Below are 461,373 nucleotides of genomic sequence, written 5' to 3' on the forward strand. Positions count from 1 at the left end.
AATGAAGTTCAAAGACTCATTAACGAGTATCAAAGACTCATTAATGAAGTTCAAAGACTCATTAATGAGTATCAAAGACTCATTAATGAAGTTTAAAGACTCATTAACGAGTATCAAAGACTCATTAATGAGGTTCAAAGACTCATTAATGAAGTTCAAAGACTCATTAATGAAGTTCAAAGACTCATTAATGGAGTTCAAAGCCTGGTGTTGCTGAATCGAGGTATGAATTTGGATGTAGAGACGTTGCCTTGCAACGTCTCTACAAGGATTTTGAAATAACGCAAAATTATTTTTCATACCGCAATCAGCAACGCCAAGCCTCATATCATGTCCGCTTAATTAGTTATAATTCCCGCATCTGTGCGAAAAGCGCAAAAGCCCCTTTCCCCCTGCTCCTCTTGTACTGAATCTCGACTCACTTCGACGCCGCTCAGTGCAAGTCGCTCGATTTCCGCGCAGTCGAAGTATTCTCCCTGCGGTCTAAATGATAAGTCTTTAACCGGACACGATATCATCCCCTATTCTCAATGCCCAATGCCCAATACCCAAATTAAATAACCTATGGGCCGTAAAAAGGATACTCTCTGCACAGAATTTGCCTTCACTCTTCCTAGAGGGTTGAGTGATAGCGAACACCGAGTACATCGTCATGGGGTGATGCGTTTAGCCACCGCCAAAGATGAAATTTTAGTACAACAAGAGCGCCAAGTTCAAGAAAATCCGGCTTACGGTGTTTTGGTAATGCTTGCACGGGTTATTACTCGCTTGGGCAGTTTCAACTCTGTTAGTCCTGATTTACTCGAAGGACTGCTCTTACATGACATTGCCTATCTCCGAGAATTTTACAATCGAATCAATCAGCAAGGTAATGTACATATTCCGACACAATGTCCCCACTGCAATACTCAATTTTCAGTGGAGTTCGAACTAGCGGGGGAGTCGTAAGCTACCCCTCTGATACTCTATATGAGGAGGTAGCTTTTATTGCTTATCATTTCCACTGGTCACAAGATGATATTTTAAATTTAGAACACACTACCCGTCAGCGCTGGGTAGCAGAAATCAATAAAATTAACCAAAAATTAATATGAAAGTAAAAGTTAGCTACTCACCAACTTTAAGTGAAGTCAATGAAGTTGACCTTACCATAGAAAATCCAACAAGAGGAGAATGGATAATAGGTCGTTCTCCTGATTCTGATTTACTCTTAGACAGCCCTGATATCAGTAGGGTACATGCTAAGTTTTTTGTTAAAAGTGGAAATTACTACTTCTCTGACCTTGGCAGTAGAAATGGCTCAATATTTAATGGAAAACAAGCTGAAAAAGATCGACCATATTCTTTGAGCGATGGAGATGTTATTCGGATTGCAGATTATGTTTTGATTTTGGAAGCAGTTGCTCCCGCTTATGAGCAACCAGAGACAGTCTTTAGAATTATAGATCCTTCGCTGTTTTCTCGGCCGCGATCGCCTGAAAATGTCAGCGCTTCTAACGTTGCTACTCCAGCCCCAGAGGTAGTTAATGAAGTTCCAGCGCCAATTAATCAAGAAGTAGAAACACCTGAACTTAATGTTGTTTCCGTAGAAAGCAGGGAAATCCCAGAAGTTATTTCTACTCAACCTGATGATGCCATCCCAGTTGTTGAGGTAATCGTCGCTGAAAACATCATTCAGCCACCAGAAGCAGTTAGCGAAGTTCCACACGATGTCCATGATGATGAATTTGTGGATTGGCGGACATTACTTGTAGAAGAAGTCAACGCAGATAGTGAAGAAGTAGAGATTCCAGAAGTCGAAGCCTCAAAAGTTTCTTTGACTGAACCTGATGAGATAATAGCTACACCTGAAAACATCATTGAAACTCCTGAAGAGGAAAGTAGCGTGCCAGAAGCTACCCATTCTGAGGTTGTAGACTTGGAAGCAGCACTGGCGGCAGAATCTACCTTTGTACAACCGCGTGATATAAGTGCCACTCCCGAAGCTACTGACGACGAGTATGCATCAGAGGCAGCACTAGAAGCAGAAGTTACCTCTGTACAGCCGCGTGATATTTTTCACCAAGTATCTGAAGAAGAGAGCGCTGTTCCAGAAGCGACTAATCGTGAAATACTAGATTTAGATACGCCAGTCGCAGAAAGTCCAGAAGTTGCTGAGGACGTGGACATTCAGCCGCCAGAAACATTGAGCCAAGTTACACCGAATATCACTAATGAAGCGGTATTAGATACGCCTACTACAACAGAAGACACCACAGATGTTGAGGAAGTAAAACCTAGTTCCACTACTGGTGAAACAGTCAATCAAGTTTTTGAAGTATCTACTACGTCTGATGAGAATGTCCCGCAAGTTTTCAGTAATCAATACACTGAAGAAGTCAGAGTAAATGTTGATAATGTTTCTGCACAAGAAAGTGAAGTTTATGACTTAGCTGATATTCAATCTTTGCAAACAACAGAAACTGGAACTACTGAGAGCATCAGTCAACCCATTGAAGAAGTTTCTGAAGTAGAAGTAACTCAACTTGATGAAACTCCAGAAGATATAAATGTTAGTGAGCCTCCTCAAACGCTCATTGAAAGAAATATAGTACTCATCGCTCATGAAAGCAAGAAATCAGAACTTGCTGAATTTGTTTCTCAGCATCAAGAGTTTTTCTCACAGAGCTTTACAATTACTTGGCCATCTGTTAGCGAAGTCTTACATGAACAGGCAGGTATAACTATTAGTCAACAAACCCCTGCACCAACTTCTGGAGGATATCAAACAATTGCTTCATTGGTTGGAGCAGGAGAAATTTTAGCCGTTATTTTCTTGAGAGATTTACTGCAACCTCAACCTGGACAAGCTAATGAAGAAGCATTGTTAAGATTATGCACTATTAATCAAGTTTTATTGGCTACTAATTTGCCAACAGCAGAGGCGATCGTGCATTATCTTAAACACATATAGCAATTCTAAATTAGTTACGAACAAAAAGAACCCCGCCTTCTTGAATAAGTCGGGGTTCTGAGGCTATTGGATTTACAAATCAAATATGATTGCTATATTTTTTGAAAAGTTACAAATTGCATAGAATAATTTCAATATTAAAAATTAATTTAAAAGCATAGGTATATTTTAAAGTAAAATCGATTGAAAAATGGTTGTAAATTTTAAAAGTTTATTTAAACAGCCAGTTATTCTTTCAAGTGCGATCGCGACAATTTTACTACTAGGCATTCAAAAACTGGGGATTTTCGAGCCTCTGGAAATGAAGGTCTACGACCAAATGATGCAATTACGTGCTGACTCAGACCCAGACTCTCGTCTGTTAATTGTTGCTTTAACTGAAAAAGATATCCAAAAATGGAATTGGCCTCTGTCTGGTGAACTTTTAGACCGAGTGTTAGGCAAACTTGAAGAATATCAACCGCGAGCAATTGGTCTAGATATTTTTCGTGACTTACCAGTACAGCCAGGTCATGACAAACTACTGCAACGCCTACAACAAAGCGATATTATCATTCCTATCTGTAAACATTCTGGTTCTAACAATCCAGGAATAGCACCTCCAAAGGGCGTTGAAGCAGAGCGAGTAGGATTTAATGATGTTGTAGAAGATACTGATGCCACAATTCGCCGCAACCTATTACTGGTCAGTGCAGAGGAGTCCGATTCTTGTCAAAGTACTTATTCTTTTAGCTTACAACTAGCACTCAAATACTTAGAAGTTGGAGGCATCCAGCTAGAATTTACCCCCAAAAAGGAACTACGACTACGTAATACTGTATTTAAACCTCTACAAAGTAACGCTGGCGGTTATCAGAAAGCGGATACCAATGGCTACCAAATTCTGCTTAACTACCGTTCAGGTCATCAGGTCGCCCAGCAGGTAACTATTACAGAAGTACTTGCAAATCAAGTTAAACCAGATTTGGTCAAAGACCGCATCGTTTTGATTGGTTCAACAGCCAATAGTTTAAATGATATTTTTAATACGCCATTAGCCAGTGGTAAGTCAGATAACTCTGGCAAAATGGCCGGAATTGAAATTCATGCTCACAGCATTAGTCAAATTCTCAGTGCTGTTCTTAACAAACAGCCTCTATTTTGGTTTTTGCCTGAGTGGGGTAAAATTCTTTGGATATGGGGATGGACTGTAGTTGGCGGGTTACTGGTATGGCGAATTCAGCATCCGCTAGGCTTAGGATTAGCAACAGCAACAGCGCTTGCAGTGTTATTTGGAGGCAATTTTGTCATTTTTACTCAAGCTGGATGGTTGCCAGTCATGCCTCCGGCGTTGGGGTTAGTATTTACCGTCGGGACTACTCTTGCCTATAGTGCTTATCAAACCAAGCAAGAACAACAAGAAATTACCCAACGGGTTCAAGAACACCAACAATTAATTTTGGAATTGCAAGGTCTTTTACGGCAACGCGGCAACGCCTCAAATGAAGCGCCAACAGTAATTGCTGATTCTATCGGGCAAGAAATTGCATTAGGAACCTTACTAAATAAGCGTTATCAAATTACTCAACCCTTAGGTTCTGGAGGATTTAGCAATACTTATTTGGCTAATGATATCCAACGTCCTGGTAATCCGCAGTGTGTGGTTAAACAGTTGCGACCTCCTCGCAAAGATGCAGAATATTTAAATGTTGTCAGACGCCTATTCGATGCTGAAGCAGAAATTTTAGAAACTTTGGGTAAGCACCCACAAATTCCCCAACTGCTAGCTTTTTTTGAAGAAAATCGGCAATTTTCTTTAGTGCAAGAATTTGTTCGAGGGCACGCTATGGACAAAGAACTATCCTCTGGGAAGCGCCTAAAACAAACTGAAGTTGTGGAGATACTTAAAGAAGTTTTACACGTGCTTGTTTTTGTTCACAGCTATGGCGTAATCCATCGAGATATCAAACCGAGTAACTTAATTAGGCGAGAATCAGATCAACACATTGTAGTAATTGACTTTGGCGCTGTTAAGCAGATTCAACCTCAACAGCAAGAAACGCAAACAATTTCAATTGGCACTCCTAGTTATGCACCTTCTGAACAAATGAGCGGATTGCCAAAACTCAACAGCGATATTTATGCATTGGGAATTATGGGAATACAAGGTTTAACCGGAGTAGAACCTAGAGAATTTCGCAGAGACACAAATACCGGTGAAATAATTATCTCAAGTGAAACTAACGCTAATCAACATTGGCAACATTGGCGCGAACTAACTGAGGTAACAGACGAATTAGTTATTATTTTAAATAAAATGGTACATTTTGACTTTACTCAACGATATCAGTCAGCAGCAGAGGTACTCAAAACTCTCGAAAATCTTTAGTTCATCTGACGATTTTGTGTTATCTCTTGTCTATTTTCATACTGTGAGAATCAGCGCTGTGGTGCAAACAATGCTTGTTGAAGCTGCTGACAAGCTTTTTCAATTGCATCTATACTACCTGGATTCACCAGACCAAAATAATCAAACACATAGACTCGGTTATTTTTAGTTGCTTGCAGTTGCTGCCAAAAAGCTTCTTTTTTCAAGGAATCTAAAAGTGCTACTTCCGAATTTCCTTGTGGCGGATTAACTAGAATTATTACCTCTGGATTTGCTTCTAAAATTTTCTCAGGCGAAAGTGTCACATAGCCACCAACTGGGCTTTTTCCTTGTAAATCTGCTGCTATATTTTTCGCCTGAAATTTTGCCAGCAAATCTCCTGCCCAACTATTTTTATTTGGTGCTAAAATTGGTTGTCGACTAACCAGCGCTAAAGTAGAAAAACTCTGAGTTGGTTTATCTGGTAAGAAACTTTTATAACGGTTTAACAAAGGCTGAGGATCAGTATTAATTAACACAGCCAGTTTTTTAGTAAGTTCTTCTAGAGATTCCCAGCTATTCACCTTAGTGAGCAAAGTTGGAATTCCTAGTTGCTGAAGTTTTTGAATTGGAATGTTAGAAAACCCTTCAGCACCAATAACTAAATCTGGTTTGAGTGCTACTACTTTCTCTAAATTTGGCGGACTTTGACCTTCGCTAACGCGGGGAACATCCTTGAATCTTGAGTCATTTTTAAACAATCTGCTACCAGTGATTCCAACAATTTTTGTTTGATCGAGTCGAGAGATAATATCAGCTGATAGAGAAGAAAGAGCAACAACTCTTTTTGCTGATTTTTGCGGTAATTGTTGAGAAATCGTGTTAGTCGCCTCAGTGTTATTTTCCACTTTTGTTTGTGGTTGCTGAGTATTTACTGTGGTGCAAGCAACTAAAACTATACTCAACAAAATTGCCAAAGCAGATAAGAGCCAACGACGATGCATATTAAAATTCCTTCTGGGGTAATAATGGTATAAGATTAATCTCGATTAGGACTGTTGTCACTGCTAAAACAGATGTACGCTCATCCCAATGTAATTGTTTCAATCCCCAGTTAAACTTACTTCGTCTCCATCCAATTTTCACCTACACGCGCCTCTACCAGCAAAGGCACACTCAACTGCACTGCATTTTCCATCACCGACTTAATTTGCAGTTGTAATTCTTCCCACTCATCAGGGGGAATTTCAAACACTAATTCATCGTGAACTTGCAACAACAAACGCGCCTGATAGTTCTTCAAAACCTCATGCAATCTCACCATTGCAATTTTGATAATATCAGCATTGGAACCTTGAATTGGTGCATTAGCCGCAGAGCGTAATAAACCCGCATCGTAAGCACCTAAATTCTTCAATTTACTCAGATTAATATCTTCTGGGTTACTGCCCTTTAATTTACGTAAACTGTTATTAGTAAAGTCAAAATAACGACGGCGACCGAAAATAGTTTCTACATAACCAAGAGCGATCGCTTCTTTTTTCACTCGCTCCAAATACGCAAAAACTTTGGGATATCGTTCATTAAACCGCTTAATGAACTCGTTAGCAATGGTCTTATCTATCCCAGTTGAGCGTGAAAATCTGAGAGAACCCATTCCATAAATTACGCCAAAATTGATAGTTTTTGCTATTCCTCGTTCTTCTGATGTGATATTTTCTTTTTCAAACACTAACCGCGCCGTAACAGTGTGAACATCTTCATTTTGCTGATATGCTTGTACTAATATTGGTTCTTGACTTAAATGAGCCAAAATCCGCAATTCAATTTGTGAATAATCAGCAGCCACCATTAACCAACCAGCTTCTGGCAAAAACGCCTTCCGAATTTGGCGACTAAATGCTGTACGAATGGGGATATTTTGCAAATTCGGATTAGAAGAAGATAACCTACCCGTTGATGTTGCTGCTTGATTAAAATCAGTGTGTACTCGCTGGGTATCTGGACGCACTAATGCTGGTAAGGCATCAACATAAGTAGACTTTAATTTAGATAGAGTGCGATACTCAATGATCGCCTCAACAAACCCAGTGTTATCATCTTCTTGAAGTTTTTCTAGTGTTGCTGCATCTGTAGAAAATCCTGTTTGAATTTTACGAGAATGTCTAGTACTTAACCCCAATTTTTCAAACAAAATTTGGCTCAATTGTTTAGGAGAACCCAAGTTAAAATTTTCTCCAGCTATTTCAGTTGCTTCCTCTTTTAACCTGGCTAACTCTGTTTCTAAATGCTGCGAAAGTTCTTGCAAATAAGTTGAATTAATCCGAACACCTGTGTATTCCATTTGGGCTAAAACTGCTTCTAGTGGCTGTTCCACTTCCACTAATAGCTTAGACAAAGATGGAGTTTTCTCCAGATCCTCACGCAATTTCGACACTAAGCCAAAGGTAGAATAAGCGTCCATCCCACAGTAATCTGCTACGGCGGGAATATCTATATCAGCGATATTTTTGCCTTTAGGAACTAAATCTAAGTAACTTTTCGCGATCAATCCCAAATATCGCTGTGATAAATCCATCAAATTATGACTTGAATCGGGATTTAGAATGTAACTTGCCAGCATAGGATCAAACACCACTCCCGCCAAGTTAATTCCTTGACACCTGAGAACTAAGCGGTCAAATTTGGCATTCTGTAAAGCTTTGGGATAATCGGCACTTTCGAAAATTGGGCGTAATGCTTCCAGCACCAAATCTTTATGCAAATTTTCCCCAGTTTTGTGCTCTACAGGAATATAGGCTACCTCATCTGGTTCCGTGCCCCAACAGCAACCAATTCCTACTAATTCAGCATCTCTTGGTTCTAAATCAGTGGTTTCAGTATCCCAAGCAACTGGTATTTCTGGATTAGTGAATTTTTGCAAAATTTTCACTAATTCAGTTAATTTGGCTTCGGTATTGATGATGCGTGGTGTAATTGGAGAAGTAGATTGTTGTGGAACTGCGGCTGTATCACTAGCACTGAAAAACCACAAATCATTATCTTCATCAGCACTGAATTCTGAGTTAGTAGAGTTAGTATTACTTGCATCTATTTTGGCTTCTTGTTTTGATTCAACTTGCCCACCAAAACGTTCCTGAAGGTCGTTTATCCTGCCTAAAAAAGATTTGAATTCTAATTTTTCTAAAATTGGTGATAAGACGTTTGTATCAAACCCTTTTAATTTGCAATCTTCTAAATCAAATTCTATAGGAACATCTAAAACTATGGTTGCCAAATAGCGAGACTTCTCGGCATCTTCTTTACCTGCTGCTAGCTTTTTCTGAGTTGCGCCTTTAATTTCATCTAACGCAGCATAAACATTCTCAAGTGAACCATAGGTATTTAGCAGCTGCACTGCTGTCTTTTCGCCAATTCCCTTGACTCCAGGAATATTATCTGATTTATCACCACAAAGAGCTTTGAAATCAACAATTTGTGAAGGCAAAACGCCCATCTTCTCTTTTACTTGTTCTGCTTCAAATTCTGTAATGCTATTTGTAGAACGTTTTAGGGCATCTGGACTAAAATTCAGAACAGTGATTTCTTTGTCAGAGTCGATCAGTTGAAATAAATCGCGATCGCCAGTCAGAATCTTCACCCTATACCCAGCCGCACTTACTCGCTGTGCTAAGGTTCCCAAAACATCATCTGCCTCAAAACCAGGGGCAGTGAAAAATGGTAGATTGAAGCCATTGAGCAACTCGTGAAGATTTTCTAAGTCGGGAATGAAGTCTTCTGGCGTTTCTGGGCGATCGGCTTTATAAGTATCGTCCGCTTCGTGACGAAAAGTTGCCTCAGCCAAATCAAAAGCGATCGCCATTGCTTGAGGCTGTTGTGTTGCCATTACCTCCAGCAGGCACTTTACGAAACCAAAACATATACTGGTAGGAATCCCCGTTTTGGTACGCAGTCCTCCATCTCGCCCTTTGGCGAAAGCAAAGTATGAACGATAGGCCAACGAGTGTCCATCTACGAGGATGAACGTGGGGCGTGTTGCGGTTGCAGAAGTGATTTCAGACATAGCCCTATTTTAGCCAGAAGCTTTGTCACATAGTTAGCAATTTCCGATCCTCGTTCAGCTTGGCTTTGGTGACAGTAGCGTAGTTTTTGCGTACCAAAAGTGATGTCTACGCATTTGCAGCGTCTTAACAAAACTTTATATATAGTAATCAAAAAGTCTATTTGTCGAAGGAATCTGAACATAAGAACTTTACATAAAGTTACGTATATCTATCAAGACTACAAGCAAAATTTCAGAGTTAGAAATAAGTTAGTAATCCTGTAATGATTTGTTTCAGAAAAGCATCTTCCATCCATGACAACAAAACTATTCAACACTTTAGCTGCTGCCACAACTTTGGCAGGAATTGTTGCAACATCTGGAGTTGCTAATGCAGCTTCTCTCTCCTACACAAGTTCCACTAATTACGATCTCACAGATATTAGTGATGCACCTCTAAGCATCCAAAAATTTGACTCATCTCTTGGCACACTCAAAGGTGTAACGATAGGATTCACTGGCGACATACTTGGAAATGCAGGTCTTGAAAACAGGAGTAAAAGCCCGACTTCGATGACAGTAAATCTTGCCAGTGAAATCACATTAGAATTAAATAATCAGTCTCTGTTTGCACTCAATCCACAAAATAGCTTTAGTTACCAAGTTGCTAAATATGACGGCAAAACTGATTATAATGGCACATCTGGAAAGACTATTCTTAACTTAACTGCCACACAATCTGGTACTCAGTCTTTCACTAATACCCAATTTTTACAGTCTTTCATTGGTAATGGCAATATAGACTTTTTGTTCTCAGCCATAGCTAGCTCAGTAGTTTCTGGGTCGGGCAACATGAGTTCCTATATTGATACATACGCCAAGGCAAGTATCAAAGTAACTTATGACTACGATGATGTGAAATCAGTACCTGAACCCTCCGCCACACTTGGAGTTGGTTTAATTGCTGGGCTTTGTCTATTATCAAAACGTAAAAAAACTGGATCAAGGTGTCCAATTCATAAACTTTTTTGAATAGTAGGTTTTTCCCGTTTCATCTATCGGTCAGTCTATTTAATTTAAATGAAAATCCCCGATTTTTTCGAGAATCGGGTTTTTTTATTGTGACTATTAGCCAAAGTTTTTAATAATTTTTAAGCAAATCTAAAATCCTCATAGTAAGTGGATTGCTCGCTGGGGTCAATATAAAATCTAAAATTGTGCTATTTAGCATCCTCATGATCGGAAAATTGGGTAGATTAAAGAACCCAATTTCTTCTACTACTCCCCACTGGTCGCTAGAGCCTGTTAACCTCTTACTGGAACTTAAAATCTAGGAAATTATGCAGAAAGCATCTACTGACAATCAGGCTGCTGCAAAAGAGATTAAACTACTAGTTTTGGATATAGATGGCACGATCGCAGGACACTCCAATACCATTAGCGAACCTGTAAAGCAAGCAATCTTTGCGGCGCAAGCACGAGGAATTCAAGTGGCCATCGCTACGGGTCGAATGTATCGTTCAGCCTTGCGCTTCCACCAAGATATCGGCTCTACCCTACCATTAATGGCCTATCAAGGAGCCTGGATTCAAGACCCAATCACCCAAAAAATTCATCGCCATTGGGTTGTTTCCAGAGAAATCGCCCACCAGTTACTCGACTATTTTGAACAGCCAAAGTTGCGATCACTCCTATCTATCCATTTCTATATCAACGATCAGCTATACGTCCGTGAATTAACCAGAGAAACCCAAATTTATGCAGAACGTTCTGGTGTTATCGCGATTCCCGTAGGTGATTTGCGCCAAGCGTTAACCAATGAACCGACAAAAATTCTTGCTTTATCTGATGATACTGACGTAATCGACAAGCTACTAGGAAATTTGCGTCGTCAATACACACCTGCTGAACTTTATCTGACAACCTCTGTTGCTACCTTTTTTGAAGCAACTAACGCCTCTGTAAATAAGGGGACTGCTGTCCGTTACCTAGCCGAAGAATTGCTGGGATTACAATTAGCCAACGTTATGGCGATTGGCGATAACTTCAATGATGTGGAAATGCTGGAGTATGCCGGACTTGGTGTAGCTATGGGCAACGCACCAGCAGGAGTACAAGCGATCGCTCAGTGGGTAGCTCCTAGTGTAGAAGAAGATGGAGCAGCAGTAGCAATTGAAAAGTTTTTACTGTAATTAGGGGAGTTTTTCAAACCAAACCCATATCAATCAGAAAGGACACCGACGACTGGCCGTGTTTCGTCTCGGTGCCCCTGCTGGTTCGCTCCTCACACACCTGCTAATGTAGCCGAGGTGGTGCATTGAGTCAATAGCTATATAAAAAGTTTTTATTTTTGCCTAAGCGACATTACCCATTTATAACTCCAAAGGCGCAAAAACACCCAGGTTTTCCTCTAGAACATATTTTAATACTGACTGAGTAGCCATGAGTAATCCAAGTCTGGCTTGGGCTAGCTCTGGTGATATAATTTTCACCTCACCCCAAATCCGGCAATTAGACCAGAACTTTTCAAAAGCTTGGCTCAAATTCAGTGCTACTTTTTCCCATTTCACAGAACCGCCAACGTCAGGGCACTCTATGTTGTCTATCACTTGTATTAACTCATCAATTAGACGACGTTCATCTAGGTGATTTAGCCGCAATGTTCCGTCACAATTAAGCCAAGGTAAGGGGTTAGGAGAAATAACCTCCCAAAAAGCTGGACTAGTATTTGGAACTGGTTCTCTAAGTTTAATTAATCCCTCTTGATGAGCCAGAAGCACTAGCGAACAGCAGCGTGCATGAGCATATTCAATAGCAAACAAATTGGGCATTTGGCATTGGGCATGAGTTATTCTCCTTGTTCCTTCATCTCTGTCAATGTTTTTCTTCTCTACGAGACGCTGCGCGTAGCTTGCTTCCCTGTAAGGGTACAATTTTGAATTTTGAATTTTGAATTTTGAATTGATTTCTCCCTGCTCCTCCTCTTCCCCTGAACTCCCGACTACGAGACTTTGTAACCAAGTCGCTAAGGTTGAGTGAGTTAATTCAAAATGTATCCAACCAGGGGGAACTATTTGGATGCTAAAAACGTCCTCACAAATCCCTGATAAATCTGAAGCGATCGCACTGGCAAGCTCCATTGCTTTTCGATTCTGAGATTTTGATAGTCGCAAGGACACACTTGAGGTGTATAAAACTCTATTTTCATCTCTACCTTTATGTAGAGGAATTTTTTCATCTTTTATGCTTTCGTTTTCTGCTTTGTAAGTATCAATGCTTATTGATTTTATTAAATAACTGTACAATAGATGTTTTATTGACGTATATTTGCTAACTGGTAATCTATATTGCACGTAATATTATTTAAATAGTCATGTAAGATATATTTGCTACATTTCTGTCATCTATCTTGCGGTATAAATTTAATTTAGATGAAGAAAAATGAGAAGAGGATAAAATTTGATGAATAATCGATGAATAGTAAGTAAACTTTACTACCATCATTGTACAGTAGGAAGTATAACAAAAGAGTAGAGAGTAATTTGCTTTCTATTCTTTGGATTGGCTGGCGCTGTTAGGCGTTAAGCCTGCCTCGTCAACACAAAGACACTCCTTGCACCCTTTTATTTACGTCTTTGTCTTCAGCCGAACGCTCTTTGTTACCTATGCAATCTCCATCCTCCTTTTCTGAGGCATCACGGCCTTTTCTGACTTGGCAACGCATTCTTGACTGGGCTCAAGAACACTATCGCTGCCGCACCTTTAGCAAAGATGAGCGCATTCCAGCCCGGCCTGGATTGCTGTATTTGGTTCAAAGGGGTGCGATCCGCATGGTAGGAACCGCCCAAGTTAGTGCGACTGCTAGTCAGCTAACGTCTCGACGAATCAACAGAACTCCAGAAGAAGCGTTCTTGGGTTTTGTGGGAGCGGGACAGCCATTTGAAATTGTTGCTCAGTCACCATTCACACTCCAGGCTTACGCCCATGTCGATCAAACTGCGGTGCTGTGGATGTACTGGCATGATTTAGACAATTGGCCTCACTTCCGTCGCGAAGTTATGGATGCCTTTAGGTATCAGCACCAGCGTAAGCTGCTGTGGCTGAGTGCCTTGGGACAACGCCGCACAATTGACCGACTCTTAGGATTTCTCACATTGTTAATTGAGGAATATGGAGAGCCAGCAATGAGCGACACCGATCCTGATGTGATTCGCGGTTATTGTCTGCCCTTTCCCCTCACTCATGCCCAAATTGGTAGCGCGATTGGTTCCACTCGTGTCACCGTCACCCGCTTGATGGGTAAGCTGCGTCAACGTGGTTTAATCTTGACTCAAGGGGATAATCTCATTTGCTTACCAGCAGAGTCGATTAATAGAGCTGGTTAAGGTACAGTTCAGAGCGGCGATTTCCGCCACTCTGTCTTGAGTGCGATCGCTCTTGTCAGCGAATTTTGACAAATCCCGCTTGGGTAATCAGTTGCTGTCCCTGCTCAGTCAGCAGTAAGTTGGCGTAAGCGACACCTGCTTGCTGCTCAGTCTGACCATTCTGTTTGACCACCACAAACAGATTGCGGGTAATCGGGTATTTTCCTGATTGGAAAGCCTCAATGTTCAACTTGTTCCGTTTACCAGGACATTCAGACGGGAGGACAGAAGGTTCTTGGTATGGAGCAATGTATTGTCCTTGCGTCCGCCCCAACGGCAAGGCTTTGATTGAGCATTGAGGAATCACCTCTGGGGCAGAAGCGTAGTAGATGCTACCAGGACTATCAGCCAATTTTTGCAAGGCTTGGGTGGTTGTGGAGATAAATTCCACATTCGGGCTGAAAGCTTGACCACCCAAGATGTCTTGGACGAAAAGCTCAACTGTACCGCCATCAGCAATGCGGCGGGAATAGGGCTTAATCGGGATATTGGGGCCGCCCACCTGGCTCCAATTATTGATTTTGCCTGTGTAAATTGACTTTAACTGGTCTACCGTTAGTCCTGGGATATTCAAGTTGGGATTAACTGCGATCGCTAAACCATCAATTGCTACAGGAATTTGTTTTAAACTGAATCCACGCTGCTGGGCACGGCTTAATTCCTGATCTAGAACTGGTCGGGAGGACTGGGCAAAGGCTAGTTGACCGTCTATCAGAGACTGAATGCCAGTACCAGAACCAGGAGAAGCATTGCTGGGTTCTACATAGCGCAGCCGAAATTCTGGCCGCGCGGCTTGAATTGGTGGATCGACTACTAGTCGAACCGGTGCCCAAGATGTACTACCTCCGTAGTTGAATAATCCTGTAGGAACATCCTTTACTGAAGTGAAAGTATTGCCACTAGGCTGTTCTGAGCCAGTTTGGGGCGTTTTGGTGCTACTAGAATTAACTGTATTTAGCTCCACACCAGACTTTCTGCTGAACCACCAAAAGCCGCCAGCTATTAGCCCGACGGTGATTAAGATGGATAATACAAGAATAGGTATTTCATTTTTTTGAGACATAGTAAATTACCCGCGTGCCCATTCAATATAAGTGCTTTATAGGTTCTTGCTACTTGAGATTGTATTTGGAAGACGGGTGTTTTATTCATAAATTCTGACACCTCTATACTTAGTTGAAATTACTCAAGGAATGGACTCAGAAGAAGTCCTCCCCGGAAATAGTTCGCATTCAATCCGCGATCGAGCTTGAGTTGTGAGCCTTTTCCCAGATGGCGATCAAAGATATCGCCGTAGTTCCCTACAGATCCAAGAACGCGGCGCTGCCAATCCTTATCGAGACCTAATTCTGGTGCGGAGATCGGCATCGCCCCAGCACCGCCCGCATACCAGCGTGTTTCCGTTCTCTCTGCATTAATTAATGTATGCACCGTCCAGGCAACGATCGCTGACCATTGGGCATCCTCGGTTCCGGTGGCAGCGATCACGGGAAAGGTCGTCAGCGACTCTGGAAGGATGCGGCTCGATAATCGGTTCACCCCAGGGTCGAGGCGAATCTTTGCTAGGGTCGTAATCTCATCAGCAATGGCGTGGCAATTTTGCACGTTGTATGTATCGATCATCTCTCCATCCTCAGAGAACGGGCGACGGAACCAGTTTTTGTGGAGCGCACCGAAGTAAGCCGTGAGGCTTCGCTCAACCGAACTGCCAATCATGAAGCAGATGCTTTCTCCAGCTAGGTCGCTGACATGGTGTGCAGCCGAGGTGGATGGCACCATCATCGCATTGGATTCTACGAAGATAGTCGGGCCAGGCAGCAACTTAGCAGCTAGTTTTTGCTCCTCAATTTCCGATCCTGTAAGGAAGAATACGTCATCCTGCTGGTTACGCACCGAGTCGAAGTCCTTCGGTGTCTCATACTCGTGATATTCGATACGGTTAGAAGATCCCAGCACGGCGGCGGTGATCGCACGGCAGATATCAACGTTAAGACCACTCCAGCCACCTGGCTCGGATTCAGTTGCCAGACCCGTCCGCTCGACGCTGCCACAGCGAACCATATTGCGTTCCTTTACACGTTTGATCACGGAACCCGCCTGAGCATTGGAAATCGAGCAGCAGACACCAAACAGAGTCAGCAAGACTAACACAAAACGCATGAATTATCCTCAAGGAATGTCGAAAAATGGGGATTGGGGAAGGTGGGGCTCCCTCTGGGGATAAGGGGTAATGGGGACTGGGGATTTAAACTCCAACCAAATCTTACTGATACTCATCTTTTCTTTTCCAGTACCTAGTCCTGGGCATAACCTGTTGAAGAGTGCTGAGGGGGAATTTTACTTCTTTACTCAGTGCGATCAAAAGGTGTCTTGGTTTGAAAGATGGATGGGGTGTGCCCCATCTATCTTTGTCTTTAAGAGACCTCTTGCAAAAGTGCTTTTTGCACTCTTGTGGGAAAAGGGTAAAGGTTAAGGGGAAAAGGCAAAATACAGAATCTTTCCCTTTCCCCTTTTCCCGACTTCTGCAAGAAGTCTAAGGATTAGCGGCTGGATAAGTGCTTGGTAAGGCGTTGAAGCCCTTGGGAATGTTGTTGACAATTTCCTGGCGCTTGTCTTCCGGCGTGATTCCGATCGCCCGACAGCCTTCACCACCGTAGTGCGGTAGTGTGTTCACAACACTATCTGGAATCTTCGCAAATGACGCTGGCAGTGGTGGCGATACACCGAGTAGCCGCTTGGGATCGAAGCCCGACAGTAAGCTGTCGGTGATCGGCGAATTGATGTCCCGTGGGCCAAGGTACTTCTGCTGGAATCCTGGCGGCCCGAATTTGTTGAACTCTGGGGAATTGCCAGCAGCGAGTGCCTGTGCTTCATCGGGCAAGCTAGCAAGGGCGGGCAAACCAAAGATCGTGTTGATCGTCTCGATCACCGAGTTGTGATCGCCCTCGACGTGCGAGACAGCGTGCGTCCGAGCGTAGGGTGAGATGAGAATCAGTGGCACACGGACACCACGGGAGAGCGGTAGTCCATCAGGGCCATAGGACAAGATCCTTGGTGGTACATGGTCGTAGAAGCCATCGGATTCGTCGTAGGTGATGATGATGGCACTCTGCTGCCAGATTTTTGGATTTGACGCGATCGCATTAATTGCCCTAGCCGCCATCCCCTCACTGAGTTGGCGATCGGTGTAGCCCGGATGGTCGTCATCACCTGACTTTGCGGCATTAATTGCGGCGATCTCATCCGCAGGGGTATTGGGGTTCGTGATCGGCGGCTTCAGACCCTGCTGGTTCGTGTAGCCGCCACGAATGTAGAACACGCCACTTTTGGGCAGCGAATTATTGGCTATATCGCTAAAAAAGTCATTTAGCCCCCGGAGATTTTTGCTTATTTGCGGCGTGTTGGCAATATAGCCGAAATACTGTGCGCCGTTGTGATGGCTGACATAAGCATTGTGCGTAGCGATACCGTTGGTATCGGTCGGTTCGAGATCGTAGCCTTCTTGATACCAGCGCCAATTGACCGGCTCGGTCTGGAGTTTGTGGATATAGGGAATATCCTGCTGGATGTCGGTTAGATCGAATAAAGGATTCCTGTTACCAGCCAAGACCGACCTAATATCGCGCCCCTGAAAGGTGAGTGGCAGGCTGGCGAAGGTCAGGTTCGAGGAGATATTGCCATCAGCGTAGCTCTCTTTTGTACCAGCAGGTTGCTTGTTATCTGTCGTTGTGTCGAACTGTGAGCCATAAAATGGCTGTGGGTCGTTGACCAGAGGTACTCCCTGCGTTGTGCCAGAGTGGCTGCCTACAGTGTAAAATTTGCCACTCGCACCGTGTTTGACCCATTGCGTTTCACCTGCTTGCCCCGCGAGCATCGCTACAGCATTCGGGGTTGAGGGCGTGTCTTCAGTTGCAAATATGTTGTCAAAGACTGTGAAGCGACTAGCCCATTTCCAGAAGAAGGGAATGGTGTCGCAGTCGATGTGCGACATCACAAGACGCGCGAACTGCTTGCCTTCAGCAATGTTGGCTGCTCCACCCTTAGACGCGAAGCGCGTGTACTCGTCGTAGGCGAACTGATCCATCTGTGGCTTGCCGTTCACAACGTGGAGCTTGGTTGCCAGTCCGGTGTGTGAGTGGTCAACGCTGTCAACGGCGCTGGCGTTCTGCTCAGATCCGATTCGGAATGGCTCAACTGTGACGGTTGCGCCGTTAGCATCGGTGTAAGTCTGGGTGAAACCCGGCGTTTTCTTTGGGTCACGAGGCTTTTGTCCATCTGAGTAAAGTCCGTTCACACCGGGTAATGTGCCATACTCGTTGTCGAAGGAATGGTTCTCGTTAAAAATGACAAAGACGTACTTGATCCGCTCCTGAAGGAGTCTTGTGAGTAACTTCGGTGGTAGCTGGGGTTCCTTGCCTGGATCGTTTAAGTATCTCGCCACGTCTGGCGTTGCATCTGGCTGAGTCGTAATGGTTGAGTTTGCTTGCGAAACTTCCTGTAAAGAATCCTCTGCGATCGCCGGGACGATGAAGGACGGAAGTAGCAAGAGTGTTAGAGCAAAATAAACCTTTGTAAATTGTCTCAAAGCACATCTCCTTAACAATTTCTATCCAGCTAATATTTCTATGCGGAATTCAGAATTTGTCTTCATATACCGCAAGTATTTGATTGATTTAGAATAGGTATTTTGGTTACGCGTGCTTTATTGGTTACGAAATTTAGAAAAAATTAATACCATTGAAGATAAGCAAAGTTATACTGCGATTTAAGCTTTTTGCTTTCTTTTACGCCACAAAGCGATAGTAGCAACAACTACTATTCCAGCAAAGCTTTGAGGTTCAGTAACAGGTACACTTTTTGCGAAAGTAACGGCAGTAAGTCCCGAACTTTCGATACTTCCAAGGTCGCTATTATCCAAAAATTTTCCACTATTGGTAATACCCTTACCTGTGAAATTATTGTCAAAATCCAGTTCTAAACTGTACAAGTTATTGTTTTGCTCTGTCAATAAGCCTGCGTCTGAAAAAGCAAGTATGTTTTCTTGAATGTAAGCTGTATTGCCAGCCAAACTGTTGGATAATGTTCGCAAAATAGTATTGTCTTTGACTAAATTGATTGTCCAACTTGTCAAATCCACAAAAGAATTATAAGCAGGTAATTGATCTACATCTACTGTGTAAGTCCCATTAAAAGAGCCATTTGCTAAATTCACAGGTAGCCCTACTGAGCCATCAAGAGGTGTAGGAGCAAAATCTCCTGAAATATTAAATGTTTTCAAATTGACAGCTTGGGCAGGATCTGTGCCAATAGCTGCAAGCATAGCAAAACCAACTGCTGCGGTAGCAGTTGCTTGCGATAACCTTCTTAAAGGTGTTGCACTCAGCATAAGTTGGGTTTTAATATTTTTGCCCATAGTTTAGGTAAGTGTGCTTTTTGCACACCGAAAACAATGCCAAAGTGAAGAGATTCCTATGGCTAGCCTTGAAGGTATAAAGAAAAATCCAGAAATGACTGCACCCATAATTTGATATAATTTCCATCACATCAAATCATTATTGATTTTCCTCACAAGGGACAAGCTATTAAACTACTTATCCATTGACCTTCTAGCTTCGGTAGTTACTTCCACCTCACCAATTGCTAAAAATCTCTACTTCTGCATTTTGTTACCTAAAAATTAATGACAAGTTAAGAAAAAGCAAAGTTTATCGTAAATAGAAGAGTTTAAGCTATTTATGTCTACACGTAATAGCGTGTCAAAACTAATCAGTTTCAGTTAGGTTTAAATCCCAGTCTAAAAATATTTTGAATTTTGAATTGTGATTGCTGATTAACGCACTGGTTCAAAGTCATAACCAGTGCCAGAGCGAGAACCAGGAACAATTTTTACAAGTTGGACTGGCGCATTGCGATCGCCTGATGCTAAAAACCGAATTGTACCAGAAGCGCCAGTGGCAGAAAAGTCAGATAACAAGAGTGCTTGTTGGACTCCATCTCGTGTGGGATTGCGTTTTAATGCCGCAATTAGCGCGACAGTGGCATCATAACTAAGGGCGCTTCGCCAACTCACATCACCGCCCCATAACTGCCGCGATTTCTGAGGAAAATCTGATTTAGGATTGCTATCAATATGCCAGGGAACTGCTAATACCATCCCCACAGCTTGTTCTCTGCCAATTTCCAAAGTTTTAGCGGTGTAAACATCATCTCCTGCCAACAAAGTTAACTTTTTCTGATTAATCTGGATTACTTGCAGCGCTTTATCGAGAGTTTCAGTGTTAGCAGCTAACATCAAAACTTCTGCACCTTGTTTAGTTGCTTGTTCTACGCTTTTAGCTGCACTAAAATCCGCCTTGGATAAGTCAAATTCGCTGGCTACCTGTCCACCCTCAAGGGAAACGGATGAAACAAACTCAGACTTCAAAGATTGACTATAGTTACTCTGAGAATTAAAAAAAACCACTGCATTTTTTTTCTGCAAGGTTCTCACCATATAGTTGGCTAAACTTCTTGCAGCCATAAAATCACTGGGAACTGTCCGAAAAACGTAGCGGCTAAAGTTAGAAATTTTGACAGATGTACTAGTGGGAGATATGGCTACAAGTTGTCCAGAAGTGTAGATAGTACCTGCGGCTAAAGTGGAATCGCTAGTATTCGGCCCAACTACAGCTAATACTTCGGAATTGCTGACTAAGTTGGAAGCGATTTGCTTGGCTATTTCTGGATTGTCGTCGTCATTAGCTATCTCTACCCTCAACGGTACTCCCTTAATTCCTCCTGAGCTATTGACTTGATTTTGAGCTTGGGCTATACCGCGTAAAATTTCTAAAGCAGCATTGGGGTCAGTGCCGAATGGTACAGAAGCCACGATGGTATAGCTCTTGGAAGACGCGATTCGGGCATTGTTAAGAAAAATTAATGTTTCTGGATCGTTTCGGTTGAGTTTTAGAGCAGCTGTGAAATTGGCGATCGCTTTATCATAACTTTTAGCTGCGATCGCCTGTACTCCTTCTTTTTTTACTGGAGAAATATCACCCGGAGTAAAAGATTTTTCCCCAAAACTAATACGGTCTTGTAAGGATGATTTGCTGTCTGATTCCTGATTTGGAATGATGTTATTACCAATTTTGGCCCCATTGTTGCTAAACCACCAAAAACCACCGCCAACTATGCCAACTGTCAGCAGCAAGGCTAAAGCTAAAATTGTGGTTTCATTCTTTTGTGACATGAACAAGTTTAAATAAAGTAAAAATATTTAATATTTGATTATTTGGCTAAATCTAAGCATTTCTATCATTTAATTCTGACAAATCCAGCTTTTTCGATCAGTTCTTGACCTTGAGGTGTCAGCAGCCAATTTGCATAAGCTTCACCAGCTTGCTGGTCTGTTTGACCATTCTGTTTAACGATTACAAATAAATTGCGGGTAATTGCATAGTCTCCACTACGAAATGCTTGACTATTCAACTGGTTACGTTTATTGGGACATTCAGATGGAGATACAACAGGTTGTTGGTAAGGAGGCACAAATTGACCGCTAATTCGCCTTAATGGTAGCGACTTAATAGTACATTGTGGTACAACCTCTGGGGCAGAAGCATAATAAATTGCGCCAGTATTCGCGGCTACTTTTCGTACTGCTTCTGTGGTTGTGCCAACATAACTAACGTTAGTACCAAAATTTTCTTTATTTAAAACATTTTCGATAAAGAATTCCACTGTACCCCCAGCTTCTTTGTTGCGAGAGTAGACTTTGATTGGTAAATTTGGCCCACCCACTTGTTGCCAATTAGTAATCTTGCCTGTGTAGATGTCTTTGAGTTGGGCGACAGTTAAACCAGGGATATTGAGATTTTGGTTAACTGCGATCGCAATTCCATCAATAGCTACTGGAATTTCTTTCAAACTAAATTCTTTTTGTTTAGCTTCGGTATTTTCTTCAGCTTTAACTGAGCGAGAAGATTGAGCAAAAGCTAGTTGATTATCTATCAACATCCGAATCCCAGTTCCAGATCCTGCTTGACCTGAAGGAGGTTGAGTATAGCGTAAAGTAAATTGAGGACACAGGCTTTCTAGTACTGAGTCTACATCTTTACGGATGGGTGCCCAGGTTGTACTACCGCCATAGTTGAATGTTCCCTGTGGGAGATTTGGCACATTACATCTATTGTTGTTGACAAACTGGTTTATGGGATTACCCGTGTTACCATTCCCGGAAGTTTTAGAAACAGTTCCAGTTAATTGCGCCCACCGTTCCATAAGAAACCATAGACCACCAAAGATTAAACCAATAGTGATGACAACGGCTAAAAAAAGACTAAGTGTTTCGTTTTTATGAGACATTTATGTAGCTTTTAGCACCAGAAATTTTTTAAAGTAAGAGAGATAATAATTTATAAATAAGTCGAAATACAGCTGTTAGTGAAATAGCTACTAAGCCTGCTCCAACTGCTAAAATCACCACTGACGGAAGGTCAAGTCCGCCACGTAAAAAGGGGACAAAAAAAACAATCGCAAAAGTAATTGTGGGAATAATTAATAAATCGAACTTTTCGATCCATCGCCTGGTTTGGGCAAAAATTAGTATACCTAAAATCAGGGCAGAAGTAGTCAAAGTAACTATTGGTGATTTTACTAGACTGAAGAGGGCGATCGCGATCAATGCACCCTGAAATCCACTAAATGCCGCCCCACCCAATAATTCCAATGTCGAAAACGCTGGCTGAGTTGGCGGACGGCGGGGAACGACGGGATTAGAACCTTTTGACGGTTGTGGCGGAAGTGTTACAGAGGGCGAATTAATTTGTGTAGGGGTTTGAGCCGCCTGTGAGTTAAGTGCATCTATAACCTCCTGGGCTGACTGGAAGCGCTGATTAGCGGCAGGTAGGAGCATCCTGTCTAAAATATCAGCAAGGTGAGGGTTGATATTTACTTGAGATCGCCATTTCCACTGGTTACTATAAGCATCAAATAGTTGAATTGCTTCCTTATTTGTTAACAAGGTAATTATAGTTACAGCTAAAGCATATAAATCTGTAGATGGAAATACTTGCCCGCCAGCCATCTGTTCAGGCGGTGCAAATCCCATCGAATAAATTCCTGTGGAAGAAGCAGCGCCAAGGGCAGCATTTGTTACTTGCTTGACGGCGCCAAAATCTAGTAAAAAAAGTTTCCCATCACGACGACGCATAATGTTTGAAGGTTTGATATCTCTGTGGATAATGCCTCTGTCATGGACAAACTTTAATACCCGTAGAATTCCTTGTAATACTTCTAATACTTGCTGCTCAGAAAATTTACCCTGTTGAATTAATTCTTCCTCTAGGGTTTGCCCATCAATGTATTCTTGCACCAAGTAAAAAAATTGGTCTTGCTCTCCTGGTTGCAAGCTATTAACTATCACTGGAAAGAAAGCAAACAAGTCAGGAATTTGATCGCTATCGTTACCAAGCTGTGCTAAAACTTCTGCTTCTCTTTCAAACATTAACTGCGCTTGTTGCAGTTGAGTTAAGGTTAAATTCCCCGATGGTTGAAACTGCTTAACCACGCATTGACGCATTCCTGGTATTCGGCGATCGCGTGCCAAAAATGCTGCTCCAAACCCGCCCCTTCCCAGCAGTTTCATTGGCACGTATCGACCATCTAGCATCAATGGCATACCACAGGTAGTGCAATACTTTTGCTGGGTTGTTTTTAGTGTCGTAACATCATCTAAATCGGCAAAATAGTTTTGTGGGCGTGGACAACGCAAACGAGTGCAGTAAACTTCCATTTTCGTGATTAGTCAAAATAATTCGTAATTTATAATACTTGCCTTCTCTAGGAGATGCTACGCGAATGGCAAGAAGTAAGCTACGTAATTCGTAATTAGTTCCGGTTACAGAGTAACTAAATTTGTTAATGAGGAACAGGAAACTTTTTTCCTGATGTCAAACCCTTGGGTTGCCTACAGCAATCTGTACGAACACAATGGGTTAATAATTACGAATTAAGTTAGCGACAGAGGAGCGTCATTACGAATTATTTGGTCATTTACAAAAAACAAAGTCCAAATGACAAGAGACTAATAACCTGATTTTAGTCTTCACTTAATGAGGTGGGTGTTGCTACCTCCAATGTAGTTAACACTAGACTTTTTTGTGTTAATTTTAACACATCTTGATTCCATCCTGGGTTAGCAAACTGGGGCAAAATTTCTTGACTAAAGGCTTCTGCGGCCTTGGATCTATAGCGATTGGGATTACAAATCAGCCACAGCGTCCGTTTGACGACAACGCCTTCAATGGGAGTACGGTGCAAAACGCCCATTTGTAACTCTTTAGCGATCGCACTAGTTGAAACAAAGGCAGCCCCTAGACCAGATTGCACAGCATTTTTAATCGCTTCAATGGAATTTAATTCCATTTCAACTTTAAAACGTCTGGTATCGATTTCACAGCGTGCTAGCACTTGGTCAATGACTTTGCGGATAGTCGATTGGGAATCTAAGGCAATAAATTGTAATTTATATAGGTCTTCTTTCTGGATTTTTTCAAGTTTGGTAAAAGGATGAAAGACAGGTAAAATTAGTGCTAGTTCGTCCTCAGCGTAAGGAATAACTTCTAAAGATTCTGACAGTTCACCAGGAATTTCACCACCGATAATTGCCAGATCGACTTGTCCGTTAGCGACACTCCAAGCAGTTCGCCTAGTTGAGTGAACGTGTAATTGCACCGCCACATCTGGATATTTTTGTCGAAACATACCGATCATTCTGGGCAAAAGATAAGTGCCAGTGGTTTGAGAAGCACCGACAATCAAAGTACCACCTTGGAGATTTTGTAAATCTTCAATGGCGCGGCAAGTTTCCTGACAGAGACTGAGGATTTTTTCACCGTAATTTAAGAGTAGATGCCCAGCTTCGGTTAATTGGGCACGTCGTCCTCCACGATCGAATAAGGGGACATCGAGTTGCCGTTCGAGATTTTGGACTTGTAAACTAACGGCAGGCTGGGAGACGTAAAGACTATCAGCGGCACGCTTGAAGCTTCCTTCTTGGGCGATCGCTTTCAGGATACGTAACTGATCTAAAGTGAAAGGAAGGTCAGACATAAGGCTCAACCCACAAACTTTTAAAGGAGCAGATGCACGTAATAAATCCGGTTTGGCAGCAATCAGCCAGACATGATTTGTTGCATATTAAACTTGAAGGCTTGACTCGAAAAAGACAGTAGCACAACATCTTGACTAAAGTCCCCTTTTGAATACTTTGTGGTATTGGTTGTACTGAATTCAATTTTCTTTAAATTACTTCACCCGTTTTTATGTTGTTGATTTCTTGGTTGACACCCAGTCATTTTGTCATACTGGGGTTACAAATAGTTTTTGCGATCGCTCACAGTGGAGGCGCTGCTTTGCGTCCAAGGGCCGAAAAATATATTGGCCCAAGGCTTTATCGCATTCTCTTTGCATTAGTTAGCTTACCGTTGGCTGTGATATTAATTATTTACTTTTTTGGGCATCGCTATGATGGTTTGCAACTTTGGCAGGTACAAGGAGTGCCAGGAGTGCGAGAATTTGTTTGGCTGCTGTCAGCAATCTCGTTTTTATTTTTATATCCTGCTACCTTCAATCTACTAGAAATTGCTGCCATTCAAAAGCCCCAAGTTCATCTCTACGAAACAGGAATTATTCGGATTACCCGTCATCCCCAGATGGTGGGACAAATAATTTGGTGTGTTGCTCACACTCTCTGGCTGGGAACTACCTTTACCCTTGTGACTTCCATTGGATTGGTGCTGCATCACTTGTTTGGGGTTTGGCACGGGGATCGCCGCCTGAGCGATCGTTATGGAGAAGCCTTTGAAATTGCCAAACAGCGAACTTCAATTATTCCCTTTAAAGCAATTATTGACGGGCGTCAATCTCTCAAATGGCAGGAATTTATCCGCCCTTCTTATTTGGGAGTTACAATTTTCATAGCTTTGCTTTGGTGGTCGCACCCTCTATTGATGGAAGCAACTGGTAGGATAACATGGTAAATTGAAGCGATCCCCAGTGTCAGCAGAAAATCGCAAATAGATTAGAATTTCAGCTTATCAATTGCCCCGAATCAATGTAGGATGAATTCAAACATCTATTCAGTGGGGGTGCGTTTAGTCAGCTTGAGATTTTATATTGGTAGTTGAAGACCTGTTGTCTTTACCTCGGGAATAAGTGGCAGATTTAGTCAAATTCCCAGACGGCGACGGCAATCAGGAATCTAACATCCAAAAAAGCCAACGTGAGAGTCTCGCTGGCTTTTTGTCAGAGACACATCAACGCGCTCAATTTTTGCCCAATTATTTTGTGTCCTGAGATTTGGTTCCTGAAAGCATCTATCGGCAGTTACTGACTTAACCAATCCTTCACTTCAGTACTGATAGGTAGTTTGATATAAAAACCTTATAATCCAAGAGGCGTCATGGTGTTGTCGGTTAGTGAGCGGACATTTACTCAAGAAGTTTTAGAATCTCCTATTCCTGTTTTAGTTAACTTTGAAGCACCTTGGTGTGGCTTGTGTCGGATTATCCATCCACTTTTGTTGCAATTTCAAGCCCAGTGTGGGGATGAAATTAAATTAGTCGGGGTTAACGCCGATCAAAATTTTAAATTGTCTACTACCTATAGGCTAAAATCACTACCCACTTTACTATTGATTGAAAATGGCACTATTCGCCATCGCTTGGAATGCTTTCGCGGCAGAGAAGATTTACGTCTAGCTCTAGAAGAGATTAAAGCTAGCTACAGCAATTACCCCAAAATCTACAAAAGTTCAAAAACAGTGGATTTAGAATGCCGATCGGCCTGATGGATATTAGGTATGAGGCATGGGGGAGCCAGTGCATTGGGCGGTGCCGACTTGTTCGCTCTTAGCGTTCCCGCAGGGTAGCAACTGGCGTCATGAGGCATTGGGCATTGGACAAATGACCAATGACTAATGACCAATGACTAATGACCAAATCTAAAACCATGCTTAATACCCCACCCAATCAGTCTTGGGTGGGTTATTTTATCTTAAAGGGTGTAGTCACAATTATTAACAGTTTCGACACGCTAATCAAGAATTTTAAAAGTAGGCGTCAGTGATGGAAGTAATCTATCAGTATGCCTGGCTGATTCCGGTGTTCCCTCTTCTTGGGGCAATGCTGGTCGGTCTAGGGTTAATCTCGTTGAATCAGGTGACAAACCGCCTCCGCCAGCTTAATGCTGTGGTGATTATCTCCATGATGGCAGCAGCTATGGTGCTGTCCTTTGCCTTGCTCTGGAGTCAAATCCAAGGACACCCGTCTTATACGCGCACCTTGGAGTGGGCAGCAGCAGGTAATTTTCACCTGAGCATGGGCTACACTATTGACCACCTGACAGCCCTAATGCTGGTGATTGTCACAACAGTAGCCTGTTTAGTCATGGTTTACACCGATGGCTACATGGCTCACGATCCCAGTTACGTGAGGTTTTACGCTTATCTCAGTTTGTTTGGCTCCTCAATGTTAGGTCTGGTGGTCAGCCCCAACCTAGTACAAGTTTACATATTCTGGGAACTGGTCGGGATGTGTTCTTACTTGCTGGTCGGCTTTTGGTTCGATCGCAAGTCAGCAGCCGATGCCGCGCAAAAAGCGTTTGTGACCAACCGCGTGGGCGACTTTGGTTTGTTACTCGGCATTTTGGGGCTGTTCTGGGCAACAGGAAGCTTTGATTTTAATATTATGGGCGATCGCCTCGCCCAACTTGTCGAATCAGGTTCTATCAGCAATTTTCTCGCTGTCCTGTTTGCGATTTTAGTTTTCTTAGGGCCAGTTGCAAAATCAGCTCAATTTCCCCTCCACGTCTGGCTACCAGATGCGATGGAAGGCCCCACCCCCATTTCTGCCTTGATTCACGCAGCAACGATGGTGGCGGCGGGTGTTTTCCTGATTGCCCGGATGTACCCAGTATTTGAAGACGTTCCAGCCGCAATGAATGTCATTGCCTTTACTGGGGCGTTTACGGCGTTTTTGGGGGCAACCATTGCCATTACCCAAAACGACATTAAAAAAGGCTTGGCTTACTCCACCATTTCCCAACTCGGTTACATGGTGATGGCAATGGGAATAGGCTCCTATAGTGCTGGACTATTCCACCTGATGACCCACGCCTATTTCAAGGCGATGCTGTTCTTGGGTTCAGGTTCTGTAATTCACGGTATGGAAGGTGTCGTTGGACACGACCCTGCCTTAGCGCAAGATATGCGCTTGATGGGTGGACTGCGAAAGTATATGCCCATCACAGCAACTACCTTTTTGATTGGTTGCTTGGCAATTTCTGGTATTCCACCCTTTGCTGGTTTTTGGTCAAAAGATGAAATTCTAGGGAAGGCTTTTGAGGCTAACCCACTACTCTGGTTTATCGGTTGGCTAACTGCCGGGATTACTGCTTTTTACATGTTTAGAATGTATTTCTCGACATTTGAAGGCAAATTCCGGGGTACTGACGAGAAAATCAAGGAAAAACTTAAGAAAGCTGCGGCGACAATTGTCCTGGAATTAGAGTCAGAAGAACCTGCCCCGAATTTTGGGCCTGGGGCGATGAAGAAAGGAGAATTGGCGGCAACTAGTCAGCATCATGATTCCCATGACTCCCACGGTCATCACAGCGACTCCCCCCACGAATCGCCGTGGACAATGACACTGCCGTTGGCACTGTTGGCTGTGCCTTCGATTTTGATTGGTTTGGTGGGAACTCCCTACGCCAATTATTTTGAAGAGTTTATCTTTCCTCCTAGTGAAACCCTCACTGAAGTTATAGAAAAGTCTGCCGAGTTCAATCCTACGGAATTCTACATCATGGCGGGTGCTTCAGTCGGAATTTCTTTAATTGCGATTACCCTGGCTTCGCTGATGTATTTGGGCCGTAAAATTGATCCGGCTGCGATCGCTGCTAAAATCCAACCACTTTACGAGTTATCCCTCAACAAGTGGTACTTTGATGACATTTACCATCGGGTTTTTGTCCTCGGCTTGCGTCGCGTAGCCAGACAAGTTATGGAAGTTGACTTCCGCGTTGTCGATGGTGCTGTTAACCTCACAGGCTTTTTCACCCTTGTTAGCGGTGAAGGTCTGAAGTACCTAGAAAACGGTCGCGCTCAATTCTATGCCTTGATTGTATTTGGGGCGGTTTTGGGCTTAGTGATTGTATTTGGTGTTACCTGATTTTAATCGGGGTGGATGAATGTCCACCCCTAAGTTTTTTAAAAGTAGCTAATAGGCGAATGATAAAGAAGAAATACATTTACTGGCAAGATGATGATATGTGGTTAGGTTATCTCGAAGAATATCCTGACTATTGGACTCAGGGTGAAACAGAAGAGGAGCTAAGAGAAAATCTACTTGATATTTACAGTGAATTAACAAGTGGAAATATCCAAAATATTCGTAGAGTTGCAGAACTTGAAGTTTCATGAAACGAAGAGATTTAATCAGTAAGATTGAAGAAATGGGTTGTATCTTCGTTCGTCATGGTGGCAAACATGATTGGTATCAGAATCCAATAACAAAAATTTCTCAAGCTGTTCCCAGACATAGAGAAATCAAAGAGCAACTTGCAAAACATATTATTAAGATGCTTAGTGATGAAGCTGGCTAACACTAAGTTAGAGCCGATCTTTGAAAGCGTCCGACGGGCGGTGCGTAACTCCTATGAATGGAAGAAACAAGTAAAATCCTTTTCATCCTGCCTTGTTTCTTAGGAGCCTAAATTAGACTCCTTTGGCTGATAATCAGCAATTAAATATTAAAATCTTTTTTTACATCATCTGGCGGTTCAAACATAATCTCAAAACCTCCATTGGGAATAGTTCGACGCAAAAATCTTAAATGATCGTCTGCATCTTGGCGGTTAACAAAACGGGCGACGGTGTGACATTGGGTAATCACTACAGTTTTTACTATCACCCAAGGATGATTTTGGGCAATAACTGGTTTTATCATGGTGAATGTCTCCTTTTGTTAGGGAGCCAAGAGCCAGCAGGAAGCGTCGGAAACTTATTTGCTGGCTTTTGACAAGATTTGTAATTTTGTTGCTGGGTTGCTGTAAGTGTGAGTGTGTTTTCATCGCTTCTAAACACTCTCATCTCATAGATTTTGTGGTAAAAGCTGGGTTGCATCATGGTCGTGAAGTCCTGGGACAACTAGCCATAACCACATCCGGCACTTGAACAAGCGCAATGATAGAAGTTCTTCAGGGAATTTTTGATTTCTGTGACCTTGCCAGTGTCCAAGGTGTGCGAGTTGTTGTTTGGCGCAGGTTGGGCAGAGATCGCCTGGTTTTCCTTTGTCGATGCTGTAGTTTGAGTCTTCAGGATTGAGGGGTTTGATTCCGGGAAAGCGCCCTGCTTGGGAATGGGGGCAGGGTTTGCCGTCGAGTTCTGCGGGGATGATGCCAGTGCAAATTAGGCTGTCGGGGTATACGTTGCCGTCCGGGGAGAGGAAGAGGGCTTTGGGTTCGGTGTTTTGAATATTCATGCTCTACCGAATAAAATGTTTGATCAAAAAACAATATATGCGGTAAAGTATTATTATGTAAAGAAGTTTAGTTTAAATTTTGAATCCAGCTTGTTTTGCAATTAAGGTCAAATACTTAGATGTGGCTAAAGTCGGCTCATATACACTTTTTTCCCATTGGCTCACTGTTGCTTGTCGCACACCTAGCCTTTGTGCAAACTCCGCTTGTGTTAAATCCATGTGTTGCCGCAGTGCTTTGATTAATTCAGCATTCCACAGTACAGTATCACCCTGAAGCTCAACTTGATACTTATCAGGAGGTTTACGGAATATCACTTGTTGCTGATCAAAATCCACATTTTCTACACGATATCCCGCCTCCATCCAAGCGTAAGCTTGTGATGAGCCTTGTTTGCGATTACTCCACCATGCCTGTTTATTTCTTGCTGATTCAGGCAACACATCATTTATCAAAGTTTCAATTTCAGCAAATGATAAACTTATTTCATTTTGCTCGCTGCCACATAAAAATTCTAGGAGTGGCTGGTATTTACTGCCCTCCTTCATCTCACTTCTTCTTCTCCTAATATCATACGTTCAACACGAGCTTTTGCTTCAGTCAGCAAGTATTCAGCTTCGGTATAGAGACGATTTGCTTCATTACGTCGCCTGTTTAATTCATCTACGATTACTTGCTGAATTTTCATAGGCGGTAAGGGAACGCGCAGATGTTGCAAGTCTTCTGCATAAAGGTGAGCAGTTTGTCCTCTAGACATTCGGTTGATAAGCTCTTGAATAGGCTTAATGATAAAACAAGTGAGTAAGTATTCTGGAAGTACGATTTGATGGTTAACTCTAACAATAATCAACTCACCAACTGCCATACATTTATCAAGATATTCAATAGGAATATTTCTTACCAAGCCAAAACTTCCACCAATATAGTCCAATTGATGAGAAGCTGAAAGTAAAAGTAAATCTCCATCTTTTACGTATGCTTTCTTAGCTTTTTTAAAAAATGTTTTTGATATAAAAGCTACTTTTTTCCATTCAATTTTCCAATTTTTTGTAAGACTGGAAACTTTTATTACTACGCAGCCATTTTCTGTATAGCCGTCTTTAGCAGGGGTTAATCCATTGACTATATTTATACAAATCTCAGATAAGGTTTTTTTTGGGTATATTGAATTTTCTATTATTTGTTCTAGCTGAGTATAAAATGGTAAAAAATAACGGACATCAAAGCGATTTAATTGCGATCGCCTAATGAGAAACCGATTTTGACTTCTTGGTAAGACATTTTTAATTCCAATTACTTTAATTACATACTCTTGGATTCCTACAATTAAGTTTTGTGCTGCTAGTAGCTTTTCTTGATGTGTATGATAGGCATTCTGCATTATTTGAGCAATGCAATCTTGAACAGATATAGGAGGAACAGGGATTATAAACTCTCCAACTTCAGATAAATTCAATTCTGGTCTTGTTGTTCTATGTCCTAATCTAATAGCTTGAAATTCACCAAATTGAGAGTTAATAAATATTGCGACATAATAAGGATTTACTTTTTTTGAGAGTTCTAAACCAACAATATGACCTGTAATATTACCTTCTGTTAGACTTTCAGGAAATACAGCAGCAATTCCAAGTCTACCCGCTATTGTTATCAACAGATTTCCTGGAACTACACGGCTACGAATTAACTCATTGTGTTTTTCTTCAGATATATATGTCAATTTATCTAAAGAGATTTCCGAAGGTAGCACATCCTTTACTCTAATATAAGGGACTCCACTATCCTGATACATATCCACTTTTCGGTTACTACCAAACGGCCCATCAAACATACGTATACTTAATTTTTTCAACGGATATAGTGGATATGGACATTTATGTAATTTATCAAGTAAAAACTGATATTTAGGCTGATAAAACTCAACAAAAAGCTTTTTTCTAGTCAAATTGCTTGCTTTAATTAAAAACCGCTTTACGTCATGTTGCTCGTTATTCATTACCATCCAGCGAATCCATTACCTTTAAATCAGCATATTGTGCGCCATTCATTAAAGTATTAACTCGCGCTACGTGCATCACATTTCGAGAATATTCAGCCCCAAATAAATGATTATCTCGAAACTTGATAAACTCTTGGGTTGGTTCTTCAGGATTAATGCCTTCAGTACTACCACCATTATTTGCGATCGCTTTTGCATACTCCTGCTTACGCACATAATCCAAAACGTGCGTCAACATCCGCGCTGAACCGCAAGCAGGATCGCCTACATAATCATTTACTGTAGGTTGCAAAATTCCCACCATTAAATTAATTACTGGTGTAGGTGTGAAATATTGCCCCAAATCATCACGGAAAGTTTTACTCAAAAAATCCTCAAACACCCCACCTTTTACATCTGCTGAAGATTTTCGCAAACTCCAAGGCTGTAAACGCTTGACGATTTCCATTGTGGTGTGAGGCTTGAATTGCAGCACATCAGCCTCATTAAAAGCCAAACGCACACCCAAATCATCACCAAATTTTTTCGCTAGTGTTTCTCGTTCCCACTGCTTCGCTTTCTCAAAAGTGTCTCTTACTTGAACTAATAAACGTTCTGGGTCAGTTTCATTACTAACACTAAATACATAAGCCCGTGATTCTCCTGTTTGCTTTACCAAGTCAATTGTTGCCTGTTCGTCATACCACTTAGCAAACAAGAATTTAACCATTGCATCAACAGCTTCTTGTGGCTGCAAACCCTCATTATCTCTCAGAATAGAGTGACAACCAGATCGCGTATCTCCCAAAACCTCCCGAAACCTATCACGGGTTAGGGGCGTGAGTCCTGTTTGAATCCCATCTGGTTCAGTGGGATTAAGAATTACAGTATAAAAACTGTGCTTTGCGGCTTCACGGGCGCTTTCATATTTCTGTAAATCACCAATTATTTCTAACTTTCTTGGATATTCAAGATCACGACGATAAATTACTGTATGTTTACCACTGGTTAAAATGGCATAACGGGCAGATGGTGAAGCACTCATGTAAGCATTGAGTCGGTTAAGATGATCAACCCAACCTTCTCCTTCAGTCCCGCCAACTTTTTTATTTGGTTCCATAGCCTCCACCATAATGAAGGCTACATCCAAATTACCTATAGAATCAGCATAACGGTCATCGTAAACTACAATATCTACACGTCCTTGATAGCGTCGCCCACCTTGATAAGTTCCCTCGGCAAAATCTGAATTTAGTTCTAGTTCCATTGCCTCTAGTGGAACACCGTACTCTTCTACTAAAATCTCAAGTGCCCACATCGTCACAGGGTCTTCTGCTGGACGCACATAAGAACTATCAGCTTTAAATAACTTCAGTAGATTTATATGCTGGCGATACTTCTGTGGTATGTTAGCCGGATTTTGGTAAGGATTAGTGAAATCGGAGAAAGGCATGAAGTTATTGCTATGGAAGACAGACTACACAGTAGATAAATGATATGCGATCGCGGGCGATCACTCCCATCAGGCTTTTTTCAACAACCACCAAACAGTATCGTAATATTTTGAGCAATGCGGGGGGCTATGCGATCGCACCCCTAAACTATAATTTTACCAACTTTTTTAAGGTAAATTTTTGACTGGATTGGGAGTATCACAACGCACATCCCACACCCGCAAATGTCAAAAAAGACTCCCAAAAGGAAAAATAGGGGATTGCCAATTTAATTAAATCAACCTAACGAGGAAGACGAAATCCTGAAAAAGCTGTTACTTAATAACTAGTGACTTTTTGCCAAACATGATTTTGATAGCAGACGAATTGTGATGAATACAGCTAATTTTCCGTGGCTGACGACGATTATTCTGTTGCCGATAGCCGCTTCACTACTGATTCCCATCATCCCGGATAAAGAAGGCAAAACAGTGCGCTGGTTCTCCCTCATCGTAGGGCTGATAGATTTTGCACTAATTGTTTATGCTTTTTATACTGGGTATGATTTCTCCAATCCAGATTTGCAGTTGGTTGAGAGTTACGCCTGGGTACCCCAACTAGATTTGAATTGGTCAGTAGGGGCAGATGGCTTATCTATGCCCCTAATTATTTTGACTGGATTCATTACCACGCTGGCGATATTAGCAGCTTGGCCTGTCACCTTCAAGCCGAAGCTATTTTACTTCTTGATGTTGGCGATGTATGGCGGTCAGATTGCCGTGTTCGCTGTCCAGGATATGCTGTTATTTTTCCTGGTGTGGGAACTGGAACTAGTACCGATATACTTTCTGCTGTCGATTTGGGGAGGCAAAAGACGGCAGTATGCAGCGACAAAATTTATTTTATACACCGCCGGCGGTTCGCTGTTTATTTTGCTGTCTGCCCTGACAATGGGATTTTACGGCGATACGGTGACGTTTGATATGCGATCGCTCGCCTTAAAAGACTTTGCCCTCAATTTCCAACTTGCCGTCTATACTGGCTTCCTGATTGCCTACGCCGTTAAGTTGCCGATTATTCCCTTGCACACCTGGCTACCTGATGCCCACGGTGAAGCAACAGCGCCTGTACACATGTTATTGGCAGGTATTCTTCTGAAAATGGGCGGTTACGCCTTAATTCGGATGAATGCTCAAATGCTCCCCGATGCCCACGCTCTTTTTGCACCAGTGTTAGTGGTTTTGGGGGTAGTTAACATCATCTACGCTGCCTTAACATCCTTTGCCCAGCGCAACCTGAAGCGAAAAATTGCCTACTCCTCAATTTCCCACATGGGCTTTGTGATGATTGGTATCGCCTCCTTCACCGATTTGGGATTGAGTGGGGCAGTGTTACAAATGGTTTCCCACGGGTTAATTGGGGCGAGTTTGTTCTTCCTGGTTGGGGCAACTTACGATCGCACCCACACCCTAATGTTGGATGAAATGGGCGGTGTTGCCAAGAGAATGCCGAAGATTTTCGCCATGTTCACCACCTGTTCAATGGCTTCTTTGGCATTGCCAGGGATGAGCGGTTTTGTGGCAGAATTGATGGTATTTGTTGGCTTTGCTACTAGCGATGCTTATAGCTCTACCTTTAAAGTTATCGTGGTGTTCTTGATGGCAGTGGGAGTGATTTTAACTCCGATTTATCTGCTGTCGATGTTGCGAGAAATTTTCTACGGTAAAGAGAACGAGGAATTAGTTTCTCATCAAGCTTTGATAGATGCCGAACCCCGTGAAGTATTTATCATTGCCTGTTTGTTAATTCCAATTATTGGTATTGGTTTCTATCCAAAATTGCTGACTCAGATGTATGACGCTACAACTGTACAATTGACTGCAAGATTGCGTGATTCCGTGCCGACTTTAGCACAGCAAAAAGACGACGCACTAAAGGTTTCTTTGAGTGCGCCTCAAATTGGTAATTAAGTTGCGATCGCTAGTTTAATTTAAATATTGATTACTTTGAGGGCGGGTTTTGTACCTGCCCTTTTTGTTATTCACTCAAAATTTTCGATTCCGTGAAGTAAAAAATAACCCATCGAACTTAGTTAAAAAAATTTTGTATTGGTAAATAATGAAATGTATTTTTTACAAATATCATAAAAATAGATTTTAAGCTGATTGATTTGTTTACAACCAGTCAAGCAAATCTTCTATATCAGTAAAATCTAACAAAGCTTCGCCAAGGTTTTCTAACTGATTTAAAGAAAGAGATTGGATGCGCTCTTGCAATTCTGGTGATAGTTCTCCTACTCGTCTTTGTAGTAACCTGAAAATAAGTCGTTGTTCGCCTTCTTGTTTTCCGCGCTCGTAGCCGATGCGTTCACCTGTAGTTACATATCTCATAGTCCGCTCCTGCTCAAATTGTTTAAACTCTTCCCAAAACTGATTTTCCAATACCTTTGGTAATATCATAACCCAATCGATAAATCGATACAGATTACGAATATCCTGCTCTCCTAACCCCAAATCATATAGTCTGCGAATTAAGTTGAATTTCCATATTTTGCGTTGTTCGGGTGATGAGCGCGTCTGCTGCGTTTTCAAATGCGCCATGACGACAGTTGCAAATGGATTATCGCTGTTTTCTAATTCGTGAAAGCGATTTTCGTAATCTAAAAGTTTAATACTGCCAAATTCAAAAATTAAGCGAGTATTGGGATAATTGTAGCTGTAATTGCTTGGTCGCCATTCGCGGTTTGGATCGCAGAGAATTGCAAGGCTTATTGCTGGTCGATCGAAGCGGTCAAATATGCGAAAGTTGTAGGTAAACATCCGCTTGGCAAAGTTATCTTCTTTTTGTCCCTGAATTTCCACATGGATTAATAACCACAGTTCTTCCCCTTGGATTTGCCAAACTTTGACTAATTGATCGGCATATTTCTTACCCTGTTCGGCTTCACGAGCTATTTGTTGAAATTCTTTATCTAAAAATTCGTAGGGACATTCCCAATCAATTAAGGCAGAATTTTCTGGAAAAAAGAAATGCATTGCTTGGGGAAAATAAGCTTCTATAATTTCTTTCCAAGGGCTATCAAAATCAGCGCGTAGGCGTAGCTCGTCGTCGACATCGTTAATATTAGTCATGTCATTTTTCAAATTATGGATAGAGTAGCAGTACTTGCAGTCGCTAGTTTAGAACTTTGATTAATCGGAATCTCAACCCAAAATTCTGCTCCTTGTCCGGGTTCGGAAATACACCAAATAGCTCCGTTGTGTTTTTCTGTGACAATTTGAGCGCTAATTGCTAATCCTAATCCAGTGCCTTTACCTGCGGCTTTTGTGGTAAAGAAAGGGTCAAATAATCGTTGCTTAACTGCTTCGGTCATGCCAGGGCCATTATCTGCAATTTTTACAGTTATCCGATCCAAGTTGCGTAACTGAGTACGAATTACAATTTGGCTGGGTTTAGTTTCTATTTCCTCCAGAGTTCGCTTACTGTTATAACTATCCAGGGCATCAATGGCATTACCAATCAGATTCATAAATACCTGATTTAATTGTCCGGCATAGCATTCTACTAAGGGAATATCACCATATTCCTTAACTATTTCAATTCCGGTATTTCCAGAAGTTTGTTTGAAGCGATTTTGTAAAATCAGTAGTGTGCTATCAATACCTTCATGAATATTGACAGGTTTCATATCTGCTTCGTCAAGTCGAGAAAAATTCCGCAAGGAGAGAACTATTTCACGAATGCGATTAGCTCCCATTTTCATGGAAATTAATATTTTAGGTAAATCTTCAGCCATAAAGTCAAGGTCGATCGCTTCGATATGAGCTTGTACTTCAGGTGTTGAATGGGCATTAGACTGTTGATAAAGTTCTACTAGTTCCAACAAACTCAGTGTATATTCACTTACATGGGTCAAATTGCCGTAGATAAAGTTAACTGGGTTATTGATTTCGTGAGCAACTCCAGCCACTAATTGACCTAAACTCGACATTTTTTCGGTCTGAATCAGTTGGGCTTGGGTTTCTTTGAGATTGTGTAGTACTTGGTTGAGTTGTTCTGCCTGAATAGTAGCAGCAGCAGTAGCAGCGCGGCTTTGATTATATAATTGGGCTTGGTCAATAGCGATCGCTAACTGGTCAGCTACACCTCGAATGATTTCTATCTCATCATCACTCCAGGGGCGAAGCTCTCTACTATGTTCGCAGACAATCACACCCAAGTGACCCGACTGAGTTTGAACTGAAACTGTTAGTAGAGACTTAAAACCCAATGTCACAAGTAAATTCCGACTTTTGAAATCAAGCCACGAATCTGTTGCAATGTCATCAAAGCAAAGCAAATTTCCTTGGATAACAGCCTCACTTATGGCTTCCACATTCTGGATAGCAGAACAGCCTAAAGGTTCTGTTAAATCGGGAGCGCAAGCTTGCTGACTCAGTTCCAAGCTCGTAGATTCATCTTCTTGATGACACCAAAAAAATTGGCATCGATCGATCTGTAGCAGTTGCCGAACTTCAACTACTACTGTACTCAAAATCGTATTTAGATCCAGCGAGTTGCGAATTTGACTAGATAGACGAGTTTTAAGAATTTTTTCTCGCTCAACTAGCTTTCGCAATTCAACTTCAGATTGCCTTAACTCTAGCTGGGCCATATTACGATTGACACTAGCTCTTGCTAGTAGCCAAGAACCAATGCCAATTAATCCTACTAACCCAGCATATAGCAGTAGCAATTGACTCAAAAATCGGTTTGATTTGGTTGTCAACGTCTCTGGCGATACTCGCGAGACAATTTTCCAGTGATAGGATTTAGGATCAATTTGATTTTGACTTGGCGCAAAAGCTTGTCCTGCTCCCGTACTAGACTTTTGCCCTTCGACAAGTGGGTAAACTGTGGTAAAAGTGAACATTCCTTCAGCAGTTTGGAATTGTCCCGATTCTTGTTGAGAAATTTGCTGCCATGCTTGAGGAAAAGTTTTGCCAAAAGTGCGGTTTTTGCGGTCGGGAAACATAAATCCCCATTCATCTTCAGGCTTCCCTCCTTTTAACCAGTAGCCATCGGCATTCAGTAGCATTCCCTGGCTAGAGGCGCTAGCGAAAGCTTGATTAAAATTGTCCAGCAGTTTTGCACCGAAATAATTTAACACTACAATGCCCCGTTTCTGTCCACTACGATCAAAAACCGGAGTGCCAAAGCGGATCATTGGCTTCACGGGTTGTTCAACCTGACCTCGTTCGATGTTCAGGTCAAGGGGAGAGACAAATACTTGTCCTTGATTCAGCCGCAAAGTGTCATTAAACCAGTAGCGCTTGGCTTGAACTTGCAGTTTTTCTTCGGGGACAATTGCTGGTTCACCTTGCTTGAAGTTGACTCTGACAACTTCCTTACCCGATCGATCTAAAAAGCGAATTTGGTCGTAAAGTTTTTTATATCCAGAAAATAATAAGAATTCTTGAGAAAGTGCCTGTTGTTGCCCATCCACTCCGTCTAAAATTCTTTCTAGCTCGTTTTGTTTAGAGATAACCATCAAATCTGAGACAACCGAGTGAAAGTCTCCGCTGATTACTTTCGTTTGTAAATCTACCTTACGGAGTTCATTTGTTTTGAACAGAACTTGCTCGGTTTGTACTTGTTGGTAGTAGATAGTCCCAATAACAACCCCAACTAACGCTGATAATGGCAAAAAAACCGTTAGGAAGTTTTTGATTAAAACTCGTGAATGGATCTGTGGTGACATATTTGATACTTAAGTACAACTCAAAAATTGGGTTGAAAATTAGCTAATTTCCAGCTACGCCACGTTTTCTGAGTCAAGGTTGAGAGAAGACTTTTTCTCCTGGTAGACATAGGTAATCAGCCCAGCTACCAAATTCACCATGAAATTGCATACTCTGCGACTTCTGGAATGTTCTAGTTGAACAAAGTTCCGCCCTTTTTTGCTATTGTCAGTTAGACACTCTGAGAATTAGTACCGAAAAACCACGAGTTTGATGTAAAAATTTTACACTTATAAGTATTGTGATACTGAGAAGAGAGATAGAAGGCGATGTGTACGCTAAAAATGATTTTTCATTCTTGTGCTGCGATCGCACATTACACATCAATAGATTACGTACAATCTATCTAGAATCAAATTTGGCAAAACCGCTCATGTTAAACTACAATCCACTGCATTGTTTGCCATCTTCCGAAGAATTACCCGACTCAGATGATACTGCTGTGGATAATGAACTCCAAAATTTAATTCCCGGCTTGCTGAAAACAACACTAGCTTTGGTTTGGTGCGATCGCTGGGATTGGTTCTTTGGTGTTGACATGGGTATTTATTATCACCCAGATAAACCAGCCATTGTCCCTGATGGGTTTCTCAGCTTAGGAGTTAAACGTTTCGTTGATGAGGATTTACGCCTAAGTTACGTACTGTGGGAAGAAAAGAAACTGCCAATTTTAGCGCTAGAAGTTGTTTCTCAAATATATCGAGAAGAATATAGCACCAAGAAAGAATTCTATGCAAAAGATTTAGGAATTTTGTACTACGTTGTGTATAGTCCGCTTCGGCGTAGAAAGACACCTTTAGAGGTGTATCAATTAGTTGATGGGGAATATATCTTAATATCAGGAAATCCCGTTTGGCTGCCAGAAATTGGTTTAGGAATTGGGCGAGAACGGGGAATTTATCAAGGTATTGTGCGGGAGTGGCTGTACTGGTATGACGAAGAAGGGCAAAAATTGTTGACACCAGAAGAACGCATCAGGGAAGCCGAAGAACGCACAGCTTTTGAAGAACAGCGACGGGTGGAAGCAGAACAAAAAGTGAAAATGTTAATTGAAAGATTGAATGCGTTAGGTGTCGATCCAGAAAGTTTGTTATAGATTCAACAGATTTTATAATAGCAAGCGATGTCTACGACGTGCTACGCCTACGCGTCTACAACTCACTGATACAGAAATTCTGGATTTCATTGATTACCTGAAGCTACAACTAACCCAAAATTGCTCAATTTAGATGCTGTTGTATTAGTTTTAGATAATTGGGATTACAGAAATAGTCTAGTTGCTAAAAATACATAAAATTTTTGGATTTTTTAAATTAATTCAATCATAATAACAATGGGCAATTATAATTATCGAATTACTTTAAGCGATCAACAACACCAAAAATATCGTTAACAAGACCTAATCCAGTTATCAGTGCAAGTGTAACGGCTGCATACTGAGCTAAGACACTTTGCTGTTGTTGAATTAATACAAAAACCATAACTCCAAGAAATATAGAAAGCACAAGTAGAAGTTTTATAACTTTTCCTTGCGAACGCATACGATTAAAACTTTCTATCGTTGTGCCAGATTCAGAGAAATCAATATACTCATAGCAAACTATATCTTGATGTATATCATGATACATTTTACTTAATCCTTTTGTACGCCACTCTTTTGAGTAAACTCTATCATCAAGTTCAAAACAACAAACATGTTTTATTCCACTTGATATGTAAGATGATATAATATCACTAGAAACTTTCTTATTACATCCCGAAATATCAACAATTAAATTATCCAAATCAAGAAAATTTCTTTTTATATTTTTGATTGAAGCTTCTGGATTTACAAATAAAATTTTTATAATTCTCTCTTCTATCGGAGCCAAAGATAGTATTGAATTATATGCAATTTGATACTCATTATGAACAGTTAAAAGTTCTTCAAATTTATCCCTTATTTTCCTAATTTGTTCTTTTACTTCTGAAAGTTTACCTACCGCTCCCTCATTAACTCCAAAGTAAACATCTCGAATACCTCTGACTTGAATACAGTGCGTTAAGATATTGACGTAAAGTCCCGGATTATCGCTTTGAATGACAAGGAGTAATTGTTTCGCCACTTGTGTATTCCTGAAATATTTCAATACGATTCTTGCCAGTAGCTTTGGCTAATTTCAGTGCAAAATAAGCTTGACGTGAATTATCACCAATGCCAAAAGATAATGTAGCCTTTGAAAGGTTAGCAAACTCTATTCTTAAATTTTCTAATCTACTTACTGATATTGCATCAGATTGTAACCTTGCAAGTAAGCTATCTCCACCATTGAATATTATTTTTGCATTAAATTCATCTGATAAAGCTTCTGCCAACCATAACATGGCTGATTGGAAATTATGGGAAAAATTTGATAATAGCTCTATTTGATCTGTGACGATGAAAAGCTCGATTTTTCGACCAACATCGTCACCGTCTGCTGCAAGATATAGAGATACCATAGACAATAAATATCCATACAATAATAATGTGGTTCTCAACAATCTCAGTAGTAACTTATTTCTAGACTAAAAGCTAGCACTAAACTCCCTAGCTCGGAATCGATTCAAATTTAAATAATTTTCTTAATTAATATTGATGTAGCACTTTGTACATATATAATAGCGATCGCCTTTTCACCTCATTTTCCAATACGCTCAAGTTCCTCTCGCAATACTCGCCGTAATGTCTCTTCTAACGGTTCACGGCGCTGCTGAATGTACTCACGCAAGGCATCGTTAATCAAAGTTTGGTAATTTCCCCCACCTGCTGCGTGAACTTGGTCACGAAACCATTCTAGTACTTCATCATCTAAGCGAATTGTAATTCGAGTTTTGCCTGTTGATGTTGATTCAATCGCTCCCCGCTTGCCTTGGCTAAAATCATATTCAGCTTCCATCACTTATCCCTCTTCATACTGCTTTAGTTCATAGCGCGTAGCTTTGCGGGCAGAAATCAATCGAATCTCATCATCGCGCCATGTATACACAACTACTAAAACTCGACTGAAAGCATCTATTCAAATAGTGATAAACCTCTCTTCATCAAAACGTTCATCTGCGATCGTAATTGCTAAATCGTCAAAAAATACGGTTACAGCATCAGCAAAATCAACACCATACTTGTGAAGATTGGCTGCTGCCTTATCCCTATCCCACTGATACGCTACCTAATCTCTATTGTATGCACATTTGTGCATATTAGCAGATGAAGAGTATTTAACTGGTGTACTTCTGTATGTTTTCTTTCAGTTCTCAAAAATCTTCGTCATCAACAAAAAATTCTGCATCGTCTTCCAATCGAGAATTACGTTGGCTAGTACCAGCAAGTCCCCAGAGAGGTTGCAGCAGTGCCATGCCAATTAACCCGACAACGGCACTAAAAGCTAGCACTAAACCCATTGGTATCTGAATCGACTGGAATGTTAAGAATTTTAATGATACAGGTGTGGCATTTTGGACTGAAATAATTGCGATCGCTATTACCCAAATTGCTACAACTAGAGATGTCAAAAACGGAGCGAGAGTTTTCATACTTTGATTGAAGTGAGAAGTTAAGAGTTATATGATCGAAATTAGAAATCAGGAGTTAAGAATTGTTAATTGCAATTCTTAACTCCTAATTCATAACTCTTAATTTTTAACTCTGAAAGATTAAACTGCTACTGCCTCTAGTTTAGCAATGACACTCTCTAACTCTTGGGCGATTTGGGTGAGTTTTTCGGGAGTGTTGGTTTCTAGATAGACGCGCACCAGTGGTTCTGTACCAGAAGGACGCAGTAAAATCCAGCTACCTTCTTCTAAATACAGCTTAATACCATCTTTACGTCCCACTTCCCTGACTTTAATTCCTGCTACCTCTGTAGGTGGATTTCTAGTAAATGAGTCGATGACGGCGGTTTTGTGCGCTTCTGTGAGGTGCAAGTCTAAGCGGTTGTTGTAAAGTGGGCCATCGGCTTCGGCGATCGCTTCCTTAACTATCTGACTTAGAGGTTTGCCTTCATAAGCGATCGCTTCTGCCACCAGCATATTGGCTAAAACCCCGTCTTTTTCGGGAATATGCCCAATAATACTCAAACCACCTGATTCTTCTCCACCGATTAATACAACAGTTTCGCGCATTTTTTCGCCGATATATTTAAAACCAACTGGTGTTTCGTAAATTTGCAGCCCATTTTTAGCAGCGAAATTATCCAGTAGATGGGTTGTCGCCACAGTGCGGATGATAGCGCCTGTTTTCCCTTTGTTTTTGATTAAATGGCTTGCTAGAACTAACAGCACAGTATTGGGAGTGAGAACAGTTCCTTGTTCATCAACAATACCAAAGCGATCGCTATCTCCATCCGTTGCCAAACCCAAATCAGCGCGATCGTGAACTACTGCTTCCACTAACTCAACTAATTGTTCTCTTTTGGGTTCTGGCATTCCACCGCCAAATAAAACATCTCTCCAATTGTGGAAACTTTCTAATTTAACGCCACTGTGTTGCAAAACTTCATCTAAATAGCCGCGAGAGGTAGAATACAAAGCATCGTACTTTACCTTTAAATTAGCGCTTTTAATTTTTTCTATATCAAGTAGAGTGTAGATAAATTGCAGGTAATCTGGTTTCGGATCGAAAATTGAAATTGAACCTGATGGGTTGTTCCCAGGCAACTCATCCGATGCACTTTTTATATTTGCCACAATAGTATCAGTAATCTCTGGAGTGGCAGGCCCAGCATAATCAGGTATATATTTAATTCCACAGTAGGGTGCTGGATTATGACTAGCAGTAAACATTAATGCCCCAGCAGAATTTAGATGACGGGCGTTGTAGGCAATTACTGGTGTGGGACAATCCCGATCGGTAATTTTCACAGTCCAACCCAAGTCTGCTAGGACTTGGGCTGATGTTTGGGCAAACTGGTCAGCTAAAAAGCGAGTATCGTAGGCAATAAGTATTGGTCTATCTTTTTTGTAGGCTGTATCCAGGTAAGTGGCTATTGCTCTTGTTACTTTCCGCACATTGGGGAAAGTAAAGTCATCAGCAATAATTCCTCGCCATCCATCAGTACCAAATTTTATCTTGCTGGACATTTTTGCCACTTGCTTCCGTACATTATCAGTACTATAAAAGCTTCCCGCAAAGCGCGTGTAGCAGCAACCATCCTCCGAAGTTATTTGCTAAGGAAGCCTTAGTTTAAACTTCTCGCCACCGTATTTTCTCTCACTGTTTCTGAGCAATGTCAACCCCCGATCGACCTTTTGCCAGTTATCACCTTTGGTCTCTAGTTGCCCCAGCGACTGGGCAAGAACGCTGGCATTGCCAGATGAGACGGGGGTTTATCAAAGCACGGCAACATGAACCACAAGTCAAAGCGCTTTTAGGGCAAGCCACCGCGCCCCAGAGGATTGGCATACTCGCCCAAAAAGGCATTTATGAGTTTCATCATCATAGGTATCTGTTGAAGGAAGCCGATGGTGTAGAAAGAGTTGCACAGCTACTTAAATTAGGCAACTCAAGCGATCAAGTCCAGCAACGTGTGCTGCAAATTCTGAAAAAATATCACGATGCGCCGTTGCTTTTGGATAAAGATATTATCCAATTAACTCCGGGTGATGAAGGCTTTCCGAAACCGATAGTAGTTGAACAAGAAGATTATTGCTTTCGCTTATATGCGGCTATGGACTGCGTTTTCATTGAGAGCGATCGCACAATACATATTTTAGATTTCAAAACTGGTAAGTCGGCTTTTGACCGACGACAGGCATTAGTTTATTTGGTAGCTGCTCGTTATCTTTACCCTGGACGGAAAGCCGTTGCATCATTTTATAATTTAGAAATATGTAAAAAGTCTGAGTTAATTAGCATCAATAATAGTGAATTAGAATACATAAAATTTGAGTTAGCAAATATTGCCCACAAGCACCAGCACGATTTGCAAAAATATCAGGAAGAAAGTAGTAATTTCAGTAAAATATTCCCTCCCAATCCAGGCTCTCATTGCCGCTTTTGTCCATTTAACTCGATCTGTGAGTTTGCCAATTTTAAGCAAACTCAATCGTATCCATTACCCAGTTTAAGGGTTAATAGTTAATACCATTTCTTTTTGAGTTGAATTACCAAGACAGGACGACGATATCCGGGTTCTGAGCCTACTGGGTTAGGTAGATTCGCCCACCAAATTTCTCCCCGATACATTACCAATCCTCATGAGGCAGAGACATAAACTGCATCTTTGCCATTACTGGATCTAGCTCAGAAGACTCTTGAGAATAAACTTGGTTGAGCTTGTGCAAAATTTGATTGCGGTTGTACTTTTTCAAATAAGCTTTTAACGCTTTTGTGTAAAGCTCACTACGTGACAACCCTAGCTGCTGGGCTAGTGCTTCTGCTTCTTCAAAAACTGAGTCTGGAAGCGAAATTGCAGTTTTCATAATGGATTTAGCTGCAAGTCTTACTTTTTATTAAGTGATACCTTGGTTATACCAAGACTGCAAGAGCAACCGCACTTACAGAACAGCAAATAACCTTTCTATACATCCTAAGCTAGAAGCAGAGCAAGTTAACGGTAAAGTTGTGCGGTGGCAGACAAGCTCAAACTTTCACCGATAACCTTTGTACCGTCCGCACCAACGCAGTGTTAGGCACAGATTACCTCACGCAAACGAGCAAGTAAACTTTGATTTGTCTCAGGTAACTCAGTTGAAATTTTTCTGAATTTATCTTCTTGTGAGAGTATGTTGATAATTTTCTCCAGATTGAAACCTTTTTGTTCTATGTTCCGACGTAACTTAGGGTCGTCCATTAGGACAAGAGTCAAATCCCTTAACACAATGTTTGCATTCCAATTTCTAGCAGACCATATTTCATTGGCTTCTTCTTCTCCAAAGATGGCTGCAAATTTTTGATAGAAGAAGATTTCGCTAATATCCTGATCCCTACTTAAAAAAGCACGAGCGTTCTTTAAGTCTCGCTTCGCCTCATCAAGCAACTTTTCAAGCTCATACCGTTTAGTGTCTTGGTCAGTATCTGAATCAGCCTGAGTATCAGCTTTCAATATTTCAAGAATAGATCCAAATTTTTCTACAAAATCAAAGAGTTTTTGTTGTACTGAATTTTCTTCTATTTCCCTGATTTCATCCCAATCAATTACTACAACCCACAGATGTTCTGATTGAGAATACTCAACTATTCCATCAACTTCTAAATCTTCACTATAAAGAACAAGGTGTTGACCAGCTTGCAATTCAATTTTTTGAGCAGCAAGATCCTCTATTGTTCCAATACAATTTAGACGAAGACGACCTTGAGCATCAGCATTATGAAAATCAACGAAAACTCTTGGGTTTTCGACTAAAACTCGTTGCTGCTCACTATCATTATGCTGTACTGGTTGTCTTGATGCGCTCATTGAGCATCTCCGTACTTATGTAATCTGCCGAGGCTTAGGAATCGTAGGTGTCAAAAGAGTACTAATTTGCTCTGGGGTTAGACCTACTAAGGTTGCATGATTGGGACTTCTACCCGAAGTTCTAATTACATCTCCGCCAGCCTGACGAATTTTTCCTACAGTAGTGCAACCGAGTTGCCTATGAGGAATAGCTGCTGCTAGCTCCTCGATTGAAGCTCCTAATGCACATTCTACTGAAATTCCTGTTACGCCGCTTGGGTGAGTACCTGTTCCACCTCGGATGTCATCGGGACGGTTGCGACCTCCTCGAATTACTAAGGCTTCATCTGGAATTATTTCCACATGTTGTATCTTCTAAAACCTATAAACAAGATACATTACCAGAAAATCATGGTTCAAGTGCCTAACTATTTATCATACGGAGACTTTCCGTATATCACACGAACGAATCGAGCCAAATAAGGCGTTACAGATATTTTATTCTTAATATCAAGAATTTTTCTGGATATGATTAATCAAAACATCAATCACGAGTTGCCAAGTTTGTCAGGCGTCAGGCGGTATTTTACTGACCAAGCAGACTTTGACAACTCAACATCATGATTGACTCAACAGAATCGTAGCAAAGTGCCAAGGCGATCGCTAGAAATCATCCTTGACACGATCAGCTCTTCAAAAAGGCGGCAATTCTTTAAGAATTGTGAACCTAATATGATTGATCGCTAAATCGCCAATGGGGATATCTTCTTTGGTTAGCCGCTCACCTTGACTTGTCACGGTTTCAAAGGTGATGCCTTTGCCAATTTCAATGTGATACCAGCATAAGCCCATAAAAAAGCGCGTTGGATAAGGGCCACCTTCACCGATATCATCAGGATTTGATTCCATTGGCAACCAGCCGAAATTTGGGACGTAAAATTCTAGCCAAACATGATTAAAGTCGGGTTGTAGCGGTACTCCTACGAAGTCACTATGGGGAGGACATTTGTATCTACCTACGGTGCGGCAGGGGATGCCATTTAAACGAGATAGGGCAAGTAAAACGCCGACATATTCGCCACAGGAACCAACACCCCGTTCTAAAACTGTATCTGGCGTATCAATGTAAGGTTTAATACCGTAGGATAGCTCATCATAAACGTAGTTGCGGATGCTGTGCATTTTCCGCAGCACATTCGTTTCAGAACCAATCGCTTCTCTGGCGGCACGGCGAACAATGGTAGTATCCATTGCTAAATCGTCGTCATCCACTAAGTAACGTGTTTGTAATTCTGGGGAAAGTTCAGATATATTTTCTACATCTCTAGGTGTGATGCGATACTTAATACCTCGAACTTCCAAAAGTGCTTTCCAGCCAAATATATGCCGTTCTCCTGGAGCAAGAGAATCAAATTTAAAGACTGCTACACGTTGCCCCTGTACGACTTCTTCGGTAAAAGGTATACCAATGGGTTCAACGTGTTTCACCTTTTGACGCTCAGTTTCCGATGGTAGGGCAATGCGCCATTCGACATCTGGTAAATAAACCTCGTCTAGAGGTGCAATTTCCTCAGCATAAGACATTTCAATCAGATAGCCGTTAGAGAGGGCGTAACGCTTATCTGGATCGTAATGGTAATACAGAGGATGAATAAAAGTGCGATCGCGGAATGTTAGCTCATGACTCGGATCGGCATTGGGGTTGTCCCGGATATAAGCTTCTTCTGAGGCGTAGGCGACGTAAATACTTTCTTCGCCTGTTTCGCCATTTTTATGGATTGCTATGCCTGTAGGACATTCAAAGGGTGTCAGGACACTAAATTGAAGTTCTCCTGTGGCTCTGTCCATCGCGTAAACCGATTGTTCGGTGCGATCGCAAATCCATAGCATTTCTTGAGTTACTGCCAAATTCTCTATCCCAACTCCAGGGGCATAAAATCTGGTAATTTCTTTTCGTGTTTCGCGGTCAAAAATCAGAATGTAGCCCAACCTTTGGCAACTGACATAAACTGTTGTTTCCCATACAGCAACGCCGTCAGCTGGATAAGGCAATGTTACAAAATGTTCCAGATCCAAAGCATTGAGCTTGCACGAGTAAACACTATTTTCTCGGCTCACCCATAGGGTATCATCCCACGCCGCTAAACCAGTGACATCAGTAAATTCTTTAACTTGATGGGCATTGAGAATTTTACTGTTGTCAGAGATGGGATCAATCTCCAGTAGATGCCCTTTAATACTGTCAATGGCAATCAGTCTATCTTTAATGAAAGTAATGCCATACAGGGCAGCAGCAGTAAGCGGTCGAATTGTTTTTTGCCCAAACATCTGGCTAACAGTCAAAGTGGGGAGTGCAAAACTCATAAAACCTTGTGGTAAGTGTAAAAAACCCTCACCTTTAGGTAGGGGAAAGGGGGAAGGGGGAAGGGGGAAAGGGTGCAAGCCCCTAAACTTTATTTATGGAGGGGAAAAAGATTCAATTCCAGACTATTACGCGAGAATTGAGGCATCCTTACTTCAAGCCCCTAACTTTAGTTATGGGGTTCTTTTTCCCCTTTCCCCTTTAACCTTTTCCCTGCCCAAAGGGCATTGACTCAAGCGGTTTTAACCGCCGTCACACCAATTGCTTGATATGGAAAATCCTATTCGAGCAATGGCTTCCCTGATTGGGGTAGATGAAGAGTGCTGAGTTAAAAGACTGCCCACAATGGGCGTTGCTCTTACCTAGTACATCAATTAATGATTTTCGATTGCCACGTTTACAGCGAGGTACTACTAATTATCGGTACAATGTGTTCCGAAAAACTCTTTCGTGAGAAATAATACTATGTCAAAATCGGAGGAATTTACAAATGTTAAGAATTACATATACACTCATAAGACTGGGCGATCGCCTTAATGTAACTTTAAAAGATGGAATTCCTGCCATCGCTAAATTATGATCGAATTTTGTAACCATTTGCTGTGACCTACACGATGTCTGCTAATTCTCTGCCTGAAGGTGCCGCCGTTTGGCATAGTTTAGAAGTTGATAAAGCGCTAGACCTGCTTGATAGTAATGCAGACAGTGGCTTAACATCCCAAGAAATTCAACAGAGATTGCAAAAATACGGCCCCAACGAACTTGAAGAAACTGCTGGCCGTAGTACTTGGGAAATTCTCCTAGATCAGTTCAAGAACATTATGTTGTTGATGCTGATTGGCGTAGCTCTAATTTCTGGCTTGATAGACCTATGGAGTTGGCGGTCGGGCACTTTGAAGCCTGGTGAAGTGCCATTTAAAGATACAATCGCTATTTTAGCAATTGTCATTCTCAATGGCATACTCGGCTACGTCCAAGAAAGCCGTGCTGAAAAAGCATTGGCAGCCTTGAAAAAAATGACCTCTCCCTTAGTGCGGGTTATCCGCGACACCAAATTGGTGGAGATAGCAGCCAAGGAACTAGTTCCAGGGGATGTCATGCTGCTGGAAGCTGGGATGCAGATAGCCGCAGACGGACTTTTGATAGAACAGTCAAATTTACAAGTGCGAGAGTCAGCATTGACTGGTGAAGCCGAAGCGGTGAATAAACAGGCATCACTAAAATTACCGGAGGAAACATCATTAGGCGATCGCCTCAATGTCGTCTTCCAAGGAACTGAAGTAGTTCAAGGACGAGGCAAGGTTCTGGTGACTAACACCGGAATGACTACAGAACTAGGCAAAATTGCCACCATGTTGCAGGCGGTAGAAAGTGAACCTACGCCTTTACAGCAGCGAATGACTCAACTGGGTAATGTCCTAGTTACAGGTTCTTTGATTCTGGTGGCGATCGTCGTCGTTGGTGGTGTCATCAGAGACGGGGGTTTTAAAAATATTCAAGAACTCTTGGAAGTTTCCTTGAGTATGGCGGTTGCTGTAGTTCCGGAAGGTTTACCAGCTGTAATTACCGTCACTTTGGCACTAGGTACTCAGCGAATGGTGCGCCAAAACGCCCTGATTCGCAAACTACCAGCTGTGGAAACGTTGGGTTCTGTAACCACTATCTGTTCTGATAAAACCGGCACCCTGACTCAAAATAAAATGGTGGTGCAATCTTTTTTCACCAATAACAAAACTTTTCGCGTCACTGGCGAAGGTTATGCTCCCACAGGGGACTTTCAATTAAATGGTGAAAAAATTTCCCTAGAGGAGTCTCCAGAAATTTCCGCGTTATCAGTAGCCTGTGCAGTTTGTAATGATTCGGTGTTGCAAAAAGAACAAGGGGAATGGGCAATTTTAGGAGATCCGACAGAAGGGGCATTGTTAACACTGGCGGGAAAAGCCGGAATCGAAAAAGACCAGTGGAACAGTAAGTTACCTCGTGTTGCAGAGTTTCCCTTTTCCTCAGAACGGAAGCGGATGAGCGTAATTTCTCAGGTGGAGGGAGTCGCTACGGGTGACGCATCTTCGAGAGGTGTTGACCCAGCGATCGCCGATCTTCTCCAATCTCAACCTTACTTAATGTTTACCAAAGGTTCTCCAGAGTTAATCTTGGTACGTTCTGCTCAGATTCATTTGGGTAATGACACAGGCGCATTAACCGAAGAACAACGCCAGAAAATTTTGGCAGAAAATGACCTGATGGCGAGTAAAGGTTTACGGGTGTTAGGTTTTGCCTACAAACCCCTGGCGGAGATCCCGCCTGAAGGTTCAGATGAGGCATCTGAGCAAGGCTTGGTATGGCTGGGATTGGTGGGAATGCTAGATGCGCCACGCCCAGAAGTCAGGGCAGCTGTGCAAGAGTGCCGAGAGGCAGGCATTCGCCCAGTGATGATTACAGGCGACCACCAATTAACAGCACGAGCGATCGCCGCCGATTTGGGAATTGCCCAAGAAGGCGACCGCGTCCTCACAGGTCAAGAATTGCAACGGATGACTGACCAGGAATTAGAGCAAAACGTTGACCTGGTAAGCATCTATGCCAGAGTTTCCCCAGAACACAAACTGCGAATTGTCCAAGCACTACAACGCCGGGGTCGATTTGTGGCGATGACAGGTGATGGTGTCAACGATGCCCCAGCCCTCAAACAAGCCGACATCGGTATTGCAATGGGTATTACTGGCACTGATGTCAGCAAAGAAGCCAGTGACATGGTATTACTTGATGACAACTTCGCCACCATTGTCAGCGCCACCAAGGAAGGTAGAGTTGTTTACACCAACATCCGCCGCTTTATTAAATACATCCTCGGCAGTAACATTGGTGAAGTCCTGACAATTGCAGCCGCACCTTTAATTGGTTTGGGAGGCGTTCCCCTTACTCCCTTACAAATTTTGTGGATGAACTTGGTGACAGACGGTCTACCAGCCTTGGCATTAGCTGTGGAACCTCCCGAACCGGATGTAATGCAACGTCCGCCTTTTAGTCCCCGCGAAAGTATTTTCGCGAGGGGATTAGGTTCTTACATGATTCGCATTGGTATCATCTTTGCCATTATCAGTATTGCCTTGATGTGGTGGGCTTATCAACATACTCATGCCGACGGGTATCAAGGAGATCCCGATACTTGGAAGACAATGGTATTCACAACCTTGTGTATTGCCCAAATGGGTCATGCGATCGCGATTCGCTCCAATAACCGACTGACCATCGAGATAAATCCCTTCTCTAATATCTTTGTACTAGCGGCTGTTGTCGTCACCACAATTTTGCAGTTGATGCTAGTTTATGTCCCACCCCTGCGAGATTTCTTTGGTACTCACTACCTGAATATGCAAGAACTAGGCATCTGTATTGGTTTCAGTGCCTTAATGTTCGTGTGGATTGAAGCAGAAAAGATATTTCTGCGGATTGTGGGCAAAAAGGCCGTTTGAAAAGGAAATTTTAGATTTTAGATTTTAGATTTTAGATTTATCTTCAATCCAAAATCTAAAATTTAAAATTCAAAATTGAACTTATGTACCTAAAAACTCTAAACCTCCGACAATTTCGCAATTATCAAGACCAGAACGTTGAGTTTAATGCTGCCAAAACAATTTTGGTAGGTAATAACGCTCAGGGAAAGTCAAATTTATTGGAGGCGGTGGAGTTACTAGCAACATTGCGATCGCACCGAATGACCCGCGATCGCGATTTGGTTCAAGAAGGGGAAGCCATAGCCCAAATTGATGCCACCCTTGAGCGACAAACAGGTGTTAGTGATTTAACTTTAACCCTGCGCCGCAATGGTCGCCGTAGCGTTGCTCTCAATGGTGAATCAATCCGCCGTCAAATGGACTTTCTCGGCGTTCTCAATGCAGTTCAATTTTCCAGCTTGGATTTAGAACTAGTACGCGGCGGCCCGGAAGGTCGCCGCAACTGGTTAGATACACTTTTAATTCAACTCGAACCAGTTTATGCTTACATTTTGCAGCAGTATAACCATGTGTTACGCCAGCGCAATGCCTTTTTAAAACTTCATGTAGAGACATTGGATGCAACGTCTTTACAGTCAGAATTAGCGGTGTGGGATGCACAGTTAGCGACCACAGGAACCAGAGTAATTAGACGACGCGATCGCGCCATCCAAAGATTAGCTCCCATCGCTAGTACTTGGCACGCCAGTATTAGCGGCAGTACAGAAGTTTTGCAAATTAAGTATGTGCCGAATATTCCTGTAGAGGATAACCAGCCAGAAGAAGTGCAGCAAGCTTTTTTAGCAAAAATTCAACAGCGTGCGATCGCTGAAATGCACCAAGGCACGACTCTTGTTGGTCCTCATCGCGACGAAGTAGAATTGACTATTAACCAGACACCCGCTCGTCAATACGGTTCTCAAGGTCAACAACGAACCCTGGTTCTAGCCTTAAAATTAGCAGAATTACAATTAATTGAAGAAGTCGTCAAAGAGCCACCCTTATTATTACTTGATGATGTTCTTGCCGAACTAGATTTATCCCGTCAAAATCAATTGCTTGATGCCATTCAAGACCGCTTTCAGACCCTGATTACTACCACTCACTTGGGTTCTTTTGATTCTCAATGGTTGAAGTCTTCCCAAATTCTTTTTGTGAAAGCAGGAGAAATAATCCAACAGTAATTTGGTTTTTGTTTGTTATAAATTTAAATTTACATCTAGTTGATAATCAATGCACCGGACATTTTTATTTCTTTATTAATAAAAAATCAAGTTTTTCTATCCATAATTAGGAGTTATTTTGATGTCTTTCTAACCTTTTAAAAACGTTGAGAACCAAAAAAGTCAGCAAAGCACCGATTAATCCTAACTGCCATAAACCACAGCCGGCAGCAATTCCCAATGCAGCCGAAACCCAAATAGCTGCTGCTGAGGTGAGTCCATGAATTTCCAATTGCTGTGATTCTTGAGAAGATTGGCGCACAATTTCTCCAGCACCGAGAAATCCTACACCAGCTGCAATCCCCTGAATCACACGGCTAAGTGCATCAGGACTAGCGAGCAGTCCTCCTGTTTGCATAACTATCAAGGTAAACACGGCTGATCCTAAACTTACCAGTGTATGAGTTCTTAAACCGGCTGGTTTGCGCCTAATTTGGCGTTCTAAGCCGATCGTTGCTCCAATAAGCAATGCAATGCCTAGCCGGAAGCTGATATTCAGCCAATCATTAGTTGCAAGGTAGTAAGTGTTTGGCAATGCTTAATTTTGGTATAGATAATTCTATATATTAGGTTAAATAGTAATTTTTTTATACAAACAGTACAAAAATATTCTAATCTTTTATTAATGGAGTTTAATCCAATAGGTGTAGTCCAATAGACTATCTCCGATTTGGATTATATCAACTTAAGAATGTTTTTTAAACTGCAAATTAATATCTGCCATTGTTAGGATTATTTCCCAATAAAATATTATTTTTTTAAATAAATGGAGGTTTGGATTGTGAAATTATAGCGACAATCGTAATTTTGGCAAGCTACATAAATTTTAAATTTATTAAATAATTTTTGGGATATTTAAAATGACTGAGCAATAAAATCTTACCTTAAATTGCTAGATTTAACCCATACACTCAATAATTAAATATGATACCGTCATGTACATCTCAATCAAAGAACTAAACCGTCCGTTTTAGAGAAGCAGGTGAAATAAACAAGTCGAATTACAGCAATGCATCGTGTAACTAGCAATTAACCGTGGCTACAAATAGACAACTGACAACTAAACAAATTGAGTGGATAAACTCTACTGGCTAGACCAAATTAAACTACAAGACCGCACCAAAATAGGCGACAAAGGATTTTACTTGAGCAAAATTATCCAACGTGGCTATCCAGTGGTGCCTGGTTTTGTTGTTTCGGCAGAAGTTTTACGGCAATTTCTCGAAAATCTCAATAGTTCAGAATCATTAGTGGCTGACTTACCCCATTCTTCGTTACACCTGGATGTCACTAATTGGCGGCAACTTCAGCTGGTAGCTAGTCGCTTGCGTGAAGAAATTCTGACTGCGACTGTGCCAGAGCAATGGGTGAGTACAATTTTCCAAGCAGCTAGAGAATGGCAAAGTGGCTGTTTAATTCTTCGGCCAACTTTGGCAGTAGCGACTGCTACCCCAGGCATGAAGAATATATCGGGTTTGCTGGAATCTGTGTTTTGCCAGTGCGAACCCGAAGCGATCGCCTTGGCTCTAAAACGCACCTGGAGCCAGATATTTCGGGCCCGAAGTCTATTATATTGGCAGCACTCAGGAATTAATCTGCAACAAATTAATCTTGCAGTTTTGGTGCAACCTGTTGAAAATGCGATCGCCAGTGGCTTGCTTACAGCCAACCCGTCTAGGTGGGAAATCGAAGCTACTTGGGGATTAGGAATTGCGATCGCTCTTGGCGAAGTACAGCCAGATATCTACTACATTCAACCGGAAACTGGGATTGTGCTTGAGCAACAACTGGGCAATAAAATGCTGGCTTATGGTATTGATGATGCTGCGCCTGGAGCTTTTTCGCAACCCGTTCCCAACTCAGTACTAACAACAGATCACACTTGTCTGATTACTTATCTACTTCAGGAAGCCCAACAAAAACAGTACGCTTTACAAGAAGAATATTTACAACAAATAATTGCTCTAGGAACTCAACTAATCGGTGAGCTAGGTAAAACTTTTACCATTAAATGGACTATCGCCAGGGAAACTACATCAGGCAAGCTCTACATCACACAAGTTAGTCCTTCCCATCTAACTCACCACTTACACTTCATTCGTGGGCTAGGGGCAGCCGCGGGACGTATTGTAGCTACTGCCTTAGTAATTATTAATCCGCAACAGAAACCCGAACAACTACCCAAGGGAGTGATTTTAGTAGTACCAACAGTTACGCCTGATTGGTTGCCATTCCTGCAACAAGTTGTTGGTATTATCACAGAACAAGGCGGATTAACCAGCCATGCGGCAATTCTGGCCAGAGAATTAGGTATCGCCGCAGTAGTAAACGCCACATCTGCCACCACTTTAATTCAAACTGGCGAACGACTGCTACTTGATGGCGACAGAGGAGAAGTTTATCGCATCAAAGGAGACTCAAAAGAGGAGATAGAGAGAGGGAAAGAAGAAAAACTTTCTTCCCATCACCCCAACCCAAAAGCGCCCCATCCTTCTTTTACGTCTCATCTACCTATGATTGCTACCCAACTACTGGTTAACTTGAGTCAGCCCACTTTAATAGAACAAGTGCAAAGCCTGCCAGTGGATGGGGTGGGATTATTGCGCTCAGAATTGATGATACTAAATATATTGTCTGGGCAACATCCCAATAGTTGGATTTTAAACGGGCATCAGGCAGAATTGTTAGAGCTATGGTCTGAGCAGATTATGCAGTTTGCCCATGCCTTTGCACCAAGACCAGTTTTTTATCGTTCTTTAGATTGGCGATCGCAGGATTTACCATCATTGAGTGAGAATTTACAATCTTCGCCCCAGTCGATGTTAGGTGAACGCGGCACTTTTAGCTATTTACAAAATCCCGCAGTATTTGAGTTGGAACTACAAGCATTGGCGAGTGTCCAGCAAGCTGGCTACAGCAATGTCAATCTAATTTTGCCCTTTGTGCGGACTGTGGAAGAATTTGTTTTTTGTCGGCGCAAAGTTGAGCAAGCTCTTTTAACCGAGGTAGCGCAGTTTCAATTGTGGATGATGGCAGAAGTGCCAAGTGTACTATTTTTACTGCCAGAATATGTGAAAGCAGGTGTGGCCGGAATTTCCATTGGTACAAATGACCTGACTCAATTATTGCTAGGAGTAGATCGAGAACAAGGACAGCTAGCAAAAGTATTTAATGAACGTCATCCGGCACTTATGAGTGCGATCGCACAACTGATCCAAATAGCTAAAAGTGCTGGTATACCTTGTTCAATCTGCGGTCAAGCACCAGCTCTCTATCCAGAAATCATCGATCAATTAGTGGAATGGGGCATAACTTCGATTTCCGTTGAACCGGAAGCTGTGGAGCGAACATATCAAGCGATCGCTCGTGCCGAACAACGTCTAATTTTAGCAGCAGCACGACGAAAACTTCATTAGTTAAAGAGGCTTTGATTTCTCCCCCCTTCCCTTGTAGGGACTACGGTGTACACACAAGTTTTTTAGAATTACTGCGTAACGCAGAGTAGGTTAATTTTTACAAGTCGATGCATTAAAGGTGCAAGTTGATGCATCAAAGGTGTAAGTCGATGCAACAAAGGTGCAAGTCGATGCAACAAAGGTACAAGTCGATGCAACAAAGGTGCAAGTCGATGCAACAAAGGTGCAGATTAAGAGACTTGTGTGTACACCGTAGCCTTGTAGGGAAGGGGGGTTAGGTTTTCCGTTGGCTTTTCCACATGACGTGAAAACTCAGGATCATAGAGATCGTATTGAACTAGCAGTTTGTCGCAGCCGCTCCACATCGCGCATCGGTGGGGCACCAAAGAGCCGCTTGTATTCCCGGTTGAAGTGCGAGGCATCGTCGTAACCCACTCGGTAGGCAGCACTGCTAGCATCAAGGTTTTCCCCCAGCATCAGACGACGGGCTTCTTGGAGGCGCAGTTGCTTCTGGAACTGCAAGGGACTCATTGCCGTGACAGACTTGAAGTGATGGTGAAAGCCAGAAACACTCATTCCCAGTTCTCGGGCGATGCTTTCAATCTTGATCGGCTCGTTAAAGTCTTTACGAAGTCGCTCGACGGCTCTGGCGATATGGTAGGTGTAGCCACCGAGAACTGCAATATGACGAAGCCGATTGCCTTGCTCTCCCATTAAGAGTCGGTAAATGATTTCTCGCTTAATCAGTGGTGCGAGAACATGAGCTTCAGCAGGAGAATCTAGAAGCCTGACGAGCCGCACCACAGCGTCCAACAGATTTGCATTCAATGGACTTACGTCAATCGCTTTCACATCAGCACGGCTGCGCGATGAGGAATACCCAGCCTCGACCATCACTGAGCCAACAAGAGTGGGGTCGAGATCGAGGCGAAGGCTAAGGTACGGTTGCCCCTTTGACGCTTCCAGAATTTGGCTGATAATTGGCAGCTCGACCGTAGCCAGCAGATAATGCATCGGGTCGTACTGATAGCGATCGCTACCCAAAAGAACTTCTTTGCTGCCCTGAGCGATCGCACAAAAGGCAGGGATAGAGACACTATGAACGCATTCCGAAGGCGAGGAGGAGCGATTGAAGTGCAAACCTTTGAGCGGCTCAATCGTCCCATCATGATGAATCGCCTGGGCAATCCGCTCTTTGAGTTCGTCTCTATTGGCTTGCGTTCTGTCTAGCTCGCGTTTTGCCTGCGGGTCGTTGATTAAATCGCGATCGGACTTTTCACTCGTTTTGACAGCATTCATTTCTAAGTTTGCAGAATTGTACAACTATCCTAGACGATCGTCCTATTACATATTCTTCAGGATTCTTAGAATGAAGCTAATGCAATAAAAAATGATTTCGGCTTCTTTAAGCATTCTGGATTTTTATTCAAGAGGAACTCGGCGGGCGGGCGATCGCCACCTTCACCACGCCGATGACTCATATCTCCACTCAGGAGGTACTCTACGGCAAGCCCGTGGACTGGATGGAAAAGGTCAGCGACCAACAATATCAGGACAGATTCAAGACCGAGTACAAGGAAACTAGCTTATCTTTCAGATTGGAGCATCAATTTATGTACAACACGAAAGCTTATGCCGCAGCCAGTGCAACATCACCCCTGGCCTCTACCCAAATCAAGCGGCGCAATCTAACTGAACATGACGTTCAGATTGAAATTCTCTTCTGCGGTATCTGTCACTCCGATCTCCATTCAGTGCGGAACGAGTGGGGCGGCACGATCTACCCAATCGTTCCCGGTCATGAGATTGTTGGTCGTGTGACTGAGGTTGGCTCGGCAGTTACGAAGTACAAACCCGGCGACCTCGCCGCGATCGGCTGTATGGTTGACTCGGATGGCACCTGCCCGCATTGCAGGGGTAGTCTTGAGCAATTCTGCTCGAACATGATCCAAACCTTTAACTCTCCAGATAAACACCTTGGAGGTGTCACTTATGGTGGCTACTCTGATAGCATCGTCGTCGATGAACGCTTTGTTCTGCGCGTTCCCTCCAACCTCGATCTCGCTGGAACTGCACCGCTTCTGTGCGCCGGAATCACAACCTACTCGCCCATGCGCCACTGGGGTGTCAGCAAGGGCAAGAAGGTCGGCGTGGTTGGTCTCGGTGGGCTGGGTCACATGGGCGTAAAGTTCGCCCGTGCCTTCGATGCCCACGTCGTCGTCTTCACCACCTCGCCTAACAAGAAGGAAGACGCACTCCGCCTCGGTGCTGATGAAGTGGTCGTTTCTCGCAACGCCGACGAGATGCAGAAGCACACAGGCAGCTTCGACTTCATCCTCGACACAATCTCCGCCGATCACGACATCAACGCCTATCTCAACCTGCTCACCCGCGACGGCAACATCACCCTTGTTGGCGCACCCCCAAAGCCCCTGGATATCTCGGCTTTCAGCCTGATCATGGCACGCCGCAGTCTTTCCGGCTCTATGATCGGCGGCATCGCCGAAACCCAAGAGATGCTCGACTTTTGCGGTAAGCATAACATCACTGCCGATGTCGAAGTCATTCCTATCCAAAAAGTCAACGAAGCTTACGAAAGACTGCTCAAGTCTGATGTGAAGTACCGCTTTGTGATTGATATGGCATCCCTTAAATCTGCATAACCGAGGTGGAACCTCGAAGGAATAACAATGCAAAAACGTAAACTTGGAAACAGCAACTTGGAAGTCTCGGCCATCGGGCTGGGCTGTATGGGAATGAGTTTTTCTTATGGCCCGCCCAAAGATACGCACGAGATGACCGCTCTTCTCCGGGCCGCCGTTGAACGCGGCGTTACATTCTTTGACACCGCCGAGGTCTACGGCCCGTTCCTAAACGAAGAGCTGGTGGGTGAAGCCCTCGCTCCCTTTCGCGACCAAGTGGTCATTGCCACCAAATTCGGGTTCGACATCAGTCCGAATTCCGATCCTCGTGGCATGAAGGGTTCGCCAGGATTGGATAGCCGACCAGAGCACATCAAGCAGGTTGTGGAGGGTTCGCTCAAGCGACTCAAGATCGAGACAATCGACCTACTCTATCAGCACCGAGTTGACCCGAACGTGCCGATCGAGGACGTGGCTGGAGCAGTGAAGGAACTGATTCAGCAAGGTAAGGTGAAGCACTTTGGACTCTCTGAAGCAGGAGTGCAAACGATCCGTCGCGCCCACGCTGTTCAGCCGATCACGGCTCTCCAGAGCGAATACTCGCTGTGGACGAGGACTCCTGAGAAGGAGGTGATACCGACCCTTGAAGAACTCGGCATCGGCTTTGTCCCGTACAGCCCATTGGGCAAGGGCTTTCTCACTGGCAAGATGGACGAAAGCACAACCTTCGACAGTTCCGACTTCCGCAGCACCCTGCCTCGCTTCACGCCGGAGGCTCTCAAGGCAAATCAAGCCTTGATTAATCTGCTCGGCAGCATCGCTGAACGGAAGCAGGCGACACCTGCTCAAATTGCGATCGCCTGGCTGCTAGCGCAGAAGCCGTGGATTGTTCCGATCCCAGGCACCACAAAGCTGCATCGCTTGGACGAAAACATCGGGGCAGTCTCAGTTGAACTCACGCCCGATGATCTGCGTGACATCGATGATGCCGCCTCCAAGATCGCGGTGCAAGGGGCTAGATACCCCGAAAAGTTGGAGCAAATGACCGGTCGTTGAAACGAAATCCTCTTTTGCCCTACGAGCTAGATACTGTAAGCTCCCCTGGAACTTTACAGTTCTAGGGGCGACTCGTTCAGCAAGAAAGTTCTACCAAAGGCATAGGGCTAGTGGCTGATTCGGTAAAGGTAAAAAGCAAAGGCTGATTAGTTACAACCACTATGCTGTGAACTTTTCAGCCTTTACGCTTAAAATTTTTCCTTTGCTAAAACTAAGCCAACACCCACAGACTTTTAGTAGAGCATTATCAAGAAAGGCAGTGTTTCGGCTACGCGGTAATCGAGCGACTTGCACTGAGTTTCGACACTTCGACTACGCCCTTCGGCTACGCTCAGGACAAGCTCAGTGCACCGCTACGCGGTAATCGAGCGAAGTCGAGATTCAACTATCGCGCAGTCGTTGTGAGTAGAGATTCAACAACCGGGCAGGAGGCAGGAGGCTTTTATGGAATCCTGCAACAGTCAAGAAGGCTGTGAACGAAGTTTAATATCGGTAAATTGCCGCAACGGCTGTGCTATATGGAATCTCTTCAAAGGGAACAGCGTAAACCGTGCCACCGTTTAATAAAGTATGAGCAGCGACAAAATCCAATAAATCCTCATCACCAGTTTCTTTTTCTGGGTGCAAATAAACCGTTTCTGAGGTTGGGTCGAATAAACCCCACTGTTGCTGACCAACTGCAACTAATAATGAATCCACGCGTTGGTAATAAGCTGCTGAGACAACCTCTTGGAGGTTGTTAGATGCTTTACCAGTATCACGACCAAACAATTCGTGAAATTGCTCCAAAACTGCTTGCTGTGACTTTTGGAAATCAGCCTCGACAATTGGCCAAGCTTGATCATGTAACTCTTGGGCGCTGAGAATTTCTGGATTTCCGGTGATAGCTTCATCCATTAAATGTTGGTAAGTATTTGCCTGTCTATACACGGGCAAGAGATACTCTACCCCAGCCAGTACCAAAGGCGCTTTTTGCAATTTCAGTTTCTCGTATAATGCGCCATCAACAATTTGAAAGAATTGGAGGATGTCTTCTTGGCGTCTATCCTTGTCAGGGCTTCCCTGTCCGTGAAACGTACCTGGTTGCTGAAAAGAATTGGAGGTTCCGCCTTTTGATGTTGCGATGCGGAACTGACCTTCTTTAGCAGTATCGTCTCTTTGCAGAGCTTCATCTAGACTTTTAGGGAGATTTTCTACTTCTACCTCTTTGACGCTGTAGCGTGTTCCTTCAAAGAACCTGACATCTTGTTGACTCAAAGCCAGTATATAGAAGCGACCATTGCCATTTAAAATTGGCAGCAGTGGTTTGATATGAAATCGGTCTGTAACCACGACCAATTCTTGAAAATCAATTGGTAGGGGATAATAGCGAAAAATATTTTCAGAAATAAAAATCGCCAGCCCTTGCTCTCCGATTTGCTCCCAAAACTCTTGGGTATCAATTTCCTGAGATTTTTCCAACAATGCGATCGCATTTTCCTGTTCCAAACCCGCATCAATTAAACGAGTCTGCGCTTCCCTAACCAAATTTTTAAAGCGAATTGGGTTTTGTCGCACTTCTGGCCCGGCTGGGTGCGTTGGCATATAAATCGAAACACAATTTCCTTTTGGCTGTTCTATTAATGCTTTTATTTCCTCTCTAGAGATTAATTGCATATTATATCCCTCCTATCAACGTGACCAGATACATCAGAGCAGACCATTGATATTCAACGATCTGATCGGACGTTATTCTCAGATGGTGACGGTTGAAGTCCAACCGTTTGCGTCTGAATTTATTTCACCTTAAGGAGGGTTTAGTTGCATCTTTCTTTTGACAGGCAATATTCATTCAGGGAATTACTAATTAAAACCCCGAATTTAAAAGCCAAAATCACCATCTTCATCAAATATTTGGCGTATTAGAGTTTGCGCGTCCTGAGTTTATCCCTATTCTGCTATTTGGTTGGCTAAGACCCAAAGTTACTCGTTTCATAATCCAGTACAAACCTGCAAGTACCACAAAGGTGATAGCAATAATTACTAAAGGCTGTTTTCCTAGAATTTCTTCTACCCCTTTGGTTAGTACAGCATCGGGTTGAGTTATAAAATCCCAACTATTGAAACGCAAAAATCGCCCCCAATAAACGCCAACAGCGCAGAGAAAATGTGTAATTAACTCAAAGCGCCAAATCCATTGGCTTTTACCGATCCGATGTAAATAGTAACCCCAATTAATTAACGATATTACATAAGCTTCAAATCCACTTAGAATTACTAGCAGATATAGAGGAATGAGTACCAAAGTAATCATCCATACGGATTGAATCGTGCGGATATCATCTATCAAGTGAATTACATCGGTTAACAAATACGGTGCATTTGGTAAGAAAGCATAGAAAACTAAAAATCCTAGCCACCAAAGCCAAGTGCCACCGCGCCTCATGCGAAATAGCCACACACTCAAAGCCAAAGGTATAAAAGCCAGAAACAAATTCCAAGTCATCCAACTCATATTAATTCGCAAGACCTGCATGACTCTGGCTATCAATTCTTCTTTCATAGGTGCTTACTCGGAAGTTTGATTGATGTAGATTGACTCTGTAGTGTTAGTGTTAAGCTTAGTGATTGATTGAGTTTTTGTAGTCCCCAAGAAAATTAATTTCCTCCAACATTAGACAATCAACATTTTTGTGTTATTTAAAAGTAAATGCGTACTGATATATATCCTAAGTTTAAAGTTTTTGTATGTTTCATGCTGGAGGATGAAATTTATCAATCAGCTTAAGCCACTAGTATAGCCAGAAAATCATCAAGGTAAAATCTACCACCGAAATGAAGTCTGAGCAACAAAACGCCACAAATAACTTCTGGTGGACTTTTTTAATTACAATGCGGCCCTATCCTGACTATTATATTGATTTCATTTTGCCTTGCTAGAGTTCCAGAAGCACTCAAAGTTTTTGTCAAGTCAGCCTTTGCTTAAGGGCGGGTGAGATGCCCACCCTACAAGAAGTAGTTGGGAAGTAGTTGGATATTTTTGATATGAAAGTTCCTAACTAGCGCACTAGCACTCGACTACGGGGGCCGATCGCTTGTTTGGGTGAAGTGGGTATTGTACAACTCTTGGCAGAATCCTGTGTACAAGCAACTTGAGCAAGGGTTGCCGGGTTGACAACTACTTGATTCATCTCTAAGGAATTACCGTTACTCAATTCCATATTAGGTGTTGTAGAAAGTGATGGAGAATTAGATCCAGATGTGTATGTTGTCGATGTTGAAGGAGCGATCGCACTACCACTACTAACTACAGGTGTAGGAGTAGGTGTATTTCCACCAGTAACCACAGGTGTAGGAGTAGGTGTATCACCACCAGTAACTACAGGTGTAGGAGCAGGTGTATTTCCACCAGTAACTACAGGTGTAGGAGTGGGTGTATCACCACCAGTAACTACAGGTGTAGGAGCAGGTGTATTTCCACCAGTAACTACAGGTGTAGGAGTTATGAGAGTTGCAGTTGCAGGTACTTTAATTGTTATTCTCGCTAGGGGGGAGTTAGTCATTTCCAAAGATGTCACCTTTGGCGAACCTGGGATATCTGACTTAAAATCAAAGACTGTAGGGGTTGCACCACCATTGCGATCGCTATATCGGACTCCATATCCACTCACTTCAAAAGTACCCTGATACTGGTTTCCAGTATTGGGATCGGTGACAGTACCAGTGTATAAAGCTTTTGTAAGATTAAATTCATCCTGAACTACTCCTTGAAATGTAGTTCCTGCCAATTTTCCCTGATATTTATAAGGTGTCAACTCACCGCCAGAGAGAATCGGCGAAGTCAGAACGCCATTGAAGGAGACAATCGGAATGCCTTTAAAGTCAACAAAGTAATGCAAACTACCGTCTTTGCGTGTTTCTACTTTTACATAGTCTGACTTGTATACAGGAACATAATTAGAGTTGTTCTTAGTACCTAAGTTCCGAGAATAAGTCCCTGTGTTGTCTGTATCAACACGAGTAGTGCTTTGATTAAAATTGGGATTAATGCTAGGAAGTTGGATAGTCCCTGATAATGTGCCAGTGCTTTGAATTGTGATTTGAGCGAAAGCACTTGTTCCACCTAAACCGATAAAGACTGCTGCTAAAGTGCTAGTGCTAAGAACAACACAACCAAACTTATACAATTTTAGATTTTGGGTCGTATCTTTGGTGCGCTTCCAGCACAACTTAGATTTTGGATTAGGAATTGCTTTCTGCATCTTGGTTGTGTAAATCCATCTTTCGCCAATATTTTTGCAAGTGCTATGAGTTGATGAATCTAATTTCATGAAAAATTTGCTCCTTTAATCACCTGTAAAAAAAATACGTATAAGTTTCTGCATGAGTTTTCCTTGCTCTCACCCGATAATGAAAGCATATAATACTGAATTAAGCAGTATGCAGATAGCGTATTTTATTACATTTACATCAGTACAAAATTAAAACCGGAAAGTTGCTCTTAATGCCCCAATGACTAATGCATCGTTAGCAGCATTATGATCGGGATTGAAAATTACAAATAAGCCGGGAGTTATGGCAATATTGTCGTTGAGTTGGGCACGGTAAAAAACTTCTACGTGAATTGAGGTGTCATTACGTCCACCTGCTGTCCCCCCATCAGAAAAGTTGGGAAAATTTAAGCCTTCGGGTAAAGTACTCGAAGTAATTTTCGGCGGTTGTCCGACAAGAACGCCCCCTAAATTCCCAGGACGCAGCAAATTGGGAAAAGCTGCAAACACCATCCAATTGGTAGTTTCCACACTTCCAGAAAAGTGAAACGGTTTGGAAGATGTAAAGCCACCCCAACCGCCCAACTGCAAATTAGGGTTGATTCGCCAAGCAACGGTAGTACCAATTGCTTGGGTATCAAAAGCTGTAGCATCTGCAAAAGGCGAAATCAGTTGAGAATCGCCAATACCACTTCCCAGTAAGCCATCTGGAGAATGAGAATAAAGATAATGTACGCCGATATCGATATTATTTGTAGGTGCTAAACTTAACTGAGCGCCAGCAGTATATCTACCACCAAATAGTCCGGCCTGGTTGATGTTGCCGGGAAAACTGGCTATTTCGGCACTATAAACGCCTTGCAAACTAATGCGATCGCTAATCTGCCAGTCAAAGCCTATACCAGCAGTACCGTTGCCAATACTTAAAATTGGGTTACGCTGACCAAATAGAGAAATTGCACCATCGCTAGAACCTTCCAAAGGGCTAATGCCGCGAAAGGTGTTAATCGGGTTGACTCCCGCCGTACCTACAACAATTCCCAAGTTATTCGAGACGAGAAATCGATAAGATAAGTCACTAATAACTAAATTATTGTCTGTATTTGACTCGAAACCCAAGCGTCCCATATTGGTAGATAGCAACGATGCATTAGAACCCAAATTACCCGCCGACAACCCTGTTAGCAGCAAATCTCGCCCTGTAAATGAAGTTGCTAAGGTTAGTTGGGCGCTACTTGTGAAAGTCAGATTAGTTTTTCCCTGCCGTTCAGGTACTCCATCTCTAGGAAACAAATCCACATCGGGGCTGTTGGTTCCCTGCACGCTAAAAATGGCTTGACCAAATAATCTGGTAGTTGTGGAAAACCGATTTCCTTGTAATTCACTAGTCTGCTTTTCCACAGCTTCGACACGCTGCTGTAATTGCTGCAACTCTGCTTTGAATTCGCCTTGCAACCTTTGCAGCAGGATTAAATCTTCATTATTAACAGTATTAATTTTATTGTTAGCGTAGGCGTAGCCCGCACTTCGGCTCCTTTCGACTTCGCTCAAGGCAAGTCGCTCAGTGACCGCCGCAGGCATCACTTCGTTAATCTTCTCTAAGCAAGCATTTAAACCAGCAGCAAATTCATAACGGCTGATGCTACGATTCCCCAGATAAGTCCCATCAGGGTATCCAGCAATGCAGCCATAGCGTTCTACTAAAGATTGCAAAGCACTAAAAGCCCAATCGGAAGGTTGCACATCCTGGAGTCGCGATACTGAGGTGACTTGAGACATTTGATTGTCTGAGTCTGGGGGATGGTCAGATACAGAGAATTCTTCTGTGTTCTCCTGATTCTGTGCAACTTCTGTTATAGGTTGAGTATCTTTTAGTTCAGATAAATTAGGGGTATTTATAAGTTGAATTTTTTCTCGGCTTTTTCTAAGTATATTTTCGTACTTATTCTTTATAGATGAGGTGGTTATATCTGGCTGCACAAATTCAGGTGGAGTAATTTCAGCAGTTGAGACAACTTGAGATAAATTTTCCTGTGTTGACTGCTGCACCTGATTATCTGAAACAATTACGGACTGGTCTGGTAAATTTAGCACAGATATTGGCGCTGTTGCTAGCACACTCGCTATCAGTAGACTAATATCACTCATGGTATTTCATTTGACTTGCACCAATATCTCTTTTGACAGATAAAGTTGGTGTATATCAGGAAATTTTTGTAAAAAAAAGTGATAAAAGCTACTGTAGAACAGAGAAGCGATCGCCGTGTTGCTGGGGAGTGGCAAAGCAGGGGAGGCAGGGGGAGATGGCAACGCCAAAGGGGAAAGGGCAAGGGGCAAAGGGGAAACGAAAGCTCCCTCCTTGTCCCTTTTTCCTACCCGAAGGGTTTTGCCCAATCCCCATTACCCCTTATCCCTAGAGGGGGCCCCCACCTTCCCCAATCCCCAAGATAAATTATTCAGGTTGGTTACAATACTTATTCATTTCATTCACTAGCGTATCCGACTGCTTGCCAAGAGTTGTAGCTGTTGTCAGTGCTGAGTCAATTTCGGCTCTAGCCTTTTGAATTTTTTCTCTGCCAGATACGGTTGCTTCTGCCGTCTTGGTTGCACCAAGTGCCCTACCAGATTTAGCGATCGCTTGACTGAGATTTTGGAAAATATTGGCAAAACCGCTTTGAAATTCTTTCAGCTTCGGATCTTTTAAATCCAGTTCCTTAATGGATTTAGTCACAAATTCTAAATCTTTAGATAGCTGTATGCTGGTTATAACTTGTGTTCCTTTATTTTTATCAATTAGAGAAGTTCCAGCATTTACAACTCGAATCAGTCGCTGGCACTGAGAAACTTTATTTTCGCTGCAACTAGTAATAAACAAAGTAATGCTTAGGCTAATAGGAGCAAGAACAGTATATTTATGTAAAACAGACATTAACACCCCAACAGCAATAAAACCCACAATATAGTATCCAATATTACGGGTAAATGAGAAGATTGGGTACAAGAGGCAGGGGGGCAGGAGAAAAGGTTATGGTTCGGCAAGCTCACCAACCAGGTTAAAGGGAAAAGGAATAAATTTAATCTTTCCCCTTTTCCCCTTACCCTTTTCCCCTTACCCCTTTCCCTTACCCAATGCCCAAATCACCAATCTATCGGCAAACCCAACTGGTCTAAAGTAGCACCATCTTGTAAAAGTGGTTGAATGTCGCTGTCTATTTGAATGCGACCACCAGCCAGCACCAAAGCGCGTTGAGTAACTCTGCCTAACCAATGTAGGTCATGAGAGGCAATTAGTATCACCTGCACAGGTAACTTTAACAACACTTGCGCCAAATGCCGCCGCCATGCTGGATCGAGACCGTTAGTTGGCTCATCCAAAATTAGAATTGTCGGTTCTAGGGCTAAAATCGAGGCTAAAGCAGCTAGGCGTCTTTGTCCACCAGAAAGTTCGTGAGCAGAACGATTGGCATAGGCTTCTAAACCAAAATCAGCTAATAACTGTCTGGCGCGATCGCTAGCTTCTGCTGGTGACATCCCATAGTTACGTGGCCCAAAAGTAATATCTTCCAAGATGGTGGGCATAAATAGTTGGTCGTTGGCATCTTGAAAACTAAAGCCAATTTGACGACGCACTTGGGGTAAAGTTTGCGGTTCTACGGGAATACCATTAATCGTAATTTTCCCAGATTGCGGTTGTTTTAAGCCGATCAGGTTCTCCAACAAGGTGCTTTTTCCAGAACCTGTTGCTCCCATCAATGCCACGCGATCGCCTTTGTTCAAGCTAAAAGATATTTCTTGTAATACTGGCTCCTGACGGGAATATGCGTACACCAGATTCTCAACCTCAACCACAGCTTTGTGGGGGTTACTGGTTGATGTTTGGGGATTAGAAGTTAATGATTTCAAAATTTACTAAACTCAATATGTAATGCAGTGAGGAGAGAAGCGATTAATCGCCTCTCTACTAGTGGGTTAAATTTTGTAAGAAGTTAGGGTGACACCAGCTGCGATCGCCCAAGCTAGTAATAGGGCAAAACGTTCTTTTGGTCTGAGAGTAGAATCTATGGGCAATTGTCCGTTGTAACCACGAGCTACCATTGCCGCGTAGACTCGCTCTGCTCTATCTAGACTACGGAGATACAAAACTCCAATCATGGCAGCACTGGCATAGCGCAACCATCCTCCCGTTCCCGTCAGTCCGCGTAATTGAGCGCTGCGCCGCATCCGCGTTACTTCTGAGAGCAAAATTTCCATATACTGCCCAGCTAATAACAAGTTTTCCTTTAAAGGTGCTGGTACTGGTAAGCTTTTGAGGGCAATGCCGAAACTGTGGGGCGGTAAGGTTAACAAAAAACTATTCATCGTAACCAGACAAACCAGCGAACGAACTAGCAAAAAACTGGCTCGCTCCCATCCCAAAGGCAATGCCAGCAATGACAAAAAAATCAATTCTGTACCGAGTAATCCTCCCAATTCTCCAATTGGGACGCGCAAGAACCAAGCCCATAAAAGTGCGATCGCGCCATATACACTTAGTCCATACCAAGCATGATGTTTTAATAAAGCTGCTCCCACCACAATTACTAGAGACAGTTGCAAGCGTAGCGGTAAGGAAAGTTTAAGCATTCTTCGGTTTCACTACTTTGGCAATTCCAAAGGCCACAGCAAAGCAAACCGCAGCTCCCACAAGTCCAGCGATACTAGTGCCAATTGTTCCCAAACCCTCAATTCCATAGTCAGCTAAAGGTGTCGGCACAATTATCCGTACTTTACTGGCTAAGTGGATGAAGCCCGTATTTTCAGCAACTTTTTCTAAACCATCGGGCCAGGCTGAGGCAAAGAGTGACAACACTCCCGCTATCAAGAAGATGGTAACTATAGGCAATGACCATCCGCGAAACTCGTGCTGTTCTCCTGGTAACAAATCTGGTCTAGCTGTGGCCAGATAAGTCAGCACACCCCCAGTAATCAGCCCTTCGCCGATGCCAATCAAAATATGCACACCAGTCATGGCTGGTAAAACTATAGCTACGGGTGCAGTTCCTGAGAGGGCTAATTCAATGGCACAAGCGATCGCAGCTACCACCACACTTACACCAGCTGCTATACCAGCAGCCAAAGGTAAGCGCCCTTTAGACCCTCCAAACAGTCGTTGTAAGGTTTCGGTTAAAACCCAGCCAGCCCAAACCCCAACTACTGCCATGTTAAAAATGTTCGCTCCTAAGGCTGTAATGCCACCATCAGCAAATAGCACGGCTTGAATAATTAAAACTGTTGCCAGACATAATGTTCCTGCCCAAGGACTGCCCAAAACGATCGCAGCTAAGGTTCCCCCCAACAAGTGACCACTAGTACCTCCTGCCACCGGAAAATTGATCATCTGGGCGGCAAAAATGAAGGCAGTGGTTAGTCCCAATATCGGGGCACGACGGATACCAAAAGCTTCTTGCGATCGCCCGAAGGCAATAAACAGCGCTGCTGCACTCGCTAAACCAGTAGCCCCTGCCACCGGAACAGAAACAAATCCATCAGGAATATGCATGATCTACCCTGTATTTTAGATGTTCATTTACTCAGAACAAGCAATAAAACTACGCCATTATTTTAATAACAAACTAGATTTTTCTCTTTTTTACAATGCCCTCTTGGGGGATTTTATGGTGCTACTTTTGACATATTTACAATCCAATATCTACTCAATAGTATACTTATTTTTTAGGATATTAATTTTTGTTATGTTTATTTTTTATGTCATTCGATATTGATGAATCTTGCAAACTGGTACTGTATCATGTCTACTTCAATATAGCAGTCTCATTTGATTCATGAAATTACTCAATCAGGCAAAAGGCAAAACTTAATTGCGTCTTGTCTGATTGAGTAGCTCGTTTTTTCAAAAATTAAACAGAAATCCTCTAACACTTCTTACAGTTAATAAATAGTGATACCTATTTTACAAAAAAATACTTTGATTTTTCTCTGTATTATGGTATTTAGTTAATTCAAAACTTCCTTAACATTAACAAGTGAATTTTTATAGGTGTAATAAGCTGTTTATTTCTATTTTCTCATAACATTTATCAACAGAAAATCTCTCTTACGGCAAATCTTTTGTCGCCCATAAAATAAATTATTAGCAATCATAATTTATTGCTAAACTTTATGAGACTTTATACTTAATTAATATTATTTATGTAAGTATTAAAAAATCAGCAATATTCGTTTTTTGAACTGTATATTTGCTGACTTAGCTTGTTTAATGGTACAGTATATTTGCATAAAAAATAGGCAATTGTCGATACAGTATCATAAAAATAACTGGTGAAATGTAAATTTTAGATGAATTTTAGGAAAATACTGTGAATCGAAGTGCGGAAATTACTAAACTTTCAGAACAGCTAACTGTAACAAAAGTATTCCTCAATTTTTGAGTAGTCAGGTTCAGTCAACAAAGTCAGCAGATGTTTGGCTTTATTTCCCACGGACTTTACACCCTCTCGTTCTGCAATTTGGAACATGAAAACAAACTCATCCAACTCGCTGCTAACAATACCAACTGGCCCACTAAAGATTTCAGAGTTGCCTCCTGATGCTGTGGGTACAGGTAGTGAATCTATTTATCTTTCTCTAGTAATTCCTACGTATAAAGAACGTGATAATGTAAAAAATATAATCAATATATTGACTCAGTTACTGGATGAATCTATCCCAGGAAACTATGAACTAATAGTGGTAGATGATGATAGTCCAGACCGAACTTGGGAGATAGCGCAATCTTTGACAGCAGAATATCCCCAGTTGCGGGTAATGCGACGCCAACAGGAACGGGGGCTGTCCTCGGCGGTGATTCGTGGGTGGCAAGCAGCTACGGGGAATGTGTTGGGGGTAATTGATGGAGATTTGCAGCATCCACCAGAAGTGCTGATGCAGTTGTTGCGTAGTGTTGAGCAAGGAGCAGATTTAGCTGTAGCCAGTCGTCATGTAGAAGGCGGCGGTGTTAGTAGCTGGAGTGTTGTTAGACGTTTCTTGTCTCGTGGCGCTCAGTTGTTAGGTTTGGTGATCTTACCGGGAGTACTAGGTAGAGTTTCCGACCCGATGAGTGGTTATTTTATGGTGCGCCGGAGTGCGATCGCAGGTGCAACACTCAATCCTGTAGGATACAAAATTCTCCTAGAGGTAATTGGTCGGGGAAAGGTAGACCAAGTTGCGGAAGTGGGATATGTGTTCCGCGAACGCAAAGAGGGTGAGAGTAAGGTGACATGGAAACAATATATAGATTACATCCACCACTTAGTGCGGTTAAGGCTTTCTACCGGGCGAGTAGGACGATTGAGTAGAAAAGTCAATTTTCCCATCGGTCGATTCCTTCGCTTTGGGTTGGTTGGCTTTAGTGGTGTGTTTGTAGATTTAACGGTGTTTTACTTGCTGCGTACTGTGATTCATTTAGGTTTAACTCGCAGTACGATTCTTTCGGCTGGAGTAGCAATTGTAAATAATTTCCTATGGAATGATTTATGGACTTTTGGTGATATTTCTCAAAAGCAACGCGATCCGCGTCAACGTTTCAAGCGATTCTTGAAGTTCAGTGCGGTCTGTTTGGCAGGAGTTATATTACAAGCTCTAATCATTAACTTTCTTTATAATGTCTTGGGGATAAATCAGTATTTAGCTAAGTTGATCGCGATCGCAGTTGCTACCATCTGGAATTTCTGGATTAATTTGAAACTTAGCTGGCGTGTCACCGATGTGAAATAATCACAACGAGGGATTTGAGATTTTGATTTTTGTTTTTAGATTTTAGAACGAACTTAAATCTCAAACGTCAATCTACAAATCCATTCGTCTGAGGCCCAGCAATGAGAATTATTTTCCAAGGTGCATTTTATTTTTACAGAAAAATTATCTCGTTGCTACCTGCATTTGCTATCCATTTCCTGCCTCTGGCAGACAAAAACTCTATCTCACAACACAAGCATTGGCATAATTGGCAGACTCGCCTTCCTCCTTTCTGGCTTCACCCCTTGCTGAATTTGATCTGGGTGATCATTGGCATCAGCTTGCGCCTAACCAACTTGACTGCAAAGCCTCCTTGGACTGATGAGTTTGCCACCTTGGTGTTTAGCTTGGGGAATACTTTTTTAGCAGTACCCCTAGATCAAGCGATCGCACCTGATATTCTATTGCAACCGCTACAACTAAACCCAGCAGCTAGTATTGGTGATGTGGTTCATAACTTAGTTACACAAGATAACCATCCACCACTGTATTTTGTGCTGGCTTACCTGTGGATGAAATTATTTCCCAGTGACGGAGGATTAGTATCGCTGTTTGGGGCGCGATCACTACCAGCGATAATCGGTGCTGCTTCTATACCGTGTATTTACGTATTAGGAAAAGTAGCGTTTCGTTCGCGATTAGTGGGACACTTGGCTGCTGCCATGATGGCAGTATCACCCTACGGCGTATTTTTAGCACAAGAAGCGCGTCATTACACTTTGGCAATCTTATGGGTAATTGGTTCCTTCGCCTGCTTAGTAATTGCCACACGTCATATTTTAAACCGCACACGTTTACCTATATGGATAGCACTTTTATGGGTAGGAATTAATGCTTTAGGTGTTGCGACTCATTACTTCTTCACCCTCACCCTCTGCACAGAAGCTGTAGTTTTGATTTTTCTTGCTTGGCATCAATTGCAAACTAGTAGTTCGCCAAGTTCACTTGGCGGGGTAAAGGGTAAGGGGGAAGATGGGGCCCCCTTTGGGGATAAGGGGGAAGGGGGAAAGGTTTTAAATCCCTTACCCTTTACTCTTTCCCCAATCAAGAGCCCTCACCCATCAAAGTTGACTTGGCAGACTACTAGCAGCAAATTTTCTCTTTTCTTCTCTCCTCCGTGGCGGCGGATCTATGCCGTTGCGACAGGTACTTTTGCCGCGAGTTTAATTTGGCTACCAATCTTTTTAGAAAATAAAAATCGTGGTGAATTGACCGAGTGGATTCAAGGTTCACGCGTTGGACTAGATTGGTTAAGCCCAATTTTTCAGGCTTTAGGAACATTGATTGCCATGATTTCCCTCCTGCCAGTTGAATCTTCACAGCTATTAGTTGTGATTCCTTCTGGAGTGGTGATGCTGACTTTCTTTATTTGGGCAGTACCAATTTTGCTGCGTGGGATTAAGATTCAACTACAGCAACCAGAAAGCCGGATAATGATTCAGGTGTTTATCGGAGTTGTGATCAGTGCGATCGCTTTATTCTTTATCTTTACCTACTTTTTGGAAATCGATCTGACCAGGGGTGCTAGATATAACTTTGTTTACTTTCCGGCGATCGTTATTTTACTAGGGGCAAGTCTCGCAGCTTGTTGGCATCCTCCCCAAGAATTGATGGCAAGAGAAGCGGGGAAAAATGGAATCAAAAGTATCGGTAGGTGGGGAATAAACGGGAAAAAAGCCGTGATGTTAATTTGGTTAATGGGATTTTTCAGTGCAGTTACAGTAGTCTGCAATCTCGGCTATCAAAAATATTATCGCCCTGACCTGTTTGTGCAACTAATTCAACAAATATCCCCAGTGCCAGTACTGATTGCCACTGCCCACAAAACTTATGTACACACTGGGGAAATGATGGGGGTAGCTAGGGAAATTAAACTTGCCAATCCATCCCAAAAATCTTTGTTTCTCCTTGCTCATCAAGAGCAAGACCCAAATGCTTCTACCATTGCTCTGGAAAATACTTTAAATAAATTACCACGACCTTTTGACTTGTGGCTGGTAAACTTTCATGCTCCCGTCGCCGAAGCCGTCAAAACATGCGTTATATCTGATACTCAATCTTTGCCAAGTGTAGACGGCTACGAATATCAACTTTATCATTGTCGGCAGAGTTAATCAGTTGGGGAGTAATATCATGTCCGGCTGATTAGTTATAATTTCCGCATCTGTGCAAAAACCTGAAAACCCTTTCTGCCCCCGGTCACTGAATCTCGACTCACTTCGACTGCGCTCAGTGCAAGTCGCTCGATTTCCGCGTTGGTCATTGAGCGTAGCCGAAATGAGCCGAAGTGCTGCCCCTTGCCATCACGCAGCATTTTTGGGTTGGCAGACTACTAGCCTCTGAATAGCTGATGTAAACTGTTCAATAATTCTCTGGCGGTGTAGGGTTTTGATAGAACTGCTTGAACATTAACATCAGCAGCTTGAGTAAAAACTTCCATTGAGTTCAGCCCACTACAAGCAATAATTTGAACCTGGTTGTTCATCTTTTGCAAGGTGCGAATGGCGGTGATTCCATCCATTTCTGGCATCATTATATCCATCAATACGGCATTGATTTGATGCTTGTGTTGAGCATAAAGTGCGATCGCCTCTATACCATTACTGGCAGTGAGTATCTTATAGTTATGGTTTTCTAGGATGATTGTGGTAATCTCCCGAATTTGGGCTTCATCATCTACAACTAAAATCAATTCTCCCTGTCCTGGAAACAAATCTAGGTCTGGTATCTTGAATTCTTGGGTTGCTTCCAAAGCCGGTAAAAACAGGTCAAATTTGCTGCCTCTACCAACATAGCTAGACACTTTGATAAAACCATCGTGGCTTTTAATGATACCCAGTACCGTTGAAAGACCAAGCCCTGTCCCTGTATTGAACTCTTTTGTAGTGAAAAATGGCTCAAAAATTCTATCTAATATTTCTGGCGGTATCCCAATTCCGTTATCTGTAACGGTAATCACAATATAATGCCCAATTTTGGTATCGAGATTCATTCTGGTATAAGCTTCATCAATAAACTTATTTTCCACAGAAATTTTGATATTACCGCCATCTGGCAAAGCATCGCGGGCATTTACTACCAGATTCATCAGTACTTGATGCAGTTGTGTGCTATCTCCAGTAATAGCCCAAATGTCATCTGGGATAAGCGTGGAAAATTCAATAGATTTGGGAAATGTATGTTTAGCAATTTGAATAATTTCTGAAATCAGGTACTTGATCTGGATAATTGTTCGCTCTCCTTTAAACCCTCGCGCAAAGGACAAGACTTGCTTGACTAAAGCTGCTCCGCGTCTGGCATTGGTTTCTACGAGTGCCATTAATTGCCCAGAACGCTCCTCGTCTTGGAAAAAATTTCCCTGTAACAATTGAGCTGCGGCCAAAATTGGTGTCAATATATTGTTCAAGTCGTGAGCAATACCACCTGCAAGAGTACCAAGGCTTTCCAATCGCTGGGTGCGAAAAAACTGCTCTTCGAGTTGTTTCTTTTGGGTGATGTCTCTGTCAACAGTCAAGATAGATTTGGGTTCTCCCTGAGAATCACGCATCAATGTCCAACGGCTTTCAACAACAATTTTCTCACCAGATTTTGTAACTTTATGTAACTCGCCATGCCACAAGCCACTCTCAATTACGCTTTTTAGGGCTTCTTGTAGTTGCTGCTGATTTCCTGGTGGGTACAAAATCTCGTGGAGGTATTTTCCTATAACCTCTGTAGAAAGCCAACCATACATCCGCTCTGCACCTTTATTCCAGAATAAGATTTGAGACTGGAAATCTCGAACTAATATGGCGTCAGTGGTGATGTCAAGTAAAGCAGCTTGTTCGGAGATTTTTTGTTCTGCCAGCTTGCGCTCGGTGATATCTTCGGCAATGCCACCATAGTAGTTAACTTTTCCTTGGTCATTATAGACAGCAAAGCCCCGATTCCAAACCCAGCGCACCGATCCATCAGGTCGTAAAATTCGATATTCTGCTGAAATCGATTGACTATCACTAAGTAGTTGCTCGATTGATTGGGTAGCGCGATCGCGATCGTCTGGATGAATGTTGTCTAACCAGGAGTCTGGCTGCTCAAATAGACTCTGAGAAGAGTAACCCCAAATAGTCTCATAAGCAGGACTAATGTACAAGGGATGGAATGAATCTGCGCTACGAATCCAGATGAGTGCGTGAGTGTTTTCGGCAAAAGTGCGAAATTTCTCCTCGCTTTGACGCAATGCTGCTTCGGCAATTTGGCGTTCCTCTAGCGCGGCTTGCTCTTCAGTAATATCTCTACCTACCCCTTGGATTTCGATAACCTCTCCTTTGTGATCATGAATTGCGATCGCACTCCATTGAAACCATCGGATACCCTTGACTGTGAATACCCGTCGCTCACAATTAGTGAAGGGATGAGATGAAGATTCTAAAGCTGTGATACTTTCTATGACTTTAGGCAAGTCATTTGAATGAAAAAATTGGAAAAATGACTGGCCACAAAACTCATTTTCTTTCCAGCCAAAGGTTTGACAAGCAGCCATATTTGCAAAGGTAATCTGCCCTTGCAAATCAATGCGGATAATTATGTCAGTTTGGCTTTCCACAAGTTGGCGATAGAGGTTTTCGCTCTGCCGTAATGCAACTTCTGCGCGTTGGCGTTCAATAATTTCTTGTTGCAATAGGGAGTTGGACATCACAAGTTCTGCTGTCCGTTCCGCCACTCGTTGTTCTAACTCATCGTAAGCTTGGCGCAGTGATTCCTTTGCCTGTTGGCGTTCGCTAATATTACAAAGTAACCAGCGCCAGCCAACTTGACTACCTTCGGAATCGTACATAGCAGCAGTTCTAATACTAGCCGGGAAAATTTTACCTCCCCGTGGTTTTAGGTAAACTTCCCACTCCTGCTTCTGCTGCCTATTATTTAATCGAATGGTAAAAGTCTGACGATCTTGCGGAGCAATAAATAAAATTAATGGTTTGTTTACCAAATATTTTTGGTGTACAGCCAACAAGGTTCCTGCTGCTCGGTTAGCCTCTTGGATAATACCTGCGGTATCAGTTACCAAGTAAGCATCTGGAGCGAACTCAAATAAATCCTGGTAACGCTGGCGCTCCAATTCTACTAGCTCACGGGCAACGGCCAACTCTTCATTTTGTTCGCGCAGTTCTTCTTCTACTACCTGAAGTTCTTCGAGGGCTTGCTGAAGTTCCTGATTAACTTGCATAATTTTAGCCGATTGTGCCTCAACCCATAGCTTTAAGTAATTTTGAGTTTGACAGCAGACTTGCTCGATCTCAATTGGCTGATTAACCCGCTTGAATTCATCTGTGGGTTTTTCTAAATATTCCTGTAAGCCTTCAACGATCCCAACCATTTTTATCAGGTCGAAGGCTTGTAGCAAGCTAATCTCAGTGATGATTCCTAATAATTGCCCGCGATCGCCTAAAACGGGCAGATGGCAAATCTGATGCTGACGTAATAAAGATAAAGCAAGAAAAATATCCTGAGAATCCGATCCTCTAAGGGTAATTACTGGCTGTATCATTACTTCAGCCATTGTCACAGTCGATAAGTCTATTTCAGAAGCTATGAGTCTAATTACATCTTTTTCTGTAAAAATACCTAATAAATCCGCCCCTTCCATAACTAATACACAACTAGTTAATGGCTGATTTACAAAGTTTAAATTCCATGAAAAATTTAAGTTGGTAGATGCATAATTACTGCATCTTTCCTGACTCATTAAAGCAATAGCTTCGACCACACAACTATCAGGGTTAATCGTTAATGGAGAACGATTAATAACATGATTTAAGCTAGGTAAGTTAAGCAGTTGATCGTTGAATCGCATGGTTAATTTGTCAATTCTAATGATCTTTTTATATGAGGATGAACTAGTAGAAACTAACACCAGCTAGAAAAGGGAAACTGCTGAAAATCAGGAATTATTCGAATTTAATAAAAAATCAATCAAGTACATTGATAAATACACCCTGTAAATATTAGAATACCTAATACTAGGAGACGTAGTGCAAGTTAGTAAACTAAACCAGGAAGTAGATTGAATTTAGAGTCACCAAACTGATTCTATTGTGAAATTAGAAATAGTTTATCTCTTATCTATAAGAGATTACCTTAATGGATGGTGTTGCTAATCTTATTAGTATGAAATCTTAAATATTTTAAATTAATTTATCAGTGAAGATATTAAAGCCTTGCTCCCGAACGTCTTCAGTCAGGCTGCTCCTAAGTCCTACATTTATAGTTAAACTGCCATCAAGATAGAATGTGCCGAAAAAAGTGTTCCGCAAGGTTGTAGTACTTAGCATGGTGTTTTTCCAAGAAAGTTGGAAAGGATTGTATCTGTAGGTATATTAGACTTCTTGGCATTGGAAAGGATTGTATCTGTAGGTATATTAGACTTCTTGGCAAAAGTCGGGGTAAAGGTGAAGGGGAAAAGGGTAAAGAAACTCAAAATCCTTTCCCTTTAACCTTTACCCTTTACCTTAAGAGTGCAAAAATATATTTTTGCAACAGGTATATTGTAGAAACTGGGGCGTACCGTGCAAATTCCTGTATGCCAAAAAAATTTGTATTACCGTACTTTTATGGAAAATCAACTAGGATTGGTTCTAAAACTGCTTTTACTCTCAGCTTTGTTATCCGTATTGATTAAGTACGCAGCGCCAAATCTATCAATTCCTGCGACAGCAACCAACGCGCTGATTATAGTATTGTTGCCGATTGTGATGATCGCGATCGCGCTCCTGTGGCGATTCCAAGCACAGAGACAAAATTAACTCAAATCATCTACGCACAAGTTACTAAAATCAGTTAACCTAGCTGAATTACAAGAAAATTGCATCTTGCCAACGGTTGGGAGTTAGCCTGTGAATCTCGGTCAATGGATCGGCTTAATCGCCATAGTTCTTTCTTTATACATCTTGTGGCAAATTCGGGAAGTACTTTTGCTGATGTTTGCCGCAGTTGTGTTAGCCACCACCTTAAATCGGCTAGCGAAACGCTTCCAAAGCTTTGGGATGAAACGTGGATTCGCCGTTCTTCTAGCAGTAGCTATCTTTTTCGCAGGTGTTGTGGGTTTTTTCTGGCTAATTGTGCCGCCATTTGCCCAGCAATTTCAAGAACTAACATATCAAGTTCCGAAAGGGTTTGGACGCTTTAATAGTTGGCTTGATGCCCTCAGAACTCGTATTCCTGAACAGTTAGTTCCCTATATCCCAGATATCAATAGCCTCATTCAACAAATACAGCCCTTTGCCAATCGGCTACTAGGAAACTCCTTTGCTTTTGTATCTGGTTCTTTAGAAGTCGTCCTCAAGATTTTGCTAGTGTTGGTTTTAACAGGCATGATGTTAGCCGACCCCATAGCTTACCGCAAAGTATTTGTGCGGCTTTTCCCCTCATTTTATCGGCGGCGAGTAGATGGGATTTTAGATAAATGTGAAGTCTCCTTGGAGGGATGGATTACAGGCGCTTTCATTGCCATCTTTGTAGTGGGAGTGATGAGTCTGATTGGCTTATCAATTTTGCATGTCAAGGCAGCACTAGCGTTAGCGGTTTTAGCGGGATTTTTTAACTTGATTCCCAATTTAGGGCCAACGATGAGTGTAATCCCAGCAATGGCGATCGCCTTCTTGGATGAACCTTGGAAAGCTGTTGCTGTCTTGATTCTCTACTTTGTTATTCAACAGATTGAGAGTAATTTTATTACACCTGTTGTCATGGCGCATCAAGTCTCATTGCTGCCAGCCATAACCTTAATTGCCCAGCTATTTTTCGTCACTTTCTTTGGCTTTTTAGGATTATTTCTAGCCCTACCTCTGACTGTTGTCGCTAAGATTTGGTTGCAAGAAGTGTTAATTAAAGATGTTCTGGATGAATGGGGAAATAATCATACACAAGAAACTGAGTTTGTGATAGTTTCTCAATCTCCTGAAGCAGATGGTAATTGGAAAGTAGAAAATGCAGACATTAATAAAAAGCCATCGATTGATGATGACATCTTGAAGTCAGAAGATTAGTTACTCGATTTTTGATTGCAAAAAAAGGCGATCGCTTTGGGGTTTGATAATAAGCGATCGCAAACAAGTATATGGTGAATATCCAATCTCCGATAGACATTACAATCGCCTATCATCTTTGAAAAACTCACCTGCTAGGTGGACGCTACTAAAAATCAAGCAGACAATAGGGGGAAAATAATCAATTCATATATTGGAGGGTAAGCTTTGAAACTCAATCAAGTGATTGCAATTTTACAAACCGTTAAAGCTAACACCACAAAAGCAAAAACAGGCATATATCATCTGATTCAAAAAAGTGCAATGTTTCAAGGGATTTCGCGGACATTTCAGCCAGTGGCTGAAGATGGCTTCGTATATCCTCCAGAAAATCAGACACTGCAAATGAAAGCAGAAGATTTGCTGAGTCAATTTGAGCAAGCTTGTGCAGAATTATTTAACTTATGTGCCACCCAAGATTGGGCTAATGCCCAGGCTAAAGCAGATATAGTAGTTGACGGAACCACCATTTTACGAGAAGTACCCGTTTCTTACCTCTTGTTTTTGGAAAAGCAGTTAGTTGATGTCAAAACGTTCATCTCAACACTGCCCGTTCTAGATACTAGCGAATCTTGGGTTTACGATCAGCAGCAAGAATGTTTTGCCACTGAACCGAAACATACCACCAAAACCAAAAAAATAGTTAAACCTGTGGTGCTGTATGAAGCCACAAAAGAGCATCCCGCGCAGGTAAAAGAGTCTTCAGAAGACGTGCCAGAAGGAACTTGGCGAACAGTCAAGTTTTCTGGAGCAATTTCTCAAGCAAGACAAAATGAATTGCTGCGGCGGGTAGATAGGCTCATGCAAGAAGTGGTTTTTGCTAGAGAACAAGCAAATAGTTTAGAAGTTACTCAACAGAATCAAGTTGCCCGCTCAATTTTCGGCTACTTGTTTTCACCCTCAACATTTAGGTAAAATAGTTTTGGAGCGCAAGTTTAGTTTCAGTGTCTATAGGAGAATATGTAGGTTCGAGTCCTACTCCCTCGACTTAATTAAACCGAGGGATAGCCAAAGGGTAAAGGTACTCCTCGACACAATCAACCTTATATTTAGTCTTAAGCTATTGCTCCAAGCTAAGGTTAAAAATTCACGTTCTGTATCAACCTCTGCGAATTAATGTCAGTGGGACATGGGTTCAAATCTCGTCCGGGTCTCCAAAATCTTGACCTGGTAGTTTAGCGGTAAAACACCACGACTTAAAGATTAAATTTGCAGAAACCGGAAATTAACTAGGCAGAAATTGTGAAAACATACTGAAAGCTGTAAACTTTTGGTACCAACCCCCAGACATGGACATTGCCTGGGGGATTTTAATTGGAAGAGGTTCGTTAAAATTATTCATGAACAACAAAATCCTCAGCTTCTTAAAAATTCGGGGATTTTGCAATGCGGCTAAATCTAAAATCCAAAATTAATTAATTGATTTTGATTGATAATGCAAGGCTTTATTTATAGTAATTTTACGTAGTGATAAAAAATCTTTTAGACAGGTAGAACTTGCTTCCCCCAAAAAATGTACAATTTGGACTTTGCAATATTTTGAATTGTTTTTTTGGAATTTTAACCTTATCCAGGGTGTTAACCTGTCACGCAGAGATTGCTGGCAAATGTTTCGAGATGAATAGAGGTATGAGTGAAAATGAATGTCAAAACGTAGTCATGCTACATCTCTACAAAGGTTCTAGATAAATATATTTAATTATACTAAAGGTCTAATTTACGCTACTCCCCATTACCCCTTATCCCCAGAGGGGGCCCCACCATCCCCATTCACCAGGAAGCGCAAGCACTGATAAGATGCGAACAATTGCAGAAATTAACGAGAAAATTAGTCGCCAACGGGCGGTAGTGTTGACAACTGAAGAATTAAAAGCACGAGTTGTAGAAATCGGTGTTATTAAAGCTGCGAAAGAAGTTGATGTAATTACCACAGGCACTTTTGAGCCAATGGAATCAAGTGGTGCAATTATCAATCTGGGACACACCGATCCCCCGATAAAAATTCGCCGTTGTTGGTTAGATGGTGTGCCAGCATACTCTGGTTTTGGCGCAGTAGATTTATATTTGGGTGCGAGTTGTGCTGCGGAGACGATGGACGGTGAAGAAGTGCGAGAACGTGGTGGCGGTCACATCATCGAAGATTTGATCGCTGGTAAATCTATACACGTAAAAGCGCAAGGACAAGTAACAGATTGTTACCCCAGAGCAACTTTTGAAACTACAATTACCAGTGAAACGATTAATCAGTTTTATTTATTCAATCCGCGCAATCTTTATCAAAATTTTATTGTAGGTGTAAATGGTGGCGATCGCCCCCTTTTCACCTATCTAGGCCCTTTACAACCGCGTCTAGGAAATGCCGTTTACTCTAATCCAGGTGCTATTTCCCCCTTACTCAACGACCCCGACTTGCAACTCGTTGGTATAGGTACTCGAATTTTTTTAGGCGGTGGTGTTGGCTATGTCGCCTGGGAAGGCACTCAGCACTTTCCCTTACAAAAGCGTTTAGCTAATCGTACACCGATTGGGCCTTCCGCCACTTTAGCTTTGATTGGTGATGCCAAGCAAATGGATGCTCATTGGGTACGGGGGTGTTACTTCAAAAGTTATGGCCCCTCATTGATGTTAGGCGTTGGTGTACCACTCCCTGTATTAAATGAACAAGTAGTTGAACACTGTGCTGTCCAAGATCAAGACTTAGTAGCCCCAATAGTGGATTTTTCCATTCCCCGGCGCGTCCGTCCTACCTTTGGTTTGGTGAGTTACGCCCAACTCAAATCTGGGCGGATCACCATTGAGGGCAAAGCAATACGCTCTGCCCCCTTAGCAAGTTTGTTTTTTTCTAAGCAAGTCGCCTTAGAGTTGAAAAAGTGGATCGAAGCAGGTACCTTTACCCTTACAGAACCAGTTTCTCCAATTCCAATGGAGCGATCTTTTCTACCCCAAGACCGTCGGACGGATTTTTGATTTTGGGGAGTGCGGGAGCAGGGGAGCAGGGGAGCAGGGGAGCAGGGGAGCAGAGGAGCAGGGGAGAAGTAAAAGTAAGTCTTTCCCCTCTGCCCCTCTGCCCCTCCGCACCTCTGCCTTTTGTGCCTCATGCCCCATGCCCAATGCCCCATTCCCTAATCTTGAGTCGGTTTCGGTCGCTTGATGGGTTTTGGAGCTGGTGGTCTTGGTATAGGCTTTGACACAACAGAGGGGTCGCCGCTTGCGCTTGTTTTCTTGATGGGACGAGGAGTTTCACCAGTGCGTCTGGGGGGGAATGGTTTTCTACCACCAGCACCACCTCCAGCACCACCTCCAGCACGAGGACCACCTTTGAATGGTGGTCTGCGTTTTTTGGGCAAGTCAGCGATCGCCTGAGCTTTTTCTACAATTAAAACATCAGCTTCTCGCTTGGCTTGGAAGTCCCAGAATTTTCCCACTGCTTTGGTAGTCAGCACACCCCTCAATTTCAACTTAAAATACTTGGGTTTGTCAGTTGATTTGCGTGGAGCCTGCCTAATTTTGACTACCAAGCTTTTAGCATCAAAAGATTGGTATACTACTTCACCACGAACAGAAAAACCACCATCTACAACTTCTGATGAGGGTTTTAGAGTAGTTGTATTTAGTTCAGAATTCTCGGATAAGCCATCATCGAGTGTCTGTAATTGCAACTCCAAATCTGATTCGTCCTCATCTGTTGAGTTTTTAGCCAGATTTTCTGGCTCCCAAACTCCGACGATTTGGATGTGCAAGGTATCATTTTCTTGTCTGGTACGTGGATATACAACCCACAAGTGTTCTTTTTCTAAATCTAGATGATTTTTGACTAAGCTCATAATCCGGCCTAGGAGGACGGCATTGAGTTCTACACCATCTGCGGTCAGCAGTGTACCTTGGGTAAATTGTTCGCTGCTAGCATGATAGCGACCTCGGACTAAGCCGATCGCTCGATACTGCATCGGTTCACTGGGAGGCGGAATCGGTTGCTGTCGATTAATCAAGTTCCCATTTGAGTCAGTCTCAATGGGATTGACAGGCGAATTTTCAACTTCTTTAGAGGAGTGGGCTGCTATATGAACATTAGCGGCTGCCTCTATTTTAGTTGGGCCCTGGTTAGAGGCAGAAGAATTGGAAGGTTCAGGCAACGGCATCAGGTCGGAATTCATAAAAACTCCTTGCGGCGGAGACACATCCCATTGTGGGATTTTACAAAGGCAGCTGGAAAGAGCATTTGTGCGACTGATGAAAGTATATTGGCTTTTCACAAAGTCACACTAGGGTACTCTAGAAAATCCTAAAGGCGCTAAATTTAGTGTATAAACACTAAATGTCTAATTTAGCGGCTTTACACTAGTTTCGGAAGCATATCATAGCTACAATTCTGACGGCTCCTCCTAAAGTCATCACTTACTTTAGCAGTGTGGATAGTTAATTGTTATAAAATTCACAGGCAATTGGCGGTATTCCGCAAAGTTTTGGAAATTTTTAACTTTACGATTTGTGTAAATGATAATGTCATTAAAATTTAGGAGAAAGACAAAACTGTGTCTCAACCGCGCAATCGTTGGATAGTTCAAGTCGTCTTAGCAGTGGCAATTCTTGCTTTTGTGGGTGTTTCGGTGATTCCCATAATTGGAGCATTTAATAATACGCCACCCTCAAGTCAGAATACCGCTAGCACCAGAGGCAGTTTACCCTCTGCTGACCAAAAATCAAAACTGGAAGACGAAGCACGGGGTTATGAACAGGTTTTGCAACGGGAACCAGAAAATCAGACTGCACTTAAAGGACTATTACAAGCTCGGCTGCAACTACTGAGTCAAAAAGACAAAAGTGAGGTTAAACCAGCTGATATCCAAGTTGTCATTGAACCCTTAGAAAAGCTAGCGAAGCTGAATCCTGAACAATCAGAATATTCAGTGCTACTGGCTCAAGCCAAACAGCAAATTGGCGATCGCGAAGGAGCCGCTCAAGCTTATCGTTCGATTTTGTCCACTAAACCGGGCGATTTGAATGCTTTGCGAGGAATGGTGGCTCTGTTAATCAGTCAGCAACGCCCCGAAGCAGCCATTGGTTTATTGCAAGAAACCCTCTCTAATGCAGCCCAAGCAAATACAATTCAGCCTGGAAGTGTAGATACAGTAGCCGTACAGGTGCTGTTAGGTTCTGTTCATGCTTCCCAGAAACGCTACGCTCAAGCTAGCTCTATATACGATCAGGCAATTAAGAAAGATCCCAAAGATTTCCGCCCCGTTGTGGCAAAAGCGATGCTCCTGAAACAACAGGGCAAAAACGCAGAAGCAAAACCTTTGTTTGATAGTGCAATAGCTTTAGCACCTGCTCAGTACAAAGACGGAATTAAGAAAGCAGCAACGGCTTCTCCCATTCCTCAATCTGCTACCTCTCCCGCATCTTCACCAGAAAGTACGCCTAAGTAATGGGCATTGGGAAACAGGAGGCAGGAGGCAGAAGTTCTACAATGTTTGAATTTTGAATTTTGAATTTTGAATTTTGAATTGATTTCTCCCCTGCTCCTCTGCTCCCTCCCCTCATGCTCCTTCAATGGCTGCAACTACACCAAAGACTAAAAACAGGCATCCGCCAATAAAGGTTAGTTGACGCTCAGAAATGCGTCCGGCAATCATTTTGCCGCCGATAACTGCGATCGCAGCACAAATGGCATGTCCTAAAATTGCACCTATTGTCACTCCAATGGGATTATTACCAGCCGCTAGGGCAATGGTGGCAATTTGGGTGCGATCGCCCCACTCTGCCATAAATGTCAACGCAAAGGCTTCTATGACAATTGCTAAAGCAGTCTTTTGCTTTGGTAACTGCAAATCTGCTTGTTTCACCGCAGTTTCAGCTTCTTGTACAACTTCTGTATCACAAGCAGCATTGGACATCTTACTAGCGTCGTACAACAGCTTGATACCGAAGGCAATAAATAAAGCTATTTCGGCGTAATGAATATAAACTTTTGGTAACAAAGATACCGCTTGTCCAAATAGCACCGAAAGGATTGTCATCGCGGCTAAAGCAGCTGTCACACCTACAAACACTAGCCGCCGTGGGTGGTGCATTGCCAAAATCACAGCAATAAAAAATGTTTTATCGCCTAGTTCTGAAACTGTAATTAGTAATAAACCTGCGGTAAAAGCTGTTAACACTCTCTCAAGCTCCTGAAGAATCGTTTACCGATGTGAAGCTTGATGAGAGCCAAAAGACCTCACCAAGTTTACACTTTTCGGTGTGAACTTAGTGAAGGTCTCGCTTTCAAATATTAATTATTTGTCATCTGAACCAGGCTCATCGCCAGTATGTTGATTCAGATGTACTGGCTTTCAAGTTTTTTATGCCAGCAGCTACTCCCCTTCTATGCGAGTATAATTATACATCTGTTATGGGTAAAAGTCAATTCCGATTGAATTTGAAAGTAGAAGAAAGAAAGTCCAAATATTTTTGTCTTTACCAAATCTCGACATCAAAAAAATTTGGTTTCCGATAGTCATCAAATGGTTATCAATATATTTTGATGACCAAAAAACAATTTATCTAGCAATTGACCGCACAAATTGGGGCTGTATAAATCTGTTCATGGTAAGTATCATTTGGGACAAAAGAAGCTTTCCAGTATACTTTGAATTATTACCAAAACTTGGTAGTAGCAATTTGAATGAACAAAAAAGAATTTTGTCCCAAGTTTTTCCAATTGTTAGTAATTATAATTTATGTATATTAGGAGACAGAGAATTTTGTTCAGTCAAGTAAGCAAACTGGCTCAGTGAACAGAAAGTATATTTTTGTTTACGTCTAAAAAAGAATCATTTTATTGAAAGAGAAGCAGATATTTGGTTGGAGCTAAATAATTTAGGACTTTACCCTGGTATTTCCTTTTTTCTTAAAGGAGTTAAAGTTACAAAAAATCAAGGGGTGCGAGGTTTTAACTTAGCTTGTAAATGGAAACGTAAAATTTTGGGAGTAGCTCCAGAAGAAGGATGGTTTATTTTAACAAATCTGTCAACTTTAGAATTAGCGATCGCTGCCTATAAAAGAAGGTTCGATATTGAACGGAGTCGGAGACACTCCGCCTCCGAGAAATGTTTCGTGATTTTAAGAAAGGTGGCTATAATTTGGAAGATATTAATGTCTCAGATAAGCGATTAATATCTCTAATTTTATTGATAGCGATCGCCTACACTTCTGCAACCATTTCTGGACAACAAATTAAACGTAAAGGTGTCCAAAAGTATATTGATCGTGTTAAAGAATATGGGCGTAAAGTCAGGCGACATAGCAGTTTTTATATTGGTTTATATGGTCAAACTTGGGTAAATTTTATAGACCAATGTCAAGATTTAGTCACGGATTTAATAAAATTAAGTCGCAATAAACTCCAGTATTATCAACGAGGTTTCAGGGCTATGGAGCTTATTTTATCTGTATCCTAACCTTTTTTGTCGTCCCGTCAGCTATAGAACCTAGTATTTATCTCAAAGAAGCCTTAAGCGAAGGACTACCACTAGCAACAGCAACTGGTTCAGAAAAAGCTCGCTCTTCATACATACAAAATTGGTATAACCCTTTCAAACCTCTATTATGTAGAAATCGAATACTCTAGGGAACGTGGATTATCGATTCTTTTAGAAGCGTCTAATCTTTCTAGGGCAATAATATTTCCATCTTCGTCGTAATCTAAAATTACCCCTGGCTTTTTTTCGTCACTATCTTCTATGGGTACATCACTCAATATAATTCTTAATATATCTACTTCTGGGTCATAGGTAATTTTCATAGTTATCTCCAATATTTTTCGATTTTACTAGTTTTATATACGGTCACTACAACTGCGGGATCAACATCATCTACTACAGTAACGCGTAGCAAAAATATTTTCCCACTACCAAAGTCAATTTTCGCCTATTAGACTTTTCTACCTTCTTTTTCTGACACTACTTGCCCAGAAGCATTACAGATTCGACTAAAAATTAAGATGTATTTCTTCGCTCCATCTCTGTTTGTGCATGACGATAAATTTTATATTTCATTTTATCCAGTTTGCTTATCAAATATAGTCTGATTTAGTGGGAAGAATTTCTACAAGGTCTAGGAAGTACAACATATAATACAGGTGGCAAAGAGCAAAATCTCTCTCTATTCGCGCCCTTTCGCGTTGTACAGGTTATGTAGCCGCCAGTGCAATGATGAAAGCTGTTAGTGTTATTGGTACTAAGAAAATTGCTACAGGAATTGTGAGTAAAGGAGCTTCTAAAACTGAACTGTATTCGTTGATAATTTCTTAATTTAACCCGAAAGAAACCCTGTATTTCTGGCATTTAGTATAAATTGCAACTACATAATTGAAGTCTGTCTATGCTGACTAAAAAATATTTATTCAGCATAGACAAGTTTTGTTTTACAACTGGAGTAAATTGCTAAATAGTTATTTAACTATTAGCTCACTAATGTGTAACATAAAGTTTACATATAAGTGAGTTAATACTTTTAGATAAAGTCAACAATTACAAAGAAATATTTCGTTTTTTATATCGAATTGTGTCATATAGAGGATAAAATGCCTACTGGGCAAGCGTTTTCTGATAAAAAACAAATATTGCCTGAAAAATCACAAGTTACCTGTGGCTGATGATGCCGCTAGGAACTTCCTTCAGAGAACACGCATCAAAGGAGCCGAAGAAGCATGTTCACACACGTCAAGTCCACCATTAGACACATTGCGCCTGATAACTTACGCGGACGTAGTTTAATCAAGGTGGTCTATGTCGTGCTTGAGTCCCAGTACCAAAGCGCATTGTCGCAAGCGGTTCGCACGATTAACGCGAACAATCCTAACTTGGCGATTGAAATTAGCGGGTACTTGATTGAGGAACTCCGCGACCCAGAGAATTACGAAGAGTTCAAACGAGAAATAGAGAGTGCGAATATCTTCATCGCTTCCCTCATTTTCATCGAAGACCTAGCACAAAAAGTAGTAGCGGCAGTAGAACCACACCGCGATCGCCTGGACGTTTCCGTTGTCTTTCCCTCGATGCCAGAGGTAATGCGCCTGAGTAAAATGGGCAGCTTTTCCTTGGCACAGTTGGGTCAATCAAAAAGTGCGATCGCCCAATTCATGCGGAAACGCAAAGAAAAATCCGGTGCGGGATTCCAAGATGGGATGCTGAAGCTTTTGCGAACCCTGCCGCAAGTCCTGAAGTTTTTACCTATGGACAAGGCACAGGATGCCCGAAATTTCATGCTCAGTTTTCAGTATTGGCTAGGTGGTTCTCCAGAAAACCTGGAAAACTTCTTGCTGATGCTAGCTGATAAATATGTATTTAAAGGTTTAGAAAAACAGAATTTTGCACCTTCTACATACGAACAGCCGGTGGTTTATCCCGATCTAGGGATTTGGCATCCTTTGGCTCCCAATATGTTTGAAGATGTCAGAGAGTACCTCAATTGGTATACAGCTCGTAAAGATATTTCTAGCGATCTAAAAGATCCTCTAGCTCCTTGTGTCGGGTTAGTATTGCAACGCACCCACCTAGTTACAGGCGATGATGCCCATTATGTAGCGATGGTGCAGGAGTTGGAAGCACTAGGCGCACGGGTATTACCTGTGTTTGCGGGTGGTTTGGATTTCTCCAAGCCTGTGGATGCTTACTTTTATGAACCGACTACTAACGTACAGTTGGTAGATGCAGTGATATCGCTGACTGGTTTTGCTTTAGTGGGTGGGCCAGCCAGACAAGACCATCCCAAAGCAATTGAGTCACTCAAACGCTTAAACCGTCCTTATATGGTGGCGCTACCCTTAGTATTCCAAACCACAGAAGAGTGGATGGATAGCGATTTAGGGTTACATCCAATTCAAGTAGCTTTACAAATTGCAATTCCTGAATTGGATGGAGCAATTGAGCCGATTATATTATCGGGTAGAGATGGAGCCACAGGGAAAGCGATCGCACTGCGCGATCGGGTGGAAGCGGTAGCCGAACGCGCCTTAAAATGGGCAAATCTGCGCCGCAAACCGAAGCTGGATAAAAAAGTCGCTATCACCGTTTTCAGTTTCCCGCCAGATAAAGGCAACGTCGGAACCGCAGCGTACTTGGATGTATTCGGTTCCATCTACGAGGTAATGAAAGCCCTCAAAAATAACGGCTACGACTTACCAGAATTGCCAGAATCAGCCGAAGCGTTGATGCAAGAAGTCATCCATGACGCTCAAGCGCAGTACAACAGCCCAGAACTGAACGTTGCTTACAAAATGTCGGTTCCTGAGTATGAGGCGCTGACTCCCTACTCGCAACGCCTAGAGGAGAACTGGGGGCCACCTCCCGGACACCTTAACAGCGACGGGCAAAACTTACTGATTTATGGTAAACAATTCGGTAACGTCTTCATCGGCGTCCAACCCACATTTGGTTACGAAGGCGACCCGATGCGGCTGTTATTCTCCCGTTCAGCTAGTCCTCACCACGGTTTTGCTGCTTACTACACTTACTTAGAGCAAGTTTGGAAAGCTGATGCTGTACTGCACTTTGGTACACACGGTTCCTTGGAATTCATGCCAGGTAAACAGATGGGGATGTCTGGTGATTGTTATCCAGATAACTTGATTGGCTCAATTCCCAACCTGTATTACTACGCAGCGAATAATCCAAGTGAGGCGACAATTGCCAAACGTCGGAGTTATGCCGAAACAATTTCTTACTTGACACCGCCGGCAGAAAATGCTGGTTTGTATAAAGGTTTGAAGGAACTCAGCGAGTTAATTGCTTCCTACCAAACCTTAAAAGATAGCGGACGCGGTGTTTCCATTGTCAACAGCATCATGGATAAATGCCGGATCGTGAATCTGGATAAGGATATTGACCTGCCAGAAACCGATGCCAGAGATATGAGTGCCGAAGAGCGCGATAATATTGTTGGCAACGTCTACCGCAAGTTGATGGAAATCGAGTCTCGGTTGTTGCCTTGTGGTTTGCACGTCATTGGGAAACCGCCAAGTGCAGAAGAAGCGATCGCAACTTTGGTCAACATTGCCAGTCTAGATCGTCAAGAAGAAGGACTTCAAGGCTTACCGGGAATTATTGCTAATAGCATTGGGCGTAACATTGACGATATTTACCAAAATAGCGATCGGGGCATTTTAGAAGATGTCCAGTTATTGCAAGATATCACCTTAGCAACCCGTGCAGCAGTTACCGCCCTTGTCCAAGAGCAAATCGACGCAGAAGGACGAGTTTCTTTAGTTTCCCGGTTGAATTTCTTCAACATGGGTAAAAAAGAACCTTGGGTAGAAGCATTGCATAAACTAGGCTATCCCAAAGTTGACACCGCCACACTCAAACCCCTATTTGAGTATTTGGAATTCTGCCTCCAACAAGTTTGTGCAGACAACGAACTCGGAGCATTACTCAAAGGTTTAGAAGGTGAGTACGTCCTACCCGGCCCTGGTGGCGACCCCATCCGCAACCCGGATGTATTGCCCACGGGTAAGAATATCCATGCACTCGATCCACAATCCATCCCAACAACAGCAGCAGTTCAATCAGCAAAAATCGTTGTAGACAGGCTTTTGGCACGTAACAAGGCAGAAAATGAAGGAAAATGGCCAGAAACCATCGCCTGCGTCCTTTGGGGAACCGATAACATCAAAACTTACGGTGAATCCCTAGCGCAAATTATGTGGATGGTGGGCGTGCGTCCAGTTCCCGATGCTTTGGGACGGGTGAACAAGTTGGAATTGATATCTTTAGAAGAGTTGGGAAGACCCAGAATTGATGTAGTAATCAACTGTTCTGGTGTATTCCGCGACTTGTTCATCAACCAAATGAACCTGTTAGACCAAGGCGTGAAAATGGCAGCTGAGGCGGATGAACCTTTAGAAATGAACTTTGTTCGCAAACACGCTTTGCAGCAAGCCGAAGAAATGGGGATTAATCTGCGTCAAGCCGCGACTCGCGTTTTCTCCAACGCTTCCGGTTCCTACTCGTCAAATATCAACTTGGCGGTAGAAAACAGCACTTGGGATAGCGAAGCCGAGTTACAGGAAATGTATCTCAACCGGAAATCTTTCTCCTTCAATTCCGATAACCCCGGAATCATGGACGAATCCCGACAGATTTTTGAAAGTACATTGAAAACTGCTGATGCAACTTTCCAAAATCTGGATTCTTCCGAGATTAGTTTAACGGATGTTTCCCACTACTTCGATTCAGATCCTACAAAGCTGGTGGCAAATCTGCGGGGTGATGGTAAAAAACCAGCATCTTATATTGCAGATACAACCACAGCTAACGCTCAAGTGCGGACATTAACAGAAACCGTGCGTTTGGATGCGCGTACCAAATTATTAAATCCCAAGTGGTACGAGGGGATGCTGAATCACGGTTATGAAGGTGTGCGCGAACTCTCCAAGCGATTGGTAAATACAATGGGTTGGAGTGCAACAGCCGGCGCTGTAGATAACTGGATTTACGAGGATACTAACGAAACCTTCATCAAAGATGAAGAAATGCAGAAACGGTTGCTGAACCTTAATCCTCATTCTTTCCGCAAGGTTGTATCAACTTTATTGGAAGTGAATGGACGCGGTTATTGGGAGACTAGCGAGGATAATTTAGATCGTCTACGCGAGTTGTACCAAGAAGTTGAAGACCGGATTGAAGGGATAGAATAACAACCAAAATAGAGGCGTTTTCTAGAACGTCTCTATTCTGCCAACCATTTTTACAGATTACAAAAAATGCGCCTAAATGAAAATAATAAATATAATTAGGGGTATGTATGTCTGCTAAAGATGTTTTTCATGAAGTTGTCAAAACAGCTTTACAGAAAGACGGTTGGCAAATTACTAACGATCCACTCACAATTAGCGTGGGTGGAGTTAATCTTTCTATTGATTTAGCCGCCCAAAAGCTGATTGCAGCAGAACGTGAATGACAAAAAATTGCGGTCGAAGTCAAAAGTTTTTTAGAGAGGTCGTCTGCTATTTCAGAATTTCATACAGCATTAGGACAGTTTATTAATTATAGAGGTGCATTACGACGGCGGCAACCGGAGCGTGTTTTGTATTTAGCAGTACCTTTAACAACTTACAAAACATTTTTTCAACTTGATTTCCCTAAAGAGATGATAGCAGAAAATCAAGTAAAAATGCTTATCTATGATGTAGAGCAAGAGGTGATTTTCCAATGGATAAATTAACTCGATATCGTCAGCTTGTACAACAGATATTACAGAAATATAGTGAGCAAAAACCAGCTTACGGAAATATAGAAGTTGAAACAATTTTTGATACAGAACGTAACCATTATCAAATAGTTCATGTGGGTTGGGAAGGCCAAGACTGGGTACATAGTTGTATCATCCATATTGATATTAAGGGTGGAAAAATTTGGCTTCAGTGGAATGGTACAGAAGATGACATCGCAGCTAATTTGGTAGCTGCGGGAGTTCCCAAGGAAGACATTGTGTTAGGTTTTCAGTCTCCTTTTATGAGACAGTTTACAGAATATGCAGTGAATTAAGAGATGTTTTGAAAATCTCCAAGCATAATTTTAATGAATTTTAACCCCCATTCTTTCCGCAAGATTGTATCAGCTTTGTTAGAAGTGAATGGACGCGGTTATTGAGAGACTAGCGAGGATAATTTAGATCGTCTGTGCGAGTTATACTAAAAAGTTGAAGACCGGATTGAAGGGATATAATAGTATAAATTAGTTAGACAAAACGTCTACCTTAATATTTAAGTTTAAATTGATAAAGTTTACGCTCTAATTGAATAAATAGAAATGCTCAAACAAACTATTGAAAAATTATTATATGAATATCCAATAGTCAACAAGGAAAAATTTAAAAATCATGATTTTCCAAGATATTTAAAGAATGATGTTCCAACCTTGTTAGATAGTTCTCTAAACCTTCCTGAAATATACAGTATACAAGCTTCAGCAGGAAATGGAGCATGGGCAAATATTCCTTGGATAGCTGTTTTTAATAAGTTGGTCACAGAAAGTGTGAGATTTGGATTTTTCCTTGTCTATTTATTTCAGGCAGATTGTTCTGGTGTTTATCTATCTTTGAATCAAGGTACAGCATCTCTAAAAAAGAATTATGGACTTGGAGGTGCAAAAGATATATTACGAGAAAGAGCAAAAATTTTTAGAAAAATTATATCGAATGACATAATTATTAAATATTTAGGAAATATTGATCTTAAGCTTGAAGCAATTCCTAAAGAAACTACCGCTCGAAGATTAGGTCAAGCATACCATGCCGGTAATATACTAGCTGCTTATTATCCAAAAAGTAGTTTGCCAGACTCAGATAAACTAACCCATGATTTGTTATTGTTTATCGAAATTTATGAACAATTGATAGAAAACCAACTTTTGGATACTCAGGATAATGAATTAGATTCTGAAGAAGTTTGGTTTGAGGATTTAACAAAGTATAAAATTCATAGAAGAGTAGAAAGAAATCAAGCTTTATGTAATAAAGCTAAAGAAATACATGGATATATATGCAAAGCTTGTGGTTTTGATTTTGAGATTAAATATGGGGATATAGGTAAGAATTACATAGAAGCTCATCATATAGTACCGATTGCAACTTTAGAAAAAACGAAAGTTCAGCTAAACCCTTCAACTGACTTTACTGTTTTATGTTCTAATTGTCACCGTATAATACACAGAATAAAACCTACACCAACATTAGAAGAGTTTAAAAATATAATCAGAATTGATTAGTCAAAGCAGAAATTGAATTAGACTGTCCAACTCTTGAACCAAAACTGCACTTAATGTCTGCCTAATTGATAGTATCAAGTGTGATTGCACTAACTTTTTTACAACAGACGATCGCTTTATATTTGAGGTTTTCTGTAAGGCAATCGCCTGCAATGCCATCATACAATCAGCGATCGCTTTATATTTGAGGTTTTCTGCAAAGCGATCGCACACTCTTACACAACAGACGATCGCATTATATTTGAGGTTTTCTGCAAGGCGATCGCCTGCAATGCCATCATACAATCAGTGATCGCATTATTTTTGAGGTTTTCTGTAAAGCGATCGCACACTCTTACACAACAGACGATCGCTTTGTTTTTGAGGTTTTTTGCAAGGCGATCGCTCACCCTTCCACAACAGGCGATCGCTTTTGAAGTTTTCTACAAGGCGATCGCTCCTTATAAACTATCGAAGCATAAAATTAAAGCATGACTATTGATAAAACAGATATGCTAAAAACGCTTTGGGCTACTGTTCGGGAAGGAAAAATCGAATTGTTGGAGTCAGAGGAATTACCGGAAGGGACAAGAGTGTTAGTGACGCTGCTTCCTGATGATGAAACTGAATTTTGGCTTCAAACCAGTCAAACATCACTCTTATCAGTTTGGGATAACACTGAGGATGATGTCTATGCCCAACTACTCTAAAAATGACATCATTTTGGTTCAGTATCCCTTTTCAGATTTGTCCAGTTAAAAAGTTAGACCTGCTGTTGTGGTAAGTGCGCCACACATTTCTCAAGACATCTTAATCACACCCTTGACGAGTAAAACTGGAGCATTGCTAGAAGGTGAGTTTGTCTTGTCTGAATGGTCAGCAGCAGGGCTAAACGTGGCTACAGCAGTCAAGAGAGGTTTATACACAGTGCATAAAAGCTTAATTGTAAAAGTGATCGGCAAGTTAGCTGATGCTGATGCTGAACTTTTAGAGCAATCTTTGCGGTATTGGTTGGGGTTGTGATAGGAGTCAGCAAAACTTCACAAAATTGATAATTGAATGCCTAAACAAGGCGATCGCACTTCATAAGCCACAACAGGCGATGTCTAACGACAAGCCGCTAGGCGTTTACGCTTTGTATTGAGGTTTTCTGTAAAGCGATCGCCTGCAATGCCATCATAGAATCAGTGATCGCTTTGTTTTTGAGGTTTTCTGCAAGGCGATCGCTCACCCTTCTACAACAGGCGATCGCTCTTTTGTTAACTATTATTTTCTTTAAGGCAAAATTTCAAAGCTATCGCAATGCTTAGGTCGAAATAATCTAAAGTCTCGCTGATCTAAAGTAAATATTTTTTTAATACCATAGCGTTCAGCTATAGCCATAACGCTTGCATCTACAAAATCAATCCGACTATCTGCATACTCATTCAAGATTTCCGCCACACGAATTACATCTTGATCTGTTAAAGCTACTAAACTAAATCGACTCGCAGATAGTCCTTGCAAAAAAGCTACAACTATAGCTACACCTGCATTACGTCCTACCAAATAAGCTAATTCTGCCAATACTGTTTGTGGTAACAGAATTTGTTTTTGTTGTGTATATACTATTGCAGCAATACTGTGCATTGCATCCGAACGGTTCAACAATGCTACAACAAAACCCGTATCTGCTACTGCTAAGGTTATTTCCACGTCCAACCAGATTTTTCAGTAATCTCTTGTTGGAGAATATCTTCTGAGTTTGTAGCTAAATCAGGTGTTCCTTCAAATAAGCCAATTAATGGGTCAGACGCAGCATTATCAACTGTTTCTAGTAATTGCGTTTTTAGATATAGCCTAACAGCTTCACTGACTATTGATTCAGGAGATTGCCCTCGCTGACTAGCCAGATTTATGACTTTCTCTAGTAAAGTCTCTTCCAGTTTCCAGTTAAATGTAGAGTCCACCAGATAACTTCTCTCTTTTTAGTAACAAAAGATATTTTAACAAATATGAGTTTGATGCTCACTATTATACTTTTTTGTATTTAAGTTAAATATGCACAGCGATACCTACGGTAAGCTACGCTAACGCATTCACTCTTCCACAACAAGCGATGTCTAACGACAAGCCGCTACGCGTTTACGCCTTGTTTTTAAGGTTTTCTGTAAGGCGATTGCACTTACTCTTCCACAACAGCGATCGCTTCTATATTAAATTTTATGAGAATATTCAAGTTGAAATTTTTCTATGGATGCGTTAACTATCAACTTTGCTCCTGTTCTTCAAATAACAGATGAGCAATTCTTCCAGTTATGTCAGATAAATGAATTAATCAGATGTGAGCGTAATGCTGATGGCACATTGCTACTAATGCCTTTAGTCGGAGGTTTAACCAGCAACCGCAATGCTAATTTAACTGCTCAACTTGGAGTGTGGAATCGTGATGAGTCACTAGGTATAGCCTTTGGTTCTTCGGTTGGGTTTATTTTACCAAATGGGGCAGTTCGTTCTCCTAACGCTTCTTGGTTAAAATGTGACAGATGGAATTCTCTCACACAAGAGCAAAAAGAAAATTTTCCGCCTGTATGTCCTGATTTTGTAGTAGAATTGCGCCCTGATACTGATTGTTTAATAAGGCTACAAAATAAAATGCAAGAGTACCGAGATAACGGTGCTAGATTAGGTTGGTTAATTGATTTAGAAACTCGGCAAGTAGAAATTTATCGTTCTGGTAGAGACGTTGAACTACTGCAATCTCCTGCTAGTTTATCAGGAGAAGATGTGCTACCGGAATTTATGCTTAATCTTAAAGATATCTGGTGAATTGATTAAAATACTAAATGTGATCGCTGTGTTTTTGAGGTTTTTTGCAAGGCTTCGCACTCACTCTTCCACAACAGGCGATGTCTAACGACAAGCAACTATGCGTCTACGCCTTATTTTGGAGGTTTTCTGCAAGGCGATCGCTTACCTTTCCACAACAGGCGATGCCTTCTCTACCAGACGTTACGCGAACGGCTGGCTTATCTACGAGAGGCTACGCCAACGCCTACGCTCTTTTGGGCATCCAAGCATAAAATCAAAACATGACTGTTCATAAAACATTCAAGTTTAAATTTTTCTATGGATGCGTTATGTGACAAATCTTTTCGGAGAGTGACAGAAGCTGTTTACGGACGTGATCGCTTCCGTTATGGATGGAAGAAACAAGTAAAATCCTCTTGCCTTCTGCTTCCTGCCTTGTTTCTTGAAAGAAGGATAGGAAAAGATGAGGGAGTAATCAAAGCAACATCTCCCCCATTTTTACTCTGGCTTAATCTGAAGATTCTCCATCTCTGCGCCCAAGTTCATAAATGCCAGCACCCATACAGGCTAATATACCTGTACTAATTCCCCAACTCTCGCCTAAACTAATTTCCAGACCCCAGTTACATAAAGTGCCAACTATCAAAAAAGGCACAATGCTAAACAGTGAGGCGTAGAAAGCGTTTTGGGATTCTCTGGCTTTACGAGTCTTTTCAAATTCTGACTGGCTGGTGTAAAGCGATCGCTCGGCAAAGTTAAACCAGCGATTAAGTTGCTCGATTACCCATTCATTGACTTTGGAAAAACCTAGATATAGCGCCAATGACCACAAACTCGCTCCAGCGATCGCGATCGTGTCTAACTCAAAACGGAAAGGTAAAATTTCAGTCAGCATTGCTTAGGTGAGTCCTGCAAAGGGTTAACTTTAGCTGTCAGTAGATGCTAAATAAACCTCTTGTGCAATTTTAAGCATAAAAGCTGACAAGATTTCAACTACTTAACAACTTCCCGCTTTTTAGCTTGTTTACACCCATTCTCTATCTAAAGGTATCAAAAAATATCCCAGATTTAGTCCAAGCTACAACAGTTTTTCTATATCAGCTAATACCTAAAAACCACAACCCCCTTGAAATCATTAGGTTTCAAGGGGTTTAAGATAATGCCAGGAACCGGACTTGAACCGGTGACACGAGGATTTTCAGTCCTCTGCTCTACCAACTGAGCTATCCCGGCTGGGGCTTTTGTGAGCCACGATTAATCAATGTAGCAAAGATAAAAGAATATAGCAAGTCTTTGGAGAAAAATAGTTATGCAGCTTTCAAACTGAACTTAAACCAGACGAAAACGGCTACAAATAGGAGAAACTGGACAAGAACAATACTTGGCCCAGAAGCTAGGTTGAAAATACCTGAGACAATGATGCCAGCAATGCTGCTGATGGAACCAACTATTACCGACATGACTAGAAAGCGGCTAAAGTGGTGACTCATCAGTTTGGCGGTGGAGGCGGGAATGACCAAAAAGGCATTGACTAATAAAACGCCAACAGCTTTAATCGCGACAGCAACGGCGAGTGAAAGCAAGACCACAAAAGCGTAGCGATACAATTGAACGGGAACGCCTTGAACTTGGGCAACATCAGGGTTAAGGGTCAATAAAATTTGCTGTCGGAGAGTTGATAGTAAAAATATACTACCTCCCAGAAGTACTAGCAGCGTCAAAATCAAATCTGTAGTATCGATCGCTAGAATATCCCCGAACAGTACAGCCATCAAGTTGCCACGATATCCTTTAATTAGGCTTGTGAGAATTAAACCGATCGCTAATGCCCCAGATAGCACTATGCTAAGTACGCTATCGCTTGCTAAGTCGGTTTTGTCGATAAAGTAAAGGACAATAACCCCAAAAATTAAGGTAAAAGGTAACAACATCCAAGTAGGATTTATTTGTAGTAGCACCCCTAACGCCACACCTACTAATGCTGCATGACCAACTGCGTGGCTGAAAAAGGATAACTGGCGCAAGGTGACAAAACTACCCAACATCCCGCCAAGTATTCCCATCAAGGCAGCACCCATAAACGCACGCTGTATCGAAGCAAGTTGTAACAACTCTAGCAAGTCATTACTACTAGCGATCGCAAGCCAAGTTATCTGACAATCATTGAAGAAATTTATAATTACTGACATAATTCATTCTTTAATTACGAATTACGAATTCTTTTAATGTTGATGCTGGTAGCGGCTAAAACCTGGGCCATAGGTTGCTAATAGGTTTTGCGGTGAAAGGGCAATTTCTGGCTTACCAGTACAGACAATGCTTTGGTTCAGGCAAAGCACGCGATCGCAATGGCGATTTACCATATCAATATCGTGAGAAACTTGTAATACTGTCCAACCCTCTTCTCGCTTTAATTCATTTAGCAAAGCATAAAAATCTGCTGCACCTTGTACATCAACACCAGCAAAGGCTTCATCTAGTACCAAGAGTTTCCGAGGCATTACCAAACAATAAGCCAATAAAACCCGCTTCAGTTGACCGCCGCTAAGAGTCCCAATAGCTTGATGCTGTAAATGATAAGCATCAGTTCGCCGTAAAGCTTCTGTTACTGCTGCCGATTTTTCTCGGTCTTGTCTCCACAATTTAGAGAAAAATGAATTCTTTCTTTTATCTTCCTTAGTCCATCCCAGTCCCACCAATTCGCTGACAGAAATAGGAAAGCTGCGGTCAAAAATGAAGTTTTGCGGCATATAGCCCAACGTGTGGCGTAAATGTCCCAATCTGGCAATTGGACGACCCAAAATTTTAATCGTACCAGCACTTCGAGGTATCAAATCTAAAACTGCTTTTACCAGGGTACTTTTACCAGCACCATTGGGCCCGACGATGGCTGTATCTGTTCCTGGCAATAATTCAAAGGAAACATCTCGAACAGCTAGATAGCTGCCTTGATAAACAGTTAATTTTTCTACTTTCAAAATAGGAATGTTATTGGTCATTGGTCACTTGTACTGAGCGTAGTCGAAGTATTAGTCATTGGTCATTGGTCACTTGTACTGAGCGACTTGCCTTGAGCGGAGTCGAAAGGAGTCGAAGTATTGGTCATTGGTCATTTGTAAAGAACAAAAGAGAAATGATTAATGACAAATTTATTTACATGCAGTTTCTAAAGTTTGCAAATTAGCTTTCATAGCCTTAAAGTAATGCTGCGGATCTGTTTCGCCATTTTCCAGAGAATCCAGAGTACGCAAATTTAATTTCAAGTCTTTGGAGAGGCTCGTTAGAAGTTTATTATCTACTCCTGGCTCACTAAATAAAGCTTTAACTTTGTACTGTTTTACGGCATTAATTGCATTTTGTACATCCGTTGGAGAAAGCTGGTCTTCGGGAATTTCTACCACAGCTACTTGCTTGAGGTTATAGCGTTTAGCTAAATATGGAAACGCATCATGAAAGGTAATAAAGGTGCAACTGGAATTTTTTTGCAAAGTCTGCTTAAATTCGCTGTTTAAACTTTCTAATTCTTTAATATAAGCTGTAGCATTTGCTTTGTAAGTAGCTTTGTTAGCGGGATCGGCTGCAATTAATCCATCCCGAATATTTGTTACCTGTTGTTTTGCCAAAACTGGATCTAACCAAACGTGAGGATTACCTTGGGCATGATTATGGTCTTTTTCATCTTGAGTCGTTTTCACAACAGGTGAGATTTCATTTAAGGGTTTAATACCAATACTTGCATCAATTTCAGTTAATTTGGGATTTTGGGCATTTTTCACAGTACCTTCCAGAAATTCCTCCAAACCTAAACCATTTTTTACTAACACATTGGCAGTAGCGATCGCTTTAACATTTCCTGGTGTCGCTTGGTATTCATGTACCTCCGTACCAGGTGGTACTAGAATTTCTACATCTGCAACATCCCCAGCTACTGCCTTAGTAAACAAATATATCGGCAAAAATGTCGCTACTACTTTAGTTTTTCCCGGCTGTGTCTGTGGGGTAGAAGCAGCTTCTTGTGCTTGCGGCAACTGTTCGGAAGTTCTTCCCTGATTTGGATTCGATTGGCTACAACCAGCAGTCATCGACAATATTAGCAGAGCAATTATGGGCAAGATGCCGCTTCTTTGCCCACCTGTTCTAATTTCTCTGCAATTCACAATCACGATATTTCTCCTCAAAACGGATGCTTGTTCTACCTCTGTCATCATCGCTATTGACAATGGGAAGTATTCTAAACTTTATACTATAATAATTCTCATTCTCATTGTCAGTACATAATATCATTCTGGGTTTGCTGTGTAATGAATAACAACAAAACTTTTTCAGACGGTACAGCCCTCTGCAATTTAGTTTTCCCTCAATAATCAGGATTTATTGACTTTTTTTGTTAAAAAGGTTGCTTACTTCTGATAAGATTGCTGACAAATATTCTCATAAAATACCCGTCAAAAAAACGTGGTTTGGGTGTGAATAGGAGATAAGTGTGAGTGAGGAGAAAATGAAAAGATTCTGTAAATATCTGCTAGTTAGTCCAGCAGTCTGCGGTGTAATGCTGTTTGTGAATACTGCTACATTTGCAGGTGAAACTTCTGGCATGTCTGAAATCAATCAAGTGCAAGTTTTAGCTAATCCAGACGCAAAAGAGCAGACAAGAGCGCAAGTTACCTCTGTGTCTCAATTTTCTGATGTACAACCCACTGACTGGGCATTTCAAGCATTACAATCCTTAGTTGAACGCTATGGCTGTATTGCAGGATACCCAAATAGCACTTATCGCGGTAATCGGGCATTAACGCGATATGAGTTTGCTGCTGGTTTGAATGCTTGTCTTGATCGCGTTAACGAACTTATTGCTACAGCCACTGGCGATTTGGTGAACAAACAAGATTTAGCCACCTTACAAAAGTTGCAAGAAGATTTTTCCGCCGAACTGGCGACACTCCGAGGTCGTGTAGATGCAGTAGAAGCGCGAACTGCTGAATTGGAGGCGAATCAGTTCTCAACTACAACTAAATTGCAAGGACAAGTTGTTGCAGTTGTTAGCGATGTCTTGTCAGGAAATACAGTCAATGGTGCAGAAATTACAGATAAGAATACAACTTTAGGGTTACGGGCGCGGATAGAATTAGTGACCAGTTTCACAGGGAAAGATACGCTGTTCACCAGAATCCAGGCTAATAATATTCTCGGCCCTAATATTGGTACGCCAGAGGGCAACTTATTTTTTACTGGCGAGGATGGTACTACTAATGCAGCCATAGATGCCTTGTATTACAAATTCCCTCTGGGCGAAAAAACAGAGGTTGTTGCTATTGCTAATGCAGGTGCAGCAGACGATCTTACAAGTACTGTCAATCTCTTTGATGGTGATGGCGCTTTTGGAGCTTTGTCCACCTTTGGTACACGTAACCCAATTTATAACCAAATAAATGGCGCGGGGTTGGGAGTAACGCACGAGTTCAATGATAAATTGGCACTAAGTCTAGGGTATTTGAGTGGAACAGCTAATGACCCTACACCCAATAATGGTTTGTTCAATGGTTCTTACGGTGCGTTGGCACAGTTGACAGTTAAACCAAGCGATCGCATTTCTATCGGTTTTACTTACATCAATTCCTACAACCAACCACTACTCACAGGTAGCAATGCAGCAACTTTCCAGAATATAGCAGGTATCCAGGGTTTACCAGAAGAGGAAGTAGGGTTTTCCAGTAATTCTTATGGTGTCCAGGCATCGATTGGCATCACTGATAACATAGTCTTGGGTGGTTGGGCTGGATACACCAACAGTCAAAGTTTGAGAGGAACCCGTGGAGACGTTGATATTTGGAACTATGCCGTTACTCTGGGCTTCCCAGACCTCGGTAAAAAAGGTAATTTAGCAGGAATCATTGCTGGTGTGGAGCCGAAAGTAACAAGCTCTAACATCGCAGGATTGCCTAGCGATCCTGACACATCCTATCATCTTGAGGCGTTCTATCAGTATAAGCTCAGTGACAATATCACCATTACTCCAGGAGTCATCTGGTTAACATCTCCAGACCACAATAACAACAATGATGATGTTGTGATTGGTGCATTGAGAACCACATTCAGCTTCTAATTTTTAAAATTTTAAAAGAAGATGCAAAGGGTAACTTTGCGTCTTTTCTTTTATGTGGTCTTAAAAATAAACCTCAGTATTTTTGCTAGGTTTGATATTTCAAAACCCTATAGCAATCCCAATACTGCTCGGGTTTTGGATTTTAAACTGGAATTTGGTTTTGGGAAAAGGTTAAAGGTTTTTTCTTTCCCCTTTCCCATTCCCCTTTTCCCGTTAACCGACAAGTATTGATAGCGATCCTTATCTGGTGCAATAGGTTGTAGGGACAGGAAAATGAAAATATTTAGTAGATTTAACGCATACGAAACAGAGAAATTGCGGAAATTACTTAAAAATCTCCCTTTTGAGCATTCTTAGTTAGAGGCTTGAAGTGACTAAACACAAATGTTCAAGCTGTTTGTAGTGAGTTATATCATGTCCGCTTAATCACTTATTAAACGCGAAGAACCCTACCCCGCCAAAGCTGTGCTTTGTCTCCCCTCCTGAAGAGCGGGGAGGGGTTGGGGGTGGGGTGCAATGACTATGGGAATCGTAACTAATTATGCGGACATGATATTATCGGACAACCAACGTATAAGTACTTTAAATACAAAAAGACCAGCCTCCCACAGCTGGTCTAGAAAATTTTTTACGTTGTCTTCTCAAGAGAGTTAAAACCCAATTGCGCGTTCCCAAAATGCAACGGGCAACTTTTCTTAACAATATTGTAACAGCCAACACAGATTTTTCCTGAATATTCATCAAAAAAAGATATTAGCAAAGCTTAAAAGCTTCTATCTATGAGGATAATTCAGCAGATCGCAGGATATAGATAGGGAAGAGTAGGAAGAAAATTTTACCTTGTCTTCCTAATTTCCCTTTTCTTTGCGTCAGTCTCAACCGATCAATTTCAACTTGACAGGCTACTAATGCTGGGAAGGATTTCTGCATCTGTTGATGTTTCGCCTACGCGAAGGATTTTAGCCCCCAATTGCTGCAATTTCACATCGAGTCGATCATAGCCGCGATCGAGGTGCTGTAAGCCCTGAATTGTGGTTTGTCCTTCTGCTGCCAGTCCTGCTATGACTAGGGCTGCCGATGCTCGTAAGTCTGTACCTAATACTGGTGCGCCAGACAATTTTGGTACTCCCCGAACGAAAGCAGCATTGCCTTTGACACGAATATCTGCCCCCAAGCGATTCAACTCTGAGGCATGACGCAAGCGATTTTCAAAGACGGATTCGTTAATTACGCTGTCGCCTTCTGCCAATGTCAGCAAAGCCATGAATGGCGCTTGCATATCTGTGGGAAAACCTGGATGGTATTGAGTTTCAATATCCGTTGCCTTGAGGGTTTCTGCTGGCAGAATATGTAAGTGTTCAGGCTTGTCCTCAATTATGGTTACTCCAATATCCCGCAGCTTGGCAATCACTGGTATGAGATGTTCTGGAGCCACTGGCGAGAGGATCAGTTCTGAGCGGGTAATTGCTGCTGCTAGCAAAAACGTCCCGGCCTCAATGCGATCGGGAATAATGCTGTAGTCAACAGAATGCAACTTGGGGACTCCTTCGATAATAATCCTGCTAGTCCCCGCGCCCTTAATCTTAGCTCCCATCGCGTTACAGAAGTTAGCTAGATCGACTACTTCCGGTTCTCTGGCAGCATTTTCGATGATCGTTTCCCCCTCTGCTAGGGTAGCCGCCATCATCAAGTTTTCTGTCGCTCCCACGCTGGCAATGTCTAAGTAAATCTTCGCACCTTTTAATCTCCGGCTGCTGCCAGGGACGTAGGCATTACAAATGCCATGCTCAATTTGTACTTCTGCTCCCATTGCTTGCAGTCCTCGCACATGCAAGTCAACCGGTCTTGCCCCAATAGCACAACCACCTGGTAAGGGCATCTGTGCTACTCCCAGTCTTGCCAAAATGGCTCCAATGGCGAAAAAACTCGCTCTCAACTGGGTAACTAGTTCGTAGGGAGCTTTTGATGTTTTAATCTCGCTGGCGTTGATGTCTAAAATATCGCCTTGCCGGGTTAATTGTACACCCAAAGCCGATAACACCTGACCCATCCGCTCTACGTCCGCTAATAAGGGGACATTGCGGATACGACAATCACCCGGACACAGCAAGGCTCCAGCCATTATTACTAATGCTGCATTTTTTGCCCCGCTAATTTTCACATGACCTCGCAAAGGATGCCCGCCCCAAATTTGCAAAACTGAGGAGTCTGCTTCTGGAGTAAATTTGGCATCTGTTAAGCTGGTAGAAGGATTAATAAGCCTACCTCCAAAAGTAATACGTATTTTATATGTTTGAAGTTGGTTTTGATTCTACAGTAAAGATTCAAAATGTCCACGTTTTAGAGCAGCGTCTTGCATAAAAAAATGACTTTTTAGATGAAAATTAGAGCTTGAAAACAATTCATAGCAAGGCTTTTGAGCTTTTAAAAAATTTAATAAAAAATAAATAATGATTAGTAGTTTTAAGCAAAATTAAATACTCAGTAAAATAACTTAAGTATTCTCTAAAAATTAATGCTGTGCTGTTGAGTTAATATTTTGATTCGACCTAATCCCCTGAAAAACTTGTTTCCAATCTGAGCCTTTTAAACGAGAGGTTATGTTTTCACTTGACAAAGGTGAAAGATAACGCAATAATAGGAAATTGTCGATAAGCATAAGTGCTAGCGGAACTGGCGGAATTGGCAGACGCGCTAGATTCAGGTTCTAGTGCCGCAAGGCTTCCGGGTTCAAGTCCCGGGTTCCGCATATTATCTAGGTTAGAAGTGAAGAGTTATGAGTTAAAAGAAAACTAAATTAACTCCTAACTCTTAATTCCTAACTTTTAGCTTTTTGATGTTAACCAGTTTACAAAATTCCTTAGTTAAGCAAATCCGCAAACTCCACTCCAATAAGGAGCGGCACAAGCAGCAATTATTTTTACTGGAAGGAACACACCTCTTAGAAGAAGCTTGTGCGGTGAATTACCCGCTAGAAACAGTGTGTTGTACTCCAGATTGGCAAGCAGATCACGCTTCGCTGTGGGATGAAGCTTGTAGGCGATGCGATCGCGCCGAAATTGTCAGTAAAGAAGTCTTGGATGCGATCGCTACCACAGTCCAACCCGATGGTGTGGTGGCAACGGCAAAACGAAGGGAACGCCAAACTCAAGTACCATTGACTGGTTTAGTGCTAGCTTTAGAAACTGTACAAGATCCCGGCAACTTGGGTACAATGATCCGCACTGCCGCAGCCGCCGGAGCATCGGGGTTGTGGCTAAGTGGAGATAGTGTAGATTTAGACAGCCCTAAAGTTCTACGTGCTTCCGCAGGGCAATGGTTTCGCCTAGCAGCAGCCGTAACCGAAGATTTAAAAGCGACAGTTCAACAAAGTCAGCAGGCAGGAATGCAGGTAGTGGCAACCTTACCCAGTGCGACTTTAACTTATTGGGAAGTGGACTGGCGAAAACCCAGTATAATTTTATTGGGAAATGAAGGCGCTGGATTATCAGCAGATTTAGCAGCGATCGCAGACCAACAAGTAAGAATTCCTTTGAGTCCTGGGGTGGAATCTTTAAATGTGGCGATCGCAGCCGCTTTAATGTTGTACGAAGCTCAACGGCAACTAATTTGTCAGTAATAAATTTTAACTTTTTACCCCTATTTGGTTTTTGTTATTTCTTCGAGATATTGTTCAATATCAGCAACTGCGTCCTCAAGAGCTGCTAAATCAATATCTGTCAAGTCTTGATCGAGTTCGATTTCAGTGAAATTACTAGTATGCAGTTGGGGGATTTCTTCCTCAGTCAAACTTTCCTGTAAGATATCCTCTAACTGTTCGAGGGATTCTTGAAACACTTGATCGGCAGCGAGGCGCTGTTCTGGCTGATTTTGCTCCATAATATTAACTTGAAAATTCTGATTTCCTGACTTAATTTTGATTCTAGTTGCTAAAGGTGGGAATTTTGCACTTGTAACATCATAGTTGTGTGCTGTATCAACTTTAGCAGTGGTTATCAAGAATATCGATAGCTGTCTTGAATTAAGAGGAGCCAGAATTCCGAATTCAGAATTGCTTATACTCTACCGATAAAGGGATAGAGTAATAAGCAAGGAAAAAGATTCAGCTCCACTATCACCCAGTCGTACAGAATGTATTCTAAATTCTGACTCCTGAGTTCTGAATTCTTCTTCATAAAACAGGTCTAATACTTAATTTGATAGACTATCTTAAATTTGAAACTATAAAAATTGGTAGCTCAGGGCTAATAACTAAACTATGAGTGAAGCCTTATTCTGTATCGAAAATCTGCGAGTTGCCTATCCTCAACGGAGTGGAGAAGAAGCAAGCTGGGCGGTTGATGATGTATCTTTCACCTTGCAACCGGGTGAAAAAATGGGATTGGTGGGAGAGTCGGGTTGTGGTAAGTCAACTATAGGACGGGCAGTAATGCGTTTACTACCAGCCTCTAGTCGGGTTGAGGGACAGGTGACAATTCAAGGACAGTCGGTGTTTAACTTGACACCTAACCAGTTGCGGAAATTTCGGGGAGAGACGATCGCCTTAATTTTTCAAGATCCCATGACACGCCTCGATCCGTTGATGACTATTGGGAAGCATTGTATCGAAACCCTCCAGGCACACTCACCAGAATTATCAACGCGAGAAGCTAAAGAAAAAGCACTTGCTACCTTGGCAAAGGTGAATATTCCACTCAGCCGTTGGAATCAGTATCCTCATGAGTTTAGTGGTGGAATGCGCCAACGGGTAGCGATCGCCTTAGCTTTACTCCTCAACCCGAAATTAATTGTTGCCGATGAACCTACCACCAGTTTAGATGTCACTGTTTCCGCGCAGATATTGCAAGAATTAACTCGCCTGTGCAGTGAAGAAAACATGGGATTGTTGTTGATATCTCATGATTTAGCAATGGTGGCTGAGTATTGCGATCGCATTGGCGTAATGTACAACGGCAAGATGGTCGAAATGGGTTCTACAAGAACCGTATTTAGGCAACCTCAACATGAATACACGCAATCGCTGTTAAAAGCAGCGTTACACATTCAAGCAGTAAATGATAGTGGAGAATTAATAATTGCCAATGAAGGAGAAAAGCAATTACCGATTATTAATCAGCAATCTCCAATTTTGAGTGTTACAGAACTCAAGCAACACTACACCATCGAACCTAACTTTATCGAACGATTATTGAAAACCCAAGCGCAAACAATTAAAGCAGTAGATGGCATCAACCTAGATATTTATTCAGGAGAAATTCTTGGCTTAGTTGGGGAATCAGGTTGTGGTAAAAGTACACTATCACGAACAATTTTGCAACTAATTCGTCCCACTAGTGGCAAAGTTGAGTTTTTAGGACAGGATTTAACTAAACTGTCGCGTCAAGAAATTCGTTCTTCACGACGACAAATACAAATGGTTTTTCAAGATCCTCATGCTTGTCTGAATCCAGCGATGACAGTGGGACAAAGTATTGCCGATCCTTTATTTATCCACAATCTTGCCAATCCTGCTAAGGCAAAAGAACAGGTTTTGTGGATGTTAGAAAAAGTTGGGTTAACGCCGCCAGAAGTGTATTATCAGCGTTATCCATCAGATTTGTCTGGTGGACAACAGCAACGAGTAGCGATCGCTCGTGCTTTGATTACTCACCCTAAACTTTTAATCTGCGATGAACCTGTGAGTATGTTAGATGCAAGTGTACAGTCGCAAGTACTGGATTTGATGTTGCAATTAAAAGAAGAGTTTGAGTTGACTTATCTATTCATCACTCATGATCTTTGGTTAGCTCGATTTTTGTGCGATCGCATTGCCGTGATGAATGGCGGTAAAATTGTCGAACTTGATCTGACAAAAAAGATTTTTGCCAATCCTCAGCACCCTTATACCAAAACCTTACTAGCTGCGGCTCCCTTACTAGCACGCGCTTAACTAAATCAAATCAGGAGTTAGAAGTTTTATAGTGTTTCCTAATCATATATAGCAATCCGATTTGATTTCTGAATTTATTTGCGTAGACAGGCAATAGGCAATAGGCAATAGGCAATGGGCAATAGGCAAGAAACCTCTTTGAGTTGTATTGAATTTTTTCATAAATCAAATATGAGTCCTATAGGACTACGATTTAATTGTTGAAAACATACTTAGACTGAAAAGGCCGTTTGATAAGGGTTTTATCTGAAATCCTGTTTAGACAGATAAGATTCCTATAGCCCCCTCATCGCTTGCGGGGAGGGAGTTGGGGGTGGGGTTGCTGTACCTAACAAGGGCAGATCAATGCTATAAACTCCTAACTTTATTCTCTTCCCTCAAGTAATTTAGTTGTTTCTTGACTCGATCCATATAGCTCAACGTACCTTTTAAACAGCAACGCAGTCTCGTGATTTGAAGCTCTATTTAAAGTGAATAAACGGTCTATGTTTTTATCAGCCAAAGCTCTTAAATACGGCAAATCTTCAAAGAGTGTCAAACAAGAGGCAAAATGCAAGACTAGTTGTAATAATGGCTTTGGCCACTCTAGATCGCTATAAATATCTATAAACAAGTGATGTTCTGAATCATTTAAAGGGAAAGCATGAAATATCACGATTATCCTTTTGTTATTGTAGACGGGAATACTCAGTTCAACAGTATAGGGAGTATGTAATATTAAGTCCACCTCTACAGTCGGTTGCCGCCAAATTCTCAAAGGATTAGCTGGCGAATCTAACATCGTTTGAAATGTAATTTTACCACCAACGTTTGTAGTTTTAAACTGGCTAATATTAAGAATTTTAAGATTATTAAGGCTAAATCTATGAATTGTTTCCAAATGCTTTAAGTTCAAGAGATGATAAATTTGGCAAATATAAGGGAAAGGTAAAATGTACTCCTGGCTAATCATGTGAAGCTTTTTTAATTGAAGCTTGTTAGCTTGAGTACGAGCAAGATATTCTTGATATTGGATGGGGTCTAAATCATTGCTATTAAAACTTTCTTGCGGCTTGAGATATAGCCAACTCACAAAAAAGAAAGAGGCTGTAAATAGCTGAAATATTTCTAGAGGAGATAAATAACCATCTGCAAATGCGGCAATGCTTCTATCAGTGATTCCGAAAAGCCAAGATGGAATACCAAAAAGCCAAATACTACTTTTGATTTGATCTATCAAAAGCGCTATTTCAACAATATTGGGAATATTATTATTTTGATTGGCAGGAAATTTATCATTATTTTTTAAACAATTAATAGACATACTACTTTGGCTTAATATTAATCCATTGATATTTATATCAATTGTAAAGAATAGTATATGATAGTAACCTCTGTCTTTAGCTATATAATGTATTATTTGTATTTATTAATACAAATACAAAAAGTCTATTAATAGCAATAAATACAATTTATTATTAGATAGACTTCTACAATTTATCTGTAGAGATATAGATACAATTACCTATAAGTTTTGCTGTTAATGCATTTGAGAAGGTTTTATTTGATAATAAGTTTAAACTTAAAACGTTAATCAACTATTTTGCTTATTGAATCAAAGAACTTAAATTATCTCAAATTGACCAAATCAGTACATAAACATTCAGAGAGAAAAGTTTATTTTTACTGACATGATAAAATTATCTATTTCTCTAGGATGAATACTGAATGATGCGTTAGGAATAAAAATTTAGACTTTAAAACTAAAGAGTTATAAAGTTTCTTTGTTACATAAAATACAGTAGGTAGGGCGTTGGGATTTTACTGTAGTTATAGGAAGCGTGATGTCTCTCGTAGTGGCGCATCGCATACTTGCTAGTAGAGATAGAGATTATCTCATGTAAGGTACGAAGCCCTGACCAGGCAAAGTATCTATGACAATTACAATAGAAGCCGTAGAATTGCTACTGTTAACACTGTATTATTTTTGAATATTTTCTGAAGATTTTTTCCGAGACGGTATAAATGACTATTCGCCATGCGACTGAAACTGACTTACCTGCAATTGTGGCAATTTATAATGCTGCGATTCCTAGCCGCATGGCAACTGCTGACTTAGAACCAGTATCTGTGGAAAGTCGCCTTGCTTGGTTTAAGGGGCGATCGCCTTCGCAACGACCACTTTGGGTAATTGAAGTAGAAGGAATAATTGCCGGATGGCTTAGTTTTCAATCATTTTATGGGCGACCCGCCTATAGTAAGACTGCCGAAATTAGTATTTACATAGCCCCTAGCTTTCATCGGTGTGGTTTGGGACGACAACTATTAACACAAGCAATTAACGAAAGTCCTAGTTTAGGTATAAAGAGCCTAGTATGTTTCATTTTTGCCCACAATCAACCCAGTTTAAAACTCTTTGAAACATTTGGTTTTCAACGCTGGGGACATTTGCCTAAAATTGCCGAACTTGATACCGTTGAACGAGACTTGGTGATCATGGGACTGCGAATTAGTAAACCTGATGTTTAAAGCGATCGCAAATTATCGTAAGTATTTAAGTAAACTAGATTCCTGATAGGCAATAGGCAATAGGGAATGGGGAAGAAGGCTTCCTAGTTGTATTGAGCTTTTTCAAAAATCAAATATCAGTCTTGTATTAACCTTCAGTGTTGGTTAACTCGAATAGATAGCAATTACTACAAGATGTTTAAGTATTTTTACCCTATATAAAGGAAAAACTTAACTTAATCTTATCCTTTTTTTGATTTGTTCTTAGTTGTACTAAAACTTTTAATACAATATATTCTATTTGATTAGTATTAAATTTTCTATAAAAATCCGACTTAATTATTGAAAAGTCTGACTGCTGTAGCTTTCGGTGATGTAAATCAGAAATTCAGTATACTTAACAAGATTCATACCAGATTATTAAGAGTTCTATGTGATATTCTCAAAACAGGTTTAAGGATTCAGCCTGACTGTTTGGTATCGTACTCACTAAAACAGGATAAACTCTATGTATCGATTCCAGATCAGTGCATACACGCAAATGGGTGAATCCATCTGTCTGGTCGGTTCTACTCCAGAGTTGGGATTGTGGGACATCAGAAAATGTGTCTACCTGCGTACAAATGGCGATCGCTATCCTTTATGGTGGACAGATATAGAAATTGACATTCAGCCGTCTTTAAAGTCAGGCGATGGACAGAGAGTTGAATATAAATACATACGTCTCGATGCAAACGGCAATGCACAATGGGAGAGCTTACTAGATACAAACCGATGGATTCTGATTGAACCTAGCGATCGTGCCAGCACAATTATTATGGATGATGGCGCATTCAGTTATTTACAACCTTATCCATTCGGATACATTCAGGAGTCTGCTGTCAGAATACCCCTGGATGAAGAGTCTGAAGGTTTAAAAATCGTAGTCATTGGCAGTTCCGTTGCATTAGGTCATAAAGCTTGGTTTTTGAAAGGTTGGGTCTGGCTGTTGGCACAGGCTTTACAGCAAAAATATGGGCACAAACTTATAAATGTGTCGGAGGTAGGGGCAAATGTCAGCAGAACGATCGCTCGATTTAACTCAGTTGTCACCCCAGAACAACCAGATATCGTAATTATTGCCTTGTCTCTGGGCAATGAAGGGTTAGCCTACTGTCCCCCTCGCGAACGACGGGCAGTACAGCGACGCTTTGAAAATGGCTTGCAGCAACTGCTGAAAATGACGCGCGACATCGGAGCTATTCCAATTCTGGGCGGTGTCTATCCCAATGGTGATTATTCTCTGGAACATTATTGGCTGCTCCGAGACACACACAACCGGATGCTAAGTTGGGGCGTGGTTGTACTGGATTGGTTGGCAGCTGTGGATGATGGGCAAGGACGATGGAAAGCGGGGATATCCTTTGATCCGGCTCACCCAAATACAATCGGTCATAACCTGATGTATCAGCAGATCGACCAGCACCTCTTCGACATTGACAAAGACGAATTAACGAAAGAAAAACAACGCTTCCAGCAACCGAATGAGTTCACCATCTATTTTGACAATGGGGGCTTTCATGTCTCTGTCTGTATGGAAGAGAAGCGTTTACGGTTTGTTAATTCATCGGAATACAGCTACACGATCGCTCCCTATTGGCAAGAACTACAAACTGCACTGCAAAGTCAGGCTGGATTGATACCAGGTATTTACATTGCGAAGCATACCCAACCAGGGACGCTCCCCTTCTTTGCTGTAGAAGATGGCGCGATCGCAACTACAATAAATATCCCCCCAAATACCGATCTAGAATATAGCCCCGCCTTCAATCTCTTTTTGCCAAACAACGTTTTATTCTATGACGGGCATCTGGGGATTTTGCAAGCGGATGAACGCCACCTCTGGATAATCAACGAATCAGATAACGAGTACAACATTCAGCCGATGTGGACGGAGGTTTGCAACGCCCTTAAAGCCATGCCATCGGGTGTCTATGAAGATCCACTTTATCCCGATGCCCCCTTTCGCACGATGATGATTGGTAAAAATGGGCTAGAAAGCCGGGTGAAAGCACCAGCTAAGTCTGCGGTGTTGTTCCAATACAAATGTGAGTTATCGGATATCAGCCGTGTGGCAATTCTTCCCCTTGGCGATCGCTGTGCCGTCCGCATGATGCTATATAAGATGGAGTATGACGGCCCCGCCTTTCCCTTTGATTTAACGCGCACCACCAATATTGCAGATGTTGCAGATGCGATCGAACACGGTTTTGATGATATGTGGAACCCTGCTTTTCTGCACTACAGCCCTGATGCAGGTAGAATATACCACGGTAAGTGGTCGGGTTTATCCTTTGCCCATGAAGTCGAGGAGACAGACGACCCAACGAACGATATGTTTCCCGTCCATGAACGAATGCGGGTTCGTTACACAGCACGCGCTGAAAGGTTTTGGTACGTATTGCAGCATTGCGACAAGGTGCTTTTTATTCGCACAGGAATTAGCGATCGCGGTGGTGTGATCGATTTAGTCAACAAGCTACAAAAACAATGCCAGGGAAAGCCATTTCATCTCTTGCTTCTTTCTCCCCAAAGCGGTGATGAGTTTTTAGACCTTTCCAATGTGCTGCATTACAATGTCGAGTTTAATCCCGATCGCATGTATGACGATTTGGGACACTGGATGTACTGCACAGAAGTGATGCGAGGAATTCTGGAATCCCTTGGGGTGTCTAGCAAAAATCTTTTTTGGTGTCCACCCAAAATACCGAAGGGGTGAAAAATTAGTGAGGTGCGATCCGCTCAAACCCTTTAACTTACTGCTGGCTAGCGCTTTCTAGTATCTATTTCAGAAAATTTTAGTTATTCTTGAATATGCAATATAAAAAAGATTGGCTCCGGTGATTAAAGCATTTTCATCTTATGACAGACCCCGGATCAAATGATAGCCCGGAATTACTTTCTGTAGCTCAAACTGCCAAGCTACTTGATGTAACTCGTCAGCGAATTCACGACCTAATTAAGAACGGTCAGATTATAGCTCACAAACTTGGGCGTTACTATTATATAGAAGTTACTGAGGTAGAAAGGTATAAGAATCAACCTACTGGAAAACCCTATCAGCCGCGTAGTACAAACTCTCAATAAAACTCTATTGACAATTGACAATAGAATTTCTATACTCAAGCTATACTAATGTACTAAAGGTTAAGTCAATGCTCCCGTTTCAAACGATCGCACCTGACGTTGCAACTCAACAAGGACTGCAACAGGTTTACATTAGTGAGCATGGCATACTCTACCAAGGAGACTGCCTTAAACTTCTATCAGCTTTGCGTAATGAGTCAGTGGATCTGGTATTTGCCGACCCACCTTTTAATCTCGGTAAAGAATATGGTGAAGGTATAAGCGATCAGATGGAGGCAGATCGGTATCTAAGCTGGTCACAACAGTGGCTGAGTGAGAGCATTCGTATACTTAAACCAGGTGGCAGCTTATTTATCTTCAACCTTCCCAAATGGTGTATAGAGTACGGCGCGTACCTCAATCGGAAAGGAATGTGGTTTCGGCATTGGATTGCTTGCAGAATGCCGAAGGCTTTTCCTAGAGGTAAAAAGATGTCTCCGGCTCATTATGGACTGATCTATTATACAAAAGGTGAGCCAGCCGTTTTCAACAAAGTCTACACACCGATTCAACTCTGTCGGCACTGTGGCAAAGAGATTCGTGATTATGGTGGGCATAGAAAAAGCCTCAATGACAAGGGCATCAACTTAATGGATGTCTGGGATATGCCAGAAGATGTTTGGGAAGATGCCCCTGAAGCTTCCACTACTGAAGTTTTATGGACGTTAACCGAGGAGATGTGGACTGATATTCCACCCGTTCGGCATCGTCGGCACAAAAAACGAGTTCCCAATGAACTAGCTCCCATTATGCTGGAACGGATTATCGCAATGGCATCCGATCCAGGGCAGATTGTGGTTGATCCTTTTGGGGGTTCTGGTACTACATTTTATGCAGCAGAAAAACTACACCGTTACTGGATAGGTTCAGAAATTGGAGATACAGAGCCAGCAGTAGACCGCTTGACTAACTTGGCTAATGGAATTGTAGAACAATGGGAATCGGCAAGGGGAAGCAAGAAATTGAAACAAGGCAAAACAACTGCATTACAACTGCCCATTCCTTACTCTACATAGCTATTCATGCAGGAAAATTTAGACTAATGCACGACCATCTGTTCCTTTGGTAATCTGTGGTACATTTTCATCTAACCGATCGTGTTCAATCACGAAGATTGCTAGAAAGCCCTCTTCAATACGGATTGCCCGCCAAACATCAAAGTATGGCTCTAGCTCTTCATAATTGCCAATCCGATCGGTTAGATAAGGGTAGAGTTTTCTACTGGGGAGTACCAAGACAGCGCCTAAAAAGACACCTCGTAGTAATCCAAGACTCAGTTTATTCACTGCTCGATGGCTTGAAGAGATATTGCCCGTTTCCCACTCAAGTGCAAAAAGATATTTGTCAACGATCTTTGTTGCATCTACCTTTCCTGGCGATCAAGTTGCATAATTAATTGAAGTTTCGAGACTCCATCCAAATTTATCTCTCAATGCAATCATGCAAGCATCTTTAATTGGCTTAACACCATTACCGTGCTTTGTTGGATTGATTGTAAAACTGGATGCACCAGGAGGATGAACGATTAAAGAGATAGCATTACGAATTTCAGCCCGAATGATATACCAATCGTTTGATTCTTCAAAATTCCCAATACTGATTAGAGAAACTTCTTGAACAATTTTCATACTAACTACTTATTAACTTAGCTATGCAAAAGTAGTGCAGGTTTGCCTATTTGTTGCAATTAAGCTTTGTTTCTAAATCGTCTAACAGATAATCTCGCGCTACGCCCTTATAGTCAACTCGAAGCCAGCTAACTTTAAACTCCAAGTCAATTTGGCGTTTACGATCGCCATCAATCAGCAAAATAGCTCAACCACCGTCGGCTTAGTAACTTTCCCCATAGCGTTGCGCGGTAATTCTTCAACTATCAAAATTTGAGTTGGCACTTTATAGACAGCCAATCGCTCTTTTGCCCAACTCCTGAAAGCTTGTAATGTTAAAGGTTGTGACCCTTGCAAGACTAACGCCGCACAAACCCGTTCACCCCACTCTGGATCGGCAACCCCAACCACTGCACATTCCTGAATATCTGGATGCGATCGCAATACTTCTTCAATTTCTAAAGCTGAAACTTTATACCCTCCGGTTTTGATGATATCCACACTCATCCGCCCCAGAATGCGGTAGTTGTCATTCTCAATTACTGCGGTATCTCCAGTACGGAACCAGCCATCTTGGAAGGCTTTGGCAGTTGCTTCGGGGTTTTGCCAATATTCTAGAAACACTCCAGGCCCTTTAACTTGGATTTCTCCTGGTGTTCCGGCTGGAACTAACTCTCCGTTCTCATCTACTAATCTCACTTCAACTTGAGGCAGAGGCTTCCCGACATATCCAGATAACCGTTCACCGTGTAAAGGGTTCGATAAGGCCATGCCGATTTCAGTCATGCCATAGCGCTCAAGCAGAAAATGGCCGCTGATGGTTTGCCACTTTTCTAAAACTTGAACTGGTAACGCTGCCGAGCCAGAAACCATCAGGCGCATTTTAGCACAACCTTCTGACATGATTTTTTGGCGTTCCTTAGAGGCAGTTTCCCAAGCCGCAATTAGCTTTACATAAATTGTTGGTACTGCCATAAATAAGGTTAAGTCACCATCACAAATTCGCCTCCAAACGGTTTCGGTATCAAATTTGCTCAATATATGGCACTCCGCCCCAGCCCATAAAGCACAAGTCAGTACGTTAATAATCCCATGAATATGATGCAGGGGCAGGATATGTAAAATGCGATCATCCGATGTCCATTCCCAAGCGGTAGTTAAGCTAGTCACTTGTGCTTGAATATTTTGGTGAGTCGTAACTACACCCTTGGGTTTACCTGTCGTACCGCTAGTGTAGAGAATTAAGGCGCGTCTAGTGATATCAATCTCTGGGAGGCGACTAATATTATCTGGGAGCGTTTCTGAGGTGAGAATAAATCGCAAATTGTGTGCTTCGGCGAGCGATGCCTGCGGCGGTAAACTACGCAGTATATCTTCAAAATTAGGATGAGCAATAATAATCGATGCTCCAGAATTAGTAATTACATACTCCAATTCTGGTTGCGGGTGCGAAACACACAGAGGTACAGCGATGCCACCAGCACGCCAAATTCCCCATTGAGTGGCTACATACTCAAACCCAGGCGGAATGAGAAAGGCAACTCGCTGCTCTTGTAAATCTTTTGTATTTTGAAGAAGACTTGTTGCTATTTGACTGGAAGTGTGGAGCAAATCTCGATAGGTAAATGCTCCGTTCGTTGTCACAATTGCGGTTTTTTTATTGTGTTCTTCAGCACGAATAATCAATGGTAGATTCACGTTTATTTACCAACTTAAGGTTAATCCAATTACTTAATGAAAGTATATATAATAATCCTAAATCATTCGTGAAAATTATATCTCTCTTTTTTCTTTCTTTTGCGTCATTTGCGCCCTTGGTGGTTCGTTTCCTAATTTATATTTCTCACATTTCAAATAGGATTTCTATATATAAATTTGATTTTATATTATCTGAAACCATTGACTTATAATTGCAATTTTTTTAATAATTTGAGACTTTGAATAACTTTATATATACTACAACCAACGTTGTTTTTTTGCATAGACAATACTACCGATTACAATTAATATCATCATACAAATCACCACAGGGTAAGCCAAAGGTTGTTCTAATTCAGGCATATTTTTGAAGTTCATACCATAGAAACCAGATATAAAAGTTATTGGCAAAAAGATGGTCGATAAGATAGTCAGGCGATTAATTCGTTCACCTGTTTTACTAGCAATATTATCGCGTTGAATTTCCATCAATTCTGACATCCAGGCTCGTATAGCTTGATATTCTTGCCAGAGTTTATCAACGTGATGAACCAATTCTTGATTGAATAATTCTTTCACTGGCTGGCCGATCCATTGGAAATCTTCATTATCCATAATAGCCATAAGTAACTTGATGCTTTGAAAATTACGGCGTCCAGAACGAGTAGATTGCCTCATTGTGGCAATTTTTTTGTACGTTGATTCATCACCAGAATTGTCTAAAACTTCATCTTCTAAATCATCAAGTTTCCTAGAAATATAGGTAAATACAGTTTCGTAATTATTTAAAATATCTTTAAATATGAGATAAAAAAGATAGTCAATTCCCAATTTTTGAATATCTAGAGTTCGTTTTTGGAGATTATTCGCAAGAATGCTTAATATTTTTAGTTCAGTGATTTCAAAAGTTATGATAAAATTATTTCCAACTACAATGTTGCCACGCACAACCTCAAACTCATTATTTTTTATTTGAGAACTTAGGATTTCATAGCTATCAAATAAACAATCTTCTACGTCTTCATCAATTCCTACAGGTGAATGGTTGAAAATCATATTAACACGAGATGGATTTAGCCCAAAGTGCTTGATGATTTTGGCTGTTCCAGTGCGATCGCGGAAGTGAATACAACGCAACCAAATATTGTGAGAAGCATCAATTCTTTTCAGTACTGTATCGACATCTCTATGGGTGAATATTTCCAGTTTATCTGGATAAAAAGTCAGGAGAATTAGCATATAGCAATCCTAATTGAGTCGTCATACAATACTGTGACTCATGATAATTAATCAGGACTTTAGTCCTTGTTTTATAAGCACTAAAGTGCTTACTACAAAACATCAAAGCTAAAATTGTAAGATAAAACACATTTAAATATAGGAATCCGGTTTGATTACTGAAATCACTTGGCTTAGTATGCAATAGGCAATAGGCACTCTTGCAATAGGCAATAGGCAACAGGATTTCATAAGATTAAGGTATACCGGATTTTTTTCACGCAATCAAATATGAGTCCTATAGCACAATCACTCTTTAAGAGTTTTAACGTTGACAGTCAATATTATATTGATTTATGGCTCAATTTTTTTCTATTTTCCCAGATTTAGGGCGCGTAGTTGGTGCTGGCGCGGAATTATTTTGTAAAATTGCAATTTCACGCCGTGCATCTTGATAACTATCTTGTTCCCCTTGCTGTTTGAATAGTTTTGCAGCTTTTTTAAAGTCTGCGATCGCTCCCTGTTTATTTTTCTGCTTGGTGCGAATCACGCCCCGATTATAGTAGGCTAAAGCATTGTTAGCATTAATTGCGATCGCTCGTGAATAATCCTGATTTGCAGCTTTTTTATTTCCTAGTTCCAGATAGGCGTTACCACGGTTGTTGTAAGCTGCTAAATTATTAGTATCTAGTTTTAGCGCTGCGGTGTAATCTTCAATAGCACCTTTATAATCTCCAAAGGAAAAGCGGTGAATACCTCTGTGAATGTAAGCAGCAATAAATTTAGGATCAATTTGTAAAATAGTATTGTAATCTTCAGTAGCTTCTACTTGATTTCCCAGATCGCTGTAAATATCGCCACGATTAAGATAAGCTTCTATGTATTTGGGATTGATGTTGATTGCATCTGTATAATCTTTCAGTGCTGCATATTTTTGTTTATTAATAGATTGAGTTAAACCCCTTTGATAATAAGCTTTGGCATCACTAGGATTAATCTTAATTACTTTATCGAAATCTTGGATTGCTGCAAGTTTTTGTTTGAGGCGACGGCGGAGAATTCCTCGCTGCAAGTAAGCTTCGGTATATTGAGGTTTGAGAGCGATCGCTTTGCTAAAATCTTCAATTGCGCCTTTATTATCCTTTGATTGAGCGCGAGCTAATCCTCGTCCATAGTAAGCATAAGCGTCTTTAGAATTTAATTTAATCGCTTGGGTATAGTCTGCGATCGCTTCTTTGTATTTGCCTAATTCCGAAAAAGCAAATCCTCGGTCAAAATAAGCATTAGCATCTTGAGGATTGAGCAAAATGGCTTGGCTAGAATCTGCTTGTGCTTGCTCGTAGTCTCCTAATCGATAATAAGCATCGCCTCGCCTATTATAAGCCAAAGCGTTTTGCGGATCTAATTCAATAGCCTGATTGAAATCTTCAATTGCTCCTTCATAGTTTCCTGCCTCATATTTCTTTTCTCCTTCTCGGTATAATGTCTGTTGAGCATCACTTACAGGTTGTAGCGACTTCAATTGCCACGTTACGATACCAAGTGCAATACAGCCAGCTATTCCCGCCAAAACTAGTAATAATTTTTTCTGATCCTGTTTTTGCTGCTCCTGCTCAACATTTGTTAACTTTTTCAGATCGTCTAAAACTTCGGTTGCATACTGGTAGCGCTTACGATAGTCAAAACGCACCATCTTATTAATAATTTTTGCTAATTTTCTGTTAACTTTTAGATTTTTATCGTGCCAAACTATTTCACCCGTCAGTCGATTTGTCTGAATTTGCAAATTAGATATTTCGTTTGCAGGCAAACCTCTAAGTGCTGCGATCGCAACGATACCTAAAGCATATATATCGCTGTTGTATTTGAGGTTGCCGTTAACTTGTTCTTGAGGCATATATCCGAGATTGTCAACGGTATTAGTAATGGTTTCATTAAAAGTACCAAAATTAATCAGAACCAACTTTTTATCTGATTCTCGGCGGATAATATTTGTTGGTTTAATATTCCGATGAATTACGCCATAGCTATGTACAACGACCAAAATTTCTAATATATCTAATAATAAATTAATAACTTGGTCTTCTCTAAGAGCTTGCCCCTGAATTATTTCGTCACTTAAAGGATTACCAGGGATAAATTCTTGGACTATATAAAATTGTTCATCTTCTTCAAAATAAGCAATTAGCTTTTGAATTTCCTCGTGTTCCTGTCCTAGCTTTTCTAAAGTTACTGCCTTACTGGCAAACAAGCGGCGCAAGATAGTTAAAGCTTGAGGATTGCTACTATTAGGAATACATAATTGCTTTACTATAAATTGGCTGCCAGAAAGATTAACATCTTCAACCAGATACGTTTTTTCTTTTTCCGCATCACTGAGAACTTTTAATATTCGATAATGTCCATTTAGTAAATCACTATTCATCAATATAAAGATAGTCTTATAAATTCTTTGATTATAGCTTAGGCGTTATTAATGGTAATATTTCTTTAAAAAAATATTTATTAAAAAATATCAATGCCATTTTGGCAGGTAAAAGTATTAATGATTAGCTAATATTTTTATTTATAGGACTCATATTTGATTGCGTGAAAAAAAATCGGTATACCTTAATCTTCTGAAATCCTTTTGCCTATTGCCTACTAAGCCAAGCGATTTCAGTAATCAAACCGGATTCCTATATATGAGACTTGAGAAAGTAGATAAGTATATCAGGAGATTACTTTGATCTTGACTCTTCAGCAATCCTACTCATGACATCTAATTATCCAATGGAGTAAAAAAATAACAATTTGAATTATCTAGAACCCTACACAAAAGATTGAAAATTAATATTTTTAGGCAAAAAAAAGATTTGGCAGTTACCGCAAAGCGTCAATTGCTCAAGGCGTTGAATAAACGCGATATATCTGCCGTTAAGAGCTTGATTAGAGAGTGGCAAAGCATTTTGGGAGCAGAAAAGTTAACTAATTTGATTGTTAACGAGGTAATGCTTGAATGCGATTCTGACAGCCACAGTTGGTTTTGTCAAATTTTTATTGGACAAGCCCAATATCAACAGATGGGGGAAAAAGCTCAAATTAACGTCTTTCAAACCTTATTAGGTGCTGGTTTAGAACCTGGTAAAGACTTTAGCTTTGGATCTGATAGCAGAATTATTATAAGCGATCGCGCCGAGCAAATCTTACTTAGCCAAGTACCACAGGAGCATCAAGCATCATTTAAGGCACAGTTAGAATCTTCTCTAGTCTCAGATCCAGTTACTACCATCGAACAGCAGTTAGGGTGTGCATTTTTTAGCAATTTAACTGAGATTGCCAGCCAAAAGATGCAAGTATTGAGTAATTCCCAAGCTGCCGCTTATTTAGGAGTACTGTTGGCTGGGTTAGTGTCGCGTCATCCTCAACTTCAGGATGCAGATTTTCCCACACGATTTATTTTTAATACTCTTCAAGGACTGCCCGAAGAACGAGCAATGCTAATCTTAAACGATCCAGAGACAAATCCCCAGTTCGATGAAATGATTATCTTTGGGGATTTATTAGCAGCAATGGGAGATCAAGAATATCACCGCATTGCAGACGAAGAGGGTGGTATCAGCCTTGAACAGCTCAAAAAACTTGATTTAGTTTGGTGTGGTGAATGCCGACTTTCGGATATGGTTGCCATGATGGAAAAATGGGATTTCAGGAATAAATAATCAGCAATTCAAAATTCACTTCTACGCTGGCACAACAAATTTTTCACTCCCAGCCAGTTCAAAGGCTGCATGAATAGCTTGCAAAGCTTTAACACCTTGCTCTTGCGCCACAACACAACTAATTTTAATTTCTGAGGTGGCAATCATTTGAATATTAATTTGGTGTTCGGCTAGTGCTTCAAACATTTTTGCAGCAACACCTGGGTGTCCTATCATACCTGCACCGACAATACTTACCTTAGCGATCGCACTATCTAAAACAACTTCACCCCATCCTAACTCTGCCGCTACTTCAGTAAGCATTTTTTTGGCATTTTCCCCGTCTATTCGCGAGACTGTAAAGGCAATATCTCTTCTGGGAACACCATCAATTACCCGGCAGCGCTGAGATTGGATAATCATATCAACACTAATATTATGTTGCGCTAATAATCCAAACAACTTCGCCGCCACCCCCGGACGATCTGGTAATTGGCGAATAGCAAGACGCGCTTGATTCAAGTCGAGGGCGACACCGCGAACGGGAGGACAATTGGGCAGAGGGGGAGAGGGGCGGAGGGGCAGAGGGGAATCTATACATTGACTCTCCCCTGCTCCCCTGCTCCCCTGCTCCCCTGCTTCGATTTCAAAGGCAGCGCGGAGTGCTAAGACGGCGCGATCGCATTCTGCTGCATTGACTACGCAACTTACTTTCACTTCGCTGGTGGAAATCATTTGAATATTTACGCCTGCTTCGGCTAAGGTGGCGAACATCTTTGCAGCAACACCAGGACGCCCAATCATTCCTGCGCCTGCGATGCTGACTTTGGCAATGTTATGTTCTACCATTACCTCGGCTTCGTCAGATTTGGGGTTAGATTGACTCCTGAGTGCTGGGGCGATCGCTGTTGCTACTGCTTCTGCCCGTTTTAATATTGGTGTGGTGACAGTAAAGGCAATGTCATTACTGTTACCTTCATGAACTGACTGAATAATCAAATCTACATCTACTTTTTGCCGAGAAATTTCGCCAAATAATCTCGCTGCCACACCTGGTTTATCGGGTACGCGCAACAAAGCCACCTTTGCTTGATTAGTGTCAAATTCTACATGATCCACTGGACGGGCAATTTCTAGATTGATTAGCGATCGCCCTTGGGGTTTGGTTGATGTCACCCAAGTACCTGGTTGATCCGTCCAGCTAGACCTAACTACAAGGGGAACACCGTAGTTACGGGCAATTTCCACAGCACGGGGATGCAACACTTTTGCGCCCAAGCTAGCTAGTTCCAACATTTCATTGCAAGTGATGGCATCCATCAACTGAGCTTCCGCAACCAAGCGAGGATCTGTAGTGAGAATACCTGGAACGTCTGTATAAATTTCACAAAAATTCGCTTTTAAGGCGGCTGCGATCGCCACTGCTGAGGTGTCGGAACCACCACGACCCAAAGTTGTAATTTCCATCTCTCCAACGCTGGATATACCTTGAAAGCCAGCTACTACAACTACTTTACCTTCATTTATGTGGCGAGTTAGGCGAGTAGTTTCAATATGTAAAATCCGAGCGCGGCTGTGTTCGGCTTCGGTAACAATTCCTACCTGAGCGCCAGTCATGGAAATTGCAGGTTGTCCGAGTTCCTGCAAAGCCATACTGAGTAAGGCAATAGTTACTTGTTCGCCAGTGGAAAGCAGCATATCCATTTCCCGGCGATTAGGATTTGGAGAAATTTCAGTAGCTAGTTTGACGAGTCCATCGGTGGTTTTGCCCATCGCCGAAACCACTACGACAATAGAGTTTCCAGCTTTAACAGTTTTATAAACACGCTGTGCAACAGCTTGAATACGTTCCACTGAACCGACAGATGTACCACCGTATTTCTGAACTATGAGCGCCATAACTTTTTTTAATCAATTGTGCCTGCTTTCATCAACGCTTCCGCCTAGTAAGGAAGCTTTCAAGGCTTATCAGTTATATATTTTACTAAATATTGCGTCGAATACCCTATAATAAATGACTATTCAAAAACTACATCTTCGTAAAGTGTTGCCATTGTTTCCTCAAAATCCACGCTATTGAGTCGAAATGATTGATGCTCTGCTGTGTAAGATTGTAAAACCCATAACCCTTGTTCATTACGTCGAAAACACTCAACTCGCTGACGTTTTGTATTAATTAAAACATATTCTTGCAGACTTTCGAGTGTTTGATAATCGGCGAATTTATCGCCCCGATCGAAAGCTTCGGTAGAATTAGATAAAACTTCCACAATTAAACAGGGAAATCTTTTATAACCTGGCGTTTCTCGATCGCGTGGATCGCAAGTAACCATCACATCGGGATAATAAAAGCGATTCAGAGATTCGATTCTGGCTTTCATGTCAGCGATGTAAACACGACAATCAGAGCCGCGCACATGATTACGGAGGAGAGACGCCAAGTTAAGAGCAATGGTAACGTGTGGATCTAGCGCTCCAGCCATTGCATAGATATAGCCACCGATGTATTCATGCTTGATATCGCTTTGTTCCTCCATTTGGAGGTATTCTTCAGCAGTAATATAGCTTTGTTGGGGTGAGGCTATCATAAGTTGAAACTTTAATTCAGGAATATAGGCTTCATTCTAGCAATTGCTTACTATCATCATCTTGAAATTCTTTGATTTTGGCATATAAGCTGGCAACCGTTTCTTTAACAAATAGTTTTTCTTTAACTTGCAAATAGTCACCTTCACTCAGTTTACAAGCTGCCCAAAATTTCATTACCTTCGATGGTTCTAAGTGAGTGAGCAAAACTTGCATTACTTCTTGGAAATTTTCTTGTTCGTTAATAACTTTAATTTCCATTATTTACCTCAAAAATAAAATTAGTTGGGTTAATTACCAAAAGTGATAAATCTTGGCATCGGTTGATTAACCTCCGATCGCAAGTAATAAAATAATTACTGTAGACGTTGCATCGACCAAGCACCATCATTCAACGTAAGATTAAACTGGTAGCACAACGCGAGATTTCATGGCGATAAGGTTTATTCTGAGCGATTATGTTGACCGAGCGATCGCCCAGGCAATTTATGACAAGCTCGAAGATGGTACATTTGCAGGTTGGATTCCTGTTTGCAAAGGAGTAATAGCCTTTGCATCAACTTTGCGCGAGTGTGAGGATGAATTACGCTCAACGCTAGAAGACTGGATTTTGCTTGGGTTAAAGCTGGGACATTCTCTACCAGTAATTGATAATATTGACCTCAACAAGGAGCCGACTCTTGAGCCGATGGATACCCTGTAAGCGTCGTGATTTTGTAAAAAAATTACGATCGCTTGGCTTTGATGGCCCTTTTTCTGGAACAAGACATCAGTTTATGGTTTACGGAGAATATCGCCTAACTATTCCCTCTAATGATGAGTATTCTGTACCGCAATTGCGGATGATGATTCGAGAAGTTGAGGTTATTCTAGAGCGGGAAATCACGTTAGAAGAATGGAATAGTCTTTAAGATTTCCAAGAAGCGATGTCTCCGACGGGCGGTTCCTGAGCGCAGCCGAAGGGCTACGCCAACGGTGAGCTTCTCTACGAGACGCTTTGCGAACGCTAACGCACTTTTCAGTTTTATTACGGTAGGTTTTGCACAAAACTAGCTTATTCTGGATTTGGGGGGAGGCGATCGCTTATGGGTTTACAATCAAAAATAGAGCGCTAGGTTTTACAATATCGTCATTGCACCTCAGAGCGATAAAAAAGATTTTGGAGCGATCGTTTATGTTAGGTCTGGAGAGAATTACATTTGACCCTAGCATTATGGGTGGACAAGCTTGCATTCGCGGGATGCGAATTCCAGTTTCTTTAGTGGTAAATTTGGTAGCTTATGGAAAGTCTACAGAAGAAATTTTAGAAGAATATCCTGATTTAGAAGCAGAAGATATTCGTCAATCTCTTCTTTATGCAGCATGGTTGACTCAAGAACGAGTTTATACCTTCAAAAGTGCTTAACAAGTAATAATGAAGTTTTTGGCAGATATGGGAATTTCACTACGCACTGTAACTTGGTTGCGTGGTGCTGGTTATGATGTAGTGCATTTGCGCGATGAAGGTTTGCAAAGACTACCAGATGATGAGATTTTAATTAAAGCCCGTGCAGAAGGAAGAATTTTATTAACTATAGATTTAGATTTTGCCCAACTTTTAGCCGTGAGTGGGGAGAGTTTACCCAGTGTGATTTTGTTTAGGTTGGGGAACGAAAATTATGATGCAATTAATGAACGGTTGACGCAAGTTTTAAGTGAATGTCAGGAAGATTTAGAGTTAGGGGCAATTATTTCTGTAAGTAATGAAACTTTCCGAGTGAGGCGATTGCCTATATAACAATACGCTTGGGTTAAGGCTAAAAACTAAAACTGGCGTAGATTGGGGAGCCTCATTTTACCTCAGAGTTCAGAACAGGAAAGTCCGAGTTAAAGCGATCGCACTTTTCAGTTTTATTACGGTACGCTTTGCACAAAAGGTCAAAATTAGGATAATACGTGTTCTTTATCCTCTTAATGAGTGCAAACGTGTGTATCCTTCAACACAATAATTATTTTCTCGATAACGCTAGTAACCTTTGTAGTCTCAAACGTTTTAAGATTAAAATTTTTCCTGAATTAATGTGCCTTTGAACATCTCATGTGCAAGAATAAATACTGTAACTGTACCTTTTATGCACTGTGTATTATCTAGCTGTACAATCATTAAAACAGCAAAATTAGCACCGATACTAGGGTCTTCAACAATCTCCCACATACTTTTACAATCGGTGCTGCTTGGTAGGAGTGCAAAGTTAGGATGGGAATGCCACTCTCCCAAATAGTTAAAACGAGTAAAATCATACCCCGTTTCTTTAAAAAAACGTTGCAATGGATTACTAATTTCTTCTGCAAAACGTACAAAAAAGCTAGATGTACCACCAGAAAATTGAATAGTCAGGTCTTTAATTCGATAAACAGCTTCCGATACATACTCTCCCATTAAAATGCCGCCAATCTCTTTATAGCCCGCTTGCTTCAAGGCTTTAGTTAATTTTGAAGTAATTTCTTCAGGTAGGAGGATTTTCACCAATGATTTTCTCCAATATGTTTTTTAAAAAATTTATATTCTCTGATATTATTTTTTCTGATAAAGGTTTAGTAGATGTAGAGTCGCTAGTTGTTTGCTCAAGCAGGTGATCAGTTTTAATGGGAATTGTGTGAAACGGTGCTTTAAAAATCCAAGCTTCTTGCAAACCAATTAAATACATTGATTGAGGAAATAAAGATGGCTCTCTTGGTAAGAGAGTATCAATAACAAATCGCGTTATATGACCAGCAAATATACTAACTTCAGCATCTGTTGCTGCAATTATTTCTGCATCAGAAGTTTCCCATGTGTATTGATGAGTAGATGAGTCGAAAAAAGGTACTGTTTGTTCTGAAAGAAATTGATAATAAGCTAACCTCATATTAGTTGGATTGATATCCCTACCAGGACGGCTACGGGCAATCATGCATCCAATTCCACCTGCATATACTTCTCCCCAAACCATAGATTTAGCGAAGGTCTTTGCTACAAATGCCAACAAATTAAAAACTCTTGGGTTAGCGGTAGCGTCAATTAGTATGTCACACTGACTTAATTTACGTAAAACTCTGTCTAAATAAGCACTTAGCTCCTGACCAGCTAAGTTAATAATTGAAACTTCAACTTGTGCAAACGGAGAAATATAAGAGATAATTTCTTGAACAGCATTAACTTTATGCTCTCCAACATTACGCCAGTCTAGGTCGTTACGACAAACATTTTCTGGTAGAAAAACGTCCTCATCTATTAAATGAAATTTTCCTACACCACTGCGAGCTAATGATATAGCCACTTTACTACCAACAGAACCTAACCCCACAATTCCAACCTTTTTTCCTGGTAATGTATGCAGTTCTAGTGGTAGGCGAGGATTATTGAAATCAATAAAAGATTCAACCTGGGCTAATTTAAAAATCTTTTCGCTGTCAGGAAAAAATTGAAAAAAGAAATGAAGCGTCCCTATGTTATCAACTGCAAGAATTCCTAAGAATGCGCTTTCTCCCTTTGTCTCTTTAATTTTTTTTGCTTGGAGCAACGAAGCAGTTTCAAAACCTGCTGTTTGTAATAGCGATTTGAGGGTTTCCAAAGTTATAATTTCTTCAAATGCTTCGCTGACTATTTCGGTTTTGTAGAAAGCACCAACCCAAAGTTTATAGTTATCTGTAGTTCCGCGTAAACCTTGTGGAATTGATGTGTCTGAGTATTCTAGTTGGTTATTAACTCGAATTCCTTGAATGAGTATCAAAAAAGACAAAGTTTGCCACTGTATTGAAAATTCAATTGAACCAACAGTACTACTCGGAAGTTGGGCTAGATAATTGGTTAATTCCTTATGCGTATAAAAGCGTCCGTAACTACTTCGTAGCGTCTGACCAATTGAAAGATTGTGTTCCGTTGGAGCTATGGTGTGGTTAAGTGTGTCATATGGATTTTCAATTTCCAAAAGTTTATAAACGCTTTCTAAAACCTGCGCTCCAAGAATATCACGATGCCATGTATCTGGTCGCCATTCTGGGCACAAAGCGCCACTTAGGTATTGATGCGTTGACCATGTTTCATTTGGATTTTGCGGGTAGACTGTAGGAGGTACTTCGGGAAACAAAGTTGGATATACCAGCTTTACTGCGTAATCGTGTCCGTGAACGTGGATAACAGCTTCAACGCAAAGCTGTGCGCCATCAATTACCCAGTTAGTGCCTGTCAACCAATTAACGCTTTCTTGTAGGTCGCTGATAGCTTCTCTTTCTACCGCTAACCGTTGAAAATCTTTAAAAAACCAAATATCGTTCACGCAAACCCCTTTGGTTTACTAGGAATGATAGCTCGATTGGCAAAAGTTAGAGATGCGCTATACGCCGCGCTCAAAAGTTCATCATCCTTATCTTCGACTATATGGCAGGGAAATCTATCACCAAAATGCCTCTGCCACTCTTTACAAGCATTTTTTCGACTTGTCCTATCATCCAAAGCGACTTTTGCAGACTTAATTATGCGAGTTAGCTGACTCATCAAATTGAACTGCTCTAGTGGGTTGTATTCCCTCAACAAATTTTCTCCTTTTGGTGTTGTGGGACGACAACAGGTGAAACTAAAATCTAAGTGGCTTTTGATCTTGTCTAGCGTTTTATACAACGCTATGTCATCTCGGTCATCATGTTGGATATTTTCAGCCGCTAAAATCGTAAAAATTAGACCGCTTGGTAAATCTGCTGACTTGTAATCACTCCAAGCTTTGAGATAGCGAACAATGCGTCGTAGTTGCCCCTTCGCATCCGTATGTGATTCAAACCATCTGATAAATTCTCTAGGGTCACTAGCTATCCATCCACTATCTTTATGTGCTAAGTATGGACAATTATTGCCCTTAATAATATAGTAGATGGGCAAATCAATGTGATAATTTCCTTTATAAATAACTCTAATACAAGTATTTTTATCAATGGGTTTGTCTTTGGTATGACCGTCTACCGCCTCGTAAATCCAACGATGGAAAGTTGTAATTGTCTGTTCAGGTTTTCGCTCCACTTCAAAATATATCCCGTCATCAATATCATATTCACCGTCTAGTGGATTTATGATGGTATTCATCATAAATGAACCTTGACCGTGAAACTTTGGAGAAAACCCCTTTTGCTTCTCTTGAAAGTAACTTCTGATCCGATCACGCAAGGCATTACGCGATTTACGTAAAGATTGTTTGCGATTCCCGGTTAGCTCAATCACCGAGTTAAAAGCAAGAAATAAATCGTGACAATTAGCCATTGATTTACCTAATAATGTATCGCTTTGGGTATTGAAAAAATTCAGCTACTTCCAACCGTTTTTCATATAAATCTGCCTGATCGTTGCCACATGACAACATAATATCCAGTGATTCTTTGGAGGTATTATCTAAACTAATAATCCTTGAATGTTCTGGCGAAAGCGATGTGCTGGGAATCCGCAAATATTCAAACGGTGGATTATAGTTTTGAGCTAGAGTTTCTACGATATAATTATTTAAATATGTCTGCCCTTCAAAAAATGTCTGAACTAAATCTTGATTCCAATCAAATACTGACCTATTTTTTTTGATACGAAAGCGCCTACCTGGAGTAGCTTCCAATGAAGCAATAGACATAACCATTAGATTTTGAAATTTTTTGCCTTCTCCAACAAAATATTTAAGAGCTTCTGTTACACCAACAATTGTTGGGTTGTTAGCAAAAATTCCTCCATCTACAAATTGTCTGTTATCATAATTGGAAATCGATACTATTGGTAAATAAGTTGGTGCAGCGCTTGTGGCTAAAGCTACATCAACATATTCAGTTCTGTTATCTCTAGTTAAACTTCCTTCTGGATGGTCATATTTAAAAATAAATGGTCTTCCATTTGTGATAGAAAAAGCAGGTATACATAACAAGCAATGAGAATCTCCAAGTACATGGTTGCCAAATATTTCTCTTAAAGCTTTTTTTAGTTCTTGGTTGTTGTATTTACTGCCTAATATAATATGCTTAATTAAACTGTAAATATTACCCGTTTTTCTAAAAATTACTTCTCCTCTCCTATAGTAAAATTGAGTAATTAGACTAGCGGGAATTTTTAGAGATAAAGCGAGAGCAATTAAACCTCCTGTAGAAGTTCCGCAAATTAAGTCGAAATGGTCAGCAATAGCGCAGTTAAATTTTCTTTCAAAGCGTTCAAGAATTTTGGCTGAGTAAATCCCTTTAATACCGCCACCATCAATTGATAAGATTTTAAATGCTTTTTCTGGATGATTAAAGGCTTGAATAGCTTGATTCATTGACTTTCCATTTCTGGCTCATACACAAATACTTGTTGAAATTAGTTCTACTCGCAACTGAATTGAAATAAATTCAGTTTCAACTGACTTACAGAATTTAGCATCCGATGAATAAGTACTCTAATGCATTTATTGCTAAAACAGAACACTTATATTGGTAGTGAAAACCGTACCAAAGATAGTATTGATTTTATGAATACTCTTGAAGTTTACTGATTGTCTAAAGCGAGAGTGCGATAAGCCGAAGGCTCAAAGGCTTTGGTGATTACCAAAGTTGCGATCGCAGCAGCTGTCAGTGATACTGGCTCCATAGGTTTGCCAAAGTATACGAGATTTCACTTATGATTCTCAGTTTAACAGAGCTAGGGCGAATGAAATGAGACTGTTGGCGAATTAATAAAAGGTCTAACCCATCATTTCTGATTACTCTGATTTCAGTCCGTTTCAACGGACTTGAGCTATTAGCCCGAAATTTATTTCAGGGCGGGAAAGCAACACCAAACCAATCTTTTAGGGGTGAGTAGCTGCGGTTTATAATCACCCTTTTAAATTTAAAGGGACGACTTCAACAGGTGAAATCGCCCCTTTAAACTTATAAAAATGAAATATTCCCTATTTGCTTACTCTTGCAGGTTCAACCCACTCATCCCAAGAGCTATCGTAGCCATCATAAGTAATTTTATAAAGATCGTTACTAACTTCTAAAACCTGCCCTGGATACCATTTACCCTTCCACAAAATTCTCACTGCATCGCCAGTTTGAAATGATGCCCGAAAGCGTGCAGTGCCAACCCATTCATCCCAGGAACTATCATAACCATCGTAGGTAATATAGCACTTGTCATCATTAACCTGAAGTACCGTTGCTGGATACCATTTTTCCTTCCAAAGAACTTCAGCTTTTTGTCCTACAGAACAGGGTGAAGCAGCAAAAGCACTAGGAATTAATGTTCCTACCCAAGTTGCTATGAATATAGCGCCAAACAATACTTTATTTTTCATGATTATTTCTATCCTCAAACAGTAAAACCAAATTTTGATGGTGATTTCTGGAAATCTACTTCAAAATTTGCAACTAACTGTTACTATTTTTGTGGGATTTGTTTAGCGATCGCCTCAGCATAAATTAGGAATTTCTGCCGCATAATGTGAAGATAGCACCGCAGGATTCCGCATTTAAAATTAACAGTAGTTACTGATTTTACAAATTTGACATCAATGTATAGTAATGGTTATACTGGTAAACTTATGTGTACACAATAGCCTTATCAAGGAGAGGGAAGCTAAATACAGAATAAAGTTTTACATTTTATTTAATCTATGTTCCTTAATTACTGGCAACTTTACAAATCACCATGATATGTGATTTGTATTTGTCGGTACTATAGTGAATAAGTTGTAGTCCAGAACGTTCTATTTCTTGCAAAAGTTTAGGCATTTCATACTTATGATGTCGCCAAATAGTAATCTCTTCACCTTTAGAGATTTCAATTTTTTTATCTATTCCTATCCGACTAAAATTTATAGTGTAATCATGACTAACTTTAAGATTAGCAACTATACTATCTGTTTTTAAATCATACTTTCTTACTAATTCACAATCTTCAGATTTAATCCCAATCTTATTTTTTACCCATCCATATATTTCTTCTACATGATACTTGCAACCACCTCTAAATATTCCATCCCATGTAGAGTTAGAACCAGTTTCGTTAGTGAATACTAGAAAATCATTTTTCCCCATACTATCTCTAAAGTTTTTGAGTACCTTATCTCTATTTTGATGATTTCCAATGGTAACTCCTAAGTGTAAAAATATTTTTGTTGTGTCGTCAATTTCAAGACTAGTTTGATTTTGAAATAAAATTTTTGGCACACAACTATTTTCGATGTCAATTGTAGAACTAATAAAATCGACTAGTGGAAACCATTTCTTAAAATTATTTCTGGAGACATGAAGCAATTCCTCACTAATATCTAAGGCAATATATTTATTAACTTTGCCTAATTTATCCAGTCTGCGGATAAAATTTTTAACCGGATATGAATTTCCTGCACCAACATCTACAATGTTTACTTTCTTTCCATCTGGAATATTGCTATTTAGATATTTAAAGTTATTTTTTAGAAGGTCAATTTCTACATTTGTTCTTCCATACCATTTGGGAATAACATATTTTAGGTAAAACTCGTTCCAAATTTTTGCACCTCTACCTTTATAAGAATACTTTAGAGGTATTTCTCGTCTAAGTTCTAATGCATCAATTATCCCTAAAACTTCTTCTTCAGAAAAAAGAGAGTAAAACTCAGAACTTGGCTTTGCTGTGCGACTGATAGCAGTTGAGATATCCGAGGGAAGTTGGGAATTATGATGAAAATTTTGCGCCATTATTCTTGTTCTTTGGTTTTCTTCGGTCTTGAAATTGATTAGCCGCAATGCTTGCCAAAAATGTATTCTCCCATGCCACTGTCCTAAAACTCGGAAATTCCCCAAAAAACAAGAGAGGTACTCTATATTTCAATACGCTTGGGTTAAGGTTAAAACTCTTTGTCAAAGTCAATTTTTTAACGTAGACGCATTAGCGAAGTTCGCGTAGCGTCTCGCAGAGAAAGAGCGTCAGCAGCTTGCCGCAGGCTACCGCCAAGGACGCATACCCCTGCGGGGAAGCAAGCTACGCGCAGCGTCTCGTAAGAGTTGGACGCAAAGAGAAGAAAGAAATGCTTAACTGAACTGTATTGCTCTATATTTCACATTCGCCACTATCAAATGGCTAATTGTTTTTTTACAATCAAAGTACGATAATTTTCCAAAGATACAGGGGCAAATACCATTGGTTCAGGAACCAGAACTCCAGGAAACTTCCTCGATACAGTCAACTCAGCGTGTGCTTAAGAGTTTAAGCACTTACCGATGGACTTCGCTTGGAGCATTGGTGAGCCTGTTGCTGTTGACGATCGCAAACGCACTCACCCCACAACTATTTCGGTGGGGAATTGATGAGGGGATATCGAAAAAAAACCTCCAAATTGTGCTATATAGCGCAGCATGGATGGTAGTCGCGGCGATCGCTCGTGGTGTATTTAATTTTGGACAAAGTTATCTAGCAGAAGCAGCGTCTCAGGGTGTTGCTTATGAACTGCGAAACAAAATTTTCAGCAAAATTCAAAATCTTAGTTTCAGCTTTCATGACCAGGCGCAGACTTCCCAACTACTAACCCGTGTCACCAGCGACATTGAACAAATTCGTACCTTTGTTGGTACTAGTTTAATTCAGGTCGTCGGTTCAATTGTGACATTGGTGACTATTTCGGTGGTTTTGCTGGTGATGAACTGGCAATTAGCACTGATTAGCCTAACAGCAGTGCCCATAACCGCATTGTTAATGGCACGATTCGTTAGCCGAAATAACAAACTTTTTCGGCAAGTACAAGAGCAACTGAGCAACCTGAATGCAATATTGCAAGAGAATTTGCTAGGAATCCGCGTAGTAAAAGCCTTTGTGCGGGAGTCAACGGAAAGGTCGCGTTACACAACTTTGAATGATGGCCTAGTCAAGGCAAACATGAAGACCATTAGCGCCATCCGCGATACTTTCCCCTTGATATTCTTACTGAGTAATTTGGTAACATTGGTAGTTTTCGGCTACGGGGGAACGGAAGTAATTGGAAATCGTTTCTCCATTGGCGAACTGGTAGCCTTTAACTCCTACCTAGCGTTGATTCTCCAACCGATTTTGTTGATTGGATTTGCCGCACCCGCGATCGCTCAAGCAGCAGCTTCCGCCGAACGAGTCTATGAAGTTGTGGACGCAGAAGTAGAAATTCGCGATCGCCTCGGCGCTGTCCCCTTTGATACTTGTGGTGGTAGAATTACCTTTGAAAATGTTTCTTTTCGCTATCCCGGAGCAACAAGCGAAACTCTCAAAGAAGTATCCTTTGAAACCAAGCCCAACGAGCTAATCGCTGTTCTCGGAATGACTGGTTCGGGAAAAAGCACAATTATGAACCTGATTCCCCGCTTTTACGATGTCACCAAGGGAGCAGTTCGCATTGACGGACGAGATGTAAAAAATTTCACACTCAAAAGCCTCAGATCGCGTATTGGGATTGTATTTCAGGAAACCACCCTCTTCTCTGGCACAATCCGCGAAAATATTGCCTACGCCAAACCCAATGCAACTTTAGAAGAGGTGATTGAAGTTGCAAAAACCGCCCAAATGCACGATTTTATTAGCGGTTTACCCGATGGCTACGAGACGATTGTGGGTGAACGGGGCGTAGGCTTATCTGGAGGACAAAAACAACGAATTGCGATCGCTCGTACCTTACTAACCGATTACAGCATTTTGATTTTAGATGATAGTACCTCAGCTATAGACGCCAAAACTGCTGCCCAAATTCAAGCCGAACTAGATGGTTTAATGCATAAAAAAGCTTGTACAACCTTTGTAGTAGCTCAACGTATTAGCACCATCCAGAATGCCGATCGCATTTTTCTCATGGATAAAGGACGCTTGGTAGCACAAGGTACTCACGAGGAATTGATGCAAACCAGTCCACTCTACGGTGTGATTTTGGAATCTCAGGTAAAACCAAAGGAAAAAAATGATCTCCAATTAGCATAATTAATTTTGCTTACAGCCTTGTAATAAACACTTTTAATCTAAAAATCGTTCGACTGAGCGACTTGCCTTGAGCGGAGCCGAAAGGAGCCGAAGTCCAAAATCTAAAATCCAAAATTTTTATGAGAGGCACTATTCCCGTTGTTGCATCTGAGCAAAACGCGAGTCAGCAAATTTCCACCCTGCGGCGCTTTTTACAATACGTGCTACTTTATCGCAAAGAAATTCCCATTGCCCTGACATTAGTATTAATTGGTGCCATAACTCAGGCAGTTGGGCCATTCTTTCTCGGCTGGTCGATCGATCATCTGATTGCACAAGGGAATTTACAAGGACTGCTGGTGTTGTTAGGACTACTAGCGCTGAACTATGGACTTGGTGTCTTAGCAATTCGGGGTCAAATTGTTCGAGTCGGCTGGATTATGCAGCGATTGCTGGCTCAATTGAGACAAGATATTTTCATTAAAATCCAAAGTCTGCCACTCAGCTTTTTTGATCGCAGCGAAGCAGGCGATTTAATGAGTCGCTTGCTGAATGATGTCAACACCGTGAATCAAGCATTTGGATTGACGATCGCCCAAATGCTGGGCAACACTTTCAGTTTGGTGGGCATTGTGATTGCAATGCTCTCAATCAACCTGCAACTAGGCTTGTTGAGCAACCTAGTTGTACCACTGATGATTTTTACCACAAGCTTGTTTGCACGTTGGGCAAGAACCAGATTTCGCGTCACCCGAAAAACCATTGGAGAACTTTCCGCTAAGTTAGAAGAAGATATTGGCAGTGTCCGAGAAGCGCAAGCATTTAATCGCGTACAGATGAATATCGAAGAATTCGACGTTCTTAACGCCGCCAATAGAGATGCTAACGTTGAGGCTGTGGCAATTACTTCCGCCTTTTTGCCCTCTATCGATTTTCTCAACACACTAGCAACAGCTGGCGTGCTAGCTTATGGCGGTTATCTGGCGGTAACAGGAGCTGCAACAGTAGGTGTAGTGACATCCTTTTTACTTTACGTCCAGCAGTTCTTCCGTCCGATCCAAATTCTCAGCCAGTTTTACACCCAAGCTCAATCGGCCTTCGCCGGGTTAGAGCGAATCTTTCTATTATTAGATGAACCGTCAGAACTCAAAGACGCACCCGATGCCACAGAAATGCCGCTTATTCAAGGTGAGGTGGCATTTGAGAATGTCAAGTTTGGCTACAACCCAGATCAACTGGTTCTCAAAGGAGTAAATTTACACGCCTATCCAGGGCAGATGGTTGCATTAGTCGGGCAAACCGGTTCGGGAAAAAGTACAATTATTAATTTGATTTTGCGCTTCTATGATGTATCTAGCGGTGCAGTGAAAATTGATGATATTGATGTGCGTAGCGTGACTCAAGCAAGTCTGCGCCGTCAAATTGGTATCGTCCTGCAAGATAATATTTTGTTCACCGGTACCGTTGCCGAAAATATAGCTTTTGGCGCTCATTACGCCAGCCAAGCTGATATTGAAGCGGCCGCACAACTGGCAAATGTGCATGAGTTCATTACCTCACTACCACAGGGTTATACAACTCAATTAGGCGAACGGGGAGCGCCCCTGAGCCAAGGACAAAGACAACTAATTAGTATTGCTCGTGCGGTATTAATTAATCCCCGAATTTTGATTCTGGATGAAGCCACCAGTAGCATTGATACCCGCACAGAAGCGCTAGTCCAAAGTGCGATCGCTCGTTTGCTCCAAGGTCGTACTAGTTTCGTAATTGCCCACCGCCTCAGTACAGTTACTCAGGCAGATCAGGTATTAGTAATTCAGCAGGGACAAATTGTAGAACAGGGTACTCACGCTGAACTCGTTAATCACCAAGGTGTTTATGCCAACCTTTATGCTCTGCAACTGGGTGCAGCAGACACAACGGTTTCAGGATAACTGGGGTTAAGTTAGCTGGTGCGAGTAGCCAGACAGTAGCCAACAGCGTTAGTTGACAATAGTAACACAGCACAAGCTTACCTGAGTAAACACCCATATTATGACAACAGCATTTGCCTATCGCTAAACTAAGTGTATTAAAGCCTACAGAAGTAAGCACAAATGTCAAATTACAAACAAATACTTATACCAACTCTACTGATTGTAGTTTTAGCTAATGTATCTGTCATCTTTTTGTCAGAGTACCAGCGCTTCAGAAACAACCAAGAGCAAGCAATCAAGGACAAGCAGCAGCAAGAAGCCCTCATTAGAGTGTTGAAAGCTCAAGCTAAAGAGCAACAAAAGCAAGAGCAAAACAGAAGAGAAACAATAGATATGCTCAACAGAATAGCTAAAGAAAATCAAGCAAAAAGCAAAAAACTATTGACTGACTGGCAGAAGCAAATGGATAAAGACAGGCAAGAACTGTTAGATAGTCAACCTAAGCTTGAAGTTCCTAATACGACAGACGAAGAAAGATACTAGACACAGAAACGAGGGTCATTCGTCTTAAGGCAAAAACAAGAGTAGATAAACTGCTCTGGTCGTCTCTAGCGGGGTCTGTACTTCACCCCACTAAGGTACATTGTTTTTGAAACCCTTGCTGTATAAGGATTTGTCTACTGTACTGGTTAGGTGTTTTTGGGAAAACAAGGGCATCCAGTACAGAAAATTCAAGCCGATTTAGCAGCGTTTCTATTGCCCTTGTTCTTGCTTTCGGCTAAGGAATCGAGCAGCATTTGAGAGTGTACCTTGCTAAAGCCTTCATTGCCGTAACGCTCAAACCACTGTAGAGTTTGACCTCTGTGTGTAGTCTTGCGCCCATTCCTACGCTCAAAATCTGCCACAGTGTCACAAAAGACATGACTGTTGTTGTAACGTGCTGTGCGCTCCTCTATTAGCTCATCACCGGGGCGTAAGTTCTTAATGTTCGCATAACCGCTACTTTCCATCGCTTCTTTCCACTTGCCTATCTTCAGTAAGCTTTTGTGGTCGTAGGTTAAAGGCTGAGGAAAATCATCACACCCGTTAGCTAAGTTTTGCAAGAGAGCATAGGTTGGGTGCTTGCGTAGTTCAGTTTCCTTGTATTCTCTAGCCCCTCGTATCTTGTAGACTTCTTTGTTGTCTAAAGTTAGAAGCATGTAGTGGGCTTTGTTCATGTAAGACGCAATGTAGAAAGTATTCTTGGGCTTATGTTCTATTGCAAACGGAAGTGATAGTCGGTAGCGTTCCCAGAAGTTTTTTATATGTTGGGTTGCTAGTGTATCCAATTGAAGTAGTTCACTACCGTTATTTTCAAAGACATTTACCCAGTCAACACCAGCAAGCGGTTGAAGCAATCGGGTGTAACGCGCGTCTTCCCAGCGTGTGTTATCGCTCAGTATCTCTAGCCCTGGTAACTTGGCTTTGTCTTTCAGCACAGGCACAGTGAGTAGAGAGTACATACCGCCGTCTGTGATAGATTGCCGAGTGTGTAATGCTTTATTCATCATCCAAGCGCCTACCCTAGCCCTAGCTGTGATGTTGTTCGCTACCACAGTGTTACCTACAGCAAAATAAGGTGATGCCAGTACACCATAAGTAGTGTTGACGAATAGCTTAAGGGCTGTTTGCTTTGCGTCAGCCTCAATTGTGTTCTCTTTCTTAAACCTATTTCGCTCAGTCACCAGCTTACCTATGAAATTCTCCATCGGTAGTGCCACCCAAGCCCGTGTTCTACTGTCTTTACTGTTCCCATGCACACCATCGCTGTTGTAAAGCTGTCCAGGGTCGGTTACAACAGCATTTATCCATTCGTCTACTGTCTTCAACTGGTGCTTAGATAGGTAAGCGGCTGCTGTGACTAGCTCTAGGTCTAACAGTTGCTTAATCTCTTTGTCCGTAGCTACCGCTTTCAACACTCTGAGTATGTCGCTGGTAATTATTCCGTTGCGTATCTGTCTACGGATGAGTGCAAACTCGCCTGGGATGTGGGCAACATCGTTATCTCTGAAGTCGTCAGTGGTTGTCTTTTCCCATTCGCCCACCCCAGCTTTATTTATCTGTTGTTGGGTGACTAGTTTACTGTAGATGAGGTCTTGAGCAAAGGTTAAGTCACCGCTAACTGTAACAGACCACAGATTATCTACTAATGCTCCTTCATTCTTTGTTAACCACTGGCGTAAGGTAACTCTGTGCTGATTCGGTTTCCAAGCCCACACGGTAGGCAAGCCCAGAGGATAGATGAACTCACGTAAAGCCGAACCGTAGCAACTCTGTAAGTCTATGTCGGCTCCAGTGTGGCAAATAACCTCAGATGGTCGCTCGTTGTTGCATCTTCCGCCCTGCACCAACGCCGAGAATGCCGCCGAATCACTGGTTACACTGGCGAAGTAGTTGACGCTAGCTTGACTAATGCCGAGAAAGCGAAAGTCAGCCCTTAAGAGTTGCTTGAGTAGCTTACCCTCTTCTTTGTGTTCTAAGTTCTCTAACCCCGCGTCTAAGCTTTCCATGTTTCTATAGCGTTTACAGGAGTCTATGTAGGCTGCTAGTGAGAACTTATAATCTTTGGCGCTTGTGTTCAACAGTCCTAACTTTCGTTGGGCAAATTTCATGTGGTCTTTGTTGATAACCTGGGTGTATAACCACTTCTCTATAGTCGCTGCCACTAAAGCGCCAGTGGTCATAGGAATGTCATCACCTGTAAAGCAATCACTCTCAGGTATTCCTATCACATCGGCTTGTACCCAGCGAATCAAGTTAACAAAAGCGTTGTAGATTGCCTCCAGTTCGTCTACATCGCCCATAGAGTACGATGCAAACAGTAATGGTAATGCTTCTAGACCGTCGCGCATGTGACTTTTATACTCATCCATCTCATGCTTATTCTGCATTGGTTTACCGACAGCAGCAGCTAACGATTCCAAACCACCAACGCCAGACCAACCCTTCATGTCTTTTACACTAACGCTGTACTTGTGTTCGTCTACATCTAATGTAAACGGTTGTCGTGTGCTGATGTTTCTCTTCTGTTGTACTTTGCCATTTAGGAAAAGTCTACTCGCCAGTTGCCAGCCTAAAGCATACTCGATATCTTTAGGAGAGTAAAACATGAGTAAGCGCACACTATTATATTCTCTTGCAGCATCGGCACTCTCCAGAACTATTTTAAGGAGGCAAAGGTCATCAGCCATAGAAACAAAGTGAAGGCTGATATATTCTTGTTGACAGTAGCATTCTAGTTCTTCTCTCACGCTGGTTGGAATATCTGAAGTCACAAAAAAGAAGCGCTTGCCGTTGGAGCATGAGAAAGTTGTAGCTAGCCATTCTTTTGTAGGTGAATGCCACTCTGAGTCTGTAGAAACTGTTAGAATAGATGTCATATAGACAAAAGTTTTTCGATGCCCAGCTCTCGCTTTCTCATAGCGGCTGGGCGTTTACTTTTGTATGTGTCCCCACGATTTTCTGAGAGCTAACTGGTCGTTACGGGAGATTGTAGAGGAAGCTTTGGTAAGCAGAGGGTGACGAATGCCTCTTGCAAGCTTGTGTCTATTGTAGCTTTGGTTTATTTATCATTCCTAGTTCTCTTCAGCGAATAAGTTCAGCATGTCATCCAGATAAACTAAGCCATCTTTTTCCCTAACTGGTGTGCCCATCACATCGACTATGGTTTCATCCCCTAGCTTGACTCGTGGTAGCGCTTTGTAGCCTTCCATTACAAGTGCCTCAGCTACGGTTGGGAAGTCTTTTTCCAATTGTTCAATGTCTTCAGTGGTGTAACGGCGAGAGTAAATACCAGGCTGGATGCGTACTCTAAAGCTTTCATCAGCCCTTAGCTCAACAACAAGCCCCCCTATTACTTGTTCAGTGGTCTGCATTTCTTTTGTTCTAGCTTCTGCGTGCGCTCTCACTCTTTTGTAGGCTTCCTTGAGTTTGCCTTCTATGACCGCAGCCTTAGCAGCAGACTTACCTTTACAGTAGTGAACTTCTCTTCTGAGGTATTCTGATAGGGCTTTAGTCTCTATAAACCTTAGTTGCATAACGTCCTCAGTGCGGTCGAGCCAAGCAATGAAGTCATCAGCACTGAACTTAGAGCAATCAACAGCGTCTACTACAGCCTGTGCAGCGTCCATCTGTGCCCTGTACTCTCGCTGCATCAGTGCCTTGCTCTTAGGTTTGACCTTCTTACCAGAGATAGCGCTCTCAATGGCAGCCTGTTCTTTTGCTTCTTGCTGAAAGCTCCATGTTTCTCTGGTTGGTGGTTTCTTACCCTTAGCTTTCGCCTCTGCTACAGCTTTTTCGTACTGTGTCTGCTCTTTAACTTCAGTCACCTCTTTAACTTCAGTTGCAGCTACATCTGATGTGTTGCTGTTGCTGCCTCTACTCACTGAAAGCAAAAGCAGCAGACCTCCAATCATTAGTGCTGCTGCCAGCCTGCCCAAGTCCTTATGTCTCCTTATGCTTCCTTGTGTTCGCTTATCCTCTCAAGTGTTCTATAGTGTTAGCTAACGTCATCTAGTGCAGGCTAGTGCAAGCTAACGCTCTCTAGTGTTCGGCAATGTAATATAGTGTCAACTAAGGTTTACAAGATACCCAACAACGCCTGCTGTGCTAAAGTGCTGCTGACTGAGTAGGCTTACAATCTCGTGCTTACTAATCTTGACGAATAGTTCACTACTCTCTTGAGAAGTCACAAAAGGAGTGAGCAAAGGAAACTTCAAGCCTGCCACTTCTTGAGCATTAGCAGAGATAGAGCCAGACAACTTAAGGCTTTTGCGCTCCTGCGTACCTGTCGCTATGAGTGTGGGCAGCTTTCGTTGGCGCTTTGCTTTGGTCTTGCTGTTACTATCTACCGTGTTCTTACCGTTATTGGTGAGTGATTCTGTTGGTGTCATGCTTGTACTTTTCCTGTGTTTTTACTTGCGTTTATCGTTCACTACATCATTCACAACAGCTTCAATCTCTAGAGCGCTGCTGTATTCGTCTGTTGACATACTGTAGACAGTTGTTTCTTTGTCATCTCCTACAGAAAATGTCACTTCCTTGTCATCTACCGTCAGCCTTGGGTCGTCTATCAATGAAGAATCGCTGGTGAACATATTCGCTACGCTCTTGGTAAGCTATAGAGTGTGAATCAGATAACTGTTGTTAGCTTTGTTAGCTAGCTATAGTTTATCACACTTGTTAGCAGTGTTAGCAGTAGATAAAGAAAATACTAACCGAACATGACCCAAGACACCACCACGCTTTACATTCGCAATTTCCCCGCAGAGTTATCTAAAGACCTTAAGAGACAAGCACTAGAGCGAAACACTACATTGCAAACACTTGTCACGCTCATTCTTGAAGATTGGGTGAGGCAACAAGCCAACACTAAAGCGGACTAACTATGGAGTAGCTTTCTAAGGGGTGTTAGAAGTTGACAACTTGTGATTACTTGTCTATAGTTAAGGGACAAGCACAAGTAACACGAGCGAAGCGAGTACCAGTGAGAAGCAAAAAGATTAAGAGTAACCCCAATGCAGTCGTCATCTACCTGAGAGTAAGCACTGATGAGCAAGGTCGGTCTGGCTTGGGTTTAGACGCTCAACTAGAAGCCTGCAACCGCCTATGTGAATTGAAAGGGCTAGCTGTTGTTGGCGTATGGTCAGAAATCATTAGCGGAAAGGTTGACCCAAGAGAGCGTCCTATCTTCATGCAAGCCCTAGCCACTGCTCAAGCTAACGGCGCTAGTCTATTGGTAGCAAAGCAAGATAGATTCAGCCGCGAAGTGTTCCATGTCTCAGGCTACGTAAACAACTACTTCTTTGGCTCACAAACACCTCCTTTAATTGCAGCAGACAGCCCTAACGCCTCACCAATGGAAATCTATCTCAAAGCTATGGTTAGTGAGCAGGAGAGGCAAGCCATAAGTCAGCGTACCAAAGATGCACTAGCCCAACTGAAGAAGCAAGGCAAAGAGTTAGGGAAGGCTGGCAGAGAGGCGCACTCAGCACAAGCCCGCGATAGCACAGCATCAGCCATAGAAAGGGCGCAAGAGCTTAGAACACTTGGGTATTCATTAGAAGCCACAGCGCAGGCGTTAACCTCAGAGGGCTTTGTCACAAGCAGAGGTACAGCTTGGAGTAAGCAATCGTTAAGCAAAAGACTCGCTTCGCTCATGGTCGTTAACTAGCGAGATACTTAAGACCACTAAGACTTGCAGTATAGAGGTTAGGGCGGCTCTCTCTTCACCGTCGCCCCTCTCCAGTTCTTTTGCCCCTAACTCAGCCTTAGCACTAGCGACCATGAGCAGCATCAGCCTCGGTGAGTACATATACTTACGCTAGCATCAGCAAAGAAGGAACTAAGTACCACGAGCGTAACGAGTACATAAGTAATAGGGGTACTGAGGCTGGCTTGACGTATGGGGGATTGACTTCTGAGGAAATATACAGCACTTTTTTGACCAACTAGAAGCCTGTAAACTTCCACAAGCGCCCTTAAACAACAACTTAAGTCCACAAGCTATAGGCTCACTTTACCCAAGTCTTGATGCGACATAGGCGTGGGCTGATGTGGCTGCTCTTGCATGGTGGGATGAGAACGCATGAGTATTAATACTTGCCCGCTTTAGTAGACAACATCAGTTTGGCTGATGTCCTTTGAGAACCAGAATTAGCGGTTTCCAAATTAAGCTTTCGCTCTAAAGAAACGGGTGCATCATCTGTTCCGCAATAGGTGAAAATAATCTGTTGTGATTGGTCAAAAGCCTTATACAGTAAGCGTTAAAAAGGCGAAAAACAGGGTAAATGTGATTGCTGTCGCCACCTATTACCCTAAGACACCTACCCTAAGACGACGGCTGAAACTCTGATGCTCTTGTATGGTGGAACGATAATGCATGAGTATTTATACTTACCCGCTTTAGTGTTTAACTGAGTCTAAAAGCTCTTGTGCAAGCCGTAGTTCTTCCTCTTCCTCTTGCCCCTTCATTGTGAAACTATAGAAAACCTTAGCTTTACTGAGGTAGCGCAAAGCTTTAGACACTCTAGCGTATTCGCAGGAATCTTTAGGAAACTGTTGACGGTATGCTTTCAGATTTTCGTATACCTCCGACAAAAGCTGAGTGGTGTTGCTGCTCACTTCGCACTCTCCTTACTGTTGCTGCACTCCAAAGTTTACCTTGCTTACAAGAGATTGGGAACCTCTAAGCTACTTACACAACCCGCGTAATGTCTCATGATTATCTCCGGGCTGTTGCCAACCCAACTAGCTATCTGTGTAATAGGCACGCCAGCCTCTATGCACTGGCTTATGAACGTGTGGCGAGTGTTTTAGAGACAACGATAGCGCTGTACTTTACCTTCGTCTACTAAAGTTGTGACTATACCTCTGTAAACCTTCTGACCATCTTTGCGCCCTTTCCATACTTTATTTGTAAACTCACTGTTATTCACTGGTAGACCTGTAGGCGAGGTAAACACCAGAGAATCAGAGCTTAGGTTAGTTGGTCGAATAGACAAGAGCAGGCTGGACAACTGTTGATTACAAGGAAAACGCCTACTTACACCAGTCTTTGTAGTCTTCCTAAGCTTAAGCTCACCATCGTAAGACTCACAGAAAGTAATCTGCGTGCAAGCTGAGTTGATGTGCTTCCACTGGAGGGCGATAGCTTCACCTGTGCGGCAACCAGTGAGAAACAAGAACTGAACAAAAGATAAGTAGTGTGGCTTGCGTTGGCGAAAGGCTTCTAAGATTGCAGTGCGTTCTTCTGAGGTGAATGGGTCTGTAGCTTTATGGTGCTTAGGTTGTCTCACATCAGCAGCCATGCCAGCAAAAGGATTAACAGTTATTAGCCCAGACTTCACAGCCCACGCACAACACGCCGCTAAACTTCTAAGTACTTTCTTTGCTGTAGCGGCGCTCAAGTTTAGAAGCAAGTAGTCTCTGATTACAATGACATCAGTTAAGCTTCTGGTTGGTAGCTTTCTCAAGTGGTAGGGGAACTTTCGTAAGTAGTCTTTTCTGTAGGTTGTCTCAGCTAATTGGTGTCTTTTGTATTCGGCATACATAAACCAAAGCTCTAGCAGCTCAGGTGTTTGCTTGTTGGTTATTACAACTGTCTTGGGTCTAAACTGTTGTTTGTATCGCTCTAAAGTTGGGTCTAGCTGTCCTGTCTTAATATCTTCTTCTATCTGCCAAGCGACCACCTGTGCCTTCTTAAGGTTTTCTGGTGTTGCGCCCAAGCCTGTGCTGATGTAACGTGAGCTTCCGACGGCGATAGCTCTTGGTAGTCTTAGCCTTAACTTACCTACTTTGTTTTCTATGCCCACTTCAGTAGCCATGTGGTAGCCGTTCCGCGATAACTGGGGTTAACTGCTAGGCTGGTGACTACTTATCATGAGGCTCGTGAGGTTCCAGCAAACTTTAGATAACTAGGAACCGAATATGCCAACCTTTATGCTCTGCAACTGGGTGCAGCAGACACAACGGTTATTCAAAACGAAAAGTAAAATAAATATATAGCTCAAATTTACTAATTGCCAGCAAAAAAATGAAGCTACCTAACCTCGATTCACAAACCATTGATCGCATCATTGAAATGGCATGGGAAGATAGAACATCTTTTGATGCTATTGAGGCTCAGTTTGGGCTACTAGAAAAAGAGGTAATCGCCCTAATGAGGCGTGAAATGAAAGAATCTAGTTTCAAGATGTGGCGAGAACGAGTTAGCAAACGCAATACAAAACATTTATCGAAACGAAAATTTATTGCAGGTCGGTTTAAATCGGATAATCAAAAAACCTAAGTAATTGGGTAAGCATAGGCGTAGCCCGTGTGGACATCGCTCTTTGGTGATATAAACCACCAAGGGCTAAAATGCTCTAGAAAGAATAAGCCTGCGAACGCTTGCAATTATTGAGGGAAAACTACCAAATTCAGAAGCACAATGACAAAAGTTACACTCTACATTGCAGCTAGTTTGGATGGCTACATTGCTCGCAGCAATGGCAAAATTGAGTGGCTATCAATCCTTGATACAGAAGATGAAGACTACGGTTACACTGATTTTTACGAATCGATTGATGCAATCGTCTTGGGTAGTAAAACCTATGAAGTAGGGCTTAGTTTCAATGAATGGCCTTATCCGGGAAAGAAATCCTTTGTTTTTACCCAGCGTCATCTCCAATGCGATCGCGAGGACGTTGTGTTTGTTTCTGATCCAGTAAAACAGGCGTTAGCAGATATAGAGGCTCAGAGTTTAGAAAACATTTGGCTAGTTGGTGGTGGAAAATTAATCAATTCGTTTCTTCAGCACAGCTTGATTGATGAATATATAATTTCAACTATTCCAATTATCTTAGGTGGCGGTATACCTCTTTTCCCACCGCCTAGCCCTGAAGAAGAATTGGAGCTTATTCACTCAAAACAATATCCTACCGGTTTACTCCAAACACATTATCGGCGAAAAGGGAAAATTTAAAATAATTCGTAATCCTTAATGATGCTCTCTACGAATTACGAATTACGAACTTGTACTGAGCGACTTGCCTTGACTTGTGCCGAGCGAAGTCGAGGTAGCGCAGTCGTTGGCGTGGTCACTGAGCGTAGTCGTTCGCGGAGCGTCTCGTAGAGAAGTGCAGCCTCTCGTAGAGAAGGGAGCCGAAGTATTACGAATTACGAATTACAAATTAACTAAAGAAGCTTCTGAACAGCATTGCTAAAGTCTTCGTAAGGAGAAACGCCCACTATAGTTTCTGCTAAAATACCATCTTTGAAAATTAAAACTGCTGGAATACTCCGAAGACCGAATTTTTTGAAAATTGGCTTATTGCTGTCAACGTCGATCTTAACCACTTTAGCCCGACCTTTGTATTCTTCGGCAAGTTGATCCATTAACGGACTGACTAGGCGACAGGGGCCACACCAAGTAGCAGTAAAATCAACAACAACGACTTTCTCTTCACTTCCATTTAAAACAACATCAAATTCACTCTCTTCAACGTAAGCAACTATGTCAGTATCAGTAGACATTTTTTAATTCCTTAGTGTCAAACTAAAATTTCAGCAAAAAGCTAACTATATAAACTATACTCCCTTCTGAGTGTCAGATTCATTAGTTACCTATATTGATTGGGAAAATACCTTAACTGAGTTTGGTTTCTCAGCGTATATTTAATAACTTAAATTTTTATACGTAGAGTGCGATCGCACCATAACAACATAGTCTAAAAGCCATACCTTCATGGCATAGAAGCGTCAATAGTCATCCTGTCGCTTAAACAATTCTAACAACCCAATTGTGCCAACAAAAAAAGTATAAGTAGCATATTTTATTGGTATTTTTTGTCTTGAAGGTGCATAAAAAGCTGCTATAATACTTTCGATAAAATGGCTCATCATCGCAAAACGCTCAATCCAAAAAATTGGATTAAGGCTGCTTGGTACATTAGTATTAGTGATTACTGCATAAATATTCCACGATTCCAATCCAATCGCGCTTGTTATAAGCACTGTAGATATAATTTTTATAAAGGTATAAATCTTTCTCTTGATATTTAAGTCCATACTGTTCATAAAAATAATGTTTATAGCGTTTCCTAATAATACAAGGTACATCATAGTCCCCTCCTTGTTAGTTTCGTCGAGGGGATTGGGTGTGAGGTTCTTTTAACTCACCAAGAACCGCTATATTTAAAAAATGACAAAAGTGTGGAATAATACATAGGTGAAAAATTTCATTGCCCTCCATACATTGATAATAAAAATAAACTTATGATTGCTCAACATTACAACTCAACTAATCTTGAAAATAATTTGCTAAAACAAATCAAAATTAAAGAAAATCAGCTAAAAATTGCACAAGAATCTGATATGATTCATGTAGCAGAAGAATTACAGAGTCAATTATTAAAGCTACAGTCTCAATTATCAGAACCGCAAGATCAAGACGTTGAAATTCAAGCCTTGATGAGTCTACTAGACGATTAAAATTGTAAATTGGTATTGCAAAGTTTATTGAAAAGACCAAATATTTTTAACCTAAAAGCAGAGCATAGCGATTCTGATGCCTGAGACTGTAGTTTATGTACTATGTCTTAAGAATTAACATTACAATAAGTAGCAATCTAAGGAGTCATAAAAGGATGATTCTTACTTAGATAAGACCTTGAGGTTTTTGCTGGGGATTCGGTTTTTTGATCTGTGGAACTGAATCAATCTTAAGAACAGGTTTAATTGAGCGCCGTTGTCCTTGCCTAAGAATTTGAATTTCTCTCTCAATTGAATCTTTTCCTTGCCTAAAAAATTCTTGAGAATTATATGGAACCAAGTCACGGGATAAATGTTGAGCTTGTCCTGGAGTCAAACTAGGAATAGCTTGTTCAGCATTGGCAGAAGTCTGTATAGCTAGCAAAAAAGCTGTTGAAAGCAATAAAGGTTTTATTTTTATACATCCGGCGAATATTAGGTTTAACATAATTGATGCATCTGTTGCGTGAATTTTGCTTCAAACCATCTTGTATTGGTCTGACTATAAGCAAAGTACACTTTTGGGGTTGCTAATTACCTCCTACAAATGGATGAATTAATTAGCTAAACTCTTATTACAGCGCACGTCAATCTAGCTACCATCTCAATTAACTAGCCAAGTTGCTCAAGCAAATTGTTAAACTAGGCAAACTTGCGCCATTTAAAATTTCGATCAATGTTAAGAGCAAGAAAATTGTACTATTGGGCATCTAATGGTATTTTCGCCTTTTGAAACACCTGCTCAACAGTAAATTGCAGCCCTTCAAACAAAAAATCCGTGAGTAGTTCTTCTCCCATATAAGTTTGTGGTGCTGCATCGGGATAAAAAACAGTAATGCTTCTGGCTTTACTATCTAATATCCACACTCGCAGCACCTTAGCATCTAAATAGTCTTTGGCTTTAGCCGCCATTTGTCCAAAAGTTTGCCCTGGGGAAATAATCTCAATCACCAAATCAGGAGGAACAGGACAAGCTTCATTTTCATCCCAGTTGGCGGGTAAACGCTCATAAGAAATGTATAAAATATCTGGAATTGGCATCCAATCTCGTCCTCGACGAGTTAAGGCAACAGCCCATTCCGGGCAAACTTCTCCTTTACCCTCACACGATTGCTCAATCAAATTGAGAATAACGCGGGTAAGTTTCGCGTGAAAAAATTTTGGTGACATTTTAGGAATTGCTTGACCATCAACTAGCTCATAAGTTATATCTCCCTCTTCTGGTGGAAGATTTAGAAACTCTTGCAAAGTTAATTGATTTTTGGCTTGGAGTATCATGGCTCATTAATTCGTAATTGAAGGACAGAGCAACTAACTTTTATTCTGACTTCTGTTAGCGGTAGCGGGGCGTTTAGCCCATTCTGACCCCTGAATTCTTTAGGAATCTGGTTTGATTACTGAAATTATTTGCGTAGATAGGCAATAGGCAAGAGGATTTCAGAAGATTAAGGTATACCGAATTTTTTTCAGAAATCAAATATGAGTCTTATTCTTCAAATTGTTTACATTCCTCGCAACACTTGCCGAATAATATCCGATGGTACTTCATCGGTAATTGTTACCACACCAATCTCTGTTGGTAAAACAAACCGAACTTTCCCGGCTTGGACTTTCTTATCTAATTGCAACGCCTCAATGATTGCTTCAATATCTACCCCATCTGGTAACTGAGTCGGTAAACCCGCTTTTTGAATTAAAGCATTTTGACGTTCCGTGTCTTTCTTTTGCCACAGTCCTAAATTCACAGCAATTTGACCGGCTGCTACCATACCAATAGCCACCGCTTCACCATGATTGACTAAACGATAACCAGTCAAACTTTCCACTGTATGACCGATGGTGTGTCCATAGTTGAGAATTGCCCGTAATCCGCCTTCTTTCTCATCTTTGCTAACAACATCAGCTTTTGCTTGACAAGAGCGCGTTAATATGCTGGTTCTTAGATCGGGTTTGACATAGCGGAGTTGGTCGAGGCGTTTACTTGCTTCCAACTGAGCAAACAATTCGGCATCCCAAATCACACCGTACTTAATAACTTCTGCCATCCCTGCCCGAAACTCGCGCATAGGTAGAGTTTTTAACACATCTGGATCAATCAAAACCAAACGCGGTTGATGGAATGCCCCAATTAAGTTTTTACCGTGTGGATGATTCACGCCAGTTTTGCCACCAATTGCCGAATCTACCATCGCTAACAGAGAGGTAGGCACTTGGACAACATTAATACCGCGTAGCCAAGTTGCGGCTGCAAAACCAGTCATATCGCCAATTACACCTCCGCCCAAAGCCACCATCGTAGAAGAACGTTCTAGGCGGTTTTCCAGGGCTACATCGTAGAGTTTTTGAATAGAATTGAGGGTTTTGTAGCGTTCACCAGGTGGTAGAGTGCAGCTAGCAACTTCAAAACCAGCAGATTTTAGGGATGTAATTGCTCTTTCGCCAAAATGCTTAAAAATCGTCGGATTAGAAACTAGCAGTACCTTCTTGCCCAGCTTGAGACTGGCCATCCGTTGACCCAGTTGATCTAAACTCGAAGGTGCGTTAGCGTCGCTCGACGTTCGCGTAGCGTCTCGTTCGTGCAGCGTCTCCGACAGGAGAAGAGAAGTTATCGCAATCTCATAAGACTGCTCTGGTAAATTTACATTAATTATAGAAGTCATTGCCCAAACCCAAACAAGCGCTTGTGGGCTGTATTGTATCGCAATCTACGAAATGGGCATAGGGGATTGCTAAGAAGCAGGCAAGCAGCAAAGAAGTTGTAGTAAGTATTTCTCCTCTACCCTCATGTCCTATGCCCAATGTCCCATACCCCATGCCCAATACCCAACAACTAATGATTCAATAGATTTAGGAAGTATTCTGGAGAGCAATAAATGTTTGCAATTGTATCTTATATCGTCTTCTTGGGTTTATTCTTTGGCTTATCTGTAGGATTGCTGTTCGGTCTACGGACTGCCAAAATAATTTAATCGAGGTATATTCAACCCAAAACTCTTGTGGGGGCGGGCATCTTGCCTGCCCTCAGTTGATAAATAGGCTATAAAACCTTTACTTTTTCACCAATTCCGGCAACGTGAACTTCATAAAATTGCTGTAGGCTTTAGTTCGTCGGTACTTACTGCCTGATGTTGACAAGAAGTTAATTGTTTTTTCCTAAAGTATTGTTACTGGATCGTGATATGATTCAGCTGACTGAATGTGCAGTCATCATATTTAACTGTACTGGTTTCAAGTCCCGTGAGCTTGTCTGACGAATCAATTGCGCCCACTCCGACAACGCAACAAGATGCTAAAACTGGTTCTGAAGACACAGAATCAGGTAACTCCATGCAAGAGTTCTATCAACTCTTTCAGCGATTATTGGTAATCACGCTTGTCTTGACGGGGGTTATTTTTATCTCTGTGTGGATTTTTTATTCCTTAAACATTGCCCTAAATTATTTAATTGGGGCGTGTACAGGTGTGGTTTACTTAAAAATGTTGGCAAGAGATGTTGAGCAGCTTGGTAGTGAAAAAACCAGTCTGAGCAAAACTCGTTTTGCTCTGTTTATTGGAGTCATGATCGTGGCAACTCGATGGCGTGAGCTACAGATTTTGCCCATTTTTTTGGGATTTCTAACTTACAAAGCCACGCTCCTCGTCTATATGGTGCAAATTGCGTTCATTCCTGATTCTTAAAAAGTCAGGCTCACAAAGATAGTAATCCCATCCTCGCTCGTTGGGGAAAATGCTTGAAGAATGCAAATGCTTAGTGTCTTAAACGCCTTTAATTCTTTTCCCCTCGCCGAATTAGAAGTAGGTCATCATTTCTACTGGCAGTTGGGCAATCTTAAAATTCATGGGCAAGTTTTTCTCACCTCATGGTTTGTGATTAGTATTCTAGTAGTGGCTTCAATTGCTGCTACTCGCAACGCACAAAGAATTCCCAAGGGCATCCAAAATTTGATGGAATATGCCCTAGAATTTATTCGCGATCTGGCCAAAAACCAACTTGGTGAGAAAGAGTACCGCCCTTGGGTGCCATTTATTGGCACATTGTTCTTGTTTATTTTCGTATCGAACTGGTCAGGTGCGCTAATTCCCTGGAAGCTCATCAAGCTACCTTCGGGCGAATTGGCAGCTCCCACCAATGACATCAATACGACTGTCGCATTGGCATTGCTGACCTCCTTAGCGTACTTTTACGCAGGTTTTAGCAAACGGGGTTTAGGTTACTTTAAGAAATATATAGAGCCAACACCTGTTTTGTTGCCGATCGCAATTCTCGAAGATTTCACCAAGCCCCTCTCCCTAAGCTTCCGACTATTTGGTAATATTTTGGCGGATGAATTGGTAGTAGCGGTGCTGGTGCTGCTAGTTCCTCTATTTGTACCTCTGCCTGTAATGGCCTTGGGTTTATTTACCAGTGCCATTCAAGCCCTGGTTTTTGCCACCCTAGCCGGAGCATACATTCATGAGGCAATGGAGGGGCATGGTGAAGAAGGACATGAGGAGCATTAAACTTCTCAGTTGATAGCACAGTTCCAAGAGCATATTCGCTCAAAACATCGCAAAGCGCGATCAAAGAACTCATGTGCAGCGTGAAAATCACGTTTCTAATCGTTAACGCACTTTTGTTAGTTTTGTAATCAAAGCAAGGAAAATCAACATGGATCCATTAGTTCAGGCTGCTTCAGTTCTCGCTGCTGCTTTAGCGATTGGTTTAGCTGCAATTGGCCCTGGTATTGGTCAAGGAAACGCTGCTGGACAAGCAGTAGAAGGTATTGCTCGTCAACCTGAAGCAGAAGGAAAAATTCGCGGTACTCTGCTATTAACCTTGGCATTCATGGAATCCTTGACTATCTATGGTCTAGTAATTGCCCTGGTATTGCTGTTTGCTAATCCTTTCGGCTAATACCTGAAATTTTTGTGAGTGTGGAGACGTGAACCATCACGCCTCTACAATCGAAATGTTTTAGGTATCTCAATAGTTATAATGTTCAGTTGACCCTTGTTGGCTATGGGTCTCTAAAATATCAAAGGTTGGATGACGTTGCTAGCCATGAACACTGCTACTCCAGCCAAAGAGGAGACAAATGTTTGATTTCGATGCTACCTTGCCCTTCATGGCATTGCAATTCCTGCTACTAGCAGCTTTGTTGAATGCAATTTTCTATAAGCCACTGACCAAGGTACTAGACGATCGCGATAATTATATCCGAACGAATACCCTTGAGGCGAAAGAAAGCTTGGCAAAAGCCGAGCGTTTAGCCGCCGAATATGAGCAGCAACTCGCAGACGCTCGCAGACAATCGCAAGCTACTCTAGAAGCAGCTCAACTGGAAGCTAAGAAAATTACTGCCGAGAAAATTGCTGAAGCCCAAAAGGAAGCTCAGTCTCAACGAGAACAAGCTTCTGTTGAAATAGAACAACAAAAGCAACAAGCTTTTAGCTCCTTAGAGCAACAAGTTGATGCTCTAAGTCGGCAGATTCTAGAAAAACTATTAGGGCCAACTCCAGTTAGATAAGCTAAGGAGATTGGTTCTGTGTAAAGCATACGCGCAACTGGCCCCTAGTCCAGAGCGCTTAATTAAGTGTCAAAAAAGGCACTTTTTCCCTTCGGGGAAAAGATACTTAATTTCCCTTTGGGGAAAAGATACTTACATTTCCCTTCGGGAAAATACAACGTATTAGCAAGCGAGCAGCGCACTTGTAAATGGGTATCATGGGGACATTCTTATTACTTGCCGCAGAAGCGAACGCTGTTCACTCTGAATTGGCAGAAGGCGCAGCAGAAGGTGGTTTCGGTCTAAACCTAGACATTTTTGAAACCAATCTGATCAATCTAACGATTCTGATTGGCATATTATTCTACTTCGGACGTAAGGTTTTAAGCAATATCCTGAACGAGCGACAATCCAATATTGCCACCGCAATTCAGGAAGCAGAAGGACGCTTAAAAGAGGCAAAGACTGCCCTTTCCCAAGCGCAAGAGCAGTTGAAACAATCTCAGGCAGAAGCAGAACGTATCCGCCAATCGGCCACAGAAAACGCCCAAAAGACGAAAGAAGCCTTGTTAGCGAAGGCAGCACAAGACGTAGAACGCCTGAAACAAACAGCAGCAGCAGATTTAAACACCGAAACAGAGCGAGCGATCGCTCAACTGCGGCAAAGAGTTGCTGCACTAGCATTGCAAAAAGTCGAATCGCAACTCAAAGGCGGGATTGCCGACGATGCTCAACAAAGTTTAATTGACCGCAGCATCGCACAACTGGGAGGCAATGTATGACAAGTCAAGTAGCAACAGCCGAAATAGCCCAGCCTTATGCACAGGCACTTTTGTCAATAGCGCAATCGAAAAATTTGACAGAAGAGTTTGGGGAAGATGCGCGGACTTTACTGGGGCTGTTAAAAGCAGACAAACAGCTACACAACTTCTTCAGCAACCCGTTTATTCAGGCTGAGAACAAAAAAGCTCTGATCAAACAAATACTCGGTGAAGGCTCTAACCCCTACTTACGCAACTTTTTGTTGGTGCTAGTAGACAAACGCCGCATTGCATTCTTGGAATCGATTTTTCAACAATATCTGGCGCTGTTGCGGCAGCTGAATCAAACCGTATTAGCGGAAGTAATTTCAGCCGTTCCCCTCACAGAAGCTCAACAGCAGGCAATTACAGAAAAAGTGATTGCCATAACTAATGCTCGCCAGGTAGAACTAGAAACTAGGGTAGACAGTGAGTTAATTGGTGGTGTGATCATTAAAGTAGGTTCGCAGGTAATTGATGCCAGTATCCGGGGTCAATTGCGTCGCCTTTCACTGCGCTTAACTAATAGTTAAGAGTTAGGAGTAGAGACGCGATTAATCGCGTCTGTACAGGAGTTAGGAGTAGAGACGCGATTAATCGCGTCTGTACAGGAGTTAAGAGTTAAGTAAATACTAATTTATTTTGACTTTTAACTTTTAAGCTTTGCTTTTTTAACTCATCACTCTTAACTCATCACTCCTAACTCTTGAATTTTTCCGTCTCGAAAGCAAACAAGATAGACACATGAGCATATCAATTAGACCTGACGAAATTAGCAGCATTATCCAACAACAAATCGAGCAATACGATCAAGAGGTCAAAGTTGCTAACGTTGGTACCGTCCTACAAGTAGGTGACGGTATTGCCCGGATCTATGGTCTGGAAAAGGCTATGGCTGGGGAACTCTTAGAATTTGAAGATGGCACAATTGGCATCGCCCAAAACTTAGAAGAAGACAATGTGGGCGCGGTGCTTATGGGTGAAGGGCTAGAAATTCAAGAAGGTAGCTCTGTAACCGCTACTGGTAGAATTGCTCAGATTCCGGTAGGAGAAGCCTTAATTGGACGAGTTGTAGACGCTTTGGGTCGCCCCATTGATGGTAAGGGAGACATTAAATCCTCAGACAGCCGTTTGATTGAATCTCCAGCACCCGGTATCATTGCTCGTCGTTCAGTACACGAACCCATGCAAACGGGTATCACAGCTATTGACTCAATGATTCCCATTGGTCGCGGTCAACGGGAATTGATTATTGGCGATCGCCAAACCGGTAAAACTGCGATCGCGATCGACACAATCATCAACCAAAAAGAAGAAGATGTAATTTGTGTCTACGTTGCGATCGGTCAAAAGGCTTCCACAGTCGCCAACGTAGTACAAACATTGCAAGAAAAAGGCGCACTTGATTACACCATCGTCGTCGCCGCTAACGCCAGCGACCCAGCAACCCTGCAATTCTTAGCACCCTACACAGGCGCAACTATTGCGGAGTACTTCATGTACAAAGGCAAAGCGACCCTGGTAATTTATGACGATCTCTCCAAGCAAGCCCAAGCTTATCGCCAAATGTCACTACTGCTGCGTCGTCCACCCGGACGCGAAGCTTACCCCGGAGATGTATTCTACATTCACTCCCGCTTGCTAGAAAGAGCCGCAAAACTGAGTGACGAATTAGGTAAAGGCAGTATGACCGCCCTACCAATTATCGAAACCCAAGCTGGTGACGTTTCAGCATACATCCCCACCAACGTAATTTCTATTACCGATGGTCAGATATTCCTGTCTTCTGACTTGTTTAACGCTGGTATCCGTCCAGCTGTGAACCCCGGTATTTCTGTATCCCGCGTGGGTTCTGCGGCACAAACCAAGGCAATGAAAAAAGTTGCCGGGAAGATTAAATTGGAACTAGCCCAATTTGACGACCTGCAAGCCTTCGCTCAATTTGCTTCTGACTTAGATAAAGCCACTCAAGACCAGTTGGCACGGGGTCAACGGTTACGCGAACTCCTCAAGCAGCCACAAAATTCGCCACTCTCAGTATACGAGCAAGTAGCAATTTTATACGCTGGTATCAATGGGTATTTAGATGACGTTGCCGTAGATAAAGTCACAAGCTTTACCCAAGGTTTGCGCGAGTACTTAAAGACTGGTAAGTACGCCGAAGGAGTAAGAGCCTCCAAAGCGCTAGGTGATGCAGAAGAAGCTGCCTTAAAGGAAGCACTTACCGAATACAAGAAGACCTTCAAAGCAGCAGCGTAATTAAAGTGAGGAGTGAAGAGTTAAGAGTTAAAAGTTAATGAAATACTCCTACCTCTTAACTCCTAACTCCTAACTCCTAACTCCTAACTCAAGAATATGCCCAATCTAAAAGCAATACGCGATCGCATTCAGTCGGTCAAAAACACTAAAAAAATTACAGAAGCCATGCGTCTGGTAGCTGCGGCTAGAGTGCGCCGGGCGCAAGAACAAGTGCTAGCAACTCGCCCCTTTGCCGATCGCTTGGCACAAGTATTGTATGGTTTGCAAAGCCGTCTGCGCTTTGAAGAAGCAAACCTACCACTGCTGAGAAAACGCCAAGTTAAATCAGTCGGGTTGTTGGTAATTTCAGGCGATCGCGGTCTATGCGGCGGCTACAATAGTAACGTTATCCGTCGTGCAGAAAATCGCGCCAAAGAAATCCAGGCAGAAGGTTTAGACTATCAATTTGTGATCGTCGGACGCAAAGCTACACAGTACTTTCAACGCCGCAATCAGCCAATTGATGCCACCTACAGCGGCTTAGAGCAAATTCCCACCGCAGCAGAAGCCAATCAGATCGCCGATCAACTACTTTCTTTGTTCCTTTCAGAAGAAGTCGATCGCATCGAATTAATCTATACCAGATTCATTTCCTTAGTTAGCTCCCGTCCTGTGGTACAAACCTTACTGCCCCTCGATCCCCAAGGTCTAGAAGCAGGCGATGATGAAATCTTCCGCTTGACAACTCGTGGTGGTAAATTTGAAGTCGAACGGGAGAAAGTGACTAGCCAAGCCCGCACGTTGGCTCCTGACATGATCTTCGAGCAAGATCCCGTGCAGATTCTCGATTCTCTATTGCCCCTGTATCTGAGTAACCAGCTATTGCGGGCGCTACAAGAATCGGCAGCTAGTGAACTAGCTGCCCGGATGACAGCTATGAGTAATGCCAGTGAAAATGCTGGTGAATTGATTAACACCCTCACGCTGTCCTACAACAAAGCCCGACAAGCTGCAATTACCCAAGAACTCCTTGAAGTTGTGGGCGGTGCTGAAGCACTAACTTAGAAAAATACTTGTTGTGGATCGTCATAAATAGCCAATCGCTAATTTTAAAACCATTAACGATTGGCTATTTTGAGTAATGGCAGCCATATATCGTGACTTTGATAATTACGAATTACGAATTACGAATTACGAATTAAGAATCGCGTACTATAATTGAAATATGAAGCGCATGGGTCCGTCACGGTTTCGACAGGTTGGCGAACGCTGCTCTGTGATTCAGGTCGAGAGTGAGTCTCCTCTCGCAAATCAAAGGCTCAAACAAAAAGTAAATGCGAATAACATCGTTAACTTTGCTCGTAAGGATGCTCTAGTAGCAGCCTAAAACACCTCTTATAGGTTCGAGCGTCTTCGGTTTGACTCCGTTAAGGACTGAAGACCAAACCCCAACGGATGCTCTAGCAAGCGTTCTCTGGTTGGCTTGCTGGCTAAGATTAAATCAGAGCATCCTACGTTCGGGATAATGAACGATTCCCGCCTTGAGGGTCAGAAAGGCTAAACCTGTGAATGAGCGGGGGGTCAATACCCAATTTGGACAGCAGTTCGACTCTGCTCGGATCCACTAAAAATAGTTAACAAGTCCACTTGACACTGTGATGTGTAAGTGGACTTTGTTTTATGGAAAACTCCATCATAATTTTCTATAATGCACAGCTAACGTGAGCTTCCAAGGAACGACATCCGTTATGCCTTAAGAGAAACTAATCTAGTTTCCTAGAAATTCGATGGCTCATATATATAGATAGCGTCTCCTAATTATATAAGGTACATCATAGTGGTTGCTCTTAGGGTGGTGGCATACCGTTCGGTTAAGGAATTTTTTGGTTGAAGCAGGCAGAGAAGAGAAGCAAGGAAAGAGAAGAATTACTGAACAATAACCCTCTTTCCTCCCCTGCCTCCCCGAACCGTATTCAGGGGGAGCAACGCGAAAAAGTGAGATCATCGTCCAATGAGCAGGGGGAGCAGGGGGAGTAAAGAGAAATATTTAGTAATTTTTGCTGCCAAGATAGTCCAAAATACACTTAATTTCTTGATTCCCCCCTTGCCTCCTCTGCATCCCCTGCCTCAAGAGCTTACCCACCTCACTCTCATCGCATTGCTCCCTATTCAGGGTAGTGGGGTTTTTTTAGCTCACTCAACCGAGAACCGACATAGCATACTACTTAACATATTTAACACTCAAATTTAGATGTACTTCCTCTGTGCATCATCATGTAGACAGGATTACAGGAAACTGCATTGTAATTCAATGGGTAATATTGCAAAAATACCAATTACAGATTGATCACCCCTAGTTTTCCCCGATTGATTTCTAATGTTAAGAGCATCAAATAAAGCTTGTCTTGAACAAGTATGGATTGCAGTTTATGGCGTGAAATTTTCGTTTAGATGTAACACTCCCTTTAGACGCACATCTGTGCCCTCCTACTAGGAAAGACTATATAAACACGCAGACTTCGCGTTGCAAATTGCTTTCATTAAGAAGTCAAATTGCCACTACTGAGTTTTCCCCCAGGTTAAATAAGAGCAATCAAACTTCATTACTGTGTTTGATTGCATCTCGGCTAGATGCCTACATAAGTTTAGATTTGATACATCAAGTAATGAAAAACTGCACTCATGCGTCAGAAAAGATGCGTCATGAGCAACATAAGCACGTTCAAAAATATTCAGGAGTATCAGTTATTATGAATGCAATAGTACAGGCTTTTAAGCATATACAAATCTTCAGACAGAGAGAGAAAGATCAAAAAATTTCCGAGCTTGTTTTTGCTCACGATACAAGCATTGCTGAAGATATTAGCCGTGTCAAAAACCAGGAAAAGCCACAACTAGCTGCTGATGCAATTGTAAAAGTACCTCCAGCTATTATGCCTAATGCCAACAGTCACGAAAAGCTGCAACATCCTCCTGGTGAAATTGGTAAAGAGCCTCCACCTAATTTGCCTAATATATGGATTTACGACGGCGAAGTATACGACCTATCCGACTTTATTAAACGGCATCCAGGCGGTGAATTCTTCATTGGACGTATGAAGAATAGAGATATCACGACACTGGTTAATATCTTTCATCCTAATCCCGAAAAGTCTAAAAGAGTCCTCAAGAAATATGCTTTGGGGCGAAAAGCTAGACCTGAAGACGTTCATCCCAAATACAATGCTCCACCATTCTTATTTCGTGAAGGTTTTGATGGCTGGAGAGATACACCAAAGTTTAACTTCCAAAATCAAGAGCAACTGCTGAATCGGATTAAGGCAAGGATAAACGAGCCAGAAATGAAAAAAAAGATTGAGCAAATGGACTTCATTTTTGATGTAGTGACAATCATTTTGCTCGTTGTCTATATTCTTGTGCAAGTGCTGCGGTTAAATTTCATGCAGTATATGCCAATTTATCTCTTTGTTCCACTGATGGCGGCTCTGAGAATCTCCCTCACAGGTGCTGGTCACTATCTAATCCATCGCGCTCAAGTTCGCTTCAATAAAGTATTTGCACATATTTTTGATATTAGCTACGTTCCAATGGCTTTCGTCGTAACTGATGGTCATACTTTAATGCACCATCCATTTACCCAGAGTCAAGTTGATATCAAGAGAAACGTTTTCACAGCCATGTTAGAACTGCCTCGTTTCTATCGAATTCCAGTTCATACCGTACATAAACTTGGTCACGTACTCACTGGGATGTTTGTGCGATTGATTGAGATATGTACATTAGCATTCAAGTTTGGTGTCAAAGATATGTACGGCTCTTGGCAACGAGGTTTACCTCATTATATCGGCACCTTTTCTATGCGAGTAATTCTTGTTGGCGAGTTGATTTTGTTTTGGATGAATGGCGACTTTGGAGCTTGGCTAGCACAATTTGTTTTGACTCTATGGATCAGTACTTTCATGATTGTCGCTAGCCACGATTTTGAAGAAGAAGAAATCGATCCGTCAGAAGATTGGGCAGTATCCCAAATTAGAAACTCCTATGATTTGACTATGATTGGCAACAAGTACATTGACTGCTTTTTATCAGCAGGTCTTAGTCCACATCGTGTACACCATGTGCTTCCCTACCAAAAAAGTGGTTTTGCAAATATTATCAGCGAAAATCTTGTCCGAGAAGAGGCAGAGAAATTTAACGTTGTCTGGTCACAACCAAAGAACTTTTTCTTTGAGCGTCTGCCAATCTTGGTAAAACATTATTTGTTAGGGCCATCAAGAACGGCAAAAGAAAATAACTTTGGATTATTGAAAGAACATTTTCACCCACAACAATTAATGACATCGGCGAAATATGTTATCCAAGGTTTTCTTGGTATCGGTTCCATCTGATCAAAAAACACAGTTGTTATTAATAGCAACTGTGTTGTTAAAATCCTGAGATTGACCAGAAAAATTGCAAATAAAAAGGAGAAAAATTGGATGAATACTAAAAAGACCTTAGTAATGCACAACAAAGTAAATAATTTACCTGTTGTTAAACCAACCGAAATTAAAAACAAATATAGCTCTTCTAAACTTGGTACGATTAGGTTAAAGCAGTTTTTACCGATCATTGAGAGCATAGCAACTGGTACCCCCGACAACATCGTTCAACAATCTGACGCAGCTGGATTAGTTGCCAATATTCCTAGATTGGAGCAAAATCGATGCCGGATCGATAAGCTTTATAAAAATACTCGAATTGATACAAGACACCTAGCGGTTAACTTATTATCCAATGAAGCGATCGCTCACGGGTACAGTAAGACCATTCAATCTCGAATGCAGATGTATCAAGAGTTTGCTGTTCCCCTAGCTGAACGGGTTGCTAAAAAAGCACTCTTAACTGCCTCTGAAAGTATGAAGACAAACAATCATTTGTACTCAGATATGAACATCGAAGATCACATCCGCCTAATTGTTTTTGTATCGAGTACAGGCTTCGTAGCACCCGGAATAGATACAGAATTGATTAAAAGCCTTGGACTCAGGCGAGACACAGCGCGAGTAACAGTGAATTTTATGGGTTGTGCAGCCGCAATGAATGGACTGCGTGTTGCTAGCGATCATGTGCGAGCTAATCCAACACATAAAGTCCTTGTAGTATGCCTGGAACTAAGCTCAATCAATGCAGTGTTTGAAGATGAAATGAATGATGTTATTATTCATAGCATTTTTGGCGATGGATGTGCCGCAGTAGTTGTCGGAGCTTGTCAACCAGAGCAAGCAATCGGTCAAGGTAAAGTCGTCATTAGAGATCACCTAAGTTACCTTGTTGAAGATACTGAAGACGGCATCGTTCTTGGCATACGGGATAATGGGATTACTTGTCAGCTTTCGCGTCAGTTGCCTGATTATATTAAGACTGGTGTTAATCCAATTATCGAACGTTTTTTAGCAAGCCACGAGCTTACTAAAGAGAATATCGATCTTTGGGCTATTCATCCTGGTGGCACACGCATTATTCAGAATTCACAAGATTCTTTGGGACTCACTGATAGTCAAGTCGCTGATAGTTGGGAGATACTTCGTCAGTATGGCAATATGCTTAGTCCCTCAGTATTATTTGTCATGGAACGTATGCTCTTTAGTAGCGAAAATAATTCTGCTGCTGATAAAGAATACGTGGGGTTAGACAACCCGAATCACCATTGGAAAGATTCAACTGAACAAACAAAAGCATTAACTGGAATTGCCTTTTCATTTTCACCAGGAGTTGGAATAGAAGGAATTCTATTTCAAAAAGTTTAAAAAATCATCTTGATATTATAAACGCCACAGTTTTGAGCCATCGTAAAGGACACAAGTATGAGATTTATTCGATTTCTTTGGGAAATATCATGGCGGAGTATCTTGATTGCAACTATCACAGGTTTAATTAGCGGTGGTAGTAATGCAATGCTGATTTCACTCATAAATCGGGCTGTCAGTCAAGCATCACTCCCCAATGCACTGTTATATTTTGCGGCATTAGCTCTTTGTACTCTCTTCACAAGTACTGTCGCGCAATTCATGCTGATTAATCTATCACAAAATGCCATCTACCAATTGCGAATTAGGTTAGGTAAAAATATCTTATCTTCACCTTTAGAACATCTAGAAAGACTTGGAGAAAATCGTTTACTTGCAACATTAACTGATGATGTTCGAGTCCTTTCGCACGCTGTATCTGCAATTCCTAGTATCTGTATCGATCTCGCTACTGTTTTGGGATGTTTATTCTACCTATCTTTGATTTCCAACATTATATTTGTATTGACGATCGCCACATCTGGAGTAGCTATTTGGTGTGTCCAAACTAGACTCAGCAAAGCACAACATTTGTTCTCTATAGCACGTGAAGAAGAGGATAATTTATTCAAGCATTTTCAAGCTATCACTAGGGGTACTAAAGAGCTAAAACTACACAAAACCAGACGAGAAGATTTTTCCTCTAAGAACTTGCAAGGTAGTGCCACAAAACTGCGTCAGAAAAATACTACCGCAATGCAAAGTTTTGCGATCGCTAATGGGTTAGGGCAATTTTCACAGCTTTCTAGTTTAGCTTTGATTCTTTTCATATTGCCCTGGTTTATTCATATCCCACTTTCAATGTTGTCAACCTATGTCCTCACTACTACCTATCTATCCCTGCCACTCCAGAACTTATTACGCAGATTACCCGATCTCTTGCAAGGTAATGTTGCATTGCAGAAAATTAACATGATGAAGCTGTCATTAACCAGCCAAGCAGAAGTTGACACAACAATTAACTCCTACATTGTCAAACAACCTAGTCAAATTGAACTGAAACTCGAACTCGATCGCGTAAGCTATCTTTATCACCCTAATGGTGATGAGAAAGGGTTTCTTTTGGGGCCAAACAATCCATCTTTGCCCCCAGGACATAAGCCTGGAAAAGGACGTAAACCCAGAGATATGCATCCGCCTCGTGGCAAAGATAAAGAGTTTCTCTTAGGGCCAAATAGTCTACCTTTACCGCCAGGACATAAGCCTAGAGATATGCATCCTCCTGTCGACGATGAACAGGGATTTCTCCTAGGCCCAATTAGTCTAACTTTGCAGCCGGGACAAATAACATATATTGTGGGTGGTAATGGTAGTGGCAAGTCAACGCTAGCTAAATTGATTACAGGATTATATCCGCCTAAAAATGGGTCAATTTATCTCGACGGAGTACTGATTACGGATGAAAACCGGGAATGGTATCGCCAGCATTTCTCTGCCATCTTCTCTGATTTCTACCTTTTCGATAGCTGTTTGGGATTCAATCATCCGAATCTTGATCGAGAAGTTGAAAGTTATCTAAAGCAATTGCAATTAGACCATAAAGTTCAAGTGAGAGATGGTGTTTTATCAACAACTAACCTATCCCAAGGGCAGAGAAAGCGCCTTGCATTGCTAACAGCTTATCTAGAAGATCGTCCTATTTATTTATTCGATGAATGGGCATCTGACCAAGAGCCACACTTTCGAGACCTGTTTTATAGGCAGAGTCTTGTCAAACTCAAGGAACGTGGTAAAGCAGTTATAGTAATTACCCATGATGACCGTTACTTTCACCTCGCCGACCAAATTATTAAGCTCGATTATGGTAAGGTTCAACCTAACTATATTCCAACAACTAGCCACCTAAGTTAAGGCAGAGTTGATAAATTAAAATCATCGAGTTAAAATTTTCAACTCTTTAGATTGAAGAAATTTATCTGAGGGTAATATTACCAAAATTTTCTGAAGTTACGTGTTTCTGAAAAAATTCAGTAAAACTCAAAGGGGTTTCTTGCCTATTGCCTATTGCCTCCTATGCAAATAAGCATGGCTACCCTACGCTGCGCGAACAGAAATAAAATTGGATTGTTATATATAAGTATTCAATCCTTGGATTTACCAAAAATAATGCTGAAGTTCTATCAATTAGGTAAAACTTATGAACGCTAATGAACAACAAATAAATCATAGAATTCATGATGAAATGACTCAAATACAAATTGATTTGGAGAAAGCTTTAAAAAATATCCTTGAACAAGCTGGGAACAAAATTAAGCCAGATAAACAAGAGGAATTTAAAAAGGAGATTGAAGGTACTCAGCAAATCCTCGAACGTTTTAAAAGTAGGTATGCTTGAGATATTTTAGGTAATACATTGTGTGGAAAAAACCTTAAAAATATAAGCTACTTATGGTTACATAAACTCAGCCAAACAGAGGCGGGTCTGGTTTTTACTCAAGGAGTGAACATGGCATTTAATCCTCTCGATCCAGTCAATTACCCAAATCTACCCAAGCTAACTGACTCTACATCTTCACTCCCGCCGATAAAGAAGCAAGGCATAACAAAATGGTTAGTTGGATTTCTCTCCCTATTCTTAGTTGTGGGTGTCAGTTATCTGATTCATGACCAGCTTGTTAAACGACAACAGCAAGCAAATCTACGTCTGGCAGTAGTGCCTTTAAAACGGACAAATTTTTCTATCACTGTCTCAGCCAATGGGACTGTTGAACCTGAGCGGTCAATCAATCTCAGTCCCAAAACGGCAGGTACTTTAAAAAGGCTGCTAGTTAAAGAAGGTGATTATGTCAAAGAAAAGCAGGTATTGGCTTATATGGATGATTCCAATTTGCAGGGACAATTGATCCAAGAGCAGGGGAGATTGGCACAGGCAAAGGCAAATCTACGCAAACTCATGGCAGGCAATCGCCCCCAAGATATTGCTCAGGCGCAAGCGAAATTGGAGGAACTCAAAGCAAAATTACGCAAACTCATGACAGGTAATCGCTTTCAGGATATTGCTCAAGCACAAGCCCGTTTAGAGAGATATCAAGCTACTTTGAGCCAAGCAAAAGACGACTTTCAGCGCAACCAGAAACTTTATGATGCTGGAGCAATTTCTCGGCAAGCTTTAAACCAAAAACGTGCAGACCTCGACAGCGCCCAAGCCCAAGTAACGGAAGCACAACAAGCACTATCTCTGCAAAAGGCGGGAACCCGTCAAGAAGATATTGACCAAGCCCGTGCAGAAGTAAAACAGCAACAGCAAGCACTATCTCTGCAAAAAGCGGGAACCCGTCAAGAAGATATCGACCAAGCCCGTGCAGAGGTGATATCTGCTAGCGGAGCGTTACAAAACATCCAAACTCAGATTGATGACACACTGATTCGCGCACCCTTTGATGGGGTTGTGATTCGCAAGTATGCCGACCCAGGGGCTTTTGTCACGCCAATGACAGCAGGTAGTTCGGTTTCTTCTGCAACCTCATCATCGATTCTGGCATTAGCTGATACAAATCAGGTTGTGGCAAATATCTCGGAGAGCAACATTTCTCAAATTCGGATCAATCAACAGGTGGTAATTAAGGCAGATGCTTACCCTGGTAAAACATTTCTGGGACGAGTATCGCAAATCGCGGCTCAGGCAACAGTAGAGCAAAATGTCACTAGCTTTGAAGTGAAAGTTGCTTTGCTTTCAGATTCCAAGAAGTTATTGCGCTCTGGAATGAATGTATCTTTGGAATTTAATGTTGGTGAATTGCAAAACGCCCTGACTGTACCAACGATCGCAGTGACACGTCAACAAAAGGTAACAGGTGTTTTTGTGGCTCGTAAAAATCAACCGCCTGTATTCACTCCCATTACAACTGGAGCAACTGTTAACAATCGTACCCAAGTTAAGGCTGGGCTGAATGGTACAGAAAAGGTATTGATTAGCTTCCCGTCCCAACCTCAAAATCAGTCTGGTATTTCTTTTCCAGGTTTACCAGGAAGCTCTAAAGCGGGCAATTCTCAACAAGAACCTCCAATGGGGCCACCACCTGGTGGCGGTTCTCCCGCTCATTAATTCAAGGTACAAAAAATGACTATTTCCTTTCGCTTACCTCGCAGAATAGCGACTTCTCGTCGTGCCCATACTGTCTCAGTAATCGAAATCTTATCAATGGCTATGGAAGCATTATGGCGCAATAAACTCCGCACTGGCTTGACGATGCTGGGTGTAATTATTGGCATTGCTTCTGTGATTGCAATTACCTCCGTTGGACAAGGTGTACAAAAAGCGACAGAACAGCAAATTCAGTCTTTAGGAACTGATGTTTTGCAGGTTTTTGCAGGAGCCGCTCGTTCTGGTGGTATCAGTCAAGGAATGGGTTCTAGTTCAACCCTTACTTGGGAGGATGCCAAAGCTATCCAAGAAGAGGCTCCTGCTGCTCAAGTCGTTTCTGCCTACCTCCAGCGTCCGGGGCAGGTCGTTTATGAAAAGTTGAATAATTCCACCAACATTGTCGGAACCGATTTGAACTATCCCGAAGCTAGAAACACTTCCCTTACCCAAGGTAGGTTTTTTACCCAAGAGGAAATGGAGAACGCTAAATCAGTGGTTGTTTTGGGGCCGACAGTGCGGGATGAACTATTTGGCACTGGTAAAAATCCTGTCGGCGAACAGATTCGGATTCAACGTAACATTTACGAAGTCATTGGCGTATTTGAGAAGAAAGGCTCAGAAGGGCCAATGGATCGGGACGATCAAGTTTTTATTCCCCTAACTAATATGTCAAGTCGCATCGTGGGGAATAATGCTTTAAAAGGTTTTGCGATCAATGGCATTTATGTAAAACTAGCCAATCAAGAGCAGTCAGCAACGGCTCAATTTCAGGTTGTCAATCTTCTGCGCCTGCGTCACAATCTCAATTCATCTCAATCTGATGATTTCAGCATTAGAAATCAGACAGATGTTGTTAATACCTTCACGACTGTGGTGGGCTTGTTTACGATGATGGTAGTGGCGATCGCTAGTATTTCTCTGTTAGTAGGAGGTATTGGCATCGCTAATATTATGCTGGTTTCGGTTGTTGAGCGCACACGAGAGATTGGCATTCGCAAAGCCGTTGGTGCAACTAATTCCGCCATTTTGAATCAGTTTTTAGCCGAATCCGTTGTGATTTCTACCGCCGGAGGCGGTATTGGTATGGGAATTGGGATTGGCATTGCCTTTGGTGCTGCGATGATTTTCCATTTTCCCTTTATCGTCTCTATCTGGTCAGTTGTTTGTGGATTTGGATTATCCTTCATTGTCGGGTTACTAGCCGGGGTGATTCCGGCTCGGAATGCCGCCCAGTTAGACCCAATTGCCGCCTTACGGAGTGATTGATATGACCAGCATGATTTGGATGCAGGGGATTACCAAAACTTATCGCCTGGGTGAAGTGACAGTACCCGTATTAAAACGGATTGATTTAACAATTGAGCAAGGAGAGTATGTTGCCATTATGGGCACATCTGGTTCAGGAAAGTCTACACTGATGAACCTGATTGGCTGCTTAGATCGTCCAACGGGCGGACACTATGTTTTAGAAGGTAGAAACTTGATTACTTTCGGCAATGATGAACTAGCGCATATCCGCAATCAGCGCATTGGCTTTGTATTTCAGCAATTCAATCTGTTACCAGGCGCTACTGCGCTTGAGAATGTTATGCTGCCGATGATTTACGCCAATATTCCCAAGCAAAAACGCCGCCAGCAAGCAATTCAAGTACTCACACGGGTGGGATTAGGCGATCGCTTGTGCAATTTTCCCAGCCAACTTTCTGGGGGACAACAACAACGAGTCGCGATCGCTCGGGCGCTAGTTAACCGACCGGCACTGATGCTAGCTGATGAACCAACGGGCGCGTTAGATACTCAAACATCCCAGGAGGTAATGAATTCATTCGCCGAACTCAATCAACAAGGTATGACGATCGTGATTGTCACCCATGATCCGGCGATCGCAGCTCAAACGAAACGAGTGATTCGAGTCCAAGATGGTTTAATCAGCTAATTATTTGCTGTTCCTGGGTTTGTGTGCGTCCACTTCCAAACCTTCTTCCCCTTTTTTTCAGTACCCGTCGGAGTCGATCTGCACTCAAGTTTACTTGACGCTCAGATGCCAGTTTTTTCGCTAATTGTTTAGAGTTATAAGCTTGTGACTCTTGAGCTAAACAATTTTCGAGATAAACCAAATCTGATTCTGAATATCGGGGTTTTCCTCCTCGACCAGGAGCATCCCATAAACCTGCTAAACCCATTTTTTCCCAGCGATGAAGGGTTTGACGCACTGTTGAAATCGCCCAGTTCAAGCCTTTAGCAATTTGCTCATTTTTTAAGCCGCGAGTATTTAGCAGCAAAACTTGAGCGCGATCCTTAGTACGTTGAGGAACATCTTTGGCTTTTCTCAACTCTTCTAAGGTTAGCTTTTCTTCTTCAGTTAAAAACACTTTTAATCGGCATCCCATAAACAATACCCTTTTACACAATCAATTTTTGCCATTTTTATATCTATTCACGGTCTATATACTTAATCACATGCGTGTTCAAAAACACACTTAAAAAGGTGGATGGCAAGTATTAATCACACCTACGTATATAAGGCTGCTACTTAAAAAATGCTGGCTTGAGAACACCATCAAAGTTTGCAATTTCTCATCGAAAATGGATTTTGTAATAAGCTTATCCGCATCATAAATGACACCATTAACCTGTATGGACAGGCTTATTGGGTAGCTAGAGGTTCTAGCTTATAACTCAACAATAATTTGTTGGCGCTATGCTGATTAATGTTTATAGTCGATAATAAAAGACTTTATCATTAAATTTCTGAAATCATGAGTGCAGTTACGGATGTTTATCGAAACTTTAAAAATGATTTTTCCTCTAGTTCTCATTGGGATGAGCATCAAAATATATACAATCACAGTTGTTTTTTATTCAACTCGGCTCAGGAACATTTGCTTTGATCGTCTCTAAACAAATAGCTATTTTATAAACTTTACAGAAAATTTATATTTTACATAACCAGATTTTTGATGGAGACAACAACATATTCAAGACCTATTGGATAAATCAATATTAACAGCTTATTTGATGCTTAGTAAAATCTTTCCTACTTTTCCTACCTTTCCTACTTTTCCTACTTTTACTGATTACTTCTAAAGGAATACGCCGAAACAAATAAGTTTTTCTAGTTGAGATATAAATGTATTCTCTGGCGATATAAAAATATGATAAATAATTTAGGATTAGTAGATAGAGCAGCAAGATAATATTGTTTAATTATGCTTTTCCTCTCAGGAAATATGATGGTAATGAGATTTTTGAATTAGGATAGAACCAGATAAATAGCAAAAATTACTACTCAGCAAAGTTGAAGAATTAATTAAGATTTAGCATCTTTCTCGTAATCATATTTTTTACTAAAAAACAGCAATAATTGATACAAGTTAAAATTTTCAAAAACTGATATTCATTACAACTTCAACATTAAATAATAGAGAGAATGGGGGCAGAAGAAAAACCTGTTAATTTGCGCTCGGAGACGAATAATGGTAGCGGTCGCAGAGAACGTTCAACATCGGCTAACTATACAAACTGTAGAAATTGCCCCTAACACAACGGCGATTCGCTCTCTTGATTGGGATCGCGATCGCTTCGATATCGAATTCGGACTGCAAAACGGTACAACCTACAATTCATATCTAATTAGGGGCGAACAAACAGTTTTGATTGATACTTCTCACCAGAAGTTTCGCGATCTGTATTTAGAGACTTTAAAAGGTCTTGTTAACCCCAAAACAATTGATTACATAATTGTTAGTCACACAGAGCCAGACCATAGCGGTTTGGTAGAAGATGTCCTTCAGTTAGCTCCTAGAGCCACTGTTTTAGCCTCAAAAGTTGCGCTTCAGTTTTTGGAAGGTTTAGTACACGATCCTTTTTCCAAGCGGGTTGTGAAAACTGGCGATCGCATCGATATCGGCAAAGGACACGAAATGGAATTCGTGAGTGCGCCTAACCTGCACTGGCCGGATACAATCTTTAGCTTTGACCGCAAAACCCAAATTCTCTACACCTGTGATGCTTTTGGGATGCATTTTTGTGACGATCGCACCTTCGACGAAGATTTAGAAGCGATTGAAGCTGACTTTAGATTTTACTACGACTGCTTGATGGGCCCTAACGCTCGTTCGCTGCTGAATGCGATGAAGCGGATGAGCGAACTAGGGAAGATTAATATAATCGCCAATGGTCACGGGCCATTATTATACCACCATTTAGATGTTCTAACTGGGTGCTACGACAATTGGAGCCAAAGACAAGCGAAAGCAGAAACAACAGTTGGCTTGTTTTTCGTCTCAGAGTATGGGTATGGCGAACGCCTTGGTCACGCAATTGCCGAAGGTATCCTGAAAACTGGCGTTGGCGTAGAAGTACTGGATCTGAGTACTGCCCAGAGCCAAGAAATTCAAGAACTAGCCGGGAGAGCAGCTGGCATCATTATCGGGATGCCCCCAACTACCTCCGCTGCCGCCCAAGCTAGTATCAGTTCGGTGCTAGCTGTCGCCAAGAACAAGCAATTTCTTGGGCTGTTTGAATGTTACGGTGGGGATGATGAACCCATTGATACACTCCGCAGACAATTCCTTGACTCTGGCATCAAAGAAGCTTTCCCACCCATTCGGATTAAAGAGACTCCCAGCGCATCAACATTCCAGTTGTGTGAAGAAGCGGGTAAAGACATTGGACAATTGCTAGTGCGCGATCGCAACATCAAGCAAATCAAGTCCCTTGATGTCAACATGGAAAAAGCGCTGGGTCGGATTAGTAGTGGACTGTATATAGTCACGACTAAAAAAGATAATGTCTCAAGTGCAATGCTGGCATCCTGGGTAACGCAAGCGAGTTTGCAACCATTAGGATTCACAATTGCCGTTGCGAAAGACCGTGCTATTGATTCCTTAATGCAAGTAGGCGATCGTTTCGTCCTCAACGTTTTGGAAGAAGGCAATTATCAAGAACTCAAGAAACATTTCCTCAAACGCTTGCATCCTGGTGCTGACCGCTTTGCTGGGGTGAAAACTCAACCCGCGAAAAACGGTTCGCCGATTCTAACAGATGCTTTGGCATATATGGAATGTGAAATACAGAGCAGCATGGAATGCAGCGACCACTGGATTTTATACTGCACCGTCCAAGAAGGCCGTGTCTCCAAAAACGATGGATTGACAGCCGTTCGCCATCGCAAAGTAGGTAATTACTACTAACAAATAGGGAAGAGGTGATAGGTGACAGGGGACAGAAAAGAAAACTATCCCCTGTTTCCTATGATCCATACCCCATAACCTATTCCCTATTCCCTGTTCCCTATTCCCTAATTTGATCCAACAGCTATGACCAATTCCAAGCCACGCGACGTACAAGTTCTACCAATTGCTACAAATACTAAGGCGATCAGAGCACGTAGTTGGTCACGTCTGCGGTTTGAAATTGAATACGCACTTGAAAGAGGTACTACTTCCAATTGCTATTTGATTGAAGCTGATAAAACCGCACTTCTTGATCCACCGCCAGAAAGCTTTACCGAAATTTATTTAGAGGCATTGCGGCAGACTTTAGATTTACAAAGTTTGGATTATATAATCTTGGGCCATTTTAGTCCCAATCGAGTTGCAACCCTCAAAGCAATTTTAGAACTAGCACCACAGGTAACTTTTGTTTGTTCTCTTCCTGGTGCGAACAATTTGCGTGCTGCTTTCTTAGAGCAAGATTTAAACGTCTTGGTGATGCGGGGGAAAGAAACTCTGGATTTGGGTAAGGGTCATGTTTTGAAATTCTTACCCACTCCGAGTCCGCGTTGGCCGGAAGGACTTTGTACCTACGACCAGCAAACCCAAATTCTCTACACAGATAAGTTATTTGCAACTCATCTCTGTGGCGATGAACTGTTTGATGATAACTGGGAAGCACTCAAAGAAGACCAGCGTTACTACTTTAACTGCCTGATGGCTCCCCAAACTCCTCATGTGCAAGCAGCTTTGGAGAAGATATCAGATTTGCAGGTGAGAATGTATGCTGTCGGTCACGGCCCCTTAGTACGCACCGGCTTAATTGAACTTACCAAAGCTTATGGAGAGTGGAGCCGTTCTCACAACGATCGCGAGATTTCTGTTGCTTTACTTTATGCTTCAGCTTACGGGAATACAGCGACTTTAGCACAAGCGATCGCTCTGGGATTAACTAAAGGTGGAGTCGCAGTCAAATCGATTAACTGCGAATTTGCTACCCCTGATGAAATTCGCATCAATCTCGCACAGTCAGAGGGTTTTATCATCGGTTCTCCTACCATTGGTGGTCATGCACCAACTCCGATTCATACTGCTTTAGGGATTGTGCTATCGAGTGGTGACAACAGTAAACTCGCTGGAGTCTTTGGTTCCTACGGCTGGAGTGGCGAAGCCTTTGACTTAATCGAAGGTAAACTCCGGGATGCTGGGTATCGCTTTGGTTTTGACACTTTGAAGGTGAAGTTTAAACCTGATGATGTCACTCTCAAATTCTGTGAAGAATTAGGTACAGACTTTGCCCAAGCACTGAAAAAGGCTAAAAAGGTACGCCTACCCCAACAAGCCGCGACTCCAGTGGAACAGGCTGTTGGTCGGATCGTTGGTTCCGTTTGCGTGGTGACAGCAAAACTTGGAGAAGTGTCTACCGCAATGTTAGGCGCTTGGGTTTCTCAAGCCACCTTCAACCCACCTGGAATAACAGTGGCGATCGCCAAAGAGCGAGCGATCGAATCTTTGATGTATCCAGGCGGTAAGTTTGCCTTAAATATTCTACCTGAAGGCAATCATCAAGACTACATGAAACATTTCCGTAAATCTTTCGCACCTGGGGAAGATCGATTTGCCAACTTTAGTACAGCAGTTGCAGATAACGGTTGTACTGTCCTCACTGATGCACTAGCATATTTGGAATGCTCAGTCAACCAACGTCTAGAATGTGGCGATCATTGGGTTGTGTATGCAACTGTGGATGAAGGTAAATTACTCAAACCTGATGCTGTGACTGCCATTAACCATCGCAAAACCGGCACTCATTATTAAATCATGAGACATTTAACTTAGGGAAGCGCTTTAGCTTAAATATAGGCAAGGCAAAGCGTTTTATGACAAGATTCTCTTTTTTATTGTGGGATGGACAAGATGTCCATCTCATTTTTTTGTCAAGATGCAGAGTCCGCCTAAGAGAATTTTAGTTATTGACTAAGTACAGCATTTCATTAATTCGTAATGAATTAAATTTGGCAATACCCTGCAATAGCAGTGTATCGACTGACAATGCCAATGCATCGACTAACAATGCCAATGCATCGACTAACAATGCCAATGCATCAACTAACAATGTCAATGCATCGACTGACAATGCCAATGCGTCCTCTTGCATTAAAAACGCTACGATTTTACGCAAAGCTGTACTAATACCATTTCTTTGTGAGGCCAAACCTTTTTAACTTCTTTCTTTGTGTCCTACCCTTCTCCTTCAAAGACGCTACGCGAACAAGAAGCCACTTCGTGTCTATGATAACGGGAACGCTGTTGCTAGTGTATTGCCTAGCTTACATTCAAGAGTAGAAGCATCCGTCTGACTTTTCACGGGATCTGGAAAACCTCTGTTCTATTTCTCTCTTCTTTTAAGGAGAGAGACTTTGAATTTTCCCCCTTCCCGTCGCGGGAAGGGGGCTAGGGGGTTAGGTTAACGTGAGTTCGACAAGTCCTTTTTTGATCTCTCCCCTAACCCCTCTCCGTGTCGGAGAGGGGAGCCAAAACCCTAATTTATCGTTGCTTCTCCCTTTCCCTGTGGGAGAGGGAGGTTGTCCGGGAGAGGTTCATCGAACTCACGTTAGGTTAATCCTTAGCTTTTCCACATAACGTGAAAAGTCAGAAGCATCCGTGCCTGCGGCGAAATTATCACTGAAAGAACACCAGAGTTATCAAGGAGTCAAAACCAAGTGAATCCTAATGACAGCAACATTAACAAACCATCTCTCGAAATCAACGCTTCTCGCCAGTTCACCCCTTGGCTGTATGAGCAAAACCTCAGTTTGGCCTTCACTACCTATCAAGCGGGAAAATTATTCTTCATCGGCTTGCAACCAAACGGTAAATTATCCGTATTTGAACGTAGCTTTGAGCGGTGCATGGGTTTGTATGCCAATGGCAACAGCCTCTACATGAGTTCCCTGTATCAACTCTGGCGATTTGAAAACATCATCCAACCTGGACAAAATCACCAAGGCTACGATGCTCTTTATTTGCCCCAGATGAGTTATGTGACTGGAGATTTGGATATTCACGACATCGCTTTGAGTAGAGCAGAAGAAAAAGATTTAAACTCGCAAAAATTAGTATTTGTCAATACCTTATTTAGTTGTTTAGCAGCAGTCAGCGAAACCCACAGTTTCGTTCCTCTGTGGCAACCAACCTTTATCAGCAAGCTAGCGGCGGAAGATCGATGTCACCTGAATGGGTTGGCAATGCAACAAGGAAAACCTAAATACGTCACTGCCGTCAGCCAGTCAGATGTAGCAGAAGGCTGGCGGGAGCATCGGGCAAACGGCGGCTGTGTCATTGACGTAGAAAGCAATGAAATTGTATTGCGCGGACTATCCATGCCCCACTCCCCGCGCTGGCATCAAGAAAAACTCTGGCTGCTCAACTCAGGCGCGGGAGAGTTTGGCTTTGCTGATTTAAAGCGGGGAGTGTTTGAGCCAGTCGTCTTCTGTCCGGGATATCTGCGCGGTTGTGCATTTTATGGCAACTTTGCAATAGTGGGAATTTCGCAACCCAGACATAACAAGACCTTTAGCGGCTTGCCCCTAGACGATAAATTGCAACAAAAAAACGTTGAGCCTCGCTGTGGGTTACTAGTGATTGACTTAAGAAGCGGTGATATTGTCCACTCCCTGCGAATGGAAGGGGTAGTACTGGAATTGTACGACGTGGTAGCACTTTTGGGGGTACGTCGTCCAATGGCGATCGGGTTTCGTAGCGACGAAATTCGGCGGGTGGTAACGGTGGGATGAAAAGCTAACTAGTTAAGATTCTAGATGGCAATGCGATCGCTAACAAAAAAAAATTTTGCAACAATCAATCAGCGATAGGGTCATACATCTGTATGCCCTTACCAATTTATTTGACTTTTCACAAGATATGGAATCAGAAACATGGTGCGTGTAATTTCAGTATTAAAGCGGAAACAACATAAATTCACTTGCTGAAATTCCGCAATTGCCACAAAGACAATAGCAAAAACGCAGGGTAGCCTTTAACTAGAAAAACAGTATCAGGCAGTTTCTAGACAAAACTTTTATATTTTTTGTTGTTCTTATGACTCCAAAACACACCAAAATTAAATTTCCTCTTTGGCAGTATCTGAACCAGCCCTTATTTAGTCGCGATACTAAATTAATATTGAATCCCCAACGTTTCGTATTAGTCTGGCGTCTGCAACTTTTAGAACGTTGCTGGACAAAAGAATGTGACGCCAAAGGGCCTCAACAGCATTAGATATTTGAAAAGCTGGCAAACTAAGCCTCGTCTACAGAACGTGGCTTTTTGCCGTCAAGTAAAGTACTAACAGTCATATCTCCCATAACATTAATTGCGGTGCGGCAGCGATCCAAAAACCAGTCTACAGTAACTAGCAAAGCGATGTACTGGGTAGGTAAGCCGACAGAAGTGAACACTAGTGTCATTGTTACCAGCCCTGCATTGGGAATATTTGCCGCACCCACAGATGCAAAAATCGAGGTAAGGATGACAATTAACTGCTGTCCTAAACTCAAATGTTGCCCAATCAGTTGGGAAATATACAACGCAGACATTGCTTCATAAAGGGCAGTACCATCATTATTGAAATTTGCCCCGACTAATGCCCCCAAGGCAGCAGAAGATTCCCTTAAACCGACTTTTGTTTGCAAAACCTCAAAGGTTACGGGCATTGCCGCCGCCGAGGAAGAAGTTGAGAAAGCTGTCAAAAAGGCATCAGAACCGCCAGCTAGAAATTTTAGCGGGTGTACCCAAGAACCAAATTTGACTCTGGTGAGGTAGTAGCACGCCTGCAATACCAGTGCTAACAATACAGCGACGATAAATGCACCCAAAGATTTAAACGGTGCAAAGCCCTGCATCGCAATAGTTTTAGCTACAATCCCAAAGACTGCGAACGGTACTAAGGCAATTACCCAGTTGAGGATGCGGACTACCGCTTCAAATAAAATTCCGATGACATCCTCTATCGGCTGAAATCCATTCTTGCCTTGGGCGATTTGTTCAGATTTTAATGCCCGCAGGACGATGCCAAAACTCAGGGCAATCACAATCAACTGGATGACATTATTATCAACCAATGGCTTGAGGACGGCTTCTGGTACAGCATCTTTGAGTATTCCCCAAGGATCGAGACTTTGAGCAGTTATTGCCGTACTTGTTGAGGTGTTTACATTGCCCCAAGTCCCCGGACGCAGTACATTAGCCACCAAAAGTCCCACCAAAATAGCTACGGTAGTGTTAGTTAAAAGTAACACTGCCAACCGCCGTCCGGCTGTACCAGGGATATTGGTAGTCATTAAAGTATGCAGTACTGCTACCAGAATCAGGGGTGTAGCCAAGGCGCGGAGAGCCTTTAACACCAATTCTGCCGGAATTGCTAAATTATTGATTAAAGCGGCGTTGCTGGGATTGGGATTCCCTGCACCAAGGGCAATTCCGACGCTGACTGCCGCTATTAAGGCGATGAGAATTTGCAACGTGAGAGGGATACGCTGCCACCAAGGGCTAGCTTTGGTTTCAGGCGAAGTTGTTCTCTCTGTTTGACTCATTGGCTAGATACTGGTTAACTGCTGTAACTATTAAAACAACACTAATAATAGTGATAATTCCCGAAAAAGAACAGCTTTAATTTTGGTTAAAAACTGTTAATCTAAGATTCCGTTGCTTTACAAAATCTGGCTCGAAAGGGTATACCACAAGGTAGGCCCCTAGAGGTGTCTTGGCTTGTGGTTGGAGATGCTTATGTCCTTTGTTCCTTTACATATTCACAGTGACTATAGTTTGCTCGATGGGGCAAGTCAGCTACCAGAGTTGGTAGATCGAGCGATCGCACTGGGAATGAAAGCGATCGCTCTTACCGATCATGGTGTCATGTATGGAGCCGTCGAACTGATCAAAATCTGCCGTAGTCAAAATATTAAGCCGATAATCGGCAATGAAATGTATATCCTAAACGGTGATCTTGAAAAACAAGAACGTCATCGTCCCAAGTATCATCAAGTCGTTTTAGCTAAAAATACCAAAGGTTACAAAAATTTAGTTAAATTAACTACAATTTCTCACCTCCAAGGTGTTCAAGGGAAAGGAATTTTTTCTCGTCCTTGTATTAATAAAGATTTACTCAAACAATATCATGAAGGTTTGATTGTCACCAGCGCTTGTCTGGGTGGAGAAGTTCCCCAAGCAATTCTTAGTAATAGGCCAGATGCCGCCCGGAAAGTTGCCCAATGGTATAAAGATGTATTTGGTGATGATTATTATTTAGAAATTCAAGACCACGGCTCTCAAGAAGACCGGATTGTGAATGTAGAAATAGTCAAAATTGCGCGGGAACTAGGGATTAAAATTGTTGCTACCAATGATTCACATTTTATTTCTTGTTTTGACGTTGAAGCGCACGATGCTTTGCTATGCATTCAAACTAACAAGCTAATTGCTGAAGATAAGCGGATGCGTTATAGCGGCACAGAGTATCTCAAATCTGGTGAAGAGATGCAGCAGCTATTTCGCGATCATTTGCCGGATGATGTAATTGCCGAAGCTGTAGCTACTACTGGAGAAGTGGCCGATAAAGTTGAGCCTTACCATATTATGGGTGAGCCTCAGATACCTACACCTCCCATTCCTTCTGGTCATACTGCTGACACTTACGCCGAAGATGTTGCATGGAGTGGACTGTTAGAACGGTTAAATCGCAAATCTCGCCAAGAAGTCGATTCCGTCTATAAAGAAAGATTGGAATACGAACTGAAGATGATTCAGCAGATGGGTTTTTCCAAATACTTTTTAGTTGTTTGGGACTACATCAAATTTGCTAGAGATAATAATATTCCTGTAGGGCCAGGTCGGGGTTCGGCGGCTGGTTCATTAGTCGCTTATGCGATGCGAATTACTAATATTGACCCTGTACATCATGGGTTATTATTCGAGCGTTTCTTGAACCCAGAACGGAAATCCATGCCTGATATTGATACGGATTTCTGTATTGAACAACGAGATAAAGTGATTGATTATGTCACTGAGAAATATGGTGCAGATAGAGTTGCCCAAATTATTACTTTTAACCGTCTAACTTCTAAAGCAGTTTTGAAAGATGTCGCCAGAGTATTGAATATTCCCTATGGGGAAGCTGACAAAATGGCGAAAATGATTCCTGTGGTGCGGGGAAAACCAACGAAACTCAAGGTGATGGTTTCCGATAAAACTCCAGAACCAGAGTTTAAAGAGAAATATGATAGAGAACCCCATGTTCGCCATTGGCTTGATATGGCGATGCGAATTGAAGGAACTAATAAAACCTTTGGTGTTCATGCAGCAGGCGTGGTAATTTCAGACGAACCACTTGATGAAATTGTGCCGCTACAGAAGAATAATGACGGTTCTGTGATTACCCAATATTTCATGGAAGACCTGGAATCAATGGGTTTGTTGAAAATGGATTTTCTGGGTTTACGGAACCTAACGCTGATTCAAAAAACTGTAGATTTGATTCAAGAAACGAGAGGATATCGGGTCGATCCCGATGAAATTCCCCGCGATGAAAGAAAAGCCCAAAGGATATTAGCTAAAGGCGAACATAGCACTCTACCAAAAGATGTCCAAAAAACTTATGAATTATTAGAAGCAGGTGAGTTAGAAGGGGTATTTCAATTAGAATCTTCTGGTATGCGTCAGATAGTGCGAGATTTGAAACCTTCTAATATAGAAGATATTTCTTCAATTTTGGCACTTTATCGACCTGGCCCATTAGATGCGGGACTGATTCCTAAATTTATTAACCGCAAACATGGTCGAGAAAATATTGATTATCAACACACTGTTTTAGAACCAATTTTAGACGAAACGTATGGAATTATGGTCTATCAAGAGCAAATCATGAAAATTGCTCAAGATATGGCGGGATATTCTTTAGGACAAGCTGACTTGCTGCGTCGGGCGATGGGTAAAAAGAAAGTTTCTGAGATGCAAAAGCAGCGAGAAAAATTCGTGGATGGCGCAGCTAAAAATGGCGTTCAGAAAAAAGTTGCGGATGAATTATTCGAGCAAATGTTGAAGTTTGCGGAATATTGTTTAAGCTATGACACGGAAATATTGACAGTAGAATATGGATTAATGCCGATTGGGAAAATTGTCGAAAAAGGCATTGAATGTACTGTGTACAGTGTTGATGATAATGGAAATATTTACACGCAACCTGTAGCACAGTGGCACGATCGCGGACAACAAGAGGTGTTTGAGTACTGCTTGGAAGATGGTTCAGTGATTCGGGCAACAAAAGACCATAAATTTATGACTGCTGATGGTCAAATGTTGCCAATTGATGAAATATTTGAACGGGAATTGGATTTGATGCGGGTTAATAATTTGCCGAGTTAGCCAGAATAAAACTTTAGTAGTATGAGATTACGCTGTTGAATTAGTAGCGATCATATTTGCAAGACAAATACTTTTATTTTTATGGTTGCTGAAAGCCTCAAACAAGACCCATTGCCTGAGCAGTTACTTTGGTCGGGTGAAGTGCATCGAATAAAGTGGAAAGTCTACTGCATACAGGTGAACCATCCCATTAAGGAAGAACTTGATGAACAGAAGTTTGACGAATATGGATTAGCAGATTCAAGCGATTCATTCTGGCAGTTACGGTTTGAGAGCCAAGATAGTGAATCTTTTGAAACAACTTGGTCTCCACGAGATCGAATCATCTTCGGCACATTGAGTGGATGGTCGAAGTCAGCAATTGGGGATTTGAAAAATGCTCTCATTCAACATCGATGGCAGGGTTCTAAACAGTTTTTTGGGCGCGATCGCTCCATTAATGGGTGTTCATGACGGCAATCTTTATAGAGGGTGATGCTATGCTTGCTATAAAAAGGATTGAGGATACAGTACGATGAAAACTCGCAGCTTTGCAGTCCTTATTTATAAAGAGGACGATATGTATATAGCTGAGTGTCCCGAAGTTGGTACGGTCGATCAGGGTGAGACAATCGAACAGGCAATTGCTAGCTTGAGAGAGGCAACGCAGCTTTACTTAGAGGAATTTCCTCTACCTGAAACATCTCCAAGGTATATGACCAGCATTGAAATCACCTATGCCTAAGTTGCCACGAATCTCAAGTAGGGAGGCAATTCGGGCACTGGAGCGTTTGGGTTTTGAGCAAATTCGACAAACAGGTAGTCATGTTGTGATGAAGAAGCAAACGCCAGAAGGTACGATTGGCTGTGTTGTACCTGTGCATCCAGAATTGAAGGTAGGAACATTGAGTGGCATTCTTAAGCAAGCGCAAGTTATACCGGAAGAGTTCATAGAAAATCTCTAGGCGATCGCTTTGAAGGCGAATTAGATTTGATACAGTTTGATGGGACTGGGGAAACAAGGAGAATAACCCATGCCGAATGACTAATGACTAATGACTAATGACCATTTGTGGTTTTCCCCAAAGTATGCTCTCCTGCTTGTAAATGGCAATTCCCGGTTTTGCTCCTTTGGGTTTATAGACGTGTTTTGGCTGGGTGTAAACTACTGGCACTTGCTCACTCTGACGAGCGCGACTGTAATATGCAGCAAGGTTAGCTACAAATTGCAAATCAGCTTCTTCTGCCACAGCACCCGGTTCTAAACGTAGTAACACATGACTCCCTGGAATTTCTTGAGCGTGGAACCAGATGTCATAATCCCCAGCTACACGAAAGGTTAATTGGTCATTTTGGCGATTGTTACGACCGATTAATACTTCAAAGCCACCAGGGGTAAGGTAACGATAAAAGTTAGTGCTGGGAGGTTCGTTTGCACTGCGACTGCGGTATTCTGGATCTTCTAAATACTTTTGCCCAATCAACTCTTCACGGATTTCTTCTAAAGCTCGTAAATCTTCTGCTGTTTGGTAGGTGTCTATCTGAGCGATCGCAGCTTCTACTTGTTCTAAATACTCAATTTCTGTCTGTACTTCTAACAGTAGCGGCTCCACAGCAGCACGAGCGCGTTTGAGCTTTTGGTGTTGTTTGTAAAGACTTTGGGCATTTTGGACGGCATTTTTATCTGGCTGGAGTGCGATCGCTATTGGTAAATTTGTCTCAAAATCAGCAATGATAATTTCTTTCATCCCCGGTTCCCAGTTTTGCAGGTGAGCCATCAATAAATCTGCTTTTTGCCGATACTCATCGGCTCGATCTGATTGCTGCAAGCGCGTCTCAAAGGTTTGAGCTTTATTGTGTAATTTCGCCAGAATATTATTCAACTTCTGACTCAACTGATGGCGTAATTGGGAAAATAACTGTTGGTTAATCTGGTTACTGTAATAGCGGTTCAGTAACTCCTGGATATTTTTGACCTTTTCAACTGCACCCCAACCCATTACGGTGTAACCATCTTTTGTCCAAGCGGGTTGAAATTCTTTGGAATCTAGAGCTTGCAGCCATTCTTGCCAACGCTCAAATAGCCGTCGCCAGTCGTCGGGGTTGAGAGTATTGGTAGATGTTTCTGATGCGATATTTGCTTCTAGCAGCATTAACTCCACTAGTGCAGCACTCAAGCCACTATAACTTTTGAGCAATTGCCGCTTGATTGCTCCTGGTACTAAACTTACCCGTTCTTGCCAACGTTCTTGAGATTCACTCAAGTAGGGGACACTTCCAGTTAGTTTCGGTGGTGTTTCATAAAATTGTCCGGTTTGGATAGGACGGACGCTAGATTGTTGCTGACTGACTTGATGAGCGGCGGTGATAATTATATTGTTAGCGTCGGTGAGAATGACGTTGCTATACTTGCCCATAATTTCTGCATAGACATGATATAGAGCGCTTTCTCCAGGACGACGGGCAAATTGTAAATCAATCACACGCTCCCAAGGGGCGATCGCTTCAATACTTACCAGTGCCAAACCACCCAATTGATGTATTAATTGTTGGCTAAAGGTAAAGGTATCTGGCGATCGCGGTGGCGGATCGCCAATACAAATATGTGCAGCTTGGGGATGCCAAGAAATTTGTAGCCAATCTCGCTGTTCTAGGGTGCGTAATGCCATAGCAATCGTGTAGCGATCGCGCTGGTAAACTTGTTCTAAGCGTGATGGTAGCCAGTTAGCGCGGATTTCGCTACAAGCAGCTGTGAGAGTGGTAAAGTCAACTGGTTGCAAAGCGATTACTTGTTAACATTCAAATGGTAGCGATCGCTATGCTTTTATTTTTGTTTAGTTAAAGCATAACAGACCTCACCTATCATAGCGGTTACTTGCTTTGGTGATAACTGCGAATCAAAAAACGCAGAAATTATCATCAGATAAGCTTCTGCGTTTAAGTGATAAGTTCGTTTTTTATACAGTTTGTTTTTGGTGTTGAGTTTTCCAAGTTCAGGCGATGCCTACGGCGGGCTTCTCTACTAGAGGCTACGCCCGAAGCGTAGCTATGCCGCAGGCTTTACGCCTACGCTACCAAATATAAACCCAAAATATTATCCGAGTTACTCACTCACCATTATCTGTTAAACAAAAGCGTTATTTAGCAGCTAAAACTGGTTCTTTTGCTGCTGATTGCACTAGTTCGGTGGTTGAGTGTACTAGTTCTTTTGCTGCTGATTGCACTAATTCGGCGGTTGAGTGTACTAGTTCTTTTGCTGTTGAGGCTACTGTTTGTGGCTGCATCAGTTCGGTGTAAAGTTCACTCAGTTGATGTGCAACACCATCCCAGCTAAACTTAGTTTCGACGCGCTTTCTACCAGCTTTACCCAATTCATCTCGCCATTCTGGATTTAAGAGAATTCGGTCAATCGCAGAGGCAAAAGCATCTACATCTTGCGGTGGAGCCAATAAACCAGTTTTTTCATTAACTACAGTAAACTGAAGTCCGCCGACATCGCTTGCTATCACTGGTGTACCGCTTGCCATCGCTTCGATCGCCACTAGTCCAAAGGGTTCGTAGTGACTGGGAACAACGCAAACATCGGCAGCAGCGTAATAAGTTGGTAAAACATCTTGACTCAGACGACCTGCAAAGGTGGTAAAGTCGCTCATTCCCAATTCGTTGACGATTTGCCCAATGCGATCGCGCTCAATTCCGTCGCTGTTACCTGGAGTGCTACCACCACCAATAATTAGCTGGATATTTTTGGAGTTGCGTAGTTGAGATTCGTTTACCGCCCGTACCAAAGTTTCTATACCTTTGCGTTGATCGAAGCGCCCCACGTATAGTACAACTTTGGTTTCTTTATCAATCCCCAATTCAGCCCTGGCTGCTTCTCGTGCAATGGAGCCAAAGCGCTGAATATCTGTACCACAGGGAATGATATCGATATTGCCTTTTGTGGAAACTAGCGATCGCATGTGTTCTTCTTCTTGCGGACTTGTCGCTACAATTCGCTCTGCTTTTTCCAAGACTTGTTTTTCCACTGCTAATCGCTGACTAGCAATTAGAGGAATATTTTCTATAGTGTTATATTTTACAGCTCCTAAGGAGTGGTAGGTGTGAACCTGTTTACTCTTTTGGATTTTATTTAACTGCATCCCCACCCAACTAGAGAGCCAATAATTAGTGTGAACTAATTCGTATGTAATTTCGTTTTTTACTTGAAATTTGAGGAAATTATCTACAAATTCTGGCAGATATTCAAAAATTTCATCTCGCGGCACAAACTCAAGGGGGCCAGCTTTTAAACGGATAGTTCGACAATTTTTGCTATGTTCAACTATCGAGTCTTGCTCCAGACTCGCTTTGCGGGTAAACATATCAACTTGCCATCCCAGCTGCGCTAGTGCTTCACCCACATTACGCACATAAACATTTTGTCCCCCAGCTTCTTCTTTCCCTATCTCAATCGCTGGGTCTCCGTGGACGGAAATCAAGGCGATACGTTTTTCGGTGGTAGAGTTCATAGTTTGTGTGTTGCTGATTTTAACAAAGTTTTAGATTGTTCCAAGCACGTGTTATAGCACACTTGCCTGAATTGTTTAGGAACTTTGATTAATGTTGATTTTAATTTACTATGTCTAATATTTTTTAACATCCTCTGCCAGAAGTATACTTTTAGATTAAATACAAATAATATTTAATTTCTTTAGATATAGGAAATTGTGATATTTACAGCTCATACTTTTGATAGATGAAAATTATATTTCCTCGTTAGCATTAATATATTTAATCTCATAGATATAGCAATCTTATTTAAATTGCTCTCCACTGAGAGACTTAGAACCCAATACAGTTTAGTTAAGAAAATAATCTGTTGAGGCAGGCAGGGGAGGCTGGCGTTACAGGGGAAGCAAGGGAAGAAAAAATGCTTAACCCAAGCGTATTGACTTAAAGCCTCAACTTATTCAAGAAATAGGAGTTTTTTTATTCCTAACTCCTGCACGGATAGCTATAGATGCATTAGAGTTATTTAGGCTAAATTACAGATGTTATAAGTATAAATTAAGCAAAAATTTACTTAGTTTAGATATTTAAATTTAAACCACTTACCACGCTCATATCACCGCGTTAAACTCATATTCTATTAAGTAATAAGAATAAGTGTTAAATATTGATGCAAAATCGGGTATTTTCTTGAATTTGCTTCGGAAAGTTTCAGATTATATTTTCAACCATTAATAAATTTCAGGAGCAAATCAGGTGTTTACTTCGACCTTACTCGCTGCTGCAACCACACCCCTGCAATGGAGTCCGACAGTTGGGCTGATTATCATTATCGCTAATATCATTGCCATTGCCTTTGGCAAATCTACCATCAAGTATCCTAATGCAGAACCAGCACTACCCTCACCCAATTTATTTGGTGGTTTTGGTTTGCCAGCCCTTTTAGCAAGTACCGCCTTTGGTCATATCTTAGGAGTGGGCGCTGTCTTAGGGCTGCATAACCTGGGAAGAATTTAGGTTCTTATCCAAGTTAGCCTTTATCTAATGATTATTTTGTCTCCAGCTTTGAGCCAGAGAGTTAGTTCTCTGGCTCTTTTTTATTTTTGAATTGGTGCTTGCTGGTAGATAATTTAACATAGAAGCAAATATGACATCTTGTGGATACTTGAGTCGAATAACTTGATACAAAACTACGTCAATGGCAACCTGATATTGCTCAACAAGTGCGAAAATGCCTTGCAACCAACCATCTCAATTACATCGAAACTCAGCAAGATTGTTACATTATCGCATTGGGTTTGACCGCATTTGTCCAATATTGAAATGTTTTATCTCCAATTTGATCGCTATTGTGACTGTAGATTTGCCGCAAGCATTCATAAAAAGCTTGGGCTTCATTCTGTAATCCAAATGTCATCAAGCACTTTAAGATACGGGTGATGCGAAGATAATTGTGGTCAAACATAGAGACCCATTCACGTTTGCGATTCGGATAGTCTTCTGACTGGCTGACAACTATTTTTCCATCATTACTCTCGTGGCGTTGCAACCCATAAAAATGAAGTATGACTGTGAAGGAACGCAGCAAATTTTGACGGAGGTGGGGGTTGCTTTGAAATGCTTGAATTACTTGCTCATCAACGATGGGTGAATCAGAATTAAATGCACTCTGCTCAGGTAAAGGAAACAACCACTGAATGTAATCATGGGTGCATTCCAATTCTTCAAAATCCCAAGCCCACATTTGTTGAATTGTCCGACCTTTTGAATCTCGTTTTTCACCTAGATAAAACGGAACAAGCATTGCAGTGAGTTCTTTTTGATGATTCATTGCAAACTCCCTTCACAACTTGACATCTTGATTTTGGCGCGTTGGCGCAGCCCGCCGTAGGCATCGCCCCACCAATCATCTAAAATCACTACAAAAAGCTACTGTCTTCCACCAATAGCAGCAGGTTGAGTAGTCGCATCACCACCATCGCAAATCCTTTTGTGCTGTTTTTCACACAGGCTTTACTTAAATAACTTACACTTTTGACTTAACTATTGGCTGTGATGTTTGTAATGACTGGGGCAAACTCCAGTCAGGACGCAAGCTGGCGGCGTTGCGTAAATAAATATGATGAATTGAGGCGGAGGCTGGCAGGTAGGCGTGAATTAAGAACCGAATGCAGCGCTGTAAGCTACCTTCGACGTGCATTTGCTGTACATCCAACATAGCCACATTATCCCAACCAGGACGCGCTCTGGCGATCGCAGCTGGAAAAATAGCATCCAAATCGCGTGTTACAGAGAAAGTCACACTGATAATATCCTTTGGCTGGAATTGATTCCGGTTTTCCAGTTCATCTAGTAGTTCTGTAACCACCTCTTGGATTACCTCAACAGTATTTTCTGAAGCGGTTGTTGCTCCGCGAATAGCCCGCATTTGCCAGTCCACGCCAAAATCCTCCTTAAAACACAAAAGTGAGGAATTAGGAGTTGAGAATAAGAAGTTAAGATTTTTAACTCATAACTCCTGTCAGATGCGATTAATCGCGTCTCTCCTAACTCCTAATTCATATTAGGGTCGATATAACCACAGAGGTAAACCACTGGTAGACATTTCAAATTCGAGCCAATCAATACCAGCTCCAATTCCTGATGAAAACTGACGGCTTCCTGGTAGAAAGCGATTCAATAAGGGTTTACGTTCTTCTAGGGTATAGCAGAGAGTTTTTTCTGGATCAAGACCAACCAGTTCTGCTGTCCAGCGACGGGCATCTTCTTCTGTGCCCAGGCGATCTACAACACCCAATTCTAGGGCTTGCTGTCCAGTAAAAATCCGACCATCGGCGAAACTTTTCACAGCTTCTACCGTTAAAGAACGGCCATCAGCTACCGTTTGCACAAACTGCTGATAACTTGTGTCAATCAATTCTTGCAGGATATTTTCTTCTGGTTGAGTTAGCTGCCGATCAAAAGCCAAAATGTCTTTGTAAGGGCCAGACTTAATTACCTGGAAGGAAACACCAATTTTTTCTAGCAAGCGTTCTAAGTTATTTCCACGCAGAATCACACCAATACTACCCGTAATCGTACCTGGGTTGGCGACGATGTGTTCGGCTCCCATGCCGATGTAGACTCCTCCAGAAGCCGAGATATTGCCGAAGCTAGCAACGATTTTGATTTTTTCGCGCAAACGCTTCAGGGCGCTGTAGATTTCTTGGGAATCTCCGACCGTACCGCCAGGGCTATCAATACGTAGCAATAATGCCGGAAACTTTTTTTCTTCTACAGTTTTCAGGGCTTCTAGGACGCGTTTGCGAGTAGCACTGGCGATCGCACCAGTAATTTCAATCCGCGCAATTTGTTTTTTAAACTTGGGCTTAAACGGCCAAACCATGAGCTGTAAACATACCTCGTAATAAATTTAATATAAGATGTCTAACGGTCAGACGACCTGCTTTGCTCTGTTAAGAAACATGAGCAGGCATTGTACTCATCAGGATTTTAAGGAAATTTTTATATTTTTCAGTGAGTTTTATTTGATATTCTCGATGAATGCTAATTAAATCCTTAACGATTGCACCTAACACAAAATGCCAAACTCTAGTTTAGCGTTAACGTGATGATTTAGAAAGGCTATTTTTGCTATTTTGCAAAATTCACAATTCCCAATCCCTTGTTATTATGGCTTTTTTAATCTTTGAGAACTGGTTTAATCTGGTCGCGCACCTTTATTAGTTGTCAGTAATTAATAACTAATAACTAATGAATAATAAATATTTAATTAATCACTTCGACATTCAATTTAATTAATAAAAATTCCTTTTGCAACACTAACCTCTATTTAGGTTAAGACCAGTAGTACTTTCACTTTTGGAAATATCACTTTTTTTGAGCTTTTATAGCCCACGATCGCCTGACGAAGCTATTTCACTATTTATGAATCTATTCGCAAAATTTGATATCGGTAATATACGTACATATCAAACAGTGCGCCGACGAAACTACAGGTAAAGCTAATTACAAATAATCCGCGTAGAGGAGTTCCACTGCCGAAGGTGGCAAGAAAATGGATAATCTCAGTAGCGATCGCTGCCGTTAACTCTTGTAAGCTAGGGAAATGGCCAATGAGAGATAGAAAAAGCAATCCGCCGCCAACGAAGAACATGGGAACGACAAAACTAAATATGATCGTCAGTAGTAGGGAGCGGAGAAAGTTAGTGAAAATAGTCATTTAAGACAACTCCGTGAGTAGAGATGACAAGCGCAAGATAGCGATTTGTCATTTTCTACAATAAGTGCGATCGCTCCAGAGCAGACAATCTGTCAAAAATCTTAAGTTTTAATTAAAATAAAGGGCAAGCAGTTACAGCACATGCTGGGGATATAAAAATTCAATCCAATCTCCAAAAACCTTGCAAAATCGAGATTATAGCCAAGAATACTACTTATTTATTGCTTTGTAGCACGTTCAATAACAGCTTAACTTTCTGAGAGCATCTTTAATCTAAGTTAATGTTTATGCTGATTAGGGGAGTGGGGAGCAGGAGGCAGGAGGCAGGAGGCAGGGGGACAAAGTGACTAGAGTGAGAACTTGCAACAAATTTTTCCCCATTCCCCATTCCCCATTCCCCATTCCCCATTCCCCATTCCCCATGACTTCCGCTATTCTTAAGGCAGTTACCGAGTTAGCTACAGAACATTGAACCAGACTACATCCAAATCCAGTTTAACGGAATGGAGTCAGCGATTGCTGGCAGCGATTTTTCTGGGTGGGCAAGTACTAGTTCACCTATTGAAAGGCAAAATCCATCGGCGCAACACCTTAGAACAAATGGCAGCAGTTGGGCCAGATTCCCTATTTATTGCTCTATTGACGGCTATTTTCGTTGGCGCAGTGTTTACTATTCAGGTAGCGCGAGAATTTATCAACTTTGGGGCCGGAAACATTATCGGCGGAGTCCTTTCTGTAGCGTTGACACGAGAACTCACTCCTGTGTTGACAGCAGTGATTTTGGCTGGGCGAGTTGGTTCTGCCTTTGCAGCCGAAATCGGTACCATGCGAGTCTCAGAACAAATCGATGCTATGTTGATGTTAAGAACAGATCCAATCGATTATCTGGTTATTCCCCGCGTCCTTGCTTGCTGTTTAATGCTACCAATTTTAACCCTTCTGTCTTTAGTGACAGGGATGTTTGGAGGATTCATCATTGCGACAAGTATCTACAATCTCTCTGATACGGTATTTCTAGACTCAGCCCGTAATTTTCTTGGTCTTTGGGATATTTTTAGCGCCATGATTAAGGCGTGTTGCTTTGGCATTTTAATCGCTGTAATTGGTTGTAGTTGGGGGCTGACGACAACAGGAGGTGCCAAAGGTGTAGGACAGTCAACAACAACTGCTGTTGTGACTGCCTTACTAATTATATTTGTTAGCAACTTCTTCCTTTCTTGGTTGATGTTTCAGGGAACTGGCAGTGCATTCATCGGGCTATAAAACTGATGAGTTAGGAGTGAGGAATTTTAACTCCTAACTCCTAACTCCTAAAATAGGAGAGATGCCTACTAAACAAAGCAGGATTTAAGACTGTGACCACTTCATTTGCTCCTAACTCCACATCAACTGTGGAACTTAAGCCTAGTTACAATATACCTATAGTGTTGGTGATTGCGGCGATTCCCATCCTGTTGGTACAACCGTGGGTAGGCTCCGTTCTCACACTGTTTGGTTTGTTTCTCATGTTTCAGGCGTTAACGCTGCGTTTGCAATTTACCGCCACCGACTTAGATATTTACAGAGGCGAAAAATTGATTCGACGCTTTCCCTACCAGGAATGGCAAAATTGGCGGATATTCTGGAATAGAGTCCCCATCTTGTTTTACTTTAAAGAAATTAAAAGTATTCACTTTTTGCCGATTTTATTTGACCCCAATACCTTGAAAACTTGCTTAGAACAACGTTGTCCGCGTATTTAGTACTGAGTGTCATCAGTGCTGAGTTGTTTTAATTTAGATTCATAACTCAGTACTGATAACTCAGGATTTTTATGGCAGGTCAATTGTAATATTTCTGAAAGCTATTTATTCGCGTTATCGGAATTAGACTATCGTTTATGAACCTAGAGGCATCTCAAACCCCAGAACCAATTGATGAGCGGTTGACAGAAAAACCAGAAGAGAATAGTGCAGTTGAAAATCCAGTAAATATATCTGTTGAGCCAGTGCTAGAAACAGAAACCATTAGCTCATCAGAAAACTACACAACTTTTGAGCCACTCATTTCCAATGCAGAAGTGGTAGATTCGACAGTAGAGCTAACAGAAAATTCCAATGGCGAGTTTGTAGCGCAGTTAGAAGCAGAAAATGTCGCCCTGGGATCTGAAATAGGATCGGGAAATCATTCATCATTATATGCACAAGCAGAGCAGCGAGTCGCAGAGTTGCAGAGCGCTGAAGCAGCTCTCAAGTCAGAAATAACCAAGCTGCAAGCTTCTTACGAAAACCTGCAAGCACAGGTGAGTGAAACTCAAACTTCATTGGGACGACTCGTACAAGAGTCACTGGTGCAGTTGGAACAACGTAAACAAACCTTACAAATTTCTGTAGAACAACTAGAACGCCGTCAAGAACGTATCCGCAACGAGATGCGAACCACTTTTGCTGGTACATCCCAAGACTTGGCAATTCGAGTGCAGGGTTTTAAAGACTATCTCACGGGTAGTTTACAGGATTTGGCCGTTGCTGCTGAACAGTTGCAACTGACCCCAACTGTGGTAGAACGAGAAAAACCATCTGTAAAAGAGGCTAAACCGGCTGAACCACAGTCTGGAATACCCCAATTTGCCCAACAGCAGTTTCAAGATACTATAAAGCAAATTCGCCGTTTAATTGACCAATACCGCAATAAACCAGATTACTACGGCCCACCGTGGCAACTACGCCGTACCTTTGAACCAATCCATGCTGAACGAGTCTCTAACTGGTTTTTTACCCAAGGGGGACGGGGTGGTTTGCGGACAATGGGTAGCCGCTTACAGAATATCCTGATTGCCTCAGCTGCAATTTCGATATTACACAAACTGTATGGCGATCGCGTCCGTACTTTGGTCTTAGCTAATACACCAGAGCGATTAGGTGAATGGCGGCGCGGCTTGCAGGACTGTCTAGGAATCGGTCGCCCAGATTTCGGGCCAGACCGGGGTGTGGTATTATTTGAGGCATCTGATGCTGTCGCTCAGAAAGCAGACCGATTGACGAAAGCCAATCAACTACCCTTAATTATCATTGACGATTCAGAAGAACAAATCAGTTTGTCACTGCTACAATTTCCCCTGTGGTTAGCTTTTGCTCCTGACCCCAAAACAGTGAGAAACTATGATGACGACTTTTAAATGAGTCATTGGTCACTTGTACTGAGCGTAGTCGAAGTATTAGTCATTGGTCATTGGTCATTAGTCAAGAGATATTACTCTTGACTTTTTTAAATTTTAAATTTTGAATTTTGAATTTTGAATTTTGAATTTTGAATTGTATTATGGCTATTTGGTTAACTCTGTGTGGGGCAATTGTTGTCATAGCTTATCTGCTGGGTTCTTTTCCCACTGGCTATATTGCTGTGAAGCAGTTAAAAGGTATTGATATTCGAGAAGTTGGTTCAGGTTCCACTGGCGCAACTAATGTACTAAGAACTTTGGGGAAAGGGCCAGGAGCGTTCGTTTTAGTACTTGATTCTTTGAAGGGAGTATTAGCGATCGCTCTAGTTTATTGGTTGTTCAATTTTGAGCCAATTCAAAATTATATCCCTCCAACAGTAGATGCACAAGTGTGGCAACCGTGGATAGTAACCTTAGCTGGGTTAGCTGCCATTTTGGGACATAGTAAATCAATTTTTTTGGGTTTTACCGGTGGTAAATCCGTTGCTATCAGCTTGGGAATTTTGTTGGCAATGAGTTGGCAGATAGGTTTAGCAACGGCGGCTGTGTTTGCTGTTGTTGTGGCAATATCGCGGATTGTCTCTTTGAGTTCAATTGCAGGTGCGATCGCAGTTTCCATTTTCATGGTACTTTTGCATCAACCCTTACCCTATATTTTGTTTGGGATTGCTGGTGGATTGTATGTGATTTTGCGCCATCGCACTAATATCGAACGACTGCTTGCAGGAACAGAGCCAAAAATTGGGCAAAATGTAGCGACAGAACCAGAGCAAACTGCATGATAAGTAAGTGGGAGCCAAACTCCCCTGTTTGAAACGGGGTTAGGGGAGAGGTTCTTCCAGAATCAAATATTGATTGGTGTTTTAGGCTTAGGAGCCAATGTTACCTTTAATTAAACGGTGGAAAAGGCGGCAAGGCCACAAAAAAGCTCCACAAATACTGACTGAGGCAATGGCGGCCACAACTCGCCAACTCGAACTAGGTTCAGTGGCAGACTCTGAAGGATTAGCTTGTCTGCTTTTAGCTAGTTCTGGCATTGAATGAAATAGCTGACTGGCTGTACTCACCCCTTCAATCGCTGCTCCAATTAGATAAGCTACTAGGGCAATTACTAGCCAGTGATTCATAATATTGCACTGTTTGAACTCTGAGCGTATGCTTGGCAGTAAGCAATCATTTTATTTATCGTACTAATGATTGCCGCCTTGCCCTAAAGATAATCGACCTTCAGCTGTATCGCGAATTAAGGGCAGTTTAGATTTTATGTAAGTATTGAGAGTGCTATCTGCCTGGGAATCAAGTCCCTGCTTTGCTTTTAACTGCTGGAGGAGCAATTGTACTAAAGCAGCATCATCAAACTGGAGCAGGGTGCTGACCTGGGTAGACTCGATTACAGCCCAGAGCTGTTGCATCATTTTGGCAGTTACCATGAAGCCTGTAACCTCTTAAGCTTTTCTTTATATTTACACGAATTTGCAATTTATGGTTAGCTTTTATCTGAAGATTTATAAACAGGTAAGCTGGAAACACTTGATTAAATATTAAAGTTTAGACTAAGACATGATATAATGACTCGGTACTACTGACTAGAAAAGCTACATATATAAAAATATAACAATTAAAAGACCAAGCTAACTTAGCTGGTTTTTTGTGCTTTACGATACTTTTTTAACTCTTTAGTAGCGAATTATATGCACATTTGGTTTTCCTAGTAGTCCAGCCGGGAGCAGTTGTGAGAAGTTAAAATAAAGCGCTATCAATCTGTTAAAATACTCAAAATAATCTTAGTAAAAATGATCATACTGTACCTGAAAAGAGGCGAACGTTGCTCACCTCTTATTGTTAATTACAGGCGATCGCTGTTTTACTTAATAGGAATAAAATTTGCTTTTTTTATGACTTTTTGACCTTTTTCTGAAAGAAGCCAACTAGTATAGAAATCTCCTATGCTATTATTTTTATCATCTTCTCTAAAGATGACAAAAATTTGTCTTTTAAAAGCATAATTATCACGAATTCCATCTAGAGATTGTTTTCTTGTTTTTCTTGAGCATTGATTATTGTATGTACCATCTTCTTGATATACAGAAATAGGCTTTTCTTGTTTTGTATAGCTAACTGATAATGTATTTATTAAGCATTGATCAACTATTTCGGATGCACTACCAAAATAAATGCCACCAGGGTCTTTTTGTTTTAATTGTTGAAGTGCTTCGGTGTTTGTATCTACAGTAACAACCCCTTCGCTAAAATCTCTTCCACTCAAAACAGAGTCTTTAAAAAACATAGTATTTGGATGCTTATCTCCTAATTTATATGGTGTGATTTTTAAATCCTGGCCACCGAGTTGTTTCCAATTAGTTATTTCACCTGTATAAATTTTCTTGAGTTCAGGAAATGTTATGCTTTGAAGATTTAATTCTTGATTAACAGCTATAGCAATTAAATAATAACCTACAGAAACTGTTTTTAATTTTACTTCTATTTCCTTAGCTTCTTTGCTTTGATCTGAACTAGGAGAGCTTATTGATTGGACAAAATCAATCTCACCTTTGATTAATCTATTAACAGCTGTTCTTGGATCATAAGTTGCAGAGTTTAATTTAAGCTTGGCTAACTCTTTACTAGCAACTATTTCTTTATTTATATCATCCCATGTTCCGACCTGAGAATACGAAAACTCCCTTTTAGGTAAATTCATATATTTAATATATAATTCCATATTAGAATAGTTTTTAATACTAAATATAGTAGTTCCAATCAATAAAGTTGTTGAGCCTACCAATAAAGCAGTCATTTTAAGTGGATTTTTATTAATTTTATAAAATAATTTTTTTAATGTTCTTGATGTCCAATGCTTTGACAAGTCTTTATCTAAATCTATATACTTAATTTTAATATCTATATAATGCTTCTGTACAGTATTTTTAAAACTATTCAAAACACTTATAGTTTGTATAGCTTCAGCTTGTTCTTGTTCTGTAAGTCCTTGCTTATTCAAACTAAATAATATGGTTGAGATTGTCCTCCTCACTGGTTGATCGTGCTGGCTTTTTTTAAAAGTATCTTCTTTGAATAATTCAAAATATTTTGCAATAGCTTTAAAATAAGACAAAAACTCTTCTGAATCTGTAGCTTCTTTTTTAATCCTTTCCGATTTTTCAGTGAGTTTTGAAACAAGATTTTCTGTTTCGTTCGCAAAATCATCTATGCTTAAATATTGGTAAATATCCGAATTGGAATTAGAATTATTATTGACACTTTTGCCTTGTTTAATATCTTTAATTTCTATACATTTTTGTTGGATTAAATTCAAAACTTCTTGATGGAAATTCTCAATTTCTTTATGGATCTGTTTTATATCTAACTGTAAAATATTATCTTCATTAAGATATATTTTATCAATGTAATTCATAACAAATTTCGCTGCTGTCAAAACTTGAGTACCTGTCATATAAAAACTCCAAATTAATTTGTCTCATATTTAATCAATCACCTCACCATGCAGTATTTACGGAAAATTTAAACTAAACAGGGCAAATATAGCGAAGCTATCACTAAATCCAAAGTAGTGAGTGAGTATTCGTGACGCTTAAAATATAAAGTGCTTTTTGTCAACCAGTTAAAATACTCAAAATATTCTTAATAAGAATGAGCCTTTTATATGGCAATAAGCTTGAGTTAGTGCCAAAAATCTTAAACTGTGTAGGTTGGGTTGAGGAAGGAAACCCAACATTTCTGGAGCTTTGTTGGGTTGCGCTTTGCTTAACCCAACCTACAATTTTTCTTAACTGAACTGTATTGTTCTATATGGGGCGAAGTCACTCAAACTATAGAAGTAAACAATTCAAAACTAGATATCCCATTAGTTACGAGGGGTTAATAAGTTCGTAGTAAGGAATTTAGTCCTGGATTTTTAAGCACTGAAATGCTTGCTAGAAATTTATAAAATATTAATAGGACAGACCTCTAAAACCTGTTTTGGTAGAGCAGTGGAGGACTTAATGCCAATGATGGCTTGGGAGTTGTGGTTAGCTCCTGATATTCTGTCTGACAACCCTTTATACCATTTCACCTTAAGGTTGATACAGATTCTTGCAGGGGAAGCAGGGGAAGCAAGAAAAGTAATTTGTATCAAGAATTTCGTGAAATGGTATTACATTCTCCTAAAGGGAGAGGCTAGCGTCAGTGGACAGGCATGATTAAATATAAGTAGGTGGACACAATTATTTAGAAGACGCATTTCGACTTCTCCCAAGGGGAGACGCTACGCGAACGCTCAATGCTCGGTAAGGTTATTCCTTGAGGGTTGAGTTTCGACTACGCGGTAATCGAGCGAAGTCGAGATTCAACTTCCGCGCAGTCGAAGGCCAGATCGAGTTAGGTTTAATTTAGTCCTTCTACTTAGCATTGTCATTCGATGCAATGCCATTGTCAGTCGATGCAATGCCATTGTCATTCGATGCAATGCCATTGTCAGTCGATGCAATGCCATTGTCAGTCGATGCAATGCCATTGCAGGTTAAGAAACTTGTGTGTACACCGTAGCCACGAAGAGCGGGGAGGGGTTGGGGGTGGGGTGCAATGACTATGGGAATCGTAACTAATTATGCGGACATGATATCACCTCTTATTCCCATGATTGAAATCCATCAATGGCGCTACGAATTAAAGAAGTGATTTGAGCGCGGCGGGTTTCAAAGTTGGCGGCGATGTAAATCAGTAAGATGCCAACCAGCAAACCAACAATCCATTTTAAAAATGAGTATTGCAAACTGAAAATTACCGATTGATAGATTGTAGTAATTAAAAAAGTAGCTGTACCAATGTAGAGAAAAGCCCGCACTCGTAAAGCTAATCCGGCAAAAATGGCGATGAGGCTGAAAATTCCAGGTATCCAGGCTGCATTTTGATGAAATAAAATTGCCCAGCCACAAATTAAACCACTACCTAGCACTCTCAGAAGATGACGAGCGGTTTTATATTTTGGTAGCTTGAGTTGGGTATCTACTTGAGCAATATAAAGCAGTGATAACCCAATTGGTGTTACATACCACAAAGTATCAATCAGGCGTAAGGAATCAAACCAACGGTAAAGCGCCCAATCAATCAACGCCACACTAACATAAGTAAAACGGATGTTTCCGTCAACTTTTGCCAGGAAGATATAGAATCCAGCTGCGAGTACTAAGGTAATGGGGTAAGTTTGCAGTCTGGTTTCCCATAATATTATCAGTGGTATGATGTAGGCGGCTTGCTGCCAAGGTCTTTTAGACCAACCCCAACTTTCCCAAGGTAGAATGTACAGGAAATAGGCGATCGCACAGGCGATCGCACCATTCCAAGGAACTAACGGCCCAGCCCAAAATTTTCCGACTGCTGTCTCGCGCCAATAAATCCTCATCCCAGCTACTTCTAATAAGCCAAGGTAAACCCACATCTCGGCGATTGTAATTCCTCCCAAGATGCTGGGGGAAGGGCGCGAATTTCGTCCCTGAAAGATGGCATAACGAATCAAAAATACCCCCGTTCCCAATCCCACCAAACGGTTAACTCCAATGGGAAGAGGAATGGCAGCCATTAATAAGCAGCTACTCCAAACCCAATGAATATGGGCAATTCTTTTCAGTTCTTGAGGAGTTAGGTGTAAATAGTTGACTAGCCAAGGCGATAGAATGCGGTAAGCATACATGATACTAGCGCCAAGGGCAGACATGGCAATCAATCCATCACCTAATGCTCCTCCTGAAGCTTGTGACATTTGATAAAACAAAAGTTCATAAGCAGAAATGGATACACCAATGATTCCTAAGTACAGCAAGGGTTTAAAGTTATCGTGTCGTCGCCCCACGCCGATAATAATTAAAGCTACACCCAAGGAATACAAACCAGTCCACTCGGTGAAGGTGTGCAAACGCAGCAAAACGCTGAATGCAGCATAAATTAAGGGCAAAATGTGAAGACTGCTAGGAAGTCTTTCTAATTCATGTCGTCGCCGCCACCACTCGCCGACAAGTTGAGCGATTAAACCTAAAGCGATATTTGCGATTGGCAAGCCACGCTCCGCGATCGCTATTCTAATAATTGAGCGTTCCCCCAACCCTAGCACTTGGGCAATCAACAATTCCAAACACCAACCAATGGCATAAAATCCCCAATTTGTCGGTTCTCGCCAACTGCGATAAACAATGGCTGCCAAGGTGATTACAGTGGCAATTAAGAACAAAAATCCCGAATTTGTAAACCCTTGGTAAATCAGCACTGAGTGTAGTGTCAAACCCAACAATTCAAAACCACACAAGGCGATCGCCCATTTATCGCTGGCGGCGGCATAGATAACTGCTAATTCGTTACTGTGTCGCTTCAAAAGTGTCCGCGCTAACCAGAGACTTAGAGTTGCGATCGCTCCCGCGACAAACCAACCTGCTAAGGCTAGGCGAGGTAAACCAGGCACACCCGTCCACAGCAATGCCCCAATGAAACTTAAAGCAAATCCTTCTGTAATTACCGCAGATGTTTGGTTTCGCAAATAGCGTGTATTTGTGAACATCAAACCGACACCTACAGCCAAACCGATTAATCTGATTCCTGGTAGCTGTAAAGTCAGTAGCTGGGCAACTACCAAAGTCAAGATACTCAAGTAACGGCTAGTAATCCGCCGCTCTATAATTGTGGCATTGGCAACACCCGTGAGAGCTAAAGGCGTAACTAGCCATAAGACTCCCCAATTAGATGGGCTATCAGCTATGCCATACCAAGATGATTCTGCATTCATCCACAAAAGGAAAAAACTAGCTGCGGCTAGCCCTAAACCCATGTCCCATGCGCTACGTTGCCATACTCCTTCCTCTAAGCTAAATCGCCATTCTGCAACCATCAAAGCCAATAAAATACTTGCCCAGGCTTGTTGAATCAGGTTCGGTGAGAGCCAATTAATGGTAGAGCAAAATGTCAGTATCCCCATGATATGGGTGAGGTATACCAGGGGAAGGGATGAGGGGGAGCGGCGTTGAGTGACGAATGCGAGAGTGGTGGTAGAAAGTAGCAGATTTAGCGATCGCAATGTGGGATTTACTAAAGCGATCGTTGTTAAAAAACTTCCAAATAACAGGGTAAGCAGTTCGCCAAATTTAGCTAATTCTTCTTTTTGGCTGCGATGCAAACCATCTGTAAGCGCCACCATTAAAATTACGTAGGGAAATAAAGCTACACCCACTAAAGCCCAAGGTTCATTTTGAGAATTGGTGAGTTGGGTGGCAGTTGCGATCGCTAATTTCTGGAAATTATCAGGTATTAATCGCCAACCTAGCCAAATCGTCTCTAAGCCGATGACGAAAACCAGTGTAAAGTCTACCTTTAAACTGTACCGCCGCAAGCGACTTCCCACAAACCACAAACTCAAAGCACTTACAGCTATTGCTTGCCAAGGATAATTTACTACCGAAACCAGCCAACCCAAGAAGAGTAAAATGCCACCAAGCCTTTCCCAAATTAACAAAGATGAAGGGAATGGCGAAGATGAGGAAGATATTACCGTTACCTCCCCTGCTCCCCCTGCTCCCCCTGCTCCCCCTGCCCCCTGCCCCCTGCCCCCTGCTCCCCTCTCCCCTCCCTGCTGTGCTAACCAAGTCACCAACCAGCCGCAAATGCCAATGGCTAAACCCAACTGTGTAACATCTACCTTGGCAACAAAAATCGCTCGCACTAACAGCACTATCAACGCATAAATAATTACAGCAGCAGGTAAACTAATACTTAACTTTTGGCGAGCGCTTTCATCTGCCTCGCCCAGAGCCTGAGGCTGTTGGTAATTGTGATAAATGGTAATAATAGTTGTGCCGATCATTGCTACATAAACGGCAATTAAGGGAAATCCTGGCAATTGCCAACCCCAATGCAGATAACTCAAACCGAGAATATTTGCTAAAAGTAATTTGCCAGTGTGTAAATTGGCAAAAATAGTCCGATTTTTGGAGAGTAAAGCAGTTATAGCAGTGAGAGTAGGACAGGCGATCGCAACTACAATCCATTCCAGAGGATTCCGCCATAATTGAAAACTATCAATTGCCCAAAAATTCACTGGCACTAACAAAAGGGTGACAATCAGCAATGTCTGAGCCGTCAATCTGAGGTTATTTTGCCTAGTCGCCCAAAAGCTTAATCCCCAGAAGCTCAAAGTATAAGCAAATAAAACCCCGTACTGTCCAGAGGCGGGAAACCTCTCCCACTGACTAGCAGCCAGTACCCCAGAGGATACCACTACCAAGAAAACCCCTAAAAACAGCAGCCAACGGACACTGAGTTCTGCCCCCAAAGACTGCAACATTGTGCTGATAAAGTTGGGTTTAGGTGGTGTTTGGTGCGGTTGTCTACGGCTACTAGATTCTAAAGCTGCTACGGGCAACTGCTGTACGGGGTCGTCAGTTGCAAATACTACCTTTGTTTTCGCTTGAAGTTGGGGTTCTAATACCACCGCACATATCAGAAATTCTTGGCATAGCTGTCTGACTTGGGTATCGGATATCAAACCTAAGCGCAACCATATATCTAGCCCTTCTAATAAATGAGGATGGGAAGATGGCAGTCTGACTTCAATTATCAGGGGGCGCTCACGGGGCAATGACATACGCGGCGGAAGTACAAGTATATACTTAAATTATTTGTTTAATTAAAGTATATTTTGGCTCTGATTTTGCCACTTGTTAAGGTAATTGATATTAATTTTTAACCTACGAGCGATATTCAAATTTTAAAACCCTTAACTAAAACATTTTTGATTACTTGCATCAGATTGAGTCTTTAAGCAGTATCAACGGTTTAGTTCAGATGGTTTTTTTAGTTTCCAGAGAAGGTCGTTTATCTGCTCTAACTTGGAGTTATAAATTTTTTCAATTCCAGTTTTCAAGAAGTCAGACGGCTTGAGCAAGAACAAAAATATGTCAGTAAAGCCATTTGTAATCTCTGGTAACTGATTTTTTGCTGCGAGTTTAAACTGCACTTTTGGATCAACTAAGTGACCAAGTATTTGTATTTCTAAAAATAGATTATCTTCATGACCAATTACAAGTGGTTTGTTACTTTGACTAATAATCTTAGCTATTTTAGGATATTCTTCATATTTTCCAGGTACTTGGTTCCACCAAATCGAGGCTTGAAAGTGGAACATACAAGAAATAACTTCGCTCGTAATTACTATAAACATTACAATTGACCAAAGTTTATTTTGCCAAGCTTTAGGATAAATAGTCGTGATTTTAGTAGTCAATAGGTAAGCAACGGCTAACTGTATACCTAAAACTGAAGGAAGTGTATAACGACTAGTAGCGTATCGCTTTTGAAAGATGAAATCCAATATAAATAAGGGAAGCCCTACAGATCCAATCAAAGTTAAGACAAATAACCAAACTTCTTTAGAGGTTCTTCGACAAAGAAAATAAATTGCGTAGAACATTAAAGCTAAAATTATTAAAATAAAAGGAATTAAGGCAATCTTAAGTTTTCCGGGATCGCTAGGGCTAATACCAAAATCAAGAAATGCACGACTAAAGATACCAGCCCACCTTGCAGCTGACTCAAATAATGTAGGTTTAGTATTCGTCCAAGCTACTGCGTCTGGCTGAGGGTTGGTAATAATAATCCAAATCCAAGGTACAAAAGTTATAAACCCTGCAAGCAATGATAGTAGGTAAGAAATTAATGTTTTACTCAATCGGAAGCGTTCGATAACAACTACATAAATTGCCTGGGCAAACGCAACTAAGGTAAAAAATAGATGAGTATAAAATCCTAGTGGTAATGTTGCTGCATAAATGCACCAACTAACCTTTGTTTTAAGGCGCATAGCTCGTAGCAGTGCTGCGCTCGATAGTAAAATAGCCACTATCCCTAAACTGTATGCTCGTGCTTCTTGTGCATATACGATGTGAACAGGTGAAACGGCTACTAACCCAATAGCTATCCACCCTACTAGTGAAGATTCAAATAATTCTTGGCAGAGCCAATAAAGACAAGGAAAAGTGAGCAAACTAATGAATGCCGAAAAAGTTCTTGTTACTGCTACAGAATTGCCAAAGCATTCTACCCAAAATCGGGCCATCAAAATGTATAGCGGCAAAATCTGTGAATCTTCTAAAGCAATCCCTTTAATTGTATCAATTGCATTTTTTTCAGCATTAGGATATTGGTATTTACGCAAATCTTCTGCGCTGAACACACGACCACTTAACTCCTTCTTCATTTCTGATTGCATATAGCCAGATATGCGTAATGATGAGAAAACCTCATCACCCCAATAAAGCTTTTTGTCAATATTGACGAAGCGAAAAAATATACCTATTACTAATAAAATGATTATTAAAAAATGCAGCCAAGACTTAGAATTAATCCAATTCTGCGATAATTGATTTTTCATATAATTTATAATCTCCTCAAAGTCTTAATAAAGATTGGTAAAGTTTTATTATGCTCGTTAGATTGATTTTTAACATACATTGCTTTTAGTTACATCTTAATTTCATAATTTTTGCAAAAAGCTATAACTATTTTATGTTAATTAACTCCCAAATTGAGTTTAAAGTTAACTCAATAAATTGCAAATTTTGGATGTTCTCACCTACTGTATAATCAGGAATCATGAGAGGAAAAACCTGTATTTACATTGGTAAAATACGATTGATAATTTTTTAGTAGTCTGTTGGTAATGGCAAAAGTAATTTACTATGCCTGAATACTAAATTTAGAATTTATATAATCTACTTAAATATAAAGTAGTTTCTATTATTTATTAAGAATTAAGGTGTTAACAGACAAACCAAAATAGTAAGTATGTTTTCAAAGATTATAACTAGATTTTCCAATAACCTTTTTATTGGCTGCACCTATGCAGCCAATAAAAAGTGAGTTACAAAAGCTGAAACCGCATATTGCTGATACATAAAATGATTCTTTTGTACAGTGTGTAAATCATAATTTCTGACTATGTTTATAAATACTAACTTCATTGGGGTAATATTTACAATTTAATTCATAATGTTCAGTTACAAAATTTCTATGGTTAATATTTTTTATAGCTCTCATTTTTGATCTATTTATACTTAAACTAACAGGTAGTAAATAGCAACTAAAATTCTGGATTTTCCTCTTACTCTAACACTTAACTAGTATCAAATTGTTTGTAAATATTTTAATTAAAACTTTTCTATGCCCAGAAAATGAGTTTTCAGTATTTTGCAACTTTTGGTTAGATTAATTTCATAGGAAATAGAATTGTTTCTCTGTCATCGTACAGTATAAATTAATCAACACATGAAATACTTGTGTTAAAAATAAAAATATTTCATGAAGTTTATATGAAAGTACTATAAAATACGCATACGAGTAGTGAGCGACACAAAAATATTACTTGTGGAATCGTCGTAATTTTCAAAAAAAGGCACTTGCAGAAATCGACCACTGTTCCGGCAGCCGAAAATATGGTAAATGTATACTACGGTAAATTGGTAGATTTGCCGTACAATATTTTCAACTGTGATCGCCTCCTTTGTTATCTAACCAAGTAAACCGACGAGTGCGAACCCGGTTCATATCGATCAAACTCTGAGAAATTCACATGAGCAACAAACACATTGAAGTCAAACAGGTAGCCGGTTTCATCGGTGCTGAAATCAGTGGCGTAGACCTGTCGCGTCCTTTGCACGATGATGCAGTCAAAGAAATTCGTCAAGCACTATTGAAGTGGAAAGTTGTGTTCTTTCGTGGTCAAAACATTGATCACGCCGCACAGATTGCGTTCACGGCTCGTTTTGGCGAAGTGACTTATGCACATCCACACGAAGATGAGCCGATTGAGGGCTTCTCAGAAATCCTGCCGATTGACCGCAGCCGTTACGAGCGGCGCAATGGTCTCCGCCGTTCCAGCTACGAGAGTCGCTGGCATACTGATGTGACAGCAGTTGTCAATCCACCTGCGGCATCAATTTTGCGTGCGGTTAATGTCCCTAGCTTCGGTGGTGATACACAGTGGACTAATTTAGTTGCAGCCTATGAGGGTCTATCAGCACCCCTGCGGGCACTTGCAGACACATTGAAAGCTGAACATCGCTTCAATGCGCGTTTGAATCTGCCCAGCAACAGCAAGATCGCCCAGCGCATCGCAGCCAATCCGCTTGTTTCAATCCACCCAGTAGTAAGGGTTCATCCTGAGACAGGTGAACGCGCCTTATATGTGAACCCTGGCTTCACCTCGCACATTCTTGACGTATCACGACAAGAGAGCGACCTGCTGCTTGAGTTGTTCTTTAACCAGATAACCAAACCCGCCTACACTACCCGCTTCCGGTGGAACAACGGTGACATCGCATTCTGGGACAACCGCGCCACCTCACATTTAGCCCCTCAGGATTTGGATCATCTGGAAGTCGAGCGTGTGCTATATCGCACTACCATTACGGGCGATGTTCCAGTCGGGCCCGATGGTTTCCGCTCGCAAGTGGTTGAAGGTGAGGCGTTCAGTAGCGAATTACCAACCATCTTGAAGAACAAAGCCGAGAAGTTGGAAGCACAACCAGTGCTTTCATAAGCGACAAAGTGGTAAACAAGGGCTACGAACCAATACTGCTTGGATTTTGGATTTTAAACTGTAATTTGGTTTGGGGAAAAGGGTAAAGGTTAAAGGTTAAAGGTTTTTTCTTTCCCCTTTCCCATTCCCCTTTTCCCTAAAACCCGACAAGTATTGGGCTATGAAATCTGTTCGTAGCCCTGTTCGTAATTTGTAAGGAACTGACAAAAAATAAACTATCCCAAATTATTTATAGGGACGTAGAGCTGTACGCCCTTACTAGCAGCAATATAAATTTATTTGTGTAGCAATTGTTCAGGAATATAGCCACAGCTTATTCCCTGGCAATAACTATATCGTTGGACTTGATAACGGCATAAGCCTCTTTCCCCTCAGACAAATCCAACTCCTCTACCGATACTCTGGTGATAATCGAAGTTAACTCAACTTTGTGAACAATTTCCAGCGTTACCTCACTATTAACAGCTCCAGTAACAACTCGCTTAACAACACCCTTAAGAATATTGCGAGAGCTAACTTTGAGCGGTTTCTTTTGAATACTAATTTCTATCTCAGGCATTTGAGTGTAGATATCTTCCTCTTCTGTATTTATGGTTGGTAGGGAATTTGATGGTGAAGAATGTTGATTAAGACCACGTACTAGTTCCCTAAGAATCTCAGTCTTGGTTCGCTGAGATTGGTCACAAAACTCTTCCAAAATTTTTCGCTCCTCTTCTGAGGTTTGGAATGTAACCCACCCTTGTTCTTTTCTAGGCATATTTTACCGATATAGTTGGTTAGATGTTGGTATCTTTGGTATTATTTTACCTAGCATCAATTTTATGGAAGAAACCTTTCAAACACCTTTTCTATGAAAAGAAGACAATTTTTTGGCTTCCTGGGTATAGCGGTTGCTGGCTTGCTGCTAACAATTGGTTTACCGTTAGTTACTCCTTCTCCTGTAATAGCACAGTCAAATACCAGCATACTCGTGTCCGCAGCTGCCAGTTTAAAAGAGGCACTGGAAGAAATTAAGCCTTTGTACCAACAAAGTAAATCAGATATCAATATTAGTTATAACTTTGGGGCTTCTGGTGCCTTACAGCAACAGATTGAACAAGGTGCGCCAGCAGATATCTTTATTTCTGCTGGCAAAAAGCAAGTGGATGCTTTGGAAGCAAAAGGATTGTTGTTACCAGGTAGCCGTACTAATCTAGCAAATAACCGTCTAGTCTTAATTGTGGCTCAGGATGTTGTTGGCATCACTAGCTTCTACAATTTAGCAGATAGTAAGATTAAAAAAATTGCGATCGGTGAACCCAGAAGTGTACCTGCCGGTCAATATGGAGAGCAAGTTTTAAAGAAATTGAAACTTTACGATCGCGTCAAGTCAAAATTGGTCTTTGCTAACAATGTGCGTCAAGTTTTAGCAGCAGTAGAAAGTGGTAATGCCGAAGCAGGTTTAGTTTATGCTACTGATGCCAAAATTTCCAATAAGGTAAAAGTTGTAGTCGCTGCTGATGATAAGTTTCACTCACCAATTGTTTATCCGGTGGCTGTACTCAAGAGTAGTAAAAATACTTCTGCCGCTAAAGAATTTGTCCAGTTTTTATCTGGCAGTCAAGCTAAAACTGTACTCAGAAAATATGGTTTTCTTGTAAATTAAAGGCTTTAGTACCAATTCTTTGTAAAACTGCACAAGATCAGTTTTGGTGATACAAGGGGCTTAAGCCCCTTGTGTTGTATGTAAGTGCTAGAAGCTTCCATTCGTCTCTCCACATGAGGCTACGGTGTATACACAAGTCTTTAACCAAGGTTTTACCCCACCCTAAACCTCCCCGTATATATTGGGGAGGGAACTAGATTTCTTTTTTCTCTCTTTTGCAAGAGAGTAATTTGACTTGTGTGTATACTGTAGCCCAGATGAGGAGAAGCTTGTAAACCCAGTTTTAGTTTTTCTCTGCTTATATGAAACCACCCAATATTAATTCTCTATGAAGTTGCACATTATTTTGACCCCTTCATACAGAATTGGGAAATAGTGATTTTTAATAATTAAAATTTTACTTTAAATTTCAGAAAAAATTATTAGTTAAAAAATCATTTTTTTAATTAAAGACAAATTTATTAAGATGATTAAAATTTTTATAAATGTTAGTAATTTAAGCATACTTTTTCTATCTGGCTAGTATGTCTAGTTTAACTAAGTCTTTTTTACATTCTATTTACTTAGGCTTCATAGATAAATAATAGGGAAAATTAATTGAATATTTTCTCTAATTTTTAACTCTCCTATTGTATTGAAGAAAAGCATTGCTATTATAAAACTTTACAATAATGATGAATAATACTTATGGCATAAATCCTCTGATAGAGACACGATGACGAGGTTAAATTGTAATATCATTTTCAGGAAAATTTTTGTGAAAAAGGGTGGTTTTTTATAAAAAGTTGAAGTCAAGAAAGTTATTAAATATTATTACTCAACAAAAATTGAAGGAAGTAAATAGATGAGGTTTGTCTTAAGACGCCGCAAGTTGGGTAAGTTGATGATTGTCAGTACAGTAGGAGCGACGATCGCTAATTTTGTAGAGAAAGCTGTAGCACAAACTCAAGTAAAAAAAACTACCCCAATGCTGCCAACTTCCACTTCTGAAACTGTGAAGGTGACGCTGCAAGTCAATGGAACACCACATAGTTTGCAAATTGAACCGCGTGTTACCTTACTTGATGCACTTCGGGAATACATAGGATTAATTGGTACTAAAAAAGGTTGCGATCACGGTCAGTGTGGTGCTTGCACGGTACTGGTTGATGGGCAACGGATTAATTCGTGTCTGACATTTGCGATTATGCACACCGACGCAAAAATCACAACTATTGAAGGGTTGGAGCAAGGAAACAATCTGCACCCGATGCAAGCTGCGTTTGTTGCCCGCGATGCTTTTCAGTGCGGCTACTGCACGCCAGGACAAATTTGTTCGGCGGTGGGTTTGGTGAACGAAGGACACGCCAAGTCAGATGCTGACATTCGCGAACTGATGAGCGGCAATATCTGCCGTTGTGGTGCTTATCCAAATATCGTGGCTGCCGTCCGCGATGTCTTAGAGGGAAAAAAAGATGCAGCCGTTTAACTATAAAAAAGCGGGACAAGCAGAGAATGCCGTGGCGTTGGTGGCTCCAGATGCCCAAGCTTCGTATCTCGCTGGTGGTACTAGCCTCATCGATTTGATGAAGTTGAATGTCCAAACCCCAAGAGAGTTGGTTGACATTAACCCACTGCCACTGAGCAAGATAGAAATGCAAGGCAACGGTGTGCGAATTGGGGCAATGGCACGCAATAGCGATGTTGCATATAATCCGATAATTCAAGAGCGTTACCCGATGCTGTCGGAGGCGTTGCTGTCTGGGGCATCACCGCAACTGCGAAATATGGCAACAGTAGGCGGGAATTTGCTGCAACGTACTCGGTGTTACTACTTTCGCGACACATCGATGCCTTGTAATAAGCGCGTTCCCGGTTCAGGTTGTGCGGCAATCGAGGGCTACAACCGGATTCACGCGATTCTTGGCGGTAGCGATCGCTGTATTGCCACCAATCCCTCTGATATGGCGGTGGCAATGGTGGCACTCGATGCAGTCGTGCAAACACGCGGGCCGAGGGGAGAGCGCAGTATCCCCCTTGTAGATTTTCATCTTCTACCTGGCGATACGCCTGAACGGGAGACAGTTTTAGAGCATGGTGAGTTAATTGTTGCTGTTGATTTACCAGCTTCAACCTTTGGGAAGCGATCGCATTATTTAAAAGTCCGCGATCGCGCCTCCTATGCGTTTGCGATGACATCGGTTGCAGCTGCATTAGATATTCAAAATGGCATCATTCGCGCGGCACGGATTGCCCTTGGTGGCGTGGGCACAAAGCCTTGGCGTGCCTTGGAAGCGGAAAAAATACTTTTGAACAAGCCTGCCAATCAGGCAACATTTCAAGCAGCCGCAAACGCTGCGATCGCCGGTGCTAAACCTCAAAAATACAACAGCTTTAAGGTCGAACTAGCTAAACGCACAATTGTTAAAGCGCTGGCAACGGTGGGAGGGATGGCATGAATACAGGGGATAGAAATACAGTTGTCGGCAAACCGCTCAATCGAGTTGATGGATACCTGAAGGTGACTGGTGGCGCACGCTACGCGGCTGAGTTTCCGATCGCCAAAATGACTTATGGTGTGACAATTCAAAGTGCGATCGCCAAAGGTAAAATAGCCCAAATCGATACCAAGGCGGCGGAACAAGTACCGGGTGTATTAGCAGTAATTACCCACCTGAACGCGCCCAAAGCGTCTGGAGAAAAAGGCGGCGGTCGCAAGTTGCAAGTCCTGCAAGATAACGTTGTGCTTTATAGCGGTCAGCATATTGGTGTTGTGGTTGCCGATACCTTTGAACGAGCGATGTATGCTGCCTCACTCGTACAAGTTCGTTATGACGAAGAGAAACCAACTATTAATATGCGGGAAAATCTCACTAAGGCATACTTGCCTAAAGGTAAAATCCCTAGAGAGGAGCCGCCCGATTTAGCGCATGGCAATGTCAACCAGGGACTAGCGGCGGCGGCTGTCCGCGTCGAGCAAACCTATACCACCCCAGTCGAAAATCACAATCCGATGGAGCCTCATGCCACAACAGCAGTTTGGCAAGGCGATGAACTGCTGCTGTATGACGCAACTCAGGGAATTTTTTCGACTCAACAAAAAGTTGCGGAGGTATTGGGAATTGAGCCTGAGAAAGTCCGCATTATGTCTTACTTTGTGGGCGGTGGCTTCGGTTGCAAAGGAACGGCTTGGTCGCACGTACCGCTAGCGGCGATCGCCGCAAAGCAAGTTAATCGCCCAGTGAAATTAGTTCTGGGACGGATACAAATGTATGGGCCTGTCGGCTTTCGACCGGAGACAATTCAACAGGTTTCTCTCGGTGCAACTCGCGATGGCAAATTGACTGCTTTGCGACATGCCGGCACTTCACAGACTTCAACTTTCGATGAATTTATCGAACCTGTTGGAAAAAGCGCCCGGATGCTTTACGCTAGCCCCCATATCGAAACTAGCCACCGTCTGGTTCAGCTCGATCAAGGAACACCAACCTATATGCGTGCGCCTGGAGAAGCTTCTGGGTCGTTTGCCCTAGAATCGGCAATGGACGAACTGGCTTATGCGCTCAATATCGATCCGGTAGAACTGCGTTTGCGTAACTATGCTGAAGTCGATCCTAGTAAAGGACTGCCCTGGTCGAGCAAGTCACTGAGGGAATGTTACAAATTAGGGGCAGAAAAATTTGGCTGGCAAAAGCGCAATCCTCAGCCCCGTTCGATGCGCGATGGCAATTATTTAATTGGTTGGGGGATGGCCACAGCTACTTATCCTACCAACCGTTCTCCGGCATCGGCGATCGCTCAAATTATGGCAGACGGTACAGCCGTTGTACTGAGCGGTTCGCAAGATATTGGTACGGGAACTTATACTGTGATGACTCAAGTTGCAGCCGAGGCACTCGGTTTACCAGTTGAGAAAGTTCGCTTTGAACTAGGCGATACGAAGATGCCACAAACTCCCGTTTCTGGTGGTTCGCAAACCGCAGCTAGTGTAAGTTCGGCTGTACATTTAGCGGGGAATCAAGCTCGGAGTAAACTTCTACAATTAGCACTTACCGATCAAAAATCGCCCCTTTATAGTTCAAAGGCTGAGGATGTGATTGCCGAAAATGGCAGCTTTTTCTTAAAGAATAAATCCTCTGCCAGCGAAACATATCAGGCAATCTTGGCACGGCACGGTATGAAAATGATCGAAGCGCGTGCAGATGCCAAGCCGGGAGAAGAACAAGAAAAGTTCTCAATGCACTCATTTGGAGCGCAGTTTGCCGAAGTGCGCGTCGAACCTGATTTAGGTGAAGTGCGAGTATCGCGTTGGGTGGGAACTTTTGGTGTGGGATGCATCCTCAATGCTAAAACAGCCAACAGTCAACTGATTGGTGGGATTATCTATGGTATTGGCATGGCGTTAATGGAACATACAATCATAGACCCGAATCTAGGACGCGTTGTCAACCATGATTTAGGTGAGTATCACGTACCAGTGAATGCAGATGTTCCCGATATTCAGGTGTTGTTTGTCGATGAACACGATCCACATATCAACCCGCTTGGTGTCAAAGGAATTGGTGAAATTGGGATTACCGGAACTGCGGCAGCGATCGCTAATGCTGTCTATCATGCCACAGGTAAGCGCATCCGCGATTTGCCAATTACCTTAGACAAGCTGCTGTAGATATGGCGATCGCAACATTACCAGTATGAGCAAGAAGTTCATACGCGGCAATGATACTTGACTTTTCACTTCATGTGCAAAAGTCCGCCTAAAACCTAACCGCCTAACCCCTTTCTCGATGCGGAAAGGGGAAAATTCAAAGTCTCTCTCCTAAAAGGAGCTACGGTGTATACACAAGTCTTCTAGAGTTGCACCACAGGCTTTCGATCCCCCCAACCCCCCTTAAAAAACAGGGCAAAAAGCTCTCAAAGTCCCCCTTTTTATCGGGGGATTTAGGGGGATCTAGGACGATGGTTTTCTAGAAAGATGTGTGTACACCGTAGCCTTTTAGGAGAGATAAATAGAAGAGAGGTTTTCCAGATGCCGTGAAAAGTCGTCTTGAAATACCAATCAGTAAAAGACTCAAGATTGATGACCGCTCAAGTAAAATTTGGTACTCTTAGCTCGGAATCACTGTAATTACGTCCGCGACCGAGATGAGTAGTCCAACAGCCCGATCCTACGCTTTCTTATCGATTGCAGCAGCAATCATCACTATTGCCTTAAAGTTTGGCGCTTACCTACTAACTGGGTCAGTAGGTTTGCTCTCAGATGCTATTGAATCAATTGTAAATCTCTTAGCTGCATTGGTTGCTCTATGGGCATTGACCTACGCTGATAAACCAGCCGATGCCGAACACGCCTTTGGGCATTCTAAAGCCGAATACTTCTCCAGTGGTGCAGAAGGTGCGTTGATTATAGTGGCAGCCATTAGCATTGCTGTTGAAGCTTGGGGACGCTTGCTGCATCCAGAACCGTTAACACAGATGGGATTAGGGTTGGCACTCTCTCTCTTTGCAACTGCAATCAACGGCGTTGTCGCCTTTATTTTGCTACGAGCAGGGCGACGATTGCGTTCCATTACACTCAGGGCTGATGCTCACCATCTGTTTACTGATGTGGTGACTTCGGCCGGTGTAGTAGTTGGAATCTTTCTCGTCAAAGTAACAGGCGCTCTCGTGTTCGATCCAATTATTGCACTGATAGTAGCAGCAAATATAACTTGGACAGGATTTCGTTTACTACGGGAAACCAGTAGCGCTTTACTAGATGCAGCTTTGCCTAAAAAAGAAATTGACGCAATCAAGAGCATCCTTAACGAGTATAAACGTCAAGACATCCAGTTTCATGCCTTGCGAACCCGCAGTGCTGGAACCCGTCGCTTTGTTTCCTTTCATGTTCTTGTACCTGGATCTTGGACAGTGCAACAAGGGCATGATTTGTGCGAGGCAATTGAGCTTGCTATTGTTCGGGTGCTGCCTTCAACCCACGTTACAACTCACTTGGAACCTGTAGAAGATCCAGTTTCTTGGGAAGATTTGGAGTTAGAGCGTTCGAGCAATCAGCAAATGCAAGATATAAGCGCCAGAGATTAATTGCATACAACGCCGAATACTGCAAATGCGTAGGCGTAGGCATGGCTAATTTTCAAACTCAATTAAATTGATTAACTTGCGATCGCTTCCAGCAGACGGTTACGCGATCGCAACTTGCTTTTTGCGAGAAGGACGCTTGCGGTCTGATTTTTTCTTCAATCCCACAGCTTGAGCTTGATCGCTATCTGAGCCATATTGCCCGCGTACAACTTCCTTCATCGCCAATACGGCATTATGAAATTCCCACTCTGCTAATCGCGCAGCATCAGCAGAAGCACGGTATAAAGCTAGTTTCTCGGTTTCGGTTTGTTGAGAAATCAACATTGCCTGATAAGCTTCCTGCAAATTAGCAGCTGAGGCATCAGCACGAGTTGTGTTGTAATTGCTGACGGTTTGCAAACCGTGGAATGACTCAATATCTTGATTAATCAGTTGAGGACGCAAACGGTTTGTTGTATTTTGAGAAGGCATATATGCATACTTAGTAATTTGTACATTTAATGTACCCATTACAACAAAAAAAGTTATCAATAAAATGAAATTTTCAGATAGAGCAAGGTTAGAAAGGATAGTTTAAGATAACAGGTCGATGTATTGGCATAACAGACCGATGTATTAACATAACAGGTCAATGTATTGGCATAATAGACCGATGTATTAACATAACAGGTCAATATATTGGCATAACAGACCGATGTATTAACATAACAGGTCAATGTATTAATATTGCAGACTGATGCAATTACAAAACCGTAAGACGACACTAAAAACCATGAGGAGCGTTAAAATTTCTAACACTTTAAAGCTGAAGTGTCACCAGTAGGAATACAATCAAAAAATTATACAGTTTTGTTAGTAAAGACTGCACTAGAAAATAGTGGAGGTTAAAGCAATGGATGAGCGCGATCGCTACTTACGAATCGCTCTGGTTCTTGTTGGTATAGCTTTTCTACTTATCTATCCGCTAACTCAGGTCTGGGCATCAGGCTGGTTATGGCAACCAGGTCAGCACGAATACGAACAGATGATTATTGGTGTTTATGCGACACTTGGTATCTTTTTGCTGTTAGCTTCAAAGCAACCAGAAGCTCACCTCAGTTTAATCTGGTTCACCGTCATATCAAGCGTAGTCCACGGGCTGATCATGGCGGTACATGCAGTAATTGACCCTGTTGAACAGGGACACCTGTTTGGTGATGTTCCAGCATTATTCTTGGTAGCAATTGTCCTTGGCTTTTTAGCGCCCCGCAAAGGGGTGTCAAGTACATGAACGGGTGTAGAATGTCTGTGTATTTTCCATAATTAAAGAGATACAGCACATTTCAGGTAAATGAAGTATAGATGCCGTGAAAAGTCAGTTCTACAAGAAGTAATTAATCCTAACTCCAGATAGATATCAGGGGGTAAGAATAAGTGCTATTTGTAACCAAAGTATTTGTTCATGGTGAGACTTTAACAGACATTAAAAGAAGCATGACTACAGAACAGCCGTTAATACTTGACGCTGCTAGCGACGAATTCATTTCAAAAATTGGTTCAAGTGCGCCTGTTCTTGCTAGTCAAAAAGGATTTTGGAATGGAGTCAGAGTTAGCTATTACGAATACCACAATGCTGTTGAGACTCCTGAGCATTGTTTCTCACAGCATTTGATTACTATTCATCTCAATCACGCCGTCGCGATCAAAGAGCAATTGCTGAATGGTCATCTACGATGCGCGAGCTTCAGCAACGGCGATATTTGTTTAACTCCTGCAACTGCTCCTGTATCAGTGCGTTTACAAGATGAAAGCGAATGGATTGCTCTACACCTTGAACCCACGTTTATCGAGCAGATCGCGGCGGAAGTGGTCGATCCGGATCGACTTGAGATTGTACCCCAATTCAAGTTAAATGACCCGTTAATTTATCAAATTGGGATTGCTCTAAAGGTAAATCTTGAATCTGAGAATGCCTGCGATCGCCTCTACACCGAGTCAATGGCAACCGCGCTTTCTGCTCATTTACTACGGCACTACTCAACCCAAAAGCCCAAAATTGCAAGCTATTCTGATGGATTATCACAAGCTCGATTACGACAAGTGACTGAATATATTCACCAGCATTCGACGCAGAATCCTAGCCTCACGAGCATGGCTGAAATGGTGCAAATAAGTCCTTATTACTTTAGCCGTTTATTTAAACAATCGACCGGGTTAACACCACACCAGTATTTGCTTAAATGCCGCACAAAAGAGGCGAAACGGCTACTCAAAACTACAAATCTCTCAATTGCTAACATTGCAATTCAAGTAGGCTTTGTCGATCAAAGTCACCTTAACCGCCATTTCAAGCGCCATTTTGGTGTTTCACCCAGCCAGTTTCGCGCTTAGAGCAAGAATGTACTGTTAAAAAGCAAGATCGTCCAAGACACTCAGGCTTTATTTTTCCTACGATTTCTAGAGATTGGTCAATCAAGGGATAAAAATAAAGCTTTTTTCACCATGAAATTCTAACTAATTGAAATAAAGGATTTATACATGAACGCACAAAACAAGCCACAAGCTTTTCAAGTTAATAGTGCCGAAGGTCGCGCTTATTGGGGTATGGGCATTCTCTGGATTATGCTGGCAACTGCTGAAGATACGGATGGACAGTATTCTTGTATAGAACAGTTGGTGCCGCACGGCCCTGCTGCTGGGCCTCATATCCATGAGGCGGCAGATGAAACCTTCTACATTATGGAAGGCGAAGCTACTTTCTTTGTCGAAGACCAACCGATTAAAGCAACTGCTGGATCGTTTGTGTCAATTCCACGAGGTACAAAACACGCTTTTCAAATCGATTCTGAAACGGCACGATTACTCAATACTTATGTCCCCGCAGGTTTTGAGTACACGATTATAGCCACAACAGTGCCCGCAGAGGCACGCACATTGCCTCCTCCTTCAATACCTTTTCCCGATCAAGAACAAGCTAATCAAGCGCTTGAGCAATTCATTCAGCAGTATCCTGCGGCTAAAACCAAATTCTTACAAGGTTTCGCAAGCTAACTTACCCAACACCAGATTATTCAAGTTTGGCTTTGGCAGATCGATCAGCACAGCCGACTATAACCCAATACAGAACAACAATGAAAGCTATTGCGATCCAAAACGGTTTCGGCATCGACCATCTCGAATGGATCGAAGTGCCCAAGCCGCAACCTGCTACTGATGAAGTCCTGGTCAAAATCCAAGCCGTTTCACTCAACTACGTCGATTTGATGGTTGTCACAGGCAAGCTGAATCCTAACCTATCCCTGCCATTTATACCAGGGGCGGATGGGGCAGGCACCGTTGAACAGGTGGGCAATGATGTGACTGCTTTCAAACCTGGCGATGCAGTAGTCACGACCTTCATTCCCAAATGGACTAGCGGCAAACCGACCAAGCAAGCCGTAGACTATGCGACACGCCAAGGGGCCGGCTCTCCCGGACAATTAAGCGAATATAAAGTCTTTAAGGTAGATCAATTGACAAAGGCTCCTGCCAATCTCTCGGCTTTAGAAGCGTGTACTTTACCCGTGGCTGGGTTGACTGCTTGGAACGCGCTGCACTATGCCAGTGTCACAGCAGGCGAGACGGTATTACTACACGGTACGGGCGGTGTTTCGATTTTTGCCCTTCAGTTTGCCAAAGCACTCGGTGCCCATATCATTATTACATCAAGCAGTGATGCTAAACTCCGACGAGCCGAAGAGTTGGGAGCCGAGTATCTCATTAATTACCACACTACACCTAACTGGGAAGAAATAGTGCTCTCATTCACTGACGGCGTTGGTGTTGACGCAGTGCTTGAAACCGTCGGCGGCAAAAATCTCGTCCGATCGCTCAACGTATTGCGAACGGGCGGAAGCATCTCGATTATGGGTCTACTTGGCGGTTCGGAAATGACGATCAATGCGCTGTCCCTGATGGAACGACATGCGACGATTCGCGGCATGGAAGTTGGCAATACGCAGGATTTTCAGGACATGAATCAGGCGATCGAGCAGCACGACATTCATCCAGTCATTGATCGCACTTTTACTTTCGACGAGGTAAGAGCGGCATTTACCGACCTGGAGCAAGGGAAACATTTCGGCAAAATCGCGATCAAGATTTAACTCAATTCAAACCTTAACTAATTACAAAGTGAAACCTTGATTATCACCCCTAATCTTAACGGCAAGCGTGGCATCGAACTACTTCAAGACCCTTCCTTAAATAAATCTACAGCCTTCACGCAAGCAGAAAAACAAGCGTTGGAATTGGTGGGATTAGTCTTCGATGTTATCGAATTAGAAGATATCTAATTGCGGCGGGTGATGCAACAACTCGGACACAAAGGCACCGATCTCGCGTTGCTGCGATCGCAATTTCCTGAGTTGCTGACGATGAATAAGTGGCTCGCAAGAGCTGGCAGGCGATCGCTGATGTGCAGTTGCTTTTTAGGTAGCGAATCCGCCTCATTAAGAAATAGATTTTGTAAACTTCACAAAAAAAATCATGACGACAAAATTGACGGTTCTAGTCGCTGGTGCTACTGGGATGCTGGGTTTTAAGATTGTTTCGGCTCTACTTGACAAAGGCGATGTGAATGTGCGGGCAATGGTGCGTTCAGTTAACGACAGCAATCCAGAAAATCGTAAAAAGATCGACGCAATGAAAGCTTTGGGCGCAACGATAGTCGAAGGCAACGTGATGCAGCCTGAAACCCTACTGCCAGCGTGTGCAGGAGTTGATGTTGTCGTCTCTGCGATCGGCAATAACGAAGTAACCGTGCCAGGGCAGAAAAACCTGATTGATGCTGCCAAACAGCAGGGCGTGAAGCGGTTCATTCCCTCCGATTACTCGGTAGACTACCGCAAGCTGGACTATGGCGACAATGATAACCTAGATATGCGGAAGGAAGTGTTTGAGTATCTCCAGCTCATGGGTTTGGAATATACCTTAGTTCTCAACGGGGTATTTATGGAATTCATCACTTATATGCCACTGTTTGACTTAGAACATCAGATATTTCAATACTGGGGCGATGGTGAAACGCCGCTCGATCTTACCACTACTGGTGATACCGCCAAGTATGTGGCTGAAGCGGTGAGCGACCCAGGCTTGGCAAACACGGCATTAGAAGTTGCAGGTGACACTCTAACCGCGAAGCAATTGAAAGCCACTTATGAAGAGGCAACGGGCAGCAAATTAACCGAAAAATCATTGGGCAGTATTGCCGAGATGAAAGCTTGGATTGCTAATAAAAAAGCGTCAGCCAGTTCACTTGAAGAGTACGTTTACGACCAGTATATGTATGCGATGGTATCGGGTAAAGGCAAACTCGATCGGATTGGGAGCGATCGCTATCCCCACATTAAACCTAAGACGGTTAAGCAATTTCTGAGCGAAGGAAATTCGTAAAGTGGCACAACAGCAGGTTTAGTGGGAAAAGTGGTGGTGCTTTCGTCTCTCGCTTGCGAGTTCGTTACGAGGCAAAAAACAGAGGGTTTTCCTACTGCCCTTTAACTCCTACCTTTATTGATAAAGTTTTAAATCAAGCAAGCTTAAACAAAAAGTAAGTTTTTACAATATATTCAGTTTGTATTGTGAATGCATCGACTTGCATTAGGAATACATCAACTTGCATTATGAATGCATCGACTTGCATTAAGAATGCATCGGCTTGCATTGTGAATGCATCTTGCGGAGTATATTTAAAAGCACACCTTAGCTAGAGTCTCTGTGCCAGATAGCAGTGATAGTATACGGCTCATTCCTGTTGGTGCTTGTAGGAGACAATTATGGAAATCAGTAGACGCAGGTTGTTAAAAACTGCTTCTGCTTCGGGATTAGTGGCGGCATTACAGTTTCGGAAGGATTTTTGCAACCGCTCCTCGCCCAAACAGAACTCAACCAGATGATATCCCTGCATTCAATCGAGAAATCTTGAATCTATTTGCACAAATTTGCATCGGCGGCATTTGCTTCACATTAATCGGCTTTGTTTGTAGCTTACTCAACTGTGCGATCGCACTTGTTTTTCATTCAACGTTTCAAAATATAGCTTTATCCAAGGAGAACACTAAATTATGTCCAATTTCAAAATATTTTCTACTGGTATAGTAGCGATCGCTTTATCTTTAGCGACTGGTTGCACACCAACTGCTTCCAACCAAAATACATCAGAAGCTCCATCTGCTGTACCTGTACAAGGAACTGAAACTACCTCACCAACTGCCTCACCAACTACCTCACCAACTACCTCACCAAGGACATCAGGGCAAAATAACCTTAGTTCTTTAGACAGACGATTCGTGACTGAAGCCGCTCAAGATGGTTTAGCAGAAGTCCGACTAGGACAACTGGCATCACAACGTGGAAGCAGCAATGGGGTAAAACAATTTGGACAGCAGATGGTTCAAGATCATACCCAAGTGAATAATCAACTCAAACAGTTGGCGGCTCAAAAAAGTATCACGTTGCCAACTACTATCGGTAGGGCAAATCAGCTAGCCGAGCGACGCTTATCCGCGCTTTCTGGTGCTAAATTCGATCGCGAATACATAAATGAGATGCTTCGAGGTCATCAAAAAGATGTCTCCGCATTTCAGAATGAAGCTCAAAAAGGACAAGATCCAGACGTGAAAGCATTTGCAGCTCAAGCGCTACCAACCCTTCAAGAACATCTGCAACAGGTTCGTGCCCTTGCTAATCCTGGAAGTTCAACTAGCAGCCCAACTCCAAGTAGCAGCCCAGTTCCAACTAGTACCCCATAAAGCAATACCCTTGGGTTAAAAAATTTATCCGTTGAAGCAGGGGGAGCAGCTACGGTGTACACGCAAGTCTAAAACAGTTTAATCATCTGGGTTCAAGCGTAAGTTTTACCCTTCCCTAACCCTCCCCGTATGTATTGGAGAGCCATTGCGTTGGGCGGGCAATGCCCGACTTATTAGCGTAGCGTCTCCCCCTGGGAGAAGCAAGTGGCGTGAGGGAACTAGATTTCTTGTTTCCCCCCAATATATCGGGGGGATTAGGGGGTAATTCGATTTGTGTGTATACCGTAGGGGGATGCAGAAGGGAGAAAAAAGTTTATCTGAATCATATTGCCCCGTAAAGCAATACGTTGTGCATCAAAGCAGATTTATTTAATCGCAGAGAACGCATTGGCATTGCAAGCCGACGTATTGCCATTGTCAGTCGACGTATTGGCATTGCAAGTCGACGTATTGGCATTGCAAGTCGACGCATTGGCATTGCAAGCCGACGTATTGGCATTGCAAGCCGATGCATTGCCATTGCCAAGCGACGCATTAGCATTGCAGGGTATTGCCAAATTTAATTTGCTACGAATTGCTGTACTAAGTCCAAAATTTCATTATTTCATCATTCAATACCACGATGGCTGAATTGTTTAAAGGAAATTTTTCTCGTCGTCAAATTCTCGCTAGTGCTGGATTAGGAGCCGTTTCAGCCGCCGCAATTGGTAGTATGGGCGAAGAGGTTGCTGCCCAACAGCCAACAGGACAAACCACTCCTCGCGGAGGCGAATTGCCGCCTCAGATTGAGTTTGCGCCCATCTCAGAAAAAACTGAGGTTGATACGGGTGGGCCACCAACTGCATTACCTCCAGAGCGACGCTTGGGATTTGCGATCGTCGGACTTGGGAGACTGTCATTAGAAGAAATCATGCCTGCGTTTGCAGAATGTAAACTAGCAAAGCCAACTGCATTAGTTAGTGGTGATGCTGCCAAAGCAAATCAAGTTGCCCAGCAGTATGGCATCAAACCGCAGAATGTTTACAACTATCAGAATTACGACAATCTCCGCAACAATTCAGATGTTGATGTAATCTATATCGTATTGCCTAACAGTATGCACCGGGAATATACGGTGCGTGGTGCAAAAGCTGGAAAGCATATTCTGTGTGAAAAGCCAATGGCAACGACAGTCGAAGATGCTCAACAAATGATCGACGCGTGCAAACAAGCGAATCGCAAGCTGATGATTGCTTATCGCTGTCAATATGAGCCGCACCATCGCGCCATGATTCAGATGATCCGCAGCAAAGAATTGGGAACCATCAAGGTAATTCAGGCAGATAACGGACAAAACCAAGGCGGTGACTTAAACCAGTGGCGATTGAAACGCGCTTTAGCTGGAGGTGGCTCTTTACCAGATGTGGGAATTTATTGCTTGAATGCAACTCGCTATTTGACAGGAGAGGAACCGATCGCAATTAACGCCCAAATCTTCAGCACTCCTGGCGATCCGCGCTTCAAAGAAGTAGAAGAAAGTGTCACCTTCCAGTTGCGGTTTCCTAGTGGAGTGCTAGGGATTTGCTCTACTAGCTACGGCTTTCACGAAGGGCGGCGGTTTCGCGTCTTCGGCTCTGATGCTTGGGGACAACTTGATCCGGCATTCTCCTATAGCGGTTTGCGAATGATGGTTTCACGCAAATCGCCAACCAATAGCATGGCAGAAAACATTAGCGAAGTGCGGATAGGTGAGAAGAACCAGTTCGCTTTAGAAATCGATCACATGGCGGATTGTGTGATTCAAAATAAGCAACCCCATACGCCTGGTGAAGAAGGTTTGCAAGACCAAAAACTGATGGCGTTGATTTACGAAGCCGCACAAACAGGCAAAACGATTACCCTACCACGTGTCTCAGGATTAGACACCACTCGCGGCCCCGCTCCTCGAATGCTGAAGTAATACGTGCATACCCCCGCATTTCTCACAAGCTTGAGTGCAGAGGTGCTTCAGAGACAAAGGGAAAAGAACAAGGCACATTGAACTCTCCCCTGTTCCCCCGGTCACTGAGCGTAGCCGAAGTGCTGCTCCCCTGCACAAGGTTTTGAGAGATGTGATGATAAATCCGAGATACCCCAGTCATGACAAACTCTGCTTGGAGTCCGCTCCGTAAATCTTTGTTTCGCGATCGCTGGATTGCCTCAATTGTCTCCAACATTGGCGGCTGGATGGAGGACACGGCGGGAGCTTGGTTAATGACTTCTCTTACCACCTCTCCCTTGCTGGTGGCACTCATGCAAACAGCTGCAACTTTGCCGGTGCTGCTGTTAGGACTACCAGCCGGAGCAACAGCAGATATTTTTGATCGCCGTCGGTTACTGCTGTTTTGGCAAGTATGGATGCTGGTTGCGGCACTGATCTTGAGTGGATTGATTTTTGCAGGTACGATTACACCGTGGTCATTGCTGGCGCTGACATTTTTGCTCAACTTGGGAGCAGCAATGAATGGCCCAGCTTGGCAAGCAATTGTACCAGAATTAGTACCGCGATCAGAACTCATGGCTGCCATTGCTTTAAATAGTGCAGGATTTAATATTGCCCGAGCCGTTGGGCCTGCGATCGCAGGTTTTATACTAGTGGCAGCCAATGCCGGAGTCGTCTTTTTAATTGATGCCCTCTCCTTTATTGGGGTGATTTTCATCCTTTACCGTTGGCAACGCAAACCGTTTTATGAAAGCGCCCTTCCCACAGAGCGAGTATTAGGTTCTATGCGGGCTGGTATTCGTTATCTCCGCTTTTCTCCCGCTCTGCAAGCCGTGTTAATTCGTGCGGCTGTTTTAACTAGTTGCACGAGTGCGTTGTTAGCGTTGCTGCCTTTGGTAGCACAGCAGGATTTGCGACAGGGAGCAGGCGGTTATGGTTTACTACTTGGTTGCTTTGGATTGGGGGCAATTTTCGGTGCAATTTTGATGCCAAGAGTGCGGCAACATCTCACAGCCGATGGAGTTGTGATTGCCGGAACTCTGGTGTTTGCAGTTGCCACATTAATATTGGCATTCATTCACAACGTACCTTTGGTATTGCTGGCTTTATTGGCGGCTGGAATTGCTTGGACAAGTATGACATCCAGCTTGAATATTACAGTACAGCTTGCGGTTCCGGCTTGGGTGCAGGCGCGGGCGCTAGGAACTTATCAAATGGTATTTCAAGGAGGTTCAGCAATTGGTAGCATTATTTGGGGTGTAGCGGCAGAACATTGGGGAATGCCGAGTGCCTTATTCGTTGCTGCCATTGGCTTAGTCGGGGGAACATTCACAGCACGGCGTTACCCGTTGCTATCAGGAAAACTTGATTTAGGCCCAGCATTACGCCGGGCGGAACCACTAGTAGTAATTGAATTGCAACCAGAAGAAGGCCCAGTTTTAGTCACACTTGAATATTATATTGACCCAAAGCAAGCAGAGGAATTCATTACAGCAGTTCATGCTCTGCGAGTGGTGCGGCTACGAGATGGTGCAATTCGCTGGGGCATCTTTCATGATACATCTGTGCCGAATCGTTATTTAGAGACATTTATCGTCGAGTCTTGGGTGGATCATTTACGTCAGTATGAACGCTTTACAGTGGCAGATCGAGAGATTCGTGAAAGAGTTTTTGCCTTTCATCAAGGCGATGAACCGCCGATTATTTCTCACATGATTTATGCTCACCAATCCTAAGAAGCACGAGCTGAGAAAAACCATTGTTTTCATTGAAACTGCTAGAAACAGAAAAATAAACAATCAAATGAATGAATTACAAGCAATTATAGAAAGCTTCGAGTCAAGTCAAAAAAGTGGTGAAATTACTTTTTTGGCGACTGTAGTCAAAACTCAAGGTTCAACCTATCGCCGACCAGGTGCTAAAATGCTAATGACAAATACAGGTCGGATGGTCGGAACAATCAGCGCTGGTTGCTTAGAGAACGACGTATTTGAGCATACTCAACAACGAATGTCCGACGGGGAACCAATTGTTGTTACTTACGATAACACCGCCTCGGAAGATATTCTTTGGGGTTTTGGTTTGGGGTGCAATGGAATAGTACAAGTTCTCATCGAACGTTTGGAGAGAGAAAGTACACCAAATGCGATCGCATTTACACAAGAGTGCTTCAATCAAAAACACTTGGGTATTATTGCCACAGTCTTTGCCTTAGAAGGCACAGTAAAAGTTAAACTAGGGTCGCGTTTACTGCTGTATCCTGATGGTAAATTTATCACTGATATCAAAGATACCAATTTAATTCAATCTCTGATTGCAGATAGTCAAGCAGCCTTTACTAATCAAAAATCAAGGGTAAATAACTATCAGTTACCTTTAGGCAATGCAGAAGTTTTCATCGAAGTTATTCAACCACCCACACACGCAGTAATATTTGGTGCAGGTTATGACGCTGTACCCGTAGCCCAGTTTGCTCAAGCATTAGGCTGGCAGGTTACTGTAGTTGATTGTCGAGCTAATGAGGCAACTAGAGCGCGATTTCCTCTGCCTTGTGATGTCATTCTTAGCCGACGAGAAATTGTCCATCAACAGGTATTTATTGATGCCCACACAGCTGCTGTAGTGATGACGCATAATTACCTTGACGACCTAGAAATTTTGAAAATGTTGTTGCCATCTCTTGCACGCTACATAGGGGTTTTAGGGCCAAAATCGCGTACTGAAAGATTGCTTGAAGATTTGCGATTGCAAGGAATAGTTTATAATACTGAACAATTAAAAAGATTGCATAGTCCAGTGGGGATTGACATCGGAGCAGATACACCAGAAGAAATAGCGATCGCGATTATTGCCGAAATTCAAGCAGTGCTAACAAACCGCAGTGGTAATTTTTTAAAAAATCGCAATCAACCAATTCACCAATGCAATGAAAGCAATTTAAACTTACTACTTACCACATAATTTTTGTCTGTTATGGTAATTAACACTGAGCAAATAGACAATGAGAAATCAACCATAGCCATTATGATTCTTGCTGCTGGTGCATCGACTCGAATGGGTACACCAAAACAACTATTGCTTTACCAAGGACGTAGTTTTTTGCAATACATTACAGAAATGGCGATCGCTTCAGTTTGTCAACCGGTGGTAGTAGTACTAGGAGCCAATGCAGAACAAATTCATCCCCAAATTAAACAACTTCCCGTTAAAGTAGTTAAGAACTTAGATTGGGCTTGTGGAATGAGTGCTTCAATCAAGAGCGGTATTGAATTGTTAAATAATCTTCCTCAAAAAATCGAAGCAGTAGTTATTACACTTTGCGACCAGCCATTTGTTTCTCACCAAATTATTAATCAACTTGTTGATACATATTATTCAGTCAACAAAGCGATCGTTGCTTGTGAATATGGGGGTACATTAGGTGTACCCGCTCTATTTAGTCAGAGATTTTTTTCCGAGCTTACTGCTTTGAAAGAAACTTCAGGAGCAAAAAAAGTTATTAATAATAACCTCAATGAAGTGTTTTCCATTCCTTTTCCACTAGGTGATATCGATATTGATACACCAAGAGATTACGAACAATTGCTTTCAAATACCACAGCGCAAAACTAACTTAGGCTAATTGTCTAAGTACAGTTTTGCGTAAAAGCCTAGCGTTTTCAATACAGAGGAACGCATTGGCATTGCATTGAGATGTATTAACAATGCAAGCCGACGCATTAACAATGCAAGCCGACGCATTAACAATGCAACCCGACGCATTAACAATGCAAGCCGATGCATTAACAATGCAACCCGATGCATTAACAATGCAACCCGACGCATTAACAATGCAACCCGATGCATTAACAATGCCATTGCAGGGTATTGCTAAATTTAATTCGCTACGAATTAATGAAATGCTGTACTAAGAAGCTGTTGACTGCAATTTTTCTAATCGTGCTAGTACTTCTGAACTGTGAATAGTGGGGTTGACTTTCACAAAAGTCTCGCGCAAGACACCTTGAGGATCAATGATAAAACTATGGCGCATCGATAAAAAGCCGAGCCACGAACCATAAGCTTTACTCACTGAACCATCAGTGTCAGCCAACAGAGGGAATTTTAATCCCTCTGAATCACAAAATTTGGCGTGGGAATCAATGTCATCAGCACTAACGCCTATAATCTGAGCGTTTTTTTCAAGGTATTGGGGTAAATCTTGCTGAAAACGACGAGCTTCTATAGTACAACCAGAGGTAAAGTCTTTAGGATAAAAGTACAAGACTAGCCATTTACCGCGCAAGTCAGAAAGGGAAATTTTGCCATCACCTGTGTTAGTTGGCAAAGTAAACTCTGGTGCGGGTTGATTAATTGCAGGAAGTTTACCACCCATAGCATCAGCAGCAAGAGTAAAATTCAGCCAGCTGATAAGAGAAATACAGCTGGCAAATAATATGCTTAAAAAAGTGCGGCGAGAAATCATGGCGCAAACCAGAATCACAACTTTACACAAGTTTACAATTCTTGGTTGCGAAAAATCTCACTTTAAGTGAGATTCGGGTGGGGTATCTGTGCTTTCGATGTATTGACTATCTAGGAGAAAAGTCCCCCTAGCAAAGCGAATACCCCAATATCCGCCAGGTCTGCGGTCAATGACTATACCTTCTTCACCAATGTGAATTACATTAGGGGGACGCAGCATGGGCATAGGTTCAGCAGTTTTGACATAAGCTGGTAGTGTCACAACACGGACTTTACTACCAATTGGGAATTCTTTGGACATCTTAATCAAGCTAGGAGTTTTGAATTAACTCATAACTCATAACTAGCTTGAAAGTCTAGTGACATCTTCCACCCTTACTCGTAGAGAAGTGTCGGTTTCCAAGACAATCCGGCTATTGCTTAGGGCTTCTAAGCTAGGCGATTATTTAGGTGGGAGACAGTGCAGCGAGTCGTTGGAATGCCGACAGTGCTGGACTATCTGCGAGGTGCTGGCGTATCACTTCCGCACACGCCGCCGGACTTAACAACGAGGTATCAACTTCAAGGTCATAAATGCCAGGGATATGAACTTCACGTTGCCATAACTGAACTGGACGTAGCATCGGCGAGTCGGCTGCACTTTCCGCCTTCCACCCCGTCTTTTGTCGTCGTTCCATAATGATCTCGATGGGGCAGTGAACGCCCACAAACAAGACTGGCAATCCGTTTAAACGTCGGGCACTATCGGTCAAAATGCCCCGTTGCCTTGTGTATGCGTCATGGTGTCCGACATCAACCACGACATTTAGTCCCAAGCGGCTGTGGGCGGCGATGGACTCATACATGGCGCTGTACAAAATGGGAACTAGGGGTTCGATGTCGGGGCGTTCTGCCCCTGGCCGCAGACCGATACCGGGTAGGTATCGTGCGGGAGTCATCTGCATAAACCTATCGACACCCAAGTTCATCCATACTCCATCAAACGTCTCTTGGATCACTTCGACAATGCTCGACTTCCCTGAGCGTGGGGTACCATTCAGGATGATAATCTGTCCTAGCTCCTGCGTCTGTCCCATAATCGATTACTCCTCGCGTCTTTTATATATATTAGTTAACAGTTCCACGTTAAGCTAATACGTATAATCGGTGAGTCATAACAAGTAAAAAGAACCAAGTAAAAAGTAAAAAGAAAGATGAATTCAATATTTCTTTTGCCTTTTAACTTTTTGCTTGGAACGAAGCGAGTCTTCTGAATTTCTCTTGAAGTATATGGGAATAAATAGGGAAAGGGAAAGGGGATGAAATTTTCCCCTTTCCGCATCTTCTGCAAGAAGGCTATTAATTTTTGACTATAGAAAACAATACCTGGACATCAGTCAAGGGTAAGTGCCAGAGTAATTCTGGTTGCCAAGTATCTGGATCAAGCTGAGAGTGACAACCGCGTTGGTATGCTTGCCAGAGTCTGTCCCAGGTAAATTGTTGTTGAGAATTTAAATTTTTATGAATGACTCGTAACAGTCCTAGCCCTAGCATCAAGTTAGTGATGCTAAATTTGGTTCCTAATAAAAATGCTTGTATTTCTGCTTCACCAACGAAGTCTGTGCCATAACCTGTGATGATGTGAACCCCGTCATGGAGTTGTTTACGGCGGCTACCTGTAGTGAAAGGTTTTAAATTGTGTTCAGTAAGGAAGTCTGCCCAAGTTCTGCCAAAAGTGCCAGTCGGAAGGAAACGCAATTTCTCTATTTCCACAATTTGGGGAACATCTCGCCCCTCTGCTTGGGCGATGCGATCGAGTACATCTAAAACTTGTTGCAGACGAGGAGCGGGATTGGGGTAAGCAGTGAGCGGTTGCATCATAATCTATCTTGGGATGAGATGGGCAACACTGCCCACCTCAGACTTCTTAAATATTTTTTGAAAGACTCGGTATTATCCGGGATTTCTTCTTTGTTGATAATTTTGACGAAATTGCTCTAATTTCTGTCTTTGTTCTGGGGTGAAGACCGCTTGAATCTGTTGTTTTTCAGATTCGCGGATTTGTTTGATTTGGTTTTTCTGTATTTCACTCAGATTTAAGTCAGCAAAATCGCCTTTTTTGCGACCCTGATGCTGTCCTGGCTGGCGTTGGCCTGTTTGCCCTTGAGCCTTACGTGCTTGCCACTCAGCGCGACGTGCTTGTTTCGCTGCTTCTAATTTTGCCTTTTGTTCTGGAGTGAAAACTGCTTCTATTTTGGCGCGGCTATCGCGGCGAATTGTCTGAATTTGGGTTTTTTGGGCATCTGTTAGACCTAAGTCTTTCCAAGGGCCTCTTTCTTTTTGTGGTGTTTGTGCAAGTAATAGAGGTGAAGGAGAGGCTGTTTGAGCGTGAACAGCAAAGGAGGTTGCAGTTAAAGTTAAGGCGATCGCGGAAGCAACTAGTGATAATGCTTTGAGTTTCATTACTTGTTCGGTGGGTTTTTCCTGGTTGGATGCCACCATCATAAGAACTTATCTTTAGTAGTTACATGAGGAGAAAGTCATGGTTTTACCCATGACTTTAGTCATGATTGAAATTTGACAAACATGATTGACAATAAATAGTTAGGACGGTAGAAGTTAAGAACACGAGAATTTTGATTATGATTAATTTATCAGCGATTACTTAGCTTATTACTTAACAGTATTATTCTTGTAACTTACTTTTAATTTCTCACACAGCGAAAACTTGGAGTGGCAGAAGCAATTACTCAAATATTCGGAATTTTTATCTAACTTATAACAAATTATAACTGGAGCAACACGGCTAATGAGTCCTCCAATTCAAATTAAGAAACATCCTTTTCCTTCTCTACTTTATCTGGAGTGGTCATTACTAGCAATCACCGCATTAACAGCCGTGATACCACCTCCGTTACGGCGTTTTCGCCCTAAGCCTCCAGAAGTATCAATTTGTGGTGCATTTCCAGACTTGTCAGCTTGTAGTATATTGCCAGAACTATCAATTTATAGTCTGATTATTTTTGCGGGAATGGGACTAAAATTACCTAGAAATAACCAGACAGCTAAGGTAATCTACACAGGTATTGAATTTTTCTTAATTTTAATAATTGGACTTTTTGGGGAGAGATTTGCTCGGCTTTTCCCCTTTCTCTACATAATTTTAGTGACTCGCAGTTGCTTGATTTTTCAGTTGCCTGGGCGTTTATTCGTTACAAGTTTGTCATTTGCATTATTTTTAGTTACTACACAACTAAAATATCAGTTATTCAATTTTCAAGCATCGCCGCAGGCACAAGAGCGATATCGATTTTTGATTTTGAATTCGTCGCTGGTATTTGGTTTAAGTTTAGTTTTTGTGTTGTTGATGATGAATGCAGTATTGTCTGAACGGCAAAGTCGAGAAAAGCTAGCTCTTGCTAATGAAAAACTCCGTCAATATGCCACGCAAATTGAAAATCAAGCTACCTTGGAAGAACGTAACCGCATTGCTCGTGAAATTCATGATTCATTGGGACATTCTCTAACTGCTTTAAATCTGCAATTAGAAACTGCTTTAAAACTGTGGCAATCTAACCCAGTTAAGGCTGAAACATTTCTCGCTACAGCAAAGGAATTAGGTTCTAAAGCGCTAAAAGATGTCCGCCAATCTGTTTCTACGATGCGTTCTAATCCCTTACAAGAACAATCTTTAGAACGTGCGATCGCTAGTCTTTCAGAAAATTTTTATCGCTCAAACAGCATTTTACCAATTTATCAAATCAATATTGAATATCCTCTGCCACCTGAAATCAATACCGCTATTTATCGGATTACTCAAGAATCTTTGACAAATATATCTAAATATGCTTATGCAACAGAAGTGAAATTAGAACTCACGATGACAAAAGGTAATTTGCAATTGATAATTCAGGATAATGGTAGAGGTTTTGATTTAGGACAAAACACTACTGGTTTTGGACTTCATAGTATGCGCGATCGCACTTTAGCACTGGGAGGGGAGTTTAATATTAATAGCGCTCTTGGTTCTGGTTGTAAAATTACAGTTAATATTCCATTAACAAGGTTAACATAATGATTAAAGTGTTGCTGGTAGACGATCAGAGTTTAATTCGTCAAGGGTTAAGAGCTTTATTGGAACTAGAACCAGATTTAGAAATAGTTGGAGAAGCAGAAAATGGTGAACAGGCAATTAATTTAGTTGCTCAATTTCAGCCAGATGTAATCTTGTTAGATATCAGAATGCCAATTATGGATGGCGTTGCAGCCACCCAAGAAATTCAAAAACGTTTTGGCAAAACTAAGATTTTAGTACTAACAACTTTTGATGATGATGAATATGTATCAGCAGCTTTGAAAAATGGAGCAATGGGTTATTTATTGAAAGATACACCATCAGAAGAATTAGCGGTTGCGATTCGTGCTGTTCATAAAGGATATACTCACTTAGGCCCAGGTATAGTTAAAAAGCTGTTGACTCAATTTTCTCATTTTGCACCAACCCAGTCACCGCCTGTACCATCTAGTTTAACTGAACTTACTCCTAGAGAAAAAGAGGTTTTGCGGTTAATTGCTACAGGCGCTAGTAACCGAGAAATTGCTCAAGAACTCTACATTTCTGAAGGGACGGTGAAAAATCATGTTACAAATATTTTAAACAGGTTAAATTTGCGCGATCGCACTCAAGCTGCTATTTGGGCAAATACATATTTATCATATTTAAATTAACCAAGTTAAATCACTTGTAATTCGTAATTTTAACCTCTAGATTAACTTAGGTATATTATGGCCGAAATTACGGCACTATTTTGGGATTTTTGGTGTGTTACGTAAGCTGTAACACAGCCTAAATCAAAATGAACGTCCAGATATCTAACTTATTGAATAAATCGCAAAGTTAATTCTACCTTATTTAAATAACTCTAAGCATTCATTTCTTAAAACGCCTTTTGTTACTTTGATGTTTCTAAATGACTTAGCAATCACTTCTTCACAAGATAGATTAATTTGTGATTGATTGAGCGAAATTAAATCTTGAATTGAAGCACCATATACAATTTCTGATAAACCACTCCAAATACAAGCAGTTGCACACATTGGACAAGGTTCGCCAGTCGTATATATGCTATAACCTTCTAAAGAGGGGTTTTTAAGTTTAGCTGCTAAACTACGAATCACATTGATTTCCGCATGGGCTGATGGATCGTTGTCTCTCCTCACAGTATTATGAGCTACGGCAACAACTTCGTTATCTTTAACAATCACGGCACCGTAAGGCGCATCGCCTTCTTTTGCTTCTGCCAATGCTAAATGCATAAAAAATTCTGGGTTCATATAAGCTAGAGTTAACATAAGGATAATGGTTAATAATATCGTATTTCTAATGCTACAACTGAAAATTAAGATGTATTAATGGTCGAATATGTTATTAAGCCGACAAGAAACAGAATTTTACTTAAAAGACCTGGAAACACCAATCGGTAAAGCGATTAATTTAACACTGGCCTTTTTGGTGCTAATATCATCAGGAATTTTTGTAGCAGAAACATATAATATTCCTGATTATACGCGGTTTCAGTTGAATGTGGCTGATACTGTGATCGTTATCATCTTTGCGGTAGAATATTCACTCCGCTTGTGGAGTGCGGAAAACAAAATTCAGTATATTTTTAGCTTTTATTCGATTATTGACTTAATGGCGATTTTGCCATTTTTTCTCGGAATGGTAGATATTAGCTTTATCCGCCTACTAAGATGGTTTCGGATTTTACGATTAATTAGATTTATTGACAGAAAAATTTTATTCGCCACTATCAGCACCGAAGATGGCATGATTTTTGCGCGAATATTATTTACATTATTTGCAATTGTTTTTATTTACTCTGGTTTAATTTATCAAGTCGAGCATCCGGTTAATACTGAAAAATACGGCACATTTTTGGATGCCTTTTATTTCTCTGTTGTCACAATGACAACTGTAGGATTTGGTGATGTGATTCCCATTTCTGAATTAGGACGCTTGTTAACAGTACTGATGATTTTCAGTGGAATTGCGTTGATTCCTTGGCAAGTGGGAGATTTAATTAAGCAAGTGGTGAAAACTGCTAATCAGGTAGAAACAGTTTGTTCAGGTTGTGGTTTGACTTTCCATGATGTAGATGCTGGGTTTTGTAAAAGGTGTGGGACTAAGTTGCCTAGTCGCAGGGTTGATTGAAATGCGATCGCATTCTATAGTCTAGATATTGCAACTGTTCAAAATCATGATATCTGCAAATATGCAACGCCCTAGTCCTCTTTTAAGCAATTACAATTATAGGAATCCGATTTGATTTCTGTATCCCCCACGGGAGCGTAGCCATACTGATTTGCGTAGGTAGGCAATAGGCAATAGGCAAGGGGAAAGAAGGCTTCCTAGTTGTATTGAGTTTTTTTAGAAATCAAATACTAGTTGTATAGCTGTATATGCAACTTTAGAAATAAATAGTATAAGTAAAGGATATGTTTATGAGTAGTTTCGTTTTATTATTAGTTGGTTTAGTAACTTTTTTATTGGCTTTCAATACTAAAGACGAAATCAATCGCATTACTGCTATGATTAGCGGGACAATTCTTTTGATTTGGAGTTTGGCTCTAGCTCCCTTGGCATTTCAATTACTAATTGAGATTGTCTCAGTTTTAGGAGCTTTCTCTGTTTGTATGCGTTGTTTAGGTTGTGGTTTTAACCGCGATTAATTTTTAACTGAATATAACCAATGTCTAACCTTAACCTCATTTCCGAATATAAAAGCTTTGGTGGCAAACTCGGTTTTTACAGTCATCACTCCTCTACTTGTAACGGTGAAATGCGCTTTGCCATCTATCAACCACCACAAGCAACTCAAAAACCTGTGCCAATTCTCTATTTCCTTTCTGGATTAACTTGCACAGAAGAGAATTTTATGGTAAAGGCGGGAGCGCAGCGCTTTGCAGCTGAGTATGGTTTGATATTGGTTGCACCAGATACTAGTCCACGTAATACTGGCATTGCAGGTGAGGATGATGACGGGGACTTTGGTACAGGTGCGGGTTTTTTTGTTGATGCTACAGAAGAACCGTGGTGTCATAATTACCAAATGTATAGTTATGTTGTCCACGAACTACCTGCTTTAATTACCGCAAACTTCCCCACCCAACCGGAAAAACAAGGCATTTTCGGTCATTCAATGGGCGGACATGGAGCGCTAGTCTGTGCCTTAAGAAATCCAGAACTCTACAAATCAGTATCCGCTTTTGCACCGATCGCTGCACCTATGCGTTGTCCTTGGGGTCAAAAGGCTTTTGGTGGTTATCTTGGCAGCAATCAAGAAAGTTGGCGTGCTTACGATGCTAGTGAATTAGTCAAGCAATTAGGATATCACAGTCCGATACTTATCGATCAAGGTACTGCTGATAAATTTTTAGCGAAACAATTACTGCCAGAGGTGTTTGAGCAAGCTTGTGCAGATGTTAACCAGCCGCTAAACTTGCGTTACCAAGAAGGCTATGACCACAGCTATTATTTCATCGCCAGTTTTATTGAAGATCATATCCGCCACCACGCGTTAGCGTAGCTTACCGTAGGTATCGCTTTTAAAGGACTAGACTGAAAAAAAGGAATTCAGATTTGACACGTTTTTTAATTTTTATTTGATTTGTAAAAAATAATTTTGGTGTTGCTGAATCGAGGTATGAATTTGGATGTAGAGACGTTGCATTGCAACGTCTCTACAAAGATTTTGAAATAAGGCAAAATTATTTTTCATACCGCAATCAGCAACGCCATAATTTTTTATAACGTAGACGCAAAGAGGCTTACCGCAGAGAACACAGAGAGAATAGAGAGAGATTGTCACGAATGATTTAGGATTGCTATATGGTTGAATAATGCTGATTTCAGCTTAAATAGCACTCAATAACCTACATTAGTCAATATGTCTCTTATTCAAAACAAAGTCGTCATCATTACCGGAGCCAGCAGTGGATTAGGTGAGGCAACCGCAAAGCGACTTGCCGCTAGTGGAGCTAAACTAATGCTGTCCGCCCGCCGCGAAGATCGGCTCAAAGATTTGGTTGCTGCGATCGCTAAATCAGGAGGGACTGCAACCTATCAAGTGACGGATGTGGCAGATCGCGCCCAGGTGGAAACCTTGGCGAAGCAAACTTTAAGTACTTATGGCCGGATCGATGTGCTAATTAATAATGCAGGCTTGATGCCGCTCTCTGCCCTTGACCAAGTAAAGGTGGAGGAGTGGGATCAGATGATCGATGTCAATATCAAGGGCGTTCTCTATGGAATTGCTGCCGTGTTGCCGATTATGCGCCAGCAAAAGTCTGGTCACGTCATTAACCTGTCGTCCGTAGCCGGACATAAGGTGTTTGCGGGATCAGCAGTCTACTGTGCTACCAAGTACGCAGTCAGAGCGATCTCTGAAGGGCTGCGGTTAGAGTCAAACGGCGAAATCCGTTCGACTAATATCTCACCTGGAGCCGTTGCTACTGAGTTGACGACCACAATTACCGATGAAAATATAGCAGCGAGAATGGACGAACTTTATGCGATCGCCATTGATGCAGATGCCATTGCCCGCGCGATCGCTTATGCCATTGAGCAACCTGATGATGTTGATGTGAATGAAATCATCATCCGTCCGACACGTCAAGAACTTTAGATTTATGTTTACAAAAGACGTAAGATCGGTATCAGATCAATAAGTCCAGTTTTGCTTAGTCTGCAAGCTATAGGTTCCATCTTTTACATTCACCCGCTCAGGAATCAGATTTAAATCTCTAAATATATTTGCCTGATGCTGGAGAGCATTAAGCGATTGGTCGTCAATTGGAATGATGGCGCGTTCGGCACTACGTTGCTGTAAAGTTTCAACGATGGATGGATCGATTTCATGGTGTTCTGCCATTCGTTGAACCGCTTCTAATTCCTGTTTTTTAGCCCAAGCTCCAGCTTCGTTTACCTCTTCTAAAATCACCTTGAGCAGGTCGGGATAGTCGCGTACCAGTTCTGGAATCGCGTAGTAATAGGTCGGAACTTCCACCGAAGCTTTGTCACCAAAAATGCTCTCTAGGTCTGCAATCGATCGCCCTGGATAAGTGCTTCGGGCAAGAGTCGCTGTGTAGGGAACCCAAATCACCCAAGCATCGATTTCACCTCGGCGGAATCGGGGCAGCGCCTCCGGTTGTGTCAGATAAACTGGTTCAATGTCACTAAAATCGAGGCCGACTTTTGCCAAGGCTCGCACAAGCACATAATGGGCGCTTGAGCCTTTGTCAAAAGCGATCTTTTTACCCTTGAGGTCGGCAAGGGTCTGAATCGGCGAATTTTCCGGTACTAAAATCGCTTGACCTTTGGGAGCAGTATATTTTTCCTTAGCCACTCGCACAAATACATGATCCGCCGCTTGAGAGAAGATGCTGGCCGTGCCGCCGCCGCCGCAGAAGTCAATTGTCCCATTACTGAGTGCTTCTATCAAAGAAGAGGCTGATAAAAAGCTTGTCCAGGTGACACTCAACCCATAAGGTCGTAAACGCGTTTCGAGCAAACCTTGAGTACGGAGAACTTCTAGATTTGTCATCCCCTCTGGATATCCAATTTTGAGTTGCTTGAGCCGCCGCGCTTGCTCTGCTAGGGGCGTGTTGCTGGATCGATCGGAACGTTTAGAAAACCAGCGATCCAAAACTACACAGAAAATTATCCCCCCCATAAACAGTCCCACAGTTTCCAGTAACTGGATTGTGGAGCTTTTGGGTAGTTTAAACTGATTCATGAGAGCGGAAAGCTGATTGTCAGATTCAGAAGCGGCAACAGCATGACCGTCAAAAACTAGAGGCAAGACCAAAATTGAGACCAGTCCGATGCCAAATAGAACTGCAAACCTGTAGGTAGCCGATCTACAAGTGGTTGATCTCAACGACCGTAAGATGTTTTGACCTCTGCTTCTAGGCAAAAGGTCAATCAAACGGCTAATCATAATGACTCCTTTGTTGATGCTTGAAATGAATGGCGCGTTACTTATGAGGATACAGTCAGAGGGTTAGATTTTTTGGGGCTATTTATATAGGACTTAGCCACTGTACAAATTCATCATGGTATAGGTTTACCAAAATAGGTTTTTATTCATCATTTTTTGATGGTAAATACACCCACGCTGTAGGGGGAATTCATAAATTGCTCCTACAGTGTGGTTTTTGAAATCACACATATTTGGTATTTATTGTCAATACCTAATTCCGATTATATATTATTAGGACTTACGCAAATATTTTATATGTATAGTATGTATAGTTGAAGTATTTAAGAGAAGCATAGCATAATGCACTATCGCCACTATAAGTAGTTTTGCTGCGTAATTCTTGTATTATAACTAAGTTGAATAAATAAGAAGTTGAGTCACACTCAATGCGGGAAACTCGCGTTTTCATATTAATATTTCTCGATCTTGTGAGGCTGATTTCTCAGGTTAAGCGATCGCTAGTTTCGTTCATTAGATAGGTGTTGAGTGAGGAATTGTAATGGATTGGTTAATTGCGACAATTAAGATTGGGCTAGCTACTGCTGTGGCAACAACGTTTGATGACAATATTTATCTGACTGCTTTTTTTAGCGAAGTGAATCGGACTTTTCGTCCTCAGCATGTTGTGGTTGGTGAGATTCTGGGGTTCACGGCATTAGTGATAGTAAGTTTAGTTGGGTTCTTAGTGGGTCTAGCAATTCCGTCAACTTGGACTGGTCTATTGGGGATTCTACCGATACTCATTGGCTTGAACAATTTATTCAACTTGAATAAGGATGATTCAGCCGAAGATAAGTCAGCCAATCTAAAAAGAAACTCTAAATTTCACGGATTTGATTCCAGAAAGCGATCGCTCTGGGACGTAATCCGCGATCCCCAAACCTATCGCGTCTCTGCGGTAACAATTTCTAACGGCGGCAACAATCTTGGGATCTATATCCCCCTGTTTGCCACTAGCTCAATCCAAAATCTCACTGTGATCGTACCAGTTTGCTATTTCATTGTTTGCTGCTGGCTGTTTATGTCCTATAATCTGACTCGTCTACCTGGTATCGCTTTAGTACTCAGCCGTTATGCTGGCAAGATTTTTCCCTTCGTGTTGATGTGGCTGGGTTTCAGAATTCTATTAGACAGCGAATCCTATCGTCTTTTTCTTCCGAACAATTGACAGACAAAGGTTAAGAGTCCGATAAGCTTAATTCTGATTTTTCTTCAAGATATTGCTACTTTTTTACTCATTTTTGAGCCGCCAGAGATGTCTTTAACATAAGCGATCGCTGGGAATTCTCTATTGACTGTTTGCCACATTCCTTACAGCGATAGCACTGTTTCCCCCTCCGATACCCGTTTTTGGATAACTGCTTCGATTGGCATTGGGGACATATCATTACTTTCATTACATTACTCAACCGATTGTCACCCATGTACGGCTCTAAATATGACACCATTAAATCCTCAATTTGTTGAGTTAACTGTTTGCGGTACTCCTGATCTGGGCTGCGAAGTGCCGCCAGCATCACCGCATTGCTACTATGCACACACACTTCTGCTAGCAAACTGTAATGTTCCTCCTTAAGTGCCGGATTTCGCTGCTTTAGCATATTCGTCATGAAGTTGATCGCTTCTTGGGTCATACTTTCATCAATCGACTGGAAAATCTCACGTGCCAGAAAAAACTGCACAAACACTACCCGCGATACTGGCTGTTCAAATAGTTTTGCAACAGTCGTGACAAGCGCATGAATCATTTGACGCAGTGGTAACTGGACAATTTTTGGAATGTCTACCTCTGCCCACATAGCTTTCACTCGCTCAACATGGCGTAACTCCATCGCCTTGAAAATAGCAGCTTTGTCAGGGAAAAATTGATAGAGAGAGCCGATCGCTGTCTCTGCTTTGGCTGCAATCTGATGAGTTGTTGCTGCTTCATAGCCGATTTCATCAAATATAGCGGCGGCAGCATCTAGGATTTTTTCAACTCGTTTCTTACCTCGCTGCTGTTTGGGTTGGTGACGCAAGCTACTTGACGAATGCGAATGTTCTGTCATATTTTAAAAATGCGACAAATATTTCACAATTTTATATTTAGCAGAGAATCCTATGCAATCTATGCTTCCTGGAGCGCCTTGGTTGTTAGCGCACAAATCTATGCTGACAGTGAATCAACCCCGAAAAATTTCTTTGTATGGTGCTGACTATGTGATGTGGAAGGATGCTGGTGGAGAAATCCATGCTTTACCCAACGCCTGTCCCCATCTGGGAGCGATGCTATCAGAAGGATGGTGCGAAGCCGCAAGCGAAAGTACCATAGTCTGTCCGTTTCATGCCCTGAAGTTTGATGGATCGGGCTGCACTGTGTTGCCTGGTTCGAGCAAGAAAACATTACCCCAACTCAAACCTTTAGAGCTAACAATTCAAGGCGATTTTATTTGGTCTTATGGGGAATACGAGCCAAAGATATCCATTCCCACTGTGCTGAATGAAATTGCCAATACTTACTACTTTGTCGGGCATACGGCAGATCAAAGTATTGAGACAGACTTACTAACTATGCTGCTGAATATGCACGACTACAATCATCAAAACGGCACTCACCGGGACTTATTTCGGATTACTGAGGTGGAATTTCATCAATTCATCGATCAAGGGCATCGCTCCCATGCGTTTTATGACATGCCTACAGCCCCCTACAGTTTAGTAGAAAAGCTCAGAAAACCAGATTTGTTTCTGCTACCCAGCACGATTAAAGCGCATCTGGAAAATCATTTTCCATCCCTGGTAATTTTTCATGGAGAAATGCCCTTGGGTAAAGCGGCACAGTGTCACATTTTTGTGCCAGAAGCGGAAAATCGGACACGAACTTACGTTTTGCTATTTGCTCAAGCCAAGCACCCTGCTTTTAAGCTTTTTGGCAACGCTTATCTCAAGTTTGGCAAGGTTGTAGTAGATCAAGATGCGGATATTCTAGGTAAAATTTATCCAGATACACCGCAGAAAATTAAACTCAACAATGAAGTGGGTATGGATTGGGTACGACGTAATTTTGAAAGCTTCCCTAATGTAGTTTCACCTAACCTTTCAAAATGATTTTCGGACACACCTTGATTATGGTTAATTGTGTCCAATGAGATTAACGATCGCTGAAGCTAAATCCACAGGATCGACGGGTTTAGGTAGGTGTTTTTGAAATCCGGCAGCCATTGCTTGGTTATAATTAATTTCTCCAGCATAAGCAGTCAATGCGATCGCCGGAATTTGCCCACCTTGCTCTGGCGGTAATTTTCTCACCTCGCGTAGCAACATATAACCATCCATTAAGGGCATTCCAATATCGCTTAATAAAATATCTGGCTTTGACTGCTCTAATGTTTGCAACGCTTCTGATGCAGATTCAACTGCTGTTACAGTCGCACCATATTGTTCCAGTGCAAAGCTAAAAAACTCTCGCACATCAGCTTGATCGTCCACAAGCAAGATTTGGACTCCAGCAAGTAATGTGTCATCATTACTGAGTTCTTCTTGAGAAGCCTCACCACTGCTGACTCGCGACTCAGAATTTTTCAGCAAAGGTAAGCTGACTGTAAAGGTTGCTCCCTGTCCTTCTCCCAGACTCTCTGCCTGAACTGTACCACCATGAAGTTCTACTAGATGGCGCACAATTGCCAGTCCTAATCCCAGTCCGCCAAAAACTCTCGTTGTCTTGGCATCTGCTTGTCGGAAGTAGTCAAAGACGTAGGGCAGAAATTCCGGGCTGATTCCTTTACCTGTATCAATCACCTGGATTTGGGCATCTAACCCAACTTGCTCTAGACGTACTTCTACTCGTCCTTGTGTGGGTGTGAATTTAACGGCATTGGAGAGGAGATTCCACATCACTTGTTGCAAGCGATCGCCATCGCCTAAAACTTTGCCGATATCAGGACTTAAGACCGTTTTTATTTCAATTGATTTGGCTTCTGCTGCTAAACGCACCGTTTCTAGGGCAGCTGCGATCGCTATTTTCAAATCCACTGCATGGAGATTTAACCTAACCTTACCTTGCAAAATCCGCGAAACATCAAGTAAATCTCCAATCAATTGGGTTTGTAAGTTGGCATTCCGCTCGATGGTTTCCAAAGCCCGGATTTTAGTGGCTTCGTCGAACTTGCGGGTTCTGAGTAACTTTGCCCACCCTAAAATCGGATTCAAGGGAGTTCTAAGTTCGTGGGAAAGGACAGCGAGAAATTCATCCTTAATCCGGTTGGCTGTCTCGGCTTGTGCCCTGGCAGTTTTTTCGGCTTCGTAAAGTTGAGCGCGGGCGATCGCTTGGGCACACTGCTGTCCCAGTGTCAACATAAATCCCCGGTCTTCTTCATTAAATATTTGTCCAGTAATAAAGCTTAATCCCAAAGCGCCAATTACTTTACCTTCTACTATCAAGGGAATGGAAGCCCAGGCATTATTTGCCATAACAGTCACAACATCTGCTAAGTCTGGATATCTAGCAATCATGGCTGCTAAATTTTCTAAAAAAATTGGCTGCCCAGTTCTGACTGTTTCTGCTATTTGGTTAGGTGCTGTGATCGGAAAAGTTGTCGAAGTATTTATGAGCGTTTGCGGATAGCCAATTGCTTGCACAACTTTTAGGCTAGTATTTCCCTCAGTAAGTAAGACAACAGAACCACCAGTAGCTTTCAAGGCGGCAATGCCTTGGTTCACCACTACATTAGCCACCTGTTGGGGAGTTAAGGCTTCCGAGAAGGCAGCAGTTATTTTTTGTAAAAGTATGGTGCGATTGACAGACCGTTGAGTTTCCTGGTATAGTCTGGCGTTATCGATGGCTGTCGCGGCGCGACGAGCAATATCTTCTGCTAAAGCCAAGTCTGTTTGTTGATAGTAGCGACCAGATTCGGCCGTAAAAAAAGAGATTGCTCCAAATAATTGCCCGCGAGAACGGACTGGAATCACCATCAGAGAACGAATACCCAGACTTTGCAGCAATTGCAGATGTTCGTTGTCATCAGACATTTCTAGAAGATTAGAGTCAGATAATTCGGGATAAAATACCGATATTCCTAAGCGTAGCTGCTGCACAAGCTGTTTGGCTTTAATTTTGGGTCGATAACGCCGTTGGATTTCGTCTAAAATATGTAGTTTTCTGGGATCGGCGATCGCGATCGCAATTTGTTTATTTGACCAGTCTTCCTGGAAAACGTCTACAATACACCAGTCAGCTAAAGTAGGAACTGCCAGATTCGCCACACTTTGCAAGGCGATTTCATAATCTAATGAGGCAGCGAGTAAGGTGCTGGCTTCGACTAAAAACTGTTGTGTGGCTTCAACTCGTTTGCGTTCGCTAATATCTTCAATGATGCCTAACGCATACTTTGGTTGTCCCTTATCATCCCATGCTGCTGAGGAAGTTAAGTTTACCCAAACAATGGAACCATCTTTGCGAATGTAGCGCTTCTCTAAAGAATAACCACTAATTTCTTTTGCTAAAACTCGTCGTGCATTTTCCAAATCAATTTCTAAATCTTCAGGGTGGGTAATTTCCTGGAAGTTTAATTGGATTAACTCTTCATGGCTGTATCCAGTAATTTCGCACAGAGCAGGATTAATTTGTATAAATTGTCCATCCAACGTTACCAGAGCAATACCGACAGCTGCCTGGTTGAACATTGTTCGGAACCTTTCTTCGCTTTCCCGTAAGGCAACTTCTGTTTGCTTTGCTGCTGTCACATCTGCCAAAATAATCCCAATTCCTACCGTTTCTCCCATTGCGTTGTTAACTGGGTAATAGTTGCCCAGCCAGTAGCCATAACGTTCGGGTTGTTCCCTTGTCTTACCGTTAACTTCTACATTCAACTGGGGTTCTCCAGTATCTAACACGCGCTGTAACTGTTGCTCAAAGTCAGCTGCCATCGCTGGTAACACTTCCCCAAATTTGCGTCCTAGATGTTCTTCGATGCTTAAACCGTTAATGTCAGCAAAAACCTGATTAATTCGGATATATCGCAGTTCCCGGTCTAAAAAGCATACGGCAACAGGAGCAGCATCAAAGAGCGCATCTAGAAGAGATAGAGACTCGGCATAATGGATTAAAGTCTCGTGGATATCTCGATAAAGTCGGGCATTTTCTATTGCTAAGGTGGCACGATGGGTAATCTCTGTTGCTAAAGTTAGGTCAGTGCGATCGTAGTGACGGTCTGATTCTGCGATGACAAAGGTAATAGCACCGAGGACTCGCCCTTGTGCAATTAACGGCACAATCATCACAGACTTCATCCCCAATTGCCGAATAAGTTCTAAGTGTTCTTGATTCTGAGAATTTGCCACTAATAACGAGTCAGATACCTCTGAAATCAATTCGCTTTGCCCGGTTTGCACTACTCTAGTAATTGCACTTACACCCTTGCGATCTGTTACATACTCCTGAAGTTTACGCGCCAATTCCGCTTTCGATGGGTCTGCATGAGCAATGGGTAGGCGGCGAATGGAACCATCTTCATTTAAAATATCAACGCTACACCAATCAGCTAGCTGAGGAACTGAGATTTTAGCGATTTGTTCTAAGGTTTCTTCATAATCTAGCGAAGTAGAAAGTACACTACTAATTTGGGCAATATAGCGCAGTCTTTCCTCAGCCTGCTTACGCTCTGTAATATCAATAACAAAAAAAGCTCCTCGGTCTACAGTGCCTTCAAAACGGCTACCACCTATCAAAATTGGTAAGTGTGAGCCGTCTTTACAGATATATTCTTTTTGATATGGTGTGCAAAAGGAACTGTCTTGAAATTCATTTAGTGCTTGCTGATCAATTGGCACATACTTTGTAGGAGTTAGGTCTTGCCAGCGAAGTGTTCCGGCTAGTAATTCTTCACGAGAATAACCTACCATATTCAGCAAGGCATCGTTTGCTTCTGTAATCCTACCGTCTTTATCCCAGAAGCCAATACCAATCATATTGGACTCAACCACGCTGCGAAACTTCGCTTCGCTTTCTTGCAGTGCTTGCTCAGTTTGTTTTAGTTGAGTAATATCAATTAAACTAATACCCACTCCCAACAGCTGCCCATCCGGCAAACACACCGGATAATAGCTGACAAGACCATAACGATATACTCCAGGCGGATAAGTTTCACCGCTCACTTCCTGGTTGAGTAGTGGCTGCCTAGATTCCATCACTTGCTGAAAAACAGGCTCAATTTTTGCTGCCCATTCCGGTAGTACTTCTCTAAAGGTACGACCAATATGTTGAGTTTGCGGTACACCGTTGATGGCGGCTAGGGCTTCATTTGCATGAACGTAACGAAGTTCAGTATCAAGAAAAGCCAACGCTATTGGTGAACTACTAACCCAAGCATTTAGTAACGCCAGAGATTCATCTTTTTGCTGAGTAGCTTGTTGAAGTTCCTGATGCAACCTGGCTTTTTCTAGTTCTGTCTGCTTGCGCTCAGTAATATTTACACCTACACAGGTAATACCCTGAATGCTATTGTCTACATCTTTTAGTGGTTCAACCAGTAAATCATAGTAACGGTCTTCTCCACAAATTGTTAGATAAACCTCTTGGCGGGTTGAAACACCAGTCTCTATTACCTTCTGCTTAATTGCCGTCAATTGCTCTGCTACTAAGGCTGGAAATAATTCATAGTCAGATTTACCCAGGGTGTCTTCAACAGTTTCTAGACCTTGAGGATTATGAATCCACTGGTATCGTAAATTGCGATCGTGCTGAAATATGACGATATCTGAACTAGTTAACGCTAATCGAAATCTTTCCTCACTCACTCTCAGCTTTTGGAAATTTTCATCAGCCTGTTTTTTAGCAGTCTTTAATGCCTCACAGATGATACTAAAGAGCAATCCTTGTAATACAAACAACCCAATTCGCACAAAATTGGATAAGTCAAAACTCAGATTGTAAGCTGGGGGGAGAAAGAAGTAATTGCTCAGTAACGCAGACAAGCCGGTTGCTAACAGCCCTGATTTCAAACCACCATACCAAGCACTCACCATTACAGCGCTAAAAAACAGCAAGAAAGGAGTTCCACTCATGCTTAACCAGGGATCTAGTACCAGCATTAATACTAGTGCAGTTGCAACAATTAATACAGTTGCACCATAACGCAGTAATAAAGAAAAATGAATATGAGGCATGAAATTTTTTGGAACAACCAATACTTACTGCAAAGGCTGTATATACCTTAAGCTAGTTTGCAAATTTTAGTAATTTATCTACAGATAGATTTTTCTATTTAAAAAACTTCTTTTGTAAGAGGTTAATTACTCCTGATACAGGATCAAAAACCATAAGTTTTAATGAATATTATATATTTAAAACATTGGTTTATTGAGCAGAAATATTCAATTTGAATAAATATAGGTTTTGAATGTTTGTAGTTAGGTTTAACTTTAGTATTCCCTAACAAAGTCCTGGAAATGTTGGGTTTCGTTCCTCAAACCAAGCTACACGTTTTTATTTTTTAGCGTTATACGAACACTTATTGATATGTCTTCTGGTTGCATCTCAAGCAACAAATCTGACTAATAGACGTGGGTGAATTAAAATTAATCGCAATCAAACAAAGACTCTTATTTTACTGTCGATTTATGTTTGTGTTTGCGTAAAATTGTTTGGCTTGTACCCCAGACACCTAAAGCTAGTATTCCTAAGGTAAAGGAGGGTTCAGGAATAGAATCAATTCGGCGAAACTCAATTGGTGTAGCGAAAAGTAAATTACCATTGGCCCCAAAAATTTTGTCTAAAGAGTCAATGCTATTTTTGGAGACAGTTACACTAGAAATCACCTTACCACCAGTACTTGTTGGACAGCCATTAGGAGAGTTATTTCCGATGTAGTCAGTCGGTTCCCAAAAAAGCTCCAAGTTGCAGCTTGTTGCCGAAACTTTACTAGAGTCAAGAGTATGTTCCGACTCTGGTCGATTACATAATCCAGTCACAGAATAGTTTGGTTCAAAGGTACGAATGCTGAGATTCACTGCGGAATTCTCTTGACTAAAAGAATAAAGACGGAAGCGATTAATACTTTTTTGTTCAAGATAAATATTCTCTGTTCCAGTTATAGGATTGGTATTGGTCAATTCCACACTACAACTTGACAGATTAATCAGTGGAACTGAAGGGTTAGCTGCCACTTGTTGGGAATTATCGAACAAACCAGTAAACCACTGTGCTACTTGCTTGACTTGTGTCTCAAGTGGTGGGGCAGTAATAGCATTAGCGCGAGTTGCCTGGACAAGTGTAAATGCTGAAAATAAGGCTGTCAGAGTATATACTTTGATGAAATTCATAAATCAATGGAATATCTGAAATTTCAAAGTATTTTATCTTACTTTTGCTGCGACGCAATGCCCAGTTAGTTAGTTGGGCAGCAACAAAACTATCTTTAATTAATTCTTCAGTACTGCTACCAATTTTTCAATATGTGCTGCTTGATGAGTTGTCATTAAAGATATTCTAATTCGACTTGTGGGCACTGTGGGAGGACGAATTGCTGGGGCAAAAATGCCAGCATCTCTTAGCTGTTTTGCAGCTTTTAGGGCATCTGTGGCACTAGGTAATTGAAAACATAATATAGGTGATTCTGAAGGCAGTAATTTTAGATTAGGTAAGTGTTGTTGCAGTAAAGTTTTCAAGTAATGTACATTTTCCCACAATTGGACGCGGCGTTGCGGTTCTTGTTGCACTATTTTGATTGCTGCTAAGGCTGCGGCTGTATCGGCTGGTGAAAGCCCAGTGGTATAAATCCAACTGGCTGCGCGGTTCCGTAAGAAATCAATTAGGGCACTACTTCCTGTCACATATCCACCTAAACTACCTAAAGCTTTACTTAAAGTGCCAACTTGAATTAATTGCTTTCCTGTACATCCAAAATGTTCCACACACCCAGCGCCAGTTTTTCCTAGTACCCCTGTTGCATGAGCTTCATCAACTAGCAGCATACAGTTAAATTCATCAGCGAGTTCTAACAGTGTGGGCAACGGACATAAATCGCCATCCATGCTGAAGACAGTATCAGTAAGAATCAAACAGCGTCGGTAGTTTTGTCGCTGTTGACTCAACTGAGTTTTTAGGGCTGCAATATCACAATGTGGGTATTCTACAAATGCTGCACCACTGAGAATTGCTCCATTTTTCAGACTGGAATGATTGTACTGGTCAGAGAATATTAAATCACGCTTGCCCACCACAGCAGTAATTGCACCCAAATTGGCTAGATACCCGGAACTAAATACCAAGGCATCTTCTGTTTGTTTGGTAGATGCGATCGCCAATTCTAACTCCCTGTGTAATACCCGATGCCCACTGAGTAATCTAGAACCAGTACTGCCAGTGCCAAATTCAGCGATCGCAGCAGTTGCAGCTGCTATCAATCGCTCATCCCCAGCCAATCCCAAATAGTCATTGCTGGCAAAATTAATTACCTCTTGCCCAGCTAAAACCACCGTTGCGTCCGGACGACCATTGATAGGTTGTACTGAACGATACCAGTCTGCCCGATGAATCGTTGCTAAGGACTGTTCTAGCCAGGCATAAGGATCGCGTCGCTTCGCTCCGAATTCAAAATTCAAAATTCAAAATTCAAAATTAAAGAACTTCTGCCTCCAGCATAGCTGCCTTCTGCCTCCTCTTTCCCAATGACCAATGACAAATGACAAATGACAAATGACAAATGACAAATGACAATTAAACTTGTTCGCTACTGAGATGAGCGATCGCTTGTTTAATCCAATCTTCGACATAAGCATCTTTGGGTAGTCCGATGTCTTCGCTGACCACATGCAGGGCGTGACTGACCTCATGGGCAGTATATCCCAAGGCGAAGAGGGTCATTTGCACTTCTTCGAGAATTCCTGGGGCTGGCCCGCCTGTGGCGACGAAGAACCCGGCTGATTTGCGCCACTCGACTAATTTGCTTTTCAGTTCTAAACAGATGCGTTCGGCGATTTTTTTACCGACACCGGGAGCCTGAATGAGGATTTGTGTATTGCCAGCGATAATTGCTTGGACTAAATCTGGTAGTTCCAGAGTGTCCAAAAGGGCGATCGCTAAGGCTGCACCAATACCTGTGACAGTCAGCAAGTGGCGAAATAAATCGCGTTCGGCTGGGGAAGCAAAGCCATAAAGAAAGGGCACTTCTTCACGAATTTGCAAATGGGTAAAAATTTGCGTTACTCCTCCTGACTCTGGTAACTGGTTTGCCAGGCGTTGGGGAACTTGCAAATCATACCCCAAGCCATTTACTTCCAGAGTCAGAATCACGCGATTAGCGCCAATTGTTTGGATACCAGCGACTATACCTTTTAAATAACTAATCATTACAAGAGACCAAAATAATTTAAGCCTTCGATAATTCCACCTGCACAAAAACCTTTTGCCAGGTAGTGGTAGTCTGCGGGATGCTCATTGTGCCATTGGAGTAACTCTTTTCGGGCATTCCCCACAATGATTCCCCGTTCGTTGCCTACAGCAAATAAAGCAATATCATTACCCGAATCACCACAGACAACTGTTTGTTCTGCTGCAAATTTCCACTTCTGACGTAAAAACTGCATTGCTTGACCTTTATCGCTGGTCAGGGGTACAATGTCAAGGTCTATTCCGCTACTGTAGATTAACTTTACATTTAATTTAGATTTTTGTAACTCAGCTTCAAGTTGTGGTAGAACATTCGCAGATACTTCTTGTTCTAGAAAACAACTCACTTTGAAGGGACGCTGTTCTGAATCTGGTTGCTGAACTAACCCAGGATATTTTTTCGTAATAGCTAATACAGTTTCCCGTTCCCATCCCGGAGAAAGGATTTCTGACCAATCTGAGTCTGGAGTATCAGTACCATCAATGTAAATTTCTGTACCTACAGACAGGACGAGGGCATCCGGTTGCAAAAGATTTTTTTGAGCTTGGAGTTCTTTGTAAAGTACAGGCGATCGCCCCGTAGAATAAACAATTTTCGTACCGTATTCTTGGCGATGTCTCTCCAACAGTTGATTTAGTTCTGGTAAAGCGCTGTCATCGCCAACTGTGCGATATACGAGGGTGTCATCTAAATCGGTTACAAACAGAAATGGTTTCATGATTAATACCTCTTGCAAAATCTCGTTATTCTACCGCGTGAAGAGACTTTTACAAGAGATTTATTTGCTAAAAACAAGACATTATATTCAGATATATATTTGTTTTTGATCTCCTATAATATTTCCTTCCGATTTCTGATTTCAGTGGCTCATTCACATCAAGTAAATCAACTCACCCGCTTCACGGCACTACGATACAATCAATTTAACCTTAACCACCTCTACCACCTGCGCTCGTGGTCAACACCTCTTCACAACATTCGACTCCAACTGATTTTCGCTCCGAGATTCCGCCTCTTGAGAGTGGCGATCGCCTCATTCGTCCAGAGTTTGAGCGTCGCTATAATGCTATGCCCAACCTTAAGAAAGCCGAATTGATTGAAGGAGTCGTTTATGTGGGATCACCTTTGCGTTTTGAACCACATGCCGAACCGCATGGTAATTTAATGATTTGGCTGGGAAATTATAAAGTAGCCACACCTGGTGTCAGATTGGGCGATAATCCAACTGTGCGGCTAGATTTAGATAATGAACCCCAACCTGATGCCATTTTGTTAATCGATGCAGCGTGTGGCGAATCGTCTCATCTAAGTACTGATGGATACGTGGAAGGTACGCCAGAATTAGTAGCAGAAGTTGCCGCCAGCAGTGCTAGCAAAGATTTGTATGATAAAAAACGTGCCTATCGTCGCAATGGCATTCAGGAATATATTGTTTGGCAGGTTTTTGATAGCACTGTTAGTTGGTTCAGTTTGCAAAATGGTGAATACGTAGCACTGATCCCAAATGCGTTAGGGATAATTCAAAGTCAAGTGTTTCCAGGATTGTGGCTTGATGTATCAGCATTAGTTGCAGGAAATATGCAACAAGTTTTGGCAGTGTTGCAGAAAGGGCTAAGTTCACCAGAGCATCAGATGTTTATTCAGCAGATAAGTATTTAAAATCTGGTGTTGCTGAATCGAGGTATGAATTTGGATGTAGAGACTAGCAATTGCAACGTCTCTACAAGGATTTTGAAATAACGCAAAATTATTTTTCATACCGCAATCAGCAACGCCTGGATTTCTAAGCGATCGCTTATTTACCCAAACAGTGCTGAGTAAAAAAGTAATAATCATACTCAGCACTGGCTCAATCTAGCTAGCCGCTAACAGCACTCATCAACTAGAGTCTTTCCCCTTTAATGAACCGTATTGACAGTTGCCCTGTTAATGGCGATCGCTTCTTAACAGTTGGGATCTGTGATTCCTTATTGAAAGGATAGGTTATATTTGCCTCCACGCTCAAGGGCGCGTTTGTAAGCAGGTCGTCCATGAATGCGCTCGACAAATTCTTTCAGCTTTGGTCGGCTCTCGACCTCTTCGGGGAGTGCAGCGATTACTTCCAAGGGAAAGCTCATTTGGATATCGGCGGCGGTAAATTCATCACCCGCAAACCATGTATTTTTACGAAGTTCGTCTTCTATGTAGTCAAAGTGAAGTTTGATTTGGGGGGCGACGAATCCGCTAGCCGCGCTACTGTCGCCTGCCCCGAAATTGTTCAATATCAACCGCATTACCAACAGTGGCATTGCCGAACCTTCAGCGTAATGCAGCCAATACTTGTAGCGCAGATGCTCCGGCGTACCGGATGCTGGGACTAACCGACCATTACCATAGCGATCAACTAGGTATTCGATAATTGCACCCGACTCAGCGATCGTCAAGTCCGCATCTGTGATTACTGGTGACTTGCCGAGGGGATGGACTTGGCACAGCGACTCCGGTGCCATCATCGTCTTGGCATCGCGTTCATAGAATTTGATCTCGTATTCGATACCTAATTCTTCAAGCAGCCACAGCACACGCTGCGATCGCGAGTTGTTAAGATGATGCACAATTATCATAAAACGTTCCTCTTGTGGTAGCTGATTATTATCTGCTCTCGGCTAATCTCCAACTGTATTATTAAACAGACGTTTTCAACCTAACTCCCCTAATTGGGTAGTTTTCTGGTTTCTAATTGGTATAAGTTTGAGTTAGTTGGTTTGTAGAAACTAAAGTATCGGAACGAGAAAAATAGCATTGTCAGTCGATGCAATGCCATTGTTAGTCAATGCAATGCCATTGTTAGTCGATGCAATGCCATTGTTAATCGATGCAATGCCATTGTTAATCGATGCAATGCCATTGTTAGTCGATGCAATGCCATTGTTAGTCGATGCAATGCCATTGTTAGTCGATGCAATGCCATTGTTAGCCGATGCAATGCCATTGCAGGTTAAGAAACTTGTGTGTACACCGTAGCCCCTTGTAGAGGAAGGAGAAGTTTGGAAAAAGGTCAAAGTGTATTGCATTCAAAAGAGAAGCGCTATAATTTGTTTCATTTATGGCTTTAGTCATTGCTGGGGAACGTAGTGGGGTGGGTAAGACAACAGTCACGCTCACCCTTTTAGCATCTTTACGCCGTCGCGATCGCTTGGTACAATCTTTTAAGGTGGGGCCAGACTACATCGATCCGATGTTTCATCAACACGTAACTGGTCGTGCTTGTCGCAATTTAGACCCTGTATTGACTTCTGAAGCCTACGTTCAGCAATGTTTTGCCCATCATAGCCAACTGAGTGAATATGCCCTCGTGGAAGGGGTGATGGGGTTGTTTGATGGAGTTTCGTCATTAGTCATTAGTCATTTGTCATTTGCAAATGACAAAGAACAAAGGACAAATGACGAAGGACAAAGGACAAAGGACAAAGAACAAAGGACAAATGACAAAGGACAAATGACTGACTTTGCAAGTACGGCACACATTGCGCGGCTGTTAGATTTGCCTGTGGTGTTGGTGATTGATTGCAGCCGTTTATCTGGTTCTGTGGCTGCGATCGCGCACGGCTATCGATCTTTTGATCCCCGAATTAAAATAGCTGGGGTAGTATTAAATCGCGTCGGGAGCGATCGCCATCTCTCTCTCTTGAAAGATTCCCTAGAACCCTTACAATTACCCATTCTCGGCGTAATGCGCCGTCAAGATAACATCACAATTCCTGATCGCCATTTGGGTTTAGTACCCACAGCCGAACTTCCCGAACTCAATGCTTTAATCGATCGCCTCGCGGATTTAGGAGATACTTGCTTTGACTGGCAACGCTTATTACCTTTGTTAAAATCAGAACCCCTTTCTGGCGTTGCTTCATCTTCCTTATCTGCCTCATTCCCAGTTAGGATTGCAGTAGCCCGCGATCGCGCTTTTAATTTTTACTACCAAGACAATCTCGATTTGCTGCAACAGCTTGGTGCAGAATTGGTTTTCTGGAGTCCTTTAGAAGATGCTGGTATACCAAAAGATATCCAGGGAATGTATTTTGGCGGTGGTTTCCCGGAAGTTTTTGCCCAACAACTCGCAGAAAATTCCAGCGTTCGTCATGCAGTGAAAACGGCAATACTTCAAGGAATGCCTACAATCGCCGAATGCGGCGGATTAATGTATTTGTGCGAGCAAATTATCGATTTTGAAGGTAAATCTTGGTCAATGGCGGGAGTGCTACCAACATCTGCTGTGATGGGTGGACGTTTAACTTTGGGCTATCGTCGTGCTGTCGCTTTGCAAGATAATTTGTTAGTTAAAGCAAATACAACTGTTTACGGACATGAGTTTCATCGTTCCCATTTAACCTTAACTCCCACTCAACCCCTATTTGAAACCTCTCGCTACGATTGTGACGAAAATATGGGATGCGAAGGATGGGGTTTACCTGCAAATATTCATGCTTCTTATATTCATCTGCATTGGGGAGAAAGTAGAGAAATTCCCCAGCAGTTTCTTCAAGAATGTCTAAAAGAAATCTGTTAGGGATTAAGATTTTTTTATTTCTGTCTAACTAGATAAAATATGCGAAAAATGAATGAAACATTTATGTTAGCTGCTTTAGCCATAAGCAGAAAAGCTTTGCCAAAATGTTTGCCCAACCCACCAGTAGGCTGTGTCATTGTAGGTACTGAAAAAATAGTGGCAAAAGGATACACCCAAGCACCAGGGAAATATCATGCTGAGGCTGATGCACTTAACCAGATTCAAGGTAAAGCGTTTGACTGCTTGAAAATGTACGTAACTTTGGAACCTTGTTCTTTTTATGGACGCACACCCTCATGTGCTTTAGCCATTGCCGAAGACCCTCGTATAGATGAGATTTATGTATCTTTAGTAGATCCAGATCCTCGTAATCAGGGGAAAGGATTGGACATTCTTAAGAAAGCAGGGAAGATAGTTCATCTTGGATTATGTACTGATGAGGTGAATAATTTTCTTAATCAATATCTATTAAAGTGATGAAACAAGAATGTTAACAATTCAAAATTAAAGACATTTTGATTTGGGGATTATACCGTTGAGTTAAGCTTTTTTCTCTCCTTTTGACCCCTATGCCTGCCTTAACAGATAAATTATCATTAACCCAAGCGTCTGAAGGGGTGACAAAGAGATATAAAAAGGCAGTGAGATAATTCACCGCCTCCTCTTGGATTAACTTATAACTCGATGTTAGTTTTGGACTTCAACCCAACGGCGGTAAAGCTTTTGAATTTGTTTGAGAAGCGCAGTGTGAGCTGGTTGATTTGACTCATTCGGCTTCGCCATATCCTGCAATTGCGTCAGGAGTCTGGCTTCTTCGACGGCAACTTCACCATCGCTATAAATTAAACCACTGATGGCTTCAATCAGATTTTCGCAATCTTCAAGACTGGGGCGATCGCCTAGATACTCCCGCACCCAGTCATAGCACTCTTTTGGCTGTACAGGAACTAATTCGTACAGCCAAGGCTTAATTTCTGGGTCGTTAGCTAAACCTTTGGCTTGAGCTATTTCGCGGAGATATTGCCGTTCTTCTGGCTGGATTCTGCCATCGATCCAGGCAGCTCCAATCAGGATTTTAACTAAATTTTTTACATTGGAAGGGGAAACCATTGCTGCCTCCTCTGGTAGATTCAGGCCTCCACCAAATCGTACAATCCTAAACAGTATTCACTCGGAATTATTGGTTTTTCTTAAGCGCACCATAAAAAAACCATCTATGTCCTGTTGATGGGGCCAAAGTTTAAACCAACCTTGAGGCGTAATATCGGTAGAATCAGGCAACTCAAAGCCAATAGGAGACTCAATTTGCCAATCAGGTGACTCAGCTAAAAACGCCGAAATCACTTGTTCATTTTCTGCCGGATGCAATGTACACGTAGCATAAACTAGTACACCACCAGGTTTGACAAAAGTTGATGTATGTGTCAATAGTTCTCGTTGCAGCACCGAAAGTTCTCGGACGGATTCTGGTGTCTGTCGCCAACGCGCATCAGCATGACGGTGCATAGTTCCCAAACCAGAACATGGAGCATCAAGTAATACTCGGTCTGCGGTGTTTTGAAATTGCTTGAAGTGGCGACTGTCGCCAGTGTAAATTTGAATAGATTGTAAATTTAGGCGTTGAGAATTTTCTTGGAGTTTGCGAAGACGAGAAGCAGTGCGATCGCAAGCCCAAATTTTACCGTCATCTGCCATTAATTCCGCAATGTGGGTTGTTTTCCCCCCTGGTGCAGCACAAGCATCAATTATCACCTCACCTGGTTGGGGGTCGAGCAAATGACTTACCAATTGAGCGCTAGCATCTTGTACAGTCCACCAACCTTCTTTAAAACCCGGTAGTTTTTGAATTGACCCAGTATTACCAATAAATCGTAAAGCTTGCGGTAAATGAGGAATCCGTCTCACCAAAACACCAGCAGATTGCAAAGCCGTCTCAACTTCCTCAATGGAAGTGCGAAGTGGGTTGATGCGTAAGTCAATGGTTGGTGATTGGTTCATCCATTCACACAGTTGTTCTGTCTCAGCCAAACCCAGTTGTTCTAACCAAACTTGAACAATCCAATCAGGAAAACTGTGTAAAATGCCCAAGCGTTCCACAGGGTTTTCTGGAAGTTCTAACGGATCGGTATGGAGAGATGAGACAGTGTTTTCTCCCCCTGCCTCCCCTGCTCCCTGGTCACTGAGCGTAGCCGAAGTGCTGCCCCCCTGCTCCCCTGCTTTTCTAAGATACTGGCGTAATAGACCGTTAACAAAACCCGTGAGTCCAGAAAAACCGTTTTCTTTAGCAAGCTGGACGGTTGTATTAACAGCAGCCGAGGCGGGAATGCGCTCTTGATAACGCAGTTGGTAGAAGCCCAGATGTAAGATAGTGCGAAGGTCTGGTGGTTGTTGATGAGATTTCTTTTTGGCGAATTGATCGATGAGAGTATCGAGGGTGCGCTGCCTTCTGACGCTCCCATAAACCAATTCTGTCACTAAGCGGCGATCGCTATCAGGCAAATTAACTTTTTGCAGCACTCTATCTAGGGCAACATCAGCATAAGCCCCCTTATGAACATCTCGTAGGGCGATAAAAGCTAATTGACGAGGGTTTGTCATGGAAACACGATTCGGGAGTCAGGAGGCTTTTGTATTCTAACTCCCAACTCTTTACTAATTCGTAATTCGTAATTGTTGAGTTTAATTCCTCCTTGTTTCTAAATGGTCTTGCTTTTATTCGGGTCTAAATTTCTGTCTGGAACTGTTTTTTAATTACGAATTACGAATTAGAAATTACGAATTATTGCATATATGGGTCTACACTGGCAATTTCAAATTCACACGCTCTAGAAACCTGTTCTGCTGGTAATTTTCCAAAGCTGATTAATGGTAAAGAAGTGGGGTCTGCTACCAGTTCTTTTGCTAATAAGAACCCAGTGATAGTCCAAGTTTGATATTTCCTAGCTTGTTTCCCAATCAGTCGCCCTTTTTTACCATCGTAATACTCTGGCCATTCATCTGTACTCAAGCGTCCTTGGGCAGTTTCAATCGCCTTTTGTGCGAGATTTGTTCTATTAGTTTTTACAGCCGCCGCCGCCAACATCCACATTAAAACAGGCCAACTACCAGCATTATGATACGACCAAGGTATATTTTTGGGGTCACATCCAGTCACAATTCTGTATTCTTCATGTTCCAAAGCTGGAAAACAAATTTTCATTGGCATATCTCCCACCAAATCATCCCAGCGATCCTCAATGAGAGTCATAATCGCTTGTGACTGTTCTTCGGTGGCTAAATCTGAAATGATTGCCATTAAGTTTCCCAGTGAAAAGAAACGAGTATCTAGCTGCGATGGCCCGACATTACCTGCTAAATAACCACCTTTTTTTGGCAACCACTTGTCCAATTCATAATAGGGAACAGAATCTACATATATGTTGAACAGATTAACAGCACCTTTACCATATTCTTCACTTTTGAAGCGATAAATTGCATTCAGACGATTAATATCTATCCAATAATGCTGGCGAATATGAGCGCATAAAAGAGGCAATCGGTTATCAATGGCTTCAACAATATCGGAATTACCTTGACAAATTAGCAGTTCGCGAGATGCACGCAATGCCGTGTAAAAAAGGACTTGTAATTCTAAAGGATGCCCATAAATGCCCATACGACGGTCAATCATACAAGCGCCATCTGGAACCAATAGCGTTGGGTACATATCAAAACGATTCGCCAAACAGATTTCCATGATTAACCTGATACCATTTTGGAATTCAGGTTGATAGGCAAGAGAAAAATCTTCTGTGGCGACTACATAAGCACGCAACAAAATAATCCACCATAGACAAGAATCTACAGGTGTAACTCTAGCGATCGCATGTTCGCCAAAATCAGCTTCTAAATATTCTTGTCCATTGTCTGATACCACTTTAAAGCTAGCTGGGATTAATCCTCTTCCTGGCTTATAGGCATCCAAGGCCCTTTCTTTAGGTTGTAACTTTAAGGTTTCTTCTAAGAAATTACGAACAATATCTGTTCTACCTTTGATCAGAAAAATCAGAGCTGAAGAAACAAAATCCCGGACAAAGCACTGATCGTAATTGAGCGCTTCTACAGAAGCATCATAAGCGGCTACTGTCCCAACAGGGCGACCTTGATAATAGAGAATTGATTTTTCTAGTGCTAGCCATGCTTCTTCCACTTCTTTTAAATTTTCAGTAGTTTCCAATTCGTTTAAGTGCATTGCCAGAATAACTCCATAAGGATTGTGAATTTGTGGTAGATGGTCTTCATTTATTATTTTTGCTCTTCTCAGCATAACAAAAAATATTCTTTGAATAGCAAATATAATTGAGCAAAAAAATAATCAAATAATAAATAATAAACTGGCTAATCTTTATGCCACTTTATTGTTAGTTAATTGCTTGTAAATTATTACTATTTTGGTGAATTATACTTGTTTTTTTCACCGCAATTAGTAACATTTTCTCTAAAAACAGTCACATAAGATATATTTTTAGATTATTTATTGTTCCCTTGTCTGTCCATAATCTTTGCTTTACCAAACAAAAACATATCTTCAGTGCTGTTTAGAAGTTGTGCGAAGTTAAAAATAGTTGCAGTATATTTACTTGAGCAAGATTAGTTTTTGACATTAAGAAGTCGATTATTCCCCTATTATCTAATAATTTATAACGTTTTTTCAGAATATGCAAGATGAAAACTAGAAAATTTTAATCTGTCAATACTTCTCAAGGGTTAAATATCTTACTCTGCTGATAGATGAAACGGAAACTTTATGGCAGTATAGCCAAAAATAATGAAGAGTACTGAGTCAAAATCCCGCCCATAAGGTACAGAGAATATACAAAGTACATAAGTACTGAGATTAGAAAAGTGATGTTGATTACTGTTCTCCTGAAGCAGCCTTAAATACTTGTTCGGCAGTTAGATTCAGCTCTATTAAAGTTGGCGATTGAATTTGCTCATTACCACAAAACTGAGTTACTTGGTATTCGCCATCCACTAATATATAAACTGATATTGTCGGTTGTTTAGGATTGCCGATAAACCGTTTTCCACCAAGAGCAGCATAGTCAACAATCCAATATTCTGAAATTCCAATTTCCTCATACTCAGCAAATTTGAGAAAGTAATCATCTCGCCAATTTGTACTCACAACTTCTACTACCAATGGAATTGATGCTGCTTGAGTAACTGTTGATGATTTTTTCCAAAGTGGTTCATTAATTAAGTTAGGGATATTCAATACCAGCACATCTGGAATATAACCAGATTTTTTATCGACAGATTTGATTAATGCTTGAGCCGGAATCGAATAAGCTAGATTAAATCTCCGAATTTCAAAATTTAGTTCTCTAATTAGAAATGCTCTGACTAACTCATGTTCCCCTGTTGGCTGCATTTCAACTATTACTCCTTTATGTAATTCATATCTGCCGTTTTCCGGTTTCCATTCGACAAATTCTTCAAAATTTATTGCTTCTACTAAATGTTGAAACATAACACTATTTCCTCAAATATTATTCATATTTTCACTAGCATCGATAAACAGCTAACTTCATATTACCTGCTGCTGGAATTCTTTATAAGCTTGATTAATTGCTTGCATTGAGGCTTTTGCAATTGTAGAACTATTAACATCAGGATGATACAATCTTGCTAATCGGCGGTAGGCAAGTTTAACAACATTGGGGCGATCGCTCTGATTTACGCCCAAGACTTCCCACCATTCCCCAGATAATTCAGAGTCGAGAGTAAATTGACTCCAAATCTTGATACTTCCGCCATTACCCCCGCTTACCAGTGTCTTGCCATCAGGGCTAAAAGCAACGGGATTACACCCAGAAAGATTTTGTAGTAATTCCCCAGTCTGGAGGTTCCAAAGTTTGATTGTACCGTCTCGGCTGGCACTGGCGAGGGTTTTTCCATCAGGGCTAATGGCAACAGACAAAACCGCCGTTGAGTGTCCAATCAGAGTGGAAAGTAATTCTCCAGTTTGGAAATTCCACAGTTTAATTGTGGTGTCTGTGCTACCACTAATAAGAGTTTGACTGTTATGACTAATAACAACTGTATTCACCGCTCCCAAATGTTCAGTGAGAATATAGCGTTGTTCCCAAGCAGAATAGTAATCCATCTGCAAAACTTTCTCTTCCATCCGCTCAAAAAGCTGTGCTGGAGTTTCGCTAATTCCCGATTCATCTAACAGTTTGGCAATACCATAGGCGGCGAGTCCGACTACTGCACCAATTCCCGCCATCGGTATTGCACCAATTCCAAATGCTAGTCCTACTTTCGGTGCGACTAAACCCATACCACCAACGACGCTATAAATACCAGCACCGCCGACTGCACCAATTCCCATTGTAGCGATCGCAGCAGCATCTCCTTCTGCTATGGCTTTAAAAGCGCCATAAGCAGCTGCACCAGCCACAGCGCCAGCACCGACTACAGGAGTTGCACCAATGCCAACAGCACCAAATCCGCCTGCTAGTCCCATCCCGCCTACCGTTGCGGAAACACCAGCACCTGTTATGGTTCCGCTTGCAATGAATGCTGCGCCTGTTTTAGAATTCTGTGTCATTGCCTAATGTTTTCTTAAAATTTTCTAGAGTCATCAGATTTTGTCTGAGCAAAGCTACTGTTGCTTGCTGCTGTTGAAGCTGAGTTAGAAGAATAAGCACAATTTTATTTTGTATTTTTTTATTCACTACAGCTTGAAGGGCTAAATCATCATCATTGTTTTTCAAAGCGTCCTGAACTTTTTCGTTCCAGTATTTACTTTCTTTCTGGACTTTTTCAAAATCTTTCTCAATAACTTCTTGATTAGCAACAGCGCTGTTGAAAGCTTTTTTTGTTTCATGAATAGCCTCTGCTAAAAGCACTTTACTGTCTTTTTTAGCTTGAGTTTGCTCTTGAGGTTTAGGTGATAGCATTAATGCTTTAAGTTCCTGTAATTCATCATCAATCGATACATCAACATCTTTATATTCAAAGCTGATGAATGTTGGTGAAACCTCACTGATACTAAACTCACTCGGTAATATTTCATTCTGTACTTCTGAAACCTTTTTCTCCCAAGATTTCAAACTACTTTTAATTGCGTCTACTTGTGGTTGTTGCTCTCCTACAAGTTTTTTTAGTCTACTAGCAATTGCTTGATATCGTTCCTTTTGGAATTTTGCTTGACTAATTAAATCCTGATTACTTACTTTCAAAGCAAGTTGATATTCTTGTTCCCATTTATCAGCTTCGGCTTGGGCTTTTGCATAGTTTCGTTGGGCAATTTCTTGGGCTACTCTGGAGTGGCTTGCTCCTTCGCGTAACTTTCGTAGCGCATCCTGTGATGATTGATTTTGGTCGTAAAGTCCCATAAGTTTATCTGAGTACGCTTATTACTCAGAGCGTAGACTAATTAATACTTTTGCGTCTTCGTAAAAATTACTTAAGCCTTGAATTTTGCTTTTAATACTACCTCAGAAAAGCCTCAGTACAATAATATTTCATTAATTCGTAGCAAAATAAATTAGGCAAAGCTCTGGGTTAGTCTGCCTTCCTTTGCGTTTAAAAACATAACGATTTTACGCACTCATTACCAAATAATCGAAACTAATCCTGATGCAGTTATATTTGAATCACAGGTTAATAGTTGCACTTCATTACTTTCACTTGCTAAAACTAGTGCAGTTGCAGTAATTTGCCTATCGTGCATTTCATTAATAGCAGATAAGCTCATAGTTATTTTAATTACATCTTTATCAAGTGGATAAATTACCACACGCGCATCAGCTTCAACTGCTGAAAGTAAATTCTCGGCAGAAGGAATAGATGTTCTTCCTCTCTCAACAATCCAAACAGCTTCGGCTAATGTTGTAGCTGGTATAACTAACTGGGAATCAGGATTAGAAAGAATAACATTGGCATTCGCACCTAATCGCGAATTTCCTTCTAGAAACCAAATGAGAGCATGAGTATCAATCACATACTTCATAATTATCTATGACCAGTCTAAGCCGTCTTCGGTATCTCCATGAAATTCAGTGATTTCAAAATCGGTTTCTGTTGATTGTTTATGCCCAAAAAACATACCAAACCGCATCATCTGCTTTTGGATTCGAGATTTTTCTGGTTCTAAAAAAGTTACAATAACACGGCTTTCTGACACATCAGATGGTAATTCTGAAAGTTGTATATTACCGTTTTTATACACTCCTTCAATCGATTGCAACATTAGTATTTACCAAATTTGTATTCATATAAATTATAAAGTGAATACTAAAAATAGGCTTATTTGTTTAAAAACATCAAATTTTTGGGCTGTACTGGCGCTAGCTGCTGTGCGTTTGGATTAAAGCAGAAATTTATCTCTGTAACTGAGACTTTAGGTAGCGATCGCACACCATACACTGCACACTCTATCGATTATGTCAAGTAAGCCTGCGCTTTTATTAATCAGCAAGCGAACTTGAACCAAAACCCGCAATCGGGGAATTATCAACAACCCTGATGAAATTTACTGAAAAGATGGAATAACATTTGTGTGTGCTTCAGCAAATTGTGTATAAGAATTGAAAACGACGATATGGCAACATCTAATATCTTCAAAGAACCACTGCTTTTACGGCTGGGTAGCTTGTTTGGTGGGCTGCGTGGCGATTTTACGGGAGGACTAACAGCAGCAGTGGTAGCATTGCCTTTGGCTTTAGCCTTTGCGGTGGCCAGTGGTGTGGAACCGAAGGCGGGACTTTACACCGCGATTGTGGCGGGAATTGTCGCCGCAATTTTTGGTGGTTCGTCAGTACAGATTACAGGGCCAACAGGTGCAATGGCTGTAGTTTTGGTGGGAATTGTCGCCAAGTACGGCCTTGAGAAAGTTTGGATTGCTGGGGTGATGGCTGGAATTATCCAAATTGCCTTGGGGGTTGCCAAACTTGGACAGTTAGTAAAGTTTATTCCCTATCCGGTGACGGCAGGTTTTACTAATGGTATTGCCGTGATTATTTTTTGTGGTCAGTTAAATAATTTCTTTGGTTTAAAATTACCGCGTAGCGAACATTTTTTGCCCGGACTTTGGCAAAGTCTAACTCATGTAGAAGCTCTTAATTGGGCAGCAGTTGCTTTAGCTGTTGTGGTGATTGCTACCAATCTTTTGTGGCCAAGGATCAATACAACAATACCAGGTTCTTTAGTAGGGCTGGTGTTAGCAACTGCGATCGCTTCTGCTTTCCATCTGAATGTACCAACAATTGGCACGATTCCTCAATCTTTACCGATGCCTCAAGGTATTCCCCACTGGAATAATTTTGGCTTGATTCGAGAACTAATTAACCCGGCTTTGGCTTTAGCTGCACTGGGAAGTATTGAATCGTTGCTATCGGCGGTGGTGGCTGATGGGATGACAGTCAGCGAGAAACATAATAGCGATCGCGAATTAATTGGTCAAGGTTTGGCAAATATGATTGTGCCATTTTTTGGGGGCATCCCCGCTACAGGTGCGATCGCTCGGACTGCTGTCAATGTCCGTTCTGGCGGCAAAACCCGACTATCTGGGGTAATTCACGGTGTTGCCTTAGCCATCATCGTTTTAACTTTAGCACCCCTAGCAGCACAGATTCCTTTAGCCGCACTGGCTGGGATTTTGATGGTGGTTAGCCTGCGGATGGTTGAGTGGGAAGCCATTGGTTTATTGATGCGTGCTACCTACTCCGACTTTGCTGTGATGATTCTCACCTGGCTAGTGACAATCTTGTTTGACTTAGTTCTCGCTGTCGAAGTGGGATTGATTGCAGCCGGAGCCTTGTTCATCAAACGTATGAGCGAATTGAGCCTAGCTAAAATACCTGAAACCGAAGTATTTCCCCCTGGTACTCCTTTGGAATTAGGTAAACAAATTGCCGTTTATCGGGTAGATGGCCCTGTATTTTTTGGTGCTGCTGAACGGTTTGCTACCTTCCTCCGCGATGAACCGGAAGTCAAATATTTAATTCTCCGGTTGCGGTTTGTACCAAATATGGACACAACTGGATTAGTAGCCTTAGAGGATATTTATCATGACTTGGAACGGCACAATTGCCGCTTAATTCTCACAGGTTTACAACCCGAAGTCCAACAACTACTAGAACGTACAGGATTGTTACAAACAATTGGGTTATCAAATTGTTTTGAAACAACCACAGAGGCGATTTGCTCTATTTCTCCTCAGATTGCATGTTCTCAACCTGTAGCGGCTGATTTGAAAACAAAAGAATTGCTGGAATTAATTGACTGAAAATCTTGTTTAACCTCGTTCCCAGAGGCTCTGCCTCTGATCAAGAAAGAAGAGGCGGAGCCTCGCAAAATGGGTTCCCAGACTCCAGGCTGGGAACGAGGCAACACAAGACTTTGGATTTATCTTAGTGCTATTCCCCCCTTACCCTTTTCCCTACAAATGCCAAGAAGTCTATTTATTACGAATTACGAATTAATTAAAGCCTGTATTCATTGCTGAATCAGGCTTTTGATATTTTTTATTCAACTCGCACGGAGAACTTCAGTTTAATTACCGAATAGCAAATCCCTCTGGTCTGATTGCATCGCCCAAATCAACGCCCATTAGGTTCGCTCCTTGGATGTTTGCATTTGTCAGATTTGTATCTTCCAAGTCTGCGTTTTGTAGGTTAGCGGTTTGCAGATTGGCTCCCAGTAGGTTGGCTTTCTCTAAGTCTGCATCAAATAGGTTTGCTCCCACCAGGTTTGCTCCCCAAAGGTTTACCTTGCCTAAATCTGCTCCTTGAAAGTTAGCCCCTTGTAAGTTTGTTTGCTGTAAGTTAGCCCTTTCTAAGTCTGCATTTTGTAAGTTAGCACCTTCCAAGTTTGCTGCTTGCAGGTTTGTGTCCTTTAACATTGCCCCAGCCAGGTTACAGCCGACACATTCATTGGTTTGTAATAAATGTCTAACGTTATCTGCTACTGACACTATTGGCGGCACAACTGGAGATATTACTGGTGGTGTTACAGGCTCTATTGGTAATTTAAGCGGAGATATTACTGGTGGTGTTACAGGCTCTATTGGCGGCACAACTGGAGCTAGTTCAGATTCCGTAGGTATGGATGGTGTTAGTGTTTGCGCTCTAGCGCTGGGCTGGATAAGCAGAGTAAATCCCGCTACAACTACCAGAAACACTGCTGTCACGAGCCACTGAGTTAATTTTTTAGAGTTGGATTGATTCATTAGTTCCTTCATAATCTGATTCCTATTGGTGGGCTTGCTTTTATAAGAGCCATCGATAATGTGCTTTATTCTTACTTTAGATAAGTTGATTCATAAGAGCAAATATTATTGTTATTCATATTGATAAATTCAAGTGATTAATAAATCTTTTTGGATGGGAACTGATCGCTGACTTTTTTTACTCAGATTAAGAATTGCGATCGCGTGGAGCATCCACTGGAGGGGGGCGATCGCCTTATACTTAGTTCCCAAGCATTGCTAGACTAGGTAAAAGTCGATATGTTTCACTTTTAATCAAGATAGACAGTCCCAAGTAAATTAAGACAAAGGGGAAGATTTTCCGACCATAGCGAGTTAAAACGGGAGCCATGAGAGGATTACGAGTCAGGTTGTAAGAGAGGAAACACCACACCCCAACAGTGAAATAGCAAACACACAGAATTACACTCAAACTTGGAAGATTGCTACTGGCAAACAACGGTACATAAATTCCAATGTTGTTTCCTCCATTGGCAATGGTGACAGTGGAAACGCGGTAGGTTTGCGGATCGCGGATGGTTGCTAATAGTGATTTCTTCTGGCGTGTAGATTTTGCAGGAGAGGTTAAGTCAACTGATACAGCTTGTACTGTCTGTTCTTCTTCTCGATTGATGAGATTACTGATACCAATAGCTACGGGAAGCAAACCTAGCAAACCAATCCAGGTACTGGGAATAATCAGACCGCCAAAGAAACCAGGGAGACTAGCACATACTAAGGTAGTAAATCCCAGAAATTCACCGATAACAATATGCTTAGGACGAAAGCTGCGATTGACTTTTCCGAAGAAAGCTGTCAAATATAAGTTGTCGTCAAAGGTAGTTGCAAACGCTACAGAGATTCCAATAATTAATGTACTAACTAGCCAACTCATAATTGTTGCTCACGATAATTCAATGCTGTTTGTTTAAGTCCTTCTCTGCTTCTCGATATGAGGGCAGGTTAGAAAATTTTGTGACTGTTTTCTTAACGACAAGCGATCGATATTCGTTATTAATCAGCCAATTACCCAATTTTTAGAGGCATCGCCTCCAATCAAATTGGTGATTTTTTTCTCAGCAAGGTACCTTGGGAGCTCATGAAGTCAATATTATGGCTTTCAGCCAAATAAGAGCAAATACTCTTGTTTTTTAAAAGGATAAATAAAAGTGATTGACAATTTCACTATATATTTAGGGATTTCTACCCCAATACTTCTCGCTTCAGGGGAAAAGGGGAAGGGGAAAGAAAAAACCTCTAATATCATGTCCGCATAATTAGTTATGCTAACCACAGTCATTGCACCCCACACACCAGATGCTCGGCGTTGCTGATTGCGGTATAAAAAATAATTTTGCGTTATTTCAAAATCCTTGTAGAGACTAGCAATTGCAACGTCTCTACATCCAAATTCATACCTCGATTCAGCAACACCCACCAGATGCTCCACTTGGGGAGACCCCTTGGCGCTAGCCTCTCACGAATGGGAGAAGACCGCACTAGCTCCCCTTAATCCCCTCCCCGCTCTTCGGCTATGCGTTATCTACATCTTTCTTTACAATCTTAAAACCCTTGACAAATTCGCTTTTAATCTTCTCGCTAAAACTGCGTTTTTATTGAGAATGAACAACAAACGAATCAGAGTTATAACAACCTGAGTCAAGACTCTCGCAAATGTTAAGAAAGATCCGGGTAATGGATAGGCTCTTCGGGAGGGGAGACAAAGCGTAGGTTTGGCGGGGGTGGGGTGATTCGGGTTTAATAAGCAATCAAGCGAACATGATATAACCTTTTCCCTAAACTAAATTCTGAGTTCAAAATGCACAAAATGAGTAGTATTGAATACTGAGCTATTGTTTGAGAAACTTCTATGCGATCCTCTTATTGAAGAGAACCCTTGTCAGATGATAAAGGCTCGGATATCCTTGACGGCTAGCATTCAACATCGGTAATATGACTAATTGCCCTCTGACTTCAGTTTTTAGATGTTCAGTAATGTTGGACTTTTAAATTGTAATTATGCTAACCAGTGTTGACCGTTTATTATTTGTCCGGCGAGTCCCGATTTTTAAGGAATTGCGGGATGATTTTATTGTGCGGCTCACTTCAGTGATGAACGAATTGTCATTCCCAGCTAATTACACCATCTTTCGACAGGGAGAAGAAGGGCGATCGCTCTATATTGTCGTCTCCGGTCGAGTTAAAGTTCACATTGGGAATAAACAGTTGGCAGAGGTGGAACAGGGAAAATATTTTGGTGAGATGGCAGTATTCGATACTCAACCTCGATCTGCCACTGCCACGACTCTAGAACCTTGTGAATTTTTAGAACTGACGCAAGAGCAACTATATGATGCGATCGAAGAAACTCCCGAAATTGCGGTGAATATCATTCGTGAGTTATCCCGTCTGATTCGCAGATTGAACGACGATATGAATGTAACCTCTTTGCGTAGTTAATAATCAAGTCATTGCCGAAACCCAACAACGCTTTAACTTATCCACACTACACGCATCGGTGAATGAGTACAATCTTGCCTCCCGTAAAGTGGTCGAGAGGCTTGGGTTCCACTTGCACAAAATCAATCGCAATGCAGAGTTTGTTAAAGGCAAACCTTCTGATGAACTGATTTACCGCTTGACCTTTTGAGGTTCTTCTTCTGAAACGTAGGTTTCCATAATGAAAATTTTTCTAATACTTTATTACAGCAGTTTTCGTGAGAAATATGATTTAAAAACAATGTATAGACGTAGCAGTGCTACGTCTATACAAGGGTTTTAGATAATGTAAAATGTGGTTCAAAATAAATGAAAACTGCTGTAAGTTTGATTATTAAACTCAGCACTGATCACTGCTTATTACTTAGGTTCACCCACACCCGGAGTTTCTTCTTTATCAACTTTAGGTACAAAATCAGGACGTTCTTTGCTTTCCCAACCTGCTGGGCGTTTCGAGTTGTACCAAGCTATTGAGCCAATGGTGACAGCAGCAACAAAACCAACGACATACACCAAGGTAAAAGCAACAGGAAAATGAGGGGCAGCATCTATAGCTGGTGCTGCTGTTTGCATAAATAATAAATTCATGAGTATATTCTCCACAGTTAGGTAACACTATTGAACACCCTATAAGATGAGCGTATCACCTAACATCCCTCTGTAGTTTAGTTTGAGCAACTTCATATTGCATAAAAAAGTGCAGAAAGCGAGGGAGATGAGGGGGCAGGGGGGCAAGGGAGCAGGGGACAGGAGACAGGAGACAGGAGACAGGGGACAGGGGACAGAGGACAGGAAGCAAGGGAGGAGAGTTTTCTCCTCTGCCCTTCCGCCCCTCTGCCTCTTTCCTATGCCCAATACCTAATTCTCAGTCTTTAGGAGGTCTAAGTCTATCCCGCCAGGATGGCTGTGGTGACGAAGAATCTGAAGAACCTGAAGAACCTGAATTATTTGCCGGAGAAGACTCTCGCCGAGTTCTTCGAGGCGGGGGAGAATCAGATTCTACTCTTCTAGAACGCCGTCGGGGAGTAGATGATTCCTCAGAAGAGTTATTGGAAGTTGATTCGCTGCGATCGCGCCTTCTCCGTCTTGGGGTATAATCGCTTGATTGCTGTTCTTCTTGAGAATAGCTTCTCCTTCTTCTACGTCTTCTAGATGAACCACTCTCTTCAGAATTAGAATTTCTCACACTTTCCCCATCTGAGTCATCATCATCAGAGGCAATAGAACGATTTAGCACTTGTTTGGGTTTGATGGATTGAGCTTTGATAGTGCCTTTGCGACCTTCTAACTTGGGCCGTTTGGGAAACTTTTCTACAGGCATCCCCTCTGCGGCTTTTTCCATAAATTCGTGCCAGGTGTAAGCCGCACTACCACTACTGCCGTCTGTGGGGCGGTTATCATCGTTACCTAGCCAGACTCCTGTCACCATCTGGGGAATGTAGCCAATAAACCATAAATCGCGGGCTTCGTCGGAGGTGCCGGTTTTGCCAGCAACTGGTCTATTACCTAATTGAGCAGCAGCACCAGTGCCTTCTTCTACGACGTTGCGTAGCATCCAAGTCATGATGGCGGCGCTATCAGCATCAAGGGCCCGTTGTGGCTTGAAATTAGCTGACCAGATCACTTTGCCTTGGCGGTTGAGGATGCGGGTAATACCATGAGGTTCTGTGTGCAATCCCTGAGTTGCAAAACTACCATAAGCGCTAGTCAACTCTAGCAGATTGACTTCATTTGAGCCGAGTGCTAAGGAATAGGTGGGCTTGAGTTCAGATTTTATTCCCATATCATGGGCAAGTTTAATCGTGGGCGTAAATCCGACATCAATCAACACTTTCACCGCAATAATATTAACAGAGCGGGTGAGAGCATCTCTCATGTTCATTGAACCGCGAAACCTTTCACTATAGTTTTTCGGTTCATAGCCGTCTACAACAAAGGGCGCATCTTCGTAGCTATCGTAGGGGCTTTTACCGGTAGCGATCGCAGTAGCGTATACAAACCCTTTAAATGTCGATCCTGGCTGCCGTTGTGCCTGGGTAACTCGATTAAACTGGTTTTTACCAAAGTCTTTGCCCCCAACCATTGCCTTAATTTCACCGTTTCGGGGGTCAATGGCTACCATTGCTGCTTGCTTAAAGTTCTCCCAGCGTCCTTGATTTCGCAGTGTTTTGGCGACTGCTTCTTCTGCCACCTTCTGCCAAGCCGGGTTGAGCGTCGTTTCTACTACTAGACCCCCACTTTTTAGCACATTAGGAGAAACGTACTTCGGCAATTCTTTTTGGATGTAGCTGGTAAAGTAGGGTGATTCTACTTGGACTCGTTTGGGTAAACTGCTTTTGAGCGTTAATGGCTCCTGAACTGCTGCCTGCCTTTGCTCTGGTGTAATTACTTTATCTTCTTGCATCCGTAGCAATACTAAGTCCCGCCGCCGTTTTGCGGCTTCGGGATTTTTGTCTGGAGCATATAAGCTCGGAGCCGGAGCTAATCCAGCAATCGTTGCCATTTCCGCGAGGGAAAGTTGATCTGGCGTTTTACTAAAGTATACCCAGGCGGCATCTGCCACACCGTAAGCTCCAGATCCCAAATAAACCAGATTTAAGTAACGCTCTAGAATCTGATCTTTGGTCAATTCTTGCTCCATTTTTTGGGCTAGGCGGACTTCCTTGAGTTTGCGCCAGATTGTCTGCTCTTGTTTCAAAAAGAGAATCCGCGTTAGCTGTTGGGTGATGGTGCTACCACCTTCTACCACACCTTGCGATCGCAAATTATTCAAACCTGCTCTGACAATTCCTTGCGGATCGACTCCGTTGTGTTGCCTAAATCTTCTATCTTCTGAGGCGATGAAAGCTTTTTTTAAATTATCTGGTATTTGATCCAGCTTTAGCTGTTCTCTAGTCGCTTCACCTTGTTGTTGTAATATAGTGCCATCAGCAGCTTTAACGGTCAGTGTTTGCTCTCTAAGCACGACATTCAACTCGGACTGATCTGGCAAAGTCCGGTCTATTAAACTGACGCCGTAGATCAAGGCAGCTATCCCACCACCTACACTCAAGCCTGCCCAAAACCAGAAGCGGCGATAGAGTGGCTTACCGCCAGTTGCCCGATTGGCTCTAATCCTAGATGGTAAAATTTTCATTTTGCTCAGTAACTGCCTCGTTTGCGCCAGATATGCTGGTGGTAAGCTCTCATTCGTTCCTCCTTGTCCAGAGTCACTCAAATTAATTGGTCTTCGCTTGAACCAGGAGGTAAGCTTCCCCACGTCAGTTCCTCGCTCCAACAAGTAGTAAGCAACTATATAACCACCATTAATCAACTTTGGAGAATATAGCACTACTATTGTGTTAGTATAATATCCTATAAATAATTAACTAAATTCTTCATAAAGTAATGTTTTTTATATTTTGTTAATTTAGTTTTGTAAAAATACTGCAATTTTGATAATTACTAGAAATCTAAAAGCTATTGACATTTCCTGAAATAGATGCAGCAAAGTATCCGCAAAGACAAGCTGAAAACGGCTTACTTCAGGAGAGTGTGATGCCTACAAAAGGATACGGCGAAGCCAAACCCAGACGAACTGCCCTTGCTCTTGGTAGTAATATCGGCGATTCCCAGACAATTTTAGAAGCAGCTGTAGAGATTTTAGCCCAAACGCCAGGTATTCTCTTAGAAGCGAAATCCAATTGGTATCAAACCAAAGCTGTGGGGCCACCACAGCCAGATTACCTAAATGGCTGCGTCACATTGCAGGTAGAAATACTACCCCAGCACTTATTAGAAATTTTGTTAGGAATTGAACACAGATTTGGGCGTGTGCGTCAGGAACGCTGGGGGCCACGCGTTCTAGATTTAGATTTGTTATTATATGATGACATTATTTTAGATACACCAAATCTCCAGATTCCCCATCCACGAATGCGGGATCGCGCCTTTGTGTTAGTACCACTGGCAGAAATTGCCCCAGATTGGGTAGAACCAGTTTCCGGGTGTGTTATTAAAGAACTGCTGAAAGAGGTAGACTGTTCTGATGTACATTTATGGATGGGCAATTAAAATTACCATCCTTAAAGGTAGAAGAACGCTGATTTTGCCTCTGTATTCACAGATAATCAGATTTTACTATGCCATTAGGTAGAGAATTACCACAACTATTAAGACAACGCCTGTTTTATAAAGGACGCAAGTTTGATTTTGAAGTCAATCGCTTGCGTTTGCCGAATAAATCAGAAGGAGAATGGGAATGTATTCGTCACCCTGGTGGTGCCCTAGCTGTGCCAGTGACACCAGAGGGCAAACTTATACTGGTGCGCCAGTATCGTTTTGCAATTCAGGGACGGATATTAGAATTTCCGGCGGGAACTGTGGAAGCAAATGAAGAGCCTTTAGAAACAATACAGCGTGAAATCGAAGAAGAAACTGGCTATAGTGCCCAAAAATGGGACAAACTAGGCGAATTTTTCCTAGCTCCTGGCTATTCTGATGAAATTATCTATGCTTTTCTGGCGCGAGATTTAGAAAAGCTGGAGACACCGCCACCACAAGATGGAGACGAGGATATCGAAACTGTGTTTTTGACTCCCGAAGAGTTAGAAAAGGCTATTCTGGAGGGAGAGCCGGTAGACGCTAAATCAGTTTCCAGCTTTTTTCTGGCGCGTCCGTTTTTAATTTAATACCCTTATGCTGCTAGAGTTAGCGATTGCAGATGCCTACGGTGCAGGCTTTGAATATGCAGACGAGATGATCGTTAACAATGATTTGAGTCGATACGTTGAACATCCGCGTTTTCGACTCAATCCTGGCAGCTATACTGACGATACCCAGATGAGTATTGCCATTGCGGAAGTGATTGTCGCTCAAACACCGTGGACACCAGAAGTTTTAGCCGATAGTTTTGTTAGAGCCTTCAAACGCGATGAGAGAGAAGGTTATTCTCGAAATTTCTACCATTTTCTGAGAGAAATTCAGGATGGGGAAGAGTTTTTAACGAAAATTAACCCTGATAGTGACAAAAGCGGTGGAGCGATGCGTGCAACACCTATTGGCATCTATCCGACACCAGAAAAAGTGATTGAGGCAGCAACAATTCAAGCAGCAATTACTCACAATACACCCGATGGGATCAATGCTGCCGTTGCTGCTGCCTTAATGTCACATTATTTTATCTATCGACTGGGAGAAAAACGCAAATTAGGACAGTTTCTCAAAGGTTATGTATCTGGGGAATGGTCTAAACCGTGGGAAGGGAAGGTGAAGTCTAAAGGCTGGATGAGTGTCAGAGCAGCGATTACTGCGGTGATGCGAAATGACACTATGAGCGAACTTTTACAAGATTGTATTGCTTTTACCGGGGATGTGGATACAGTAGCTGCGATCGCCTTAGCTGCTGGTTCTTGTAGCGAGGAAATTAGACAAGACATCCCCAATCATCTTGTCACAGGCTTAGAAAATGGAGCTTACGGTAGAGATTATCTCATCGAGTTGGATAAGCAGTTAATGAGTTTGGTGGGTAAAAATATCAGCTAAATCTATATGCCTACCTACTCAGTCTAGAAATCTTGCTTTTAAAAAGGCTGATATCGTACTGAAAAATTAAAGCCGTTATCTTGCAGTGAACTACCGCGATCGCTTGTTCCCATTAATGGTATACCATAGTCTGCACGCAATACCAAACCGTTAAAAGGTTGCCAATTTAAGCCCAACCCCAAGCTGGCAATAGTTTGCGGGTCGGCATTAATACCGCGATTATTCCAAGCTGTACCGATGTCAAAAAATGGTATTAGCTGTAATGTCTCTATACTCGATGCCAGAGGAATCCGAACTTCTACACCTCCAACTACCCCATTGTCAGCAACAATTTGATTTTGACCATAACCGCGCACTGTATCAACTCCCCCAATGCTAATTTTTTCTAACGAAAGCAAGGAATCGGGAGTAAGTTGAGTGTTAACTTTAGCCAGCATCAAAATCCGGGGAGATAGCCGTTGTACCCATTGAAATTGTCCCACCCAAGAGAAAAAACGCCCATCAGTACCGCTATCGTTGATGGTTGCATCAAAGGCATCAATCCCAAAACTAAATTGCGATCGCGCCGCTAAGACACTGTTAGCATTACGTTGTAACCAATCTTGCGTAAAGCGGATTACCGTAACTCTTGATTCCCCATTTTCGGGCCCTTCGGTAAAGGAGAAGGGGATATCATTGAGTATGTAGGTTTGACTGCGCCGTAAATCGAAGGCTAAACCAAGAGCAAATTCCCTGTTTGGCGTGTGGATTAGCGGTTGACGGACGTTAAAAGAAAGAGTTTCGGCTTCGCTGCGGATATTTAAGTCCCGAAATTCGCTTTCAATAATGCGGCTAGCACTGTTGCTGTAGCGGACACCAATGGTTCCATCTAGGGCGTTAAAGGGAATAGAATAATTGATATTGTAAATGTCTAAACCTTCAGTAGCACCATATTCGGCACTAAATTGATCTCCCAACCCTAATAAATTATCGTGAGCAATAAAAACGCTCCCTTGTTCTGAGCCTACGCTAGTTGATTGGTTATTTGCAAAAGTAACCCCAAGATGGAATGGTGGCGCTTCGGTAATTGTCACCTGTAAAATATTATTTCCGGGAGTGCTACCTGCGGTTAACTCGGCATTAACTCGTTGAATCACCGGGTCTAGTTGTAATAATTGTAGCGCTTGTTCGAGACTTTTTTGATTTAAAGGCTTACCTGCAAGCCGTTCAATCCGGGAACGCACATATCCAGGTTGCAATCTTTGTAACCCTAAAATGGAAATTCCTTCGAGTTCGCCTTCCACAACTTGGATTTGCACGATACCGCTAGCGACATTTTGATTGTTGGAAATAAATGCACCACTAGTGATATAGCCATGATCAACATAGAGTTTAGTGATTTGCGATCGCAGTTGCAATAACTGCTCAAATGTGATTTCTTTATTTTCTAAAGGCTGTTTTAACTTAATGATTTCATCTTCTAAAACAGAATAGCCTCTAACTTGAATTTCTTTGACAAAAAAACTTTCACCGCTAGGAAAGTTGTTATCGGGTAGATTTTCCTGTGGGGGTGATGGAAGTATAGGGACAGTTGGTGTAGGTGGTGTGGGTGGAACAGTTGGTGTAGGTAATGGTTGAGGTTGAGTTTCTTCGACTTTCCCTGGTGTATCGGGGGGAATTGTAACTCCCGATGGGGGTGTCGATTGTGCAAATGCTGCAAGTGGAGTAATGCTGATGCAGGAAAGTAATATGAAAAAAAGCTTTTGAAACTGAAGGTAGGAACCCATTGCTTATTTACGATTTTGAAGGGTGATTATTTGTCATTGGTAAGGGTTTTAGATATATTTATGCTGCGTAATACACATCTATTTATTTCCACTATCTGACTTAGCGATCGCATTACTAATTAGATATTTATCAAGTATTATCACTTCAATTAAAATACCATGATGGGTTGCTTGATGATTGCACCTTTATGCAATCATCAAGATCCAATTTGACCATTCTAATATTTAGCACTTACGTATTGATAAATAAGACAATAAATGCATTAATAAAAAAATATATGATAGCGCAAGCGCCTATTTGTCAGTTCACTAATCACCAGGGAACTTGAAAGGCAAATAATTTGCGCCATCTTTATTTAGGATTGAGATACCATCTCTTCCACATCTACAGCCGAGCATCGTCGGAGATCATCGCAAGTATACGCTGTTAATGAACCATCTGGCTCAATAGAAAACAAAAAATTATCAGCAGCATAAGTAGGGTGCCTTGTGGAAGTTCCAGCATAGACAGGGTTATATCCTAATAAGACTAATCCTTGAGGAGAAGATTTAAGGCTAACTTGCTGGTCTATAACTTGCTTCTTATTTATCCCAGGCTCAAAATATCTAGTTCTCATCGCTCCTGAATATCCCTCCATCACCAGCACGCTTTGATAAACGATTCCATCAACGCTATATCTTAGCTTCCAACTGCCGTAAATTGGAGAATTTGCATCTACAATTTGTGCGATCGTGTATGATGAAGATTGAGAAACCTCTGGTGTTTGTAGTAAGGCATTTCTGGCATCTACTGACTTAATACCAAACAATCCAATTCCAGCTACTAAAATTGCTATGGAAGTAGTTTGTTTGAAATTCGGTAATCTCAAAGATGTTGCTAAAACAGTATTGCGAACTAGTTGAGAAAACATAATCAACCTCTAATGTGAGTTAAAAAATAACGACAATTTCATCAGCAACGGTTGATAAATTGATGATTTTTGTTGTTTTTCGATTCATTAACCGTTTCTTTAATACTCAGATTAAGGGAGATGACTAAGTAATGCATTCACCATTTATGCATATATAGTTGCATGAATTGGATGGTGCGATCGCATGATTATGCGTCCCATTTTGCAGAAAACTGCATATAGGATTTTTCCGATATGTGCAATATTACTGTTTAACAACTTCGACTCAAGATTAATTGCCCATTGGGTAATCGATATAATCCTTGTGGTTCAATTATTGGGTCGCCTTTTTTCCAAGGACGTGGTGTTGGTTCCACACTACGTACATCACCAGTTGTATAGGCTGAAATTAACACATCTCCTGGACTATTGCGTAAAGCACCGGAACCTGTAATGGTAAAAGAGTTTTCTTGTCGCTTGCTGCCGCGTGAAATGCAGCTATTAACAATGAGTGCGTTGGTATCGATCGCGTTTTGTGGTAAATCGGTTAGGCTATTTTGGATAAATGTAGTGTCGGGTAAGGAGATAACCCCAGAAACAGCACCACTGGCGTTAATGTCTACTCGATCGTTACGTTCTGTAGAAATATCAATGCTATTAGGTGCAGGGCGATAGTTCTGACCAAAAAATGCCGGAGTATTAAGAGTGATATTCCCTCCTTGGCCATCAAGAGAGAATGCCAAAATATCACTGTCGTTCAAGGCAATGATAGAGTTAGCCGTGAGTGTAATATTGCCACCCTTACCACTAGTTGCAAACGTGAAAATATCACTGTCATCTGAGCTAAAAATAGAGTCGGCTAAAAGTGTAATATTACCACCGCCTCCAGAGCCATCGGAGACATTACTTCTAATATTGCTGCTGCTATTAAGACGAATATTTTTAGCTGTAATGTTTATACTACCTCCTGAAGATTCCAAAGATTGAGTTGTAATTTCGCCATTGCTTATTTGTAAATTTCCCCCAATATTTAAGAAAATATTGCCAGCAGGTTCTTTACTAGCAGTGAGAGCATTTAACTCAGCACCATTGGTTATGAACATTGTTCCGGTGGTGATATTAATATCACCACCTTTACCTGTAGAATCAATTCCTGCAAAACTTTGTATTCCGCTAGGAAGCTCAAGTTTCCCATCGAAAGAAACAGAATCAGATGCGTGAATTTTTATATTTCCTGGCTTTCCTCTACCTATAGAAGCCGTGCTAATTAAAGCGCCATTACTAACAGACAATAACCTAGTGTCAATATTAATATTGCCACCATTACCTCCAGCCCCAGTTAAAATATCGCTAAATATACCCCCTCCGTAATCGAGAGAAATGCGATCGCGGGCTTGAATATTAATATCTGCGCCATTCCCTGTATCTCCTGAGCGCGTACCAGCAGCAATTTGTCCTCTATTCTGGGTTATTAAACGCCCAGTAGTAATATTTATTTCTCCAGCGCCGCCTGAGCCTTCATTTTCAGAACTTATTCCACTCACAAAACTTTCATTGGGTGCAGTACCAACAACTTCTACAGAGTCAGAAGCGTTAATTTGTAAGGTTCCTGCTTTGCCTAAACCAGATGTTTCCGTTTGAACTGTTCCGCCGTTTGTAACTAGTAGTTGTTTCGTATCAATACTCACATTTCCAGCATTACCAGAACCAAAACTTTTAGTGCCGATGGAAGTAGCAAAGTTACTATCTGCGGTGGTTCCAGTTACTTCTACAGAATCAGAGGCAATAATATTTAAATTACCTCCTGCACCTGAACTACCATCAAAAGTACCGCTAAAAATAGCTGCTCCATCTTGAGCGACTAAACGCTCAGTGTTGACATCAATATTTCCACTTCTGCCATATCCTGCGGTAGCAGCACTTATATATGCTTCATTTTTTAGCGATAAAAACCCTGTTTTAACGCGGATATTACCGCCATTGCTGATACTAGTTTCTCCTACACCAGCAAATATATTACTACTATCTAATTCAACTGATTTCTCTGCTTCTACTACTACATCGCCTGCATTTCCAAGTCCGTATGTACTTGAATTTAGCTCGGCATTATTGGACATTTCCAGTGCATTTGTGGAAATCCGAATATCGCCTCCCTTACCCTGCCCGCTTATTTCCTCATTCACCCCTACAGTAGTAGAGATACTGCTGTTGTTGAGAAATACGCGGTTGAGTGCTTCAATATTCACATTCCCAGCATCTCCAATGCCTGTATCAGCATCTATAATACGTGCTGTGCTAGAACTTATAAAAGCTCTATTCGATACTTCTAAAGTGTTTGTGGAAATCCGAATATCGCCAGCCTTACCTTGGATACCGAATGTACCAGTTAAGATATTACTATTATTGATTGAAGCCCGCTCGTTTGCCTGAATAGCAATATTACCCGCATCCCCTGTACCTAAAGTTCTAGCTTGTAGTTGTGCGCTGTCGGACATTTCTAAAATATTCGTAGAGATAGTAATATTTCCACCTTTACCTCTACCCCCTGGAGCAACATCACTTATAGCCCTACTTCCGAATGGGATATCAGCAGGATTATTCGTACCAGGTAAAAAGCCTCCTGCTTCAGAAGAGACACTACCTTTAAAAGAAATGCGATCCCCTGCTTCAAGTTTAATATTACCTGCATCTCCGATCCCAAAAGTGACAGTCTGCAATGTTCCCGCATTTGATACGTCTAAAACCTTTGTTGAGATGACAATATCACCTGCATTTCCTTGTGCATTTTGCTGTACACTACTAAAAATCCCACTTCTAAAACCTTCACTATCTACATTTCTACCATCAATGGCAACGCGATCGCCTGCCTGAATTAGAATATTTCCAGCGTTACCTTGTCCAAAAGTGCTAGTACTTATTTGTCCACCACTAGATAATTCTAGGGAATTAGTTGTGATGTTAATATCACCAGCTTCACCAGTGGCATTTTCAAACAATCTGTTTCCTATTACACCCCCATCTTTTAGTTGGATTACTCCTGTCGCATTCAGGGTTATGTCTCCTGCTTGGCTTTCAGGTGTCCCTATACCTTCTGCAATACCAGCAATAATTTGACTATTTCCTAAAACATTAATATTTTGAGCATTGACTGCAATATTACCGCCATCAGCCCCTTGTACCAACACAAATGCTTGATTAGTAAGTGATACATCAGCACGAGTGACATTTTCAGGAAATGTCAACTTCAAATTATCCCCATCAATGAAAAGATTTACATTTCCAGATTCCGCCAATCCTCCTAACTCAATTCTCCCACCATAAGCATTTAATTCCCCATCATTGATGTTGACGTTACCACCCACCAGCAATAAACTCTTGCCATCTGGTACTCGTAAACCAAATGTCTTTAAGCCTGCTGGATCTGTTCCTGCACGTGCAACTGAGTTATTTTGAATCGCTGCATTTTTATTAATTTGATTAAATAACAACGCCGAAGGATTCACAGTTAACAACGGTGGGGCTTCTGGATTTGTCGCACTAAAAACCCCCTGATTCCCAAACTGAATCCCGTTTGCTGTTGTCCCCACAAAAGAAGCTGGTACATCCAAGCTGGCATTTTTCCCAAACACAATACCATTGGGATTCATTAAAAACAAATTAGGATTGGAAGTGACACCAGTAGCATTGAAAATCCCAAGAGTACCAAAGATATCTGAGCGATTTTGACCTGTAACGCGAGCTATAATATTTTGGATATTGTTGCTAGGGTTTACAAAATAAACATCTCGACCTTCGCCAACATTAAACTCTTGAAAACTATGAAATAAGTTGGTTTGGCGAATCGCCCCACGATTAATCACATCCACTGGTAAACCAAAACTATCAAAAGGTACAACACCAGAACTTTCAGCGCCAAGACTATTGTCGGGGATGATTTTACTCTGAGCAAAGACAGGTTTCTCAAAAAGTGCGATACCTACGGTAAGCTCTGCTAACGCACTCATGCATCCGCTCAATGCCACTACATTTAAGCAGCAAACTAAAGTATCTTTCCAGTACACTTGAAAGTCATTGAGTAATTTCATTTTCTAGATTCAGAGGGGATCAATACTTATAGAATCATCTCATCGTATCAGTAGAAGGTTTCATACCATACATGAGTGAAATTAAGTTTGCTTAAGAAGCTGTGACTTGAAAATGTGTGGCTTTAAGTCTGTATTAGAACCAGTTACTTAAATCATATAAAATTTCATACTTCTTGATACTTAATGCCAGGGACTTTTATCAAAATCGGTCATAAATCTTTCTTTGATTGGCTAGTTTAAATACGCCCCCACATTAAAATCCGTTGATAGGGAAAAAAGAACGGACGCTCATCCTCTAGCAACTCGAACAGCTTCTGCTGATAGCGTTCCACAAATTGCTCAAACCTATGAGCATCCAGTTGGGACTCATAAGCCGTTAGCAATGTCCCGCGATACCACTCCACCACGGCTTCTCGTGAAGGCAACACATGCCCATAGATTTGAAGCTTGACTTCCTGCTGGACAAACCCCAATTTATAAAGCAGTCTGGCGTATGTTTCTGGGGGAAGTACCTCTAAGCGCCGCACATATCCTCCCAACTCTTGACTAAATTCCTTTGCAGTCTCAACTGCTATCTGATGCACTGGCTCACTATCCATAGTTGGTATTTGTACAGCAAGCTGTCCACCAGGTTGCAGTTTTGCCCGCAATTTCTCAAATAACGCCTCATGTTCCGTCAACCACTGCAATGCTGCATTAGAAAATACCACATCAAACTCCCCATCTCCTGAGTTTTCCTCAATTCGTCCTTGCTCAAACCGTAATCCGTTACCTTCAAACTGACGCGCCTTTTGCAGCATTTTTTCAGAAGCATCTATCCCTAAAGTTTCTTGTGCTGCTAATGTGTCATGCAGATACTTCGTTAACTTTCCGGTTCCACATCCTAAATCGAGAACTCGTAAGTTTTCTTGCCGATGTACCATATCTACTAAGTCGTAGAATGGACGACTTCTTTCAGCTTGAAATCGTTCGTATAGTTCTGGATTCCATTTATCTGGCATATTTTTATAATTCCTAATTCGTAATTTATAGAGGCAGATTTTTTGATATAAACGACAAAAAACGATATCGTCAGAAATTGTGGGTTGAAATTTGCTTAAAATACGCTATGAAGTGCGTAGGCGTAAGACATCCCACCCAATGCCCAATGCCCAATACTTCGGCTACGCCCTTCTCTACGAGAGGCTGCGCCAACGACTACGCGGTAGTTGAGCGTAGTCGAAACTCAGGACAAGCTCAGTACAAGTGCCCAATGACCAACTACTTTCGCTCTAATGTTGATGCAATGGCTAGCTATGTTCCCGGTGAGCAGCCTCAACGCGGTACACAGATTATTAAACTTAACAGCAATGAGAACCCATATCCTCCTTCGCCTGCGGCATTAGCTGTACTGCGGAATATTGATGGTGAATGGTTGCGGCGGTATCCAGAACCTTTTGGGGGCGAGTTCCGGGAAGCTGCAAGTCAAGTTTTAGGAGTTCCTAGTGATTGGATAATTGTCGGAAATGGTAGTGACGAATTGTTGAGTGTGCTAATTCGAGCCTGTGCAGAACCTGGTAAAAAGGTAGTTTATCCGATGCCAACTTATGTGCTATATCGCACATTAACAGAAATGCAAGCTGCGGAAATTATTGAGATACCCTACAGCGAGAACTACAGCTTACCTTTGGAAGAACTGATTGCTGCCAATGGTTCTGTGACATTTATTGCGTCGCCCAATAGTCCATCGGGGAATGTGGTGGCAACAGATGACTTGCGAAAATTAGCCAGCCAGTTATCTGGAGTTTTAGTGATTGATGAAGCATATATAGATTTTACTGAAGAGAATGCATTGGCTTTGGTAAAGGAATACGAAAACGTCATCGTGATTCGGACATTATCTAAGGGGTACTCGTTGGCAGGATTACGATTGGGTTTTGGGGTGGCGAATCCCAAACTTTTGCAGGGATTGTTTAAGGTTAAAGATAGCTATAACATTGATGCGATCGCTTGTGCAGTTGGCACGGCTGCCATCACCGACCAGGCTTATAAAAATGCTTGTGTAGCAAAGATTAAAGCATCACGAAATCAATTAGCAACAGACTTGAAACAATTAGGTTTTCATCTTTGGGATTCCCAAACTAACTTTTTACTGGCACAGCCAAGAGAAGGAAACGCAGAATATCTCTATCAAAAATTGAAGGAACGGGGAATTTTAATCCGCTACTTCAAGCAACCTGGACTAGATGATAAATTACGCATTACTGTTGGTACTGATGAACAGAATCAGGCTTTAGTAGAGGCACTAATTTATTTATTAGATACTGGAAGGGAGATAGGGAAGAGAGGATCTAAAACCTCGGCTACGCCTTGAATTTTAACTTCTCTGTTTCTGCTAAATTGCTTGTTGCAAAAAGTTTACTTTCTGAGCGCTGCACAGCATATATATAGTGCGGGATGTCGCGCCAGAGTGTTTTCTGAACAACCTTGAGGCCGTTCTTCTCAGCTACGCGCCGAGAGGGGATGTTCTCTGGGCGAATCAGGGAAATAACGCGCGGGCTACCCAGCACGTTAAAGGCGTAGTCTTGGCAAGCATACGCGGCTTCGGTGGCGTAACCCTGCATTTGTTGGTCGCGGCGGACATGATAACCAATTTCGAGTTCTCGGTGTCCCTCGACCTCTTGCCAAACCAGTCCGCAGTCGCCAATTACCTCGCCCGTTGCTTTAAGAACCATCGCCCATAAACCCACGCCATGCTGTGTGTAGCTGTGGCGATGCCGATCGATCCACTTTTGCACCATCTCGCGATCAAAGGGCTTTGGGTAGTAGCGCATTGATTCTGCATCGCCGAGAACAAGCAGTAGCGCGTCGAGGTCAGAAAGCGTCATTTCCCGCAGGAATAGGCGTTGAGTTTCCAATATCATTAGTGAATCCTCCTTTAGCCATTGTCCAGTTTATCTTTGCCTGGTACGGAGTAAGGACTTCCGTGCTTATAGGGCTTTTCAAGTAATTAGACTTCTTGGCATTTGTGGGGTAAAGGGGAAAGGATGGAATTTTCCCTTACCCTTTAACCTTTCACCTTTCCCCAACATCAAGGCAAAAGTTACTTTTGCAAGATGTCTATTGAACTAGACTAATTCGCGCGCGATCGCGATCCAAATACCTGAAAATTGCTATAAGACAACGACTAAAGTCCTTACTACAAACTTGTTTATCGCAATTAAGCCCAGTTGCGTACTACCACAATCTTGAACCTTCTTTCACCAGACAAATCGTAGTCTAAAGAGCCGTAGTGTTGCAAAGCCCAGTCTTGCAAATCTTGAATTGCACGGGCAAAGATATCATCTGGGATGTGCCAGGTATGACTATTAACTTTTTTTGTATGATATTCAAGCAATTTGCCCACAGTTACTTCGGGCTGCCATTTGGCAGCAACAACTGTTTCTAAATTCGCTCCTTGTTCGCGCAACTCACCTAAAACTTCTTCTTCTGTTGCACCATAACAGAGTAAAGGGTAATTATAGCTAGCAATGATATCTTGCCAACGTTGCTGAAAATCAAACCTACCCTGATTCATATCTTCATTAACTTTGCTGAAATTCATATTACCGTGAGTGTAGAGGTAAATTCCTCCCGGTTTGAGGACTCGACGAATTTCTGCTAGTGCTTGCTTCCAAGCTGAAATCAAGTGAAACACATGAACTGTCAACGCCACATCAAAAGAATTGTCAGCAAATGGTAGAGAAGTTGCATCTCCCTTAATTGCTGTTAATTTATGAGACACACCCTCTAGCTTTTGATGTAGTTCAGCTAACATTTTTTCAGAGATATCTACACCAGTGTAGGAATAACCTCTTTTTGCGATGGGGACAGCAATTCTACCAGTGCCGATACCTGTTTCATAGAATTTAGTTTCTGTTGTTGCTGAAACTAGATTCAGGATAAAATCTGTGATTTCTTCGGAAATCTCAGGTGGTAATCCTCGTGTTGCATCGTAGATATCAGAAACGCGATCAAATGAAATGGTTGCAGTCATTTATCTCTTATCCTTTAGTAAAAATATTGACAAAGACAACTCTAGCCAAATGATTAATAAAATTGCATCTTATCAAGTTTTTTTAAAGCAAAAAATAATGAACTAATGTGTAATGTTTGCAGTAGCATACCTTTATCAATACCTTCAACAACTTTTTTTAAAGGCAGTAAAACTACATCTATTTGTTCGGTACTGTCTAACTTTAAATCAGCTACACGTTCCACATCTGTTGTTAAAAAACAATGGGTTAAATTGGTATGAGTAGCTGGATTTGGTGATAATATACCAGTTTCAATAAAATGATTGCTAGTGTAACCAGTCTCTTCCAATAATTCGCGTTTTGCAGCTTCCACTGGTAAAACATCTTCAATCTCTATAGCACCACTGGGCAACTCTAGAATTGTTTTTTTGAGACCGTGGCGATATTGCTTTACTAAAATAACTTCCTGATTTTTGGTTAAAGCTACAACATTTACCCATGTTGGATATTCCAGAACATAATAGGGGTCAACTATTGTTCCATTAGGCATTTGGCAAGTATCAGACCTTACTGAAATCCATTTATCTTTTATTAAATGTCTAGATTTTAATACAATCCAATCAAATGAATTTTTCATATTTAAACCTCTATTTGTTTGCTTTTTACAGTAATTATTTCATTGAAGGCATGTTGCTAGAATTACTGAATTTTTTGCCGTCACGCGGATTTCTGTGGCAGCAATCCGAGGATCTTTGAGCCAAAATTCCCTGATTGGATCTGTGCGTCCCTGCCATTCTGGTGGCCAGTATTCTTCGGGTGTAAGGTCGTCTAGTAAGATGAAGCCTCCAGGTTTGAGAGCAGTTATCAATGTTTGAGGTTCTGTAAGTTTTGCCTTTCCGCCATCGGCAAATAACAAATCAAAGGGAGCGTAGGTGAGCAAGTCGCGCCAGTCGCCTTGAAGTGCGCGGACATTAGACTTATTTGCAAATAGCTGTTGCACAACTTTGGCAAACTGGCGATCGCTTTCAATAGTAATGAATGTACTATTTGGCTGTAATGCACTTACAATCCACGCTGCACCAACTCCACACCCGCTACCAATCTCGCCAATTTGACCCTGTGTGATGTGGCTGGTGAGGACATGCAACAGGCGACCAACTTCTGGGAGTGAGGATTGGGTAAACTCAAGTTGTGCAGCTAGGAATTCGGCCTGCTGCACTAATAATGGACTAGAGGCAATAGGATAAGTTGTCATGCCTACTCCTTCACCAAAACTTCTCGCAACACAACTGCTAAATCCTGCAATGCACGTTCACCATCTCCCACAAACGTTGAACCATGCATTGTCGCCAGTGTACGCGGCTTGAGAACTGCTAATTCCTGGATAATGTGATTGGTATGTGTTGTATATGGTATGTAATTGGGAAAAGGACTGGCTTCATAATTGACGATTGTTTGACGGAACCGTTCAATCACATCAGACTCAGTTATTGCTTCCACATCTCCAAACTGGTGGAAAAGGTCTGAGCAAAATAAGGTTTTATGACTAGTTTCCAAGAATAATCCTGCATCCCAACCGTGAGGAACTTGTGGTGTATGGTGAAACTGAAAACTATATTTACCAGTGTTTAAAACTTCAGCGTGTTGCATAATTTTGGATGGGCGAATTGCAAAATCATCTACACTCACAAAGGCTGCTATGGGGCTACAAACTGTCTGAGCATTTGGCGCAATGGATAGCCATTCATTTAGCGATCCACATTCATCAGCTTCAAAATGGCTAAAGCTAATCCAGCGAATTTGTGATGGATCAATAATCTTTGCCACTGCATCATGTACTAGTGAAAACATCCCCTTTAAACCCGTATGAAATAATAATGGTTCTTCATCCTTCACTAAAAACTGGATGAATTGCATATCTATTTTTGGGTCATAGGTTGAGATGCGATAGATATCTGGGGCAATTTCGGTAATGCTAGTCACGTCGCTTCGCTCCGAATTCAAAATTCAAAATTCAAAATTCAAAATTAATTTTTAAAATTCACACTGGCAATAATGAAACATGGGCTGAAACCACCTTCCAGCCTTCGGTAAACCTATACCAAGTCTGGCTTTGTCGCCCGAAACGCTCTACACCATTGATAATCCGGCGAAATTCTAATGTCACTGTTGCTGCATCTTTCCCAAAGGTGACAACCTTGAGATTCGAGATTTCTCGCTCTATTTTCGGGTTGGGTCGATTCTGACGAAAGTTACGAATTTCATCGCTACCATAGAGGTTTTCTGTGATTCCAAAGCGCACGACTTCAACCGCATCCCAAAACAAGCTATCCATCACCTCCAAATTGTTATTAGAAAGGGCTTCTTCGTATTTGAGGTACAAATCGGTTACTTCAGCTACAACAGCAGGGTCATTTATAGTAGTCATTGTTGTTACCAATTTTTGATGTTATGGCTGATTATGCACTCTTTTAAATCGTCAGAGCTATTTTTCTTTTAAGCTCCTCCAGTACGTAAATTCAGACGAACCAGATCGCGGAAGATGGAGATTTGCTGCATAAAGAAAATTGAGCCTGCAATACAAATACTTGCACCAAGGATGACAGTATTGCTACTACCAATTTTGCTTGCTAGTGCGCCAGCTATTAAGTTGCCGATAGCAAATGCGCCTGTAGATGCCATAACGTAAAGACCTGTAATTTGCCCGCGATTTTCATCGCTCACCAACAACTGAAGCAAAGTGCGTCCGGCAATTATCTGCAAAATAAAGCTGAAACCAGCTGCTAATAATGAGAACAGCGAAAGCCAGAATACACGGGATAGGGCAAAGATAATTAAGCTTATTCCCATAAAACCTATACCCAATGCTAGAACTTTACCCGATTCCAGTACATTGCTATGCTTAGTTAAATAAATACCACCTGCTAAGGTTCCCAAACTGGAAGCTGTCATCAAGAAGCCGAAGATGTTAGGGCCACCTTGCAAAATTTCCTTGGCAAAAATCGGCCCCAAAGCTAAATAAAATCCCCACACGCAGCAGACTAAAGCCGAACCAATCAAAACTGAGCGAATTGGCAAAAACCCGAAAGCGTAGTTAAAACTAGTTTTCAATTCTTCTAAGGGTTTCCGTGTGGAAATAACGACTTTTTTGGGGGCAAGGTGCATTGCTAGGAGGGCAATAATTACGGCAATGTAACTGATAGTATCAATTAGGAAACAAGCGCCTGAACCAATGGCCGCAATTAACAAGCCTGCGATCGCAGGCCCAACCATAAGTGAAACGCTGACAAGGGAGGAGTACAAGGCGATCGCATTACCAAGATTTTCTTTACTGACCGTTTCCGGTAGAAATGCTTGTCGGGTGGGAATATCGAAGGCGTTAATTATCCCTTGCAGTACACCAAGAAGTACAATGTGCCAGACGTTAATAGTACCGCTCAGAGCCAGCCATGTCAGAGCCAAAGACTGAAGCATTCCCAAAATCTGGGCGACAAGCAGAATGCGATGGCGGTTGGTGCGATCGGCAATGATTCCACCCAGAGGAATCAATAGAAGTGTGGGGATTTGGCTGGCAAAGCCCACTAGACCTAGTAACCAAGCGGAATCGGTGAGGCGATATACTAACCAACTAGTAGCCACTTGAGTCATTGACGTACCAATTAGAGAAATTGCCTGACCTGTGTAGTACAGGCGAAAATTTCTAGAACTAAAAGCACGCAGCATGACCTGTGATTTGTTTGATGCTTCCATACATCACCCCTGAGTAGTTCCCAGTTCTTAACCGTGAATAAAAAAGTAGGCAGTCATAGTAAAGGCAACAATCATCACAAATTTCCGAATTAAGTGCGGTTCAAGTTTACGAGCATAATGGGCGCTTAAGTAACCACCAAGAGAGCCGCCGACTGCCATCAAAATAGCTTGATGCCAAGCAATCACACCAGCAAAAAGAAATGGAACGATCGCAATACCATTAATACAACTCCCTAAAAATGTTTTAAAAGCATTCATTTTGTGGATATTTTTGATACCTAATAATGTCAAAGTTGCCAGCATTAAAATCCCTATACCTGCGCCGAAGAAACCGCCATAGATGGCGATCGCTAGTTGAGCCAGTACCAAATTAAACAACGGTACAGGTTCCGGTGATGTATTCTGGCTTTTACGCTGCAACCACTTTTTGAACGGTTCGCCAAAGGTAAACACAACTGTTGCTAGCAGCAATAGATAGGGAATCAGCTTTTTAAAGACATCTGGCGATGTATACAACAAAGCTATGGAGCCAATCATGCCACCAACTAAACTGACACCACATAGAAGTAAAAAATCTCGTCGCTCAATGCCCAAATCTTGACGATATGCTCCAGCGCTGGCTAAGGAAGCCACCCAAATTGCAGTATTATTAGTGGCGTTAGCTGCGATCGGGGCGACACCTGTAAAAATGAGAGTTGGAAACGTGATAAAGCTTCCACCACCCGCTACAGCATTTAAGCCGCCTGCAATAAAAGCAGTACTAAACAACAGCAAACTATGGATAAACGTTAATGATGGCGGCATTATTTTGAGTTACGAATTACGAATTATAAATCTGGGAATATCACTTGGAGAATGGGCAATCAAGTCAGCACCATGAGCTTTTAATTCCTCCTCAGTTCCATAGCCATAGGTGACACCAATTGAGGCGATTTGATGGCGCTTGGCTCCAATGATGTCATGTGAGCGATCGCCTACCATCACCACAGTAGAGGGTAAAAGTTTTTCTGTTAATAAAATATGGTGAATTAAGTCACCTTTTATGCTCCGCGTTCCGTCAAGTTCACTACCATAAATACCATCAAAAAGCAATGATAAGCCAAAATATTCAATAATTTGCGTAGCATAAATATATGGTTTAGAAGTCGCAACAAAAGTTTTATAACCAGCACAACGAATTGTTTTTAAAACTTCTGTAATTTGGGGATAAAGTGAGTTTTCAAATAATCCAATTGTGGCAAAACGACGACGATATAGTAAAATAGCTTGTTCAATTACTGTACCATCCAAGGTATTGAGTAATTGCGAAAAGCTATTTTTCAGTGGCGGGCCAATACACCAATTTAATTCATCAGCATTCGGTGGTTTGTAACCAAGTTCAGAGAGCGCATACTGAATACAACCAGTGATGCCAGGTTTCGGATCTGTTAAAGTCCCGTCAAGATCGAAGAGGATAGCGGAGAAAGGCATATTTTAATTCGTAATTCGTAATACTTCGGCTACGCTCAGTACAAGTTCGTAATTCGTAATTAAGAAAGTAATGTTCTAAAATTACCTAATTTCCAATTCTCAATTCAACCTCTAATTTTGAGCGATTTCACAAAGCCTTCTCCACTAAGTAAGGCGATCCCCAATGTGACAACACCAATCCCTACACTCTGAATCACGTTTAAAGTTTCGCTAATCGTTATCCATGCCATTAACGCTGTCAATGCTGGACTGCTAGAGCCGATTATAGAAGCAGTAGATGCGCCAACCATCTGAATCCCCACATTGTTTAGAGTGTGTCCGAGAAAGCTGACAAGACCAGAAAATATGCTGCCAATCCATAGGGGTGTCCAGTCAAGTTGAGCGCTTTTAGCTGGCCAGAACAGTAAGCTAATACCGGAGAGTAGTAGAGTACAGGCAAAACTGATCCACGTAAAAGGAATTGGATGGAATTTTTCTAAACATTTTTGAGCAATGATGCAATAAAAGGCGTAAACGATCCCAGCGCCAAAACCTGCGAAAATGCCGATCGCAATGGTATGACTGCTGTAGGTAGCAGAAGATTGGGGAATGGTGAGAGCGCTTCCTATCAGAATAATAGCCATTACTAGCCAACGGAACAATGTGGGGCGATCGCCAAAAAACCTCCAGGATAGCAGCGCTGTAAATACGGGATAGGTGAAGAAAAGGGTCAAGGCAATACCTGTGGGAATCAAGCCAATAGCAATGTAGAGTGAGGCAATATACACAAACATCAGCACCCCACAGCCAAGAGCTTGAATTAGAACATCCCTACGCTTGCGGGCGAACAAGTCTTGAAATTCTGTCCAAGCAGATGGATACAGCTTAAATGATAGAGATGCCATGAATGGAACCACCAGCAGCATTCGCATGAACATCAGCAAGAAGGAATTCTGCAAATCCGGTTTAACGTATCCACCGAGTAAAAATAAACCTAGTACGAGATGTTCTGAAAACAAAACTCGGACTGTAACGTTGTGAAACGTTAAAACAAAGGAGGATAGTAGAACCGTTAGGATGCCCAACACGATAAAAAGTTTCCTTAGAGACGACTTGATTGTATTGTTAAAATCACTGGAATAACAAACCAGATGAAGTTTGAGGAAATCAAAGCCGTCGCTTCAAGAATACTGCCAGTTGTTCAATAGACTTCTTGGGATTGTGGGGAAAAGGGTAAGGGGTAAAGGGTAAAGGTATGGAATTTTCCCTTACCCTTTAACCTTTAACCTTTCCCCAATATCAAGGCAAAAGTTACTTTTGCAAGATGTCTAATCAAAACTATGCCAAGGAATCAACGCCCACAAGTTCAGGAGCAGTCTTTGTGGTGAACTGGTTCACCGGACGGGGCAAACCAAGATTCTCGCGTAAGGTACTACCTTCATACTCAGTACGAAATATTCCTCGGCGTTGCAGTTCGGGAATTACCAAGTCCACGAATTCCTCCAAACCCCCAGGTAGCCAAGGCGGCATGATGTTAAATCCATCAGCCCCACCATTGACGAACCAATCTTCGAGTTGATCGGCAATGTGTTCTGGTGTTCCGAGAATCGTTCGATGTCCCCGCGCTCCTGCAATCCACAAATACAGTTGTCGGATTGTTAAATTCTCTCTGCGGGCAAGATCGGTAATCAGCTGCAAGCGGCTTTTGCCACCGTTGGTATCTGGCAGATCCGGCAGCGGCCCATCTAGGGGATATTTGGACAAATCATGGCCACCCACTAACCCAGAAAGCAGCCCTAATCCGACCAAGGGATGAATCAACTCCTGAAGTTGCTCATATTTATCCTTAGCTTCCTGCTCAGTTTTACCAATTACCGGGAATACCCCTGGCATAATTTTGAGATGGTCAGGGGAACGTCCGTATTTAGCCAATCTCCCCTTGACGCTGGCGTAGAAGGCTTGAGCTTCTGCCAATGTTTGTTGTGCAGTGAAAATCGCTTCTGCTGTTTGGGCAGCTAAATCCTGTCCAGCTTCGGACGATCCAGCTTGTACAATTACTGGATATCCCTGTGGTGGACGCGCCACATTGAGCGGGCCGCGCACTGAGAAATATTTACCCTTGTGGTGGGGAACATGCAACTTTTCTGCATCGAAGTAAATACCTGACTTCTTATCGTGAAGAAAAGCATCATCTTCCCAACTGTCCCAAAGTTTGGTGACAACATCCACAAATTCCCTCGCCCGTTCATAGCGGAGTGAGTGTTCTAAGTGGTTTTCTTGGCTAAAATTCTGCGCTGCGGCTTCAGCAGCAGAGGTTACAAGATTCCATCCGGCACGACCACCGCTAAGATAATCTAGTGATGCAAACTTGCGGGCGAGATGATAAGGTTCATCATAAGTCGTTGATGATGTCGCCACCAACCCGATATTTTCTGTCACCGCAGACAGAGCCGACAACAAGGTTAAAGGTTCAAAGTGGACGCTGAATTGTCCCGAACGGCTAAAAGCCTCAGCCCCTTGTCCGCGATCCCAGACAGCTAAACCATCTGCGAGGAAAAGCATATCAAATTTTCCCCGTTCAGCCGTTTGTGCTAGCTGCTTATAATGTTGGAAGTTTAGACCTCCATCAGCCGGGGTGTTGGGATGCCGCCATGCTGCAACGTGATGGCCACTACCGGGTAAAAATGCTCCGAGTTTAAGTTGTTTTTTCGTACTCATATTTCTATTTGCGACGGCGTACTTATGCTTTTTTTGTTCTCTTGTTTGGAACAAGAAAGTATTAGTTATTAAGACTCTGGTTTTGTTACTTGCATGGAGGGTAGTTTAGAGAATTCATCTTCAGTTCTAGTGTTGCTACCCGTGCAATGCGTGCATAAAGTGAGTTAGGTGTATAGAAGAGTTTCATAAAAAAGTGCGATCGCCATTAGTCAGCAGAAGGTTAAGCCAGCAAGGGGGAGGGAACAGGGTAGTGAAGTTCAAAGGCTCATTAATGAAGCTCAAAGACTCATTAATGGAGTTCAAAGGCTCATTAATGAAGCTCAAAGACTCATTCACGAGTATCAAAGCCTCATTAATGAAGCTCAAAGACTCATTAATGGAGTTCAAAGCCTCATTAACGAGTATCAAAGCCTCATTAATGGAGTTCAAAGCCTCATTAATGGAGTTCAAAGACTCATTCACGAGTATTAAACACTCGTTCACAAGTATCAAAGACTGATCTCTCTCCTATTCCCCATGCCCAATGCCCAAATATTATGCAGTCACCACCTCACGTCGGTTGTACTGAGAAGCATCTCCCTTGATGGCTTCACTTTGTTTACCATCGATGCCAACTGGCAGATCGCCGACAATTGTAACTCGTTGAACGTGGCGGGGCTGGTCGCCGTAATCTGCGATCGCATAATGTTGAGTAGCCCGATTATCCCAAAAAGCAACATCACCAACTTGCCAACGCCACCGGACTGTGTTCTCAGGACGTGTAATATACGCTTGCAACAGCCGCAGAATGTCATCTGATTCAGTTGTTGATAAGCCACGGAACTGGCGCACAAATCCGCCGATGAATAGCCCCCGCTCCCCAGATTCGGGATGGACGCGTACAACTGGGTGCAAAGTCTCGTATACAGTGGAGGTGAAGATAGCTCGGTAAGCTTTGGCATCTTCAGGTAGGTCGAATGCAGTAGCATAATCGTATTTGTTGCTATGTACTGCCCAAAGTTGGTCTGCAAGATTACGCAGATGAATAGGTAAATCTTGGTATGCAGTTACGGAGTTTGCCCAGATTGTATCGCCACCAGTTGGCGGAATTTCAAGCGCTCGTAAAATAGAACCGAGAGGAGGACGGTCTACAAATGTTACATCTGTATGCCAGCTATTGGCGCGGGAAGTGGTACGCCCATAATTCAGGTCTAAGACTTCTGGGTTTTCTGGCAGCGATGGTACAGTGGGGTGGGCTGTAGTGAGTTCACCAAAACGACGAGCGAAAGCAACCTGTCCATCAGCATCAAGCTGTTGCTGACCGCGGAAAAAGATAACTTTGTATTTGACTAGAGTCTTGCGAATATCGCTGATGATGTCATCGCTGAGGTGAGAACTCAGATTAACACCAATAATTTCAGCACCAATACGTCCTGCAACTGGTTTGATATCAAAGTATTGAGAACCCATGTTTTTATCTCCAAGAAGTTTATGTTTTGACAAATGTAGAGACGCGATTCATCGCGTCTGATTCATCGCGTTTTTACCGTTAAACACCAGGGGTAGATCCGCCATCAACGATAATCTCTGTTCCTGTAATCGATGCAGCAAGATCGGACACCAAAAATAGCGCCAGCGCGGCAATTTCTTCTGGCTGGGCGATTCTTTTTAAAGGAATACTTTGGATATTTTGTGCCTTTACTTGCTCAACGGTGATGCCTTGCGCTTGGGCATTTTGCCGCGCTAAAGTCTCGGCACGCTCAGTAGCAGTAGCACCAGGGGAGATAGCGTTAATCCGAATTTTGTACTCGGCTAGCTCTTTAGAAATGCCCTTTGTGAAATTCAGCAAAGCAGCATTGCTTGTACCACCAGCTAGGAAGTTCGGACGAGGTGTCCGTCCTGCACCACCGACTATATTGACAATCCGCCCATCACCGCGACTTTTTTGATGGGGAACGACGGCTCTAACTAAGCGGATATAGCCCAATAATTTTAAGTTCCAAGCATCCAAAAATAAATCATCAGTGGATTCTAGGAAAGACCCAGCACGGGCTGATCCGGCATTGTTAATCAAGATATCAATCTGATTAAATTGGGCTAATGTTGTGGAGACAACTTTTTCAACATCCTCAGCTTTCGTTAAATCGGCGCTGATGGCAATAACTTTAGCGCCAGAACTTGGTAAGGACTGGATAGCAGCTACTGCATTTTCTAGTCTTTCTTGATTGCGGGCTGCGATCGCCACATTCACACCCTCACTATAAAGTGCTTTGGCAGTAGCTAATCCAATTCCCGCACTTCCTCCTGTAACGATCGCAGTTTTACCTGATAGTTTTAGTTCTAAACTCATACAAACTTACCCTCAAAAATCTAAATAATTTAATTGCGAACCAATAATATTGCTGATTGAGAGCCTATATTGTGGATATCCAAAATGGCTTGATTTTCCCCAGAAGTGCAGCCCAGAAGTATTTTGATTTCTGTATCCCGTTTTTCCAAGTCAACACTACAAATGACGGCGGTGACTTTTTTACTAGACAAACTACCTATCCAGACATCAATATCGGCTCCATCTCCAGAGCGAGTATTTTCCAAATATCCATAGTCCAACGGATAAACAAAGGATGGATAACGTGGATGTGATGTCCCTTTTGGGCGATCTATCTTGAGATTACTAAGGGCTACAAGCCGATCTAGTTTGAACCAAAAGTCAGAATAATTCGTAGTTCTTAATTCATCATTCGTAATTATCACCTCACAAATAAATTTGCTTGATTGCAACAAAGAAAAACATTAGTCTTTCTCAATAAATTAGTGCATGAAAAAAATGAATTACGAATTACGAATTACGTAGCTTGCTTCTCGCCAAAGGCTGAGTATTACGAATTATTTTGAAATGTGCAACACAGCTTTGCCAGGAAAACGCCTATCGAGTAGTTGTTGGGCCACATCAGCTATTTCTGTCCAAGAAGCTTCTAAATCAATGTGAGGATGTAACTCACCTGCTTCTACTAGACTCAAAAGCCGTTTTAGACCGACTGCTGCTGATTCAAATCTCAACTCATCGAACAGACGTAAACCATACAGGCTGACGCTACCAGTCCCAAAAAATTGAGCTGCGTTGAATGTCACTTCAGCTCCCCCAGATACTCCATACAGCACAGTTTTTCCATCCTGTGCCAGTAAGCCAAGGGCTACCCCCAAAGTCTTGCCACCCACTGACTCTACAATTAGATCGTAGGGCCCATACTCGCTGGCAGGTGAAAGGTCTTCGCCAATCACCACCGATTGCGCCCCTGCTTCTCTAACTAAAGTTTCATAGCCAGCTTGACGAATATGTGCCACAACTTGCGCTCCTGACAGTTGCGCCAACTGGATAGCGAAGTAACCTACGCCTCCTGATGCGCCTGTAACCAAAACTGACCGACCCAAAAGTGAACCACCTTTTAACACCGCATGGTATGCAGTTAAACCCGCTACAGGCAATGTGGCAGCTTGAGCAAAAGATACCGATGATGGCACTACTGCTAAAGCATTGGTGGGAACAGATACGAGTTCTGCCCAAGCACCAGCACGACGCAAGCCAACTACACGCGCCCCTTGGAGAGGCCCCGAATCATCGGCGGCGGGGATTTCCACTACACCTGCCAAGTCCCAACCAGGCTGCCAACCAGCCTCAGCAGTGGTTGAACGTTTTATCTCTCCCCGATTGAGGGAAATTGCCGCTACCCGCACTAGAGCTTCATCTGGGGCAGGCTTTGGTGCAGTCACTTCACTCAGTGCCAAACGCCCCGGCACATTGGGATCAACAATCACACCACGTATTTTGCTCATAAGGTTGCCCTGGCTTAGAGATTAATTTCTAGTTTGTTGGTTCGCAATGTATTCCCTGCAATAAATAATCTCGATAGATTAGCTATTTATTCTTAACTCCCAATCTGTGTAAATAGGTTAACGAAATTTCATAAATAACGGTATATCGATAGATTTACAGTATTTTGGGGTTCGTAAAAAGAAAACTATCACAGACAGCCAGAAGAATCAAGCACCTTGTGAAAATATTTGTTTCATCTATTGCTGCATTCTGAGCTAGTCACGTCAATCTCTTACCTCACTCTATAACTAGTCTTTTGGCAGGTGTCTATGGATTCTGCTATATAGTATGGAAAAATTTAAAATTAATAATTTTTACAACAGATTTCAAGTTAGCAAAGTACATAAACTAAGTCTCAAAGGCAGATATAAAGCCTGTTTTACTTCTGAATTCTGCTTGATCTATTTTTCTTGATAAGAATCTAGCTTTATTTTTGGAGAAATATATTTACTACTTAACGATTAATAGATTATTTATTGGCTATCTTTACAAAAATAATTCGGCAATACACGCCATCACATATCCTATTTAAAAAGTTGAAAAATTAGCAACTTTTCAAAATAAAGTTTTGAGAAAAATCCTAAATTTCAGGATTTGAAAAATCAATCAGTTGTTTGAGTTTGACAGAATTAACCCGGCTTCAAAAGCCAATGCTCTCAAAGATAGTTGTTCAGAGGAAGAATGCGCTTCAATTATAAATTAAAGTTTTAATGATTATGAATGTAGATGAAATTCTCAAATGCGATGCTGCTGGAGAAAAAAGCTTTCAGCGAGTAAGGCGTTGCTGATTGCGGTATGAAAAATAATTTTGTGTTATTTCAAAATCCTTGTAGAGACGTAGCACTGCTACGTCTCTACATCCAAATTCATACCTCGATTCAGCAACACCGCTTTCAGGGCGTTGCTGAATCGAGGTATGAAAACGATTTTGCATAATACCAAAATCCTTGTAGAGACGTAGCACTGCTACGTCTCTACATCTAGATTCATACTTCAATTCAGCAACGCCAAAAGCCAACTTAATCAAAGCATAGATATTTGGAAAAAGAGTACACACTCAATTAAACGTTTTACCATTTTTATTATCATAACTTAATATTTCGCACAAGTCTAATAGACATCTGGTGAAATTAAATATGCGTTATCCAGAACCCTGGTAGAGACGTAGCACTGCTACGTCTCTACATTGTTTTTCATTAGTGGATATCTAACAGCTAACGAACCGTTCCTCGCAAGGCTTCAGCATCAATTGGTTTGATGAGATAAAGTAACAGTAGATTCCAAACAATTGCTGCAATCAAAGGTAGTTTGCGAATTAGCTTCACAGCTTTCGGCCCAGAACTGCTCTCAATCTCTGCAATTTTCAAGTTGTAATCTGCACAGCGTTGCAGACGTGGAAAAAACTTGGGATGTTCGGTATTCAATATCACAGGAAAAGCCCGTGCTGCGGTTTCATTGGTGTTGCGGACAACTTGCAGATCAAATTCTGTGGCATCAAGTCCTAGTGATTTGTAGAACCCGGAACGTTCATGAACTGTCAGAGTGTGGGTAGCAAATACCGATAGCAAGAAAAAGCGACTCCACAGCCTAGATTTCCAGGTGTTCCAGAGTTGCGGTTGAGAACGCAATAATGCTTTGAATATATCTCCGTGGCGGTTTTCGTCCTGACACCAACTTTCAAAGTAGCGGAAGATGGGGTAAAACTCATTTTCCGGATGCTTTTCTAGATGTCTGAAAATAATAATGTAACGCCAGTAGCCGATTTTTTCTGATAGGTAAACGGTGTAAAGTACCCACTCAATCGGGAAAAACGTATAGGTGCGGGTTTTAGTAACAGTGGCTAAATCAAGAGAGAGTTTAAAATCAGCCATTGCTTTGTTAAGAAATCCGGCGTGACGCGCTTCATCACGCGCCATAAGTTGAAATATTTCCGCTAGCACTGGACTGCGATTTTTCAACTTACGGGATAATTCTTTGAATAGCAAGAAGCCGGAAAACTCAGAAATACAAGAACGTTCCAAATACTCTATAAAAGCCTGCCTTGCTTCACCGCTAATGTGTTCCCAAGACTGCTCAAACGCTTCATCACGAACAAAATGGTGGCGGTTGTAGTCTGTCCGCATTTCTGTCAACATCGCCTGCAATTCTGTTTCTTGGGCAGACAAATCCAGCTTGGCTGCGGTTTCAAAATCTGTAGTATAAAACCGGGGCGTTAGTACAGTTTCTTTGCTGGGAGTTTTAGTTTCGGGCTTGGGTAGGGTGTTAACCATGAGTGATGAGGCGAGCGAATCAATAGTTCTATAACTATAAAGTTATGATAAATATGATTATTTGGCTAGACCTCTTCACAATCCTTTAGTAAAGTTAGAATTTTTGAATTTTTCTTCAACGGGTTGCGTCCAGGATTTCCCAATTTCAGCCAAGGGTAAAAGGGACTGGGGACTGGGAAAATATTTCAAAATTTGCTGTAGGTAATAGCTACGAACATCATTTTTGAGCTGATTACCCAATCCCTAATCCCCATTCAAATCTTCCCAATCCCTAGTCTCTAACTCAATCATAATTCTTTCCCCCTGCTCCCTCCTCCCTGCTCCCTGCCCCACTTCGGCTACGCTCAGTGACCACCTGCCCCCCTGCCTTCTGCCCTCTGCCTTCACCGCAGTAATTCCTCAACTTGATGCTGGCTCCATAAAGTTCTGTATAAACCTTGTTGTTGTAAAAGTTCTAAGTGATTTCCTACCTGCACAATTTTTCCCTTTTCCATTACAAAAATTCGTTCAGCCGCCGCCGCCGCCGACAATTGATGTGTAATAAAAATCACTGTTTTGCGTTCAGTACCACTGGAGAGATTTTTGAGGATTTGCGTGGCTGTTTGATTATCGACACTAGAGAGGGCATCATCCAAAATTAACACTGGAGCATTGACCAGCATTGCTCGAGCTAAAGCAGTACGTTGTCGTTGACCACCAGAAAGAGTAATACCGCGTTCTCCAACAATAGTTTCATATTGCTGGGGAAAATTGTGAATTTCTGATTCAATTTGGGCTAGTTTAGCAACAGATTCTACCAGTTCTTGTTCGCCAACTGGATCGCCGTAGCGGATATTATTTTTGATTGTAGTACTAAATAGAAAGCTATCTTGAGGAACGTAGGCGATCGCACCTCGTAAAGAAGCCAAAGCAATCTTAGTAATATCCAGCCCATCTAAAAACAATTGTCCCGATTCAATATCCAACAAGCGCGGTAAAGCATTGGCCAAAGTAGATTTACCCGAACCAATTGCCCCAACAATCGCGACAGTTTCTCCCGGAGCAATGGTAAAGTTAACATTTTCTAAAGCGGGAGTCGTGGAACCAGGGTAATTGTAGGTGAGATTTTTAGCTGTCAGTTCGCCTTTAAGTTCAGCCACTGGTAGATGTATGGCATCGGCTGCATCTTTAATTTTTGGTGTGACAGAGAGAATAGATTCAAGTCTATCGATACTAACTTCACCGCGTTGGTAGGCAGTAATTGTGAATCCTAAAATGGCAGTGGGAAAAACCAGACGCTCTACATAAATTAACAATACTAAAAAGTCGCCAACCTGAAGCGTCCCAGAAGACATCCGTGCCGTCCCTAGCCAGATGATTATCAGTGAACTGATATTAGCTAGCCCGCCAATTAGCGGAAACAGTGTATTGCGGATTTTTGCCAGTTCCAAGTTAGCAGTCAATAGCTGCTGATTTTTCTTGGCAAAAGCTCGACGCTCGTTTGCTTCTTGGGCATAGATTTTAATTAAGGCAATGCCACTGATATCTTCTTGGATGAGTTCGCTGATGTCTGAGAGTTGCTCTTGAACTGCTGCTTGTTGTTTGCGTAAGCGATCGCTAAACAGACTCACTAACAAGAGCATAAAAGGGTACACTGCCAAAGCGGCTAGTGTGAGATCCACACTAATCGCTAGCATCACTGGCAGTGTTAGGGCATAGGCAAACACCGTATTTGCCAAACTCAAGACCGCAAAACCCAATAGTCGTTTGATGTTGTCCACATCACTAGTAGCCCGACTAATCAAATCGCCAGCAGTATTACTAGCAAAATAAGCAGGCTCCAGCTTGAGTAAGTGTTCAAAAATCCGTTGTTTCAGGTCAAATTCCACCTGACGTCCCACCCCAAATAGCCAAATGCGTGATGCCATCCGCATTAGCCACATCGCCGAACTGAGCAAGACAATGATCACTACGTCATGTAGTATTTGGTTCAAGATGAAGGTTGTTGAGAGTTTGTCAACACCAGCACGAATCAACCAAGGGATATAAACGCCCAGTGCATTGACAGACAACAAAGCGAAAATGCCCAAGGAGGCTTCCCGCCAATGGGGTCGTAGGTAAGCACTGATTTTAGCGATTCGTCGATATTTTGCCATTAAAGCAATTTTGCAACTTTATCATCCTAGATTAGCTGTTAGTCCAAGAAGACAGCTATGTAGGGGATTGGGGAAGGGTAAAAACCTATTTGGGGACACTGGGCTAACTAATTCAACCCTTTGCCCTTTACCCTTTACCCTTTAACCTTTTTTTACTTTATTACCGCTGAACACGCAAGAACCTGTAAATTTCAACGAGATAACTTTCCCAAGTTCTTGTTGTCAATTGCAACGTTTCTGAATTTGGTACAAAGTCTTCAAGTCGTAAACCGCGTGTGCGAATATCTTGAGGATTTCCTTGTAATAGGTAGGGAGGCACTCTTAAATTATAAGAAAGAATCTGATCCCCCGTTACATCTGAGATATTCGCTGTAGTGGTTTGTTGCCCTAATGCCACCAGTGTTCCAGATGTTGGTACAGCAGTTGCTACGTAGGTTTCACCAGTCATTGCAAGAGGTGCGCGATAAAGGAAATAGGCGACTGCTGGTGTACTTGCCAACAACAAAATCGTCAGTGCCCAACCGATCAAGTATCCTCCTGGTTTGTCTATCCCACCTCCTTTAATTTTCTGAGCCGCAAGAATCATCAGTAAAACAGAGGCTCCTAGAGGCTTAAGTGGAAAAGATAGCATCCTCCATAACGACGCCACAGCTGGTTCACTGGGGTTAAGAAATGATAGGGCTACGATTACCAAGATAACGACTAAGATTAATCGCCCGACAAAAGTTCCAGAGGGATAAAATCGCTGGAACAGAGAATATACGATAGTGCCAATCAGCAGCCACAGCAGTACCCGGCTTAGCAATAGAAACATAGATTAACTCTCAAATTTTCTGGTGCGGTGAGCCAGTGTGGTGATGAGGCAGTCCGTTTTGATCGGGGTTTCCACATCTGTTCTTTAGCCGGGAAACCCCAGCAAGGAACGCAGTGGCTCCCCAAAAAGGACTGCCGTGCATGATTTCCCTAGATAAAACAACTGGTGACTTCTTAGTTGTAGCGACGCAAAAAGCGTCACCCGTAAGGGTCAACCTAGTTTCGGGAAATGGATTTATTTGATTGTCAAATTGTAATCGCACTGTTTGACTTAAAATATCTCAAACCTCACACCCAAAGACTACCGTCGTAGTGATTTTAGTGCAATTTTTTGACACTGCGTCTATTATTTATAATTTTCCAGAAGAGTAATCTAGTACCGGTAAACTAAATTAATTGAGTAATCGACTTAAAAGGAAAAACTATGTCTCCTGGAAAGCCTAGTATTTTAGTAACAGGGGGAGCTGGATATATTGGTTCCCATACGGTGCTTGCTTTGAAGCAAGCGGGTTATAACGTTGTCATACTTGATAATCTGGTCTATGGACATCGCGACCTGGTAGAAAGGGTTTTACAGGTAGAGCTGATAGTAGGGGATACAGGCGATCGTGCCTTACTAGATCACCTATTTAAAACCCGCGATATTGCTGCTGTGATGCACTTTTCTGCCTATGCCTACGTAGGAGAATCGGTGACTGATCCGGCTAAATACTACCGCAATAACGTTGTTGGTACTTTAACCCTGTTAGAAGCGATGCTGACAGCATCTGTAAAGAAATTTGTCTTTTCTTCTACCTGTGCTACCTACGGCGTGCCAGAATTTGTACCGATTCCAGAAACCCATCCCCAAAATCCGATTAATCCTTATGGCGCTACCAAGCTAATGGTAGAGCGGATTCTTTCTGATTTTGATGTTGCTTACGGTTTGAAATCAGTGCGTTTTCGCTATTTCAATGCTGCTGGTGCTAATCCCAATGGCTTACTCGGCGAGGATCACAACCCAGAAACCCATTTGATTCCCTTGGTGCTAATGACAGCTTTAGGCAAACGAGAATCGATCTCAATTTTTGGAACCGATTACCCCACGCCTGATGGTACTTGTATTCGTGATTATATTCATGTTAATGACTTAGCAGATGCCCATATTTTGGGATTGGAATATTTATTAAAAGGTGGCGATAGCGAAGTTTTTAATTTGGGCAATGGTAGTGGCTTCTCCGTCAGAGAGGTCATTGCCGCCGCCGAACAGGTAACAGGAATTTCGATACCAGTAGAAGAACGCGATCGCCGTCCTGGCGATCCTCCAATTCTTATTGGCACCAGCGAGAAAGTCAGATCAATCTTAGGCTGGCAACCTCAGTATCCATCCATCAAAGATATTGTCGATCATGCGTGGCAGTGGCATCAGAAGAGACACAAGTAAGCTAGGGGCAGAGGGGCAGAGGGGAAAGACTTACTGCAACTGCTCCCCTGCTCCCTTGCTCCCCTGCTTCCCTATTCCCCGCCCCTCCTCATATTTTGCAGCACCACAACTAAGATGCCGATAAATCCGAGGATTGGAAGTGCGATCGCCCAAGTTGGTAATTGTTGAGATTGACCCTCTACTAAATCACCATTGACATCTCGCAGGTTTCGTGTATTCTGTTGTGTAGAACCGCCTGTTACAGTAACTTCAAATTTGAACTCAAAGGGTTTGAATCTTGCGCCAGAAACTGGTTTACCATTTAGTTGCAACTCATAAATCCCAGGTTTGGGAAAGACAACTTCTGCACCTGGGATGCCTTGATAGCGTTCAGCTGCCACAGGTTTTAACTCTGGTTCTAGAAGAGGTGGTTCTCCTGCGGCGTAGGGTTCGGCATAAACAGCCAACTGACAATTACACTGTGACAGAGGAATTGCCCTTCCACCTCTGCGGGTAAGTGCAAACCAGGCTTGGTTTGGTTCTCCAGCACGAGGATTATCATTTGGTTCAATGTGGAGAGTACCACCGACATCTCCAGCTACTTCCACCTTATGAGCAGATACAGGAGAAAGATTAGTTATTGAAAGAACTAAGCAACCCAGGAATAATAAATGCTTTATTGTTCCTTGATGCCAATAAATGCCTTTGAATAGGTAATGCCTCTGTTTTTGACTCGTTGAGATGGAGTCAGAAAATAAGGATGATTTACCGTGATTTGGTTGGGGGAACATAAAACTTTTCTACGGCTAACTTTGACCAAAAAAAGCGCGATCGCACCATCAATACAGCGAGAGTAATAATTCCCATCAGTACTGCCGCTAATTTATTTCCCCAAGTTGATTGCAAGGAACCCAGGTAATGGGAACCAATCAACATAGTATGAATAGCACTCAAGAGCAAAGCTGGCACACCCAATAGATGAATCTGTCGCCAACGCTTGCCCCAAGATTTCTGCAAAGATTCCCAACTCGTAAAAGCTGCGGGGGACATTAATACCAATGCTACAGCACCCGCAGCCATACCCGACTGAAATTCTGGCGGCATAAAATCAAAGGCGGCAAAATTCCATTGCAATGAGTGTTCTATCATGTGGACGGTGTGAACCACAGAAAGCACAAAAGATCCCACTCCCAAGCCCCGGCGGTAACGCAGTGGTGAAGCCCACAAGCCACTAATGGGACGCGCAATTAACGCCAACATTAAGCAAATTAAGGCGGCGTGTCCGGTGTAATCTACCATTGTGTCACCAGTCCGTAACAAGGTGATAGTGCCAATGATGAGTGTCACCCAACCGCCTAATCGAAACAACTGACTCCGCCTGTCTTTGCTTACCAATGAGGTGGAAATGCCTACACCTAGCATCGTGGGTAGGGTTCCCAAGCCAAAAGCCAACATAGTTGCCCCACCCATCCATAAATTGCCAGTTTCAGCAGCTTTAATTTGGGCTGCATAGAGGAAACCACAGGGCATTAAACCCCAAGTCATCCCTAAAAGCATTGGTGTCCACCATTTAGTTTTTAAGGAAAGCTTAACCATTCCGGCGCTGAGGCGATCGTGTAAACTACCTTGTAACAAGGGATGTAACACGGGAATGCGCGGCAGCAAATCGGGTTTTACTTGTCCTAAGCCAAACCAAATCAGCATTACACCAGTCAGAATTGCCATCCAGCGCCGGAAGTCGCTGCCAACACCCGCTAGCTGTCCACCTTGCTGTAATACCGAACCTAACGCCCCAATGCCAGCCCCGACTAGAGCATAGCTCAACATCCGCCCCAGGTTGAGCAAGATATGAAATTTTAATTGCTGTTGCCAAGTGTCGGACTTTTCTAAGGTTGATGTCCGTCCCAAGGAAGCCGTTTGTGGAATTTTTGGCTGATGAGACAGGGAAAACGCCACTGTTAAAGGGCCACACATCCCAAAGCAATGTCCAAAACTCCCCAGGAACCCCACGATCGCGATCAGCAACAAATCTACCATAAAAAAAGCCCTGAGTTCTGAGTCATGAGTCCTGAGTGTCAGAATAAAGATTTAGAAGAAGTAATAAGAAATTCTTTTCTTCTTTGCTCAGTACTCAGCACTCCTCTAGTGCGGCACTTTACGTGAAGTTGCGATCGCTGTCAAAAGACAAACCGTCAAACTTGATGTTTACTCTAGGAAAGAAAGCCTGGGTATAAACATCTGTAAAACTCCTTACACACAATCTACTGAGAACCACTGTTGCTCACTCTTGTTGCGCGGGAGTGGCTTTTTTGTTTTTTGGATAAATGTAATTTTGAAGGTAGTTAATATTTACAGGTTGAGAGGATAGGAAACATGACATCTTATGAATCGAATGGTATAAGCATAGAAATCATTAATCCTAACACAATACTATTTCCGACTATAGTATATCCTATTCCCCAAAAAGAAATTGGGATTAATGTTCCAATTAAATTCGCCGTAAGTATAAAAAACACTAGCTCAAATTATTTTTATCTTAACCACTTACAAGCTTTTATCCCAGAGCTTTTGACATCAAATGGGCAGATAATACAGGGACATTTAGTTACAGATGAGCTGGCTATTAATCAACAAAATAAACAACTAGAGAGTAGCCCAAGTAGACAATTGGATTGGTGGACAATTAGACCCAAATGCAGGACAACTTTTTTTGTAACTGCAAAGCTTTTTTGGCAAAATAATTCTTTACAACTAAAAATCCCTACTATTCCCGACTATATCCTTGATCCTTTTCGGTCTAATTACTTTTGGTATTTCGATGCACTTGAAACGACAAATTATCAGCTTCGATTTATTTTAAATGCTGATGTAAGAGATACATCTGTTTCAAGTTATAACATTAACCAAGAAGCAATTGAACGAGAAACTAGTTCAGACATATTGGCAACCCCGTGGGTAGATGTTCGTCTTGTTCAACTCTTATCAACTGATAGTAATGCAATAGAAGTAGATGGAGTCCTGTTCAAAATAGATATGCCAGAGTCCGTACTGACCATCCCTTCTAAATTATTTCAAGCCAAAACTGATTTTAAGCTAGGTATTTATATTACAAACAATACATCAACCACTCTTGGTTTTTACCAATTAAGCTCTATTGACGCAATTTTAATCAGCGATGATGGTAAACCAATAAATTGGTCTGGCGAGCCAACTAAACTTGCTTGGAAAAACAATGAACAAAATTATTACTTGCTTCAACCAGGAGAAAAAATGTTTTTGGATTTATGTGGAAAACTTCTTTGGTATTCTTCTCAACTTCAATTCGCAATTTCTAGCAAAACTCGTAGCTTGAATGGGAAAAGTGGCTCTTATTATTTTCCTAACTTAAAAGCTGGTGCATTATATCACCTCCAAATCATATATCAAGTTTCTGAATTGAGAGCAAGGGGTTTAGAAGAACAAGTATTAGAAAAATTTTGGAGTGGAAGAATAGCTATGCCTATTGTAAAGTTTTGCCTTATCAAGGGATGAATAAAACTTGAACGAAATTATTGTCTTTATAAGGGAATTATGTCTAATGAAGTAAACGTAGTGCAAGCAGGTGGCTACCAAGTTAGCGGCAATCGACAAGGGCAAGTCACTGTCAGGGAAATTACTTCTTCTGAGGTAATTCGTACTTTTGACATGGATGAAGGAGTTGTTGTTAGAGAAGTATTTCTCCTAGATGGTAGTAAAACTGTTGCAGCTTGCCAAAAAAACCACGCTATTTTTTGGAATTTAGCTACAGGTGAAGAAATCTACCGTTTTCCTAAGAGGATTTATGGCTTCTCCAACAATGAGACGAAATTCTTCGCTTACAAATATCCAGATGGCGTGTCCTTGTATGCCTATCCTGAGTTGACGCAAATCTGTGAACTGTTAAACAGACGAATGGCTGGGCCTTTTCACTTTCTTTTTTCTCCAAATGACCGCTTTCTAGTCGTTTGGTTCGCTAGCGGATATCCCTCAAGCGATGAAAATTATCCTGGGAGAAATCCCGTTCGGTCAGCACTCGCTTACACAAAGCTTTTCAACCTTGATACGTGTTATGAAATTCAGGAATTTTCGCAGTTGAGAGCGCTTGAGAAAGGTAATTTTTCCCCCAATTCAAGATTCTATGACTTTCAAAAGACCAAGCGTTTCTTACCTGACAATAATTTCATTACAAAATTGTGGCGGTTCGATTTAACAACCTACGAGGTCAGAGAAATTAGCCAATAGGCTGCTGTATATCCTTATAAAAAAAGTAAGATAATCCAATGAAAATTTAGTTTTGAGCAGTGGTAGTATCTTGTTTTGCGCTATTAGTAACTGGCATCTTGCCCGCAGTACTCCAGTTTTAAAAATGTATGGGGTTTAATGTGCATTCAAGTCATGTTGAAGGCAGCAGGATTTCAAAATGTGCAGCAAAAACATACTCAGTATTAAGGATTCAACATCACTTTAAGTAGAGATGAGAAAATAGATTCTTGTAGAGCAGAAATCTTACTTCCCCATATTACCCCTTATCCCTAGAGGCAGCCCCACCTTCTTCACTGCCTTTTAAAAAAGATAGGGCATCTTGACGAAAAGTGATTCTTTAGAGCGTTGTTATACGCAATACTAAGATATTCTTGCTTTCTTCGCCAAGATTGTCATGGTTCAATTCGATGAACAGCTACGCCGCTTAGTTACAGAAGCCTGTGGACACCAACCTGGAAGCCCTCAGCGTCAGAAGCTGCTCACGCAAATTATTCGCTTGACAGCAAGTAGACTCTGGAGGGAAAGTACTCCCTACTATCAAGACGCACTACAACAAACTTGGTTGTATTTCTGTCGTAATGTTTGTGAAGGTTTGACAGGTCAAATCTACGATCCCAGGTATGGCAGTGTCATCACCTGGCTGAATGCTTACCTCAAGAGGAGACTACAAGACTTTTACCTTAACCAGAATCGGGAACAAGCCACAACAGTCCCTCTAAAAACTCGTCAGTCTACATCGGGTGGAACAAGTGAAACCATTGATCCTGTAGATAACCTCCCAGCTAGTCCGCAAGCACCTCCAATTTTGGAAGACTTGGAAATATGGGCAAAGACAGATTCTGATGGAGAACTTCGCGGTACTTATATTAAAGGGCGTCCAGATGTGAATTGTCAGGTGTTAATTCTCAAACGCTTACCCCCAGAAGTTAGCTGGAAAGATTTATCTGAGGAATTTGGGCTGTCAATTCCAACATTAAGCAGTTTTTATCAACGCCAATGTTTGCCACGTTTGCGTAAATTCGCAGAATTGGAGGGATTATTATGATCGGTACTGAATACTGTTAGCAGTAGCGGGGCGTTGAGTCAGTGCTGAGTAAAAAGTATTATTTATCGAACAGAATTCAGAGTCAGCAGTTAGAATTCCGTTCGATAAATAAGATTGTGGAAGCTCAGGGATAGGTGAGAGATGGGAATGGTAACATTACCCTGGTAGTCCAAGAACCCATGTTCATCCTGTACGTTCCTGGTTATCATCTACCTCTTGTCGTGTTTATGGCTAAAACTACTAGGATTTTTGGCGCGAATTCTGTAAAAGTTAAAAGGCAAAAGCAGCCAGGGCATCGCGTATTTTCCCTACACTGTGGGGCTTTTTACCCCTTCGGAGTTCTCCAATCACTCACTTTGCATAAAAAGACTGCCCTAGCTCACTTTTTACGTTTCCTGATCGCTTTGCTATGCATTGTTGGTTCACCGGTGCTAGCCAAAGTTCCTAGTTCAATCAATTCCTTATCCCAACTGCCATTTTCCAGTCAAACATCACTGGCTGTTACCACTGACCCCGCTTCACTACTACAGGAAGGTAAAACTTTATACGATGATGGTAACTTTACCAAAGCTATAGAAGTGTTACAACAAGCTGTCCAAGCATATAAACAGCAAGGGGATAACCCGAGACTGGCAGCGACACTGAGTAATCTTTCCTTAGCTTACCAGCAACTCGGTGCATGGAGTCAGGCGCAGGAGGCAATTACAGAAAGCTTAAATTTACTCAAAGGAGAGGATAAAAACCAAAATCTGCAAATATTTGCCCAATCACTGGATATTCAAGGTCGTCTACAACTGGCAATGGGACAGCCTGAGGCGGCTTTAGCAACTTGGCAGCAAACAGAACAAATTTATAAGCAAACAGATAATCAAAGTGGCGTGGTGCGATCGCTAATCAATCAAGCACAGGCGTGGCGCACCCAAGGATTTTACCCTCGCGCCGTCAAAACACTCGAACAGGTTAGTCAGACCTTAAAATCTCAATCAGATTCTATAGAAAAGACAGTGAGTTTGCGATCGCTCGGTGATGCCCTTTCGGTATTGGGCGATTTGAAAAAGTCACAGCAAGCGCTAGAAGATAGTCTGATAATTGCTCGAAACCTGAAATCAAGCGCTCATATTGGGGCTAGTCTGTTCAGCTTGGGGAATAATGCCCGTAAACAAAACCAAAAGGAACAGGCGATCGCCTATTATAAACAAACAGTCGAAGTATCTCCCTCACCTCTGACTAAAGTTCAAGCCCAACTAAATCACCTGGGACTACTGATTGAAGACCAACAATGGGTAAAAGCTCAAGCTCTTTTGCCATTGATTGAGTCCCAACTTGAGCAACTTCCCCTTAGCCGTGCAAGTATTTACGCTCATGTTAACTTTTCACAAAGTTTGACAAAAGTCAAGGGTGGTATAATACAAGCTTCTAGCCAGAATTACTACTCAAAACTCAGTACAAAAGACTCAGCAAAGTTACTCGCTAGTGCCATCCAGCAATCCCGCAGTTTAGGGGACAAGCGGGCAGAGGCTTATGCTTTGAAGAGTTTAGGCGGCTTGTACGAAGAAACCAGGCAGTGGTCAGAAGCGCAAGACCTGACCCGGCAAGGATTAGCTTTGGCACAGAGTAGCAATGCACCAGAAATTACCTATACCTTAGAGTGGCAGTTAGGTAGATTGCTGTGGGCGCAAAAAGATATTAATGGTGCGATCGCGGCTTATGATGCTGCTGTAGACACGCTTAAGCCTCTCCGCAGAGATTTGGTAGTGAATAAAGATGTCGTGAACCAGGATGTGCAATTCAACTTCCGAGACAGTGTAGAACCAGTCTACCGCCAGTCAGTAGAGTTACTGCTACAATCTCAACAAGGAAAACCAAATGAAAAAATATTAGAGAAAGCACGCGAGCGGATTGAGGCACTCCAACTAGCAGAATTAGACGACTTCTTCCGGGAAGCTTGTCTGCAAGGTCAGAGAGTAGCCCTTGATCGAGTAGTAGACCAAAATAATTCTAAGGCTGCCATCCTTTATCCGATTATTCTTCCTGACGAAATCCAGGTAATTGTCAAAATTCCCCAACAATCTCTGCAAAACTACAGTACCAAGATTTCCCAAGCAGAAGTAGAAGAACTCTTAGTAAAACTGCGAAGAAATCTTGTCAATCCGACTGCTACTAAGCTCGTCCAAACCGAATCGCAAGAAGTTTATAGTTGGCTGCTTAAACCCATTGAGTCACAATTGCAAAAAAGTGGCGTTGATACCCTCGTGTTCGTCCTAGATGGGGCATTACGCAATTTACCAATGGCAGCTCTCTATGATGGTAAACAATATTTAGTAGAGAAATATGCGATCGCCCTAAGCGTCGGTTTGCAGCTCCTCGACCCGAAACCGTTGGTAAAACAGCAGCTTAGAGCGCTAACCGCAGGACTAACTCAGCCACCGCCAGGATTTCCCAAGTTTGCACCATTGCTGGCGATTAAATCTGAATTTGACGGCATTACTAAAGCAGGAGTTTCGACAACCAGCCTACTGGATGGGGATTTTAAGAAAAAGAATTTAGAAAGTGAAATTGGCGCTGCTTCATTCAACATAGTGCATTTGGCAACCCACGGTCAGTTTAGTTCTCGCCTGGAAGACACTTTTATTTTAGATTTCGATGGTCAGATCAATGTCAAAGATTTTGATACTCTCTTCCGCAGTCAGGGTAAAACCGTAGTAGAACTATTAGTTTTGAGTGCTTGCCAAACAGCAACAGGAGACAATCGTGCAGCCCTTGGTTTAGCAGGAGCAGCTGTCCGAGCTGGGGCACGTAGTACCATAGCTTCCCTGTGGCAGATTGATGATGAATCAACAGCGATGTTTGTCAGTGCCTTCTATCGAGAACTCAAGAGTGGCAAAATCACCAAAGCTGAAGCAGTTCACCGTGCCCAGCTACAACTCCTGAAACATCCCAACTACAGAGCGCCAAGCTATTGGTCTGCCTATGTCTTGATTGGCAACTGGTTGTAATTTGGGCATTGGGCATTGGTAACTCTTCCCCATTCCCCATTAGCCATTAGCCATTAGCCATTAGCCATTCCCCATCCCCTAATTATCTTCTTCCAGTATTCAATTTTGTGGCATAAATTTAGTGAATGCAGGTGATATGTCCATAGCAGCATTGATCACTAGAGATTGATTTATGAATAACTCCACCTATCAGCTAGACGATTTCGCTTTAACATTGCCGATTTCTCAAAAAGCTCGCATAACTGCCCAGCAATTTGCTAACCAGCAGCCAAATCCTGAAAAAGCAGAGCAAGTCCGGCTGAATACTCTGGCTGTATGGGTGGTAAATGATTACTTACAGATGATGGATATTCCTACTGATCTTCAAGCTAGTGACAGTTGGAACCCCCTCATGCGCCTTTGTGGGAATATAGCTGACTTAAAAGTGCCCTCAATTGGTCGTCTGGAATGTCGTCCTGTCCATCGACATCAGCAGATATGTTCTATTCCTCCAGAAACTTGGGAAGAACGGGTGGGTTATTTAGTAGTTCAATTTGATGAATCGCTCCAAGAAGCGAGGCTGCTTGGTTTTATCCCTAGTGTCAAAACTGAAACACTGCCTTTAGCGCAACTGCAACCATTGGAAGCATTTATCGATCGCCTCTGGGAACTACGCCAATCCCCAGTTAGTTCACTGGTGAATTTGAGTCAATGGTTTGCTGGTGTATTTGAGACTGGCTGGCAGACTATTGAATCGCTGTGGAATGTACCGGAACTCAGACCAACTTATGCCTTTCGCAGTATTGAAACTTTGGAACTCGATACCCTCAATCAACCAGAAGAATCAATTACTAAACGGGCAAAACTGATTGATTTGGGTATTCAAATTCTCAACCAACCAGTTATGTTGATTGTGGAAATTAGCCCCGGAAAAGATCAACAAACCAGTATTCATCTCCAATTGCACGCCACTGGGAATCAAATCTATTTGCCGCCAGGAGTTAATCTTACCGTTCTAGATAGTTCGGGAGCAGTTTTTTTAGACGCTCAATCTAGAAAATCAGATAATTACATTCAGTTGCAGTTTCGTGGTGAACCCACAGAGCAATTTAGCGTTAGGGTAGCCTTAGATAATATCAGCATTACCGAACATTTCCAAATTTGAATTATGTAGCGATATTCTTTCTTTGTCGGTAATTTATTAAGTTGTAATTTGTTAATTAAAAATTAAAAATTCAAGCTGGCTTTTGGGGATTTTGAAAAAAGTCTGTAGATGCTTATGGAGCTTGTTATGAGACATTAATTAGAACAGGGCGTGATCTTGCACAGGGAGATAACGACGGTTATGGGTAAGTTAGTGGTGATGAAATTCGGAGAGGGTAGTTTTGAGCAGGGATTTGCTGTCACCCTCCAAATTGGTGAAGAACATGAGCGTGCTGCAACAGAAATTACAGGGAAGCTACCTTCATTCCCTCAAATGCCGCTCTATTATAGTCGTTGGCAGTCTAGTTATCGGCAGATAGGCAATCGTTATCGCCTCCATGCTGACAAAATACAGGTGACGAATGTATCGATGATTCAAGACTGCGAAAACACTTCCCATATTTTGCGGGCACGCTTTAATACCTGGCTGCGAGCAGAAGAGTTTCGCCCTTTGAGGGAAAAATGGTTAGAAAGATTGTCGTCCACGGACGAAGTGCGGGTAATTTTGCAAACAGAAAATAGCCAATTGCAGCTATTACCCTGGCATCTGTGGGACTTGTTAGAACGCTACCCCAAGGCTGAAATTGCCCTTTCCTCACCATCCTACGATCGCATTCACAAACCGCGTACTCTCAATAAATTAGTCAACATTTTGGCAATTGTGGGCAATAGTAAGGGAATTGACACCCAAGCCGACCAAGCTTTACTGCAACAGTGTAGTAACGCAGAAGTCAGCTTTCTGGTAGAACCACAGCGCAAGGAATTGACAGACCATCTCTGGGGGAAAAACTGGGATATTCTCTTTTTTGCTGGGCACAGTTCCAGTCATGGAAATGGAGAAAGTGGACGAATTTACCTGAATAAAACTGATAGTCTCACCATTGGCGAGTTAAAATACGCTCTCAAAAAAGCCATTGAAAACGGCTTGCAATTAGCTATATTTAACTCTTGTGATGGATTAGGGTTGGCGCGAGAATTGGCTGATTTGCAAATTCCTCAAATAATCGTCATGCGCGAACCCGTCCCAGACCAGGTTGCAAAGGAGTTTTTAAAGTATTTTCTCGAAGCCTTTGCCGGTGGCGAGTCTTTATATCAAGCAGTACGCCAAGCGCGAGAACGCTTGCAAGGACTTGAAGATCGATTTCCTTGTGCGACTTGGCTACCAGTGATTTGCCAAAATCCAGCGCAGATACCACCAACTTGGGATGAATTAAGGTCTGCAACAATTGAAGATATACCGAATTTACCTTTGCCTAGCAGAGGCAGATTTCGGACAACTTTGTTATCCAGTTTGGCGATTACAATGTTGGTTTGTACGGTAAGATTGCTGGGATTCCTGGAAAATCAAGAGATTCAAGCCTTTGACTTGATGATGCGATCGCGCCCTCCTGAAGGACTCGATCCCCGATTGTTGATCATCACAATTGACGATGATGATCTGGCAATTCAAAGACAAAATAACGAATCCTTGATCGGAGCTTCTATTTCGGAAAAATCTCTCAATAAACTCCTGGCAAAACTGAATCAGTACCAACCCCGCGCGATCGGCTTGGATATCTACCGTGATTTTAAGGCCAAAGAGCCAGATTTAATTACTCGTCTCCAGCAAACTCAAAACTTGATTGGTGTATGCAAGGGGAGTGATAGCTCAGGAAACATTAAAGGCATTAACCCGCCACCAGAAATCCCCCCAGGAAACCTGGGATTCAGTGACTTTATTCACGATCGCGATGGAGTTATTCGTCGGCATCTTTTGTTCATGAATCAGGAGACGACATCATTGTGTTCTACTCCCTATTCCTTCAGTTTACAACTAGCATCTCTCTATCTGCGCTCTTCAGGAATTCAAACAAAGTTCACCCCGGAAAAAAATTTGCAGTTGGGTAAGACTATTTTTGTGAATCTGAAGTCTCGTAGTGGCGGGTATCAAAATATTGATGCTAATGGTGGTCAAATCTTACTTAACTACCGTTCCTCAAAAGAGATAGCTGAACAGGTGAAGCTAACGCAATTTTTATCTAGTCCAGTTAACCTCAGCGCGATCAAAGACCGAATTGTTCTAATTGGTGTAGTGGCAAAGGGGGATTCTCCCGATACCTGGCCAACACCTTATGGCATTCCTTTAGATGAACAAATGCCAGGAGTGCTGGTACAAGCTCACATGATCAGCCAGATTCTTAGTGCAGTTCAGGATGGGCGACCGTTGCTGCAAACTTGGTCATTGTGGGGGGAGGTGGTCTGGATTTGGGGCTGGTCTTTGATCGGGGGAATTTTAGCTTGGCGCAGGCTTTCGCTACCCTGGTTACTGTTTGCAGTCGGTGTTACTTCTAGCGTTTTGTATGTGGTTTGCTTTGGTCTGTTAATTTCGGGTACTTGGGTGCCATTTGTACCGTCGGCTTTATCGCTGGTAGCTATGGTGGCTTTGCTGTCAATTTATAATTCTAAAACAGAAGTGAGTGGGCAGTAGGGGAGATGAGGGACTTCCAACTAAAAAAATAATCAATCGTTTTGGAAGGCAGGGGGAGCAGGGGAGGCAGAGGAGGCAGAGGGAGAGAGAATAACTAATGCCCAATCTAGAATCTAAAATCGTATAAGGTAAAGTTTTTATGAATTCAAATTCACAACCGATAAAACTGTTTTTAGTAGTAGCTTTTAGTTGTACAAGTTTATTAGTTAGCCTGACTCCAGTATTAGCGAAACCAACTGTTGGTTCTTCAAGCCATCGCTCTGATGCTAAAACACCCATTGCTCAAGCCACAACCTTTAATCAACCTGCAATTCCACCTGGCCCCCCTCCTGGAGGTCGCGTTCGTGGTGGAGCCAAGCGCGGGGCGGTGGGGACGCTAGCTGCATGTCCACCTACTAAACCCGATCTGACTGCTTTAGTGCCCTCTACTGAGGAAGCTAACTCAGTGATCAATGTCTGGGGACAAACAACAGTAGAACGCCCAAGTTGGTTTTTCTATGTTCCATATAGCAAAGATTCGTCATATACAGTTGAATTTGTCTTGCAAGATCAGGACGCTAATGAAATTTACCAAAAAGCGATCGCTCTCCCAAATAAGCCAGGAATCGTCCGCGTTTCTTTGCCTACCAATGCTCCCGCTTTAGAGGTAAACAAACAATACCGTTGGTTTTTCAGCATTAACTGTGACAAGGAAAAGAATTCTCCCCCGACTTATGTTGAAGGGGTAATACAACGAGTCGAACTGAATCCAGCCACAATCAAAGAACTACAAACCACAGAACCTCGAAAGCGCTATGCTATCTATGCCCAAAAGGGGATATGGTATGAGGCACTGACGGCGCTGGCTGAACTGCGTCAAAAAAATCCTCAAGATGCGGCACTCAAAGCAGAGTGGCAAAATTTGTTAGGCAGCATCCGCTTGGATGATGTTGCAGGAGAACCGATTCCCCCAGAAACACCTTAAACTCGGAAAAAATGTTCAGTTAAGCAAAAATTTGATGTAGAGACGTTGCAATGCAACGTCCCTAAAGATGTGTTGTTTAGTTTACAGCAGTACTCACTAAACCATTGTGCCTAAGCAAAGCGATCGTACTTGGTTCACGACCCCGGAAAGTTTTAAACACTTCCATTGGATGCTTACTACCACCGAGTGCCAGCACCGTATCTCGATAACGTGCGCCTGTAGCTTTTATAGCTTCCTCATCTTCTAGACCCGCTTCTTCAAAAGCGGCAAAAGCATCAGCACTCAATACCTCAGCCCACTTGTAACTATAGTAACCTGCTGCATAACCACCCTCAAAAATGTGTCCAAAAGCACACAGCATGGAATCTTCTGGAAGTGGTGGTAAAATAGTAGTAGTTTTAGCTATGCGATGACGCACATCTGCCGGAGTTTCATTGCTACCAGAACGATAGCGGTAATGTAGTTCTAAATCAATACTGCTAAAGTGAATCTGCCGCAACATAGTAGTACCACTCATATAATTACGCGCCGCTAGCAGCTTTTGATAATAATGCTCCGGTAGGGCTTCGCCAGTTTCGTAATGTTTAGCCATACCAAACAAAGTGGGTCGCTCATAACACCAGTTTTCCATAAACTGACTAGGTAGTTCCACTGCATCCCATTCGACATTATTGATGCCTGCGGCTCCAGCATAGTCAACCTTGGTAAGCATGTGCTGCAATCCATGACCAAACTCGTGGAACAAAGTTTCTACTTCATAGAAAGTCATCAAACTCGGCTTGCCATCGACTGGAGGAGTTTGGTTACATATCAAATAAGTCACAGGCAACCGAATGCTAGATGCACCATTTTCAGTGATTTTGGCACGATTGATGCACACATCCATCCAAGCACCACCACGTTTTTCTGCCGGACGGCTATAGGGATCTAAGTAGAAGTAGGCTATGGGAGAACCAGTTTCATCAGCTATTTGGAAATAACGGACATCCTCATGCCATACTGGGGCTTGAGCATCAGCTGGGGTTACAGTCACACCAAACAGCCGCTTGACAAGTCCAAACAAGCCATCTAGCACTTGGGGAAGGGGAAAGTAGGGACGCAATTCTTCAGCAGTAAAAGCAAATTTTGCTTCTCGTTGGCGTTCTGCCCAAAAGCTGATGTCCCAGTGCTTTAAATCCTCATGTTCTTTTCCATGTGATGCGGCAAAAGCTTGGAGTTCTTTTAAGTCTTTGACAGCAGCATCATAACTGGCTTGGCGTAGTTCTTCTAATAGTGCTTCAACAGCTTCAACATTAGGAGCCATTTTACTGGCAAGGCTCAACTCGGCAAAACTCTTAAAGCCAAGTAAATCTGCAAGTTCTTGCCGTAATTCTAAAATACGCACAATTAACGGATTATTATCTAAATCGCCACTAGAAGCGCGAGTAATATAAGCTTTGTAGAGCTTTTCACGCAAATCTCGACGGGTGCTGTGCTGCATGAAAGGGCCGTAGCTGGGGAAGTCTAAAGTAATCCGCCAAGGGCCATTTTCTGGTGTGGCGTTCTCTTCTCCTGCCGCACGAGCCGCTTGGGCGCTTAAACTCACCAAACTTGGTGGTAAACCGTCAATTTCGGCTTTTGTTGTCAGGGTTAAACTAAAGGCTTTCGTGGCATCAAGTACATGGTTAGAGAATTTGGTCGAAAGTTCTGCTAACTCCATCTGAATGATGTTGAAACGCTCTCTTGCTTCTCCTTCTAAGCCAACACCAGAAAGTTCTGCATCTCGAATGGCGGCTTCTACAATGCGCTGTTGGGCTAATTCTAAAGTTGCCCAACTTTCACTGCTACGGAGTGCTTTAAAAGCATTGTAAATCGGTTGGCTTTGACCGAGTTTGTTGATAAACTGTACGACTAATGGCTGTACGATTTCATGAGCTTCGCGCAGTTCCGGGCTATTTTTAACACCCATTAAATGATTTACCACCCCCCAACTCCAGGTAAGCCGTTCTGTCAGCTTTTCTAAGGGTTCTACTAAACCACTCCAAGTAGGCTCTACATTAGCCTCTAAGGTGGCAAGCTGCTGGTCAAGTTCTGCTAGTAACTGATTGAAGGCTGGTACTACACGTTCTGGTTTAATCTCTGCAAAGGGAGGTAAACCAGTGCCTTGGAGTAAGGGATTATGGGAAATGATGGTACTTGCACTCATGGTTTTGTGTGAACTGCAAAGGAATAAAAATCGACAATGATTTTTAGTTATATATCTTCTAATGTAACGATCGCTGTGCTATTTAGTATTGCCATTCTAGAAAAAAGGCAAAAAAAGCGAGAATTACTGACAAAAGTATCCTGATGCGACTATTTTGTTTGGTTTGTGAACGATACTTGACAGACGACACTCCTAAAAATATCAGTGGACTTCTTGGCAAAAGTCGGGAAAAGGGGGAAAGGTTTGTTATTTTCCCTTTCCCCTTTAACCTTTACCCTTTTCCCCTCTCTTGCAAAAAACAGTTTTGCCAAGAGGTCTAGTGAAGTCGTTAGACACCGCTTGGCCTTGACCCTGATACTATCTAGCCATACATTTGCGACGATCGCAGAGTGCATTTACCTAACTCAACTTGACATAATACACGATCCCTAAAAGACGCGATCGCGTACTATGTCAAGGAGGTAGATCGTCTACCAGTATGGGCGTTATCTTGAAAGTGCAGTTTCAGCCCCAGAATTCTACGCTTTCAAGGCGTGGAAGCGTACAAATTAACTGAGTGTCAGCGAGCGTCCTTAGAAAACCGAAAAGGAAGGCTCTATATTTCCATATTTATGATATTATTTGGCAACTCATCTTTTTACTCGTAAAATCGAAGACAAGATCAAGGTCAGTAGAAAAGAGTCCCTAAATTAATGAATACGTTAATCAGTCAGGGTGGAAGAGCTATCACTAAATTTCAGGTGGTAGACCGGATAAACGATATAGCTTGGCAAGCTCACCAAGGCAGCGTTGCGGCGATTATTCAGCTATTGAACGAAAAGCTAGCCCAGTCTTGTGTCAGAACTAGAGCCATTTTTTCTGATGGTGTCTTACAAATTCTGTGTGAGGCAGCTAAAGTAGAGCAACTTGAGCAATCTCCCCTAGTAGAACAAATCCAGCAAATTCTTGAGTCTATCGCCCCGCGTCACATTCGCCGTGTTAAAATCAACAGTCGGATTGTTCGAGAACAACAATTGCTGTGGTTAAAGGAAATAGATAGCGATCGCGAAAATCAATTGCTTTGGTCACAGGAAATTACATTAATTCAGCCCAATATTGTCAAGCAATTAATTAAAGATTTCACAGAAGCTCAAGCTGAACTAGGAAAACCAAATTATCCTAAAACTCAAGTTGCTCGTCCTTTAGTACTCATTAACAAAGAAAAATACAGAAATAAACCTAAAACAAAGATATTAGCAGCAGCAGGTTTATGCTCACTGTTATTGCTTAGTTGGGTTGTTTATGCTCAATTAGGTAACAAACTAAAAAACCTAATGCAGCTAGAAACTTCCAAATCTTCAACTACAAAAAATATTAACGAAAGAAAAACCCAAAAATCATCCAGTGTTCCTAAGAATAGCTTTTCTGAGGAATCTGATGATCCATTTACAATATCTGTGCGAATTGCAAATCTTGCTTCTGCATCTGGTAAAACAGCTACAACCTCAACTCAGTGGTTAGAGATTGCTGCTAAGTGGCAACGGGCTTCAGATTTAATGAGTACGGTGCCACAAACCCACAGCCGTTATCAAGAAGCTAAGATTCGGACTCAACTATATAAGAAATACAGTGAGGCAGCGCAGAAAGAAGCGGATAAAAGTAAATCTTAGTACAGTTTTGGATGAAATCGTAGCGTTTTAAAACGCACTAAATAGCAAAGTCAGTCCAAAATAGACACAAAGTTTTAATAAATTTAATCCGCTACGAATTAGTTACAGCAAATTGCAATCAAACGTGCCACAAATAAAAGCAATACTGGGCTTTGTTTTATGATTTATTTTTGTGGCGGGTTTGTTCAAAAACTGCTGTAAATGCTGTACTTAGTTTTGTAACTCGACTTCCAACTAAGGGTATGGAAAAGTTTCTCTTAAATATAGCCTAGACATAATGAAATAGATATATGTCCCAGAATTCCTAGAGGTGTCAGTATGACTGTTATCACTCCTGATCGTCTCGTCGTAGAAGAAAGCCCTTCTCACGCCGCGCACGAGCCAAATCGCACACTCTGGATCAGCGAAGCAGGAGGGCTTACCCAGTTTGGTGCGTTCATCGAAGTTCTGCAACCTGGCTCTCGTTCATCGATCAAGCATTGGCATAGTGCTGAGGATGAAATGGTCTATGTCCTCGAAGGCGAGATCACGCTCATTGAAGGAGACACAAAGACTGTACTACGTCCTGGCGACGCTGCAACTTTTCAAGCAGGAGTGGCGGTAGGTCACTTCCTTGAGAATCGCAGCGCCAAAGCAACGCGATGCCTAGTAGTCGGCAACCGAGCGGCAGTAGACACAATCACGTATCCTGACCTTGATCGGGTATGTCACCGCGATCGATCGCTGCCAGACGACATCTGGACTAACAGTCTGGGAGAACCTGCTCCGAGTCCCTACTTAGTAGTACGCCAAGGCAACTTGGCGGGGTAAAGGGGAAGGGGTAAAGGGACTCATGTTTTTTATCCCTTACCCTTTTCCTTTTAACCTGAAGGGGTGACAAGAGGGCTGAAGGCAAGGAGATAGAAGAGTGTGACCGTTTTGGGGTAAAAAAAGATAGGTCAAGTATTCTCAACAAGACCTAAATTTAAAATCTAAAAGGTGTATATCCTCTAACTCAGGAGTTCTCCAGTTTCTTGCAGGGAGTGCAAGCGGCGATAAATACCTTCGTGACGCAAGAGTTCATCGTGGCTACCCACTTCTACAATCTTTCCTTGCTCAAGAACCACAATTTTATCAGCTTCTCGCACTGTGCTTAAACGGTGGGCAATGACGATGGTAGTGCAAGTGCCCTGAATCGATCGCATCGCTAGCTGAATTGAACGCTCAGACTCATAATCTAAACTAGAGGTAGCTTCGTCAAAAATCAGCACGTCTGGTTCCACTAACAACGCCCTGGCAATTCCTAACCGTTGTCTTTGTCCTCCAGATAACCTGACACCTCGTTCTCCGACGACGGTGTAATAACCTTTGGGTAAGTGCTGCACTACTTCATCGACTCTGGCAATTCTACAGGCTTCCTGAACCTCTTGCAAAGTGGCATTTGGTCTGCCGTAGGTGAGGTTATCCAATATAGTACCGTTGAAAATGTCTACTTCTTGATGAACGATCGCTAATCTCCGTCTATATTTACCCACATCCAAAGTGCGAATATCTTGACCATCAATCAGAATTTGACCTGTTTGAGGTTCAAAATATCGCAACAGCAATTTCACTAAAGTAGACTTACCAGAACCGGAACGCCCCACTAATGCCACTGTTTGGTATGGCTCAATCAACAAGTTAATATCTTGCAAAACTTGACGGTTGGCATCATATCCAAAACTGAGATGCGACAACTCAACTTTTCCAGTAAATTTATAAGGTGATTCTGTCTGGCTGCTCTCATCTAAAAGACTAGCTGAATCGGATGCAGTTGGCTCTTGGAGAAATTCGTGAAGCCGCAGCATCGAAGAATAACGACGGGCAAAAACTTCTGCCAAGTTACCAATAGGTTCTAATTCGGCATAAGCCATGCTAGAAAGAGTTAAGGTCATGACAAAGTGGCCGAGAGAAATTCTCCCATTTACTGTTGCTGCTAAAGTCAAACCTAAAATTGTAAATACACAAAACTGAATTACAGTTCTTTGCCAAGTACCCAGGATTGTATAACCTTTGTGGATGCGATAATCAAGCACCAATAGTTCGCGATCCAAACGTTGCTTTTGCCGTTTCAGTTCCCTAGCTTCTGTAGCAAATGCTTTCACCGTCTTGATATTGGTGATTAATTCGGAAGTGCGGCTTTCGGTGTCCTCTCCATATTTATCCAGACGGCTTTCGTACCTAATTAATTGCTGTAAATTTTTCAAGCTGAAGCTGAGAATAATTACAAAGGAAATTAGATATAAAATTGCAATTCGCCACTCAATGAACAAGATAAACACAAAAATTCCCAGCACGCGAGCCAGTTTAGGAATCAACTGTCCGGCGATTTCGGGATATGCCCAAGTGTGGTTAGCAACGCCTCTAGCTACTCTGCCGGCAATACGTCCAGGGTTATTTTCATCATAAAATTCTAGTGGCAGAGTCAGAACTTTAGCGATCGCTGTTTGATTTTTTTCTCGACGCGACCTGAAAGCTATATCCCAATGAAACCAATTGGTTAACCAAGGTTGTGTGGGCGCTCTCACTACGGTGACAACGAAAATTAAACCCAGTAATACACCCAAAGATAGAGTTTTATTAACTGGGTAATTGGTGATCTCCGAAAAAGTTGCGATCGCACTTTGAAGTGGTTTATCCAAAGGTTGATTAGACAAAACGTTTAAAATCTGCCCGATCGCGTAAGGGACAACCAAATCAATAACTTCGTAAATGCTAGATGCTGTAATACTGAAAACACTCGGCTTCCAGTAAGAGCGAAAGTAATTGACAATATCTTGAAATTTGGCCATGATGCACACCGTCCAAGAGCGCGATCGTAAACTTGGAATTTATATACTACAAACGTATTACATAGGAGTCAATAGTTAGATGACAAATCACTCTTTGGGAGTAGTTGGCAGTTCTTGAGGGAAAAATTTGAGGCGATAGCGATAGAGAGCAACTGGCCTAAAACCAGCTTTAAAGTAATCTGGATCTTGGGGTGAAAGATAGACAGCAGTAACTTGATCTGCTTCAATCCCCGGATTAGATGTTGGAAGTTTATGATAAGCAGTGGTAGATTCTACAGAGTTTAAATAAGGGCGTGAACCGCCTTTAAATAGTTGTTGAAACACTTCTGTAGTGATGAACTTACCATCAGAGGTAGTTTCTGTGGCGCGTGCAGTCACAATGGAAACTAGTTGGCGACTGCTACGCAAGAACGTAATTTGACGATTAGGTGAATCTGGATCTACTTTGACTGATAACACTGCTTCATCCCCTAAATAAGCCCTTGCCAAATTCAAGCTATTAAACGCTCTATCTGCTACCAAAATTGGGGATTTGTCACCTATCTGAGGAAATATTTTTAACCCAGTAATTGATGGTTGCTCTTTCACAAATCTTACTATAAAACTCACAGGCTGATTTAATTGTCGGCGATTACCTTCAAATCCTGGTGTTACAATCTCTGGTGCTAAAGGCGCAGCTAAATCTACTAACGTACTTGTAACTTTCCAAGTACCAGCCATCCATTCAGGGTAAACTAAATCACCAGAAGCCGATTGCACTGAAGTTAATTTTTCCCATTGAGGAAAATTTGCTAATCGTTCAGACAACTCTCCAGCAAAAGCATCGCCACCCCACAGAAGGAATAAAAACAGCAAGCAAAAACTCCAAATCGCCTTTATTGTAAGCATTAGCAGTTTTGTATTTAACGTTTATTATTTCTCGATTAAAAATTAAGCAAGTTTGTGTAAAAAATTCAAACTCTGTAGTAATATACTTAACCCTACAATCCCAAATTTATGATGACAGCATGACATTGGCACTAGGTATGATTGAAGTTTATGGCGTTCCCACAGCCGTGGAAGTGGGAGATGCAATGTGTAAAGCTGCCCGTGTAACCCTTGTTGGTTATGAAAATACTGATTTGGGACGAATTACCGTGTTGATTCGAGGGGTTGTGGGCGAGGTAAATGTGGCGGTGACAGCAGGATTAAAGGCGGTGCTGCGAGTTAACGGTGGTGAGGTGCTTTCTTCTCATATTATTGCCCGCCCCCACGAGAATTTAGAATATGTTTTACCGATTCATCGCAGCGTTAATATCGAGCAGTTCAGTGCAGATATCCGATTTCCTCCACCCTTATCAGTTTAGCTGTATTAAATTTCTGCTGGTAAAGGTTGCCAAATATCTCCATATTGTTCTCGTAAAAATTGCCAAGCTTCCACTTGTCCTGGTTCATATTCTCCGGGTTTACCCCATTGCAAAAAGAGGCTTAAAGCAGCTTCCTGTTTATCATCTAAAAACCGAATAGCATAGGTTGTAAAGTTACCCCTCTTAGCTTCACCTGTTTCAAATTTCACCTGAGTGATTTTGTCCATATTCAAATGAAACTCAAAGCCTTCGGTGTGCATATTCGCATACTTACCTTTAGGCAATTCTGCATAAAATAATTTTTCTATTTTGCCTCGTGCTTCTAATACAGCAGCGCTACTAGTAACAATTAAACGCAAAGTTCCCAGGGTCTCGCAAGCTGCTAAAAATTCTTTCAATGTTGTGGTCATTTGTCATTTGTCCTTTGTCATTTGTCGTTTGTCATTTGTCCTTTGTCATTTGTCGTTTGTCCTATCCTGCGGGTAGCGGCTGGCGCGTCTATGTCATTTATTAGTTTTTTACTAATCACCAATGACCAATGACCAATGACTATTTTTCATATTGTTCATAAGCCGCAACAATGCGCTGAACTAGCGGATGGCGCACAACATCTTTTTGAGAAAATTCGCAAAAGGCAATACCTTCAACGTGTTTTAAAATTTGTAAAGCTACTCCTAAACCCGATTGTTGGTGAAGTGGTAAATCAGTTTGTGTCATGTCGCCTGTAATTACCATCCGCGAACGGAAACCCAAACGAGTCAAAACCATTTTCATTTGAGCGGGTGTAGTATTTTGCGCTTCATCCACAATTACAAAAGCGTTATTCAGGGTGCGTCCCCGCATATAAGCAAGTGGTGCGACTTCAATTACACCGCGTTCCATTAAACTGGGTACTTTTTCGGGGTCGATAAATTCATAAATAGCATCGTAAAGTGGGCGAAGATAGGGATTAACTTTCTGCTGTAAGTCTCCAGGCAAAAAACCAAGTTTTTCACCAGCTTCGACGGCAGGACGAGTTAAGATGAGCTTTTCAAACTCGTTAGCAAGAAGTGCTTGCACGGCGACAACAACAGCGAGATAAGTCTTACCAGTACCAGCAGGGCCAATTCCAAAGGTGAGATCGCGTCTACGGAGTGCGTCGATATATTGACGCTGGCGGAAGGTTTTGGCACGGACTTCTTCACCCCGGCGACTTTTGGCGAGGACATTTCGCTGTAAATCTTGCAGTTCCCCTTGGCGATCGCTATCTATGGCTTGACGAGCTGTTAAAATATCGGCACTGGAAATAGTATTGCCTTTAATCCAGAGGTCTTCAAGTGATCGCACTAATCGAGAAGCCAAATCAATTTGCTTTTCAGTACCAGAAATCACTAATTCCTGTCCGCGTAGTACTAAAGCGGCTCCTGTTTGCCGAGATAGCATTTTGAGATTTTCTTCTCCATCTCCAGCTAGAGCGATCGCACTGGTAATATTCGGCAGCTGAATTGTTAAGGCACCTGCCATAGTATTTCTTAATTGGTGAGGATCTGTATTTGACAAAGGTTAATTTTTCTCGCTAACGGCGAAATTATACTTTTATTACCTACATTGTGAAAATTTTTGCAACAAATTAATCGGCTGTAAGGGCATACATTTGTACATCCCTACTGATCAAAAAGAGAAAAAGGGGCAGGTGATGGGAGCAGCAAAGAATCGCGATACATGAATGTGGGGCTACTGAAAGTTTGGACGTATTATTTCTCGTATTACACATCTCGAAATAAATACTTTTACTTTTGGGCATAAATAAATTTAGTTGCTCTCTAAGCTTTGTGGCAGGGTAATTCCAGTATCTTTCCCCCTGCTTCTTTCTCCCCCGGTTACTGAATCTCGACTTCGCTCGATTTCCGCGTAGTCGAAGTATGCTCCCCTGCCTCTTCGGTGAAGATTTCAAAATAAGATTTAAAAATCTTTTTGTTACTTTCCATCTTTAATAAAAATTCTGAGCGGAGATCAAAACAACCGCTCAGATTTGCTCTCTAGTTTCAACCTAACGGAGGCGCGGTTTAACAATGGGTTTAGGCCCATCATTTGCACGCGGTTCTCTCTTAGTCGGCGGTGGCGATCGATCTTCAGTGTCTTCATCAAAAGACATACCCTCCCGGCCCGGAGTGGTGCTGCCGTAGATATCCAGGTATGTTGATTGCCCAGCTGCGGCTGCGGCTGCGGCAATTACTGTACGAATCGCCTGAATATTGCGTCCTCCTCGACCAAACACTTTTCCTTTATCTGTGCTTTCAAAGGCGATGCGAACCCAAACCCGGTTAAGGGCCTGAGAAATTTCACAATCGACACTTAATGTCTCTGGAGATTCCAAAAACGGCTGCACCAAAAACCGAACTAGCTCAACATAGTTGGGGCTAGCTGTTGGGAGTTTTGTTCCGAAATTATGATGCGGCTGTTGCACTGACCTGCTCAAAAACATTAGCTTTTACTAGAATGCGACGAACGGTATCAGTGGGTTGAGCGCCTTGTTGTAGTCGCTTGACGATACCGGGAACGTCTAGTCGCACTTCATCAGTTCTGGGGTTATAATAACCCAATTCTTCTAAGGGACGGCCATCGCGGCGAGCGAGGTTGTTAATGGCGACAATGCGGTAACTTGCTTCCCGCTTTTTACCGAATCGTTTCAAGCGCAGTTTGATCATGGTTGAAGAATCATTCTCCTGTTGTTAGATATTAGTTAGCAACTAATTGGTGAGGAAGTAACCTAAATCTGGCTGGTGCCGATAAATTAAGGGTTAGTTTCCTCTGCTAATAAATTCTGAGGTCGAAATGCTAATTTTAGCACTGCCTAGCATTTGCTGCTATTTGTCATTAGTCCTTTGTCATTAGTCCTTTGTTAATGACTAAAGATTGCCAAAGCCTTTTTTCTTTTTATCTTTGGGTTTTTTCTTTTTTGTGGCTGAGGCACCATCATAACCTCGCCATCCGGGGGCTGCGGGACGATTACCAGCACCTGCGAAGGCGTTGCCCATACCGCCACCGCCGAACATTCCCGGCATTCCAGGGAAGCCGCCTTGACCCATTTGCTGCATGAGCGATCGCATTTTTTGGAAATCACCCACCAGTTTAGTCACATCTGACTCTCTATAGCCTGAGCCAGCAGCAATCCGCCGCCGCCGACTGGGAGAACTGGCTAATAAATCGGGGTCGTGGCGTTCTTGGCGAGTCATGGAGTTAATCATCGCCTCACAGCGCTTTAACTGGGTTTCTCCCTGTTTGAGTTGATCGTCTGAAAGCTTGTTCATCCCTGGGATCATCTTGATCAAGCCTCCCAGAGAACCCATGTTCTTTAGCATCCGCAGCTGCTTGAGAAAGTCAGTAAAGTCAAACTTTGCTGACAAAATTTTCTCCTGCATTTTTTCAGCATCGGCTAAGTCAAACTCTTCTTGGGCTTTTTCTACCAGAGTTAGCACATCGCCCATTCCCAAAATCCGCGATGCCATGCGATCGGGATAAAACGGTTGCAGTGCCTCGACTTTTTCACCCACGCCCACAAATTTAATCGGCGCTCCCGAAATCTTTCGCACCGAAAGCGCTGCACCACCACGGCTATCACCATCCAGCTTGGTGAGAATTGCCCCAGTAATCCCGATCTGTTCGTGGAAGGTGCGGGTAAGATTAGCCGCCTCTTGACCAGTCATCGCGTCCACCACCAACAGAGTTTCATCGGGTTGGACGGTTGCTTTGATGCGGGCTAATTCCGCCATCATGTCTTCGTCAATTTGCAGGCGACCGGCAGTATCAATAATTACTGTGTTTACACCTTCTGCCCTGGCGCGTTCTACACCTTGCCTTGCGATTTCTACGGGATCGGCGTCGCTTCCTAGTTCAAATACTGGTACGTCAATTTGCTTACCCAACGTTAGCAACTGATCGATCGCTGCTGGGCGATATACGTCTGTCGCCACCAACAAGCAGCTACGCTCTAATTTTCTCAAATGTAAGGCTAACTTAGCGGTAGCTGTGGTTTTACCAGTACCTTGCAACCCAGCCATCAGAATAATAGTAGGCTGTTCCTTGGCTTCTGCGATGGGAACATTTTCTTCTCCCATCACCTGCACCAGTTCATCATGAACAATTTTGATGAACTGTTGATCGGGTCGCACGCCGGTAATCACCTCGGCTCCCTGTGCCTTGGCTTCGACTTCGCTAATAAAATCTTTTACTACCTGGAGATTGACATCTGCTTCCAACAAGGCGCGGCGCACTTCGCGCAATGCATCTTGAATGTTGGATTGAGAAATTTTGTCCTGTCCCCGCAGTTTTTTCCAGGCGGCTTCTAAACGGTCAGATAGAGCATCAAACATAATGTAATTACAGGTAGTTCGCCAATGGGGAATTCTAAACCGCCGATGAATGCGATCGCGAATTTCCGCTAAAGTTTTAACGTGCTATCTACCAGCTTAGTATTTTTCACCGCGACTGTAGCAAGCAGATACTTTCCTTTATTGAAGTAGTAAACCGTCCTTTAGCTGTAAATTTTGATTTTTCAAAGGGAAAAATGCCAGCACTACAGATAAATTAAGGATTTTAGTGTGAATAGTTGAGAAAGCGCAGGAGAGCAAAAATATATGAAAGAATATAGATCATATATGTGCGACTTTGGGCATCAGTGGTCTATTTTTAAGGATAAACAAGACCCTGAAGATGAAGGAGACTGTGTATGCTCAGAAGGTCATCCCGCAGTAATGCTCAAAAAGGAACCAGCAGTTGATGATGTTCAAATGACTTTTAGACCAGCAGGTAGAGTAGTAGATACAGTTAAGCAGCAGGTTCATGGACGAGGCAAATACTACATAATAATCTCCAACTTAGCAGGCACACAGGAGAGAGTTTCAAAAAAAGTATATTCTTGGGAAGAGGTATATCAAATTGGTAAAAGGTTTGATATGCGTTCATTTGAATGGGCATTAAACTACTGGGAAAGTCTTTCTCTTTGACTGGATTCTGGGTAGAACATACAAGCTTCAGCGAAAATAAATTCAAAAATTATTTATGAGCTAGGTAGCTACGGGAGCGAAGATGTCGCAGCGAATCAAAGTTTACTCATACTCGATATACCATTCGTCAAATTCATATATTGGTATTGCTCTTGCCGAGAAAGCATTGCGCGGATTGCCTGTTGATATTGAACGACGACCAATCTATATACCGAAGGAACGCGGGATAAAGGTAGCCGATCTCCAAGGACGAAGTGAAACCGCCGTGTTATCGTCCTATCACAAAGAAGATTGTCTGCGGTGGGCAAAAAAGTACGGCATTGAAATTCGGCTCAAGGAATTTGAAGAATTTGCTAGATGGGTCAAGCGCTGGGAGACAATGAAATTTGGCCGCGAAGAACTTCCCGCGAGAGCCTATTACGCTGCTTGTGGAACTGGGAAGGAGCATCTGCTGGATGCCGCGTTCTTTCGAGCGACGTACATTGACCAACTTGATGTCAACGATGAGTCTGTGATTAAGAAAGTTGCAGATGATGTTGGGTTGAATGGCGATCGCATTCTTGAATTAATCCACGGGGAAGCAGCAAAACTTGCAGCAGTGGCAGCTTTGGCAGAATACGAACAGTTTGGCTGTCCCGGAGTTCCGACTTGGGTAGTCGAAGGTGAGAGGTTTTGGGGAAAGGATCGTGTTGATTGGGTAACAGAAAAGGTAAAACAATTATGTAATACTGCTGTTACCAAAACAGTAGTGAGTGCCGAGTAAAAAAGTGATAATTTTTCAGATAATGCGTAAAAATCATCACTTTGCCTCTATACTTATTCCTGGTCTAATCCGTTGACTTTAGCTACTGGTTTTTTTATTTGTTACCTGACGAATCGGTAACTCAATCACAAAGTCTGTACCTTTGCCAAGCTCAGATTGGCAGTATATTTTACCGTTGTGTTTTTCTGTAACTATCTGATAGCTGATAGACAGTCCCAAACCTGTACCTTTACCGACAACCTTAGTAGTAAAAAATGGATCGAACAGTCGAGAGAGGACTTTTTCATCTATGCCGAGTCCGTTGTCGGCGATGCGAATGACAATCCAATCTTTATTGAGCAGGGAGGTAGAAATTCGGATTTTGCAGGGGTTTTTTGCCAGTGCTTCAGAAGATTCCTTTGTGGTTCGTTCTTCTAGAGCATCAATGGCATTGGACAGCAAATTCATAAATACCTGATTCAACTGACCGGGATAGCATTCTATTAGAGGTAAAGTACCATAATCTTTGCTGACATGAATGGTGAGGCTATCAGCTGAAGGCTTCAAACGGTTTTGTAAAATCATTAATGTACTGTCGATGCCTTCGTGAATATTTGCTGGTTTGAAGTCAGCTTCGTCTAGGCGCGAGAAGTTCCGCAAAGATGTGACAATTTCCCGAATGCGTTCAGTGCCGACCTGCATGGACTGGAATAATTGAGGTAAATCTTCGACCAAATACGCTATTTCGGCTTTTTTGAAGAACTCTTGGATTTCGGGTGCGGCATCAGGATAATGATGCCAATAAAGTTGCACGTAGCGAAGCAATTCTTGCGTGTATTGATGAGCGTGTTCTAAGTTGCCGTGGATAAAATTAATCGGGTTATTAATTTCATGGGCAACTCCCGCCACCAGTTGCCCCAAGCTGGCCATTTTTTCAGCGTGGATAATTTGCATTTGGGCAGTACGCAGTTCATTCAGTGCTTGAGCGAGTTGATTCGCTTCTTCACGAGTTTGACCCAGCAAACTAGATTGTTGAAATAAGTTGGCTTGACGCAGTGCTACGCTGAGTTGAGCCGCCACTTGGGTGACAAATTCCAATTCCGCCTCTTCCCAATGACGTGTATGGGTGCATTGGTGAATGCACAACAACCCCCACAATTCATCCCCTTCCATCAATGGCACAATAATCTGTGCTTTGACTTGGAATCGCTCAATTACATCCAGATGAGGTACTTTGGAGCCAACGCTGTTGACATCAGATATTACTTGCACTTGCCCTTGACGATATTGGGGTGCATATTGATCGCCGAAGCAATAGTCTTGCACCTTCACGGCGAGGGCAGAATCGAACTTGGGTAAGACATCTTCAGCAATAAATTCACCACTGCAAAAACCGACATTCGGATCGAAGCGGAAAATGCCAACTCGATCTGTATTTAGCGATCGCCGCACTTCCTGTACTGTAGTCTTAAGGATCGTCTCTAAATCCAAAGATTCCCGAATTTTGACGACCAAATCAAATAAAATCCGGCGCTGTTCAGCCGATTGTTGCAGTTCATCAGCGCGAGTTTGAATTTGAGTCACCATTTGAGAACTTTGCAGTGCCACTCCTAGTTGGCTAGCAACTTGTCCCAAAAATTCCACTTCCACACTATCCCACTGGCGCGGTGCAGAATGTTGATAGGCAGCCAGCAATCCCCACAAATTCCGTCCGACAAAAATTGGGGTTAACGCATAAGCGCGAATTTTGAACTGTTCCAAAATATCGAGGTGACAGCGCGAGTGTCCAGCTTGATAAATATCCTCTACAGCAAAATTTTCGTTGTTGCGGTAGCGTCCGCCTTTGGTTTCTTGAAGGTGAGTATCTTCCCAAACGAGATTTTTGCCAAAGGGATTAATACTGTCCCACTGTGCCTCAACCATGCCGAAATTACTGACGAATTCGCCACTCCAGTCTTGATTGAAGCGATAAACGCCAACCCGCTCAACTCTTAGCAGTTTACATACTTCTTGACAAGTAGTTTTTAGAATTAAATCAATATTTAAAGAGGAGCGAATTTTCCCAACCACTTCAGTTAATGCTCGTTGCCTTGCGATCGCATCTTTGAGAGCAACTGCCTGTTGTTTCGACTGAGCTAAATTCTCGGCTTGCTGAATCGCGACTCCCAATTGTGCCCCTACTTGTCCCAGAAACTCCACTTCGTAATTTGCCCATTGACGCGGCCCGGAGTGTTGATAGGCTGCTATCAGTCCCCACAGTTTTGGCCCGATGAAGATCGGTGCTAAGGTATATGCTCGAATCTTGAATTGCTCCAAAATATCCATGTGACAACGCGAGTGTCCGGCTTGGTAGATGTCGTTGACAGCAAAACTTTCGTTATTGCGGTAGCGTCCACCTTTCGTTTCTTGGAGATGGGTATCTTCCCAAACCAGATTTTTGCCAAAGGGATTGATTCTATGCCACTGCGCCTCTACCATCCCGAATTGGCTGACAAATTCGCCGCTCCAATCTTCATTAAAGCGGTAAATTGCTGCCCGCTCTAACTTCAGGAGTTTGCAGAGTTCCTGACAGGCAGTATCTAGAATAATTTCGGTATTTACAGAGGAGCGAATATTTCCTACTACTTCCGTCAAAGCCCGTTGCCGCGCGATCGCATCTTGCAGTTCTGCTGTGCGTTGTTTGGTTTGTTCTAGGGTTTCTGTCTGCTGCATTGCTAGGCCCAGATGGCTGGCAGCTTGAGCGAAAAATTCAACTTCGTGAGGATACCATTGCCGAGGAGCGGAGTGTTGATAGGCTGCCAGCATTCCCCACAGTTTTGGGCCGATGAAGATGGGTGCGATCGCATACGCCCGGATCTGAAACTGTTCTAATACTTCAATATGACAACGAGCGTGTCCTGCGTCGTAAATATCAGCTACAGCAAACGGCTCATTTTTGCGATATCGTCCTCCCTGAGTTTCTTGCAAATGCGAATCTTCCCACACCAAATCCTGTCCAAAGGCGGTCAATGCATCCCAAGGATGTTCTGCAAAGCCAAAACGATTGAGAAAACTACCGCTCCAGTCAGTGTTAAAGCGATAGATTGCAACTCGCTCAATCTTCAATTGCCGACAAATATCTTGACAAGAAGTCGAACAGAGGGATTCTATATTTACAGATGCGCGAATCTTAGCCAGAATCCTCGCCAATATTTTTTGATATTGAACCGTTAGCTGTAGCTGTTTGTGACAATCTTGCAGGTCTAAGTGGTTCGACGTTCCATAACTGTTCGCTGTCATAAATTATAAATAAAATAGACTACCTATTTTCAGTATTCCCTTGTTTATTTGTAATTGCTCAACTAGTCTTGGTTGATGGAGAATCTTAATTACTTGTAGCTTCCAGCGCGGTTTTTAGTTTCTGGATTTTCTTTCATAGCTCTATTAGCAAGGCTTATATTGCCTCGTTCGATAGTTGTTTGAGGTCAGGCAGTTTTTCTATTTATTCGGCTAATCTCTATCTCGAACTCTTGTTAAAAGTCTTGAGTAATTACAACATTAATAACTAATTAATTTTGATACGGAGCGGTCTAATTTAAGTTATGAAAAATAAAAAATTGCTAAGTATCTTTATTAAGAGACACCAACATTTATCCGTAGTGTAAAAATTACATAAATAACTCATATTGATTGCATCAAAAAGCTCAGTATAATTCAAAGAGTCTTTTTGGTCTTGCCTCTTGCCTGCAAAACCAAGTTATATAAAACTCATATTTGATTTCTGAAAAAATTCAGTACAACTTAAGGAGCCTTCTTAACTCTTGCCTCTTGCCTATTGCCTCTTGCCTCTTACACAAATAAGTTTAGAAATCAAATCGGATTGCTATATCATGTCCGCCTGATTGCTTATTAAACCCGAAGAACCCCACCCCGCCAAAGCTGTGCTTTGTCTCCCCTCCCGAAAAGCGGGGAGGGGTTGGGGGAGAGGTCAAAAAAGAGCTTGTCGAACTCACGTTAATAAACACTAGGGGCGCACAGCTAGCTGTGCGCCCCTACAAATCACCTATATTGCAACCTACAAAAGTTTCGGGTTATGAAATCCAGATTACTTAGTAATGATTTAGGTTAATGCCAGCTTCTTTTGCCATTGCTTCTAACCCATTAATTTGTAGGGTTTTAATTGCTTTGGTAGACAACTTTAGCCTTACCCAGCGATTTCCGCCTTCCCACCAAACCCGCTTGTCTTGCAGATTAGCGTGCTGAAGGCGTTTAGTACGGCGGTGGGAGTGGGAAACAGAAAAAGCGTTATTTGCCTTCTTACCAGTTAGTTCACAGCGACGGGACATAGCAACTATCTCCAGATTGTTATTTTAATACAGCCTTTCCATTTTAGGTCTTAGGCAGCAGAAGTGGGGAGATGAGGGAGTAGAGGGAGCAGGGGAAGCAGGGGAGGCAGGGGAGGCAGGGGAAAAGGTTAAAGGTTAAAGGGAAAAGGAATAAATTTAATCTTTACCCTTTTCCCCTTACCCTTTTCCCTTTCCTCAATGCCCAATGCCCACTCACCACTATTTACTCGCTTGTTCCGTCAGCTTGGTGAGTACCTCATTCGATCGCTCGACGAAGGATTTCATTCCCTCAGCGTCAAATCCTTTCTGAGACATCAGCGCTAAATCGTAAACGTGTTGGCAAATCAAGTTGACTAACTGATCTGTAGACGATTCACCGTTACCTTGAATGATACTACCTTGGTTAATATTTGCCAGATTTTGAATTAGCGGGTGAGCAGTATTCACCAGCAAAATGTGATCTTCGGGAAACTCTGCTGACTGCTGCTGCATCATAGCGTTCATTTCTCGCAGGCGGCGGAGAATCTCTGGTAAAAGCACGATCGCAGGTGGTGTACCTTGAGGATCGTCTGATTTCAAAGCTTCGGTACGGATGTTGAGTTTGGGTTTGTTGAGGGATTTCTCAAATAACTCTTTGATTGTCTCACTCCGAGTTTTATTCGTCTTGGGATCGACAATTTCCTTATCTTTATCTTGTTCTAGCAGGGTATTATCTAAATCTGAGTCTACCCGCGTAAACTTGACATCCTGATATTCCCGTTCTAGGAAGTTGATAAAGTGGGTGTCGATGAAGGAGTCCATAAATAGGACTTCTAAGCCTTGATTTTTGTGCAGTTCTATGTATGTAGCTTGGGTTGCTTCATCGGTGCTGTAGAAAACTCGGTTTTCGTGGCGTTCTTTATTGCGTTCTAGATACTCTTTCAGCGTAGTATAAGGAGCGCTGGGTGCTGAATCAGAACTGGGTGTAGGAGTGACATCTTGCCAAGCATCGCCGTCTGAAGATTGGACTTCAACCACTGGCGTTTCAGCAGCAGGTTTTTCTGTCAGCTTGGCGGTGGTGCGGAAGACGATGATATCTTCGATTTGTTTTTTGAATTTCTCGTCGTTGAGAACGCCGAATTTTACGAAAGTGCCGAGGTCTTTCCAGGCGCTAATGTATTGTTCGCGGTTGTCGCGGAAAAGTTCTTTGAGGCGATCGCCTACTTTTTTGGCAATGTAATCACCAATTCGCTTCACGGTGCGATCGCCTTGCAAAGCACTCCGCGAGACGTTCAGGGGAATATCGGTACTATCAATCACACCCCGCATTGGCATCAGAAATTGCGGGATAATTTCTTCGCAGTTGTCGCTAACAAAAACTTGATTGCAAAATAGCTTGATCTGCCCTTTCGTAACATCTACATCCGGTCGCATTTTCGGGAAATACAAAATCCCGTTGATAATAAAGGGATAGTCTGTATTTAGATGTACCCATAACAAAGGTTCTTCCTGAAAAGGATACAGATAGCGATAAAACTCTAAATAATCTTCTTTAGTCAGATTACTTGGAGACTCTCGCCACGGCGCTTTTTGTTTATTTAATACTTCGCCATCAAGTTTAATTGGAACTGGCAAAAAGTCGCAGTAGGTCTTGACAAGATTCTTAATCCGTGCAGATTCGAGAAATTCCTCTTCTTCTCCTTGCAGGCTGAGAGTAATAGTAGTACCGCGAGTTGTCCTGGGCGATTCTTCCAGGGTGAAAGCTGGGGAACCATCACATGACCAGTGAACCGCCTGCGCCCCTTCTTGATATGATAAGGTATCAATTTCTACCTTTTGCGCCACCATAAAAGAAGAGTAGAAACCAAGACCGAAGTGGCCGATTATCGGTTGATCTGATTTGCCTTCATACTTATGAATAAATTCTTCCGCACTAGAGAAGGCAACTTGATTGATATATTTCTTAACTTCATCTGCGGTCATCCCGATACCGTTATCGGAAATTGATAGAGTTTTCTTATCTTTGTCAATGGCAATTTCAATTTCTGGTTCGCCGATGTCTCCAGCATAATCGCCAGCGCGGGATACCATTTTTAGCTTTTGGATGGCGTCTACAGCGTTGGATACTAGTTCCCGCAAGAAGATTTGATGATCTGAGTAAAGCGACTTCTTGATGATCGGGAAAATATTCTCAGTATGAATACTGATAGTGCCTTGTTCTAGCATAATTGGTAATTCTTCGATGTTAGTATCTGAAATGATGATAGTGGTTAATACAGGCTAACCCTGTGTTTTCCAAGATAAACCCGGAGAACACAGAAGGGTATGATATCAATTAGGATTTTAAAAGCATAGCTTAGGCGATCGCACCTTTTTTGAGCGTTGTTTGCCCCCATTTTCCGATTCGGATTTCCCTACTTCCGACTTCCGATTTTCAACGCAGGTCTATTAGTTTAGTTGAGACTGCCATCTAAATACAACATTTCATTAATTTAGTAGTGAATAAATTGGGTAAACCTCTGCGCTTAATACTTTTCGGATAAGATTAACAATCTCTCTTTTGATCTGGGAAAAGGTTAAAGGGTAAGGGGGAAAGGTGAATTAAAACCTTTCCCTTTCCCCTTTCCCCTTTCCCCCAAAACCCGAAAAGTATTGCCTCTGCGCTTTCCCCTGCGCCCCTCTGCGTTTAAAAATTGAATGTAAGCCCCCCAATTTATCGGGGGGTTGGGGGTACTAACGAGTCAGATTCTAGGCGCTAAAGTATTTTGCTACTGGGTGATAGGTAATAATCGCAGTGGTAGACTGTTCTGGATAAAGTTGTTCACTTTCATCCATATATAAGTTAATCCTGTCAGTCTGCAATAACTCCAGTTGCTTGTATTGGTCTTGAATATTTGGACAAGCTGGATACCCAAAGCTATACCGTGAGCCACGATAGCGTTGTGCTAATATATCCCGAATATTGTCGGGTTCCTCAGCAGCAAAGCCTAACTCTCGGCGAATTCTGGCGTGTGTCCATTCAGCTACAGCCTCTGCAACTTGCACCGCCATACCGTGGAAATACAGATAATCCGTGTATTGATTGGCAGCAAACAGCTTTTGGGCAAACTCTGTGGCAATCTCCCCTACAGTCACCGCTTGCATCGGGAAGACATCAATAATTCCCGATTCCTTCGATGCAAAGAAATCTGCTATGCACAACCGCCTTAAAGATTTCTGTCTGGGAAACTCGAAAGTTGTAACCTGCTGTGATTGGTTCTCTGAATCATATATATGTAGAGAATTTCCCTCGGCTTGACAGGGGAAATAGCCGTAAATCACTTGGGGATGCAACAGATTTTCTTCAATAATTCGCTGTTTCCAAGTTTCTAAAATTGGGTAGACTTTCTCAGCCAAGAAAGCCTGATATTCTTCCTTAGATTGTTCCTTTGGTTTGCGGAATTGCCATTGTCCAGCAACCAAAGCTTGTAAATCTAAGTGCCAGAATATCTCCTCAATGGGAATATCACTAGGCTGCAATAACTTCGTTCCCCAGAAAGGCGGTGTTGGACGTTCAATATCCACAGCCACAGCTTCGGAACGTCTCGTATCTACTACTTTTGGTTCAGCAGATGTTTCTTCAGCTGTTGTCGCTTTTGGTACTTTATGACCATTTGTCGAAACTTCAGCCGTTTCGATTTCGTTCAGAAATCCCTGCAAATCTTCCCAGTTACCTGTAGCCTTTGCTGGCATTAATTTATCCATGAAGTGCAAGTCAGAAAAGGCATCTTTGCCATAAACAACTTTACCCTTGTAAGTGTTTTGGCAATCTTCATAGACAAATTTGGGAGTCAGCGCCGCACCACCTAAAATCACAGGTACACTAATTCCCTTTTCGTTGAATACCTCCAAGTTCTCTTTCATAAAGGCGGTGGATTTTACCAGCAAACCACTCATGGCAATACAATCAGCTTTATGCTGTTCGTAAGCGTTGATGATGTTTTCCACTGGCTGTTTAATTCCCAGGTTAATTACCTTGTAGCCGTTGTTGGATAAGATAATATCCACCAAGTTTTTACCGATGTCGTGGACATCGCCTTTGACTGTGGCAATGATAAAGGTTCCCTTGGCATTGTTACCCGATTCTGATTTTTCCATGAACGGTTCGAGAAACGCCACCGCCGCTTTCATGGTTTCCGCAGATTGTAAGACGAAGGGTAACTGCATTTGTCCAGAACCGAATAATTCCCCGACAACTTTCATGCCATCTAGCAGGAAGGTGTTGATAATTTCTAAGGGGGGATATTCTTCTAAGGCTTTTTTCAAATGTTCTTCTAAGCCAATGCGTTCGCCGTCGATGATATGACGCTTGAGACGTTCTGGGATGGGGAGACTTTCATCTAAGGAGCGATCGCGCTTAGTTGTCACCCCAGCAAACACTGTGGTAAGCTCTCCCAAAGGATCGTAAACGCAAACATCACCCTCAAACTTCCGCTCATCATAAATCAACTGGCGACAGATTTCTTGATGGCGTTCGTCAATCTTCGATAACGGTAAAATCTTATTAGCGCTGACAATGGCTGCATCCATTCCCGCCGTCGTCGCTTCGTGTAAAAATACCGAGTTCAGCACCATCCGCGAAGCTGGATTCAAACCAAAGGAAATATTGGAAACACCCAAAATTACATGACATCCAGGTAATTCTTGACGAATCCGCCGAATCGCTTCAATTGTGGCTTTACCGTTTTCTCGGTCTTCTTCAATCCCGGTGGAAATTGGTAACGCTAGGGTATCAAAGAATATTTCTGTGGCTGGTATGCCATATTCTACAGCTTGATGGTAAGCACGTTGGGCAATTTGAAACTTTTTCTCGGCTGTCCGTGCCATTCCATCTTCATCGATAGTACCAATGACTACACCAGCACCGTATTTTTTCGCTAACTCCAGCACCTTCAAAAAGCGCGGTTCCCCATCTTCGTAGTTGGTGGAGTTCAGCAAACACTTACCACCGGCAATCTTTAAACCCGCCTCCATCTTTTCCCATTCGGTGGAGTCAAGCATTAAAGGCAGTGTCACATTATTAACAATGCGCGAAACTAATTCGTGCATATCTCGCACGCCATCGCGTCCGACATAATCGACGTTGACATCAAGGATGTGTGCGCCTTCTTTGACTTGCGCCCTCGCCATTGAAACCAGTCCATCCCAATCTTCGGCATTGAGTAAATCGCGGCACTTCTTGGAACCACTGGCGTTGAGACGTTCGCCAACAATCAAGAAAGAATTATCTTGCTCGTAAGGCTGAGTGGTGTAAATTGATGCTGCTGCTGGTTCTAAGCTAGGTTGTCTAACTTTTGGCTTCAGACCTTTAGCGACTTCTGCCAATTGTTGAATGTGTTCTGGACGCGTCCCACAGCAACCCCCAATCACTTGGACACCCAAATCTTCAACAAAATGCATCAATGACATCCGTAATTCCAACGGTGTCAGTCGGTAGTGCGCTTGACCGCCGACGTTCTCAGGTAAACCCGCGTTGGGAATACAGGAAACTATAAAAGGTGAATGTTCTGATAGATACTTGATATGTGGTTTCATCAAGTCTGGGCCAGTGGCGCAGTTAAGACCGAGAATGTCAATTGGGTAAGGTTCCAGAATCGTCAGCACAGCACTGATTTCGGAACCAACCAACATTGTGCCCATACTTTCCATTGTCACAGACACCATCAACGGTCGGCGATCGCCTTTTTTGGCAAACACTTCTTCAATGGCATTCAGTGCCGCTTTAATTTGCAGCACATCTTGGCAAGTTTCCACCAAAAATAAATCGACACCACCATCCCACAGCGCCTCTGCTTGTTCAGCAAAAGTAGCTTTCATGGTATCAAAGTCAATATGTCCCAAGGTTGGGAGTTTAGTTGTCGGGCCGATGGAACCTGCTACAAACCGGGGTTTTTCTGGCGTGGAAAATTCCGCAGCCACACGCTTCGCCAATTCTGCGGCTGTCTTGCTGAGATAATAGGCTTGGTCTGCCAAGTCATATTCTGCCAGCACCAGGGATGTACTACCAAAGGTATCGGTTTCAATGACATCAGCACCAGCAGCGAGAAAGTCGCGGTGAACCTTAGCCACAGCTTCCGGTTTCGTGTGGACTAAGTATTCGTTACAACCTTCATACTGTGGGCCGCCGAAGTCTTCAGCAGTGAGGTTTTGGGTTTGTAAGTTGGTTCCCATCGCCCCGTCGAAGACGAGGACTGGGCTATCTGGACTACGCAGGCGTTCAAGGAAAGGATGAGTCATATTTTCCTAGAATAAATGAGGAAATCAAGTGAGTCTTGTGATACTCGACTTACTTTATTATTTTCTAAGATTGTGATATTTTTGGCATCTTTTAATAAAGTCTGGTTTTCTTTATATAGCGGTTCTCAGTTGAGTTAGGTAGAAGAACCCCACCCCCAATCCCCTCCCGAAGAGGCTATCCATTAGTCACATCTTTCTTAAGATTTATACAAAATACTTAAAATTAGACTGAAAGTATTGATGGGTATAGTTTTGAGAGAAGAATGTAGCTGATGGTAGTGATAGAGAATGCAAGAATGGGCAACAGAAGAATTGAAGCAAGCAGATTCAGGAGACGCTAGGCATACAAAGCGATTAATACGCATCGTCGAAGATTTGTCAGCACAACCAGCAAGCAGCGTACCGCAAGCCTGTGGAAATACCCTATTTCAAGCCAGAAGATATTCGCAATGCACACACAGCAAGTACTATCGAAAGAATAAAAGAACATGACATCATCTTGGCAATTCAAGACACGACAAGCATAGATTTAACAAACCATCCAGCAACAAGCGGTCTTGGTTATCTCGACCACCGGAAATCATCGGGATTAAAGGTACATTCAACATTTGCAGCCACAATTAATGGAGTACCACTTGGAATCATTAATCAACAAGTTTGGGCAAGAGAACAAGAAAATTTTGGGATTGCAAAAAAACGTCGTCAACGCGAAACACAAGAAAATATTGTCAACGCTGGTTGAATGGATTAGAAGTAACCCAAAGGTTGATAACATATTCAATAGTCGCATAGCGTTTGATATTAGAGGATGTTTGAAAAGTATCTTTGATAACATCAAAGTATCCCAAGCATAACCCCCCTTCCCTACAAGGGAATAGAGGGGTTTTAAAGCCTCTTGACCTTTCGGGGAGAGGTTTAAAGAGGGGTTTATAGTATACTTTGCGACTTTTCAAACAGCCTCTTAGTCTGATTCATTCCTCAAGACAGATGCAAAAGCAGATTTAATTGAACCTCCAGCTTCCTTGATTTTCTGGGCGATTGGTTGCTCATTATGCAAAAATACACGCGCACAGTTGCGTCCCGGCAAACCGGAAATTGAACCACCCGGATGAGTTCCAGCACCAGTAAGATACAAGTTATCAATTGGTGTTTTATAGTTTGCTAATTCCGGCAACGGACGGAAGCAAAGCATTTGTTCTAAGGTCATGTCGATGTGGTAATAATTACCTTTGTAAGTCCCTAACCGTTCTCCCAACTCAGCCGGACTTTCTACATGACGGGCGATGATTGAATGTTGAAGATTGGGCGAATACTGCGCCAGTTTATTAATCACCCTGTCTGCAACTTTATTTTTCAGTTCATCTGTCCAACCCGTACCTTTTAAACCTGTACCGTCTGCACCAGCAATTTGATAAGGTGCAAAAAACTCTATCCATAATGTGTGCTTGCCTTCTGGTGCCATTGATGGGTCGAGTCCGGTAGGCATTACCACATACATTGATGGGTCTTCATCAGGAATTTTGCCCAGAGTAATTAGACTATGAGCTTGTTCGACATGATTGACAGAATCAGCAATCAGAATAGAACCCATCAGATAGTTATCTTGGTGATTGTGGTGGACAAAGCGCAACGGTTCAGATAAAGCACAATCAATTTTGAGGATGGTTTCATTGTTGTTGACGATGCGGCGGTCTAACCTTTCGCGCAAGTTGTTATCGGCATTATCGACATCGCTACTATCCATTAGTTGTAAGAATAACCGCTTGGCATCAATACTTGAAATTACACCTTTGTTAGCACGATATTCTTTGCCACCAGCAACCCGCACACCAACTGCTTTACCATTATCTACCAATACTTTTTCTACCTTTTGGTCGGTGAGAATCGTACCACCTTCACTTTTTACCATTTTCACCAAAGCTTCCACAAGTCCACCACTACCACCACGCGGTCTTGCCATACCGGGATTATGACGTAACATCATCATCATCGCCCCAAAGGACATAGCTTTTTGTGAGGGAGGGGAACTTAGTTCGGCTGAGAGTCTAGCTAGAGGTGCTTTGACAAACTCAGAATCGAAGTATTCGTTAATATTATCTGTGGCACTGCTAAGTAGGGTACGGAGTAAATCAAGGGTTGTGTTAGAGCCACCTAGAAGGGAAAATAAGTCTTGCAAACTATTGAGATTGTAATTACCAGCAATATCAACAATTGATTTAGGTGGTGCATTGAAGAAAGGAGCAATCCCTGTGATAAAGCGCTGCCAAAAATCGGCATATTCAGCGTATTTTTGGGCATCACGCTGACTGTAACGGGCAATTTCCGCACAAGTCTTTTCCACGGATTTGTGAGCTAAGAAATACTTCCCATCTGGATGGGGGCAAAAGGCAACCGGATCGCAGCTAAGATATTCCAAGCCGTACTTGTGCAGTTCCAACTCTTGGATGACTGGCCCTAAGAAAATAAACAGATGGTTAATGGCGCAAGGACTAAATTTAAAACCAGGTGCTTCATCAGGCATAAGTTCTTCAGTTGTAGAACCGCCACCGGGGAGCGATCGCCCTTCTAATAACAGAACACTGTAACCAGCTTTCAGAAGGTAGGCAGCACAAACTAAGCCATTATGACCAGCGCCAATAATTACAACGTCATACGATTCCATGAGTGCAATGTGGGGATTTAAAGTATATTTCCCGATATTAGAAAGTGCTGAAGATATCTAAATCTTTCGTGGGTTATAGAATATTTATATACCTAGTAGTGGTGTTTTTCTCGAACAGAATTCAGGAGTCAGGTGGCCGCCGAGCCTGTCCTGAGCGTAGCCGTTGGCGCACTTGTACTGAGCGTTCGCGTAGCGTCTCGTAGAGAAGCCGAAGTAGCCTCTCGTAGAGAAGGGCGCAGTCGAGGTGAGTCAGAATTCAGAATGAATTTTGACCGAAAAAGCGTCTGAATAACCGGGTTTAAAACCCCCATCAAATCGTAGATTTGGTGGTTTTCAATTAGTCGTAGGTCTGAATCCCCGACTGATAGCGCAGCGTTAACAAGTCATCGATAGCAAAGCAATAGCGAGTATTTTTGAGTAGCGTCAAGATTACTAACTCCTGTTAGCGGATAGCTAAGGTTTAGCCCATTCTGACTTCTGAATTCTGATTTCTGAATTCTTCTTCAAATTATTTATAGTTAATATCATTTTTTACCTATATGCTGATAGTCATTTCTTCTAGTTCCTTGAGGTGCTGTGCGTTCACAAGCCATTTCTCTTCATAGTTAGATTTATCTGTACCATATTGACTTTGTTGCTCTTTTAGTATTGCAATTTCATGATTAATTATTGGTAATGCTTTCCCTTGGGTAATTACTTTTTTTAGCAACTCAAACCGTGATATTTCATTAATTTGACGCAAGAGTTGAGAGATACAACGACTAATAATAACTTCATTGCTAAAAGCAAGAATGCTATGAGATTCATCATCTTGAGATAATAATTGCTCGCTGACATCAAACAAAGCTTCTACAACTGAAGGGATGTAATTCACAGGAATTTCTTCAGTGGAATTTTCTAGCTGTTCTATAAACACCCTGGCTTGCGTTGTGCCGTTTGGAAGCTTTTGTTTAGTAAGTTCTATCAAAGAATTTCTAAACCTCTCTCTATTTTCAACCAAACCAAGGATAATTTTTATCTGAATATTAGACAATTTACTTGCTGATAACGACAGACGAAAGTAAATAGGAAATATTTCTAAACTACACACACGTAGCTGTTCGCGCCATTCTAATTGCTTTTCATCTAGAGAAGTATTACCCAAAATGAATTTTAATTTAGGAAAAAGGTGCATTAGCAGGTTTTTAATAGGCTGCTTGTCTTCATCTCGCAGTTGAGCAATCCAGGTATTCAGAAGATTCTTGAGTTCGTCTATTGAAAGCTTTATCTCTCCTACAAAAATATGAGGATTTTGATGGATTATACTATAAACTTTTGGACAAAAGACTCGCAAAGACTCAATGGCAAGGAAATCAACAGGATTTACTTCATCTTTTACTGCTGGATACGTCACCGTTAAAGTATTAATAAAACGAGTAATATCGCGGATGTTAGTAATAAAGTGTTCTATTCCTTGAAAGTAAATATCACCCCAGCGACTTTGGTTTATTTGTTGTTTTGGAGTTTCCGCAAATATATTATCGAGCTTTGCAAAAAGCAGCCTGCGAAGTGAGGTTTTATCAGCAATAGGTAACTCAAAACTAACTTGAATAATTTTTTCTAAGTATGCTTCTTCAGATATTTCTTTACTATCTGCAATTTTTCTCATGACAATTTCTTTATCAAAAACCAGAAGATAGACAAGATTAGTAAAATTTCGCATTGCTTTAAAAATACGAAATAACTGCTTGATATCTTCCGCAGCCAATCGATCGATATCATCAATTGTTACGACTATTCGCCGTTGCTGCTGTACTAACGTATCTTCTACTTCTTCTTTTAATTCGCCAGCTTCCTTGTCCTTATCGTCCAATAATGCTGCTAATGCTTTGCCAGTTTGAGCATAAGGTAGAGGAATGTCTGAAATAACGGCGGCAAAATCAGCTACTCTCTCCCTCAACCCTTTTGGCACAGATGACTCTTGGCTTAAAACGTTTTTTAATTGGTCAAAAAAGCGCCTTGTAAGATTTTGGTGTCCAGAGAATAACCAAGGATTAAAAGGAACGATGATTGGTTTCTCCTCTTCTGGCTTTTGCTGAAGATAGTGAACTATAAAGTTTAATAATGTAGATTTACCAGAGTTCCAAGACCCGTAAATTGCAATAACGAAACCTTCAGGATGGGTCATTCTGCAAATACTTTCTGCTAGATACTTGGCAAAGTTCGCATGTCCTAAAAGGTCTTTTTCTGGATCGACTAAGGAGCTATCTGCCGATATATCGTTAATTTCTGTCTGTGCCATAAAAAAATTTTGACTTATGTTGCGATCGCCTCTGGCAGGGCATAGCCCATCGTGGCACATTTAGTAGGATGAGCAATCATACCTCACGATAGAAATTTCCAGTGAAATAGTTTTATCAAGACTTATGTAATTGGTTATAGATTAGCTATTTAGCATGGCTGGGGTTAGGAGGTTAAATAGATATAGGAATCCGGTTTGATTACTGAAATAACTTGGCTTAGTAGGCAATAGGCACTCTTGCAATAGGATTTCAGAAGATTAAGGTATACCGAATTTTTTTCACGCAATCAAATATAAGTCTTATATAAGATATAGCAATTCTCATTTGAATTAGGTACATGGGTAGGAGCGCATAGATGTGAACCCCTACAAGGATATATTTTCATCTGTAGTTAATTATTTTTTCTCTACCTTATCTGCGTGGAAACTGCTATAAGTAGGATATCTAGGAAATTTTCTCCATACATCATTTAAGAACGCGACTCAAAGAAGTTCAGGTTAAATTTCAACTATTAGCTATATAAATGCAACATAATTTCTATCTATGTGTAGTAGTGAAAGCTAAATCTTAAGATTTTCATATAAAGGTATTAATTCTCAAGAATGATTTTGAAAAAATCCTATTATTTTATATTCATAAAATATTAATTAACTGCTAAATTTATTTTATACGAAAGCTTCTAGCGAAATCTGTAAGCGATACGTTAAAGAACTGACTTATTTTAAAGAAGCCAAACCGCAGTTATATGTTATTGATTGCTGTTGTAGATAGGCAATAGGTAATAGGCACTCTTGCAGGGGGAAAGAAGGCTTCATAGTTCTACTGAGCTTTTTCATAAATCAAATATGAGTCCTATAGCCTTCTGGACAAGTAAGCAATTGCAATGCCTTAGACTTATTGATGAAATCATATATAAGTTTTACTAATTCTGGTTAATCAGAGCTATAACAATTTAAATCTTTAAATATTGACTAGATAATATGGTTCAGCCCCAAGAAGATGACATTTCAGTAGAAGCTAGTTCTCTTCCTCCTGTCCCTATTCAAGAAATCTCAGAGGATAGGGCACTAACAGAGACGGTACTTTTCCCAACTCCAAAGCTGTTTCTAAAAATTTCTAAGCTAGAAATTCGCCAAAGTCTCAGGGTGTTAACTTATGAGAGTGTCTTTGCTGCGGTTCTTTATAGCATTATCGGCGGTGCTTTGCTCAGTAATTTCTTGCTAGAGTTAGGCGCTGGCCCAGCCGAAATTGGTCTACTCGCCGCTATCCCTCAGATAGTGAATCTACTCCAACCACTGGGAGCGTATTTGGTAAACCGAAGTACCAGCTTTCGCTGGTATTTTATGTGTATTTTCATCCCGTCGCGGCTGCTATGGTTGATTCTTCTCCCAGCGATTTGGTTAGTTACTTCATCTCGTATTACTGGACACCAAGTAGTACAGTTGACATTGGGAATTCTCTTAGTAGCTAATATCATCGAAGCTTTTGGTCGTGCGCCTTGGCTTGGGTGGTCAGCTGTATTAGTACCTCAACGGTTGCGGGGGCGATATTTCGGCTTTCGCAATAGTATTCTCGGTTTGACTAACCTTGTTGGTGTACCGTTGCTAGGTTTAGCGGTATCAGTTTGGCCTGGTGGAACCCTTCAAGGTTATGGCACTGTCTTGGTTCTAGGAATTGTGCTAGGGCTAATCAGTGTCGGCTGTCAGTTTTGGATGACTGATATCAACCCGCAGCTTTTAAAAGTTACAGATTCAGACACATCGCAGCCGCAATCTCAGGGAATAGATTTTAGCTTTCTTAAAGATGCTAATTTTCTGAAGTTTGTGCTTTACCTAAGCATCTGGTGCTTTGCTGTTAATATCAGCAATCCCTTCTTTAACCTCTATATGCTGGATAACCTGGATATAGATATTAGTGTGGTAACTATTTATCACGGTTTAGGAACTGGTGCAAATATGCTAATGCTGCTTTTGTGGGGCAAACTGGCCGACCGGATTGGGAATCGCCCGCTACTGTTATTGGTGGGAGTATTAGTGGCGGTAACACCTTTGCTGTGGCTCTTAGTTGGAAGCGATCGCATTTCTTTTTGGATCTGGTTGCCCTTTTTGCATGTACTAGCTGGTGGCACATGGGCGGCAATTGATTTGTGTACCAACAATTTGATGATGGGAATTGCACCGCTACGTTATCAGTCTAGTTATTTTGCGATCGCAGCTGCAATTGCTGGTATCACTGGAGCAATGGGTATTACTGTCGGTGGCTTTCTAGCAACTCTGCCCGGTGCTGCGGGTTTGCTGGGGTTATTTGTTCTCTCAGGCTTACTACGCATGGTTGCACTTTTACCCTTAGTTTATGTTCAAGAGCAACGCTCTATACCACTCGATCAGCTCATACGATTCCTATTCCCAATCAAACAGTCAACCGATCTGATAAAAGTGGAATAATACAGCAGAATTCAGAAGTAAAACACGCTTTCTACCTGGATAACAGACGTGAGCTTGTGTACCTCACTTTCCTTGAAATCTGCTGTAAGTTTTCAATTATGTATTTCAAGAAAATCCCAGCAAACTATAGAGTTGTTGAGCAAGCGCCGAATTTATGCTCGGCGTATAAGCCACAGCCTACGATCGCACTGTCACCGACGCGGCTAATATCTGACTTTTCACGGTATCTGGAAAACCTCTCTCTAAATCTCTCTCCTAAGAGGAGAGAGACTTTGAATTTTCCCCCTTCCCTTGTAGGAAGGGGGTTAGGTCAATCGTTAGCTTTTCCACATATAGCCGTAGTCACATAAGTTAGGATATTTGGAAAGGGTGAATGCTAGAGCTAGCAATAGTTTTACCTCCTGCCCTCTGCCTCACTTCGACTACGCTCAGTGACCTCCTGCCTCCTGCTATAACGTGAAAAGTCAAAGCTAATATAAGTTTGCTACTAGACAAAAAAGCCTGCTTTTGCAGGCTCAGATATATTTCGCACAAACACGAAACACTACTCTGGTAATTTATATTGCCCTACAATACGCTTGGCAAACTCTGGAACGTGCGCTTCTAATTTCTCTGGATGATTTCGCTTCACATACAAATAATTTCGAGTAAAGTGAGAATCAATGGAAAATCGTGCATATTCTAGACCCTTGGGGCCGATTTTTTCGATAACCACACCCATCAGTTTTGCTGCCCACATGGGGAGAGTAACGCCTTTATCGTAAGCGGGAATACTTTGTTGTACAGCTTCTTTCCGGTTGCCTTTAGACGTTACTGGTTGAGTATCTAACTGGTCTTTCACCAAGTCCAGCATTTCCTTACCTGTGTCATTTCTAACTACAATCCATTGCCAGCCGAAGGGTGCGCCCATATAGCCAACAACTAAATCGGCTAGAGAGTTGACATAATCAAAGCAACTCATACACGATGGGGCAAAAACATCTTTGAGTTTGTTGGTCTTTAAGCCAAAGAAAGGCACGGTTTCAAATGAGCCATCTTCATGTTTGAAGTGAACCCGGAAATCTTGCATGAATTCGTAATGGACAACTGTATCAGGCGATCGGCTGGTGGTTTCTAAGAATTTTTGCAGTCCGGCGCGATTAACATTATCTACGCAGGGCGTACCCAAAACATACAGCTTTTCTAAACCAAGTTGTTTTTCTACGGCTCGTAATGCCTGAATTTGGCAACCAACCCCAATTACTAATAGCCGCTTCATCCCGGATTTTTCCACCTGTTCTAATATGGAAAGATTCGGAGAAAGTGTTGGTTTATTTACCCGCGCTGCTAGTATTTCTTCTGGAGTCCGGGCGATGACAGGCATGGGTTGAAAGCGGTCTTCTTTGGTGTTTTGCACGCAAACAACACCTTCAACTATGCCGCGATTGAGCATTTCAATGGCAATGCTGCTAACAATACCCGTCCATTGTGCGCCTTCGATGGGCTGCTGTTTCTTCGCTGCTATCATGTCTTGATGAACACCAAAGTAGAGTTCATCAGGGTTTTCGAGATGGCGCGATCGCGTGTGGGTTTCTTCTTCAAGTTCGCCTATTTGCTGATTAATAAAAGCGCAGGCTTCCTTGACATAATGAATATAGTATGTATCACATAGTCCGCACTCGCTACACAGTTCTTTCGCAGGGCGGCGGCTGGTAGATTTTAAGGCTCTAGCTTTTTTGTGAGGAGAAACTGAGGTCATATAAACTTTTTGTTTTATCCAGGAATCGCTTTTATTACAATACCTTCACTCGCTATGAACTTGACGATGGAGGATCAACAAGACATTGTAATGTTTTGAAACGCAGAGGGACGCAAAGTAAACGCAAAGTAACGCAGAGTTTTGCTTAATTTATTTCGTACTCAGCGATGAGTAGGATAAATAGAGTTTGATTTTTGATACACAAATAAAAGCAGACATTCCCAAACTAGTCGTGGTTGAGCGTAAGCAAGCAAGTGTTTACGAGCTTGTTCTAGCTGGTTAATGATACTAGGTTGATGCCACTGCCGCCAGTAGAACTGCTGAAGATAATCAACTAACCATAGTTGTGCCTCTGTATCTAAATCTTTATCAATTTTTTTGGCTAACTCCAAGGCTTTGCGGTGAGAAGCGGGGGCTTTTTTCAAGTCTTCGAGTAACTCAGGAGGAATAGCTTGTAATTGTTCATAAGATGCGATCGCACTTCCGGCACTACCAGCTGCTATGTTTAATATTGCCTGATTTTGCAAAATTTCCTGATGACCTGTTTGTGTGAGTATAGCAGCCAAAGACTGCGCGTCTAAGCGATAAAAAGGAATGCGTTGACAGCGTGATACCAAAGTCGGCAACACAGACTCAGGTGTAGGTGCAATTAAAATTAATGTCGCCTGTCCCGGTTCTTCCAAGGTTTTAAGTAAAGCATTGGCTGCGGCTTCTGCCATTGTTTGAGCCTCTTCCAGCACTACCACATTCCTCGGTGCTTCTAAAGGCGGACGGGCTAAAAACTCAGTAATTTCCCGAATTTGCTCTAGTCGAATTACAGGTGGTGCTTTACGCTTGAGTCCTTTTTCGGCTGCTTCTGCTGCTGTTAAGCGTTGTCCCTGGTGTTGGTAAGTTGGTTGTACCCACAATAAAGCTGGATGGTTGCCCTGACGCAAACGGTTTTGTAAAGACGCAGTAACTCCCATCCCGCTAGAAAATAGCAATTCCACAAAGCACCTGGCTGCTAAACTCCTGCCTACACCATCTGGCCCCACAAATAAGTAGGCTGGAGGAACCCGGTTTTGTTTGACAGCCTGAGTGAGTAATTCTATGGCTTGCTGTTGTCCGATAACTGGTGCAAATGGGTCATTAATCATCAGGAGTTAAGAATTAGAAGTTATTATTTTTCCTTTGCTCTTTTATATAGTTTTATAGAACTCATATTTGATTTATGAAAAAATTCAATACAACTCAAAGAGGCTTCTTGCCTATTGCCTATTGCCTATTGCCTATTGCCTATTGCCTATTGCCTATTGCCTGATAAGAAAGTTCTTAAAACCCAGTGAAATAGAAAAACCCTCCAGATGATTGAAAGATCCAAAAATCTCAAGGGCTTGTATTTAATTTCCGCAATTTTGGTAACTGTAACTTTTATTCTTTGCAGGCGAAACTAACTATTTGTTACCAACTTGAAAATATTCGCTGTAATTCCCAAGCTTTCTTCAAAAAGTGACTCGCGACCCCAGCGTTGTACCTGCTGACTCAGCAATGCTTCCGCCTTTTGTTCTGAAAGAGAAGTCACCTGTTGAAACAGACCGGCAGATTGAGCACCACCGTGGGTTTCCATCCGCATACAGCCACCAGTTTCCGAGCAAATTACTGTACCACAGTCTGCGTTCGGATTGGTCGAGCTAAGGCGCAGGGCAATCAAGTCGCCGACAATCTCACCCACATCAGCAATGGGAACACCGGCTAATTCGGCTTCTACTTGCCGTTGGTCTTGGGCAATAAAGTGAATGCGAGTGATGTCGTAATCTCCAGTTTCCTTTTGATAGGAAACTGGCTGCCATTGTAGACGACTTGCCAGCCAACCCAAAAATAGTAATGCTTGTGCTGGGTTGCCTTTTTCGTAATCAATGGTTACTCGGTCAACTTCCCGAATGGCTGCGCGACGGTGAGGTGAGTCGTAGGCTTCAGCTGTCAATTCTTGCCATGCTGAGAGGCGACGCCAATTGAGGTCAGCTAAGGGAACTCCACTTTCTACCAATTCTTGGAGGCGGAGTAAATCACTTTCTGGTTCGTTAAAACGGCAAGAATCTACAATTACATTATTGCAAACTGCTGCCAGCCGCTTGAATAGATTGTTATTGGGGTCTGGTGTTGCTTTCCACCAGAGAAACTTCGGTAAGCCACCAATCAACAATGCTGGAATCAAGCCACCGATGCGTTCCAAGGCAGCAGCAGTTCCACTGAGAGTGATATATTCGCAGCAAATTAGTGTGCTTGAAGATTGCTTTTGGATGGGACAATAGGCTGAAACTTGAGCCTTAACCCCTTTATCTTCGCCAGTAATGGGAAACAGCGCAATAATCCGGCAAGGATTGCGGAGGGCGATTTCATCGGCAATTCTAGGGCTTGGGGCATTTAAGCTGGGAAGATCGACAGAACCATTATCCCCCGCAGCCCCGTTTCCTTGACGTTTGATGAATTCTTCTCTCAAGATAGCCAGGGTTTCAGGTGTTGCTGTTCCACTATCTGGCAGTGCATATTTTTTCTGCACTTGCCGCAAGGCAGCTACCATTTGAGGCCCTAAAATTCCATCAAGCGGGCCGTTGTAAAATCCTAAACTGGCCAGAAGATACTGCGTTTCTTCGGGTTCGTAAACCACTAAGGTAAATGTCGTGGCGCGAGTAGCAGCAGGAAGCCCACCATCCTCGCCAGTAATGCCGTAACTTTGCCAAATTTGATTAAGTTCCGCTTCTATTTCGTTAAGCGAAATATCTTTTGGCGCCTGAAGTGAATAAATTGTAGAAGCTTGGGGAGCCATAGGAAATTTTGGATTTTGGATTTTGGATTTTGGATTGTATCATTAGTCATTCGTAATTTGTTTTTACTAATGACTAATGACTAAATATTTAGAGTCGGCGCCAGCGACGGCCATCTTGGTTAATTAAGAATTCTGCTTCTGCTGGTTCCCAGGTACCGGCTTCGTACTGGGGAATAGTATTTGCGTCGGCGGGTGCATCCCAAACGGAAAGGGCTGGCGTTACTACCTGCCAAGCTGCTTCTACTTCATCCGCGCGGGTGAACAATGTTTGATCGCCCATCATACAATCAAGGAATAAGCGATCGTAGGCATCGGATGTTGCTTGGATGCCAAAGGAACCATAACTAAAGTCCATGTCAACGGAACGGGTGCGGAATTCTGCCCCTGGCATTTTCACATCAAAACGCAGGGAAATACCTTCATTCGGTTGAATCCGCATTGTCAAAATGTTAGCGTTTGTCTGTTGAGCGGCAGATTGGAACATCCGAGACGGAACTTCGCGGAAGTGAATGGCAATCTCGCTGACTTTTTTCGGCATCCGCTTTCCGGTACGCAAATAGAAAGGAACACCTTTCCAGCGCCAGTTATCTACCAAAAACTTCATGGCGACGTAGGTCGGTGTGGTGGAGTTGGGATTTACGCCTGGTTCTGTCCGATACCCTGGCACTGCTTGACCCTTCATCCAGCCAGCACTATACTGACCACGTACTGCTGACCGCGACAGATTGTGAACATCAGCTAAACGAGTAGCTCGGAGTACCTTCACTTTTTCTGTGCGGATGCTGTCGGCATCCATTGCGTTGGGTGCTTCCATCGCCGTTAAGCAGTAAAGTTGCATTAAGTGATTTTGCAACATATCCCGTAGTGCGCCGGCACTTTCATAGTAACCAGCTCGGTCTTCCACTCCCACGGTTTCTGCGACGGTAATTTGCACGTGGTCAACAAATTGACGATTCCACAACGGTTCAAAAATCGCATTGGCAAAGCGAAACACCAGCAAATTCTGGACTGTTTCTTTACCCAAGTAGTGGTCAATGCGATATACTTGGTTTTCTTTACAAAATTTCTGTACCACTTGGTTAAGACTCTGGGCGGAAGCCAAGTCTCGACCAAAGGGTTTTTCAATTACTAGACGATGTTTGTAGGGATCTTCTAGCATCCCAGCGCTTCCTAGCTGCTTAATCGCTTCTGGGAAGAATGAGGGGGCAACCGAGAGGTAGAACATGCGATTACCTCGCGTGCCCCGTTTTTCGTCTAATTCACCCAATAAGTTTTTTAGTTTCTGGTAGCCTTCGGGGTTGTCTATATCCCCAGGACTGTAGAACAGACCTTGAGAGAAATCTTGCCAGAGTTCTCCTAAATCGACATCAGGATGCGCTTCTTCCATGCCCTTTTGCATTTGTTCACGGAAGTACTCATGGCTCCATTCTCGACGTGCTACACCGACAATGGTGGTTTCTGGTGGAATACGCCGTTCTCGCCGCAATTTGTAAAGTGCTGGCACTAGTTTGCGCCAGGTGAGATCGCCAGAAGCGCCAAAAATGACTATAATCTGGGGTTCGGGCATCCCTTGTTGTTGCAGACCAACGCGCAAGGGATTTTCTAGCAGACTAACCATAACAATTTTGGATTTTGGGTTTGGTACTAGGATTGGGGAAAGGGAAAGGGGGAAAGGGGAAGGGGGAAAGGGGAAGAACTATACCTTTACCCTTTACCCTTTAACCTTTTCCCCTCTTCTGTTCCCTACACTGGTGACAATACCTTGATCTTTTCTTCTAAAGAGTTCATCAAGGACTGGAAGGGCTGGATAAACTTGTCAATACCTTCGACTAACAGTTCATCCATTACGGCATCAAGATCGATGTTGATGTCGGGATCTTTGAGGTTTTCGACCAGGGTGTAAGTATTTTCTACATCCGTTTCTAAGCGATCGCTTACGTTACAATGATCGGCACAAGCTTTAATCGTCGCTGGTGGTACGGTGTTGACGGTATCACGTCCGATCAACTCTTCGATATACATTACGTCTCTGTAGTTGGGGTCTTTGGTGCTGGTGCTAGCCCAAAGTAGTCGCTGGACTTTAGCCCCTTTTGCTGCCAAATCTTGCCAGCGCTCGCTTCTAATGATTTTCTTGTATTCTTGATACGCAATCTTAGCGTTAGCGATCGCGACTTTCCCTTTGACAGCTCTTAGCTTTGCTTCCACGGAAATATCATCAACGCCTTTTTTCAACTTAGCATCAATTTTGGCGTCGATGTTGCTATCGATCCGGCTGAGGAAGAAACTAGCGACTGAAGCAATGTTACTGATGTCTTTACCTTCAGCCAGCCGTTTTTCTAAGCCACGAATATATGCCCAAACTGTGTTTACGTAGCTTTCTACAGAAAACAGTAGCGTAATGTTGACATTTATACCATCAGCTATTACCTGTTCCACTGCTGGCAAGCCCGGTTCTGTACCGGGAATTTTAATCATCAAATTTTCCCGACCAATTTCTTGGAAATAGCGTCGGGCTTCGGCTATTGTTGCTTCAGTATCATGGGCAATGGTTGGTGGTACTTCGATACTCACATAACCATCAAGTCTATTCGTGGCTTCATAAACAGGGCGTAAAATATCACAGGCATTACGGATATCTGCAAAAACTAGGGATTCGTAAATTTTGTCTATGGGTAAGTTAGCCCGAACTCCGGCTTCGATATCGGCATCATAAATAACGTTACCAGCGATCGCTTTTTCAAAGATGGCTGGGTTCGAGGTAATCCCAGAGATACCTTGATTTTCTACTTGGTCTTTGAGTTCACCTGATTGAATAATGTCACGAGTCAAATTATCCAGCCAGATACTTTGACCGTATTGGTTAATTTCTAGTAGATGATTGGTAGACATAGCTCTAATTTGTTTCACTCCTGTATAGTGATATTTCTAAGTGAAGTTGGCAAAACCCATCAAAATTTGATGGTGACTTTTGAATTGTGGCGTTGCCAATCACTTATCGCATCGGCCAGCTGAGATAATCTTTAATTGATCTTCAAAAACCGCTACACTGCATTCCCAATCCTAAATCACCATGATTAACTTTTAATTAATGGCAGATGCTAGATGTATCCTTGATACTTTTGTCTCTATCTTCTAGTACAGCATGGCAAAAATAACTATCGAGTTGAAAAAATTTCAAAAATGTAATTTACAAGCTTTTTCTCCTGTCTTCTGCCTTGAAAGTGCTGTTAAAGGATAGCTAGGGTTGAACCAGTGCTAAGATTCTGAGTAAAATATTATTCCTCAGTATCCAGTACCAACTCACCTAGTGTCCGTTTTGAATAAAAGACTCTACCTTTGCTACATCCTCTTTGCTACCAATAATTAAAGGTGTGCGCTGATGCAGTTTTTTTGGTACTACATCCAAGATATTTACTAATCCTGTAGTAGCACGACCGCCTGCTTGCTCAATCAAAAAGGCCAGAGGAGCAGTTTCATAAAGCAAGCGCAATTTCCCTTCTGGGTTTTGAATTGTGCCTGGGTAGAGAAACACGCCGCCTTGAACCAAAATTCTATGAATGTCGCTCACCATTGCGCCGCTATAACGAGCGCTGTAGCCTTCTGTGCGATGAACGTAGCGGATATATTCGCGAATAGATTCTTCCCACTGCCAGAAGTTACCTTCGTTGACGCTATAAACAGAACCGTGGTTGGGAATGCGGATATTTTCTTCTGTGAGAATAAATTCTCCTAAGCTGGGATCGAGGACAAAGGAATGAACGCCCTTACCTATAGTATAAACCAGCATCGTGCAAGGGCCATACAGGATGTATCCAGCAGCGAGTTGCTTACGTCCGTTGGCGAGTAGGTCAGTTGCCTTACCATCGCTATCAGTGCCTTCTTGCTGGCGAATGGCGAAAATGGAACCTAAACTGAGATTATTATCAGTGTTGGATGAGCCATCAATTGGGTCATATAGCAGGGTATAGCGGCCAATGGGGCAATTTTCGGGGATGTAATAAGGATTTTCCATTTCCTCAGAAGCCAGGCGACAAACTAAGCCGCTTTGCTTAAATACTGAGATAAATACATCATTGGCATAGACATCCATCTTTTTGACGGATTCGCCTTGCACATTAACTTCCCCAGTAAATCCGAGAACGCCTTCCATTAAACCAGCGCGACTCATCCGCCGAGCAACCAGTTTGCCGGCGAGGGCGATGCGATTCATCAGCGCACTTAAATCTTGTGCATCTGGCGAAAAACTCTGAAGTTGTTGTAAGACGTGACGGGATAAGGTTGTACAATCACGATCTAAAGCTCTGTCTGTAGCGTCGTAAGTAGATAAGTCTATAGATTCTGGCGCTTTAGCCATTTTTGTTTTCTCCGCAGCCACTAGCTGTTAATTGGGTGTTAGTCGGGTATGGCAACTTATAGTTGCTGCTTCTATCTTAGAAAGGTAATTTGATAACTGAGATGCGGCTTTAGATAAACTAAAGAAATGAATCTTCAGTGGCCCCACGCCTAGAGCGAGGCTACGTAGTCGCTTACCGTAGACATTGCCAACATTAGACTTTTTGACATTGTGGGGTAAAGGGAAGGGTTAAAGGGGAAAGGATAGAATTTTCCCTTCCCCTTTAATTTTTAACCTTTCCCCAACATCAAGGCAAAAGTAACTTTTGCAAGATGTCTATTGAGTCAATAATTTAGCTAAAAGACTGCAATCAAAAAAATATCCAATCAGTAGGGAAGTCAGTGCGTTGCTTTGGTTCCTAAGAGTTGTATCGACTTGTATTATGTTAGGAGCTAAATAATTAACCTGATTGAAATGTATTTTTGTAAGCGTCAATTTTAGTAATTTATGATAATATAAGAAATCTTGGGCGATTAGCACAGGGGTAGCGCACATCCTTCACACGGATGGGGTCACTGGTTCAAATCCAGTATCGCCCACTTATATTGTAAAGCTTTCACTGAATTAACTAATGTCTCCTAAAGGAGATTATGCGATTTTATGCAGGGCAAAGGCATCAAGATTAGATTTAAAAATGAGGTATAATAGAAAGCCCCAGTTTTGCCAGCATTTTAGGCGATCGCAACATTAACAAATTCTGACTGCGAACCTCGACAATAAGTTGGTCAGCATAATTAAACGAAGAATTCAGAAGTCAGAATGAATCAGTGGGGGATTCAGGCGCGGCAATCTTTCCTTGCTAATGCTACGCTATCCGCCAGTCGCATAAAATACTCAACTGAATTCTGTTTCGATAAAACAAGGATTATCAGGACTAAAGTCCTTATTACAAGCTTTAATTTATTTTCTAAGGTTATAGATAAAATTACCTGTTGTACCTGAAAGTCTTGCATAACATAGGGGTATTTTTTTCTGGATATTATAAGCTTGCACTTCTAGTCACCAAAGGCAAGGCAAATTGCATAAAACTGCACACTTTCCAAAAGTTCGGTTTTCGATGCCTATTTCTGGTAAGTTAAAAATAAAAGCTACATAAGCATTTCCTTTATCAATTGATGGGGAATAAATAGCGATCGCCATTAATCACGTATAAAACTTAACTTATTTAAACTGAATACTATCAAAACCAGGCATTACTAAATTAAAATATGAAATCCCCAAAAAAATATCTCAAACTCTTACTTTCTGAGCTTTTGCAACCACAGAGAATAATTCATCTCTTCACACAATATCAAAAACTAAATCGTCATCAATTTATTAAAATATTATTTTTGGGAACCTTCGTAATTTGTTTATTGTGTGGACAAGTCGTATCTGCACAAACTCCGAATGTCAATGGATTAGTTGAACAAGGAATTAAAAATTATAATGCTGGAGATTTTTTTGAGGCGATAAAAAACTGGCAAGAGGCATTAAATCAAAATAAAAATAATCCTTCAGTTACGGCGGTTGTGAATGAAAATTTGGCGCGTGCTTACCAACAAATAGGAGAAAATAAAGCAGCAATTGTATCGCTTACGGCAGCAATTAATGACTATGAAGCGGTGGAAAATATTCAGCAAGTCGGACGCATGAAATCAGAACTCGCCCAAGTTTACAGCAATTTGGGACAGCCTCGCAAAGCGATCGCACTTTTGTGCGGCAAACTGGTAGATAAGTCGAAAAACTCCGAAAATCAACCAAGTCAAGAAATAAAATGCACTCCAGAGAGTGCTGAACAAATCGCCACCAAATATAACGACAAACGCGGTCAGCTTGCGGCTTTGGGTATTCTCGGTGAAGCATATCGCTTAATCGGAAGTTACGACCAAGCAATTAACTATTTAAACACAGCGCAACAAGTTGCTCCCGAATCTAAATTTTTGGTATTTAATAGTTTGGGTAATGCTTATAAAAGTCGCGGTCAATTGCGAGAGTTACAAGCCGATTCGGCAAATAAGGCTGGAATTTTTAGTAAAGAACAAGAATTTACTCAAAAATCACAAGCAGACTATGACAAAGCTGCCCAATATTTTCAGGATAGTATAAAATTCGCCCGCAACGAAAAACAACCTTTAGCAGAAGCGCGGGGATTATTAAATTTCATTCAGTTGGCTTCCCATACAAATAAGAGCAAATTTATTAATGATCAGGAGTTTAACAAAAATCTTCAGGATGCTTTAAAAGTTATCGAAGCTTTGCCTGATTCAGCCACAAAAGTCTATGGAGAAATTGATTTAGCATACTTGCAGCGCGATGCTAAAGGAACTTCACCCTTTACCTCCTGTCCAAATCAACTGGTTTTATCTGGTGATAACGAAAGATTAAATTTGCTCGAAAACTCAGTATTAACAAGTAAAAAATTACAAGATAATCGCCTAATTTCTTATTCTAATGGTGCTTTAGGCCATTTCTGGGAATGTAGCTCAGATAATGAAAAAGCATTAAAAAATGAAAAAGCACTAAAATATACCCAAGCCGCTATCATCGCAGCAGACAGCAAGTTGAGTGCAAAAGATAGCTTGTATTTGTGGGAGTGGCAAGCAGGAAGAATTTTAGATAGAGAAAAGCGAAAAGAAGAAGCGATCGCATCTTATCAACGAGCATTTGACACCTTAGAAGACATCCGCCAGGATATTTTAACCGCCGAACGAGATGTACAGTTTGACTTCCGTGATGTCGTTCGACCATTATACCGGACATTGGCACAGTCGCGGCTCGAATTGCTAGGAGTTGGGGCAATTGCAGACGAAAAACGTGCGAAGGAACTATCGAAAGTAGTTAACACCATTGATGCATTGAAACTCGCAGAATTACAGAATTATTTTGGCAATGATTGCATTTTGAGTGGGTTGAATCCTAAACAGGTGGGTGAACTCATCGAAGATAATAGTGTAGCGTTTAAGAATACTGGGTTTTTGAGTTCAATAATTTTAGATGGTAAAACCGGGATATTATTGCAGATACCCAATCAGACAACTAAATTTAAGTGGGTTGAAGACCCCAATCAACAAGGTACAAACAAAATAGTTAGCAGCGACACGCTACAGAAAAAAATTGCCGAGTTTCGTACAGGACTGGTTAAAGGAAGAGAAGAAATTAACTACGATACAAAAATTGCGGCGCAGCTTTATGATTGGATAATTCGCCCCTTTGCTGAGGATATCAAACCGGAGAAAGTCAAAACTCTAGTATTTATTCAGGATGGGTTTTTGCGTAGCGTTCCAATGGCAGCACTTTATGACAGCCAACAAAAGAAATATTTAGTCGAAACTTACGCAGTTGCTACAACTCCCAGTTTACGACTTACCACACCTAAACTACGCGATCGCAGCACGCAAAAGGCATTAATTTTGGGTTTGACAAAAGCAGCCACCATCGATGGCAAGACTTTTGAACAGCTTTTTGCAGTTCCTGATGAAGTCAGTGCAATTGAAAGTATATTTCCCAATCATACCCCCCTGATCGATGATAATTTTCTCCCCGAAAGTTTTCAGAAAAAACTCGATCAAACCACATATCCCATTGTCCACATAGCTAGTCATGCTCAATTTGGGATTATTCCTGAAGACACCTTCATTGTCACAGGGAAAAACCAAAAACTTACCATCAACCAATTAGAAAACTCACTACGAAACCTCAGCAGCAGCGTCGAACTACTCACACTTACTGCCTGTGAAACCGCAGTTGGCGATGACCGTGCCACACTAGGATTAGCTGGAGTTGCATTACAAGTTGGGGTTAAAAGTGCGATCGCCTCTTTGTGGAGTGTCACCGATCAATCGACATCCGAACTAGTCAAAACATTTTACACCAACTATCGCAACGCAGGCATGAGTATTGCCGAGGCTTTGCAAACAGCTCAAATTAGAATGATTCATGCTAAAAAATTACCATCATCTGAAGGTATCAATCCCGCTTACGATCATCCTGCATATTGGGCCCCAATGATTGCGATCGGTAATTGGCTTTGAATATATTTGACTATTTGCGATCAAATCTATAGCTGATAAGAAGCCGTCAAAGCCACCGCCAAAGCATCAGCAGCATCATCCGGCCTAGGAATTTCATCTAAATCCAACTCCCGCGCCACGGCTTCTTGCACTTCTGACTTATCCGCATTGCCATAGCCTGTTAAAGCTTGTTTAATTTGAGCAGGAGTAAACTCTACATAAGGAAGACGACGCTGCCCCAGCACTAAAATGACTATACCCCGCGCCTGTGCAACTAGGATTGTGCTTGACATCCGATAAAAGAATAGTTTCTCAATCGCAACCAAATCTGGTTTAAATTCCTCCATCACAGTGTGTAAATCATCAAACAAGGTACATAGGCGCTGTCCCATTTCTACATCTGCCGAGGTTTTAATTACTCCAAAATCCAGCATATTTACTGTAGTCTCTGGCACCTTGTTAGGAGTTTGTGTACAACTAATTGCCCCAAATCCTAAAATTGCCAATCCTGGATCTAATCCTAAAATTCGTTTTTCCATTAAATTCACTTTTACCAAGCCAGAATATTTTTTACAGCAGTTTTCAAGTAATTGAACTACACTACTGCTTACTTCCTCTCTCAGTTGTGGTCTAAATACCTGAAAAATTTTGTAAATAGGAATACTGGCAATTTTGACCACTTGCCCTTAGTCTAATGGGATTGACAAATATAATAGTTTCACGCCAAGTGTTTTAAACCAAGTGGTGTACATTTTCTGTTAATTATTACTTGTAGCACTGCTCCGAATCAGGTATGTCAATTGGTTTTTTCAGACAAGCCCTCAACGCCCTGCAAAAGCAGTCGCGCTCGCGTACTTCCTATCGGGTTAACCAGTGGTTCAAATGGTTATCCCCTGGACTATCAGTAAAACGTTGGTTGTTGATCAGTATTGGGGGTGTACTGCTGGCGAGTTTGGGGTTAGCTATTTGGATTAAGCTGACCCCAATTTTTTTGATGATCGAGTTGATTAGAGGTTTCCTCGGCGTAATCACTAACATCTTACCCAACTATATTAGCGGCCCTTTGGTGCTGCTTGGCGGCTTGCTGTTAGTACTTTGGGGGCAAACTCGGACTGTCGGCTCAATTACTAAGGTATTGAGAGCAGAAGGCGGAGAGGAACTCATTGATGTTTTAATGGCTCATCGCCGATTGTACCGAGGCCCGAAAATAGTGGTAATTGGTGGTGGTACTGGACTTTCTACGTTGTTGAGGGGACTGAAAACCTACAGTGCTAATATTACTGCGATCGTCACTGTCGCCGATGATGGCGGATCTTCTGGACGGTTGCGCCAAGAATTTGGAGTGTTACCACCAGGGGATATTCGCAATTGTTTAGCTGCACTAGCAGATGAAGAAAAGTTATTAACAGAATTGTTTCAATACCGTTTTCGCGCTGGAGATGGCTTAACAGGTCACAGTTTTGGTAATTTGTTTTTAACGGCAATGAGTGATATTACTGGAGATTTAGAACAAGCAGTTGCAGCCAGTTCTAAAGTGCTAGCGGTACGGGGACAAGTACTACCAGCAACTCTGAGTGATGTTCGCCTCTGGGCAGAATTAGCCGATGGTCGTCGGATTGAGGGGGAGTCTAGCATTCCCAAAGCTGGCGGTAAAATTGTCAAAATTGGCTGCATTCCGGCTAATCCTCCAGCAGTGCCAGCAGCTATTAAGGCAATTAAAGAAGCTGATTACATTATTATTGGCCCAGGTAGCCTTTATACAAGCCTGATTCCTAATTTATTAGTACCAGAAATTGCCGATGCGATCGCTCAAACAGATGCCCCCCGTATTTATATCTGCAATATAATGACTCAACCAGGAGAAACTGAAGGCTACACTGTTGCTGACCACATCAGAGCAATTGATGCTGCTTGTGGCGAAAGACGGCTATTTGATGCTGTACTAATACACAAAAAATCCCCCTCAGAGCAATCACTCATCCGCTACGCCCAACAAAACTCCCATCCCGTTTTTCTGGATAGAGAAGTTGTAACTCAGCTAGGGCGAAGAATTGTTCCAGCTAATGTTTTATATGAAGATGAAACAGGTTTTGTCCGTCACAACCCGCAGAAACTAGCACAAGTATTGTTGCGGTGGTACGGTAGACGGCAGTCTCTTCGGGGAATTCAAAATTTAAAATGACGCTCTCTACGAGACGCTAAAAGCGTAGCAAGATCCCGGTAGGGGTACGCGGACTCGCTCATAGCGTTGGCAAAGCCTCTCGTTCGCGTTAGCGTCTCTGAAAGAGAAGAGAAGGCTTTACGCTGCGCTAACAAAATTCAAAATGAAGGAAAATGAAAATTTGTCATTTGTTTAGACTAATCAGTAATCACTAATGCCTAATACCTAAATTATGAAAATTTTTCTTGCAGATACAGAAGCGACACTACGCTTAGGTATTACTCTTGGTGAATCCCTGACTCCTGGCAGTGTAATTTTACTAGAAGGTGATTTAGGCGCTGGCAAAACTACACTTGTTCAAGGCATTGGCAAAGGTTTAGGAATTTCTGAACCTATTGTCAGTCCTACTTTTACACTCATTAATGAGTACACGGAAGGACGCTTCCCGCTTTACCATTTAGATTTATATCGCTTAGAACCACCAGAAGTTGCAGCTCTGAATTTAGAGAGTTACTGGGAAGGTATTGAAGTCATACCAGGAATTGTGGCAGTTGAATGGGCAGAACGATTGCCTTACAAGCCAGATAGTTATCTGAGTGTGAGTTTGACTTATGGGCCTGAGGGCACTCGTCAAGTCGAACTTATACCTTTCAATTGTGCTATTAGCAAAGTTATTGCCGCTATTTAAGCTTATCTCTCGACTTAAGTATGAGGGATTTCACTTTTTTAAATCACAACACTAAAAAATTTCTGCAAATAGTCGAAGGTGAACTTTACACTCCTCCTATCTACCACTACCACGCTCGCCATTGTAAGTTACTAACATTGTTATATCAACCAAAAAATATTAAATCGGCTTTTATTCAATCGAAAATTAGCAGTCAGCAAAGCCGACGCCAGTTACTGTACATTTGGGGAAATTCGCAACCCACTATCTCTCTTTAAAAAGGGAGACTACTTTTTGTCTTATGCTCTTAAAAAGAGAGTCAATCTAAGTAGGGTTATACGAATAGTATTGAACCTACAGTGATTCTTAACTTAACGGGATATATTTTCTAAATTGCCATCTAATAGCTTTATTGCTGTCATAAACAGTTAAAAACTGATTTAGATGGGTGTACGAATCAAGTAAGTGTAAATGAACTGTTGTTGGGTTATATGAGACTTGTTACAGAATTTAGTCAGCTTGGTTGAACCAGATTAGTTACTTACTGCTATTCAAAGAAGCAATTTGAGATTATTTAGCGGCGAAAGCTAATAGAGAAAAGTTAAGCAATAATCAAGTTCTGTATAAATCGTTTAACTTCCCTTACACTTAGTATTCCCAATTTCAGTTCACAAACTATACATAAAATAGACTAATTTCTAAACGATTGAAATTATTTTTAATATTGTGATTTAGCAATAAAATCTTGTATTTACATCTGTAATTAGCACTGAATATCAAGAAAATATTAAATAAAGCATCTCGTATTTTTACGATAACTTCTGTAAAAATACGAGATGCTTTATCCTAAATTATTGCCTACGTGGATGTACCGTAGTCTGTCAATTTGAAATTCTTGATGAATAAAGAAATTCGTAATAAGGACTGAAGTCCTTACTACAAACTCTCAAAGTTAGCTTGGCAAAGTACTAGTGGTCTGTTTCATTAATTATGATAGGTGAATCAGCCTTTCAATTTTTATTCTTTACCTCTTTATTTACGGTTCGTTCTCTTATTAATGAGACAAAAAAATTACTAGTTATCTCTAATGAAAGAGGCGATCGCCTTTTTTATCGGCGAACCAGAGTCGTCTCTGGTATAGTACGTAAGTCCTTGCTCAATGAATGCAGAGGCAGTATCTATTAACTGCTGAATAATCTCAGAATTAGTATTATCCATTTCTTCAATGACTTTTTTTCCTGTGAATCGGTTTTTTCGATCTTCTGGAGGTAACACAATACGAGGATCTTTATAAGTCTCTTTTGGCTTGGGTTTAAACGTCTCATTTAAGTCAAATTGAAGACGTAAGTAACGTTTAGAATCATACCCACCCATAATTTGTCGGCAAATCGTACTATCAATCTCAGATGTAGGTTCCATAAAGATGTTAGTAAGATTTTTTACCCAGTCTAAGCCTTTCCATTTGCTTATTTGCTCATATTGATATGGTTCACCAGTTTGGCCTGTGCCAATAGAAAGGATAGAAATATCTTCCAATCGGAGATTATCTAGTTTATATTGTTGCTTGATTATTGGAGGGACTAAAGACTGACTGATCCTCAGAACTAGACTTAAAGCTGCAAGAGAAGGGTTATTAGCAGAAACTCCTCCATCAATGTGTGGGAATTCCCAATCGCCAAATTTTTGTTTATCTACAGGTTGTAATTTATATGGTGGGAAAAAAGTGGGCGCTGAGGCAGAAGCAGTACATATTTCCCATAAATAACAATCATCGTACCATCTGTCTCCCAAGTCGGGATGACAATTTGTAAAAAAGGTTGTATTGCGATATAGGGTATCGTAAGCAAGAATCAAGATAATGGGTTTCTCAATATCTTTTATTTTTGTGGATTTATATGCATCCTTGAGGACGCTAGTAATTCCATCATGAGAATATTTAGATTCTGAAAAGACATCAAAAATTGGTTTTATCATAGGTGGAAAGTCTTTATAGCGATCTTTCCTAGCGGTTGGAAATATATCTTTACCTCGCTCTCTATACAGTTTAACTAGTTCATCACTCCCTTTTCCTACAGCAATCCCTCCTGTTAGTATTGAACCAGTAGAAGTGCCAGCAATCATGTCAAAGTATTCGTGTAAAAACTCTCCTTTTCCCTGAATTCTAATTTCTTTTTCTACTTGTTGAAGTATTCGTGCTGCAACAATTCCACGAATACCGCCACCGTCTAAAGCCAAAATTCTGAAGGACATAACAATTCTCCTTGATTATTTCTTTGATTATGTTTCTAGGAAATAGATGACCTGGATGAAATGAGATTAATCGCCAGCCGCTCCCATTTTGCTTACTCTTATCCTACTGAAAGAATACCTAAGTTTTTTTTAACGAACTGCCAATGTTTTTTCTAAGAGATACTACGTATAGCAAGATCCCCGTAGGGTACGCAAAACGGCTCGTAAGAATTGGACACTAGACAGAGAAAAGAATAAATAGGTAGTCTTATAGTGGAAAGGGAATAGTTATTGAAGATTTGACTTGAAACACTTAATAAATAAATTCAAGGTTTCAAGTTGCAATTTCTGATACAGCGACAAGTCAATACTCTTTGGTGAAAAGGGTAAAGGAGGAAAACAAGGATTTTCGCCTTTTGGCTTTAACTAAACCACATTAGTCTAGTCTTGACTCTGGATAGATGAAAATCTTGCCAGTTCAAGTATGGCTTTGATGTATAATTATCTGTCTACTACGTAAGCTTAAATAAATATTTGCTATAAGAAAGTTAAAGCTTGACCCCGTACTTGCGTATTTACTTGGCCTTTGTCATAAACTATTTCACCGCCGACAATGGTGGTTGTAGCCCAGTCGGTGAGGTTCCAGCCTTCAAAGGGACTCCAATGGCATTTGGTTAAAAGTTCTTCGCGCCGGACTGGACGATATGTGTTTAAATCTACAAGCACTAAATCGGCATCGTAACCAGGTGCGATCGCTCCTTTATTCGGAATACCATAAGCCACAGCTACAGCTTTAGACATCCAGTTGACAACTTGAGCCACAGTACACTTTCCTTGCATTGCCGCAGTTAACATCAAAGCTAGGGAAGTTTCTACCCCAGGCATTCCCGAAGGAGTATTGGGGTATTCTTGAGCTTTTTCTTCTAAGGTATGTGGCGCGTGATCTGTGGCAATGAAATCAATCACACCATCACGCAAAGCTTGCCAGAGAACTTCGTTATCGTGGGGCGATCGCAAAGGTGGATTCATCTGTGCTAATGTGCCAATTGTTTCATAAGCACTAGTATTCAGTAACAAATGTTGTGATGTTACCTCAATCAAGCGATCGCCTTTAGTAAAGATCGCCTCCAATGCTGTTTCGCCATCAACTAGCAACTGACCATGCATCGATCCCATGAAAATTTTAATTCCCGGTGTTGGCTTTGCCAAAAGCAAATCTGGTAGATTCTCTGCTGTTGCTCCAATAAAAAAGCCATAATTAACCAAGGACTTATGTGAGGCTCGTTCTAGCTTGTCGTCTAAAGCCTGCTGGGTTGTTGTCAGGGGGCGCGTATTGGGCATTTCTAAAAAAGAAGTGACTCCCCCTTTAGCACAGGCACAACTAGCGGTGAATAAATCTTCCTTGTGTTCTAGTCCAGGTTCCCGGAAATGTACCTGCGGATCGATAACTCCTGGCAACAAAGTTAAGCCTTCTGCGTCAATTTCAGTGGCTAGTGATGTTTTGGATATTTCTGGTGCAACTTCGACTATTTGGCGATCGCGCGTCAACACATCCCCAATCATCAGTTCACCATTGGGTAAGATTATGCGAGCGCGGCGAATCAGTAAACTTTTTGGAGATGATATAAAGATAACCAAGTTTAAACAGAGGGTTATGTATTACAGAGAACCATGCTTTTAGGTTAAACTTATTCGCGATCGGAGTAACTAATTTTTGCCGCGCTTTAAAAAAAAGTTTATTTTTAATTTATGAAGAACCCCGTCAATCAATTTTGGATTTTAGATGGATTTGGGATTGACCGTAGCCTAGAAGGGGTGCGGCTTGGTTATTTTACATTCATTCCGCCCACCAGAGGCCAGTTATGACCCAGAACAAACACCCCAATCCAAAATCTCAAATCTACAATCTAAAATTGGTAGTCAAGATGCAAACATGATTAGGAAATTAAAATTTTCCCGTTAAGATTAACAGATCAAGTCTCACTAGGCGAGTTAATTACCTACATCTTTCGTTAAATTAAGTAATTTCATGCATAATCAAGTGTCTGATAACAACTCTAGTCAACAACCCGATAATTCCTGGATCGCAGAGCTAGGTAGAACAATTGTATTAAGCATTGTTCTAGCTCTGGGAATTCGCACCTTTGTTGCTGAAGCACGCTGGATTCCTTCTGGATCAATGGAACCGACTCTGCATGGTACGCCAAACCAGTGGGAAGCAGACAAAATTATTGTCGATAAGTTGAAGTATAAATTTTCTGACCCACAACGGGGAGATATAGTAGTATTTTCACCGACAAAAGAACTGCAAAAAGAACAATACCAGGATGCTTTTATTAAACGTATAATTGGTTTACCTGGAGAAAAAATCCAACTTAAGGGTGGCAAAGTCTATATTAACGACAAACCTCTTCCAGAAGCCAATTACCTGAGTTCTGGGCAGACTACAGTCATTGATGTTTGCCAATCAGGGCCACAGCCACCTTTTTTAGCAAAACCTCAGACTATACCAGCCGATTCATATTTAGTACTAGGTGACAATCGTAACAGTAGTTACGACAGCCGTTGCTGGGGTGTTGTCCCCCGTCAGAATATTATTGGACGTGCTGTAGTTCGCTTCTGGCCTCTAAATCATGTTGGCGGAATCGATAAATTGCCAGTATATCCATAATTAACAATAAGAATTCAGGATTCTGAATCCAGAATTCAGAACAAAAAAGTGGGAGATACTCTGCTCTTAAGTAAGTTAGAGACTCGCATTAATTGTAGACTGACTGCTAAATCGTTCTTTGTGAGTTCCCCAAGAAAAATTTAGCGTATTTTTTAAACCCAATTATTCAGACGTTTGCGGACTGAGTAACACTGCCTCGCCAGTCATACCGAATTTATACTGAATTCTGATGACTGATGTTATGTATTGTGTTTAAATTCAGTAACAAAAAAATTTTAGATTTTAGATTGGGGACTGCGAAATCACCAATCTTTAATCCAAAATCCAAAACTTGTATTGAGCGAACTTGAAGTAGTCGAAGTATCTAAAATCCCAAATTGCTATGATGCCCTACCTAGCAAAGATTTTACTGTATCCAGTTAAGTCACTAGATGGTGTTGAAGTTGAGAACGCTAGAGTTCTTGCCAGTGGCGCACTACAGCATGACCGCGAGTTTGCTTTAATAGACAAACAGGGTAGATTTGTCAATGGCAAGCGTCATGCTAAAATCCATTTACTAAGGGCGCAATTTGCACTCTTAAATAGAACTATCTCCTTGCACATTCCAGGTGGGGACTCACAACAAACTTTTCATCTGGATGAAGAACGCCAAAGATTAGAAGCAACTTTGAGTGATTTTTTTGAGTTTTCTGTCACATTGGGACAAAACTCGCTAATGGGTTTTCCTGATGATACACACTCACTTGGCCCAACGGTAATTAGTACGGCAACTTTGGTAGAAGTAGCTTCATGGTTTCCCGGTTTAAGTGTAGATGAAATGCGCCGTCGAATGCGTGCCAACATTGAGATTGATGGTGTACCAGCATTTTGGGAAGATCAGCTATTTAGTGAACAAGGTGATTTAGTCTCCTTTCGAGTAGGAGATGTGCGCTTTTTTGGAGTTAACCCATGTCAGCGTTGTATAGTTCCAACACGCGATTCTTACTTAGGGGAAGCTTACCCAAACTTCCAAAAAATCTTTGCAACTCAGCGACAAGCAACTCTGCCAAATTGGGTTGCTTCATCACCTTTTAATCACTTTTACCGATTGAGTGTCAACACCCAATTATCCCCATCTTCAAACGGAAAAATTTTACAAATTGGCGATGAAGTTGACATACTTGCATAATAAAGTTAACATTTCTTAAAAATAAAAAATACAAAGTAAATTTTTTTGGATTTTTTTGTTTTTATTGTGTATCTGCATGACATTTTAAAATTGTTGTAGTTAAAAATAAGTTTTTGTACAAAATCCAGTGATTTTGATACCGGAAAATCAAGACATCAGCAATTAAAAATTAAATTTAGGATTGGGTGCTAATGACGACCTGAATTTTAGAATGGCATACTGGAGCTTATCGGTTGAATTTCAGTTCATCTGAGAACATCTGTTGACATATCGCCAGATAAAACTGAGCAAATTTAGGTGCAATGGCGTACCCACCCAACCCCGGCGATGTGTACCACTGGCACAAAGTTTGAAAATTAGGTGTTGGAGGAACTCAGCCAGTTAAATAAGTATAAAAAGTTTGTGTTTTTTTTATACTTAAAATACTAAAATATATGCCAAAGTGATAGTTAACCGTAATTTTGCTGAGATAAAACGTAGCTGATATGGCAAAAATGCCCCGAATATATGCTGGGGAAAAATTAAACAACAATGTTATCCAAACTTCAGTCCGTTAAATCTATTAATTGTTTAGTTGGCAAAGTTTATGCCAAAATGCCCCTGCGGTATGTTCTGATTGTGCCCTTTATATTGCAAATCTGTGGGGCGGTAGGACTTGTGGGCTATCTTTCGTATCAAAACGGTCAAAAAGCGGTACATGAGCTTGCTACTCAATTAGAAAATGAAATCTGCGATCGCATTGAACAGCATCTCGATCGCTATTTAACAACTCCGCAGCAAATTAATCAAATCAACTTAGATGCAATTGAGCTAGGTTTGCTCAACCTTTCGGACTTTCAAACCACCGGAAATTACTTTTGGAAACAAATGCAGGTTTTCAATGTTGGCTACAACAGCTTTGCTAATCCCAAAGGTGAATTTATCGGTGTTGAACGTTTAGATAATGGCAAGCTCTTAATTAATGAAGTTAGTCAAAAGAATGGTATAGGCAAACTTTATGTTTACCCTACAGACAACAAAGGAAATCGCCGCCATTTTCAGGAAGTCAAAAATTACGATCCTCGTCTAGAAGCTTGGTATGCAGATCCAGTCAAGATAGGCAAACCAGTTTGGAGTCAAATTTATCAATGGGAAGATAAACCAGAAATTTTATCCATATCTTCCAGCTATCCTGTTTACGAAAAAAATCGCAAATTGGTTGGGGTAATTAGTGTTGATTTACTCTTGTCACAAATCGGCAATTTTTTAGCCAGCTTAAAGGTAAAAGAGTCTGGTAAAAATTTTATTTTAGAGCGTTCTGGCTTAATAGTTGCTTCTTCTACAAGCGAACCACCATATAAGATCGTTAATGGCGAAGGAAAACGTCTATCAGCATTAAATAGTCAAAATTCTTTAATTAGGCTCACAACACAGTCTTTAATCAAACGCTTTGGTAGTCTTGGGTTTGTTGTGGGAAAGCAACAGCTAAGTTTTACCGCCGATGGAATGCGTTATTTTGTGCAAGTAAAAAACTGGAGGGATGAACTAGGTTTAGATTGGCTAATTGTGGTGGTGATTCCCGAAGGCGAATTTATGCAAGAAATTAACGCCAATACCCACATCACTATTTTGCTATGTATAGTTGCTTTTTTAATAGCTACAAGAATTGGGATTTTGACTGCTCGCTGGATAATAAAGCCGATTTTACAATTAAACATATCAGCTAAGAAAATTGCTCAAGGTGAATGGGAGCAAACACCAGAAATTCAGCGTTTCGATGAACTAGGAGAACTAGCCAAGTCATTTGAAACTATGGCAAAGCAACTCAAAGCATCCTTCAGTGCTTTGTCAGCAAAGAATGCCGAGATGCAAGCCTTAAATGAGACGCTATCTCAGAGTCAGAGTCGGCTAACTCAATTTTTAGAAGCTATGCCTGTAGGTGTATTTATCATCGATGCAGAAGGTGAACCTTATTATACAAATCAAATTGGGCAGCAAATTCTCGGTCAAGGGGCGATGTCTAACGACAAGCCACTAGGGGTTTATGCAGAAGTTAACACCGAACAATTTTCAGACGTATATCAAGCTTACCTTGCCGGTACAAATGAACTTTACCCCAGGGATCGCCTGCCGCTTTTGAGAGCATTGCTTGGGGAAAGTACCAGGATTGATGATGTGGAAATTCGTCGTGCTGACAAGATTATTCCTATTGAAGTTTTGGGAAAGCCAATTTATGATGAATCGGGGAATCTTGTTTTTGCGATCGCTACATTTTTTGATATCACCCAACGCAAACAAACAGAAAAGTTATTAGCAGAATACAATCGCACCTTAGAAGCTCAAGTAAAAAAACGTACCGAAGAGTTTCAACAAGTAATTGAACAACTGCAAATTACCCAAGAAGAACTGATTGAATCGCAAAAAATCGCTGCACAAGAACAACAAGCAGCTGTTCGGGAAGCAGCGCGAAGCACTGCCGCTAACCTCGCCAAAAGCGAATTCCTGGCTAATATGAGCCACGAACTGCGTACCCCACTCAATGCCATTCTTGGTTTTACTCAAGTTATGAGTCAAGATTATTCGCTATCTGGCGAACATCAAGAAAACTTGGCAATTATTAATCGTGCTGGCGAACATCTACTCAACTTAATTAACGACATTCTCGAAATGTCTAAAATCGAAGCTGGCAGAATCACCTTAAATTTAAGTAGCTTTGACTTAATTCATCTATTGAAGAACTTAGAAGAGATGTTGCACTTGCGTGCTGTATCTAAAAATTTAGAATTAGTATTTGAATATGCACAAGACATTCCTAAATACATAGAAACCGACGAAAATAAACTATGTCAAGTCTTGATCAACCTCTTGGGAAATGCGATCAAATTTACTGATACGGGGAGGGTGACATTAAGGGTGATGGGAGCTAAAGAAGCAGGGGAGCAAAATCTTCTTGATTCCCCTTGTCTCTTCTTCGAGGTACAAGATACTGGTTGTGGTATTTCTCAACAAGAAATTGACTTACTGTTTGAGGCTTTTGAGCAAACCGAAATCGGCAGAAAATCGCAACAAGGAACGGGATTAGGTTTGGCGATTAGCCGCAAATACGTACAACTGATGGGTGGAGATATTAATGTCAGCAGTGTACCTGGTGTCGGTAGCACATTTACTTTTAATATTCAGATTGCTTTAACTTGCCCCAGAGAAATCCCGACAAATCGAATTAAATCTCAAATTATAGCTTTAGCACCTACTGAAAAAGTATACCGCCTCTTAGTAGTTGACGACTCCAAAGAAAGTCGTCTGTTGCTAGTAAAAATTCTGACATCTCTAGGCTTTGAAGTCCGGGAAGCTACAGATGGTAGTGATGCGATCGCCAGTTGGGAATCTTGGCAACCACACTTGATTTTTATGGATATGCGAATGCCGATCATGGATGGTTACGAAGCCACAAGCATAATTAAAGCTAGAGAAATGGGGCATAAGGCAGCCAATACGTTGCAGAAGTTCCCAAAATTCAAACAACTGGCATCATCGGGGAACCAGTACCTTACGGGAGAGTTAACCGATTCTAGCGACTGCGAAACGATTAAAGTTGTATGCAAAGAGTCTTCCACAAGAGAAACAACTGAGGTTATGGACAATGATGCTTTTGCTGCATCCGCCGCAAAGTTGATTCCTGGCGATTTCTCTGAAGCAACGCCGGATGGCTGCGATAAACAAACAATTATTATTGCCTTAACTGCTAGCGCCTTTGAAGAAGAACGCCAGAAAATTTTGTCCATTGGCTGCGATGATTTTATTCGCAAGCCATTCACACAAGAAGTATTATTGGAAAAACTGAGTCAACATCTGGGTTTAAAGTATACCAACCAAGTAGAAAGCACAAATACTGCGTTTGTGGATCAATCTACACAGATGTTTGTCAGTGTTTCCGAACTCTTGAGCCATTTATCACAAATGCCACCTGAGTGGCTCCAACAGATCCACTATGCCGCAGCCAGCTGTAGCGATGAACTGATTTTAGAGTTACTGAAGCAAATTGAATCAGAGAATTCTCAAGTTTTCCAAGTTCTTAGGGATTTAGCAAATAATTATCAGTTTGAGAAAATCATGGAATTGACTATAACAAACGTAGAATGAATTACGACCATTTAGACCCTGATAAAAAAGATATTTTGATTATTGATGATATGGCGGATAACCTCCGAGTTTTATCCTCCATATTGACAAGGGAAGGGTATAACGTTCGTAAAGCCTTGAACTGGCAAATGGCACTGACAGCAACTCAAACATTATTACCGGATTTGATTCTACTCGATATTATGATGCCAGAAGTAGATGGCTATGAAATTTGTCAGACCTTTAAAGCTTCGGAACTAACAGCTGATATTCCGGTAATTTTTATTAGTGCTTTAGATGATGTTTTTGACAAAGTTAAAGCCTTTAAAGCGGGTGGTGTAGACTACATCACCAAACCTTTTGAGTTTCAAGAAGTTTTAGTACGCGTGCAAAATCAACTGGCATTGAGATCGGCGCGGTTAGAAATATTGAAACTAAATGTCGAACTGGAACATCGAGTAAAAGAGCGGACTGGGGAGCTAGAAAAAACTTTGCAAAAACTCCAAGAAGAAATCAATTCCCGCCAGAAATTGCAAAGTCAATTGCTAGATATAGCACTGCATGATTCTCTGACTGGATTACCAAACCGAGTTTTGTTTATTAGGAAATTAGAAAATGCTCTCAATCGCGCCAAGCAAGAATCTAGTTATCAGTTTGCGGTACTTTTTTTGGACTGCGATCGCTTCAAAGTTGTGAATGATTCTCTTGGTCATTCCGTGGGAGATGAATTGCTGATAGCTATTGCTCGCCGTCTACAAGCATGTCTGCTCCCTATTGATACTTTAGCACGATTGGGCGGTGACGAATTTGGGATTCTCCTAGAGAATATCACAGATATTAACATAGCAATCCAAGTTGCTGAACAGATTCTGCAACAGCTATCACTTGCTTTTAAACTATCAAGATATGAAGTATTTATGAATGCCAGTATTGGTATTAGTTGGGGTAATAAAGATTACGAACGTCCAGAGTATTTACTGCGGGATGCTGATACGGCAATGTATCGAGCTAAGGCTCAAGGAAAAGCCAAATATCATGTTTTCAATCCAGCGATGCATCAGGAAGCTATTCAGCTTTTAGAGTTAGAAAATGACCTGCGAAGGGCTGTTGAAAGGCGAGAATTCCTCGTTTACTATCAGCCAATTATTTCTCTAACTACAGGCAGAATTTCTGGATTTGAAGCCTTAGTACGCTGGCTACATCCGATTCGTGGTTTAGTTTCTCCCACAGAATTTATTCCTGTGGCAGAAGAAATTGGTTTAATTAATGCCATTAATACTTGGGTTTTACAGTCAGCTTGTCATCAACTAAGCATTTGGCAACATCATCCAGTGACACCAGAACCTCTAACGATGAGTGTCAATTTGAGCGCGCGGTTATTTTTACAGCAGAATTTTGTAGAACAAATTGACAGAATAATTTATGAAACTAAAATAAATCCGGCGTACTTAGAATTAGAAATTACCGAAAGTGTAATTATGGAAAATAGTGATGCAATTAAAATAATTCTTCAACAACTAAAACAGCGACAAATCAAGTTGATTATGGATGACTTTGGTACAGGATATTCCTCTTTAAGTTACCTGCACAGCTTTCCTTTTAATGCACTCAAAATTGATCAATCTTTTGTTAAACGTATGCAAGATAACAAAGAGAATATGGGGTTAGTGCCAGCAATGATTGGCATTGCTAACTCAATGGGAATGAATGCGATCGCTGAAGGTGTAGAAACACAAGAACAGTTAGCCCAATTGAGAAGTTTAAACTGTAATTTTGCTCAAGGATATCTGTTTTCTCAACCCATAGAACAAGAATTGGTTGTGAAGTTCCTTGCTACAGCACCTCAATGGTAGCTATCAAGTAACAGATGGGAAAAATTTCATGATTAACGCTTGGCTAAATAATCTGTACATGCTATCTAATATACTGCTGTAAGCAGGCTATCAGGTTCGCAAAGCTCATAACCGGTCAATAGCTTTGATAGTCTGAAAAACTCTTCAGCCACCGTGGGAGTTAAACTATAAATATAAGTATTTTGGTGAATTAGTCAAAAAATTTATTTTAGGGTGATTTCAAATAAAGATTTACTATCCTCAATAATTATAAGCATAACTCTTGGTAATAATGCATTTTAATCAAACTAACCATCATAAAAGAAATATTTTGGTGGTAGATGATACCCCAGATAATTTACGCCTTTTATCGGCAATGTTGACTGCACAAGGTTTTGAAGTTCGCAAAGCCTTAAACGGTAAAATGGCACTGACTGCGTGTAAAATGGTTTTGCCTGATGTGATTTTGCTAGATATCAACATGCCAGGTATGGATGGTTATCAAGTTTGTCAACAATTAAAAGCTGATGATAAAACTTCTGAAATCCCAGTAATTTTTATTAGTGCCCTGGATGATGTTGTCGATAAGGTAAAAGCCTTTGATGTTGGTGGTGTAGATTATATTGCAAAACCTTTTCATGGGGCAGAAGTGGTATTGCGAATTGAAAATCAGATTAATTTACGTTTACTCCAAGTTAAACTGCAAGAAAAAAACTTTTTACTCCAACAGGCTTTAGACAACTTGCAAGCCTCCCAAGTTCAACAGATTCAGAACGAAAAGATGGTGGCGCTAGGACAGTTAGTAGCTGGACTGGCTCATGAGATTAATAACCCGATCAGTTTTATTTATGGGAATCTCCAGTATGCAGGTCAATATGTAGAAGACTTAGTGAATATGATCGAAGTCTATCAACAGGAATATCCCAAACCCACACCAAAAGTTCAGCAAATAGCCAAAGATATAGACCTAAATTTTGTGGTTAATGATTTGCAAAACCTGATAGGTGCAATGTATAGGGGATCTGATCGAATTCGAGAAATTGTACAGGCGCTACAACACTTTTCTCGACATGATGAAGCCGAAATGAAGCGGGTAAATATCCATGAAGACATTGAAAATACTTTGGTGATGTTACAACATCGGCTTAGAGAAGCAGCCGATCGTCCGGCAATTGTTGTAGTGAAAGATTATGGTAATTTGCCTTTAGTCACTTGTTATACGAGTGAACTAAATCAAGTATTTATGCATTTGTTGAATAATGCTATTGATGCAATAGAAGAGGGAGTCAAGAATGGGGAAATCGGGACCTCCTTTGGTGCTCAGGGGCAATGGGGAGTGGGGAATCAATCTTCTACTTCTTACTCCCTGTTTTCTAGTCCCCAAATTCGGATTCATACAGAGGTAACAGACTTGAATATGGTTAAAATTGCGATCGCTGATAATGGCCCTGGTATTGAAGAGTCGTTGCGATCGCGTTTATTTGACCCATTTTTTACCACAAAACCTGTGGGTAAAGGTAGTGGGCTGGGATTATCTATTAGTTATCAAATTATCACCCAAAAACACCGAGGAAATATTAGCTGTACTTCATCTGTTGGCAAAGGAGCAGAGTTTACAATCGAAATTCCCATAGAACAACCTGATATTTCATCACAGGTTTCAAAATCTTAAAAGGGATTGGGGATTGGGCATGGGTAAGGGGGAAAGGGGAAAGATTAAATTTATTCCTTTTCCCTTTAACCTTTTCCCCTACTCCTCCTGCCTCCCCTGCCTCCCCTGCCTCCCCTGCTCCCCTGCTCCCCTGCTCCCCTGCTCCCCAATCCTAATTCTTTCGCGATAAATCTAATTAATCAATAATTCTGGTGCTACCAATCCTTTTTGGATAGCTAAGACTGCGGCTTGAGTGCGATCGCGTACTTCTAGTTTCTGTAAAATAGCATGGACATGAACCCGCACTGTACCAGGGGCAATGTAGAGAATTTCAGCAATTTCTTGATTGCTTTTGCCAGCTGCTACCAGTGCCAAAATTTCTTGCTCCCGCTTGGTTAAGGGATTTTCGTCAGTTTTTACGGGCGGCACCACCATAGAATTGCCCTCAAAAGCAGCTCTAATTTCTGTTGTTGCCGTTTGATCCCACCAAGAAGCACCTGCTGCAACCGATCGCACCGCCAATATCAAAGACTCAGCCGGAATACCTTTGAGGCAGTAACCTTGCGCCCCAGCAGCAATTAATCGCGAAATCAGGGGTTTTTCAGAACGAGATGTTAAAACCAGAATTGGTAAATTTGGGTGCTTCTGCTTAATTTGGCGACAAGCTTCAATCCCGCCAATTCCAGGCAAACCTATATCCAGCAAGACCAAATCCAGAGGATAGTGATTTGCTAATTCTACAGCTTGTTCCCCATCTTCTGCTTCTGCGACAATCTCCAAACTGGGTTCTTGTTGCAACCGCATCCGCAGACCAAGCCGAAATAATTCATCATCTTCAACTAGTAAGATTTTTGTCATTTGTTATTGGTCGTTTGTCATTTGTCATTTGTCATTGGTCAGGAGGCAGAAGGCAGAAGTTCTTTAATTTTGAATTTTGAATTTTGAATTTTGAATTGATTTTTCATCTTCCCGGTGGTGGACAAGCTGGGAGTCGGAAACCAAAAAGTGCGCCGCGTGGTGAGCGATTCTCTGCCCAAATTGTACCCCCATGAGCAGTTATAATTTGCCTAGTTAAATAAAGCCCCAGTCCAGAACCAGAGACGTGGCGATCGCTATGTCCTTGATAAAACCTCTCAAATAAGTGGGGTAACTCTTTTTCGGTAATACCGGAACCAGTATCGAGTATTTTTACCACTTGATCGCTAGAATAACCTTCAAATACTACTTCCACTTTACCGCCACGAGGGGTATGGTTAATGCCATTACTCAGAAGATTGGTGAAGACTCGCCCAAGTTGCAAAGAATCGCCATTTACCCAGAGAAAGCTCCGAAAATCTGATTCGCCATAGTGCAGAGAAATATAAACTTGACGTGTTCTTGCTAGTTCAGTCAGGGTAGCGATGATTTCTTCTGCTACACTTACCAAGTTAACTGGTGATATCTGTAGTTTCAGCCCTTCGGCATCATTGCGGTACACATCTAAAAGTGTTTGGACTAATTGCAATGTACTCCGATGACTACGAGCCATTGTTTGTAAGACTTTTGCTTGCATTGGTGTGATTTCACCAAATTGCTCATTTTGAAAATATTTCAGCGTTTCAATTGCTCCTAATAGGGGTGTTTTCAAATCATGCGTTAGGGTGGACACAAAATCTTCACGCATGATAGCTAGTTGTTCTTGGGAGCGTAATTGCGCTTGTGTATAAGCGATCGCTTCTTCGTTGCGGTGGTTGCGATCGCTTAACCAACCCGTTACTACCAATGCCAACACTGCAATCAACCTATTTGCCAGCGTTGGGGAATTAATTATTTCTCCTCCGGGAACAAATAAATTCAATAATGTTAATCCTGTAGCGGCAAAAGTGATCACCAAAACTGCTCCCCGATTCAATCGAGAATCGGCTAACAAAATCGTCCCTGTGTAGAGGTAGCCAAATACGTACTCAGGTGGTGTCAAATATTCCAACCCGATTACGAGCGCAAAGGCGATCGCAATTAGCCCATAGGTCTCCTTACGCTCATTTATAGCTTCTTTCATAGTCAATAATCGGCTTAAGATCGTCATCTATGATTACCAAAAATATGTATAACTATTTAATTCACCAATTATGAGCTATCTCAATACTACTCAGGTTTTGGATTTTGAACTCAGAATTGGGTTTGGGGAAAAGGTTACTGGGGTTGGGTTAAAGGTTTTTTCTTTCCCCTTTTCTCCAAAACCCGACAAGTCTTGTGATCTATCTACAATCTATATCTGCAAATGCCAACTTGAGAGTTAACCCTAAGATTACAATTATCCAGATGTAGGATTGGGGAGTGAGTATTTACCCACAAAGAGCGGTATCTATTACGATCTTGTCAATCCCTAACTCATTAATAAAATCCTTTGGTATATTTATATTCTTTGTAAAGTAGCAAACTACGAAAATGTATTGTATAAACAAATAGTCCTAATTAGTGAAATAGATGAATTAAGTGTAAAAATTAAATATTCTTAACAAAAACTTTAACAAGTATCTGGAAAATAGTAATAACTGAAAATAGTAAATCCCTGGAAATGAAATATTTCCACAGTTAATCTGTTATTTCTAAGAATTGGCTTGCTAGTACTTAAATTTAATTTAGCGCAAAATATATGGGACAAGGTTTTTTGCAAATTGGCTTAACGCTGTGTATTGTCATAGCAATCACTCCGTTATTGGGAAGATACATAGCACGTGTCTTCTTAGGAGAAAGAACACTGCTTGATTTTTTAATGAACCCCATAGAGCGAAGTATGTTCGTACTAGCGGGTGTTCGGAGAAAGGATAATATGACGGGTTGGCAGTATATCCTGGCTGTACTGTATAGCAACATCATTATGGGTGTTTCAGTATATTTGCTGATATATTTTCAGAGGTTCTTGCCCTGGAATCCTAATGGCTTCGGTGCGCCCACCTGGGATGTATTGCTGCATACAACTATTTCATTTGTAACTAATACCGACCAACAACACTATGCAGGTGAGACAACCTTAAGCTATTTTAGCCAGGTAGCAGCTTTGGGCTTTTTGATGTTCACCTCCGCCGCCACCGGTTTAGCAGTGGGAATTGCCTTTATTCGCGGCTTAACAGGTAGACGAATAGGTAACTTTTACGTTGACCTCGTTCGTGGAATTACGCGAATATTGCTGCCGATTTCGATTATTGGCGCGATCGCTTTGCTTGTAACAGGTGTACCACAAACATTAGCTAAGACTCTGGATGTGAGAACCTTAGAAGGCGGGACGCAATATCTTGCTAGAGGCCCGGTGGCATCCTTTGAAATGATCAAACTTTTGGGCGAAAATGGCGGAGGCTTTTTTGGCGTAAACTCAGCACATCCCTTTGAAAATCCCAATGGCGCTTCTAACTTGATAGAAATGATCGCCATGATTTCGATCCCAGCAGCCTTGATTTATACTTACGGTATATTTGCTAACAACATCAAACAAGCTTGGCTACTTTTTTGGATGGTGTTTGTGATTTTTGTAGTTCTGGTGGGAGTAACAGCCGTGGGAGAACTGCAAGGTAATCCCCTGGTTAATAACACCTTTGGATTAGAACAGCCCAATTTAGAGGGTAAGGAAGTTCGATTTGGCTGGGCACAAACGGCATTTTGGGCAGTGATGACTACTGCTACCATGACTGGCGCTGTGAACGGGATGCACGATTCTTTGATGCCGCAAGGAATATTTTCGACTCTCTTCAACTTATTTATCCAAGTTATCTGGGGTGGTCAAGGAACTGGAACAGCTTACTTATTTATTTACTTAATTCTCACAGTGTTTCTAACTGGACTAATGGCAGGACGCACCCCAGAGTTTTTAGGACGCAAAATTGAAAAGCGAGAAATTGTCCTTGCCAGCGTCGTGCTGTTGATTCACCCAATTCTAGTTTTAATTCCCAGTGCGATCGCCTTGGCTTATCCCATTTCCCTATCTGGAATTAGCAACTCTGGCTATCACGGTATTTCTCAAGTAGTTTATGAATACGCCTCAGCCGCCGCAAATAATGGCTCCGGCTTAGAGGGGTTGAAGGACAACACCCTGTGGTGGAACTTGAGTACAATAGTTAGCTTAATCGGAGGACGCTACATTCCCATGATTGCCATCTTGCTGCTAGCTGATGGGATGTCTCGCAAACAACAAGTACAAGAAACCCCTGGGACTCTGAGAACTGATTCTCTGGTATTTACTAGTATCACGGCTGGAGTGACACTGGTTTTGGGAGTATTGACTTTCTTTCCCGTTCTGGCTTTAGGCCCCATAGCTGAGGGATTAAAGCTAGCATCTGGCAGTTAGAAGATTTATGAGTTATGAGTTATGAGTTATAAGTTTGGAATTAAGAGAAAACTAAAAAATAAATAAACTATCTGGTTTCGTAGGTTGCGTTACTAACGCACCCTACAGGTTGGATATTTTGTTATTAGAAGTTCCTAATAACTCAATACGGTTCAGTTAAGCCCAAGAGACATGAAATTGGACTAGGCTGGGCTGGGCCTGTTGCGCTAACGCGTCTCTACGGGTTAGAAATCAATGGCAAAAATCCTTAACCCAAACGTATTGCCCAATACTCCTAACTCACTAATTTGTAACTCCTAACTTCTCATTTCTAACTTTACTTATGAATCAAGTGGCAACTAACTTCAAAGCTAGACGCCCGAATTCTCGTTCTGGCGATCGCCGCCAAGGACGTAAAAAGACTAGGGCAAGTAAAAAATGGCTGTACTTAAGGGCAATTAGAGATGCTTTTATCAAGCTCAACCCTAAGTATGCAATCAAAAATCCAGTGATCTTTGTGGTTTGGGTAGGGACAATCATTATCCTCTTGCTAACAATTGATCCCAACCTATTTGGCCCAGCCCTGCAAAAGAACCCGCAACTTTTTAACGGCTTGTTGTCGGGGATTTTATTCTTTACAGTTTGGTTTGCCAATTTTGCCGAAGCAGTAGCAGAAGGACGGGGTAAAGCCCAAGCTGATGCCTTGCGATTGACGAAATCAGAGACGATCGCTAAAAAACTTGCTCCCGATGGCACACTAGATGAAGTTTCATCCACCAGCCTCAAACAAGGGGATACCATCTACGTCGTTGCTGGCGATATCATTCCCGCCGATGGCGAAGTAATCATGGGTGTTGCCTCAGTGGATGAATCGGCAATTACTGGGGAATCCGCACCAGTATTAAAAGAATCAGGCTCCGATGTTGCCAGTTCCATCACTGGTGGGACACGGATTATCTCAGATGAACTAATTATTCGGATCACATCTGATCCAGGCAAAGGCTTTATTGACCGGATGATTGCCTTAGTAGAAGGGGCAGAACGCAGCAAAACACCCAATGAAATTGCCCTGACGGTATTGCTGGCAGTTCTGAGCTTAGTGTTTTTGTTTGTCGTGGTAACTCTGCCTGCACTTGCCTACTATATCAACAGTCCAGTCAGCATCCCAATCTTGATTGCCCTATTAGTAGCGTTAATTCCTACAACCATTGGCGGCTTACTAAGTACCATCGGCATTGCTGGTATGGATCGAGTTGCCCAAATTAATGTTATTGCTACTTCAGGACGAGCCGTCGAAGCCTGTGGTGATGTGAATACTTTAGTTCTCGATAAGACGGGTACAATTACCCTCGGCAACCGTTTGGCGGAAGAGTTTATTCCCCTCAACGGTCATTCCATGTTAGAAATTGCTAGTATTGCCTGGGCGGCTAGTGTCTTTGACGATACACCAGAAGGTAAATCCATTATCCGACTAGCAGAAAAGTTAGGCGCACGGTTTGATTTCGACCCCAACCAGGCAGAAGGAGTTAGTTTTTCTGCCAAAACACGAATGAGTGGTACTAACTTACCTGGTGGGTATGAGGCTAGAAAAGGAGCAGTAGAAGCTATTAAAGGATTTGTTCGTTCCCACAACGGACACGATACACCAGAATTAAATGCTGTCTACGAACAAGTTTCTCGCTTGGGAGGTACACCCCTAGCAGTCTGCCTAGATGACGAAATATATGGGATTGTTTATCTCAAAGATATAGTTAAACCTGGTATTCGCGATCGCTTTGAGCAATTGCGACGGATGGGAGTGCGTACCATCATGCTAACTGGAGACAATCAAATTACAGCTTCTGTCATTGCCAAAGAAGCTGGAGTCGATGACTTCATTGCCGAAGCCACACCAGAAGACAAAATCAACGTCATTAAAAAGGAACAAGCAGCAGGCAAACTGGTTGCGATGACTGGAGATGGAACTAACGATGCTCCAGCATTAGCCCAAGCTAATGTCGGCGTTGCGATGAATACAGGAACGCAAGCTGCCAAAGAAGCCGCCAACATGGTAGATTTGGACTCCGATCCCACAAAGCTGATCGATATCATTAGCATTGGTAAACAATTGTTGATTACTCGCGGAGCATTAACGACATTTTCCATCGCTAATGATATTGCTAAATACTTTGCAATTATCCCAGTGATATTTGTCGCAGCTAACCTGCAAAGCCTGAATATTATGAATTTGACTAGCCCTAAATCTGCTGTACTATCAGCATTGATTTATAATGCTTTGATTATTCCCGCTTTGATTCCCTTGGCATTAAAGGGAGTGCGGTTTAGACCTCTGACAGCTAATCGGCTACTCCAACGTAATATTTTAATTTATGGCTTAGGCGGGGTGATTGCGCCGTTTATTGCTATTAAGTTGATCGATATACTGATTACAGCTGTAGGCTTGGCTTAAAGAAAGCAAAAATAGCAATGCCAGAAACGATCGCATCTCGAACAAAGTAAAACAATCAACATTTTTACTTTTACCTGTTGAGAGAGGTAACAACAAGAATATGGATAAACATCGTTTTAACTCAGCACTGCTTGGGTGATGTGCTTTTTTGGCCGCAATAGCATAAACAACACCTACCACTCGCTATTTTTATCGTGCTGTGCTTGAATGTGGTAGTTGCCCCAGTTGTTTATGCTGTTACTAACAGCAGCCTGGAACGTACTGCTAGATGGGCAAAAGAATTAAAAATAAAAAATTAAAAATAAAATTCTAGGAGCAATTAGAAAATTTATTATGGCTATTATTCGAGAAACCATCAGAGCAATTTTCATAACTCTCATGCTTTGGTTGTTGACTGCAATCATCTATCCACTAATAATCCTTGTAGTCGGTCAAGTTTTTTTGCCCGATCAAGCTAATGGCAGCATCATACTGAATCTAAATAATGAACCGATTGGTTCGGCTTTGATCGGGCAGGTGTTCACATCTGACCGATATTTCCATCCTCGTCCCAGTACTGTTAGATATAGCCAAGGCAAAAAAGCCAAGCCAACTGGCATATCTGGAGCCAGCAATCTCGGTGCTAGTAATCCAGAACTACTAAAGCGGATTCAAGAAGACGCAAATCAATTGCGAGACGAAAATCTTCAACCAATAGCAGATATAATTTATACCTCTGGTTCTGGTTTAGATCCACATATTTCCTTCAAAGCAGCACGACAGCAATTGACGCGGGTTGCTGGTGCGCGGGGAGTAAAAGAAGATGAGATCCTACGTTTAATTAACAAGTATACTGATGGCAGATTTTTATGGATTTTTGGCGAACCGGGAGTCAATGTTCTCCGATTAAATTATGCTCTTGACTTGCAAGATATTAATCGTCAGCAAAATCAGTAAATGGGCATGGGGCATTGGCAATAATGGTTTTCCCATGCAATAGGAGTGCTAAAGATGTCAGATAATAGTAGTAATACTGGTTCGGCTGGCACACCTTTAAATTCTGCAAGTTACTCGCTTTATCCGGGACGACGACGGGGTAAGCATAAAATATTTATTGGCATGGCTCCAGGAGTAGGCAAAACCTACCGGATGCTGGAAGAGGGACACGCACTCAAACATGAAGGGCTTGATGTCGTCGTTGGGCTTTTGGAAACCCACGGACGCAAGGACACAGCTGAGAAGGCAGAGGGACTGGAGATTGTACCCCGTAAGCAATATCCTCGCGGTGAATTGACGCTAACGGATATGGATACAGATGCTATTTTAAAGCGATCGCCCCAATTAGTTTTAATCGATGAACTTGCCCATACCAACGTCCCTGGTTCCCCGCGCGAAAAACGCTACGAAGATGTAGAAATAGTTTTAGCAGCAGGCATTGATGTCTATTCCACAATGAATGTCCAACATTTGGAAAGTCTCAATGACTTAGTAGCCAGAATTACAGGTGTAGTAGTCCGGGAGCGCGTTCCTGACAGGATTCTGGATGAAGCAGATGAAATAGTGGTAATAGATGTTACGCCAGAAACATTGCAAGAACGGTTATTAGAAGGCAAGATTTACGCACCAGACAAAATCCAACAATCCCTCGATAATTTTTTCCAACGCCGTAATTTAATTGCTTTGCGGGAGTTGGCTTTACGGGAAGTAGCAGACAATGTAGAAGAAAATGCGATCGCTACTATCCCCAATGGGCAATTTTGTAATATTCATGAGCGGGTTTTGGTGTGTATATCCACTTATCCCAACTCGGTGCAACTGTTACGCCGGGGTGCAAGGTTGGCTAACTATATGAACGCACCGCTTTATACCTTGTTCGTTGCCGATCCCGAACGCTTCCTGACTAAGGAAGAAAGCTTACACATCCACACTTGTGAAAAATTGTGTAAGGAATTTGAAGGTAGTTTTATTCGTGTTACCAACAGTAACGTAGCGAATGCGATCGCTGAAATCGCCGAGAAATATCGGATTACCCAAATTGTAATCGGAGAGAGTCAGCGATCGCGCTGGCAAATGCTCCTCAAAGGATCTTTGACGCAAAAATTGGTGCGCTTGCTCAAAAATATTGATTTGCACATCATTGCCAGCGACAAAATGGTTTCACCCAAATAAGAGATTAAATTTCCCCAAAAACCTCAGAAGTAAAGCTTCCATGTAGACCATAGGGGATATGATGCTTCAGATGTAGGCGAGCGATCGCTCCTTTAGAGAAATCACTAGCATCTAAAATTACCAAATCTGAGCGGTGATGGGCAGCATCATAAACTAAAGCTAATACCCAACCATCATCTTCCTTTTCGGAACCTGGGCGTGGGACAAAAATCGGTTCACCGATAAAACCACGGGGTGCAGCACTCCAAAGTTGTCTTTCTCCAGACTCTAAATCAATTTTCAGCAATGCTTGTAAGGGAGCATTACCAATCTCCGCATGAGCCGCACCTATATATAGATATCGATAAGAACGTCCCACATTCGCCGGATGTATACTGGGAAATTCACAACAACGGCTCTCAATCAATTCTTGCCGCACTGTCCTATCCTTTAGATTCAGACAAAATCGCCAAAGTTGCCCAGGTGAAATTGCCTCAAAATCAACTTGTCGAAAATCACTTTCGGGTTCGACTTCTGGTAAATTTTGGTAACAAATGGAGTCAATCAAAACTTCGTCTTCTACCTCAAAAGCATTAACGTGGTGGAAGACGAAACCCGACTGAGTTTCCAGAGTTTTTATCTTTTCTTGCCCTTCTTTAGGGAAGCGGGGAATAATTATGATTTGAGTTGGCTGATTTGGCTGAAATTTGATACATTCTCCCGCCGCACGTATCCCCAAGGCGAAAGGTATGGGATTAAAGGTGACAGGATTTTGAAAGAAGATGCAGTAATTGGGAGTAATAACAAAATCGTGAATGAAACAGAAACCAGGAACACTATGAGCGTGTTGTCTGATAATTTCACCTGCTGAATTCAGCTCGAAAATAGTAATTGTGGTAGATAATCCCGGCTTAATTGAGAAGTTGACGAGGCAAGGTGCGCCCCCATCTCGATCGCAATTATTTTCTACGCGCGGATGTGCAGCAAAAGCTTCACCTGCTGACAAAGCACCATTAAAATATTCATTTTCCAGGGTTTCAAGAGTATAAGGATCGAGGCGATATGGTTCCGCCGCTTCCCACATTGCTAGCAGTTTCCCACCCCAATAGATAACATTTGTATTGGCAATATTTTTGAGGTTGAAGTCAAAAATATTAGCTAGCCAACCGCCAGGTTTTTGAGTACCAAAAGTACCACGATAGAGAATTTTCCCTGCCTTTTGCTCTGCCAAATAGCCAGTTGTGCGGACAAAGCGGTTACGAAAATGGGCACGCCCATTGGTAAAGGTAATTTTGCTAATCATCCCATCTCCATCAAATGGGTGATGAAGAGCCTGCCCATTCACATCCAATAAACCAGGGCCATTTCTAAACAACGTACCTTGTAACTCCGTGGGGATTTTTCCTTCTAGATCATCAATCCAATAATCAAACTCTTGGGTAAGAGATTGATATCCTCCTTGCCAGTCTGCACGAGTATAGGATTTTTCTGTAACTGAAGTTTCTTGACTTTTCAAACGCATATACTTTGTTTTTTTTGTTATTTTGGACGAAAATGTAACAGCTAAAAAGAATTTTTTTGCAGCTTTACTACCTCGACTCAGAGTGAGATTTATTCCACTATTCGACTATTTTCGACTCTGGTTCTCTCAGTACCAATTCAGACATCAAATCTGGCAAAAACGCTTCTTCCCCATCTTTGGATGTCTCAGTTTGTTCTTCAGCAGCAGGTAGCCAGTTGATAAATGGTAAGGGTAATAAGGTGCTGAGATTAGTAATTAGCACCAATAGCCAAAGTGATTCAAAGTTCGTTGCGGTAATCCCCAGCCAATACGTGATTAATGCTCCGAATGCATGAGAAACCGTTCCTGCTGAATTAAACACCGACATTAACAGGGCAAATAATGTTGCTTCCACACCAGAGGGACAAAGCCTTGCTGCTAGCACCATCACTTGCATAAAGGCAATTTTCCCCATCACAGTCAGAATCACGCTATCACCCAAACTAAACCAGTGGTCATCTATACCTAACCGCCTGTTTGTGTGAGTCACTAACAACAGCATCGTCATTCCTAAAATTGACGAAAGCACAGTACTCCAAGCAAAAATTACACGAAAAGGGATGCTTTTGAGGAAACGTTGAAAAATCCAAACACCTGCTAAAGAAGCGAAACTCGTCACCAAGTGGACTCGCCCCAAAAATTCTGGTTCAAAGTGGAGTTCGTTGGTAGAGAAGTAGAAAAAGGCTGAGTCAGCATTTGGGGTAGCTTGCCAGATGAAGATAAATGCTGTTGGTAGCCAAATTGTTTTTTGGCTAATGGCTTGGCGTAGCTGCCCCAGTTGATGTTTGATTGGTAAAGGGTTGGTGTGATTACTATCTTCAGTATCTTTGCTAACGGGGGACTCAGCAATTAACCAAGCTACCCCTGAGACGATGAGAGGGAATAAGGCGGTAATTGCAAAGACGGTACGGGTAGTAAAGTATTGCAGCAGCAGACCACTAAAGTATGCTGTTATTAAACCTCCGATCGCAGAAGCACCCCAGCACAGAGATTGTAATGAACCTGCTTTTGCTTGCGATTCCCCTCTGACTCGTTCTACAACCAGCGAGTCAACTATGACATCACTCATGGCGACACTAAGAGAACCAAGAGCGATCGCCAAGGTAGCTGCCCAGCTAGTATGAACTATTGTGGCCAGACTCGCCCAAGAAGCAGTTCCCAGTATCCCGGCTAAAATCAAATAAGGACGCCGACGATAGCCAAATATAGGCAAACCATCGGAGATAAAACCAAACACCGGCTTAATCATCCAAGGTAGGAAGACAATTCCCAATAGCGCCGACACCTGGACTGGACTCAGCAGCAGTTCATCTTTCAGGAAAAAGCTTACAGCTAGACGCGATAGCCCTAAAATTCCTTGGACAAAATAAACGGTGAGAATTGCAATCAACTCCGCATTAGGTTCATTACCCAAGAAGATTTTTTGTGTTAATGAGTCTTTGACCTTGGACAAGCCAGATGATTGAAGCACCATTCGATAAATATTTTTTAAGTTTTATCTACTTTTCTATCATATCGATTCTTAAAATCTGGGCTTTATGATCTCAGTTTTATCCTAAGTTAAGCCTGTAGGCTGAGTAATAACGACATCTCCAAGCTGAAGCAAGAGGCAATTCGGGCATTGTCTAAACGTTGTAGAGTGGCAGTTCAGAAAATAAATGTCAAAACAATTAGGGTGAGCTTACCTAAGTAAGCTCACCCTAACTTGTATTTAATGTTTGCTTTTTGCTGGAACTTTTGAAATCCTCCCTACGGCACACTATGTTGTGAAGTGGAGCCTGGGAGTAAGATATAGAGAAAATTAGGCAAATGTTACTGAGCTAAAGTTGGTATTTTAATAACACCCATTTCAAACAGTGCGATGAAAGTGGCGATCGCTTGAGAGTGACATTCCCATAAATTTCATCAGAAGTTCAGAAGACCTGTGAGCTAGAAATAGTCTTGTTTCCAAGCCAATAGATTTATGACAATTGCAAAACTGACTTTTTCTTGACTCGACGAGTCATAACTGAAGCAGCACCCACAAAACCAATTGCAAAAACTCCTAATACAGAAGAAGATTCAGGCACAGCTTGAGTAACTACATTACCAGTGATACTCTTGTAGCCAGTAGCGACTGTGTGATTATCTGATTCAAAACCACTTCCACCAATATTGGTGAATTGAACTTGATCAAAAGTTCCGCCAACATCGTAGAAGTTGATGAACGCAAAGGGTTCTCCAGAATCCTGATTTTGGAATGCCGAATTAGGATTACCATAGTAGCTGGATTTATTTGATAACCCTGCGATATAATTTACTACATCAGCAGTGGTCATAGAAAAAACAACCTGACCTTGTGAAAGAAATGTAAGTACGTTGCTAGCATCTCCAGCAGACCACCAAAGCCCAAAGTAACTTTGTGGGCTTGTCAAATTGAGAGTGGAAACTGTTTGACCATTACCCGATCTATTCGTGTCTACATCAAAATACTTACCTGTTCCACCAGCAGCACCATATTGGTCTGGATCTAAGATCAGAGTATTGCTATAGCTGCCAATATTTTTTGTTCCATTATTCCATTGAAATCCTGTTGCACTGTAACCTTGTGTTTGTGAATCAAAAGTATCTACATGGGCATTAACAAGATTTGATAATTGTGCATTTTGTACGCCTGCGTTTTCTATTGATACCGCAAAAGATGCAGCCGTTGCAGGACGGGTAATAGTAGCTAAAGACAAAACTACACCAGAAGCGATCGCGGACTTAATTAAAAGATTTTTCATTTTAGAATCCTTTTCGTTTTTAATCTTTCGTGTTCATAGCCCAATTGTGCGATGTGTTGATAGATTGCAAATCAGAGAGATTACTACTTTTTCGATTTGATTCTGTCCAGACATAAATATGGGTGATTGGACTTTTTTTAGGGAATAATCACTGATATTATGTACTGGGCTGTCTATTGCTTTATGTAGAAAGTGCGAAGTTGTCAGTGCTAAATTGTAAACAAGCTTTATTTATAAAAGGTGATGTTTTGTCATTTGCAGGCAGTTTATATCTTTAGTGTTATAGATAAAGAAAGCATGAGCATTGTGTTATGCAAATTTCTTGGAAAGATGTGATTAGTTCTTAACCATTTACTGAAAAATCCATCAATTATCTGTTTTTTAGCTTCAGAACAAAAAACTATAAAATCAGCTTATTTATATTAAGTTTTTGTATTTTTGGATGTTGTTATTATTAAACGGGAACAGTCTTTGAGAACCCTGTTTTCTGATAAGTAGAAATAGATTCGCGATCGTTGCTATTGCTTTTGAAATTCTTCCCTTGCTCTGCCTACTCGTTTTTCTCCAGTCAAGTATGTCACCTGGGTTTTTTTGACATGGGTAGTAACATGAATTAAACTACCTCTTGCAACAAAAGAATCTTGATCAATGCATCCGACTGAACAAGCTGCTGTCCCTACTCGCGTTATCGGTTTAATTAGTGGCACATCTGTAGATGGCATAGACGCGGCATTGGTAGAGATTTCCGGCACAGAATTGGATCTTAAAGTTGAGTTGCTAGCCGGAGCCACATATCCCTATCCAGCTGAACTCAGAGAAAAAATATTGGCTGTTGGTGCAGGCGTTGCCATCTCAATGGCAGAATTGGCAGAAATAGATGATGCGATCGCCATTGCCTTTGCCCAAGCCGCCCAAAATATTCAAATTGGTCATCAGCCAGCTATTATCATTGGCTCCCACGGTCAGACAGTTTATCATCGACCAGCTACGGGGAAGAAAACCACTCCCTACTCCCCATTAGGTTACAGTCTGCAACTAGGACGCGGTGCATTAATTGCCCATCTTACGGGCATTACAACTGTGAGCAACTTCCGCGTTGCTGATATCGCTATTGGTGGTCATGGTGCGCCTCTTGTGCCCAGAGTAGATGCCTATTTACTCAGTCATCCCCAGGAAGGGCGTTGTATTCAAAACATTGGTGGTATTGGCAATGTTGCTTATATTCCGCCTCGGTATGGCGACTGGCTCTCAAAAATTCGCGCTTGGGATACTGGCCCAGGAAATAGTCTGTTGGATCTGGCGGTGGAGCATTTAAGCGCTGGTGCTAAAACTTATGATGAAGATGGCAATTGGGCAGCAAGTGGTACTCCTTGCTATCCATTGGTAGAACAATGGCTCAACCAAGACTACTTTCATCTACCGCCACCCAAATCCACTGGACGAGAGTTATTTGGTGTGAATTACCTGCATGAGTGTTTAAAAGATGCCGAAGCATACCAACTCAGTCTCGCTGACATAATGGCAACTCTCACCGAACTTACAGCTGCTTCAATTGTTCACAGTTACCGCACTTTTTTGCCAGAAATGCCACAGAAGGTACTATTATGTGGTGGTGGTAGTCGCAATCTCTATTTAAAACAAAGATTACAATTGTTATTGCCATCAATACCAGTCTTGACTACAGATGAAGTCGGCTTGAGTGCAGATTTTAAAGAAGCGATCGCCTTTGCAGTTTTAGCCTACTGGCGAAATTTGGGGATTCCTGGCAACTTACCTACTGCGACTGGGGCACCTCAAGAAGTGCTTTTGGGAGAAATTCAGCAAAATCAGTACTCAGTAATAAGACAGGAACAATAAACAAGATAGAAAACTTCTTCATCCTTCACAGGCTAAACGTCCCGCTATCGCTAACGCAACTCAGCACTGTTATAACTATAGTCTTGGCGGCACTCGATCAAGACAGGGAAATAAAAGGTGGCTCATACTTTTTTATTGGAACCAGGACGCTGGGCAATGGAAGGAAATTGGCTAGAACGTAATGGTACGCCAATCAGCCTCAAGGGTATGACCTTGGTAGCTTGGAATCGAGATAACTGGTTCACTATGGCTACAAAATTAATCTTCCCAGGTAGCGATCGCTCCGAAATCTTTCTGCAATATAAAGGGCGGTTGCATGATGGAGAGCGTCAGTATACTTTTTTACTACAACATAATATTTTGGGGCAGATTGAAGGCGAAGGCTGGATTGGTCTGGATACGATTGTACAGCGTTACTGGGTACTAAGCGATCGTCAGCGTCGTAGTGGCTTTGAAACCCTACACCGGATTTCGGAAGATAGATACTACCTCAGTAGTGGCATTTTGGCTGGTCATTTTTTAACTAACACAATGGAAGCTAGTCTAGAACGTCAGTAAACCTAAAATCACCCACTGAAGCATAGTTCAGCGATTTCAAAACAGTAGTGGTCGAATTCCCTACTGAGAAAGCTCCTCCTGTCTCTTGCCTCTTTTAATCCGACCGACTTACTGAGTTGTATAGTAAAAAAGAGATGATCAAATTACGGTCAGGATTTTAGCATTTTTACCTAGCCGTGTAGTCAGTAGTCAGGAGTTAAGTTTCGTGAATCCTAAAGTCTCCGTCGTTATCCCTGCTTACAATACTGAAGCTTATATTGCGAAGGCAATTGAGTCAGCCTTAGAGCAAACGCTTACTGATATTGAAGTTATCGTGGTTGATGATGGTTCAAGTGATAAAACTGTAGAAATCGCTAAGAGTTTTAGCGATCAACGTCTCAAAGTGATAGTTAATCAGCAAAATCTTGGAGCTGCTGCTGCACGTAATCGAGCTTTCAGAGCAGCCCAAGGAGAATGGATTGCTGTGCTTGATTCAGATGATTGGTATGCTCCCGAAAGATTGTCTAAGCTTGTGTCTCTGGCAAATGAAATGAATGCAGACATGATTGCTGATGATATTTATTTAATCAAGGATGGTGAAACATCTCCCTGGAGTACATTAATTGAAGAAAGTGGAGAACGTATAGATAAAATTCTCCAAATTGATATTGTTTATTTTGTAGAAACTGATGTCTATGGACAACCAGGATTGCATCTTGGTTTAAGCAAGCCTTTATTCAAACGAGAATTTTTGGTTAAGCACGGCATTGAGTACGATGACGAAATTAGGATGGGTCAAGATTTTTGGCTTGATATGAAATGCTTAATCAAAGGAGCTCGCTTTTTTATTGAACCAAAACCCTATTATTTCTACCGTTCACGCCCAGGTTCTCTTGTATATCAAAGCCAATTACCACGTCTAACTCAATACTGCAAAGCTACTAATTATTTCATGCAACAAGAGGTTGTGAAAAAAAATCCTGCTTTAATGCACGCTCTATCTTATAATCTTGAAATTTATAAGAAAAATCTAGCTTACCTTAAAGTTGTAGAGCCTATCAAACAAAGAAAATGGTTAACAGCATTCACAGAAATCAGGAAAAATCCGGGCTTTTTCTATGATTTTAGTTCCCGATTTAAGACTATTGTTGAACGTCGAATTCAATACTATATTATGAATAATAAATCCAGTTTCGATATGTTGTATCCTAACATACAGAAAAAACGAAAAACTACCAATTAGTACTATTACAATTTTCTCAAGAAATAATACATCTTTACATAATCAGAATGAGCTTAAAAGTTAAAAATATGCTTAGGTAATAAGATGTTTTAAAACTGCCAATTTTGTAGAAGTGGATACCATACAAAAAGTCTACCTCTGTGGAATAATGCAAATTCAAGAGTTTGTTAACCTGTAAAGGCAGATTTTGTCTCTGTACCCAAGCCAGTGCGGTCTTCTTGCAACGTGAAAGAGCGTCTTTAAGAGTTGGGCAGATCATGCCGTACATAGAGCAATTCAAAACTCCCTTCATACTCATTACTCAGTTCTCATAACTTTGTAGTGAGTGTAATATTACCTAATTAAGGTTTTTGGCAAATCCTACAGTTATCTATTTAGTCAAAATTGGGCAAAATAAAACTACATCCCAATTAAAATGCAAAATAATGGTACAAAGCGTCATTATAAATCTACTCCTTCTGCTTGTTTGATTTGTCATGTTGCACCAGTTGTAATAACCGTCTCGGTTGCAAACTGTCAGACTCATGGTTTCAATCTTCTAAGAGAGGAGGGAAAAAACCTAGTACAGCACCGTGTAAATAAACCAACGATTGGAAATCGCACAAAAGCCTAGTCTATAAGCTTTTTGCCTTTTGACTTCCATTTCTGCCTTCTAGTACAAGCGTAGAAAGTCATTTCTGGACGCAATAAGTCAAATATCAGTTTGAATGCACTTTTCTTCCCAAATACTTACAACCTGCTTTTAGAGTCGAATTTTCTATGTCAGACCCCAACATTGGTCGCTTACTCAGCAAACGCTACCAACTCCAAGAGTTAATCGGTACTGGAGCAATGGGTCGGGTTTATCGTGCTAAAGATACTTTGTTGGGAGGTGTACCTGTTGCAGTTAAGTTTCTCGCTCTATCAATCCAAAATGAAAAGATGCGATTGCAAGACCGCTTTGAGCGAGAAGCAAAAACCTGTGCTTTACTAGGCCAAAAAAGCATCCACATTGTCCGAGTTATGGACTATGGCGTAGATGACAATAACATCCCGTTCTACGTCATGGAGTACTTACAAGGACAAAACCTGAACAATATTATTCGCAAGCAACGATTGCCTTTACCAAGATTCCTCAGTATGGCGCGTCAACTCAGTCTGGGTTTACAGTGTGCCCATGATGGCATCCCGGTTGATGGTACTATTTGCCCAATCATCCATCGCGATGTCAAGCCAAGCAATATGCTGGTGATTCAAGACCCCAGTTTTGGAGAATTGGTCAAGGTTCTAGATTTTGGTATTGCTAAGTTATTACAATCAGATGGCGACCATACAAAATTTTATTTAGGGACATTGGCTTATTCTTCTCCTGAACAGATGGAGGGGAAGGAATTAGACAACCGTGCTGATATTTATAGTTTGGGCGTCATGATGTTTGAGATGCTCACAGGCAAAATGCCACTGGTAGCACCAACTCACTCTTTTGGAGCATGGTATAAAACACATCACTATCAAAAACCACGTTCTTTTGCTGAGGTTGCGCCTGGATTAGAACTACCAAAAGAAATCGACAATTTGGTAATGAGTTGTCTAGCTAAAGTAGCACGCGATCGCCCTCAAAGTATTACAGAAATTCTTAAAGTTCTAGCATCTCTAGAAAAGCCTGAGCATACACGCAAAGTTAAACAAGACAGCCAAGCCCTAGTTCCTACTAGTACAGTTAGTCCTGAGCTTGAACAAAAGACAAAAGCCGATTTGCGGGTATCCTGGTCAAACGATGAAATCGCTCGTGCTATTTCTTGGCCCAAAAATAAACCAATTGCCGATATTGTATTTCCCCAGCCCATTCAGACCAATGGGGAGGTTTTACCCGCTCTGTGGGTAATGCTACCGCAAGAAGAAATTCAAAAACGCCTACTCTGTACCCGCTATAACCAATTTCTTTTCATCTCTATCCCTCATCCCATGCTGCTATGGATTACTGTCATCCACAACCGCAAGCATGGCGCTAAATGGTTGCCTTATTATCTTGATCTCAAAACCAGTCTTGGTCAAGAAATTGCCCGATTGCTACAGCACACAGGTTACTACCGCCTGTTATTCTTTGCACGAGAGACACCAACTCACTGTAGCCATATCTTACTTTCTAGCGTCGCTTCTGCCCAGCGTCAACGACTACAAGAGTGGGTCGCAATCAGCAATACCTTGATGTCCTCTGCCGACCCGCAATTCAGTAAAAGCTTACTCAAAACCGAGTACGAAAAAATTAAGCCTCAAATCATAACAAAACTGGAAAGTATTGATACAGATTCTCCATACGATCTTTCCAGCTAGGAATAATTTCGATGGTTACTCAAGGAATGTAAACTTTTATAAACAAAATATATATAAAGATGTAACTTCTAGTTATATGTATAAAGAGTGAAATTTGCTAGCTGCTAAAGCAGTGCGATCTAAATTCTCTCTGGATGTTCTTGTATACATACTTCCAGTAGATTGTAAATTTACGCAGGTATAATTATCAGACTAGACGAAGCAAAAAGAAGTTTGGCTAAAGCAAACAACAAATTTAGTCTACAAAGCTAAAGTTAAGTCTAGACTCCAGCAAGTATGCCGTAGACCATGTTTACTCATTCTGAGTTAATTTTGGGAATTGAACTTTTGTGGCGCTCTTGTGGAATTAATCGAAGTTGACGCCCCGGCATCCCCAGCTCTTTTCCTCCTTGGAACCAAGCAAGAGAAGGAGGTCGCCCACTGCGACATCAGAACGATTCTATGCCATAGTGGAACCTGAATCTAAGCCCCACTGGTGCTTAAGAAGTTCTTGGTAAGTTGCCTCGCGAACGACCATTTGCTCATAGAGTTTTACTAAAAAGTCTTTAGCTTGCTCGTGGCTCATATTTTGCACCTGAGTAGAAAATGAGCAGATGCTGAATTGCTGTTCCAAGGATAGTTTCATTGGTTGATTCATAATTAACTCCGAAAAAACAACGTGTAAAGGTGATATCGCTTACAGAAGTCCAAATGGGATAATATTTGGACTTATATCTGTCCAACATTTGTTCCTCCGTATTACGAAAGATAACAATTGTTTGACAGGGTTGCCCACATCCTAAGTGTGGACTTTTTCTGCTCTGATATCTTGCACCTAATCCTACTGATATACCACCCAAGTTAGCCGAACCATATTCCGGAAAATAGGCTTTGTTTGGCTTCAGATAAGTATAACTACCTCCCTAGCTCCTTCCTGCTTTGCACAATTCTCTTTTCAAGAGAAGATTAAGTGCTATCCTTAACCATCTATAGTTTTTCTGAAACAAAAAACTAAGATGCTGTCTCCCTCCAATATGGAAGAAGCTTCGAAGGACAGGGATTTTAAAGAGGTTCGAGAATGAATGGTAATAAGCGTGAATTATAATCGCTCTACCTTATTACGTGCAAGATGTCAATTTCCAAATTTATACAAATTTAGCCTCATTAGGTGATTTTTGAGGCTAAAAATATTTGTATCAAATTGTAAAAAGGAAAAATGCTCACGCTGAACAAATTACTGAGTATATTTACCAGATTAGTCCTTTGTCCTTGGACAATAAGCAATAATTAATGACTGTTTTCTTCGAGTGAGACGATGACAACTGTGATGTTATCGTGCCCTCCCTGCTCTTTGGCAGCCTCGACTAGAGAGATGGCGGCTTTATCAAGCCAAGGAGTCTCTTGGAGGCAGCTAGCAATCTTCTGTTCGACAAGTTCTTCTGTCAGACCATCACTACATAACAGCAAGCGATCGCCAACTTTTACATCTAGTGGTTGCACATCAATCTGATGCAAGTCTTCACGCCCCAAACAGCGCGATAACACATGACGAAAAGGATGCGATCGCGCTTCATCTGAAGTGATGTCACCGATTTTGATTGCCCGTGCTACCCAAGTGTGGTCTTCTGTTACCTGTTCTAAGTGAGATTCGCGGAAGCGATACAGCCGGGAATCGCCAACATGAGCGCACCAGGGGGACTCTGGGGCGCGAAAAATTACTGCTACAACCGTTGTACCCATGTCGGCGCGTTCGGGATGATTTTGCTGATCGTGCAAAATCGCTTCATTAGCATCCCACAAAGCTTGCTCTAGCAATTCTTGGGAAGATTTTGAAGATTCCCAATTTGCGACCAAATACGCTTGAATTTCTCCTGTGGCAATTCGACTTGCCTCTTCACCTCCGGCATGACCACCCATACCATCGGCTACAATAAAAAACCGCCCTTCTGGGTCAACATAGTAAGCATCCTGATTATTAGAACGAATAAGTCCCGGATCGCTAAAACCCGTGAAATTAAGTTTCATAAATTTTTTGCAACAATTAATACATACGATCGTAACGGTCAAGGCGTAAAAGTAGTCTGATCAAGATCACTGAAAGCCCTGCTGCAATTAAACCAGGCAACAGTGCCAACCACACATAATCCTTAACCACTAAGATAGTAGCTGAAAGTGTGAAACCACTGATTAATAGAGAATAGCTGATTGAGAGCTGAATACTGCTCTGTCGCCGTAGCAGGCGTTCAGTTTCTATAGACCGAACGCGCAGGCGCATGTCTCCCTGCTCTAGTTTTTCTAGTGTATCCTCTAATCTACGTGGCAGACCAAACGCAGTACTACTTACCTGAGCTGCTTGACGACTTAATTCGTTAAGAAAGCTATTCCCCTCAGAACCATTCATATCAGTCATAAGTTGCATTGCATACGGTTTGGCAACTTCCATAAAGTTAAATTCGGGATCTAAGCCTTTACCTACCCCTTCTAGGGTAGAAAAGGCTCGCATCACAAAAGTGAAAGTTGCTGGAAATCTAAATGGCTGATTATAAGCTATTTCGTAAAGGTCGTCACTGATTGCCGCGACTGATTGGTTTTCAAAGGGCTTATCCATGAAATGATCGAGCATGTACTGCACAGAACGCCGTACTGGGCCCATATCATCGGTTGGGGCGATCGCACCTAAATCGATCAGAGATTGAACAACGCGCTCGCCATCTTTTTGGGCAATACCAAATAGTGTTTGCATCAATCCTTCGCGGATGTTGGACTTAATCCGCCCCATCATCCCGAAATCGTAGAATATCAAAGCACCATTTGCACTGACGGCAATATTGCCTGGGTGAGGATCGGCGTGGAAAAAGCCACTATTGAGTAATTGTAGTAAGTAGGCTTGAGCGCCTTGACGAGCGATCGCTTTTCGATCCAAACCTGCTGCTTCTAAGGCTTCGTATTGGCTAATTTTAATTCCAGGGAGATATTCTAAAGTCAGCACTCTGGAAGTGGCATAACGCCAGTATACTTTTGGGACATTCACCCAATCATAGCCGCGAAAGTTCCGGCGAAAAGTATCGGCGTTACGACCTTCGTTGAGATAATCAATTTCTTCCCAAAGAATGCGACAACATTCTTCGTAAATACCCAACCAATCTCGCCCCCGTCCCCATTTGGGATGGTTTTGAAAGTAGCGGGTAATTCCCTTGAGAATCTGTAAATCTATTTCAAATAACTTCTTTAGTCCAGGACGTTGCACTTTGACAACAACCGATTCCCCTGTATGCAGCACAGCTTTGTGTACTTGCCCCAAGCTAGCAGCAGCTAAGGGAATAGGTTCAAAATTATGGAAGAGTTCAGGAATTTTCTTGCCTAGTTCTTTCTCAATGGTCGCTTCTACTTGCTCATAGCTAAATGCCGGTACTTTGTCTTGTAATTTGGCTAGTTCCTCTACATATTCACCAGGGAATATATCAGCACGGGTAGAAAACAATTGCCCTACTTTAATGAAGGTTGGCCCTAAATCCAGTAGGGTATTACGAATCCACACCGCTTGAGTTTTGCGTCTTGTAGCTTGCTTTGCCTCAGTCACACCACCCGGATAACTCCAAGATTTGTTGTATAGCCAAAGTTTGAACAATAAGGTCAAGACAAAAGACCAAATGTCCACAAAACGCCGTCTGCTAGAGTATTTTTCCCGATTCCAACGGTATGCCTTATCTGAATAACCTTGTTCCATATACTTCTGTGTACCGTTGGTTTGCAACCGAATCCCTTGAAAGAAAAGACACTCTGATTCCTAAACTGTTTTTTCTTAAGTGTCCTTTGTCATTTGTCATTTGTGCATAATTTTTGACCAATGACCAATGACCAATGACTAACTAAATTTATGCAGAAGTTCTGCGATAATGTTGCAATTCTGTTCGTAACAGGGCAATTTCTGCTCGTAATTCATCAATATCTGCTTGCAAGTCACCGGAATCAGAACTGGCTTGTGCAGTACCTGTGGTAGATTGACCACCACTAGCTGCTTCTGTTGCCCGATTTGCCCGCTCTAGAACTTCTTCTGTAAACTGGCGCAACTGTTCTCTAGCTTCTGCATCAAATTTGCCCAGATCGCTCAAAGCATCGGTCAAGGCGACCTCTAAACGCTCGTTAACTACTTCTGCTACTGCTCTGCCTACGAAAAAGGCTTGTACTAATGGGTTACTCATAAATTTTTGTTACGTTGATCCGCAAGAGAATTATAACTTGCCTGTATGCTTTACGGCTTCTGCTGAGGAGTTAGAGATTTGGAGTTGCTGATGGCTAAATTGGTTGAGTAGAAAAAATCCTTGATAAAATTCTATGAAATACGACAATCTTTGGGAAGGTAGAAGTAGCTATTGGTTGCCAGCATTTTCTCTTCTCTTGCTCCACTGGGTAAAACCTTTTCTACCTTTTTTGGGATTACCGAATTTTATACTCAAGCAGCCGCTAATTTGGAAGCAAATTTATACTCAAGCAGCACTTGAGTATCAAACCGCAATAGAAACGCAGCATTTGTCAGGGAAATACTATGACCCAGTTATCAAGCAATTAGTAACAAAAGCTTTGCAAAATTTGGCAGTATTATCCATCAAAAGCAATACTTTGCTAAAAAACCTCTCCCCAACTAAGTTTATCAACTTTTGGTGTTAGCAATAATACTTTTAATACATCCTCTCAGCAGTAGCGCGATCGCTTTATTTATGAGATTCCAGCAACTCTCGATAATATTGCTCTGGTGTACTCGGTAAATAAGTTGTCATGTGCAAAGTTTGTTCCCTCAATTTGAAACTTTGAGTAATATTAATCCGGCTGAGGAAATCTAGATCGTGGGAAATTACCCAAAGCGCTCCTTGGTAATCATTGATACCTACTACCATTTGTTCAACTGTTTCAATATCTAGGTTATTAGTTGGTTCATCGAGAATCAGCAGATCGATTTCTGAGATACTTATTATAGCGATCGCTAATCTTGCCAACTCACCCCCACTCAATACAGAAGCGCTTTTGTGAACGTCATCATATTTAAAGAGAAAGTGTCCCAACTGTTGACGCAAAAGCTGATAGCTGAGATGAGGATTGGCAGCTTGCATATTTTCCAGAATTGTGTATTGGCGATTTACCAATTCGTAGGTTTGATCGAGATATACAGCTTTCATCGCTGGTGTGAGCAAAACTTCACCTGATTCTAAAAACGCTGTTTGGTTTTCCATTCCCAAAATTGCCTTTACCAGACTCGATTTACCAGAACCGTTTTCGCCGATCATGGCTATGCGATCGCCAGATGACACATGCAGTTGAATATTTTGAATCAGCAGACGTTCTGATACTTTAAGATTTGCACCCTGGATATTGATTAGATTTCGGTGCTTGTGGTTTTTTTCTTCTAGCTGAATACTTGTTACTTTCGTAGTTTTGACTTTCGTCTCTGCAACTTTTTGATTAGCCTTTGCTACTGCTGCTTCATGTTTCTTTTTTGCAGTACCGTTAGACACCTCAGCTTGAGTTTTCATCAGTCCTGCTGCCATTCTATCAATACTACCATTGAGAAACTTGGCGCGACCGTTGCGACTAGATTGGGCTGCGCGTTGCTGTTCTTGCATAGCTGTGGCTTGAGTACGTTTGAGTTCCTTTCTGGCGGCTTCGTGCGATCGCAATGCTACCTCTAACTCGATTTCCTTTTGTTCTCGATATTGAGAAAAATTTCCTCCATATACTTTCAAACCAACAGATGTAAGTTCCCAGGTAACATCTGTCACATGGTCTAAGAAAAAAGGCTTGTGTGAGACAATCACAAACGCACCTGTATAATCTTGAAGAAACTGTCTTAAGCTTTCTAATGCTTGCAAATCCATGTGATTGGTTGGCTCATCAAGTAACAGCAAGTTTGGTTCTTGAGCCAAACCGATCGCCAAAAATAGTTTAGTAAGTTCTCCGCCACTCAAGTTTGCGATTGATAAAGATAAGTCAACTTTAGTGTGAAATCGTGTTTGTAAAATCTCCTCAATCTTCCACCATTCATCAGAGATGGAAATCAAAAAATCAACTACTGTATTTGTTGTAATTTCTTGTCTGATAGTGCTGATTTGTGGCAAATAGTAAACAATACCATTACGTAAAATCGAACCTGTATATGGGTTCATTTGACTTGCAAGTATCTTGAGAAGAGTTGATTTTCCTACTCCATTGCAACCTACTAAAGCAATGCGATCGCCTGTTTCTATATTCAAATGAATTCCTTGAAACAAAGTGTTGTCTACACTGAGTTTATATTCTAAATTCTCAGCTAATAATATTGATTTTTTCTGCATTATTTTCAAACCTCAATTCGCAAACTTATACCTGCATATTCATAACAATTGCGGGTATATTAGACGCAAAAAAACTCAGCCGCAGACACTTGCCAAACGGTTCAATGTATATAGGAGTAATGACAATATTTTTAGTGCATGACTATGTGAAGTAACCCTGTCAAACTAGTTGCGTTTATTCTTTGTTGACATTTGTTGCTTTGGCGCAACGGGTGTTTGCTACTACTTCATTTGAGCTATCTCGCTGGAGTTGTGATCAGGTTTGATATTGACTACAGTGTAGCATGAAGGTATTTCACAAGGGTAGCGATCGCTTGTTTCTTTTTAAAAGTCTAATTTATTACTCACCGGGCGACTAGAAGTCGCGGCTACACAGACAAAACCCGCCTGCGCGGGTTAAAAACATTTTTCTTGTTTATTTACCAATACAAAACCTGCTAAAAATTCTTTCTAAAACTGATTCTGTTACTTCTTCTCCGGTAATTTCTCCTAGAGCTTGAATTGCACCACGTAAGTCAATTGTCCAAAAATCAAGAGGGAACTGCTGGGTAATAGTTGCTTGTACCTGTTCCAAAGATATTTTAGCTTGAGTTAAGGCTGCTGCCTGCCTTTGATTAATGGCTAAATCCATATCAGCAGCTTGCACTTTTCCAGATTGAACTATCTCTAGAATTGCTGTTTCTAAAGCATCGATACCTTGGTTTTGGGCTGCTGCTGTGAAAATTTTGGATTTTGAGTCGCCACCTTGGTGCGCTGGAAGCGCAACTGGGATTTTAGATTGAATATTTTTTCTATCCTCTTCTTGTAATAAATCAATTTTGTTAATCACTATAATCAACGGACGGTGTTGCACCTTTTCATAAATTTCTTGATCGCCTTCTGTCCAACCTGCGGAAGCATCGATGGTAAGTAAGACTAAATCAGCTGCATTGGCGGCACGACGCGATCGCTCGACGCCAATTTTTTCCACTTGGTCTGTTGTTTCCCGAATACCCGCAGTATCTAGCACTTGTACGGGAATTCCCCCGACAACTAACTGGGATTCGACAACATCGCGGGTTGTACCGGGTAAATCAGTCACAATGGCGCGATCGCTCCGACTCCAAGCGTTCAATAAACTCGACTTACCCACATTCGGACGCCCAACAATTGCTACTTTTAGACCAGTGCGTAGCAATTCACCTTGATCTTTGGTTTTTAATAACCTAGTTATTTCTGCGGCAATTTTATCGATTTCTGATATGATTGCTTTATCATCCAACGGCGGAAGGTCTTCCTCAAAATCAATTCGAGCTTCAATTTCTGCCAAAATATCCAAACAGTTTGCGCGTAACTGCCGAATCGGATGAGCTAATTTTCCTTGTAAACCAGCCAAAGCACTTTGAGCCGCTTGGGGCGATCGCGCTCCTACTAAATCGGCAATACCTTCGGCTTGAGTTAAATCCAATCGTCCATTTAAAAAGGCGCGGAGAGTAAATTCTCCCGGTTGCGCTAGTCTAGCTCCATTTTCCAAACACAGTTGTAATATCTGCTGCACTGCCATAATTCCCCCGTGGCAATGGAATTCTACGACATCTTCACGGGTGTAAGAACGGGGTGCTTTCATAATCAGCAACAAGGCTTCATCCACTATTTGTTGCGTCTGAGGATGGCGAATGTAACCGTAGAGAATCCGGTGACTTTCCCAAACTTGTCGCCCTGGTGCATGAAAGAGAATTTGGGCAATTGTCATTGCTTGAGAACCGGACACCCGCACAATACCAACACTACCCTGTTGGGGGACAACAGCAGTCGCGATCGCGGCTATAGTTCCAGTAGTAGCAAAAAGTTCCGACATGAGCGCCCTTTATAAGTGTGAGGAGTAAAAATCATGACTCATAACTCATAACTTTCTAAATGGTAGGTATTTAGACTAATGAAATACCAAGTGGCAAGGTAAAATTTAGCTAGATGGTTATACCTGATAGTAAAAAGTTAATGGTGAAGAGTTAGGGATGAAAAGAACTCACAACTTATAACTTATAACTTTTAGAGAGAGGAATTTACTGTGGAGCAAAAAATTAACTGCGCTGTAGCCTGTATTAATGGGTGTGTTTTAGGGGATAAATGCCCCAATATCGAGTTTAGAGAGGCAACGGCAAAATTTATTGAAGACACTCCCTTAGATAAAATGCTGGAGTTGGCACAAGAACGTCTGCGGAAAAAAATGGCGGAACCGCCAAAATGGGTTTTTCCTGAAGATCCATAGAATTTGGGACAATAGGCACAAGCAGGATAAGTATCTGGATCTATATTGAATTCTCGCAGTTTTGCGACCATTTAATTGACGAATTACTTTTCCTGTTTTGACATCCCAAAACTTTGTTTGACCTAAGATATTACTAGTAACCAAGATATCACCATCCTCACTAAAATGGAGAAACTCAAATCTGAATACTCTAAAATACCAGACTGTTTCCCTGTAGAGAGATTCCAGATTTGAGTTGCTGCTTTTGATGTACTTTGAATAGTTTGTGAAGAGGAACCGCCTAAGTTACAACTAAAGCCGAAGCTATCACTACCACTACCACTATTTGAGCTACAGCCTGCTGGAGTAGTGTTTTTTAAATTGATGTTTAATCCTGAATTTGCAGTAACAATAGTTTGCAAGTCTGGACTGATAGCAATAGATTGAATCTTGGCATATTCATCATCTAAAAGTGAAAAAGTTTGAGTTTTTCCTGTGGCTAGGTTCCAGACTTGTAACTTCCTTCTGCTACTGGTTACAAAGATTTTGCTATCACGGCTGAGATCGGCAGCACTAATAGGTGATTTTGCATCTAAGCGACGTAAGAACTTAATCCTGCGTTGAGATGACGGAGAAATATTTTCTGCTCTAGGTAAAACAAGTTGAGCAAAAGTGTCTTGAATGGTAAAAGATAGACAGCTATACAGCTAACGCTAACCAAGATTGTTTTGAAATGTTGTTGCATTATATATTTTGAATATGGTTATAGTTATTGCGTAATAGAAAGTGCGATTGTCTCCACCAAGAACGTAGGCAATCGCACAAATTCAGGTATATTGGCAACTGCGATCGCACTTGTATCTCACTTTGCCAAAAAGTTTATTGTTTACTCGACATGGAAAATGCGATCGCCTTGAAGATTTAGATATCTAATTCGTTGGGGTAAAAGTTTCGTCAGATATATCCCTAGATATTAGATAAAATTTTGTTCTGTGGAGTTAAGTGAGTCTACTAATGTAATGTTTAGACACGAATTCTAGCGACTGAAGCAGACTCTAAGGACACCAGCATTGTCTCCAAGCGCATTATCAGCATCATTGATCCGCATAGCAGTCCGAGTAATCGGTTTAGGTAATTGCTGACTTCCCTGCACCCACACATAGCCATATCCATCCGTAGGAATGTCTACAAATAAAGCACCGAAAGGTACGCCTTTATCGTACTTGTATTGATTGTATGGTTCTAGTCCAGGTTCTAAGTGTCCGCGAGGCCCAACTTGTGAGTAATTTCTGGCATCTACTGACCAACCTCCACTTACACTGGCTACACGTGTATATGGTCTGCCGAGATTATAGTACTGCCAACCATTTCTTGAATCTACGTAAAAGCATGTTTGATCCGATGTATTCCCGCAATGAGGACAACCGACAGTCGATTGACTTTGTGCTTCAGCCTTATTTGCTACAACTCCCAATCCCGTCAATGTGATTGCTACGGACGTTAGAAAGAATAAATGTTTCCTTGAATGCTTACTCATGTTTATTGATCTCCAAAAAAGATGTTGGTTCCGAACTGTGGGGATCATTCTCTAAATCTGTACGATCGCACCCAATTAACAAAATGCGATATCTTACGGTAAGCTACGCGATCGCCCAAAATAATCGGGTTATGGGAAAATAATATGAATGTTACCCTTCGCTTTACCTCACCCAAGCTTGTATCTTAAAAGCAGAGTAGACAAGAAACCCTGCCTTTCGCCTGAGTAATGCAAGATGGGGTTTAGCCACCGCAAGTAGAACTTGCTTGTTCAAGAGTTATACCTGTTGGTTCTGAAACAGTTTTCTTTCCACCTCTTCCTCTGTAAAAACAAGTTTCATCGATACTTCCCCACGGATCGATACAAACTTCCTTCTGTGTATACATTTGCCGATTCACACATTCTGCAAACTTTTCAGGAGAACGCTGTTGCACACCAGGATTAGGAACAACAAAAATCGTAGGCTGCTGTTGAACGCCCCAGTTGTTAGGCTGTCTGTTATTCCTATTACTTTCTTCAGCACAGGTTTGCTCTGCTTTTGCAAGTGCATCACTTCTGCTAAGGTCTCCACCTTGGCGGCTATAGTAATATTCCGTAAACTTTTTAATACACTCAAGTCGCTCGTCGCTCCAAGACTGAGCAGATGCCGGAAGTACCTTGATTGTATATAGGTTGCTCACGACAATTCCAAAGGAGATCAAAGACCGAAGAACGACAGTATTGATGTTCAGTGGCTGCATGGTTTTTTCAAAGATTTAAAGATTCTTATTTGAGTATTTCTAGCTGCTAGAACTGCTTATCCAAATACTCTACTGCCAGGTATAATGTTTGACGGTCGGAAAAAGGTCGGAAAAAGTCGGGTCTTTTTGGTAGATTTACGTAAACTTTTTCAATAAACAAAGCTTACTAGTGCGAATATCGTAGTTAATTTAGTATTTCTACGTGGATAAATGACGGTTGAAGAGGCGATCGCACTAGTCGAGCAAGTATTGGAACGGGGATGCTTAACAAAAGCTCAAGAGATTGTCTTCCGTCAGTCATGGGAGGGGAAAACTTACCTAGAAATGACACGAGAGGTTAAATATGATGCTGGTTACATCAAGGACGTTGGCTCTGAATTATGGCAAACGCTCTCGATAGCTTTAGGAGAAAAAGTTACCAAAAATAACCTGCACGGAGTACTGAAGCGAACCGCACAGCGACAAAAGGACACAACCGCCTCATCGACTCTAAATTACCAACCCTCCAATTCCCACGCAGACTGGGGAGATGCTCCTGATGTGCATGTGTTCTTTGGGCGAACAGAGGAACTAGAAACTCTAGAAAACTGGATTATTCGAGATCGCACTCGATGTGTGGCGATTGTCGGAATGCGGGGGATCGGCAAGACCCATCTTTCACTGAAACTGGGATTGGGTGGAATCGGCAAAACAGACCTATCACTTCAGTTAGCCAAGGGTATCCAGGAAAAGTTTGAGTTTGTCATCTGGCGATCGCTTCTCAATGCTCCTCCCCTGTTTGACTTACTAGCCGATTTAATTAAAGTCCTTTCCAGACAGCAGCAGACAACACTACCAGAGACAATTAGCGATCGCATCTCTTTGTTGCTCCACCACCTGAAAACCCACCGATGTCTCCTACTTCTAGATAACGCCGAAACTCTTCTGCAAGCCGGAGATCCCATCGGTCGGTATCGAGCTGATTATGAAGACTATGGACAGTTCATTAAACAGGTTGGGGAAGTGGCGCATCAAAGTTGCTTACTGCTGACAAGCCGCGAAAAACCCCAAGAACTCATTTTAATGGATGGGCCAACTCGTCCGGTGCGCTCTTTGGTGTTACAGGGGTTAGATATCCAAGCTGGAAAACAGATTATTGCAGAGCTTGGCGATTTTACAGCTAGTGAAGAAGACTGGCGGGAGTTGATTGGGCTTTATGATGGCAATCCTCTAGCACTGCAATTGGTCAGCAAACACATCCTGGAAGTATTTTTTGGCAGTATTGCCGAATTTTTAAGGGAAGGCAAGCCAGTGTTTCACGACTTGCAAGAACTCCTATCCTGGCACTTTCAAAGGCTCCCCAAAGAGTGCTGTGAACTGCTGTACTGGTTAGCAATCAATCGGGAACCAGTGTCACTAGCAGAATTGCGGGAAGATTTGATGTTATCAACTGCTAAGGCGGCATTGCCTGCAACTCTGGGAGTACTGCAACGAAAGATTCCCCTAGAGCGTACAGGCGATCGCTTTACACTTCAGCCTGTGTTGATGGAGTATGTTACCGATCAATTAGTAGCTTTCGCTTCTCAGGAAATCGTCAATCAAAGCCATGAACTTTTGAGAAATTATGCTCTAATTAAAGCCCAGAGCAAAGATTATCTTAGACAAGCACAAATTCGTCTCATCCTAGCCCCTGTTATTGATAATTTAATATTAGCTCTGGGTAGTTCCAACCAAATTCAGTTTCAGTTGCAGAAACTTCTCAAAAAATTGAAACAAGAGGCTTTAACCCATTCTGGATATGCAGCAGGCAATATTTTTAATCTTCTCAGAAAAATTCAAGCTAATTTCAGTAGTTATGATTTTTCTCATTTAACAATTTGTCAAGCATATTTACAAGATATAAATTTACAAAATGTTAATTTTTCCCACTGCTATTTTTCTAAATCTATTTTCACTCAATCTTTCAATGGGGTGATGTCAATTGCCTTTAGCCCTGATGGTAAAACCTTAGCAAGTGGTAATGCCAATTATGAGATTCATTTATGGCAAGTTGTAGATCAACAACGTCTTTTAACATTGCAAGGACATACCAACTGGGTACGAGCGATCGCTTTTAGCCCAGATGGACAGATACTTGCTAGTGGCAGTGATGATTCAACAATCAAAGTATGGCATCTACAGTCTGCTCAATGTTGGCAAACCTTATCTGAACATACGGGTAGTGTGATTTCTATTAATTTCAGTCCAGATGGTTCAATGCTAGCCAGTGCAAGTAGCGACTTAAACATTAGGATTTGGCAAGTGTCAGACGGCTGTTGTCTAAAAATTCTCCACGGACACAGTGCAGGTGTAATTTCTGTTCATTTCAGTCCAGATCGTAAACGGTTGGTAAGCAGCAGCTTTGACAATCTGATCAAAATTTGGGACATTGAAACTGGAGAATGTCTTTATACTATTACAGATCATAATAACTGGGCTTGGGTAACTCGCTTTAGTCCTAATGGAGCATTGCTAGTCAGTGGGAACTGCAATCATACGGTGAAAATTTGGAACGTTCAAAATTATGAATGTTTGGGAATTCTTCAAGGTCATACTGGATGGATATGGGATGCTATTTGGAGTACAGACAATCGGCTGATTGCTAGTTGTGGTGCTGATCAAACTATTCGTATTTGGGATGTCGAAACCCGTACCTGCCTGCATACTCTCAAGGGCCACAACCATCAAATCTGGGGTGTTGCCTTCAGTCCAGATAACCAAACTCTTGCTAGTGCCAGTGAAGACCAAACTATTAGGCTGTGGCAAGTTAGTAACGGCAAGTGTATTGCTTGCATCCACGGATATAATAACTGGGTTAAGAATGTAACTTTTAGTCCCAGCGCTCAAATGCTAGCCAGTGGACACAGAGATAATACTTTAAGAATTTGGGACATGAAGAGTGGTGAATGTCTGCATGAGTTGAAAGCATACTCTCAAGGTTTACCAGCAGTGGCTTTTCACCCAAACTTGGAGATAGTTGCGGGGGGTAGCCAAGATGCCACTATCAAACTTTGGAATCTTAAAAGTGGTGAATGCAGTCATACTTTCATCGGCCATACAGATGAAGTTTGGTCACTGGCCTTTAATCCAGATGGCAAGCTGCTAGCTAGTAGCAGTTTTGACCATACCATTAAAATATGGGATCTCAGCATTAGTGAGTGTCGTTTAACTTTGCATGGACATACAGATCGAGTAGCGGCGGTAGCCTTTAGCCCTCTAGGAAAAATTCTGGCTAGTGGCAGCGATGACTGCACCATTAGACTTTGGGATTTGCAAGAAAACCGATGTATCAAAGTATTCAAAGGACACTTAGGAAGAGTAGGAGCGATCGCATTTAGTCCTGATGGTAGCTTACTTGCTAGCCCAAGTATGGATCAAACAGTCAAAATTTGGGATGTTACTACAGGCGAGTGTTTGCAGACGTTGAAAGGACATACCAGTTGGGTAATGGCTGTTAGCTTTAGTCCAGATGGTCAAAAAATTGCTAGCGCTTCATGCGACCAAACTGTGAAAATTTGGGATGTTGAGGAAGGGAGTTGTCTCAATACTCTCAGTGGTCACTCAAATTGGGTATGGTCAGTCGCTTTCTCTCAAGATGGTTCAATCCTTGCTAGTGGCAGTGAGGATGAAACGATTAGGCTCTGGGATATGCAATCAGGAACTTGTCTTCGGATACTGAAAGCCAAAAGACCATACGAAGGAATGAAAATTACAGGTGCTAGCGGTTTAACCCAGGCTCAGTTAGCAATGTTAAGAGAACTGGGTGCAGTCTAATAAGTAGCCAGACAGAATTAATTATTCAACGTCATTGCGAATATAACGAAGTGAGATGTTTAATACTTTTCAGAAATTCTCTGAGATGCTTCTATAAGAGCTTCAATAACTTCAATATCTCCAAGAGCTTCAAAAGCAATTGGATATTTTTTTAATTGGAAGTTCCTTACCCTTCGAGTTCTACTTTGGAGTACGGTAACTTCGGTAACTATTCTTTAGAATTTCTTCATAAGATTATAGACCTATAGTATGCTAATTTACACAAATGCGATTTTAAAGTACTAAAACTACTTATCACTTACAGGCTAAGATGCCAGTTGAGTTGTCAATAAGCAACTATACTTTAACTTTTGTCAAAAACTGGGGTAGTAAACACAATTTTGAAGCAGGCGATGCCAAAGGCAGGCACTTGCTTCGCATCTACGCATCATGCATTTTTGCTCAGAAAACCTAGTAACAACGTAAATTCGATACATATATTTAATTAACTCAGTCTTCAGATTAATTATGAATTGGTAAAAAAATACGGACTTCATCTGTCACGAATGGCTTCCATCTCATACATGGCTATTTGGATTATTATTTTGAACAATTTTTGGAGATATATTTAAATGCTGAATAAAGATGTTAGTTCTACAGGAAAATCTTCCAAGAGTTTTCATATTCCGAAATCTGTCATCAAAACCAGTCGTCATGAGGGCTATTGGCATCTGGAAATTCGTAAACAAGAAAATCAAGATGGGCACAATGAAATTATTCCCCTAGCCGAGCTACCATTGGCTGAATTACCATCAGGTTTGTATGGCTATGCTTTCATCGTTGGGGCTTTGTTTCAATCTGAAAAAAAACCTCAAGAAGATGGAACTCAACTATATACAGGCGATGGTATGATCTATCGTTTGGGCTTTGAAGATGGCAAAGCAACACTCAAAACCAGAATCGCTAAAACTCCCTGCTACTATGCAGATCCTGCTACGCAGTTTTATCTAGGAGATTATGCGATAGAACCCATACCATTTACCCCTTTTAAAAACAAAATACTTTCATATTTTGTTAAAAAATATAAGTTTTTCTCCTACTTGTCAGCTTTTCGCAATGGTGGGCCTAGTCGTTATAGTATTGTTTTGGGGTCTAGGAATCAATTAAATACAGCTTTTTTAAAGACTAGAGATCATCTGTTACTAACAATGGATGCGGGTCGCGCTTACCAACTTGACCCAGACAGTATGGAACTATTAGAACCAGTAGGTTCCACTGAAGAATGGTGCGGCATTTTTCCGGTTATTTCTAGGCTTACATCGATTAATATTTTTGAGACTTACATTAGTTCAGCCCATTATGTTACAGATATAAATAGCTCAAATGGTAAGCAAGATGAGCTATTTACAACAAATTATTCAACAGGTTACAATGGCAAATTTAAAAAAATTGTCAATTGTGTATTAGATAGTAATTGGTTCAGCAGAATAGTAAAATTATTCTACACCTTGTTGCAAATAAAGTTCAATCCCAAGCAGGAATTAGGACGTTTTACTCATTTAATTCGTTATAGATTTGCAGACGAGCAAAAAGGGTTACAGCCTACTATGGAGCGTTGGCGATTGGTACTGCCTGATGGTGAGCCAGTACTAGTTGACCAATCTCTTCATCAATTAGCAATAACCGAGAAATATATTATTCTTGCTGATATCGCTTTTAAAATGGAGTTTTCACAAATATTTACTCCTTTTCTGTTTGGATTTTTAAGATTGTGGAAATTTAATAAAACTCATTCACTAGGTAGTTTTATTTATTCCGTATTTTTACGGGCTATTAAGCCTCTTCCATTTGCCAACTTATATATTGTTAATCGGCAAGATTTAGATAAGGGAAATGAAGGGTATTCCATAGAAGATTTACCTGATAATCGGACAACAATTACCGTTAAAAAGGTGAGGCTACCTAGAGAGATTTCGCATTTTACAGCTGACTATAGTCATCCTGAAAATAAAAATGACTATAGTAATCCTGAAAATAAAAAACTGATTACACTTCACGTTGGTCATGTCAACGGTTGGGATGTTACGGAATGGATTACGCATTATGATAAATCTGTTCCTGGTAAGCCATTTCGTGAAGATTTAGAGGGAATGATGGTTGGTTCAACTGATTTAGGTTCTCTCGGACGATATGTGGTTGATGGCGAAACAGGAAAAATAGAAAGTAGCAAAACTGTTCAAGATATTAAATCAACTTGGGCGCTATCTTTATACACACATCGGGATATTAACCGCGATTCGCTACAAGAAACAGCCCAAGAAGTTAAAAATATTTACTGGTTGTCTTTAGGGTTTACATGGGAACTGATACCTCAGCGCATCTATGATGCTTATAAATTAGACTCACGTAGAGTTATTCCGGTTGAACAATTACCCTTACCAGAGGAAAATAAACCAATTACTCTACTACGTTTAGATACACAGAAAATGGAAATTGTTGATTATTATCACTTCCCCTCTGGAACTTATGTAAGTTCAACGCAATTTATTCCTAGTTCTCTTCCCTGTCCTAAAGGTATAGATGAGTCGATTCATGGTTTCATTGTATGCGCGGTAATGTTAGACCCAGACCCTAGTCAATCTGACCGTGCTACAGATGAGTTTTGGATTTTCCATGCCGATGATTTAAAGAATAAACCAATTTATCGATTGAGTGCTAGTTCAAATTCAGACGAACAACCTTTGAATCTCGCCATGACAATACACTCTACTTGGCTACCAGATATTCGTCAGCAGTATTCAGAAGAGGAACGTCGTCAAAGACGAAAAAAATCTGTTGAAAAGGATTATCAGCATTTAATTAAGAATAAGCGCAAAGAAGTTCAAGAATTGTTTGATGACATAGTTTTTCCTCAGTTCACCAAACAGACTTTAGAGGAGCCTTTTGAGGAATTTTTGTTACCTAAAGACGAGTAATAAGTTAATTGACATTCATTTTTTCAGAATCATTCGCTTGTAGTAAGCGGCTCCAGCCCTGCTTTTATGTAACTTAAAATCTCATCTCTAGCGTAGAATCTTTGGAGTTTTTTAGGAACTTGCTTCAAATTGCAAAGAAAGGCAGAGGGCAGAACGCTTTTATGAAAGGAGCATCAATAAAAATTTTAGTTCTAGGTTATTGCCCAGTTTAAAAAAAGAATTAGACCCGAAAAACTTGGTTGTCATTGATGAAATGGGTGTAATACTCAGGTTTAACACGAACTCATGCTATAGCAATCCGGTTTGATGACTGAAATCACTTGGCTTAATAGGCAAGAGGATTTCCGAAGATTAAGGTATACCGAATTTTTTCAGAAATCAAATATGAGTCCTATAGAAGTCCTTGTGGGCTGTATAGTGTATGGTTTAAAACCATTTTATAGAGCAATACAGTTCAGATAAGCCCAAAATCCAGATGTAGAGACGCGATTTATCGCGTCTTAAAAGAGCAATGATCTACATCAATAAGCCTTAACTGAACCCTATTGTTTTATCGAGGTGCGAAAGTAACGGTTATTGGAGCAATAAGTTTAAAAAAAGTTTTAGCTGTCATGACGATGAATGGCTCAATGGATGGAAATGCGATCGCTTCTATTTGTAGATGTAATACCAATTTTAAAAAAGAATGCGACAGATACATACTCCCAAACCTTTGTTCTGTCTAGCTTCCCTAATTTTGAATTTTGAATTTTGAATTTTGAATTGGTATAACTATATCCTGTCTGCTTTATTAAGTGCAGCTTCATAGAGAATTGATATTACTTCTTTTGTTGTGCTACTTCTTCCGGTGTTGGAAGCAGTTCTCCTGAAGGAGTTCAGCGTTAAAACATTTTTAAAAAACCTAATTTTTCATCACCGCATCCAAAAGCACATTGGCATCAAAGCGGACTACATCAGTGCAAGGTAGCCCCGTTTCTGCTATTGTTTGAGCGATGCTTTCCTGAGCCGCAGATTCATCTAAATGGGCTGTGTTCAGTGCTATACCCGCTACAGAAACACTTCCAAAAGCACCACCAGCATTAGCAACAGTTTCATAAAGCCGAATCACCTCTGATAAAGGTGGAATTATGACATGGGGATGATTGCGTACATGAACTTGTCCCGCCCGATGTACTAACAGCAGTTGGGTTGGTTGCGAACCACGGATTAGGGGTAGAGTTGCTGTTGAACCAGGGTGTAGCAGCGAACCTTGTCCTTCAATATGCAAGATGTCGTAGTTTTTCCCATAGCGCATAACAATCTGTTCTACAGCACCAGCGGCAAAATCTACCCGCACGGCATCTAAAGCCACACCATCTCCTTCTAACATCATCCCAGTTTGCCCTGTGGCGAGGAATTTAGAACGCCAGCCCCGCAGTTTTGACGCCCAATGTAACTCTAGACTAGTTGACATTTTACCGATCGCCATATCGGTTCCCACTGTCAACACCCGCCGACAGGGAAGAGTACGTGCCATTCCACTAGCAACGCTGATATTAGACGGCTCTTTTCGGACATCCCAAATTAGTTGCCCTGGTTTAAGTAGTGCATTTAATTCTGGGATACTTGCCATTGGTGTATGTAAACCATTTACCAAAGACATTCCTGTTTCTAGAGCATCTTTGATTTCCAGCCAGTAATCATCTGGTACAGCACCACCACTAGGGGCAATGCCAATTACTAAAACTTCCGGCTGATACTCTAGGGCTGCGGCTACCGATGCCACAATCGGCACATCACGCTTGATACCTGTTAATTCTGGTAGGGATTTACCAGCACACTCGCGATCGATTACGGCTACGATTGGGGCTTCACTGTAACGTAAAATTGCTAACCCTGTTTTGCCTTGAGTCCCAGTAATTCCTTCATGTAGCAAGATAGCTACTCGTTGATTAAATGGTAGACGCACTGTGTTTTACTCCCAAACCTGATAAATCGTTTGGCAAAACTCTTCCTTCTTTTAGCAATGCACCTGTAAAAGGGTCATCAATTAAGTTCAGGTGACTATCTAAATCTAAATAATCAGCTAGTGGTGCTAGCTGTAATGCTGCTGTATTAGCTAGCAAACTGTCAGAATAGCAACCGAACATTACTTGCAACCGATATGCTCGTGCTGTATGTACCATTCGCATTGCCTCTGTTAGCCCCCCTGATTTCATTAGTTTGATATTAATGCCATCCACGTAATTTGCCAAATCGGGAATATCAGCGCTGGTGAAACAACTTTCATCGACAAAGATAGGCAAGGGAGAATGTTGTTTGAGTTTTGCTAAACTTGGTTCTTCTCCCCGTGGCAATGGCTGTTCTACATACTTTATACCCAAATCTGCCAGCCAATTGCACATGGCGATCGCATTTTCTAAACTCCAACCCCCATTGGCATCAACGAAAAATTCTAGTTCGGGTGCTTCTTCTCGCACTGCTAAGAGCATTTTTTGATCTGCATCTATGCCATCTGGATTGCCTAGCTTCACCTTGAAAAGACGGACATCTGTAAATTGTAACCAGTCTCGCGCTCTGGCTCTAGCGCCTTCAGGCGAATTAATCCCAATTGTGACAGAAGTCGGGACTATTTGATTGCGATCGAGTCCCCAAAGTTGCCACAAAGGTAAACCTACGCGCTTACCCAACCAGTCGTGCATTGCCATATCCAAGGCAGCTCTTGCAGCAGAAGGAACCTGGTTTTGTATTAAAACTTGCTCAATTTCCTGACGTTGTAAGGGGCTGAATGTTTGCAACAGTGGCACAACTTGCTGTAGTGCGTCTTTGATTGCATCAGTTGATTGCCGATGATTACCTACACCAAATGGCGATGCTTCCCCCCAGCCTTCAATATCATCATATAAAATCTTCACCCACACATTCGTTGTCTGTGCCGTTGTGCCCCGACTAATAGTCAACGGAAATCTCTTATTTACTGTAAATAAATTTACATTTATTTTCATCTTTTTTATACATGTTATGATATTGCCATCAGTGTAAATTCAAAGTTTAGATCATCGGATACATCTGTTATACTTTTTTACATTCATTGCTTGATGACTGAAGTTTTTATACATTATTTTTATTTATGAATGACTTAAAAAAATGGAAGATTTTGAGATCAAAAATGGTCTTAGATCATTATTGGTGTAAGGTGAGGCAAGATGAAATAGAATTACCGAGTGGTAAAATTATAGATGATTATTTTGTCAGTATTAAGCCTGACGTTGCGATGGTTTTACCTATCACTAGTAATAGAGAAATTATTTTTGTCCGGCAATATAGACACGCAGTAGGTGAATTTTTCTTGGAACTGCCAGCAGGGAATTTCGACCCAACAAAAGAAAGTCCAGAAATAGCAGCAATTAGAGAACTGAGAGAAGAGACTGGTTATATTCCCCAAGAATTTAAAAAAATTGGAACTTTATACGATAAGCCGAGTAAAGATACCAATAAAATACATTTATTTTTAGCAGAAAATACGAGCAAAGTTGGAGAGCAACAACTAGATATTACAGAAGAGATTGAAGTGGGATTAATTCCTGTAGAATCAGTTTTAGATAAAATTGCCCAAGGTGAAATTTCTGTGGCGGGAACTATTGCGGCTATTCTCTTAGGTTTAAAGTTTATCAGTTGTTAATATGAAAGTAGATTTTTAGTATTTTGCTCACTGCTTCAGTCAGGTATACTAACACACGAACCCTGTATATATTTATAGGCGTAATATTGACTAATATGTTCTTGTTCTAAGCGTTTATTGCGAATACAGAGATAGGAATATAAATCTTGTTCTTCAGAAGTGAGATAAAGTAAGTTTTCGGCAGTTGATTCTGCAACAGCAACAGCAAATTCTTTAAAAGTTTCAAACGTTTTTACATCCATCATTATGGAAATAGTTTGAGGGAAATAAGAGCGGAGTTGAGACAGGATCTTAAATCCATCAGTATCCAAATCACCCCAGTAAAAGATGGGACAATATGCCAGCCACTTTACAGATTTCAATGTTTGAATAGCATATCCACTACCAAATAGCGCAAAGCTGTTTTCTAAAGCAGGTAGGTTTAGAAAACTCATCAAGTTTTCAGTAATAAAGAAGCGATGCCCTTTTAAATTAAGCTGTTTGAATTCAGAAATAGGGGTACTTATGTCGGAAAGCAGAAATTCATAGTTAGCTTTTAATGCTTGATCTAAAATCCTCAACCGGATGAGAGGCTCACGATACCTAAGAGAGAATCGCTTTTCAAAAGTACATTCTTTCTCACCTTCTATTGAGCCAAGCAGTTCAGCAGGTAGAATAGCTTCTAAAAGATTACGGAGGATACCCTTATTCTGCTCAATAAATTTAGTGTCAATCTGAATAGGCAATTCTCGAATATAAAGATGAGGTTGTGGATTACATTGAAAGTATCGACAAACCTTTAGTAAATCACTCCAGCGATCACTATATTCAATCACTTTCAGAGGGTTGCGATCAAGCCAGCAATTCAGTTCAGGAACTTCTGAGCGAATTAATTCTATATCTGCCTTGAATTTTAAGAATTCTTTCTGCTTTTTTAGTAGTTTTAAATAGTCCTGTTCTGTGTCTATAGTAATGCGTTGAGGCAAAGACTGCTGTCCAAGCTTATGGAGCTTGCGAGTTTTCAGTTCAACTGTGTAGCCATAGCCTAAATCCTGTTTAGACTTGCTGATTAACTGAGTAACAGCTTCTCGTAAAGCAAGATAATCTTTAGGAAGAGAACCAATTGAAAACTCGATTGGAAAAAAGTTATCTTCTGTAATCACTGAACTGAGAAACGATGGATAAAGACGTTCAGCTTTTTGTAGAATTTGAACAGGACTAATCATGATTTTGACTTAAGGGAAGCTGGCGCTTTTGCCGATATTTCTCAATTGAGATAGGAGTAATACTGGAGAAGTTACCTTCAAGTGTATTAGATACAAAATGAAGACTAGAAATGTATGACTCAATTACATTAATTTTATCCTTGGGAGTGACGACCAATAGTTGAAGGTTCAGGTTTCTAAATAGTTCCATTGCATAACGAGCATTATTGTCATCTGATTTACTAAATGCTTCGTCAATGACCACAAACCGGAAGGATTTATTTTTTGCAGTGTCTTGATTTAAACCAAACTGATAAGCGATCGCTGATGCCAGAATAGTGTATGCTAATTTCACTTTCTGCCCACCAGATTTTCCTGATGAGTCGGTGTGATGTTCTTTTTCGATATTGTCTGAACGATAGCGTTCAATTACTGAAAAATCTAGCCAATTTCGGACATCTGTTACTAAGTTTGTCCAACGTTGCTCCTGTGATTGGAACCTTTCAATGAGACGAGTTTGAATATTGTGAAAACGTTGCTCGTTGTCTTCAGCAGTTTGGTGAGCAACATCACCCAAGCAAATGTTTAAATCTTGCTTAAAATCTCGAATTTCCCGATTACGGCTTGGTTCATAACACAACTCGATGTAGGTAGAACCTGTGTAATCAACTTGTCGTAAAGATTTATTTAGCTCATCAATATTTTCCTGTATTTCTTCTTCTTGTTTCTCCAATTGCCCCTTAAACCCTACAATTGCTTCAATAACTTTCCCAGTCATCAAACGCTTAAACCGTTCTTCGTAACGAGGTAAATCATCATGCTCAATTTGAGTCTTTAGCTTAATATATTCGCCTAAAAAATCAAGCGTTGTTGCCAGTTCTACTGTTATTTCAGGAAAAGCATTCTTAAAGTTAAGCATTCGTATAGTTAAGGCGCTACGGCAGTCATCCTGTTGTCGCTCTCTTTGGCGAAGTTCTTGCTCAAGGTATTTTTGCAAGTCTGACTCATCTTGAGCGATCGCTTCTAGTGTCATCGTGTACTGCCTAAGTTTTACCGCCATACGCGTCGCAAATTCATCAATGTCTGAGACAGCAACAGATTGAAGTTTAATTTGACATTTGTTTTGCTCATTTTTGGCTTGGTGTTGCCGAGTTTCATAAGTCTGAATTTCTCGAATCAAAGCTTCGCGTCGTTGTTCAACTTGGGCTATTTCTTCCTGGGTTGACTGAAGTTGAGCTTTTAATTGTTTAAGATGGTCAGAACTGGCTTCTAGCTGCTGCTTTTGTTTCTGTCGGTTCTGACACTCTAATTCAACCGATCGCCAATCAATTTCGCTGAAGTCGGTAAATCTCATGAAATTTTCCAGCGAGGATGTTTGCTGACGGCGCTTTTTAAGCTGACTATTTAGCGATTGAATTTCTTTCTCAATTTGAGCAAGTTGTTTATTAAACTGAATTAAGTCAATTTCTAGCGCGTTGATTTTGCTGGCATTATTCCAACCCAGAATGTACTGGCTGCGATCGCTAATCCGAAATCGGTCATCTTTCTCGTGGCGTTCTTTGCCATGTTTCATCAGCCCAGTGCGAGTAATGGCGCGGATTTCATGCTGGAACTGTTCTTCATCGCAACAGACATAATTGAATTGGCGCACTAACTCATCGTGTAACCAATGGGAGAATCTGCCATTATCTTGCTTGATTTCTAACTTGTGGCGAACCTGACGGGGTTCGAGGGCGCGTTGTGTTGGATTGGGAGTTGAAGCAGTAACGCGATAGTAAACTAAACGTCCCTTCAGATCGGTCTGATTTACATAGGCATTAACTGCTTGATACTGTGCTTCAGGAACAAGAACAGATAAACCAAACCCTCCGAGTAGTCGCTCGATCGCACCTTCCCATTCCTGTGCTTCTTTGCGGATTTGCAAGAGTTCTCCGACAAATGGCAGATCGCTATCATCTAAGTTTAAGTCACGGGCAAGGCGATCGCGGATATCTAGATTCTTTTTAGGAATCTGACTCTTGCGACTGCGAAGCGATTCTAGCTCATCGTTGAGTTTAGCCTGCTGTTTTTGCAAATCACTGCGAAGCAAAATTTGTTGATCTCGTTGTGCTTCTAATTTTTGTAACGCTGTATCAATTTCGCGCTTAAGTTCTTCTCCTTGGGTTCTATTAGCGAAGAAAGTGGTGCTATCAGTGTACTGAGTAAGGTTCAAAAGTTGGGCGAGGCGATCGTAGTCCTCTGCCTGACGGCGTTTGGTCTTAACCTCATCCTGGCATTGCTTTATTTCCCGCGTTAGTTCCTGTAAGCGTTGCCCATCACTATCTTTATCGATGGCGGAGTATAACTGTTTATCTTGATCGCGCAGTTCTGATAAGCGGCGATCGCTTTCGACTCGTTGATGTTGCAACTGAGTCAAATGTTGTTCAATTTTTTGCAATTCTTGAGTTAACAAATCAAGTTTCTTACTAGCAAAGAAGGCAGGGGCAACGTCTTTAGATTCCTGATACTTTGCAACTTCTTTTTTCAGTTTTGTATATTTTTCTGCTTCTGCTGTCAGTGGCAAAAGTGCCTCTAACTGTTTTCGTGCATTCTGAATTGCAGTATGGGAAATAGTTAAATTCTCATAACTTTCTTGCAACTCACGGATTTTTGTTTGCACATCCGCTTTCTCTAACATGTGATTGCGAACAAAATCATTCAATCCACCAATCTCTTTGATACTGACTGTTTGATTGAATAAATCTAATGCTTTTTCAGATTCCAAACCAAAGCGTTTGCGAAACTGCTGACTATAGTCCACAAATTTATCAAACGTTTCTGCGCCGAGCGCTTTGAATTGTTTTTTTAAGTCTGCAATCCGAGTAAATTGGGTGAAATGGGAGGCGATTGTTAACTCGGCATCCGCAACAACAAAGAACTTTTTCACTGAGCCATCTTCCATCCATAGCACCTGTGCCAGCGTCACATCTTGTTTGCTCAGGCGATCGCTAAAATAGCCAAGCAACACCGAAGGCTTTCCTTTGTCTCGCAGTAATTTAGGTTTTGAGCCATAGGATTCTTCAGCACGAGTACGACCATAAGCTCCCTGAACATAGCTTTTCTCATTCCGCTCTTTTTTGCCAGTCATGCTGGAAGCTTGGTTATAATTCCGGCGTTGATTTGCAACAAGTAATGTCAGCAATCCATCTACCAACGTGGATTTTCCTGAGCCGTTTGCTCCTGTCAGCAAGGCAATATTTCCCTGCAAATCTAATACCCAAGGGCGTTGGTCAAAGGTTCCCCAATTCAGCACTTCAAGGCGTTGGAGGCAAAAACCTGCCAGCGCTTTGTCATTGAAATCATCCATTTGTTCAATCGGCAGGACGAGTTGCATAAGCCGCTAACTTTTGTTTCAGGAGTTCGAGGGTATCAGCATCAACTTTGGCTTTGAGGATGGGACGCACTTCGTAATTTTCATCTTGTCCAGATAGGCGTTTTAGGAATCCTAATTCCATCGCCTGCTTCACCAGTCCATCTACCTCGCGCCGAAATCTTTCCTCATTATTCCCTTCAGGTAGGTAGGGTTGTAACAAATCTCGGATTTTTTCTATACTAAGAACCAATCTTCCTGTAGCGTCGCTGGCATCGAACTGTCGCAGTTGCTCACGCAGCAATACGCATAAAATGGTGACATTAAAGCTCAACTTATGGCGGGCGGTTAGCCGGGGAAGAGCTTCAGATTGGTCTTCCGGGTCAGGATCGGGTTGTTCCAGGTAGGCAAATCCTTCAGTTTCGTAATGTCGGACTTGCAGACCAATCTTGCCAAAATATTCTTTAACTGGAGTTAAATAACTTTGCAATTGCTCCCAATGTGAATCATCACTGTAAATAGCTCCCCGCAAAAGTTTGAGAATGACGTGTGCATAGGGTAGAGGCGGTTGAGGTTGCATTTTTTGGGCAGTTAACGGTGAAAGATAACTTGTGGTAAGGTCAGCTGGAACTGCTTTTCTGGCTCCAGGCTGGTAATTACGATCGCTTCAATTGTACTGGTATTAATTAAATGGCGATCGGATTGAGTGGCGATCGCCAGATACGCAACAATCTCTGGTAATCCCTGCGTGACTGGATAGAGTTGGAGTAGTTCTGTCAGCAATATTTCTGTTCGCTGTTCGAGCGTTCGTTCAATGCGTTGTACCAAGGTCTCCTCATCTACATAAAACTGTTGATAAAGTGCAGTAATTTCCTCATCCAGCATCACTTCTGGTAAATCACTGAAATCCATTGAGAATGTCGGCATTTCTGACTCCTCCAGGGGATGCAAAGGACGTGCCATCAACAGATTTACGGTTGGTTCGCCTTCTAATACCCAAAAATCTGGCTCTGCTGGCGCAAGAGTTGCAACTTGTAAGGCAAGGCGTTGCACTTCAGTAATCAGTTCAGCCACACGTCGATTTTCCATGAGATTACGTTCATCTAACATCTGACGTAGTTTTTCTGCCAGTCGATGATTGGATTGCACGATGTATTCTCCTCTATCAATCAAAATGCGCTCAATCCGACGCAGTAATCCATACTCCTGAGTTAATGGCTGCAATTCTTCCAGAGTATAAATCTTTTGAATCAGAGATTTTAGTTCCTGTCGGTTACTGGTTGACATCAGGAAATTCCAGAATGCATAGAAACTGCGCCCTTGCTCAGAATCTTTCAATTCCTGATCTGCATCCAGCACTCGACTGATTACTGATCCTTTGCGAGTATCTTGCTGAAGTTGCGCTTCTTGTACGGTACGAGTTAAATTGCGAAATTTTTGCTCAACTGCACTAAAATCTGCGATTAACTGAGTGGTGACTTGGTTTGCCAGACGAAAACGTTCTTGCAGTTGTGTCGGGTTGTAAGGATCAACCACTCCTGTCTGACGAATCTGGTCAATTTCTTGTTGAATGCGATCGCGATCCTGTTCCAGTTGAGTAATTCGTGTCTCAATGTCCGTAGTACTGCGATCGCGAATTTCCTTTAATAGTGAGAAAATTTGCAAGAAGCGAGATTCAGTTCCCACAAACTCTTCTCGCTGCTTCAGGTCTTCTAACCACGCGATCGCTTTCTCAGCAGCCGGAGTTAGTGTAAATACTGGATCATCACTGCTGTTAAACGTTTTCCTCAAAAGCTGGTCATCACACCATTGGCTGAGATATTGTTTAGGCGATCGACGATCAAAATCTGGATAAATGTCTTGCAGAAACTCCAGATAGTTACCCAGTTTAGTTTCTAACTCTTCTTGAGTAATAGAAATGCGCTGAGTTACCTTAAACTGGTTGTAAAAAAAACTCAGAATTAGAGCGGCGTTATCGCTTCGTAAAAGCTTCAAGGTAGCGGAGTTTTTTAATTCATACTTAATTTGCTCATATTCCATAGTAGTTGTTTATCATAAAGTAAAGCAGAGTTAAGAAAAGACAATGCAACCAACTATAGTCGTAATTTCTCAACACAGCTAACTTTTAAGTTTAATTTTTAGTTTTTATCTTGCCCATTGCTGCAAGATGTAAGCATAAAAAGCCTCTTTATCTACTTTATCCATCGCATAAATTTTCCGACCACCAGGAACTACTTTAGTACGTCCCTGACTAAGACCAGTGGTGATGATTTCTGTTTCCCACTCGTGCAATTGATAAAATTCTGGATGTCCCAGATAAGCTGTTGCTAGGACATCCCAAAAATAATAATCTTGGGGGATAACTAGTGCATAACATTGTCCGGCTAAATCAGAGATGGGATAGTGGCGTTGCCGTCCCATTTTGTATACTAACTCCGATGTAACTGGGACATTGTTAGTCAAATCCAAAGGACACATAATAATTTCAATTTGGGTTTGCCATACCCGCGCTGCTGAAACCGCATCCCAATAAACATTCCATTCGGCGGAACCATCTTGTCCTGCTTCCAGGCTTTTTTCCACATTGCCAGCAACATTTAACGCTCCCCCCATCCAGACAATTTTGTGAATCTTGGCTTCAATGTCTGGTGCTTTGTCTAAAGCTGCGGCTACCGTGGTCAAAGGGCCAGTTACCATCAATGTTACGGGGCTTAATGCGTCACGTAACACCTGTATCATAAAATCTTGACCTGTTTCGGTAAGCAAAGGCGTAGTGATGGTTTCCCTTTGATTGAGAATGGGGAGATGGTCAACGATAAACGAATCACGGCGATAGAGAGTAGGAAATGGATTGATACCGCGCACAGTGCTTTCTGCTACCGGGATATGAGAAAATCCCATCAAATCGATAATTTTACGTGTGGCGCTAACAGCTGGTTGAACATAACAATCTGCTGGAGTGACGACAACACCAAGGAGTTCAATATGATCCATCGTCAACAGCAGCATAGTTGCTAAATAATCATCTACACCGCCATCATGATCCATTAATACAAGTTGTTTTGACATAAAAGGAGAATTATATGGATGAATTTATGGAAGTTGCTATTCAAGAAGCAAAACAAGGCAGACAAGAAGGTGGAATTCCTATTGGTTCGGTTCTCGTCAAGGATGGCAAAATTCTCGGCAGAGGACATAATAAACGCGTGCAAGATGCCGATCCTGTTACTCACGCCGAAATCGATTGTCTCCGCAATGCTGGAAGAGTTGGCAGTTATAGAGGGACAACACTCTATTCAACTTTAATGCCGTGTTACCTCTGCGCTGGGGCAGTGGTACAATTTGGCATTAAAAAAGTCATTGCTGGAGAATCCAAAACTTTTCCTGGTGCTAAAGAATTTATGGTATCTCACGGTGTGGATGTAATTGATCTTAATCTCGACGAATGCGAACAAATGATGAGTGAGTTTATTGAAACTAATCCTGACCTTTGGAATGAAGATATTGGTAAATAGGGATTAGGGATTGGGGAAAAACTTGCTGCAACTCCCTACTACAGAGGCGATTAGTCGCGGTCTCTACACTACTCCCCTTTCCTGAAGAAATGCATCAAATGTAACCCTATCTGGTAGCGAAGTTTGTGCGCCTGGTTTTGTCGCTGCTAAAGCACCTGCGGCTGCACCCCAAACAACTGCCTGATGCAAAGAAAGTCCTTCAAAAAGTGCCGCCGCTAAACCACCATTGAAAGCATCGCCAGCAGCTACTGTATCAACTACATGAACTGGAAATGCGGGTACAAAAAAGTTTTCCTCAGCAGTGGCACAAAAAACACCCTTAGAACCTAGTTTGACGATCGCACATTTCACACCCCGTTGCAACAAAACCGCAGCTGCTTTGGCGGCTTGTTTTTCTCCATCCACAGGAAAACCCACTAACTGAGCTGCTTCAACTTCATTGGGTGTAATAATGTCTACCAATAGATACAGATCATCTGGTAAATTCGATTGTGCGGGTGCTGGATCGAGAATTACTTTTATGTTTGCACGTCGTGCCACTTGAGCAGCAGCAACTACGGCAGTAAGCGGAATTTCTAGTTGTAAAAGTAGTGCTGTCGCTGACGGTAAAAAGTGGGATAGTCGCTCTACATCGTCTCGATCGACACGCCCATTTGCACCAGGAATGACGACGATTTGATTTTCACCAGTATGACTCACGGCGATCATCGCGACTCCAGAACTAACAGTTTCATCCACAAAAATCTTATCAGTCTGCACACCAGATGTTTGCAAATTGTTAACAAGTTCCGTACCAAAATCGTCTGCACCGACGCGCCCCACTATATAAGTAGAAATTCCTAATTTTGCTAATGCTACGGCTTGATTGGCTCCTTTACCTCCCGAAACTTTAAAAAAGTCTTCTCCTAGCAAAGTTTCTCCTGCAACTGGCAAGCGGGGTGTTATTGCTACCAAGTCTATATTGATGCTACCGAAGACGATAATGCTCATGATTCTGATTTCTATTCATAAAACTAATCATAACGATTGATGAATGCCACTCTCACTTCATAGATAACAATCCATAGCTATGATTCGTTAATTAAATAGTTGATTCTTATATAAGAATTAATTAGAGGAATCATCTTAGATTTATTTAGATAAAGTAATTCCATTTGGGCAGATATAACGGTAAGCTATTTTTAAGAAAATTAAATAAAGATAAATTTGGATTATGTGTGTAAGCGTAGCTTGTGATACACACTGCTGGGTATCAGGGATCAACGCTAGTTGATTCAAAACCCAAAATCTTTGATGAAAATATAGAGGTAAGTTCATGGCTCAGTTTCTACTTGAGACTGTTTGGCTAGTTCCGTGCTATGCCTTAATAGGTGGCTTGTTAGCCGTGCCTTGGTCGCCGGGGATCATTCGGAAAACAGGGCCAAGACCGGCAGGTTATGTCAACTTGGTGATGACATTTTTGGCGTTTGTACATAGTGCGATCAGTTTACAAGCAACTTGGAATCATCCACCCCAAGAAGTATTTATTCCTTGGTTGTCTACGGCTGGTTTAGACCTAACCATTGCTTTAGAAATTTCCTCAATTAGTGTTGGGGCTTTGGTTGTCATTACCGGTTTGAATTTGCTGGCGCAGATTTATGCGATCGGCTACATGGAGATGGATTGGGGTTGGGGACGCTTCTATTCTTTGTTGGGATTATTTGAAGCGGGACTATGTGCCCTTGTTCTGTGTAATAACTTGTTCTTCAGTTATGTAATTTTGGAAGTCCTGACGCTGGGAACCTATCTACTAGTCGGCTTATGGTTTAGCCAGCCTTTGGTAGTCTCAGGCGCAAGAGATGCTTTTTTAACCAAGCGGGTGGGAGACTTATTCTTGCTGATGGGCGTGTTGGCATTATGGCCTTTAGCTGGAACTTGGAATTATCCAGAATTAGCTGAATGGGCGGCTACTGCTAACGTCAACCCAATAACTATGGCACTCGTAGGTTTAGCCTTAATTGCTGGGCCAATGGGTAAATGTGCCCAGTTCCCCCTGCATCTGTGGTTGGATGAAGCGATGGAAGGCCCGGTTCCCAGTACAATTTTGCGGAACTCTGTAGTAGTAGCTAGTGGTGCATGGGTGCTGATTAAACTGCAACCTGTGTTAAGCCTGTCGCCCATAATTTCTTCCGCGATGGTAGTCATTGGGGTAGTGACAGCGCTAGGTGCTTCTTTAATTGCGATCGCTCAAATCGATCTTAAACGCTGCCAATCTTATTCTGTCAGCGCATACATGGGTTTAGTATTCATCGCTGTGGGAACGCAACAAGACGAAGCGGCGCTATTGTTAGTACTCACCCATGCCATATCCGCCGCCCTGTTGGTGATGAGTACTGGGGGAATTATCTGGAACAGCATCACCCAAGATGTCACCCAATTAGGCGGATTGTGGAAACGTCGCCCGATTTCTGCGATCGCTTTTATCATCGGGACTTTGGGATTAATTGGTTTTCCACCTTTAGGTAGCTTTTGGGCCTTGATGGAACTAGCAGATGGGTTGTGGGAAACGCAATCTTGGTTAGTGGGAGTAGTGATAGCGGTAAATGCTTTAACAGCCGTGAGTTTGACTAGAGAATTCAGTTTAATTTTTGGCGGTAAAGCTACACAAATGAGTGAGCGATCGCCTGAAGCCCACTGGCCAATGGTTATGCCAATGATGATTTTACTCGGTGTCAGTCTACATCTTCCTTTAGTGTTGCAAAGCTTATCACTTTTACCCGATTGGGTAAACCTAAATAAAGATGTCGCACTGCTTTTAATTTGGTCGAGTATTTTTGGTTGCAGTATAACTGGCGTGATTTATTTAGGCAATATTCCTAAACCGATTCGTTTGCCTTGGCAAGGTTTACAAGACTTAATCGCGTACGACTTTTACACCCCCAAACTCTATAAAATGACCATAATTTTTGGAGTTGCTAAAATTTCCCAACTTGCCGATATGATTGACCGCTTTGTAGTCGATGGCATCGTTAACTTCGTTGGTTTATTTTCGCTATTAGGTGGCGAAGGTCTCAAATACAGCACCTCAGGGCAAACCCAATTTTATGCCTTCACCGTCCTTTTAGGAGTGAGTCTTTTAGGAATGTGGGTAACTTGGCAATTTTGGGGAATGCAGTTTTTAAATTTGGTTTTTCAAATCTCGACACTTGGATAGCAGTAATTATCCTACTAAAAATCGAAAATTTAATATTGTGAGGAGAATTTCATGAGCATACAACGTCCCCAAATCAATGTTTCTAGAAGAGGTTTATTGAAGTTTGGTGCAGGTGCGATCGGTACAGGTGTATTGACAGCCGGACTTAGTTCTAACTTACTTGCAGCCGAAACAAAATCAGCTCCAGATGATCTTACACCTGACAAGGTATTGCAAGAGTTATTAGATGGAAACGATCGGTTTGTTAAAGCAAAACGTCGCAATCCTAACCAAAATCATTCACGTTTAGTCGAAGTTGCCAAAGGTCAAAAGCCCTTTGCTTCTATTCTTGGTTGTGCAGATTCACGAGTACCTTCAGAGATTGTTTTTGACCAAGGACTTGGAGATTTATTTGTCTGCCGGATAGCTGGTAATATTGCCACAACACAGCAAATTGGTAGTTTAGAATTTGGTAGCTTAGTATTAGGCACTAAAGTCATTATGGTAATGGGGCATGAAAGATGTGGTGCGGTACAAGCGGCGATGAAAGGCGATCCAGTACCTGGACAAATTGGAAGTTTGCTCGAAGCTATTAAACCAAGTGTAGAAAGCTCCAAAGATAAATCAGGAGATAAGTTAGAAAATGCTTGTAAAGCAAATATTTTGGCGCAAGTTGAAAAATTGAAATCATCAACAGTTTTATCTGAGTTAATCAAAGCAGAAAAGCTGAAAATAGTCGGTGGTTATTACGATTTAGATACTGGAAGAATCAGTCTAGTAAATTAGCTTTTTGTTCTTAATCTTGTTTCCAGGTTCTACCTGGAAATACACTTCATCGCAATTCTGCTACAAATTCCGAGGTATTGATAACAATTCCCCCTTTGATAAAATCCCAAACTACCATGTTAAGTGTTTTGATTTGGCTTCCAATTTTAACGGCTATTTTTATAGCAATATTACCTGCAAATATTCCTAAAAATCGCATTCGCTTAATAGCATTAATATTTTCGGGGATAGTTTTCCTTTGGAACCTTTTTATCCTGCTGAAATTTGATATTAGCAATCCAGGAATGCAATTTAAAGAGTATTTACCCTGGAATGAAACCCTTGGCTTGAGCTATCAATTAGGTGTTGATGGGCTTTCTATCTTGATGTTGGTGTTAAATAGCCTGCTCACCTGGATTGCTATTTGCAGCAGTAGTCAAGAAACTGAGCGTCCCCGACTATTCTACTCGATGATTTTATTAGTTAGCGGAGGAGTCGCAGGTGCTTTTCTCGCAGAGAATTTGCTGCTATTTTTCCTATTTTACGAACTAGAATTAATCCCCTTCTATTTACTAATTTCCATTTGGGGAGGGGCAAAACGGGGTTATGCTGGGATGAAATTCCTGATTTATACTGCTGTTTCAGGAGCCTTAATTCTGGCAACATTCTTGGGTATGGTGTGGCTGAGTGGTTCTACCAATTTTGCTTTTGATGCAGTCTCTACAGAAAATCTGTCAACAGCAAAACAAATCCTTTTACTAGCAGGAATAGTTTTAGGTTTTGGCATTAAAATTCCCTTAATTCCTTTCCATACTTGGCTACCTGATGCTTACGTTGAGGCTTCAGCACCAATTGCCATTCTTCTCGGTGGCGTGTTGGCAAAGCTAGGAACTTATGGATTGTTGCGATTTGGGTTGGGTATGTTTCCCCATGCTTGGAGTATTATTGCACCGACTCTGGCAATTTGGGGAGCAATTAGCGCCATCTATGGGGCAGTAATTGCGATCTCTCAAAAAGACATCAAGCGCATGGTAGCATACAGTTCCGTCGGTCACATGGGCTACATCTTACTAGCTGGTGCTGCTAGTACTCCTTTAGCACTCGTTGGTGCAGTCGCCCAAATGTTTAGCCACGGTATCATCCTGGCGATTCTTTTCCACTTGGTGGGAGTTGTAGAAGCCAAAGTCGGTACTCGCGAATTAGATAAACTCAATGGTTTGATGAGTCCTATACGCGGTTTACCCCTAATTAGCGCCTTACTAGTTTTAAGTGGAATGGCTAGTGCAGGTATTCCCGGTTTAACAGGATTTATCGCGGAATTTATCGTCTTTCAAGGTAGTTTCTCTGTCTTTCCCATTCCGACAATTTTGTGTGTAGTCGCTAGTGGATTAACCGCAGTTTATTTTGTCATCCTCCTCAACCGCACTTGTTTTGGCAGACTCGATAACTTAGCCTACTATCCCAAAGTCCTTTGGTCTGAGAAAATACCAGCTTTAATTTTGGCAGCTTTTATCATCTTTTTGGGAGTACAACCCACTTGGTTAGTACGTTGGAGTGAATCTACAACTACAACAATGGTGGCTGCAATTCCATCCTTAGAAAAAACCGTAATCTCTGAAGTCGCCCTGAAATAGAAAATACATCAAAACACTTGTAGAGACGGCGATTTATCCCGTCTCAAAACTTATCCCCCTAGATGCGATAAATCGCGTCTCTACCAATTTACGATTACCATGACAGCAATTAAAACAGCAATTAAATTACCTCCTTCTACTCACGAATTTGCCGATGTAATTCATCGCTTAGAAGCTGGCGGTGCAATGTTACCCGATACTCCAGAAAATTTGATGCAAATCATCGGTTTATACAAAGCTTATGCTGTACCGATGGATTTCTACTGGCGTGACCTACTTTATATTGCCGAACGCGAATTTTTAAACCCGCTTCCCTTCTTCAAATACTTCTTACCCAAAGAGTATTTAGAATTGCATAATCATTACGCTGGCGATGATGCCGATTTACGAATTTGGCGCGGCGAAGCTACTGCACATCCAGAACTTTTAGCATTTATCGAGAAAGGTGAAACTTTCAAAATGCCGAAGTTATTCCATCACTTGTTCCACGATCGCATTAACATGGAATTTGCGGAAGCTTGTATGCGGGCGATGTTGTGGCACAGAGGGATGGGTGGACAATTTGACCCTTACCTAGATTCTGAAGAATACAAAGCCAACGCCGACAGGGCAATTAAAGCTTACTTCCAAGGGAACCCCGTGATGCTGGGGCTTTACAAGCTGTTCCCCGATATGTTTTTGGAACAGTGCCGCCAGATGTCATACTACGCTAACCTGGGTTTATTCTGGGAAATCATGGCCCCAGTCTTCTTTGAAATGTCAGACCGCTATGACGAAGGTACTATTACCAGTGTCCCAGAGGCGATGAGTTTCATAGTTAATGGTATATTTGCGATCGCAGGTCGTCCGATTTACCATCACGTTTATATTCGTGGTGAATGCTACGAAATTATCCCCAAATCCAAGGGTTTCATGTGGCTATATGAAGCGGCATTACCTTATGTAGAAGCAGTTTTCTACCGCACTGCACCTTTCCGAGGGACAAAATCTTATAATGCTCAAGCACGTCAAGTACCGGCAGACCAGAAAGACTTTCACTTTGGTATTCTTTACGCTGATGTATTTCCAGTAGGTACTGCTGGCATTCCTCCGACATTATTAATGCAAGATATGTTGCATTTTTTGCCACCATATCTTGTTGATTACTACAGCCAACATTGCCGGGGTGAAGAAGATATGTTGATTCAGTTGGGAGTAAGTTTTCAACGCTCAATGTATTGTGTCACTTCTGCGGTAATTCAAGCTTTGCGAACCGCACTTTTATATCCTTTAGATGACCAAAATCCTAAGCATTTACAAGCTAATCGAGACTTTTTTGAAATGCAGCTAAATCGCTTTACCCGTGCTGACTACAACATTCGTGATGCTGCTCGTTTAGGAAGCATTCAAAGTCAAGATTATCGATAAAATATTTGCATCTAAAACTGTTGTAGAGACGTAGCAATGCTACGTCTCTACATTTTTTTGGAAATGACTTGGAAATGCGATCGCTAATAAACTAATAAAGAGATGCCAACACTTTATCTGCTGCTGCCCGGAATGCAGTTGCAGCACCAGCACTCATATCCCGTGGCGCACAGATGCGATTTCTTACATAAGCGAGTGTAATCGCACCAACCGCAGCCGCAGTCGGATCGGCATTGTCTTTACCACCCACGCGTCCCCACGGTAATGCTGCACCATTGCCATTGATGAGATAGTCCGCCAGCAATCTGAGATGAAAATCAACCGCCTCTTTAACGGCTGTTGTGTCGCCATTGACTGCTAATGCTTGCACCCCGGAATTTTTTAGGATGTCTCCTAAAGCAACTTCTCGGTTATCAGTCAGCCTCTCAGCCGCTTCTGCCCGAAATTGGATTTCTTGGCTAATAGCTGGGTCAGGGGGCAAAGGATTACCGATTGGTGTCACGCCCCATCGACGACGCAAAAGTAAATTGTTGGTGGTATCATCCGATTTGACGCGGTGATAGGCGGGACGTTGTTTGAGTGCTTCAAACCAAGCGTTGATCCGAGGATATCGGGGATTTCCCTTGAGATGATATCCCCGATAAACGGGTAAGTTAGCCGCCAATCTGTCTAAATGCGGACTATAGGTAATATCTACCACGCTAAATGTTGACAAAAAGTATGGGCCAGGATACTTTCCGAGAAGCTGCTCTAGTTCGTCTAATTTCGCTTCAAAAGCTGCCTGTAAGCTTGCTAATTCATCAGGATCTTCTGGGGCTTGTCTGAGAAATTTATAGGCAATATCTCTGACACCATTGGTTTCAGCATCCTCAAGCCACTGTCTAGCAACAGCGTTTTCCTCTGGGTCTTCAGGTAGCAAGGTTGGCCCAAATCGTTCTTCTAAGGCTAAGAGAATGTCTTTAGATTCATAAACTAACTTGTCCTCAATTTTCGCCGCCGGTACAAGGGTTGTGGGAACTAAATCTGTATACCATTTAGGCTTATTAGTCAAGTCGATAAACTCAGTTGCAAAAGGAATTTCTTTTTCTTCGAGAGCAAACCAAACCCGTTCGCAAAATGGACACCAAGAGTTAGTATCGCGGTAAAGCAGTACTAACGGTTCTGTATCTGGTGGCAGTTTATGGAGACTGCTAGGGATGGGAGCAGTAGAAGGAGATTGCCCTGGTCTACGCACCCGTCGAGCAGGGGTATTCTTTTGGGCAATTTCTAACAGTTGTTCCCAATTAGATACTGTGTCTTGAATTGACATATTTCACCTTAATTTAAGTTAACTTTATTTACACAAGTTAGTCAGTGATTGGAAGTGATATCAATACTGCTCGGTTAAAGGGAATTGGGTTTGGGGAAAAGGAGTATAAGGCTCGATATATAAGGTTTTTTCCCTTTTAACATGAGTCCCTTTCCCCCAAAACCCGATAAGTATTGGAAGTCAACACTTGTCGGGTTTTAGGGAAAAAGGGAAGGGGAAATGGGAAAGAAAAAACCTTTAACCTAAACCCAGTAACCTTTTCCCCTTACCCAATTCCGAGTTAAAAATGCACAAAGCGTGCAGTATTGTATTGGAAGTTATATCATTGACTATTTTTAAATAGATGACTAGCTGAATTTTTCAACTATGACCCTAAACTACTAAAAATCTATGTATTTGCCGGAGTTAATGGTGATTATCACATGAAAATAGTTTGAAAGCAAGATTTAATCTATCTATTGTTTGACTTATTTAAGCCGTAAAAATCAGAAAAATCTCTATCAATTCGAGTCATAGACAGGATAGAAAACTTAAGTCAAAAAATACACTTAAATGAATAAATGTATAAACTTAAACTAGTATATATTAGTAATTTATAATACTTGCAATTTCATCGAGTGTAGCCCAAGAGTGAAGCACCCCATCCAATGAAGGCGCTACCAAAGACTAGCCATGCAGCATTGATGCGGAAGTGAATGGCTAAAATGGCTGAGATGATCGCGATCGCCAAGCCGAGAAAATCTACAAATGGGGCTTGTGGTAATGTTAAAGTTGCTGCTCCAAGTTGCAGAGTAGTCACAACCATTAGTGCTACAGCACTGACATTCACAGCATCTAAAAATGCTCTAGTCCAAGAAGAGGCTCGTAAGCGGGGGATTAGGGGATTCAGGGCAGCAACGAAAACAAAAGAAGGTAGAAAAATTCCGATTGTGGCAACAATTGCGCCAGGTATGCCTGCAATCACATAACCGATAAAGGTAGCAGTGGAAAGTACTGGCCCAGGGGTAAATTGACCAATTGCGATCGCATCTAATAACTGCTGTTGTGTCAGCCAGCCGTATTCTTGAACTAATCCCCCTTGCAGAAAAGCCACTAAAAGGTAGCCACCACCAAACAAGACACTACCGACTTTCAGAAAAAACCAACCCAACTGCCATAAAGAAACGTTGGCTACAGTAGTTACCGATGCCGCAAGTACAGTTGATGCTTTCAATGTCGCACCTGTGCTGAGACTAGCAATCAGAAAGTTGGCTTTATCTCCTGGTTTATCGTTTTTCTCGCCAGAATGTAACCAAACCATACCCAGCAATCCGCCAATTAATAGGGCAATTACTTCATTTAATTTCAATAACAATGTCAGCAATGCCACAGCGAAAGCGATCGCTAATAATTGGCGAGTTTTTACAGCCTTTTTTGCCAAGCCCCACAGGGCATTAATAATGATTGCTAAAACAGCCGGTTTAATCCCATAAAGTAAGGGAGCAATTTGGGGTAGAGTACCGTAGGCAACATAAACCCAAGCAAACCCACCAGTAATTAGAACCGCAGGTAAGACAAAACAGACACCTGACACAATCAGCCCCAGCCATCCTGCATAGATGTATCCTATATGGATAGCCATTTCTGTGGAATTTGGCCCAGGAATTAGGTTAGTTGCACCCAGCAAATCCAGAAAATGCTCTCTTGTCAACCATTGACGCCGCTTAACCACTTCATCTTCAATCATTGCTATATGAGCAACAGGGCCCCCAAAGCCGATGATGCCCAGTTTAAAAAACAGGTTGGCAAGTTCACCCAAACGACTTGGTGCTGAGTTAGTCATTTCTGCTTGGCAATATACTTTTCTAGTAGGAATTGCTTGAGGTGGGGTTGTTCTAAGTTTAAACCAAGCTCTTGCGCTTTCTGACTAATTTGCTCATAAGTCAGACCTTCACTAATCGCATTGGCAATCAAGGCGATACCACCAGCCCTTGCTCCAGCAGCACAGTGAATTAAAATTGGTTTGGGTAAGTTTTCAATCTCCTGAATTGCTAACTCTGTTTGCTCTTGATTTGCTTCTGAAGGTTTTAATGGGATATTGGCATATTGCAGTCCAGCCGCTTGAGCTTGCTGCTGTTCGTCAGTCAGAAAACCTGCTTCATCGGGAGAACGCAGGTTCAGCACTGACTTAAATCCCTCTTTGGCTAACTGTTTTAACTCCTCAGAAGTTAGCTGTCCGGCGGCGCTCAAGTCGTCACTAACTTTTTTAGTATTGCTCATAATCTTTAAAATACACTATTACGATAGTTTTATCGTAGTTTATTTTTTAGGCCATTTCTCATCGGGTGCGTTACAATCCGGTTCGGATAAGCATTTTTCATTTTCCTTGTGGTCTGGGGAAAGGGTAAGGGGTAAAGGGTAAAGGGTAAAGGGTAAAGGGTAAAGGATGTATTCAAAACCTTTCCCCTTTAACCGAACCGTATTGGGGTGCGTTATGGCTTTAGCTGGATGACAGAAGTAAACAACAGTAAGATGATGCACTGGTGTAGGCGTGGTGTGTTCACTAAAGGGAATGTTTAACGACAAGCTAAAAACTCTATTGCATCCAAGCAAGAACCACTACGAATCAGCGCGATCGCAATAGACTTCACCGAAGCTATGATCGGCATGGATCTCAATCACCATATCAACCACTGTCATATCTTTTACTAGCGGCTTGATGAATAATTCCGGGTGAAGCGATCGCCAAAAATAATTGACAAATTGCTCTATCTCTGCATTGCTCATCCCTGATTTCCCCGCCGCAATCATCTGCTGTTCCGCCTGTTTGCGCCACTTCAAGGAACAGCGATAATCGGTTGGATATAGCACAATCAAACTATCTAACCGCTCCCACAACGGTAAATAATTGTGGAGGCGAAGATTCATCTCACGCGCAAATGCTTTATCTTCATCTGTGATAATTGGTGATGGTGCAGTATCAAATAAATCTTCGTTAATTGGTCGCACACCCACAAACCAACCTTCAAATAGTACAATATCTAGACCTGTGATCATTTCTGAAGTAGTGCGATCGCCAGCGCCTCCGTAAGCAGATTTATCAAAGCGGGGAAGCATCACTGGACTTTGCGACTGGCGAATTTGGTCTAGTGCATTTAAGCCTAAGTCTAAATCGTGGGTTCCCGGTGGGCCGCGCCAAATCAACCGGGGATCTTGCTGTGTTAAAAGCAAGCGATCGCTGTAAGTTTTATATAAGTCATCCAAAGATAGACTCACAGTCCGATATCCCAAGCGATTGAGAATCAAGCTGAGAATTTTGCACATTGTGGTTTTACCAGTGCCTTGTCCTCCCAATATTCCCTGAATTAGAGGGCGTCCCAATTTTTGGCGCTGCGATGCTAGTTTGATTCCCAAAGGAAGCCACAAGTCCCACAAAACTGGTAACATTTCCTGGGGTTCGATTTTGAGGCTAGTTTGGCAGAATTGGCTAAAAGCTGGAAAGACGGATTTTAGTAGATGCGATCGCTTTTTGATTATTTCATCGACATTTTCCGGCGCAATCCCAAAAGCTTTAGCCCTTAATTTATCTGCCAGCGCTGCTTCTGTGGCTTGCTGCCAAATTTCCCCCACCGCATCCGTTGCCAAAATTTCACCCAGCCACAAATTCATAAATTCCTCATCTCGCTACGATCCCAGCTTAAAGGCTTCGAGAAACAGGCTGTAGATGAAACCAACTTTGAGCAGATTTAGTGAGTCTACCAAAAGCGATCGCCTTGACAAAAAGCTGCGGCTATAAAATATTCTGCTGGTAATTTCTGTCAACAACACTAAAAAACCAGCTGCCACAATGTCTAACTCTGCCCGTTGTCCGGCTGTAGTAGAAACTGCGTTTCCCAGAAAAAAACCGAACAAAAAACTAATTATTAGCAACGATAGTCGCCGCCAAGGATTTAAAAACCATTGCCCAAAGCGTGTAGCAATGGCATCGAACAAGTTATTGAGACGAGTATTTTGCATCAAAGGGACTTCGGGGAGAAAGTCAAGATATCTTGAAATATATCTATATTAAATTAAGGCGGATATTGGTTTTAGCATCACCTTATTTGTTAATATTGTAGATATATACTGGATTTCCAGTGTTTATTCAAATTCGACCATTTTATCATCTTCAGAGAAGTACAGTTTCTTAGAGGATGTTTGGAAATTATAAATATTTAGTTTGATCCCAGTGAGCAAGCCTTAATAAATGGGAAAATCATTCAAAATTCCCCTTTTTGAGAGGAAGCTAGTCTGTTAAGCGGGTTTGCTTACTTGTATACCTATACGAAAGTAAGCTACCCGTAGCGTCTTTCAACAACACAAGGGACTTCTATAAATTTAGGAAGGAGGTATCTCTAAGAACTTGCTATATCAGCAGGCACTTTCTAAATATCCTCTTAAGGTAGCTTTTCATAGCAGAAGTTGAAGAAGAATTCAGAAGTCAGAATCAATCAGTGGGGGATTCAGACCCGCCACTGTCTTGTTGACCACTAAATATGTAGATTTAATGGGGTTCTAACTGAATTCTGTTTCGATAAAATATACCACCTAGATTTATCTGACGTTTAGCAAAGGAGGCCAGTAGCGGTGTCAGGAAAGTTTTATTTGTTTTATAAAAATGAATTGGCTGGATAGGTATCAAATTATCTGATTTTTATCCATACCTACGGTTAAAATCCAAAGCGATTGATGTCTATACCCTTTGTTTATCAAACATTAAAGAAATTATTTCCTCGAAATGTTTTCTAATCAAAATGATATTTATCATACATTGGTATCTTTAATTTTAGGAAAGCCGATATTAGGCTATTTTCTATGATTTCCTTTTGGGATAATAGGCTACTATTTGGTCAAGCCTAAACAAAATATTTATTTCTAATAACTATCAATATGAAATCCTCAGTATATCGTAACATCGGTGTTACAGCTTCTTGCTTGGGACTGCTTGTTACTTTGGTTGGATGCTTTGGAATTAGTGTGTCCTTTGAGTCCACAAACCCAGATACATCTTCACAACAGCCAATAGAAACTCAAGAGTGGCAGACAACTTCTGTTTTACCTGAAAAAGATGTTTCCACTCGTGTATCTACTCCAGCAACTACCCCAACCAATCAAGTAGAACATAGCAGTCAAGAGAAGACTTATCCTGTCTTGGCAAATCGTGATAAATCAGCAAGCACTGCCAAGGCTCAAGGGACTTTGCGAATGAGCAATCAAACAAATCAGCCTGTGCGGCTGGCTCTACTAGCACGATCGGTAGCAAAAGGCTCTAGTACTAAACAGAGTCAATACGATCTACCGGCACATTGGGATTTTGCTCCCCAAGAAGGCAGTGAGAAGGGACTGATTCTATCCTTACCTGAGAATAATTTAAAACTGGAGAAGGGAGATATTTTAGTTGCTTTTGCACAAGATGGTTCCCGCCGTTACTGGGGCCCCTATGTTGTCGGCGAAACTCAATTACCTAAGTGGGATTCCAAAAACAAAGAATGGCAACTAGTGCTGAGTCAATAAATACTGCTATGAGCCGATAGCTAGTGGTCTGCCAACCCAAAAATGCGCTTGTGAGGGCTGGGAAAAGGGCAAAGGGAAAAGGGTAAGGGATTTAAAACCTTTCCCCCTTACCCCTTACCCTTTACCCCGCTTGCGTTCCCTTGGCGAACTACTAAGGTTGAGCCAGTGCGGAAACAATTTTTTTAGGGTAGGCATTGTTTACCGTTCGCTCGAACCTTTATTTTTACATGCTTACCCTACAGTTGGTAAAGTGTTGAGTAACGAGTAGAGGAAAATTCTTGAATTGAAAACTCCGAAGAACAAAAAATAGATAACCAACGACTATTGATTAGTGATTGTTGACTATTGACTAAATGACAATGAAATTGAGTGTTAAGCGCACTGTTGATCAGTGGTTCAACAAAATAGCAAAAAATCCAGCCCTTGGTGTAACTGTGTCGATTTTGTGGTTGATAGTGATTGGCTGGATAGCTTTTGGGTGGAATTTGGGTAATACTGGCTTGATTGATGAGACAGAGCCGTTATTTGCCGAAGCTTCCCGCCAGATGTTCGTCACAGGTGATTGGATTACCCCATTTTTCAATGGTGACACTCGTTTCGATAAACCAGCTTTAATTTACTGGTGTCAGGCGATCGCATATCATCTGATTGGCGTGAATGAGTGGGCAGTACGTCTTCCTTCAGCGATCGCCGCATTCGGCTTAGTTTGTTTAGCTTTTTACACCATCCAGTGGTATTTGGCTAAACAAGACGAATTAGAGCAAGTTTCACGTCCGACTCGGCGCTACTTAATATCTTTTATCGCAGCAGCGCTCATGGCACTCAATCCCGAAACTATTATTTGGGCGAGAACGGGTGTCTCTGATATGCTACTCACCGGATGCATGGCATCAGCTTTGTTATGTTTCTTTCTAGGGTACGCAGGGAAGGAAGGGAGCAGGGAGCAGGAGAACAGCACTTCGGCTACGCTCAGTGACCGAGGAGCAGGGGAGCAGGGGAGCAGGGGAGCAGAATTAATCACCAATGCCCAATCCCCACTTGCCCTGAGCGAAGTCGAAGGGATGCCCCATGCCCTATTCCCTAATAAGTGGTATTTAGCTTTTTACGTGCTGATTGCTGCCGCAATTTTGACTAAGGGGCCAGTGGGAATTGTCTTGCCGGGGATAATTGTTGCCGCCTTTTTGCTTTACATGGGTAAAGTGCGAGAGGTATTGCGGGAAATGCGCCTTCTCGTAGGTATGCTGATAATTATCGCTTTGTCAGTACCCTGGTATGCTTTAGTGATTTGGCGCAATGGCTGGAATTACATTAACTCCTTTTTTGGTTATCACAACCTGGAACGCTTTACAGAAGTAGTTAATGGTCACTCAGCACCTTGGTATTTTTATTTTGTAATCGTGCTATTGGGTTTTGCACCATACTCAGTGTATTTACCAGCCTCTATAATCAGACTAAAGTTTTGGCAGCGATCGCGTTGGCGATCTGTTGAACGTTTTCAGCAATTTGGTTTATTTGCTTGGTTCTGGTTTGCTAGCATCTTTACCTTTTTTTGCATTGCTGTCACCAAACTCCCTAGCTACGTATTACCTTTAATGCCAGCAGCAGCAATCCTAGTAGCCCTGGTGTGGAGCGACCTTTTTTCAGATACAGAGACACGGCAAACAATTCCAGTTTCCCCCTCTCACACTCCGTCCATCTCCGCGTCTTTGCTGCGAATCAGTGGTTGGGTGAATGTAGTATTTTTATCAGTTTTGGCAACAGCACTGTTTAACATCACCCAAATATTAGGTACTGATCCAGCTATAAGTAACTTCCACGAACTAATTCAAAAATCTGGTTTACCAGTAATCGCGGGTATAATTTGGCTAATTTGTGCTGTTTTAGTTGCGGGTTTTTTACTAAGTCGTCGCTGGAACTACATTATCAGCATTAATTTAATTGGGTTTGTGGCGTTTATAATTTTTGTTTTAACGCCTGCTTCGTTCTTTATTGATCGAGAACGTCAATTACCCTTAAGGGAATTGTCTGCGGTTATTTTAGAAACAAAACAACCAAATGAAGAATTGATCATGCTTGGCTTCAAAAAGCCTAGTGTGGTATTTTACAGCCACATTCATGTAAATTATTTGGCATTTCCCCAAGAGGCGATAGAGCATATTAAAAACCAGGCTGCCAAAGGACTAAAACCTGCCTCAGTGCTGCTGTTGGCTGAACAGAAAAAGTTTTTACAAATGGACTTACAGCCCGACGATTACAAGAGTTTATCGACGAAGGGTGCTTATAATTTGGTTCGAGTTCCTTTTAAGAAAAAGAAAAATGAAAAAATAGACATATCCTAATTAGCGATCGCATTGTTCATTAACTACTGAAAAATAACACCATATTACTGTCGCATTGGACAGTTTAATCCGAAATTGGAATGGATTAATTTATGGTGTAAAATTTGACTGAATGATAAATAATTTTGTCAACAAAGCTTCGAGCATAGATTCTGTTCTTGCAACTGGCACATCAGATATTTACTGAGAAGAGACAGGAATCATCGCGACGCCGAATAGCCCCTTGTAGACATCGCCACCAAATATTATTCTCAATCATGATTAACATTTGTCATTGTAACCATTGACAGCTAAAGCTTGATTAATCTGGTTTAATAGGTCTTCCATTGATATTGAGCGCGGTAATATTTGGGTAGCGATCGCACCAACGACAGTTTCTATCGATTCCACACTATTCTTCTTCTGCTTGTCAATTTCCTTATAAGCTACCCCACTCTGGAAACTGATTTCTGGGCGATTTAATCGCTGATTCAATACCAAAATTGGTGGTAACTTTAAAGGCGAATCTGCCAATGTTTTCAAGGCTTTGAGTACATCTTTGTGGATGGCGGATTCTCCTAAACAAATTAGCAGTAAATCAACGCTTTGGTGGCGAATTTGTTGTAACACTTCTGCCCAACAAGGACTCATTGCCGCTTTGAAGCCTGCTGTTTGGAGGTATTGAATTAAAGCTTGGAACCACTCAGATCCGCGTTCAGCAGTTTCACTACTGATTGAGCAATTTTTTTCAGTCCGATAACCCTTAGCTGGCTTGCGTCTTACCTGTGGAATATCCCGCAGCATTGTCAAATCCACCACTAAGATGTTGGGAGGGCAGCAAATACCAGAAGCAATTTCTAGTACTGATAGTAAGGCATCTGTTTTCTCGGTGCGACTGTTTTTGTCTTTAGCAAATGGTGTTAAGTAAGGAAATACAGATAACCCTGGTATTTTAGAAGCTATTAGGGTGGTTGCGACATCGCAAGTAACCAGTGGTATAGCCGCCAAACGCGGATGTCCAATTAGTTGTTGCAGATAAATTTGGGCGGTGGTACTTTCGACATCTAGCAAAATGACATCAAACTGCCATACCCGCGCCAAAAGTTCTGCTTGATCTAAGTCATCTACTTCAATCACCCGATGTTCTCGAAGTGAGGGGTGGGGATTGACCGATTCTAACTGGGGATTCACCAACCTGAGAATTCGCAGTGGGGTTTTTGTAGGGATAATTGCGCTCTTGTTTAACCCTTGCTGTGGAACTGCTTGTACAGTACATAATTTTTCGAGAACCGGTGTCAAGACCTGATGCTCGACTGGCAAACTTAAGAAACCATCGGCTCGATTAGCAAATGCTTGCTCCTTTTCAGCTCCCGTCGCTGTCACAATTACAGATATATGACGGGTTGCGGTGTCAGATTTCAGCAAAGTCAGCACATCCCAGCCTGAGAGCAGAGGTAGCAACGGATTCAAAAATATTGCTATTGGTTGCAAGCGCCGCGCTTTTTCAACTGCTTCTGTTCCCGATCGCGCAATCACTACCCGATATCCTAAACCTTTGAGCTGTTCGGTCAAGTCTTCAATATATCGGGCTACTGCCTCGACTACTAAGACCAACCGTTGCGAACTGGCAAGATGATGCTGTGTGGGCGTACTAATATGCGGACGAGCTGCTGAGGAGTTTTCTCGTGTCTGTTGGAATCGTGTCTCCTCGTCTTCTCTGATGCCCATATCTGGTTCAGAAAAGCCTGTTTTTGGAGGACTGGGCGGCAGAAGTAGGGTAAACTGGCTACCTTTTCCTTCACGGGATAAGAAACTGACATCTCCTCCGTGGAGACGAGCTAAGGCGCGGGTTAATACCAGCCCCAAACCAGTGCCTTCAAATTGGCGGGTGAGGGGATTTTCTAGTTGTTGGAATTTTTGAAAGATTAAGTGTTGCTGGTGTTCAGGAATGCCAATGCCTGTATCCCAAACGGTAAAGGCAATCCATCCTTCCCAACGACTTACCCGCAGCCCAATTTCGCCAGATATTTCGGTGAATTTAAAGGCGTTGGAAAGTAGATGTACTAACATCTGGCGTAAGCGCAACTCATCTGCCACCATCTGATCTAAGCCTAGTTCAATGGAAAGGCAGAATTGGGGAGCAGATGAAGGGGCATTTGCAGGTGCTGAGGCCGATGTCGCTTTGGTGGTTTGAGTGTGGATAGCTTTGGCTTCGGAGAGAGCGCGATCGCACACAGTCTGAATTTTCACCGGAGTTAGCGTCAAATCCATTTGTCCCGTTTCCATCCGGGTCAAATCCAAAATGTCATTCACCACACTCATCAGGTGGCGGCCGCTTTGATGAATCAGCCCCGCATAACGGGCTTGACGCTCGTTGAGTTCTCCCAACTGCTGATCCACTAGCAAGCGCGATAATCCTAAAACGGCAGTTAAGGGAGTTTTAAGTTCATGACTAATGCAAGCTAAAAACTCGTCTTTCAAGCGATTTAGTTGAATTAAATCGGCATTTTTTGCTGCTAGTTCTTTGCAAAGCTGCTGCTGCTCAGTCACATCAGTAGCTAAAACTAACCACAAATCATCGCTGAGTGCAACTTCTTTTTCAGCACTCATGACTTGAAACTCAGGACTATCTAAGGGAATTTTGGCAAACTGCCAGATTCGCTCCTGACCATTTTGCACTTCCACAACGCAGGTACAAGTACCCACTTGACTATCTAAATAGCATCGACTGTATGCAGTTTCTGGTGATGCTTCTTGCTGGGCCGATTCTTCACCACCATCCTCATTTTCCCTGCCATTGGGATGAACCTTGATTGCTCGTTGGGTGGCATATTCTGATATTTTGGAGCTGTTAGAAACAAGTATTGCCTCCACTTGTTGCCTAACTCCTTCTGGATCTTTTAAAGTTCCTAATTGCTGCCACCAAGCGGGATTTCGCGCTACCACCTCGCCAGTACCCGTTTGCAACATCAAAGGCCAAGGCAGTCTTTCTAGCAAGTGTATCAGTGGCTGGTGTCCTAATGACTTGGCTTCATTTGGTTCATGGCGCGACCTGTGGATGCCTGAGCTTTGTAATCCAGCCATGCGTTCCTTAGCCAGCGATCGCAACAAGCGTGAACTATCCAGCAGCCCCAAATATCGACCATCAAAGTCAATCAGTGCCCAATCTAAGTTCTGGTGTTCCGCTTCGGGATAACACAAGTGCAAGCTCAATTGCTCTACACGCTCAGAAGCTAATATTGTCTGTATCGGCTCAATTAGACCTTGACCCCAAGTCGAGAGCGATTGGTGTAAATTGAAATTTTTATCGTCACTATGTGCTAATAATTTTGGGATTAAACGGGCAGAATACAGCAATCCGATGGGGCATTGCTGTTGATTCACTACTACCAAGCGATCGCACTGCTGTTGCTCAAAAATCTCTAACACCACTGCCAGAGAACTTGTTTGGAGGCAGCTAGGTACGGTTGCCTGAAAGTCATAAAGCGGGTAATCTAGCATTAACATAGGGCTTTGGGGGTCATTCTTCCTGTGGAACCCTCCGGCATTGCCATCTGCCAGTTGATGGTCTTTTCGCCTGAAGTCATATCCTCTAAGAAGACTCATATAAGCAACTCTGGTTATTTCAACGCCATTAAAGCAACGGGATTTCCCTTCACGGATACTTGCTTGCTGACAAGTGCATTTTTTAAGAGGCGACGTTTCTCATTTCTAGCAACTAGCCTCCCCAGTGTCTTACTGGTATTTAAACTCCTCTTCGATAGCGACAGCTAAAACAATTATGGCCCCAAAGATTCGCTTTAGAACCTTGAGGAATTATAATGATTTAGAATGCGACAATCCTTTAAGTTCGTTTAAGTATCTTATCAAGGAGCAAAATCAAAAATCTATCTATATAAATAGATAGATATGGAAATAATAGAGTAGCTACTGTGTCTAGCCATGCCGATAAATACCCGATCATCAAAGACCTACTAAGTCTTATTACTCAGTTCCTGCACTCTTGTTGTTGAGTAGCTAGCACTATCTGCTAACACAGAGCATTATTTGAGGTGGAATCAGTAGCTTCTTGCACACCTAATATTCCCCTAGAAGCGTTAGCAAAACTTATCAGCCCATGTTTCTTAGTCAGGGCGATCGAGGAGATAGATTCAAGAATAAATGTTATTACCGATATTGATTCTGCAACCTAATATTAACAAATGTTTAGATAACCTGATTGAATTAGCCAACCGAAAAGCTTTGAATACGTGGGTATGGAACTGGATTGACGCGATTATTGCCCAATTTTCCTACCTACCTGTTGCTGTAAATATTACTGTAAAAACTAATTACTTACCAAATTGGCTGCAACAAAACCCAACTAAGGCATACACTGACAATTACGTTTATGTATTTGCCAGTCAGATGCAAAAAAGTCAACAGCATTTTCAGGAGATGACTCCAGCAGAAAAGCAAGGATTATTAAAACAGCTTAAATTAGATTATAGCCTAATTCTTATAGATTATTTTAGCACAGATCAAACACTCAAAGATAAAATTGATAAATTTATCAATACTATATTTTATGCTAATATTCCTGTGCCTCAAATAATTGAAATTCACATGGAGGTAATTGAAGAATTTTCTACCCAGCTAAAATTAGAAGGAAGGAGCAATGAAACGTTACTTGATTACCGTCTAACGTTAATAGATATCTTAGCTCATCTTTGTGAAATCTATCGAAGTTCGAGTTCTAAATAAATTAAATTCATCAATGTTTAACTTAAAACAAGCTATTGCTGTTAGTTCCTCTCAATACTACATGAAAGGTCTTGTATTTATATGATCGTGACTAGCTATTAAATGTATGAATAAACTTAGAAAAACCTACGTTCTTAAGCTATACGTAGCAGGTAACACCCCCAATTCAGTTAGGGCATTAAAAACACTCAAAGATATTTTAGAACAGGAATTTGAAGGTGTTTATGCTTTGAAAGTGATTGATGTACTGAAAAGCCCGCAACTAGCGGAAGAAGATAAAATATTGGCAACGCCGACATTATCTAAAATTTTGCCTCCACCCGTTCGGAAAATTATCGGGGATCTTTCAGATAGAGAAAGAGTATTGATTGGATTAGATTTGCTCTATGAAGAATTGAGTGAAGAAGATTTTGAAGAGTAAAATTTTCATTATAAAAAATGAATAAAAACTTACTTAACTTACTTTAGTAAAATAACAGGTTTTCATCCCAATTTATTATCAAGCAATGAGTGAAAACGAACAACTAGAACTAAAACAACCACCGAAAATTGGGGGTTTAGAAAAAATTCGGACAATGATCGAAGGTTTTGACGATATTAGTCATGGTGGTTTGCCAATTGGTAGAACTACCTTGATTAGCGGCACCTCCGGCACAGGTAAAACTTTATTCTCTCTTCAGTTTCTCTATAACGGTATCACCTACTTTGATGAAGCAGGAGTATTTGTTACCTTTGAAGAATCACCTAGTGATATTATTAAAAATGCCAACATTTTTGGTTGGAACTTGCCACGCCTCATCGAAGAAGGCAAGTTATTTATTCTTGATGCATCTCCCGATCCAGAAGGTCAAGATATTGTTGGGAATTTTGACCTTTCTGCACTCATTGAGCGCTTGCAATATGCCATCCGCAAATACAAAGCTAAACGAGTTTCAATCGACTCAATAACAGCCGTATTTCAGCAATATGAAGCGATGGGAGTAGTGCGACGCGAGATTTTTCGTCTGGTAGCACGTCTAAAACTACTGAATGTCACCACTGTAATTACCACTGAACGTAGTGAAGAATATGGGCCTGTTGCCTCTTTCGGAGTAGAAGAATTTGTTTCTGATAATGTAGTAATTGTTCGCAACGTTTTAGAAGGAGAACGCCGCCGTCGCACAATTGAAATTCTCAAATTGCGCGGTACAACTCACATGAAAGGCGAGTATCCCTTCACGATTACTAATGAAGGAGTTAATATCTTCCCACTGGGAGCAATGCGTTTAACTCAACGATCTTCTAATGTTAGGGTATCTTCTGGTGTCAAAACTTTAGATGAAATGTGTGGTGGTGGTTTCTTTAAAGATTCAATTATTTTGGCAACCGGAGCTACAGGAACTGGCAAAACCTTGTTAGTAAGTAAGTTTATTCAAGATGGCTGCCTCAATGGAGAACAAGCAATATTATTTGCTTATGAAGAATCACGCGCCCAACTATCTCGTAATGCTTCCTCTTGGGGAATTGATTTTGAAGAATTAGAACATCAAGGTTTACTCAAAATAATCTGTACCTATCCAGAATCAACTGGTTTAGAAGACCACTTACAAATTATTAAATCAGAAATTGCTATCTTCAAACCCGCTCGCATCGCTATTGATTCCCTTTCAGCACTAGCTAGAGGAGTGAGCAACAATGCATTTCGGCAGTTTGTAATTGGTGTGACGGGTTATGCTAAACAAGAAGAAATTACTGGTTTTTTTACCAATACAACTGACCAATTTCTAGGAGCACATTCGATTACTGACTCTCATATATCCACGATTACCGATACAATTTTGATGCTACAGTACGTAGAAATTCGTGGAGAAATGTCGCGGGCAATTAACGTCTTTAAAATGCGCGGGTCTTGGCATGATAAGGGCATTCGTGAGTATAATATTACTGCTGACGGGCCCGATATCAAAGATTCATTCCGAAACTACGAACGGATTATTAGCGGTGCTCCTACTCGCGTTAGTATCGATGAAAAGGCGGAACTTTCTCGCATTGTTAGACGTTTTGAAGACAAACAGAGTTCCGAACCCTAAATTTAGTATCGTAGTATATTCTTTCCTAAATTTAGTATCGTGCTATATTCTGTGGTGAAGAAAGGTTTTCTGCCGCTAGATTGATTTTCGTGTGAGGGATGCGGTGAAAGGACAGCAATTATTTCATAGCTTATTGCCTGGTGTGACAGCAGCAGTTTTAACAACTCAGCCAGCTTGCGCTGGTACTGTAAAACTAACTGGGGTACAACTGACCTCTTCTCCTAGTGTTTTGACTTCTACTTATGGTCAAGACTTAGTTGGGGGCATTGTGAATACGCAACTGCATAACGGTGCAAATGTTAGTGTTCCAACCCTAGTACCTGCTTTCGGTTTCACTAAACTTAGTATGAAGCCTTTAAGTAATAACAGTATTCCAGTGTTTAGGGCTGAAAATACTGTTGTGCCCATAAAACAAGTACTTAAGAAAGATGAAGTTAGATTTTTGAGTTTGACACCTACCTCTAGTTCTTCCCAGGAAGCAGATGTCAGCCATTTTGCTCAAAGCGACCAAAAACCGAGTAATTCAGACCTGAATGGGCAGAAATTAAAGAAGATACTAGTTCCTAACTACACTTCAAAACCCTCTTCTGTTCAAAAAGAAATTTTGTCCCTGTCTTCTGCACAGCAACCAGTGCTTCAAAAGATAAATACTGCTACTCAGTTACAAACATTTTTACAAACTTCAGTCCCAGGTGGAGGAGCAGCAAAACTTTTGTCAGCGCAGAGGTGTCCACAGGAGCTGCAAAAAAGCAAAACTGACTCTTTGGCTAATTTGCTACTGGCCTCAAGCACCTGCTTACAACAAAATCCTATTGGTCGCGTGGCTCAGAGTAATACCCAGATTCCGACAGATTCGGCGCAACCTATCACTGTGCCAGGAACCGTAACTCCTGTACCAGGGGATTCAGTGCAACCTACCACTGTGCCGAGAACTATCACTCCTATACCAGGGGGTTCGGTGCAGCCTACCACTGTACCGGGAACTGTCACTCCTATACCAGGGGGTTCAGTGCAACCTACCACTGTACCGGGAGCTGTCACTCCTGCGCCCTCAGGGCGGGTGCAAATTCCAGAGAATCTGATTCCTAGCTCAAATCCCTTGCAGTTTCCCACCAAACCCGAGGAAGTGCAACTTCAGGGAAATCAGCCGATTACTTTGGCACAGGCTTTGGAGTTAGCACGGCGTAATAATCGGGATTTACAGGTGTCTCTATTGGAGTTAGAACGCAATCGAGCGGCTCTACGCGAGGCGCAAGCTGCTTTGTTGCCCACTCTGGGAATTAGCACGGATCTTACTCGTAGTCAGTCTTCTGGCAGTCAGCTGACGGACGAATTAAGCGCTCGAAATGGCATTCCTTCTAACCAAGATCAACCCAGTACATCTTTTTCTGGTCAAGCACAACTTTCATATAACATTTATACTTCTGGGAGAGTGCAAGCTAGCGTCAGAGCGGCTGAAGAACAGGTACGTTTCAATGAGTTAGCTGTAGAAACTCAGTCTGAGACAATCCGTCTGAATGTTGCCACTGACTATTACAATCTGCAACAAGCGGATGAACAAGTACGCATTAGTCAGTCGGCTGTGGTGAACTCTGAGGCTAGTTTGCGTGATGCAGAAGCTTTAGAGCGAGCTGGGGTTGGTACGCGGTTTGATGTGTTGCGATCGCAGGTGAATTTAGCAAATGCCCAACAAAATTTGACTAATGCTAGATCCCAGCAGGCAATAGCCCGTCGTCAATTAGCAACTCGGATAAGTTTGCCGCAGTCGATAAATATCAGTGCTGCTGACCCTGTACAATTAGCTGGTCTTTGGAACCCAACGCTAGAACAAAGTATTGTGCTGGCTTATCAAAATCGTCCAGAATTGCAACAACAGTTAGCACAACGCAATACTTATGAGCAACAGCGTAGGCAGGCCCTTGCGGAACTGGGGCCTCAAGTTAGTTTGGTCGCTAGCTACGACTTGCTAGACCAGTTCAATGATAATGTCAGTGTTACTGATGGTTATTCATTCGGAGTTAGGGCAACCCTAAGTTTGTTTGATGGCGGAGCAGCAAAAGCAAGGGCAGATCAGTCTAGAGCTAATATTGCGATCGCAGAAACTCAATTTGCCGAACAGCGCAACCAAATTCGCTTTCAGGTAGAACAAGCCTATTCTACCCAGCAATCTAGTTTGGCCAACGTTCAAACCGCTAATACCGCTTTAGAACAAGCTAGGGAAGCTCTACGTTTAGCGCGTTTGCGATTCCAAGCTGGTGTAGGCACTCAAACTGATGTAATTAACTCTGAAAACGATCTCACACAAGCTGAAGGTAATCGAGTCACAGCAATTTTGGATTACAATCGTGCTTTAGCTCAGTTACAACGGTCTGTTACCCTCAGAGGATTACGCTAGTACTGCTGACTTCATCTCTCAATTAAAAATATATAAAAGCCTCATTTTTCAATGTAATTGTTGAAAAATGAGGCTTTGAACTTATTTTTTCATCTAATACTAATTCAAAAAATGTTTGCAACAGATAACCCCACCCGCAATACTGTTCGGTTAAGGCAAGAGACGCGATGAATTGCTGTATCTACAATAATCTTTTGTAAAAGTCAATTTTTTTAACGTAGACGCATTAGCGAAGCGGTAACGTCTCGCAGAGAAGGAGCGTCAGCAACTTGCCGTAGCTACTACAGAGGCGCAGAGAACACAGATGTATTGCTTTAAAACAGTCGCAATGCGAAAACCGAACAAGCCGAAAGAACCATGCAATGCAGTAGCTCAACCTTCCAAGACGGATTTTGAATTCTGAAAGCGCCCTGAAAAACCTATTTTTAACAGCAATTTTGTGAAATGATGTAGCATAACTGAATGTCCGTAGTTTACCGCCGTAGGCATCGCTAGCCTTGTCAAAGACTCATGACTCAAGTAACATCTCAAGAAATTGCACAGTTTCGTTCTCAATTGGCAGAAGATCCCAGCGATATGGAAGCGCTGGATTTAATTGAAGACTGTGATGGAGATTTAGAAGATGCGGCAATGACGCTAGCTATCCGCGCCGGACAACAACCAGAAAGAGCAAATGCCGAGTGGTTAGATGCTTTGGCGAGAAAATGGCGTGCGGTCATTTGTGAACAAGAATATCGGGAAGATTTGCTAAACAGTTCACCTCAAAAGATGATGGAACGTCTAAAAACAATGCCCACGTTTCCTAAAATTTTAGCAACACCAGTTTTGATTTATGTCCTCAAACAAGGCGTGAACAATTTTTGTGAGCCACTAGATTCGCTAAAGTGATCAGATGTACATTTTATTTGTGCGATACCTGCGGCAGGCTACGCCTGCCGCAGCTTGCAGTTGAGTTCAATACAGACCTAACCCCCAGTTCCTTAAGAGCTAGCATTGAGGAGTAAGACTCCTAACTCTTGTACAGAGGTGATTAATCGCGTCTCTACTCCTACCCAATGCAAGATTGATTTGACAAGGACTGATACGCTGTTAATTAAGGCAAAACTTCTATTAGACAAATTGTAAAATCAATGAATTACCTTGTTGCCGTATTACCAGACCGCATTCAAGCCGAAGCTGCTTACTTAGCTTTAGAAGAAGAAGGCATAAACAGTACTATCTTGGGGAGAGGGTATAAAACAGCTGACGAGTTTGGCTTAATTGACCCCAAAGACCAAGCTAAAAAGCAAGCAAAACTGATGGCAACCTGGCTGATACCATTTGGCTTTTTTGCAGGTTTTACATTCAGCCTGATCACTGGTTTAGATACTTTTGCCTGGGCGGGTGAAGTTGGTAATCACATAATTGGCGGGCTTTTGGGTGCTGCTAGTGGTGCTATGGGTGGTGTGTTTGTCGGTGGCGGAGTTGGTTTACTCGTAGGTAGTGGTGATGCTTTACCTTATCGCAATCGCTTAGATGCGGGTAAATACTTAGTTACAGTTCAAGGTTCGGAAACTCTCACTCGACAAGCAACCCGAATATTACGTCAGTTTGATCCAGAAAATATCCAAGGTTATGCTGACACAAGTAACGTGTAATGAATCATAGTTTACACATCACAACACAGCGACTTGAGTTGCTTCCCTGTTCTTTGGAGGTGGCGCAAGCCGTTGTGACAAGCAATAAAACCCAAGTAGAGAGGCTTTTGGGGGTACGAGTTCCTGATGATTGGTATGCATCTGAGGTGTTAGATATTTTCCCAATGTATGCTCAGATGCTAATAGATGATCCTTCCCAGTTGGGTTGGGGTGTCTGGCTAATGATTCACATTGCCGATTCTACTTTAATTGGCGATTTAGGTTTTATTGGCAAACCCGATCGCGCAGGAACTGTAGAAATGGGTTATGAAGTGCTATCAGCTTATCGCCAGCAGGGATTTGCTTTTGAAGCAGTAAAAGCACTGGTCGATTTTGCCTTTACTCAGCCAGAACTCAAGAGAATTATCGCTCATTCTCCAGACGATCATGTTGCCTCGATTCGCATTTTGGAAAAACTGGGAATGCAACAAATTGCTAAGGATGAAAATCTGCTGGAATGGGAATTAAAGTTAGAATCAAGATAGTTTTAAATAGGGAATGGGGCACTTGTACTGAGTTTCGACTACGCTCAACTACCGCGTAGCCGAAGTATGGGGCATTGATAAAAGATAAATGACTAATGACTAATTCATAATTTTTAAGAATGTTGCCACGAGAAGAACTTTTAAAAGGTGTTGAAAATCGAGATAGTGTAGCTCGTGTAATCGACCAAGCAGAGCAAGCCATCAAAACTTGGGAAGTGGTTTTGACTGATTTTCTATCTCCGCCAGAATTGGCAGAAATTCAACGGGTATTTAACCGATTAACAGAAGTGCAATTAGTTGCATGGGGCGGATATCCGCAAGCTGAACGCCAAAGAATAGCGATCGCTCGTTCGGAACTTCCCTTAGATCAATCTCAAGTCAGCCTTGTGGCTGTAGAAATTGCTGGAAATTTTTTGTTTGATACCGCCTCTCACCGCGACTTTTTAGGCGCAATGTTGGGGACGGGAATTGTTCGAGAAAAGACGGGAGATGTGATTGTCTTGGGAGAACGAGGGGCACAGGCGATTGTTGCACCGGAGTTGGTGGAATTTTTGGAAATGAGTCTGAAACAGGTGCGATCGGTTCCTGTGAAAACTCAGCGAATTGAGGTAACTGAATTAAGGGTTCGGGAACCCAAGAAAAAAGAATTAACTACTGTAGAGGCTTCTTTGCGATTAGATGCGATCGCATCTGCTGGTTTTGGTATGTCCCGCAGCAAAATGGTTGATTTCATTGATGCTGGTGATGTCCGCGTCAATTGGAAGGAAGTTACTCAAGCTAGTTCTCAAGTCAAATCAGGCGACTTAATCGCCATTCGCTCTAAAGGGCGTTTAGAAGTTGGAGAAATCGCCGTTACAAAAAAAGACCGTTACCGAGTTCAATTAACAAGGTATATGTAATAAGCGAGTATTGAAAAATTAGAAATTTTAAATTCACACTTTCCTTAACTTTAAACCTTGCAAATTTTAGATTTTGAATTTTGGATTGAAATAAAAGTCTAAAATCTAAAATCTAAAATTAAAAGGGTTCTAAAGATATAATTCAGGTTTTAAAGTGTTTTGCTAATATATTCAACAGAAGTTTGCGCGGTACGAGTCGAGATAATTTGCTTCTAATTTGAGTGGTACTATCAGAACTAATAACAGTTGGATAGCCTTTTTCTAAAGCCTCTAAAGATTCCCAAACAACTTTTTCGGAAGAATATACTTTATCTGTGCTGCTTGCCAATGTGGGAGGAAAATTAGCTTCTGCAAAAAAGTTTGTTTCTATTGGCCCTGGACAAGTGACTAAAATACGGACACCATATTGATGATTTTCTGCCCATAACGCTTCACTAAAGCTGAGAATAAAAGCTTTACTGGCAGCATAAACAGAAAGGTATGGTATTGGTTGAAATGCGGTAATAGAGGATACGTTAATAATACTTCCAGAACGACGTTGCCGCATCAATGGTAAAAATTTATGGGTTAAATCTACCAATGCCAATATGTTTAATTGTACAATTTTGACTTGTTTTTCTCCATCCCCTTCAGCAAAGTCGCCATAATAACCAAAACCAGCATTATTAATTAATAAATCAATGGTTAATCCCTTTGTTTTTGTGGCATCAAATACACTAGCAGCAGCATTATTCTCTGTAAGGTCTTTGACTATAACATCTACTTGAATTTTGTGTTGTTCTTGCAGTTGTTTAGCTAATTGAGTTAGTTTATCTTCAGAACGAGCAACGAGTACAAGATTTGTTTTGCGTGCAGCTAGTTCTTGAGCAAAGGCTTTACCAATACCACTAGAAGCACCAGTAATTAAAGCAGTTAGCATTCTACATATTCAGATAGATTTTAATCTCCATTAAAATCTTAGCTATGCTGATTATAAGTTTTAACTATCTAAAGTGATATATAGGACTCACATTTGATTTTTGAAAAAAATTCGGTATACCTCAATCATCTGAAATCCTTTTGCCTATTGCCTTTTGCCTATTGCCTACTAAGCCAAGTGATTTCAGTAATCAAACCGGATTCCTATATCTAAAAGCGTAAAAGCAGCACCTAGTACTACAAAATCTGAGTTAAGGCTTACTCCACTCAGAACTTTTCCTTCCCTAAAAATTAAGTAAAATGTCCTCAATAAGGATTTTTCTCATAGCGTTTCAAATTATTTTTGAATTGCTAATTACCATTTTTCAGACCAATAGATAATTTCTGAGGTGGAACTATTAATAGCAACACCGTAGCTATCTCCATGATTCCACTTGAAGCCAGCTCTACCTTTATCATCTGTATTTAATACCAATATTTCATACGTAGCTGGAAAAGATTCTGTAGGAGAGTCACTCGTGTAGAAGAAAGTTGTCGGTACACCATTAGGTTGGTTTATGTGGTCATTTGTGTTACCACCCATATATTTGTGCTTGGCAGTATTTCTGTATTGTAAAAGTAATTTTTCTATCTTCTTTGGTGGCTCTTTTAGCCTAATTTGAAAAAAACTACTTCCTTGCAAAAATTCGGGAGAGTAAGCAATACGAACGTTTTTAGCATCAGAGGGAATCTCATTAGGAAAATGTTTTACTTGGTCATTCTCAGACCATAGTTGATTACGAATTTCTTTGTAGCGTGATGCATCAGTTATTATTTTAGGTTCGCTAGTACTGCTAAAAGTTGTTCTCAGAAAAAAGCTTCCCCCGACAATACTAAGACTAGCAAGGGCTAATAGAAATTGCGATCGCTTCATCAAGTTGGGTACGTCTAACTTTCATAGTCATATACCCAACTAATAAACTAAATTCGTACTATTGCGGATAAAGCATTCGAGATATTAACAGAAACTTTGTGTATCTAGAGGAAAATCAGGATAATTATAAAATTACTATGAAGTTTGTCAGTGATTACTTAGTCAAATACCGTAGGCTATACTCCCAGGATTAGGGTAGTTATTGTTACTTAATTAAAAGTAGGGAAAGCGATGCACTGAGTTTCGACTACGCTCAACTACCGCGCAGTCGTTGTGTCCCCGGTTTTCACTCCTTAATTCAGGAATCAAATCGGATTACTATAGTACGACTGTTGTATATAAAAAATAAATGCTATAGTCATCGATTCTTTCTTCAATCCTTCCTGATGCAGCAATAGCTAAGGCGGATATATAAATAGTAGATGCACCTTAATTAAATCACAGCCCTTAGCTTTTAGTTGAGGGCTTTTTTTTATTGCCCATATTATTTAATTGGGAAATAAAATAAATTTACTCATAAGTTTATTTTGCCCGGATATAGCAATTAATGAAGCGGATTAATAAATGGTAGATGCACCTTAATTAAATCACAGCCCTCAGCTTTTAGTTGAAGGCTTTTTTATTGCTGATATTTTTTCATGAAGAAAATAATTTTGTACACAACTTAAATCTTCCCGGATATGGCAATTAATCAAGCGGATTAATAAATGGTAGATGCACCCTAATAAATTACAGTCCTCAGCTTTTAGTTGAGGACTTTTTTATTTAAAGATAGATGGTAGCAAACTTGGAGCTAACCACACTGCATAACCAATAAATCCAAACATCAAGGTAATCAGGGTAGTAATGCCGTAGCTGATACAAATTAATAAACCATCAGATTCGATGGTGGCAACAGTCAAAAGTAAAATACCTATAGTAGGTATGGGATTTGTAAACGGAATTGGTAATATTAGTAATACTGTTAATAAAGAAATGCAAAACCCATTAATTCGCCAAATCAAAGGATTATGGGCTATTTTTGGCAATCGGGGACGGGCTATTTTCTGTAAAACTTTGGTAAGCCGTCCCAAATTTTGCAAAAGCAACTGGGCGAAGGGACGAGGAAATTTGTAGTTAGCAATTCTTTTTGGTAGCCAAGGCGATCGCCTTCCTAAAACCATTTGCACTGACAACAGTAAACAAGCACCACCAAATGGGCCAGTTAATCCCGGTGGCATCGGAAATAAAAAGGGTAAAACTAATAATGTAATTACCAGGCTGAAGCCTCGTTCTGAGGTCTCTGCCAGAATATCACCTAGAGTTAACGGTTGTTCAGCTAGGCGTTGCAACAGGGACTTTATATCTTGAGAAAATCTCAGATGCATTTGGCTTGAATTGATGCGAGTTCCCACACTTGTAGTATAGGGAGATAGAGGAGAATAATTTCTAACTCTGCCAATTTTAGATTTTGGGTCGCACCTTTGGTGCGCTTACAGCGCAACTTGGAGTTTAGATTGAGGGAAAATCTAAAATCTAAAATTGAATGAATCCTAACTCTTGGTTTCTGGGGGTACAAAAACAGCTATAGCTTTAGGTATAACCCGAAAATGAGCAGGTGTGTAGGTAGTGATTTCACCATCTGTATTGATTGGGCGCGGTTTGCGAGTATGTACTTTTATTTCTTGACCTTGAAGGGAGCGTACACTCTGCCAATGTATATGTCGCCCTTGTCGCATTGCGGGTAGTAATAATATAACCTGCCACCAGTGTTGAATTTCCAAGCTATAAAGGTCTAGCCTTTGATCGTCTATTGTCGCATCGTCAGCTACTGCCATACCACCACCGTAATAGCGACCGTTACCGACAGCAATTTGCACTGTTTTGACGTGAACCGATTCACCGTTGATTGCAATCTCCGCAGTAAAAGGTCTAGCTTCCAAAATCACTTGCAATGCAGTGGCAGCATAAGCAAATACTCCCCAACGGCGCTTGACTTCTTTGGTAAGCCGTTCGGTAATTTTTACACTCAATCCCATACTGGCAACGTTAAAAAAGTGCTTGCCATTCACACAACCCAAGTCGATGCGCTGTAAATTTCTAGAGGCAATAATTTGGCAAGCTTCGTTGAGGGAATTTGGGATTTCTAAAGTTCTCGCTAGATCGTTGGCAGTTCCCAGAGGCAAGATTCCCAAAGGTAACTGAGTCTCAATTAAAGCATCTACTGCGGCATTGAGAGTGCCATCTCCTCCGCCAATAATTACCAAGTCAACTTCATGCTGATAGCGAAGTATAACTTCAGTAAGATGTTTAGGGTCTTCTGTTGACTCCTCAATTAAATCAAAGTCGAGTGTCTTCAGATATTGAATCGCTTCCGACAAACCCTTTTGACCTTGGCGGGCATGACGATTTACTAACAGCAGTGCGCGGGAACTCATGGTTAGTACCTTTTGTAATTGAGATGTCTAATTATATGCATCTATGTATTCTGCTTGATGTTGACTATAAAAAAGTGTTTAAGCTGCGATTAAAATTATCAAAAATTTCTTTGGTTAACGTTTATTATATTATGACTACTAATTTTGAATGTTTCTTTTTATCTAGTTTAGTTAAATTTAAGTATTGATTTTATAAGATAGGTCATCATTCAAATAATATTATGCCAAAGATAAGAATATTTTTCATCAATATAGATACATATTGATATATGAGCTTTGTATAACTACTATTAATACTTGTAGCGATTCTGGTTTGAGTAAGTTACAAGAACCCAACCCTGTAAGTGAGGAGGGGAATATGATGTACCTGATTTAATTGGAAAATACGATGTACCGATTATTTGTGAACCTGCACAAAATCAAGCTGGGTGAGACAAGTTGCTCACATAATTTGTTCTCTGCAACCTCAAAGGTAATCAGTTATTTAATTTCTGCTTGAGCAAACAATTATGTATGTCAAATTCTGCTGTGACAGATTGTAAATTGTCTATTGTAATGCGATCGCACCTTAGAAACGGATTTTTCGAGTAAATCCCTCTCTCCATTTTGAATTTTGCTTTTATGACTTTTTCGGGTTGCTATCGCCACCAATAAGTGTTTGAAACACGTCCCCTAGTAAAAAGAAAAATGCCGAAACTACCACTACAAGCATCAAACTAGCAAGGGCAGCAAAAGGAGAAATGATAAACAAGATTAAAAGCGCAAACATCAAAATGTTTAGTAATGTCTTATTCATCTTTTTTGATATTGAATAATAGGTTGTTTTCTAAAAATAATCGATAAATCAACAATCTGTCACCTGTCTTCTGTTAGATTTAATTTGCCCGTGCTTATTTTTTTGGTCAAGGCGTTTTCTTTGAGAACTACGAGTTGGTTTAGTGGGTTTGCGTTTTATCGTCACTACAACTGCGCTTTGAATGAGTTTTTGAAGTCGTCTCAATGCTGACTCGCGATTGCTCTCTTGGCTACGATGTTCTTGGGCTTTAATTACAATTACTCCATCTTGGTTAATGCGTCGATCGTTGAGCTTGAAAAGCTGTTGTTTATAATAATCGGGTAATGATGAAGCCGCAATATCGAAGCGCAAGTGAATCGCGGTAGAAACCTTATTCACATTTTGACCTCCCGCTCCTTGCGAGCGAATTGCAGTAATTTCAATATCAGTCTGTGGGATAATAACTTTGTTGGAAATTTGCAGCATTACTCACAAGGCAAAAGAGAAACTTTTAAATTTGGGATAAACTTTTACTCGGTTTGTTCGGTGAAATCTATCACTTCATTGGCATCTTCATTGTTGTTTAAATTCACCTCTAAAGTCTGTCCTTGTATTGTTACTTTATCGCCAGGTACTAGTCGGCGTCCTCGTCGAGTTTCCAGCGTACCGTTTACTTGGACATCGCCACCTTGAATCATCAGCTTGGCTTGACCTCCAGTTGGCACTATACCCATCAATTTTAAAAATTGATTTAACTTAATTGTGTTATCTCTGATTTTCTTCATCGTAAATAAAGGTACACGATCTTAATTGTATCGTGGCTTATCAAGCCAAAGCGTAAATCTTTTACATCATATAATCAGTTAAATACAGCTTTTTATTAATTTTTAGCAAATTAAATTTAGCAATACCCTGCAATGCCAATGCATCGGCAAACAATGCCATTGCGTCGGCAAACAATGCCATTGCATCGGCAAACAATGCCATTGCGTCGGCAAACAATGCCATTGCATCGGCTGACAATGCCATTGCGTCGGCAAACAATGCCATTGCATCGGCTGACAATGCCAATGCGCCGCCCTGCATTTAACAACGCTACGCTTTTAGTTTATCTAAACTGTATATATGTAGATGCACAGCAATGGTGTATCTCTACTGCGTGCTGTATTTACCTGAAAATTGCTGATTTTTTTAATTAGCTCTGGTGGAGCGACGCTGAGTAGCCCGCACTTCTCTAGAAGATGCCGCGCGTAGCTTGCTTCTATTAAGTGGTGTGGCATGGTTCGACTCCGCTCACCAGCCGGTTCGGCTCCGCTCACCAGCCGGGTTCGACTCCGCTCACCAGCCGCTCTATTACCCTCGTAGACATCGCTCTAACAAAAACTGTAATAGCAGTTTATTATCTATAATGTTGATCGACAAAACTGCCAGATATAGCTGAACAAACTAGTCTGGAAGGTTCTTTTAGTGTGTTCAGGGGACTGGATCTATGATTAAGCTCGGTTTATTGGTACAGTCCCAGAATAACTCTTTGGGTATCGGAAAAGTTACGGAAATATCTGATGCCAATGCAATAGTTGAGTATTTCTGCTCTATAAGCCAACGTCTGCAAAAAACTTTACCTTTAAATTCGCTCTCTCAAGTCAAGCTTGAACCTCAAGCTCGATGTTACATCAAGCTCAAAACCCAAGATAAATGGATAGTTGGCAGAGTTTTTATCTGGGATGAAGATACAGAAATGTATCAAATCGATTTACCAGATAAGAAAACTGCGATCGCTTCTGTTGAAGATATTTACGTTCGTTGCAATTTACCCAACACAGATCCTATCGAAACTCTGGCGATGAAGGGTCACGAAACGCCTTACTTCCACGATAAAAGACTGGCTTTCGTGAAATCCTTGATTAAGCAACGCGCTGTCAGTCGGGGGATGACAGGATTGATTTCGGCAAATATTAATCTTTATCCTCACCAAGTTGAAGTAGTCAGGCGGGTACTGGAAGACCCAATTCAACGTTACTTGTTAGCAGACGAGGTGGGACTCGGAAAAACTATCGAAGCGGGTGCGATTCTCCGTCAATTTCTTCTTGATGAGCCGAAAAAAAATGCGGTGGTATTAGTTCCGCAATATTTACTCAAACAATGGCGGACTGAGTTAGAAAACAAGTTTTACATCTCCCATTTTGGCAAACGGGTAGCGGTGCTGGCGGTTGAAGATATTCATAAAATCAACCTGAAAGCGAAGATAGGCTGCTTAATTTTAGATGAAGCTCATCATATTGCAGCGATGGCGACCTCTAAGGATGCAACAGTGCGCCAGCGTTTTCAGACTTGCAAAGAACTTGCTCATAAAAGCGATCGCTTACTTTTATTATCTGCCACTCCTGTTCTCAATCATGAGCAGGATTTTCTGGCCATGTTGCACTTACTCGACCCCACAACCTATAAACTGGGCGATCTAGCAGGTTTTCGCGCCAAAGTTGAAAGCCGTCAGCAAATTGGTAAACTTCTGCTTTCTTTTAAAGAAGATGCAGAAGCAGAGGTTCTCAAAAGCAACTTGCAGCAATTGCGAAACCTCTTGGCTGAGGATGAGTATTTACTGAAGCTGGCGGATGATTTAGAAAATTGTTTACAAGCAAATTCTAGCGAGCAAGAGCAAATCGTCCAAGCGATTCGCGTCCACGTCAGCGATATCTATCGACTACATCGGCGAATGCTTCGCAACCGTCGCGCTGCGGTGGAAG

382 protein-coding genes, 3 tRNA genes, 1 other RNA gene and 7 pseudogenes (1 of these 393 only partly in view) are annotated in these 461,373 nt (G+C 41.8%); 183 read left to right on the forward strand and 210 right to left on the reverse strand.

What is annotated here, in order from left to right:
* Positions 1 to 327 (reverse strand): annotated as a pseudogene (locus RMX98_RS00005) (hypothetical protein); the annotation flags it as partial.
* 237 nt (positions 328 to 564) lie between these two features.
* Here RMX98_RS00005 and RMX98_RS00010 point away from each other — a divergent pair.
* The 4 genes from RMX98_RS00010 (at position 565) to RMX98_RS00025 (ending at position 5,321) form a co-directional block, all read left to right on the forward strand.
* Positions 565 to 948 (forward strand): phage tail assembly protein, encoded by a 384-nt coding sequence (locus RMX98_RS00010; RefSeq protein ID WP_322679838.1) that lies wholly within the window; start codon positions 565 to 567, stop codon positions 946 to 948.
* On the forward strand, positions 891 to 1,094 hold the full coding sequence (locus RMX98_RS00015; protein ID WP_322679837.1) for a DUF6760 family protein: 204 nt from the start codon (positions 891 to 893) through the stop codon (positions 1,092 to 1,094). The genes RMX98_RS00010 and RMX98_RS00015 overlap by 58 nt, the downstream gene beginning before the upstream one ends.
* The gene (locus RMX98_RS00020; RefSeq protein WP_322679836.1) at positions 1,091 to 2,953 is read left to right on the forward strand and encodes an FHA domain-containing protein; all 1,863 of its coding nucleotides are present in this window, start codon (positions 1,091 to 1,093) and stop codon (positions 2,951 to 2,953) included. Before RMX98_RS00015 ends, RMX98_RS00020 begins: the two co-directional genes overlap by 4 nt.
* Positions 2,954 to 3,143: 190 nt before the next feature.
* On the forward strand, positions 3,144 to 5,321 hold the full coding sequence (locus tag RMX98_RS00025) for a CHASE2 domain-containing serine/threonine-protein kinase (RefSeq protein ID WP_322679835.1): 2,178 nt from the start codon (positions 3,144 to 3,146) through the stop codon (positions 5,319 to 5,321).
* 50 nt (positions 5,322 to 5,371) lie between these two features.
* Here RMX98_RS00025 and RMX98_RS00030 read toward each other — a convergent pair whose 3' ends face one another.
* A complete protein-coding gene (locus tag RMX98_RS00030) occupies positions 5,372 to 6,304 on the reverse strand; it encodes an ABC transporter substrate-binding protein (RefSeq protein ID WP_322679834.1) in 933 nt (310 codons plus the stop codon).
* 116 nt (positions 6,305 to 6,420) lie between these two features.
* Positions 6,421 to 9,363, reverse strand: a complete 2,943-nt coding sequence (gene polA / locus RMX98_RS00035; RefSeq protein WP_322679833.1) for a DNA polymerase I — start codon at positions 9,361 to 9,363, stop codon at positions 6,421 to 6,423.
* Positions 9,364 to 9,657: 294 nt separating this feature from the next.
* On the opposite strand from polA, the gene RMX98_RS00040 reads away from it, so the two are divergent.
* Positions 9,658 to 10,374, forward strand: a complete 717-nt coding sequence (locus tag RMX98_RS00040) for a PEP-CTERM sorting domain-containing protein (RefSeq protein ID WP_322679832.1) — start codon at positions 9,658 to 9,660, stop codon at positions 10,372 to 10,374.
* Between the two features lie 308 nt (positions 10,375 to 10,682).
* A complete protein-coding gene (locus RMX98_RS00045; protein ID WP_322679831.1) occupies positions 10,683 to 11,534 on the forward strand; it encodes a Cof-type HAD-IIB family hydrolase in 852 nt (283 codons plus the stop codon).
* Positions 11,535 to 11,714: 180 nt separating this feature from the next.
* On the opposite strand, the gene RMX98_RS00050 is transcribed toward RMX98_RS00045, so the two are convergent.
* Positions 11,715 to 12,482, reverse strand: coding sequence for a DALR anticodon-binding domain-containing protein (locus RMX98_RS00050; protein WP_322679830.1), 768 nt, complete (start codon positions 12,480 to 12,482; stop codon positions 11,715 to 11,717).
* A gap of 525 nt (positions 12,483 to 13,007) precedes the next feature.
* Here RMX98_RS00050 and RMX98_RS00055 point away from each other — a divergent pair.
* Positions 13,008 to 13,727: a Crp/Fnr family transcriptional regulator gene (locus tag RMX98_RS00055; protein ID WP_012412419.1), complete on the forward strand. Its 720-nt coding sequence runs from the start codon at positions 13,008 to 13,010 to the stop codon at positions 13,725 to 13,727.
* 55 nt (positions 13,728 to 13,782) lie between these two features.
* Here RMX98_RS00055 and RMX98_RS00060 read toward each other — a convergent pair whose 3' ends face one another.
* The 8 genes from RMX98_RS00060 to RMX98_RS00095 all read right to left on the reverse strand — a co-directional run bounded on the left by RMX98_RS00060 (position 13,783) and on the right by RMX98_RS00095 (position 24,857).
* Positions 13,783 to 14,829, reverse strand: coding sequence for a PstS family phosphate ABC transporter substrate-binding protein (locus RMX98_RS00060; protein ID WP_322679829.1), 1,047 nt, complete (start codon positions 14,827 to 14,829; stop codon positions 13,783 to 13,785).
* A 119-nt stretch (positions 14,830 to 14,948) separates the two neighbouring features.
* Complete coding sequence (locus tag RMX98_RS00065) at positions 14,949 to 15,926, reverse strand: hypothetical protein (RefSeq protein ID WP_322679828.1); 978 nt, start codon at positions 15,924 to 15,926, stop codon at positions 14,949 to 14,951.
* A 373-nt stretch (positions 15,927 to 16,299) separates the two neighbouring features.
* Complete coding sequence (locus RMX98_RS00070; protein WP_322679827.1) at positions 16,300 to 18,351, reverse strand: phospholipase C; 2,052 nt, start codon at positions 18,349 to 18,351, stop codon at positions 16,300 to 16,302.
* A gap of 180 nt (positions 18,352 to 18,531) precedes the next feature.
* Complete coding sequence (locus RMX98_RS00075; RefSeq protein ID WP_322679826.1) at positions 18,532 to 19,179, reverse strand: PEP-CTERM sorting domain-containing protein; 648 nt, start codon at positions 19,177 to 19,179, stop codon at positions 18,532 to 18,534.
* A gap of 417 nt (positions 19,180 to 19,596) precedes the next feature.
* Positions 19,597 to 20,994, reverse strand: coding sequence for an ABC transporter substrate-binding protein (locus RMX98_RS00080; protein ID WP_322679825.1), 1,398 nt, complete (start codon positions 20,992 to 20,994; stop codon positions 19,597 to 19,599).
* A gap of 65 nt (positions 20,995 to 21,059) precedes the next feature.
* The gene (locus RMX98_RS00085) at positions 21,060 to 22,109 is read right to left on the reverse strand and encodes a phosphate ABC transporter substrate-binding protein (RefSeq protein ID WP_322679824.1); all 1,050 of its coding nucleotides are present in this window, start codon (positions 22,107 to 22,109) and stop codon (positions 21,060 to 21,062) included.
* Between the two features lie 28 nt (positions 22,110 to 22,137).
* Positions 22,138 to 23,538, reverse strand: coding sequence for a protein kinase domain-containing protein (locus tag RMX98_RS00090; protein ID WP_322679823.1), 1,401 nt, complete (start codon positions 23,536 to 23,538; stop codon positions 22,138 to 22,140).
* Between the two features lie 305 nt (positions 23,539 to 23,843).
* On the reverse strand, positions 23,844 to 24,857 hold the full coding sequence (locus tag RMX98_RS00095) for a LysR family transcriptional regulator (protein ID WP_322679822.1): 1,014 nt from the start codon (positions 24,855 to 24,857) through the stop codon (positions 23,844 to 23,846).
* Between the two features lie 212 nt (positions 24,858 to 25,069).
* On the opposite strand from RMX98_RS00095, the gene RMX98_RS00100 reads away from it, so the two are divergent.
* From RMX98_RS00100 to RMX98_RS00125, 6 genes are all read left to right on the forward strand, one after another.
* A complete protein-coding gene (locus RMX98_RS00100; protein WP_322679821.1) occupies positions 25,070 to 25,786 on the forward strand; it encodes an NnrU family protein in 717 nt (238 codons plus the stop codon).
* A 175-nt stretch (positions 25,787 to 25,961) separates the two neighbouring features.
* On the forward strand, positions 25,962 to 26,102 hold the full coding sequence (locus RMX98_RS00105; protein WP_322679820.1) for a hypothetical protein: 141 nt from the start codon (positions 25,962 to 25,964) through the stop codon (positions 26,100 to 26,102).
* 106 nt (positions 26,103 to 26,208) lie between these two features.
* Positions 26,209 to 26,595 (forward strand): thioredoxin family protein, encoded by a 387-nt coding sequence (locus RMX98_RS00110; protein WP_322679819.1) that lies wholly within the window; start codon positions 26,209 to 26,211, stop codon positions 26,593 to 26,595.
* A gap of 277 nt (positions 26,596 to 26,872) precedes the next feature.
* Positions 26,873 to 28,975 (forward strand): NAD(P)H-quinone oxidoreductase subunit 5, encoded by a 2,103-nt coding sequence (locus RMX98_RS00115; RefSeq protein ID WP_322679913.1) that lies wholly within the window; start codon positions 26,873 to 26,875, stop codon positions 28,973 to 28,975.
* Between the two features lie 59 nt (positions 28,976 to 29,034).
* A complete protein-coding gene (locus RMX98_RS00120; RefSeq protein WP_194000955.1) occupies positions 29,035 to 29,226 on the forward strand; it encodes a type II toxin-antitoxin system HicB family antitoxin in 192 nt (63 codons plus the stop codon).
* Complete coding sequence (locus RMX98_RS00125; protein ID WP_152588361.1) at positions 29,223 to 29,408, forward strand: type II toxin-antitoxin system HicA family toxin; 186 nt, start codon at positions 29,223 to 29,225, stop codon at positions 29,406 to 29,408. The genes RMX98_RS00120 and RMX98_RS00125 overlap by 4 nt, the downstream gene beginning before the upstream one ends.
* Positions 29,409 to 29,548: 140 nt before the next feature.
* Here RMX98_RS00125 and RMX98_RS00130 read toward each other — a convergent pair whose 3' ends face one another.
* The 5 genes from RMX98_RS00130 to RMX98_RS00150 form a co-directional block, all read right to left on the reverse strand.
* On the reverse strand, positions 29,549 to 29,752 hold the full coding sequence (locus RMX98_RS00130) for a hypothetical protein (protein ID WP_322679818.1): 204 nt from the start codon (positions 29,750 to 29,752) through the stop codon (positions 29,549 to 29,551).
* 144 nt (positions 29,753 to 29,896) lie between these two features.
* The gene (locus RMX98_RS00135) at positions 29,897 to 30,286 is read right to left on the reverse strand and encodes a hypothetical protein (RefSeq protein WP_322679817.1); all 390 of its coding nucleotides are present in this window, start codon (positions 30,284 to 30,286) and stop codon (positions 29,897 to 29,899) included.
* 72 nt (positions 30,287 to 30,358) lie between these two features.
* Complete coding sequence (locus tag RMX98_RS00140) at positions 30,359 to 30,832, reverse strand: helix-turn-helix domain-containing protein (protein ID WP_322679816.1); 474 nt, start codon at positions 30,830 to 30,832, stop codon at positions 30,359 to 30,361.
* A complete protein-coding gene (locus tag RMX98_RS00145; RefSeq protein ID WP_322679815.1) occupies positions 30,829 to 32,277 on the reverse strand; it encodes a restriction endonuclease subunit S in 1,449 nt (482 codons plus the stop codon). Before RMX98_RS00145 ends, RMX98_RS00140 begins: the two co-directional genes overlap by 4 nt.
* On the reverse strand, positions 32,270 to 33,712 hold the full coding sequence (locus tag RMX98_RS00150; protein WP_322679814.1) for an N-6 DNA methylase: 1,443 nt from the start codon (positions 33,710 to 33,712) through the stop codon (positions 32,270 to 32,272). The genes RMX98_RS00145 and RMX98_RS00150 overlap by 8 nt, the downstream gene beginning before the upstream one ends.
* A 372-nt stretch (positions 33,713 to 34,084) precedes the next feature.
* Here RMX98_RS00150 and RMX98_RS00155 point away from each other — a divergent pair, with 372 nt between their 5' ends.
* The gene (locus RMX98_RS00155; RefSeq protein WP_322679813.1) at positions 34,085 to 35,662 is read left to right on the forward strand and encodes an NAD(P)H-quinone oxidoreductase subunit 4; all 1,578 of its coding nucleotides are present in this window, start codon (positions 34,085 to 34,087) and stop codon (positions 35,660 to 35,662) included.
* A gap of 204 nt (positions 35,663 to 35,866) precedes the next feature.
* Here the strand turns inward: RMX98_RS00155 and RMX98_RS00160 are convergent, their stop codons facing one another.
* Both RMX98_RS00160 and RMX98_RS00165 read right to left on the reverse strand, forming a co-directional pair.
* Entirely contained in the window at positions 35,867 to 36,823 is a 957-nt protein-coding gene (locus RMX98_RS00160) for a DUF4351 domain-containing protein (RefSeq protein WP_322679812.1), read from the reverse strand.
* 8 nt (positions 36,824 to 36,831) lie between these two features.
* On the reverse strand, positions 36,832 to 39,432 hold the full coding sequence (locus RMX98_RS00165; RefSeq protein WP_322679811.1) for an ATP-binding protein: 2,601 nt from the start codon (positions 39,430 to 39,432) through the stop codon (positions 36,832 to 36,834).
* Positions 39,433 to 39,845: 413 nt separating this feature from the next.
* On the opposite strand from RMX98_RS00165, the gene RMX98_RS00170 reads away from it, so the two are divergent.
* Positions 39,846 to 40,568, forward strand: a complete 723-nt coding sequence (locus RMX98_RS00170) for a Uma2 family endonuclease (RefSeq protein WP_322679912.1) — start codon at positions 39,846 to 39,848, stop codon at positions 40,566 to 40,568.
* A 259-nt stretch (positions 40,569 to 40,827) separates the two neighbouring features.
* Here RMX98_RS00170 and RMX98_RS00175 read toward each other — a convergent pair whose 3' ends face one another.
* The 6 genes and pseudogenes from RMX98_RS00175 to RMX98_RS00200 all read right to left on the reverse strand — a co-directional run bounded on the left by RMX98_RS00175 (position 40,828) and on the right by RMX98_RS00200 (position 44,569).
* Entirely contained in the window at positions 40,828 to 41,577 is a 750-nt protein-coding gene (locus RMX98_RS00175; protein ID WP_322679810.1) for a hypothetical protein, read from the reverse strand.
* A complete protein-coding gene (locus RMX98_RS00180) occupies positions 41,540 to 41,953 on the reverse strand; it encodes a mCpol domain-containing protein (protein ID WP_322679809.1) in 414 nt (137 codons plus the stop codon). The genes RMX98_RS00175 and RMX98_RS00180 overlap by 38 nt, the downstream gene beginning before the upstream one ends.
* 179 nt (positions 41,954 to 42,132) lie before the next feature.
* Positions 42,133 to 42,390: a BrnA antitoxin family protein gene (locus RMX98_RS00185; protein ID WP_322679808.1), complete on the reverse strand. Its 258-nt coding sequence runs from the start codon at positions 42,388 to 42,390 to the stop codon at positions 42,133 to 42,135.
* A gap of 3 nt (positions 42,391 to 42,393) precedes the next feature.
* Positions 42,394 to 42,636 (reverse strand): annotated as a pseudogene (locus RMX98_RS00190) (BrnT family toxin); the annotation flags it as partial.
* A gap of 109 nt (positions 42,637 to 42,745) precedes the next feature.
* Positions 42,746 to 43,024, reverse strand: a complete 279-nt coding sequence (locus tag RMX98_RS00195) for a LapA family protein (protein ID WP_322679807.1) — start codon at positions 43,022 to 43,024, stop codon at positions 42,746 to 42,748.
* A gap of 120 nt (positions 43,025 to 43,144) precedes the next feature.
* The gene (locus RMX98_RS00200; protein WP_322679806.1) at positions 43,145 to 44,569 is read right to left on the reverse strand and encodes a phosphoglucomutase/phosphomannomutase family protein; all 1,425 of its coding nucleotides are present in this window, start codon (positions 44,567 to 44,569) and stop codon (positions 43,145 to 43,147) included.
* 146 nt (positions 44,570 to 44,715) lie between these two features.
* On the opposite strand from RMX98_RS00200, the gene RMX98_RS00205 reads away from it, so the two are divergent.
* Positions 44,716 to 45,570, forward strand: a complete 855-nt coding sequence (locus RMX98_RS00205; protein WP_322679805.1) for a PD-(D/E)XK nuclease family protein — start codon at positions 44,716 to 44,718, stop codon at positions 45,568 to 45,570.
* Here RMX98_RS00205 and RMX98_RS00210 read toward each other — a convergent pair.
* From RMX98_RS00210 to RMX98_RS00230, 5 genes are all read right to left on the reverse strand, one after another.
* Complete coding sequence (locus RMX98_RS00210) at positions 45,567 to 45,674, reverse strand: type II toxin-antitoxin system PemK/MazF family toxin (protein WP_322679804.1); 108 nt, start codon at positions 45,672 to 45,674, stop codon at positions 45,567 to 45,569. The genes RMX98_RS00205 and RMX98_RS00210 overlap by 4 nt on opposite strands.
* The gene (locus tag RMX98_RS00215; RefSeq protein WP_322679803.1) at positions 45,674 to 45,910 is read right to left on the reverse strand and encodes a ribbon-helix-helix domain-containing protein; all 237 of its coding nucleotides are present in this window, start codon (positions 45,908 to 45,910) and stop codon (positions 45,674 to 45,676) included. Before RMX98_RS00215 ends, RMX98_RS00210 begins: the two co-directional genes overlap by 1 nt.
* A 206-nt stretch (positions 45,911 to 46,116) precedes the next feature.
* Positions 46,117 to 46,887, reverse strand: coding sequence for a hypothetical protein (locus RMX98_RS00220; RefSeq protein WP_322679802.1), 771 nt, complete (start codon positions 46,885 to 46,887; stop codon positions 46,117 to 46,119).
* A 15-nt stretch (positions 46,888 to 46,902) separates the two neighbouring features.
* Entirely contained in the window at positions 46,903 to 47,229 is a 327-nt protein-coding gene (locus RMX98_RS00225; RefSeq protein ID WP_322679801.1) for a flavoredoxin, read from the reverse strand.
* Positions 47,230 to 47,559: 330 nt separating this feature from the next.
* Positions 47,560 to 49,230 (reverse strand): transglutaminase family protein, encoded by a 1,671-nt coding sequence (locus tag RMX98_RS00230; protein ID WP_322679800.1) that lies wholly within the window; start codon positions 49,228 to 49,230, stop codon positions 47,560 to 47,562.
* A gap of 612 nt (positions 49,231 to 49,842) precedes the next feature.
* Here RMX98_RS00230 and RMX98_RS00235 point away from each other — a divergent pair.
* Positions 49,843 to 52,701: a cation-translocating P-type ATPase gene (locus RMX98_RS00235; protein ID WP_322679799.1), complete on the forward strand. Its 2,859-nt coding sequence runs from the start codon at positions 49,843 to 49,845 to the stop codon at positions 52,699 to 52,701.
* Between the two features lie 83 nt (positions 52,702 to 52,784).
* Positions 52,785 to 53,906: a DNA replication/repair protein RecF gene (gene recF, locus RMX98_RS00240; RefSeq protein WP_322679798.1), complete on the forward strand. Its 1,122-nt coding sequence runs from the start codon at positions 52,785 to 52,787 to the stop codon at positions 53,904 to 53,906.
* Positions 53,907 to 54,012: 106 nt separating this feature from the next.
* Here the strand turns inward: recF and RMX98_RS00245 are convergent, their stop codons facing one another.
* Positions 54,013 to 54,480, reverse strand: a complete 468-nt coding sequence (locus RMX98_RS00245) for an MgtC/SapB family protein (RefSeq protein WP_322679797.1) — start codon at positions 54,478 to 54,480, stop codon at positions 54,013 to 54,015.
* Positions 54,481 to 55,018: 538 nt separating this feature from the next.
* Here RMX98_RS00245 and RMX98_RS00250 point away from each other — a divergent pair.
* Entirely contained in the window at positions 55,019 to 57,361 is a 2,343-nt protein-coding gene (locus RMX98_RS00250) for a putative PEP-binding protein (RefSeq protein WP_322679796.1), read from the forward strand.
* 318 nt (positions 57,362 to 57,679) lie between these two features.
* On the opposite strand, the gene RMX98_RS00255 is transcribed toward RMX98_RS00250, so the two are convergent.
* Entirely contained in the window at positions 57,680 to 58,660 is a 981-nt protein-coding gene (locus RMX98_RS00255) for an AraC family transcriptional regulator (RefSeq protein WP_322679795.1), read from the reverse strand.
* Positions 58,661 to 58,751: 91 nt separating this feature from the next.
* On the opposite strand from RMX98_RS00255, the gene RMX98_RS00260 reads away from it, so the two are divergent.
* The 3 genes from RMX98_RS00260 to RMX98_RS00270 are packed head-to-tail and all read left to right on the forward strand — an operon-like array spanning position 58,752 to position 61,059.
* Complete coding sequence (locus RMX98_RS00260; protein WP_322679794.1) at positions 58,752 to 58,946, forward strand: hypothetical protein; 195 nt, start codon at positions 58,752 to 58,754, stop codon at positions 58,944 to 58,946.
* A gap of 28 nt (positions 58,947 to 58,974) precedes the next feature.
* Positions 58,975 to 60,024, forward strand: coding sequence for an NAD(P)-dependent alcohol dehydrogenase (locus RMX98_RS00265; RefSeq protein WP_322679793.1), 1,050 nt, complete (start codon positions 58,975 to 58,977; stop codon positions 60,022 to 60,024).
* A gap of 27 nt (positions 60,025 to 60,051) precedes the next feature.
* A complete protein-coding gene (locus RMX98_RS00270; protein ID WP_322679792.1) occupies positions 60,052 to 61,059 on the forward strand; it encodes an aldo/keto reductase in 1,008 nt (335 codons plus the stop codon).
* Between the two features lie 483 nt (positions 61,060 to 61,542).
* Here RMX98_RS00270 and RMX98_RS00275 read toward each other — a convergent pair whose 3' ends face one another.
* The 8 genes from RMX98_RS00275 to RMX98_RS00310 form a co-directional block, all read right to left on the reverse strand.
* On the reverse strand, positions 61,543 to 62,715 hold the full coding sequence (locus tag RMX98_RS00275) for a hypothetical protein (protein WP_322679791.1): 1,173 nt from the start codon (positions 62,713 to 62,715) through the stop codon (positions 61,543 to 61,545).
* 229 nt (positions 62,716 to 62,944) lie between these two features.
* Positions 62,945 to 63,601: a DUF1361 domain-containing protein gene (locus tag RMX98_RS00280; RefSeq protein ID WP_322679790.1), complete on the reverse strand. Its 657-nt coding sequence runs from the start codon at positions 63,599 to 63,601 to the stop codon at positions 62,945 to 62,947.
* Between the two features lie 496 nt (positions 63,602 to 64,097).
* Positions 64,098 to 65,369: a hypothetical protein gene (locus RMX98_RS00285; RefSeq protein WP_322679789.1), complete on the reverse strand. Its 1,272-nt coding sequence runs from the start codon at positions 65,367 to 65,369 to the stop codon at positions 64,098 to 64,100.
* Positions 65,370 to 65,519: 150 nt separating this feature from the next.
* Positions 65,520 to 67,457 carry an iron uptake porin gene (locus RMX98_RS00290; RefSeq protein WP_322679788.1) on the reverse strand — a complete coding sequence of 646 codons (1,938 nt, stop codon included), beginning with the start codon at positions 67,455 to 67,457 and terminating at the stop codon, positions 65,520 to 65,522.
* Between the two features lie 304 nt (positions 67,458 to 67,761).
* Positions 67,762 to 68,238: a hypothetical protein gene (locus RMX98_RS00295; RefSeq protein WP_322679787.1), complete on the reverse strand. Its 477-nt coding sequence runs from the start codon at positions 68,236 to 68,238 to the stop codon at positions 67,762 to 67,764.
* A gap of 209 nt (positions 68,239 to 68,447) precedes the next feature.
* Entirely contained in the window at positions 68,448 to 69,212 is a 765-nt protein-coding gene (locus tag RMX98_RS00300) for an ABC transporter ATP-binding protein (protein ID WP_322679786.1), read from the reverse strand.
* A 66-nt stretch (positions 69,213 to 69,278) separates the two neighbouring features.
* On the reverse strand, positions 69,279 to 69,932 hold the full coding sequence (locus RMX98_RS00305; protein ID WP_322679785.1) for an energy-coupling factor transporter transmembrane protein EcfT: 654 nt from the start codon (positions 69,930 to 69,932) through the stop codon (positions 69,279 to 69,281).
* Positions 69,925 to 70,848, reverse strand: coding sequence for an energy-coupling factor ABC transporter permease (locus RMX98_RS00310; protein ID WP_322679784.1), 924 nt, complete (start codon positions 70,846 to 70,848; stop codon positions 69,925 to 69,927). The genes RMX98_RS00305 and RMX98_RS00310 overlap by 8 nt, the downstream gene beginning before the upstream one ends.
* Positions 70,849 to 71,822: 974 nt before the next feature.
* Between RMX98_RS00310 and RMX98_RS00315 the strand changes: the two genes are divergently transcribed.
* Together RMX98_RS00315 and RMX98_RS00320 are read left to right on the forward strand one after the other, a co-directional pair.
* Positions 71,823 to 73,061, forward strand: coding sequence for a glycosyltransferase (locus RMX98_RS00315; RefSeq protein WP_322679783.1), 1,239 nt, complete (start codon positions 71,823 to 71,825; stop codon positions 73,059 to 73,061).
* Positions 73,062 to 73,162: 101 nt separating this feature from the next.
* Positions 73,163 to 75,196, forward strand: coding sequence for a glycosyltransferase (locus RMX98_RS00320; RefSeq protein ID WP_322679782.1), 2,034 nt, complete (start codon positions 73,163 to 73,165; stop codon positions 75,194 to 75,196).
* A 218-nt stretch (positions 75,197 to 75,414) separates the two neighbouring features.
* Here RMX98_RS00320 and RMX98_RS00325 read toward each other — a convergent pair whose 3' ends face one another.
* The gene (locus tag RMX98_RS00325; protein ID WP_409880877.1) at positions 75,415 to 78,915 is read right to left on the reverse strand and encodes a PAS domain S-box protein; all 3,501 of its coding nucleotides are present in this window, start codon (positions 78,913 to 78,915) and stop codon (positions 75,415 to 75,417) included.
* Between the two features lie 331 nt (positions 78,916 to 79,246).
* Positions 79,247 to 79,393 (reverse strand): hypothetical protein, encoded by a 147-nt coding sequence (locus RMX98_RS00330; RefSeq protein ID WP_409880879.1) that lies wholly within the window; start codon positions 79,391 to 79,393, stop codon positions 79,247 to 79,249.
* A 279-nt stretch (positions 79,394 to 79,672) separates the two neighbouring features.
* On the opposite strand from RMX98_RS00330, the gene RMX98_RS00335 reads away from it, so the two are divergent.
* The 4 genes from RMX98_RS00335 (at position 79,673) to RMX98_RS00350 (ending at position 84,112) form a co-directional block, all read left to right on the forward strand.
* Positions 79,673 to 79,864, forward strand: coding sequence for a hypothetical protein (locus tag RMX98_RS00335; RefSeq protein ID WP_409880880.1), 192 nt, complete (start codon positions 79,673 to 79,675; stop codon positions 79,862 to 79,864).
* A gap of 90 nt (positions 79,865 to 79,954) precedes the next feature.
* Positions 79,955 to 81,106: an AI-2E family transporter gene (locus RMX98_RS00340; RefSeq protein ID WP_409880881.1), complete on the forward strand. Its 1,152-nt coding sequence runs from the start codon at positions 79,955 to 79,957 to the stop codon at positions 81,104 to 81,106.
* 207 nt (positions 81,107 to 81,313) lie between these two features.
* The gene (locus RMX98_RS00345) at positions 81,314 to 82,060 is read left to right on the forward strand and encodes a hypothetical protein (protein ID WP_322675072.1); all 747 of its coding nucleotides are present in this window, start codon (positions 81,314 to 81,316) and stop codon (positions 82,058 to 82,060) included.
* Positions 82,061 to 82,942: 882 nt separating this feature from the next.
* Positions 82,943 to 84,112, forward strand: a complete 1,170-nt coding sequence (locus RMX98_RS00350; RefSeq protein WP_409880882.1) for a homocysteine biosynthesis protein — start codon at positions 82,943 to 82,945, stop codon at positions 84,110 to 84,112.
* Between the two features lie 155 nt (positions 84,113 to 84,267).
* Here the strand turns inward: RMX98_RS00350 and RMX98_RS00355 are convergent, their stop codons facing one another.
* Complete coding sequence (locus RMX98_RS00355; RefSeq protein ID WP_409880884.1) at positions 84,268 to 85,299, reverse strand: hypothetical protein; 1,032 nt, start codon at positions 85,297 to 85,299, stop codon at positions 84,268 to 84,270.
* Between the two features lie 378 nt (positions 85,300 to 85,677).
* Between RMX98_RS00355 and RMX98_RS00360 the strand changes: the two genes are divergently transcribed.
* Positions 85,678 to 86,571, forward strand: a complete 894-nt coding sequence (locus RMX98_RS00360; RefSeq protein WP_409880885.1) for a tetratricopeptide repeat protein — start codon at positions 85,678 to 85,680, stop codon at positions 86,569 to 86,571.
* Positions 86,572 to 86,682: 111 nt separating this feature from the next.
* On the opposite strand, the gene RMX98_RS00365 is transcribed toward RMX98_RS00360, so the two are convergent.
* Positions 86,683 to 87,303 carry a TMEM165/GDT1 family protein gene (locus tag RMX98_RS00365; RefSeq protein ID WP_409880886.1) on the reverse strand — a complete coding sequence of 207 codons (621 nt, stop codon included), beginning with the start codon at positions 87,301 to 87,303 and terminating at the stop codon, positions 86,683 to 86,685.
* A gap of 247 nt (positions 87,304 to 87,550) precedes the next feature.
* Here RMX98_RS00365 and RMX98_RS00370 point away from each other — a divergent pair.
* Positions 87,551 to 88,584 (forward strand): annotated as a pseudogene (locus RMX98_RS00370) (IS4 family transposase); the annotation flags it as partial.
* Between the two features lie 146 nt (positions 88,585 to 88,730).
* On the opposite strand, the gene RMX98_RS00375 reads toward RMX98_RS00370, so the two are convergent.
* A complete protein-coding gene (locus RMX98_RS00375; RefSeq protein WP_409880921.1) occupies positions 88,731 to 88,928 on the reverse strand; it encodes a DUF2283 domain-containing protein in 198 nt (65 codons plus the stop codon).
* 906 nt (positions 88,929 to 89,834) lie between these two features.
* Between RMX98_RS00375 and RMX98_RS00380 the strand changes: the two genes are divergently transcribed.
* From RMX98_RS00380 to RMX98_RS00395, 4 genes and pseudogenes are all read left to right on the forward strand, one after another.
* The gene (locus RMX98_RS00380; protein ID WP_322679102.1) at positions 89,835 to 93,821 is read left to right on the forward strand and encodes a magnesium chelatase subunit H; all 3,987 of its coding nucleotides are present in this window, start codon (positions 89,835 to 89,837) and stop codon (positions 93,819 to 93,821) included.
* Between the two features lie 107 nt (positions 93,822 to 93,928).
* Positions 93,929 to 94,348: pseudogene (locus RMX98_RS00385) on the forward strand (XisH family protein).
* Positions 94,336 to 94,671: a XisI protein gene (locus RMX98_RS00390; RefSeq protein ID WP_322679103.1), complete on the forward strand. Its 336-nt coding sequence runs from the start codon at positions 94,336 to 94,338 to the stop codon at positions 94,669 to 94,671. The pseudogene RMX98_RS00385 and the gene RMX98_RS00390 overlap by 13 nt, the downstream one beginning before the upstream one ends.
* Before the next feature lie 264 nt (positions 94,672 to 94,935).
* Positions 94,936 to 95,892 carry an MrcB family domain-containing protein gene (locus RMX98_RS00395; protein WP_322679104.1) on the forward strand — a complete coding sequence of 319 codons (957 nt, stop codon included), beginning with the start codon at positions 94,936 to 94,938 and terminating at the stop codon, positions 95,890 to 95,892.
* Here RMX98_RS00395 and RMX98_RS00400 read toward each other — a convergent pair whose 3' ends face one another.
* Positions 95,893 to 96,177, reverse strand: coding sequence for a hypothetical protein (locus RMX98_RS00400; protein WP_322679105.1), 285 nt, complete (start codon positions 96,175 to 96,177; stop codon positions 95,893 to 95,895).
* Positions 96,178 to 96,180: 3 nt separating this feature from the next.
* Here RMX98_RS00400 and RMX98_RS00405 point away from each other — a divergent pair, with 3 nt between their 5' ends.
* From RMX98_RS00405 to RMX98_RS00415, 3 genes and pseudogenes are all read left to right on the forward strand, one after another.
* On the forward strand, positions 96,181 to 96,366 hold the full coding sequence (locus RMX98_RS00405; protein ID WP_322679106.1) for a hypothetical protein: 186 nt from the start codon (positions 96,181 to 96,183) through the stop codon (positions 96,364 to 96,366).
* A complete protein-coding gene (locus RMX98_RS00410; protein ID WP_322679107.1) occupies positions 96,363 to 96,581 on the forward strand; it encodes a hypothetical protein in 219 nt (72 codons plus the stop codon). The genes RMX98_RS00405 and RMX98_RS00410 overlap by 4 nt, the downstream gene beginning before the upstream one ends.
* Positions 96,582 to 96,642: 61 nt before the next feature.
* Positions 96,643 to 96,894 (forward strand): annotated as a pseudogene (locus tag RMX98_RS00415) (MazF family transcriptional regulator); the annotation flags it as partial.
* Between the two features lie 252 nt (positions 96,895 to 97,146).
* On the opposite strand, the gene RMX98_RS00420 reads toward RMX98_RS00415, so the two are convergent.
* Together RMX98_RS00420 and RMX98_RS00425 are read right to left on the reverse strand one after the other, a co-directional pair.
* Complete coding sequence (locus RMX98_RS00420; RefSeq protein WP_322679108.1) at positions 97,147 to 97,566, reverse strand: type II toxin-antitoxin system VapC family toxin; 420 nt, start codon at positions 97,564 to 97,566, stop codon at positions 97,147 to 97,149.
* Positions 97,557 to 97,820: a hypothetical protein gene (locus tag RMX98_RS00425; protein ID WP_322679109.1), complete on the reverse strand. Its 264-nt coding sequence runs from the start codon at positions 97,818 to 97,820 to the stop codon at positions 97,557 to 97,559. Before RMX98_RS00425 ends, RMX98_RS00420 begins: the two co-directional genes overlap by 10 nt.
* A 283-nt stretch (positions 97,821 to 98,103) precedes the next feature.
* Here RMX98_RS00425 and RMX98_RS00430 point away from each other — a divergent pair, with 283 nt between their 5' ends.
* Positions 98,104 to 98,679 (forward strand): Uma2 family endonuclease, encoded by a 576-nt coding sequence (locus tag RMX98_RS00430; RefSeq protein WP_322679110.1) that lies wholly within the window; start codon positions 98,104 to 98,106, stop codon positions 98,677 to 98,679.
* A gap of 80 nt (positions 98,680 to 98,759) precedes the next feature.
* Positions 98,760 to 98,933 (forward strand): hypothetical protein, encoded by a 174-nt coding sequence (locus RMX98_RS00435; RefSeq protein ID WP_322679111.1) that lies wholly within the window; start codon positions 98,760 to 98,762, stop codon positions 98,931 to 98,933.
* Between the two features lie 236 nt (positions 98,934 to 99,169).
* Here the strand turns inward: RMX98_RS00435 and RMX98_RS00440 are convergent, their stop codons facing one another.
* From RMX98_RS00440 to RMX98_RS00460, 5 genes are all read right to left on the reverse strand, one after another.
* Positions 99,170 to 99,556 (reverse strand): hypothetical protein, encoded by a 387-nt coding sequence (locus RMX98_RS00440; RefSeq protein WP_322679112.1) that lies wholly within the window; start codon positions 99,554 to 99,556, stop codon positions 99,170 to 99,172.
* A gap of 265 nt (positions 99,557 to 99,821) precedes the next feature.
* Positions 99,822 to 99,894, reverse strand: a tRNA-Phe gene (locus RMX98_RS00445).
* 74 nt (positions 99,895 to 99,968) lie between these two features.
* Entirely contained in the window at positions 99,969 to 100,850 is an 882-nt protein-coding gene (locus RMX98_RS00450) for a metal ABC transporter permease (protein ID WP_322679113.1), read from the reverse strand.
* A gap of 33 nt (positions 100,851 to 100,883) precedes the next feature.
* Complete coding sequence (locus RMX98_RS00455) at positions 100,884 to 101,660, reverse strand: metal ABC transporter ATP-binding protein (protein ID WP_322679114.1); 777 nt, start codon at positions 101,658 to 101,660, stop codon at positions 100,884 to 100,886.
* A 150-nt stretch (positions 101,661 to 101,810) separates the two neighbouring features.
* Positions 101,811 to 102,752, reverse strand: a complete 942-nt coding sequence (locus tag RMX98_RS00460) for a metal ABC transporter substrate-binding protein (protein WP_409881013.1) — start codon at positions 102,750 to 102,752, stop codon at positions 101,811 to 101,813.
* 407 nt (positions 102,753 to 103,159) lie between these two features.
* Here RMX98_RS00460 and RMX98_RS00465 point away from each other — a divergent pair, with 407 nt between their 5' ends.
* Positions 103,160 to 104,764 carry an iron uptake porin gene (locus RMX98_RS00465; protein ID WP_322679116.1) on the forward strand — a complete coding sequence of 535 codons (1,605 nt, stop codon included), beginning with the start codon at positions 103,160 to 103,162 and terminating at the stop codon, positions 104,762 to 104,764.
* A gap of 889 nt (positions 104,765 to 105,653) precedes the next feature.
* On the opposite strand, the gene murA is transcribed toward RMX98_RS00465, so the two are convergent.
* Positions 105,654 to 107,021, reverse strand: coding sequence for a UDP-N-acetylglucosamine 1-carboxyvinyltransferase (gene murA, locus RMX98_RS00470; protein WP_322679304.1), 1,368 nt, complete (start codon positions 107,019 to 107,021; stop codon positions 105,654 to 105,656).
* Positions 107,022 to 107,431: 410 nt separating this feature from the next.
* On the opposite strand from murA, the gene RMX98_RS00475 reads away from it, so the two are divergent.
* Positions 107,432 to 107,513 (forward strand) — tRNA-Leu (locus RMX98_RS00475).
* Between the two features lie 87 nt (positions 107,514 to 107,600).
* On the forward strand, positions 107,601 to 108,383 hold the full coding sequence (locus RMX98_RS00480; RefSeq protein WP_322679117.1) for an RNA methyltransferase: 783 nt from the start codon (positions 107,601 to 107,603) through the stop codon (positions 108,381 to 108,383).
* A gap of 20 nt (positions 108,384 to 108,403) precedes the next feature.
* On the opposite strand, the gene RMX98_RS00485 is transcribed toward RMX98_RS00480, so the two are convergent.
* Positions 108,404 to 108,763 (reverse strand): hypothetical protein, encoded by a 360-nt coding sequence (locus RMX98_RS00485; RefSeq protein ID WP_322679118.1) that lies wholly within the window; start codon positions 108,761 to 108,763, stop codon positions 108,404 to 108,406.
* 259 nt (positions 108,764 to 109,022) lie between these two features.
* On the opposite strand from RMX98_RS00485, the gene RMX98_RS00490 reads away from it, so the two are divergent.
* Entirely contained in the window at positions 109,023 to 110,693 is a 1,671-nt protein-coding gene (locus RMX98_RS00490; RefSeq protein ID WP_322679119.1) for an ABC transporter ATP-binding protein, read from the forward strand.
* Positions 110,694 to 111,057: 364 nt separating this feature from the next.
* On the opposite strand, the gene RMX98_RS00495 is transcribed toward RMX98_RS00490, so the two are convergent.
* On the reverse strand, positions 111,058 to 111,996 hold the full coding sequence (locus tag RMX98_RS00495; protein WP_322679120.1) for a hypothetical protein: 939 nt from the start codon (positions 111,994 to 111,996) through the stop codon (positions 111,058 to 111,060).
* Positions 111,997 to 112,697: 701 nt separating this feature from the next.
* Between RMX98_RS00495 and RMX98_RS00500 the strand changes: the two genes are divergently transcribed.
* From RMX98_RS00500 to RMX98_RS00515, 4 genes are all read left to right on the forward strand, one after another.
* Positions 112,698 to 113,201 (forward strand): N-acetyltransferase family protein, encoded by a 504-nt coding sequence (locus RMX98_RS00500; RefSeq protein ID WP_322679121.1) that lies wholly within the window; start codon positions 112,698 to 112,700, stop codon positions 113,199 to 113,201.
* A 487-nt stretch (positions 113,202 to 113,688) separates the two neighbouring features.
* Entirely contained in the window at positions 113,689 to 115,938 is a 2,250-nt protein-coding gene (locus RMX98_RS00505; RefSeq protein WP_322679122.1) for a DUF1796 family putative cysteine peptidase, read from the forward strand.
* A gap of 143 nt (positions 115,939 to 116,081) precedes the next feature.
* Positions 116,082 to 116,306, forward strand: a complete 225-nt coding sequence (locus RMX98_RS00510; RefSeq protein ID WP_322679123.1) for a helix-turn-helix domain-containing protein — start codon at positions 116,082 to 116,084, stop codon at positions 116,304 to 116,306.
* A 68-nt stretch (positions 116,307 to 116,374) separates the two neighbouring features.
* The gene (locus tag RMX98_RS00515; RefSeq protein ID WP_322679124.1) at positions 116,375 to 117,361 is read left to right on the forward strand and encodes a site-specific DNA-methyltransferase; all 987 of its coding nucleotides are present in this window, start codon (positions 116,375 to 116,377) and stop codon (positions 117,359 to 117,361) included.
* Positions 117,362 to 117,379: 18 nt separating this feature from the next.
* On the opposite strand, the pseudogene RMX98_RS00520 reads toward RMX98_RS00515, so the two are convergent.
* From RMX98_RS00520 to RMX98_RS00535, 4 genes and pseudogenes are all read right to left on the reverse strand, one after another.
* Positions 117,380 to 117,973 (reverse strand): annotated as a pseudogene (locus tag RMX98_RS00520) (restriction endonuclease).
* A gap of 174 nt (positions 117,974 to 118,147) precedes the next feature.
* Positions 118,148 to 119,650: an acyl-CoA synthetase gene (locus tag RMX98_RS00525; RefSeq protein WP_322679125.1), complete on the reverse strand. Its 1,503-nt coding sequence runs from the start codon at positions 119,648 to 119,650 to the stop codon at positions 118,148 to 118,150.
* Positions 119,651 to 119,908: 258 nt separating this feature from the next.
* Positions 119,909 to 120,889, reverse strand: coding sequence for a magnesium transporter CorA family protein (locus RMX98_RS00530; RefSeq protein ID WP_322679126.1), 981 nt, complete (start codon positions 120,887 to 120,889; stop codon positions 119,909 to 119,911).
* A gap of 340 nt (positions 120,890 to 121,229) precedes the next feature.
* Positions 121,230 to 123,293 (reverse strand): tetratricopeptide repeat protein, encoded by a 2,064-nt coding sequence (locus RMX98_RS00535; protein WP_322679127.1) that lies wholly within the window; start codon positions 123,291 to 123,293, stop codon positions 121,230 to 121,232.
* A 430-nt stretch (positions 123,294 to 123,723) separates the two neighbouring features.
* Between RMX98_RS00535 and RMX98_RS00540 the strand changes: the two genes are divergently transcribed.
* Positions 123,724 to 124,569 carry a hypothetical protein gene (locus RMX98_RS00540; protein ID WP_322679128.1) on the forward strand — a complete coding sequence of 282 codons (846 nt, stop codon included), beginning with the start codon at positions 123,724 to 123,726 and terminating at the stop codon, positions 124,567 to 124,569.
* Positions 124,570 to 124,590: 21 nt separating this feature from the next.
* Here RMX98_RS00540 and RMX98_RS00545 read toward each other — a convergent pair whose 3' ends face one another.
* The 3 genes from RMX98_RS00545 to RMX98_RS00555 form a co-directional block, all read right to left on the reverse strand.
* Positions 124,591 to 126,447, reverse strand: a complete 1,857-nt coding sequence (locus RMX98_RS00545; protein ID WP_322679129.1) for an aspartate kinase — start codon at positions 126,445 to 126,447, stop codon at positions 124,591 to 124,593.
* A 119-nt stretch (positions 126,448 to 126,566) separates the two neighbouring features.
* A complete protein-coding gene (locus RMX98_RS00550) occupies positions 126,567 to 127,136 on the reverse strand; it encodes a Uma2 family endonuclease (RefSeq protein WP_322679130.1) in 570 nt (189 codons plus the stop codon).
* Between the two features lie 31 nt (positions 127,137 to 127,167).
* Positions 127,168 to 127,395 (reverse strand): hypothetical protein, encoded by a 228-nt coding sequence (locus tag RMX98_RS00555; protein ID WP_322679131.1) that lies wholly within the window; start codon positions 127,393 to 127,395, stop codon positions 127,168 to 127,170.
* A 169-nt stretch (positions 127,396 to 127,564) separates the two neighbouring features.
* Between RMX98_RS00555 and RMX98_RS00560 the strand changes: the two genes are divergently transcribed.
* The 4 genes from RMX98_RS00560 to RMX98_RS00575 all read left to right on the forward strand — a co-directional run bounded on the left by RMX98_RS00560 (position 127,565) and on the right by RMX98_RS00575 (position 128,911).
* A complete protein-coding gene (locus RMX98_RS00560) occupies positions 127,565 to 127,837 on the forward strand; it encodes a type II toxin-antitoxin system HicB family antitoxin (protein ID WP_322679132.1) in 273 nt (90 codons plus the stop codon).
* Positions 127,815 to 128,045: a hypothetical protein gene (locus RMX98_RS00565; protein ID WP_322679133.1), complete on the forward strand. Its 231-nt coding sequence runs from the start codon at positions 127,815 to 127,817 to the stop codon at positions 128,043 to 128,045. The genes RMX98_RS00560 and RMX98_RS00565 overlap by 23 nt, the downstream gene beginning before the upstream one ends.
* 263 nt (positions 128,046 to 128,308) lie before the next feature.
* Positions 128,309 to 128,539: a DUF433 domain-containing protein gene (locus tag RMX98_RS00570; RefSeq protein WP_322679305.1), complete on the forward strand. Its 231-nt coding sequence runs from the start codon at positions 128,309 to 128,311 to the stop codon at positions 128,537 to 128,539.
* A 9-nt stretch (positions 128,540 to 128,548) separates the two neighbouring features.
* On the forward strand, positions 128,549 to 128,911 hold the full coding sequence (locus RMX98_RS00575) for a DUF5615 family PIN-like protein (RefSeq protein ID WP_322679134.1): 363 nt from the start codon (positions 128,549 to 128,551) through the stop codon (positions 128,909 to 128,911).
* Positions 128,912 to 129,172: 261 nt separating this feature from the next.
* Here the strand turns inward: RMX98_RS00575 and RMX98_RS00580 are convergent, their stop codons facing one another.
* The 6 genes from RMX98_RS00580 to RMX98_RS00605 form a co-directional block, all read right to left on the reverse strand.
* On the reverse strand, positions 129,173 to 129,640 hold the full coding sequence (locus tag RMX98_RS00580) for a Mov34/MPN/PAD-1 family protein (protein WP_322679135.1): 468 nt from the start codon (positions 129,638 to 129,640) through the stop codon (positions 129,173 to 129,175).
* On the reverse strand, positions 129,621 to 131,432 hold the full coding sequence (locus RMX98_RS00585) for a ThiF family adenylyltransferase (protein ID WP_322679136.1): 1,812 nt from the start codon (positions 131,430 to 131,432) through the stop codon (positions 129,621 to 129,623). The genes RMX98_RS00580 and RMX98_RS00585 overlap by 20 nt, the downstream gene beginning before the upstream one ends.
* On the reverse strand, positions 131,429 to 132,403 hold the full coding sequence (locus RMX98_RS00590; RefSeq protein ID WP_322679137.1) for a cyclic GMP-AMP synthase DncV-like nucleotidyltransferase: 975 nt from the start codon (positions 132,401 to 132,403) through the stop codon (positions 131,429 to 131,431). The genes RMX98_RS00585 and RMX98_RS00590 overlap by 4 nt, the downstream gene beginning before the upstream one ends.
* Before the next feature lie 4 nt (positions 132,404 to 132,407).
* Complete coding sequence (locus RMX98_RS00595) at positions 132,408 to 133,430, reverse strand: CBASS cGAMP-activated phospholipase (protein WP_322679138.1); 1,023 nt, start codon at positions 133,428 to 133,430, stop codon at positions 132,408 to 132,410.
* 612 nt (positions 133,431 to 134,042) lie between these two features.
* The gene (locus RMX98_RS00600) at positions 134,043 to 134,432 is read right to left on the reverse strand and encodes a Tudor-knot domain-containing protein (RefSeq protein WP_322679139.1); all 390 of its coding nucleotides are present in this window, start codon (positions 134,430 to 134,432) and stop codon (positions 134,043 to 134,045) included.
* Positions 134,433 to 134,757: 325 nt separating this feature from the next.
* Positions 134,758 to 135,819, reverse strand: a complete 1,062-nt coding sequence (locus RMX98_RS00605) for an L-histidine N(alpha)-methyltransferase (RefSeq protein WP_322679140.1) — start codon at positions 135,817 to 135,819, stop codon at positions 134,758 to 134,760.
* Positions 135,820 to 136,261: 442 nt separating this feature from the next.
* Here RMX98_RS00605 and RMX98_RS00610 point away from each other — a divergent pair, with 442 nt between their 5' ends.
* From RMX98_RS00610 to RMX98_RS00620, 3 genes are all read left to right on the forward strand, one after another.
* Positions 136,262 to 138,055, forward strand: coding sequence for an ABC transporter ATP-binding protein (locus RMX98_RS00610; protein ID WP_322679141.1), 1,794 nt, complete (start codon positions 136,262 to 136,264; stop codon positions 138,053 to 138,055).
* A 119-nt stretch (positions 138,056 to 138,174) separates the two neighbouring features.
* Positions 138,175 to 139,968, forward strand: coding sequence for an ABC transporter ATP-binding protein (locus RMX98_RS00615; protein WP_322679142.1), 1,794 nt, complete (start codon positions 138,175 to 138,177; stop codon positions 139,966 to 139,968).
* Positions 139,969 to 140,130: 162 nt separating this feature from the next.
* Entirely contained in the window at positions 140,131 to 140,493 is a 363-nt protein-coding gene (locus tag RMX98_RS00620; RefSeq protein ID WP_322679143.1) for a hypothetical protein, read from the forward strand.
* A gap of 188 nt (positions 140,494 to 140,681) precedes the next feature.
* On the opposite strand, the gene RMX98_RS00625 is transcribed toward RMX98_RS00620, so the two are convergent.
* The 4 genes from RMX98_RS00625 to RMX98_RS00640 all read right to left on the reverse strand — a co-directional run bounded on the left by RMX98_RS00625 (position 140,682) and on the right by RMX98_RS00640 (position 145,085).
* Positions 140,682 to 143,369, reverse strand: coding sequence for a hypothetical protein (locus RMX98_RS00625; protein ID WP_322679144.1), 2,688 nt, complete (start codon positions 143,367 to 143,369; stop codon positions 140,682 to 140,684).
* 195 nt (positions 143,370 to 143,564) lie between these two features.
* The gene (locus RMX98_RS00630) at positions 143,565 to 144,404 is read right to left on the reverse strand and encodes a hypothetical protein (protein ID WP_322679145.1); all 840 of its coding nucleotides are present in this window, start codon (positions 144,402 to 144,404) and stop codon (positions 143,565 to 143,567) included.
* A gap of 153 nt (positions 144,405 to 144,557) precedes the next feature.
* On the reverse strand, positions 144,558 to 144,881 hold the full coding sequence (locus RMX98_RS00635) for a hypothetical protein (protein WP_322679146.1): 324 nt from the start codon (positions 144,879 to 144,881) through the stop codon (positions 144,558 to 144,560).
* 21 nt (positions 144,882 to 144,902) lie between these two features.
* Positions 144,903 to 145,085 (reverse strand): hypothetical protein, encoded by a 183-nt coding sequence (locus RMX98_RS00640; RefSeq protein WP_322679147.1) that lies wholly within the window; start codon positions 145,083 to 145,085, stop codon positions 144,903 to 144,905.
* 126 nt (positions 145,086 to 145,211) lie between these two features.
* Between RMX98_RS00640 and RMX98_RS00645 the strand changes: the two genes are divergently transcribed.
* Both RMX98_RS00645 and RMX98_RS00650 read left to right on the forward strand, forming a co-directional pair.
* Positions 145,212 to 145,373, forward strand: a complete 162-nt coding sequence (locus tag RMX98_RS00645; protein ID WP_322679148.1) for a hypothetical protein — start codon at positions 145,212 to 145,214, stop codon at positions 145,371 to 145,373.
* 32 nt (positions 145,374 to 145,405) lie between these two features.
* Complete coding sequence (locus tag RMX98_RS00650) at positions 145,406 to 146,161, forward strand: recombinase family protein (protein ID WP_322679149.1); 756 nt, start codon at positions 145,406 to 145,408, stop codon at positions 146,159 to 146,161.
* A 731-nt stretch (positions 146,162 to 146,892) separates the two neighbouring features.
* On the opposite strand, the gene RMX98_RS00655 is transcribed toward RMX98_RS00650, so the two are convergent.
* Both RMX98_RS00655 and RMX98_RS00660 read right to left on the reverse strand, forming a co-directional pair.
* Entirely contained in the window at positions 146,893 to 147,111 is a 219-nt protein-coding gene (locus tag RMX98_RS00655; RefSeq protein WP_322679150.1) for a hypothetical protein, read from the reverse strand.
* A 191-nt stretch (positions 147,112 to 147,302) separates the two neighbouring features.
* Positions 147,303 to 148,313, reverse strand: coding sequence for a site-specific integrase (locus tag RMX98_RS00660; RefSeq protein WP_322679151.1), 1,011 nt, complete (start codon positions 148,311 to 148,313; stop codon positions 147,303 to 147,305).
* Positions 148,314 to 148,522: 209 nt separating this feature from the next.
* On the opposite strand from RMX98_RS00660, the gene RMX98_RS00665 reads away from it, so the two are divergent.
* Positions 148,523 to 148,777 carry a TIGR03643 family protein gene (locus RMX98_RS00665; protein WP_322679152.1) on the forward strand — a complete coding sequence of 85 codons (255 nt, stop codon included), beginning with the start codon at positions 148,523 to 148,525 and terminating at the stop codon, positions 148,775 to 148,777.
* A 141-nt stretch (positions 148,778 to 148,918) separates the two neighbouring features.
* Positions 148,919 to 149,452 carry a dihydrofolate reductase family protein gene (locus RMX98_RS00670; RefSeq protein WP_322679153.1) on the forward strand — a complete coding sequence of 178 codons (534 nt, stop codon included), beginning with the start codon at positions 148,919 to 148,921 and terminating at the stop codon, positions 149,450 to 149,452.
* Positions 149,453 to 149,664: 212 nt separating this feature from the next.
* Here the strand turns inward: RMX98_RS00670 and trxA are convergent, their stop codons facing one another.
* Positions 149,665 to 150,003 carry a thioredoxin gene (trxA, locus tag RMX98_RS00675; RefSeq protein WP_322679154.1) on the reverse strand — a complete coding sequence of 113 codons (339 nt, stop codon included), beginning with the start codon at positions 150,001 to 150,003 and terminating at the stop codon, positions 149,665 to 149,667.
* Positions 150,004 to 150,228: 225 nt separating this feature from the next.
* The gene (locus tag RMX98_RS00680) at positions 150,229 to 150,537 is read right to left on the reverse strand and encodes a hypothetical protein (protein WP_409880922.1); all 309 of its coding nucleotides are present in this window, start codon (positions 150,535 to 150,537) and stop codon (positions 150,229 to 150,231) included.
* A gap of 207 nt (positions 150,538 to 150,744) precedes the next feature.
* Between RMX98_RS00680 and RMX98_RS00685 the strand changes: the two genes are divergently transcribed.
* A complete protein-coding gene (locus RMX98_RS00685) occupies positions 150,745 to 150,960 on the forward strand; it encodes a hypothetical protein (RefSeq protein WP_322679156.1) in 216 nt (71 codons plus the stop codon).
* A 166-nt stretch (positions 150,961 to 151,126) separates the two neighbouring features.
* Here RMX98_RS00685 and RMX98_RS00690 read toward each other — a convergent pair whose 3' ends face one another.
* From RMX98_RS00690 to aroB, 3 genes are all read right to left on the reverse strand, one after another.
* On the reverse strand, positions 151,127 to 151,447 hold the full coding sequence (locus RMX98_RS00690; RefSeq protein WP_322679157.1) for a hypothetical protein: 321 nt from the start codon (positions 151,445 to 151,447) through the stop codon (positions 151,127 to 151,129).
* A 251-nt stretch (positions 151,448 to 151,698) separates the two neighbouring features.
* Complete coding sequence (locus RMX98_RS00695; protein WP_322679158.1) at positions 151,699 to 152,277, reverse strand: Uma2 family endonuclease; 579 nt, start codon at positions 152,275 to 152,277, stop codon at positions 151,699 to 151,701.
* Positions 152,278 to 152,501: 224 nt separating this feature from the next.
* Positions 152,502 to 153,659: a 3-dehydroquinate synthase gene (gene aroB, locus RMX98_RS00700; RefSeq protein WP_322679159.1), complete on the reverse strand. Its 1,158-nt coding sequence runs from the start codon at positions 153,657 to 153,659 to the stop codon at positions 152,502 to 152,504.
* Positions 153,660 to 153,872: 213 nt separating this feature from the next.
* On the opposite strand from aroB, the gene petL reads away from it, so the two are divergent.
* The 17 genes from petL (at position 153,873) to RMX98_RS00785 (ending at position 171,371) form a co-directional block, all read left to right on the forward strand.
* Positions 153,873 to 153,968 (forward strand): cytochrome b6-f complex subunit PetL, encoded by a 96-nt coding sequence (petL, locus tag RMX98_RS00705; protein WP_099101760.1) that lies wholly within the window; start codon positions 153,873 to 153,875, stop codon positions 153,966 to 153,968.
* A 268-nt stretch (positions 153,969 to 154,236) separates the two neighbouring features.
* Entirely contained in the window at positions 154,237 to 154,677 is a 441-nt protein-coding gene (locus tag RMX98_RS00710) for an ATP synthase subunit I (protein WP_292873069.1), read from the forward strand.
* A gap of 60 nt (positions 154,678 to 154,737) precedes the next feature.
* The gene (atpB, locus tag RMX98_RS00715) at positions 154,738 to 155,499 is read left to right on the forward strand and encodes a F0F1 ATP synthase subunit A (RefSeq protein ID WP_322652708.1); all 762 of its coding nucleotides are present in this window, start codon (positions 154,738 to 154,740) and stop codon (positions 155,497 to 155,499) included.
* Positions 155,500 to 155,647: 148 nt separating this feature from the next.
* Positions 155,648 to 155,893 carry an ATP synthase F0 subunit C gene (gene atpE / locus RMX98_RS00720; RefSeq protein ID WP_012411162.1) on the forward strand — a complete coding sequence of 82 codons (246 nt, stop codon included), beginning with the start codon at positions 155,648 to 155,650 and terminating at the stop codon, positions 155,891 to 155,893.
* Between the two features lie 181 nt (positions 155,894 to 156,074).
* Positions 156,075 to 156,506 carry a F0F1 ATP synthase subunit B' gene (locus tag RMX98_RS00725; RefSeq protein WP_322679160.1) on the forward strand — a complete coding sequence of 144 codons (432 nt, stop codon included), beginning with the start codon at positions 156,075 to 156,077 and terminating at the stop codon, positions 156,504 to 156,506.
* Positions 156,507 to 156,694: 188 nt separating this feature from the next.
* Entirely contained in the window at positions 156,695 to 157,267 is a 573-nt protein-coding gene (locus RMX98_RS00730; protein ID WP_322679161.1) for a F0F1 ATP synthase subunit B, read from the forward strand.
* Positions 157,264 to 157,818 (forward strand): ATP synthase F1 subunit delta, encoded by a 555-nt coding sequence (atpH, locus tag RMX98_RS00735; RefSeq protein ID WP_322679162.1) that lies wholly within the window; start codon positions 157,264 to 157,266, stop codon positions 157,816 to 157,818. Before RMX98_RS00730 ends, atpH begins: the two co-directional genes overlap by 4 nt.
* A 211-nt stretch (positions 157,819 to 158,029) precedes the next feature.
* Complete coding sequence (atpA, locus tag RMX98_RS00740; protein ID WP_322679163.1) at positions 158,030 to 159,544, forward strand: F0F1 ATP synthase subunit alpha; 1,515 nt, start codon at positions 158,030 to 158,032, stop codon at positions 159,542 to 159,544.
* Positions 159,545 to 159,640: 96 nt separating this feature from the next.
* The gene (locus RMX98_RS00745; protein ID WP_322679164.1) at positions 159,641 to 160,588 is read left to right on the forward strand and encodes a F0F1 ATP synthase subunit gamma; all 948 of its coding nucleotides are present in this window, start codon (positions 159,641 to 159,643) and stop codon (positions 160,586 to 160,588) included.
* A gap of 171 nt (positions 160,589 to 160,759) precedes the next feature.
* Positions 160,760 to 161,150, forward strand: a transfer-messenger RNA (tmRNA) gene (gene ssrA, locus RMX98_RS00750).
* Positions 161,151 to 162,273: 1,123 nt separating this feature from the next.
* Entirely contained in the window at positions 162,274 to 163,911 is a 1,638-nt protein-coding gene (locus RMX98_RS00755; protein WP_322679165.1) for a cytochrome b5-like heme/steroid binding domain-containing protein, read from the forward strand.
* A gap of 90 nt (positions 163,912 to 164,001) precedes the next feature.
* Positions 164,002 to 165,312 (forward strand): naringenin-chalcone synthase, encoded by a 1,311-nt coding sequence (locus RMX98_RS00760; protein WP_322679166.1) that lies wholly within the window; start codon positions 164,002 to 164,004, stop codon positions 165,310 to 165,312.
* A gap of 57 nt (positions 165,313 to 165,369) precedes the next feature.
* Entirely contained in the window at positions 165,370 to 167,202 is a 1,833-nt protein-coding gene (locus tag RMX98_RS00765; RefSeq protein ID WP_322679167.1) for an ATP-binding cassette domain-containing protein, read from the forward strand.
* 286 nt (positions 167,203 to 167,488) lie between these two features.
* The gene (locus tag RMX98_RS00770) at positions 167,489 to 167,686 is read left to right on the forward strand and encodes a hypothetical protein (protein WP_322679168.1); all 198 of its coding nucleotides are present in this window, start codon (positions 167,489 to 167,491) and stop codon (positions 167,684 to 167,686) included.
* A gap of 111 nt (positions 167,687 to 167,797) precedes the next feature.
* On the forward strand, positions 167,798 to 169,396 hold the full coding sequence (locus RMX98_RS00775) for an efflux RND transporter periplasmic adaptor subunit (RefSeq protein WP_322679169.1): 1,599 nt from the start codon (positions 167,798 to 167,800) through the stop codon (positions 169,394 to 169,396).
* A 15-nt stretch (positions 169,397 to 169,411) separates the two neighbouring features.
* On the forward strand, positions 169,412 to 170,701 hold the full coding sequence (locus RMX98_RS00780) for an ABC transporter permease (protein WP_409880918.1): 1,290 nt from the start codon (positions 169,412 to 169,414) through the stop codon (positions 170,699 to 170,701).
* Between the two features lies 1 nt (position 170,702).
* Positions 170,703 to 171,371, forward strand: a complete 669-nt coding sequence (locus tag RMX98_RS00785; RefSeq protein ID WP_322679170.1) for an ABC transporter ATP-binding protein — start codon at positions 170,703 to 170,705, stop codon at positions 171,369 to 171,371.
* Here the strand turns inward: RMX98_RS00785 and RMX98_RS00790 are convergent.
* Complete coding sequence (locus RMX98_RS00790; RefSeq protein WP_322679171.1) at positions 171,364 to 171,825, reverse strand: helix-turn-helix domain-containing protein; 462 nt, start codon at positions 171,823 to 171,825, stop codon at positions 171,364 to 171,366. The genes RMX98_RS00785 and RMX98_RS00790 overlap by 8 nt on opposite strands.
* Before the next feature lie 1,086 nt (positions 171,826 to 172,911).
* On the opposite strand from RMX98_RS00790, the gene RMX98_RS00795 reads away from it, so the two are divergent.
* On the forward strand, positions 172,912 to 174,630 hold the full coding sequence (locus RMX98_RS00795; protein ID WP_322679172.1) for a diflavin flavoprotein: 1,719 nt from the start codon (positions 172,912 to 172,914) through the stop codon (positions 174,628 to 174,630).
* 126 nt (positions 174,631 to 174,756) lie between these two features.
* Positions 174,757 to 176,469, forward strand: a complete 1,713-nt coding sequence (locus tag RMX98_RS00800; protein WP_322679173.1) for a diflavin flavoprotein — start codon at positions 174,757 to 174,759, stop codon at positions 176,467 to 176,469.
* 148 nt (positions 176,470 to 176,617) lie between these two features.
* Here the strand turns inward: RMX98_RS00800 and RMX98_RS00805 are convergent, their stop codons facing one another.
* Positions 176,618 to 176,809 (reverse strand): hypothetical protein, encoded by a 192-nt coding sequence (locus RMX98_RS00805; protein ID WP_409880968.1) that lies wholly within the window; start codon positions 176,807 to 176,809, stop codon positions 176,618 to 176,620.
* A gap of 565 nt (positions 176,810 to 177,374) precedes the next feature.
* Between RMX98_RS00805 and RMX98_RS00810 the strand changes: the two genes are divergently transcribed.
* The gene (locus RMX98_RS00810) at positions 177,375 to 178,448 is read left to right on the forward strand and encodes a TIGR03032 family protein (protein WP_322679175.1); all 1,074 of its coding nucleotides are present in this window, start codon (positions 177,375 to 177,377) and stop codon (positions 178,446 to 178,448) included.
* A 304-nt stretch (positions 178,449 to 178,752) separates the two neighbouring features.
* Entirely contained in the window at positions 178,753 to 178,932 is a 180-nt protein-coding gene (locus RMX98_RS00815) for a hypothetical protein (RefSeq protein ID WP_322679176.1), read from the forward strand.
* A 20-nt stretch (positions 178,933 to 178,952) separates the two neighbouring features.
* On the opposite strand, the gene RMX98_RS00820 is transcribed toward RMX98_RS00815, so the two are convergent.
* Positions 178,953 to 180,245, reverse strand: coding sequence for a dicarboxylate/amino acid:cation symporter (locus tag RMX98_RS00820; RefSeq protein ID WP_322679177.1), 1,293 nt, complete (start codon positions 180,243 to 180,245; stop codon positions 178,953 to 178,955).
* A 193-nt stretch (positions 180,246 to 180,438) separates the two neighbouring features.
* Between RMX98_RS00820 and RMX98_RS00825 the strand changes: the two genes are divergently transcribed.
* From RMX98_RS00825 to RMX98_RS00840, 4 genes are all read left to right on the forward strand, one after another.
* Positions 180,439 to 183,072 (forward strand): DNA polymerase III subunit alpha, encoded by a 2,634-nt coding sequence (locus tag RMX98_RS00825; RefSeq protein ID WP_322679178.1) that lies wholly within the window; start codon positions 180,439 to 180,441, stop codon positions 183,070 to 183,072.
* 81 nt (positions 183,073 to 183,153) lie between these two features.
* On the forward strand, positions 183,154 to 183,525 hold the full coding sequence (locus RMX98_RS00830) for a hypothetical protein (protein ID WP_322679179.1): 372 nt from the start codon (positions 183,154 to 183,156) through the stop codon (positions 183,523 to 183,525).
* A 61-nt stretch (positions 183,526 to 183,586) separates the two neighbouring features.
* Positions 183,587 to 183,796 carry a type II toxin-antitoxin system HicB family antitoxin gene (locus RMX98_RS00835; protein ID WP_094330857.1) on the forward strand — a complete coding sequence of 70 codons (210 nt, stop codon included), beginning with the start codon at positions 183,587 to 183,589 and terminating at the stop codon, positions 183,794 to 183,796.
* Entirely contained in the window at positions 183,789 to 184,016 is a 228-nt protein-coding gene (locus tag RMX98_RS00840; protein WP_322679180.1) for a type II toxin-antitoxin system HicA family toxin, read from the forward strand. Before RMX98_RS00835 ends, RMX98_RS00840 begins: the two co-directional genes overlap by 8 nt.
* 87 nt (positions 184,017 to 184,103) lie before the next feature.
* Here RMX98_RS00840 and RMX98_RS00845 read toward each other — a convergent pair whose 3' ends face one another.
* Together RMX98_RS00845 and RMX98_RS00850 are read right to left on the reverse strand one after the other, a co-directional pair.
* A complete protein-coding gene (locus tag RMX98_RS00845; protein WP_322679181.1) occupies positions 184,104 to 185,831 on the reverse strand; it encodes an NFACT family protein in 1,728 nt (575 codons plus the stop codon).
* Between the two features lie 495 nt (positions 185,832 to 186,326).
* Positions 186,327 to 187,562: pseudogene (locus tag RMX98_RS00850) on the reverse strand (glycosyltransferase family 4 protein); the annotation flags it as partial.
* Between the two features lie 736 nt (positions 187,563 to 188,298).
* On the opposite strand from RMX98_RS00850, the gene psaK reads away from it, so the two are divergent.
* A complete protein-coding gene (gene psaK, locus RMX98_RS00855; protein WP_322679182.1) occupies positions 188,299 to 188,559 on the forward strand; it encodes a photosystem I reaction center subunit PsaK in 261 nt (86 codons plus the stop codon).
* Between the two features lie 262 nt (positions 188,560 to 188,821).
* Here the strand turns inward: psaK and RMX98_RS00860 are convergent, their stop codons facing one another.
* From RMX98_RS00860 to RMX98_RS00875, 4 genes are all read right to left on the reverse strand, one after another.
* Positions 188,822 to 189,373, reverse strand: coding sequence for an opioid growth factor receptor-related protein (locus RMX98_RS00860; protein WP_322679183.1), 552 nt, complete (start codon positions 189,371 to 189,373; stop codon positions 188,822 to 188,824).
* Between the two features lie 195 nt (positions 189,374 to 189,568).
* Positions 189,569 to 189,982: a chorismate mutase gene (gene aroH / locus RMX98_RS00865; RefSeq protein WP_322679184.1), complete on the reverse strand. Its 414-nt coding sequence runs from the start codon at positions 189,980 to 189,982 to the stop codon at positions 189,569 to 189,571.
* Between the two features lie 123 nt (positions 189,983 to 190,105).
* Complete coding sequence (gene sppA / locus RMX98_RS00870) at positions 190,106 to 190,927, reverse strand: signal peptide peptidase SppA (protein WP_322679185.1); 822 nt, start codon at positions 190,925 to 190,927, stop codon at positions 190,106 to 190,108.
* Positions 190,928 to 191,467: 540 nt separating this feature from the next.
* Positions 191,468 to 191,764: a hypothetical protein gene (locus RMX98_RS00875; protein WP_322679186.1), complete on the reverse strand. Its 297-nt coding sequence runs from the start codon at positions 191,762 to 191,764 to the stop codon at positions 191,468 to 191,470.
* Positions 191,765 to 192,232: 468 nt separating this feature from the next.
* Between RMX98_RS00875 and RMX98_RS00880 the strand changes: the two genes are divergently transcribed.
* The 4 genes from RMX98_RS00880 to plsY all read left to right on the forward strand — a co-directional run bounded on the left by RMX98_RS00880 (position 192,233) and on the right by plsY (position 195,745).
* Positions 192,233 to 193,027 carry an MlaE family lipid ABC transporter permease subunit gene (locus tag RMX98_RS00880; RefSeq protein WP_322679187.1) on the forward strand — a complete coding sequence of 265 codons (795 nt, stop codon included), beginning with the start codon at positions 192,233 to 192,235 and terminating at the stop codon, positions 193,025 to 193,027.
* A 92-nt stretch (positions 193,028 to 193,119) separates the two neighbouring features.
* Positions 193,120 to 193,506, forward strand: coding sequence for a DUF3119 family protein (locus RMX98_RS00885; protein WP_322679188.1), 387 nt, complete (start codon positions 193,120 to 193,122; stop codon positions 193,504 to 193,506).
* 137 nt (positions 193,507 to 193,643) lie between these two features.
* The gene (locus tag RMX98_RS00890; protein WP_322679189.1) at positions 193,644 to 194,921 is read left to right on the forward strand and encodes a DUF3086 domain-containing protein; all 1,278 of its coding nucleotides are present in this window, start codon (positions 193,644 to 193,646) and stop codon (positions 194,919 to 194,921) included.
* Between the two features lie 143 nt (positions 194,922 to 195,064).
* Positions 195,065 to 195,745: a glycerol-3-phosphate 1-O-acyltransferase PlsY gene (plsY, locus tag RMX98_RS00895; RefSeq protein ID WP_322679190.1), complete on the forward strand. Its 681-nt coding sequence runs from the start codon at positions 195,065 to 195,067 to the stop codon at positions 195,743 to 195,745.
* Between the two features lie 87 nt (positions 195,746 to 195,832).
* On the opposite strand, the gene RMX98_RS00900 is transcribed toward plsY, so the two are convergent.
* The 3 genes from RMX98_RS00900 to RMX98_RS00910 all read right to left on the reverse strand — a co-directional run bounded on the left by RMX98_RS00900 (position 195,833) and on the right by RMX98_RS00910 (position 198,417).
* Positions 195,833 to 196,090 carry a hypothetical protein gene (locus RMX98_RS00900; protein WP_322679191.1) on the reverse strand — a complete coding sequence of 86 codons (258 nt, stop codon included), beginning with the start codon at positions 196,088 to 196,090 and terminating at the stop codon, positions 195,833 to 195,835.
* Between the two features lie 63 nt (positions 196,091 to 196,153).
* On the reverse strand, positions 196,154 to 196,393 hold the full coding sequence (locus tag RMX98_RS00905; protein ID WP_322679192.1) for a hypothetical protein: 240 nt from the start codon (positions 196,391 to 196,393) through the stop codon (positions 196,154 to 196,156).
* Between the two features lie 434 nt (positions 196,394 to 196,827).
* Positions 196,828 to 198,417, reverse strand: coding sequence for a PstS family phosphate ABC transporter substrate-binding protein (locus RMX98_RS00910; protein WP_322679193.1), 1,590 nt, complete (start codon positions 198,415 to 198,417; stop codon positions 196,828 to 196,830).
* A gap of 971 nt (positions 198,418 to 199,388) precedes the next feature.
* On the opposite strand from RMX98_RS00910, the gene RMX98_RS00915 reads away from it, so the two are divergent.
* On the forward strand, positions 199,389 to 199,511 hold the full coding sequence (locus tag RMX98_RS00915; RefSeq protein WP_409880972.1) for a hypothetical protein: 123 nt from the start codon (positions 199,389 to 199,391) through the stop codon (positions 199,509 to 199,511).
* 82 nt (positions 199,512 to 199,593) lie between these two features.
* Here the strand turns inward: RMX98_RS00915 and RMX98_RS00920 are convergent, their stop codons facing one another.
* Together RMX98_RS00920 and RMX98_RS00925 are read right to left on the reverse strand one after the other, a co-directional pair.
* Positions 199,594 to 203,589: a DUF2157 domain-containing protein gene (locus RMX98_RS00920; RefSeq protein WP_322676941.1), complete on the reverse strand. Its 3,996-nt coding sequence runs from the start codon at positions 203,587 to 203,589 to the stop codon at positions 199,594 to 199,596.
* Between the two features lie 183 nt (positions 203,590 to 203,772).
* Positions 203,773 to 205,374 carry a glycosyltransferase family 39 protein gene (locus tag RMX98_RS00925; protein ID WP_322676942.1) on the reverse strand — a complete coding sequence of 534 codons (1,602 nt, stop codon included), beginning with the start codon at positions 205,372 to 205,374 and terminating at the stop codon, positions 203,773 to 203,775.
* Positions 205,375 to 206,571: 1,197 nt separating this feature from the next.
* Here RMX98_RS00925 and RMX98_RS00930 point away from each other — a divergent pair.
* The gene (locus tag RMX98_RS00930; RefSeq protein WP_322676943.1) at positions 206,572 to 207,540 is read left to right on the forward strand and encodes a TauD/TfdA dioxygenase family protein; all 969 of its coding nucleotides are present in this window, start codon (positions 206,572 to 206,574) and stop codon (positions 207,538 to 207,540) included.
* 313 nt (positions 207,541 to 207,853) lie between these two features.
* On the opposite strand, the gene RMX98_RS00935 is transcribed toward RMX98_RS00930, so the two are convergent.
* On the reverse strand, positions 207,854 to 208,297 hold the full coding sequence (locus RMX98_RS00935) for a molybdopterin-binding protein (protein ID WP_322676944.1): 444 nt from the start codon (positions 208,295 to 208,297) through the stop codon (positions 207,854 to 207,856).
* A gap of 93 nt (positions 208,298 to 208,390) precedes the next feature.
* On the opposite strand from RMX98_RS00935, the gene modA reads away from it, so the two are divergent.
* The 5 genes from modA (at position 208,391) to RMX98_RS00960 (ending at position 215,248) form a co-directional block, all read left to right on the forward strand.
* On the forward strand, positions 208,391 to 209,185 hold the full coding sequence (modA, locus tag RMX98_RS00940; protein WP_322676945.1) for a molybdate ABC transporter substrate-binding protein: 795 nt from the start codon (positions 208,391 to 208,393) through the stop codon (positions 209,183 to 209,185).
* Between the two features lie 844 nt (positions 209,186 to 210,029).
* A complete protein-coding gene (locus RMX98_RS00945; RefSeq protein WP_322676946.1) occupies positions 210,030 to 210,653 on the forward strand; it encodes a (2Fe-2S)-binding protein in 624 nt (207 codons plus the stop codon).
* Positions 210,640 to 211,623, forward strand: coding sequence for a xanthine dehydrogenase family protein subunit M (locus tag RMX98_RS00950; protein WP_322676947.1), 984 nt, complete (start codon positions 210,640 to 210,642; stop codon positions 211,621 to 211,623). The genes RMX98_RS00945 and RMX98_RS00950 overlap by 14 nt, the downstream gene beginning before the upstream one ends.
* Positions 211,620 to 213,833, forward strand: a complete 2,214-nt coding sequence (locus RMX98_RS00955) for a xanthine dehydrogenase family protein molybdopterin-binding subunit (protein ID WP_322676948.1) — start codon at positions 211,620 to 211,622, stop codon at positions 213,831 to 213,833. The genes RMX98_RS00950 and RMX98_RS00955 overlap by 4 nt, the downstream gene beginning before the upstream one ends.
* A gap of 476 nt (positions 213,834 to 214,309) precedes the next feature.
* Positions 214,310 to 215,248: a cation diffusion facilitator family transporter gene (locus tag RMX98_RS00960; protein WP_322676949.1), complete on the forward strand. Its 939-nt coding sequence runs from the start codon at positions 214,310 to 214,312 to the stop codon at positions 215,246 to 215,248.
* 99 nt (positions 215,249 to 215,347) lie between these two features.
* Here the strand turns inward: RMX98_RS00960 and RMX98_RS00965 are convergent, their stop codons facing one another.
* On the reverse strand, positions 215,348 to 215,719 hold the full coding sequence (locus RMX98_RS00965) for a hypothetical protein (RefSeq protein WP_322676950.1): 372 nt from the start codon (positions 215,717 to 215,719) through the stop codon (positions 215,348 to 215,350).
* 406 nt (positions 215,720 to 216,125) lie between these two features.
* Here RMX98_RS00965 and RMX98_RS00970 point away from each other — a divergent pair, with 406 nt between their 5' ends.
* The 14 genes from RMX98_RS00970 to RMX98_RS01035 all read left to right on the forward strand — a co-directional run bounded on the left by RMX98_RS00970 (position 216,126) and on the right by RMX98_RS01035 (position 227,886).
* A complete protein-coding gene (locus tag RMX98_RS00970) occupies positions 216,126 to 216,518 on the forward strand; it encodes a DUF6632 domain-containing protein (protein ID WP_322676951.1) in 393 nt (130 codons plus the stop codon).
* Between the two features lie 143 nt (positions 216,519 to 216,661).
* Entirely contained in the window at positions 216,662 to 217,618 is a 957-nt protein-coding gene (locus RMX98_RS00975; RefSeq protein ID WP_322676952.1) for an AraC family transcriptional regulator, read from the forward strand.
* Between the two features lie 147 nt (positions 217,619 to 217,765).
* Positions 217,766 to 218,278 carry a quercetin 2,3-dioxygenase gene (locus RMX98_RS00980; protein ID WP_322676953.1) on the forward strand — a complete coding sequence of 171 codons (513 nt, stop codon included), beginning with the start codon at positions 217,766 to 217,768 and terminating at the stop codon, positions 218,276 to 218,278.
* 80 nt (positions 218,279 to 218,358) lie between these two features.
* Positions 218,359 to 219,372 carry an NAD(P)-dependent alcohol dehydrogenase gene (locus RMX98_RS00985; RefSeq protein WP_322676954.1) on the forward strand — a complete coding sequence of 338 codons (1,014 nt, stop codon included), beginning with the start codon at positions 218,359 to 218,361 and terminating at the stop codon, positions 219,370 to 219,372.
* A 36-nt stretch (positions 219,373 to 219,408) separates the two neighbouring features.
* Positions 219,409 to 219,561 carry a hypothetical protein gene (locus RMX98_RS00990; protein WP_322676955.1) on the forward strand — a complete coding sequence of 51 codons (153 nt, stop codon included), beginning with the start codon at positions 219,409 to 219,411 and terminating at the stop codon, positions 219,559 to 219,561.
* A 12-nt stretch (positions 219,562 to 219,573) separates the two neighbouring features.
* A complete protein-coding gene (locus RMX98_RS00995) occupies positions 219,574 to 219,810 on the forward strand; it encodes a hypothetical protein (RefSeq protein ID WP_409880975.1) in 237 nt (78 codons plus the stop codon).
* Entirely contained in the window at positions 219,755 to 220,660 is a 906-nt protein-coding gene (locus RMX98_RS01000; RefSeq protein ID WP_322676956.1) for an aromatic alcohol reductase, read from the forward strand. Before RMX98_RS00995 ends, RMX98_RS01000 begins: the two co-directional genes overlap by 56 nt.
* A 668-nt stretch (positions 220,661 to 221,328) precedes the next feature.
* A complete protein-coding gene (locus RMX98_RS01005) occupies positions 221,329 to 222,015 on the forward strand; it encodes a DUF4142 domain-containing protein (protein WP_322676957.1) in 687 nt (228 codons plus the stop codon).
* Positions 222,016 to 222,429: 414 nt separating this feature from the next.
* Positions 222,430 to 222,645 (forward strand): hypothetical protein, encoded by a 216-nt coding sequence (locus RMX98_RS01010; protein ID WP_322676958.1) that lies wholly within the window; start codon positions 222,430 to 222,432, stop codon positions 222,643 to 222,645.
* Positions 222,638 to 223,954: a Gfo/Idh/MocA family oxidoreductase gene (locus RMX98_RS01015; RefSeq protein WP_322676959.1), complete on the forward strand. Its 1,317-nt coding sequence runs from the start codon at positions 222,638 to 222,640 to the stop codon at positions 223,952 to 223,954. The genes RMX98_RS01010 and RMX98_RS01015 overlap by 8 nt, the downstream gene beginning before the upstream one ends.
* Before the next feature lie 179 nt (positions 223,955 to 224,133).
* Positions 224,134 to 225,711, forward strand: coding sequence for an MFS transporter (locus RMX98_RS01020; protein ID WP_322676960.1), 1,578 nt, complete (start codon positions 224,134 to 224,136; stop codon positions 225,709 to 225,711).
* A gap of 67 nt (positions 225,712 to 225,778) precedes the next feature.
* The gene (locus RMX98_RS01025; protein WP_322676961.1) at positions 225,779 to 226,936 is read left to right on the forward strand and encodes an XdhC family protein; all 1,158 of its coding nucleotides are present in this window, start codon (positions 225,779 to 225,781) and stop codon (positions 226,934 to 226,936) included.
* Between the two features lie 12 nt (positions 226,937 to 226,948).
* Positions 226,949 to 227,587, forward strand: coding sequence for a nucleotidyltransferase family protein (locus RMX98_RS01030; RefSeq protein WP_322676962.1), 639 nt, complete (start codon positions 226,949 to 226,951; stop codon positions 227,585 to 227,587).
* A 92-nt stretch (positions 227,588 to 227,679) separates the two neighbouring features.
* The gene (locus RMX98_RS01035) at positions 227,680 to 227,886 is read left to right on the forward strand and encodes a hypothetical protein (RefSeq protein ID WP_322676963.1); all 207 of its coding nucleotides are present in this window, start codon (positions 227,680 to 227,682) and stop codon (positions 227,884 to 227,886) included.
* Here the strand turns inward: RMX98_RS01035 and RMX98_RS01040 are convergent.
* The 5 genes from RMX98_RS01040 to RMX98_RS01060 all read right to left on the reverse strand — a co-directional run bounded on the left by RMX98_RS01040 (position 227,883) and on the right by RMX98_RS01060 (position 230,881).
* Positions 227,883 to 228,440, reverse strand: a complete 558-nt coding sequence (locus RMX98_RS01040; protein ID WP_322676964.1) for a peroxiredoxin — start codon at positions 228,438 to 228,440, stop codon at positions 227,883 to 227,885. The two genes, RMX98_RS01035 and RMX98_RS01040, sit on opposite strands and share 4 nt — an antisense overlap.
* Positions 228,441 to 228,497: 57 nt before the next feature.
* Positions 228,498 to 228,740 (reverse strand): regulatory protein SipA, encoded by a 243-nt coding sequence (sipA, locus tag RMX98_RS01045; protein WP_322676965.1) that lies wholly within the window; start codon positions 228,738 to 228,740, stop codon positions 228,498 to 228,500.
* Between the two features lie 145 nt (positions 228,741 to 228,885).
* The gene (locus tag RMX98_RS01050; protein ID WP_322676966.1) at positions 228,886 to 229,515 is read right to left on the reverse strand and encodes a phosphotransferase-like protein; all 630 of its coding nucleotides are present in this window, start codon (positions 229,513 to 229,515) and stop codon (positions 228,886 to 228,888) included.
* A gap of 262 nt (positions 229,516 to 229,777) precedes the next feature.
* The gene (locus tag RMX98_RS01055) at positions 229,778 to 230,299 is read right to left on the reverse strand and encodes a Coq4 family protein (RefSeq protein ID WP_322676967.1); all 522 of its coding nucleotides are present in this window, start codon (positions 230,297 to 230,299) and stop codon (positions 229,778 to 229,780) included.
* A gap of 72 nt (positions 230,300 to 230,371) precedes the next feature.
* Complete coding sequence (locus RMX98_RS01060; protein WP_322677011.1) at positions 230,372 to 230,881, reverse strand: P pilus assembly/Cpx signaling pathway, periplasmic inhibitor/zinc-resistance associated protein; 510 nt, start codon at positions 230,879 to 230,881, stop codon at positions 230,372 to 230,374.
* Between the two features lie 346 nt (positions 230,882 to 231,227).
* On the opposite strand from RMX98_RS01060, the gene RMX98_RS01065 reads away from it, so the two are divergent.
* Positions 231,228 to 232,493, forward strand: a complete 1,266-nt coding sequence (locus RMX98_RS01065; protein WP_322676968.1) for a sensor histidine kinase — start codon at positions 231,228 to 231,230, stop codon at positions 232,491 to 232,493.
* A complete protein-coding gene (locus tag RMX98_RS01070) occupies positions 232,493 to 233,146 on the forward strand; it encodes a response regulator transcription factor (RefSeq protein ID WP_322676969.1) in 654 nt (217 codons plus the stop codon). Before RMX98_RS01065 ends, RMX98_RS01070 begins: the two co-directional genes overlap by 1 nt.
* A 180-nt stretch (positions 233,147 to 233,326) precedes the next feature.
* On the opposite strand, the gene RMX98_RS01075 is transcribed toward RMX98_RS01070, so the two are convergent.
* Positions 233,327 to 233,752, reverse strand: a complete 426-nt coding sequence (locus tag RMX98_RS01075) for a nucleoside deaminase (protein ID WP_322677012.1) — start codon at positions 233,750 to 233,752, stop codon at positions 233,327 to 233,329.
* A gap of 88 nt (positions 233,753 to 233,840) precedes the next feature.
* Here RMX98_RS01075 and RMX98_RS01080 point away from each other — a divergent pair, with 88 nt between their 5' ends.
* The 4 genes from RMX98_RS01080 (at position 233,841) to RMX98_RS01095 (ending at position 237,105) form a co-directional block, all read left to right on the forward strand.
* Complete coding sequence (locus tag RMX98_RS01080) at positions 233,841 to 234,632, forward strand: ion transporter (protein ID WP_322676970.1); 792 nt, start codon at positions 233,841 to 233,843, stop codon at positions 234,630 to 234,632.
* 290 nt (positions 234,633 to 234,922) lie between these two features.
* Positions 234,923 to 235,150: a hypothetical protein gene (locus RMX98_RS01085; RefSeq protein WP_322676971.1), complete on the forward strand. Its 228-nt coding sequence runs from the start codon at positions 234,923 to 234,925 to the stop codon at positions 235,148 to 235,150.
* Positions 235,151 to 235,170: 20 nt separating this feature from the next.
* A complete protein-coding gene (fghA, locus tag RMX98_RS01090) occupies positions 235,171 to 236,007 on the forward strand; it encodes an S-formylglutathione hydrolase (protein WP_322676972.1) in 837 nt (278 codons plus the stop codon).
* 360 nt (positions 236,008 to 236,367) lie between these two features.
* A complete protein-coding gene (locus RMX98_RS01095) occupies positions 236,368 to 237,105 on the forward strand; it encodes an SDR family oxidoreductase (RefSeq protein WP_322676973.1) in 738 nt (245 codons plus the stop codon).
* Positions 237,106 to 237,141: 36 nt separating this feature from the next.
* Here the strand turns inward: RMX98_RS01095 and RMX98_RS01100 are convergent, their stop codons facing one another.
* On the reverse strand, positions 237,142 to 238,281 hold the full coding sequence (locus RMX98_RS01100) for a sulfonate ABC transporter substrate-binding protein (RefSeq protein ID WP_322676974.1): 1,140 nt from the start codon (positions 238,279 to 238,281) through the stop codon (positions 237,142 to 237,144).
* 679 nt (positions 238,282 to 238,960) lie between these two features.
* On the opposite strand from RMX98_RS01100, the gene RMX98_RS01105 reads away from it, so the two are divergent.
* Entirely contained in the window at positions 238,961 to 239,629 is a 669-nt protein-coding gene (locus tag RMX98_RS01105; RefSeq protein ID WP_322676975.1) for a cadmium resistance transporter, read from the forward strand.
* Positions 239,630 to 239,696: 67 nt separating this feature from the next.
* On the opposite strand, the gene RMX98_RS01110 is transcribed toward RMX98_RS01105, so the two are convergent.
* Positions 239,697 to 240,509 carry a TetR family transcriptional regulator gene (locus RMX98_RS01110; RefSeq protein WP_409880980.1) on the reverse strand — a complete coding sequence of 271 codons (813 nt, stop codon included), beginning with the start codon at positions 240,507 to 240,509 and terminating at the stop codon, positions 239,697 to 239,699.
* A 61-nt stretch (positions 240,510 to 240,570) separates the two neighbouring features.
* On the opposite strand from RMX98_RS01110, the gene RMX98_RS01115 reads away from it, so the two are divergent.
* A complete protein-coding gene (locus tag RMX98_RS01115; protein ID WP_322677013.1) occupies positions 240,571 to 241,548 on the forward strand; it encodes a Rieske 2Fe-2S domain-containing protein in 978 nt (325 codons plus the stop codon).
* Between the two features lie 24 nt (positions 241,549 to 241,572).
* Here RMX98_RS01115 and RMX98_RS01120 read toward each other — a convergent pair whose 3' ends face one another.
* From RMX98_RS01120 to RMX98_RS01140, 5 genes are all read right to left on the reverse strand, one after another.
* Entirely contained in the window at positions 241,573 to 246,603 is a 5,031-nt protein-coding gene (locus RMX98_RS01120; protein ID WP_322676976.1) for a PAS domain S-box protein, read from the reverse strand.
* 435 nt (positions 246,604 to 247,038) lie between these two features.
* Positions 247,039 to 247,758, reverse strand: coding sequence for a chromophore lyase CpcT/CpeT (locus tag RMX98_RS01125; RefSeq protein ID WP_322676977.1), 720 nt, complete (start codon positions 247,756 to 247,758; stop codon positions 247,039 to 247,041).
* 99 nt (positions 247,759 to 247,857) lie between these two features.
* Positions 247,858 to 249,039, reverse strand: a complete 1,182-nt coding sequence (gene bioF / locus RMX98_RS01130) for an 8-amino-7-oxononanoate synthase (RefSeq protein WP_322676978.1) — start codon at positions 249,037 to 249,039, stop codon at positions 247,858 to 247,860.
* 115 nt (positions 249,040 to 249,154) lie between these two features.
* Positions 249,155 to 249,787 carry a Holliday junction branch migration protein RuvA gene (gene ruvA, locus RMX98_RS01135; protein ID WP_099101282.1) on the reverse strand — a complete coding sequence of 211 codons (633 nt, stop codon included), beginning with the start codon at positions 249,785 to 249,787 and terminating at the stop codon, positions 249,155 to 249,157.
* Positions 249,787 to 250,545 carry a sucrose-phosphate phosphatase gene (locus RMX98_RS01140; RefSeq protein WP_322676979.1) on the reverse strand — a complete coding sequence of 253 codons (759 nt, stop codon included), beginning with the start codon at positions 250,543 to 250,545 and terminating at the stop codon, positions 249,787 to 249,789. The genes ruvA and RMX98_RS01140 overlap by 1 nt, the downstream gene beginning before the upstream one ends.
* 236 nt (positions 250,546 to 250,781) lie before the next feature.
* On the opposite strand from RMX98_RS01140, the gene RMX98_RS01145 reads away from it, so the two are divergent.
* Positions 250,782 to 251,486, forward strand: coding sequence for a Uma2 family endonuclease (locus tag RMX98_RS01145; RefSeq protein WP_322676980.1), 705 nt, complete (start codon positions 250,782 to 250,784; stop codon positions 251,484 to 251,486).
* Here RMX98_RS01145 and RMX98_RS01150 read toward each other — a convergent pair.
* A complete protein-coding gene (locus RMX98_RS01150) occupies positions 251,445 to 251,663 on the reverse strand; it encodes a hypothetical protein (RefSeq protein ID WP_409880983.1) in 219 nt (72 codons plus the stop codon). The genes RMX98_RS01145 and RMX98_RS01150 overlap by 42 nt on opposite strands.
* Before the next feature lie 131 nt (positions 251,664 to 251,794).
* A complete protein-coding gene (locus RMX98_RS01155; protein ID WP_322680705.1) occupies positions 251,795 to 252,430 on the reverse strand; it encodes a glutathione S-transferase in 636 nt (211 codons plus the stop codon).
* 178 nt (positions 252,431 to 252,608) lie between these two features.
* Here RMX98_RS01155 and RMX98_RS01160 point away from each other — a divergent pair, with 178 nt between their 5' ends.
* The 3 genes from RMX98_RS01160 (at position 252,609) to RMX98_RS01170 (ending at position 254,850) form a co-directional block, all read left to right on the forward strand.
* Positions 252,609 to 252,830: a hypothetical protein gene (locus RMX98_RS01160; protein ID WP_322680704.1), complete on the forward strand. Its 222-nt coding sequence runs from the start codon at positions 252,609 to 252,611 to the stop codon at positions 252,828 to 252,830.
* A gap of 82 nt (positions 252,831 to 252,912) precedes the next feature.
* On the forward strand, positions 252,913 to 254,373 hold the full coding sequence (locus RMX98_RS01165) for a cobyrinate a,c-diamide synthase (RefSeq protein WP_322680703.1): 1,461 nt from the start codon (positions 252,913 to 252,915) through the stop codon (positions 254,371 to 254,373).
* Between the two features lie 48 nt (positions 254,374 to 254,421).
* Positions 254,422 to 254,850 (forward strand): bifunctional diaminohydroxyphosphoribosylaminopyrimidine deaminase/5-amino-6-(5-phosphoribosylamino)uracil reductase RibD, encoded by a 429-nt coding sequence (locus RMX98_RS01170; RefSeq protein ID WP_322680702.1) that lies wholly within the window; start codon positions 254,422 to 254,424, stop codon positions 254,848 to 254,850.
* A gap of 210 nt (positions 254,851 to 255,060) precedes the next feature.
* Here RMX98_RS01170 and RMX98_RS01175 read toward each other — a convergent pair whose 3' ends face one another.
* The 8 genes from RMX98_RS01175 to RMX98_RS01210 form a co-directional block, all read right to left on the reverse strand.
* Positions 255,061 to 255,483 (reverse strand): TerB family tellurite resistance protein, encoded by a 423-nt coding sequence (locus RMX98_RS01175; protein WP_194043291.1) that lies wholly within the window; start codon positions 255,481 to 255,483, stop codon positions 255,061 to 255,063.
* A 57-nt stretch (positions 255,484 to 255,540) separates the two neighbouring features.
* Positions 255,541 to 256,971, reverse strand: coding sequence for a 16S rRNA (cytosine(967)-C(5))-methyltransferase (locus tag RMX98_RS01180; RefSeq protein WP_322680701.1), 1,431 nt, complete (start codon positions 256,969 to 256,971; stop codon positions 255,541 to 255,543).
* A 181-nt stretch (positions 256,972 to 257,152) separates the two neighbouring features.
* The gene (locus tag RMX98_RS01185; RefSeq protein ID WP_322680723.1) at positions 257,153 to 258,604 is read right to left on the reverse strand and encodes a glycoside hydrolase 100 family protein; all 1,452 of its coding nucleotides are present in this window, start codon (positions 258,602 to 258,604) and stop codon (positions 257,153 to 257,155) included.
* A 663-nt stretch (positions 258,605 to 259,267) separates the two neighbouring features.
* Positions 259,268 to 259,885, reverse strand: a complete 618-nt coding sequence (locus RMX98_RS01190; RefSeq protein ID WP_322680700.1) for a Uma2 family endonuclease — start codon at positions 259,883 to 259,885, stop codon at positions 259,268 to 259,270.
* A gap of 57 nt (positions 259,886 to 259,942) precedes the next feature.
* A complete protein-coding gene (locus RMX98_RS01195) occupies positions 259,943 to 260,968 on the reverse strand; it encodes a DnaJ domain-containing protein (RefSeq protein WP_322680699.1) in 1,026 nt (341 codons plus the stop codon).
* Positions 260,952 to 261,602 carry a PspA/IM30 family protein gene (locus tag RMX98_RS01200; protein WP_409880679.1) on the reverse strand — a complete coding sequence of 217 codons (651 nt, stop codon included), beginning with the start codon at positions 261,600 to 261,602 and terminating at the stop codon, positions 260,952 to 260,954. The genes RMX98_RS01195 and RMX98_RS01200 overlap by 17 nt, the downstream gene beginning before the upstream one ends.
* 374 nt (positions 261,603 to 261,976) lie before the next feature.
* A complete protein-coding gene (locus RMX98_RS01205) occupies positions 261,977 to 262,375 on the reverse strand; it encodes a type II toxin-antitoxin system VapC family toxin (RefSeq protein ID WP_322680697.1) in 399 nt (132 codons plus the stop codon).
* Between the two features lie 6 nt (positions 262,376 to 262,381).
* The gene (locus RMX98_RS01210; RefSeq protein WP_322680696.1) at positions 262,382 to 262,615 is read right to left on the reverse strand and encodes a hypothetical protein; all 234 of its coding nucleotides are present in this window, start codon (positions 262,613 to 262,615) and stop codon (positions 262,382 to 262,384) included.
* 351 nt (positions 262,616 to 262,966) lie between these two features.
* Between RMX98_RS01210 and RMX98_RS01215 the strand changes: the two genes are divergently transcribed.
* Positions 262,967 to 264,652: a SulP family inorganic anion transporter gene (locus tag RMX98_RS01215; protein ID WP_322680695.1), complete on the forward strand. Its 1,686-nt coding sequence runs from the start codon at positions 262,967 to 262,969 to the stop codon at positions 264,650 to 264,652.
* Positions 264,653 to 264,922: 270 nt separating this feature from the next.
* Here RMX98_RS01215 and RMX98_RS01220 read toward each other — a convergent pair whose 3' ends face one another.
* From RMX98_RS01220 to RMX98_RS01230, 3 genes are all read right to left on the reverse strand, one after another.
* On the reverse strand, positions 264,923 to 265,594 hold the full coding sequence (locus RMX98_RS01220; protein WP_322680722.1) for a pentapeptide repeat-containing protein: 672 nt from the start codon (positions 265,592 to 265,594) through the stop codon (positions 264,923 to 264,925).
* A 241-nt stretch (positions 265,595 to 265,835) separates the two neighbouring features.
* Complete coding sequence (locus tag RMX98_RS01225) at positions 265,836 to 266,507, reverse strand: cadmium resistance transporter (RefSeq protein WP_322680694.1); 672 nt, start codon at positions 266,505 to 266,507, stop codon at positions 265,836 to 265,838.
* Positions 266,508 to 266,732: 225 nt separating this feature from the next.
* Entirely contained in the window at positions 266,733 to 267,050 is a 318-nt protein-coding gene (locus tag RMX98_RS01230) for a hypothetical protein (protein WP_322680693.1), read from the reverse strand.
* A gap of 581 nt (positions 267,051 to 267,631) precedes the next feature.
* Here RMX98_RS01230 and RMX98_RS01235 point away from each other — a divergent pair.
* Complete coding sequence (locus RMX98_RS01235) at positions 267,632 to 268,072, forward strand: Crp/Fnr family transcriptional regulator (protein WP_069074674.1); 441 nt, start codon at positions 267,632 to 267,634, stop codon at positions 268,070 to 268,072.
* A gap of 399 nt (positions 268,073 to 268,471) precedes the next feature.
* Here the strand turns inward: RMX98_RS01235 and psb35 are convergent, their stop codons facing one another.
* The gene (psb35, locus tag RMX98_RS01240; protein ID WP_322674798.1) at positions 268,472 to 268,699 is read right to left on the reverse strand and encodes a photosystem II assembly protein Psb35; all 228 of its coding nucleotides are present in this window, start codon (positions 268,697 to 268,699) and stop codon (positions 268,472 to 268,474) included.
* 277 nt (positions 268,700 to 268,976) lie between these two features.
* On the reverse strand, positions 268,977 to 271,370 hold the full coding sequence (locus RMX98_RS01245; protein ID WP_409880730.1) for a transglycosylase domain-containing protein: 2,394 nt from the start codon (positions 271,368 to 271,370) through the stop codon (positions 268,977 to 268,979).
* Between the two features lie 278 nt (positions 271,371 to 271,648).
* Here RMX98_RS01245 and folK point away from each other — a divergent pair, with 278 nt between their 5' ends.
* The 3 genes from folK (at position 271,649) to RMX98_RS01260 (ending at position 273,634) form a co-directional block, all read left to right on the forward strand.
* Positions 271,649 to 272,164: a 2-amino-4-hydroxy-6-hydroxymethyldihydropteridine diphosphokinase gene (folK, locus tag RMX98_RS01250; RefSeq protein ID WP_322680720.1), complete on the forward strand. Its 516-nt coding sequence runs from the start codon at positions 271,649 to 271,651 to the stop codon at positions 272,162 to 272,164.
* A 68-nt stretch (positions 272,165 to 272,232) separates the two neighbouring features.
* Positions 272,233 to 272,781, forward strand: coding sequence for an NUDIX hydrolase (locus RMX98_RS01255; RefSeq protein WP_322680692.1), 549 nt, complete (start codon positions 272,233 to 272,235; stop codon positions 272,779 to 272,781).
* 7 nt (positions 272,782 to 272,788) lie between these two features.
* Entirely contained in the window at positions 272,789 to 273,634 is an 846-nt protein-coding gene (locus RMX98_RS01260) for an ADP-ribosylglycohydrolase family protein (protein ID WP_322680691.1), read from the forward strand.
* A 38-nt stretch (positions 273,635 to 273,672) separates the two neighbouring features.
* Here RMX98_RS01260 and RMX98_RS01265 read toward each other — a convergent pair whose 3' ends face one another.
* The 4 genes from RMX98_RS01265 to RMX98_RS01280 form a co-directional block, all read right to left on the reverse strand.
* Entirely contained in the window at positions 273,673 to 275,400 is a 1,728-nt protein-coding gene (locus tag RMX98_RS01265; RefSeq protein ID WP_322680690.1) for a ShlB/FhaC/HecB family hemolysin secretion/activation protein, read from the reverse strand.
* Between the two features lie 356 nt (positions 275,401 to 275,756).
* Positions 275,757 to 276,311 (reverse strand): hypothetical protein, encoded by a 555-nt coding sequence (locus tag RMX98_RS01270; RefSeq protein ID WP_322680689.1) that lies wholly within the window; start codon positions 276,309 to 276,311, stop codon positions 275,757 to 275,759.
* A 251-nt stretch (positions 276,312 to 276,562) separates the two neighbouring features.
* Positions 276,563 to 280,375 (reverse strand): filamentous hemagglutinin N-terminal domain-containing protein, encoded by a 3,813-nt coding sequence (locus RMX98_RS01275; protein ID WP_322680688.1) that lies wholly within the window; start codon positions 280,373 to 280,375, stop codon positions 276,563 to 276,565.
* Between the two features lie 236 nt (positions 280,376 to 280,611).
* Positions 280,612 to 281,376 carry a methyltransferase domain-containing protein gene (locus RMX98_RS01280; protein WP_322680687.1) on the reverse strand — a complete coding sequence of 255 codons (765 nt, stop codon included), beginning with the start codon at positions 281,374 to 281,376 and terminating at the stop codon, positions 280,612 to 280,614.
* A 251-nt stretch (positions 281,377 to 281,627) separates the two neighbouring features.
* On the opposite strand from RMX98_RS01280, the gene hisC reads away from it, so the two are divergent.
* Complete coding sequence (hisC, locus tag RMX98_RS01285) at positions 281,628 to 282,728, forward strand: histidinol-phosphate transaminase (RefSeq protein WP_322680686.1); 1,101 nt, start codon at positions 281,628 to 281,630, stop codon at positions 282,726 to 282,728.
* Here hisC and RMX98_RS01290 read toward each other — a convergent pair.
* The 19 genes from RMX98_RS01290 to RMX98_RS01380 form a co-directional block, all read right to left on the reverse strand.
* The gene (locus RMX98_RS01290) at positions 282,718 to 283,278 is read right to left on the reverse strand and encodes a GNAT family N-acetyltransferase (RefSeq protein WP_322680685.1); all 561 of its coding nucleotides are present in this window, start codon (positions 283,276 to 283,278) and stop codon (positions 282,718 to 282,720) included. The genes hisC and RMX98_RS01290 overlap by 11 nt on opposite strands.
* Before the next feature lie 296 nt (positions 283,279 to 283,574).
* Positions 283,575 to 284,390 carry a class I SAM-dependent methyltransferase gene (locus RMX98_RS01295; RefSeq protein WP_322680684.1) on the reverse strand — a complete coding sequence of 272 codons (816 nt, stop codon included), beginning with the start codon at positions 284,388 to 284,390 and terminating at the stop codon, positions 283,575 to 283,577.
* A 53-nt stretch (positions 284,391 to 284,443) separates the two neighbouring features.
* On the reverse strand, positions 284,444 to 285,007 hold the full coding sequence (locus RMX98_RS01300; protein WP_322680683.1) for an NUDIX hydrolase: 564 nt from the start codon (positions 285,005 to 285,007) through the stop codon (positions 284,444 to 284,446).
* Positions 285,008 to 285,046: 39 nt separating this feature from the next.
* Positions 285,047 to 285,625 (reverse strand): O-methyltransferase, encoded by a 579-nt coding sequence (locus tag RMX98_RS01305; RefSeq protein ID WP_322680682.1) that lies wholly within the window; start codon positions 285,623 to 285,625, stop codon positions 285,047 to 285,049.
* Positions 285,626 to 285,627: 2 nt separating this feature from the next.
* On the reverse strand, positions 285,628 to 286,353 hold the full coding sequence (locus RMX98_RS01310; RefSeq protein WP_322680681.1) for a hypothetical protein: 726 nt from the start codon (positions 286,351 to 286,353) through the stop codon (positions 285,628 to 285,630).
* A 58-nt stretch (positions 286,354 to 286,411) separates the two neighbouring features.
* Entirely contained in the window at positions 286,412 to 286,798 is a 387-nt protein-coding gene (hpxZ, locus tag RMX98_RS01315; protein WP_322653636.1) for an oxalurate catabolism protein HpxZ, read from the reverse strand.
* Positions 286,799 to 286,866: 68 nt separating this feature from the next.
* Positions 286,867 to 288,120, reverse strand: a complete 1,254-nt coding sequence (locus RMX98_RS01320) for an MFS transporter (RefSeq protein ID WP_322680680.1) — start codon at positions 288,118 to 288,120, stop codon at positions 286,867 to 286,869.
* 27 nt (positions 288,121 to 288,147) lie between these two features.
* Positions 288,148 to 288,924, reverse strand: a complete 777-nt coding sequence (locus RMX98_RS01325; RefSeq protein ID WP_322680679.1) for a sulfite exporter TauE/SafE family protein — start codon at positions 288,922 to 288,924, stop codon at positions 288,148 to 288,150.
* A 9-nt stretch (positions 288,925 to 288,933) separates the two neighbouring features.
* The gene (locus tag RMX98_RS01330) at positions 288,934 to 289,590 is read right to left on the reverse strand and encodes an HAD family hydrolase (RefSeq protein ID WP_322680678.1); all 657 of its coding nucleotides are present in this window, start codon (positions 289,588 to 289,590) and stop codon (positions 288,934 to 288,936) included.
* A 104-nt stretch (positions 289,591 to 289,694) separates the two neighbouring features.
* Positions 289,695 to 290,657 carry a DMT family transporter gene (locus tag RMX98_RS01335; protein WP_322680677.1) on the reverse strand — a complete coding sequence of 321 codons (963 nt, stop codon included), beginning with the start codon at positions 290,655 to 290,657 and terminating at the stop codon, positions 289,695 to 289,697.
* A gap of 250 nt (positions 290,658 to 290,907) precedes the next feature.
* Positions 290,908 to 292,287 (reverse strand): LLM class flavin-dependent oxidoreductase, encoded by a 1,380-nt coding sequence (locus tag RMX98_RS01340; protein WP_322680676.1) that lies wholly within the window; start codon positions 292,285 to 292,287, stop codon positions 290,908 to 290,910.
* A 534-nt stretch (positions 292,288 to 292,821) separates the two neighbouring features.
* Positions 292,822 to 293,736, reverse strand: a complete 915-nt coding sequence (locus tag RMX98_RS01345; RefSeq protein WP_322680675.1) for a TauD/TfdA family dioxygenase — start codon at positions 293,734 to 293,736, stop codon at positions 292,822 to 292,824.
* A gap of 79 nt (positions 293,737 to 293,815) precedes the next feature.
* Positions 293,816 to 294,616 (reverse strand): SDR family oxidoreductase, encoded by an 801-nt coding sequence (locus tag RMX98_RS01350; RefSeq protein WP_322680674.1) that lies wholly within the window; start codon positions 294,614 to 294,616, stop codon positions 293,816 to 293,818.
* A 29-nt stretch (positions 294,617 to 294,645) separates the two neighbouring features.
* Positions 294,646 to 295,020: a hypothetical protein gene (locus tag RMX98_RS01355; RefSeq protein ID WP_322680673.1), complete on the reverse strand. Its 375-nt coding sequence runs from the start codon at positions 295,018 to 295,020 to the stop codon at positions 294,646 to 294,648.
* A gap of 132 nt (positions 295,021 to 295,152) precedes the next feature.
* Entirely contained in the window at positions 295,153 to 296,100 is a 948-nt protein-coding gene (locus RMX98_RS01360; protein WP_322680672.1) for a zinc-binding dehydrogenase, read from the reverse strand.
* Between the two features lie 806 nt (positions 296,101 to 296,906).
* Positions 296,907 to 297,197, reverse strand: coding sequence for a hypothetical protein (locus tag RMX98_RS01365; RefSeq protein WP_322680671.1), 291 nt, complete (start codon positions 297,195 to 297,197; stop codon positions 296,907 to 296,909).
* Between the two features lie 157 nt (positions 297,198 to 297,354).
* Positions 297,355 to 298,410, reverse strand: a complete 1,056-nt coding sequence (gene acsF, locus RMX98_RS01370; RefSeq protein WP_322680670.1) for a magnesium-protoporphyrin IX monomethyl ester (oxidative) cyclase — start codon at positions 298,408 to 298,410, stop codon at positions 297,355 to 297,357.
* A 383-nt stretch (positions 298,411 to 298,793) separates the two neighbouring features.
* The gene (locus RMX98_RS01375; protein ID WP_322680669.1) at positions 298,794 to 300,545 is read right to left on the reverse strand and encodes an ABC transporter ATP-binding protein; all 1,752 of its coding nucleotides are present in this window, start codon (positions 300,543 to 300,545) and stop codon (positions 298,794 to 298,796) included.
* Between the two features lie 160 nt (positions 300,546 to 300,705).
* Positions 300,706 to 301,359, reverse strand: a complete 654-nt coding sequence (locus RMX98_RS01380) for a hypothetical protein (protein ID WP_322680668.1) — start codon at positions 301,357 to 301,359, stop codon at positions 300,706 to 300,708.
* Between the two features lie 423 nt (positions 301,360 to 301,782).
* On the opposite strand from RMX98_RS01380, the gene galE reads away from it, so the two are divergent.
* Complete coding sequence (galE, locus tag RMX98_RS01385; RefSeq protein WP_322680667.1) at positions 301,783 to 302,781, forward strand: UDP-glucose 4-epimerase GalE; 999 nt, start codon at positions 301,783 to 301,785, stop codon at positions 302,779 to 302,781.
* Positions 302,782 to 302,852: 71 nt separating this feature from the next.
* Here galE and RMX98_RS01390 read toward each other — a convergent pair whose 3' ends face one another.
* Both RMX98_RS01390 and RMX98_RS01395 read right to left on the reverse strand, forming a co-directional pair.
* On the reverse strand, positions 302,853 to 303,551 hold the full coding sequence (locus RMX98_RS01390) for a hypothetical protein (protein ID WP_322680666.1): 699 nt from the start codon (positions 303,549 to 303,551) through the stop codon (positions 302,853 to 302,855).
* A complete protein-coding gene (locus tag RMX98_RS01395) occupies positions 303,526 to 304,797 on the reverse strand; it encodes a sulfite exporter TauE/SafE family protein (protein ID WP_322680665.1) in 1,272 nt (423 codons plus the stop codon). The genes RMX98_RS01390 and RMX98_RS01395 overlap by 26 nt, the downstream gene beginning before the upstream one ends.
* 336 nt (positions 304,798 to 305,133) lie before the next feature.
* On the opposite strand from RMX98_RS01395, the gene RMX98_RS01400 reads away from it, so the two are divergent.
* From RMX98_RS01400 to RMX98_RS01430, 7 genes are all read left to right on the forward strand, one after another.
* Positions 305,134 to 306,291 carry a hypothetical protein gene (locus tag RMX98_RS01400; protein ID WP_322680664.1) on the forward strand — a complete coding sequence of 386 codons (1,158 nt, stop codon included), beginning with the start codon at positions 305,134 to 305,136 and terminating at the stop codon, positions 306,289 to 306,291.
* 39 nt (positions 306,292 to 306,330) lie between these two features.
* A complete protein-coding gene (locus RMX98_RS01405; RefSeq protein WP_322680663.1) occupies positions 306,331 to 307,020 on the forward strand; it encodes a hypothetical protein in 690 nt (229 codons plus the stop codon).
* A gap of 415 nt (positions 307,021 to 307,435) precedes the next feature.
* Positions 307,436 to 308,086: a sigma-70 family RNA polymerase sigma factor gene (locus tag RMX98_RS01410; RefSeq protein WP_322680662.1), complete on the forward strand. Its 651-nt coding sequence runs from the start codon at positions 307,436 to 307,438 to the stop codon at positions 308,084 to 308,086.
* A gap of 227 nt (positions 308,087 to 308,313) precedes the next feature.
* Positions 308,314 to 311,082, forward strand: coding sequence for a CHAT domain-containing protein (locus tag RMX98_RS01415; protein ID WP_409880731.1), 2,769 nt, complete (start codon positions 308,314 to 308,316; stop codon positions 311,080 to 311,082).
* 172 nt (positions 311,083 to 311,254) lie between these two features.
* The gene (locus RMX98_RS01420; RefSeq protein WP_322680661.1) at positions 311,255 to 312,226 is read left to right on the forward strand and encodes a DUF1822 family protein; all 972 of its coding nucleotides are present in this window, start codon (positions 311,255 to 311,257) and stop codon (positions 312,224 to 312,226) included.
* A gap of 180 nt (positions 312,227 to 312,406) precedes the next feature.
* Complete coding sequence (locus tag RMX98_RS01425) at positions 312,407 to 314,731, forward strand: CHASE2 domain-containing protein (RefSeq protein WP_409880985.1); 2,325 nt, start codon at positions 312,407 to 312,409, stop codon at positions 314,729 to 314,731.
* 139 nt (positions 314,732 to 314,870) lie between these two features.
* Positions 314,871 to 315,695 (forward strand): DUF928 domain-containing protein, encoded by an 825-nt coding sequence (locus RMX98_RS01430; RefSeq protein WP_322680659.1) that lies wholly within the window; start codon positions 314,871 to 314,873, stop codon positions 315,693 to 315,695.
* 76 nt (positions 315,696 to 315,771) lie between these two features.
* On the opposite strand, the gene RMX98_RS01435 is transcribed toward RMX98_RS01430, so the two are convergent.
* Positions 315,772 to 317,880, reverse strand: coding sequence for a M3 family metallopeptidase (locus RMX98_RS01435; protein ID WP_322680658.1), 2,109 nt, complete (start codon positions 317,878 to 317,880; stop codon positions 315,772 to 315,774).
* Between the two features lie 692 nt (positions 317,881 to 318,572).
* Between RMX98_RS01435 and RMX98_RS01440 the strand changes: the two genes are divergently transcribed.
* Both RMX98_RS01440 and RMX98_RS01445 read left to right on the forward strand, forming a co-directional pair.
* Positions 318,573 to 319,529, forward strand: coding sequence for a hypothetical protein (locus RMX98_RS01440; RefSeq protein ID WP_322680657.1), 957 nt, complete (start codon positions 318,573 to 318,575; stop codon positions 319,527 to 319,529).
* Positions 319,530 to 319,847: 318 nt separating this feature from the next.
* Positions 319,848 to 320,339 (forward strand): cupin domain-containing protein, encoded by a 492-nt coding sequence (locus RMX98_RS01445; protein WP_322680656.1) that lies wholly within the window; start codon positions 319,848 to 319,850, stop codon positions 320,337 to 320,339.
* 179 nt (positions 320,340 to 320,518) lie between these two features.
* Here the strand turns inward: RMX98_RS01445 and RMX98_RS01450 are convergent, their stop codons facing one another.
* A complete protein-coding gene (locus RMX98_RS01450) occupies positions 320,519 to 322,339 on the reverse strand; it encodes an ABC transporter ATP-binding protein (RefSeq protein ID WP_322680655.1) in 1,821 nt (606 codons plus the stop codon).
* An 87-nt stretch (positions 322,340 to 322,426) separates the two neighbouring features.
* Complete coding sequence (locus tag RMX98_RS01455) at positions 322,427 to 323,227, reverse strand: DUF6816 family protein (RefSeq protein WP_322680654.1); 801 nt, start codon at positions 323,225 to 323,227, stop codon at positions 322,427 to 322,429.
* A gap of 119 nt (positions 323,228 to 323,346) precedes the next feature.
* Between RMX98_RS01455 and RMX98_RS01460 the strand changes: the two genes are divergently transcribed.
* Positions 323,347 to 323,685, forward strand: coding sequence for a carbon dioxide-concentrating mechanism protein CcmK (locus RMX98_RS01460; RefSeq protein WP_322680653.1), 339 nt, complete (start codon positions 323,347 to 323,349; stop codon positions 323,683 to 323,685).
* 5 nt (positions 323,686 to 323,690) lie between these two features.
* Here the strand turns inward: RMX98_RS01460 and RMX98_RS01465 are convergent, their stop codons facing one another.
* From RMX98_RS01465 to ffh, 5 genes are all read right to left on the reverse strand, one after another.
* A complete protein-coding gene (locus tag RMX98_RS01465) occupies positions 323,691 to 324,095 on the reverse strand; it encodes a ChuX/HutX family heme-like substrate-binding protein (protein WP_322680652.1) in 405 nt (134 codons plus the stop codon).
* Between the two features lie 139 nt (positions 324,096 to 324,234).
* Positions 324,235 to 325,188, reverse strand: coding sequence for a PhoH family protein (locus RMX98_RS01470; RefSeq protein WP_322680651.1), 954 nt, complete (start codon positions 325,186 to 325,188; stop codon positions 324,235 to 324,237).
* 526 nt (positions 325,189 to 325,714) lie between these two features.
* Entirely contained in the window at positions 325,715 to 326,149 is a 435-nt protein-coding gene (locus RMX98_RS01475) for a KH domain-containing protein (protein ID WP_322680650.1), read from the reverse strand.
* Positions 326,112 to 326,372 carry a 30S ribosomal protein S16 gene (rpsP, locus tag RMX98_RS01480; protein ID WP_322672514.1) on the reverse strand — a complete coding sequence of 87 codons (261 nt, stop codon included), beginning with the start codon at positions 326,370 to 326,372 and terminating at the stop codon, positions 326,112 to 326,114. Before rpsP ends, RMX98_RS01475 begins: the two co-directional genes overlap by 38 nt.
* Before the next feature lie 201 nt (positions 326,373 to 326,573).
* The gene (gene ffh, locus RMX98_RS01485) at positions 326,574 to 328,037 is read right to left on the reverse strand and encodes a signal recognition particle protein (RefSeq protein ID WP_322680649.1); all 1,464 of its coding nucleotides are present in this window, start codon (positions 328,035 to 328,037) and stop codon (positions 326,574 to 326,576) included.
* 264 nt (positions 328,038 to 328,301) lie between these two features.
* On the opposite strand from ffh, the gene RMX98_RS01490 reads away from it, so the two are divergent.
* Together RMX98_RS01490 and RMX98_RS01495 are read left to right on the forward strand one after the other, a co-directional pair.
* Entirely contained in the window at positions 328,302 to 328,670 is a 369-nt protein-coding gene (locus RMX98_RS01490) for a hypothetical protein (protein ID WP_322680648.1), read from the forward strand.
* An 82-nt stretch (positions 328,671 to 328,752) separates the two neighbouring features.
* Positions 328,753 to 329,433 carry a DsbA family protein gene (locus tag RMX98_RS01495; RefSeq protein ID WP_322680647.1) on the forward strand — a complete coding sequence of 227 codons (681 nt, stop codon included), beginning with the start codon at positions 328,753 to 328,755 and terminating at the stop codon, positions 329,431 to 329,433.
* Positions 329,434 to 329,511: 78 nt separating this feature from the next.
* On the opposite strand, the gene RMX98_RS01500 is transcribed toward RMX98_RS01495, so the two are convergent.
* From RMX98_RS01500 to metH, 4 genes are all read right to left on the reverse strand, one after another.
* Complete coding sequence (locus tag RMX98_RS01500; protein ID WP_322680646.1) at positions 329,512 to 332,691, reverse strand: GAF domain-containing protein; 3,180 nt, start codon at positions 332,689 to 332,691, stop codon at positions 329,512 to 329,514.
* An 809-nt stretch (positions 332,692 to 333,500) separates the two neighbouring features.
* A complete protein-coding gene (gene rpmB, locus RMX98_RS01505) occupies positions 333,501 to 333,737 on the reverse strand; it encodes a 50S ribosomal protein L28 (protein ID WP_322680645.1) in 237 nt (78 codons plus the stop codon).
* Positions 333,738 to 333,956: 219 nt separating this feature from the next.
* Positions 333,957 to 335,942, reverse strand: coding sequence for a molecular chaperone HtpG (gene htpG, locus RMX98_RS01510; protein ID WP_322680644.1), 1,986 nt, complete (start codon positions 335,940 to 335,942; stop codon positions 333,957 to 333,959).
* A gap of 522 nt (positions 335,943 to 336,464) precedes the next feature.
* A complete protein-coding gene (gene metH, locus RMX98_RS01515) occupies positions 336,465 to 339,992 on the reverse strand; it encodes a methionine synthase (protein ID WP_322680643.1) in 3,528 nt (1,175 codons plus the stop codon).
* 288 nt (positions 339,993 to 340,280) lie between these two features.
* Here metH and RMX98_RS01520 point away from each other — a divergent pair, with 288 nt between their 5' ends.
* Together RMX98_RS01520 and RMX98_RS01525 are read left to right on the forward strand one after the other, a co-directional pair.
* The gene (locus RMX98_RS01520) at positions 340,281 to 340,484 is read left to right on the forward strand and encodes a transposase DNA-binding-containing protein (protein WP_409880693.1); all 204 of its coding nucleotides are present in this window, start codon (positions 340,281 to 340,283) and stop codon (positions 340,482 to 340,484) included.
* Positions 340,405 to 340,734 carry a hypothetical protein gene (locus RMX98_RS01525; protein WP_322680642.1) on the forward strand — a complete coding sequence of 110 codons (330 nt, stop codon included), beginning with the start codon at positions 340,405 to 340,407 and terminating at the stop codon, positions 340,732 to 340,734. Before RMX98_RS01520 ends, RMX98_RS01525 begins: the two co-directional genes overlap by 80 nt.
* 219 nt (positions 340,735 to 340,953) lie before the next feature.
* Here RMX98_RS01525 and crtO read toward each other — a convergent pair whose 3' ends face one another.
* Both crtO and RMX98_RS01535 read right to left on the reverse strand, forming a co-directional pair.
* The gene (crtO, locus tag RMX98_RS01530; protein WP_322680641.1) at positions 340,954 to 342,654 is read right to left on the reverse strand and encodes a beta-carotene ketolase CrtO; all 1,701 of its coding nucleotides are present in this window, start codon (positions 342,652 to 342,654) and stop codon (positions 340,954 to 340,956) included.
* 535 nt (positions 342,655 to 343,189) lie between these two features.
* A complete protein-coding gene (locus RMX98_RS01535) occupies positions 343,190 to 344,935 on the reverse strand; it encodes a KAP family NTPase (RefSeq protein ID WP_322680639.1) in 1,746 nt (581 codons plus the stop codon).
* Positions 344,936 to 345,916: 981 nt separating this feature from the next.
* Between RMX98_RS01535 and RMX98_RS01540 the strand changes: the two genes are divergently transcribed.
* Positions 345,917 to 347,380, forward strand: a complete 1,464-nt coding sequence (locus RMX98_RS01540) for an MFS transporter (RefSeq protein WP_322680638.1) — start codon at positions 345,917 to 345,919, stop codon at positions 347,378 to 347,380.
* A gap of 124 nt (positions 347,381 to 347,504) precedes the next feature.
* Here RMX98_RS01540 and RMX98_RS01545 read toward each other — a convergent pair whose 3' ends face one another.
* The 7 genes from RMX98_RS01545 to fbp all read right to left on the reverse strand — a co-directional run bounded on the left by RMX98_RS01545 (position 347,505) and on the right by fbp (position 356,278).
* The gene (locus tag RMX98_RS01545) at positions 347,505 to 347,588 is read right to left on the reverse strand and encodes an isoaspartyl peptidase/L-asparaginase (RefSeq protein ID WP_409880732.1); all 84 of its coding nucleotides are present in this window, start codon (positions 347,586 to 347,588) and stop codon (positions 347,505 to 347,507) included.
* A 336-nt stretch (positions 347,589 to 347,924) separates the two neighbouring features.
* Positions 347,925 to 349,118 carry a Coenzyme F420 hydrogenase/dehydrogenase, beta subunit C-terminal domain gene (locus tag RMX98_RS01550; protein WP_322680637.1) on the reverse strand — a complete coding sequence of 398 codons (1,194 nt, stop codon included), beginning with the start codon at positions 349,116 to 349,118 and terminating at the stop codon, positions 347,925 to 347,927.
* A 161-nt stretch (positions 349,119 to 349,279) separates the two neighbouring features.
* The gene (locus RMX98_RS01555) at positions 349,280 to 350,254 is read right to left on the reverse strand and encodes a DNA polymerase III subunit delta' (RefSeq protein ID WP_322680636.1); all 975 of its coding nucleotides are present in this window, start codon (positions 350,252 to 350,254) and stop codon (positions 349,280 to 349,282) included.
* A gap of 293 nt (positions 350,255 to 350,547) precedes the next feature.
* Positions 350,548 to 351,924 (reverse strand): glucose-6-phosphate dehydrogenase assembly protein OpcA, encoded by a 1,377-nt coding sequence (gene opcA, locus RMX98_RS01560; protein ID WP_322680635.1) that lies wholly within the window; start codon positions 351,922 to 351,924, stop codon positions 350,548 to 350,550.
* Between the two features lie 88 nt (positions 351,925 to 352,012).
* Complete coding sequence (gene zwf, locus RMX98_RS01565; protein ID WP_322680634.1) at positions 352,013 to 353,542, reverse strand: glucose-6-phosphate dehydrogenase; 1,530 nt, start codon at positions 353,540 to 353,542, stop codon at positions 352,013 to 352,015.
* Between the two features lie 125 nt (positions 353,543 to 353,667).
* On the reverse strand, positions 353,668 to 354,813 hold the full coding sequence (gene tal, locus RMX98_RS01570; RefSeq protein ID WP_322680633.1) for a transaldolase: 1,146 nt from the start codon (positions 354,811 to 354,813) through the stop codon (positions 353,668 to 353,670).
* A 415-nt stretch (positions 354,814 to 355,228) separates the two neighbouring features.
* On the reverse strand, positions 355,229 to 356,278 hold the full coding sequence (fbp, locus tag RMX98_RS01575; protein ID WP_322680632.1) for a class 1 fructose-bisphosphatase: 1,050 nt from the start codon (positions 356,276 to 356,278) through the stop codon (positions 355,229 to 355,231).
* 506 nt (positions 356,279 to 356,784) lie between these two features.
* Here fbp and RMX98_RS01580 point away from each other — a divergent pair.
* Both RMX98_RS01580 and RMX98_RS01585 read left to right on the forward strand, forming a co-directional pair.
* A tRNA-Val gene (locus tag RMX98_RS01580) sits at positions 356,785 to 356,856 on the forward strand.
* 669 nt (positions 356,857 to 357,525) lie between these two features.
* Complete coding sequence (locus RMX98_RS01585) at positions 357,526 to 360,330, forward strand: CHAT domain-containing protein (protein WP_322680631.1); 2,805 nt, start codon at positions 357,526 to 357,528, stop codon at positions 360,328 to 360,330.
* Between the two features lie 26 nt (positions 360,331 to 360,356).
* On the opposite strand, the gene ruvC is transcribed toward RMX98_RS01585, so the two are convergent.
* On the reverse strand, positions 360,357 to 360,848 hold the full coding sequence (gene ruvC / locus RMX98_RS01590; RefSeq protein ID WP_322680630.1) for a crossover junction endodeoxyribonuclease RuvC: 492 nt from the start codon (positions 360,846 to 360,848) through the stop codon (positions 360,357 to 360,359).
* A 254-nt stretch (positions 360,849 to 361,102) separates the two neighbouring features.
* Between ruvC and RMX98_RS01595 the strand changes: the two genes are divergently transcribed.
* Both RMX98_RS01595 and tsaE read left to right on the forward strand, forming a co-directional pair.
* Positions 361,103 to 362,491, forward strand: coding sequence for a gluconeogenesis factor YvcK family protein (locus RMX98_RS01595; RefSeq protein WP_322680629.1), 1,389 nt, complete (start codon positions 361,103 to 361,105; stop codon positions 362,489 to 362,491).
* A 211-nt stretch (positions 362,492 to 362,702) separates the two neighbouring features.
* A complete protein-coding gene (gene tsaE / locus RMX98_RS01600; RefSeq protein ID WP_322680628.1) occupies positions 362,703 to 363,158 on the forward strand; it encodes a tRNA (adenosine(37)-N6)-threonylcarbamoyltransferase complex ATPase subunit type 1 TsaE in 456 nt (151 codons plus the stop codon).
* 1,053 nt (positions 363,159 to 364,211) lie between these two features.
* Here tsaE and RMX98_RS01605 read toward each other — a convergent pair.
* Together RMX98_RS01605 and RMX98_RS01610 are read right to left on the reverse strand one after the other, a co-directional pair.
* Positions 364,212 to 365,387 carry a patatin-like phospholipase family protein gene (locus tag RMX98_RS01605; RefSeq protein WP_322680627.1) on the reverse strand — a complete coding sequence of 392 codons (1,176 nt, stop codon included), beginning with the start codon at positions 365,385 to 365,387 and terminating at the stop codon, positions 364,212 to 364,214.
* Positions 365,388 to 365,903: 516 nt separating this feature from the next.
* Positions 365,904 to 366,992: an amidohydrolase family protein gene (locus tag RMX98_RS01610; protein WP_322680717.1), complete on the reverse strand. Its 1,089-nt coding sequence runs from the start codon at positions 366,990 to 366,992 to the stop codon at positions 365,904 to 365,906.
* Between the two features lie 403 nt (positions 366,993 to 367,395).
* Here RMX98_RS01610 and lepB point away from each other — a divergent pair, with 403 nt between their 5' ends.
* From lepB to RMX98_RS01635, 5 genes are all read left to right on the forward strand, one after another.
* Positions 367,396 to 368,037, forward strand: coding sequence for a signal peptidase I (lepB, locus tag RMX98_RS01615; protein WP_322680626.1), 642 nt, complete (start codon positions 367,396 to 367,398; stop codon positions 368,035 to 368,037).
* A 385-nt stretch (positions 368,038 to 368,422) separates the two neighbouring features.
* Complete coding sequence (locus tag RMX98_RS01620; protein WP_322680716.1) at positions 368,423 to 369,205, forward strand: MOSC domain-containing protein; 783 nt, start codon at positions 368,423 to 368,425, stop codon at positions 369,203 to 369,205.
* Positions 369,206 to 369,736: 531 nt separating this feature from the next.
* Positions 369,737 to 373,324: an ATP-binding protein gene (locus RMX98_RS01625; protein ID WP_322680625.1), complete on the forward strand. Its 3,588-nt coding sequence runs from the start codon at positions 369,737 to 369,739 to the stop codon at positions 373,322 to 373,324.
* Positions 373,321 to 375,156, forward strand: a complete 1,836-nt coding sequence (locus RMX98_RS01630) for an EAL domain-containing protein (protein ID WP_322680624.1) — start codon at positions 373,321 to 373,323, stop codon at positions 375,154 to 375,156. Before RMX98_RS01625 ends, RMX98_RS01630 begins: the two co-directional genes overlap by 4 nt.
* 271 nt (positions 375,157 to 375,427) lie before the next feature.
* A complete protein-coding gene (locus RMX98_RS01635; RefSeq protein WP_322680623.1) occupies positions 375,428 to 376,807 on the forward strand; it encodes a response regulator in 1,380 nt (459 codons plus the stop codon).
* Between the two features lie 171 nt (positions 376,808 to 376,978).
* On the opposite strand, the gene RMX98_RS01640 is transcribed toward RMX98_RS01635, so the two are convergent.
* The gene (locus tag RMX98_RS01640; protein WP_322680622.1) at positions 376,979 to 377,644 is read right to left on the reverse strand and encodes a response regulator transcription factor; all 666 of its coding nucleotides are present in this window, start codon (positions 377,642 to 377,644) and stop codon (positions 376,979 to 376,981) included.
* 103 nt (positions 377,645 to 377,747) lie between these two features.
* Positions 377,748 to 378,851 (reverse strand): HAMP domain-containing sensor histidine kinase, encoded by a 1,104-nt coding sequence (locus tag RMX98_RS01645; RefSeq protein ID WP_322680621.1) that lies wholly within the window; start codon positions 378,849 to 378,851, stop codon positions 377,748 to 377,750.
* A gap of 570 nt (positions 378,852 to 379,421) precedes the next feature.
* Here RMX98_RS01645 and kdpA point away from each other — a divergent pair.
* From kdpA to RMX98_RS01665, 4 genes are all read left to right on the forward strand, one after another.
* Entirely contained in the window at positions 379,422 to 381,107 is a 1,686-nt protein-coding gene (gene kdpA, locus RMX98_RS01650; protein WP_322680620.1) for a potassium-transporting ATPase subunit KdpA, read from the forward strand.
* A gap of 322 nt (positions 381,108 to 381,429) precedes the next feature.
* Positions 381,430 to 383,535 (forward strand): potassium-transporting ATPase subunit KdpB, encoded by a 2,106-nt coding sequence (gene kdpB / locus RMX98_RS01655; RefSeq protein ID WP_322680619.1) that lies wholly within the window; start codon positions 381,430 to 381,432, stop codon positions 383,533 to 383,535.
* A gap of 333 nt (positions 383,536 to 383,868) precedes the next feature.
* Positions 383,869 to 384,471, forward strand: coding sequence for a K(+)-transporting ATPase subunit C (gene kdpC, locus RMX98_RS01660; protein ID WP_322680618.1), 603 nt, complete (start codon positions 383,869 to 383,871; stop codon positions 384,469 to 384,471).
* 54 nt (positions 384,472 to 384,525) lie between these two features.
* Positions 384,526 to 385,683, forward strand: coding sequence for a universal stress protein (locus RMX98_RS01665; protein WP_322680617.1), 1,158 nt, complete (start codon positions 384,526 to 384,528; stop codon positions 385,681 to 385,683).
* Positions 385,684 to 385,687: 4 nt separating this feature from the next.
* Here RMX98_RS01665 and RMX98_RS01670 read toward each other — a convergent pair whose 3' ends face one another.
* From RMX98_RS01670 to RMX98_RS01680, 3 genes are all read right to left on the reverse strand, one after another.
* Positions 385,688 to 387,184, reverse strand: coding sequence for a carotenoid oxygenase family protein (locus tag RMX98_RS01670; protein WP_322680616.1), 1,497 nt, complete (start codon positions 387,182 to 387,184; stop codon positions 385,688 to 385,690).
* A 97-nt stretch (positions 387,185 to 387,281) separates the two neighbouring features.
* Positions 387,282 to 388,697, reverse strand: a complete 1,416-nt coding sequence (locus RMX98_RS01675; protein WP_322680615.1) for a folate/biopterin family MFS transporter — start codon at positions 388,695 to 388,697, stop codon at positions 387,282 to 387,284.
* 487 nt (positions 388,698 to 389,184) lie between these two features.
* Positions 389,185 to 389,988, reverse strand: a complete 804-nt coding sequence (locus tag RMX98_RS01680) for a hypothetical protein (RefSeq protein WP_322680614.1) — start codon at positions 389,986 to 389,988, stop codon at positions 389,185 to 389,187.
* 648 nt (positions 389,989 to 390,636) lie between these two features.
* Here RMX98_RS01680 and RMX98_RS01685 point away from each other — a divergent pair.
* From RMX98_RS01685 to RMX98_RS01700, 4 genes are all read left to right on the forward strand, one after another.
* Positions 390,637 to 391,845 carry an anhydro-N-acetylmuramic acid kinase gene (locus RMX98_RS01685; RefSeq protein ID WP_322680613.1) on the forward strand — a complete coding sequence of 403 codons (1,209 nt, stop codon included), beginning with the start codon at positions 390,637 to 390,639 and terminating at the stop codon, positions 391,843 to 391,845.
* A gap of 117 nt (positions 391,846 to 391,962) precedes the next feature.
* Positions 391,963 to 392,403: a hypothetical protein gene (locus RMX98_RS01690; RefSeq protein WP_322680612.1), complete on the forward strand. Its 441-nt coding sequence runs from the start codon at positions 391,963 to 391,965 to the stop codon at positions 392,401 to 392,403.
* Positions 392,404 to 392,608: 205 nt separating this feature from the next.
* Positions 392,609 to 393,625 (forward strand): glycosyltransferase family 2 protein, encoded by a 1,017-nt coding sequence (locus RMX98_RS01695; RefSeq protein WP_322680611.1) that lies wholly within the window; start codon positions 392,609 to 392,611, stop codon positions 393,623 to 393,625.
* A 759-nt stretch (positions 393,626 to 394,384) separates the two neighbouring features.
* Positions 394,385 to 395,938, forward strand: a complete 1,554-nt coding sequence (locus tag RMX98_RS01700) for a serine/threonine-protein kinase (RefSeq protein ID WP_322680610.1) — start codon at positions 394,385 to 394,387, stop codon at positions 395,936 to 395,938.
* A gap of 439 nt (positions 395,939 to 396,377) precedes the next feature.
* On the opposite strand, the gene RMX98_RS01705 is transcribed toward RMX98_RS01700, so the two are convergent.
* The 4 genes from RMX98_RS01705 to RMX98_RS01720 form a co-directional block, all read right to left on the reverse strand.
* On the reverse strand, positions 396,378 to 396,575 hold the full coding sequence (locus tag RMX98_RS01705) for an NblA/ycf18 family protein (RefSeq protein ID WP_094348015.1): 198 nt from the start codon (positions 396,573 to 396,575) through the stop codon (positions 396,378 to 396,380).
* A 629-nt stretch (positions 396,576 to 397,204) separates the two neighbouring features.
* Positions 397,205 to 397,942 carry a Stp1/IreP family PP2C-type Ser/Thr phosphatase gene (locus RMX98_RS01710; RefSeq protein ID WP_322680609.1) on the reverse strand — a complete coding sequence of 246 codons (738 nt, stop codon included), beginning with the start codon at positions 397,940 to 397,942 and terminating at the stop codon, positions 397,205 to 397,207.
* A gap of 16 nt (positions 397,943 to 397,958) precedes the next feature.
* Positions 397,959 to 399,644 carry an AarF/ABC1/UbiB kinase family protein gene (locus RMX98_RS01715; protein ID WP_322680608.1) on the reverse strand — a complete coding sequence of 562 codons (1,686 nt, stop codon included), beginning with the start codon at positions 399,642 to 399,644 and terminating at the stop codon, positions 397,959 to 397,961.
* 148 nt (positions 399,645 to 399,792) lie between these two features.
* A complete protein-coding gene (locus RMX98_RS01720; protein WP_322680607.1) occupies positions 399,793 to 400,119 on the reverse strand; it encodes a DUF6825 family protein in 327 nt (108 codons plus the stop codon).
* Between the two features lie 133 nt (positions 400,120 to 400,252).
* Here RMX98_RS01720 and RMX98_RS01725 point away from each other — a divergent pair, with 133 nt between their 5' ends.
* Positions 400,253 to 400,585: a hypothetical protein gene (locus RMX98_RS01725; RefSeq protein WP_322680606.1), complete on the forward strand. Its 333-nt coding sequence runs from the start codon at positions 400,253 to 400,255 to the stop codon at positions 400,583 to 400,585.
* A gap of 44 nt (positions 400,586 to 400,629) precedes the next feature.
* Here RMX98_RS01725 and abc-f read toward each other — a convergent pair whose 3' ends face one another.
* Positions 400,630 to 402,243, reverse strand: coding sequence for a ribosomal protection-like ABC-F family protein (gene abc-f, locus RMX98_RS01730; RefSeq protein WP_322680605.1), 1,614 nt, complete (start codon positions 402,241 to 402,243; stop codon positions 400,630 to 400,632).
* 415 nt (positions 402,244 to 402,658) lie between these two features.
* Positions 402,659 to 404,080 (reverse strand): tRNA uridine-5-carboxymethylaminomethyl(34) synthesis GTPase MnmE, encoded by a 1,422-nt coding sequence (gene mnmE / locus RMX98_RS01735; protein ID WP_322680604.1) that lies wholly within the window; start codon positions 404,078 to 404,080, stop codon positions 402,659 to 402,661.
* A 210-nt stretch (positions 404,081 to 404,290) separates the two neighbouring features.
* Between mnmE and RMX98_RS01740 the strand changes: the two genes are divergently transcribed.
* Complete coding sequence (locus RMX98_RS01740; RefSeq protein WP_322680603.1) at positions 404,291 to 404,491, forward strand: hypothetical protein; 201 nt, start codon at positions 404,291 to 404,293, stop codon at positions 404,489 to 404,491.
* Between the two features lie 122 nt (positions 404,492 to 404,613).
* On the opposite strand, the gene RMX98_RS01745 is transcribed toward RMX98_RS01740, so the two are convergent.
* From RMX98_RS01745 to RMX98_RS01755, 3 genes are all read right to left on the reverse strand, one after another.
* Positions 404,614 to 404,892, reverse strand: coding sequence for a hypothetical protein (locus tag RMX98_RS01745; protein ID WP_322680602.1), 279 nt, complete (start codon positions 404,890 to 404,892; stop codon positions 404,614 to 404,616).
* 614 nt (positions 404,893 to 405,506) lie between these two features.
* On the reverse strand, positions 405,507 to 406,007 hold the full coding sequence (locus RMX98_RS01750) for a hypothetical protein (protein ID WP_322680601.1): 501 nt from the start codon (positions 406,005 to 406,007) through the stop codon (positions 405,507 to 405,509).
* 242 nt (positions 406,008 to 406,249) lie between these two features.
* Positions 406,250 to 406,687: a hypothetical protein gene (locus tag RMX98_RS01755; protein ID WP_322680600.1), complete on the reverse strand. Its 438-nt coding sequence runs from the start codon at positions 406,685 to 406,687 to the stop codon at positions 406,250 to 406,252.
* Positions 406,688 to 406,957: 270 nt separating this feature from the next.
* On the opposite strand from RMX98_RS01755, the gene RMX98_RS01760 reads away from it, so the two are divergent.
* Both RMX98_RS01760 and RMX98_RS01765 read left to right on the forward strand, forming a co-directional pair.
* Positions 406,958 to 410,539 (forward strand): hypothetical protein, encoded by a 3,582-nt coding sequence (locus tag RMX98_RS01760; RefSeq protein ID WP_322680599.1) that lies wholly within the window; start codon positions 406,958 to 406,960, stop codon positions 410,537 to 410,539.
* Positions 410,540 to 411,150: 611 nt separating this feature from the next.
* Entirely contained in the window at positions 411,151 to 413,493 is a 2,343-nt protein-coding gene (locus RMX98_RS01765) for a carotenoid oxygenase family protein (RefSeq protein WP_322680598.1), read from the forward strand.
* Between the two features lie 901 nt (positions 413,494 to 414,394).
* On the opposite strand, the gene RMX98_RS01770 is transcribed toward RMX98_RS01765, so the two are convergent.
* Both RMX98_RS01770 and RMX98_RS01775 read right to left on the reverse strand, forming a co-directional pair.
* Positions 414,395 to 415,441 carry a DUF1611 domain-containing protein gene (locus tag RMX98_RS01770; protein ID WP_322680597.1) on the reverse strand — a complete coding sequence of 349 codons (1,047 nt, stop codon included), beginning with the start codon at positions 415,439 to 415,441 and terminating at the stop codon, positions 414,395 to 414,397.
* Entirely contained in the window at positions 415,425 to 416,477 is a 1,053-nt protein-coding gene (locus tag RMX98_RS01775) for a dipeptide epimerase (RefSeq protein WP_322680596.1), read from the reverse strand. The genes RMX98_RS01770 and RMX98_RS01775 overlap by 17 nt, the downstream gene beginning before the upstream one ends.
* Before the next feature lie 125 nt (positions 416,478 to 416,602).
* Here RMX98_RS01775 and RMX98_RS01780 point away from each other — a divergent pair, with 125 nt between their 5' ends.
* Entirely contained in the window at positions 416,603 to 417,154 is a 552-nt protein-coding gene (locus RMX98_RS01780; RefSeq protein ID WP_322680595.1) for an NUDIX hydrolase, read from the forward strand.
* A 35-nt stretch (positions 417,155 to 417,189) separates the two neighbouring features.
* Here RMX98_RS01780 and RMX98_RS01785 read toward each other — a convergent pair whose 3' ends face one another.
* From RMX98_RS01785 to RMX98_RS01805, 5 genes are all read right to left on the reverse strand, one after another.
* On the reverse strand, positions 417,190 to 418,359 hold the full coding sequence (locus RMX98_RS01785) for a Wadjet anti-phage system protein JetD domain-containing protein (RefSeq protein WP_322680594.1): 1,170 nt from the start codon (positions 418,357 to 418,359) through the stop codon (positions 417,190 to 417,192).
* A complete protein-coding gene (locus tag RMX98_RS01790) occupies positions 418,352 to 421,711 on the reverse strand; it encodes an ATP-binding protein (RefSeq protein ID WP_322680593.1) in 3,360 nt (1,119 codons plus the stop codon). Before RMX98_RS01790 ends, RMX98_RS01785 begins: the two co-directional genes overlap by 8 nt.
* A complete protein-coding gene (locus tag RMX98_RS01795) occupies positions 421,689 to 422,267 on the reverse strand; it encodes a DUF4194 domain-containing protein (protein ID WP_322680592.1) in 579 nt (192 codons plus the stop codon). The genes RMX98_RS01790 and RMX98_RS01795 overlap by 23 nt, the downstream gene beginning before the upstream one ends.
* 11 nt (positions 422,268 to 422,278) lie before the next feature.
* The gene (locus RMX98_RS01800) at positions 422,279 to 423,727 is read right to left on the reverse strand and encodes a DUF3375 domain-containing protein (protein WP_322680591.1); all 1,449 of its coding nucleotides are present in this window, start codon (positions 423,725 to 423,727) and stop codon (positions 422,279 to 422,281) included.
* 105 nt (positions 423,728 to 423,832) lie between these two features.
* The gene (locus tag RMX98_RS01805; protein ID WP_322680590.1) at positions 423,833 to 424,756 is read right to left on the reverse strand and encodes a nucleoside hydrolase; all 924 of its coding nucleotides are present in this window, start codon (positions 424,754 to 424,756) and stop codon (positions 423,833 to 423,835) included.
* Between the two features lie 14 nt (positions 424,757 to 424,770).
* Here RMX98_RS01805 and RMX98_RS01810 point away from each other — a divergent pair, with 14 nt between their 5' ends.
* Positions 424,771 to 425,202 carry a nucleoside deaminase gene (locus RMX98_RS01810; RefSeq protein WP_322680589.1) on the forward strand — a complete coding sequence of 144 codons (432 nt, stop codon included), beginning with the start codon at positions 424,771 to 424,773 and terminating at the stop codon, positions 425,200 to 425,202.
* 63 nt (positions 425,203 to 425,265) lie between these two features.
* Here RMX98_RS01810 and rbsK read toward each other — a convergent pair whose 3' ends face one another.
* Entirely contained in the window at positions 425,266 to 426,192 is a 927-nt protein-coding gene (rbsK, locus tag RMX98_RS01815; RefSeq protein ID WP_322680588.1) for a ribokinase, read from the reverse strand.
* A gap of 325 nt (positions 426,193 to 426,517) precedes the next feature.
* On the opposite strand from rbsK, the gene RMX98_RS01820 reads away from it, so the two are divergent.
* From RMX98_RS01820 to RMX98_RS01835, 4 genes are all read left to right on the forward strand, one after another.
* A complete protein-coding gene (locus RMX98_RS01820; protein ID WP_322680587.1) occupies positions 426,518 to 428,395 on the forward strand; it encodes an NAD(P)H-quinone oxidoreductase subunit F in 1,878 nt (625 codons plus the stop codon).
* 51 nt (positions 428,396 to 428,446) lie between these two features.
* A complete protein-coding gene (locus RMX98_RS01825) occupies positions 428,447 to 429,160 on the forward strand; it encodes a carbonic anhydrase (RefSeq protein WP_322680586.1) in 714 nt (237 codons plus the stop codon).
* Between the two features lie 116 nt (positions 429,161 to 429,276).
* Positions 429,277 to 430,773, forward strand: a complete 1,497-nt coding sequence (locus RMX98_RS01830) for an NADH-quinone oxidoreductase subunit M (protein WP_322680585.1) — start codon at positions 429,277 to 429,279, stop codon at positions 430,771 to 430,773.
* A 99-nt stretch (positions 430,774 to 430,872) separates the two neighbouring features.
* Entirely contained in the window at positions 430,873 to 432,180 is a 1,308-nt protein-coding gene (locus tag RMX98_RS01835) for a CO2 hydration protein (RefSeq protein WP_322680584.1), read from the forward strand.
* A gap of 91 nt (positions 432,181 to 432,271) precedes the next feature.
* On the opposite strand, the gene RMX98_RS01840 is transcribed toward RMX98_RS01835, so the two are convergent.
* The 5 genes from RMX98_RS01840 to RMX98_RS01860 form a co-directional block, all read right to left on the reverse strand.
* Positions 432,272 to 433,489: a glutathione S-transferase family protein gene (locus tag RMX98_RS01840; protein WP_322680583.1), complete on the reverse strand. Its 1,218-nt coding sequence runs from the start codon at positions 433,487 to 433,489 to the stop codon at positions 432,272 to 432,274.
* Between the two features lie 610 nt (positions 433,490 to 434,099).
* A complete protein-coding gene (gene chrA / locus RMX98_RS01845; protein WP_322680582.1) occupies positions 434,100 to 435,311 on the reverse strand; it encodes a chromate efflux transporter in 1,212 nt (403 codons plus the stop codon).
* Positions 435,308 to 435,748, reverse strand: a complete 441-nt coding sequence (locus tag RMX98_RS01850) for a beta-lactamase hydrolase domain-containing protein (protein ID WP_322680581.1) — start codon at positions 435,746 to 435,748, stop codon at positions 435,308 to 435,310. Before RMX98_RS01850 ends, chrA begins: the two co-directional genes overlap by 4 nt.
* A 339-nt stretch (positions 435,749 to 436,087) precedes the next feature.
* Entirely contained in the window at positions 436,088 to 437,137 is a 1,050-nt protein-coding gene (locus RMX98_RS01855) for a glycerate kinase (protein WP_322680580.1), read from the reverse strand.
* A 15-nt stretch (positions 437,138 to 437,152) separates the two neighbouring features.
* Complete coding sequence (locus RMX98_RS01860; protein ID WP_322680579.1) at positions 437,153 to 437,485, reverse strand: DUF565 domain-containing protein; 333 nt, start codon at positions 437,483 to 437,485, stop codon at positions 437,153 to 437,155.
* A 912-nt stretch (positions 437,486 to 438,397) separates the two neighbouring features.
* Here RMX98_RS01860 and RMX98_RS01865 point away from each other — a divergent pair.
* Together RMX98_RS01865 and RMX98_RS01870 are read left to right on the forward strand one after the other, a co-directional pair.
* Positions 438,398 to 439,021: a hypothetical protein gene (locus tag RMX98_RS01865; RefSeq protein ID WP_322680578.1), complete on the forward strand. Its 624-nt coding sequence runs from the start codon at positions 438,398 to 438,400 to the stop codon at positions 439,019 to 439,021.
* Between the two features lie 353 nt (positions 439,022 to 439,374).
* Complete coding sequence (locus tag RMX98_RS01870) at positions 439,375 to 441,360, forward strand: glycosyltransferase family 39 protein (RefSeq protein ID WP_322680577.1); 1,986 nt, start codon at positions 439,375 to 439,377, stop codon at positions 441,358 to 441,360.
* A gap of 261 nt (positions 441,361 to 441,621) precedes the next feature.
* On the opposite strand, the gene RMX98_RS01875 is transcribed toward RMX98_RS01870, so the two are convergent.
* Complete coding sequence (locus RMX98_RS01875; RefSeq protein ID WP_322680715.1) at positions 441,622 to 444,846, reverse strand: hybrid sensor histidine kinase/response regulator; 3,225 nt, start codon at positions 444,844 to 444,846, stop codon at positions 441,622 to 441,624.
* A gap of 654 nt (positions 444,847 to 445,500) precedes the next feature.
* Here RMX98_RS01875 and RMX98_RS01880 point away from each other — a divergent pair.
* From RMX98_RS01880 to RMX98_RS01915, 8 genes are all read left to right on the forward strand, one after another.
* Positions 445,501 to 446,082 carry a KaiA family protein gene (locus tag RMX98_RS01880; RefSeq protein ID WP_322680576.1) on the forward strand — a complete coding sequence of 194 codons (582 nt, stop codon included), beginning with the start codon at positions 445,501 to 445,503 and terminating at the stop codon, positions 446,080 to 446,082.
* Between the two features lie 106 nt (positions 446,083 to 446,188).
* Positions 446,189 to 446,503 (forward strand): circadian clock protein KaiB, encoded by a 315-nt coding sequence (kaiB, locus tag RMX98_RS01885; protein WP_322680575.1) that lies wholly within the window; start codon positions 446,189 to 446,191, stop codon positions 446,501 to 446,503.
* Between the two features lie 85 nt (positions 446,504 to 446,588).
* Entirely contained in the window at positions 446,589 to 448,151 is a 1,563-nt protein-coding gene (gene kaiC / locus RMX98_RS01890; RefSeq protein ID WP_322680574.1) for a circadian clock protein KaiC, read from the forward strand.
* A gap of 103 nt (positions 448,152 to 448,254) precedes the next feature.
* The gene (locus RMX98_RS01895; protein ID WP_322680573.1) at positions 448,255 to 450,546 is read left to right on the forward strand and encodes a TolC family protein; all 2,292 of its coding nucleotides are present in this window, start codon (positions 448,255 to 448,257) and stop codon (positions 450,544 to 450,546) included.
* 510 nt (positions 450,547 to 451,056) lie between these two features.
* Complete coding sequence (locus tag RMX98_RS01900) at positions 451,057 to 451,434, forward strand: hypothetical protein (protein ID WP_322680572.1); 378 nt, start codon at positions 451,057 to 451,059, stop codon at positions 451,432 to 451,434.
* 242 nt (positions 451,435 to 451,676) lie between these two features.
* A complete protein-coding gene (locus tag RMX98_RS01905) occupies positions 451,677 to 452,183 on the forward strand; it encodes a hypothetical protein (protein ID WP_322680571.1) in 507 nt (168 codons plus the stop codon).
* Positions 452,183 to 452,707: a GNAT family N-acetyltransferase gene (locus tag RMX98_RS01910; protein WP_322680570.1), complete on the forward strand. Its 525-nt coding sequence runs from the start codon at positions 452,183 to 452,185 to the stop codon at positions 452,705 to 452,707. The genes RMX98_RS01905 and RMX98_RS01910 overlap by 1 nt, the downstream gene beginning before the upstream one ends.
* A gap of 119 nt (positions 452,708 to 452,826) precedes the next feature.
* Positions 452,827 to 453,606: a photosystem II S4 domain protein gene (locus tag RMX98_RS01915; RefSeq protein WP_322680569.1), complete on the forward strand. Its 780-nt coding sequence runs from the start codon at positions 452,827 to 452,829 to the stop codon at positions 453,604 to 453,606.
* Between the two features lie 142 nt (positions 453,607 to 453,748).
* On the opposite strand, the gene RMX98_RS01920 is transcribed toward RMX98_RS01915, so the two are convergent.
* The 9 genes from RMX98_RS01920 to RMX98_RS01960 form a co-directional block, all read right to left on the reverse strand.
* Positions 453,749 to 454,525, reverse strand: coding sequence for an SDR family oxidoreductase (locus RMX98_RS01920; RefSeq protein WP_322680568.1), 777 nt, complete (start codon positions 454,523 to 454,525; stop codon positions 453,749 to 453,751).
* Between the two features lie 354 nt (positions 454,526 to 454,879).
* Positions 454,880 to 455,437, reverse strand: a complete 558-nt coding sequence (locus RMX98_RS01925; RefSeq protein ID WP_322680567.1) for a hypothetical protein — start codon at positions 455,435 to 455,437, stop codon at positions 454,880 to 454,882.
* 761 nt (positions 455,438 to 456,198) lie between these two features.
* On the reverse strand, positions 456,199 to 456,804 hold the full coding sequence (locus RMX98_RS01930; RefSeq protein WP_322680566.1) for an exopolysaccharide biosynthesis protein: 606 nt from the start codon (positions 456,802 to 456,804) through the stop codon (positions 456,199 to 456,201).
* A 165-nt stretch (positions 456,805 to 456,969) separates the two neighbouring features.
* A complete protein-coding gene (locus RMX98_RS01935; RefSeq protein ID WP_322680565.1) occupies positions 456,970 to 457,854 on the reverse strand; it encodes a lipid kinase in 885 nt (294 codons plus the stop codon).
* 619 nt (positions 457,855 to 458,473) lie between these two features.
* Complete coding sequence (locus RMX98_RS01940; RefSeq protein ID WP_322680564.1) at positions 458,474 to 458,650, reverse strand: hypothetical protein; 177 nt, start codon at positions 458,648 to 458,650, stop codon at positions 458,474 to 458,476.
* Between the two features lie 48 nt (positions 458,651 to 458,698).
* Positions 458,699 to 459,115: an alternative ribosome rescue aminoacyl-tRNA hydrolase ArfB gene (gene arfB / locus RMX98_RS01945; protein ID WP_322680563.1), complete on the reverse strand. Its 417-nt coding sequence runs from the start codon at positions 459,113 to 459,115 to the stop codon at positions 458,699 to 458,701.
* A 44-nt stretch (positions 459,116 to 459,159) separates the two neighbouring features.
* Complete coding sequence (locus RMX98_RS01950) at positions 459,160 to 459,414, reverse strand: RNA-binding S4 domain-containing protein (protein WP_322680562.1); 255 nt, start codon at positions 459,412 to 459,414, stop codon at positions 459,160 to 459,162.
* Positions 459,415 to 459,475: 61 nt separating this feature from the next.
* Positions 459,476 to 459,715, reverse strand: coding sequence for a hypothetical protein (locus RMX98_RS01955; protein WP_322680561.1), 240 nt, complete (start codon positions 459,713 to 459,715; stop codon positions 459,476 to 459,478).
* A 26-nt stretch (positions 459,716 to 459,741) separates the two neighbouring features.
* Positions 459,742 to 459,948 (reverse strand): hypothetical protein, encoded by a 207-nt coding sequence (locus tag RMX98_RS01960; RefSeq protein WP_322680560.1) that lies wholly within the window; start codon positions 459,946 to 459,948, stop codon positions 459,742 to 459,744.
* A 170-nt stretch (positions 459,949 to 460,118) separates the two neighbouring features.
* On the opposite strand from RMX98_RS01960, the gene dpdE reads away from it, so the two are divergent.
* Positions 460,119 to 461,373 carry the beginning of a protein DpdE gene (gene dpdE, locus RMX98_RS01965; protein WP_322680559.1) on the forward strand. 2,057 nt of this gene lie beyond the right edge of the window, so 1,255 of the gene's 3,312 nt are visible here — the first part of the coding sequence; it begins with the start codon at positions 460,119 to 460,121; its stop codon lies off the right edge, out of view.

Source organism: Nostoc sp. DedQUE02, assembly GCF_034531035.1.
GTDB lineage: Bacteria > Cyanobacteriota > Cyanobacteriia > Cyanobacteriales > Nostocaceae > Nostoc.

Bases quoted from the DNA above. Each gene is read 5' to 3' on its own strand.
- RMX98_RS00795 (WP_322679172.1), top strand. From the start codon at position 172,912: ATGGTAGCGGTCGCAGAGAACGTTCAACATCGGCTAACTATACAAACT.
- RMX98_RS01820 (WP_322680587.1), top strand. From the start codon at position 426,518: ATGGCTCAGTTTCTACTTGAGACTGTTTGGCTAGTTCCGTGCTATGCC.
- RMX98_RS00235 (WP_322679799.1), top strand. From the start codon at position 49,843: ATGTCTGCTAATTCTCTGCCTGAAGGTGCCGCCGTTTGGCATAGTTTA.
- RMX98_RS01360 (WP_322680672.1), bottom strand. From the start codon at position 296,100: ATGAGCAAAATACGTGGTGTGATTGTTGATCCCAATGTGCCGGGGCGT.
- RMX98_RS01260 (WP_322680691.1), top strand. From the start codon at position 272,789: ATGCTGCTAGAGTTAGCGATTGCAGATGCCTACGGTGCAGGCTTTGAA.
- RMX98_RS01055 (WP_322676967.1), bottom strand. From the start codon at position 230,299: ATGATGCAACCGCTCACTGCTTACCCCAATCCCGCTCCTCGTCTGCAA.
- RMX98_RS01930 (WP_322680566.1), bottom strand. From the start codon at position 456,804: ATGCATCTGAGATTTTCTCAAGATATAAAGTCCCTGTTGCAACGCCTA.
- RMX98_RS01025 (WP_322676961.1), top strand. From the start codon at position 225,779: ATGAATGAATTACAAGCAATTATAGAAAGCTTCGAGTCAAGTCAAAAA.
- RMX98_RS01460 (WP_322680653.1), top strand. From the start codon at position 323,347: ATGACATTGGCACTAGGTATGATTGAAGTTTATGGCGTTCCCACAGCC.
- RMX98_RS01035 (WP_322676963.1), top strand. From the start codon at position 227,680: ATGCAAGCCGACGCATTAACAATGCAAGCCGACGCATTAACAATGCAA.
- RMX98_RS01070 (WP_322676969.1), top strand. From the start codon at position 232,493: ATGATTAAAGTGTTGCTGGTAGACGATCAGAGTTTAATTCGTCAAGGG.
- RMX98_RS00125 (WP_152588361.1), top strand. From the start codon at position 29,223: ATGAAACGAAGAGATTTAATCAGTAAGATTGAAGAAATGGGTTGTATC.
- RMX98_RS01700 (WP_322680610.1), top strand. From the start codon at position 394,385: ATGTCAGACCCCAACATTGGTCGCTTACTCAGCAAACGCTACCAACTC.
- RMX98_RS00140 (WP_322679816.1), bottom strand. From the start codon at position 30,832: ATGAAGGAGGGCAGTAAATACCAGCCACTCCTAGAATTTTTATGTGGC.
- RMX98_RS01675 (WP_322680615.1), bottom strand. From the start codon at position 388,697: ATGGTGCTTCAATCATCTGGCTTGTCCAAGGTCAAAGACTCATTAACA.
- RMX98_RS01785 (WP_322680594.1), bottom strand. From the start codon at position 418,359: ATGATTAGTCCTGTTCAAATTCTACAAAAAGCTGAACGTCTTTATCCA.
- RMX98_RS00665 (WP_322679152.1), top strand. From the start codon at position 148,523: ATGAAGCTACCTAACCTCGATTCACAAACCATTGATCGCATCATTGAA.
- RMX98_RS01630 (WP_322680624.1), top strand. From the start codon at position 373,321: ATGAATTACGACCATTTAGACCCTGATAAAAAAGATATTTTGATTATT.
- RMX98_RS01425 (WP_409880985.1), top strand. From the start codon at position 312,407: ATGGGTAAGTTAGTGGTGATGAAATTCGGAGAGGGTAGTTTTGAGCAG.
- zwf (WP_322680634.1), bottom strand. From the start codon at position 353,542: ATGGTTAGTCTGCTAGAAAATCCCTTGCGCGTTGGTCTGCAACAACAA.
- RMX98_RS00050 (WP_322679830.1), bottom strand. From the start codon at position 12,482: ATGGAGCTTGCCAGTGCGATCGCTTCAGATTTATCAGGGATTTGTGAG.
- RMX98_RS01915 (WP_322680569.1), top strand. From the start codon at position 452,827: ATGTTGCCACGAGAAGAACTTTTAAAAGGTGTTGAAAATCGAGATAGT.
- RMX98_RS00535 (WP_322679127.1), bottom strand. From the start codon at position 123,293: ATGAATAGTGATTTACTAAATGGACATTATCGAATATTAAAAGTTCTC.
- RMX98_RS00180 (WP_322679809.1), bottom strand. From the start codon at position 41,953: ATGGTATCTCTATATCTTGCAGCAGACGGTGACGATGTTGGTCGAAAA.
- atpE (WP_012411162.1), top strand. From the start codon at position 155,648: ATGGATCCATTAGTTCAGGCTGCTTCAGTTCTCGCTGCTGCTTTAGCG.
- RMX98_RS00170 (WP_322679912.1), top strand. From the start codon at position 39,846: ATGTTAAACTACAATCCACTGCATTGTTTGCCATCTTCCGAAGAATTA.
- RMX98_RS01395 (WP_322680665.1), bottom strand. From the start codon at position 304,797: ATGGTAGATTTGTTGCTGATCGCGATCGTGGGGTTCCTGGGGAGTTTT.
- fbp (WP_322680632.1), bottom strand. From the start codon at position 356,278: ATGGCTAAAGCGCCAGAATCTATAGACTTATCTACTTACGACGCTACA.
- arfB (WP_322680563.1), bottom strand. From the start codon at position 459,115: ATGCTGCAAATTTCCAACAAAGTTATTATCCCACAGACTGATATTGAA.
- trxA (WP_322679154.1), bottom strand. From the start codon at position 150,003: ATGTCTACTGATACTGACATAGTTGCTTACGTTGAAGAGAGTGAATTT.
- RMX98_RS01185 (WP_322680723.1), bottom strand. From the start codon at position 258,604: ATGCACTTAAACGAATTGGAAACTACTGAAAATTTAAAAGAAGTGGAA.
- RMX98_RS01105 (WP_322676975.1), top strand. From the start codon at position 238,961: ATGGATTGGTTAATTGCGACAATTAAGATTGGGCTAGCTACTGCTGTG.
- RMX98_RS00150 (WP_322679814.1), bottom strand. From the start codon at position 33,712: ATGCCTTTCTCCGATTTCACTAATCCTTACCAAAATCCGGCTAACATA.
- hpxZ (WP_322653636.1), bottom strand. From the start codon at position 286,798: ATGACTACTATAAATGACCCTGCTGTTGTAGCTGAAGTAACCGATTTG.
- RMX98_RS01625 (WP_322680625.1), top strand. From the start codon at position 369,737: ATGTTATCCAAACTTCAGTCCGTTAAATCTATTAATTGTTTAGTTGGC.
- RMX98_RS00325 (WP_409880877.1), bottom strand. From the start codon at position 78,915: ATGCGATTCAACGATCAACTGCTTAACTTACCTAGCTTAAATCATGTT.
- RMX98_RS01795 (WP_322680592.1), bottom strand. From the start codon at position 422,267: ATGCAACCTCAACCGCCTCTACCCTATGCACACGTCATTCTCAAACTT.
- RMX98_RS01465 (WP_322680652.1), bottom strand. From the start codon at position 324,095: ATGACCACAACATTGAAAGAATTTTTAGCAGCTTGCGAGACCCTGGGA.
- RMX98_RS01825 (WP_322680586.1), top strand. From the start codon at position 428,447: ATGAGCATACAACGTCCCCAAATCAATGTTTCTAGAAGAGGTTTATTG.
- RMX98_RS00770 (WP_322679168.1), top strand. From the start codon at position 167,489: ATGAACGCTAATGAACAACAAATAAATCATAGAATTCATGATGAAATG.
- RMX98_RS01305 (WP_322680682.1), bottom strand. From the start codon at position 285,625: ATGACAACTTATCCTATTGCCTCTAGTCCATTATTAGTGCAGCAGGCC.
- RMX98_RS01850 (WP_322680581.1), bottom strand. From the start codon at position 435,748: ATGAGCAATACTAAAAAAGTTAGTGACGACTTGAGCGCCGCCGGACAG.
- RMX98_RS00090 (WP_322679823.1), bottom strand. From the start codon at position 23,538: ATGGAAGTTTACTGCACTCGTTTGCGTTGTCCACGCCCACAAAACTAT.
- petL (WP_099101760.1), top strand. From the start codon at position 153,873: ATGTTTGCAATTGTATCTTATATCGTCTTCTTGGGTTTATTCTTTGGC.
- RMX98_RS01165 (WP_322680703.1), top strand. From the start codon at position 252,913: ATGGCTTTAGTCATTGCTGGGGAACGTAGTGGGGTGGGTAAGACAACA.
- kaiB (WP_322680575.1), top strand. From the start codon at position 446,189: ATGAATAAACTTAGAAAAACCTACGTTCTTAAGCTATACGTAGCAGGT.
- plsY (WP_322679190.1), top strand. From the start codon at position 195,065: ATGGCTATTTGGTTAACTCTGTGTGGGGCAATTGTTGTCATAGCTTAT.
- RMX98_RS01645 (WP_322680621.1), bottom strand. From the start codon at position 378,851: ATGACGATCTTAAGCCGATTATTGACTATGAAAGAAGCTATAAATGAG.
- RMX98_RS00130 (WP_322679818.1), bottom strand. From the start codon at position 29,752: ATGATAAAACCAGTTATTGCCCAAAATCATCCTTGGGTGATAGTAAAA.
- RMX98_RS01810 (WP_322680589.1), top strand. From the start codon at position 424,771: ATGGATGAATTTATGGAAGTTGCTATTCAAGAAGCAAAACAAGGCAGA.
- RMX98_RS00075 (WP_322679826.1), bottom strand. From the start codon at position 19,179: ATGGGCAAAAATATTAAAACCCAACTTATGCTGAGTGCAACACCTTTA.
- RMX98_RS00690 (WP_322679157.1), bottom strand. From the start codon at position 151,447: ATGTTAAACCTAATATTCGCCGGATGTATAAAAATAAAACCTTTATTG.
- RMX98_RS01605 (WP_322680627.1), bottom strand. From the start codon at position 365,387: ATGTCCTTCAGAATTTTGGCTTTAGACGGTGGCGGTATTCGTGGAATT.
- RMX98_RS00320 (WP_322679782.1), top strand. From the start codon at position 73,163: ATGAGAATTATTTTCCAAGGTGCATTTTATTTTTACAGAAAAATTATC.
- RMX98_RS00060 (WP_322679829.1), bottom strand. From the start codon at position 14,829: ATGTCTCAAAAAAATGAAATACCTATTCTTGTATTATCCATCTTAATC.
- RMX98_RS00055 (WP_012412419.1), top strand. From the start codon at position 13,008: ATGCAATCTCCATCCTCCTTTTCTGAGGCATCACGGCCTTTTCTGACT.
- RMX98_RS00995 (WP_409880975.1), top strand. From the start codon at position 219,574: ATGCAACAACTCGGACACAAAGGCACCGATCTCGCGTTGCTGCGATCG.
- RMX98_RS00605 (WP_322679140.1), bottom strand. From the start codon at position 135,819: ATGGCGCAAAATTTTCATCATAATTCCCAACTTCCCTCGGATATCTCA.
- RMX98_RS00220 (WP_322679802.1), bottom strand. From the start codon at position 46,887: ATGAGCGCATCAAGACAACCAGTACAGCATAATGATAGTGAGCAGCAA.
- RMX98_RS00200 (WP_322679806.1), bottom strand. From the start codon at position 44,569: ATGTCCAGCAAGATAAAATTTGGTACTGATGGATGGCGAGGAATTATT.
- RMX98_RS01685 (WP_322680613.1), top strand. From the start codon at position 390,637: ATGCATCCGACTGAACAAGCTGCTGTCCCTACTCGCGTTATCGGTTTA.
- RMX98_RS01325 (WP_322680679.1), bottom strand. From the start codon at position 288,924: ATGCCGCCATCATTAACGTTTATCCATAGTTTGCTGTTGTTTAGTACT.
- RMX98_RS01800 (WP_322680591.1), bottom strand. From the start codon at position 423,727: ATGGAATATGAGCAAATTAAGTATGAATTAAAAAACTCCGCTACCTTG.
- RMX98_RS01670 (WP_322680616.1), bottom strand. From the start codon at position 387,184: ATGCGTTTGAAAAGTCAAGAAACTTCAGTTACAGAAAAATCCTATACT.
- RMX98_RS00315 (WP_322679783.1), top strand. From the start codon at position 71,823: ATGAAAACAAACTCATCCAACTCGCTGCTAACAATACCAACTGGCCCA.
- RMX98_RS01435 (WP_322680658.1), bottom strand. From the start codon at position 317,880: ATGAGTGCAAGTACCATCATTTCCCATAATCCCTTACTCCAAGGCACT.
- RMX98_RS01665 (WP_322680617.1), top strand. From the start codon at position 384,526: ATGTCAGATAATAGTAGTAATACTGGTTCGGCTGGCACACCTTTAAAT.
- RMX98_RS00890 (WP_322679189.1), top strand. From the start codon at position 193,644: ATGAACCTAGAGGCATCTCAAACCCCAGAACCAATTGATGAGCGGTTG.
- RMX98_RS00310 (WP_322679784.1), bottom strand. From the start codon at position 70,848: ATGCATATTCCTGATGGATTTGTTTCTGTTCCGGTGGCAGGGGCTACT.
- RMX98_RS00570 (WP_322679305.1), top strand. From the start codon at position 128,309: ATGTTAGGTCTGGAGAGAATTACATTTGACCCTAGCATTATGGGTGGA.
- RMX98_RS01555 (WP_322680636.1), bottom strand. From the start codon at position 350,254: ATGATTAATGACCCATTTGCACCAGTTATCGGACAACAGCAAGCCATA.
- RMX98_RS01765 (WP_322680598.1), top strand. From the start codon at position 411,151: ATGCTGAATAAAGATGTTAGTTCTACAGGAAAATCTTCCAAGAGTTTT.
- RMX98_RS01620 (WP_322680716.1), top strand. From the start codon at position 368,423: ATGCCCTACCTAGCAAAGATTTTACTGTATCCAGTTAAGTCACTAGAT.
- RMX98_RS01080 (WP_322676970.1), top strand. From the start codon at position 233,841: ATGTTATTAAGCCGACAAGAAACAGAATTTTACTTAAAAGACCTGGAA.
- folK (WP_322680720.1), top strand. From the start codon at position 271,649: ATGCCTACAAAAGGATACGGCGAAGCCAAACCCAGACGAACTGCCCTT.
- RMX98_RS01075 (WP_322677012.1), bottom strand. From the start codon at position 233,752: ATGAACCCAGAATTTTTTATGCATTTAGCATTGGCAGAAGCAAAAGAA.
- RMX98_RS01280 (WP_322680687.1), bottom strand. From the start codon at position 281,376: ATGCCAGATAAATGGAATCCAGAACTATACGAACGATTTCAAGCTGAA.
- RMX98_RS01540 (WP_322680638.1), top strand. From the start codon at position 345,917: ATGGTTCAGCCCCAAGAAGATGACATTTCAGTAGAAGCTAGTTCTCTT.
- polA (WP_322679833.1), bottom strand. From the start codon at position 9,363: ATGTCTGAAATCACTTCTGCAACCGCAACACGCCCCACGTTCATCCTC.
- RMX98_RS01920 (WP_322680568.1), bottom strand. From the start codon at position 454,525: ATGCTAACTGCTTTAATTACTGGTGCTTCTAGTGGTATTGGTAAAGCC.
- RMX98_RS00080 (WP_322679825.1), bottom strand. From the start codon at position 20,994: ATGTCACAAAAGAATGAAACCACAATTTTAGCTTTAGCCTTGCTGCTG.
- RMX98_RS00555 (WP_322679131.1), bottom strand. From the start codon at position 127,395: ATGGAAATTAAAGTTATTAACGAACAAGAAAATTTCCAAGAAGTAATG.
- ruvC (WP_322680630.1), bottom strand. From the start codon at position 360,848: ATGGAAAAACGAATTTTAGGATTAGATCCAGGATTGGCAATTTTAGGA.
- RMX98_RS00305 (WP_322679785.1), bottom strand. From the start codon at position 69,932: ATGCTTAAACTTTCCTTACCGCTACGCTTGCAACTGTCTCTAGTAATT.
- RMX98_RS00295 (WP_322679787.1), bottom strand. From the start codon at position 68,238: ATGTCTGTTTTACATAAATATACTGTTCTTGCTCCTATTAGCCTAAGC.
- RMX98_RS00950 (WP_322676947.1), top strand. From the start codon at position 210,640: ATGCAGCCGTTTAACTATAAAAAAGCGGGACAAGCAGAGAATGCCGTG.
- RMX98_RS00660 (WP_322679151.1), bottom strand. From the start codon at position 148,313: ATGGCTACTGAAGTGGGCATAGAAAACAAAGTAGGTAAGTTAAGGCTA.
- RMX98_RS00935 (WP_322676944.1), bottom strand. From the start codon at position 208,297: ATGCCTAGAAAAGAACAAGGGTGGGTTACATTCCAAACCTCAGAAGAG.
- RMX98_RS00255 (WP_322679795.1), bottom strand. From the start codon at position 58,660: ATGAATGCTGTCAAAACGAGTGAAAAGTCCGATCGCGATTTAATCAAC.
- RMX98_RS00155 (WP_322679813.1), top strand. From the start codon at position 34,085: ATGAATACAGCTAATTTTCCGTGGCTGACGACGATTATTCTGTTGCCG.
- RMX98_RS01865 (WP_322680578.1), top strand. From the start codon at position 438,398: ATGAAATCCTCAGTATATCGTAACATCGGTGTTACAGCTTCTTGCTTG.
- RMX98_RS01910 (WP_322680570.1), top strand. From the start codon at position 452,183: ATGAATCATAGTTTACACATCACAACACAGCGACTTGAGTTGCTTCCC.
- RMX98_RS01635 (WP_322680623.1), top strand. From the start codon at position 375,428: ATGCATTTTAATCAAACTAACCATCATAAAAGAAATATTTTGGTGGTA.
- chrA (WP_322680582.1), bottom strand. From the start codon at position 435,311: ATGACTAACTCAGCACCAAGTCGTTTGGGTGAACTTGCCAACCTGTTT.
- RMX98_RS01295 (WP_322680684.1), bottom strand. From the start codon at position 284,390: ATGACTGCAACCATTTCATTTGATCGCGTTTCTGATATCTACGATGCA.
- RMX98_RS01490 (WP_322680648.1), top strand. From the start codon at position 328,302: ATGAAAGAATATAGATCATATATGTGCGACTTTGGGCATCAGTGGTCT.
- RMX98_RS00920 (WP_322676941.1), bottom strand. From the start codon at position 203,589: ATGTCATTGCCCCGTGAGCGCCCCCTGATAATTGAAGTCAGACTGCCA.
- RMX98_RS00625 (WP_322679144.1), bottom strand. From the start codon at position 143,369: ATGACATCTATTCTAACAGTTTCTACAGACTCAGAGTGGCATTCACCT.
- kdpC (WP_322680618.1), top strand. From the start codon at position 383,869: ATGGCTATTATTCGAGAAACCATCAGAGCAATTTTCATAACTCTCATG.
- RMX98_RS01715 (WP_322680608.1), bottom strand. From the start codon at position 399,644: ATGGAACAAGGTTATTCAGATAAGGCATACCGTTGGAATCGGGAAAAA.
- RMX98_RS01750 (WP_322680601.1), bottom strand. From the start codon at position 406,007: ATGAGTAAGCATTCAAGGAAACATTTATTCTTTCTAACGTCCGTAGCA.
- RMX98_RS01880 (WP_322680576.1), top strand. From the start codon at position 445,501: ATGTTATTACCGATATTGATTCTGCAACCTAATATTAACAAATGTTTA.
- RMX98_RS00860 (WP_322679183.1), bottom strand. From the start codon at position 189,373: ATGAATCATCAAAAAGAACTCACTGCAATGCTTGTTCCGTTTTATCTA.
- RMX98_RS00020 (WP_322679836.1), top strand. From the start codon at position 1,091: ATGAAAGTAAAAGTTAGCTACTCACCAACTTTAAGTGAAGTCAATGAA.
- RMX98_RS00450 (WP_322679113.1), bottom strand. From the start codon at position 100,850: ATGTCAGTAATTATAAATTTCTTCAATGATTGTCAGATAACTTGGCTT.
- RMX98_RS00800 (WP_322679173.1), top strand. From the start codon at position 174,757: ATGACCAATTCCAAGCCACGCGACGTACAAGTTCTACCAATTGCTACA.
- RMX98_RS00205 (WP_322679805.1), top strand. From the start codon at position 44,716: ATGTCAACCCCCGATCGACCTTTTGCCAGTTATCACCTTTGGTCTCTA.
- RMX98_RS01860 (WP_322680579.1), bottom strand. From the start codon at position 437,485: ATGCAAAATACTCGTCTCAATAACTTGTTCGATGCCATTGCTACACGC.
- RMX98_RS00645 (WP_322679148.1), top strand. From the start codon at position 145,212: ATGACCCAAGACACCACCACGCTTTACATTCGCAATTTCCCCGCAGAG.
- RMX98_RS01950 (WP_322680562.1), bottom strand. From the start codon at position 459,414: ATGAAGAAAATCAGAGATAACACAATTAAGTTAAATCAATTTTTAAAA.
- RMX98_RS01855 (WP_322680580.1), bottom strand. From the start codon at position 437,137: ATGAATTTGTGGCTGGGTGAAATTTTGGCAACGGATGCGGTGGGGGAA.
- RMX98_RS00285 (WP_322679789.1), bottom strand. From the start codon at position 65,369: ATGAAATTAGATTCATCAACTCATAGCACTTGCAAAAATATTGGCGAA.
- RMX98_RS00905 (WP_322679192.1), bottom strand. From the start codon at position 196,393: ATGGTAACTGCCAAAATGATGCAACAGCTCTGGGCTGTAATCGAGTCT.
- RMX98_RS00395 (WP_322679104.1), top strand. From the start codon at position 94,936: ATGCTCAAACAAACTATTGAAAAATTATTATATGAATATCCAATAGTC.
- RMX98_RS01445 (WP_322680656.1), top strand. From the start codon at position 319,848: ATGACTGTTATCACTCCTGATCGTCTCGTCGTAGAAGAAAGCCCTTCT.
- RMX98_RS01205 (WP_322680697.1), bottom strand. From the start codon at position 262,375: ATGAAGTATGTGATTGATACTCATGCTCTCATTTGGTTTCTAGAAGGA.
- RMX98_RS00875 (WP_322679186.1), bottom strand. From the start codon at position 191,764: ATGACTATTTTCACTAACTTTCTCCGCTCCCTACTACTGACGATCATA.
- RMX98_RS00695 (WP_322679158.1), bottom strand. From the start codon at position 152,277: ATGATACTCCAAGCCAAAAATCAATTAACTTTGCAAGAGTTTCTAAAT.
- RMX98_RS01140 (WP_322676979.1), bottom strand. From the start codon at position 250,545: ATGAAACCATTTCTGTTTGTAACCGATTTAGATGACACCCTCGTATAT.
- rpmB (WP_322680645.1), bottom strand. From the start codon at position 333,737: ATGTCCCGTCGCTGTGAACTAACTGGTAAGAAGGCAAATAACGCTTTT.
- RMX98_RS01760 (WP_322680599.1), top strand. From the start codon at position 406,958: ATGACGGTTGAAGAGGCGATCGCACTAGTCGAGCAAGTATTGGAACGG.
- RMX98_RS00465 (WP_322679116.1), top strand. From the start codon at position 103,160: ATGAAAAGATTCTGTAAATATCTGCTAGTTAGTCCAGCAGTCTGCGGT.
- RMX98_RS00100 (WP_322679821.1), top strand. From the start codon at position 25,070: ATGTTGTTGATTTCTTGGTTGACACCCAGTCATTTTGTCATACTGGGG.
- RMX98_RS01430 (WP_322680659.1), top strand. From the start codon at position 314,871: ATGAATTCAAATTCACAACCGATAAAACTGTTTTTAGTAGTAGCTTTT.
- RMX98_RS01300 (WP_322680683.1), bottom strand. From the start codon at position 285,007: ATGAAAAATTCATTTGATTGGATTGTATTAAAATCTAGACATTTAATA.
- RMX98_RS00115 (WP_322679913.1), top strand. From the start codon at position 26,873: ATGGAAGTAATCTATCAGTATGCCTGGCTGATTCCGGTGTTCCCTCTT.
- RMX98_RS00110 (WP_322679819.1), top strand. From the start codon at position 26,209: ATGGTGTTGTCGGTTAGTGAGCGGACATTTACTCAAGAAGTTTTAGAA.
- RMX98_RS00025 (WP_322679835.1), top strand. From the start codon at position 3,144: ATGGTTGTAAATTTTAAAAGTTTATTTAAACAGCCAGTTATTCTTTCA.
- RMX98_RS01710 (WP_322680609.1), bottom strand. From the start codon at position 397,942: ATGAAACTTAATTTCACGGGTTTTAGCGATCCGGGACTTATTCGTTCT.
- RMX98_RS00600 (WP_322679139.1), bottom strand. From the start codon at position 134,432: ATGAAAAATAAAGTATTGTTTGGCGCTATATTCATAGCAACTTGGGTA.
- RMX98_RS00575 (WP_322679134.1), top strand. From the start codon at position 128,549: ATGAAGTTTTTGGCAGATATGGGAATTTCACTACGCACTGTAACTTGG.
- opcA (WP_322680635.1), bottom strand. From the start codon at position 351,924: ATGGCTCCCCAAGCTTCTACAATTTATTCACTTCAGGCGCCAAAAGAT.
- RMX98_RS01065 (WP_322676968.1), top strand. From the start codon at position 231,228: ATGAGTCCTCCAATTCAAATTAAGAAACATCCTTTTCCTTCTCTACTT.
- RMX98_RS00430 (WP_322679110.1), top strand. From the start codon at position 98,104: ATGGATGCGTTAACTATCAACTTTGCTCCTGTTCTTCAAATAACAGAT.
- RMX98_RS01120 (WP_322676976.1), bottom strand. From the start codon at position 246,603: ATGCCTCATATTCATTTTTCTTTATTACTGCGTTATGGTGCAACTGTA.
- RMX98_RS00955 (WP_322676948.1), top strand. From the start codon at position 211,620: ATGAATACAGGGGATAGAAATACAGTTGTCGGCAAACCGCTCAATCGA.
- RMX98_RS01835 (WP_322680584.1), top strand. From the start codon at position 430,873: ATGACAGCAATTAAAACAGCAATTAAATTACCTCCTTCTACTCACGAA.
- sppA (WP_322679185.1), bottom strand. From the start codon at position 190,927: ATGGTTTGGCCGTTTAAGCCCAAGTTTAAAAAACAAATTGCGCGGATT.
- RMX98_RS01270 (WP_322680689.1), bottom strand. From the start codon at position 276,311: ATGTTTTCTCAACTAGTTCGCAATACTGTTTTAGCAACATCTTTGAGA.
- RMX98_RS01040 (WP_322676964.1), bottom strand. From the start codon at position 228,440: ATGATTTCTCGCCGCACTTTTTTAAGCATATTATTTGCCAGCTGTATT.
- RMX98_RS01275 (WP_322680688.1), bottom strand. From the start codon at position 280,375: ATGAAATTACTCAATGACTTTCAAGTGTACTGGAAAGATACTTTAGTT.
- RMX98_RS00095 (WP_322679822.1), bottom strand. From the start codon at position 24,857: ATGTCTGACCTTCCTTTCACTTTAGATCAGTTACGTATCCTGAAAGCG.
- RMX98_RS00195 (WP_322679807.1), bottom strand. From the start codon at position 43,024: ATGAAAACTCTCGCTCCGTTTTTGACATCTCTAGTTGTAGCAATTTGG.
- RMX98_RS01110 (WP_409880980.1), bottom strand. From the start codon at position 240,509: ATGACAGAACATTCGCATTCGTCAAGTAGCTTGCGTCACCAACCCAAA.
- RMX98_RS00685 (WP_322679156.1), top strand. From the start codon at position 150,745: ATGATTGCTCAACATTACAACTCAACTAATCTTGAAAATAATTTGCTA.
- RMX98_RS01405 (WP_322680663.1), top strand. From the start codon at position 306,331: ATGTCTAATGAAGTAAACGTAGTGCAAGCAGGTGGCTACCAAGTTAGC.
- RMX98_RS01925 (WP_322680567.1), bottom strand. From the start codon at position 455,437: ATGAAGCGATCGCAATTTCTATTAGCCCTTGCTAGTCTTAGTATTGTC.
- RMX98_RS01680 (WP_322680614.1), bottom strand. From the start codon at position 389,988: ATGAAAAATCTTTTAATTAAGTCCGCGATCGCTTCTGGTGTAGTTTTG.
- RMX98_RS00830 (WP_322679179.1), top strand. From the start codon at position 183,154: ATGGTTGCTGAAAGCCTCAAACAAGACCCATTGCCTGAGCAGTTACTT.
- RMX98_RS00635 (WP_322679146.1), bottom strand. From the start codon at position 144,881: ATGACACCAACAGAATCACTCACCAATAACGGTAAGAACACGGTAGAT.
- RMX98_RS00045 (WP_322679831.1), top strand. From the start codon at position 10,683: ATGCAGAAAGCATCTACTGACAATCAGGCTGCTGCAAAAGAGATTAAA.
- ruvA (WP_099101282.1), bottom strand. From the start codon at position 249,787: ATGATTAGTTATTTAAAAGGTATAGTCGCTGGTATCCAAACAATTGGC.
- atpA (WP_322679163.1), top strand. From the start codon at position 158,030: ATGAGCATATCAATTAGACCTGACGAAATTAGCAGCATTATCCAACAA.
- RMX98_RS01175 (WP_194043291.1), bottom strand. From the start codon at position 255,483: ATGGTTTCCCCTTCCAATGTAAAAAATTTAGTTAAAATCCTGATTGGA.
- RMX98_RS01400 (WP_322680664.1), top strand. From the start codon at position 305,134: ATGACATCTTATGAATCGAATGGTATAAGCATAGAAATCATTAATCCT.
- RMX98_RS00410 (WP_322679107.1), top strand. From the start codon at position 96,363: ATGACTATTGATAAAACAGATATGCTAAAAACGCTTTGGGCTACTGTT.
- RMX98_RS01705 (WP_094348015.1), bottom strand. From the start codon at position 396,575: ATGAATCAACCAATGAAACTATCCTTGGAACAGCAATTCAGCATCTGC.
- psb35 (WP_322674798.1), bottom strand. From the start codon at position 268,699: ATGAATTTATTATTTATGCAAACAGCAGCACCAGCTATAGATGCTGCC.
- RMX98_RS00495 (WP_322679120.1), bottom strand. From the start codon at position 111,996: ATGTCTATTAATTGTTTAAAAAATAATGATAAATTTCCTGCCAATCAA.
- RMX98_RS00980 (WP_322676953.1), top strand. From the start codon at position 217,766: ATGAACGCACAAAACAAGCCACAAGCTTTTCAAGTTAATAGTGCCGAA.
- RMX98_RS00805 (WP_409880968.1), bottom strand. From the start codon at position 176,809: ATGCAAGAGGACGCATTGGCATTGTCAGTCGATGCATTGACATTGTTA.
- RMX98_RS01330 (WP_322680678.1), bottom strand. From the start codon at position 289,590: ATGCCTTTCTCCGCTATCCTCTTCGATCTTGACGGGACTTTAACAGAT.
- RMX98_RS00260 (WP_322679794.1), top strand. From the start codon at position 58,752: ATGATTTCGGCTTCTTTAAGCATTCTGGATTTTTATTCAAGAGGAACT.
- RMX98_RS01455 (WP_322680654.1), bottom strand. From the start codon at position 323,227: ATGCTTACAATAAAGGCGATTTGGAGTTTTTGCTTGCTGTTTTTATTC.
- RMX98_RS00440 (WP_322679112.1), bottom strand. From the start codon at position 99,556: ATGCTGACTGAAATTTTACCTTTCCGTTTTGAGTTAGACACGATCGCG.
- fghA (WP_322676972.1), top strand. From the start codon at position 235,171: ATGTCTAACCTTAACCTCATTTCCGAATATAAAAGCTTTGGTGGCAAA.
- RMX98_RS01955 (WP_322680561.1), bottom strand. From the start codon at position 459,715: ATGCAGGGCGGCGCATTGGCATTGTCAGCCGATGCAATGGCATTGTTT.
- RMX98_RS00945 (WP_322676946.1), top strand. From the start codon at position 210,030: ATGAGGTTTGTCTTAAGACGCCGCAAGTTGGGTAAGTTGATGATTGTC.
- RMX98_RS01935 (WP_322680565.1), bottom strand. From the start codon at position 457,854: ATGAGTTCCCGCGCACTGCTGTTAGTAAATCGTCATGCCCGCCAAGGT.
- RMX98_RS01535 (WP_322680639.1), bottom strand. From the start codon at position 344,935: ATGGCACAGACAGAAATTAACGATATATCGGCAGATAGCTCCTTAGTC.
- RMX98_RS00040 (WP_322679832.1), top strand. From the start codon at position 9,658: ATGACAACAAAACTATTCAACACTTTAGCTGCTGCCACAACTTTGGCA.
- RMX98_RS01155 (WP_322680705.1), bottom strand. From the start codon at position 252,430: ATGATAATTGTGCATCATCTTAACAACTCGCGATCGCAGCGTGTGCTG.
- RMX98_RS00900 (WP_322679191.1), bottom strand. From the start codon at position 196,090: ATGAATCACTGGCTAGTAATTGCCCTAGTAGCTTATCTAATTGGAGCA.
- RMX98_RS01000 (WP_322676956.1), top strand. From the start codon at position 219,755: ATGACGACAAAATTGACGGTTCTAGTCGCTGGTGCTACTGGGATGCTG.
- RMX98_RS01870 (WP_322680577.1), top strand. From the start codon at position 439,375: ATGACAATGAAATTGAGTGTTAAGCGCACTGTTGATCAGTGGTTCAAC.
- RMX98_RS01585 (WP_322680631.1), top strand. From the start codon at position 357,526: ATGAAATCCCCAAAAAAATATCTCAAACTCTTACTTTCTGAGCTTTTG.
- RMX98_RS00390 (WP_322679103.1), top strand. From the start codon at position 94,336: ATGGATAAATTAACTCGATATCGTCAGCTTGTACAACAGATATTACAG.
- kdpA (WP_322680620.1), top strand. From the start codon at position 379,422: ATGGGACAAGGTTTTTTGCAAATTGGCTTAACGCTGTGTATTGTCATA.
- RMX98_RS01265 (WP_322680690.1), bottom strand. From the start codon at position 275,400: ATGGGTTCCTACCTTCAGTTTCAAAAGCTTTTTTTCATATTACTTTCC.
- RMX98_RS00560 (WP_322679132.1), top strand. From the start codon at position 127,565: ATGGCGATAAGGTTTATTCTGAGCGATTATGTTGACCGAGCGATCGCC.
- RMX98_RS01195 (WP_322680699.1), bottom strand. From the start codon at position 260,968: ATGACACAGAATTCTAAAACAGGCGCAGCATTCATTGCAAGCGGAACC.
- RMX98_RS00780 (WP_409880918.1), top strand. From the start codon at position 169,412: ATGACTATTTCCTTTCGCTTACCTCGCAGAATAGCGACTTCTCGTCGT.
- RMX98_RS01780 (WP_322680595.1), top strand. From the start codon at position 416,603: ATGAATGACTTAAAAAAATGGAAGATTTTGAGATCAAAAATGGTCTTA.
- RMX98_RS00620 (WP_322679143.1), top strand. From the start codon at position 140,131: ATGTCAAATTACAAACAAATACTTATACCAACTCTACTGATTGTAGTT.
- RMX98_RS00330 (WP_409880879.1), bottom strand. From the start codon at position 79,393: ATGCTAAGTACTACAACCTTGCGGAACACTTTTTTCGGCACATTCTAT.
- RMX98_RS01420 (WP_322680661.1), top strand. From the start codon at position 311,255: ATGAATAACTCCACCTATCAGCTAGACGATTTCGCTTTAACATTGCCG.
- RMX98_RS01500 (WP_322680646.1), bottom strand. From the start codon at position 332,691: ATGACAGCGAACAGTTATGGAACGTCGAACCACTTAGACCTGCAAGAT.
- RMX98_RS01475 (WP_322680650.1), bottom strand. From the start codon at position 326,149: ATGTTTTTGAGCAGGTCAGTGCAACAGCCGCATCATAATTTCGGAACA.
- RMX98_RS01495 (WP_322680647.1), top strand. From the start codon at position 328,753: ATGTCGCAGCGAATCAAAGTTTACTCATACTCGATATACCATTCGTCA.
- htpG (WP_322680644.1), bottom strand. From the start codon at position 335,942: ATGCTAGAACAAGGCACTATCAGTATTCATACTGAGAATATTTTCCCG.
- RMX98_RS00145 (WP_322679815.1), bottom strand. From the start codon at position 32,277: ATGAATAACGAGCAACATGACGTAAAGCGGTTTTTAATTAAAGCAAGC.
- RMX98_RS01215 (WP_322680695.1), top strand. From the start codon at position 262,967: ATGGCAACATCTAATATCTTCAAAGAACCACTGCTTTTACGGCTGGGT.
- RMX98_RS00270 (WP_322679792.1), top strand. From the start codon at position 60,052: ATGCAAAAACGTAAACTTGGAAACAGCAACTTGGAAGTCTCGGCCATC.
- RMX98_RS00355 (WP_409880884.1), bottom strand. From the start codon at position 85,299: ATGAATTCCGACCTGATGCCGTTGCCTGAACCTTCCAATTCTTCTGCC.
- RMX98_RS00545 (WP_322679129.1), bottom strand. From the start codon at position 126,447: ATGGCGCTCATAGTTCAGAAATACGGTGGTACATCTGTCGGTTCAGTG.
- RMX98_RS00835 (WP_094330857.1), top strand. From the start codon at position 183,587: ATGAAAACTCGCAGCTTTGCAGTCCTTATTTATAAAGAGGACGATATG.
- RMX98_RS00030 (WP_322679834.1), bottom strand. From the start codon at position 6,304: ATGCATCGTCGTTGGCTCTTATCTGCTTTGGCAATTTTGTTGAGTATA.
- modA (WP_322676945.1), top strand. From the start codon at position 208,391: ATGAAAAGAAGACAATTTTTTGGCTTCCTGGGTATAGCGGTTGCTGGC.
- RMX98_RS00630 (WP_322679145.1), bottom strand. From the start codon at position 144,404: ATGATTGGAGGTCTGCTGCTTTTGCTTTCAGTGAGTAGAGGCAGCAAC.
- RMX98_RS01060 (WP_322677011.1), bottom strand. From the start codon at position 230,881: ATGAAACTCAAAGCATTATCACTAGTTGCTTCCGCGATCGCCTTAACT.
- RMX98_RS01805 (WP_322680590.1), bottom strand. From the start codon at position 424,756: ATGTCAAAACAACTTGTATTAATGGATCATGATGGCGGTGTAGATGAT.
- RMX98_RS00615 (WP_322679142.1), top strand. From the start codon at position 138,175: ATGAGAGGCACTATTCCCGTTGTTGCATCTGAGCAAAACGCGAGTCAG.
- RMX98_RS00550 (WP_322679130.1), bottom strand. From the start codon at position 127,136: ATGATAGCCTCACCCCAACAAAGCTATATTACTGCTGAAGAATACCTC.
- RMX98_RS01375 (WP_322680669.1), bottom strand. From the start codon at position 300,545: ATGGCAAAATATCGACGAATCGCTAAAATCAGTGCTTACCTACGACCC.
- RMX98_RS00500 (WP_322679121.1), top strand. From the start codon at position 112,698: ATGACTATTCGCCATGCGACTGAAACTGACTTACCTGCAATTGTGGCA.
- RMX98_RS01180 (WP_322680701.1), bottom strand. From the start codon at position 256,971: ATGACAAACCCTCGTCAATTAGCTTTTATCGCCCTACGAGATGTTCAT.
- RMX98_RS01020 (WP_322676960.1), top strand. From the start codon at position 224,134: ATGACAAACTCTGCTTGGAGTCCGCTCCGTAAATCTTTGTTTCGCGAT.
- RMX98_RS00960 (WP_322676949.1), top strand. From the start codon at position 214,310: ATGAGTAGTCCAACAGCCCGATCCTACGCTTTCTTATCGATTGCAGCA.
- RMX98_RS00730 (WP_322679161.1), top strand. From the start codon at position 156,695: ATGGGTATCATGGGGACATTCTTATTACTTGCCGCAGAAGCGAACGCT.
- RMX98_RS01415 (WP_409880731.1), top strand. From the start codon at position 308,314: ATGGCTAAAACTACTAGGATTTTTGGCGCGAATTCTGTAAAAGTTAAA.
- RMX98_RS00915 (WP_409880972.1), top strand. From the start codon at position 199,389: ATGCCATTGTCAGTCGATGCAATGCCATTGTCATTCGATGCAATGCCA.
- hisC (WP_322680686.1), top strand. From the start codon at position 281,628: ATGACCAACTACTTTCGCTCTAATGTTGATGCAATGGCTAGCTATGTT.
- RMX98_RS01190 (WP_322680700.1), bottom strand. From the start codon at position 259,885: ATGTTTCAACATTTAGTAGAAGCAATAAATTTTGAAGAATTTGTCGAA.
- rpsP (WP_322672514.1), bottom strand. From the start codon at position 326,372: ATGATCAAACTGCGCTTGAAACGATTCGGTAAAAAGCGGGAAGCAAGT.
- RMX98_RS01320 (WP_322680680.1), bottom strand. From the start codon at position 288,120: ATGGAAGCATCAAACAAATCACAGGTCATGCTGCGTGCTTTTAGTTCT.
- RMX98_RS00490 (WP_322679119.1), top strand. From the start codon at position 109,023: ATGAGTGAAGCCTTATTCTGTATCGAAAATCTGCGAGTTGCCTATCCT.
- RMX98_RS00790 (WP_322679171.1), bottom strand. From the start codon at position 171,825: ATGGGATGCCGATTAAAAGTGTTTTTAACTGAAGAAGAAAAGCTAACC.
- RMX98_RS00640 (WP_322679147.1), bottom strand. From the start codon at position 145,085: ATGTTCACCAGCGATTCTTCATTGATAGACGACCCAAGGCTGACGGTA.
- RMX98_RS00275 (WP_322679791.1), bottom strand. From the start codon at position 62,715: ATGCAATTAATCTCTAGAGAGGAAATAAAAGCATTAATAGAACAGCCA.
- RMX98_RS01225 (WP_322680694.1), bottom strand. From the start codon at position 266,507: ATGAGTTGGCTAGTTAGTACATTAATTATTGGAATCTCTGTAGCGTTT.
- RMX98_RS01640 (WP_322680622.1), bottom strand. From the start codon at position 377,644: ATGACAAAAATCTTACTAGTTGAAGATGATGAATTATTTCGGCTTGGT.
- RMX98_RS01550 (WP_322680637.1), bottom strand. From the start codon at position 349,118: ATGACCTCAGTTTCTCCTCACAAAAAAGCTAGAGCCTTAAAATCTACC.
- RMX98_RS00120 (WP_194000955.1), top strand. From the start codon at position 29,035: ATGATAAAGAAGAAATACATTTACTGGCAAGATGATGATATGTGGTTA.
- RMX98_RS00335 (WP_409880880.1), top strand. From the start codon at position 79,673: ATGGAAAATCAACTAGGATTGGTTCTAAAACTGCTTTTACTCTCAGCT.
- sipA (WP_322676965.1), bottom strand. From the start codon at position 228,740: ATGTCCAAAGAATTCCCAATTGGTAGTAAAGTCCGTGTTGTGACACTA.
- ffh (WP_322680649.1), bottom strand. From the start codon at position 328,037: ATGTTTGATGCTCTATCTGACCGTTTAGAAGCCGCCTGGAAAAAACTG.
- RMX98_RS00765 (WP_322679167.1), top strand. From the start codon at position 165,370: ATGAGATTTATTCGATTTCTTTGGGAAATATCATGGCGGAGTATCTTG.
- tsaE (WP_322680628.1), top strand. From the start codon at position 362,703: ATGAAAATTTTTCTTGCAGATACAGAAGCGACACTACGCTTAGGTATT.
- RMX98_RS01595 (WP_322680629.1), top strand. From the start codon at position 361,103: ATGTCAATTGGTTTTTTCAGACAAGCCCTCAACGCCCTGCAAAAGCAG.
- RMX98_RS00745 (WP_322679164.1), top strand. From the start codon at position 159,641: ATGCCCAATCTAAAAGCAATACGCGATCGCATTCAGTCGGTCAAAAAC.
- RMX98_RS01450 (WP_322680655.1), bottom strand. From the start codon at position 322,339: ATGGCCAAATTTCAAGATATTGTCAATTACTTTCGCTCTTACTGGAAG.
- RMX98_RS00350 (WP_409880882.1), top strand. From the start codon at position 82,943: ATGCGAACAATTGCAGAAATTAACGAGAAAATTAGTCGCCAACGGGCG.
- RMX98_RS00825 (WP_322679178.1), top strand. From the start codon at position 180,439: ATGTCCTTTGTTCCTTTACATATTCACAGTGACTATAGTTTGCTCGAT.
- RMX98_RS01900 (WP_322680572.1), top strand. From the start codon at position 451,057: ATGACTCAAGTAACATCTCAAGAAATTGCACAGTTTCGTTCTCAATTG.
- RMX98_RS00230 (WP_322679800.1), bottom strand. From the start codon at position 49,230: ATGAGTTTTGCACTCCCCACTTTGACTGTTAGCCAGATGTTTGGGCAA.
- RMX98_RS00910 (WP_322679193.1), bottom strand. From the start codon at position 198,417: ATGACAGGTACTCAAGTTTTGACAGCAGCGAAATTTGTTATGAATTAC.
- RMX98_RS00185 (WP_322679808.1), bottom strand. From the start codon at position 42,390: ATGGAAGCTGAATATGATTTTAGCCAAGGCAAGCGGGGAGCGATTGAA.
- RMX98_RS01150 (WP_409880983.1), bottom strand. From the start codon at position 251,663: ATGATTATTACTTTTTTACTCAGCACTGTTTGGGTAAATAAGCGATCG.
- RMX98_RS01345 (WP_322680675.1), bottom strand. From the start codon at position 293,736: ATGGGTTCTCAATACTTTGATATCAAACCAGTTGCAGGACGTATTGGT.
- RMX98_RS01220 (WP_322680722.1), bottom strand. From the start codon at position 265,594: ATGAATCAATCCAACTCTAAAAAATTAACTCAGTGGCTCGTGACAGCA.
- RMX98_RS01030 (WP_322676962.1), top strand. From the start codon at position 226,949: ATGGTAATTAACACTGAGCAAATAGACAATGAGAAATCAACCATAGCC.
- tal (WP_322680633.1), bottom strand. From the start codon at position 354,813: ATGTCTACCAATCATCTACTAGAAATTAACCAATACGGTCAAAGTATC.
- RMX98_RS00215 (WP_322679803.1), bottom strand. From the start codon at position 45,910: ATGAAAACTGCAATTTCGCTTCCAGACTCAGTTTTTGAAGAAGCAGAA.
- RMX98_RS01940 (WP_322680564.1), bottom strand. From the start codon at position 458,650: ATGAATAAGACATTACTAAACATTTTGATGTTTGCGCTTTTAATCTTG.
- RMX98_RS00590 (WP_322679137.1), bottom strand. From the start codon at position 132,403: ATGGCTAATTGTCACGATTTATTTCTTGCTTTTAACTCGGTGATTGAG.
- RMX98_RS01350 (WP_322680674.1), bottom strand. From the start codon at position 294,616: ATGAGTTTAGAACTAAAACTATCAGGTAAAACTGCGATCGTTACAGGA.
- RMX98_RS00755 (WP_322679165.1), top strand. From the start codon at position 162,274: ATGAATGCAATAGTACAGGCTTTTAAGCATATACAAATCTTCAGACAG.
- RMX98_RS00280 (WP_322679790.1), bottom strand. From the start codon at position 63,601: ATGAAAGAAGAATTGATAGCCAGAGTCATGCAGGTCTTGCGAATTAAT.
- RMX98_RS01050 (WP_322676966.1), bottom strand. From the start codon at position 229,515: ATGGGACAGACGCAGGAGCTAGGACAGATTATCATCCTGAATGGTACC.
- RMX98_RS00085 (WP_322679824.1), bottom strand. From the start codon at position 22,109: ATGTCTCATAAAAACGAAACACTTAGTCTTTTTTTAGCCGTTGTCATC.
- RMX98_RS00725 (WP_322679160.1), top strand. From the start codon at position 156,075: ATGTTTGATTTCGATGCTACCTTGCCCTTCATGGCATTGCAATTCCTG.
- RMX98_RS01085 (WP_322676971.1), top strand. From the start codon at position 234,923: ATGAGTAGTTTCGTTTTATTATTAGTTGGTTTAGTAACTTTTTTATTG.
- RMX98_RS00210 (WP_322679804.1), bottom strand. From the start codon at position 45,674: ATGTATCGGGGAGAAATTTGGTGGGCGAATCTACCTAACCCAGTAGGC.
- RMX98_RS01440 (WP_322680657.1), top strand. From the start codon at position 318,573: ATGAATACGTTAATCAGTCAGGGTGGAAGAGCTATCACTAAATTTCAG.
- RMX98_RS01520 (WP_409880693.1), top strand. From the start codon at position 340,281: ATGCAAGAATGGGCAACAGAAGAATTGAAGCAAGCAGATTCAGGAGAC.
- RMX98_RS00480 (WP_322679117.1), top strand. From the start codon at position 107,601: ATGTTAACCAGTTTACAAAATTCCTTAGTTAAGCAAATCCGCAAACTC.
- RMX98_RS01115 (WP_322677013.1), top strand. From the start codon at position 240,571: ATGCTTCCTGGAGCGCCTTGGTTGTTAGCGCACAAATCTATGCTGACA.
- abc-f (WP_322680605.1), bottom strand. From the start codon at position 402,243: ATGCAGAAAAAATCAATATTATTAGCTGAGAATTTAGAATATAAACTC.
- RMX98_RS01255 (WP_322680692.1), top strand. From the start codon at position 272,233: ATGCCATTAGGTAGAGAATTACCACAACTATTAAGACAACGCCTGTTT.
- RMX98_RS00505 (WP_322679122.1), top strand. From the start codon at position 113,689: ATGTATCGATTCCAGATCAGTGCATACACGCAAATGGGTGAATCCATC.
- RMX98_RS01095 (WP_322676973.1), top strand. From the start codon at position 236,368: ATGTCTCTTATTCAAAACAAAGTCGTCATCATTACCGGAGCCAGCAGT.
- RMX98_RS01875 (WP_322680715.1), bottom strand. From the start codon at position 444,846: ATGTTAATGCTAGATTACCCGCTTTATGACTTTCAGGCAACCGTACCT.
- galE (WP_322680667.1), top strand. From the start codon at position 301,783: ATGTCTCCTGGAAAGCCTAGTATTTTAGTAACAGGGGGAGCTGGATAT.
- RMX98_RS00065 (WP_322679828.1), bottom strand. From the start codon at position 15,926: ATGCGTTTTGTGTTAGTCTTGCTGACTCTGTTTGGTGTCTGCTGCTCG.
- RMX98_RS01235 (WP_069074674.1), top strand. From the start codon at position 267,632: ATGCTAACCAGTGTTGACCGTTTATTATTTGTCCGGCGAGTCCCGATT.
- RMX98_RS00760 (WP_322679166.1), top strand. From the start codon at position 164,002: ATGAATACTAAAAAGACCTTAGTAATGCACAACAAAGTAAATAATTTA.
- RMX98_RS01725 (WP_322680606.1), top strand. From the start codon at position 400,253: ATGAAATACGACAATCTTTGGGAAGGTAGAAGTAGCTATTGGTTGCCA.
- RMX98_RS00820 (WP_322679177.1), bottom strand. From the start codon at position 180,245: ATGAGTCAAACAGAGAGAACAACTTCGCCTGAAACCAAAGCTAGCCCT.
- acsF (WP_322680670.1), bottom strand. From the start codon at position 298,410: ATGGTTAACACCCTACCCAAGCCCGAAACTAAAACTCCCAGCAAAGAA.
- rbsK (WP_322680588.1), bottom strand. From the start codon at position 426,192: ATGAGCATTATCGTCTTCGGTAGCATCAATATAGACTTGGTAGCAATA.
- RMX98_RS01380 (WP_322680668.1), bottom strand. From the start codon at position 301,359: ATGTTTCTATTGCTAAGCCGGGTACTGCTGTGGCTGCTGATTGGCACT.
- metH (WP_322680643.1), bottom strand. From the start codon at position 339,992: ATGACTCATCCTTTCCTTGAACGCCTGCGTAGTCCAGATAGCCCAGTC.
- mnmE (WP_322680604.1), bottom strand. From the start codon at position 404,080: ATGTCGGAACTTTTTGCTACTACTGGAACTATAGCCGCGATCGCGACT.
- RMX98_RS01340 (WP_322680676.1), bottom strand. From the start codon at position 292,287: ATGAGTACGAAAAAACAACTTAAACTCGGAGCATTTTTACCCGGTAGT.
- RMX98_RS01170 (WP_322680702.1), top strand. From the start codon at position 254,422: ATGAATGAAACATTTATGTTAGCTGCTTTAGCCATAAGCAGAAAAGCT.
- RMX98_RS01790 (WP_322680593.1), bottom strand. From the start codon at position 421,711: ATGCAACTCGTCCTGCCGATTGAACAAATGGATGATTTCAATGACAAA.
- RMX98_RS01410 (WP_322680662.1), top strand. From the start codon at position 307,436: ATGGTTCAATTCGATGAACAGCTACGCCGCTTAGTTACAGAAGCCTGT.
- RMX98_RS00015 (WP_322679837.1), top strand. From the start codon at position 891: ATGTCCCCACTGCAATACTCAATTTTCAGTGGAGTTCGAACTAGCGGG.
- lepB (WP_322680626.1), top strand. From the start codon at position 367,396: ATGCATAATCAAGTGTCTGATAACAACTCTAGTCAACAACCCGATAAT.
- crtO (WP_322680641.1), bottom strand. From the start codon at position 342,654: ATGGAATCGTATGACGTTGTAATTATTGGCGCTGGTCATAATGGCTTA.
- recF (WP_322679798.1), top strand. From the start codon at position 52,785: ATGTACCTAAAAACTCTAAACCTCCGACAATTTCGCAATTATCAAGAC.
- RMX98_RS00165 (WP_322679811.1), bottom strand. From the start codon at position 39,432: ATGTCACCACAGATCCATTCACGAGTTTTAATCAAAAACTTCCTAACG.
- RMX98_RS00930 (WP_322676943.1), top strand. From the start codon at position 206,572: ATGAGCAACAAACACATTGAAGTCAAACAGGTAGCCGGTTTCATCGGT.
- RMX98_RS00595 (WP_322679138.1), bottom strand. From the start codon at position 133,430: ATGAATCAAGCTATTCAAGCCTTTAATCATCCAGAAAAAGCATTTAAA.
- atpH (WP_322679162.1), top strand. From the start codon at position 157,264: ATGACAAGTCAAGTAGCAACAGCCGAAATAGCCCAGCCTTATGCACAG.
- RMX98_RS01125 (WP_322676977.1), bottom strand. From the start codon at position 247,758: ATGAATTTCATCAAAGTATATACTCTGACAGCCTTATTTTCAGCATTT.
- RMX98_RS01775 (WP_322680596.1), bottom strand. From the start codon at position 416,477: ATGAAAATAAATGTAAATTTATTTACAGTAAATAAGAGATTTCCGTTG.
- RMX98_RS01830 (WP_322680585.1), top strand. From the start codon at position 429,277: ATGTTAAGTGTTTTGATTTGGCTTCCAATTTTAACGGCTATTTTTATA.
- RMX98_RS00010 (WP_322679838.1), top strand. From the start codon at position 565: ATGGGCCGTAAAAAGGATACTCTCTGCACAGAATTTGCCTTCACTCTT.
- RMX98_RS01015 (WP_322676959.1), top strand. From the start codon at position 222,638: ATGGCTGAATTGTTTAAAGGAAATTTTTCTCGTCGTCAAATTCTCGCT.
- RMX98_RS00435 (WP_322679111.1), top strand. From the start codon at position 98,760: ATGTCTAACGACAAGCAACTATGCGTCTACGCCTTATTTTGGAGGTTT.
- RMX98_RS00375 (WP_409880921.1), bottom strand. From the start codon at position 88,928: ATGAAAATTACCTATGACCCAGAAGTAGATATATTAAGAATTATATTG.
- RMX98_RS01390 (WP_322680666.1), bottom strand. From the start codon at position 303,551: ATGTTCCCCCAACCAAATCACGGTAAATCATCCTTATTTTCTGACTCC.
- RMX98_RS00815 (WP_322679176.1), top strand. From the start codon at position 178,753: ATGACTCCAAAACACACCAAAATTAAATTTCCTCTTTGGCAGTATCTG.
- RMX98_RS00985 (WP_322676954.1), top strand. From the start codon at position 218,359: ATGAAAGCTATTGCGATCCAAAACGGTTTCGGCATCGACCATCTCGAA.
- RMX98_RS00515 (WP_322679124.1), top strand. From the start codon at position 116,375: ATGCTCCCGTTTCAAACGATCGCACCTGACGTTGCAACTCAACAAGGA.
- RMX98_RS00265 (WP_322679793.1), top strand. From the start codon at position 58,975: ATGTACAACACGAAAGCTTATGCCGCAGCCAGTGCAACATCACCCCTG.
- kaiC (WP_322680574.1), top strand. From the start codon at position 446,589: ATGAGTGAAAACGAACAACTAGAACTAAAACAACCACCGAAAATTGGG.
- RMX98_RS01470 (WP_322680651.1), bottom strand. From the start codon at position 325,188: ATGGCAGGTGCCTTAACAATTCAGCTGCCGAATATTACCAGTGCGATC.
- RMX98_RS01005 (WP_322676957.1), top strand. From the start codon at position 221,329: ATGTCCAATTTCAAAATATTTTCTACTGGTATAGTAGCGATCGCTTTA.
- RMX98_RS00965 (WP_322676950.1), bottom strand. From the start codon at position 215,719: ATGCCTTCTCAAAATACAACAAACCGTTTGCGTCCTCAACTGATTAAT.
- kdpB (WP_322680619.1), top strand. From the start codon at position 381,430: ATGAATCAAGTGGCAACTAACTTCAAAGCTAGACGCCCGAATTCTCGT.
- RMX98_RS00670 (WP_322679153.1), top strand. From the start codon at position 148,919: ATGACAAAAGTTACACTCTACATTGCAGCTAGTTTGGATGGCTACATT.
- RMX98_RS00925 (WP_322676942.1), bottom strand. From the start codon at position 205,374: ATGAAAAATCAATTATCGCAGAATTGGATTAATTCTAAGTCTTGGCTG.
- atpB (WP_322652708.1), top strand. From the start codon at position 154,738: ATGCAAATGCTTAGTGTCTTAAACGCCTTTAATTCTTTTCCCCTCGCC.
- RMX98_RS00290 (WP_322679788.1), bottom strand. From the start codon at position 67,457: ATGAGTGATATTAGTCTACTGATAGCGAGTGTGCTAGCAACAGCGCCA.
- RMX98_RS00380 (WP_322679102.1), top strand. From the start codon at position 89,835: ATGTTCACACACGTCAAGTCCACCATTAGACACATTGCGCCTGATAAC.
- RMX98_RS01720 (WP_322680607.1), bottom strand. From the start codon at position 400,119: ATGAGTAACCCATTAGTACAAGCCTTTTTCGTAGGCAGAGCAGTAGCA.
- aroB (WP_322679159.1), bottom strand. From the start codon at position 153,659: ATGACTTCTATAATTAATGTAAATTTACCAGAGCAGTCTTATGAGATT.
- RMX98_RS00455 (WP_322679114.1), bottom strand. From the start codon at position 101,660: ATGACCAATAACATTCCTATTTTGAAAGTAGAAAAATTAACTGTTTAT.
- RMX98_RS00160 (WP_322679812.1), bottom strand. From the start codon at position 36,823: ATGACTAATATTAACGATGTCGACGACGAGCTACGCCTACGCGCTGAT.
- RMX98_RS01210 (WP_322680696.1), bottom strand. From the start codon at position 262,615: ATGTTGCAATCGATTGAAGGAGTGTATAAAAACGGTAATATACAACTT.
- RMX98_RS00840 (WP_322679180.1), top strand. From the start codon at position 183,789: ATGCCTAAGTTGCCACGAATCTCAAGTAGGGAGGCAATTCGGGCACTG.
- RMX98_RS01290 (WP_322680685.1), bottom strand. From the start codon at position 283,278: ATGATATTGGAAACTCAACGCCTATTCCTGCGGGAAATGACGCTTTCT.
- RMX98_RS00530 (WP_322679126.1), bottom strand. From the start codon at position 120,889: ATGCTAATTCTCCTGACTTTTTATCCAGATAAACTGGAAATATTCACC.
- RMX98_RS00680 (WP_409880922.1), bottom strand. From the start codon at position 150,537: ATGGACTTAAATATCAAGAGAAAGATTTATACCTTTATAAAAATTATA.
- RMX98_RS00785 (WP_322679170.1), top strand. From the start codon at position 170,703: ATGACCAGCATGATTTGGATGCAGGGGATTACCAAAACTTATCGCCTG.
- RMX98_RS00135 (WP_322679817.1), bottom strand. From the start codon at position 30,286: ATGAATATTCAAAACACCGAACCCAAAGCCCTCTTCCTCTCCCCGGAC.
- RMX98_RS01840 (WP_322680583.1), bottom strand. From the start codon at position 433,489: ATGTCAATTCAAGACACAGTATCTAATTGGGAACAACTGTTAGAAATT.
- RMX98_RS00775 (WP_322679169.1), top strand. From the start codon at position 167,798: ATGGCATTTAATCCTCTCGATCCAGTCAATTACCCAAATCTACCCAAG.
- RMX98_RS01905 (WP_322680571.1), top strand. From the start codon at position 451,677: ATGAATTACCTTGTTGCCGTATTACCAGACCGCATTCAAGCCGAAGCT.
- RMX98_RS00510 (WP_322679123.1), top strand. From the start codon at position 116,082: ATGACAGACCCCGGATCAAATGATAGCCCGGAATTACTTTCTGTAGCT.